This window comes from Alcaligenes ammonioxydans (genome assembly GCF_019343455.1).
In the GTDB taxonomy this organism is placed as follows: Bacteria; Pseudomonadota; Gammaproteobacteria; order Burkholderiales; family Burkholderiaceae_B; genus Alcaligenes; species Alcaligenes ammonioxydans.
The window spans coordinates 1-458,655 of sequence record NZ_CP049362.1; the positions used below are offsets into that span (position 1 = coordinate 1).

At 58.2% G+C, this 458,655-nt stretch carries 406 protein-coding genes, 4 tRNA genes, 3 rRNA genes, 1 pseudogene and 2 riboswitches (1 of these 416 only partly in view); of the genes and pseudogenes, 209 read left to right on the top strand and 205 right to left on the bottom strand.

Going from position 1 to position 458,655, the window contains the following annotated elements:
• The 4 genes from dnaA to FE795_RS00020 all read left to right on the top strand — a co-directional run bounded on the left by dnaA (position 1) and on the right by FE795_RS00020 (position 6,154).
• Positions 1 to 1,398, top strand: a complete 1,398-nt coding sequence (gene dnaA / locus FE795_RS00005) for a chromosomal replication initiator protein DnaA (protein ID WP_003800768.1) — start codon at positions 1 to 3, stop codon at positions 1,396 to 1,398.
• A gap of 2 nt (positions 1,399 to 1,400) precedes the next feature.
• Complete coding sequence (dnaN, locus tag FE795_RS00010; RefSeq protein ID WP_003800766.1) at positions 1,401 to 2,510, top strand: DNA polymerase III subunit beta; 1,110 nt, start codon at positions 1,401 to 1,403, stop codon at positions 2,508 to 2,510.
• 76 nt (positions 2,511 to 2,586) lie between these two features.
• Positions 2,587 to 5,040 carry a DNA topoisomerase (ATP-hydrolyzing) subunit B gene (gene gyrB, locus FE795_RS00015; protein ID WP_003800764.1) on the top strand — a complete coding sequence of 818 codons (2,454 nt, stop codon included), beginning with the start codon at positions 2,587 to 2,589 and terminating at the stop codon, positions 5,038 to 5,040.
• A 412-nt stretch (positions 5,041 to 5,452) separates the two neighbouring features.
• On the top strand, positions 5,453 to 6,154 hold the full coding sequence (locus FE795_RS00020; protein ID WP_003800762.1) for a pseudouridine synthase: 702 nt from the start codon (positions 5,453 to 5,455) through the stop codon (positions 6,152 to 6,154).
• 404 nt (positions 6,155 to 6,558) lie between these two features.
• On the opposite strand, the gene FE795_RS00025 is transcribed toward FE795_RS00020, so the two are convergent.
• The 7 genes from FE795_RS00025 to FE795_RS00055 all read right to left on the bottom strand — a co-directional run bounded on the left by FE795_RS00025 (position 6,559) and on the right by FE795_RS00055 (position 14,475).
• Positions 6,559 to 7,233, bottom strand: a complete 675-nt coding sequence (locus FE795_RS00025) for a GntR family transcriptional regulator (RefSeq protein WP_059318429.1) — start codon at positions 7,231 to 7,233, stop codon at positions 6,559 to 6,561.
• A gap of 70 nt (positions 7,234 to 7,303) precedes the next feature.
• Positions 7,304 to 9,073 (bottom strand): TRAP transporter large permease, encoded by a 1,770-nt coding sequence (locus FE795_RS00030; RefSeq protein ID WP_219235384.1) that lies wholly within the window; start codon positions 9,071 to 9,073, stop codon positions 7,304 to 7,306.
• On the bottom strand, positions 9,070 to 9,663 hold the full coding sequence (locus tag FE795_RS00035) for a TRAP transporter small permease subunit (RefSeq protein ID WP_003800755.1): 594 nt from the start codon (positions 9,661 to 9,663) through the stop codon (positions 9,070 to 9,072). Before FE795_RS00035 ends, FE795_RS00030 begins: the two co-directional genes overlap by 4 nt.
• A 169-nt stretch (positions 9,664 to 9,832) precedes the next feature.
• Positions 9,833 to 10,843: a PDR/VanB family oxidoreductase gene (locus FE795_RS00040; RefSeq protein WP_219235387.1), complete on the bottom strand. Its 1,011-nt coding sequence runs from the start codon at positions 10,841 to 10,843 to the stop codon at positions 9,833 to 9,835.
• A gap of 51 nt (positions 10,844 to 10,894) precedes the next feature.
• Positions 10,895 to 12,400, bottom strand: coding sequence for a Rieske 2Fe-2S domain-containing protein (locus FE795_RS00045; RefSeq protein ID WP_003800752.1), 1,506 nt, complete (start codon positions 12,398 to 12,400; stop codon positions 10,895 to 10,897).
• A 33-nt stretch (positions 12,401 to 12,433) separates the two neighbouring features.
• A complete protein-coding gene (gene ilvC / locus FE795_RS00050; protein WP_003800751.1) occupies positions 12,434 to 13,450 on the bottom strand; it encodes a ketol-acid reductoisomerase in 1,017 nt (338 codons plus the stop codon).
• Between the two features lie 119 nt (positions 13,451 to 13,569).
• Positions 13,570 to 14,475, bottom strand: coding sequence for a LysR substrate-binding domain-containing protein (locus tag FE795_RS00055; protein WP_131071110.1), 906 nt, complete (start codon positions 14,473 to 14,475; stop codon positions 13,570 to 13,572).
• A gap of 170 nt (positions 14,476 to 14,645) precedes the next feature.
• Between FE795_RS00055 and FE795_RS00060 the strand changes: the two genes are divergently transcribed.
• The 11 genes from FE795_RS00060 to FE795_RS00110 all read left to right on the top strand — a co-directional run bounded on the left by FE795_RS00060 (position 14,646) and on the right by FE795_RS00110 (position 25,953).
• The gene (locus tag FE795_RS00060; protein ID WP_131071111.1) at positions 14,646 to 15,485 is read left to right on the top strand and encodes a class II aldolase/adducin family protein; all 840 of its coding nucleotides are present in this window, start codon (positions 14,646 to 14,648) and stop codon (positions 15,483 to 15,485) included.
• A 74-nt stretch (positions 15,486 to 15,559) separates the two neighbouring features.
• Positions 15,560 to 16,642 (top strand): TRAP transporter substrate-binding protein, encoded by a 1,083-nt coding sequence (locus FE795_RS00065; protein ID WP_059318425.1) that lies wholly within the window; start codon positions 15,560 to 15,562, stop codon positions 16,640 to 16,642.
• Positions 16,643 to 16,967: 325 nt separating this feature from the next.
• Entirely contained in the window at positions 16,968 to 18,125 is a 1,158-nt protein-coding gene (locus tag FE795_RS00070) for an ABC transporter substrate-binding protein (protein WP_003800741.1), read from the top strand.
• Positions 18,126 to 18,189: 64 nt separating this feature from the next.
• On the top strand, positions 18,190 to 19,050 hold the full coding sequence (locus tag FE795_RS00075) for a branched-chain amino acid ABC transporter permease (RefSeq protein ID WP_003800738.1): 861 nt from the start codon (positions 18,190 to 18,192) through the stop codon (positions 19,048 to 19,050).
• Positions 19,047 to 20,027: a branched-chain amino acid ABC transporter permease gene (locus FE795_RS00080; protein ID WP_131071112.1), complete on the top strand. Its 981-nt coding sequence runs from the start codon at positions 19,047 to 19,049 to the stop codon at positions 20,025 to 20,027. The genes FE795_RS00075 and FE795_RS00080 overlap by 4 nt, the downstream gene beginning before the upstream one ends.
• Positions 20,024 to 21,631 (top strand): ATP-binding cassette domain-containing protein, encoded by a 1,608-nt coding sequence (locus tag FE795_RS00085; protein ID WP_131071113.1) that lies wholly within the window; start codon positions 20,024 to 20,026, stop codon positions 21,629 to 21,631. The genes FE795_RS00080 and FE795_RS00085 overlap by 4 nt, the downstream gene beginning before the upstream one ends.
• Positions 21,624 to 23,141: a class I adenylate-forming enzyme family protein gene (locus FE795_RS00090; protein WP_003800730.1), complete on the top strand. Its 1,518-nt coding sequence runs from the start codon at positions 21,624 to 21,626 to the stop codon at positions 23,139 to 23,141. The genes FE795_RS00085 and FE795_RS00090 overlap by 8 nt, the downstream gene beginning before the upstream one ends.
• The gene (locus FE795_RS00095; protein ID WP_003800728.1) at positions 23,141 to 23,512 is read left to right on the top strand and encodes a hypothetical protein; all 372 of its coding nucleotides are present in this window, start codon (positions 23,141 to 23,143) and stop codon (positions 23,510 to 23,512) included. Before FE795_RS00090 ends, FE795_RS00095 begins: the two co-directional genes overlap by 1 nt.
• A 2-nt stretch (positions 23,513 to 23,514) precedes the next feature.
• Complete coding sequence (locus FE795_RS00100) at positions 23,515 to 24,315, top strand: alpha/beta fold hydrolase (RefSeq protein ID WP_003800726.1); 801 nt, start codon at positions 23,515 to 23,517, stop codon at positions 24,313 to 24,315.
• A gap of 12 nt (positions 24,316 to 24,327) precedes the next feature.
• Entirely contained in the window at positions 24,328 to 25,095 is a 768-nt protein-coding gene (locus FE795_RS00105) for a GntR family transcriptional regulator (RefSeq protein WP_059318421.1), read from the top strand.
• Positions 25,096 to 25,122: 27 nt separating this feature from the next.
• Positions 25,123 to 25,953, top strand: coding sequence for an enoyl-CoA hydratase/isomerase family protein (locus FE795_RS00110; RefSeq protein WP_131071114.1), 831 nt, complete (start codon positions 25,123 to 25,125; stop codon positions 25,951 to 25,953).
• A gap of 228 nt (positions 25,954 to 26,181) precedes the next feature.
• Here the strand turns inward: FE795_RS00110 and FE795_RS00115 are convergent, their stop codons facing one another.
• The 3 genes from FE795_RS00115 to FE795_RS00125 are packed head-to-tail and all read right to left on the bottom strand — an operon-like array spanning position 26,182 to position 28,698.
• Positions 26,182 to 26,937 (bottom strand): arylmalonate decarboxylase, encoded by a 756-nt coding sequence (locus FE795_RS00115; protein WP_003800720.1) that lies wholly within the window; start codon positions 26,935 to 26,937, stop codon positions 26,182 to 26,184.
• A 17-nt stretch (positions 26,938 to 26,954) separates the two neighbouring features.
• Positions 26,955 to 27,923 carry a Bug family tripartite tricarboxylate transporter substrate binding protein gene (locus FE795_RS00120; protein ID WP_131071115.1) on the bottom strand — a complete coding sequence of 323 codons (969 nt, stop codon included), beginning with the start codon at positions 27,921 to 27,923 and terminating at the stop codon, positions 26,955 to 26,957.
• 46 nt (positions 27,924 to 27,969) lie between these two features.
• The gene (locus tag FE795_RS00125) at positions 27,970 to 28,698 is read right to left on the bottom strand and encodes a GntR family transcriptional regulator (RefSeq protein WP_003800716.1); all 729 of its coding nucleotides are present in this window, start codon (positions 28,696 to 28,698) and stop codon (positions 27,970 to 27,972) included.
• A 166-nt stretch (positions 28,699 to 28,864) separates the two neighbouring features.
• On the opposite strand from FE795_RS00125, the gene FE795_RS00130 reads away from it, so the two are divergent.
• Positions 28,865 to 29,791: a DMT family transporter gene (locus tag FE795_RS00130; protein ID WP_131071116.1), complete on the top strand. Its 927-nt coding sequence runs from the start codon at positions 28,865 to 28,867 to the stop codon at positions 29,789 to 29,791.
• A gap of 28 nt (positions 29,792 to 29,819) precedes the next feature.
• Here FE795_RS00130 and FE795_RS00135 read toward each other — a convergent pair whose 3' ends face one another.
• Complete coding sequence (locus FE795_RS00135; protein WP_059318420.1) at positions 29,820 to 30,701, bottom strand: LysR family transcriptional regulator; 882 nt, start codon at positions 30,699 to 30,701, stop codon at positions 29,820 to 29,822.
• A 120-nt stretch (positions 30,702 to 30,821) separates the two neighbouring features.
• Here FE795_RS00135 and FE795_RS00140 point away from each other — a divergent pair, with 120 nt between their 5' ends.
• From FE795_RS00140 to FE795_RS00165, 6 genes are all read left to right on the top strand, one after another.
• Positions 30,822 to 31,805, top strand: a complete 984-nt coding sequence (locus FE795_RS00140; protein ID WP_131071117.1) for an ABC transporter substrate-binding protein — start codon at positions 30,822 to 30,824, stop codon at positions 31,803 to 31,805.
• 11 nt (positions 31,806 to 31,816) lie between these two features.
• Complete coding sequence (locus FE795_RS00145; RefSeq protein WP_045930489.1) at positions 31,817 to 32,881, top strand: ABC transporter ATP-binding protein; 1,065 nt, start codon at positions 31,817 to 31,819, stop codon at positions 32,879 to 32,881.
• Positions 32,878 to 34,536: an ABC transporter permease gene (locus FE795_RS00150; RefSeq protein WP_131071118.1), complete on the top strand. Its 1,659-nt coding sequence runs from the start codon at positions 32,878 to 32,880 to the stop codon at positions 34,534 to 34,536. Before FE795_RS00145 ends, FE795_RS00150 begins: the two co-directional genes overlap by 4 nt.
• Complete coding sequence (locus FE795_RS00155; protein ID WP_060186761.1) at positions 34,533 to 35,759, top strand: pyridoxal phosphate-dependent aminotransferase; 1,227 nt, start codon at positions 34,533 to 34,535, stop codon at positions 35,757 to 35,759. Before FE795_RS00150 ends, FE795_RS00155 begins: the two co-directional genes overlap by 4 nt.
• Before the next feature lie 19 nt (positions 35,760 to 35,778).
• Entirely contained in the window at positions 35,779 to 36,657 is an 879-nt protein-coding gene (locus FE795_RS00160) for a phosphonopyruvate hydrolase (protein ID WP_131071119.1), read from the top strand.
• Positions 36,658 to 36,725: 68 nt separating this feature from the next.
• Positions 36,726 to 37,934 (top strand): CobW family GTP-binding protein, encoded by a 1,209-nt coding sequence (locus tag FE795_RS00165; protein ID WP_219235388.1) that lies wholly within the window; start codon positions 36,726 to 36,728, stop codon positions 37,932 to 37,934.
• 213 nt (positions 37,935 to 38,147) lie between these two features.
• Here the strand turns inward: FE795_RS00165 and FE795_RS00170 are convergent, their stop codons facing one another.
• From FE795_RS00170 to FE795_RS00180, 3 genes are all read right to left on the bottom strand, one after another.
• Entirely contained in the window at positions 38,148 to 39,125 is a 978-nt protein-coding gene (locus tag FE795_RS00170; RefSeq protein ID WP_003800710.1) for a tripartite tricarboxylate transporter substrate binding protein BugD, read from the bottom strand.
• Positions 39,126 to 39,346: 221 nt separating this feature from the next.
• Positions 39,347 to 40,861 carry an MFS transporter gene (locus tag FE795_RS00175; RefSeq protein ID WP_003800708.1) on the bottom strand — a complete coding sequence of 505 codons (1,515 nt, stop codon included), beginning with the start codon at positions 40,859 to 40,861 and terminating at the stop codon, positions 39,347 to 39,349.
• Between the two features lie 84 nt (positions 40,862 to 40,945).
• The gene (locus FE795_RS00180; RefSeq protein ID WP_059318414.1) at positions 40,946 to 41,647 is read right to left on the bottom strand and encodes a glutathione S-transferase; all 702 of its coding nucleotides are present in this window, start codon (positions 41,645 to 41,647) and stop codon (positions 40,946 to 40,948) included.
• 124 nt (positions 41,648 to 41,771) lie between these two features.
• Between FE795_RS00180 and FE795_RS00185 the strand changes: the two genes are divergently transcribed.
• On the top strand, positions 41,772 to 42,731 hold the full coding sequence (locus tag FE795_RS00185) for a 5'-nucleotidase (protein ID WP_003800704.1): 960 nt from the start codon (positions 41,772 to 41,774) through the stop codon (positions 42,729 to 42,731).
• A 32-nt stretch (positions 42,732 to 42,763) separates the two neighbouring features.
• Here the strand turns inward: FE795_RS00185 and FE795_RS00190 are convergent, their stop codons facing one another.
• Positions 42,764 to 43,504, bottom strand: coding sequence for an IclR family transcriptional regulator (locus FE795_RS00190; RefSeq protein ID WP_131071122.1), 741 nt, complete (start codon positions 43,502 to 43,504; stop codon positions 42,764 to 42,766).
• 252 nt (positions 43,505 to 43,756) lie between these two features.
• On the opposite strand from FE795_RS00190, the gene FE795_RS00195 reads away from it, so the two are divergent.
• Both FE795_RS00195 and FE795_RS00200 read left to right on the top strand, forming a co-directional pair.
• Positions 43,757 to 45,352, top strand: a complete 1,596-nt coding sequence (locus tag FE795_RS00195) for a sulfatase-like hydrolase/transferase (RefSeq protein WP_003800699.1) — start codon at positions 43,757 to 43,759, stop codon at positions 45,350 to 45,352.
• Positions 45,353 to 45,416: 64 nt separating this feature from the next.
• Entirely contained in the window at positions 45,417 to 46,400 is a 984-nt protein-coding gene (locus FE795_RS00200; RefSeq protein WP_003800697.1) for a Bug family tripartite tricarboxylate transporter substrate binding protein, read from the top strand.
• Positions 46,401 to 46,619: 219 nt separating this feature from the next.
• On the opposite strand, the gene FE795_RS00205 is transcribed toward FE795_RS00200, so the two are convergent.
• Positions 46,620 to 47,078, bottom strand: a complete 459-nt coding sequence (locus FE795_RS00205; RefSeq protein ID WP_003800695.1) for a MarR family winged helix-turn-helix transcriptional regulator — start codon at positions 47,076 to 47,078, stop codon at positions 46,620 to 46,622.
• 250 nt (positions 47,079 to 47,328) lie between these two features.
• Here FE795_RS00205 and FE795_RS00210 point away from each other — a divergent pair, with 250 nt between their 5' ends.
• The 19 genes from FE795_RS00210 to FE795_RS00300 all read left to right on the top strand — a co-directional run bounded on the left by FE795_RS00210 (position 47,329) and on the right by FE795_RS00300 (position 69,669).
• The gene (locus tag FE795_RS00210; RefSeq protein ID WP_219235390.1) at positions 47,329 to 49,539 is read left to right on the top strand and encodes a thiamine pyrophosphate-dependent enzyme; all 2,211 of its coding nucleotides are present in this window, start codon (positions 47,329 to 47,331) and stop codon (positions 49,537 to 49,539) included.
• Between the two features lie 23 nt (positions 49,540 to 49,562).
• On the top strand, positions 49,563 to 51,068 hold the full coding sequence (locus FE795_RS00215; protein WP_003800690.1) for an indolepyruvate oxidoreductase subunit beta family protein: 1,506 nt from the start codon (positions 49,563 to 49,565) through the stop codon (positions 51,066 to 51,068).
• Between the two features lie 242 nt (positions 51,069 to 51,310).
• Positions 51,311 to 51,826, top strand: a complete 516-nt coding sequence (locus FE795_RS00220) for a MarR family winged helix-turn-helix transcriptional regulator (RefSeq protein ID WP_003800688.1) — start codon at positions 51,311 to 51,313, stop codon at positions 51,824 to 51,826.
• A gap of 96 nt (positions 51,827 to 51,922) precedes the next feature.
• The gene (locus FE795_RS00225; RefSeq protein WP_003800684.1) at positions 51,923 to 52,366 is read left to right on the top strand and encodes an acyl-CoA thioesterase; all 444 of its coding nucleotides are present in this window, start codon (positions 51,923 to 51,925) and stop codon (positions 52,364 to 52,366) included.
• Between the two features lie 130 nt (positions 52,367 to 52,496).
• Positions 52,497 to 54,833 carry a bifunctional salicylyl-CoA 5-hydroxylase/oxidoreductase gene (locus FE795_RS00230; RefSeq protein WP_003800683.1) on the top strand — a complete coding sequence of 779 codons (2,337 nt, stop codon included), beginning with the start codon at positions 52,497 to 52,499 and terminating at the stop codon, positions 54,831 to 54,833.
• Between the two features lie 21 nt (positions 54,834 to 54,854).
• Positions 54,855 to 55,979 (top strand): cupin domain-containing protein, encoded by a 1,125-nt coding sequence (locus tag FE795_RS00235; protein ID WP_003800681.1) that lies wholly within the window; start codon positions 54,855 to 54,857, stop codon positions 55,977 to 55,979.
• Between the two features lie 95 nt (positions 55,980 to 56,074).
• On the top strand, positions 56,075 to 56,998 hold the full coding sequence (locus FE795_RS00240; RefSeq protein WP_003800679.1) for a fumarylacetoacetate hydrolase family protein: 924 nt from the start codon (positions 56,075 to 56,077) through the stop codon (positions 56,996 to 56,998).
• 15 nt (positions 56,999 to 57,013) lie between these two features.
• Positions 57,014 to 58,042: a carbon-nitrogen hydrolase family protein gene (locus tag FE795_RS00245; RefSeq protein WP_003800676.1), complete on the top strand. Its 1,029-nt coding sequence runs from the start codon at positions 57,014 to 57,016 to the stop codon at positions 58,040 to 58,042.
• Between the two features lie 244 nt (positions 58,043 to 58,286).
• The gene (locus FE795_RS00250; protein WP_003800674.1) at positions 58,287 to 59,075 is read left to right on the top strand and encodes a cyclase family protein; all 789 of its coding nucleotides are present in this window, start codon (positions 58,287 to 58,289) and stop codon (positions 59,073 to 59,075) included.
• A 319-nt stretch (positions 59,076 to 59,394) separates the two neighbouring features.
• Complete coding sequence (locus FE795_RS00255) at positions 59,395 to 60,363, top strand: PDR/VanB family oxidoreductase (RefSeq protein WP_059318411.1); 969 nt, start codon at positions 59,395 to 59,397, stop codon at positions 60,361 to 60,363.
• A gap of 24 nt (positions 60,364 to 60,387) precedes the next feature.
• Positions 60,388 to 61,722: an aromatic ring-hydroxylating dioxygenase subunit alpha gene (locus tag FE795_RS00260; RefSeq protein WP_003800670.1), complete on the top strand. Its 1,335-nt coding sequence runs from the start codon at positions 60,388 to 60,390 to the stop codon at positions 61,720 to 61,722.
• Between the two features lie 2 nt (positions 61,723 to 61,724).
• Positions 61,725 to 62,207: an aromatic-ring-hydroxylating dioxygenase subunit beta gene (locus FE795_RS00265; RefSeq protein WP_003800667.1), complete on the top strand. Its 483-nt coding sequence runs from the start codon at positions 61,725 to 61,727 to the stop codon at positions 62,205 to 62,207.
• A 19-nt stretch (positions 62,208 to 62,226) separates the two neighbouring features.
• Positions 62,227 to 63,858: an AMP-binding protein gene (locus FE795_RS00270; protein WP_219235392.1), complete on the top strand. Its 1,632-nt coding sequence runs from the start codon at positions 62,227 to 62,229 to the stop codon at positions 63,856 to 63,858.
• Between the two features lie 4 nt (positions 63,859 to 63,862).
• A complete protein-coding gene (locus FE795_RS00275; RefSeq protein WP_219235395.1) occupies positions 63,863 to 65,044 on the top strand; it encodes a thiolase family protein in 1,182 nt (393 codons plus the stop codon).
• Entirely contained in the window at positions 65,044 to 65,445 is a 402-nt protein-coding gene (locus FE795_RS00280) for a Zn-ribbon domain-containing OB-fold protein (protein WP_003800661.1), read from the top strand. Before FE795_RS00275 ends, FE795_RS00280 begins: the two co-directional genes overlap by 1 nt.
• A 20-nt stretch (positions 65,446 to 65,465) precedes the next feature.
• Entirely contained in the window at positions 65,466 to 66,197 is a 732-nt protein-coding gene (locus FE795_RS00285) for an SDR family NAD(P)-dependent oxidoreductase (protein WP_003800659.1), read from the top strand.
• A gap of 536 nt (positions 66,198 to 66,733) precedes the next feature.
• Entirely contained in the window at positions 66,734 to 67,237 is a 504-nt protein-coding gene (locus FE795_RS00290; RefSeq protein ID WP_003800657.1) for a TRAP transporter small permease, read from the top strand.
• A 15-nt stretch (positions 67,238 to 67,252) separates the two neighbouring features.
• Positions 67,253 to 68,542, top strand: coding sequence for a TRAP transporter large permease (locus tag FE795_RS00295; RefSeq protein WP_003800654.1), 1,290 nt, complete (start codon positions 67,253 to 67,255; stop codon positions 68,540 to 68,542).
• An 89-nt stretch (positions 68,543 to 68,631) separates the two neighbouring features.
• Complete coding sequence (locus FE795_RS00300; RefSeq protein WP_003800651.1) at positions 68,632 to 69,669, top strand: TRAP transporter substrate-binding protein; 1,038 nt, start codon at positions 68,632 to 68,634, stop codon at positions 69,667 to 69,669.
• 137 nt (positions 69,670 to 69,806) lie between these two features.
• On the opposite strand, the gene FE795_RS00305 is transcribed toward FE795_RS00300, so the two are convergent.
• Entirely contained in the window at positions 69,807 to 71,192 is a 1,386-nt protein-coding gene (locus tag FE795_RS00305) for a DUF6056 family protein (protein WP_219235397.1), read from the bottom strand.
• Positions 71,193 to 71,521: 329 nt separating this feature from the next.
• Here FE795_RS00305 and FE795_RS00310 point away from each other — a divergent pair, with 329 nt between their 5' ends.
• The 5 genes from FE795_RS00310 to FE795_RS00330 are packed head-to-tail and all read left to right on the top strand — an operon-like array spanning position 71,522 to position 76,746.
• On the top strand, positions 71,522 to 72,409 hold the full coding sequence (locus FE795_RS00310; RefSeq protein ID WP_003800647.1) for a SphA family protein: 888 nt from the start codon (positions 71,522 to 71,524) through the stop codon (positions 72,407 to 72,409).
• Between the two features lie 22 nt (positions 72,410 to 72,431).
• The gene (locus tag FE795_RS00315; RefSeq protein ID WP_003800645.1) at positions 72,432 to 73,214 is read left to right on the top strand and encodes an SDR family oxidoreductase; all 783 of its coding nucleotides are present in this window, start codon (positions 72,432 to 72,434) and stop codon (positions 73,212 to 73,214) included.
• A gap of 56 nt (positions 73,215 to 73,270) precedes the next feature.
• On the top strand, positions 73,271 to 74,515 hold the full coding sequence (locus FE795_RS00320; protein ID WP_003800644.1) for a styrene monooxygenase/indole monooxygenase family protein: 1,245 nt from the start codon (positions 73,271 to 73,273) through the stop codon (positions 74,513 to 74,515).
• Positions 74,516 to 74,540: 25 nt separating this feature from the next.
• Positions 74,541 to 75,152 carry a flavin reductase family protein gene (locus FE795_RS00325; protein ID WP_003800641.1) on the top strand — a complete coding sequence of 204 codons (612 nt, stop codon included), beginning with the start codon at positions 74,541 to 74,543 and terminating at the stop codon, positions 75,150 to 75,152.
• A gap of 1 nt (position 75,153) precedes the next feature.
• Positions 75,154 to 76,746, top strand: a complete 1,593-nt coding sequence (locus tag FE795_RS00330; protein WP_059318405.1) for a phytoene desaturase family protein — start codon at positions 75,154 to 75,156, stop codon at positions 76,744 to 76,746.
• Positions 76,747 to 76,755: 9 nt separating this feature from the next.
• Here FE795_RS00330 and FE795_RS00335 read toward each other — a convergent pair whose 3' ends face one another.
• Positions 76,756 to 77,733 (bottom strand): AraC family transcriptional regulator, encoded by a 978-nt coding sequence (locus FE795_RS00335; RefSeq protein WP_003800638.1) that lies wholly within the window; start codon positions 77,731 to 77,733, stop codon positions 76,756 to 76,758.
• Positions 77,734 to 77,894: 161 nt separating this feature from the next.
• Between FE795_RS00335 and FE795_RS00340 the strand changes: the two genes are divergently transcribed.
• Positions 77,895 to 78,512, top strand: coding sequence for a flavin reductase family protein (locus tag FE795_RS00340; protein ID WP_003800637.1), 618 nt, complete (start codon positions 77,895 to 77,897; stop codon positions 78,510 to 78,512).
• A gap of 340 nt (positions 78,513 to 78,852) precedes the next feature.
• On the opposite strand, the gene FE795_RS00345 is transcribed toward FE795_RS00340, so the two are convergent.
• Positions 78,853 to 79,632 (bottom strand): ABC transporter ATP-binding protein, encoded by a 780-nt coding sequence (locus FE795_RS00345; protein ID WP_003800636.1) that lies wholly within the window; start codon positions 79,630 to 79,632, stop codon positions 78,853 to 78,855.
• A 261-nt stretch (positions 79,633 to 79,893) separates the two neighbouring features.
• Between FE795_RS00345 and panD the strand changes: the two genes are divergently transcribed.
• Positions 79,894 to 80,457: an aspartate 1-decarboxylase gene (gene panD, locus FE795_RS00350; protein WP_003800635.1), complete on the top strand. Its 564-nt coding sequence runs from the start codon at positions 79,894 to 79,896 to the stop codon at positions 80,455 to 80,457.
• A gap of 135 nt (positions 80,458 to 80,592) precedes the next feature.
• Here the strand turns inward: panD and FE795_RS00355 are convergent, their stop codons facing one another.
• From FE795_RS00355 to FE795_RS00375, 5 genes are all read right to left on the bottom strand, one after another.
• Positions 80,593 to 81,597: an ABC transporter ATP-binding protein gene (locus FE795_RS00355; RefSeq protein ID WP_003800634.1), complete on the bottom strand. Its 1,005-nt coding sequence runs from the start codon at positions 81,595 to 81,597 to the stop codon at positions 80,593 to 80,595.
• Entirely contained in the window at positions 81,594 to 82,568 is a 975-nt protein-coding gene (locus FE795_RS00360) for an ABC transporter ATP-binding protein (protein ID WP_219235399.1), read from the bottom strand. The genes FE795_RS00355 and FE795_RS00360 overlap by 4 nt, the downstream gene beginning before the upstream one ends.
• A 3-nt stretch (positions 82,569 to 82,571) precedes the next feature.
• On the bottom strand, positions 82,572 to 83,486 hold the full coding sequence (locus tag FE795_RS00365) for an ABC transporter permease (protein WP_003800632.1): 915 nt from the start codon (positions 83,484 to 83,486) through the stop codon (positions 82,572 to 82,574).
• A gap of 1 nt (position 83,487) precedes the next feature.
• Positions 83,488 to 84,474 carry an ABC transporter permease gene (locus FE795_RS00370; protein WP_131071126.1) on the bottom strand — a complete coding sequence of 329 codons (987 nt, stop codon included), beginning with the start codon at positions 84,472 to 84,474 and terminating at the stop codon, positions 83,488 to 83,490.
• 154 nt (positions 84,475 to 84,628) lie between these two features.
• On the bottom strand, positions 84,629 to 86,200 hold the full coding sequence (locus tag FE795_RS00375) for an ABC transporter substrate-binding protein (RefSeq protein WP_003800630.1): 1,572 nt from the start codon (positions 86,198 to 86,200) through the stop codon (positions 84,629 to 84,631).
• Positions 86,201 to 86,413: 213 nt separating this feature from the next.
• On the opposite strand from FE795_RS00375, the gene dinB reads away from it, so the two are divergent.
• Positions 86,414 to 87,583 (top strand): DNA polymerase IV, encoded by a 1,170-nt coding sequence (gene dinB, locus FE795_RS00380; RefSeq protein WP_268885614.1) that lies wholly within the window; start codon positions 86,414 to 86,416, stop codon positions 87,581 to 87,583.
• 272 nt (positions 87,584 to 87,855) lie between these two features.
• Positions 87,856 to 89,046 carry an acetylornithine transaminase gene (locus tag FE795_RS00385; RefSeq protein ID WP_003800626.1) on the top strand — a complete coding sequence of 397 codons (1,191 nt, stop codon included), beginning with the start codon at positions 87,856 to 87,858 and terminating at the stop codon, positions 89,044 to 89,046.
• A gap of 106 nt (positions 89,047 to 89,152) precedes the next feature.
• Here the strand turns inward: FE795_RS00385 and FE795_RS00390 are convergent, their stop codons facing one another.
• Together FE795_RS00390 and FE795_RS00395 are read right to left on the bottom strand one after the other, a co-directional pair.
• Positions 89,153 to 89,479: a helix-turn-helix domain-containing protein gene (locus FE795_RS00390; protein WP_131071127.1), complete on the bottom strand. Its 327-nt coding sequence runs from the start codon at positions 89,477 to 89,479 to the stop codon at positions 89,153 to 89,155.
• Positions 89,463 to 89,726 carry a type II toxin-antitoxin system RelE family toxin gene (locus tag FE795_RS00395; RefSeq protein ID WP_003800623.1) on the bottom strand — a complete coding sequence of 88 codons (264 nt, stop codon included), beginning with the start codon at positions 89,724 to 89,726 and terminating at the stop codon, positions 89,463 to 89,465. Before FE795_RS00395 ends, FE795_RS00390 begins: the two co-directional genes overlap by 17 nt.
• 334 nt (positions 89,727 to 90,060) lie before the next feature.
• On the opposite strand from FE795_RS00395, the gene FE795_RS00400 reads away from it, so the two are divergent.
• The 10 genes from FE795_RS00400 (at position 90,061) to FE795_RS00445 (ending at position 100,770) form a co-directional block, all read left to right on the top strand.
• Positions 90,061 to 90,888 carry a MetQ/NlpA family ABC transporter substrate-binding protein gene (locus tag FE795_RS00400; RefSeq protein ID WP_003800621.1) on the top strand — a complete coding sequence of 276 codons (828 nt, stop codon included), beginning with the start codon at positions 90,061 to 90,063 and terminating at the stop codon, positions 90,886 to 90,888.
• Positions 90,888 to 91,730: a MetQ/NlpA family ABC transporter substrate-binding protein gene (locus FE795_RS00405; protein WP_219235404.1), complete on the top strand. Its 843-nt coding sequence runs from the start codon at positions 90,888 to 90,890 to the stop codon at positions 91,728 to 91,730. Before FE795_RS00400 ends, FE795_RS00405 begins: the two co-directional genes overlap by 1 nt.
• Position 91,731: 1 nt before the next feature.
• Positions 91,732 to 92,937, top strand: coding sequence for a methionine ABC transporter ATP-binding protein (locus tag FE795_RS00410; RefSeq protein ID WP_219235406.1), 1,206 nt, complete (start codon positions 91,732 to 91,734; stop codon positions 92,935 to 92,937).
• Positions 92,909 to 93,571 carry a methionine ABC transporter permease gene (locus tag FE795_RS00415; RefSeq protein ID WP_003800613.1) on the top strand — a complete coding sequence of 221 codons (663 nt, stop codon included), beginning with the start codon at positions 92,909 to 92,911 and terminating at the stop codon, positions 93,569 to 93,571. Before FE795_RS00410 ends, FE795_RS00415 begins: the two co-directional genes overlap by 29 nt.
• 156 nt (positions 93,572 to 93,727) lie before the next feature.
• On the top strand, positions 93,728 to 94,993 hold the full coding sequence (locus FE795_RS00420) for an SfnB family sulfur acquisition oxidoreductase (protein WP_219235408.1): 1,266 nt from the start codon (positions 93,728 to 93,730) through the stop codon (positions 94,991 to 94,993).
• A 4-nt stretch (positions 94,994 to 94,997) separates the two neighbouring features.
• Complete coding sequence (locus FE795_RS00425; RefSeq protein ID WP_131071130.1) at positions 94,998 to 96,197, top strand: SfnB family sulfur acquisition oxidoreductase; 1,200 nt, start codon at positions 94,998 to 95,000, stop codon at positions 96,195 to 96,197.
• Positions 96,198 to 96,267: 70 nt separating this feature from the next.
• Positions 96,268 to 97,092 (top strand): MetQ/NlpA family ABC transporter substrate-binding protein, encoded by an 825-nt coding sequence (locus FE795_RS00430; protein WP_131071131.1) that lies wholly within the window; start codon positions 96,268 to 96,270, stop codon positions 97,090 to 97,092.
• Between the two features lie 16 nt (positions 97,093 to 97,108).
• A complete protein-coding gene (locus FE795_RS00435; protein WP_219235410.1) occupies positions 97,109 to 98,536 on the top strand; it encodes an LLM class flavin-dependent oxidoreductase in 1,428 nt (475 codons plus the stop codon).
• A gap of 71 nt (positions 98,537 to 98,607) precedes the next feature.
• On the top strand, positions 98,608 to 99,453 hold the full coding sequence (locus FE795_RS00440) for a MetQ/NlpA family ABC transporter substrate-binding protein (RefSeq protein WP_219235412.1): 846 nt from the start codon (positions 98,608 to 98,610) through the stop codon (positions 99,451 to 99,453).
• A gap of 12 nt (positions 99,454 to 99,465) precedes the next feature.
• Positions 99,466 to 100,770: an acyl-CoA dehydrogenase family protein gene (locus tag FE795_RS00445; RefSeq protein ID WP_219235414.1), complete on the top strand. Its 1,305-nt coding sequence runs from the start codon at positions 99,466 to 99,468 to the stop codon at positions 100,768 to 100,770.
• 123 nt (positions 100,771 to 100,893) lie between these two features.
• Here the strand turns inward: FE795_RS00445 and FE795_RS00450 are convergent, their stop codons facing one another.
• From FE795_RS00450 to msuE, 6 genes are all read right to left on the bottom strand, one after another.
• A complete protein-coding gene (locus FE795_RS00450; RefSeq protein ID WP_131071134.1) occupies positions 100,894 to 101,451 on the bottom strand; it encodes a recombinase family protein in 558 nt (185 codons plus the stop codon).
• Positions 101,445 to 101,813 carry a HepT-like ribonuclease domain-containing protein gene (locus tag FE795_RS00455; protein WP_131071135.1) on the bottom strand — a complete coding sequence of 123 codons (369 nt, stop codon included), beginning with the start codon at positions 101,811 to 101,813 and terminating at the stop codon, positions 101,445 to 101,447. The genes FE795_RS00450 and FE795_RS00455 overlap by 7 nt, the downstream gene beginning before the upstream one ends.
• Complete coding sequence (locus FE795_RS00460; protein ID WP_131071136.1) at positions 101,810 to 102,100, bottom strand: nucleotidyltransferase family protein; 291 nt, start codon at positions 102,098 to 102,100, stop codon at positions 101,810 to 101,812. Before FE795_RS00460 ends, FE795_RS00455 begins: the two co-directional genes overlap by 4 nt.
• A gap of 84 nt (positions 102,101 to 102,184) precedes the next feature.
• Positions 102,185 to 103,039 carry an amidohydrolase family protein gene (locus tag FE795_RS00465; protein WP_131071137.1) on the bottom strand — a complete coding sequence of 285 codons (855 nt, stop codon included), beginning with the start codon at positions 103,037 to 103,039 and terminating at the stop codon, positions 102,185 to 102,187.
• Positions 103,036 to 104,196, bottom strand: coding sequence for an FMNH2-dependent alkanesulfonate monooxygenase (ssuD, locus tag FE795_RS00470; RefSeq protein ID WP_219235416.1), 1,161 nt, complete (start codon positions 104,194 to 104,196; stop codon positions 103,036 to 103,038). Before ssuD ends, FE795_RS00465 begins: the two co-directional genes overlap by 4 nt.
• Positions 104,193 to 104,780 (bottom strand): FMN reductase, encoded by a 588-nt coding sequence (gene msuE, locus FE795_RS00475; protein WP_131071138.1) that lies wholly within the window; start codon positions 104,778 to 104,780, stop codon positions 104,193 to 104,195. The genes ssuD and msuE overlap by 4 nt, the downstream gene beginning before the upstream one ends.
• A 468-nt stretch (positions 104,781 to 105,248) precedes the next feature.
• On the opposite strand from msuE, the gene FE795_RS00480 reads away from it, so the two are divergent.
• Positions 105,249 to 105,761, top strand: a complete 513-nt coding sequence (locus FE795_RS00480) for a 2,4'-dihydroxyacetophenone dioxygenase family protein (RefSeq protein WP_131071139.1) — start codon at positions 105,249 to 105,251, stop codon at positions 105,759 to 105,761.
• On the opposite strand, the gene FE795_RS00485 is transcribed toward FE795_RS00480, so the two are convergent.
• From FE795_RS00485 to FE795_RS00505, 5 genes are all read right to left on the bottom strand, one after another.
• Entirely contained in the window at positions 105,758 to 106,765 is a 1,008-nt protein-coding gene (locus tag FE795_RS00485; RefSeq protein ID WP_003800588.1) for an AraC family transcriptional regulator, read from the bottom strand. The genes FE795_RS00480 and FE795_RS00485 overlap by 4 nt on opposite strands.
• Positions 106,766 to 107,109: 344 nt before the next feature.
• Positions 107,110 to 108,012, bottom strand: a complete 903-nt coding sequence (gene modD / locus FE795_RS00490; protein ID WP_219235418.1) for a ModD protein — start codon at positions 108,010 to 108,012, stop codon at positions 107,110 to 107,112.
• Complete coding sequence (gene modB, locus FE795_RS00495) at positions 108,009 to 108,662, bottom strand: molybdate ABC transporter permease subunit (RefSeq protein ID WP_039943154.1); 654 nt, start codon at positions 108,660 to 108,662, stop codon at positions 108,009 to 108,011. The genes modD and modB overlap by 4 nt, the downstream gene beginning before the upstream one ends.
• Positions 108,663 to 108,673: 11 nt before the next feature.
• Positions 108,674 to 109,384, bottom strand: coding sequence for a molybdate ABC transporter substrate-binding protein (modA, locus tag FE795_RS00500; RefSeq protein WP_219235420.1), 711 nt, complete (start codon positions 109,382 to 109,384; stop codon positions 108,674 to 108,676).
• A gap of 271 nt (positions 109,385 to 109,655) precedes the next feature.
• A complete protein-coding gene (locus tag FE795_RS00505) occupies positions 109,656 to 111,821 on the bottom strand; it encodes a malate synthase G (RefSeq protein ID WP_003800583.1) in 2,166 nt (721 codons plus the stop codon).
• Positions 111,822 to 112,835: 1,014 nt separating this feature from the next.
• Here FE795_RS00505 and FE795_RS00510 point away from each other — a divergent pair.
• Positions 112,836 to 114,338 (top strand): AMP nucleosidase, encoded by a 1,503-nt coding sequence (locus tag FE795_RS00510; RefSeq protein ID WP_003800581.1) that lies wholly within the window; start codon positions 112,836 to 112,838, stop codon positions 114,336 to 114,338.
• Positions 114,339 to 114,560: 222 nt separating this feature from the next.
• Here FE795_RS00510 and FE795_RS00515 read toward each other — a convergent pair whose 3' ends face one another.
• From FE795_RS00515 to FE795_RS00530, 4 genes are all read right to left on the bottom strand, one after another.
• Entirely contained in the window at positions 114,561 to 115,586 is a 1,026-nt protein-coding gene (locus FE795_RS00515; RefSeq protein WP_003800580.1) for a DctP family TRAP transporter solute-binding subunit, read from the bottom strand.
• A 45-nt stretch (positions 115,587 to 115,631) separates the two neighbouring features.
• Positions 115,632 to 116,933: a TRAP transporter large permease gene (locus FE795_RS00520; protein WP_059318390.1), complete on the bottom strand. Its 1,302-nt coding sequence runs from the start codon at positions 116,931 to 116,933 to the stop codon at positions 115,632 to 115,634.
• A complete protein-coding gene (locus FE795_RS00525; RefSeq protein ID WP_131071141.1) occupies positions 116,930 to 117,451 on the bottom strand; it encodes a TRAP transporter small permease in 522 nt (173 codons plus the stop codon). The genes FE795_RS00520 and FE795_RS00525 overlap by 4 nt, the downstream gene beginning before the upstream one ends.
• Positions 117,452 to 117,778: 327 nt before the next feature.
• Positions 117,779 to 118,579, bottom strand: coding sequence for an SET domain-containing protein (locus FE795_RS00530; RefSeq protein ID WP_003800577.1), 801 nt, complete (start codon positions 118,577 to 118,579; stop codon positions 117,779 to 117,781).
• A 56-nt stretch (positions 118,580 to 118,635) separates the two neighbouring features.
• Between FE795_RS00530 and ilvB the strand changes: the two genes are divergently transcribed.
• From ilvB to FE795_RS00555, 5 genes are all read left to right on the top strand, one after another.
• Positions 118,636 to 120,405 (top strand): biosynthetic-type acetolactate synthase large subunit, encoded by a 1,770-nt coding sequence (ilvB, locus tag FE795_RS00535; RefSeq protein WP_003800576.1) that lies wholly within the window; start codon positions 118,636 to 118,638, stop codon positions 120,403 to 120,405.
• A gap of 110 nt (positions 120,406 to 120,515) precedes the next feature.
• Positions 120,516 to 121,481 (top strand): TRAP transporter substrate-binding protein, encoded by a 966-nt coding sequence (locus FE795_RS00540; RefSeq protein ID WP_039943153.1) that lies wholly within the window; start codon positions 120,516 to 120,518, stop codon positions 121,479 to 121,481.
• A gap of 12 nt (positions 121,482 to 121,493) precedes the next feature.
• On the top strand, positions 121,494 to 121,991 hold the full coding sequence (locus FE795_RS00545) for a TRAP transporter small permease (RefSeq protein ID WP_003800574.1): 498 nt from the start codon (positions 121,494 to 121,496) through the stop codon (positions 121,989 to 121,991).
• An 82-nt stretch (positions 121,992 to 122,073) separates the two neighbouring features.
• The gene (locus tag FE795_RS00550; protein ID WP_003800573.1) at positions 122,074 to 123,351 is read left to right on the top strand and encodes a TRAP transporter large permease; all 1,278 of its coding nucleotides are present in this window, start codon (positions 122,074 to 122,076) and stop codon (positions 123,349 to 123,351) included.
• A gap of 29 nt (positions 123,352 to 123,380) precedes the next feature.
• Complete coding sequence (locus FE795_RS00555) at positions 123,381 to 123,815, top strand: CopD family copper resistance protein (RefSeq protein WP_003800572.1); 435 nt, start codon at positions 123,381 to 123,383, stop codon at positions 123,813 to 123,815.
• Here the strand turns inward: FE795_RS00555 and FE795_RS00560 are convergent.
• The 5 genes from FE795_RS00560 to FE795_RS00580 form a co-directional block, all read right to left on the bottom strand.
• Positions 123,800 to 124,927: a YncE family protein gene (locus FE795_RS00560; RefSeq protein WP_003800571.1), complete on the bottom strand. Its 1,128-nt coding sequence runs from the start codon at positions 124,925 to 124,927 to the stop codon at positions 123,800 to 123,802. The genes FE795_RS00555 and FE795_RS00560 overlap by 16 nt on opposite strands.
• An 11-nt stretch (positions 124,928 to 124,938) precedes the next feature.
• The gene (locus tag FE795_RS00565; RefSeq protein ID WP_131071142.1) at positions 124,939 to 127,455 is read right to left on the bottom strand and encodes a TonB-dependent siderophore receptor; all 2,517 of its coding nucleotides are present in this window, start codon (positions 127,453 to 127,455) and stop codon (positions 124,939 to 124,941) included.
• Between the two features lie 80 nt (positions 127,456 to 127,535).
• Complete coding sequence (locus FE795_RS00570) at positions 127,536 to 128,423, bottom strand: FecR family protein (protein ID WP_059318388.1); 888 nt, start codon at positions 128,421 to 128,423, stop codon at positions 127,536 to 127,538.
• On the bottom strand, positions 128,424 to 128,954 hold the full coding sequence (locus FE795_RS00575) for an RNA polymerase sigma factor (RefSeq protein ID WP_131071143.1): 531 nt from the start codon (positions 128,952 to 128,954) through the stop codon (positions 128,424 to 128,426).
• 192 nt (positions 128,955 to 129,146) lie between these two features.
• Positions 129,147 to 131,741, bottom strand: a complete 2,595-nt coding sequence (locus FE795_RS00580) for a DNA topoisomerase III (protein WP_003800563.1) — start codon at positions 131,739 to 131,741, stop codon at positions 129,147 to 129,149.
• A 113-nt stretch (positions 131,742 to 131,854) separates the two neighbouring features.
• Between FE795_RS00580 and FE795_RS00585 the strand changes: the two genes are divergently transcribed.
• Positions 131,855 to 134,392: a GDYXXLXY domain-containing protein gene (locus tag FE795_RS00585; RefSeq protein ID WP_131071144.1), complete on the top strand. Its 2,538-nt coding sequence runs from the start codon at positions 131,855 to 131,857 to the stop codon at positions 134,390 to 134,392.
• 254 nt (positions 134,393 to 134,646) lie between these two features.
• Here FE795_RS00585 and FE795_RS00590 read toward each other — a convergent pair whose 3' ends face one another.
• From FE795_RS00590 to FE795_RS00625, 8 genes are all read right to left on the bottom strand, one after another.
• A complete protein-coding gene (locus tag FE795_RS00590) occupies positions 134,647 to 135,105 on the bottom strand; it encodes a DUF494 family protein (RefSeq protein ID WP_003800559.1) in 459 nt (152 codons plus the stop codon).
• Between the two features lie 233 nt (positions 135,106 to 135,338).
• Complete coding sequence (gene gluQRS / locus FE795_RS00595; RefSeq protein ID WP_131071145.1) at positions 135,339 to 136,247, bottom strand: tRNA glutamyl-Q(34) synthetase GluQRS; 909 nt, start codon at positions 136,245 to 136,247, stop codon at positions 135,339 to 135,341.
• 111 nt (positions 136,248 to 136,358) lie between these two features.
• Positions 136,359 to 138,371 (bottom strand): acetyl/propionyl/methylcrotonyl-CoA carboxylase subunit alpha, encoded by a 2,013-nt coding sequence (locus tag FE795_RS00600; protein ID WP_219235422.1) that lies wholly within the window; start codon positions 138,369 to 138,371, stop codon positions 136,359 to 136,361.
• Positions 138,372 to 138,385: 14 nt separating this feature from the next.
• Entirely contained in the window at positions 138,386 to 139,993 is a 1,608-nt protein-coding gene (locus FE795_RS00605) for a carboxyl transferase domain-containing protein (protein WP_003800553.1), read from the bottom strand.
• A gap of 72 nt (positions 139,994 to 140,065) precedes the next feature.
• Positions 140,066 to 141,247 (bottom strand): acetyl-CoA C-acyltransferase, encoded by a 1,182-nt coding sequence (locus tag FE795_RS00610; protein WP_003800551.1) that lies wholly within the window; start codon positions 141,245 to 141,247, stop codon positions 140,066 to 140,068.
• A complete protein-coding gene (gene aceK, locus FE795_RS00615; protein WP_230406346.1) occupies positions 141,240 to 143,051 on the bottom strand; it encodes a bifunctional isocitrate dehydrogenase kinase/phosphatase in 1,812 nt (603 codons plus the stop codon). The genes FE795_RS00610 and aceK overlap by 8 nt, the downstream gene beginning before the upstream one ends.
• 69 nt (positions 143,052 to 143,120) lie before the next feature.
• Positions 143,121 to 144,299 carry an isovaleryl-CoA dehydrogenase gene (locus FE795_RS00620; RefSeq protein WP_003800548.1) on the bottom strand — a complete coding sequence of 393 codons (1,179 nt, stop codon included), beginning with the start codon at positions 144,297 to 144,299 and terminating at the stop codon, positions 143,121 to 143,123.
• Between the two features lie 81 nt (positions 144,300 to 144,380).
• A complete protein-coding gene (locus FE795_RS00625) occupies positions 144,381 to 144,773 on the bottom strand; it encodes a MerR family transcriptional regulator (RefSeq protein WP_003800546.1) in 393 nt (130 codons plus the stop codon).
• A gap of 150 nt (positions 144,774 to 144,923) precedes the next feature.
• Here FE795_RS00625 and FE795_RS00630 point away from each other — a divergent pair, with 150 nt between their 5' ends.
• Positions 144,924 to 146,000 carry an MBL fold metallo-hydrolase gene (locus tag FE795_RS00630; protein WP_059318446.1) on the top strand — a complete coding sequence of 359 codons (1,077 nt, stop codon included), beginning with the start codon at positions 144,924 to 144,926 and terminating at the stop codon, positions 145,998 to 146,000.
• A 114-nt stretch (positions 146,001 to 146,114) separates the two neighbouring features.
• Positions 146,115 to 147,311 (top strand): cystathionine beta-lyase, encoded by a 1,197-nt coding sequence (metC, locus tag FE795_RS00635; RefSeq protein ID WP_003800543.1) that lies wholly within the window; start codon positions 146,115 to 146,117, stop codon positions 147,309 to 147,311.
• 224 nt (positions 147,312 to 147,535) lie between these two features.
• Here metC and FE795_RS00640 read toward each other — a convergent pair whose 3' ends face one another.
• The 5 genes from FE795_RS00640 to FE795_RS00660 form a co-directional block, all read right to left on the bottom strand.
• Complete coding sequence (locus tag FE795_RS00640; RefSeq protein WP_003800541.1) at positions 147,536 to 148,177, bottom strand: thiol:disulfide interchange protein DsbA/DsbL; 642 nt, start codon at positions 148,175 to 148,177, stop codon at positions 147,536 to 147,538.
• An 89-nt stretch (positions 148,178 to 148,266) separates the two neighbouring features.
• Positions 148,267 to 149,010: an SPOR domain-containing protein gene (locus FE795_RS00645; RefSeq protein ID WP_003800538.1), complete on the bottom strand. Its 744-nt coding sequence runs from the start codon at positions 149,008 to 149,010 to the stop codon at positions 148,267 to 148,269.
• A gap of 14 nt (positions 149,011 to 149,024) precedes the next feature.
• Positions 149,025 to 150,710, bottom strand: a complete 1,686-nt coding sequence (argS, locus tag FE795_RS00650; RefSeq protein WP_219235424.1) for an arginine--tRNA ligase — start codon at positions 150,708 to 150,710, stop codon at positions 149,025 to 149,027.
• A gap of 130 nt (positions 150,711 to 150,840) precedes the next feature.
• Positions 150,841 to 153,987, bottom strand: coding sequence for a phospholipase effector Tle1 domain-containing protein (locus FE795_RS00655; protein ID WP_219235426.1), 3,147 nt, complete (start codon positions 153,985 to 153,987; stop codon positions 150,841 to 150,843).
• Entirely contained in the window at positions 153,954 to 154,403 is a 450-nt protein-coding gene (locus FE795_RS00660) for a DUF6531 domain-containing protein (RefSeq protein WP_219235428.1), read from the bottom strand. Before FE795_RS00660 ends, FE795_RS00655 begins: the two co-directional genes overlap by 34 nt.
• Positions 154,404 to 154,500: 97 nt before the next feature.
• Here FE795_RS00660 and FE795_RS00665 point away from each other — a divergent pair, with 97 nt between their 5' ends.
• A complete protein-coding gene (locus FE795_RS00665) occupies positions 154,501 to 154,848 on the top strand; it encodes a DUF1840 domain-containing protein (protein WP_003800531.1) in 348 nt (115 codons plus the stop codon).
• Between the two features lie 85 nt (positions 154,849 to 154,933).
• Complete coding sequence (locus FE795_RS00670; protein WP_003800530.1) at positions 154,934 to 155,254, top strand: hypothetical protein; 321 nt, start codon at positions 154,934 to 154,936, stop codon at positions 155,252 to 155,254.
• A gap of 325 nt (positions 155,255 to 155,579) precedes the next feature.
• On the opposite strand, the gene FE795_RS00675 is transcribed toward FE795_RS00670, so the two are convergent.
• The 6 genes and pseudogenes from FE795_RS00675 to FE795_RS00695 all read right to left on the bottom strand — a co-directional run bounded on the left by FE795_RS00675 (position 155,580) and on the right by FE795_RS00695 (position 164,827).
• Positions 155,580 to 157,019 carry a basic amino acid/polyamine antiporter gene (locus tag FE795_RS00675; protein WP_003800528.1) on the bottom strand — a complete coding sequence of 480 codons (1,440 nt, stop codon included), beginning with the start codon at positions 157,017 to 157,019 and terminating at the stop codon, positions 155,580 to 155,582.
• A gap of 131 nt (positions 157,020 to 157,150) precedes the next feature.
• On the bottom strand, positions 157,151 to 159,526 hold the full coding sequence (locus FE795_RS00680) for an Orn/Lys/Arg family decarboxylase (protein ID WP_003800525.1): 2,376 nt from the start codon (positions 159,524 to 159,526) through the stop codon (positions 157,151 to 157,153).
• 78 nt (positions 159,527 to 159,604) lie between these two features.
• Positions 159,605 to 161,059: a basic amino acid/polyamine antiporter gene (locus FE795_RS00685; protein WP_219235429.1), complete on the bottom strand. Its 1,455-nt coding sequence runs from the start codon at positions 161,057 to 161,059 to the stop codon at positions 159,605 to 159,607.
• Between the two features lie 545 nt (positions 161,060 to 161,604).
• Positions 161,605 to 161,917: pseudogene (locus FE795_RS17170) on the bottom strand (IS30 family transposase); the annotation flags it as partial.
• 330 nt (positions 161,918 to 162,247) lie between these two features.
• Positions 162,248 to 163,942, bottom strand: a complete 1,695-nt coding sequence (leuA, locus tag FE795_RS00690) for a 2-isopropylmalate synthase (protein ID WP_207307440.1) — start codon at positions 163,940 to 163,942, stop codon at positions 162,248 to 162,250.
• Between the two features lie 330 nt (positions 163,943 to 164,272).
• Positions 164,273 to 164,827, bottom strand: a complete 555-nt coding sequence (locus tag FE795_RS00695; RefSeq protein WP_003800519.1) for a hypothetical protein — start codon at positions 164,825 to 164,827, stop codon at positions 164,273 to 164,275.
• Positions 164,828 to 164,843: 16 nt separating this feature from the next.
• Here FE795_RS00695 and rpoN point away from each other — a divergent pair, with 16 nt between their 5' ends.
• On the top strand, positions 164,844 to 166,229 hold the full coding sequence (rpoN, locus tag FE795_RS00700; protein ID WP_131071154.1) for an RNA polymerase factor sigma-54: 1,386 nt from the start codon (positions 164,844 to 164,846) through the stop codon (positions 166,227 to 166,229).
• A 101-nt stretch (positions 166,230 to 166,330) separates the two neighbouring features.
• Here rpoN and leuD read toward each other — a convergent pair whose 3' ends face one another.
• From leuD to FE795_RS00740, 8 genes are all read right to left on the bottom strand, one after another.
• Positions 166,331 to 166,975 carry a 3-isopropylmalate dehydratase small subunit gene (leuD, locus tag FE795_RS00705; RefSeq protein WP_003800516.1) on the bottom strand — a complete coding sequence of 215 codons (645 nt, stop codon included), beginning with the start codon at positions 166,973 to 166,975 and terminating at the stop codon, positions 166,331 to 166,333.
• Entirely contained in the window at positions 166,972 to 168,384 is a 1,413-nt protein-coding gene (gene leuC, locus FE795_RS00710) for a 3-isopropylmalate dehydratase large subunit (RefSeq protein ID WP_003800514.1), read from the bottom strand. The genes leuD and leuC overlap by 4 nt, the downstream gene beginning before the upstream one ends.
• Positions 168,381 to 169,286, bottom strand: coding sequence for a hydroxymethylglutaryl-CoA lyase (locus tag FE795_RS00715; protein ID WP_131071155.1), 906 nt, complete (start codon positions 169,284 to 169,286; stop codon positions 168,381 to 168,383). Before FE795_RS00715 ends, leuC begins: the two co-directional genes overlap by 4 nt.
• Entirely contained in the window at positions 169,283 to 170,494 is a 1,212-nt protein-coding gene (locus tag FE795_RS00720; RefSeq protein ID WP_131071156.1) for a CaiB/BaiF CoA transferase family protein, read from the bottom strand. Before FE795_RS00720 ends, FE795_RS00715 begins: the two co-directional genes overlap by 4 nt.
• A gap of 127 nt (positions 170,495 to 170,621) precedes the next feature.
• Positions 170,622 to 171,920 (bottom strand): TRAP transporter large permease, encoded by a 1,299-nt coding sequence (locus tag FE795_RS00725; RefSeq protein ID WP_131071157.1) that lies wholly within the window; start codon positions 171,918 to 171,920, stop codon positions 170,622 to 170,624.
• A gap of 1 nt (position 171,921) precedes the next feature.
• Entirely contained in the window at positions 171,922 to 172,440 is a 519-nt protein-coding gene (locus tag FE795_RS00730; protein ID WP_003804964.1) for a TRAP transporter small permease, read from the bottom strand.
• Between the two features lie 58 nt (positions 172,441 to 172,498).
• Positions 172,499 to 173,500, bottom strand: coding sequence for a TRAP transporter substrate-binding protein (locus tag FE795_RS00735; RefSeq protein ID WP_003804963.1), 1,002 nt, complete (start codon positions 173,498 to 173,500; stop codon positions 172,499 to 172,501).
• A gap of 34 nt (positions 173,501 to 173,534) precedes the next feature.
• Positions 173,535 to 174,155, bottom strand: a complete 621-nt coding sequence (locus FE795_RS00740) for an isochorismatase family protein (protein WP_003804962.1) — start codon at positions 174,153 to 174,155, stop codon at positions 173,535 to 173,537.
• Between the two features lie 173 nt (positions 174,156 to 174,328).
• Here FE795_RS00740 and FE795_RS00745 point away from each other — a divergent pair, with 173 nt between their 5' ends.
• The 3 genes from FE795_RS00745 (at position 174,329) to bfr (ending at position 176,365) form a co-directional block, all read left to right on the top strand.
• Entirely contained in the window at positions 174,329 to 175,213 is an 885-nt protein-coding gene (locus tag FE795_RS00745) for a LysR family transcriptional regulator (RefSeq protein ID WP_003804961.1), read from the top strand.
• 133 nt (positions 175,214 to 175,346) lie between these two features.
• Positions 175,347 to 175,616 carry a (2Fe-2S)-binding protein gene (locus FE795_RS00750; protein ID WP_039944052.1) on the top strand — a complete coding sequence of 90 codons (270 nt, stop codon included), beginning with the start codon at positions 175,347 to 175,349 and terminating at the stop codon, positions 175,614 to 175,616.
• A 269-nt stretch (positions 175,617 to 175,885) separates the two neighbouring features.
• On the top strand, positions 175,886 to 176,365 hold the full coding sequence (bfr, locus tag FE795_RS00755; RefSeq protein ID WP_003804958.1) for a bacterioferritin: 480 nt from the start codon (positions 175,886 to 175,888) through the stop codon (positions 176,363 to 176,365).
• Positions 176,366 to 176,515: 150 nt separating this feature from the next.
• Here the strand turns inward: bfr and FE795_RS00760 are convergent, their stop codons facing one another.
• The 4 genes from FE795_RS00760 to FE795_RS00775 all read right to left on the bottom strand — a co-directional run bounded on the left by FE795_RS00760 (position 176,516) and on the right by FE795_RS00775 (position 181,112).
• Positions 176,516 to 177,139, bottom strand: coding sequence for a hypothetical protein (locus tag FE795_RS00760; protein ID WP_003804955.1), 624 nt, complete (start codon positions 177,137 to 177,139; stop codon positions 176,516 to 176,518).
• Positions 177,140 to 177,249: 110 nt separating this feature from the next.
• The gene (locus FE795_RS00765) at positions 177,250 to 178,863 is read right to left on the bottom strand and encodes a peptide chain release factor 3 (RefSeq protein WP_003804953.1); all 1,614 of its coding nucleotides are present in this window, start codon (positions 178,861 to 178,863) and stop codon (positions 177,250 to 177,252) included.
• A 97-nt stretch (positions 178,864 to 178,960) separates the two neighbouring features.
• Positions 178,961 to 179,584: a LysE family transporter gene (locus FE795_RS00770; protein ID WP_059318376.1), complete on the bottom strand. Its 624-nt coding sequence runs from the start codon at positions 179,582 to 179,584 to the stop codon at positions 178,961 to 178,963.
• 64 nt (positions 179,585 to 179,648) lie between these two features.
• Positions 179,649 to 181,112, bottom strand: a complete 1,464-nt coding sequence (locus FE795_RS00775) for a DEAD/DEAH box helicase (RefSeq protein WP_003804950.1) — start codon at positions 181,110 to 181,112, stop codon at positions 179,649 to 179,651.
• Positions 181,113 to 181,539: 427 nt separating this feature from the next.
• Between FE795_RS00775 and FE795_RS00780 the strand changes: the two genes are divergently transcribed.
• From FE795_RS00780 to FE795_RS00800, 5 genes are read left to right on the top strand one after another with little or no spacing between them, the layout of a single operon-like run.
• Complete coding sequence (locus tag FE795_RS00780) at positions 181,540 to 182,160, top strand: LemA family protein (protein WP_003804948.1); 621 nt, start codon at positions 181,540 to 181,542, stop codon at positions 182,158 to 182,160.
• A gap of 20 nt (positions 182,161 to 182,180) precedes the next feature.
• A complete protein-coding gene (locus tag FE795_RS00785) occupies positions 182,181 to 183,137 on the top strand; it encodes a TPM domain-containing protein (protein WP_219235432.1) in 957 nt (318 codons plus the stop codon).
• A 17-nt stretch (positions 183,138 to 183,154) separates the two neighbouring features.
• Positions 183,155 to 183,652, top strand: coding sequence for a TPM domain-containing protein (locus FE795_RS00790; protein ID WP_003804945.1), 498 nt, complete (start codon positions 183,155 to 183,157; stop codon positions 183,650 to 183,652).
• A gap of 15 nt (positions 183,653 to 183,667) precedes the next feature.
• Positions 183,668 to 185,074: a DUF2868 domain-containing protein gene (locus FE795_RS17340; protein ID WP_219235433.1), complete on the top strand. Its 1,407-nt coding sequence runs from the start codon at positions 183,668 to 183,670 to the stop codon at positions 185,072 to 185,074.
• Entirely contained in the window at positions 185,071 to 186,519 is a 1,449-nt protein-coding gene (locus FE795_RS00800) for a DUF3482 domain-containing protein (RefSeq protein WP_003804942.1), read from the top strand. Before FE795_RS17340 ends, FE795_RS00800 begins: the two co-directional genes overlap by 4 nt.
• Positions 186,520 to 186,530: 11 nt before the next feature.
• Here FE795_RS00800 and FE795_RS00805 read toward each other — a convergent pair whose 3' ends face one another.
• Together FE795_RS00805 and FE795_RS00810 are read right to left on the bottom strand one after the other, a co-directional pair.
• Positions 186,531 to 186,974 carry a DUF488 domain-containing protein gene (locus FE795_RS00805; RefSeq protein ID WP_003804938.1) on the bottom strand — a complete coding sequence of 148 codons (444 nt, stop codon included), beginning with the start codon at positions 186,972 to 186,974 and terminating at the stop codon, positions 186,531 to 186,533.
• 239 nt (positions 186,975 to 187,213) lie between these two features.
• The gene (locus FE795_RS00810) at positions 187,214 to 187,462 is read right to left on the bottom strand and encodes a GlsB/YeaQ/YmgE family stress response membrane protein (protein WP_003804935.1); all 249 of its coding nucleotides are present in this window, start codon (positions 187,460 to 187,462) and stop codon (positions 187,214 to 187,216) included.
• 349 nt (positions 187,463 to 187,811) lie between these two features.
• On the opposite strand from FE795_RS00810, the gene thpR reads away from it, so the two are divergent.
• From thpR to FE795_RS00870, 12 genes are all read left to right on the top strand, one after another.
• Positions 187,812 to 188,411: an RNA 2',3'-cyclic phosphodiesterase gene (thpR, locus tag FE795_RS00815; RefSeq protein WP_059318444.1), complete on the top strand. Its 600-nt coding sequence runs from the start codon at positions 187,812 to 187,814 to the stop codon at positions 188,409 to 188,411.
• Positions 188,408 to 189,346 carry a LysR family transcriptional regulator gene (locus FE795_RS00820; RefSeq protein ID WP_003804930.1) on the top strand — a complete coding sequence of 313 codons (939 nt, stop codon included), beginning with the start codon at positions 188,408 to 188,410 and terminating at the stop codon, positions 189,344 to 189,346. Before thpR ends, FE795_RS00820 begins: the two co-directional genes overlap by 4 nt.
• A gap of 197 nt (positions 189,347 to 189,543) precedes the next feature.
• Positions 189,544 to 190,218: a DUF4286 family protein gene (locus FE795_RS00825; RefSeq protein WP_059318372.1), complete on the top strand. Its 675-nt coding sequence runs from the start codon at positions 189,544 to 189,546 to the stop codon at positions 190,216 to 190,218.
• 37 nt (positions 190,219 to 190,255) lie between these two features.
• On the top strand, positions 190,256 to 191,224 hold the full coding sequence (locus tag FE795_RS00830) for a TRAP transporter substrate-binding protein (protein WP_003804925.1): 969 nt from the start codon (positions 190,256 to 190,258) through the stop codon (positions 191,222 to 191,224).
• Between the two features lie 15 nt (positions 191,225 to 191,239).
• Positions 191,240 to 191,731, top strand: a complete 492-nt coding sequence (locus tag FE795_RS00835) for a TRAP transporter small permease (RefSeq protein ID WP_003804924.1) — start codon at positions 191,240 to 191,242, stop codon at positions 191,729 to 191,731.
• On the top strand, positions 191,724 to 193,019 hold the full coding sequence (locus tag FE795_RS00840; RefSeq protein ID WP_131071158.1) for a TRAP transporter large permease: 1,296 nt from the start codon (positions 191,724 to 191,726) through the stop codon (positions 193,017 to 193,019). The genes FE795_RS00835 and FE795_RS00840 overlap by 8 nt, the downstream gene beginning before the upstream one ends.
• Before the next feature lie 17 nt (positions 193,020 to 193,036).
• Positions 193,037 to 193,855: an NHL repeat-containing protein gene (locus FE795_RS00845; RefSeq protein WP_003804921.1), complete on the top strand. Its 819-nt coding sequence runs from the start codon at positions 193,037 to 193,039 to the stop codon at positions 193,853 to 193,855.
• Positions 193,856 to 193,919: 64 nt separating this feature from the next.
• On the top strand, positions 193,920 to 195,056 hold the full coding sequence (locus FE795_RS00850; RefSeq protein ID WP_003804920.1) for an ABC transporter permease: 1,137 nt from the start codon (positions 193,920 to 193,922) through the stop codon (positions 195,054 to 195,056).
• Positions 195,050 to 195,847, top strand: a complete 798-nt coding sequence (locus FE795_RS00855; RefSeq protein ID WP_003804918.1) for an ABC transporter ATP-binding protein — start codon at positions 195,050 to 195,052, stop codon at positions 195,845 to 195,847. The genes FE795_RS00850 and FE795_RS00855 overlap by 7 nt, the downstream gene beginning before the upstream one ends.
• Positions 195,847 to 196,764: an MlaD family protein gene (locus FE795_RS00860; protein ID WP_003804915.1), complete on the top strand. Its 918-nt coding sequence runs from the start codon at positions 195,847 to 195,849 to the stop codon at positions 196,762 to 196,764. The genes FE795_RS00855 and FE795_RS00860 overlap by 1 nt, the downstream gene beginning before the upstream one ends.
• A complete protein-coding gene (locus tag FE795_RS00865; RefSeq protein WP_003804913.1) occupies positions 196,761 to 197,396 on the top strand; it encodes an ABC-type transport auxiliary lipoprotein family protein in 636 nt (211 codons plus the stop codon). Before FE795_RS00860 ends, FE795_RS00865 begins: the two co-directional genes overlap by 4 nt.
• Before the next feature lie 4 nt (positions 197,397 to 197,400).
• Complete coding sequence (locus FE795_RS00870) at positions 197,401 to 197,742, top strand: hypothetical protein (RefSeq protein ID WP_003804912.1); 342 nt, start codon at positions 197,401 to 197,403, stop codon at positions 197,740 to 197,742.
• 111 nt (positions 197,743 to 197,853) lie between these two features.
• Here the strand turns inward: FE795_RS00870 and FE795_RS00875 are convergent, their stop codons facing one another.
• The gene (locus tag FE795_RS00875) at positions 197,854 to 198,534 is read right to left on the bottom strand and encodes an HAD family hydrolase (RefSeq protein ID WP_003804908.1); all 681 of its coding nucleotides are present in this window, start codon (positions 198,532 to 198,534) and stop codon (positions 197,854 to 197,856) included.
• Between the two features lie 209 nt (positions 198,535 to 198,743).
• Here FE795_RS00875 and dctP point away from each other — a divergent pair, with 209 nt between their 5' ends.
• From dctP to FE795_RS00890, 3 genes are all read left to right on the top strand, one after another.
• On the top strand, positions 198,744 to 199,718 hold the full coding sequence (gene dctP / locus FE795_RS00880) for a TRAP transporter substrate-binding protein DctP (protein WP_039944037.1): 975 nt from the start codon (positions 198,744 to 198,746) through the stop codon (positions 199,716 to 199,718).
• A 131-nt stretch (positions 199,719 to 199,849) separates the two neighbouring features.
• Positions 199,850 to 200,374, top strand: a complete 525-nt coding sequence (locus FE795_RS00885) for a TRAP transporter small permease (RefSeq protein WP_219235435.1) — start codon at positions 199,850 to 199,852, stop codon at positions 200,372 to 200,374.
• Positions 200,375 to 200,376: 2 nt separating this feature from the next.
• Entirely contained in the window at positions 200,377 to 201,699 is a 1,323-nt protein-coding gene (locus tag FE795_RS00890; protein ID WP_131071161.1) for a TRAP transporter large permease, read from the top strand.
• Positions 201,700 to 202,487: 788 nt separating this feature from the next.
• Here the strand turns inward: FE795_RS00890 and FE795_RS00895 are convergent.
• The 3 genes from FE795_RS00895 to FE795_RS00905 are packed head-to-tail and all read right to left on the bottom strand — an operon-like array spanning position 202,488 to position 205,588.
• Positions 202,488 to 202,790: a PhlB family protein gene (locus FE795_RS00895; protein WP_219235437.1), complete on the bottom strand. Its 303-nt coding sequence runs from the start codon at positions 202,788 to 202,790 to the stop codon at positions 202,488 to 202,490.
• Positions 202,790 to 203,950, bottom strand: a complete 1,161-nt coding sequence (locus FE795_RS00900) for a thiolase family protein (protein WP_219235438.1) — start codon at positions 203,948 to 203,950, stop codon at positions 202,790 to 202,792. The genes FE795_RS00895 and FE795_RS00900 overlap by 1 nt, the downstream gene beginning before the upstream one ends.
• Positions 203,951 to 203,971: 21 nt before the next feature.
• Entirely contained in the window at positions 203,972 to 205,588 is a 1,617-nt protein-coding gene (locus FE795_RS00905; protein ID WP_003804897.1) for an ATP-dependent acyl-CoA ligase, read from the bottom strand.
• Between the two features lie 357 nt (positions 205,589 to 205,945).
• Between FE795_RS00905 and FE795_RS00910 the strand changes: the two genes are divergently transcribed.
• Positions 205,946 to 206,902, top strand: coding sequence for a Bug family tripartite tricarboxylate transporter substrate binding protein (locus FE795_RS00910; protein ID WP_039944036.1), 957 nt, complete (start codon positions 205,946 to 205,948; stop codon positions 206,900 to 206,902).
• 93 nt (positions 206,903 to 206,995) lie between these two features.
• On the opposite strand, the gene FE795_RS00915 is transcribed toward FE795_RS00910, so the two are convergent.
• Positions 206,996 to 207,664: a GntR family transcriptional regulator gene (locus FE795_RS00915; RefSeq protein ID WP_003804894.1), complete on the bottom strand. Its 669-nt coding sequence runs from the start codon at positions 207,662 to 207,664 to the stop codon at positions 206,996 to 206,998.
• A gap of 160 nt (positions 207,665 to 207,824) precedes the next feature.
• On the opposite strand from FE795_RS00915, the gene FE795_RS00920 reads away from it, so the two are divergent.
• Together FE795_RS00920 and FE795_RS00925 are read left to right on the top strand one after the other, a co-directional pair.
• Positions 207,825 to 208,709 carry a LysR family transcriptional regulator gene (locus FE795_RS00920; RefSeq protein WP_003804892.1) on the top strand — a complete coding sequence of 295 codons (885 nt, stop codon included), beginning with the start codon at positions 207,825 to 207,827 and terminating at the stop codon, positions 208,707 to 208,709.
• A 103-nt stretch (positions 208,710 to 208,812) separates the two neighbouring features.
• Positions 208,813 to 210,060 carry a D-amino acid dehydrogenase gene (locus FE795_RS00925; protein ID WP_219235440.1) on the top strand — a complete coding sequence of 416 codons (1,248 nt, stop codon included), beginning with the start codon at positions 208,813 to 208,815 and terminating at the stop codon, positions 210,058 to 210,060.
• 203 nt (positions 210,061 to 210,263) lie between these two features.
• On the opposite strand, the gene FE795_RS00930 is transcribed toward FE795_RS00925, so the two are convergent.
• Entirely contained in the window at positions 210,264 to 211,274 is a 1,011-nt protein-coding gene (locus FE795_RS00930; RefSeq protein ID WP_059318368.1) for an acyltransferase, read from the bottom strand.
• Between the two features lie 279 nt (positions 211,275 to 211,553).
• Between FE795_RS00930 and rmuC the strand changes: the two genes are divergently transcribed.
• A complete protein-coding gene (gene rmuC / locus FE795_RS00935) occupies positions 211,554 to 212,921 on the top strand; it encodes a DNA recombination protein RmuC (protein WP_003804886.1) in 1,368 nt (455 codons plus the stop codon).
• 173 nt (positions 212,922 to 213,094) lie between these two features.
• On the opposite strand, the gene FE795_RS00940 is transcribed toward rmuC, so the two are convergent.
• Positions 213,095 to 215,707 (bottom strand): EAL domain-containing protein, encoded by a 2,613-nt coding sequence (locus FE795_RS00940; protein WP_230406230.1) that lies wholly within the window; start codon positions 215,705 to 215,707, stop codon positions 213,095 to 213,097.
• A 130-nt stretch (positions 215,708 to 215,837) separates the two neighbouring features.
• Between FE795_RS00940 and FE795_RS00945 the strand changes: the two genes are divergently transcribed.
• From FE795_RS00945 to FE795_RS00965, 5 genes are all read left to right on the top strand, one after another.
• Positions 215,838 to 216,116, top strand: a complete 279-nt coding sequence (locus FE795_RS00945; RefSeq protein ID WP_003804883.1) for an acylphosphatase — start codon at positions 215,838 to 215,840, stop codon at positions 216,114 to 216,116.
• Positions 216,117 to 216,261: 145 nt separating this feature from the next.
• Positions 216,262 to 217,158 carry a MurR/RpiR family transcriptional regulator gene (locus FE795_RS00950; protein WP_003804880.1) on the top strand — a complete coding sequence of 299 codons (897 nt, stop codon included), beginning with the start codon at positions 216,262 to 216,264 and terminating at the stop codon, positions 217,156 to 217,158.
• Between the two features lie 57 nt (positions 217,159 to 217,215).
• On the top strand, positions 217,216 to 218,214 hold the full coding sequence (locus FE795_RS00955) for a TAXI family TRAP transporter solute-binding subunit (RefSeq protein ID WP_039944047.1): 999 nt from the start codon (positions 217,216 to 217,218) through the stop codon (positions 218,212 to 218,214).
• A gap of 93 nt (positions 218,215 to 218,307) precedes the next feature.
• Complete coding sequence (locus FE795_RS00960) at positions 218,308 to 220,953, top strand: TRAP transporter permease (RefSeq protein ID WP_100214922.1); 2,646 nt, start codon at positions 218,308 to 218,310, stop codon at positions 220,951 to 220,953.
• Positions 220,954 to 221,061: 108 nt separating this feature from the next.
• On the top strand, positions 221,062 to 221,988 hold the full coding sequence (locus tag FE795_RS00965) for a pseudouridine synthase (RefSeq protein WP_003804873.1): 927 nt from the start codon (positions 221,062 to 221,064) through the stop codon (positions 221,986 to 221,988).
• A 104-nt stretch (positions 221,989 to 222,092) separates the two neighbouring features.
• Here the strand turns inward: FE795_RS00965 and FE795_RS00970 are convergent, their stop codons facing one another.
• The 6 genes from FE795_RS00970 to FE795_RS00995 form a co-directional block, all read right to left on the bottom strand.
• Positions 222,093 to 223,082, bottom strand: a complete 990-nt coding sequence (locus tag FE795_RS00970) for an asparaginase (protein ID WP_003804871.1) — start codon at positions 223,080 to 223,082, stop codon at positions 222,093 to 222,095.
• Between the two features lie 63 nt (positions 223,083 to 223,145).
• Complete coding sequence (locus tag FE795_RS00975; protein WP_003804870.1) at positions 223,146 to 223,829, bottom strand: ABC transporter permease; 684 nt, start codon at positions 223,827 to 223,829, stop codon at positions 223,146 to 223,148.
• Positions 223,826 to 224,539 (bottom strand): ABC transporter permease, encoded by a 714-nt coding sequence (locus FE795_RS00980; RefSeq protein WP_219235442.1) that lies wholly within the window; start codon positions 224,537 to 224,539, stop codon positions 223,826 to 223,828. The genes FE795_RS00975 and FE795_RS00980 overlap by 4 nt, the downstream gene beginning before the upstream one ends.
• 18 nt (positions 224,540 to 224,557) lie before the next feature.
• Complete coding sequence (locus tag FE795_RS00985; protein ID WP_131071167.1) at positions 224,558 to 225,367, bottom strand: transporter substrate-binding domain-containing protein; 810 nt, start codon at positions 225,365 to 225,367, stop codon at positions 224,558 to 224,560.
• 89 nt (positions 225,368 to 225,456) lie between these two features.
• Positions 225,457 to 226,236 (bottom strand): ABC transporter ATP-binding protein, encoded by a 780-nt coding sequence (locus tag FE795_RS00990; RefSeq protein ID WP_003804861.1) that lies wholly within the window; start codon positions 226,234 to 226,236, stop codon positions 225,457 to 225,459.
• A gap of 158 nt (positions 226,237 to 226,394) precedes the next feature.
• Positions 226,395 to 227,684, bottom strand: a complete 1,290-nt coding sequence (locus FE795_RS00995; RefSeq protein WP_003804860.1) for a Glu/Leu/Phe/Val family dehydrogenase — start codon at positions 227,682 to 227,684, stop codon at positions 226,395 to 226,397.
• A 193-nt stretch (positions 227,685 to 227,877) separates the two neighbouring features.
• Here FE795_RS00995 and FE795_RS01000 point away from each other — a divergent pair, with 193 nt between their 5' ends.
• Positions 227,878 to 228,582: a YggS family pyridoxal phosphate-dependent enzyme gene (locus FE795_RS01000; RefSeq protein ID WP_039944033.1), complete on the top strand. Its 705-nt coding sequence runs from the start codon at positions 227,878 to 227,880 to the stop codon at positions 228,580 to 228,582.
• A 135-nt stretch (positions 228,583 to 228,717) separates the two neighbouring features.
• Positions 228,718 to 229,686 carry a Bug family tripartite tricarboxylate transporter substrate binding protein gene (locus FE795_RS01005; protein ID WP_003804856.1) on the top strand — a complete coding sequence of 323 codons (969 nt, stop codon included), beginning with the start codon at positions 228,718 to 228,720 and terminating at the stop codon, positions 229,684 to 229,686.
• Positions 229,687 to 229,715: 29 nt separating this feature from the next.
• On the opposite strand, the gene FE795_RS01010 is transcribed toward FE795_RS01005, so the two are convergent.
• Entirely contained in the window at positions 229,716 to 230,402 is a 687-nt protein-coding gene (locus tag FE795_RS01010; protein ID WP_059318361.1) for a Crp/Fnr family transcriptional regulator, read from the bottom strand.
• Positions 230,403 to 230,577: 175 nt separating this feature from the next.
• On the opposite strand from FE795_RS01010, the gene FE795_RS01015 reads away from it, so the two are divergent.
• The 8 genes from FE795_RS01015 (at position 230,578) to FE795_RS01050 (ending at position 240,293) form a co-directional block, all read left to right on the top strand.
• Positions 230,578 to 232,545 (top strand): AMP-dependent synthetase/ligase, encoded by a 1,968-nt coding sequence (locus tag FE795_RS01015; protein ID WP_059318360.1) that lies wholly within the window; start codon positions 230,578 to 230,580, stop codon positions 232,543 to 232,545.
• Positions 232,545 to 233,345 carry an ABC transporter ATP-binding protein gene (locus FE795_RS01020; RefSeq protein WP_003804850.1) on the top strand — a complete coding sequence of 267 codons (801 nt, stop codon included), beginning with the start codon at positions 232,545 to 232,547 and terminating at the stop codon, positions 233,343 to 233,345. The genes FE795_RS01015 and FE795_RS01020 overlap by 1 nt, the downstream gene beginning before the upstream one ends.
• Before the next feature lie 11 nt (positions 233,346 to 233,356).
• Entirely contained in the window at positions 233,357 to 234,286 is a 930-nt protein-coding gene (locus tag FE795_RS01025) for a branched-chain amino acid ABC transporter permease (RefSeq protein WP_003804849.1), read from the top strand.
• Positions 234,287 to 234,298: 12 nt separating this feature from the next.
• Positions 234,299 to 235,363, top strand: a complete 1,065-nt coding sequence (locus tag FE795_RS01030) for a branched-chain amino acid ABC transporter permease (RefSeq protein ID WP_003804848.1) — start codon at positions 234,299 to 234,301, stop codon at positions 235,361 to 235,363.
• Between the two features lie 137 nt (positions 235,364 to 235,500).
• Positions 235,501 to 236,769: an ABC transporter substrate-binding protein gene (locus FE795_RS01035; RefSeq protein WP_003804846.1), complete on the top strand. Its 1,269-nt coding sequence runs from the start codon at positions 235,501 to 235,503 to the stop codon at positions 236,767 to 236,769.
• Between the two features lie 50 nt (positions 236,770 to 236,819).
• Positions 236,820 to 237,653, top strand: coding sequence for an ABC transporter ATP-binding protein (locus tag FE795_RS01040; RefSeq protein ID WP_003804844.1), 834 nt, complete (start codon positions 236,820 to 236,822; stop codon positions 237,651 to 237,653).
• Positions 237,654 to 237,904: 251 nt separating this feature from the next.
• Positions 237,905 to 239,185 carry a phenylacetate--CoA ligase family protein gene (locus FE795_RS01045; protein ID WP_003804840.1) on the top strand — a complete coding sequence of 427 codons (1,281 nt, stop codon included), beginning with the start codon at positions 237,905 to 237,907 and terminating at the stop codon, positions 239,183 to 239,185.
• Between the two features lie 91 nt (positions 239,186 to 239,276).
• Positions 239,277 to 240,293, top strand: coding sequence for an amino acid ABC transporter substrate-binding protein (locus FE795_RS01050; protein ID WP_219235444.1), 1,017 nt, complete (start codon positions 239,277 to 239,279; stop codon positions 240,291 to 240,293).
• A gap of 272 nt (positions 240,294 to 240,565) precedes the next feature.
• Here FE795_RS01050 and FE795_RS01055 read toward each other — a convergent pair whose 3' ends face one another.
• The 3 genes from FE795_RS01055 to dprA all read right to left on the bottom strand — a co-directional run bounded on the left by FE795_RS01055 (position 240,566) and on the right by dprA (position 243,214).
• Positions 240,566 to 241,033, bottom strand: coding sequence for a hypothetical protein (locus tag FE795_RS01055; protein WP_039944042.1), 468 nt, complete (start codon positions 241,031 to 241,033; stop codon positions 240,566 to 240,568).
• Positions 241,033 to 241,953: a hydroxymethylglutaryl-CoA lyase gene (locus tag FE795_RS01060; protein WP_003804832.1), complete on the bottom strand. Its 921-nt coding sequence runs from the start codon at positions 241,951 to 241,953 to the stop codon at positions 241,033 to 241,035. Before FE795_RS01060 ends, FE795_RS01055 begins: the two co-directional genes overlap by 1 nt.
• A 106-nt stretch (positions 241,954 to 242,059) precedes the next feature.
• Entirely contained in the window at positions 242,060 to 243,214 is a 1,155-nt protein-coding gene (dprA, locus tag FE795_RS01065; protein WP_219235446.1) for a DNA-processing protein DprA, read from the bottom strand.
• A 167-nt stretch (positions 243,215 to 243,381) separates the two neighbouring features.
• Between dprA and def the strand changes: the two genes are divergently transcribed.
• Complete coding sequence (def, locus tag FE795_RS01070) at positions 243,382 to 243,900, top strand: peptide deformylase (RefSeq protein ID WP_219235448.1); 519 nt, start codon at positions 243,382 to 243,384, stop codon at positions 243,898 to 243,900.
• A 5-nt stretch (positions 243,901 to 243,905) separates the two neighbouring features.
• On the top strand, positions 243,906 to 244,847 hold the full coding sequence (fmt, locus tag FE795_RS01075; RefSeq protein WP_219235450.1) for a methionyl-tRNA formyltransferase: 942 nt from the start codon (positions 243,906 to 243,908) through the stop codon (positions 244,845 to 244,847).
• Between the two features lie 15 nt (positions 244,848 to 244,862).
• Here fmt and FE795_RS01080 read toward each other — a convergent pair whose 3' ends face one another.
• The 8 genes from FE795_RS01080 to FE795_RS01115 all read right to left on the bottom strand — a co-directional run bounded on the left by FE795_RS01080 (position 244,863) and on the right by FE795_RS01115 (position 252,937).
• Positions 244,863 to 245,801, bottom strand: coding sequence for a DMT family transporter (locus tag FE795_RS01080; protein WP_003804822.1), 939 nt, complete (start codon positions 245,799 to 245,801; stop codon positions 244,863 to 244,865).
• A 69-nt stretch (positions 245,802 to 245,870) separates the two neighbouring features.
• Positions 245,871 to 247,226 carry an amidase gene (locus FE795_RS01085; RefSeq protein WP_003804820.1) on the bottom strand — a complete coding sequence of 452 codons (1,356 nt, stop codon included), beginning with the start codon at positions 247,224 to 247,226 and terminating at the stop codon, positions 245,871 to 245,873.
• Positions 247,227 to 247,268: 42 nt separating this feature from the next.
• Entirely contained in the window at positions 247,269 to 247,952 is a 684-nt protein-coding gene (locus tag FE795_RS01090) for a DUF2848 domain-containing protein (protein WP_219235452.1), read from the bottom strand.
• Positions 247,953 to 247,985: 33 nt separating this feature from the next.
• Positions 247,986 to 249,269: a TRAP transporter large permease gene (locus FE795_RS01095; protein ID WP_003804816.1), complete on the bottom strand. Its 1,284-nt coding sequence runs from the start codon at positions 249,267 to 249,269 to the stop codon at positions 247,986 to 247,988.
• A complete protein-coding gene (locus tag FE795_RS01100) occupies positions 249,266 to 249,886 on the bottom strand; it encodes a TRAP transporter small permease subunit (protein WP_003804814.1) in 621 nt (206 codons plus the stop codon). The genes FE795_RS01095 and FE795_RS01100 overlap by 4 nt, the downstream gene beginning before the upstream one ends.
• A gap of 90 nt (positions 249,887 to 249,976) precedes the next feature.
• The gene (locus FE795_RS01105; RefSeq protein ID WP_003804813.1) at positions 249,977 to 251,023 is read right to left on the bottom strand and encodes a TRAP transporter substrate-binding protein; all 1,047 of its coding nucleotides are present in this window, start codon (positions 251,021 to 251,023) and stop codon (positions 249,977 to 249,979) included.
• A 112-nt stretch (positions 251,024 to 251,135) separates the two neighbouring features.
• Entirely contained in the window at positions 251,136 to 251,939 is an 804-nt protein-coding gene (locus FE795_RS01110; protein ID WP_219235454.1) for a putative hydro-lyase, read from the bottom strand.
• Between the two features lie 98 nt (positions 251,940 to 252,037).
• Complete coding sequence (locus tag FE795_RS01115) at positions 252,038 to 252,937, bottom strand: LysR family transcriptional regulator (protein WP_059318350.1); 900 nt, start codon at positions 252,935 to 252,937, stop codon at positions 252,038 to 252,040.
• Positions 252,938 to 253,061: 124 nt separating this feature from the next.
• Between FE795_RS01115 and waaC the strand changes: the two genes are divergently transcribed.
• A complete protein-coding gene (waaC, locus tag FE795_RS01120) occupies positions 253,062 to 254,063 on the top strand; it encodes a lipopolysaccharide heptosyltransferase I (protein ID WP_039944030.1) in 1,002 nt (333 codons plus the stop codon).
• A 182-nt stretch (positions 254,064 to 254,245) separates the two neighbouring features.
• Positions 254,246 to 255,571: a 3-deoxy-D-manno-octulosonic acid transferase gene (locus FE795_RS01125; RefSeq protein WP_003804804.1), complete on the top strand. Its 1,326-nt coding sequence runs from the start codon at positions 254,246 to 254,248 to the stop codon at positions 255,569 to 255,571.
• Between the two features lie 157 nt (positions 255,572 to 255,728).
• Here the strand turns inward: FE795_RS01125 and FE795_RS01130 are convergent, their stop codons facing one another.
• The 5 genes from FE795_RS01130 to FE795_RS01150 all read right to left on the bottom strand — a co-directional run bounded on the left by FE795_RS01130 (position 255,729) and on the right by FE795_RS01150 (position 259,104).
• On the bottom strand, positions 255,729 to 255,938 hold the full coding sequence (locus FE795_RS01130) for a cold-shock protein (RefSeq protein WP_026483779.1): 210 nt from the start codon (positions 255,936 to 255,938) through the stop codon (positions 255,729 to 255,731).
• A 254-nt stretch (positions 255,939 to 256,192) separates the two neighbouring features.
• Entirely contained in the window at positions 256,193 to 257,023 is an 831-nt protein-coding gene (gene galU / locus FE795_RS01135) for a UTP--glucose-1-phosphate uridylyltransferase GalU (RefSeq protein WP_003804800.1), read from the bottom strand.
• A gap of 18 nt (positions 257,024 to 257,041) precedes the next feature.
• Entirely contained in the window at positions 257,042 to 257,218 is a 177-nt protein-coding gene (locus FE795_RS01140) for a hypothetical protein (protein ID WP_003804797.1), read from the bottom strand.
• A 141-nt stretch (positions 257,219 to 257,359) separates the two neighbouring features.
• Complete coding sequence (locus tag FE795_RS01145; RefSeq protein WP_003804793.1) at positions 257,360 to 258,196, bottom strand: type III pantothenate kinase; 837 nt, start codon at positions 258,194 to 258,196, stop codon at positions 257,360 to 257,362.
• A gap of 38 nt (positions 258,197 to 258,234) precedes the next feature.
• On the bottom strand, positions 258,235 to 259,104 hold the full coding sequence (locus tag FE795_RS01150; RefSeq protein ID WP_003804791.1) for a biotin--[acetyl-CoA-carboxylase] ligase: 870 nt from the start codon (positions 259,102 to 259,104) through the stop codon (positions 258,235 to 258,237).
• A gap of 57 nt (positions 259,105 to 259,161) precedes the next feature.
• On the opposite strand from FE795_RS01150, the gene FE795_RS01155 reads away from it, so the two are divergent.
• The 5 genes from FE795_RS01155 to lipB all read left to right on the top strand — a co-directional run bounded on the left by FE795_RS01155 (position 259,162) and on the right by lipB (position 263,013).
• On the top strand, positions 259,162 to 259,812 hold the full coding sequence (locus tag FE795_RS01155) for an alpha/beta hydrolase (RefSeq protein WP_039944040.1): 651 nt from the start codon (positions 259,162 to 259,164) through the stop codon (positions 259,810 to 259,812).
• A gap of 125 nt (positions 259,813 to 259,937) precedes the next feature.
• The gene (locus FE795_RS01160; RefSeq protein ID WP_207307392.1) at positions 259,938 to 261,167 is read left to right on the top strand and encodes a D-alanyl-D-alanine carboxypeptidase family protein; all 1,230 of its coding nucleotides are present in this window, start codon (positions 259,938 to 259,940) and stop codon (positions 261,165 to 261,167) included.
• 24 nt (positions 261,168 to 261,191) lie between these two features.
• Positions 261,192 to 262,064 (top strand): D-amino acid aminotransferase, encoded by an 873-nt coding sequence (locus tag FE795_RS01165; RefSeq protein ID WP_131071176.1) that lies wholly within the window; start codon positions 261,192 to 261,194, stop codon positions 262,062 to 262,064.
• Positions 262,061 to 262,333, top strand: a complete 273-nt coding sequence (locus tag FE795_RS01170; RefSeq protein WP_003804783.1) for a DUF493 family protein — start codon at positions 262,061 to 262,063, stop codon at positions 262,331 to 262,333. Before FE795_RS01165 ends, FE795_RS01170 begins: the two co-directional genes overlap by 4 nt.
• Before the next feature lie 17 nt (positions 262,334 to 262,350).
• Positions 262,351 to 263,013 carry a lipoyl(octanoyl) transferase LipB gene (gene lipB, locus FE795_RS01175; RefSeq protein ID WP_003804782.1) on the top strand — a complete coding sequence of 221 codons (663 nt, stop codon included), beginning with the start codon at positions 262,351 to 262,353 and terminating at the stop codon, positions 263,011 to 263,013.
• A gap of 78 nt (positions 263,014 to 263,091) precedes the next feature.
• Here lipB and FE795_RS01180 read toward each other — a convergent pair whose 3' ends face one another.
• Positions 263,092 to 263,883, bottom strand: a complete 792-nt coding sequence (locus FE795_RS01180; RefSeq protein ID WP_131071177.1) for an enoyl-CoA hydratase — start codon at positions 263,881 to 263,883, stop codon at positions 263,092 to 263,094.
• Between the two features lie 202 nt (positions 263,884 to 264,085).
• On the opposite strand from FE795_RS01180, the gene lipA reads away from it, so the two are divergent.
• A complete protein-coding gene (lipA, locus tag FE795_RS01185) occupies positions 264,086 to 265,090 on the top strand; it encodes a lipoyl synthase (RefSeq protein WP_003804777.1) in 1,005 nt (334 codons plus the stop codon).
• A 236-nt stretch (positions 265,091 to 265,326) separates the two neighbouring features.
• Here the strand turns inward: lipA and FE795_RS01190 are convergent, their stop codons facing one another.
• Together FE795_RS01190 and FE795_RS01195 are read right to left on the bottom strand one after the other, a co-directional pair.
• On the bottom strand, positions 265,327 to 265,662 hold the full coding sequence (locus tag FE795_RS01190; protein WP_059318346.1) for a hypothetical protein: 336 nt from the start codon (positions 265,660 to 265,662) through the stop codon (positions 265,327 to 265,329).
• Positions 265,663 to 265,692: 30 nt separating this feature from the next.
• Complete coding sequence (locus FE795_RS01195) at positions 265,693 to 266,430, bottom strand: uracil-DNA glycosylase (RefSeq protein ID WP_039944039.1); 738 nt, start codon at positions 266,428 to 266,430, stop codon at positions 265,693 to 265,695.
• 1,476 nt (positions 266,431 to 267,906) lie between these two features.
• Here FE795_RS01195 and FE795_RS01200 point away from each other — a divergent pair.
• The 6 genes from FE795_RS01200 (at position 267,907) to FE795_RS01225 (ending at position 275,022) form a co-directional block, all read left to right on the top strand.
• Positions 267,907 to 269,443, top strand: a 16S ribosomal RNA gene (locus FE795_RS01200).
• A 93-nt stretch (positions 269,444 to 269,536) separates the two neighbouring features.
• Positions 269,537 to 269,613 (top strand) — tRNA-Ile (locus tag FE795_RS01205).
• A gap of 11 nt (positions 269,614 to 269,624) precedes the next feature.
• Positions 269,625 to 269,700 (top strand) — tRNA-Ala (locus tag FE795_RS01210).
• Between the two features lie 378 nt (positions 269,701 to 270,078).
• Positions 270,079 to 272,963: ribosomal RNA gene (locus FE795_RS01215) — 23S ribosomal RNA — on the top strand.
• Positions 272,964 to 273,142: 179 nt separating this feature from the next.
• Positions 273,143 to 273,255 (top strand): 5S ribosomal RNA (rrf, locus tag FE795_RS01220).
• Together the 16S, 23S and 5S rRNA genes with 2 tRNA genes alongside form the textbook arrangement of a ribosomal RNA operon.
• 1,056 nt (positions 273,256 to 274,311) lie before the next feature.
• On the top strand, positions 274,312 to 275,022 hold the full coding sequence (locus tag FE795_RS01225) for a Crp/Fnr family transcriptional regulator (RefSeq protein WP_039943950.1): 711 nt from the start codon (positions 274,312 to 274,314) through the stop codon (positions 275,020 to 275,022).
• On the opposite strand, the gene FE795_RS01230 is transcribed toward FE795_RS01225, so the two are convergent.
• Entirely contained in the window at positions 274,961 to 276,328 is a 1,368-nt protein-coding gene (locus FE795_RS01230; RefSeq protein WP_219235456.1) for a hypothetical protein, read from the bottom strand. The two genes, FE795_RS01225 and FE795_RS01230, sit on opposite strands and share 62 nt — an antisense overlap.
• Before the next feature lie 4 nt (positions 276,329 to 276,332).
• Complete coding sequence (locus tag FE795_RS01235; RefSeq protein WP_131071180.1) at positions 276,333 to 276,554, bottom strand: DUF2249 domain-containing protein; 222 nt, start codon at positions 276,552 to 276,554, stop codon at positions 276,333 to 276,335.
• Between the two features lie 249 nt (positions 276,555 to 276,803).
• On the opposite strand from FE795_RS01235, the gene ubiU reads away from it, so the two are divergent.
• The 3 genes from ubiU to ubiT are packed head-to-tail and all read left to right on the top strand — an operon-like array spanning position 276,804 to position 279,242.
• The gene (ubiU, locus tag FE795_RS01240) at positions 276,804 to 277,799 is read left to right on the top strand and encodes a ubiquinone anaerobic biosynthesis protein UbiU (RefSeq protein ID WP_219236086.1); all 996 of its coding nucleotides are present in this window, start codon (positions 276,804 to 276,806) and stop codon (positions 277,797 to 277,799) included.
• A gap of 18 nt (positions 277,800 to 277,817) precedes the next feature.
• Positions 277,818 to 278,720: a ubiquinone anaerobic biosynthesis protein UbiV gene (ubiV, locus tag FE795_RS01245; RefSeq protein WP_003804510.1), complete on the top strand. Its 903-nt coding sequence runs from the start codon at positions 277,818 to 277,820 to the stop codon at positions 278,718 to 278,720.
• A 39-nt stretch (positions 278,721 to 278,759) separates the two neighbouring features.
• Positions 278,760 to 279,242 carry a ubiquinone anaerobic biosynthesis accessory factor UbiT gene (ubiT, locus tag FE795_RS01250; protein WP_003804509.1) on the top strand — a complete coding sequence of 161 codons (483 nt, stop codon included), beginning with the start codon at positions 278,760 to 278,762 and terminating at the stop codon, positions 279,240 to 279,242.
• On the opposite strand, the gene FE795_RS01255 is transcribed toward ubiT, so the two are convergent.
• The 9 genes from FE795_RS01255 to FE795_RS01295 form a co-directional block, all read right to left on the bottom strand.
• Positions 279,239 to 279,988: an anaerobic ribonucleoside-triphosphate reductase activating protein gene (locus tag FE795_RS01255; RefSeq protein WP_003804507.1), complete on the bottom strand. Its 750-nt coding sequence runs from the start codon at positions 279,986 to 279,988 to the stop codon at positions 279,239 to 279,241. The genes ubiT and FE795_RS01255 overlap by 4 nt on opposite strands.
• A 4-nt stretch (positions 279,989 to 279,992) precedes the next feature.
• A complete protein-coding gene (gene nrdD, locus FE795_RS01260) occupies positions 279,993 to 280,187 on the bottom strand; it encodes an anaerobic ribonucleoside-triphosphate reductase (RefSeq protein ID WP_003804504.1) in 195 nt (64 codons plus the stop codon).
• A gap of 175 nt (positions 280,188 to 280,362) precedes the next feature.
• Positions 280,363 to 282,249, bottom strand: coding sequence for a ribonucleoside triphosphate reductase (locus FE795_RS01265; protein WP_131071184.1), 1,887 nt, complete (start codon positions 282,247 to 282,249; stop codon positions 280,363 to 280,365).
• Between the two features lie 320 nt (positions 282,250 to 282,569).
• Positions 282,570 to 283,028 carry an HIT family protein gene (locus FE795_RS01270; protein WP_059318456.1) on the bottom strand — a complete coding sequence of 153 codons (459 nt, stop codon included), beginning with the start codon at positions 283,026 to 283,028 and terminating at the stop codon, positions 282,570 to 282,572.
• The gene (gene trpC, locus FE795_RS01275) at positions 283,025 to 283,825 is read right to left on the bottom strand and encodes an indole-3-glycerol phosphate synthase TrpC (protein WP_003804499.1); all 801 of its coding nucleotides are present in this window, start codon (positions 283,823 to 283,825) and stop codon (positions 283,025 to 283,027) included. Before trpC ends, FE795_RS01270 begins: the two co-directional genes overlap by 4 nt.
• The gene (gene trpD / locus FE795_RS01280; protein ID WP_003804497.1) at positions 283,822 to 284,856 is read right to left on the bottom strand and encodes an anthranilate phosphoribosyltransferase; all 1,035 of its coding nucleotides are present in this window, start codon (positions 284,854 to 284,856) and stop codon (positions 283,822 to 283,824) included. The genes trpC and trpD overlap by 4 nt, the downstream gene beginning before the upstream one ends.
• Positions 284,857 to 284,860: 4 nt before the next feature.
• Positions 284,861 to 285,424, bottom strand: coding sequence for an anthranilate synthase component II (locus FE795_RS01285; RefSeq protein ID WP_131071185.1), 564 nt, complete (start codon positions 285,422 to 285,424; stop codon positions 284,861 to 284,863).
• Between the two features lie 38 nt (positions 285,425 to 285,462).
• Complete coding sequence (gene trpE, locus FE795_RS01290; protein ID WP_003804493.1) at positions 285,463 to 286,983, bottom strand: anthranilate synthase component I; 1,521 nt, start codon at positions 286,981 to 286,983, stop codon at positions 285,463 to 285,465.
• Between the two features lie 214 nt (positions 286,984 to 287,197).
• Positions 287,198 to 287,878 carry a phosphoglycolate phosphatase gene (locus FE795_RS01295; RefSeq protein ID WP_207307393.1) on the bottom strand — a complete coding sequence of 227 codons (681 nt, stop codon included), beginning with the start codon at positions 287,876 to 287,878 and terminating at the stop codon, positions 287,198 to 287,200.
• A gap of 209 nt (positions 287,879 to 288,087) precedes the next feature.
• Here FE795_RS01295 and FE795_RS01300 point away from each other — a divergent pair, with 209 nt between their 5' ends.
• Entirely contained in the window at positions 288,088 to 289,890 is a 1,803-nt protein-coding gene (locus tag FE795_RS01300) for a GGDEF domain-containing protein (RefSeq protein ID WP_219235457.1), read from the top strand.
• A 36-nt stretch (positions 289,891 to 289,926) separates the two neighbouring features.
• On the opposite strand, the gene rpe is transcribed toward FE795_RS01300, so the two are convergent.
• Complete coding sequence (gene rpe, locus FE795_RS01305; RefSeq protein ID WP_003804487.1) at positions 289,927 to 290,622, bottom strand: ribulose-phosphate 3-epimerase; 696 nt, start codon at positions 290,620 to 290,622, stop codon at positions 289,927 to 289,929.
• Positions 290,623 to 290,740: 118 nt separating this feature from the next.
• Here rpe and apaG point away from each other — a divergent pair, with 118 nt between their 5' ends.
• The 7 genes from apaG to FE795_RS01340 all read left to right on the top strand — a co-directional run bounded on the left by apaG (position 290,741) and on the right by FE795_RS01340 (position 299,713).
• Entirely contained in the window at positions 290,741 to 291,115 is a 375-nt protein-coding gene (gene apaG / locus FE795_RS01310; protein ID WP_039943828.1) for a Co2+/Mg2+ efflux protein ApaG, read from the top strand.
• Positions 291,116 to 291,130: 15 nt separating this feature from the next.
• Complete coding sequence (gene mltA / locus FE795_RS01315) at positions 291,131 to 292,426, top strand: murein transglycosylase A (protein WP_219235458.1); 1,296 nt, start codon at positions 291,131 to 291,133, stop codon at positions 292,424 to 292,426.
• The gene (locus tag FE795_RS01320) at positions 292,423 to 293,616 is read left to right on the top strand and encodes an FAD-dependent monooxygenase (RefSeq protein ID WP_003804480.1); all 1,194 of its coding nucleotides are present in this window, start codon (positions 292,423 to 292,425) and stop codon (positions 293,614 to 293,616) included. The genes mltA and FE795_RS01320 overlap by 4 nt, the downstream gene beginning before the upstream one ends.
• A gap of 39 nt (positions 293,617 to 293,655) precedes the next feature.
• Entirely contained in the window at positions 293,656 to 294,387 is a 732-nt protein-coding gene (locus FE795_RS01325; protein ID WP_219235460.1) for a DsbC family protein, read from the top strand.
• Positions 294,388 to 294,699: 312 nt separating this feature from the next.
• Entirely contained in the window at positions 294,700 to 296,313 is a 1,614-nt protein-coding gene (locus FE795_RS01330; protein WP_003804477.1) for an EAL domain-containing protein, read from the top strand.
• Positions 296,314 to 296,493: 180 nt separating this feature from the next.
• The gene (locus FE795_RS01335; protein WP_230406231.1) at positions 296,494 to 298,026 is read left to right on the top strand and encodes a methyl-accepting chemotaxis protein; all 1,533 of its coding nucleotides are present in this window, start codon (positions 296,494 to 296,496) and stop codon (positions 298,024 to 298,026) included.
• Positions 298,027 to 298,135: 109 nt separating this feature from the next.
• Positions 298,136 to 299,713 (top strand): alpha/beta hydrolase-fold protein, encoded by a 1,578-nt coding sequence (locus tag FE795_RS01340; protein WP_219235463.1) that lies wholly within the window; start codon positions 298,136 to 298,138, stop codon positions 299,711 to 299,713.
• 495 nt (positions 299,714 to 300,208) lie between these two features.
• Here the strand turns inward: FE795_RS01340 and FE795_RS01345 are convergent, their stop codons facing one another.
• The 25 genes from FE795_RS01345 to FE795_RS01465 all read right to left on the bottom strand — a co-directional run bounded on the left by FE795_RS01345 (position 300,209) and on the right by FE795_RS01465 (position 327,017).
• Positions 300,209 to 300,997 (bottom strand): 2,3-dihydro-2,3-dihydroxybenzoate dehydrogenase, encoded by a 789-nt coding sequence (locus FE795_RS01345; protein WP_131071191.1) that lies wholly within the window; start codon positions 300,995 to 300,997, stop codon positions 300,209 to 300,211.
• A gap of 13 nt (positions 300,998 to 301,010) precedes the next feature.
• A complete protein-coding gene (locus tag FE795_RS01350) occupies positions 301,011 to 301,649 on the bottom strand; it encodes an isochorismatase family protein (RefSeq protein ID WP_219235465.1) in 639 nt (212 codons plus the stop codon).
• A gap of 14 nt (positions 301,650 to 301,663) precedes the next feature.
• Positions 301,664 to 302,869 carry an isochorismate synthase gene (locus FE795_RS01355; RefSeq protein ID WP_219235467.1) on the bottom strand — a complete coding sequence of 402 codons (1,206 nt, stop codon included), beginning with the start codon at positions 302,867 to 302,869 and terminating at the stop codon, positions 301,664 to 301,666.
• 64 nt (positions 302,870 to 302,933) lie between these two features.
• Positions 302,934 to 304,331 (bottom strand): Vgb family protein, encoded by a 1,398-nt coding sequence (locus tag FE795_RS01360; protein WP_131071192.1) that lies wholly within the window; start codon positions 304,329 to 304,331, stop codon positions 302,934 to 302,936.
• Between the two features lie 97 nt (positions 304,332 to 304,428).
• Positions 304,429 to 305,679, bottom strand: a complete 1,251-nt coding sequence (gene entS / locus FE795_RS01365; protein ID WP_219235469.1) for an enterobactin transporter EntS — start codon at positions 305,677 to 305,679, stop codon at positions 304,429 to 304,431.
• A 3-nt stretch (positions 305,680 to 305,682) separates the two neighbouring features.
• Positions 305,683 to 309,606 carry a non-ribosomal peptide synthetase gene (locus FE795_RS01370; protein ID WP_219235471.1) on the bottom strand — a complete coding sequence of 1,308 codons (3,924 nt, stop codon included), beginning with the start codon at positions 309,604 to 309,606 and terminating at the stop codon, positions 305,683 to 305,685.
• 21 nt (positions 309,607 to 309,627) lie between these two features.
• A complete protein-coding gene (locus tag FE795_RS01375; protein WP_003804459.1) occupies positions 309,628 to 309,873 on the bottom strand; it encodes a phosphopantetheine-binding protein in 246 nt (81 codons plus the stop codon).
• Positions 309,870 to 311,516: a (2,3-dihydroxybenzoyl)adenylate synthase gene (locus tag FE795_RS01380; RefSeq protein WP_003804457.1), complete on the bottom strand. Its 1,647-nt coding sequence runs from the start codon at positions 311,514 to 311,516 to the stop codon at positions 309,870 to 309,872. The genes FE795_RS01375 and FE795_RS01380 overlap by 4 nt, the downstream gene beginning before the upstream one ends.
• A 41-nt stretch (positions 311,517 to 311,557) precedes the next feature.
• Entirely contained in the window at positions 311,558 to 312,244 is a 687-nt protein-coding gene (locus FE795_RS01385) for a 4'-phosphopantetheinyl transferase family protein (protein WP_230406232.1), read from the bottom strand.
• 1 nt (position 312,245) lies between these two features.
• A complete protein-coding gene (locus tag FE795_RS01390; protein ID WP_131071195.1) occupies positions 312,246 to 312,962 on the bottom strand; it encodes an ABC transporter ATP-binding protein in 717 nt (238 codons plus the stop codon).
• On the bottom strand, positions 312,959 to 313,717 hold the full coding sequence (locus FE795_RS01395; RefSeq protein WP_003804451.1) for an ABC transporter ATP-binding protein: 759 nt from the start codon (positions 313,715 to 313,717) through the stop codon (positions 312,959 to 312,961). The genes FE795_RS01390 and FE795_RS01395 overlap by 4 nt, the downstream gene beginning before the upstream one ends.
• A complete protein-coding gene (locus tag FE795_RS01400; protein WP_003804450.1) occupies positions 313,714 to 314,652 on the bottom strand; it encodes a branched-chain amino acid ABC transporter permease in 939 nt (312 codons plus the stop codon). Before FE795_RS01400 ends, FE795_RS01395 begins: the two co-directional genes overlap by 4 nt.
• Positions 314,653 to 315,522, bottom strand: a complete 870-nt coding sequence (locus tag FE795_RS01405; protein WP_039943940.1) for a branched-chain amino acid ABC transporter permease — start codon at positions 315,520 to 315,522, stop codon at positions 314,653 to 314,655. It lies immediately after the preceding gene.
• A gap of 8 nt (positions 315,523 to 315,530) precedes the next feature.
• A complete protein-coding gene (locus FE795_RS01410) occupies positions 315,531 to 316,733 on the bottom strand; it encodes an ABC transporter substrate-binding protein (RefSeq protein ID WP_230406233.1) in 1,203 nt (400 codons plus the stop codon).
• Positions 316,734 to 316,984: 251 nt separating this feature from the next.
• Positions 316,985 to 317,446: a MarR family winged helix-turn-helix transcriptional regulator gene (locus FE795_RS01415; RefSeq protein ID WP_059318470.1), complete on the bottom strand. Its 462-nt coding sequence runs from the start codon at positions 317,444 to 317,446 to the stop codon at positions 316,985 to 316,987.
• A gap of 124 nt (positions 317,447 to 317,570) precedes the next feature.
• A complete protein-coding gene (locus FE795_RS01420) occupies positions 317,571 to 318,383 on the bottom strand; it encodes an ABC transporter permease (RefSeq protein ID WP_230406234.1) in 813 nt (270 codons plus the stop codon).
• A gap of 4 nt (positions 318,384 to 318,387) precedes the next feature.
• The gene (locus FE795_RS01425; protein ID WP_219235473.1) at positions 318,388 to 319,173 is read right to left on the bottom strand and encodes an ABC transporter permease; all 786 of its coding nucleotides are present in this window, start codon (positions 319,171 to 319,173) and stop codon (positions 318,388 to 318,390) included.
• Positions 319,170 to 319,934, bottom strand: a complete 765-nt coding sequence (locus FE795_RS01430) for an ABC transporter ATP-binding protein (protein WP_003804437.1) — start codon at positions 319,932 to 319,934, stop codon at positions 319,170 to 319,172. Before FE795_RS01430 ends, FE795_RS01425 begins: the two co-directional genes overlap by 4 nt.
• Positions 319,931 to 320,983: an ABC transporter substrate-binding protein gene (locus tag FE795_RS01435; RefSeq protein ID WP_219235475.1), complete on the bottom strand. Its 1,053-nt coding sequence runs from the start codon at positions 320,981 to 320,983 to the stop codon at positions 319,931 to 319,933. The genes FE795_RS01430 and FE795_RS01435 overlap by 4 nt, the downstream gene beginning before the upstream one ends.
• On the bottom strand, positions 320,980 to 321,996 hold the full coding sequence (locus FE795_RS01440) for a 3-hydroxybutyryl-CoA dehydrogenase (RefSeq protein ID WP_219235477.1): 1,017 nt from the start codon (positions 321,994 to 321,996) through the stop codon (positions 320,980 to 320,982). Before FE795_RS01440 ends, FE795_RS01435 begins: the two co-directional genes overlap by 4 nt.
• Positions 321,996 to 323,078, bottom strand: coding sequence for an NAD/NADP-dependent octopine/nopaline dehydrogenase family protein (locus FE795_RS01445; RefSeq protein ID WP_003804431.1), 1,083 nt, complete (start codon positions 323,076 to 323,078; stop codon positions 321,996 to 321,998). Before FE795_RS01445 ends, FE795_RS01440 begins: the two co-directional genes overlap by 1 nt.
• Positions 323,079 to 323,242: 164 nt before the next feature.
• The gene (locus tag FE795_RS01450; protein WP_003804428.1) at positions 323,243 to 324,022 is read right to left on the bottom strand and encodes an alpha/beta hydrolase; all 780 of its coding nucleotides are present in this window, start codon (positions 324,020 to 324,022) and stop codon (positions 323,243 to 323,245) included.
• Between the two features lie 6 nt (positions 324,023 to 324,028).
• On the bottom strand, positions 324,029 to 325,162 hold the full coding sequence (locus FE795_RS01455; protein WP_003804426.1) for an ABC transporter substrate-binding protein: 1,134 nt from the start codon (positions 325,160 to 325,162) through the stop codon (positions 324,029 to 324,031).
• A 13-nt stretch (positions 325,163 to 325,175) separates the two neighbouring features.
• A complete protein-coding gene (locus FE795_RS01460) occupies positions 325,176 to 325,961 on the bottom strand; it encodes an ABC transporter ATP-binding protein (RefSeq protein ID WP_131071200.1) in 786 nt (261 codons plus the stop codon).
• Positions 325,962 to 325,964: 3 nt separating this feature from the next.
• On the bottom strand, positions 325,965 to 327,017 hold the full coding sequence (locus FE795_RS01465; protein WP_003804421.1) for a FecCD family ABC transporter permease: 1,053 nt from the start codon (positions 327,015 to 327,017) through the stop codon (positions 325,965 to 325,967).
• Positions 327,018 to 327,100: 83 nt separating this feature from the next.
• Here FE795_RS01465 and FE795_RS01470 point away from each other — a divergent pair, with 83 nt between their 5' ends.
• From FE795_RS01470 to FE795_RS01480, 3 genes are all read left to right on the top strand, one after another.
• Positions 327,101 to 327,868 carry an alpha/beta hydrolase gene (locus FE795_RS01470; RefSeq protein ID WP_219235479.1) on the top strand — a complete coding sequence of 256 codons (768 nt, stop codon included), beginning with the start codon at positions 327,101 to 327,103 and terminating at the stop codon, positions 327,866 to 327,868.
• A gap of 374 nt (positions 327,869 to 328,242) precedes the next feature.
• Entirely contained in the window at positions 328,243 to 331,443 is a 3,201-nt protein-coding gene (locus FE795_RS17185) for an SUV3 family DEAD/DEAH box RNA helicase (protein WP_230406235.1), read from the top strand.
• Positions 331,444 to 331,623: 180 nt separating this feature from the next.
• Positions 331,624 to 332,811 (top strand): multidrug effflux MFS transporter, encoded by a 1,188-nt coding sequence (locus tag FE795_RS01480; protein ID WP_003804414.1) that lies wholly within the window; start codon positions 331,624 to 331,626, stop codon positions 332,809 to 332,811.
• A 7-nt stretch (positions 332,812 to 332,818) separates the two neighbouring features.
• On the opposite strand, the gene FE795_RS01485 is transcribed toward FE795_RS01480, so the two are convergent.
• Positions 332,819 to 333,391 (bottom strand): DMT family transporter, encoded by a 573-nt coding sequence (locus FE795_RS01485; protein WP_131071201.1) that lies wholly within the window; start codon positions 333,389 to 333,391, stop codon positions 332,819 to 332,821.
• 89 nt (positions 333,392 to 333,480) lie between these two features.
• Between FE795_RS01485 and FE795_RS01490 the strand changes: the two genes are divergently transcribed.
• Together FE795_RS01490 and FE795_RS01495 are read left to right on the top strand one after the other, a co-directional pair.
• Positions 333,481 to 334,383 (top strand): LysR family transcriptional regulator, encoded by a 903-nt coding sequence (locus FE795_RS01490; RefSeq protein ID WP_219236088.1) that lies wholly within the window; start codon positions 333,481 to 333,483, stop codon positions 334,381 to 334,383.
• A gap of 161 nt (positions 334,384 to 334,544) precedes the next feature.
• On the top strand, positions 334,545 to 335,519 hold the full coding sequence (locus tag FE795_RS01495; RefSeq protein ID WP_230406236.1) for a FecR family protein: 975 nt from the start codon (positions 334,545 to 334,547) through the stop codon (positions 335,517 to 335,519).
• Between the two features lie 208 nt (positions 335,520 to 335,727).
• Here the strand turns inward: FE795_RS01495 and FE795_RS01500 are convergent, their stop codons facing one another.
• Together FE795_RS01500 and FE795_RS01505 are read right to left on the bottom strand one after the other, a co-directional pair.
• The gene (locus FE795_RS01500) at positions 335,728 to 337,287 is read right to left on the bottom strand and encodes a TerC family protein (protein ID WP_003804393.1); all 1,560 of its coding nucleotides are present in this window, start codon (positions 337,285 to 337,287) and stop codon (positions 335,728 to 335,730) included.
• Positions 337,288 to 337,359: 72 nt separating this feature from the next.
• Positions 337,360 to 337,710: a hypothetical protein gene (locus FE795_RS01505; protein ID WP_131071202.1), complete on the bottom strand. Its 351-nt coding sequence runs from the start codon at positions 337,708 to 337,710 to the stop codon at positions 337,360 to 337,362.
• A 298-nt stretch (positions 337,711 to 338,008) separates the two neighbouring features.
• Between FE795_RS01505 and FE795_RS01510 the strand changes: the two genes are divergently transcribed.
• From FE795_RS01510 to FE795_RS01525, 4 genes are read left to right on the top strand one after another with little or no spacing between them, the layout of a single operon-like run.
• Positions 338,009 to 338,746: a sterol desaturase family protein gene (locus FE795_RS01510; protein WP_003804387.1), complete on the top strand. Its 738-nt coding sequence runs from the start codon at positions 338,009 to 338,011 to the stop codon at positions 338,744 to 338,746.
• Positions 338,743 to 339,657 (top strand): fatty acid desaturase, encoded by a 915-nt coding sequence (locus FE795_RS01515; RefSeq protein ID WP_003804385.1) that lies wholly within the window; start codon positions 338,743 to 338,745, stop codon positions 339,655 to 339,657. The genes FE795_RS01510 and FE795_RS01515 overlap by 4 nt, the downstream gene beginning before the upstream one ends.
• Before the next feature lie 14 nt (positions 339,658 to 339,671).
• Positions 339,672 to 341,582, top strand: a complete 1,911-nt coding sequence (locus tag FE795_RS01520; RefSeq protein WP_219235483.1) for an iron-containing redox enzyme family protein — start codon at positions 339,672 to 339,674, stop codon at positions 341,580 to 341,582.
• Between the two features lie 3 nt (positions 341,583 to 341,585).
• Positions 341,586 to 342,518, top strand: coding sequence for a DUF6999 family protein (locus FE795_RS01525; RefSeq protein WP_219235485.1), 933 nt, complete (start codon positions 341,586 to 341,588; stop codon positions 342,516 to 342,518).
• A gap of 123 nt (positions 342,519 to 342,641) precedes the next feature.
• Here FE795_RS01525 and FE795_RS01530 read toward each other — a convergent pair whose 3' ends face one another.
• The 10 genes from FE795_RS01530 to FE795_RS01575 form a co-directional block, all read right to left on the bottom strand.
• Positions 342,642 to 343,484 (bottom strand): branched-chain amino acid aminotransferase, encoded by an 843-nt coding sequence (locus FE795_RS01530; RefSeq protein ID WP_219235486.1) that lies wholly within the window; start codon positions 343,482 to 343,484, stop codon positions 342,642 to 342,644.
• A gap of 131 nt (positions 343,485 to 343,615) precedes the next feature.
• Positions 343,616 to 344,386, bottom strand: coding sequence for a fumarylacetoacetate hydrolase family protein (locus tag FE795_RS01535; protein ID WP_219235488.1), 771 nt, complete (start codon positions 344,384 to 344,386; stop codon positions 343,616 to 343,618).
• Between the two features lie 6 nt (positions 344,387 to 344,392).
• Positions 344,393 to 345,058: an aspartate/glutamate racemase family protein gene (locus tag FE795_RS01540; protein WP_219235490.1), complete on the bottom strand. Its 666-nt coding sequence runs from the start codon at positions 345,056 to 345,058 to the stop codon at positions 344,393 to 344,395.
• A gap of 7 nt (positions 345,059 to 345,065) precedes the next feature.
• Positions 345,066 to 345,704 (bottom strand): flavin reductase family protein, encoded by a 639-nt coding sequence (locus tag FE795_RS01545; RefSeq protein ID WP_219235493.1) that lies wholly within the window; start codon positions 345,702 to 345,704, stop codon positions 345,066 to 345,068.
• A 1-nt stretch (position 345,705) separates the two neighbouring features.
• Positions 345,706 to 346,968: a Zn-dependent hydrolase gene (locus FE795_RS01550; protein ID WP_219235495.1), complete on the bottom strand. Its 1,263-nt coding sequence runs from the start codon at positions 346,966 to 346,968 to the stop codon at positions 345,706 to 345,708.
• Complete coding sequence (locus FE795_RS01555; RefSeq protein WP_059318485.1) at positions 346,965 to 348,332, bottom strand: dihydroorotase; 1,368 nt, start codon at positions 348,330 to 348,332, stop codon at positions 346,965 to 346,967. The genes FE795_RS01550 and FE795_RS01555 overlap by 4 nt, the downstream gene beginning before the upstream one ends.
• Before the next feature lie 122 nt (positions 348,333 to 348,454).
• Positions 348,455 to 349,963 (bottom strand): amidohydrolase family protein, encoded by a 1,509-nt coding sequence (locus FE795_RS01560; protein WP_219235496.1) that lies wholly within the window; start codon positions 349,961 to 349,963, stop codon positions 348,455 to 348,457.
• A 2-nt stretch (positions 349,964 to 349,965) separates the two neighbouring features.
• Complete coding sequence (locus FE795_RS01565; protein ID WP_003804367.1) at positions 349,966 to 350,784, bottom strand: ABC transporter permease; 819 nt, start codon at positions 350,782 to 350,784, stop codon at positions 349,966 to 349,968.
• Positions 350,784 to 351,545, bottom strand: coding sequence for an ABC transporter ATP-binding protein (locus FE795_RS01570; protein ID WP_003804366.1), 762 nt, complete (start codon positions 351,543 to 351,545; stop codon positions 350,784 to 350,786). The genes FE795_RS01565 and FE795_RS01570 overlap by 1 nt, the downstream gene beginning before the upstream one ends.
• Positions 351,546 to 351,610: 65 nt before the next feature.
• Positions 351,611 to 352,624 carry an ABC transporter substrate-binding protein gene (locus FE795_RS01575; protein ID WP_003804365.1) on the bottom strand — a complete coding sequence of 338 codons (1,014 nt, stop codon included), beginning with the start codon at positions 352,622 to 352,624 and terminating at the stop codon, positions 351,611 to 351,613.
• A gap of 150 nt (positions 352,625 to 352,774) precedes the next feature.
• Here FE795_RS01575 and FE795_RS01580 point away from each other — a divergent pair, with 150 nt between their 5' ends.
• From FE795_RS01580 to FE795_RS01605, 6 genes are all read left to right on the top strand, one after another.
• A complete protein-coding gene (locus FE795_RS01580) occupies positions 352,775 to 353,683 on the top strand; it encodes a LysR substrate-binding domain-containing protein (RefSeq protein ID WP_003804363.1) in 909 nt (302 codons plus the stop codon).
• 260 nt (positions 353,684 to 353,943) lie between these two features.
• On the top strand, positions 353,944 to 354,918 hold the full coding sequence (locus tag FE795_RS01585; protein ID WP_219235498.1) for a substrate-binding periplasmic protein: 975 nt from the start codon (positions 353,944 to 353,946) through the stop codon (positions 354,916 to 354,918).
• Between the two features lie 85 nt (positions 354,919 to 355,003).
• Complete coding sequence (locus FE795_RS01590) at positions 355,004 to 355,735, top strand: amino acid ABC transporter ATP-binding protein (RefSeq protein ID WP_003804360.1); 732 nt, start codon at positions 355,004 to 355,006, stop codon at positions 355,733 to 355,735.
• 8 nt (positions 355,736 to 355,743) lie between these two features.
• Positions 355,744 to 356,415, top strand: coding sequence for an amino acid ABC transporter permease (locus tag FE795_RS01595; protein ID WP_003804358.1), 672 nt, complete (start codon positions 355,744 to 355,746; stop codon positions 356,413 to 356,415).
• Positions 356,416 to 356,427: 12 nt separating this feature from the next.
• Positions 356,428 to 357,096, top strand: a complete 669-nt coding sequence (locus FE795_RS01600) for an amino acid ABC transporter permease (RefSeq protein ID WP_219235501.1) — start codon at positions 356,428 to 356,430, stop codon at positions 357,094 to 357,096.
• 14 nt (positions 357,097 to 357,110) lie between these two features.
• Entirely contained in the window at positions 357,111 to 358,016 is a 906-nt protein-coding gene (locus FE795_RS01605; protein WP_059318488.1) for a dihydrodipicolinate synthase family protein, read from the top strand.
• Here FE795_RS01605 and FE795_RS01610 read toward each other — a convergent pair.
• The gene (locus tag FE795_RS01610) at positions 357,994 to 358,314 is read right to left on the bottom strand and encodes a hypothetical protein (RefSeq protein ID WP_219235503.1); all 321 of its coding nucleotides are present in this window, start codon (positions 358,312 to 358,314) and stop codon (positions 357,994 to 357,996) included. The genes FE795_RS01605 and FE795_RS01610 overlap by 23 nt on opposite strands.
• 563 nt (positions 358,315 to 358,877) lie before the next feature.
• On the opposite strand from FE795_RS01610, the gene FE795_RS01615 reads away from it, so the two are divergent.
• From FE795_RS01615 to FE795_RS01675, 13 genes are all read left to right on the top strand, one after another.
• Entirely contained in the window at positions 358,878 to 359,435 is a 558-nt protein-coding gene (locus FE795_RS01615) for a methylated-DNA--[protein]-cysteine S-methyltransferase (RefSeq protein WP_003804353.1), read from the top strand.
• A gap of 125 nt (positions 359,436 to 359,560) precedes the next feature.
• The gene (locus FE795_RS01620; protein WP_003804351.1) at positions 359,561 to 361,051 is read left to right on the top strand and encodes an aldehyde dehydrogenase family protein; all 1,491 of its coding nucleotides are present in this window, start codon (positions 359,561 to 359,563) and stop codon (positions 361,049 to 361,051) included.
• 113 nt (positions 361,052 to 361,164) lie between these two features.
• The gene (locus tag FE795_RS01625; protein ID WP_003804348.1) at positions 361,165 to 362,037 is read left to right on the top strand and encodes a transporter; all 873 of its coding nucleotides are present in this window, start codon (positions 361,165 to 361,167) and stop codon (positions 362,035 to 362,037) included.
• Positions 362,038 to 362,068: 31 nt separating this feature from the next.
• Complete coding sequence (locus FE795_RS01630; RefSeq protein ID WP_003804346.1) at positions 362,069 to 363,241, top strand: amine dehydrogenase large subunit; 1,173 nt, start codon at positions 362,069 to 362,071, stop codon at positions 363,239 to 363,241.
• Position 363,242: 1 nt separating this feature from the next.
• Complete coding sequence (locus FE795_RS01635) at positions 363,243 to 363,785, top strand: MauE/DoxX family redox-associated membrane protein (protein ID WP_003804345.1); 543 nt, start codon at positions 363,243 to 363,245, stop codon at positions 363,783 to 363,785.
• Positions 363,786 to 363,794: 9 nt separating this feature from the next.
• The gene (gene mauD / locus FE795_RS01640; RefSeq protein WP_003804344.1) at positions 363,795 to 364,436 is read left to right on the top strand and encodes a methylamine dehydrogenase accessory protein MauD; all 642 of its coding nucleotides are present in this window, start codon (positions 363,795 to 363,797) and stop codon (positions 364,434 to 364,436) included.
• Positions 364,420 to 364,968, top strand: coding sequence for a methylamine dehydrogenase light chain (locus FE795_RS01645; RefSeq protein WP_003804342.1), 549 nt, complete (start codon positions 364,420 to 364,422; stop codon positions 364,966 to 364,968). Before mauD ends, FE795_RS01645 begins: the two co-directional genes overlap by 17 nt.
• Positions 364,969 to 365,105: 137 nt before the next feature.
• Positions 365,106 to 365,606, top strand: a complete 501-nt coding sequence (locus FE795_RS01650; RefSeq protein WP_003804341.1) for a hypothetical protein — start codon at positions 365,106 to 365,108, stop codon at positions 365,604 to 365,606.
• 117 nt (positions 365,607 to 365,723) lie between these two features.
• On the top strand, positions 365,724 to 366,674 hold the full coding sequence (locus FE795_RS01655; RefSeq protein WP_003804340.1) for an AraC-like ligand-binding domain-containing protein: 951 nt from the start codon (positions 365,724 to 365,726) through the stop codon (positions 366,672 to 366,674).
• 115 nt (positions 366,675 to 366,789) lie between these two features.
• Complete coding sequence (locus tag FE795_RS01660; RefSeq protein ID WP_003804338.1) at positions 366,790 to 367,593, top strand: hypothetical protein; 804 nt, start codon at positions 366,790 to 366,792, stop codon at positions 367,591 to 367,593.
• Between the two features lie 31 nt (positions 367,594 to 367,624).
• Entirely contained in the window at positions 367,625 to 368,701 is a 1,077-nt protein-coding gene (gene hemE, locus FE795_RS01665; protein ID WP_003804336.1) for a uroporphyrinogen decarboxylase, read from the top strand.
• Between the two features lie 285 nt (positions 368,702 to 368,986).
• Positions 368,987 to 371,080, top strand: a complete 2,094-nt coding sequence (locus tag FE795_RS01670) for a primosomal protein N' (RefSeq protein WP_219235505.1) — start codon at positions 368,987 to 368,989, stop codon at positions 371,078 to 371,080.
• Positions 371,081 to 371,326: 246 nt separating this feature from the next.
• Positions 371,327 to 373,402, top strand: coding sequence for a UvrD-helicase domain-containing protein (locus FE795_RS01675; RefSeq protein WP_219235507.1), 2,076 nt, complete (start codon positions 371,327 to 371,329; stop codon positions 373,400 to 373,402).
• Between the two features lie 320 nt (positions 373,403 to 373,722).
• Here the strand turns inward: FE795_RS01675 and FE795_RS01680 are convergent, their stop codons facing one another.
• The 7 genes from FE795_RS01680 to FE795_RS01710 all read right to left on the bottom strand — a co-directional run bounded on the left by FE795_RS01680 (position 373,723) and on the right by FE795_RS01710 (position 383,299).
• Complete coding sequence (locus FE795_RS01680; protein WP_022983381.1) at positions 373,723 to 373,959, bottom strand: hypothetical protein; 237 nt, start codon at positions 373,957 to 373,959, stop codon at positions 373,723 to 373,725.
• Positions 373,960 to 374,698: 739 nt separating this feature from the next.
• Positions 374,699 to 374,803, bottom strand: coding sequence for a hypothetical protein (locus FE795_RS01685; RefSeq protein ID WP_003804331.1), 105 nt, complete (start codon positions 374,801 to 374,803; stop codon positions 374,699 to 374,701).
• 101 nt (positions 374,804 to 374,904) lie between these two features.
• Positions 374,905 to 375,009 (bottom strand): hypothetical protein, encoded by a 105-nt coding sequence (locus FE795_RS01690; RefSeq protein ID WP_003804329.1) that lies wholly within the window; start codon positions 375,007 to 375,009, stop codon positions 374,905 to 374,907.
• A gap of 101 nt (positions 375,010 to 375,110) precedes the next feature.
• Positions 375,111 to 376,583 carry a glutamate synthase subunit beta gene (locus FE795_RS01695; RefSeq protein WP_219235509.1) on the bottom strand — a complete coding sequence of 491 codons (1,473 nt, stop codon included), beginning with the start codon at positions 376,581 to 376,583 and terminating at the stop codon, positions 375,111 to 375,113.
• A 33-nt stretch (positions 376,584 to 376,616) separates the two neighbouring features.
• Entirely contained in the window at positions 376,617 to 381,350 is a 4,734-nt protein-coding gene (locus FE795_RS01700; protein WP_219235511.1) for a glutamate synthase-related protein, read from the bottom strand.
• Between the two features lie 220 nt (positions 381,351 to 381,570).
• Positions 381,571 to 382,314, bottom strand: coding sequence for an enoyl-CoA hydratase/isomerase family protein (locus FE795_RS01705; protein ID WP_003804325.1), 744 nt, complete (start codon positions 382,312 to 382,314; stop codon positions 381,571 to 381,573).
• 13 nt (positions 382,315 to 382,327) lie between these two features.
• The gene (locus FE795_RS01710; RefSeq protein ID WP_003804322.1) at positions 382,328 to 383,299 is read right to left on the bottom strand and encodes an NAD(P)H-dependent flavin oxidoreductase; all 972 of its coding nucleotides are present in this window, start codon (positions 383,297 to 383,299) and stop codon (positions 382,328 to 382,330) included.
• Between the two features lie 245 nt (positions 383,300 to 383,544).
• On the opposite strand from FE795_RS01710, the gene FE795_RS01715 reads away from it, so the two are divergent.
• Both FE795_RS01715 and FE795_RS01720 read left to right on the top strand, forming a co-directional pair.
• On the top strand, positions 383,545 to 384,777 hold the full coding sequence (locus FE795_RS01715; RefSeq protein WP_219235512.1) for a CaiB/BaiF CoA transferase family protein: 1,233 nt from the start codon (positions 383,545 to 383,547) through the stop codon (positions 384,775 to 384,777).
• 31 nt (positions 384,778 to 384,808) lie between these two features.
• Positions 384,809 to 386,344: a 3-hydroxyacyl-CoA dehydrogenase gene (locus FE795_RS01720; RefSeq protein ID WP_219235514.1), complete on the top strand. Its 1,536-nt coding sequence runs from the start codon at positions 384,809 to 384,811 to the stop codon at positions 386,342 to 386,344.
• A 257-nt stretch (positions 386,345 to 386,601) separates the two neighbouring features.
• Here FE795_RS01720 and FE795_RS01725 read toward each other — a convergent pair whose 3' ends face one another.
• Positions 386,602 to 387,495, bottom strand: a complete 894-nt coding sequence (locus FE795_RS01725) for a c-type cytochrome (RefSeq protein ID WP_003804317.1) — start codon at positions 387,493 to 387,495, stop codon at positions 386,602 to 386,604.
• Between the two features lie 244 nt (positions 387,496 to 387,739).
• Between FE795_RS01725 and FE795_RS01730 the strand changes: the two genes are divergently transcribed.
• Positions 387,740 to 387,814 (top strand) — tRNA-Arg (locus FE795_RS01730).
• Between the two features lie 414 nt (positions 387,815 to 388,228).
• On the opposite strand, the gene FE795_RS01735 is transcribed toward FE795_RS01730, so the two are convergent.
• From FE795_RS01735 to gshA, 3 genes are all read right to left on the bottom strand, one after another.
• Entirely contained in the window at positions 388,229 to 389,005 is a 777-nt protein-coding gene (locus FE795_RS01735; RefSeq protein ID WP_003804316.1) for a class I SAM-dependent methyltransferase, read from the bottom strand.
• Complete coding sequence (locus FE795_RS01740; RefSeq protein ID WP_219235516.1) at positions 389,002 to 391,050, bottom strand: TonB-dependent receptor domain-containing protein; 2,049 nt, start codon at positions 391,048 to 391,050, stop codon at positions 389,002 to 389,004. Before FE795_RS01740 ends, FE795_RS01735 begins: the two co-directional genes overlap by 4 nt.
• A 209-nt stretch (positions 391,051 to 391,259) precedes the next feature.
• On the bottom strand, positions 391,260 to 392,843 hold the full coding sequence (gshA, locus tag FE795_RS01745; RefSeq protein WP_219235518.1) for a glutamate--cysteine ligase: 1,584 nt from the start codon (positions 392,841 to 392,843) through the stop codon (positions 391,260 to 391,262).
• Positions 392,844 to 393,051: 208 nt separating this feature from the next.
• Here gshA and FE795_RS01750 point away from each other — a divergent pair, with 208 nt between their 5' ends.
• Entirely contained in the window at positions 393,052 to 393,567 is a 516-nt protein-coding gene (locus FE795_RS01750; protein ID WP_003804313.1) for a hypothetical protein, read from the top strand.
• Here FE795_RS01750 and FE795_RS17345 read toward each other — a convergent pair.
• Positions 393,497 to 393,772 (bottom strand): response regulator transcription factor, encoded by a 276-nt coding sequence (locus tag FE795_RS17345; RefSeq protein WP_003804311.1) that lies wholly within the window; start codon positions 393,770 to 393,772, stop codon positions 393,497 to 393,499. The two genes, FE795_RS01750 and FE795_RS17345, sit on opposite strands and share 71 nt — an antisense overlap.
• 203 nt (positions 393,773 to 393,975) lie before the next feature.
• Positions 393,976 to 394,054: riboswitch (SAM riboswitch) on the top strand.
• Between FE795_RS17345 and metX the strand changes: the two genes are divergently transcribed.
• The 4 genes from metX to FE795_RS01775 all read left to right on the top strand — a co-directional run bounded on the left by metX (position 394,044) and on the right by FE795_RS01775 (position 397,787).
• Positions 394,044 to 395,288: a homoserine O-succinyltransferase MetX gene (metX, locus tag FE795_RS01760; RefSeq protein WP_219235520.1), complete on the top strand. Its 1,245-nt coding sequence runs from the start codon at positions 394,044 to 394,046 to the stop codon at positions 395,286 to 395,288. Its footprint overlaps the riboswitch before it by 11 nt.
• Entirely contained in the window at positions 395,285 to 395,920 is a 636-nt protein-coding gene (gene metW, locus FE795_RS01765) for a methionine biosynthesis protein MetW (RefSeq protein ID WP_003804309.1), read from the top strand. Before metX ends, metW begins: the two co-directional genes overlap by 4 nt.
• Before the next feature lie 11 nt (positions 395,921 to 395,931).
• Positions 395,932 to 397,161 carry a muropeptide transporter gene (locus FE795_RS01770; RefSeq protein ID WP_059318496.1) on the top strand — a complete coding sequence of 410 codons (1,230 nt, stop codon included), beginning with the start codon at positions 395,932 to 395,934 and terminating at the stop codon, positions 397,159 to 397,161.
• A gap of 8 nt (positions 397,162 to 397,169) precedes the next feature.
• Positions 397,170 to 397,787: a trimeric intracellular cation channel family protein gene (locus FE795_RS01775; protein ID WP_039943818.1), complete on the top strand. Its 618-nt coding sequence runs from the start codon at positions 397,170 to 397,172 to the stop codon at positions 397,785 to 397,787.
• A 21-nt stretch (positions 397,788 to 397,808) separates the two neighbouring features.
• On the opposite strand, the gene FE795_RS01780 is transcribed toward FE795_RS01775, so the two are convergent.
• From FE795_RS01780 to FE795_RS01795, 4 genes are all read right to left on the bottom strand, one after another.
• Positions 397,809 to 398,543, bottom strand: coding sequence for an LrgB family protein (locus FE795_RS01780; protein WP_059318497.1), 735 nt, complete (start codon positions 398,541 to 398,543; stop codon positions 397,809 to 397,811).
• Complete coding sequence (locus FE795_RS01785; RefSeq protein WP_219235522.1) at positions 398,540 to 398,893, bottom strand: CidA/LrgA family protein; 354 nt, start codon at positions 398,891 to 398,893, stop codon at positions 398,540 to 398,542. Before FE795_RS01785 ends, FE795_RS01780 begins: the two co-directional genes overlap by 4 nt.
• A 145-nt stretch (positions 398,894 to 399,038) precedes the next feature.
• A complete protein-coding gene (locus FE795_RS01790) occupies positions 399,039 to 399,533 on the bottom strand; it encodes a RidA family protein (protein ID WP_329956480.1) in 495 nt (164 codons plus the stop codon).
• A gap of 93 nt (positions 399,534 to 399,626) precedes the next feature.
• Positions 399,627 to 400,004 (bottom strand): RidA family protein, encoded by a 378-nt coding sequence (locus FE795_RS01795; protein WP_059318498.1) that lies wholly within the window; start codon positions 400,002 to 400,004, stop codon positions 399,627 to 399,629.
• A 117-nt stretch (positions 400,005 to 400,121) separates the two neighbouring features.
• Here FE795_RS01795 and FE795_RS01800 point away from each other — a divergent pair, with 117 nt between their 5' ends.
• The 5 genes from FE795_RS01800 to FE795_RS01820 all read left to right on the top strand — a co-directional run bounded on the left by FE795_RS01800 (position 400,122) and on the right by FE795_RS01820 (position 405,868).
• A complete protein-coding gene (locus FE795_RS01800) occupies positions 400,122 to 401,003 on the top strand; it encodes an ATP adenylyltransferase family protein (RefSeq protein ID WP_219235524.1) in 882 nt (293 codons plus the stop codon).
• A 325-nt stretch (positions 401,004 to 401,328) separates the two neighbouring features.
• Positions 401,329 to 402,108, top strand: a complete 780-nt coding sequence (locus FE795_RS01805) for a response regulator transcription factor (RefSeq protein ID WP_219235525.1) — start codon at positions 401,329 to 401,331, stop codon at positions 402,106 to 402,108.
• 566 nt (positions 402,109 to 402,674) lie between these two features.
• Positions 402,675 to 403,481 carry a winged helix-turn-helix domain-containing protein gene (locus FE795_RS01810; protein ID WP_230406237.1) on the top strand — a complete coding sequence of 269 codons (807 nt, stop codon included), beginning with the start codon at positions 402,675 to 402,677 and terminating at the stop codon, positions 403,479 to 403,481.
• Positions 403,482 to 404,007: 526 nt separating this feature from the next.
• Complete coding sequence (locus FE795_RS01815; protein ID WP_219235527.1) at positions 404,008 to 405,711, top strand: sodium:solute symporter family protein; 1,704 nt, start codon at positions 404,008 to 404,010, stop codon at positions 405,709 to 405,711.
• A gap of 34 nt (positions 405,712 to 405,745) precedes the next feature.
• Positions 405,746 to 405,868, top strand: coding sequence for a putative transporter small subunit (locus FE795_RS01820; RefSeq protein ID WP_003804292.1), 123 nt, complete (start codon positions 405,746 to 405,748; stop codon positions 405,866 to 405,868).
• A gap of 521 nt (positions 405,869 to 406,389) precedes the next feature.
• On the opposite strand, the gene FE795_RS01825 is transcribed toward FE795_RS01820, so the two are convergent.
• Complete coding sequence (locus tag FE795_RS01825) at positions 406,390 to 407,025, bottom strand: alanyl-tRNA editing protein (protein ID WP_230406238.1); 636 nt, start codon at positions 407,023 to 407,025, stop codon at positions 406,390 to 406,392.
• Between the two features lie 86 nt (positions 407,026 to 407,111).
• Between FE795_RS01825 and FE795_RS01830 the strand changes: the two genes are divergently transcribed.
• Positions 407,112 to 408,053 carry a LysR family transcriptional regulator gene (locus tag FE795_RS01830; protein WP_219235530.1) on the top strand — a complete coding sequence of 314 codons (942 nt, stop codon included), beginning with the start codon at positions 407,112 to 407,114 and terminating at the stop codon, positions 408,051 to 408,053.
• On the opposite strand, the gene FE795_RS01835 is transcribed toward FE795_RS01830, so the two are convergent.
• Together FE795_RS01835 and FE795_RS01840 are read right to left on the bottom strand one after the other, a co-directional pair.
• Entirely contained in the window at positions 408,050 to 408,574 is a 525-nt protein-coding gene (locus FE795_RS01835; protein WP_059318502.1) for a carboxymuconolactone decarboxylase family protein, read from the bottom strand. The two genes, FE795_RS01830 and FE795_RS01835, sit on opposite strands and share 4 nt — an antisense overlap.
• 110 nt (positions 408,575 to 408,684) lie before the next feature.
• Positions 408,685 to 410,016, bottom strand: a complete 1,332-nt coding sequence (locus tag FE795_RS01840) for an aspartate aminotransferase family protein (protein ID WP_059318548.1) — start codon at positions 410,014 to 410,016, stop codon at positions 408,685 to 408,687.
• A 180-nt stretch (positions 410,017 to 410,196) separates the two neighbouring features.
• Between FE795_RS01840 and FE795_RS01845 the strand changes: the two genes are divergently transcribed.
• Both FE795_RS01845 and FE795_RS01850 read left to right on the top strand, forming a co-directional pair.
• Positions 410,197 to 411,057: a MurR/RpiR family transcriptional regulator gene (locus tag FE795_RS01845; protein ID WP_003804283.1), complete on the top strand. Its 861-nt coding sequence runs from the start codon at positions 410,197 to 410,199 to the stop codon at positions 411,055 to 411,057.
• Positions 411,058 to 411,062: 5 nt separating this feature from the next.
• Positions 411,063 to 412,100 (top strand): C45 family autoproteolytic acyltransferase/hydolase, encoded by a 1,038-nt coding sequence (locus tag FE795_RS01850; RefSeq protein WP_059318503.1) that lies wholly within the window; start codon positions 411,063 to 411,065, stop codon positions 412,098 to 412,100.
• Positions 412,101 to 412,169: 69 nt separating this feature from the next.
• Here FE795_RS01850 and FE795_RS01855 read toward each other — a convergent pair whose 3' ends face one another.
• Together FE795_RS01855 and FE795_RS01860 are read right to left on the bottom strand one after the other, a co-directional pair.
• Complete coding sequence (locus FE795_RS01855; RefSeq protein ID WP_003804279.1) at positions 412,170 to 412,733, bottom strand: cob(I)yrinic acid a,c-diamide adenosyltransferase; 564 nt, start codon at positions 412,731 to 412,733, stop codon at positions 412,170 to 412,172.
• A 3-nt stretch (positions 412,734 to 412,736) separates the two neighbouring features.
• Positions 412,737 to 413,267: a GNAT family N-acetyltransferase gene (locus FE795_RS01860; protein WP_003804278.1), complete on the bottom strand. Its 531-nt coding sequence runs from the start codon at positions 413,265 to 413,267 to the stop codon at positions 412,737 to 412,739.
• A 162-nt stretch (positions 413,268 to 413,429) separates the two neighbouring features.
• Between FE795_RS01860 and FE795_RS01865 the strand changes: the two genes are divergently transcribed.
• On the top strand, positions 413,430 to 413,684 hold the full coding sequence (locus FE795_RS01865) for a copper-binding protein (RefSeq protein WP_230406306.1): 255 nt from the start codon (positions 413,430 to 413,432) through the stop codon (positions 413,682 to 413,684).
• 245 nt (positions 413,685 to 413,929) lie between these two features.
• Here FE795_RS01865 and hslU read toward each other — a convergent pair whose 3' ends face one another.
• From hslU to FE795_RS01890, 5 genes are all read right to left on the bottom strand, one after another.
• Positions 413,930 to 415,267 carry an ATP-dependent protease ATPase subunit HslU gene (gene hslU / locus FE795_RS01870; protein ID WP_059318504.1) on the bottom strand — a complete coding sequence of 446 codons (1,338 nt, stop codon included), beginning with the start codon at positions 415,265 to 415,267 and terminating at the stop codon, positions 413,930 to 413,932.
• A 17-nt stretch (positions 415,268 to 415,284) separates the two neighbouring features.
• Entirely contained in the window at positions 415,285 to 415,818 is a 534-nt protein-coding gene (gene hslV / locus FE795_RS01875) for an ATP-dependent protease subunit HslV (RefSeq protein ID WP_003804273.1), read from the bottom strand.
• A gap of 357 nt (positions 415,819 to 416,175) precedes the next feature.
• Positions 416,176 to 416,613, bottom strand: a complete 438-nt coding sequence (gene dksA / locus FE795_RS01880) for an RNA polymerase-binding protein DksA (protein WP_039943815.1) — start codon at positions 416,611 to 416,613, stop codon at positions 416,176 to 416,178.
• Positions 416,614 to 416,695: 82 nt separating this feature from the next.
• Positions 416,696 to 417,796, bottom strand: a complete 1,101-nt coding sequence (locus FE795_RS01885; protein ID WP_003804269.1) for a CobW family GTP-binding protein — start codon at positions 417,794 to 417,796, stop codon at positions 416,696 to 416,698.
• Positions 417,797 to 417,995: 199 nt separating this feature from the next.
• A complete protein-coding gene (locus FE795_RS01890) occupies positions 417,996 to 418,487 on the bottom strand; it encodes a Fur family transcriptional regulator (RefSeq protein ID WP_003804266.1) in 492 nt (163 codons plus the stop codon).
• Between the two features lie 81 nt (positions 418,488 to 418,568).
• On the opposite strand from FE795_RS01890, the gene FE795_RS01895 reads away from it, so the two are divergent.
• From FE795_RS01895 to FE795_RS01910, 4 genes are read left to right on the top strand one after another with little or no spacing between them, the layout of a single operon-like run.
• Entirely contained in the window at positions 418,569 to 418,718 is a 150-nt protein-coding gene (locus FE795_RS01895) for a hypothetical protein (RefSeq protein WP_162829365.1), read from the top strand.
• A gap of 4 nt (positions 418,719 to 418,722) precedes the next feature.
• Positions 418,723 to 419,445, top strand: coding sequence for a metal ABC transporter ATP-binding protein (locus FE795_RS01900; protein ID WP_219235532.1), 723 nt, complete (start codon positions 418,723 to 418,725; stop codon positions 419,443 to 419,445).
• Entirely contained in the window at positions 419,445 to 420,347 is a 903-nt protein-coding gene (locus FE795_RS01905; RefSeq protein ID WP_059318506.1) for a metal ABC transporter permease, read from the top strand. Before FE795_RS01900 ends, FE795_RS01905 begins: the two co-directional genes overlap by 1 nt.
• Positions 420,344 to 421,390 carry a metal ABC transporter substrate-binding protein gene (locus FE795_RS01910; protein ID WP_219235533.1) on the top strand — a complete coding sequence of 349 codons (1,047 nt, stop codon included), beginning with the start codon at positions 420,344 to 420,346 and terminating at the stop codon, positions 421,388 to 421,390. The genes FE795_RS01905 and FE795_RS01910 overlap by 4 nt, the downstream gene beginning before the upstream one ends.
• A gap of 1 nt (position 421,391) precedes the next feature.
• Here the strand turns inward: FE795_RS01910 and FE795_RS01915 are convergent, their stop codons facing one another.
• From FE795_RS01915 to FE795_RS01935, 5 genes are all read right to left on the bottom strand, one after another.
• Positions 421,392 to 422,345 (bottom strand): tyrosine recombinase XerC, encoded by a 954-nt coding sequence (locus FE795_RS01915; RefSeq protein ID WP_219235535.1) that lies wholly within the window; start codon positions 422,343 to 422,345, stop codon positions 421,392 to 421,394.
• A 74-nt stretch (positions 422,346 to 422,419) separates the two neighbouring features.
• Positions 422,420 to 423,097 (bottom strand): DUF484 family protein, encoded by a 678-nt coding sequence (locus FE795_RS01920; protein WP_219235536.1) that lies wholly within the window; start codon positions 423,095 to 423,097, stop codon positions 422,420 to 422,422.
• Positions 423,098 to 423,099: 2 nt separating this feature from the next.
• A complete protein-coding gene (gene dapF / locus FE795_RS01925) occupies positions 423,100 to 424,023 on the bottom strand; it encodes a diaminopimelate epimerase (protein WP_059318509.1) in 924 nt (307 codons plus the stop codon).
• Positions 424,024 to 424,031: 8 nt separating this feature from the next.
• Positions 424,032 to 424,922, bottom strand: a complete 891-nt coding sequence (locus FE795_RS01930; protein ID WP_219235539.1) for a lysophospholipid acyltransferase family protein — start codon at positions 424,920 to 424,922, stop codon at positions 424,032 to 424,034.
• Positions 424,919 to 425,773, bottom strand: a complete 855-nt coding sequence (locus FE795_RS01935; protein ID WP_219235540.1) for a lysophospholipid acyltransferase family protein — start codon at positions 425,771 to 425,773, stop codon at positions 424,919 to 424,921. The genes FE795_RS01930 and FE795_RS01935 overlap by 4 nt, the downstream gene beginning before the upstream one ends.
• Before the next feature lie 237 nt (positions 425,774 to 426,010).
• Here FE795_RS01935 and metK point away from each other — a divergent pair, with 237 nt between their 5' ends.
• From metK to metF, 4 genes are all read left to right on the top strand, one after another.
• On the top strand, positions 426,011 to 427,174 hold the full coding sequence (gene metK / locus FE795_RS01940) for a methionine adenosyltransferase (protein WP_003804249.1): 1,164 nt from the start codon (positions 426,011 to 426,013) through the stop codon (positions 427,172 to 427,174).
• A gap of 201 nt (positions 427,175 to 427,375) precedes the next feature.
• Positions 427,376 to 427,467: riboswitch (S-adenosyl-L-homocysteine riboswitch) on the top strand.
• 73 nt (positions 427,468 to 427,540) lie between these two features.
• Positions 427,541 to 428,938, top strand: a complete 1,398-nt coding sequence (gene ahcY, locus FE795_RS01945) for an adenosylhomocysteinase (protein ID WP_003804247.1) — start codon at positions 427,541 to 427,543, stop codon at positions 428,936 to 428,938.
• Positions 428,939 to 428,980: 42 nt separating this feature from the next.
• Complete coding sequence (locus tag FE795_RS01950; RefSeq protein ID WP_003804245.1) at positions 428,981 to 429,319, top strand: phage holin family protein; 339 nt, start codon at positions 428,981 to 428,983, stop codon at positions 429,317 to 429,319.
• On the top strand, positions 429,316 to 430,155 hold the full coding sequence (metF, locus tag FE795_RS01955) for a methylenetetrahydrofolate reductase [NAD(P)H] (RefSeq protein WP_003804242.1): 840 nt from the start codon (positions 429,316 to 429,318) through the stop codon (positions 430,153 to 430,155). Before FE795_RS01950 ends, metF begins: the two co-directional genes overlap by 4 nt.
• Positions 430,156 to 430,294: 139 nt before the next feature.
• Here the strand turns inward: metF and FE795_RS01960 are convergent, their stop codons facing one another.
• Positions 430,295 to 430,924: a 5-formyltetrahydrofolate cyclo-ligase gene (locus tag FE795_RS01960; RefSeq protein WP_003804239.1), complete on the bottom strand. Its 630-nt coding sequence runs from the start codon at positions 430,922 to 430,924 to the stop codon at positions 430,295 to 430,297.
• Here FE795_RS01960 and FE795_RS01965 point away from each other — a divergent pair.
• Together FE795_RS01965 and FE795_RS01970 are read left to right on the top strand one after the other, a co-directional pair.
• Positions 430,923 to 433,052 (top strand): lytic transglycosylase domain-containing protein, encoded by a 2,130-nt coding sequence (locus FE795_RS01965; protein WP_003804237.1) that lies wholly within the window; start codon positions 430,923 to 430,925, stop codon positions 433,050 to 433,052. The genes FE795_RS01960 and FE795_RS01965 overlap by 2 nt on opposite strands.
• A gap of 14 nt (positions 433,053 to 433,066) precedes the next feature.
• Positions 433,067 to 434,209 carry a hypothetical protein gene (locus FE795_RS01970; protein WP_407927730.1) on the top strand — a complete coding sequence of 381 codons (1,143 nt, stop codon included), beginning with the start codon at positions 433,067 to 433,069 and terminating at the stop codon, positions 434,207 to 434,209.
• Positions 434,210 to 434,457: 248 nt separating this feature from the next.
• Here the strand turns inward: FE795_RS01970 and FE795_RS01975 are convergent, their stop codons facing one another.
• The gene (locus FE795_RS01975) at positions 434,458 to 435,672 is read right to left on the bottom strand and encodes a class I SAM-dependent methyltransferase (protein WP_003804229.1); all 1,215 of its coding nucleotides are present in this window, start codon (positions 435,670 to 435,672) and stop codon (positions 434,458 to 434,460) included.
• Positions 435,673 to 435,676: 4 nt separating this feature from the next.
• Positions 435,677 to 435,898: a hypothetical protein gene (locus FE795_RS01980; protein ID WP_003804227.1), complete on the bottom strand. Its 222-nt coding sequence runs from the start codon at positions 435,896 to 435,898 to the stop codon at positions 435,677 to 435,679.
• 118 nt (positions 435,899 to 436,016) lie between these two features.
• Between FE795_RS01980 and FE795_RS01985 the strand changes: the two genes are divergently transcribed.
• Positions 436,017 to 436,559, top strand: coding sequence for a class I SAM-dependent methyltransferase (locus FE795_RS01985; RefSeq protein ID WP_219235542.1), 543 nt, complete (start codon positions 436,017 to 436,019; stop codon positions 436,557 to 436,559).
• A gap of 62 nt (positions 436,560 to 436,621) precedes the next feature.
• Here FE795_RS01985 and FE795_RS01990 read toward each other — a convergent pair whose 3' ends face one another.
• Positions 436,622 to 437,404, bottom strand: coding sequence for a sulfite exporter TauE/SafE family protein (locus FE795_RS01990; protein WP_219235544.1), 783 nt, complete (start codon positions 437,402 to 437,404; stop codon positions 436,622 to 436,624).
• Positions 437,405 to 437,542: 138 nt separating this feature from the next.
• Positions 437,543 to 440,377, bottom strand: coding sequence for a phosphoenolpyruvate carboxylase (gene ppc, locus FE795_RS01995; protein WP_131071230.1), 2,835 nt, complete (start codon positions 440,375 to 440,377; stop codon positions 437,543 to 437,545).
• A 163-nt stretch (positions 440,378 to 440,540) separates the two neighbouring features.
• Between ppc and ilvD the strand changes: the two genes are divergently transcribed.
• The 5 genes from ilvD to FE795_RS02020 all read left to right on the top strand — a co-directional run bounded on the left by ilvD (position 440,541) and on the right by FE795_RS02020 (position 446,919).
• Positions 440,541 to 442,400, top strand: a complete 1,860-nt coding sequence (gene ilvD / locus FE795_RS02000) for a dihydroxy-acid dehydratase (protein WP_131071231.1) — start codon at positions 440,541 to 440,543, stop codon at positions 442,398 to 442,400.
• A 494-nt stretch (positions 442,401 to 442,894) separates the two neighbouring features.
• Positions 442,895 to 443,722: an ammonia-dependent NAD(+) synthetase gene (gene nadE, locus FE795_RS02005; protein WP_003804213.1), complete on the top strand. Its 828-nt coding sequence runs from the start codon at positions 442,895 to 442,897 to the stop codon at positions 443,720 to 443,722.
• 529 nt (positions 443,723 to 444,251) lie between these two features.
• Positions 444,252 to 445,316, top strand: a complete 1,065-nt coding sequence (locus FE795_RS02010) for an AI-2E family transporter (protein ID WP_003804212.1) — start codon at positions 444,252 to 444,254, stop codon at positions 445,314 to 445,316.
• A 308-nt stretch (positions 445,317 to 445,624) separates the two neighbouring features.
• Positions 445,625 to 445,709: transfer RNA gene (locus tag FE795_RS02015), tRNA-Leu, on the top strand.
• Between the two features lie 142 nt (positions 445,710 to 445,851).
• Positions 445,852 to 446,919, top strand: coding sequence for a site-specific integrase (locus tag FE795_RS02020; protein ID WP_219235547.1), 1,068 nt, complete (start codon positions 445,852 to 445,854; stop codon positions 446,917 to 446,919).
• Positions 446,920 to 447,003: 84 nt separating this feature from the next.
• Here the strand turns inward: FE795_RS02020 and FE795_RS02025 are convergent, their stop codons facing one another.
• Positions 447,004 to 447,180 (bottom strand): hypothetical protein, encoded by a 177-nt coding sequence (locus tag FE795_RS02025; RefSeq protein ID WP_219235549.1) that lies wholly within the window; start codon positions 447,178 to 447,180, stop codon positions 447,004 to 447,006.
• A gap of 563 nt (positions 447,181 to 447,743) precedes the next feature.
• On the opposite strand from FE795_RS02025, the gene FE795_RS02030 reads away from it, so the two are divergent.
• Together FE795_RS02030 and FE795_RS02035 are read left to right on the top strand one after the other, a co-directional pair.
• Entirely contained in the window at positions 447,744 to 447,977 is a 234-nt protein-coding gene (locus FE795_RS02030; RefSeq protein ID WP_219235550.1) for a DNA-binding protein, read from the top strand.
• Positions 447,970 to 448,590, top strand: a complete 621-nt coding sequence (locus tag FE795_RS02035; RefSeq protein ID WP_219235552.1) for a hypothetical protein — start codon at positions 447,970 to 447,972, stop codon at positions 448,588 to 448,590. Before FE795_RS02030 ends, FE795_RS02035 begins: the two co-directional genes overlap by 8 nt.
• 142 nt (positions 448,591 to 448,732) lie before the next feature.
• Here the strand turns inward: FE795_RS02035 and FE795_RS02040 are convergent, their stop codons facing one another.
• From FE795_RS02040 to FE795_RS02060, 5 genes are all read right to left on the bottom strand, one after another.
• Entirely contained in the window at positions 448,733 to 448,933 is a 201-nt protein-coding gene (locus tag FE795_RS02040; RefSeq protein WP_219235554.1) for an MbcA/ParS/Xre antitoxin family protein, read from the bottom strand.
• Between the two features lie 1,329 nt (positions 448,934 to 450,262).
• Positions 450,263 to 453,310, bottom strand: a complete 3,048-nt coding sequence (locus tag FE795_RS02045; RefSeq protein WP_219235556.1) for a type III restriction-modification system endonuclease — start codon at positions 453,308 to 453,310, stop codon at positions 450,263 to 450,265.
• Between the two features lie 103 nt (positions 453,311 to 453,413).
• A complete protein-coding gene (locus FE795_RS02050; protein ID WP_219235558.1) occupies positions 453,414 to 455,072 on the bottom strand; it encodes an RNA-binding domain-containing protein in 1,659 nt (552 codons plus the stop codon).
• Positions 455,073 to 455,080: 8 nt separating this feature from the next.
• Positions 455,081 to 457,057 carry a site-specific DNA-methyltransferase gene (locus FE795_RS02055; RefSeq protein WP_230406239.1) on the bottom strand — a complete coding sequence of 659 codons (1,977 nt, stop codon included), beginning with the start codon at positions 457,055 to 457,057 and terminating at the stop codon, positions 455,081 to 455,083.
• 440 nt (positions 457,058 to 457,497) lie between these two features.
• Entirely contained in the window at positions 457,498 to 457,725 is a 228-nt protein-coding gene (locus FE795_RS02060) for an SRPBCC domain-containing protein (RefSeq protein ID WP_121739573.1), read from the bottom strand.
• Positions 457,726 to 458,042: 317 nt separating this feature from the next.
• Between FE795_RS02060 and FE795_RS02065 the strand changes: the two genes are divergently transcribed.
• A protein-coding gene (locus tag FE795_RS02065; RefSeq protein WP_003118418.1) for a phytanoyl-CoA dioxygenase family protein crosses the window boundary here: on the top strand, positions 458,043 to 458,655 show its 5' portion. Its footprint extends 248 nt past the window's final position; 613 of the gene's 861 nt are visible here — the first part of the coding sequence; the start codon lies at positions 458,043 to 458,045; the stop codon falls past the right edge of the window.

Sequence of the window (458,655 nt, forward strand, 5' to 3'; positions counted from 1 at the left end):
ATGAATGAATTCTGGCAGTCCTGCGTTCAGAAATTGGAGCAGGAGCTTCCCCCCCAACAAATAAGTGCGTGGATTCGTCCACTGGTTCCCCTGGACTTCGATAGTGAGGCCGGGGTGTTGCGCGTTTCTGCTCCTAACCGTTTCAAGCTGGATTGGGTCCGCAAGAATTTTGCTACGCGCATCGAGGAACTGGCCTCGGATTTCTACGAATGTCCCGTAACGGTTCAGTTCGAGCTGCCTTCGGCCAGCGCGGCGCCTCGTCGCGCCCTGGCTGACCGGGCCGCGCCCGCGCCTGCCGGCAGTCCAGCCGGTGAGAACCTGGCCCCGCCCGGCGCCAATCCGGCCGTGACCGCGGTGGTGGATGCGGTACAGGATCGCTCGCGCCTGAATGCCGAACTGACCTTCGACAATTTCGTAACGGGTAAAGCCAACCAGCTGGCACGCGCTGCGGCCTTGCAGGTGGCCGAGAATCCTGGTGTCTCCTATAACCCGCTCTTTCTGTATGGTGGCGTGGGTTTGGGCAAGACACACCTGATTCACGCGATCGGCAATGCGCTGGTCGCCAATGGCAATGGTGTGCGGGTACGGTATGTCCATGCCGACCAGTACGTGTCAGACGTGGTCAAGGCCTACCAGCGCAAGGCGTTTGACGAGTTCAAGCGTTATTACCATTCGCTGGATTTGCTGCTGATTGACGATATTCAGTTTTTTGCCGGCAAGAACCGCACGCAGGAAGAGTTTTTCTACGCCTTTGAAGCGATGGTGGCCCAGCGCAAGCAGATCATCATCACCTCGGATACGTACCCCAAAGAGCTGGCCAATATTGATAGCCGCCTGATCTCGCGCTTTGACTCCGGTCTGACCGTGGCCATCGAGCCACCCGAGCTGGAAATGCGTGTAGCAATTTTGCTGCGCAAAGCTCAGGCCGAAGGCATCGCCATGCCGGAAGAAGTGGCCTTCTTTATCGCCAAGCATTTGCGCAGCAACGTGCGTGAACTGGAAGGAGCTTTGCGCAAGGTCTCGGCTTATGCCCGTTTTCATGGTCGCGATGTCCTGACGGTGGAAGTGTGCAAGGATGCGCTCAAGGATTTGCTGTCCGTCTCCAATGGGCAGATCACCGTGGAAAATATCCAGAAAACCGTAGCCGATTTTTATAAAATCAAGGTCGCGGATATGTACTCCAAGCGCCGCCCCGCCAATATCGCCATGCCGCGTCAGGTGGCCATGTATCTGGCCAAGGAACTGACCCAAAAGAGTTTGCCGGAAATTGGCGATCTTTTCGGTGGCAGGGACCACACAACGGTGCTGCACGCAGTGCGCAAGATCTCGGACGCACGCACCAAGCAAGCCGAATTGAATCACGCATTACACGTACTGGAACAAACTCTCAAAGGATGACCATGCAACTCGTTCAAGCTACCCGCGACGCATTGCTAAAGCCCTTATCCACAGTTGTTGGCATTGTGGAGCGCCGCCATACTTTGCCGATTCTGGCCAACATCCTGCTGCGTAAAAACGGCTCGGACGTCTCTTTCCTGGCCACAGATCTGGAAGTGCAGATCACCACCAATGCCGGCTTTGGTGTGGGTGAGGACAATGCGGCCACCACGGTGGCAGCCCGCAAGCTGCTGGACATTCTCAAAGCCCTGCCCGATTTTGGTGACGTGCGTCTGGGTCTGGACAGCGGCAAGCTGACCATTCAGTCTGGCAAGAGCCGTTTTCAGTTGCAGACGCTGGAAGCGGCTGATTTTCCAGTGCTTACCCTGCCCGAGCAATGGGATGTGTCGCTGAGCATGCCCCAGCGCACCCTCAAGCACCTGTTCAACACGGTGCACTTTGCCATGGCCCAGCAGGATATCCGCTACTACCTGAACGGCATGTTGCTGGTGTTCGAGCCCGGCATGGTGCGTACGGTGACCACGGACGGGCACCGCCTGGCCCATAATGCCACTGCGATTGACGGTGTGCAGGAGCGCCACGACATTATTGTGCCTCGCAAGACCGTGCTGGAAATGCAGCGTCTGCTGGGCGATACCGACGATCTGGTCAATATTGATGTGTCCAGCCGTCAGATCCGTTTCCGTTTTGGCGATGTGGAGTTGATCTCCAAACTGGTGGAAGGCAAATTCCCCGACTTTGCGCGCGTGATCCCTTCCAACTACACCCGCCACTTTGATGTCAGCCGCGACGTGCTGCAAGGCAGCTTGCAACGTGCGGCCATCCTGACCACCGACAAACTGCGTGGCGTGCGACTGCAACTGTCGCAAAACCAGCTGAAGATTTCCGCTTCCAATGCCGAGCAGGAAGAAGCGGTCGAAGAGCTGGATATCGATTATGAACACGAAAGTCTGGACGTTGGCTTTAACGTCAGCTATCTGCTCGATGTGTTGGCCAGCATCAAGGACGAAACAGTCCGCTGGTCTGTGCAGCCCGATGCCAACGCCTCGGTGTTGATGACGCTGCCCGAGCAAGAACACTTCAAGTACGTGGTCATGCCGATGCGCATTTAATGCGGCATGTTCGACAGGCATGGCCCGCCGGGTCATGCCCGCTTGAAGCAGACAGGCTATTACAAGGTTTTATGCTATGACCGATCAAACCACGACCACCCAGCCAGCCGATTACGGTGCTGATTCCATCAAAATGCTCAAAGGCCTGGAGGCCGTGCGCAAGCGTCCAGGCATGTACATCGGGGATACGTCCGATGGCACCGGCCTGCACCACATGGTTTTCGAGGTGGTGGATAACGCGATTGATGAGGCCTTGGCCGGTCATTGCGACGATATCGTCGTCACCATCCATTCCGATAACAGCATTTCGGTGTGTGATAACGGCCGCGGTATTCCAACCGATATCCACAAGGACGACGAGCATCAGCGCAGCGCCGCTGAAATCGTCATGACCGAACTGCATGCCGGCGGCAAATTTGACCAGAACTCCTACAAGGTGTCTGGCGGCCTGCATGGTGTGGGTGTGTCATGTGTGAATGCCCTGTCCGAATGGCTGTTGCTGACGATCTGGCGCAACGGTAACGAACATCAGGTGGAGTTTCGCCGTGGTGAGCGCACGGCGCCCTTGTCGGTGACCGGCCCCGCAGAAGGCCGCACGGGCACCTGCGTGCGTTACCTGGCCGACGTGGAGATTTTCAGCAATATTGAATACCACCACGAAATTCTGGCCAAGCGCTTGCGCGAGCTGTCTTTCCTGAACAATGGCGTCAAGATCCGTCTGGTTGACGAGATTCAGGGCAAGGAAGAAGACTTTGCCTTCCTGGGTGGGGTCAAAGGCTTTGTTGACTTTATCAACCGCAACAAGACTCCGCTGCACCCGAATGTCTTTAGTGTTGCCACCGAATCCAGCGCCGGCGGCACGACAGTGTCCGTTGAAGTGGCCATGCAGTGGAACGACAGTTATGCCGAGACGGTGCTGTGCTTCACCAACAATATCCCCCAACGTGATGGTGGTTCCCACCTGACCGGTCTGCGTGCGGCCATGACCCGCGTGCTGAACAAATACATTGCCGATAACGAGCTGGCCAAGAAAGCCAAGGTCGACACCTCGGGCGATGACATGCGCGAAGGCCTGGTGTGCGTTTTGTCGGTCAAGGTGCCCGAACCCAAATTCAGCAGCCAGACCAAAGACAAGCTGGTGTCCAGCGAAGTGCGCCCTGCCGTTGAAGAAGCGGTGGGTCGGACCCTGGAAACCTGGTTGCTGGAGAACCCCGGCGACGCCAAGGCGCTGTGTGGCAAGATCGTGGAAGCGGCCCGTGCTCGTGAGGCGGCCCGTAAAGCCCGCGAGATGACACGTCGCAAAAGCGTGCTGGAAGGTGCTGGCCTGCCCGGCAAGCTGGCCGACTGTCAGGAAAAAGATCCCGCCCTGTGCGAACTGTACATTGTGGAGGGTGACTCCGCAGGCGGCTCGGCCAAGCAAGGCCGGGACCGTAAATTCCAGGCCATTCTGCCTTTGCGCGGCAAGGTGCTGAACGTTGAAAAAGCCCGTTTTGATCGTCTGATTTCCAGTGAACAGATCACCACCTTGATCACCGCGCTGGGCACCAGCATTGGCCCGGACTTTGATATCGACAAACTGCGCTACCACCGCATCATCATCATGACTGACGCGGACGTGGACGGTGCTCACATTCGTACGCTGCTGCTGACGCTGCTGTACCGCCAGATGCCTGAGCTGATCGAGCGTGGCTACGTCTACATTGCCCAGCCGCCGCTCTACAGGGTCAAGGTGGGTCGTGAAGAGATTTATCTGAAGGACGACGCCGAGGAAGCCGAATTCATGTTGAGGTTGGCCCTGCGCGATGCTGTGCTGACCCCATCCGAAGGCGCGGCTCCCATCACCGGCGAGGCCCTGTCCGATTATGCTCACCGCTATGTGAAGGCCAAGGGCGTGATAGAGCGTCTGTCGCGCCATATGGACGGTGATGCTTTGTCTGCGCTGGCTGAAGGCGTGAAGCTGAATCTGGATACTCAGGAGCAGGCTGAGCAAAGCGCGCAGGATTTGGAAAAAGCGCTGTATGACGAGGCGATGCCTAACGTGGTGAAAGTGTTTGCGGCCTTTGATGAGGCCAGCGAATCCTGGCGCGTAGTGGTGCAGCGTTTGCATCACGGCAATATCCGCGTGACCGTGTTCGACCGCAACTTCATGCGTGGCGCCGACCATCAAACCCTGGCCCGTGCGGGCGAGACCTTTGCCGGCCTGATTGGTGAGGGGGCAAAGGTCGCACGTGGTGAAGGTGACAAACGTCGTGAAACCGAGGTCGATGACTTCCGTGAAGTCATGCAATGGTTGTTGACCGAAGCCGAGCGTGGTATGAGCAAGCAGCGCTACAAAGGTCTGGGTGAGATGAACCCCAGCCAGCTGTGGGAAACCACCATGGACCCCAACGTCCGTCGCCTCTTGCGTGTGCAGATTGCCGATGCCATCGACGCGGATCAAATCTTCACGACCCTGATGGGCGATCACGTGGAGCCACGCCGTGCCTTTATCGAGACTCATGCCTTGCAGGCGGGGAACCTGGATATTTGATGACGGTGTTCACAATTCCTGCATTCAGGAATTCGTGAAAAACCTTGTGTTGATGTGGGTACCCAAAATGGGCTCTGGCATTTTTGCTGGGGCTCATTTTTTTGATGATGGCGAATGAGTGCTGAGCCCTGAAGATTCAGCATCTTGGGCAGGCTCAATTAATGTTTGACAGCAAACACTGGCTGATCAAGTGCCAGGTAGCTTAGTTGTCATGAGGTCACGCGCTCCAGGAATGTAAAGGCGCACAATCACGCTTATATGGTCTACTTGCAGTGATTCACCCTGCTTCAGAACGAACGAAAAGAAGGGGCGAGTGGGTCTGAAGGTGGCACTTGGCGTCGGCCTTGCAAGGCCTCTTGGTCGATAGCACTGACGCTATAAATTATTCAATAACTCTTTGTTTGGAAATGGTATGCGACTGGACAAGTTTCTTGGTGAGAGTACGGATCTGAGTCGTTCAGACGCACGTAAAGTGCTTAAAAGCGGGGAGATCACGGTTAACGGGGAGGTGGTGACCAAAGGCACCCACGTTGTGCAAGAGGGCGATGTGGTGTGCTGGGACGATGAGCCGCTTGCCTTGATTGGCCTGCGTTACATCATGCTTAATAAGCCCGCTGGTTACGAGTGCAGCCTTAAAAATAGCGCCTACCCGTCCGTGATGATGCTGATCGATGTAGAAAAGCGCGAACGCTTGCACACCGTCGGTCGATTGGATGTGGATACTACCGGCTTGATTTTGATTACGGATGACGGCCAGTGGACGCATCGTATTATCTCGCCCCGTCATCAGTGCGATAAGGTCTACGTGGCGACATTGGCAGAGCCTTTGCCTGACAATGCAGAAGAACTGTTCAAGGCCGGTATCTTGTTAAATGGCGAGGACAAGCCAACGCTGCCAGCCGTGCTGGAACGCATTGATGAACGCACCGCAAGGCTGACCATCCAGGAAGGGAAATACCATCAGGTGAAACGTATGTTCGCGTCCCTGGGGAATCTGGTTCAGACCTTGCATCGTGAGCGTATTGGCTCCCTTTCCCTGGATGACAGTCTGGAGCCCGGAGAGTCGCGTTATTTGACCCCTGCCGAGGTGCAGCAGTTTGCAGAAGAGGGTTAAACGGTTTACCTGTTCCAGTACGTGGGACGAAGCCTGTTCTTGAAGCAAACTGCCGAAGGCACGGTGCTGCTTGGCGTTTGCTGGCCTTCTAAGCTGCATCACCGTATGGGATCGCGGATCTGGAACGCAAACCCAGCCTGAACCTGGATTCTTTGCCACGTAGCGTGCATACCGCCTGCCGTGTCGTTCCTGAGCTTGCCCCTTTGCCTGTATCGCCAGCTCGCAGGGTTTAACCGTAGCCGTGATGGACGAGCAGCCGCGCTTTGGCGGGCAGGTATTCAGGCAGGCGCCCGGGGAGTTTGCGGCGGCGGCTCCGGACTCCCTGCACACCTCTCTTTTTCACACAGCTTGTTTGAACCGGCGCGTGACCTAAGGCTGTGCAGTGGCATTCTTTTGCCGTTTCCTCAGACCGGTTGTTCCAGTATTTCCTGCAGACGGCTCAGCAGTTTGTCGCTGGCGTTGTGCATATGCCGTTCGCAGATGGCGATGGCACCTGCTTCGTCACCCGATGCAATGGCCGCAGCCAGCTCTTCATGCTCGTCCCAGATGGACAGGCGCTGCTCTGAAGATTGCAGTACTGCCCCCATGACACGGCGCAGGTGCACCCAGTGGACTTGGGCGCTTTCAGCGATCATGGGATTGCCCGACGCGTCGTAAATGGCCTTGTGAAAGGCCTCATCGGCTTCGATCATGGCGCGCACATCGTGCCCCCGGGCCACCTTGCGTCCCATGCGGATCAGGTCCGGGTCCAGCACGGCACTTTGGCGTGCCGCCAGCCGGGTCGCCAGGACTTCCAGAGCGCCACGTACTTGATACAAATGCCCGATATGTTCCAGATCCAGTGGCGCGACCATCACGCCCCGCCCTTCGGCATCTTGCAACAGCCCATCTTTTTTCAGTAACTGGATCGCTTGCAGGACCGGCGAGCGCGACACGTTGAGTTGCTCGGCGATGTCTTCTTGCGTGATGCGCGAGCCAGGGGCCAGGGAACCGTCACTGATCGCATCGAGCAGGATGCGATAAACCTCGTCCACGTAGTGGGGACGGGCCTGCAACTTACCGGAAAGCTTGGCATGCATGAGGTCTGGAACTCCGATACAAACAAAAAAACAGGTGAAGGCCGCAACGGCGTTGCGGCCCCGGGTTTCATCAAGGCGTGGAACGCATGGATTGCAAAAGCATGGCCATGGGGTCCGAGTCCGAGCTCGCCTGTGCGTCAAAGGGGTTGCCAAGCGGGTCATCGGCCTGCCGCGCACCGGGTGTCAGGCTGGGCGAAGGTCGGTTGAGCTGGAGCAGAATTTCTTCTTCGCTCAGGCTGACCGTCTTGTGCAGTCCACCCGTCACCAACTGCGGATAGGCAATCACAATACCGACCACCAGCAATTGTAGTACGACGAAGTAGGCTGAGCCCTTCCAGATCTGCTGGGTACGAACCCGAGGAATAGTTCGGCGACTAATTGAATCCACATAATCTGAACGGGGTGCCACGCTACGCAAATACAGCAGAGCAAAGCCAAAAGGCGGTGTCAGAAAGGAGGTTTGCAGGACCAGGGCGATGACAATGCCGAACCAGATCAGATCAATGCCCAGGCTGTTGGCAACGGGTGCCAGCAGCGGTACCACAATGAAGGCAATCTCAAAGAAGTCCAAAAACATGCCCAGCACAAAGATGATGGCACTGACGGCAATGACAAACCCCAGTTCGCCGCCGGGAATGGCATCAAACAGATGCTCTACCCACAGGTGGCCGTCTGCGGCGCTGAAGGTGAAGCTAAAGACTGTCGAGCCGATCAGGATGAACATGACGAAAATAGCCAGCTTGGCGGTATTTTCCAGGGCCTGGTTCAGCAAGGTCCAGTTAAGGCGTTTGCGGATCAGGGCCAGGATTAGCGCACCAATAGCGCCCATGGCACCGCCTTCCGTGGGTGTGGCAATACCCAGGAAAATCGTGCCCAGTACCAGAAAGATCAGGATGACCGGAGGGATCAGGGCGAAGACAAAGCGTTCTGCCAGCTGCGAGAGCAGCCCCCAGCCTGTAACCCGATTGACGGTCGCAAACAGGAGTGCGCTCAGGGAGGCGACAACCAGGGCAGTGATGGCAACTTGATCCGTGGGGGCCTGAGCCGGCTGGGAAAAGACCTGGGCCATGACTTCGTTGTGCAGACCTGCCCAGGTAAAGCCGATGAAAGCGCACAACAGAACCAGCATGCCCAGTGACCGGCGTCCGCTGGCGCCCGCGGCGGTGACCTGGCTTCGGGCCTGCTCAGGCAAGGCGGGCATCCAGCTGGGGCGAAGCAAGGCCAGAATGATGACAAAGCTGATGTAGATCACCAGCAGCAGCAAACCGGGGCCCAGCGCAGCGGCATACATATCACCGACGGACCGGCCCAACTGGTCGGCCATCACAATCAGAACCAGAGACGGTGGCAAGGCTTGCACCAGTGCCCCCGAGGCCGTGATGACGCCGCTGGCGATTTCCGGCTTGTAGCCGTAACGCAGCATGACAGGCAGGGAGATCAGGCCCATGGAGATGACGACCGCCGAGGTGACACCGGTGGAGGCTGCCAGCAAGGCGCCAACCAGAATCACGGAGACGGCCAGACCGCCGCGAACGGCGCCAAACAACTGCCCCATGGTCTCGAGCAGGTCTTCAGCCATGCCCGAGCGTTCCAGAATGATGCCCATCAAGGTGAAAAAAGGGATGGCCAGCATGGTCTCGTTTTGCATGATGCCAAAGATGCGCAGCGGCAAAACCTGGAACAGGTTGGTGGGAAACAGATCCAGGGCGATGCCCAGAACGCCAAAAATCAGCCCGGTGGCCGCCAGGCCAAACGCGACGGGAAAGCCGGTCAGCAGGAGCACAATCAGGCTCAGGAACATGATGGGGACGAAGTTGTCCGTGATAAAGGAGACAATCATCGCGCGCCCTCCTGGACAGTCGATAGCGCTTGGGCAGGCACATGAATAGGCGTGTCCTGGGCGTTATCTTCGGCAATGCAGTCCGGTCCTTTGCCTGTCAGGAACAGGATACGTTTGACCAGCTCGGCCAAGCCTTGCAGCAACAGCAGACTAAAGCCGGCGGGAATCAGCAGATAGGCGGGCCAGCGCACCAGTCCACCGGCATTGCCGGACATTTCACCTGAATGCCAGGCGGCGGTGAAAAAGCCCCAGCTCAGGTTAATGACAAAAAGACAGAACGGGATCAGGACGACAACAATCCCGGCGATATCGACCCAGTTGCGTCCCCGCGCCCCCAGGCGGGTGGAGATGAAGTCGATGCGAACATGGCTGTTATGCAGAAATGCGTAGCCCCCTCCCAAGAGAAAGACAGCCGCATACAGGTACCACTGAGCTTCCAGCATGCCGTTGGAACTCAGGTCAAAGGCCTTGCGAGTAATGGCGTTGCTGGCGCTCAGAATGGTGGTGGCCAGCAAGAGCCATTTGATGATGAATCCGATACAGCGGTTCAGGTGGTCTATTCCCCCCACCATGGTTTTCAATGCAGTCATTTTTGTCTCCGCGAATATTGTTGTGTTCGTCGTTGTGCTGCCGGGGAGTGTTTGATAGCGGACGTGTGCAAGCCGCGTGGTAGCAGGTGCTGTGGTGACTCCTTGGGCCACGATCGTGCCCGAAGTAAATGGGGTGTGCCCTGGCGGGAGCCAGGACCAGGGGATGGCCTTACAGGTCCAGAACCAGTACGTCCGAGCGTGCGCGTGAAACGCAGGCGGTCAGGCAATGGCTTTGCTCATCGGGACTAAGGATGTAGTCCTGGTGATCAACATCTCCTTGCAGGTAGTTGATGCGGCATGTACCACACAGGCCCGATACGCAGGAGGTGGCAATAGGCACACCGGCTTGCGTCAAGGCATCGCTCAGGGATTGATCGGGAGCAACCTCAATGCACTGGCCGGTACTGGCAATTTGCGCCACGAAGGCACCGGGAGGCAGGGTATTGGCATTGGGGGCGGGTTCGGGCGCCTTGAAGTGTTCGCAATGCACGGAACCGGCAGGCCAGTGTGAGCTGGCCTGGGCACAGGCCTGCATGAAACCGGCTGGGCCGCAGTAATACACGTGGGTGCCTTCATCTGTATTGGCCAGCAAGTCCTGCAGGTTCAGACCTTGTGCCGGATTGCCATTGTCCAGATGCAGATGCAGGCGGCCTTGTTCCTGCCACCTGCGCAGTTCAGGGCCGAAGGCTGCCGTGTTGGTGTTGCGGGTGCAGTAGTGCAATTCAAAGGGCTGGCCCTGAGATTCCAGAAAGTGGGCCATCGCCTTGATGGGGGTAATGCCTATCCCCCCGGCCAGCAAGATGGAGCGGCGGGCGTGCGGGTCCAGTCTGAAATGATTGCGGGGTGTGCTGACGGTTACCTGCTGCTGGACCTGCAAGGCGTCGTGCAAGGTGCGTGAACCGCCTCGTCCATTGGCATCGCGCAAGACAGCAATGACGTAGCGGTGACGCTCATGCGGCGGGTTGCACAGCGAGTATTGGCGGATCAGTCCGGCCTGGATATGGACATCAATGTGGGCCCCGGCTTCGAAAGGGGGGAGTTCCCCGCCGAGAGGACAGCAGAGCTCGTAGGAATTGATACCCTGCGCTTCGTAGCGGATCTGCCGGATCTGCAGCGATAGCAGCCCGTCTGGTTGGGTGACCGCCTGGACGGGAGTGGCGGGTTCTGCAATGGCGTTCATGGTGCTCTCCGTAGGGGGCACCCGCTCCGATGGGGCGGGTGCGGCGGGCGATCAGGCCTGGGCAGCGACAGCGCTGAGCGATTGTTGCAATTCCTGCATGCTTTGCTTGACGAAGGCTTCACGTTCGGCGCCTTTCATGCCATCGGCAGAGGTCAGGATGCGCACGATCTCGCGGGTGGCATGGCGGCGGCGGGAGACTTCCTGCGCCACATCGTCGGACTCGGGGATGGACAGCACATTGCCCGAACAGTAGCTGTTGGGCGCGCCACCGCAGTCTTTGAGCCATTGGGCAAAGCCTTCCGGGGTGGCGGCCGGGTTGGCGCCACGCAAGGCATCGCGCAGCATCTTGCGGAACATGTACAAGCCAGCGTCAAACTTGGTCGGATTCTCCAGCGCATGGACGGCAATCGGACGCTGGCTGATGATGGCCTCGTAATCGCCGGGTGCCTGCTGGCATTCCTTGTAGTTGTGGCGGGCACGGTGATCGGACGGGATGGGCGGCAGGTCTTCCAGCTTGTACTTGCCGAAGCGTTCAGGGCGTCGCATGGCGACCTGCCCTTCCAGAAAGTCGATGGTCTCATAGCCCACCATGTCCTTGTTGCCCACTGCGCGTGTATCAATCCCTGGCCCCATGACGCGCCAGCCGATCATTTTGCTGTTCTGGTCGTCTACCGGCACCGTCCAGCGCACGATGTGAAAGCGGCTGAAGAATTTTTCTTGCGAGCCATCTTCCGAGGTGTAGGCATGCAGGCTCAGGTTGGGAAGTACCTGGTGCTGAACACGGATAAACAGATGATCCTTGCTGGCACGACGCGCGCCGGCGCAAGCCAGACTGCGACCGTTGTGGACAGGGATGAACTGCATGTCGGGCGCCACTTCCATGGAGGCCGCGCCCACCTCATCGAAGGTGGTGCCCTGGTAGTTGCCGCCCACCACGTTTTTGGCGGCGTGCAAGGCCGTGGGATGGAAGTTGTCGGCCGCATTGTCCTGTACTTGCAGCCAGTTGCAGTGCTGGAAGTTGCTGAAAGCCACCAGTTCATCGCCGGGCATGACGGTGAAGTTTTCCTCCCATTCGGGGAAAGGTGGTTCGGCATCGGGTGGGCCCATATAGGCAAAAATCAGGCCATGGCGCTCGAAGGCCTTGTAGGCACCCTGACGGATGGAGCAGGCATATTTTTCGCCTTCGGCCTCTTCGCCTTTGGGGTACGGCACATGCAGACAGGTGCCGTCCACATCGAACACCATTCCGTGGTAACAGCACATGATGCCCTTTTCCTGAATGGCACCGTATTCCAGCGAGGCACCACGGTGCGCACAATGGGCGTGCAAGACGCCGATCTGGCCGCTTTTGTCGCGAAAGGCGACCAGTTCCTCACCCAGGATCTTCAGAAAGCGGGGCGTGTCTGTCAGCTCTGCCGCCATACAAACGGGGTGCCAGAAACGACGCATGTACTCCCCCATGGGCGTGCCAGGGCCTACTTCGGTCAGTTCAGGGTCATGCTCGGGGATGCGGTTGGTGTAATAGCCGCCGTAGGGAATCAGTTTTTTTTCGGTCATGTCGTCCTCGTGTACAGATCAATGGTGGAAGGGTCAGGCTACTTTTCGGTCGACCAGGGCCTGGGCCTGAATCCAGGGCATCATGGCGCGCAGCTGCTCGCCGACGATTTCAAGGCGGTGGCGCTGGTTCAGGCGTCGATGGGCATTCAAAGAAGGTTGGCCGGCACGGCTTTCCAGGATGAAATTCTTGGCATAGGTGCCGTCCTGAATGTCGCGCAGCAGCGCTTTCATGGCCTGGCGTGTGTCTTCGGTCACGATGCGTGGACCGGCCTGGTATTCGCCAAATTCGGCATTGTTGGAGATGCTGTAGTTCAGGTTGGCGATGCCGCCCTCGTATAGCAGATCCACAATCAGCTTGAGTTCATGCAGGCATTCGAAATAGGCCATTTCTTCGGCATAGCCGGCTTCGACCAAGGTTTCGAAGCCACACTTGACCAGATCCACCATGCCGCCACAGAGCACCGCCTGCTCGCCAAACAAGTCCGTTTCGGTTTCTTCACGAAAATCGGTTTCGATGATGCCGGAGCGCCCGCCGCCATTGGCGATGGCGTAGGACAGGGCCAGGTCACGAGCCTGACCGGAACGGTCGGCATGAATGGCGATCAGGTGGGGAACCCCGCCGCCTTCCACATAGGTGGAGCGCACCGTGTGGCCGGGCGCCTTGGGGGCGACCATGATGACGTCCAGATCGTCGCGGGGCTGGATCTGACCGTAATGGATGTTGAAACCGTGGGCAAAGCCCAGCGTGGCGCCGGGGCGGATGTGGGGAGCGACTTCCTGCTCGTAGACGCGGGCAATGTCCTCGTCAGGCAGCAGCATCATCACGATGTCGGCTTGTTGAACGGCAGACGCGATGTCGGCCACAGCCAGACGGGCAATGGCGGCCTTGGGACGCGAGGTACTGTTGGGGCGCAAACCCACAACCACTTCCACGCCAGAATCGCGCAGATTCAATGCATGTGCATGGCCTTGAGAGCCGTAGCCGATGATGGCAACCCGGCGTTGCTGCACCAGGGCCAGATCGCCGTCCTTGTCATAAAACACCTTCATACTGCCTCCTTTTGGTGGATTCTGTGTTCTGTATACAGAGTTCAGTATTGTGGGGCGATATTCGAGGTGTCAAGGAAAAATTGTCAGGTCGGGGGAAATCCCTAGGGCAGTGTGTTTGCTCAGCGCACGTGGCTGAGGCTGGCCTCGCGCAGTAGCCATTCACGCAGGTGTTCCACGCGTTTGAGCGTGTCGCGGTGATTGCGGTAGTAGAGAAAATGCATCTCGCGCTGCAGGCTGCGACCATTGGGAGCGGGCAGAACGATCAGCTCCCGGTTGTCCAGTTCGCGCTCGGCAAAACGTTGGGTTTCCAGACAGACGCCCAACTGGTCCACGGCAGCGGCTACCGCCATGGCGCCGCGATCAAAGGACAGCCTGGGGCCGGGAGAGACGGCCATGCCATTGCTGCCGAACCAGTCCGCCCAACTGACCGGGCTGATGGTGGAGTCGATCAGGGGCAGGTGCAGGTACCAGGGTTGGTGCAGGGCCAGACTGGCGTAGAGCTTGGGTGAGCACAAGGGCAACAACGGTTCGGGATGCAGCGACTCGACCACCAGTCGGGGGTCGTGGCTTGGTGCGTGTCCGTAACTGATGACGCAGTCAATGTCGGTGGACTGATGCAGATCCGGGGGAGTGGCGTCGGTACGCAGATGGATGGGCAGGCCAGGATGATCGCGCATGAAAGCATGCAGACGTGGTCCCAGCCATTTGACCGCCAGGCTGGGGGCGCAATGCACGGTCAGCGCCGGGTGAATTGCGGTCTTGCCCTGGGTGTCCTCGCACAAGCGGGCCAACTGGTCCAGCAAGGGGCTCAGCTCCCGATAGAACTGCTGACCGTGACTGTTCAGGCTGACACGGCGGTTATGGCGCACAAACAGATTGCGACCCAGATGTGTTTCCAGGCTTTTGACCTGATGGCTGATGGCCGAGGGGGTCAGGTGCAGCTCGTCGCCTGCCAAGCGGAAACTCTCTAAGCGGGCGGCGGATTCAAATGCCCGTAACCAGGCGAAATTTGGAATGGCTCGCATCAGTGGCGCCTTGTTCAGGTGAATATTTTTAATCAATAGCTGAAAAAGCTTCGTTTGTCATTCATGGTTTTCGACCTCTACCATGGTTTTACGTTTTACCCGTACGCTGCGCTCGATGGGCTGGCGTGCGGGCAACGCAACATCTTGCCGAACCCGAAGGAGACCCTCCCATGAACGCTAAACCCGATATCAATGAAATGTTGGCCATGACGGGCCGAAAGTCGATTTACCAGCCCGAACAGCAAGGCCTGATCTACCCGCAAGAGCCTCAATTCGATTCTTTTGAGGAAGCGCGCACGCATTTGAAGCAGCGCCTGGTGGCCGCCTGCCGTGCTTTTGCGCTTCATGGTCTGGACTATGGTTTCGCAGGCCACCTGACCATTCGCGATCCCGAGCACCCCAGCTTGTACTGGACCAATCCCATGGCCGTGCACTTTGCTGACGTGAAGGTATCGAACCTGATCCTGGCAGACCATGAAGGCAAGGTTGTGGAAGGGGATTACGCCCTGAACCGCGCGGGTTTTGTGCTGCATGCCGCTGTGCATGAGGCTCATCCTGACATTGTGGCGATGTGCCATGCGCATACCGTCTATGGCACGGCTTTCGCCTCGCTGGGGCAGGAGATTTTGCCCATTACGCAGGATGCGGCCGCCTTTTTTGAAGACCATGTCGTCATTCGCGAAGAAGCCGGTCAGGTTGCGGTGGAAACCAAAGCGGGTCACAAAGTGGCCAATGCCTTTGCCGGTGTCAAGGCGGCCATCCACCAGAACCATGGTTTGCTGACGGCCAGCCGCCACAGTATTGAAGCGGCTGCTTTCTGGTTTATTGCGCTGGAACGCTGCTGCCAGCAGCAATTGATGATTGCCGCAACCGGCATGAATCCGACGCTGGTGACGCCCGAACGCGCCCGCTACAGCCGTGAGCACGTAGGCAGTGAATACATTGGCTGGCTGCACTTTCAGCCCATCTGGGAAAACCTGTTGCGCACCCAGCCCGATATGTTTGATTGATCCGTCCCGCAGGCAGCTTGGCCGTTGGGGGACAAGCTGCTGATTTCGCATAAATAAAACGAGGAGACACAAGCGTGGAACGACGAGCAATGCTGAAACTGACCGGCCTGGCCGGTATTGTGGCCAGTGGCATGGCCCCTGCCCTTGTCAAGGCGCAAGAGAATCTGCGCTGGCGACTGGCATCGAGCTTCCCCAAGAATCTGGATACGATTTATGGCGGGGGCGAAGTGTTTGCCCAGAAGGTGCGGGAACTGAGCGATGGCAAATTTACCATCTCGGTGCATGCGGGCGGAGAGCTGATGCCGGCGATGGGGGTGGTGGATGCGCTTGAGCAAAACTCGGTGGAAGCGGCCCATACGGCGCCCTACTACTTCTTTGGTAAAAACGAAGCCTTTGCCCTGAGCTGTGCCATCCCCTTTGGCATGAACTCCCGGCAGTTGACGGCCTGGATGTATCACGGCAATGGCTTGAAGCTGACCCGGGATTTTTATGCCAACTACAACATCGTCAATTTCCCCTGTGGCAATAGCGGGGTGCAAATGGGGGGCTGGTTTCGCAAGCAGATCAATACGCCGGATGACATCCGGGGGCTGAAGATCCGCATTGGGGGACTGCCGGGCAAGGTGATTGAAAAGCTGGGTGGCATTCCGCAGAACATCGCCGGTGGCGAGGTGTACCAGGCCCTGGAAAAGGGTGTCATTGATGCCGCTGAGTGGGTGGGGCCGTATGACGATTTGCGACTGGGCTTTCACAAGGTCGCGCCCTATTACTATTACCCCGGTTGGTGGGAAGGTTCAGTAGGGTTGGATCTGCTGGTGAACAAGAAAGCCTATGAGGGCTTGTCCCAGCATTACAAAGACATCGTCGCGGCGGCCAGCACCTATGCACACCTGGATATGCAGGCCAAATACGATGCTCGCAACCCGGGTGCCTTGAAAGAACTGGTTGGGCAGGGAGCCAAGGTGCTGCCGTTCTCCAAAGAGGTGCTGGACGCTTCTTTCAAGGCCAGCGAGCAGTTGTATGCCGAACTGAGTGAAAGCAATCCACAATGGCGAACAATCTATGCCGACTACCGTGCCTTTCAAAAAGATGAGCTGTTGTGGTTCCGCTTTGCGGAAGCACGCTTTGACCAATATATGCAGTCTGTGAATCTGTAAATGCTGGGTAGAGACATGTTTGGACTGCAAGCCGCTTTCCATGATGGAAAGCGGCTTTTTTGTCAGCCTGCCAGCGGTGTGCTCTGTCTGGCAGGCAGGTGACTGCATTCGTTATGCGTTTTTTTTATAAACATATGAATTAAGGTCCGTACAAATAGCTTGACCGACTGGGTCGGTGTTTTCCCTTAACTTCAGACGAATCGCTCTGTGTGCGCTGGTTATAAGGTCATTATCAATCCATATTTCCGTAGACAAGTATCGCCTCCTTATTATATTGTTCGTATCAAACAATAATTATGTCCGGTCAATTAATAGGAGCAGGTCCATGAAAAACGGGATTCGGAGTGTACTGGCGGTCGCAGGGATGGTGGCCGCGCTGGGCGCGCAGGCTCAAACGCTCAAGCTGGGTGTGGTGGGAGGCATGACGGGACCAGGCGCGCCCTGGGGACTGGCGATTGATGGAGGCGTGAAAATCGCCGTGGATGAAGTCAATCAGGCCGGTGGTCTGCAGGTGGGCGACAAGAAATACAAGGTTGAGGTGTTGACCTACGACGATCATTACAAGGCTGCCGATGCGGTCACGGCCACCAACCGTCTGATCGATCAGGACGAAGTGAAATACATCATCGGCCCGATTGGCTCGGCCTCGGTCATGGCCATGAAGCCCATTACCGAGCGCAACAAGGTCATCATGCTGTCCAACAGCTACTCGACCGAAGTGCTGGATGCAAACACAAAATATATGTTCCGCGTGCTGCCTACGCAGTATGAATACAACCGCCAGTTGATTGGCTGGCTGAAACAGGAACGTCCTGAGCTGAAACGTCTGGCGATTCTCTCGCCCAATGACGCCACCGGCTGGAGCACCCAGAAAATTCAGACGGCTGCTTATAAGGATGCCGGTTACGACGTAGCCGAGACCAAGTTCTTTGAGCGGTCGCAAAATGACTTTCGTACCTTGCTGACCAGCATTCTGGCCAAAAATGTGGACTTTATCGAACTGGATACGGTGCCCCCCGGCCCGGCCGGTATCGTGATTCGCCAGGCGCGAGAGATGGGATTCAAAGGCCAGTTCACCAAATTTGGTGGCAATAATGTGGCTGAAACCGTGAAGTCTGCCGGTGCTGACAACGCACAAGGCACGTTGGTCTATTTATCGGCTGATCCGTCCAGCGAGCCTTATCAGAAGCTGAGCCAGGCCTACGCCAAGATCCACAGCAACAGCATGGATGACTTTGCTTTCTACTTCTACGATGCCACCCGTCTGCTGTTCAAGGCCATCCAGGAAGCCGGCACGGTGGAGGATACCGATGCCGTGCGTGCCCGCATTGAGGCCAATACCAGCTATGACGGCATTCAGGGCGCCATTGTCTGGGGCGGCAAAGATGTTTACGGCGTGAACCACCAGATCGCGACCCCGGCCTATCTGGGCGTGATCGAGGATGGCAAGGCCAAGGTCATCAACAAGTTCGACGCCCGTTAAATATCGGGCTTGTCTCAGTTCGCACTGCGCCACGCGGGTGCAGTGCCCCTTGATACGGTTAGCAATGATGCAGATTGCAATGCAAATCGCCATCATCGCCCTGATGTCCACCTTTGTGTATGCCCTGGTAGCCCTGGGCTTCACATTGGTGTTTGGCATCTTGCGGGTGGTGAACTTCGCCCACGGCGAGTTCTACATGCTGGGCGCGTATGCCATGTATGTGTTTTACGGACAGTTTGGCTGGTCCTATCTGCCTTCTATCGCGGCCGCTGCCGTGCTGGTGGGATTCCTGGGTTTACTGGCTGAACGTGGCCTGTTCCGTCGCTTTGTGGGCGACGAGATGGGCGGCATGATCATGTCCCTGGCGTTGGCGATTACCTTGCAAGCCGGGATTTCGCTGCTGTTCTCGGTGGACGAGCAATCGGTACGCCGTCCGGTGGAAGGCGCCTGGCAGATCGGTCAGGCGTTTTTCGCCAAGGACCAGTTGTTGATCGTCGGCATGAGTGTGCTGGCGCTGGCGGCCTTTTACTTCTTGATTGAGCGCACCCGTATCGGCATGACCATACGTGCGGTGGCGCAGGACCGGGAAGTGGCGCGTCTGCAAGGCGTCAGCTCCTGGAAGATCATGGCCTTCACCTTTGCACTGAGCTGTGGCTTGGCGGGTGTGTCTGGCGCTCTGATGGCACCCGTCTATACCGTACATCCCTATATGGGCGAAGCCGTAGTGGTGAAGGCTTTCATTATTGTGGTCCTGGGGGGCCTGGGCAGCTTGCCCGGTGCCGTGGTGGCCGCCTTGATTCTGAGCGTCACCGAGGCGGTGGCGTCTACCTTCTATAACGCGACCGTGGCCACCATGCTGTCCTTCCTGATCGTGATGGCTGTGTTGCTGGTCAAGCCCAGCGGCTTGATGGGGAAATCGTCATGAGCGCGATCAAGACAGTGTCTTTTTATCCGCGCGATGGCGTGTTGAACTGGGTTTGGCATGCCGTGGTGGTGACGGTGCTGCTGGGCTGGCCCGTGTGGGCCGGACAGCCTCGCTTTGCCCTGCATCTGGCCATCATGGTGTCCTTGTACGCCTGCCTGGCCATGAGCATGAATCTGGTGCTGCGCATCGGCCAGCTCTCGCTGGCGCATGGTGCCCTGTTCGGGCTGGGGGCGTATGCCTCGGCCATTTTGAGCCGGGATTATGGCTGGTCTTTTCCAGCCGCGTTTTTGGGCGCCGGAGTACTGACGGCAGCATTGGCTGTGATCACCGGCCCTATTTTTATGCGTATCAAGGGTGTGCATTTCGCACTCTTGACCTTCGCCCTGGGCGAAGCCGTGGTGCTGTGCTTTATCGAGTTCCACGAACTGTTTGGCGGCAATAACGGCTTTGGGCAGATTCCGCCTTTGCAGGACAGCCTGCCGATTCCCGAAGGGCGGTATGGCGTGTACCTGATGGTGGTCAGCTTTGCGCTGCTGGTGTATTTCGTGCTGCGGGCCTTGTACCGCCGCGAATGGGGCATGGTGGCCGACTCCTTGCACCAGAACGAACAACTGGTGCGCTCCGGAGGCTTGAATGTGCTGCGTTTCCGGGTCAGTGTGTTTGTTCTTAGCGCCCTGATTGCTGGCTGGACGGGCAGCTTGTACGCCCACTATCAAGGCTATATCTCGCCCGATTCCTTCGGTTTCTGGACAGCGGTGAACGCCGTCATCATGAATGTGCTCGGGGGTGTGGGGGCATTGGCCGGTGCGGTGATTGGCGCAGCCATCTTGATCCCCTTGCCGGAGTTGCTGCGCGACCTGCAGCAGTATCAACGCCTGATCTACGGCCTGACCTTGATTCTGCTGCTGTTGTTCATGCCGCAAGGACTGGCCGGACTGTGGAACAAGTGGCGCGGCGCGCGCAAGGAGGCCGCATGAGCGTGCAATTGAATGTCCAGGGCCTGAGCCGACATTTTGGTGGTATCCGTGCGGTCGATGAGGTGTCCTTTAGCACTGCTCCCGGTCAGATTACCGGGGTGATCGGTCCTAACGGAGCTGGCAAAACCACGCTGTTCAACCTGATCGCCGGTACGACCAAACCCAGTGCGGGTGTGGTCACCCTGGATGGTGCCGCCATTACGGGTCGTCCGGCTGCAGCCTTGGCGCGTCAGGGCGTGGTGCGCACGTTCCAGATGACGCATGTTTTTGCCGGTCATACGGTACTTGAAAACCTGTATCGCGCTGCCCTGTTCCGTCAGTTTCCCTCCCCCTGGTCGCTGTTCAACCCTTGGGGTGTGCGTCGTGGCCGCGAAGAGGCCGCGCGGCAGGCAGAACAGGCCTTGGCCTTGATTGGCCTGGAGTCTGTCGCCAATGAGCAGGCCGATTCACTGGCCTACGGTTTGCAGAAGATTTTGGGTGTGGGCATGGCCCTGACCGCCATGCCGCGCCTTCTTTTAATGGATGAGCCCGCTGCTGGCCTGAACCCGGTGGAAACCGTGGCCATGGCCGACCTGATCGAACGCATCCATGCCAGTGGCATTGATGTGGTGGTGGTCGAGCACGATATGGGCCTGGTGATGCGCCTGTGCCAAAAGCTGGTGGTGCTGGTTAACGGTCGTTTGCTGGCCGAAGGCCCGACCGCGCAAGTGCGTCAGGACCCGCGGGTGATTGAAGCCTATCTGGGTGCGGATCTGGACAAGGAGCCGGGGCTGGAGCCAGCCGTGGAGGCCCGCGCTGCGCAGAACGGTACGGGACGCTCGGCTTCGGTCTCTACGGCTGGTCAGGGAGCGCCCAAGGTCAACAAGCCTGTGCCCATGCTGGAAATCAAGGACTTGAGTGTGTCCTATGGCGCGGTACGGGCCTTGGACAAGGTCAGTTTTGCAGTAGAAGAAGCCAGTGTGTGTGCCGTGATCGGAGCCAATGGTGCGGGCAAATCGACCTTGATGAAAGCCATTAGCGGCCTGGTGCCGGTGGCCGAAGGAGAAATCCGGCTCGAAGGCCAGCCCATTCAGGACTTAAGCGCGGAGCGCCGGGTGACTCTGGGCATTGCCTTGTCCCCCGAAGGTCGGCGGCTGTTCCCTGAATTGACGGTACGCGAGAACCTCTTGATGGGAGCCTATCTGCGCAAGGATCAGGCCGACATCACGGTGGATCTGGAGCGTATCTACGCCTATTTCCCGCGTCTGCTGGAACGGGAGCAAAGCCAGGGGCGCCACCTGTCTGGAGGTGAGCAACAGATGTGCGCGATTGGTCGCGCGTTGATGTCCCGACCGCGTTTGCTGTTGCTCGATGAGCCTTCCTTGGGCCTGGCGCCTGCCGTCACGCTGGAGGTGGCGCGCGCCATCCGCCAGATCAGCCAGGACGGCACCACGATTGTGCTGGTGGAGCAAAATGCCCGTCTGGCTCTGAAGCTGTCGCAACATGCCGTGGTGCTGGAAACCGGGCGTTTGAGCCTGTCCGGGCACAGCAGGGACATCATGAACAACCCACAGATTGCGGCGGCCTATCTGGGTCACGCCGGAGAGTCATCGCATCATGCCTAATATTTACCAGGTCGCCATGTTTAACGCCGAGCGCTACCCCGACAAGGTTGCGGTCTCGGACGATCGCCAGGCACTGTCCTTTGCCCAGTTCTGCGCCCGTGCGCGCGCCTTGTCGGCTTATCTGAACGGGCTGGGGGTGAAATCGGGAGACCGGGTGGCGATCATGACACCCAATTCCATCGACTATCTGGCCTTGCTGCATGCCACGGCGGTAGGCGGTTTTTCTCTGGTGCCGGTCAATACCCGTTATGGCGTTGCCGAGTTGCGCTACCTGCTGGATGATGCCCAGCCCACGGTGTGCATTGTGGACCCGGCCTACCGGCCCTTGCGTGAGCAGATCGAGTCTGCGGGTGGTTTGAGCCGTGCTGTACAGTGGCTGGAAAAACTGCCTGAGTCTTTGCCTGATCCCCGCGGGGACGACCCGGTGCAGTATCGCTTTGGTCGTGTGGATGATGAGGATGTGGCCATCATCATGTATACCTCGGGTACGACATCGGCCCCCAAGGGGGCGATGCTGACGCACGGCAATCTGTCGGCCAATGCCGTGAACTACATCATGGAGCTGGGCATTGATGCCACGAGCCGCTCGTTGCTGGCGACACCGCTGTTTCATATCGGGGGCTTCGGGGTCATCAATGGCCCGATCTTGTACGCGGGGGGCAGCTTGCATGTGGTGCCGCGCTTCGACGCCGATGCGGTGATGGATGCATTGCGTTTGTATCAGCCTACGCATGTGTTCTTGCTCTCTGCCATGTGGGTGGGACTTACCGATCATCCGGAATTCAAGGAGCTGTCCCTGCCCGCGGCCCGGTTTGTGCAGACTGCGGCTGCGCCTTTGGGCCAGTGGCGTCAGGACCTGATTCGCACCGTGTTTCCCAATGCCGAGTTCAGCTGGGGCTTTGGCATGACGGAAAGCTGTGTCACCACGATCAAGAATCGCTACACGCAGGAGATTCTGGAGCATCCCGGTTCCATCGGTTACCTGTGGCGGCATGTGCAATATCGACTGGTCGATGCAGACGGCAAGGTGCTGCCCGATCAGCGTGGCCCTGGCGAGATGCAGGTACGCGGCCCCACGGTTTTTAAAGGCTATTGGCGCCAGCCCGAGCTGACCGCTCAGGTGCTGGATGCCGAGGGATGGCTGCACACGGGCGATGTGATTCGTGTGGATGATGAAGGCTTTGCCTATTTCATGGGCCGCAGCAAAGATATGATCAAGACAGGCGGGGAAAATGTGGCCGCGCTGGAAGTGGAAAACTGTCTGGCCAGCCACACCGATGTGCGCGAGGCTGCTGCGTTTGGCCTGCCGCATGAATATTGGGGCGAGGAGCTGGTCGCGGCCATTGTGCCGGCCAAGGGGCGCGAACCGGATGTGGAAGCCTTGCGTGCGTTTTGCCGGGAAAAACTATCGGGCTTTAAAGTACCCAAACGCATCTTTATTGTGGATTCCCTGCCTCAGTCCTCGTCGGGCAAAGTGCAGAAGTTCCTTCTTCGACAAAGGTATGTCTGATGCTGACTTCGTTATCTCTGTTTGATCCTGCGGTGCTGGCTGCCTGGGCGCAACGCGCCAGCGCCGATGAGTTTGTACGGCAGCACAGCGTTTTGGCCGATGTGTGTGTGGCGCTGCGCAATACTGACACCGGCGAGCACATTTGGCTGGCCGTGTCAGAACAGGGGGTGCAGGCAGGCACAGGGCCGCGTGAGGTGCCGTTCTGGCTGGAAGGTGATCGTGCCGCCTTTGCGGATCTGGCCCAGGGCTTTCCATTTAACCGCTTGGTGCGTCAGCACCGATTGGTTGTGGGAGGCGATTTGCGTGCCTGCGTGCAGAACTGGATGTTGTTGTATGCCTTGACCCGTCTGACGGGCGAGCTGGAGGTCTGAGCATGCCTTATGTGACAACCGCGGACGGTATCCGTGCCTATTACGATCTGGCCGGTTCCGGTCCGGCCTTGGTGATGGTGCATGGCGCCAGCCAGGACAGTCTGTCCTGGCAATATGTGCTGGAGCACTTTGCGCCCTTTTACACGGTGTATGCGCTGGATTTGCCCGGCCATGGCAAAAGCGGCATGCCGGCTGGCGGGCCGCATACCGCGACTCCCCAGAACGCGCAGTATCTGCTGCAGTTCCTGGAGGCGGCGGGTATCCGGAATCCGGTCTTGATGGGCCATTCCATGGGCGGGGGCGTTGTCGCCCAGGCCGCTGCCATGGCGCCTGAGCGGATTCGTGGTCTGGTGCTGGTCGATGGCGCGTCAGTCAATGTAGTGAAGTCCTCCGGCTATAACCCGCGCATTCTGGAGATGGCGCGCATCAACCCGGGCGACTGGTTTGAAGTGACCTTCCGAACCCTGATGGGCACCCTGTCCGACCCGACGCGTGCGCTCGAAGTGGTGACGGATGCCCGACGTTGCATTCCGGCGGTGGCCTTTGCGGATATCTGCGCGTTTGGCGGCTTTCGGATGGAGCAGATTTTGAGCGATATTCGCTGCCCGGTGGTGATTGTGGAAGGCAGCGAGGACTGGTCCGTGCCACCAGAGTCCGCCCGAGAGGTTGAACGCTTGCTGCGAGAAGGCAAAGTTCCGGTGGAATATATAGAATGGCCGGGCATCGGGCATTTTCCCCAAAGTGAATGTCCGGAGCAGTTCACCCGCGACACCTTGGCTGCGATGCGCCGCCTGTCTCTTTAAACTGAAAACCGTATGGCAAACAACGAATCCCAGTCCAGTGCCAAGCCAACCCTGTATCAGAACATGAGCGATCGCTTGTTGGAGCTGATCCGTTCGGGGCATTACCCGGTCGGCTCCAAGCTGCCTACCGAGATGGAGCTGTGCGAGATGTACGGGGTCGGTCGGCACACGGCGCGTGAAGCCATACGCAAGCTGACCGATCTGGGTTTGATCGAGCGGCGTCGCCGTGCCGGTACCACCGTGATACGCCAGCATCCCAAGCCGCAGTTCGGCCTGGCGCTAGATACCACGGATCAGTTGCAACGCTATCTGGAATTTACCGATCTGCACGTGCATAAAAAGGCGGCGGGTGTGGACAAGCAGCCGCCGGAGACCGCGCTGGACGGTGAACCGTCCGATTGGGTGAAGGTGGAGACCTATCGCAGCGTGCCGGGCAGCAAGCGCGGTATTTCCTGGACAGATATCTATCTGCGCAAGGAATACCAGGCGGTGGCGGATCTGATTTCCACCCAACCCGGGGGTGTCTATCCGCTGCTGGAGGAGCACTGTGGCGAAGTGGTGGAAACCATCGAGATGGAAATTTCCGCCTCGCGCTTTCCCCCGCATGTCGCCCGCTTTCTGGGTTATGAAGATGCGGACCCCGCCTTGCTGATTATCCGTACCTTCCGCAATCAGGCGGGCAAGGTCATGGAAGTGGCGGTCAGCTTTTACCCGCCTTATGAATTCCGCTACGTCACACGCCTGTCGCGCAGTGACGGAAGCCACCGCTCGCAGAGCTGATTTTTCCGTACCTTTGGGGAGACATTCATGAAACGCAAATATGGCCGCAGTGTGACGGTCAAGGTGACGGGCGACCACGCGCTGGTGCGCTTTGATCGCGGCGTGAACCGCAACGCGATCGATCAGGACACCTTGCTGGCCTTGACGCAGGTGGCGCAGGATCTGGCCTTGTCGCTGGAGATTCACACGGTGGTGCTGACGGGGGCCAAGGATATTTTCTCGGCTGGAATCGATCTGAAGGACCCGCAAAAGTGGAATGATGAACAGGCCGGTTTGCTGGAGCGTCGGGATGTGGCCCAGCGGGGCGCGCGTCTGTGCCGCCTGTGGGAAGAGCTGCCGCAGCTGACTATTGCCGCCATTGAAGGCGCGGCGGTGGGAGGCTCGGTCGCCCTGGCGCTGGCTTGCGACTGGCGTGTGGCCTCGCAAGCGTCATTTCTGTATTTGCCCGAGGCCAAGGTGGGGCTGAATATGGGCTGGGGTGCCATTCCGCGCATGGTGAACATGTTGGGAGCGGCCCGTACCAAACGAGCCATCTTGCTGGCCGAACGTTTCGGTGCTGAACAGGCGCTGGAATGGGGCTTGCTGGATGAAGTCTGCGAACCCGGTCAGGCCGTGGCAGTGGCGCAGTCTTTAGCCAAGCGGGCTTCGGAGTCGCCTGCGGCGATTATTCGCATGACCAAGGAATCGGTGAATCAGGTCGCCAATGCGTTGAATCGCTTGGGCATTTATATGGATGCCGATCAGGCGCTGGTATGCCGTGACAGCGTAGAGGGAGCCCAGGCGCGTGCGGGTTTTTTGTCGCCGGGCCGCCCCAAGACAACAAGCTCCTCCTCGGCGGGCAGCACACCGAAGGCGTAGCGTGGGGGCTTTTCGTGTCTATGCACGATGAGCAATTCAAGCTGGATGTGGCTTAGCCTGGGTTACCGCGACGCTGGGAGGCCGGAACCGCCCTTTGCGTTGCGTGGACACCGAACCGGTCACGTCCGACTGTGGGGTGGCACACGCTACGTGGTTGTGGTGTCCAACCATAGCGTCTTATGTGCCCCTTCCCGCGGGTGCGGACAAGGGGCTGTCCATATCGTGGTATCAGGCGGTTTGACGCGTTTGTGCCAGTCGTCCCATCCCCTGTGGGAATAAATCCAGGCCAGCTGTCGCCACCAGATCCCAGAAGCCAGCGGGGGAACTGGACACGACGGTGACGCCCAGTTTGTCCTCGACCTGACGCACGGCTTCCAGCGAGACCAGACCACCGCAAGACAGCAGCAGACCTTGTGCCTGACCGGGAGCCTGCTTTTGGGCGATGTCCCATGTTTTCAGGCACAGATCGACCAGCTCTTGCGTGCTGATTTGCGACATGGCGGTGACGTCATTGACGCCCAAACCATACGCGCACACGGCCTGAATCTGGTTCTGGGCCAGAAAGCGGACCAGACGCTGGTTCACGTCATCAATATAAGAAGACGCGACCGCAACCCGTTCGATGCCGCTGACACGCAGGCCGCGCAAAATGGCGTGGCTCATGGTCGAGCATGGCAGACCGGTGGATTCGCGCAGGCGTGCCACCAGTTCCTCGTTAAAGTCCGAGCCGCGGTAAAAGCTCAGTGAGGTCCCCATCAAGGACACGGCCTGGGCTCCCCGAGCGGCCAGCTTTTGAGCGGCGTCGACGACCTGGTCAATAACCTGGTCATAGCCTTCCTTGTCCACGGAACTGAGCGCCAGGCCTTGGGCGATGAAGTCAATTTCCGGGTACATTTCCGGGCCTTCCGGAGGCACCAGACCGGCGGCTGGTGGCACGATCAGGCCAAGTACGGGGCGCTGGGCGCCAGAGTTGTCAGTCGTCATAACAGTAGCTGCTTGGTTCATTGTTTAAAGTCGAGCTGGGCACTTTCGATGACTTTGGCCCAGCGTTGTGTTTCTTCACCCAGCCATTGTTCGGTGGCTTGGGCATCTTGATAGCCGGCAACGGAGCCTTGGGCCAGGAACGCGTCCTGCACCTGTTGTTGCTGCATGCTGTTTTCCAGGGCTTTGCTGACCGTGGCGATAAAGGCCGGGTCCACGTTCTGGGGTGCCAGCATGAACAGCGACGGCGTCACGCTATAGCCGGGGATGGTTTCCGAGACGCTGGGCAGCTCGGGCATGCCGGGAAAGCGGCGCTCGGACAAGGTGGCCAGCAGACGGATACGGCCAGACTTGGCCAGGCCGATCGAAGAGGCCAGGCTGGCAAAGGACATGGAGACTTCGCCGGCAGCCAGTGCCTGACTGGCCGGGGCGCCACCGCGATATGGGACATGCACCAGTTCTGTCTGGGTTTTCAAGGCGAACAGCTCGCCACCCAGGTGGTGTACCGAGCCCACGCCCACCGAGGCAAAGGTTTCGGTTTGAGGGGGAGATTTGCGGATGGCTTCGACCAGTTCGGCCACGTTCTTGACGGGGCTGTCGCCGGGGACGGCCAAAGCCAGATCGGACTGACCGACCATGCCGATCGGGGCAAAGTCGCGCTGCAGGTCGTAGCGCAAAGCCGGGTAGATATAAGGTGCGACCAGCAAAGAGGTGTCTGCAAACAGCAGCGTATTGCCGTCGGCTTGGGATTTGGACACATAGTCGGCAGAAATTGTGCCGCCTGCGCCCGATTTGTTCTCCACAATGACGGTGCGGTCCAGTTCTTTGCTCAGCGCCTGGGCGGTTACCCGCGCCAGGGTATCGACGCCGCCGCCGGGGGCAAAGCCCACGACCAGACGAATGGGCTCGGCAGCGTGTAAGGCGGCCACAGGGCTGAATGTCAGGACGAGCGCAGCCAGCGCCCGCCGTGTGAAACGGCTTGCAAACATGAGAAAGTCTCCTCGGTATGAGTGGTTGTTTTTAGCTAGTTATGAATTAGTGCCGCATATAAAATCCGGCCAAGGGATTGAGCTGGGCATTGAGCCAGCTGTAGCGCTCGCGCTTGTCGAACTCCCATTTTTCGGGATGGGCTTGGGCGACACGGCGCAGGGATTCAGCACCGGACAGCACATGGCTGGCCGCGGCCTGCATGGCGCTGGGGCCATCGCGCAGGGCCAGTGCCTGGGTCAGTGCCTGATGCTCATGCCAGGACTGTTCCATGCGATTTTCCTGATCCAGATGACGATGACGATAGGGATTGGTCAAACGGCGCAGATGTTCAATCTGCTGCACCATGAAGGAGTTGCCGGCAATGCTGTGAACCAGGGCATGTAGTTCGGCGTTATAGGCGGCGTAATCGCCCAGACTTTTGTCCTGCAAGGCCTTGGCGCCCCGCTTTTGCAAACGCTCCAGCTCACGAATCTGGGCATTGCTGATCCGGTAGGCGGCCAGTTGGGTACAGGCACCTTCGAGCAAAGCCAGGGTTTCCAGCATTTCTTCCAGTTCCTCAATGGTGTGCTGGGTGACAAAAATACCGGCACGCGGGGCGATGCGCACTTGACCGGTGGCGGCCAGTTGCAGCAAGGCCTCACGCACCGGCGTGCGTGACACCCGAAAGAAGGTGCAGAGCAAGGACTCGTCAATGGCGCTGCCCGGCGGCAGATCACCGCTGGCAATGCGGTGCTCCAGTTCGATTCGTACCCGGTCGGTATTGCTGAGCGTCATGGCTGTCTCCCACGCCTGGTGCTGTTTTTTAGGCTTAAATCATTCTAGGTAGAGCTTTTTGATATATCAATTAAGGCTTATCCGAGGGTAAAGAAGCGGGCGGCCCGTTTTGATTCGGCCGTTTTTCGCGGATAATCAATTTTTTCTGTCCGAGTCCCCCTGCCTGATGAGCAATGAACGTAAACCCCTGGATGCCCTGGCCAGTGGTGCCATGCTGGTCCTGTGTCTGATCTGGAGTTTTCAGCAGATTCTGCTCAAGGCTACGGCCAATGACATGGCGCCTGTCTTTCAGATTGGCCTGCGCTCGGGCGTGGCCTGCGTGCTGGTGGCCCTGCTGGTTCTGGTGCGCACGCACAAATTGGCTTTTACTGAAGGGGCCTGGAAACCGGGACTGATGGCCGGCCTGTTGTTTGCGCTGGAGTATTTGCTGCTGGGCGAGAGCTTGCGTTTTACTTCGGCCGCGCATGTGGTGGTGTTTCTGTACACCGCACCGGTGTTTGCGGCCCTGGGCCTGCACCTGCTTTTGCCCTCTGAGCGGCTGGCGCGCCTGCAATGGGTGGGGATCGGGCTGGCGGTGGCGGGTATTGCGATTACTTTTCTGGGGCCGGGCAGCCCCGACGGCGCCGATGTGGGGCACATGCTGATAGGCGATTTGATGGCCTTGGCGGCGGGGGCCTTATGGGGCTTTACCACCGTGCTGATCCGTAGCACGCGCCTGTCTGCCGTCCCGCCTTCGGAAGCCTTGCTCTATCAGCTGCTCAGCGCTTTTGTCATTCTGATGGTAGCTGCTGCCGTGACCGGACAAACCGAGATTCAATGGTCAGGCTTGCTGGTCGCCAGCCTGGTGTTTCAGTCCGTCGTGGTGGCGTTCTTGAGCTTTCTGGTCTGGTTCTGGTTGCTGCGTAACTATCAGGCGTCGCGTCTGGGGGTCTTTTCCTTCGCCACCCCTTTGTTCGGTGTTCTGTTCGGGGCGTTTTTGCTGGGTGAGCCCATAGAACCCCGTTTTGTGATGGGCGCTTTACTGGTGTTGATGGGCATTACCTTGGTCAGCGCCTATAGCTGGATCAGTCAGTTGCGACGTCGCAGAGCCTGACCGAATCAGCGACATGACGTGAACGGCCTCAAGGCGCAATGCGTTGTCGCAAGCTGCTTTTCAACCATCGGCAAAACTGGCGGGCCTCACTTTGCTGGGGTGATTGTGCGTTGACATAGGCCATGTAGGTTGCGCCCGTGGCGACTTGGCCAGGGCCGACTTCCCGCAGAACGCCATCGCGTAGATGATCCATCACCAGTAAACGCGGCACAACTAGAAATCCGGAGCCGGCAATGGCCCCGGCAATTGCGAAAAACAGGTGATCGTAGGTGGCGCTCAACAGCAGCCGTGAAGGCTCAATACCCTGATCCAAAGCCCATAAACCCAACATGTCCGGTCGTGAGCGTGCGGTCACCATAGGCCAGTGCTCCCAGGCCTGCCTGCTATGTTGCTGGATTAAGGCGGGCGCTGCCACGCATACCAGTTCTTCGCGTATGAGCTCCCAGCTTTCGCTGTCGGGCAGGCTCAAGTCACGGCTGATCAGCACGTCAAACGCTTCATTAGGACGGGGTGGCGACAGATTGGTGATCAGATCAATCTGCCAATTGTGCTGAGCGGTGAACTGGCCAAGCATGGGCACCAGCACCGTCATTGAAAAGCTGGGCATGGAGGTGCGGACTCTCAGCCGTTCGTGCTGATCCTGCTGATGGGTGATTTGTTGAATGGCCATCTCCAGAGTGGCCATCGCATCTTTGACCGTGTCATACAACTGCAGGCCGGCTGCCGTCAGCTCAATATAGGGGCCGCGTCGAATGAACAGAGCCTGCTTGCTGACTTTTTCCAGGGTGGCGATATGCCGGCTGACTGCGCTTTGGGTGATCCCCAGGCTTTGGGCTGCACGGGTGAAATTACCTTGTCGGCCCACCGCGACAAATACACGCAGAGGGACCAGAGGAACATTTTCAAGCATGATTAAAACTCATGATAGGGCCACGCTTAACAGGGGGTAGGTGTAGGGTGTAACAGAACGGTCATCTAAGATAAATACCATGATTTTCATGCAATTTTATTGAAATTACAGGAAATAATCATGCAAAACCGTTTCTCTTATCTATCCGCTTTGCTCATGCTTTCCTGCCTGGGTACGGGGGCTGCCAAGGCGGATGAAGTGGTGTTGTACTCCTCCAATAACATCGATGTGGTGAACACGGTGATTGAGCAGTTCCGTCAGGTCCACCCCGAGATATCGGTGTCCGTGGTGCGGGCGGGTTCCGGTGCCCTGATGCAGCGTATCAAGGCAGAAGCAGAGCAACCCCTGGGCGATTTGTTCTGGTCCGGCGGGTTTTCCACCTTGTCGCAGTATGCCGAGTACCTGGCGCCCTATTCGTCGCCCGAGGCCAGTGCAGTAGGTGCACAGTATCAGGGAGCCGGGCAACGCTGGCTGGGTACCAATACCCATGTCACGGTATTGATGCTCAACGAGCGTCAGTTGGGCAAGCTCAAGGCGCCTGCCAGCTGGGCGGATCTGGCTGATCCGGCCTGGAAGGGCAAGATCGTGATTCCAGATCCGGAGCGCAGCAGCTCTTCTTATGTTGCCTTGTACGGCCTGCAAGATCTGATGGGTCAGGAGGTGTTTGAGAAGGTCGTGCGCAATGCTGTGGTGGTCGGGACCACCTCCGGCGCCTACGAGGGCGTTGCCAATGGCGAGTTTGCGGTTGCGGTAACGATGGAATATGCCGCCTATCAATATGTGGCCGGTGGTCTGGATACGATTGACCTGGTCTACCCCAAAGAGGGCACTTTCTTGTCGCCGGAAGGCATGGCCTTGATCAAGGGCGGGCGTAACCCCGAATCCGCTCGCAAGCTGTATGACTTCCTTGCCTCCCGCCCTGCGCAGGAAGAGGTGTTCAAAAGCGCGTTCCGCCGCCCTTTGCGCAGCGATATTGCCGTCAATACGCTGACAAGCTTGCCTGCCATGGATCAGATCCGTGTGCATGCGCTGGATGATGATCGTATGGGGGCGGATCGTGAAGCCTTCCTGGCACGTTGGCGTGCACTGGTTTCCCAGCGCTAGGCGGGACTGGTATGCAGATACATCTATCAGGTATTGAGCAAAGCTACGGCTCACAGACTTTGTTTCACGGTTTGGATCTGGACATCCCCAGTGGCTCCTTGTTTACCCTGCTGGGGCCATCGGGTTGTGGCAAGACGACCTTGCTGCGCATGCTGGCCGGGTTTGTGCGCCCTGATCATGGCAAGGTGCTGTTCGGCCAAACAGACATGACGCGAGTGCCTGTGCACAAACGCAATGTGGGCATGGTGTTTCAGGATTACGCGCTGTTTCCGGATCGCAGCGTGCTGGATAACGTCAGCTACGGTTTGCTGGCGCGTGGCCAGTCTCGCTCCCAGGCTCGCGTCCCCGCGTTGGAAATGCTGGCGCGCGTGGGCTTGAAGGACAAGGCGGATGCCTTGCCGTCTGCCTTGTCCGGTGGGCAGCGACAGCGAGTGGCCATGGCACGCGCTTTGGTGATCAAGCCCGATCTGCTCTTGCTGGATGAGCCCTTGTCTGCCCTGGATGCCAAGCTGCGCACCGATCTGCGCGAGATGCTGCGGGACTTGCAGCAGGAAGCCGGCATTACTACCGTGTTTGTGACGCATGATCAGGAAGAAGCGCTGAGCGTGTCTGATTACATTGCCGTCATGGATCGGGGCTGCGTCCGTCAGGTCGGGACACCCGAGCAGATTTATCGCTGCCCTGACAACAGCTTTGTGGCTGATTTTGTAGGAGGGGCCAATTTGATCGAGCTTCAGGAGGAGCTCGGTCAAGCCGCAGACGGCTGCCGCCGCTTCCGGACGGCAGGCTGCATTGTGCGTATCCAGTCTGCCGGGCGTTTTTCTGAGCAGACGATGTTGGCTGTGCGGCCTGAAACCCTGAGTGTGGATGCCTTGCGTCCGCTTGACGAGGGGGACATTGCCGCGCGAATTGAGAGCGTGGATTACCGGGGCCCCAGTACGGCATATCAGTTGCGCACCGAATTCGGTTTTCTGAAGGCGGTGGTCTGGAATACCGGCGTCAGCCAGAGCTGGGAACGGGGCGATGCGGTGGTATTGCGCGTTCCCGAGTCGGCTCTTTTGGTGGAGCGGACATGATGCTGGGTTCTTTGCGACGTGATCCAGCCTGGTTGATGCTGGCGCTGGGGGCGGTGGCCTTGCTGGGCTACTTTTTGCTGTGGCCGGTCTTGTCCATGCTGACCAGTTCCCTGTTCAACAAGGAAGGTCAGTTTGGCTTGCACGGCTACGTGCAGTTCTTCTCTGAGCCCGCTTACCGGGAGAGCCTGTTCAACACCTTGTGGCTAGGAGGCGCGGTTACCCTGCTCAGTCTGGTGCTGGGCGCTGGTTTGGCCCTGGCCGCCGCTCGCTTTTCCTTCCCCTTGGCCGCCTGCCTGGGTGTCTTGCCCCTGCTGACCCTGGTCATTCCAGATGTGGTGGTGGCGGCGGCCTGGATCGTGGTGCTGGGTAAGCAAGGTGTGCTCAATAGCTTGCTGGCGCCCTTGGGTCTGGAGCTGCCGTCCTTGTATTCCTGGTGGGGTCTGGTTTTTGTGATGACCTTGAACAACTACGTGTACGCCTATGTCGCCGTGCTGGTAGGTTTGAAGTCCATGGATCGCAACCTGGAAGAGGCGGGCCTGAGTCTGGGCAGCTCTCCGGTTCGCACCTTGCGCACGGTGACCTTTCCTTTGATGGTGCCGGCTTTATGTGGTGCCGCGGTGCTGGTTTTCATGCACGTCATCGGGGATTTTGGTGTTCCAGCCATTCTGGGAGCCCGCACCCCCGTGCTGGCGGTCAAGACTTATAACGAGTTTGTCAGCGAGATGGGTGGTAATCCGCAAATGCAGACCACCATGGCTTCTTTGCTGGTGTTTTTGGGCCTGGCCTTGCTGCTGATTCAAAAGTGGGTGGTGGCCCGACGCACCTACCAGATGGAGTCCGGACGAGCTCCGGAGCGCGTGCCCCTGCGTGCCTGGCAGGCCGCTGTGTGTGCCACTTTGGTATCGATCCTGATTGTGCTGTCAGTGCTACCCGTGATGGTGGTGATTATCACCGCATTTACGCCCTCTATCGGGCCGGTGCTGAAGTATGGCGGCTTTACCTTGAGCCATATGCAGCAAGCCCTGGTGCAGGCTCCCGGACCTTTGTACAACTCCTTGCTGCTGGGTGCTGCGGCAACCAGTGCTGGTGCCGTGTTCTCCATCGTGGCGGCCTATCTGATTGTGAAACGGCCGTCCGGCTTGAGTGCGGGCCTGGATGTGCTGGTCATGCTGCCCTTGACGATTGCCGGCACGGTGCTGGGCATTGCCTTGATCAATGTGTTTAACAGCGGCTGGCTGGTGCTGACGGGCAGTTGGGTGATTATGGCGCTGGCCTACTTTTTACGCCGGGTGCCCACCAGTGTGCGGGCGGCCATGGGGCCTTTGCATAACTTGCGCAATTCCATCGAGGAGGCCTCCATCAGTTTGGGTGTGGCCCCGATGCCCACCTTTGCAAAGGTCGTTCTGCCGGTGGTATGGCCTGCCGTCATTGCGGCCACGGTGCTGATGTGGATCACGACCTTGTCGGAGTTATCCGCCACGGTGGTTCTGTATTTTGGCGGGATGAGCACCCTGCCTATCGAGGTTTTTCAATTGGTGGACAGTGGACGTTTGGCGCAGGCCAGTGCGTATAGCCTGGTGCTGTTGATGGCGATATTCCTGCCGCTGCTGCTGACCCGTTTCGTTTTCAAAGTAAAAGTAGGATGGACACAATGAGCTTTGTGCAATGTCAGGAAGAGATCGCGCTGGCCCAGCGCGTGTTGGGAGCCAAGGCATCGGCCACCAAAGAGATGACGCGTCTGGCCAATCAAATGCGGCAACAGGGGCAGTCTGTGATTACCCTCAGTCAGGGCGAGCCGGACTTTGCAACCCCCGAGCATGTGCGTCAGGCGGCCAAGGAAGCGATTGATCGCAATGAGTCCCGCTATACCGAAGTAGCCGGCACCCTGGCCTTGCGGGAGGCCGTGGTGCGCAAGTTCGAGCGTGACAATGGCCTGCATTTCAGCCCGGATCAGATCCAGGTGGGTTGCGGGGCCAAGCAAGCCTTGTATAACGCCTTGCAGGCCACCGTGCAGGACGGGGATGAGGTCATCATCCCTACCCCTGCCTGGGTGTCTTACCCTGAAATGGTCTTGTTGGCAGGTGGCCAGCCGGTCATTGTGCGGTGCAGTGCCCAAGCCGGTTTCAAGTTGCAAGCCGATCAGCTTGAACGCGCCATCACCCCCCGTACCAAATGGCTGATGCTCAATTCCCCCTCCAATCCCAGTGGTGCCGTGTATTCACGCCAGGAACTGGAAGCGCTGGAGCAAGTGCTGTTGCGCCACCCACATGTCTGGGTGATGGCCGATGATGTATACGAAAAAATCCGCTATAGCGACGAACCCTTTGCAACGCCTGCTGCCTTGTCTCCGTACATGGCGGCGCGCACCTTGACCATCAATGGTGTCTCCAAGGCCTATGCAATGACTGGCTGGCGGGTGGGGTTCGCCGCCGGTCCGCTGCCTCTGATCAAGGCCATGAATCTGGTGCAGTCGCAAGCGACGTCCCATACCAGCTCCATCAGCCAGGCAGCGGCCGTGGCCGCACTGGATGGCCCCATGGATTTTCTGCCCGAGTTTGTGGAAGCGTTCCGCCGTCGCCGTGACAAGGTGGTAGCCGCGCTCAATGCCATGCCAGGCATTGAATGCGATCTGCCCATGGGGGCGTTTTACGTTTTCCCCAGCTGCCAAGGCGTATTGGGCCTGCGGGACCCGTCAGGCCAGTTGATCAGTACCGACAAGGACCTGTGCATGTATTTCCTGCGCAGTGCGGGGGTGGCCGTGGTGCCCGGTTCGGCGTTTGAACTGCCGGGCCACTTTCGGGTGTCTTATGCCTCCAGTGATCAGGAGCTGGAGGAGGCGATGAGCCGCATTGCCCAGGCCATTGCGCGACTGAGCTGATTCCTTACGGAGAAATAATGTGAATAGCAAAAAAAACCAGGTGCTGAAAGAAGCGTTCTCCCAAGGGCGTTTGATGACGGCAATGGCCGCACATAATCCCCTGTCTGCCCGCCTGGCTCAGGATGCCGGTTTCGGGGCAATTTGGGGTAGCGGTTTTGAGTTGTCAGCCAGTTATGCCGTGCCTGACGCCAATATCCTGTCGATGGGAACCCACCTGGAGATGATGCGGGCGATCGCCTCGACCGTAGACATTCCTTTGATTGCCGATATTGATACCGGCTTTGGCAATGCGGTGAATGTCAGCTACGTCATCCCGCTGTACGAAGCAGCGGGCGCCAGTGCCATTGTGATGGAGGATAAAACCTTCCCTAAAGACACCAGCCTGCGGGCGGATGGGCGTCAGGAACTGGTACGCATTGAGGAGTTCCAGGGCAAGATTGAAGCGGCGTGCGCGGCACGCCGTGACCCTGACTTTCTGATCATTGCGCGGGTCGAGGCCCTGATTGCTGGCCTGGGGCAGGAAGAAGCCCTGAAGCGAGGGCTGGCTTACGAGCAGGCGGGTGCAGATGCCATTTTGATTCACTCCAAACAAGCCACGCCAGACCAGATTCTGTCCTTTGTGCAGGCCTGGACCGGCAAGGTGCCGCTGGTGCTGGTGCCAACGGCCTATCCTCAACTGACCGAGGCGGACATTGCGCAACTGGGCAAGGTGGGCGTGGTGATTTACGGCAATCATGCGATTCGTGCGGCCGTAGGGGCCATGCAAGCTGTATTTGCCCAGATTCGCCAGGATGGTGGCATTCAGAATGTGGATGCCAATCTGCCTTCCGTCAAAACCATTATTGGTTTGCAAGGTGATGCCCATATGCGTCAGATTGAGGCCCGGTTTCTACGTTAGAAGGGACAGTATTGGGCTTCGTATAATGGCGGGTGGCCCGACGGCGGGCCCTTAGCCGGATGAATGCGATGCCCAAATCTGCACAAGGCCCTATCCCCGTCACACTGTTGACCGGTTTTCTGGGCAGCGGGAAAACGACTCTGATCAATCGTGCTTTGCAAGAAGCACAGATGGCCGACACCCTGGTCATCATCAATGAGTTTGGGCAGACGGCGCTGGACCATCATCTGGTGGCGCACAGCCAGGAAAACGTGATCGAGGCCATGGGCAGCGGTTGCCTGTGCTGCACCATACGGCGTGATCTGGTGCAGACCTTGCGCGACATTACCTGGCGTTTTTCGCGGGCAGGTCAGCGGCAGTTTCGACGGGTGCTGATTGAGACGACCGGGCTGGCCAATCCCGCACCCATCTTGCACACCTTGTTAAGTGATCCACAATTGGCGGGCAAGTACAGCCTGGCGGGTGTGGCGACGGTGGTGGATTTGGAGCATGGACTGGAAACGCTGGCGCGCCATGCCGAGGCACAGCGACAGGTGGCCGTGGCCGACCTGCTGCTGTTTAGCAAGCGTGACCGGGTGGATGCAGGGACTGAAACGGCGCTGCGTGAATATGTACGTGGCTTGAATCCTTTGGCGCAACAGCAGATCCTGAGGGCCGGGCAGCCTGTTGCTCCCAGCCTGTTGGGCTTGGGCGAGCAAGTCGGACAAGGACGGGCCTGGAGCCTGGAGGCTTTTGAGGTGCTGGGGCAAGATACTGGCGATCACGATCACGATCACGATCACGATCACGATCACGATCATGTGCATAGCCATAGCCATAGCCATAGCCATAGCCATAGCCATAGCCATGGCCACGGCACGGGCACCCTGGCTGGCAACAGCAACAGTTCTGAGTCTGCTCACCCGCAGGGAGAGCGTCCAGGAACGTCGGCGGTCAGTATGCCGGATACCTCCCGCCATGGAGACTCCATCTATTCGTTAAGCGCTCTGTTCCCCCAGCCTTTGCCTGCCGACACGCTGCAATCCTGGCTGTCGAATCTGTGCCAATGGGCGGGCCCTCGTCTATTGCGCTTGAAGGCGGTTCTGCCCGTACAAGGCATGGACCAGCCACAGGTGATTCATGCCGTGCAGCATCAGTCCTACCCTTGGCAGACCGTGCCTCACTGGCCTTGGCTGGATCAGCAAGGGCGCATGGTATTGATCACGCAGGATCTGGATTTTCAGGAGCTTTGGGCGCGATTGCAGGAACTGGATGCTGCGGTTCGAAAGACGGATTAAGACTCGATGAGTCCGAGCCTCTCTTGGCCGGATGTCCTTTAGTCGTTAAGTCCGAGCCTTTCTTGATCGGCGTTTCTTGAATCGCCAGGAGCCTGAGGGCGCATTGCCTCTTTTTCATCCGAACAGGCTATCCACCGCTATGATAGACCGTTCCTCAAGCCGAAAAAAAGGACGCCTAAGCGTCCTTTTCAAAAGCCTTTGGGCTAAGCGATTTTATTGGGGCTCCACGCCCACTTTCTTGAACAACTCAGCCCATTGGGGCACTTGTTGCTCGACCTTGGCTTGCAGGGCTGCCGGGTTGGCCTCGTTTTGCATGACGGTGGCACCCAGGGTGGCCATGCGCTTTTTGAAATCCTCGTCGGCCAGACCTGCTTGCAGGGCCTTTACCAAGGTGTCGACTACAGGCTGGGGCGTGTCTTTGGGAGCCCACATGCCGTGCCAGATGCCGACTTCAAAGTCTTTGAAGCCTGACTCCTGCATGGTGGGGACATCGGGGAATGTGGGGACCCGCTCACGGCTGGTGACGGCATATACCTTGACCTTGCCTGACTTGATTTGCTGAGTGGTGTTGGTGGTCTGGTCACACATGATGTCCACCTGCTTGCCCATCAGGTCCGCAATGGCGGGGGCCGTGCCTTTGTAGGGCACGGTCAGCAGATCGATACCCAGTGCTTCGGTGAACATGGTGCCGCACAGGTGGCTGGCTGCGCCAATTCCGGCATTGGCCAGGGAGACCTTGTCCTGGTTGTCCTTCAGGTACTGCACCAGTTCCTGGATGTTATTGGGGGGGAAGTCCTCACGGGCAATGATGGTCATGGGTACGTCCACCACAAGACCAATGGGAGACATGCCGTTGATGGCGTCATAGCCGGGCTTTTTGTAAAGCGACGGTGCGGTGGAAAAGCCGATGTGCATCAACAGGATGTTGTAGCCATCTGGCTTGGCACGGGCAACCTGAGCCGTACCGATGGAGCCGCCCGCCCCGCCCTTGTTCTCGACCACAATGGTCTGGCCCAGTACGGGTCGCATGGACTCGGCCAAGGCGCGGGCCACGTTGTCGGTCGGGCCGCCTGCGGCAAACGGCACCACCATATTGATGGGGTGGTCCGGATAGTCCGCCGCCTGTGCGACGGCCGAGCAGGCCAACGCCGCGCCTAGACTGACCAACAGCTTGTTTAATGCAACAGCCATAATGCCTCCTGGATAAGGATTGCTTATTCTTGTGGGCGATACTTGGATACGTTCGCGAGTTGCTGCCAAACGTTAAGGAGCGGGTTTTATTCTACTGAGGGTCGCCGCGTTTCTTTTTAAGGTCTAACCCTAGGAAAGCGCTGAAATGGACTAGGGGAATATACGGGGGCAGCAGACGCGGCAAGCCGTTCTTAAGGGGGAACGGCTTGCCGGGGGGGCTGTCAGGAGGCCGGTTTGTGCAGAACAGGCGTCAGGTAGGCAATGATGGAGACCGCCGTTGCGGCAAGGGCGATCAGGCTGCAAAAGATCATCAAGCCCTGGTCCAGGCCCAGGTGATCGGCCAGCCAGCCCAGTCCCAGAATGGGCAGGATGGCGCCCAGATAGCCGGTAATCAGGTAAGTGGAGGTCAGACCGGCACGCTGGTGAGGGGGCGAGACGCGCTGCACGATGGACATGCCTCCGTACATGCACAGGCCGTGACCAAAGGCGGTCAGCAGCACGCACAAAATGAACAGCAGCGAGGAGCTGGCCCACAGGTTAATCAGCAGGGCGATACATGCCAGGGTGAAGGACAGCAGGCCCACAATGACGCTGCGCTTGGCGGGCCAGCGGCGGATCAGCAACTGAAAGCCTGAGGACAGAAACAGGATGATCCCGATAGACAGACCGCTGGTGGCCGGGCCATGCCAAGGCACCATTTGTTCCATGAAGCTGGGTGCCAGGGAAGCAAACAGGCTGAACATGGCAAAGGCGCAGCAGGCCGACAAACAGCCAATCAGATAGGGACGACGCAAATGAGTGGCGGGCAGTGTCAGCCGCGGCATCCAGGTGCGCCAGCTGCTTTTTTCCTGCACAACGGGCTGCTTGCTGGCAAGGGGTTTGATCTGGAACAGCGCATAGATGGCCAGGATGCCCAGCACCATGGAGGGAAGATAGCTTGAGAACAGCGGATTGGGTATCCATTGTGCAATCAGGCCGCCCACAACCGGGCCCAGACCAAAACCAAAAGCCAGCATCAGCGAGGTGGTGGCGGCGGCGCGTTGTACATCCCCACCCCGGTTAAATTGCCCCAGGCCGATGGAGGCCGAGGTCACAATCATGCTCGATGCCATTCCGATCATGATGCGGCTGAACAGGAAACTGCCCACGTCCCAGGCAAAGGCAGACAAGGTCACACCGCTGGTGACCAGAATCAGCCCCGTGCGCAGCACCGGCATAAAGCCTTTCAGGTCGCTCAGACGGCCCAGAAACAGCAGGCCTGTCAGACCGGCGGCCATATAAGCCACGTACAACTGGGTGATGTGGCTGGCATTCAGGTCCCACCGGTCCTGATACAGCGGGTAAAGCGGACTGGCCAGAGCGGTGCCCATCACGCCGATACACATGGCGATACTGATCCACACATAGGGGTCCCATTGGCGTTTCTTGCGGGCGGGGCGCGCGGCCAGGGAAGGGTCAGCCGGTGCCGCGGCGGGGTTCAGCATCGGCTCGATCCGGGCTTTCTGCAGAGTCTGGGCCGCAGCACTGGCGTGAAAGTCCCGGCAGCTTTGGCTGTCTTGCCAGCTTTCATACAACACCCATTGTCCCGGCGGCTGGTCCTTGCGTACGACATCAAAGCGCAGGCAGGCCGCCTTGGCCCGTGCCTGTTGAGACAGCGAGTCCGTATAGGCGTCCTGCGCCTGAGGGTCCAGCTCGGTGAAATGGTAGTGTGTCGTGCGAAAGTACGTGTCGCCCATGCAGCGTAATCCTTGCCAGCGAAATCATTCGGGACCATCAAGGATACTCTTTCAGGCCTGCGCTGACATGGCTATTCGCTGACACTAGGCTGGCTGGCGTAAATCCAGATGTATATCGGCCACATGCAACACTTCGGCCTCATGATCCGGGTCGCGCCAGCTGTCCTCACAGGCCATCTGGTGCCAGTGCTGCATGGCTGGCAGGGCGAGCAGGCTGTCCGCATAGCGTTGGCAGGCGGGGTCCAGTTTCAGACCATAGGTTTGCAGACGGAACACCACAGGGGCATAAAAGGCATCGACGGCGCTGAATCGTTCGCCGGCCAGGAAAGGCCCCCCAAAGCGGTTCAGACCTTCTTGCCAGAGGGTTTGCAGGCGTTCAAGCTCGCCGTGCAGACGCATGTCCTGTCGGTGATGCTGGGCGCGCAGTGCCACGGCAAAGGGGCATAGGGTGCGCAGGGAAGAAAAGTTGGCATGCATTTCCGCACTGGCACTGCGTGCCCAGGCCCGGGCAATCGGGTCAATGGGCCAGACGCCGGGATGCTGTTCGGCCAGATACTCGACAATAGCCAGGCTGTCCCAAATGATTTGCCCGCGCGTGTGCAGCACGGGTACGTGTCCGGCAGGGGCCATTTCGTGAAAGGCCAGGGTACTGAAGGCGGGCCCGAAATTGAACCAGCGCACATCAAAGTCCATGCCCAGGTAGCTCATCAGCAGCCAGGGACGCAGGGACCAGGATGAGTAGTGGGGATTGCCCAGGACAAGGGTGTAGTGTTTGGTGGTTGGCATGGTGGCACAGTGTCGCAAAGCGGATAGTGCTTGCACTTTAGTAGGCTTTGTTCTGCTTGGGTAGTGCCAGATCCTGCCTCGTGTTTTGGTATGCTGGTTTTTTTGCGCACTTGCGGAGCAAACCATGGCTTATGACCTGGAAAAACGGCTGGTGATCGGGCTGGCCTCCAGCGCCCTGTTTGATCTGAGCCAGTCCCATCAGGTCTTTCAGGAACAGGGCGAGGCGGCCTATCGCGACTATCAGCTGGCACGCGAGCACGAACCCCTGAAACCGGGCGTGGCCTTCTCCTTTATCCGGCGTTTGCTGGCCTTGAATGACCTGTCCCCCGACGATCCCTTGGTCGAGGTGGTGCTGCTGTCTCGCAACGATCCCAATACCGGCCTGCGGGTGATGAATTCGATTCGACACCATGGTCTGGACATTACGCGAGCCGTTTTTTTGCAAGGAGGCGATCCCAGCCCGTATATCCAACCCTTGTCGATCAGCCTGTTTCTGTCCGCCAATCAGCAGGACGTGCATCGCGCGGTGCAGCAAGGGTATCCGGCTGGACAGGTCCTGAACTCCTCTTACGAGGATGCCTATGACGATCAGCCGATTCGTGTGGCCTTTGATTTTGATGGCGTGATTGCCGATGACGAGTCCGAGCGCGTCTACCAACAGCAGGGGGGCTTGCCTGCTTTTTTCGAGCATGAAATGCGTTTGGTGCAACAACCGCATAATCCCGGCCTTTTGCAGGCTTTTTTGCTAAAACTGGCGCATATTCAGGAAGTGGAGCAGCAGCATCAGCAACACCATGCCGACTATGTGCCGCGTCTGCGTATTGCCATTGTGACGGCACGCAACGCACCCGCTCACGAGCGTGTGATCAACACCATACGCAGCTGGGGCATCGAGGTGAATGAGGCCTTCTTTCTGGGCGGCATTGAAAAGCGGCGGGTGCTGGAGGTCTTGCAGCCTCATATTTTCTTTGATGACCAGACTACCCACCTGATTCCTACTGCGCAGACTCTGCCCTCCGTGCACATCCCGTTCGGGTTTGTTAATCACCCAGCGGCCAGCGGGGTGGAGCAGGAAAAAGAGTGAAAACAGCTTAAACCACGGTGGACAGGGAGGCCTTAGGCCTGTGCCAGAGACCGGCTGACGGCGCGTGCAGCAGGCTGGATCAGGGTGGCCAGTGCCTCGGGGCTGATTGCCTCAAAGCGTTCCAGGCTTCCCAGCAAGGTCAGGCTGCCAAAGATACGCTTGGCATCATCGAAAATGGGTGCAGAAATCCCGCCTATGCCCGGATTGATCTGTTCTTTGGTGATGCAGTAGCCGGCGCGACGCAGCTCCTGCATATGCGCGGAAAAAGCCGGCCAGTCCTTGCCCAGGCGTTGTACATAATCCAGGCGCTGGTTTTTCTCGTACAAACGGCGAAGATGACGGGTAGGCAGGTACGCGGTGATGATGCGCGCCGTGGAGCTGCGGAACATGTCCATCGTGCGGCCTCGCCCAAACAGCAGCTCGAAGCGCTCGGGCCCTGTTTCCTGGTGGGTGGTCAGAATGCGTTCGCCATATTGCTGGCCAATCAGGACATCCAGCCCGGTTTGCTCAACCAGAGATCGCAACAGAGGGCGACAGCGGCTGACCAGCGGATCAAATTCGCGGATCAGCAAATCCATTTCAATAAACCGTGGCCCAGGTGCGTAGCCTTCTGGGCTGCGAATCAACAGGCCGCTATTGCATAGCTCTTTCAGATAGCGATAGGTGGTGGCGGGAGGATAGCTCAGGCGGGTGCAGATGGTCTCCACATCCAGCACCGGCGTGTGTGCACCGTACAAGTCCAGAATTTGCAACATGCGTCTTAGACTATTCATGTGCCCTCGTCAAAATGGAGTTGTTGGTTCTCTATTCTAACCACGCGGCGGCCTGTCAGTGGGGCGCAACATCGGGCAAGTCCCCCTTCTACTGGTTTATACCTAAACCATCACATTATTCGGAAATTTTTCTCAGACTGCGGTAATAATCTGGAGAACAAGCGGGTCTGTTATGCATTTGCTTACACATGGCCTACCCTTTTTGTGACGCTGGGCACGACACGGGCCCGGCATCGGTTTTTAGAGGCGGACATGGATCAGGCTCAGCCCAGTCAGGTGTCGTTGGAAATCAAGAATGTACTGTTCATCATGTGTGACCAGTTACGCGCGGATCACCTGTCCTGTTATGCCCCCGGCGGTGCATTAAAGACGCCCAATCTGGATCGTTTGGCGGCGATGGGGATGCGCTTTGATCGCGCCTATGTGAACTCGGCCGTCTGTGGCCCCGCACGGGCTTCGTATTACACCGGCCGCTACCCCTTGTCGCACCGGGTTACCTGGAATCGCGTTCCTCACCCTATCGATGAGCTGTATCTGGGCGATTATCTGGCCCAGTCCGGACGGGATTGCCATCTGCTGGGCAAGACCCATCATGTGCCGGACCCGGCTGGCGCCCGTGCCGGGCGCTTTCAGGTCCAGCCCGAGGGAGCCGAGCGCTTCTGGCAAGGGGGGTTTACGGCCATCGAGCGCTATGACGGTCACTTCGAGATGGGCCCCGATAGTGAGTACCGCCAGTATTTGCACAGCAAGGGCTATGACAGCGAGCGGCCCTGGGAAGATTATGTGATCGGCAGCCAGGACGCCCAGGGGCAGTTTGCCTCTGGCTGGTACATGCGCAATGCCAGCCTGCCGGCACGGGTCAAGGCCCAGGACTCTGAAACCGCCTACTTTACCCAGCGCGCCATGGATTTCATCACCGCCAAAGGTGAAGAGCCCTGGGCCTTGCACCTGTCTTTCATCAAACCGCATTGGCCGTACAAGGCGCCAGCGCCCTACCACGACCGCTTTGGCGCGCACGATGCCTGTGCGCCAGTGCGGGCCGAGCACGAGCGCCACCAGGCCCATCCGGTCCATGCCGCCTATCAGCAGCATGAAGAGTCCCGGTCTTTCGCTCAGGACGAGGTCTGGCGCACGATCAAGCCCGTGTATATGGGCCTGGTCCAGCAGATCGACGATGAGGTCGGCCGTTTGCTGGACCAGCTCGAACAGCAGGATCGCCTGAAAGACACGCTGATTATTTTCAGCTCGGATCATGGTGATTTGCTGGGCGATCACTGGCTGGGCGAGAAAGAATATTTTTTTGAAAACGCTATTCGCGTGCCGCTGATCGTGGTTGATCCCCGGGCGTCGGCGAACGCCACACGCGGACAAGGCAGTGATGCCTTTGTGGAGTGTGTGGACGTGACGCCCACGATTCTGGATGCCTTGCAACTGCCCGCCCAGGAGCATCGCGTGGAAGGCCGCTCCCTGATTCCCCTATTACACGGTCAATCCGCTTGGGCTCGTGAGTATACCGTCGCCAGTCTGGACTACGCGTATCGGGAAGCCCGTCAGATCCTGGGTCGCGGGGTGGAGGAGTGCCGGGGGCTGATGCTGCGCGATGGTGACTATAAATACATACATTGGCAGGGCTATCGGCCCCAGCTGTTCGATTTGAAACAAGACCCTGACGAGCTGCACGACCTGGGCGCGGACCCGGCGTACGCGGCGGTTTGTCGGCGTATGAAAGAAGGCCTGCTGGACTGGCATGACACCCTGAAAGGGCGTGCCAGCGAAAGCTGGGCTGCAGTAGAAGATCGTACCAATGCGCATGAGCGCATGATGAACATCTTGATTGGACGATGGTAAATACGCTGCGGGGGGCTGCCAGTGTGGGTGGCGGGCCGCAATTAATAACGATAAGGAGTGGACAATGAAACAGCTTAAAAATACGACGCTGGCCCTGTTGCTGGCCGGAGTAGGCGCTCTGGCGCCGATGATGGCTCAGGCGGCCTGGCCGAGCACGGAGCAGGTACGTATTGTGGTCCCCTACCCGCCCGGCACCGAGCCTGACATTCTGGCCCGCGATCTGGGTGTGCATTTGAACAAGGCCACGGGCAAAGTCTTTGTGATTGAAAACCGCCCGGGCGCCAATGCCATTATTGGCACCGATAATGTGGTCAAGGCCAAAGGCGATGGTTCGGCCTTGCTGATGGTGGACAGTCTGGCGGTATCGACCAACCCTCTGCTCTACAGCAACCTGCCCTACAAATGGGAAAAAGACTTGAAGCCGGTCACCACGGTAGCAGGTGTGAACCTGTATCTGCTGGTGCGCAATGACTTTCCGGCCAAGGATTACAAGGAATTCATTGCCCAGGCCAAGAAGGCCAACGGAGATACCAATGTGGGCACAGGCGGACGTGGGCATGTCACGCACCTGGGCATGGGCCTGCTGGGCCGTGAGGAAGGCGTGAACTTCACTTACATTCCCTACAAAGGCATGGCCCCGGCGACCAATGCAATTCTGGGTGGCGAGACGGATGCCATGCTGGTCGGTGGCATTCTGGCATCCCAGCATGTGAATGGCGGTAAAGTCCGGATCCTGGCCGTCGGTGCAGACAAACGGACCGAGCTGCTGCCAAACGTGCCGACTGTCGAGGAAGCAGGCGGCCACGCCAACAGCATCCCTACCACTACGTTTGCACTGTTTGCTCCCGGCACCACGCCCGATGAGACGGTAAAGGAAATTCAGGAAAAAGTGGATGCGGCACTGAAAACTCCCGAGATGCAGGCGGCTTTCAAGAACCGTGGTCTGGCCCAGTTCTACACCACCCCAGCCCAGACGCTGGAGCGTGTGCAGAACGACTCCAAAGTTTATTCCGAGCTGATCCCTACCCTGGGCATTCAGCCTGAATAAACGGCGGGTCGGGTAGCGCCCTGTGCCGGCAAGCGGTCGGCCGGGGGCGTTGGAACCGGCAGGACTGCGTCAACAAAAAACACCACCCACACATCGCCTGAGCGGTGTGTGGGTGGTGTTTCTGAATGCTGGCCGTCTCTCTCTCCCACTCCTGGCTGGACCATCCAGATCCCCAGGCAGCAGGGTTAGAACCGATAGTGTGCGCGGTCGTGCTGCGTTTTACTGCTCGTTATAGTCGTGCTGCTCGGAAATCAGGCGTCGCAAGGTGGCCTTGAGGGCATTGACGTCCAGGGGTTGCAGGCGCTGGACGACCTCCTGCTCGTGCAGGCGGGCCTTGGCAATCAGGCCGGAGATCAGGGTCTGCCCTTCTTCGGTAATGCGCACCAGCGTGATGCGACGATCCACATCGTGGGCTACGCGGCGCAATAAACCTTGTTTTTCCAGTCGATCCAGCAAACGGGTGACAGTTGGTTGCTTGGTGGTCGCAATGCGCGCCAGGTGCCCAATACTGACCTCGCCCGCGCCGGACAGGGTGGACAGGACACGCCATTCGGAAATGGACAAACCGTTGCTCAGCACCACTTCGTGGAATTCGGCAGAGATCAGCTGGCTGGCCTGGGCCAACAGGGCGGGCAGGTAATTTTCGACAAAGACGGTGTCGTGTTCGGTGGGGCTCATGGTGCTTATTGTCATTACAGGCTAGTGGGTGCCGCGAATCTGCAGGGGCGTGGGCCCGAGCAGATGGTCAGGCCTGAAGACCCCGCGCGGCGGCAACAGGGCTCACTATAACCAAGCTGTCCGTTCGCGTGTCGCAAATAATTTGGCGTCTTTACTAGGGAAAACCATGAGAATGGATATGTTGAGATATAAACATATTCCGATGAAAATAAATACCATGTTCACAATACGCGGTAAGTAAGGAAAGAAAATGGCTGAGCGATCATTTGTCGAAGAAGTCAAAAAGCTGCGCCTGGGGGATGGAGACGTATTCAGTGGCGAAGGCATCTTGGCGGTGACCAAGGCCCTGCTGGAATCGGGCGTGTCCTATGTGGCCGGTTACCAGGGTGCGCCTATCTCGCACTTGATGGACGTGCTGGCCGATGCCCAGGACATCTTGCAAGAGAACGGAATCCGTTTTGAAAACAGCGCCAGCGAGGCGACCGCGGCGGCCACACTGGCTGCGTCGGTCAACTACCCGCTGCGTGGCGCCATCACCTTCAAAGCGACGGTAGGCACCAACGTGGCCTCTGACGCGCTGGCCAACCTGGCCTCGGGTGGGGTCAAGGGCGGTGCGCTGATCATCGTGGGCGAAGACTACGGCGAAGGCTCGTCCATCATGCAAGAGCGCAGTCACGCTTTTGCCATGAAGTCGCAAATGTGGATGCTGGACCCGCGTCCTAACCTGCCCTGTATTGTGCAAGCGGTCAAAGACGGTTTTGATTTGTCCGAAGCGTCCAACACCCCTGTCATGTTGCAGCTGCGCATTCGCGCCTGCCACGTGCATGGTCAGTTTGTGGCCTCGGACAACCGCCGCGCCAAATTCACCATTAAAGAAGCCATGGAGCAGCCCACACGCGACATCAATCGCATTGTGTTGCCGCCTGCCAGCTTCCTGCATGAAAAAGAAAAGATCGAACAGCGCTGGCCGAACGCCGTCAAGTTCATCGAAGAGCGTCAGCTCAATGAATTCTTTGCTGATGGCACCGACGATGTGGGTCTGATCGTTCAGGGCGGTGGCTACAACACCGTGATCCGCGCTTTGGAACACCTGGATCTGGCCGATGTGTTTGGCGAATCCAAAGTGCCCATGTACGTGATGAACGTGGCCTACCCGCTGATCGAGTCCGAAATCGTCCGTTTCTGCGAAGGCAAACGTGCGGTGCTGGTGCTGGAAGAGGGTCAGCCCAACTTTGTGGAACAGAACATTTCCGACATCGTGCGTCGCCACAATGTGGACGTCACCCTGCACGGCAAGGACCTGCTGCCACTGGCCGGTGAATACAACACCGCCACCATGCTCAAAGGCCTGCGCGCTTTCATGGAAAAATATGGCCGCGTCGAGCCTCTGGCTCCTCGCAAACCACGTGTGATCCCGATGAAAGTCGAGACGGTGGAGCGTCCAAAAGCGGAACAAGCCAGCCTGGTGAACGTGGAAGCCGCCGAAGTCAAACCGTTGGGCAGCCTGGACGAAAACGTTCATGCCCGTCCTCCCGGGTTTTGTACTGGCTGTCCCGAGCGTCCTATCTTTACCGCGTTGAAACTGGTGGAGCGCGAACTGGGCGAACACCACGTCTCTGCCGACATTGGCTGTCACCTGTTCTCCATTTTGCCGCCCTTCAATCTGGGTAACACCACCATGGGCTACGGTCTGGGCGGCGCCGGTTCGGCAGCCTTGAACGTGGAGTCCGACAAGCGCGCCATCTCGGTCATGGGTGACGGCGGTTTCTGGCACAACGGTCTGACCAGTGGTATTGCCAATGCGGTATTTAACCGCAGTGACAACCTGACCATTGTGATCGACAACAGCTACACCGCCGCCACGGGCGGTCAGGACATCCTGTCCTCCAAGGCCAAGAACGAAACGCGCAGTACCGGTCACCTGATCGAGAAAGCCGCGCGTGGCGTGGGTGTGGAATGGCTGCGCATGATCCGTCGCACCTACGATCTGAAGACCATGACGGCCACTTTGCGTGAGGCCCTGACGACCAAGGAAAAAGGTCCCAAGGTGCTGGTGGCGCAAAGCGAATGTATGTTGAACCGTCAGCGTCGCGAAAAAGGCCAGGTCCGCAAGGCAGTGGCGGCAGGTGAGCGCGTGGTGCGCGAGCGCTTTGGCGTGGACCCGGACACCTGTACCGGCGATCACTCCTGCATCCGTCTGTCCGGTTGTCCGTCGCTGTCGATTCGCCCCAACCCGGACGCTCTGCGTCAGGACCCGGTGGCCAATGTGATGAACAGCTGTGTGGGTTGCGGTCTGTGTGGTGAGGTTTCCCACGCGGCGATTCTGTGCCCCTCGTTCTACCGGGCTCAAGTCGTCAGCAACCCGACTGGCTGGGACAAGTTCCGCGAAAAAACCCGCCGTGGCTTTATTGGCTGGTTGCAGCGTCGTGACGCTGCCCGTCGTGATCGTCTGGCCTTCTAAGCACACCCGTAGAGATTCTTATCATGCAGATCAAACCAATCAAGATTGCTATTTTGGCCATGGGTGGCGAAGGCGGCGGCGTGCTGGCCGACTGGATCGTCAACCTGGGCGAACAAAACGGCTACTTTGCACAAACCACCTCGGTGCCGGGCGTGGCCCAGCGTACCGGTGCCACGATTTATTATGTGGAGCTGTTTCCGCACTCGGCCGCACCTGATGGCAAGAGGCCGGTGCTGGCCTTGATGCCCATGCCCGGCGATGTGGACGTGGTCCTGGCATCCGAGCTGATGGAAGCGGGTCGCGCCGTGCAGCGCGGCCTGGTCACCGAAGACCGCACCACATTGATTGCCTCTACGCACCGTGTCTACTCCATTGCCGAAAAATCGGCCATGGGCGATGGCCGGGTGGATGACAATGCGCTGATTGCGCACGCCACGCAGGCTGCCAAGCGTTTTGTGTATTTCAATATGGAAAAAGCGGCCGAGGACTCGGGCAGCGTGATTTCCGCCGTGCTGTTTGGTGCCTTGGCCAGTACGGGTGTGCTGCCCTTTAGCCGCACCCAGTTCGAGCAGACAATTGAGCGCGGTGGCGTGGGCGTCAAGCCCAGCCTGAAGGCTTTTGGCGCTGCTTACGCTCGTGTGGCCGAAGGTGATGCCGGCAAGGCCGAGTCGGATAACAAACCGGTTGATATGGCAACGCTGGCTCCGCGTGACCCAGCTGTTGCCAAGCTGATTGACCGTGTTCGTGCCGAAGTGCCTGAGCAGGCCCAGCCCATCGTGGTGGAAGGGGTGCGCCGTGTTCTGGATTTCCAGGATGTGGATTACGCCAATTTGTACCTGGACCGCCTGAAAAAGATCAGCCGCTTCGCACGTCCGGATGACGTGGCCCTGGTGCGTGAAACGGGTCGGTATCTGGCCTTGTGGATGTCTTACGAAGATGCCATTCGCGTGGCCGAGCTGAAAACCCGTGCCAGTCGTTTTGACCGCGTCCACAAGGAAGTGCGTGCTGCCGATGGCCAGATTGTGGCGATCAATGAATACATGCATCCGCGTGTGGAAGAGATCAGCGAAATCCTGCCGTTTGCCAGTGTTGGCCGCTGGCTGATGCGTCCTACCTGGGGCAACAAACTGGTGAAATCGCTGACCAAGTCCGGACGTGTCATTCAAACCAGCTCGGTGCGCGGCTTTATTCCTTTGTATCTGTTGTCGGGCTTTAAACGCTGGCGTCGTCGCACGCTGCGTTACCAGGCCGAGCAACAGCGCATTGAAAGCTGGTTAAAGCAGATTGAGCAGGCGGCCGATGCTCACCCGGCCCTGGCTTTGGAAATTGCCCAATGTCAGCGTCTGGTCAAGGGCTACGGCGATACGCATGCTCGCGGGCTGCGCAACTACCAGACCGTGATGTCGGCACTGGAGCGCAACCCCAGCACCTTGTCGCCAGCCATGCTGGGCGCCTTGCGCGATGCGGCCTTGGCCGACGAGCATGGCTCCAAGCTAGAGGCCACATTGCGCCAGTACGCCCTGGTGTAAAGGGTTCACCAGGCCGCTGGACAGCGGCCTTGGTGAAAACCCTTGAAGGCACGGATTTAACCCCCTAAATACTTTATTTCTAAAATATTCATAGTAGAATATAAATTCGGATTGGCACGGTGACCGCGGCGTGGAGAGCCAGACGTTCCGTGTCTATTTGGCCACTTGTTCACACTTGTTCAAGCACGAGTATCCCGCCTGTTGGTCAAACTGAAATTAGCCAAAGTTTGGGGGGCAAGAATATGAATCAAAGCGAAGCAGCACAGGATTTACTGGTAGAGCCAGCCGATGCTGGATTTGAAGGCCGCGTCGGTCCCAAGGACCCTGCCAGCCTGAAATTGTGGTTGCGCATGCTGACCTGCACCAAGCAGATCGAGGACGAGATCCGTCGTCGCCTGCGCCAGAATCATGGTATTTCGCTGGCCCGTTTTGATTACATGGCCCAGTTGTACCGCTACCCGCAGGGCCTGAAGATGGGCGAGTTGTCACGCTATCTGATGGTGACCGGCGGCAATATTACCGGACTGACTGACGAGCTGGCCCGAGAAGGCATGGTGTCTCGCCAGAGCAGTCCAACAGACCGACGTGCTTGGGTGTTGCGTCTCACCCCCAAGGGCAAAAGCAGTTTCGAGGCGATGGCCCAGGCCCACAGTGACTGGATTGCAGAAATGTTTGAAGGACTGGCGACAGACGAAGTTGTGCATATCCATCAGCATCTGGGCTTGCTGCGGGTGCATCTGCAAAGCACGGCCAGCTAGCATAAGGTGCATTCTGCCCGGTCTGTGAGGCCAGACAGAATGCGGATAGCGTCACAGACAGGCGCACAAAACACTTGCTAAAAAGGTGTCTACAACATGGTTTCCAAGCTGTACGAACAAGAACATCGCATCCGTTTTTCGGAATGCGATCCAGCGGGTATCGTTTTTTATCCGCAGTACTTTGTGATGTTTAACGACCTGATGGAAGCATGGATCGATTCCATGGTACCCGAGGGTTTTCACAACATGATCGCCAGCAAACGGGTAGGCATGCCCTCGGTACATATTGAAGCCGAGTTCAAGTCCATCAGCCGTATGGGTGATGATGTGGTGATGAGCCTGGGAGTGGAACGCATTGGCAACAGCTCCTTGACGTTGCTGTTGCGTTGCGTCGGCAAGGACGGCGTGCTGCGTATGCAAGTGCGCCAGACTGTGGTGACCACCTCGCTGGAGACCCACCTGGGTATTCCTATCCCTGATTTCCTGCGCAACCCCATGCAAGCGTATGTGATTGCCCAGCCAGAAAGCAGCCAGGCTTGATCTAGTTTGAAGTAGTAGCAGGCAGTGTGCAGGTCAGGTATTTTTTTTGATTTAAATAGTTGACTTGTATAATATTTATTAATAAATATACTATGCTCGAAAGCATGTATTCAGACCATACGGACATATCATGAATATCGTATGTATTGGCGGAGGCCCAGCCGGCTTGTATTTCGGTTTGCTGATGAAGTTGCAAAACCCTCAGAACGAGGTTTTTGTGATCGAGCGTAACCGACCGTACGACACCTTTGGCTGGGGCGTGGTGTTCTCGGATGCCACCATGGAAAACCTGCGTGAAGCTGACCCTGTGTCCGCGCAGACCATCGGTGACGCCTTCAACCACTGGGACGACATCGAGTGCCATTTCAAAGGTAGCGCCGTGCGCTCCAGCGGTCATGGTTTCATCGGGATTGGTCGCAAAAAGCTGCTGAACATCCTGCAGGCTCGCTGCGAAGAAGTGGGCGTTAACCTGGTGTTCGAGACCGTGGTGTCGGACGACGCTGAGCTGGCCCGCAAGTACAACGCCGATATCCTGATTGCCTCTGACGGTATCAACAGCGCCATTCGTACTCGTTACCAAGACGTGTACCAGCCCGATATCGACACCCGCAACTGCCGTTTTGTCTGGCTGGGTACGGAAAAGGTGTTTGACGCCTTTAATTTCATTTTTGTGGAAACCGAGCACGGCTGGTTCCAGGCTCACGCCTACCGTTTCCAGGAAGGCCTGTCCACGTTCATCGTGGAAACGCCCGAGGAAACCTGGCAAAAAGCCGGTATTGGTGAAATGTCGCAGGAAGAGGCCATTGCCTACTGCGAGAAGCTGTTTGCCGATCACCTCGATGGCAACAAGCTCATCAGCAATGCCACGCACCTGCGCGGTTCGGCCATCTGGATTCGTTTCCCCCGCGTGATCTGCAACAAGTGGGTGCACTGGAAAGATTACGGCACCGGCAAGAAAGTGCCTGTGGTACTGATGGGCGATGCCGCTCACACCGCTCACTTCTCGATCGGTTCGGGCACCAAGCTGGCCCTGGAAGATGCCATCACGCTGGCCCAGCATATGGACCACGAGTCGATGGAAGAGGCGCTGAAAGATTACGAAGCCGCTCGTAGCGTGGACGTATTGCGCATTCAGAACGCTGCCCGCAACTCGACCGAATGGTTCGAAAACGTGGCCCGTTACGCCAATATGAAGCCCGAGCAGTTCACCTACTCCATGCTGACCCGTTCGCAGCGTATCTCGCACGAGAACATGCGGGTGCGTGATGCCGCCTGGCTGGAAAAATACGAGCGTTGGATGGCGACGGAAGCGGGCATGGAGCTGGCTGAGGGTGAAAAGGCCCCCTCGCCCATGTTCACCCCTTTCAAGCTGCGCGACATGCAGTTGAAGAACCGTATCGTGTTCTCGCCCACCCTGATGTACAGCGCCAAGGACGGCATGCCCAATGCCACGCATCACGTTCACTATGGCAGCCGTGCCATGGGTGGCGCTGGCCTGATCCTGGCTGAAATGACCGCCGTGACGCCGGAAGCTCGTGTCACCCCCGGTTGTACCGGTCTGTGGAACGACGAGCAGGCCGAGGCCTGGAAGCCTGTCGTGGCATTTGCCCACGAACAAGGCGCCAAGATCGGTGTGCAACTGGGTCATGCGGGTCGTCGTGGTTCGACGCAGCTGGGCTGGGAAAAAGCCAATCAGCCGCTGGCTGAAGGCAACTGGCCTTTGGTGTCGGCCTCCGCCCTGCCTTATCAGGCTGGTGTGACGGCTGTTCCTACCGAGATCACCCGTGCCCAGATGGACGAGATTCGTGACGCCTTTGTGGCCGCTGCCAAGCGCGCTGACCAGGCCGGTTTTGATTGCATTGAGCTGCAAGCCGCTCACGGTTACCTGTTGTCCAGCTTTATCTCGCCGCTGACCAATCAGCGTAGTGATGAGTTTGGTGGTAGTCTGGAAAATCGCATGGCTTACCCGCTGGAAGTGTTTGCGGCCATCCGCGCCGTCTGGCCAGAGAACAAGCCCATCATGGTGCGTATCTCGGCAACAGACTGGGCCGAAGGCGGCAACACGGCGGACGACGGTGTGGAAATTGCCCGCTTGTTCAAGCAAGCCGGTGCCGATCTGATCGACGTGTCCTCGGGTGAAGTGGTGCTGGAGCAGCAGCCAATTTACGGCCGCATGTACCAGACTCCATTCTCCGACCGTATCCGTAACGAAGCCGGTATCGCCACCATGGCGGTGGGCTCGATCATGGAAGCGGATCATGCCAACAGCATTATTGCCGCAGGCCGTGCTGACCTGTGCGCCTTGTCGCGCGGCTTCCTGGCCGATGCGAACTGGCCGCAACGTCAGGCTGCGGAGTTGGGCTACACCGACCTGGCCTGGCCGGTTCAGTATGAGTGGGGCAAAGACTGGTTGCAGCGTCAGATCAAGCGTGCGCCAGTCGCCCAGGATGGCCCAGCCAAGTCATAAAACACAAAAGGAGACAGCATCATGTCGGAAGAACGTTTTGACACCCATCGCGAAAGCGTGATCGGTCGTGCTGATGTTGAGGACACGCCCGAACTGGTGAAGTACTACCAGGATTTGACTCAATTTGAGGCCGGTGCCTTGTGGACCGTGGCCAACAAGATTGAGCCCTGGGAGCCCAAGTCCGAGTCCGTGCCGGTGGTGTGGCGCTACCGCGACCTGCGCGACTATGTGTTGCGCTCGGTGGATCTGGTCAGCCCTGAAAAAGCCGGTCGTCGCGTGATTTACCTGAACAACCCCGGTCGCCAGGAAGTGTCGGCGGCGGTGGGTTGGCTGTACTCCGGTTTGCAGGTCATGAAACCGGGTGAAGCGGCTTCCGCACATGCTCACTCCTCCTCGGCCCTGCGTTTTATTATGGAAGGCCGTGGCGCCTACACCATCGTGGACGGGCACAAGATGACGCTGGGTGCCAACGACTTTGTGTTGACCCCCAACGGCTGCTGGCACGAGCACGGCGTGGAAGCCGACGGCCTGCCTTGCATCTGGCAGGACGGTCTGGACATTCCCCTGGTCAATGCGTTGGAAGCCGGTTTTTACGCCGTTCACCCGGATCTGGCCCAGGCCATTACGCATCCCGTCAACGACGCGGTGGGAATCTGGGGTGGCCGTGGTTTGAAGCCCACTTTGCACGACTGGCAAAAACCCTACTCGCCGCTGCTCAAGTACGAGTGGGAGCCGACGTACGAAGCCTTGTCAGCCTACGCCAAGGTAACGGACGGCAGCCCCTTTGATGGCGTCATCATGGACTACATCAACCCGCTGACCGGCGGCCCTGTCATGTCCACCATCGGCGCCAGCATGCAGATGCTGCGCCCCGGTGAGCACACCAAGGCCCACCGTCACACGGGCAGCATCATTTATCAGTGTGCCAAGGGTGAAGGGTATTCCATCATCAATGGCAAACGCTTTGACTGGCGCGAACGCGACATTTTCTGCGTCCCTTCCTGGATGTTCCATGAGCACGTGAATGGTTCCTCGTCGCAAGACGCCTGCCTGTTCTCGTTCCACGACCTGCCTGTGATGCGTGCCCTGAATCTGTACCGCGAAGAAGCGTTGGCAGAGAACGGCGGCCACCAGGTGCTGCTGTAAGACTACTTGTTTAACTTATTTGGACGGCCTGCCAAGGCGGGCCGACCCGATTTATTCAAGCCATCTGCGCAAGATGGCCCAATCTGGAGATAGAAATGCGTCTTGTAACGTACCGTAGTGAAGTTGCTGCCGCTGGCCGCTTGGGCGCCATTGTGGGCGATCTGGTGGTTGACCTGGGTTACCTGGGCGACGCCACAGGCCACATGCTGCCTGACAATATGCTCGATTTCATCGACCTGGGCCCAGCCGCTGTGACTTCCACGGCTCGCTTGCTGGAAACCTACGCCGACGATATGCCTTTTGGCGTGGCACTGCCCTTGGCCAACGTCAAACTGTTGGCTCCTATCCCCCGTCCACGCAAGAACATCTTTGGTATCGGCCTGAACTACGTGGAACACGTAGCCGAATCCAGCCGTACCCTGGACACCTCCAAAGAGCTGCCTAAGCAGCCCGTGATTTTCTCCAAGCCGCCCACCACCGTGATTGGCCCCGGCGATGCCATCGAGCACAACAAGAACATCACGCAGCAAATGGACTGGGAAGTGGAACTGGCCGTGATCATGGGCACCCGTGCCCAGCGCGTGGCCAAGGAAGACGCCCTGAAGTACGTGTTCGGCTACTCCGTCATGATCGACGTGAGCGCTCGCGACTGCCGTCGTGCCGGTCAGTGGATCTACTCCAAAGGCCAGGACACCTACGCGCCATTCGGTCCTGTGATCGTGACGGCCGATGAGCTGACCGATCCTCACAACCTGAACCTGAGCCTGACTCTGAACGGTGTGACCAAGCAAAGCTCCAACACCAAGCACATGCTGTTCAACGTGAATGACCTGATCGCTGACATCAGCGCCGGCATCACGCTGGAACCCGGTGACATCATCGCCACGGGTACACCAGAAGGCGTGGGCGCTGGCCGTGATCCTCAAGAGTGGATGTGGCCTGGCGACGTGGTGCATGCTGTGGTGGAAGGCATCGGCGAATTGCGTCACCCCATCGTGGACGTGACCCCCCAAAACTAAGTAAAGGAGAGCATGATGCTGGAATTGCGTCAGTTCAAGGCCGCCGCCGTTCAGGCAGCGCCTGTGTTCCTGGACACGAATGCGACCATCGAAAAAGTATGTCGTCTGATCAATGAAGCAGCCGACAACGGTGCCGAGCTGATCGCCTTCCCCGAGGTGTTCGTCTCCGGTTACCCCTACTGGAGCTGGGTGATGAACCCGATCGAGGGCAGCCCATGGTTCGAGCGCCTGTGCAAATCGGCCATCGAAGTCCCAGGTCCCGAGATCCAGAAGGTTGCGCAGGTTTGTCGTCAGCGCAAGGTCAATGTGGTGTTGGGTGTGAACGAGCGCAGTCCCGTTGGCATCGGCACTCTCTACAACACGCTGGTCACCATCGGCGCTGACGGTCGCATTTTGGGCCGTCACCGCAAACTGGTGCCCACCTGGGCAGAAAAACTGACCTGGGCTAACGGCGACGCCTCCTCGATGCGTGTGCATGACACCACCATCGGCCCTCTGGGCGCCTTGGCGTGCGGCGAAAACACCAACACGCTGGCTCGTTTCAGCCTGTTGTCGCAAGGCGAGCTGGTCCACGTTGCCAGCTACATCGCCTTGCCCGTGGCACCGAAGGACTACGACATGGCTGAAGCCATTCGCCTGCGTGCTGCTGCACACTGCTTTGAAGGCAAGGTGTTTACGGTGGTGGCCTGCTCGACGGTTTCCGAGGAAATTGTCGAGGCCATGTCCGCCACTCATCCCGAAGCGCGTGATCTGCTGGCTCGTCCCAACAGTGCGTTCTCGGGCATTATTGGCCCCGATGGCCGCGTGCAGGGCGAAGCCCTGATCGACAAGGAAGGCATTGCCTACGCCGACATCGATCTGTCGCGCTGCATCCAGCCGCGTCAAATGCACGACATTACGGGTCATTACAACCGTTTTGACGTGTTTGACCTGCGTGTGAACCGCAAGGCTTTGACGCCTGCCCGCTTTTACGAAGGCGATGCCGCGTCCCAGCCCGACCTGAACCCTGCCGAGTTCTCCGTTCTGGACGACAAGGAAGCGTAAGCAGGTTCAAGACGGTCCCCTTCCAGTGTTGGATCGGGACCGTTTTTTGACGGGGCGCTTTGCTCAAGCACCCGGTCAAAAACCGCTGTGGCCTGGCCGCAGTGGACAAAGATGCACACTGCCCGTTTTTGAAAAAGGGGCAGCGCCAGCCTGGAGGAGTGGGCTGTTTGAACGGCTGCTTCCCTTCCTGCATGGGCAGGACAGGCACTTATAACGATGACATAAGATCCCCGTAGGAGATGAAATGAGCGACAAGAACCCATTGGCAGCCTTTATCCAGGCAATCGACAGCAAACAGGTCCGTTTCGTGGATCTGACCCAGACCCTGTCTCCCAGCTTCCCCGCCTTGCAACTGCCCCCCCAGTTTGGCCAGACTGCTGGTTTCTCGATTGAGCGCATTAGCCAATACGACGAGAATGGCCCAGGCTGGTACTGGAACAACTTCACCTGTGGCGAACACACCGGTACCCACTTTGACGCGCCCGCTCACTGGATCTCCGGCAAGGATCATCCGGACAACACCGTCGACACCATTCCTGTCGACAACTTTCTGCGTCCCGCCGTTGTGGTGGACGCCTCGGCCGAAGTGGCCCAGAACGAAGACTTCATCCTGACCTCCGAGTTCTTGCAGAACTGGGAAGCCCAGCATGGCCGCATCCCTGAAGGTGCCTGGGTGCTGTTTCGCACCGATTGGTCCAAGCGTGTCAACGATGCCGCCGCGTTTCTGAACATGCGTGAAGACGGCGCTCATACGCCTGGCCCAGCTCAGGAAGCGGTGGAGTGGATGATTCACGAGCGCAAGGTGCACGGCTTTGGCGTTGAAACCATCAATACCGATGCGGGCCAATCCTACGCCTGGCCAGTGGCTTACCCTTGCCACACCCTGATGCACGGCGCCAACCGTTACGGTTTGCAGTGCCTGTGCAACCTGGATCAGTTGCCCCCTCAGGGCGCACTGATCATGTCGGCCCCTCTGAAGATTGAAGGCGGCTCCGGCAGCCCGCTGCGCGTGGTCGCACTGGTAGCTCAGTAAACGCAAAACGGGGAGAAAATGGCAGAATTGTGTACGACACGGTTCTGCTGTTTTCTCACCTAGTGGTTTTCCATTATATTCGGCAGTATATATTTATCCGTAAACTATTCATCAATAAAACAAATTCACGAAAGAATGAATAGAGATCCAGCCGTACAGCCAGTGTCGGTGTCAGGCAGCCGGTTTTAGCGGAGACAGTAGACGAGCCTTACGCAGCCTTTTTGGGCCGTCCCCTTGCCCCCTGCGGCGCTACATGATGCCATGGCTTGGCTGTGTTGGCTGGGTAATTGATGTAGTCATGCTCAATGGTAGGCACACGATGGATACTTTTGAACTCGTCATCCGGGATATCCAGAACGCATCCCCGCTGATTCGCAGTTTTACGCTAGAGCCTGCCCAGGCCGGTTCCCTGCCCGCATTTGCGCCGGGTTCGCACCTGCAGGTACAGATTCCTGATCTGAACGATCACCGCTGCTATTCCCTGATTTCCCTGGACGCTGACATGGCGCAGGGACCCCGCTGCTACCGTCTGGGCGTACGTCTGGAGGACAACAGCTCGGGTGGTTCACGGTACATGCACAGCCTGAAAGTGGGCGATACCTTGCGTGTGGCTGGCCCCAAGAATGATTTCCCTTTGCATGAGGGCGTCGAGGGTGAAACCGAGACCGTGTTGATTGCCGGTGGCATCGGCATCACCCCGATTGCCAGCATGGCCGCGGCCCTGCATCACCAGGGTCGCCCCTATCAGCTGCACTATGCAGGGCGCAGCGTGGAACAGTTGGCTTTCCTGGATGAGCTGAGCGCCTTGTCCGGCCCGGCTCTGCGTCATTACGCGGACGACAGCGAAGGCCGGTTCTGCCTCAATACCCTGCTCGATGGTTTGTCCAAAGATCAGCATATCTACGTTTGCGGTCCCAAAGGCATGATTGATGCCGTGATCGAAGCCTGCAAGCAGCGTGGCTGGCCCAGTGAGCATGTGCATTTTGAGCTGTTCGCGACCGCGGCTGCGCAGGAAGGGGACCAGCCTTTCGAGGTGGAACTGCGCCAGACCGGCGTCACGTTGCAGATCCCCGCCGACAAGACCATTGTTGATGTCATGGAAGAGCAGGGCCTGGACCCCATGATCGATTGCAAGCGCGGCGAATGCGGCGTCTGTACCTGTGATGTGATCGAAGGCGAGGTTGACCACCGCGACTATTTCCTGAGCGATTCGGAAAAAGCCAGCAACAAGGTTATCCAGATCTGTATTTCTCGTGCCAAGACCCCGCGTCTGGTGCTGGATCTATAAAGCCCAACGGCGACGGAGAACATGATGGAAAAGTATCGTGATAATCCCCAGGCCATCCGCGAATTGGTACGCGAGGCCGAGGTCCACAAGGATTTGTACATCAGCCAGGAGCTGTTTGAGCTGGAGATGGAACAGTTGTTCGCCAATACCTGGGTCTACGTTGGCCATGCCAGCCAGGTGCCCAATAAAGGTGACTTCTACACCACGACGGTCGGTACCGAGTCCGTCATTATGGTGCGCCATACAGACGACAGCATCCGTGTGCTGTACAACCGCTGCCCGCATAAAGGCGTGCAAGTGGCCGGTGAAACCTGTGGCAACACGGGCAAATTCTTCCGTTGCCCTTACCATGCCTGGACCTTCAAGACCGATGGCTCCCTGCTGTCCATCCCTTTGAAGAAAGGTTACGAAAATACCGGCTTTGAATGCACCGAAGCCAGCCAGGGCATGGCGGCGGTCAAGAATGTGCGGGTGTACCGCGATTTTGTGTTCTGCCGTCTGGCCGATGAAGGCATTGGCTTTGAAGAGTTCTTTGGCCAGTCCCTGAGCACCATCGACAATATGGTCGATCGCTCCCCCGAAGGCCGCCTGGAAGTGGCCGGTGGCGTGATGCGCTACATGCACCAGTGCAACTGGAAAATGCTGGTCGATAACCAGACCGATACCTGTCACCCCATGGTGGCGCACGAGTCCTCGGCGGGCACCGCCGTAAAAGCCTGGGAAGCGGCCCCTCCAGGTACGCCCAAGCCCATGGCGGTTGAGCTGTTTGCCCCGTTCATGTCGCCGTACGAGTTCTATGAAGGCATGGGTATTCGCGTGTGGGAAAACGGTCACGGCCATACCGGCGTGAGCAACTCCATCCACGCGGATTACTCCGAAATCCCCGGTTACTGGGACCAGATGGTCGAAGCCTACGGTGAAGAGCGTGCCAAAGCCATTTTGGGTGACACGCGTCACAACACCTGTTACTTCCCCAACATCATGGTCAAGGGCCCGATCCAGACCCTGCGTTTGTTCAAGCCCATTGCCGCGGATAAAACCCTGGTGGAGTCCTGGACTTTCCGCCTGGTGGGCGCGCCGGACACACTCCTGGAACGGACCTTGATGTACAACCGCCTGATCAACGCGCCTACTTCGATGGTCGGCCACGACGATCTGGAAATGTATGAACGCGCGCAGCAGGGCTTGCAGTCGCGGGGACGCGACTGGATGAACCTGGCGCGTCTGGTGGAAAAAGACGAAGACCAGCAAAAGAACGTGGTGATCAACGGCACCAGCGAAATGCAGATGCGCGCCCAGTTCCGTGCCTGGCTCAAGTTCATGCTGCCCGAGCAGCAGGCTAAACAAGAAGAGGAATAACCATGAGCGAAATCAGCCGTCAGGCCCTTATCGATTTTGTGTATGCGGAAGCCCGCCTGCTCGATGAACAGCATTATGAGCAATGGCTCGATCTGTTTACCGAAGATGGTTACTACTGGATGCCGTTGGCACACGATCAGCAAGACGCCCGATTGCATGCCTCCCTGATGCACGAGGACAAGCTTTTGCTGCGTATTCGTGTTGAGCGTCTGGCTGGCCGTCGCACTTTTTCCCAGCAGCCCAAAAGCCGCAGTCATCACCTGCTCCAGCTACCCACGGTGGAAAGCATGGACGAGGAAAAAGGCGAATACACGGTACGTTGCGCCTTCCATTACACGGAAACGCGCGGCGACAAGCAGGATATCTATGTAGGTTGGAGTACCTACACCCTGGTGCGCCAGGACGACGCGTTGAAAATCCGGCTCAAACGGGTGGATCTGCTCAATTGCGACGCGCCCTTTGGCAATATCCAGTTGTTTATGTGACAGGACAGGAGAATTTTTGATGGCCAACACCACGGTCTACCAGGCTTTTCGAGACACCGCCCAGAAATGGGGCGACAAGCCCTTTGTATGTACCCTGCCTGAGACCGCCCAGATCTACGGTATTGAAGCGGGTGAGCTGACCTACGGTCAGGCGCTGGAACGCATTGACGCCCTGCGCGGGGCTTACGCCGCCGCGGGCTATGGCCACGGCCATCGCGTCGGCATTTTGCTGGAGAATCGCCCCGTATTTTTCCTGCACTGGTTTGCCTTGAACAGCCTGGGCGTGTCGATTGTGCCGATCAATCCGGACCTGCGCGCTGCCGAGCTGGAGTACCTGATTGGCCATTCCGAAATGATCATGGCCATTGCACTGCCCAGCCGTCACCAGGATCTGGTGGAAGCGGCCCAGCGTGCAGGCCAGCCCTTTGCCATCATGGCCGACGGCGATGTGCCGCCCATGGTGGAGCGTGCCGCCGCCCGCTCCTGTGACATTCCCGATGAGCACAGCGAATGTGCCCTGTTGTACACCTCTGGTACGACAGGTCGCCCCAAGGGCTGCATGCTGTCGAACCAGTACTTTCATTATGCCGGTGAGTGGTACCGCGATATTGGTGGTCTGGCCTCGCTGGAGCATGGCAAGGAGCGCATGCTGACCCCGTTGCCCCTGTTTCACATGAACGCCATGGCCTGCTCGACCATGGCCATGATCAAGACCGGCGGCTGCCTGATCTCCCTGGACCGTTTCCACCCACGCAGCTGGTGGGATTCGGTGCGCGAATCCGGCGCAACCGTGGTGCATTACCTGGGTGTGATGCCTGCCATCCTGATGAAGGCCGAGGCCAGCGAAAAAGACCGTCAACACAATGTGCGCTTTGGTTTTGGCGCTGGTGTGGACCGTGGTCTGCATCCTATTTTTGAAGAACGCTTTGGTTTTCCGTTGCTGGAAGCCTGGGCCATGACGGAAACGGGCGCCGGTGCCAGCATCATCGCCAATCACGAACCCCGCTTTATCGGCACCTCCTGCTTTGGCAAGGAAATGCCCGTGGTGGAAGTGCTGCTGCGTAAAGACGATGGCGAACCTGCTCAGGCCGGTGAAAACGGCGAGCTGCTGGTGCGCTCGGCCGGTGACAACCCACGCTACGGCTTTTTCTCCGGTTACTGGAAAGACCCGGCGGCGACTGATGAAGCCTGGGAAGGCGGCTGGTTCCACACGGGCGACATCGTTTGCCGTGACGAACAAGGCTATCTGCACTTTGTGGACCGTAAAAAGAACGTGATCCGTCGCAGTGGCGAGAACATCGCTGCCGTGGAAGTGGAAAACATCATGCAGCAGCACCCGCTGGTGCGCTCCATTGCCGTGGCCGCCGTGCCCGACGCCATCCGTGGCGATGAAGTGATGGCGCTGGTGGTGCCGCACACTCCCATCGAAACCCAGGAACAGCGCGAACAGGCTGCCCAGGAAATGGTGCAGTGGGGCCTGACCCAGCTGGCCTATTTCAAGGTGCCCGGCTACGTGTTGTTTGTGGATGCCCTGCCGCTGACCTCGACCAACAAGATTCAGCGTGGTGAGCTGAAAACAGTGGCCCTGGCCGCTTTGGAAAACCCGGCCTGCGTGAACACGAATCACCTGAAAAAACGTCAGGAGGCCTGAGCCCATGGCCTTGCCGCAAGCAGCCCGCCAGGGCTATGACGATGTGGTGCTGGTCGCTCCGGTGACCATTCCCTACGAGCGCCATTCCGAGCAGACCGCGCATTGGTGGCTGGGTGCGGCATTGGGCCAGTTGCTGGCCCAGTCCGGCCTGAAAAAAGCCGATGTCGATGGCGTGTGCGTGTCTAGTTTCACGCTGGGTTCGGACACCGCCGTAGGCGTGATGCAGCATTTTCAAATGAGCCCGCGTTGGCTGGACCACATCCCCATGGGCGGTGCCAGCGGCGTGGTGGCCATGCGTCGTGCGGCCCGTGCCGTGCAGTGTGGCGATGCGTCCATCGTGGCGTGTATTGCGGGCGATACCAACCACCGTGAATCCTTCAAGAACACGGTGTCGGGCTTTTCGCGTTTTTCGCAGGATGCCGTCTACCCCTACGGTGCCGGTGGTCCCAATGCCAGCTTTGCGCTGCTGACGGACTACTACATGCGTCACTACGGTGCCACGCGTGAAGATTTCGGCAAGCTGTGCGTCGCCCAGCGTGACAATGCGCTGCGCAACCCGCATGCCCTGATGAAAAAACCGCTGACGCTGGAACAGTACATGGATGCGCGTGTCATTGCCGACCCCATCCATTTGTTCGATTGCGTGATGCCTTGCGCCGGAGCCGAAGGTTATCTGGTGATGCGTCGTGAACAGGCCGAAGCATTGGGCCTGCCTTATGTCCGTATTCGTTCCACCATCGAGCGTCATAATGCCTTCCCTGAAGATGCGGTACAGCATCGTGGTGGCTGGGCCATGGACAAGGATGCGTTCTACGAGCACGCGGGCCTCACCCCGGCAGACGTGGATTTCATGGAAACCTACGATGACTACCCTGTCATCAACGTCCTGCAGTTTGAAGACCTGGGATTCTGCGCCAAGGGCGAAGGCCCGGCATTCATTCGCAAGAACACCTTTACCGTAGACGGCAGCTTTCCCTTCAATACCAGTGGCGGCCAGTTGTCGGTAGGCCAGGCAGGCGCAGCCGGTGGTTATCTGGGTCTGGTTCAGGCCTTGCGCCAATTGACGGGTACCGCGGGTGATATGCAAGTGGCCAATGCCCGCATCGGTCTGGTGTCCGGTTTTGGCATGATCAATTATGACCGTGGCATCTGTACTGCCGCGGCCTTGCTGGAACGGGGGCAGTGATGAGCGATACCCAAATCTTGCCACCGGGCGCACGCAGCGCCACGGCAGTTGGCCTTACCGACGCCGCACGGCGTGGTGAGTTTGCCCTGCAAGTGTGCCCGTCCTGCGGCACGGTGCAGTATCCCGCCCGCGATGTGTGCGGCCATTGTTTGCACACCACGCTGAACTGGCAGGCCGTGCCCGATACGGGCGTGCTGCAGGCCACCACCACCTTGCATCACAGCAACGAGCCCTACTTTCAGGCACGACTGCCCTGGCGTATCGGTACCGTTGCGCTGGATTGCGGCCCGTTCGCCATCGCCCACTTGCCTGAAGGTGGGCAGGCGGACGAGAAAGTGCGCCTGAGTCTGGAACTGGATGCGGGTGGCGTAGCCGTGCTGGTAGCGCGCCCTGCACCCTGAATTTGCCTGGAGACAACAAGATGACACAAGCTCAATACACCGCCATCGTGACGGGCGGCAGCACCGGTATTGGTGAAGACATTTGTCGCAAGATGCTCGATCAGGGTTACACCGTGATCAGCATGGCGCGCAATGTGTTGCCCTGGACGCACGAACGTCTGCACTGCGTGCAGGTGGATCTGCTGGATGCAGCAGCAACCGAGAAGGCGGCAAAAGACATTGCCGAGCGCTTTGATGTGACCCACTTCATTCATAACGCCGGCGTGATCTGGCCGGCCTTGCTCGATGAGGTCAAACTGGAAGATTTGCAGGGTCTGACCCAGATCCACCTGGGCGCTGCCTTGCAGATTACCCAGGCGGTGGTGCCCGGTATGCGCGAGCGCCACTTTGGCAGGATCGTGCTGATGTCCTCGCGCGGCGCGCTGGGTCTGCAAACCCGGACTGCCTATGCAGCGACCAAGGCCGGCATGTTGGGCATGGCTCGCACCTGGGCGCTGGAACTGGCTGACCAGGGCATTACGGTCAACGTGATTGCCCCCGGCCCGATCACCACCAATATGTTTTACGACGTGGTGGAAGCCGGAAGCGAGCGCGAAGCCAAGCTGGCCGCCTCCATTCCGGTCAAACGCCTGGGCCGCGCGGACGATATCAGCCGCGCCACGATGTTCTTTTCAGACCCTGAGAACAGCTTCATCACCGGTCAGACTCTGTATGTCTGCGGTGGTGCCAGTGTGGGCACGTTGATCATCTGACCTGTTTGCGGCTGGGTTGACGATGATCGCGCCCTACGTGCGCGTGAGGCGCAGCCCATTTGCCGGCTTGCCTCTGAAAACCCCCTTGCCGGCTCAAGGGGGTTTTTATTTGGGTGGATTGGATTGGGGGGCAGACCTAGGGCCGCTTGCCTGTTTTTGGTGCCTGGCTCTGCAGTGGCGTTCACCTGATGGCAAATGTGGGACGTCAGCGCGCGGGTCTGCTTTGTTTTCGACCCGTCTCAAGCCAATGTTGTCGGGTTCGTGCGCTCGCCCGGCGAGGTTTGAAGGCCGTGTGAAGGGCGGGCTTTTGTCCATGTATCGGCTCAGCCGGATGTCTTGTGACACCAATTCTTGCCATGTGAGATAGAAACCACGAATTCATGATTTTGGATGGAATTAAGGGTTTCTTTCTATTTACCTGGATTTGTTCATCTATAAACTATTTAGAACAGAAATATAACAATGTGACCCTGTTTTACGGGGCGCATGATGACCCAAAAAACAGGCCTTGTCGGGCCAAAATAAGTGGAGCTGTAATGAACGACGATCTGCCAGGAATGGAGCTGGTGCGTTCACGTGGAGTAGTACGGGTTGTTGAGACAATTCTGGATACTGCCTGTGTGGTCATCTTGATCCTGATGACAGGGATCACTACCGTGGACGTGATAGGCCGCTACGTGTTTCACGCCCCTTTACTGGGTGCGTATGAGGCCAGCGAACTGTTGCTGGGGGTGCTGATTTTTTCGGCGTTGCCGCGTGTCACCTGGCACCAGCAACACCTGACCGTCAGTTTGATTGATGCGTGGTTGGGTCCGGCGGCTCGTCGTGTCCAGCAGTTTGTGATCAATCTGATCTCTACCTTCATGCTGGCAGTGCTCACTTTCTATTTGTGGAAGCACGCCACCGAATTGAACGAGTACGGGGATATGAGCAACGCCTTGCAAGTGCCGATTGCCCCCTTTGCCTACATCATCGCCATCATGACCGGCATTGCCACCTTGGCTGCCTTGCTCAAGATTTTTAGCTCTCCACGCCGATAAAGACGGAGTTTTTTCATGTTGATTTCTATTATCGGACTGCTTGTTCTGCTCGGTAGCCTGTTTCTGGGTCTGCCCATTGCCTGGGGCATGTTGCTGGTTGGCACATTGGGTTTTGCCTTTTTTACAGGCATGGAAGCGGCCCTGATCATGGCGGCACAAACCAGCTATGACACGGCCATGAGCTATAGCTTTACAGTGTTGCCGCTGTTTATCTTGATGGGCAATCTGGTCAACGCTTCGGGTCTGTCCAAAGACCTGTACAAGGCCGCTCACGCCTTTATCGGTCACCTGCGCGGTGGTCTTGCCATGGCAACCATTGTTGCCTGTGGTGCCTTTAGTGCGCTCTGTGGTTCCAGCATGGCCACTACAGCGGCCATGGGCCGGGTGGCCATGCCCAATATGCGCAAGTACAACTATGACGATCGTCTGGCTACCGGCAGTATCGCTGCGGGCGGCACGCTGGGCATTCTGATTCCGCCCAGCGTGATGATGGTGGTGTACGGGATCTTGACCGAAACCGATATCGGCAAGCTGTTCGCGGCGGGTTTCCTGCCCGGCATGGTGGCCATGCTGATGTACCTGATCACGGTCATGATTATTACCGCGATCAACCCCAGTCTGGGCCGTCCCGGTGAGAAAGCCAGCTGGCGCGAACGCTTTGAGGCAACCAAAGGCGTGATGGCCATTACCGTGCTGTTCATTGTCATCATGGGGGGGATTTACGGCGGTGTGTTCACACCGACCGAGGCCGCCGGCATTGGTGCTGCGGCCACCTTCTTGCTGACCCTCAAGCGTCGTGGCTGGCAGCCCCGCATGTACCTGACGGTGCTGATCGAAGCGGCGCAGACCACCGCCATCATGTTTGCGCTGGTCATTGGTGCGCTGGTCTTTACCAACTTCCTGTCCGTTGCGGGCTTGCCCAATCAGTTGCTCAGCTTCATCGAAGGCATTGATGTCTCGCCCATCATGGTGATCCTGATCATTTGTGCCATCTACCTGGTTCTGGGTTGTTTCCTGGAAACCATGTCCATGGTCATGCTGACGGTGCCTATTTTTTACCCGATCGTCGCCTCTCTGGGCTTTGATCTGGTGTGGTTTGGCGTGATCGTGGTGGTCGCGGCTGAAATCAGCCTGATAACCCCACCCTTGGGTCTGAACATTTTCATGATCAAGAACGTGATGCCCGATGTTCCCCTGGGCACCATCATCCGCGGGGTTGCACCCTTTGTCATGATGGACATTCTGCGTTTGCTCTTGCTGGTGTTTGTTCCCTGGATTGTTCTGGTCATTCCAAACAGTATGTAAAACCCGGCCCGGATGCAGTGGTGATCCGGGCAGCAGTACACCGCCGGGCCGTAACGACCCGGCAGCAAAACAATTTACGAGGAGTCGAGATGCGTGTTTTCAAGAAATTGGCCTTGAGCCTGGGCCTGGCGGCGGCAGCGCTGGCACCGACGATGCCGTCGGTGGCTGCTGAAGTGACCACTTTGCGTTTTTCCCAGTGGATGCCACCTGGCCACTTCATTGTGACCAATATGTTCGAGCCCTGGGCCCAGGAAGTGGAAAAAGCCACCGAAGGCCGTGTGAAGGTCGAGTTCATCAATGCGCTGGGCAAGCCGCAGGCGCACATGGATCTGGTGCGCAATGGCATTGCCGATCTGGGCATGTCGGTTCATAGCTACACCGCCAACCGCTTTCCCTTGATCGAGTTTGCTGAGCTGCCGTTCACCACTGATGACGGCGGTGTGAACTCGGTCGCCTACTGGCGCACCTATGAAAAATTCATGATGGATGCGAATGAGCACAAAGGCGTGAAATTGCTGGGCATGTGGACCAGTCCGGCCACGGTGATCTTCACCAGCCAGGACAATGTGCAAAGCATTGACGATCTGAAAGGCAAGAAGCTGCGCTCGCCCAGCCCTCTGTTTGATGCCATCGGCAAAGCACTGGGCATCGTGACCGTGAACGCACCGGCTTCTGACAGCTACGAAATGCTGTCGCGTGGCGTGATCGACGGCATGTACTTCCAGTACGACCAGCTGGATAACTGGAAACTGGACAAATTGGTCAAGACCGCTGTGTCGGTCCCAGGTGGTTTCGGTAAATCCAGCCAGTACCTGTTCATGAACGAGCGCAAGTGGAAGAGCTTGTCCGAGGCCGACCGCGCGGCTATTGAGAAGATCAGTGGCGAGTGGATTGCCAATGATTTCGGTTCCAAATGGCAAGCCGCCGAGCAAAAGGCGATTGAAAAGCACACGGCTGCCGGCTTGAAAACGCTGCGTCTGGAAGGTGAGGCGGCCGATCAATTGAAAGAGCGTCTGGCCTTTGTTGAAGAGGACTGGATCAAGGCGGCTGAAAAGAAAGGCGTGGATGGCAAAGCAGCGCTGGCTTATTTCCGTGAGCAGATCAAAGAGCTGAGCGCGGCCAAGTAAAGCAGCCCGCACAGCGCCCTGCCAGGGACCTGACCCCGCTGTCCAAGAGGACGGCGGGGTTTTTTTCGCGTGCTGACAGGTCCTTGCTTGTGTGGCGTGCTGGCATCGGTACGGTCATGTCGCCCTGGAGCTGTGCATCAGGGCTTGGGTGGTGCTCCTGAACCCAGGTCGTAATGCTGTCTGACTGCGTATTCAGCGATACTGGCCTCGATACCGTAGTACCTGGCCATGGCCTCGCCATTGAAGTAGGTATCGAATCGATCCCTTGAGCGCAGCGTGGTTCTGAAGTGATATCCAGGCAGGTCGATATGGGTGTGACCCTGTTCGATAGCCCGGGCAATAAGGGCTTGCCGTACATGATTTTGTTGCCAGGTGCCGTAATAACTGCGCAGTATCAGAGCAGTGGACACCAGCCAGAGTACGGCGCACACGCCCAGCGTCAAGGTCAGCGCGCGCTGGATGTTTGCGCGATGGGCGGATCGAGCCAGCAGATCATGTCCGTAGATCGACAGGGCCACCAGCAGATACATGAAAGAACCATTCAAGGCCCGTTTGGGGATATTGGGGGCCAGCATCAAGATGGCGTTGGCCAGCAGCGAGGCGGCGACCAGCAGCCAGATCATGCGTCTTGCCGGCGCGCTGGTGGTGGGTCCGCTCCAGACACGCCAGACCAGCATGACCAGGATCACTCCCCAGTAGCGCAACATGGCATCAGGAAAGCGGCGGCTGAAGTGCTCCCAGAGGCGCCAGGTCAGAGGCTGGTCGTACCAGGCGGTAAAGAATTCGGCGCGCACCTGATTGCCGGGCGCCAATACCAGCAGGCTGACTCCGATCCCCATGCATACCAGCCAGATCAGGGGCCAGGTTCCGAGGGATCGCGTGCGCCGGTAACGTTGAATACTCAGGCCGGCCAGCAGGCACCAGCTGATGATACCGGTGTTCTCGTTGGAGCAGCCTGCCAATACGGCAAGCGCACACAGGCCCAGACCGATTGCCGGCGATGTCGTCCCTTTTTGCAGACGCCAGACATAGGCCAGAGCAAAACCAAAATTGAACAGATTGGGCCATAAGTAATTGGCTGACCCCACCAGCCAAAAGGTGGTCTGCCCCAGATCCGGGTTCATGAGCCAATACAGCATGAAAACCAGCAGCACGATGGAAGGACGCAGTGTCTGTCCGGCCAGCCTGGCCCCCAGGGCTGACAGGATCAGGATCACGCCTGCGAGGGCGGCGGTACCCAGGCTGGCCTTTAACCAGGGTGGCGCCAGACTGAGCAGGGCGCTGGAAAGGGTATCCGAGACCAGCCGGCCGCTCCAGTGCAGGTAGTGGCGCGCGATTGCGTCCCAGGCAATGCCTTTGTTGGCATAGCTGAAGTCGTCCGAAATCATCGGCGTGAGTCGGTAGATGGACCAGGTCGCCGTCAGCGCCAGCATCACAAAGGAAATGAAGGTCCAGATAGCAAAACGGGGGCCGAGCAAAGGCAGGCTGAGTCGCGACTCAGCGTAAGGGAGGCTGGAGCTCATTGAAAGGAACAGCGGTACGTGTGAGCAGACCCCGGCCTTGGCATGACACCGTATCCGCGGCCCTGCGTGTTGAAGCCTTGGTAAACAGGAATATCGACCAGGCGGAAAGACAGGAAATTATCGCAGACATTCGTTGAAACGTAGCGTTTAACAGCTTTACCGAATGTCATTCTTTAAATCTAAACCAAATCGGGGTTTTCCCTGCTTTTGCGGCTTCTTGCGCTTATTGGCCAGGCGCTGCGCAAAGTGGATATACCGGCGCAAACGGCACTTCTACCATTGGCTCCATCGTCATATCTAAAAACAAAAGGAGAACGGACGTGGGGGACATGACAAAGAAAATAGCCGCCGTGGCATTGGGAGTGGGTGTTGTGGCTGCAGGCCCGGCCTATGCCATTGAGGGAAACGGTTTGCCGATTTACCCGGACGGTCTGGAAAACTTCATGAGCGGGGCCTTGCCTCCGCCCGGCGTGCATATGCTGATGTATGGCGGTGCCATGCGCTATGACTCGGTGCGCGACAAAAACGGCGACAAGCTGCCTATTCCCGATTTCAAGGTGGATGTGGCCATGGTGGCCCCTCGCCTGGTGTGGGTGACCGATCAGCAAGTCTTGGGTGGGCAACTGGCGTTCCACGCTCTGGCTCCCCTGCTGACCGTCAAGGCGCAAGCGGCTGGTCAGTCCCAGCGCCGCAGCGGTCTGGGCGATGTGGTGTTCGGTCCTGCGCTGGGCTTTCATCCCAGCGAGAAGATGCACTACATCCTGGGCGTGGACTTTGTCGCGCCTACCGGTCGTTACAAGGTGGGCGATAGCGCCAATCTGGGTCGTAACTACTGGGCCATCCAGCCGGCCGCCGCCTTTAGCTACATGCAGCCCAGTGGCATCAACTGGGATGTGAAGTTGATGGTGGACTTCAACATGCGCAACAGCGATACCGAGACCCGCACGGGTAAAGCCATTCATGCGGACTACGCCTTGGGCTGGGGCTTCGGGAACGGTCTGGTGCTGGGTGTGGGTGGTTACGCCTATCAACAGATTGAACGCGACCATGGCCCCATGGCTGGTGATGGCAAGGCCCGTTCCTTTGCCATTGGCCCGAGCCTGCGTTACGCCAACGATAAAGGGCTGCTGATTACGGCCAAGTATCAGCAGGATCTGGGTGTGCGGGGTCGTCCTGAAGGTAAACAGTTTTTTGTAAAAGTAGCGGTTCCGTTCTAAGGGCCCGCGGCAGGAGAGCGACATGAAAGGACTGAAGGATAAGGTAGTCATCGTGACCGGCGGCGCCACGCGTGTGGGCGCCGGCGTGGTCGAGGTGCTGATGGGCTACGGCGCCCGAGTGGCTGTGTTTGACATTGATGCCGCAGGCGGGCAGATCGCCGTTGGCAACGACGTTGCCAAGGCCAGATTCTGGGAAGTGGACATTACCAGCGATGACAGCCTGAATGCCGCCATTGAACAGGTGAAAGCGCACTTTGGCCGTGTGGATGGTCTGGTCAATCTGGCCTGCTCCTATCTGGATGAAGGCATGGCGTCCAGCCGTGCGGACTGGCTCAAGGCGCTGGACATTAATCTGGTCAGCGCGGTGCAGGCGGCCAAGGCGGTGCGCCCCTTGTTGCCGCGAGGGGGCTCCATCGTCAACTTCACCTCCATCTCCTCGTCAATTGCGCAAACCGGACGCTGGCTCTATCCGGTCTCCAAGGCCGCCCTGCTCCAACTGACACGCAGCATGGCCCTGGACTTTGCCCCTGACGGTATTCGCGTCAACTCGGTCTCGCCCGGCTGGATCTGGTCGCGCGTGATGGATGAGCTGACCGGCGGTGACCGCGCCAAAACTGATCGTGTGGCTTCAGCTTTTCACATGCTGGGCCGCGTGGGTGACCCCCAGGAAGTGGGTGAAGTCGTGGCCTTCCTGCTCTCGGATTCGGCCAGTTTCGTCACCGGGGCGGATTACGCCGTGGATGGCGGTTACTCGGCCATGGGCCCTGAGCAAGGGGTACCGGCCATCCCCAAGCTGGCTGAATAAGAAAAACCGGGATGCCGCGTCGATGGCATCCCTCGCTCCCTCAGAAGGAAAAAATCATGCGTAAAGTTGCTATTGTGGGCGCTGGCCAGGCTGGCATGCCCGTTGCATTCGGTCTTTTGGCCAAGGGCTACGACGTAGCCGTTTTCACCAACCGCAGTCCCGACGATATTCGTGGTGGCCGCGTGATGTCCAGCCAGTGCATGTTTGCCGAGGCGCTGGATGTAGAGCGCCGTCTGGGCCTGAACTTCTGGGACGACGAATGTCCACCCGTGCAGGGCATCGGTTTTGCCCTGCCCAACCCTGAACAGCCTGACACCAAGGCCGTCGATTGGAGTGGCCGTCTGGATCGTGAAGCCCAGGCAACTGACCAGCGCGTAAAGATGCCTTACTGGCTGGAAGTGTTCGAGCAGCGCGGCGGCAAGCTGATCATGGAAGATGTGGGCGTGGCTGAACTGGAGCGCATCACCCAGGAATACGATCTGACCATGTTGGCTGCCGGCAAGGGCGAAGTGGTCAAACTGTTCGAGCGTGACGATGAGCGCTCCATGTACGACAAACCCCAGCGCGCTCTGGCCCTGACCTACGTACACGGTCTGGAGCCTACGCCTGAGTACTCGCGTGTGTCGTTTAACTTCATTCCGGGTGTGGGCGAATACTTTGTGTTTCCTTCGCTGACGCTGTCGGGTCCGTGCGACATCATGGTGTTTGAAGGGGTGCCCGGTGGTCCGCTGGATCGGTTCCGCGAGGCCAAGACGCCAGAGGCGCATCTGGAACAAAGCCTGTCATTCTTGCGTGAATTTCTGCCTTGGGAAGCAGATCGTGCCCGTAATGTTGAACTGACCGATGCCCAGGGTTACCTGTCTGGCGCGTTCCCTCCCACCGTACGCAAACCTGTGCTGACCCTGCCGTCGGGCCGCATGGTGCTGGGCTTGGGTGATGCCGTCGTCGTGAACGATCCCATTACTGGCCAAGGCTCCAATAATGCTGCCAAAGCCGCCCAGGTATATCTGGACAGCATCCTGCAACGCGGTGAAGGCGCGTTTGACCGTGACTGGATGCAGGCCACGTTTGAGCGTTACTGGGATTACGCCAATCTGGTGGTGCGCTGGACCAACTCCATGTTGAAGCCGCCAACCGATTCTTCGTTCGCCTTGCTGACTTCGGCCCAGCAATCGCCTGCTCTGGCCCACTTCCTGGCCAACAGTTTTAACCACCCGCCGGTGCTGTTCCCGGCCTGGGAAGATTTGACCGCCGCTCAGGATTTGATTGAGAAAACGCGCAGTCAGTCTGTGGCTGCCTGATAGACCGTATTCAAGGAGACGTACCATGACCCCCACCGCAACGCTGCAAGACTCCTCGTCCCCCACCGCTGCCCAGCGGCAGGCTGTGTCTGCCCAAGCGTTGGCAGCCGCTGACGCCAAACCCACACCGTCCAATCTGAATGTGGTCGATAGCCGTGCGTTTCGCCAGGCACTGGGCCATTTTCCAACGGGGGTGGCCATTGTCACCACACGTTGTCCTGATGGCCGGGCGGTGGGGCTGACGATCAACTCCTTTACATCCTTGTCGCTGGAGCCGCCATTGGTGATGTGGAGTCTGGTGAATCATTCTCCCAATCTGGCGGTGTTTGAGAACTGCAGCCACTTTGCCATCAACGTGATCAGCCAGGAGCAGGTGCCTGTGGCCCTGGGCTTTGCCAATTCCCAGGTCAAGGACAAGTTTGCGCTGGTCTCGCATGTGGATGGCGAGGAAGGCGTGCCCTTGCTGGACGATTGTGTCGCGACCTTTGTATGCGAGAACTACCGTCAGCACGAAGGGGGTGACCATACCTTGTTCATTGGCCGTGTGGTGCGTCACACCACCTTGACCGAGCACGAGCCCGCGGTATTTCACCGGGGTCGTTTCGCCAGCCTGACCACGCCGGACGGAGAGCGTTGAAATGAGTGACGCGCATAGCGCTGATGTCGTTATTGTCGGCAGCGGGATGAACTCCCTGACCTGCGCCGCCCTATTGGCCCAGCGCGGCCTGTCGGTGACCGTCCTGGAGCGCAATGCGGTGGCGGGAGGCTGTATCCGTACCGAGGAGCTGTTTCCCGGCTTTACCCACGATGTTCTGTCGAGCTGGTATCCCCTCTTTATGGGGGGAGCGTCTTATGCCGCGCTGGCCGAACCCCTGGCCAAGGCGGGACTGGAGTTCGTCAAGGGTGAATACAGCACGGGACTGGCCATTCCGGGGGGACCGGCGCTGGCCTTGCGTCAGGATATGGACGATACGGTACGCCGTTTCAATGCCGTGATGCCGGGTGAAGGCGATGCATTGGGAGCCATGGCGGCCCGCATGTTTGGCCCGGATGCCGGCCTGGTGTTTGGCCTGCTCGGGGGTGAGCCTTACCGCTGGCCGATGGCCAAGCTGGCTTTTGGGGCCTGGCGTGAACGCGGGCTGGATGGCTTGATGTCCTTCGGTTCGCAGGCCCTGGAAAGTTTCCGACGCTGGGCCATGCGCGATCTGCGCAGCGATCTGGCCCGCGCGATGATTGCGCCCTGGGTGCTGCACAGTGGCCTGGGCCCGGACGAGGCCAGCTCGGCCCTGATCGGCAAGCTGACCTTCAGTGCCGTGGTCAGCGGCGGCATGCCCGTGGTCAAAGGTGGCAGTGACCAGATTGTGAAAGCGTTTACCCGCATTATTGAACAAGCAGGGGGGGCGGTTCTGACCAACTCGCATGTGGATCGGGTGCTGGTCGAGGGGAACAAGGCGAGCGGCGTGTGTGTCGGCGCCCAGCGCTATCTGGCGCGTCGTGCCGTGGTATGCAATGTCACGCCCGGCCAGCTGTATGGTGATCTGGTGCCGGATGCACCACCCGCTCTGGTGAAGTCTGCCCAGGATTATCACTATGGCCGGGGCGGCATGCAGATTCATTTTGCCTTGAATGCGCCGCCCGACTGGGTGGACCCGGAATTGCGCCATGTTCCCATGGTGCATGTCACCGAAAGCATGGAGCAGGTTTGCTCCTCGGTGGTGACGGCCAGTAATGGCTATCTGCCCGCCAAACCGACGCTGGCCGTCGGTCAGCCGGTGGCCGTGGATGTGAGCCGCGCGCCGGAAGGACACTGGATTTTGTGGGTTCAAATGCAGGAGTTGCCCCGTCATATCAAAGGTGACGAGGCAGGCGAAATTGCCGTGCCCGCTGATGGGCGCTGGAACGAGGCAGTGCGCGAGGCCATGGCCGACCGTGTGCAGGCCCGACTGGAAACGGTCATGCCCGGCTTGGCCGCCAAGATTATCGGGCGTCGCAGCGTCAGCCCGGCGGACCTGGAAGCCTTGAACATGAATCTGGTCGGGGGCGACCCCTACAGCGGTGTGTGCTCGCCCGATCAGTTCTTTTTCATGCGTCCTTTTGCGGGACACAAGAACGCGCGCAGTGGCGCCACCCCCTGGCGCAATCTGCACCATATTGGTGCGTCGGTGCATCCGGGTCCAGGCCTGGGCGGGCAGTCCGGCTATCTGGCGGCCCAGCGCATCCTGAAAGGGTGAGGCGCTGCTTCAGTGCTGACCGCCGCGCACCCGCTGCAAAGTTTCGCTGGGCGTTTCGCCAAAGCGGTTGCGGTATTCGGCACTGAAACGGCCCTGGTGGGCAAAGCCCCAGCGCATGGCCAGATCGGCCAGTGTCAGATGCGGTTCGTTGGAGTGAATCAGTTCGTGGCGCAGACGATCCAGCCGAACCTGGCGCAGATACTGCATGGGGCTGACCCCGTAGTGATCCCGGAAAGCCTGTTGCAACGTGCGCGAACTGACGCCCGCAATGGCGCTGAGCTCGTCCACCGTGACAGGCAGGTGAGCCTGTTCATGCAAATGGCTGGCGACTTTTTTCAGATGGCGCGGCAGGATGCGGGTCGGGTTGACCGGCTGAATCTGGGCAGGCGGGTGCAGGTCCAGCAGGGTCGTCACGGCCAATTGCTCCAGCTGGTTGATAATCAGCGGAGAGCGTCGGATGTCCTCGTAGTTGCGCGCGCAGTCCAGCACATAACGCAGCATGATTTGCCAGGAAGGCTGGGTATGCGCCTGCAGGCGCACCGGAAACAGCAAACCTTGCGGGCCCACATCCAGGCCCATGCCGCGGGCGGCCTGCTCGACCAGATTGCGATCGATCTTGAGCATTAATTGCTCATTATTGGCGTGCCAGATCATATCCACATCCTCGTTGGGGTTGAGGATGGTGGCCGCATAGGGGCTGGAGTCCACGGTCTGATTGCCGCAGCGCACCTTGGCGGTGCCGTACTGAGGCATCTGGATCAGGTAAAAACCGGCCAGATGATCGGGTTGAATGTGGACGTCGGCGCCATAGCCCAGGCGGCTCAAGGCGACCTGACCAAACTGGGCGTGGCGCAGCCGGGTTTGCAGGGTCTGGTCGGCACGTAACTGCTTGAGCTGGTGCGACTTGATCATGTCGCTGACAGATTTGCGCACCTGTTCCAGGTCAGCAGAAGCTACACGTGCCCAGTGATCGGGCTTATTTTCCATGTTTCATGCGCCTAGATGGTTCTGAAAGACAGGAAGGAGACATAAAACCTTGAGTTTCAACGGTTTGCAGCGGCTTTATTTTAGTTGTAAAGTATATCAGTGGGCCATCGGGATTTCCCGCAGTCCCGTTTAGTTTCTTGTGTTTATTAATCGAGAGAACCGTGCAGAAAGACTTTCACTTTTATGAACCCACCCAAGGCCATGGACTGCGCCACGACCCCATCAGCTCGATTGTGGGTCCTCGTGTCATTGGTTGGATCGGCACTAAAAGCAAGGATGGCGTGCTGAATCTGGCCCCATACAGCTTCTGCAATGTGTTTAACTACCGCCCTCCCGTCATCGCTTTTTCCAGCGTGGGCTACAAGGATAGCGTGCGCAACGCCATTGAAACCGGCGTTTTTACCTGGAACCTGGCCACGCGTGATCTGGCCGAGCCCATGAACATGACCAGCCTGGAACAGGACGTGCGCGAATTTGAAGTTGCTGGCCTGACACCTGCGGACTCCCGCCTGATCGATGCCCCCCGTGTGGGCGAGAGCCCTGCCTCGCTGGAGTGCAAGGTGACGACCCATTTTCAGTTGAAAGACTCGGAAGGCAAGGACCTGAATACCTGGATGGTTCTGGGTGAAGTGGTGGGTGTGCATGTGTCGCCCAACAGCATTGTGGACGGCATTTACCGCACCGCTATCCCCCGCCCGATTCTGCGTGGCGGCGGCCCCGGCGATTATTTTGAGATTACAGACCTGACCTTGTTTGATATGCCACGCCCCAAGTCCTGAGCGGCATGAAGCAACAGGCGTCAGAAGCGCTGCTGGGCGGCTATTGAGCAGGCTTGCAGGCAAGGATGCCCAGGATGAAAAACCAACGGCGCCGCAAGGCGCCGTTGGTTTTATGTGGGCTCAGGGAGAGCCGGAGTGTTTAGGCGGTTTGGCCTGTCGAGGCACATCCGGTGGCCCGGCGGCCCGGCGCTCCGGCTATCTGGTGTTTCGGTAATGTCGCAGTCGGGCAGGCTCAGCGAACTTGCTGCTTCGCACTAGCCCGATGACCTGTCGATCTGAGCGACCTGAAAGAGGCCGTCAAAGACCCGTCAAGCCGCACTGCGCACCGTAGGCGCAGATCTTAGCCCTTGGACGAACCACCCGCCGCCAGGAATTGTGCCAATCGAGGGCTGCGTGGCGACACCAGCACTTCTTCCGGTGGGCCTTCTTCTTCGATCAGGCCCTCGTGCAGGTACACCACTTTGCTGGACACATTGCGGGCAAAGCTCATTTCGTGAGTGACCACCACCATCGTGCGCCCTTCTTCGGCCAGATTCTGCATAACGCGCAATACCTCACCGACCCGCTCCGGGTCCAGTGCCGAGGTAGGCTCGTCAAACAGCATGACTTCGGGCTCCAGGGCCAGGGCTCGGGCAATGGCCACACGTTGTTGCTGGCCGCCGGACAAAAAGGCCGGGTACTGCTTGGCCAGATCGCGCGACAGCCCCACTTTGTCCAGATACTGTTCGGCTTTGGCAATGGCCTGGGCCTTGTCCATGCCCTGTACATGAATGGGCGTGGCCGTAATGTTCTCCAGCACGGTCATGTGAGACCACAGGTTGAAGTGCTGAAAAACCATGGCCAGACTGGTACGCAAGCGTTTGAGTTGTTGCTTGTCGACCGCAACCAGCTCGTCCGTTTTGGGGTCCAGACGGGTTTTCAGCTCCTCGCCCTTGATGACGATACGGCCGGAGTTGGGTGTTTCCAGGAAATTGATGCAACGCAGGAAAGTACTTTTGCCCGAACCGCTGGAACCGATCAGGCTGATGACGTCACCGGGTTCCGCGCTGAGAGAGACTCCCTTGAGGACCTCCAGGGAGCCGTAGCGTTTGTGAATATTCTCGATGAGCAGGTTGGGCATGGAAAGCGGTATCGTATTGAAAATAAAAAAGACCGGTGCGAGGCGGCAGAGGGGATTACAGCACAGACTGGCCGCCAGGAAAATCATTGGACCTGTGGTTTTCCCGTACAAATCTGTGGGTCTAAACGGATTTGCGCGCATTTCTGGGTTTATGATGCAGTCTTTCCCCCAGCCCTGATCGGGCTAAGGGCGCGGCGCAAACCGCGTGTTAGCCAAGCTTAGGTGTCCGTATTCGGGGACCTGTTTCTAGAGAGTGTTGTCATGAAAAAAGTGGTCCGTGCCAAGCTGCATGGTATCAAGGTGACCGGTGCCGACTTGAACTATCACGGCTCGATCACCCTGGATCCGGAAATCTGCGAACAAGCGGGCATTTTACCCATGGAGTTTGTGGAAATCTGGAATAAGGACAGCGGAGCCCGTATTTCTACATATGTGATTTTCGGTGAACCCGGCTCGCGCTGCGTGGTGTTGAACGGCGCGGCAGCCCGCACCTGTCAAAAAGGCGACACCGTCATCATTTGCGCCACTGAATACGTGATGAACTCCGAAGATCTGTATTCCCTGCGCCCTACCGTGCTGACGTTTACGCCTGAAAATGAAGTGGACGAAGTCATGCATTATGAAGTGGCCAAAACGGCCCAGCGTGATTACGACTTCCGTGTGGTACGCGACGAGCGTCCTCGCGGTGCCGAGCGCCCACTGGCCCGGGTCGACGTGGATGCCCTGTCCGCGGATCTGCGTTCGCGTGGCCTGGATGATCGTGCTATTGCCGATATCCTGTCCTGCCATCTGGCTGATTTCGCGCCTGCCGCTGCACAAAACTGATCTGGCAGTGCCGGGCCGTCATGGCCCGGCTGTTCATCAGGACATCCTCACCCTGCGCATTCAGGCGTGGTTGTCGACAAGAATAAAAGAAACGCTGCACCCACTGCCTTTGACAGTGACCGCAGCGTTTTTACATCAAGCCTGATCGCGCCCTTCTTCTACGGCATGACAAGCCACTTCCTGCGGCCCGGTTTGCAGCAAGGCCGGGGCTTCGCGGCGACAGCGATCATTGGCCAGCGGGCAGCGCGGGTGAAATGTACAGCCCGAAGGTGGGTTTAGCGGGTTGGGGACTTCGCCCGCTACCGGAATGCGGCTTTTACCCGCCCCGCTCATGTCGGGAATGGCTCCCAGCAACATGCGCGTGTAGGGGTGACGGGGCTGTGCGAACAAGTCGTCGCGTGGCGCAATTTCCACAATTCGGCCCAAATACATGACACCCACCCGGTCGGCTACGTGGTGCACCACGGCCAGGTTGTGCGAGATGAACAGATAGGTCAGCCCCAGCTCGCGCTGCAAATCCTTCATCAGGTTCAGGACCTGTGCCTGCACCGACACGTCCAGCGCCGAGGTCGGTTCGTCGCAGACGATGAACTCGGGCTGCAAAGCCAGAGCACGGGCAATCGAGATGCGCTGACGCTGACCGCCGGAGAACTGGTGCGGATAGCGCTGGGCATCACTGGCGTTCAGGCCTACCTGGGTGAGCAGCTCGGCCACTTTGGCTTGCTGCTGGGCAGGGCTCATGTCCGTGTGGGTAACCAGCGGCTCGGCAATAATGCGGCCCACGCGCCAGCGTGGATTCAGACTGGCATAGGGGTCCTGAAAAATCATCTGACGGCGCTTGCGCATGGCTTTCTGGCTGGCCTTGTCCATGGATTGCAGGGACTGACCATCAAACAGAATGTCGCCGCGTGTCAGCGAATACAGGCCCGTCAGCAAACGGGCCACCGTGGATTTGCCGCAGCCCGATTCGCCCACCAGCGCCAGGGTTTCACCCTTGTTCAAGGTGAAGCTGACACCATCGACCGCGCGCAGATTGACTTTGGGTTTGCGGTAGACCAGGCGTTCCAGCAAGGGCGGGGACACATCAAACCAGCAGGCGGCGTCCTTGACCTGGACCAGGGCTTGTTTTGGGGCGCTCATGCGGACTCCTGTGCATGCAGCCAGCAGGCTGCCTGTGTCTGAGGGGGAACGGGCATCAGCTCGGGGCGTTCGACCAGGCAGCGATCAAAACGTCGGTCGCAGCGTGGATTGAACGCACAGCCGGGCGGAATGGCATTTAGCCGCGGCATGCTGCCGGGGATTTGTTCCAGACGTTCCAGCCCACCGTGCAGATTGGGGATGGAACGCATCAGACCACGGGTATAGGGGTGGCTGGGCTGTTGAATGACATCTTGCACCGGGCCCACTTCGATGATGCGACCGGCGTACATCACCGCCACGCGGTCGGCAGTTTCGGCAATCACCCCCATATCGTGGGTAATCAGCATGACCGAGGTGCCTTGCGAGCGACAGAGTGTTTTGAGCAGGTCGATAATCTGCGCCTGAATGGACACGTCCAGGGCGGTGGTAGGTTCGTCGGCCACGATCAGCTTGGGCTCGGCCGCCAGGGCCAGCGCAATCACCACCCGTGGGCGCATGCCGCCGGAGAACTGGTGCGGATAGTGGTCGATACGCTCACGCGCGGCCGGGATGCCGGTGGCTTCCAGCAATTCGATGGCGCGCTCCCGTGCCTGTTTCCAGGACAGGGGCAGGTGCGTGACGATGGTCTCGGCTAACTGATGGCCTACGGTATAGAGCGGGTTCAGCGACGTGAGCGGGTCCTGGAAAATCGCGCCAATCTTGCGGCCACGAATCTTGCGCATCTGGTCCTGATTCAGATTGTCGATGCGCTCGCCTTCCAGCAGGATCTGGCCACCGCTGATGCGACCGGGGGCATCGAGCAAACCAATAATGGAGGAACCCGTCAGGGATTTGCCGGCGCCGGACTCGCCCACCACGCCCAGCACCTCGCCGGGAGCGATGGAAAAGGACACATGATCCAGGGCTTGGAGCACGCCGCGCCGGGTCGGAAATTCGACACACAGGTCTTGGACAGTTAAGAGTGCAGTCATGGCTCAGCTCAATTTGGGGTTCAGGGCGTCACGCAACCAGTCGCCCAGGAGGTTGACCGACAGCACCAGCAGTACCAGCATCAGGCCGGGGAAGATCGTGATCCACCATTCGCCCGAGAACAGGAAGTCGTTACCGATGCGGATCAGGGTGCCCAGCGACGGCGAGGTGGCTGGAACGCCCACGCCCAGAAAGGACAGGGTGGCCTCGGTAATGATGGCGGTGGCCAGATGCACGGTAGCCAGGACCAGAACCGGACCCATGACGTTGGGCAGTACATGGCTGAACATGATGCGTGGCGAGGACACGCCAATGACACGAGCAGCCTGCACGTATTCACGGTTCTTTTCCACCAGCGTGGAACCGCGCACGGTACGGGCATATTGTGGCCAGCCGGCCAGCGCGATGGCCCCGATCAGCACAGGAAAGGCCACAACATCGTGCATGCTCAAGGGGAAGACGGCACGGGCCACGCCGTCGATCAGCAAGGCAATCAGGATGGCCGGGAAAGACAGCTGTACATCGGCCACCCGCATGATGAAGGCATCGACACGGCCACCGGAGTAACCGGCCAGAAGCCCCAGCACGATGCCCACGATCATGGACAGGGCCACCGAGGCCAGTCCGATCAGCAAGGAGGTACGCGTCCCGTACAGCAGCGCCGAAAACAGATCGCGGCCCTGGCTGTCGGTCCCCAACCAGTATTGGGGGGAGCCGTTTTCCGACCAGGCCGGGGCCAGCAAGGCATCCATGAGGTCGATGGAGGTCAGATCGAATGGGTCGTAAGGAGCCACCCAGCGGGCACCCAGTGCGCCGATAAACAGCAGCAGGGCCATGATGGTGGCCGCAATGGCCACGGGGGAGTGACGCCAGGACCAGACCAGATCGCTATCCCAGGCATTTTTCAATTTAGCGAACATATTAATGCCCCTTGGCGCCCGACAATTGGGTGCGCAGACGTGGATCGACCAGGAAATACAGCAAGTCCACCAGCAGGTTGATCACCACAAATACCAGGGCAATCAGACAGAGGTAGGCGGCCATCACGGGGATGTCGGCAAACTGCACGGCCTGGATAAACAGCAGACCCATGCCTGGCCATTGGAAAACGGTTTCTGTCACGATGGCAAAAGCGATAATGCCGCCCAGTTGCAGACCCGTAATGGTGATGACCGGCACCATGGTGTTTTTCAGGGCGTGACCAAAGTGGATGGCGCGTTGTGACAAGCCACGGGCACGAGCAAATTTAATGTAGTCGGCGCGCAGCACTTCCAGCATCTCCGAGCGCACCAGACGCAGGATCAAGGTGAGCTGGAACAAACAGAGCGTGATGGCGGGCAGGATTAAATGCTTGATCCCGTCCCAGCTAAGCAGGCCGGTACTCCACCAGCCAAACTTCAGAACTTCCCCGCGGCCATAGCTGGGCAGCCAGCCCAGCTGTACCGAGAAGATCAGGATCAGCAAGATACCGATCAGGAAGGTGGGCAGAGAGATCCCCAGCAGGGAAAAGGCCAGAATGCTCTGTGCCATGAACCCATTGCGCTTCAAGGCGGTGTAGACGCCCAGTGGCAGGCCAATGAGCAGGGCCAGTATGGCGGCCACCACGGACAGCTCTACCGTGGCAGGCAGGCGGTCTTTCAGTAGCGTGGAAACAGGTTGGGCTTGCCGCAGGGACAGACCAAATTCGCCTTGTACGGCCTGGGAGACAAAGCGGGCGAATTGCACGGGGGCGGGTTGGTCCAGCCCCAGGCTGGCACGCAGTTCCACGCGATCTTGTTCGGTGGCGTCCTGTCCGAGCATGATGGTGACCGGGTCACCAATGTAGCGGAACAGCACAAAAGCCAGAAGGCTGACCGTCAGCATCACCAGAACAGCCTGGATGAGACGGCGAATAATAAATACCAGCATAGGCGGTCTCCTGGTAGAGCGCGAGGATCACTCGCGACCAGTGTCGTCCTTAATGTGTAGAAAGGGCCCGGCAAGGGGGCTGGTGTAGAAACGGATGACTACAAGGTAATGGGAACCAGCCCCGCACGAAGGCGGGGCTGGGGTGGGGAAAAACTTAGTCGATAGTGGTCCATTGAGCCAGCAGGCGGTTGTCCGCACGGTGGATCACGTTGACCTTCTTGGCCATGGCCCAGGGAATGATCTGGTCATGCAAGGGGATGTGGCCCACTTCCTTGGCATGGATTTCCAGAACCTTGTGGATGGCAGCATCGCGTTTGGCCACGTCGGTTTCGGTCTTGATCTGATCAATCAAGGCGTCCACTTCGGCGTTTTCGTAGTTACCGAAGTTAAAGGAGCCGTCAGCGCCCTCGCCCTTGCTGTGCATCAGGCTTTGCAGGGTGTAGAGCGCATCAAAGGTCGGCACGCCCCAGCCAAACATGTAGGCGCTGCTGTCGTAGCTCTGAACTTTGGGGAAGTAGGTGGCGCGTGGCATGGCGTTCAGGTTGGCTTTCACGCCGACCTTGGCCCACATGCCCACGATGGCCTGGCAGATGGCTTCATCGTTGATGTAGCGATCGTTCGGGCAATCCAGGGTAAAGGTCAGGGAATTGTCGTAACCGGCTTCTTTCAGCAGCTCCTTGGCGCGATCCTGGCTGTAAGGCAGGCGCTGGGCCAGCTCTTTGGTGTAGCCGTGAACCTGAGGGGCCACCATGGTGCCGGTGGGGGCGGAGGAACCGCGCATCACGGCTTTCTTGATGGCTTCAATGTCGATGGCCACATACAGGGCTTCACGGACACGCTGGTCGGCAAACGGGTTCTTGCCCTTGATGCTGCTGTATTTCAGCTCGGGGCTCTTTTGATCCAGACCCAGGTAGATGGTGCGGTATTCGTTGCCTTCCACAATCTTGGACTGTTGGCGCAGGCGTTGCAAATCCTGTGCCGGTGGGTCCAGAACCAGGTCCACTTCGCCGGACAGCAAGGCGGCGGTGCGGGTGGCGTTCTGCTTGATCGGCACATAGACCACTTCGGTGATGTTGCCTACCTTGTTGCCCTTGTTCCACCATTCTTCGTTTTCGACAAAGACGGTGCGCACGTCCACTTCACGCGACTTCAGCTTGTAAGGACCAGTACCGTTGGTGTTGCGAGCCGAAAAGGTTTCTTCGTTCTTGTTGAAGTCCTGGGGCTGGGTGACCTTGTTCTTTTCAGCCCAGTCCTTGTTCATCATGAACACGCTGGTCAACTGGCGCAGCAGTACGGGGTTGGGGGCGGCGGTGATGATATCCACCGTCTTGTCGTCCACCTTTTCTGCTTTGACGATACCGTTGACGTAGGCCTTGAAGTTGGACGTTGGCGCCATGGCGCGCTGGATGGAAAACACCACGTCGTCAGCCGTAAAAGGTTCGCCATTGTGGAACTTCACACCCTCGCGCAAGGTAAAGCGCCAGACGGTGGGTTCACGCTGCTCCCAGGCGGTAGCCAGGCTGGGCACGATCTGGAAGTCTTTGTCGTAGTCCACCAGGGGCTCATAGACATACATGCTGCCCGTGATGGTGAGGTTTTCGTTCTGAGCATGGGGGTCCAGGGTCATGAAGTCACCCTGGCTGGACCAGGTAAGCGTCTTGCTGTGGCCTACCAGGGGCAGGGAGACCAGAGCTGCCAGCGCAGCAGCCAATACTGTTTTTTTCATGAAAACCTCCTGTTGGGGTGCTTGGTGTCGCTGATAGAGAGGCTGCATAGTAACCGGGCGCTTGGCACAGGTTCAATACGTAGTTTCAGCTCGCCGTCAGCGTAACGATAATTAGTGATTTATATCATCTTGCCGCTTATTCAGTAGCCCCCAGCGTCCAGCCCACTTGTCGCTATAATGGTGTACGTATATACAGTTAACAGGCTGGCCGTGGTGACGGGACAAGAAGAAACCCCTCTGGAGCGACGCATCGCTCATGTGGATATGGATGCGTTTTATGCCTCGGTAGAGCTGCTGCGCTACCCGCATTTGCGTGGCCGCCCCGTGGTGATCGGCGGGCGCAGTGCTGATGCGCCGCGTCAGTTGCCTGACGGCAGCTGGCAACATGCCCGTCTGGCCGATTACGTGGGGCGCGGGGTGGCCACGACTTCTACCTATGAAGCACGCCAGTTGGGCGTGTTCTCGGCCATGGGTTTAATGAAGGCGGCTCAACTGGCTCCCGACGCCATCTTGCTGCCTGCGGATTTTCAAGCCTATCGCCATTATTCGCGTCTGTTTAAACAGGCCGTGGCCACGGTCTCGGACCATATCGAGGACCGGGGCATCGACGAGATCTATGTAGACCTCAGTCATAAGACCGAAGACAGCCACGCACTGGCCGAGCAGATCCGCCAAGCGGTGAACCAGGCCACGGGCCTGACCTGCTCCGTGGGCATTACTCCCAACAAGCTGCTCTCCAAGATTGCCTCGGAGCTGAACAAGCCCAATGGGGCCTGCGTGCTGACCATGGACGATGTGCCTACCCGCATCTGGCCGCTGGCGGTGGGCAAGATCAATGGGATTGGCCCCAAGTCGGTACTCAAGCTGACAGAGCTGGGCATTGGGCAGATTGGAGAGCTGGCGGCCACCCCGGCGGAGAAGCTGCAGGAGCATTTTGGCCTGCGGTATGCACAGTGGCTGATGGCCGTGGCCCACGGCCAGGACGACCGTCCCCTGACGACGGATCGCACCCCCAAGTCCATCAGCCGTGAAACCACGTTTGAGCGTGATCTGCACGTGCGCATGGATCGCTCCCGCCTGTCCTCGGTGCTGGAGTCCTTGTGTGAAAAGCTGGAGCAGGATCTGCGCAAATCTGCCATGTGCGCCCAAACCATAGGCATCAAGCTGAAGTTCGAGGACTTCAAAATCGTGACGCGCGACCTGTCCCTGCCCACTCCGGTGCTGGCGGCCGATGCCATTCTGGCCGCCGCCCGCCAGAATTTGAAACGCGCTGTGCTGGACAGACGTTTGCGTTTGCTGGGTGTGAAAGCCAGCGCTTTGCTGCCTATCAGTGAAATGCCGCAGGAGCAGCCTCGGCAACTGGATCTGGACGGTTTGTTTTAGGCAGGCAGCGCTTTGCCAGGCTGCTGCCTGGATGACAGGTTTTAGACAGACGTGCCTTAGCCACCTCCACCCCGTTACTGCGTAAAGACTTCAGGCTTAAAACGCTTTGGCGCCTGCCAGGGCGCGGATGTGTACCAGAAAAGGGACAATCCGCGGCCAGATGACCATTGTCCCAGGCATAAGCGTCCTGCCGGGGGTGGGCTGCGTTAGAATAAATTGTCCAGCCGCCGGGCTGGTTTATTTTTTTTTCATTTTCATCAAGGTTTGCCGTTATGGAATTCGATCGGGCCGGTGTACGTGCATTAATGGAAATTACCCAGCGTCCGGAGTTGGTCTTTGTGCGAGGAGAAGGTTCCTGGCTGCAAGATCACAACGGCAAGCGATACCTGGATACGGTCCAGGGCTGGGCCGTGAACGCGCTGGGCCACAGCCCTGCCAACGTGATCAAGGCGATCACCGAACAAGCGTCCAAATTGATCAATCCTTCGCCTGCGTTCTACAACGAGCCCTCTATTGAGCTGGCCAAACGCATCGTGGAGCACTCCTGCTTTGACCGCGTGTTCTTTGCCAACAGCGGTGGTGAAGCCAACGAGGGTGCCATCAAGCTGGCGCGCAAATGGGGTCAGATCAACAAGAACAACGCTTACAAGATCATTTCTTTTGAGCACTCCTTCCATGGCCGTACCCTGGCTACCATGTCCCTGTCCGGCAAACCCGGTTGGGATCGCATGTTTGCTCCTCAGGTTGAAGGCTTTCCGAAAGCCAGGCTGAACGATCTGGAATCCGTGCGCGCGCTGATCGACGATCAAACCGTGGGCATCATGCTCGAACCCGTGCAGGGCGAGGCCGGTGTCATTCCCGCTACCGTGGAATTCATGAAGGGTCTGCGCGCCTTGGCCGACGAGCACAAGCTGCTGCTGATCGTGGACGAAGTGCAAACCGGCATGGGCCGCACCGGTACCCTGTTTGCCTACGAGCACTCGGGCGTCCGTCCGGACATCATGACGCTGGGTAAAGGCATTGGTGGTGGCGTGCCGCTGTCGGCACTGTGCGCCCGCGAAGAAGTGTCCTGCTTCCAGCCTGGTGACCAGGGCGGCACCTACAATGGCAACCCCTTGATGACCGCGGCTGGCGTGGCTGTGTTCGACGAATTGACGGCTCCCGGCTTTCTGGAGTCGGTCAATGCCCGCGCCAAGCAGTTGTCCGAAGGCTTGCTGGCCATCAGCGCCAAGTGGGGCATGAACGGCGAGCGTGGCGAAGGCTTGCTGCGTGCCCTGATCCTGGATCAGGACGACGGCCCGGAAATTGTGGCCGCTGCCCGCGACCGCGCTCCAGAAGGCATGCTGCTGAATTCGCCACGTCCGAACCTGCTGCGTTTCATGCCAGCGCTGAACATCACAGCCGACGAAATCGACCTGATGCTGGCCTGGCTGGACGAAATCCTGGTCAAGGTTCGCGGCTAAGCTGTGTTGCTGCCATAAAGAAATCCGCCTTCGGGCGGATTTTTTTTGGTCTTTGGATTTTTGTAGCCCTGCGGGTCTGGTAGGCTTGCAAACCGCCGTTCCTGGCTTAGAAGTCGAGTTGCTCAGTTGTAATCCCAAGCGCGGCGGCAATGCGCTCCAGGCTGCTTTTGCGTAGCCGCTCGCTGCTCTCTTGCTGAGCATAGGCAGATTGGCTGATACCCAGGCGAGCGGCCAGCTCTGCCTGTGTCAGCCCAAGGTGTTCACGCCATGCCCGAACCGGCGTTGCACCGTCGATCGTGCTGCTGACGACGGCGTGGGGGATTAGCCCGCCGTCCTGGGCCTGGCTGGCGATGTAGTCCTGGTAGGGAATCACGACAAAAGCGGGATTGCCGTCCGGGCCATTGATGATCTGAATGTTAGTACGTACGTTCATCGCGCTTTCTCACTTCCTGGATGTCGATAATTCTTATTTCTGCGTCCCAATCAAACAGGACGCGATAGTTTCCGATGCGCAGGCGATAGCCATACGGGTGATTCGTCAGCGCTTTGATGTTTTGCGATCCGGAGCAATTGGGCATATCAGCCAAGTTGCCGACACCGTCGCGGATAGCGCCTTGGTGTTGCCTGTCGATCTTGCGCAGTTGTTTGGCGGCTTTGGGTGTCCAGAATATCGAGTTCATGGACAGAATATAAGTTAATTATAAGTTAAGTTTCTTGATATAAGTTTGGAAAAATTGCGCGGAGGCCGACAAAAACCATTTGTGACCTTTGTCCTTGCTCTCCCACGACTAACTTGAAACGCGCATGAAATAGCACATACCTCATCGTTGCCAGTGTTTAGTTTATTTAAAAAAATAATATAAATATCAATAACTTGAAGTAATTTTATCCAGCCATTAGCCAGCATAAGTAAATGATTGTTCTGTTGTGGTGCCAGGGGAAGGGAGTCGATGTAATAGAAGCTTCCAAGATTTGCCTGCAAGCGCAGGCCCACCCTTTGAGGCACTGTTTACCATGCTCCAGCATCTGTCCAAACTCATCGTAGCTAGTGCCCTTGTGCTGGCTGTTTCTCCGGCCATCGCCGCCGACTCCTTACGCATTGGCGTGGTACCCGGTGCCTATGCCGATTCCATCAATGCGGCGGCTCAGGATGCCAAGGCCCAAGGCATCAATGTCGAGGTGATTGAGTTCACCGACTGGACCACGCCCAATGTGGCAGTGGATAACGGCGATATTGATATTAACTATTTCCAGCACCAGCCTTTTCTGAAAAACGCCATTGAGAAAAACGGCTACAAGCTGGCCAGCGCGGGCACGGGCATTCTGGCCAATGTGGGGCTGTATTCGCTCAAGCATCAGGCGGTAGAACAGGTTCCCCAAGGCGGCAAGGTAGGCATCGCCAACGATCCCGTGAACCAGGGCCGTGGCCTGCTATTGCTGCAGAAGGTCGGGCTGATCACGCTCAAACCGGAGGTCGGTTACCTGGGCAGTCTGAATGACATTGTCGAGAACCCCAAAAAGCTCAGCTTTGTGGAAGTGGAAGGCCCGCAACTGGTGCGTATTACGGGGGATGTGGACATTGCCCAGGGCTATCCGCATTTTATCGTGGCGGCCAAGGCCTTTGATCCTTCCAGTGGGCTGGCCTACTCGGGTATTGAAGATGCGCAGTTTGCGATCCAGTTCGTGGTGAAAGCAGACCGTACTCGCGACCCCGTCATTCAAAAGTTCATTTCCATCTATCAAAACGCCCAGTCCGTGCGTGATGTGTCGCGAGCCGCGTTCAATAACGACGAACGACTCTACACCCTGGCCTGGTTGAACAAGCAAGAAGGAGCGAAGTAATGACTGCGATTTTTTCTGCTCGCCTGCCGCGCTGGGCGCTGGGCATGGTGTTGGCTGCCGTCCTTCCTTGGAACAGTGTTGCAGCGGTAATCAAAGTGGGCTCCATTCCCGGTGCAACCTCGGATGCGGTGCAAGCGCTGATCCCGGAAGGCAAAAAGCAGGGTCTGGATATTCAGTTGGTGGAATTTACGGATTGGACGCTGCCCAACGAGGCCGTCAACAACCGCGATATTGATGTGAATTTCTTCCAGCACGAAGCCTTTTTGAACAATGCCATCAAAGAGCGTGGCTACGACCTGGAATTGATTGGTCTGGGCTTGCTGCAAAACATTGGCCTGTACTCGAACAAGTATCAGTCTCTGGACCAGGTTCCCAAGGGCGCAACCGTGTCCTTGCCGAATGATCCGGTCAATCAGGGCCGTGGCCTGTTGCTGCTGCAAAAAGCGGGCCTGATTACCTTGCGCCATGGTCTGGATACCGGGGCTACGGTCAATGATGTGGTGGACAACCCCAAGCAGCTCAAGCTGGTGGAAATTGAAGGCCCGCAACTGATTCATTCCCTGCCGGATGTGGATCTGGCCGTCGTCTGGCCCAGCTATTTCGTCAGCGCTGGCCGCAAGGCGGATGCGGGCAAGGCCCTGGTCTATTCCGGCATTGCCGACACCTTTTATGCAATGGGTTTTGTTACGCGCAAAGATCGCGTCAACGACCCTGCCCTGAAACAGTTCGTGGAGCTGTTCCAGCAGTCGCAAGCGGTACGCAACACGATTGCAGACCGTTTTGATCACAACCCCAATCTGTACACCTTGCCCTGGCAAGGTGGCAGCGCAGCGAGCAAGTGATATGGCCTACACATCCGTATTACGGCGTCATGCCGATCTAGTGCGCGACACCGCCGAACAGGCCGCTGGCCAGCGTGAGCTTCACAAGGCCAGTGCGTCTGTCAAAGCGGAACGGGAACCGCGGTCCAGTGCCGTGAAGGCAGGCAGCGTGGCCTTTCGTAATCTGTCCAAAATCTATCAGTCCTCGGCAGGCGCTGTGCCTGCTTTGCAGGACATTGATCTGGACATCGAGCCGGGCAGCATTTTCGGCATTATTGGTCGCAGTGGTGCGGGTAAATCCAGCTTGCTGCGGACCATTAATCGGCTGGAGCGCCCAAGCAGCGGCCAGGTGTTGGTCGATGGCGTGGACATTGCCCGTCTGAATGAATCGGAGCTGGTGCAGCTGCGTCGCCGCATCGGCATGATTTTTCAGCATTTCAATTTGCTGTCAGCCAAGACGGTGTACGAGAACGTGGCCCTGCCCTTGAAGGTGGCGGGTGTGTCCGCGCAGCACATCGCCCAGCGCGTTCAGGAACTGCTGCAACTGGTCGGCTTGCAAGACAAGGCCGATACCTATCCCAGTCGTTTGTCGGGTGGGCAAAAGCAGCGTGTGGGCATTGCTCGCGCCTTGGCCACCGGCCCGGAGATTTTGCTGTGCGATGAAGCGACTTCGGCCCTGGACCCGGAAACCACACAGTCCATCCTGAGCCTGCTCAAGGACATTAACCGCCGTCTGGGCATCACCGTCGTGCTGATTACGCACGAGATGAGCGTGATCCGTGAAATTGCCGACCGCGTGCTGGTGCTGGAAAAAGGCCGCATTGCCGAGCTGGGCGAGGTCTGGCGTGTATTTGGCAAACCGCAGCATGACGCCACCAAGGCGCTGTTGGCACCTTTGCAACATAGCTTGCCGGAGGATTTGCAGGCACGACTGGTGCAAGAGCCGCCTAAAACCGGAACATACAGCCGCATTTTGCAACTGAGCTACAGCGGCGAAGGCGGCTGGGAGCCCGACTTGTTGCACATTGCCCGCAGCCTGCCCGGCCAGCCCCAACTGGTTCATGGCGGCGTGGACCGTATTCAAGGCCATGCACACGGACGTTTGCTGGTCGCCATTGAAGGGCATGTAAGCCTGCCCGATTTGACATCCCTGACGCAAGGCCCGGCGGCCATCGCGCATCACATTGAGGACATTGGATATGTTGTGGAATCTGAGTATCCCCGTTGAGCGATACGGGCAGGCTTTTCTGGACACACTGATGATGGTGGGCGTGTCGGGGGCGATCGCCTTTCTGGCCGGCATTCCGCTGGCGGTGCTTTTGATCGTGACGGCTCCTCATGGCTTTTGGGAGTCGCCCAAGATCAACCGGGCGGTGGGTAGCGTAGTGAATGGTTTTCGGGCCACGCCCTTTATTGTTTTGCTGGTCGCCTTGATCCCCTTCACGCGTTTGCTGGCCGGCACCACGATTGGCGTGTGGGCGGCCATTGTGCCCCTGGCAATCAGCGCGACTCCTTTTTTCGCCCGTATTGCGGAAGTCAGTCTGCGTGAGGTGGACTCGGGCCTGATTGAAGCGGCTCAAGCCATGGGCTGCAAGAAGTGGGACATCGTGCGCCATGTCTATTTGCCCGAGGCGCTGCCCGGCATTGTGGGTGGCTTCACCATCACCATCGTGGCCTTGATCAGTTCCTCGGCCATGGCCGGTGCGGTCGGTGCCGGTGGCCTGGGGGACTTGGCGATCCGCTATGGCTATCAGCGCTTTGACACGCAGGTGATGCTGATTGTCATTGCGGTGCTGATTGCCCTGGTCACAGCGGTGCAGTTTGCGGGAGACCGTTACGTGCAAAGGCTGCGTGCCCGTTGATCCGAACTCAGCCAAGGGCTGGCGCACGTAGTGGCGACGCCTTTGCAGCGAATGTTGATCTTCTTTGTTTGCTCGGACGCGCTGTCCTGAGCCGGGACGCAGGTGCTGGAGGCTGCGTCTATCCCTACCGTTTTTAGTCATTGAAAAGAGTGCCGTATGAATGATCGGATTACTCAGGGCGTAGCGTTGCCCGAAGCATCTGCAAAGCAGCGTCTGCCCTTGCCTCCCCAACAGCCTCATGTGATTGGCAGCGAGGCCGAAGCCATCGCCGTTGCCCGACAATTGGCCACTGAATTTGCTCAAACCGCTGCCGAGCGCGACCGCCTGCGCCAGCTCCCCTGGGACGAGATAGAGCGCTATACCGCCAGTGGCCTGGGTGCCATCACTATCCCCAAAGCCTATGGCGGTCTGGAAGCTTCCAACGAAACGCTGGTGCAGGTGTTTGCCATCATCAGCGCGGCTGATCCTTCCCTGGGTCAGATCCCGCAAAACCATTTCGCGCTGATCCAGAACCTGAAAGACACCGGCACCGAATCTCAAAAGCAGCGCTGGTTCCAGGCGGTGCTGCACGGCGCACGTTTAGGCAACGGCGGACCGGAGAAAAAGGGTAAGGCAGCGGTGATGACGGACGTCACTGCCCATCTTGCTCGGGCAGCAGATGGCAGCTTGCGCGTTAGCGGCACACGTTTTTACTCCACTGGCGCTTTGTTCGCGCATTGGATTCCGTTCCGAGCCGCGGATGAGCAAGGCCGGGGTGTGCAGGTCTGGGTACGCCGCGATGCACCCGGTGTGCAGGTGATTGATGATTGGAATGCCTTTGGGCAACGCACCACCGCCAGTGGCAGTGTGGTGTTCGACCGGGTTCTGGTCGAGGAAGACCATGTGCTGGAAAGCTGGCGTTTCGTAGACAAACCGTCCTTGTCGGGCCCGATTTCTCAATTGATTCAAGCCAGCATTGACGCCGGTATCGCCCAGGCTGCCCTGCAGGATGCGCTGGAATTTGTGCGCAATCGCGCGCGCCCCTGGACCGACTCGGGTGTGACCAGCGCCACGCAGGACCCTCACATCATTCAGGAAGTGGGTGCCTTGCAGATTGAGGTGGATGCCGCTCAGGAAGTTTTGCTGGAGGCAGCGCGTTTGCTGGATGAATTGGCTGCCAAGCCCGTCGATGCGGATAGCAGCGCCCGTGCGTCGGTGGCTGTTGCCGAGGCAAAAATCCTGACGACGGAAGCCGCCCTGAACGCCAGCGAACAGCTCTTTGCCTTGGCGGGCTCATCGTCCACCCGTGCTGCTCATAACCTGGATCGCCACTGGCGCAACGCCCGCGTACACACCTTGCATGATCCGGTGCGCTGGAAATACCACCTGTTGGGCAATTACTTGCTCAATGGTATTGCTCCCTCTTATCACCAATGGAATTGAGGCTATGACGATCCCGTTTTCTACGTCCGCACACCTCATCCAGTCCGAGGCCGAAGCGCTGCAGGCAGCTGAGCAGTTTGCACAATTCATTGCCCAACAGGCGCTGGAGCGCGACCGCGACCGCATTTTGCCGCATCAAGAGGTGGAGCAATTCAGTCAAGGTGGTTTGTGGGGCATTACGGTCCCCAAAGAATATGGGGGCGCGGGTGTTTCCACCGATGTGCTCACCCGGGTTGTGCAGCGCATTGCCCAGGCCGATGGCAACTTTGGCCATATCCCGCAAAACCACTATTACGCGCTGGAAGTGTTGCGCGTGGGGGCGACGCATGAGCAAAAAGCCTTTTTCTACGATCAGGTGCTGCAAGGCAAACGCTTTGGCAATGCACTGGCGGAGATCGGCAAGAAGGATTTTGTACGTCGCACGCAGTTGCTCAAAGCGCCGGATGGCTGGTTTGTGGATGGCCGCAAGTTCTATTGCACGGGCTCGCTGTTTGCACACTGGATTCCCACGCTGACGAGCTCGCCTGATGATGGCCGCCTGTATTTGGTTTTTGTGCCGCGTGAGGCTAAAGGCGTCACGCTGACAGACGACTGGGACGGCTTTGGTCAACGTGTCACGGGCAGTGGCTCGGTGGAGTTCACGCGTGTTCCCGTGCAGCCGCAATGGGTTGTACCGTTCACCGATTCCTTCGAGCGTCCCACCCCCATTGGTCCTTACGCCCAGATTATCCATGCAGCACTGGATTTGGGTATCGGCCAAGGGGCGTTCGAGGCCACCCTGCCCTTCATCCGTGCGCACAGTCGCCCCTGGATTGCCGCTGGCGTGGGCAGCGCCGCCCAGGACCCGTTGTTATTGCAGGAAGTGGGCAATGTGCATGTGCGTTTGCGGGCCGCGCAAGCGCTGCTGGCCCGCGCCGCCCGCTATGTGGATGCCGCCCAGCACGCCCCGGATGAGGACAGCGTGGCCCAGGCCTCCATTGCCGTTGCGCAGGCCAAGGCTTTGGCTACCAGCGCCAGCCTGCTGGCAGGCAGCAAGCTGTTTGAACTGGGGGGCACCAGCGCTACGCAAGCCCAGCATGGCCTCGATCGCTACTGGCGCAATGCACGCGTCCATACCCTGCATGACCCGGTGCGCTGGAAGTACCACGCCATTGGCAACTATGCCCTGAATGGCGTGCGTCCGCCGCGTCATGGGGCCTTGTGATGCCATTTTGCTTCGATATGGCCTGTTTTTTTAGGCCACGAGCCTTTCTCTTTTATCTGGATTTTGATTGATGACTATCTCGAAAATTTTGAAAAAACTGACGGCATTCAGCCTTGTCTCGACCGCCGTCTTGTTGAGTAGCACAGCGACCGCAGCTCCTTTGAAAATCGGTGTTGTGCCCGGCATTTTTGCGGACTCGGTGGTCGTTGCCGCTCAGGAGGCCAAGCAGCAGGGTGTGGATGTGCAGGTGATCGAATTTACCGATTGGGCTACGCCGAATGTGGCGCTGGATGCGGGCGATATTGATCTGAACTACTACCAGAACAGTAATTACCTGGCCAATGCGGTGCGCGACAAGGGCTTCAAGCTGGTCAGCGTGCAGCCGGGCATTTTGTCTTACCTGGGCCTGTATTCTCTCAAGCACGCCACGCTGGCCGATTTGCCCGATGGCGCAAAAGTGGCGATTGCCAGTGACGCCGTCAACGTAGGCCGTGGGTTGCGTCTGTTACAGCATGCAGGTTTGATCACGCTGCGCCCCGAGACCGGCTTGCTGGGCACGCCCGATGACATTGTTTCCAACCCCAAGAACCTGAAGTTTGTGGAAGTGGAAGGCCCGCAATTGGCACGTGCCACGCAGGACGTGGATCTGGCTCAAGGCTTTCCGTATTTCATCCTGGCCTCCAAAGCCTTTGATGCTACGAAAGCCTTGTCCTTGACCAGTTACGAGGACGACTCCTGGGCGATTCAGTTTGTGGCCCGTAGCGACAAGACGAAAGACCCGCGCATTGCCCAGTTCCTGGAGGTCTACAAAACATCGCCTGCGGTGCGCGAGGCAATCGATCAGTTCTACCAGGGCGAGAAAAAGCTGTATCGCCTGACCTGGTTGCCGCATTAAGCAAGGAGAATGCCCCATGACGCAGCCCAAGAAACACATCCATATCAACGCTTTCAACATGAATTGCGTCGGCCACATCCACCATGGTTTGTGGACGCATCCGCGTGATCAATCCACGCAGTATCACACTCTGAAGTACTGGACTGATCTGGCCAAAACGCTGGAAAAAGGCTTGTTCGACGGCATCTTTCTGGCGGATGTGGTCGGCTATTACGACGTTTACCAGCAAGGTGTGGACTTGACGCTGCGCGAGGGTATTCAACTACCGGTGAACAACCCCTGGCTGCTGGTCTCGGCCATGGCAGCCGTCACGCAACATATTGGCTTTGGTCTGACAGCGTCAGTGGCGGCTCATCACCCCTACACCTTCGCACGCGATGTCAGCACGCTGGATCAGCTAAGCAATGGCCGCATAGGCTGGAACATCGTGACGGGTTATGTGGATAGCGGGGCGCGGGGTTTGGGGCAGGATGGTCTGGATGCACACGACAGCCGTTACGACCGGGCCGAGGACTTTCTGCAATTGGCTTACAAACTGTGGGAAGGCAGCTGGGAAGATGGCGCGCTGATTGCCGACAAGCAGCGTCGTATCCATGCCCTACCCGAGAAAGTGCATACCGTGCATCACGAAGGGCCGTTTTATCGCAGCAATGCAATTCATATGAGCGCGCCCTCTCCTCAGCGCACGCCTCTGCTGTTCCAGGCAGGCACTTCGGCGCGGGGGCTGCAGTTTGCCGGGCAACATGCTGAAGGGGTTTTCATCGGTGCGCGGGACCCGGAAGCGGCCAGGGACTCGTCCCGCAAGCTGCGTCAGGCAGCGGTCAATGCGGGACGGCAAGCGCAGGACCTGAAGATTTATGCGGGTGTAGCGGTCGTTACGGGTGCTACGGAAGCCGAGGCTAAAGAGAAGTATGCCGACTATCTGGCCCATGCCAGTTCCGAGGGCGGCCTGGCGCATTTTGCGGCCAGTACCGGCGTGGACTTTGCCCAGTATGACCTGGATGAACCCATCAGCTTTGGCCCCAGCAACGCGATTCAATCCGCAGCGGCCGCAGCCCAGAAACAAGGCTGGACGACGCGCCGCAAGCTGCTGGAGCAATTCACGCTGGGTAGCCGCTACAAAACCATTGTGGGCGACCCGCAGCAAGTGGCGGATGCGCTAAGCACCTGGGTTGATGAAGGCGAGATCGACGGCTTCAATCTGACCCGCATCGTTGTGCCTGAAACCTGGGAAGACTTTGCCAGCTACATCGTGCCCGAGCTGCAAAACCGGGGCCGCTATCGCACGGCGTATGAAGGTGGAACCCTGCGCCAGCAATTGTTTGGACAAGGAGATCGGGTATCTGCCACGCACCCTGCCGCGCAGTGGCGGCATTTGGTGCCCGGTTCGACCCCGGAGGCGGGATCGGATGAGGCGGCTACCTCTGCCTTGCAGGCAAGTTGATTAGGGCGAGAAAGAGCCAGTATCTGCTGCGTTGAATCATTTTTTACGACCCCTTTTATAAGGTCAGGACCATGTTGTTTGCCCGTTTTTCTATTCGTGCCGTGTTTGCCTTGGCAGCTTTGAGCCTAGCGGGCCATGTGTCTGCTGCTGCATTGAAAATCGGCGTCACGCCCGGCTCTTTGGCCGATTCTGTTGCCGTGGCAGCCAAGGAGGCCAAGAAACAGGGCCTGGAGGTCGAGGTGATTGAGTTCACCGACTGGACCACGCCCAATACGGCCTTGGCCTCCGGGGATCTGGATTTGAATTACTTCCAGCATCAGGCTTTCCTGGACAATGCCGTCAAGGAAGGCGGCTATGCCATTGAAAGTGTGGCTTATGGTTTATTGCCCAATATTGGCTTGTATTCCAAGCAGTATTCGTCCTTGGATGCGCTGCCCGAAGGCGCTTCTGTTGGGGTGGCGAGTGATCCGGTGAATCAGGCGCGCGGCCTGCTGCTTTTGCAGACGGCTGGCCTGATTCAGCTGAAAGAGGGGGCAGCTGCGCGTGCCTCGATTCATGATGTGACGGCCAACCCCAGAAAGCTGCGCATTGTGGAAGTCGAAGGGCCGCAATTGGTGCGCGCAGCCGATGACCTGCCCTTGGTCCAAGGCTATCCAGCCCATTTTGTGAACGCCGGGCAGGCCGAGCTGGCCAGCAAGGCCTTGCAGTATTCCACGGTAGATGACCTGTACTACGCCATCCGCTTTGTCGCGCGGAGCGGCCATAGAGATGATCCGCGCATACGCCAGTTTGTGGATCTTTATCAACACTCTCCGGCTGTAGCCGCGCAGATTGACCGGTCTTTTGCGGGTGACAGGAAGCTGTATTCCTTGCCGTGGCAAACGGCCGGCCATGCCTCCATTACGCAGGCTCCTTGAGGGCTGAACATCATGATTACTGACACTGCCGTTTTTGCCTCGGATACTGCGCCAGCGTCGTCTTTTGCAAGAAAGGCGCAGGCAGCGCCTGACCGTGTGCGTGTTTCCGATCTGAGCACCTTGCGTGCCCGTTTCAGCGCCCTCTTTCAGCGCATTGCCGATACCGCTGCGGAGCGCGAGCATACCCGTACCTTGGCCTATGCGCCCATTCTGTGGCTGAAAGATAGCGGTTTTACGGCTCTGCGTGTACCGCCCCAATGGGGTGGCAGTGGGGTTTCCATCCCGGTGTTCTTTGAGCTGTTTCAGGAACTGGCCGCGGCGGATTCAAACGTCGCTCAAATTCTGCGGCCTCATTTTGGCTTCATCGATCGACTGTTGATTGATCGGGATGAGACTACGCAAGCGCAATGGCTGCCGCTGGCAGGCCAAGGAGCGATTTTTGGCAATGCCACCACCGAGACTGGCCTGGGTGCTGTCGGGCAACTGCACACCACGCTGGAACCTGATCCTGAGCAGGCCGGACAGTGGCGTTTGAATGGCCGCAAGTTCTATAGCACAGGCACCTTGTACGCAGATTGGGTCACGGTGGTGGCCCGCAGTACCGGGACGGAGCAGGAGGATGAAACGGTACATGCCGTGGTGGCCACCAATCAGGAAGGGGTGGAGCGTCTGGATGACTGGCATGGTTTTGGGCAAAGGCTGACGGGGTCCGGTACAACGGTACTGACCGATGTGCTCGTGCCCGAGAGCGCCATCATCCGTTTCCCGCATCAGGGACCCACCCCCTTGGTGGCCTATTTTCAGCTGGTGCATTTGGCGACCTTGGCGGGTATCGCCCAAGCCTTGCAGCGGGATGCGGTGGCTTATGTACAGGCGCGCAAACGTGTCTTTAGCCACGGCAGTGCGGCGTTGCCCAAGGATGATCCTTTGGTGCAGCATATCGTGGGCGAGCTGGCCAGCACGGCTTATATTGCCCAGCTGGCGGTGCGTGATGTGGCGGCTCATTTGCAGAATATTGCGGATCAGCGGCGGGCGGATGTGGCGGTTCCCCGCGAGACTTTGGATGCCCTGGAACTGCGAACGGCACAGGCGCAAGTGGCGGTGGTGGAGCCGGTTTTGCGGGCGGCCACGCGTCTATTCGACGTGGGTGGTTCCACGGCCCTGGAGGAATCCCGTCGTCTGGATAGACACTGGCGTAATGCGCGGGCTCTGGCCTCGCACAATCCGGTGATCTACAAGGCCCGTTCGGTGGGGGATATTTTGTTGAACGAGGCCGAGCCAGTGTATTACTGGCATGTGGGGACGAAGGAGAGTTGAGCCGATGCGGCCAGAGGCGGGGCCGCCTCTTGGAAACATAAAGGGCACGAATTAATCGTGCCCTTTATGTTGTCAGCTGTGAGCGCGCAGCCTTTCAGGGTAAATCAACGACAAAATAGTACGCTAAGCGCGTGATGAGGCTGGCACCCAGCGATAAAGCGTAGGAACGGATACGTCCAGGTTCTTGGCCACGTCCTTGAGTGGTACACCGCTGGCCAGCAGCTTCTTGGCTGACTTGATTTTGTTGTCGTTCATCTTGGGTTTGCGACCACCCTTGCGGCCAAGCTGCTTGGCGACTTCCAGCCCGGTACGGGTACGTTCGATTGTCAGTTCGCGCTCCATCTCGGCCAGGCTGGCCATGACGTGGAAGAAGGACCGACCAGACGGCGTGCTGGTGTCGATGGAGTCGGTGAGGCTTCTGAACTGGATACCTTGTGTGCGCAGTTCGTTGACCAGATCGACCAGTTGCTTGACTGAGTGGCCCAAGCGGTCCAGTTTCCAGACCACCAATGTGTCGCCCTCGCGCAGCATTTCGAGCGCTTTGACCAAGTTTGGACTATTTGCTCGTGTGCCACTTACCTTGTCTTCAAAGACCTTCTGGCACCCGGCCTGAATCAAAGCTTCGCATTGCAATTCAAGGTTCTGATCTTGCGTCGAGACGCGCGCATAGCCGATCAGCATGGCGTGTCGCCGTCTGCATCCTGACGAACGGCAAGTAACTGTTGAAGCAACTCCGGTAGTGCTGTCTGCACGGTGTCCCACACCACATCGAGGTTGACGTCGAAGTAGCCGTGGGCGATGCGGTTGCGCATACCGCGCATATTACGCCACGGTACTTGTTCGTGTGTCTGAGTGAATTCGATATAGCCATCGATTACCTTCGTAGCAGCCTCGCCAATAATGATAAGGCTCATGATGACGGCTTGCTGGGTTCGTTTGTCCTCAAGAAAATCTTCTCTGGTCAGGCCCTCTATGAAACCGCATGCATCGGCTGCAGCTTGCTGCATGTGGTCAAGGTAATCCGGAAGACGGTACTTGCTCATACCGGTTGCGCCTCTCCAAGCACTTTGGCCCGGAATTTAGGCGGCAGGTCGCCGGGCGTCAGCAAATCGACGTGAATACCAAGCAGCGATTCTAGCTCGTCTTGCAGGCCTCCCAGGTCGAACAGCGTCGCACCAGGCAGTGCGTCAACCAGCAAATCAATGTCGCTGCCATCCTGGTCGGTGCCATGTAGGATTGAGCCGAAGACGCGTGGATTCGCCGTGCGAAAGCGGCTTACGGCTTCACGCACTGCATCTCGGTTCATGTCGAGCACAACAGATGGTCGCATGGTCATCCCTTGTTATCAAAACTCATCAAAATGGTAAGTTATTGAGAATGGGATTTCAAGACCTGGTTTCTCAGATCGAAATTATTACGAGAGTTGAAACAACCTGGCCGCATTGCCATAAAACAGCTTGTCCAGAATCGCATCCTTGAAACCCAGCTGCTGGAAGTCTTCAATACTCTGGCGAATCGGGCGGAAGGTATAGGACGAACCAAACAGCAATTGCTCGGACAAGAAGCTATTGGCTGCCTGCACATAGCCCTCATTGCCTGGCTGGAAAATGTACATATCCGGCACCAGATGCACGTTCTCGTGCAGAAAGGCCAGGCCTATGGCCTGTTGCACATTGGGCCAATAGCCGTGATAGACCACCAAAGGCAGGTCCGGGAAGGCTTTGGCCACTTTGGCCAGACCAGCCGGGTCGTTGTAGCGTGGGTCTGGCGTGGTAGGGCCACTCATCAAAAAGACGGGCACGTTCAGGTGACGGGCCAACTCGTAAACCGGCCAGTAAATGGGATCATCAGGATGACGTGCCGGCACACCAAAACCCGGCTCGATATCAATGCCGGACAAGCCCAGCTCCTTGATGGCGCGTTCCGCCTCGGCCAGGGCCTCCTGCTCGCCTTGCAGAGCCGGGTCTATACCGGCAATGCCCAGCAATGCTTCGTGCCCATGCACGATCTGGTGAATGGTGTCGTTGGGCAACTGTTGTGATGGCGTGTGGCGGCCGACGACGACCGCTTTGCTCAGCCCGGCCTGGCGTACTTCTTCCAGAAATCCTTCCTGACTCAGCGATCTTTCAAAGTGGGTATCGCTGCCACGAGTGCCGACACGGCGATTCAGCCAACGCGCAGTGGCATGTTCCGGTGAGCCGGGTTCGGCTCCGAAAAACTTGTGCAGAAAGGCAGGTCGGCAGCGTAGATCGATTATTTTTTGGCTCATAATGCAGAAGAAAGTTGCTGGTTTTGAACGCCGCGCGCGTCAAAGGCGCCACCGGTCTGGGCACGATCACGGACGGTGACGGCACGCTTGCCTAGAAGGGGAAACACCAGCTCGGCAAAGCGGATGGACTCTTCCAGATGCGGATAGCCCGAGAGCACAAAGGAGTCCGCGCCCAGGTCCATGTATTCCTGCAAGCGCTGGGCCACGGTCTGGGCATCGCCTACCAGGGCGGTGCCTGCTCCGCCGCGTACCAGCCCTACGCCTGCCCACAGATTGGGCGAGACTTCCAGTTGATCGCGTCGGCCACCATGCAAGGCGGCCATGCGTTTCTGGCCTACCGAGTCCATGCTGGCGTAATTGGCCTGCGCCTTGGCAATGTCCTCGTCCGTCAATTTGCTGATCAGGCGATCCGCCTCGGCCCAGGCTTCCTCATTGGTTTCGCGCACGATTACGTGCAGGCGTACACCCAGCCTTACTGTGCGGCCACGGGCGGCGGCACGACGGCGGATGTCCTCAAATTTCTTGCCCACCGCAGCCGGGGGCTCGCCCCAGGTCAGGTAAGCATCGACGTGCTCGGCAGCCAGCTCGTGTGCGGCGTCCGAGGAGCCACCAAAGTACAAGGGCGGATAGGGTTTTTGCACGGGCGGGAAGAAGTTGCGGCCATTCTCCACCTTGAAGTGCTTGCCCTGAACATTCACGGTGTCGCCAGAGAGCAATTGACGCCAGATCGTCAGATATTCATTGGCGTATTCGTAGCGGGAATCATGGTTCAGAAATACGCCTTCGGCTGCCAGTTCGGTGGCATCGCCGCCAGGCACCACATTCAGCAGCAAACGGCCATGCAGGGCCTGGTCCAAGGACGCTGCCTGACGTGCGCTGGCGACTGGCGCGCCCAAAGAGGTGCGCAGGGCCACCAGCAGCTTGATGCGCTGGGTAACAGGAACCAGGCTGGCCGCCACCACCCAGGGGTCCAGGCAAGAGGCGCCGGTAGGAATCAGCAAGCCGTCGTAGCCCAGGTTCTCGCTGGTGACGGCAATGCTGCGCAGATATTCGTTGGTAGGCGCGCGGCCAAAGTCGGATTTGCCCAGATAACGGGTATCGCCCGAGGTGGGCAGGAACCAGAAAATATCGGGTGTGGTGGAGGTGATTTGGCTCATGCTGCCTGCGCCTCCAGAACAGAGTTTCGCAGCGGCAAACGCGTTTGAATACTGTGCAGTACCGGCACGGCCAGATCAACGGTGCGCTGGATGTGCTGTTGCAGGGCGGCGCTGGTGACTTCGCCGTCCTGAATCTCCTCGGGCGTGGCATAGACCCCGATGGGCAGGGTCAGCGCCTGGAAGAAGCTGAACAGGGGACGCAGCTGATGTTCGATGACCAGGGCATGGCGTTGGCTGCCGCCAGTGGCGGCCAGCAGTACAGGCGTGCCGTTCAGGGCATTCATGTCGACCAGATCGAACAGGTGCTTGAGCAGGCCCGGAATGCCCGCGCGAAAGATGGGCGAGCCCACGATCAGAAAGTCGGCCTGCTCAATGGCGGTGATGGCCTGATGCGCATGGGCGGGCAAGGCGTCGGTGGACAGGGCCGCGCCAAGTTCGGGCAGCAGGCTGACCAGCTCGATGTGTTGCACGTCCAGTGCCAGTTGGTCGTTCAGTGTGTCGCGCAGCGCATCCAGCAGCACTTGCGTGCGGGAGGGACGGTGCAGGCTCCCATTCACAATAACGGTTTTCAGAGGGCGGCTCATGGCAATTCCTTGCAGTGAAATCAGGACAAGGTGCCACCAGAAAACGGGGGCACCTGTGCGAGTCAATGTCTGGTATTACATGCCTGATCGTTGCTGCCACGAAAGACAATTCGCTCATGTGTTTATGGCTGACCTGCGCCCTTAGTCTTTTGATTTGCTTATGAAAATCAGTAGGCTTGAATGTGAAAAAATGTGCTGCCAAGTGGCATACCCTTGAACCGCGATGCAAACCTTATGAGGTATCAGGCAAAAGACGGGAGCACAGATTTTGAGCGGTGCGTTTGGGGTGCGGACAGACAGGTCTGATGCAGGAGTGCCAGAATTGGATAGTGGGCCATCTGCTTGTGCCAGAGTTGGATAGTTTGGCGGCAAATGAATTTTTAGAATAAAAACAGGCCAATCAGGAGGGATTGGCCCCCGACTGTGTGGCAAACACAGCGGTTTTTATTTCCAAGAGAGAGACAAACCATGACTCAACACAGCCCCCCGCCCTATATCGAAATCGAAAAGCGTATCGACAAGGTACGCGACGCATACGCTCTGGTTGAAGGCCACTTCGATACGTCTGAAGAAACCTCCCCCTGGATTCCTTTCGGCCCCAATATCTGGTTGCGTCATCTGAGCTTTGATATTCGCAACAACACCTCGGTGCACATTATGCGTGCCGACAAGGGTGGCTCCCTGGGTCGTCACCGTCACCGCGCCGTGGTGACCGGCTACATCCTGTCCGGCAGCCTGCGTTACGAGGAATACGATTGGGTGGCCCGTGCCGGTCATTACATCCACGAAAGCCCCGGTCGCACTCACACCCTGGTGTCGGACGAAGGCATGGAAACCCTATTTCACCTGGGCACGCCCATCGAGTTCCTGGACGAGAACGACAACATTCTGGAAATTATTGACGTGTTCTGGATGATCGATCACTACACCAGCTACTGTAAGAAGCACAATCTGCCCATCAACCAGTCCATGTTCATCTAAGACGGTTTGAGGCTTGTGTGCCGGGTCTGCCCCGTTTGATGGGGCAGCTCCTTGAAGCGCTGTTGATAGTAGGCAGAAAAGCGGCCCAGATGCCCAAAACCATGCGCCAGTGCGACATCGGTGACGTTGGGGCGGGGACGGGTTTTCAGAACCTGATGAGCGGCATCCAGTCGCACATTACGCACCCAGTTCATGGGAGATAGCTGATAGTGGCGACGGCACAGCAGATGCAGGAAGCGGGGACTCACACCTGCTGCCTGAGCCAGATCATCCAGTGAGATGTTGCTGTGCAAATGCGCCAGCACATAGTTCCTGGCCTGGAGTAGACGCATTTTCCCTGCCCGGGCTGCGGCTCCCATGGACTCATCCACCAGAACCTGGGCAGCCTGTTCATCGGCTGGATGACACAGCAGGAATAAGGCCAGGCTGCTTTCAATATGCTGCGTCCAGCTGGCTGAGCGGTCGCCGTTCTGCGCCGGGAGCAGAAGCAGGTGCTGGATGAGGTTGGCCCATTGCGGGCCCCTACAGGGGTCCAGCTTGTAGACACAGCCTCGGGTCATGCCCTCTTGTGCCAGAGTCTGATGCCCCACACCATCAAACAGGCTGTAGGGGATTTTCACGATCAACTGTTCGCAACCGGCTTGCCACAAGGTGCGCACATGATGGCGGGGGGAAACTACCGCAATATCACCCGGATAGGCAGTCAGCTTGTGATGCCCGTCGCTGATAAATTCGGCCGTGCCCTGCAATGCCATCTGCACCAGGCAGAAATCTCCAAAGGCGTCGGCCTGGATTTCCACTTCGGCGCCATAGCCCAGTTTCATTACGCTGATCTGATCAATATCACGCCGATACAGACGGGTGTTGATGCGCCCTCGGCCCCAGTTCAGGGCATGCCTGGAAATGGCTCGACTCAACGGTTGATGGGACAGCTCGGCGCTGTGTGAATGAAAGACTGGATGACGGTACAACACCGACAGATCCAGGCCATTTTCTGCCGGCATGGGGAACCCCTGTTCCAGAACGTAAGAAGGCGCGTGAACAGTGCCTAGTGTAGAAGTTGCCCGATTTGGCGGGCATGGGGGCTATCCCTTATCAGGGCAGATGGGTTTGGAAATATCCTTTATTTACAAAAGACTAACCTTTTTGGTTATTTGGTTTAAGTTTAAATAAAACTACTGGTTTCTCCATGAAGTTATCCAGGCTTGTAGGAGTCAGAGGAGGCTGCGCTTTGACCACTGCTCTTTCTGGCTCATGAAGGTGCTTTTAGCATTGTCATGGCGTGGGCATTCTCGTGCCGGCCTTTTTTTGCGACACTGGCTGACACAGCGTGATCTGGGGTGTTGTTTCATGCCATCCCTTCCATTTTGCTCATGACAAGCGGCTCTTGCGATTGTGCTGGCTCTGTCAGGCTGACTTGCACACCAATGTCTGCTGGTTTGGCGTAGTGCAGACTGCTGGTTACCAGAGCGTTCACGCCCGTTGCGGCATAGGCGGCGGCATTACCGGCATGAATCCCGCCCGCAGCCAGAATGGTGAGCGTAGGATGGGCCTTGCGCAATGCAGGTACGATTTGCATCAGGGTTTCGGGCGGTATCTTGTCGAACTGCACCACGTCCGCGCCCGCCTGGGCGGCGCTATAGGCTTCGCGCAGATCCGCCGCTTCGATCACGATTTTCTTCTCGCACAAGGCATATTTGTGGTGGGCAATCGCACGGCCGACTTCTTCCCAGCCGCCCATCAGTGCTCGATGCTGCGGGAAGATCAAAATAGTTTCCCCCAGGCCCAGACGATGCGGCATGGCCCCGCCCGACAGGGTGGCTTTCAAGGCCAGCTTGCGTACGCCGGGGGCATGTTTGCGGGTGGTCAGCACGGCTACCGAGGCATTGACTGTTTGCACGGCCTGCACGACTTGCTGGGTCAGGGTAGCGATGCCACAGGCAAACTCCAGCAGGTTCTGGCCGACTTTCCAGGCACGCAGCAGGGACTGAGCCGAGCCTTGGGCCAGCAGGACCGTCTGACCGGGCAAGGCTGCCACGCCGCTGGGGGTGTAGTGCTGGGTCTGCCCGCCGCAAGAGCGCACAATCTCGGCTACCTCCTCTGTGCCCGCCACGCGAATGTGCTCACGGACCACGTAACGCAGTGTGGTGTTCTGCTTGTGCAGGCCCAGCATATGGCTGGTCAGATCCAGGTAGGACGCATCCTCGCCAATCCATTGGTCGATTTGGCTTTGTTCAAAAAAAACCGTCATTGTTGATTCCCGTAGCGCCGCAGCGCCCAAAAGCAGGCTAATGCCGTCAGACCCAGTAAGCAGGACAGCGCATTGGCACAATCTGTGTTGCCATCCAGGACGGCGTTATAAATGGATAAAGTCAGGGTTTCGGTCCGGCCTGCGATATTGCCCCCCACCATCAGCGATATCCCGACTTCGCCTAGCGCCCTGCCACCGGACAGGATCAGGCCCGTGGCCAGGGCGGGTCGCAGCAAGGGCAGCTCCACCCGGAAGAAGTAGGACCAAGTGCCGTGGCCCAGTGTGGCCGCGGCTTCGCGTAGCCGTGGCGACAGGCTGTTCATGCTGTTTTGCACAGGTTTGACCATTAAAGGCAGCCCGGCGATAAATGCGGCAATCAACAAGGCCGCCGGCTGAAAAACAATATTGGGCGACCAGCCGGTGGCACTGGCCAGCCAGCCTTGCCTGCCCAAGGCAAGCAGCAGCAAATAGCCGATGACAATCGGCGGAAAAACCAGCGGCAGACTCACCAGCGAATCCAGTAATCCGTGGCCCGGGAAGCGTTTTCTGGCCAGAACCCAGGCCAGTGCCAGCCCTAGCACCAGCTGTGCCGCCAGGGTGGCGGCCAGCACAGACACACTCAGGCCCAGTGAGCTGCTGGAGCAGCTCATCCAGGCAGACATTACAGACCGTGACGCTCAAGAATGGATTTGGCCGTGCCCGAGCCCAGGAACTGGGTCCAGGATTGCAGCGCGGGGTTTGCAGGACGGTTCTTGAGTATGGCCAGGCTCAGATCGATCGGGTCGTGGCAGGAGGCTGGCAGGGGCAGGATGGTGCCCAGCTTGTCCTTGTGGGCCAGCGCCTCGCTGCGGTTGATGAAACCGGCATCCACTTCGCCGTTCAGCAAATAAGCCGACACTTGCGGCAGCATGGCGACTTCAAGGGTGCGTCCATCGGCGTGGACTTTTTCACGTTCCATGCAGGTGGTGGCGGCGCGGCCATAAACCGTTTTCTTGGCATCGCCAATCGCGATGCGTGCGTAGCTGGGCTGCTGTAAATCCTGGATGGAATCAATGGTCTTGCCCTTGGGCACGGCCAGCATCAGGGCGCCCTGGCTGATGTTCACGAACTGCTGGGCAATGCCCATGGGTTCCAGAAAAAAGCGGTCGCCAATGATGGCGGCAATGTCTGGATTTTGCTCGCTCTGGGCGCGAACCTGTTGCATATTGCCAAAGCTGCTCTCTACCGTCAGGCCGGTTTCTTTATGGAAGGCTTGAATCAGTTCGGTGACGGGTTTGCGATAGCCTGCGCCGGTGGCAATCAGCAGGTCGGAAGCGTGGGCCGTGGTGGTGATCGCCAGCAGACAAGCGGCGGAAAACAGCAAAGATTTCATCGAATATCCTGTCGCTAAATTTCGTTATGAGCTTTAGTTTATAACGAGAGAGGGCTGACAGGGATGTTCGCCACGCGCTGGGGCCGGAGCCACCAGACTCAAACCTGCTTGAAAACTGGGAAAAGCGGCTTGTGCCCAGCGACGATGCACGTTTCTCGTTGCCGCAAAGCTGGAAACAGAAGGCGAAAAAAATCCCCATCCTGAACCAGTAAGATGGGGATTTTGGGGGGCACCCCCACCCGGAGTGACACTCCGGGTGACATGGTGTGCGTTAGGCTTGAGCGGCCTTGAATGCCAGACGCCATTGGTGCAGCAAAGGCTCGGTGTAGCCGTTAGGCTGTTCCAGACCTTTCAGAACCAGATCCTGAGCGGCGCGGAAGGCAAAGGAGCCTTCAAAGTTGCCGGCCATCTTCTGGTAGGCAGGGTCGCCCGCGTTTTGCTGGTCCACCACTGCGGCCATGCGCTGCAGGGTTTCAACCACTTGTTCGTGGGTAACGATGCCGTGCAGCAGCCAGTTGGCAATGTGCTGGCTGGAGATACGCAGGGTCGCGCGGTCTTCCATCAGACCGACGTCGTGGATGTCCGGTACTTTGGAGCAGCCCACGCCCTGGTCAATCCAGCGCACCACGTAACCCAGGATGCCCTGGGCGTTGTTGTCCAGCTCTTCCTGGATTTCCTTGGCGGACCAGTTGGTGTCCGTCGCCACGGGAATGGTCAGGATGCTGTCCAGGTAGTCGTTGGTGTCGCCTTCCAGACCCTTCTGGACGTCGACCACGTTGACTTGGTGGTAGTGCAAGGCGTGCAGCGTGGCAGCGGTAGGCGATGGTACCCAGGCGGTGTTGCCACCGGCCTTCACGTGACCAATCTTTTGCTCCAGCATTTCAGCCATCAGGTCGGGCATGGCCCACATGCCTTTACCGATCTGGGCACGGCCACGCAGACCGCATTGCAGACCGATCTGAACGTTATTGCGCTCGTAGGCAGGCTGCCACTCGGCCTGTTTCATGTCGGCCTTGCGCACGACGGCACCCGCTCGCATGCAGGTGTGGATTTCATCGCCGGTGCGGTCCAGGAAGCCGGTGTTGATGAACACAACACGTTCGGTGGCCTGAGCAATCGCTGCCTTCAAGTTCACGCTGGTGCGGCGCTCTTCGTCCATGATGCCCAGCTTGACGGTGTTGGGAGCCAGGCCCAGCAGGCTTTCCACACGATCAAAAATTTCGCTGGCAAACGCCACTTCGTCAGGACCATGCATTTTGGGCTTGACGATGTACAGCGAGCCGCTGCGCGAGTTCTTCTTCAGCTGCAGATCACGCATGCCGATCAGGGTGGTGACCACGGCATCCAGAATGCCTTCTGGGATTTCACGGCCTTCGCCATCCAGAATGGCAGGGTTGCTCATCAGGTGACCGACGTTACGCACGAACATCAGCGAGCGGCCAGCCAGCGTTTGGGTGGTGCCCGTCAGATCGGTGTACTGGCGATCGTCGGCCAGACGACGGGTAAAGACCTTGCCGTCTTTCTTGATTTCTTCAGTCAGCGAACCGGTAACCAGGCCCAGCCAGTTGCGGTAGGCCAGGACCTTGTCGTCAGCGTCCACGGCAGCCACGGAATCTTCGCAGTCCATGATGGTGGTCAGCGCGGCTTCCAGAACAATGTCTTTCACACCAGCCGGATCGGTCTTGCCAATCGGGCTGTTGGGGTCGATCTGCAATTCAAAGTGCAGGCCGTTGTGCAGGAATACGATGGCTTCAGGCGCATCAGGCTGACCACGGTAACCCAGCAGGGTCGAGGTGTCTTTCAGGCCGGTGGTGCCGCCATTTTCCAGGGTGACGCGCAGGGCGCCATCAGCGATGGTGTAGGAGGTTGCCTGGTCATGGCTGCCCTGGGCCAGAGGAATGGTGTCGTTCAGGAACTGGCGGCCAAAGGCGATGACCTTGGCGCCACGCACCGCATTGTAGCCACCGCCGCGCTGGGCACCGTCGGTGTCGGGAATGGCGTTGGTGCCATACAGCGCGTCGTACAGGCTGCCCCAACGTGCGTTCACAGCGTTCAGCGCGTAACGGGCGTTCATGATAGGTACGACCAGCTGGGGGCCGCCCTGCTCGGTGATTTCGGTGTCGACGTTGGCGGTGTTGACCTTGACGTTGGCAGGCGCGTCTTTCAGATAGCCGATGGAGCTCAGAAAGCGCTTGTAGGCCGGCATGTCGGTGATGGGGCCCGGGTTGGCCGTGTGCCACTTGTCCAGTTCGACTTGCAAGCGGTCGCGTTCGGCCAGCAAGGCGCGGTTTTTAGGTGCCAGATCATGGACCAGCTTGTCGAAACCAGCCCAGAAGGCTTCGGAGGAGATACCTGTGCCGGGCAGGGCTTCTTGTTCGATGAACTGATGAAGCACCTCGGCGACTTGCAATCGCTGGCAGGAGATTCGAGTGGTCATGTGTACCCTTGCTGATAGTTAAAAGTGATTCGGTACAGCGGCAGGCCACAAGGGCTCGTTCGCTGCGATTACCTGGTCAAGCGCGCTTCAGAACAGGCTGACATCGCGGGTAGATTGACCCGCGCGGCACCGGGAGAAAAAGGACATCAGAGGGCGAGCACATTGCACAAGGCAAAAACCACTAAAAAACGCTAACCCATAGTAAATCAGCCTAAATGCAAGCCAATTTGCGCGATGTCGAACTATGACTCACACGCATGCCAAACACACTGCCAGGTTGAATAACGTAAATTATGAAGGACTGATGCAAGCTGGATTTAATACTCAAAGTATTAAGACTACATACTTAATGTATTTACTGGTTTTGGGCAAGTCTTATATATGAGGTAGAAGACAGTGCCTGCCCTTGCACCGGGTGATTAGCGGCCATATCCGACAAGGCATGTAAGCCACGCTCAGTTCGCCAAGCCGCTGATTTAGCGCCATTCGCACCCAATGCGGGCGTGAGGGGCAGCGATCTTGGTGGGATTTGTCACTGCCTTGGGTAAAACCTGAAATCCGCCCGAAAGCGGGATAAAGGGCCAGATTTCAAGCAGATTGATGAGTCAATTTCGCGTCAGAATCACAAATAGCTGTGTCCATCAGGCGGACAGTGGGGCTTGTGGTTCAGGCAAAAACCAGTCAGTACATTTGGGGTAGCCGCCAGGCCCCTCTTCCTTGCTCCATCCCTTGTGCTCTGGTCTGAAACCAGTCCTGGACTGTCGCTATGGCAGGGGCGGTGACTTCGGTTTATCAGCAGCCCCACGGTCAGGCTCAGACGGTGGCGGGCGGGAATCGGGTTGAATAAGCGCGACAGCACGGCGCCCCCGAAGGGAGAGAGGCGATCGGGCAAGCAAGAAGAAGGCCGGCCGGAGATGGCTGAATTTGTCATGGAGCCGTGTAGGAGGCGACACGATAAACAGCTTATGATGCTTGCAGATCTGCTTGTCTGTGTTTTCCCTTGGAATACTTGTTATGTCTGATCCCAGCGGTTTTTCCCGTATTACGTCCACGCCTGAACTGATTCCATTCACGGGTTATCTGGACGCCGGCCAGGCTTTGGAACAGTTGCGTCATATTTACGATCGCAACACCGCTTTCTTGCGTGATTCTTTTGCCCAGTGCCTGGAGACCGGTTTTCCACGCGGGCAGCGTTTCAGGGCCTGCTACCCTGCTGTACGTTTGCGAGTCGAGACCTATCAGGAAGTGGACAGCCGTCTGTCGTATGGGCATGTGGTCGAGCCTGGTGTGTACATGACCACCATTACCGCTCCCGGCCTGTATCACGATTACTTGCTGGAGCAGCTGGAGCTGCTGCTACGCAATCACGGCGTGCAGGTGGAAGTGGGCGAGTCCTCCGTGCCCATCCCGCTGCATTTCGCGCTGAACAATGGCGTGCAGTCTACCGTGACGAGTGTGCCCGAATCGCCAGGGGATACCTTGCGCGATCACTTCGATGTGCCCGATCTGGCCTATATGGACGATGCCATTGTTAACGGCACCTGGGAGCGTGTCCACAACGAGCCCTTGCCGCTGGCTCCCTTTACCGCGCCACGCATTGACTACTCTTTGCACCGTCTGCAGCATTACAGTGCCACCCGGCCCGAGTATTTCCAGAACTTTGTCTTGTTCACCAATTACCAGTTCTATGTGGACGAATTTTGCCAGTGGGCGCGTGAAGTGCTGCAGGCTGATGAGCAAGGCTATATCGATCTGGTGGAGCCGGGCAATATCATCACCCCCGCAGGTGCGAATGCTTCAACAACAGGCTCGCCCCTGGCTCGGGCGCCGCAGATGCCTTCTTACCATTTGCGCCGTGCCGATCATTCTGGCATCACGCTGATCAATATCGGTGTGGGACCATCCAATGCCAAGACCATTACCGATCACGTGGCCGTCTTGCGACCTGCTGCCTGGCTGATGCTGGGCCACTGCGCCGGTTTGCGCACCACCCAGCGTTTGGGCGATTACGTGCTGGCCCATGGCTATGTACGTCAGGATCACGTTCTGGACGAGGATTTGCCCACCTGGGTACCCATTCCTCCCCTGGCCGAAATCCAGGTCGCGCTGGAGCAGGCAGTGGCTGAGGTCGCCGGCTTGTCAGGCTGGGAGCTCAAACGCATCATGCGCACGGGAACGGTGGCGTCCATTGATAACCGCAACTGGGAGCTGCGGGATCACCACGAGCCGGTACGACGCCTGTCGCAGTCGCGGGCGATTGCGCTGGATATGGAGTCGGCCACGATTGCCGCCAACGGTTTCCGCTTCCGTGTGCCGTATGGCACCTTGCTGTGTGTGTCGGACAAGCCTTTGCATGGCGAGTTGAAACTGCCGGGCATGGCCAGCGAGTTTTACGCGCGCCAGGTTGGCCAACATTTGCATATCGGTATCCGGGCACTGGAGCTGCTACGTGACATGCCTAAAGAAAGACTGCATTCGCGCAAGCTGCGCAGCTTTCTGGAAACGGCATTTCAATAATAGTTTGCCGGGGCCGCCTCTGGCGGCCAGTCAGAGCGGGTAGAACCCCGGTTTTGTCGTCATGCCCAGTTTGGCGGCCCGGTATCAGGCCGTACTGTCCCCAAGGATCAGGTCTTTTCGGCTCTGCTCAAGGCATCCGGCAGCGACGGGCAGAAGGTCGGTCAGGATCGCATCCCTTCTGACCTGTCGCTGCCCCTTTTTCAATCGGTCCAGACCAGCTGCTTAGCGGCTGGCGGCAATCGCGTCGCGTGCCTTCTGCACCAGATCCTCACCAATGGTCTTGGTCCATTTCTCAACGACGCCTTCTGTGGCTTTGGCAAAGGCTGCGTGTTGATCTGGCGTCAGGGTGGTGATCTTCACGCCGTGGCTCTCGATTTCTTTGAGCAAGGAAGGGTCCTGGGGCGTGATGCCTTTACGGGCGATTTCGATTTCGCGCTTGCCAGCCTCGATCGCGGCTTCGCGTACGATCTTCTGGTCTTCTTCGCTCCAGGATTTCCACACCTCGCGGTTGACCACAAACACCAGTGGGTCAGACACGTAGTTCCACAAGGTCAGGTATTGCTGCTGCACGTCGTACAGTTTGGCGCCGGCGTAAATGGACAAGGGGTTTTCCTGGCCGTCCACGGCCTTATTGGCCAGGGCGGGCTGCGCATCGGCCCAGCTCATTTGCGTGGGATTGGCACCCAGTGCGCTGAACGTGTCCATGTACAGGGGCGAGCCCACCACACGCAGTTTCAGGCCCTTCATGTCTTCGGGTTTGCTGACTTCGTGCTTGGAGTTGCTGAGCTGGCGAAAGCCGTTTTCCCCCCAGGCCAGCGGCACGACGCCCGCTTTCTCAATGTAGCCGAACAGGTCCTTGCCCACTTCGCCGTGGATCAAGGCGTCGGTGGCCTTGGAATCGGGCTGCAGGAAGGGCAAGGAAAACAGGTTCAGTTGCTTGATCTGGGGGGACCAGTTGATCGTGGAGCCCACCGCCATATCAATCATGCCCTGCCGAATGGCAGTGAACTCGCGCGTCTGGTCGCCTTGTACCAGCGAGGTGCCGGGGTAGATCTTGATGTTGATGCGCCCGTCGGTGCGCTCGCGCACCAGGTCGGACCAGATCACCGCCCCCTGGCCCCACGGGAAGGAAGTGCCCACCACAATGGATAGTTTGTACTCGGATTTGTAAGCGGCCTGGGCCGCTGGAACCACGGCCACAGTGGCAGCCGTACAGGCCAGAGCAGCCAGAATATGACGTATTTTCATGGATCAGGTCTCCCTTTCGATGAGTGGATGTGCAGTAATGCGGTTTTAGTTAAAGCCTAGGTAGCGGGGTAGCCACAAGGCGATGTCGGGCTCGATGATGACTAGCAGCATGGTGGTACCCATACCCAGCAGCAGCCAGCCGACCCAGCGCAAGGTGCTTTCCATTGGTACACCGGCAATCCGGCAGGCCACCATCAGGTTCACGGCGACCGGTGGCGTGAACTGGCCCAGGGCTACGTTCAGGGTCAGCAGCACGCCAAACCAGACGGGGTGCCAGCCAAAGTTGTAGGCGATCGGCATGAACAGCGGAACAAAAATCAGGAAGATTGAAATGCCGTCCAGGAACATGCCCAGCACAATCAGCATGACGATCATCAGGGCCAGAATGCCGTACTCACCCAGACCGGAGTGGATGATTGCATCTGTGACCGGGTCAATAATGCTCAGGGTGGACAGCGCCCAGGCAAAGATGCCGGCCAGTGCGACCACCATCATGATGACAGCCGATAATTCGGCCGCTTCGCGCAAGATCAAGAACAGGTCGCGAAATTGGATGGTGCGATGGATAACCATGCCTACGAACAGGCCGTAGAACACGGCCACCACAGCGGCTTCGGTGGGGGTGAACAGACCCAGGCGCATACCACCCAGAATGATGACCGGTGCGATCAGTCCCCAGGCGGCTTCGCGCAAGCTGCGCCAGAAGGGCGGCCGGGGCAGTTCGGCCTCGGCCAGGCCCAGTTTGTGGCGGCGCGAGAGCCAGATCGCCGGGATGATCAGGCCGATACCGGCCAGAATGCCCGGGAACATGCCTGCGGCAAACAGGGCGGGAACCGAGGCTTCAGGCACCAGCACCGAGTAAATGATAAAAGCGATGGAAGGCGGGATCAGGATGTCGGTGGCGGCACCGGCGCCCACAATACTGGCGGCAAAGGGGCCAGGGTAGCCGGCGCGCTTCATGGCGCCGATCATGACCGCACCCACCGCGGCGGCACAGGCCGGCCCGGAGCCGGAAATCCCCCCCAGGAACATGGCCACTCCAATGGCCACGACGGGTAACATGCCTGGGCCACGGCCGACCAGGGCAACCGCAAAGTTCACCAGGCGACTGGCCACCCCGGAGCGGTCAAAAATAGAGCCCACCAGAACGAACATGGGGATGGCCAGCAGGGGGTACTTGGCCAGGCCGGCATAAAAGCTTTGTGGTACGGCCATCAGGCCAAACCAGTGCGTATCCAGATTGGACATCAGGATGGCAAAAGCCCCGCCTATGCCCAGGGACACGCCCACGGGCACGCCTACCAGCATCAGGCCGATGAAGATGACAAACAGCAAGGTAGCAATCATGACTTGGCCCGCCAGCGACGCATCCACATGCCCAGCAAGCGCAGGCTCAGGGTGGTGGACAAAATGGGCAGCCACATGCTGTACCACCAGGTCGGCACGCCAATCGAAGGAGAGGTATCGCCCCATTCGAATTCATCCAGTGCCATACGCCCGGACAGCACGGCCAGGCCAATGAAGAACAGCAGGCTCATGCCAATGCCGAACAAGGCCAGCCGGCGTTGACGGCGCTGAGTCCCCGCATCAGCAAAGACTTCGATACGGATATGGAGGTGTCGTACACAGGCGCTGGCCCCGGCATTCATGGTCAGGACCACCAGCAAGAAGATGGAGATTTCCTCGGTCCAGGCAAAAGAGCTATCGGTCAGATAGCGCACAAACACGTTGGCAAAGGTAATCAGCGCCAAGGTCGCCATGATCAGGACCGAAGCCCAGTCTTCCAGTTGCAAGGGAACGCGTGGACCTGGTTCGGTCGGCGCGCTGGCGGGATGGGTAGATATATCTGTAGAACTTGAATCCATGAGGTCTGTCAGATCGGGCAATAAAGCTACATGCTAGCGGTCAGGGACGGGGCTGGCAGTGAGTAATTTCCCCCGGTGCAAACGCAGCCGCGGGCCAGGATTGGCCGGGGACGAAACGATAGGGATAGGGGCGAATACACACGCGATAGGGGGTGGTGTGTCGCCTGGCTGATGAGGTGTAAAACCTGGCCCGGCACGACAGATAGGCCTGTGTGTGGCGCTCTGGAAGAGCCCGGCAGGGGTGTTGCCGGGCCTGCTGTGCGGGTGTTCAGCAAGGGTGCAGGCGGCCGGTAAGGCTGCCTGGGCTAATGCAAGCTGGGGGACAGCTTACTCTTTTTTGCGATCTTTTTTCCCTTTTTTGCCTTCTTTGTCCTTTTTGGAGGACTTTTTGTCCTTGTTTTTATCCTTATTTTTGGCCTTTTCTTTCTTCTTCTTTTTGTCTTTTTTGCTCTTTTTGTCCTTGTCGCTTGAGTTTGACGTGTCCTGCAGCGCAGCGTCAGGTGCCTCTTGATCCCTTGTGTCTTCTTGCAGCGCCGGGTGCTCATCAGTCTGCGGGTCCGCTGCGCGTTGCCTGGACGAGACCGGTGCCCTGCGTGCCTGCTCCATTTCCGCATCCAGCTCGGCGGCGACCTCGCGCAGCTCTTCTGCAACTGCTTGGGCACGGTCCTCGGGCAGCGCGATCATGGTGCCCCGACATTGGGGGGCACCACACAGACAGCGATAGTTCTGCTTGAGCTCCTCGGTAATGTCATCGTCGATGACCAGCGAGTAGTCGTACAAAAGCTCTTCCCCGGCCGGGATATCGCGCATGGCCACAATGAAGACACGCGAGCCGTCAGCATTCTCGTGCCCTTCACAGTTGGGGGCGCAGGAGTGATTGATCCAGCGTGAATCGTTGCCCCCCTGGCCACCGTCCACGATCTTGCCGTTGCTCAGGGCAAAGAAAAAGGTGTGAAACGGCTCGTCGGGATTGACTGGAAACAAGGCATCGGCCTGTTCGGGCGTCAATCGCTTGCCGGCGTATTGCAGGATGCGTGTCCCGGCAGGGATATCGCGTAGCGCAAACACGCCATTGCCATGCAGTTTGGATGGTTTGACGACGTGCCAGGGTTGGCGTTGAGTGACCATGGGGAATCAGCCTGTAAAAGGGGATAAACTGGACGGCGATCTCTATCTTACAAAACATGCAGGGCTACGCAACCATGTCACTTGAAACGACCGCCCACAACGGCGCGCAAATCTTGCTCGAAACCTTGATCGCTCAGGGTGTAGATACCATTTTTGGTTATCCTGGCGGAGCGGTGTTACCGCTCTATGATGCTCTGCATGCCCAACCGCGAATTCGTCATATTCTGGTCCGTCACGAGCAAGCTGCGGTGCATGCAGCGGAAGGGTATGCCCGCAGTACCGGTAAGCCTGGCGTGGTGCTGGTGACATCGGGCCCGGGTATGGCCAATACCACCTCCGGTTTGCTCGATGCCTTGTGTGATTCTATTCCTGTCCTGTGCATTAGTGGACAAGTGGCGACGACGGCAATTGGTACCGCCGCGTTTCAGGAGTGTGATGCCATCGGCATTTCACGTCCTGTGACCAAGTGGAATGCGCAGGTACGGCGCATTGAGGATGTGGCTTCGCTGACCGCCAAGGCCTTGCGCCTGTGTACCCAGGGTCGTCCTGGCCCGGTACTGCTGGATTTTCCTAAAGACATTCAGATTGCTACCTTGCCTGCTGCCAGCAGCGAGGCACCTGCCCAGGACGAGGCCGACAGTCTGCTGGCCCCGGCAGCGCCGGCGCCTGCTCAGGAAGCGGCCATCAAACGTGCCGCTGCCATGATTGCGCATGCGCGACGCCCCGTGTTTTATGGTGGTGGCGGGCTGATCAATTCCGGTGCGGATGCCAGCCATGCCTTCACCAGCCTGGTGCAGGAAACCGGCGCCCCCTGCACGCTGACCTTGATGGGCCTGGGTGCTTATCCTGCGCGTGATGAGCAGTTCGTGGGCATGCTGGGCATGCACGGGACGCTGGAGGCCAATCTGGCCATGCACCATGCCGATTTGATTATCTGCGTGGGCGCGCGTTTCGACGACCGCATTACCGGCCGCCTGTCCGATTTCTGCCCGCACGCCAGCAAGATTCATATTGATATCGACCCCGGTTCCATCGACAAGGTGGTGCGTGCTGATGTGGCTTTGGTGGGTGATTGCTACCCCTTGTTGCGCGCCTTGCGCAAGGAACTGTCCCACCACGACTTGCCCGAAGGCCGTCTGAATGACTGGTGGCAACGCATCGGCGTGTGGCGTGCGCAGGAATGCCTGAAAGTTACCCCGCGCAGCGATGCCATTTTGCCGCAAGATTTGCTGCAGCGCCTGGATGCGCACCTGGAAGGTCGCGACGCCATCGTGTCCACGGACGTCGGTCAGCACCAGATGTGGGCAGCGCAGTACATCAAGTTTGATCGTCCCCGCCGTTGGTTGACCTCAGGGGGGGCGGGCACCATGGGTTATGGCATACCCGCTGCTTTTGGGGCGCAGATTGCACATCCGGACAAGCTGGTGGTGTGTGTCAGTGGGGACGCGTCGGTACTGATGAATATTCAGGAACTGGCCAGTGCGGTGCAGCATCGCACGCCGATCAAGGTGATTCTGTGCAATAACCGCCACATGGGTATGGTGCGTCAGTGGCAAGAGCTGATTCATGATGGTCGTTATAGCCATAGCTATAACGAAGCCATGCCGGATTTTGTGGCCTTGTCGCGCGCCTTTGGTTGGGAAGCCGAGCGCGTGGAGCATCCCGATCAGCTGGATGCGGCGCTGGAGCGTTGCCTGGCCCACGACGGCCCGTTCTTTCTGAACGTGGAGGTGCTGGCGCTGGAGAACTGCTTCCCCATGATGCCTGCCGGCTATGGGCATCAACAGGTGATGTTGTCCGAAGATAACTGGTATGTAGAAGAATAAAGTGCCTGGTGGGGACACGGGCGTAAAAACCCCTATGTCCCCGCCCGGGTACTGCGCATTAAATACACTGATCCATTCAGACAGGAGGGGCATGCATGATGTACCGTCACATGAAGAACCGTCTTTTGGCCGCGGGATTGATGCTGGGCTTGGGCCTGGCGATGGGGGTGGCGTCGGCCCAGACCCCACTGAAACTGGCTTATGCCTTGTCCACCAGCTCTCACTATGGGGCCGGTGCCAAGGCCTTTGCCAGCGCACTGGAAAAGGATGGCAATTACACCATCGAGGCCTTTCCGAACAGTGCCTTGGGCGGCGAGCGCGAAGTTATTGAAGGCTTGCAGCTGGGCACGATTGATCTTGCCATTGTCTCTACCGGCGCAACCCTGAACTTTGTGCCCAAGACCGGCGTGTTCGATATTCCTTTTCTGTTTCGCGATCTCCAGCATGCCCGTCATGTGCTCGATGGCAAGATTGGACAGGACATGCTAGCGGAGTTTCCCAAGCGCGGAATTGTGGCACTGGCCTGGGGAGAGCAAGGCTTCCGTCACCTGACCAATAATGTGCGTCCTGTCACTACCCCGGCCGATGCCAAGGGCTTGAAGATCCGCACCACAGAAAACCCCATTCATATCGCGGCTTTCCGGGAAATCGGTATTTTGGCGACCCCGATGGCCTGGCCCGAAGTGGCAACCGCTTTGCAACAAGGCACGATTGATGGGCAGGAAAATCCCTTGTCAGTCATTGTGTCGGCCAAGCTGCCGCAATTGCAGAAGTACCTGTCGCTGACGGCGCACGTGTATGGCCCTGCCCTGGTGCTGATGTCGCCCGCGGTGTATGACGGCCTGTCCGATCAGGACAAGCAGTTGATGCGCGATGCCGGCATTTCCGCGGCCCAGGCCATGCGCGATTATGTGGACGATATTGAAAAAACCGGCGTGGATGCGGTCAAGGCCGAGGGCATGCAGGTCAATACGGTCGATCACGCGGCGTTTGCCAAAGCGGTGGAGCCGGTTTACCCCCAGTATTACAAACAGTTCGGCCAGGAACTGGTCGAGGCCATTCGTCAGACTCCCTAAGCGATCCGCATCATGAAAGCACTGCTGTTCATGCTGGATAAGGGCGTGTTCCGGCTGGTGTCCTGGGTGACGCAGTTATTGCTGCTCTCGGCGGTGGCGGCAGCGTTTTATCAGGTCGTGGCCCGCTTTGTTCTCCAGTCGCCTGCCGACTGGAGCGAAGCCTGGTCGCGCGCCGCCCTGATCTGGACCGTCATGCTGGGATTGTGTCTGGCCTTGCGCCAGGGGGCCATGCTCAGTGTCGATGTGGTGCGATTATGGGTGGGCACGCGAACGCAGCATTGGCTGGATGTGGCCGTGCTGCTGTCTTGCCTGGGCTTTTTTGGCCTGCTGGCCTGGTTGGGGGGACAGATGGCATGGCGGGTTCGCTTTCAAACCATGCCCAGTCTGGAGTGGTCCATTTCCTGGGTATATATTGCCATTCCGATCGGGGCGGTACTGGCCATGCTGGGGCTGCTGGCCCGATGGATGGAAAAGCCGCCGGCGGCCGTGGTGGACGCCACGCAACTCTGATTCAAGACTTGATGGCAGGCTTGTAAGGCATCCCCGAACGGGGCAAGCCAGACGGGACGCTGCTTAGACCGGAGACCCTATCGTGTCCCAGATCATGCTGGTATCGATGCTGCTGTTTTTTGTATTGACGGTGCCCGTGGCCATTGCTGTGGGGCTGGCCAATATGGTGGGGGTGGCGTGGGACGGGCGTATGACTTTTCTGGTTATCGCCCAGCAGTTGTATGCGGCCTTGGATAAATACCCTCTGGTAGCGGTGCCCTTCTTCATTTTGGCGGGCAACCTGATGGAGGCCGGTGGCATGTCCAACCGCATGGTGGAGTTCGCCAAAAGTCTGGTGGGCGGCGTGCAAGGCGGTTTGGCGTGCAGCTGTGTGCTGACCTGCATGATCTTTGCAGCCGTGGCCGGTTCCAGTGTGGCGACCACATTTGCGGTGGGGGCGATTTTGATTCCGGCGATGGTGCGTCATGGTTACCCGGCACCGTTTGCAGCATCTTTGCAGGCCTCGGCGGCGGAGCTGGGGGTGATCGTGCCGCCCTCCATCCCCATGATTTTGTTTGCGGTGTCCACCGATACCTCGGTAGGCGAGCTGTTTGTGGCCGGCCTTGGTCCCGGCTTGCTGATTGGTTGCGCCCTGATGCTCTATGTCTGGTTGTATGCCCGCCGCCACGGCCTGGGTTTGCAGGATGGGCACGGCCGGCTGGGAGTCTGGACCGCATTTCGCCAGTCCTGGCTGGCCTTGTTGATGCCGGTCATCATTCTTGGCGGCATTTACGGCGGTGTCTTCACGCCCACCGAGGCCTCGGCGGTCGCGGTCGTCTATGCCCTGGTCGTGGGGCTGTTTGTCTACCGCAGCGTGAGCTGGCGGGACCTGTCCAAGGTGCTGCACCGTTCGGTGGTATCGACAGCAGTCATCATGTTTATCATCGCCAATGCGGGTGTGTTTGGCTTTTTGCTGAACCGCACCGGCATCCCGGCCGCTTTCGGGGCGTGGCTGGGGGACGTATTCAGCAGCCCCGTCCTGTTTCTGCTGGGGGTCAATGCCGCTTTGTTTGTCGTGGGCATGTTTATTGAAACCTCAGCCTCCATCGTGGTGCTGGCCCCGTTGCTGCTGCCGGTGGCCATACAGTTTGGTATTGATCCTGCGCACTTTGGCGTGCTCATGGTGGTCAACCTGGCGTTGGGTATGGTGACCCCGCCCTTTGGCGTGAATCTGTTTGCGGCCTGCTCGGTGGCGGGTATTTCCCTGGAAAAGCTGGTGCGGCCCCTGATCCCGTTTGTGCTGGTGGTGGTGGCGTGCTTGATGCTGATCAGCTATGTGCCAGAAGTCAGTTTGTGGGCTCGGGACCTGGTGTACCGTTGATAAATTGTCTGCCTTGTTGAGCATTGTCCATGACGTATTTTGCCCTCTTGCTGGTGCACCTTCTGGCTGCGATTTTTTTTATTGGCACGGTCTTTTTCGAGGTGCTGATGCTGACTCCCCTGGCGCGTCAGGTGTCCCGCCCGGCCATGCGGGAATTTGAGTATGCCTTGGGGCGGCGGGCCCGCCGCATCATGCCCTGGGTTCTGTTACTGCTTTATGGAGCAGGTTTGAGTCTGGCCTGGCAGCATCGGGCCCTGTTTGAGGTGGGTGGCGCCCGTGCCTGGATTCTGGGCTTGAAAATCACCCTGGCGCTCAGCGTATTTGGGCACTTTCTGACGGTCATGGTGATGAGCCGGCGCAAAACCATGACGGCGCGCCGGTCCCGCATTATTCACCTGAGCGTTTTTGTTCACGTTTTATTGATCGTGGTGTTGGCCAAGGCGCTGTTTTACTGGCCGCTTTGAGGCGTGGGGTCAAAACACAGCAGCCCCACGGATTCTTCCTGCAGCTCTTGTCCTTTAGCAGGGTTCTTCAAGGACACGTAGACGCGTCCAGTGCGTGTATCCAGCGCCAGACTGTTGGTGAGTTTGTCGGTGGTGGCAGCGGCCACCGGGCGCAAGGTATCCAAGGAGTAGACGGCCACCCGTCGCTCGCTACGCTCGGACACGTAGGCCAGGCCCGCCGCCGTATCAAGACGGATTGCCAGCGGATTGCCCTGAACGGGCTGAGCCGCGAGAATCTGCCCGTCCGTGGCATCGAGCATCAACACTTGCTGGCGTGAGCCGCTCCAGTCGCGCTTGGGTAAAAGCCGTTGTTGCCAGGGGGTAATGGAATCCAGCCCTTGGTCAGTTACGTACAGGCGGCCCTGATAGTAGGCCAGATTGATGGGTTGATGCACGCCGGGCAGGGTCCAGCGTTCTTGGATACGCAGGGCCCGGGTGTCGATCACCACGATTTCCCCTGCCATGGTGGACACATAGAGTCGCCCGCCTTGCTCATCCAGCGCCAGCCCGGTGGGATAAAAGCCCAGGTCGGGAATACGGGTCTTTAGCGCGAGGTTCCGACTATCCAGCACGAAAAGCACGCTCTGGCCGGCAGACAGGCCGGGGACAAACAGCAGGCCCTGGGACTTGTCCAGAATAAGGCCGCGCAGGTCATGTTCATAGCGCTTGCCATCCGGTCGGAGCTGGCTTAGCTGTACTGTGTGCAGCCTGCGATTGCGCTGTGTATCGATTACGCTGATGCGTCCTTGCAGGGAGTGCCCCACGTACAGACGATTAGCCTGATCGTCCAGAGCCAGTCCGAAGGCGCGATAAGGCAAGAGCAGGCGGCTTTGTTCCTGCAAGGTGGCGGCGTCCAGCTGTACCAGGCTGCTCGGTGGCGCGTCGTCGTTGAAACCACCGGCCACGGCCGCATAGACGGCGTCTTGGCGGGGGCTGTAGGCCAGCTCGTAAACGCCCGGCCCAACGACTGTTTGTACGTGGCTCGTGGTGGGGCTGCACAGGCGCTGGGCCTGTACTGGCAAGGCCAGGGCGCTGCTGGTGGCCAGCAGCGCGAAGATCCAATGGGTTTTCATAGAAACAATCCTTAGTATTGCAGCGTGTAGGTCAGCGCGTAAGTACGCCCTTGGCCGCGGAAATCCAGCACGCTGGGGGCAATGATGCCGCTGTAGATCAGCTTGGCCTGCTGGCCCCACCGTGTTTCATAGGATTTGTTGAACAGGTTTTGAATCCCCAGCGACAGCGTGCCCTTGACCTGTGCGCTGTGATCGAACTGGTAGCGTCCCAGCAGGTCCACCAGGGTCAGACTGGGCAGGGATTCTTGTTGCTGGCCGCCCCCGACACTGGGGATGTCGCTGCGCAGTTTCATCGAGTGGGCTACCTGCGCGCGGACTGCCCAGTTACTGCCCTGCTTGCCGATATAGGCGGTAGCCTTGGAGGGGCTGGAGTAGTAAATGCCGCGCCGCTGCCAGCGGCCGTCTTTCAGCTCTTCATTGCGAATCAGCAGCAGGCTGGCCCCGGTGCTCCAGCCGTGGTTCAGGCGCAGATCCAGTTGCCCTTCCAGACCGTAGTTACGCACTTTGGAGTCCACCAGCGAGATATTCAGCGTGTTGCGGTCCAGGGCGATCGACTTGTCAGATTGCGAATGAAACAGAGCGACCTGGGTAGAGAGCGGGCCATCGTTGTATCGCCAGCCCACTTCGGTGGAGCGGGTTTTGATGGCTGCCATGCTGGAGTCCGCCACGCTGATGTGGCGACCCAGCGCCCAGTGATTGTCGATCAGTGAATAGCTGGCGCCCGTTCCGTAGTACTTGGCGGGGTCTGCCAGCTCGAACCCTTCGGAATAATTGGCCCACACCTGCTGGGCCGGGCTGAGCTTGTAGATCAGACCGGCATTGAACAAGGTCGTGCCGTAGCTGTTGCGCCCGCCTGGAATGGCATCGGCCGACTGTCCGTAGCCGGACAGAACCAGACGTTGTTGTATGCCCTGAACAAAGTCGTCCACCTGCACACGGACGTGTTGCTTGCGCAGCCCGGCGCTCAGACTCAGCTTGTCAGTCAGATGCAGGTCAGCCTGTGCAAAGGCTCCCAGTATGTGATTGCGAAAGCCGGGGTAGCGCGGCAGGCTGGCCACCTTGTCAAACTCCAGCCCCCCACTGTCCATCGCCTTGTTGATGTCGAACATGGTCTGGGTGGCCTTGAAGGTTTCGTGATCGTAATCCACGCCATAATTCAGGCTGAAGCGGTCCCAGTCCTTGTTGAGCATGGCTTTCAGGCCGAATGTCTCGGTTTCCTGTGTGGACACACTCCAGTTGTAGATGCGTTTGCCGGGGACGAGCGGGTTGGCGTCTGAATCCGGGTAGGGATAAAAACGCATGGACTCATTGCGATAGTAGGCCTTCAGATACAGATCCTGGCCGCCCAGCACATCACTTTTGTAATAGTCGGCCGCCAGAATCTGGCGTTTGGTGCGGGGTTTGTAGTTCGAGTCAAACCCGCTGCGTATATCCAGTTCAGAGGGATTGAGGATATTGTCGTTAGGGCCCGGGCGCAGCCATAGCGCTTTGCCCGGTTTGAAGCCGGAGTCGTAGTACTGGGCCAGCAGGCGCAGTTCGCCCGCCTCTTGCAGATCCACATTCAAGGTGCCCATCAGGTCCAGAGAGCGGTTCCACTGCAGGTCTGTCTGGGTAATGTCGGGCAGGACACGATCGCCCTGGCTGTCATAGGCGCCGCCATTGCGGGTCAGAGACAAGGCCAAACGCCCTTGAACGGTCTCGTTGCCGCCTTCGACGGACTGCGACAAGGTGGTGTTCAGGTCATCGCCTGCTTGCAGACCGCTTCGTACTCCCAGCTCGGAGACAAATCGTGCCGGACCGGGTTCGGCGCGTTTGGTAATGATATTGATGATCCCGCCTGTGGCATTGCCGCCGTGAATGGCTGTGGCTCCCGACAAGACCTCGATGCGTTCGATATTGAAGGGGTCAATCGAATCAAACTGCCGGCTCAGTTGACGCGAGCCGTTCAGGGAAATGCCGTCGATCATGACCTGCGTGGGTCGGCCCCGCAGGTACTGACCCGCATTGGTGCGGGATTGTCCCCCCAGGTCCAGGCCGGGGATCAGTTGCCCGAGCATTTGCTTCAGGGACACGCCGCCTCGGGTCTGTTCCGCAATCTGCTCTGAGTCAATGACCCAGACGGTGTTGGCTGTCTCATCAATGGATTTTGGGGTGCGCGAGGCGACAACGGTCACTGCGGCCAGTGTTTCCCCTTGCCGGATGGGAGCGTCCTGGGTCTTGGGCTGTGACGGGGCAGTCTGCAAAGTGTAGGAGCCAGCGCCGACTTGACGGGGTGCCAGCCCCGAGCCATTCAGGACGCTTTGCAAAGCCTGGGTAGCGGTGTAGCTGCCGTGTAAAGGAGGTGCCAGGCGGTGCTCGACCAGATCTTGAGTGAAAAAAACTTGTATGCCGGCCTGACTGGCAATCTGGGTTAGCGCGGTGCCTAAGGGCTGGGCGGGCAGATTGAAGTTCAGAGTCTGGGCATGAGCAGCCGTGCTGATGCTGACCACGGTCAGGGCAGCCAAGGGGGTAGAGAGCGTCAGGCGCATGAACAAAGTACCTTGAAAAGGAGGACTGATAGAGCGAAGCCGTTTTAAAACAGCCGTACCCCTACCTCCTTTACAAATAATTACTTTTTGGCGGGCAGCAGCAACAGGCTGCCATCAGCCTGTTGTTGAAGCTCGACCGACCAGACCTTGGGCAGCAGGGTGGGCAGTTGGTCCAGAGCCGCAAGCTGGAAAACGGCGCTGACTCGGCGTTGGGCCAAGGCCGGGTCAGATACCCGCAGGGTTTGAGGCAGATAGGCTTGCAGTTGATGGACGGCTTGTTCCAGAGGCAAATCGTTGATCAGCAGTTGACCGCGTTGCCAGGCCAGCAGCGTGTCGGCCTGCACCGTTTCAATCGGCCCTACTCCGGCAGCATCGACTTGTAGCCGTTCATCCGCCTGCAAGATATGGTTGACGGTCGGCTGATGGGCCTGGTCGCGCACCTGTACCCGCCCCTGCTCTACGGTCACGACAAGAGCGTCGGGCTCGTGTTCAACTGCAAAGCGCGTGCCCAGCACGCGCACTTGCACGGTGCCCGCCTGCACCTGGAAAGGACGCCAGGCTGAGTGGCTGACATCGAAATACGCCCGCCCCTGCTCCAGCTGGATGTCCCGGCTGCGTAGTCGCCAGGTGGCAGACAGGCGGGTGTTGCGGTCCAGGGTGGCGACGGAACCATCGAACAGGGTAAGGCGTTGCTGAGTATGGGCCGTAGTGCTGATCGTTTCGTGCCGCCAGGCCGGGTTCCAGTACCATAGGCCGGTTGCCATCATTGCCAGAACCAGCAGGGCCGAGCCGGCCCGACGTTTCTCTCGTTGTCGTTTACGCTCGCTGGCCTGCCGGGCCAGTTGCTCCAGATCGGGCAACGGAAACTGCTCCCGCAGCGTTGTCTGATGCTGGCTGAGCAGCTCGTCCAAGGGGGAATCAGCGGCGTGATCGTGAGTGGGCGGAACCGGATCAGCGGTGGAATTCATTTAGCAGCGCTCCATGTGGCGACGGCAGTGTTCCATGCCCAACCGTATATGTTTTTCAACGGTTTTGACTGAGATGGCCTGCAGACGAGCGACTTCTGTTTGGCTGATATGGTGAATTTTGTGCAAGATGAACACTTCTTTGCAGCGAGGCGGCAAACTGTGAATCGCTTGCATCAGGTGATTTAATGCCTGACGGGCGCTCACCTGCTGTTCGGGTGTCGCTGCCGGGCATGGGTGGTCTTCGGGACGCAGGTGAACCTCGTGATGGCTGCAGCGACGCTGGTCGCTGCGGTAGCGGTCGATCGCCAGATGGTGCAAGATGCGGCGCAACAAGGCCAGAGGGGAACGGGGTTCGGGGCGCGAAGGGCGCTCTAGCAAACGCAGGCAGGCGTCGTGCAGAACATCTTGCGCAAAATGCTGAGCACCAAAACGTCGGCGTAATTGACCCAGCAGATCCTCGTAGTGTTCACATAAGGCATCGACCAACGCATTGCGCCGATGGTGGGAAGAAGCACGGGGTTTTGTCGGCATGGGCGGAAGATGCCTGCGGGGCAAAAGTAGAGTTGGAATTAGTAAAGCAAATAAAAACGATTCTTATTTTAATATAAGTCGGCTGACCGTCAAAACACGGGTGTATCCGGTGGGTAGGCATCATGAGACGGGACATGAAAAAGGCCTCCCGAGTGGGAGGCCTGGTTGCTGCGGATAAAGCGGGCTGAACAATCAGTCTGCCGTGTTGGCCGCTGTCTTTTTTGCAGCTGTCTTTTTAGCGGCGGTCTTTTTGGCCGCTGTTTTCTTGACGGCGGTCTTTTTCGCGGCTGCTTTGGTCGCCGTTTTCTTGGCCGCCGTTTTGCGGGCCGGTTTCTCGGGCCGCGGCTCGAACTCAAAGCCGATCTTGCCGTCGGCCTGACGAACCAGGAAGGCCTTGAACTTGCGATTGGTGCGCGAGGACACAAAACCATCGAGCAGGTCTGTCTTACCCTCGCCCAGCAATTTGGCCATCTGTTCGCGGGTGATCTCCTGTTGCAAGATCACCTTGCCACTACGGAAATCACAGCTTTTGGATGGGCCAACGGACTTCTCGCACAAGTAGCGCAAACCGTGTTCAAAGACGGAGGACTGGCACTTGGGGCAAGGGCCGACCGGGGTCTGGCCGCTGAAATCCAGCGTTTCGTCGTCTTCGTCGTCGTTCTGGCCAAAGTCGAACTCCAGCTTGTACTCGTCGGTAATGCGCAAGAGTGCCGCAAAGGGACGTCCCATCTTGCTGATGAAGCCGGGCAATGGCCCCAGCTCTTTCTTGGCCAGCAGTTCTTCCACTTCGGGCAGCTCAAAGGTGCGGCCTCCGGGGTGCTTGCCAATCGAAAAATCGCAAGCCGTGCAGGCGTAACGACGGTAATTTTCTTTGACCACGCCGCCACATTTCGGACATGGCGTTTGCAAGGTTGCGTAATCACCAGGAACCGTGTCGCGTTCGTACTCTTTCGCGCGTTTGACAATCACTTGCGTCATTTGCGCGATTTCACGCATGAACACATCGCGGTCCAACTGACGCTGCTCGATCTGCTTGAGCTGGTGCTCCCACTCGCCGGTCAGCTCAGGCGAAGTCAGTTCGCTAACGCCCAGACCGGACAACAAAGTCATCAATTGGCGCGCCTTGGCGCTAGGCACCAGTTCGCGGCCTTCCCGACGCAGATAGGCTTCGTTCAGCAGACCTTCGATAATGGCTGCACGCGTGGCAGGCGTGCCCAGTCCGCGTTCGGACATGGCTTCGCGCAGGGCTTCATCGTCCACCAGCTTGCCGGCGCTTTCCATGGCCGACAACAAGGTCGCTTCCGTAAAGCGTGCGGGCGGCTTGGTGGCCAGGGCCTTGGTGTTCACGTCTTCGGTGCGCACCTTCTCGCCATCGGCAACGGGCACCAGGGACGCATCTTCACCCTGGGCATCGCGACCATAAATAGCCAGCCAGCCCGGTTTGACCAGTACTTTGCCTTCGGTCTTGAAGTGGTGGCCGGACACCTGCGTGATACGCGTGGTGACGCGGAACTCCGCGGCCGGGAAGAACACGGCCAGGAAGCGACGGCTGATCAGCTCATAAATCTTGTGCTCGGCATCACTCAGCTCCCGAGGCACCTGCAAGGTGGGGATGATGGCAAAGTGATCCGAGACCTTCTTGTTGTCAAAGATCCGACGGTTGGGTTTCACCCATTTTTGCTCGACCACTTCCTGGGCGAAGGGCTGTACTGAGGCGCTGGCAGGCGTGCCGCTGTCTGCCAGCGCACGCATGGTCTCTTGCACCGTACTGATATAGTCTTCGGGCAGATAGCGCGAATCGGTACGGGGGTACGTCAGTGCCTTGTGGCGTTCGTACAAGGTCTGTGCCAGGGACAAGGTGGTCTTGGCAGAAAAACCGAAGCGCGAGTTGGCTTCCCGTTGCAGCGAGGTCAAATCAAACAGCGCGGGCGACATCTGCGTGCTGGGCTTGGATTCCTCGGTGACCACACCAGGCTGTTCGCGGCAGGCAGCCACAATCGTTTGAGCCGCGGTCAGGGACCACAGACGCGAGTCTTTTTTCTCGGGGTCGTGCTCGTCCTTGACGAATTTGGGGTCAAACCAGCGGCCCGTGTACAGACCGGCAGCAGCGATAAAGTCTGCGTGTACTTCCCAGTAATCGCGTGACACGAACTGACGAATCCGGTTCTCGCGTTCGTTGACGATAGCCAGCGTGGGAGTTTGCACACGGCCCACAGGGGTTTTGAAGAAACCGCCGTCCTTGCTGTTGAAGGCCGTCATGGCACGAGTGCCATTGATGCCCACCAGCCAGTCGGCCTCGGCACGCGAACGGGCTGCCGCCTCCAGCGGTTTCATGTCCTCGTCGTCACGCAGGTTTTCAAAGGCCTCGCGGATCGCCGATTGAGTCATCGAACGTAACCAAAGCCGTTGCACCGGTTTTTTCGTTCCGGCGTACTGCATAATGTAGCGAAAAATCAGCTCACCCTCGCGTCCCGCGTCACAGGCATTAATTACCGCGGTGACATCTTTCCGCTTGATCAGCTTGACCAGCAGTTTCAGGCGTTCAGTCGATTTTTTGTCGGTAGGGTTGAGCTCAAATTGAGGGGGGATGACGGGTAAATGCGTGAAGCTCCACTTGCCGCGGACCGGATCATTAGGGGCCACCAGGCTCAGCAGATGGCCAATGCTGGAGGCCAGCACGTAGCGATCGCTTTCAAAATAATCACCTTCTCGAGTGAAACCGCCCAATGCCCGCGAGATATCTACGGCGACTGAAGGTTTCTCGGCAATGATTAGTGTTTTATCCATATGATTCCAGTGACAGCAACTGCGCTGCAATGCGCGAAATGATACGAGGTGCTTATCCCTCTATGCAAGTTATGAGACCTGACAAGACTAACGTATGGCCAACGGACTGGCGAGTGTTTCTCACAAAACTCGCCTGGGGCCTGGCTGTTTTGCTGCTCGCCAGCGGACTGGTGACCTGGGTGGCGGCCCATTGGGACGACTGGGGAAATGGTGCCAAATTTGCCCTGGCCCAAGGCGCGGTGCTGGTTTCTGCCGGGCTGGCCTGGCTGTTTCGCCGACGCGCCGGTGGCTGGGGTCATGATCTGGGCGTGCCCGCTGCCCTGACGGGCTTGGCCGCCGTAGCTACGGGCGGCTTGCTGGCGCTGATCGGCCAGACTTATCAGACTGGCGCAGACCCCTGGCAGCTTTTCGCATTGTGGACTGTGCTGATCATACCTTGGGTATTGGCCGTGCGCAGTGTCTTTCTGTCAGTGCTGTTCGTGGTGCTTCTCAATACCGCCCTGTACTTATGGATTGATGTCGCCCGCCTGGACTGGTTCGGTCGGGGGAGCACGACACAGACCTTGCTGGCGCTGGCAGTTAACGCGCTTTTATTGCTGGCAGCCGAGACGATCTGGCGTGCCCGACGTGATCCGTGGCGTATCTTGCCGCGAGTCGCTGGCATTGCCGTGGGTTTTTTCATGGGCATGCAGGTTCTGGAGGGCGATTTCCTGCTGGGACTGATCCTGTTTCTGGCGCTCTACGCTATTTACCATTACCGGCGCCCGGACTTGTTGATCATGTCACTGGCATCGTTCGGCGCGTATGGTGCGTTGAGCATGTTGATTATCGAATATGCCGGGAACGCCTTTTTGTTGATCGTGGTGGTGATTGTGGGCCTGGGTCTGGGCTTGCTGCGTTTCTTGCAGCAACAGGTCATCCATTGGCGGCGCACGCAAGGATCGGTTTGGGCAGCGGACGCTGCGCATGCTGCAAGCACGGTCGCGGGAACGACGGAGACGCGGGTTAAGGCAGCGTTGGGCGTTCAAGCAGATGCTGGTTTGCCGGCTCACGACACGGCTCAGGCTGACTCCATCGCGCTTCAGGATACGGACGAGCACCACCCTTGGTATCTGCGCCTGATCAAGCTGTTTCTTTATTTGCTCTTGCCGCTGCTTGTCCTGCTGTACCTGGCGATTTCTCTGGATCTGAGTCTGGAGGCTCTGGGTGTTCTGGGTGGCATCATGGCCCTGGCTTCGCCCGCGCTTTTTGCCAAGGCTCATACGGTACAGAGTCGGGATCTGGTGGGCGGCTGGGTGGCGTGTGCGCTGCTTTTGCTCAGCGTACCCATTGTCGAGGCGCGCTATCCCTGGCCGCCCGAGATCAGTGCCTTGTTGGCGCTTGTGATCAGCACGGTGTTGTACAGGTTGGCCAAGGGCCAGTTTGTATTGCGCATGCTGCTGGTGCTCTGGGCCTTGGCGGCCATCGAGTTCCTGGTGGTTGAGCGCCTGTTTGAGCGCTGGACGACGCTGCCTTATTGGGTATTGGAGCTGCCTGCTGCCTTGATGTTCTTTGGCGCACTGTTGCTTGGTCACTTCCAGTTGCGTGGTGAACGCAAGCCCCACTTCTGGCTGCCCCTGTTCTGGTCCTTGCTGCTGGTGTCCCAGCTTCATCTGGCCTCGGCCGGCGCACTGTTTTATTCCATGCCCTTTTGGGGCGAGTCGCGGCCTTATCTGACCGCGACCGGTTTCCTGCTGGCGATGGCGCCCGTTGCCATCCTGGCATTCTATTGGCGCGCCTGGCGTGAGCAAACGCGGGTCTTTGGCATCGCTTTGCTGGGCGTGGCGGCTTTGTGTGCGGTCTGGACACCCTACCCGCCGCTTGCCCTGGCCCTGAGCTGGATTCTGGTGGCGTATGCCTGGCGCTACCTGAGTCTGCTGGCCGTGGCCGTTGTGATGGGCCTGTTTTGTCTGTGGCGCCTGTATTACATCCTGAACATCAGCTTGTTGGATAAGGCCGAGCTATTGCTGGCCACGGGCTTGGGCTGCGTGGTGTTTGCCTATCTGGGGCAGTTAAGTCGCAAGCCGGCCGGAGTGGGTACCGTGCTTCAGGCTCCTCCCAAAGGCGTGGTGGTCAGCGTGCTGTTGGGGACGGTGCTGGTGCTGGGCGTGGCAAACGTGGCGATTGTGCAAAAGGAACGGATTTTGCGCGATGGTCAGACGGTATTGCTGGAGCTGGCTCCCGTGGACCCGCGCTCCTTGATGCAGGGTGATTACATGTCCCTGAACTTCGCCCTGTCACAAAGCCTGTCAGCCCTTTCCTGGAGTTTGCCCAAAGCGGCACAGGCCAAAATGGATGCCCAGCAGTGGGTTCTGGTGGGGGTACAGCTCGATGAGCACAAGGTGGCTCAACTCAAAGGCGTGTATCTGGATCTGGATGGTCAGGAACGTCTGTGGAATGACGCTGGGCCGGTGGCTGAGCCAGATGAGGTGATGCGCTTGCGCATGCGGCGTCACCGCAATAACTGGACGCCGGGTACCGATGCCTGGTTCTTTGCAGAAGGTTCGGCAGATCGCTTTGATGCAGCCCGCTATGGCGAATTTGCGGTGGTCGAAGATGGCCAGAGCCTGTTGCGTGCAATGCTGGACAAGGACAGGCAGGCTATTCAATAAGTCTGGGCTTATCGGTCGCACGCATGAAGCGGTAGTCGGATTGCCTTTCATCAAGACAATCCGACGTGCCATCAGTCCTTGCATCGGGCTTTTATAGCGACGCTCAAGCCGATGCCCTCGAAGACAGCAAGAACCATCAAAAAGGCCCGAATCCGATCTGGGATCGAATTCGGGCCTGCGTTCTTGAGATGAAGGAAAGGCCTCTTTTGATGGGGGCCGTTGCGACAAATAAAAACGAGTTCCTGTGTATTCGCTTAATGGGACTGACGGGTGGAGTCGTCGCTGAGCAGCTCTTCAAAGATCAGATGATCGATTTCGGCTTCGTGGCTCCACAAAACCATCAGGGCGACAATTTTTATTTTGTCCAAAGAGACCGGGCTTTCATCCACCGCCATAGCGCTTTCAATCAGAATTTCGCGCAGGTGGGCGGTCAGGGCGCCGGAATTTTGCAAAAAGGTGATGAAACCCATGGCGTCAGCGCCCAGCACATGTTGTTCGTGCTCGGAAAAAATACGCTGACTGTTGGGGCTGAGTTGAGCGGTAGGCTGACACTGTTGCGAGGTCTCGCCCAGTGCATGTAGCCAGCCCAGTGCGTCGTTGATGTCCTCGTCTTCAAAGCCAATAGCCGCCAGCTTGTGGGCCAGAACCTCCGCCTTGGGACAGGACTGGGGGTTGTAATACGTCTCGAATAGATAAACCAGGATATCAAACATGGATATAAGGTTGCCGTCCTAAGTGATTAAAAAAACTGCGTGATTTCGGTAACCAGTGACCAAACTTTACGCTGATTTGCGGTAGGGGGCAAATGGGGTGTTCAGGGCTTGGGTGGGTTCTGCCGTGAGCAGCAAGGCCGTTTTTTACCGGGTTTTGCTCTGGCAGACGCCCTATGCGACAGGGCGTCTTCATGATTGAAACATAAATCGATTGTTAGGGTAGAAACTGTCGTTTATTTGAAACCTTGACGCTTGTCCGGCAGCGGGAAACGCTGTGCCCAGGCACGGGTAGCCTGGCTCCAGAATGCGTCCAGCGTGCTAGCCGCAACAGGTGCAAAGCCCAGAAAGGCCCAGACCCGTTGCAGTGTCTCCAAGGGGTGCTCCAGATCGAAGGCCGGGGCATGGTTCTGTTTGGAGAGCTTGCGGCCTTGGCTGTCGCAGGCCAGCGGCACATGCAAGGTGCGCGGGACAGGCAGTCCCAGCATGCCTTGCAGAACGCGCTGGCGTGCCGTGGAACTTAACAGATCTGCACCTCGTACCACATCGGTGATCTGGCTGTCTGCATCATCAATGACCACTACAAACTGATAGGCCCAGAGCTTGTCGGCGCGTTTAATAATGTAGTCCCCGACTTCTTGGGCGACATCTTGCTGCTGCGGCCCGGCCCAGCGATCGGTGAAGCTCTCCACCCCTTTGGGGACGCGCAGCCGCCAGGCGCGGATGCTGCGGCCTGGGGCAATGCCATGTCGGCAGGTGCCTGCATAGGGATGGTCCGTGGCTTCCGGGCTGACAGGGAGGGAGGCGGCCAGAATTTCCTGGCGTGTGCAGGCACAGCCGTAAACCAGATTCTGCTCGCGCAGGCTGTCGAACACCTCCTGATAACGGGCCAGACGCTGACTTTGCCAAACCACCTCGCCGTCCCAGTGCATGCCCAGGCCTTGCAATTGCTGCATGATGAGCTGGTCTGCCCCTTTCACAACGCGTGGCGTGTCTATATCTTCAATGCGCAATAACCAGCGCCCGCTCTGGGCGCGTGCATCCAGGTAGCTGGCCATGGCGGCAACCAGCGAACCCTCGTGCAAGGGACCACTGGGACTAGGCGCAAAGCGACCACAGTAAGGGGTAAGGGGCTGGGCGGTCATGAGTCGTTCTTAACGGCAAGAGCCCCTGGACGGGGGCTCTTGTTAGTGCGACTTTACGCCTATTTTTCGGGCCCGGCAATCCGTCTTGCTCGGGCCTAACGGGGATGGTTTTCAGCTCTCCATCGTGACCAGCTCCGCCCCTTCGGCGACCTGATCGCCCACGGCAAAGAACAGTTCGGCCACGATGCCATCAGCGGGTGCCTGAATGGAGTGCTCCATTTTCATGGCTTCCATGACCAGCAGCACATCGCCTTGCTTGACGCTGTCGCCAGCGCCCACATTCAGGGCAATGATTTTGCCCGGCATGGGGGCAGTCAGGCGTCCGCCGTGCGCTTCCTGGCTGCTGGTGCCGGCGTTGGCCAGGGTATCGACCACGCTCAAGGTCCAGTCCGAACCCTCCTGGGCCACTTGCAGATGCTCGCCATCGCGCAGCACCTGGGCGCGATATTCGGTCTGACCCAGCCACAAGCGCAGAGTCAGGGTATCAGCCAGATCGGCGGCTTGGGCAGCCTGCCAGCGCAAGGCATGCTGTTCGTGGCCCAGCGTGATCTGCCACTGGCTTTCACGACGCTGCAGCAGGATTTCATGCGCTTGCTCGCCCAGTTGCACATGGACCTTCTGGTCGTAATCGCCGCTCAGGCGCCAGCCGTCATGGACGCCCCAGGGGTCCGTGTTGGTGGACGGTGCGCCCATGCCCTGGTGCGTCAGCACCGCGCAGGCGGCGAAAGCCAGCACCGAAGCCGGCACATCCTGATCGCGGGGGAACAGCGCATCGTGACGGCGTGGAATCAGGCCGGTGTCCAGATCGGCCTGGGCAAAGGCTTCATCGCCCAGCAGACGTTGCAGGAAGGTCTTGTTGGTGTGTACACCCGCCACCTGAGTGTCAGCCAGCGTGCGAATCAGGCGACGACGTGCTTGCTCGCGGTCCGCACCATGGGTGATGACCTTGGCAATCATGGGGTCGTAGAACGGGCTGATGACGCTACCCTCACGCACGCCACTGTCGATACGGACCTCACCGCAGGTGAAGGAGGCATGGGCAGGGTATCGCAGGCTGCGCAGCGTACCGATGGAAGGCAGGAAATCCTTATCGGGGTTTTCGGCGTAAATCCGCACTTCGATGGCATGTCCATGGATGCTCAGCGCGTCTTGTTTGGCCGGCAAAGGCTGGCCATCGGCCACGCGCAATTGCCATTCCACCAGATCGTGGCCCGTAATCAGTTCGGTGACGGGGTGTTCCACCTGCAGGCGGGTGTTCATTTCCATGAAGTAAAAACGTCCGTCCTGCTCGGCAATGAACTCCACGGTGCCAGCACCGACGTAGTTCACGGCGCGGGCTGCCGCAATGGCGGCCTCCCCCATGGCCTGACGACGTTCGGGCGTCATGCCGGGAGCGGGGGCTTCTTCAATCACTTTCTGGTGACGGCGCTGCACCGAGCAATCGCGCTCGAATAGATACACGTACTCGCCGTGCTGGTCACCAAAGACCTGGATTTCGATGTGGCGTGGCTTGGTGATGTAGCGTTCAATCAGCACGCGGTCGTCGCTAAAGCTGCTGGCGGCTTCGCGCTGGCAAGAGCGCAAGGCCTCCAGGAATGCGCCGGATTCTTCCACAATACGCATGCCTTTGCCGCCACCACCGGCACTGGCCTTGATCAGCACGGGGTAGCCGATATTGTCGGCTTGCTGGTGCAGGAAGTCGGGGTCCTGGTTGTCGCCGTGGTAACCGGGCACCAAAGGCACACCGGCTTTTTCCATCAAGGATTTGGCGGCGGATTTGCTGCCCATGGCGGCAATCGCCTGGGCAGGCGGCCCTACAAAAATAATGCCGGCTTGTTCACAAGCGCGAGCAAAATGCTCGTTCTCGGACAGAAAACCATAGCCAGGGTGGATGGCATTCGCGCCAGTGGCACGGGCGGCTTCCAGAATGGCGTCGATCTTCAAATAACTGTCGCGTGGCTCGGGGCCACCGATGCGCACAGCTTGATCACAAGCACGGACGTGCTGGGCGTCGGCGTCCGCGTCGGAGTAAACCGCAACGGTACGCAGCCCCAGGCGGCGGGCAGTGGCGGCCACCCGGCAGGCAATTTCACCGCGATTGGCTATCAGCAGGGTCTGAAACACAGTGTCTCCTTGTCTTACATGCGGAACACGCCAAAGCGGGTGTCTTCAATAGGGGCGTTCAAGGCGGCGGACAGGCCCAGGGCCAGAACGCGCCGGGTATCCGAGGGTTGGATGATGCCGTCATCCCATAGACGCGCCGTGGCGTAGTAGGGATGGCCTTCATGTTCGTACTGGGCGCGGATCGGGGCCTTGAACGCCTCTTCTTCCTCGGCGCTCCAGGTCTGGCCACGAGCTTCCAGTCCATCACGGCGCACGGTAGCCAGTACGCTGGCAGCCTGCTCCCCACCCATGACCGAGATACGGGCATTGGGCCAGAGAAACAGCAGGCGCGGGCTGAAGGCACGGCCACACATGCCGTAGTTACCGGCACCGAAAGAGCCGCCCAGAATCACGGTGAACTTGGGTACGGCAGCCGTGGATACGGCGGTGACCAGTTTGGCGCCGTGGCGGGCAATCCCTTCGTTTTCGTACTTGCGGCCCACCATGAAGCCGGTAATGTTCTGCAGGAACACCAAAGGTGTCTTGCGCTGGCAGCACAGTTCAATGAAGTGGGCGCCTTTCTGGGCCGCTTCCGAGAACAGAATGCCGTTGTTGGCGATGATGCCCACGGGCATGCCGTGGATATGGGCAAAGCCGGTCACCAGCGTGGTGCCAAAGCGGGCTTTGAATTCATCAAAGTCCGAGTCATCCACAATGCGGGCGATCACTTCGCGCACATCGTAGGGCTTGCGGGTATCGGCGGGGATGATGCCGTTCAGCTCTTGCGGGTCGTAGCGCGGTTCGCGCACTTCTTTCAGCGGCCAGGGTAGTTTTTTCTCGCGGTTCAGGCGGCCGACACAGCGGCGTGCCAGTTCCAGCGCATGCAGATCGTTCTCGGCCAGATGGTCGGCCACGCCGGACAGACGGGTGTGCACATCGCCACCACCCAGGTCTTCGGCGCTGACTTCTTCACCGGTTGCGGCTTTGACCAGTGGCGGCCCACCCAGGAAGATGGTGCCCTGGTCGCGCACGATGATGGACTCATCGCTCATGGCCGGCACGTAGGCACCGCCAGCGGTACATGAACCCATCACGACAGCAATCTGCGCAATGCCCTGGGCCGACATATTGGCCTGGTTGTAGAAGATGCGGCCAAAGTGGTCCCGATCCGGGAATACGTCTTCCTGATTGGGCAGGTTGGCCCCGCCCGAGTCCACCAGATATACGCAAGGCAGATTGTTCTGTTGGGCAATTTCCTGGGCACGCAAATGCTTCTTCACAGTCAGCGGATAGTAGGTCCCGCCCTTGACCGTAGCGTCGTTGCAGACCACCACGCATTCAATGCCGGCAATGCGGCCAATGCCCGTGATGATGCCCGCGCCAGGAGACTCGTTGTTATAGACATCCTGGGCAGCCAGAGGCGAGAGCTCCAGAAAAGGCGTACCGGGATCAAGCAGACGTTCGACGCGTTCGCGCGGCAGCAGCTTGCCGCGTCCCACATGGCGTTGCCGGGCGGATTCGGACCCACCCAAGGCGGTTTTCTGTAGCTTTTGGCGCAGATCAAGGATCAGGGCCTGCATGATCGAGGCGTTGTCCTGAAAGTCTTGGGAACGCGGATTGATGCGGGATTCAATAACTGACATGGCGTGCCTGGAAAGAGAACAGAGAAAAGCCCATAAAATCAGCCGGGCCGCAGCCCGGCTGATGAGCTTGCTTTAGACCAGCTCGACGGCCAGCGCGACGGCTTCGCCGCCGCCAATGCACAGCGAGGCAATGCCGCGCTTGCCGCCTGTTTTACGCAGGGCGCCAATCAGGGTGGCCAGCAGGCGCGCACCCGATGCCCCGATGGGGTGACCCAGGGCCGTGGCGCCACCGTGGATATTGACCTTGTCGTGCGGGATGTTCAGCTCTTTCATGGCGGCCATGGTGACCACGGCAAAGGCTTCGTTGATCTCGAACAGATCTACATCAGCCACGCTCCAGCCGGTTTTATCCAGCAGCTTCTGGATGGCGGCTACGGGTGCAGTCGTGAACCAGGCGGGCTCCTGAGCGTGCTGGGTGTGAGCCACAATACGCGCCAGTGGCGTGGCGCCCAGTTCCTTGGCTTTCTCTTCGGTGGTGATCACCATGGCGGCGGCACCGTCCGAAATGGACGAGGCGTTGGCCGCGGTAATCGTGCCATCTTTTTTGAAGGCGGGACGCAGCGTGGGGATCTTTTCGGGCATGGCTTTGGTGGGGGCCTCGTCCTTGGCAATGACTACATCGCCTTTGCGGCCCGCAATCGTTACCGGAGCGATTTCCCAGTCAAAACTGCCGTCTTCGCTGGCCTGACGAGCGCGGCGCAGCGATTCCAGTGCATAGGCATCCTGCTCTTCGCGGCTGAACTCGTACTTGCTGGCGCAGTCTTCCGCAAACACACCCATGGCGGTACCACGGCTGTACGCGTCTTCCAGTCCATCCATGGCCATATGGTCATACACGGTGGAATGGCCGTAGCGGTAGCCCTGGCGGCCCTTGAGCAGCAGATAAGGGGCATTGCTCATGCTTTCCTGGCCCCCAGCCACGACGACGTCCACGCTGCCAGCCTTGAGCAGGTCGTGGGCAAACATGGCCGCTTTCAGGCCGGAACCGCAAACCTTGTGGATGGTGGTGCAAGCCACGCCCTGGGGCAGACCGGCCCCCAGGGCCGCCTGGCGCGCAGGGGCTTGGCCCTGACCAGCTTGCAGCACGTTACCCATGATCACTTCGTCGATCTGGTCGGCCTGGATGCCCGAGCGCTCCACGGCCGCCTTGATGGCGACCGCGCCCAGTTCGTGAGCGGCCAGATCGGACAGACTACCCATCATGCCGCCCATCGGGGTGCGGGCGATCGAGACGATGACAACGGAATTAGTCATGAAAGACTCCTGGTTGCAAAGAGGAGACCGGTGCGCGCTTGGCAAACTCGTGCAGCTGCCGATCTTTGTTATACGGAAAAATATTTTCGATCCGACCTTGCGTTACCCGCAAGCGACATTGAGACCACCATTCAGGCTCCAGCAATTCTGCATGGTGGGCCATGAAGGCTTTGCGAATGCGTGGGTCGGTCAATAGAAAGTAGCCGAATTCTTCGGGAAATACATCGTTTGGGCCAATCGGATACCAAGGTTCGCTCGCCATTTCGGCTTCTTCGTTCGGTGCGGGCGGAATGGCGCGGAAATTCATCTCGCGCATATGCTGGATTTCGTCGTAGTCATAAAAGACGACGCGGCCCAGACGGGTCACCCCAAAGTTCTTGAACAACATGTCGCCGGGGAAAATGTCGGCGGCCGCCAGCTCGCGGATTGCCTTGCCGTACTGGTCGACAGCGGCGTTCAGGGCGGGATCGCTGGCCTTGTTCAGGTACAGGTTCAGGGGAGTCATGCGCCGTTCGATATAGACGTGGCGCAGCAAGATGGTGTCTTCGGACTCTTCCAGCAGGCTGGGCACTTCGCGCCGCAACTCTTCCAGCAAGGCTTGTGAAAAGCGGGCCTTGGGCAAGGCAACCTGCGCGTAATCCCAGGTGTCAGCCATGCGCCCGACACGATCATGCTTTTTGACCAGCTGGTATTTGCTGCGCACCGTGGCATGATCCATGCCCTGCTTTTGAATGCGGTCGCGAATCAGCTTGAAGACATAAGGGTAAGACGGCAGCGTAAAGACGGTCATCACCATACCGGCAATACCGGGAGCCAGATCAAAGTGATCGTGCGAGTGCGACAGGTGGTGCAGAAAGTCGCGGTAGAACAGCGTCTTGCCCTGCTTTTGCAGACCGATGGCGGTATAAAGCTCGGCCTTGGGCTTGCGTGGCAGCAGGCTGGACAGGAAGTCCACATAGGCCGACGGGGCTTCCATATCGACCAGGAAGTAGGCGCGCGTAAAGCTGAACAGCGTGGACAGGTCGTCAGTGGTGTGCAGCAAGGCGTCGATGTACAAATGTCCGGAGGGGCGATGCAAAATGGCCAGCGAAAAAGGCAGCACTTCGCCTTGATTGATCAGGCGGCCCACCACATAGGCCCCCTTGTTGCGAAAGAACAGGGAGTTCAGCACCTGAATCTGGCAGTCTGAGCCAATGCGCGAACCATAGCCCCGTGGCAGACGGCGACACAGCTGACGCACCGCCATGCGAGCCAGCGTGCGCACATCGCGTGGCAGGTCGGCAAAGGGGGCGGCCAGACCGAAGTCGGCCAGCATACTGGTTAGACTGGCTTCCAGACCTTCTTCGGTGGGGTAATAGACCCGATACGAAGGCAGCGCGCCGTCCAGATAATCCGTGGCAACGGCTGGGCGCACGAAAATGAATTCGTTGCGAAAGTAGTGCCGATGCAAGACGCGGCAGGAGACGGAGTTAAAGAACGTCTCGGCGCATTCCGGCTGTCGGTGACCCGAGAGCAGGCGTACAAACTCTGCCTTGGCCTGTAGCCACAATTGCTGCTGGGCCTCGTCCAGGTGGGCCGGTGCCGACGGTGTCGGTTGATGCAGACGCAGATTCTGGCTGAGCATGGCCGCGCACTCGCGCACTCGCGTGGCGTAATACTCGATACGCTCACGGGACAGTTGCTGGATGCCATGCCAGTCCCCCGATTCGTACAAGGACTTGGCGCGCTGGGCGCTATAGCGAAACAGCGCATAGTGGCGATTGAAACCATCCAGCATGGCCTGAGCGACCTGGGTCGCGGTCATCGCCGGTTTTTGAACCGGAGTGATGACCGTGGTTTCGCCAAAATCAGGGTTGGACATGCCTCTGCCTTTTTAGGCGGTTTCAGCGAACAGTTCGCGGCCGATCAGCATGCGGCGAATTTCACTGGTGCCCGCGCCGATCTCGTACAGCTTGGCATCGCGCCACAGGCGGCCTGTGGGGAATTCGTTGATGTAGCCGTTGCCGCCCAGAATCTGGATGCCTTCGCCGGCCATCCAGGTGGCTTTTTCAGCGCTGTACAGGATGGCGGCCGCGCAGTCTTTACGCACGGAGCGCACGTGAGCGGCGCCCAGACGATCCAGGTTCTTGCCCACGGCATAGCACAGGGCGCGGCTGGCTTGAAGGGTGGTGTACATATCGGCCACCTTGCCTTGAATCAGTTGAAATTCGCCAATGGCCTGGCCGAATTGCTTGCGGTCGTGGATGTAGGGAATGACGACGTCCATGACGGCTTGCATGATGCCCAGCGGGCCACCGGCCAGTACGGCGCGTTCGTAGTCCAGGCCGGACATCAGCACTTTGACGCCGCCATTGAGCTGGCCCAACACGTTTTCTTCAGGCACTTCACAGTCCTGGAACACCAGTTCGCCCGTGTGGCTGCCGCGCATGCCTAGTTTGTCCAGCTTCTGGGCGACGGAAAAACCGGCAAAATCCTTTTCGATCAGAAAGGCGGTAATGCCGCGTGCGCCGGCTTGCGGGTCCGTTTTGGCGTACACCACCAGGGTGTCAGCGTCCGGACCGTTGGTAATCCACATTTTGGAGCCATTGAGCACGTAGCGATCGCCTTTCTTTTCGGCGCGCAGCTTCATGCTGACCACGTCCGAACCAGCACCGGGCTCACTCATGGCCAGGGCACCGATATGCTCGCCGCTGATCAGTTTGGGCAGGTATTTCTGCTTCTGGGCTTCTGTCCCGTTGCGGTTGATCTGGTTCACACAGAGGTTGGAGTGCGCGCCGTAGGACAGGGCTACCGAGGCGCTGGCACGGGAGATTTCCTCCATCGCGATCATGTGGGCCAGATAACCCAGGTTCGCACCACCGTATTCTTCGCTGACGGTCATGCCCAGCAAACCCATCTCACCGAACTTCTTCCACAAGTGCATGGGGAACTGGTCATCGTGATCCAGTTGAGCCGCTAAGGGGGCAATTTCGGCCTGGGAGAAGTCGGCGACAGCGTCGCGCAGCATGTCCAGGTCGGAGCCAAGATCGAAATTCAGGCCGGGCAGGCTCATGAGACACTCCGTGGAAATAAATGGGTTGTAGAATCCTATTTATATTACGTTTACGTAAACGTCATATATATGGGTTTTCCCTTATCGGGATTCCTGCTTTAACTGTTCACTCATGGTGTGACAGATGTCGAGCTGATCCTGAATTTCCTGCAAGGTCTGATCCAGGTCCTGCCGCTGCCGCTCCAGGCGCAGGCGATGCTCGTTTAGCACTTCCTGATAATGCTTAAGCTGCGAAGCGGTGTCCATCGGGGATTCATACATATTGATCAGCCGCAGGATCTCCGATAACTGCAGTCCCAGCCGTTTGCCGCGCAGGGCCAGCTTCAGGCGGGCACGATCGCGGGGCTGATAAATGCGCTGGGTACCTTGGCGCAGCGGGCTCAAGATTCCTTGGTCTTCATAGAAACGCAGGGTTCGGGGCGTAATGCCGAACTCATGCGCCAGATCCGATATTGTCCAGGTTGTCGTTGTCATTTTTAGTGTGATTTACGTAAACGTAAACTATCATGCCATAGAGCCAGGGTGCGAACCAGGGTCTGTGAGGCTTCTTTTACGCTTAACAGGCCCTAGCCTTTTAGTATGGACAGCCCTTACGTCTTGCAAGAGCTATTCATTGGAGTGAGCATGAATCCTAACGAACAAAAATTGAATTATCCCTGGGCAGATACCCTGCCCCCACCGGGTGGCAGCCTGGAGGTCGCACCGGGGGTGCGATGGTTGCGCATGCCTTTGCCCTTTGCGCTGGATCACATCAATCTGTGGCTGTTGCGCGACCAGATCGAGGGTCGCGACGGTTGGACTATTGTGGACTGTGGTGTCGCCCGCCCTGAAGTGCGCGCGCTGTGGGAACAGGTTTTTCAGCATGAACTGGACGGTTTGCCTGTCCTGCGCGTGATCGTGACTCATATGCACCCTGACCACATTGGCTTGGCCGACTGGTTATGCCAGCGTTGGAATGCTCCTTTGTGGATCAGCATGACCGATTACGCCACGGCTCGCTTGTGGTCGGGTGCGGGTGGACGACAGACGGGTGCGGAAGCGGGCGGCCCGAATGGTGTGGCGGCAGAGGCGCATTTTGTCCGTCACGGTCTGCAAGATGAGAAAGCCCGTGAGCAGATTCGCAGCCGGGGCGATTACTACCCTTCGATGGTGCCTTCAGTGCCCGAGCGTTTTGTGCGCTTGATGGATGGTCAGCGTGTGGTGATCGCCGGTCGCCCCTGGCGTTTGATCGTGGGTTACGGCCATGCGCCCGAGCATATGTCCTTGTACTGCGAAGCGCTGAAGGTGCTGATCTCCGGTGACATGCTCTTGCCGCGTATCTCCACCAATATCAGCGTGTTCGATACCGAGCCCTTTGCCAATCCTTTGCCCTTGTACCTGAATTCCTTGCTGTCTTATCAGGATCTGGCCGCGGATACCCTGGTGCTGCCCTCACATGGCAAACCTTTCCGTGGCATGCATGAGCGCATTCGTCAGCAGCAGGAACATCATGCCGAGCGACTGGAAGAGGTCCTGCAAGCGTGTGACCAGCCCTGTACGGCAGCCGACATCTTGCCGGTGCTGTTTCATCGCAAGCTCGATTCGCATCAGATGACTTTTGCCATGGGCGAGGCCATTGCTCATTTGCACGCCTTGTACTTTGACGGTCGTTTGTGTCGCCAGATGGGCGAGGACGGGGTGTACCGCTTCCAGCGCACATGAAGAACGAGTCCGCTCCTTAATAAGGACCGGCAATATAGTGATTGAAAGCAGGGGCGACCCGCTCTGTCGGCCTGTGGTAGCGTAGAGTTTTTCTTGCTACCGCCTGCCGACACTATGAGTTCTGATCTCGCCCTGGACACCGCCCTGCAACATACTGGTCTGGCACCGTTCGATCCGCACACGGATGCGGCGCCGGTGGCCGTACCGATCATGCGCACCAGTACGGTGCGCTTTCGTAATCTGGATGCTTTGGACCGCGCTCAGGCTGACAAGGCCGATCCAGAAAAACGCTCGGTCACCTATGGGCGCTCGGGCATGGATACCCACGCCGCCCTGGAGCAGGTGTTCTGTCAGCTTGAGTCTGCCACCCAGGCCTTGCTGGCGCCCTCGGGCATGGCGGCCATTACCCTGGCTTTGCTGGCCTTGCTGGATTCGGGCGATCATGTGCTGATTGCGGACAGCGCCTATGGTCCGGTCCGCTATCTGGAAAAGACGGTGCTGCGTCGCATGGGCATACAGGCCACGTTCTGCGCGCCGACCCCTGAGGAAATGGAACGCCATCTGCAAGCCAACACCCGCATGGTGTACGTGGAATCGCCTGGTTCCCTGCTCATGCAGATGCTGGATATGCCCGCCTTGGCCGCGTTTGGACGCCAGCACAATTTGTTGCTGGTCACGGACAATACGTGGGGCTCGGGTTATATCTACCGTCCGCTGGCGTTGGGCTTTGATGTCTCCATCGTGGCGGGAACCAAGTATGTGGCAGGTCACTCCGACCTGATGCTGGGCGCGGTCATGTCGGCCGATCCGCAACTGAACAAGCGCTTGCACGACAACCATTATGCTCTGGGGTTTTCCATCAGTGCGGACGATGCCTGGCTGGCCTTGCGGGGCGCGCGCACCCTGCCCATCCGCATGCGTGAAAGTGCTGCCAATGCGCTGGCCGTGTGCCAGTTTCTTGACAGTCGTCCTGAAGTCACTCGGATCTATCACCCTGCCTGGCCTCACGACCCCGGCCATGCTTTGTGGCAGCGAGACTGTACGGGCTCCAACGGGATGTTGTCGGTCCAACTGGCACTGAACCCTGTGCAGGCGCGTGTGTTTGTGGATGCCCTGACATTGTTCGGTATCGGCTTTTCCTGGGGCGGCTTTGAAAGTCTGGTGCAACTGGTGGATACGGCATTCCTGAGCGGCCACACGTATTGGGAACACAGTCAGGACAGTTTGGTGCGTTTGCATATTGGGCTGGAGTCGCCCAAGGATTTGTGCGCGGATCTGACGCAGGCTTTTGAGCAGGCCGCGCAGGGTTGAGGCTAGCTGACACGGGATAAAGCAGACAGGCGCGCCCGCTGGGTGGGACGTTGCGTGCATGGGGCGGCCGACTTGTCGGACAAATGGCGGTCAGCGCCGTGGCGGCTTATGGACGCGGTATGGCCAGACCCGCGGTCACAGCGATAAAAACGGCAACGGCCCTCAAGATCGGAATGTATTCCGTCTTGAGGGCCGTTGCTGCTATGGCGTGCCCAGCGTGTTGATTAGCGGCTGGTGACCATTTTCACCAGCTCCTGGGCCTTGGTGATGCTTTCGTCGTAGCCATTGGCCAAGGAAGGCGACGTCACGAATTTGCCCCCCACAGCCAGGCTAGGTGTGCCCTGAATCTGGTAGGTATTGGACAGTTCATTGGCTTTGTTGGCCTTGGTCTGGACGCCAAAGGAGTTGAAGGTCTGCTCGAAGCGATCCTTGTCCACACCTTGCTTGGCCACCCAGGCCGAGATGGTTTTGGCATCGAAGATGCGTTCACGTTTTTGGTGAATCGCATCAAACACCTTGGGGTGCAGGTCCAGGCGGTCCATGGCCTCCAGGGTGTAGTAGAGCTTTTGCAGGTCGGTCATGCCGGCATTGAAGGCAACCGGCACACGGCGCAGCACGACATTGTCAGGCAGGGTCTTGGCCCAGGCTTCAACCTTGGGTTCGAGGATGGCGCAATGTGGGCAGCTGTAGGAGAAAAACTCCAGCACTTCGGTTTTGCCGACGCTGTCCGAGGGCTGAGCCGCAGGCAGGGTAACGTAGCCTTGGTTGGCTTGTTGAGCCAGCGCGCTGGTGGTGGGCAGCAAGCTTGCCCCGGCCAACAGACTGGCACCGACCAGGGATCGTACAAACAATGCGTTCAGCTTCATGAATCAATTTCCTTAAGGGGGAAGATGAGGTCTATGACCTGTGCAAGGGAGGAAAAGTTCACCTCGGGCCCGTTTTCATCGTTAAGGGCTCAGGGCCGTACGACGGAGGTGTCAATTTTTTCCTCGGCCAGCCGGCTGCGTGCCCGGTTCATTTCGTCTATGCCCTTGAAGGGCCCCAGGCGTACCCGGTTTACCGTCCCGCCATTGACCTGAGCACTTTGCACGGACGCATTAAAGCCCAGCATCAGCAGGCGGGCCTTCATGGCTTCTGCATCGGCTGTGTTGCGAAATGCGCCCGCCTGCAGGTAATAAGGGGTCGAGGTCGTGGCGGGCTTGGCGGCCGCAGGGGGGGCGGCCGGTGCTGGTGCGGCCGGTTTGCTGGCAGCCGGTGCCGGGGCGCTTGGCGCGGACGGTGTGACTGCCGGAGCGGCCACCGTTGGCGCCGGTGTCCGGCGTGCCTCAGGCTGGCCGGCAGACTCGGACCCTATGGAAGGCAAGGTCGCAATCAGGTCGCCCAAGGCATCGGGCGCAGCGGGTTTGGGCACATTGGGCAAATTGACGGGAGGCAGGGTCAAGCCGGGAATCGTGCCGCCCGGTGGCGGCGTCTGCCCGCTGGAGCTGCCATACAGATCCCGGTTCGGGTCCAGTAAATCCCGCCCTTCAGGCAAGGCAACGGTAGGTTTGTCCCGACTGGCCTTGTCGACAAAGGGCATGGGCACTTTGGTGACAAACAGGGCCACCGCCACTGCGGCGCCCAGGCCCAGAATCAGGCCAATCAGAATGCCGGTATACGTACCGCCGGAACTGCCGGATTTTTTTCGTGCTCTTGCCATATCTGCCTATGGGTTTACATACGTTCAGGTGCCGATACACCCAGCAGGTTCAGACCATTGCGGATGACTTGGGCGCAGGCCTGGGCCAGACGAAGGCGAGCCAGACGCAAGGCAGTGTCGTCTACCGACACGCGCTCGGCGTTGTACCAGGAGTGGAAGTCCGCGGCGCAGTCGCGCAGCCAGAACGCAATGTGATGAGGTGCCAGTTCGCGGGCGGACTGGGCCAGCACGGCGGGGTATTCGGACAGGCGTTGCAGCAAGGCAATCTCGGTGGGGGCGGTCAGGGGCGTGATGTCGGCCCCCGGTACCTGATCGAGCAGCTCTGCCGACTGGTTCAACACGGAGTTGATGCGGGCATGAGCGTACTGGATGTAATAGACCGGGTTTTCTTCGCTCTTGGACAAGGCCAGATCGATATCGAATACGAATTCGGAGTCGGCACGACGCTGGATCAGGAAGAAACGCACGGCATCCTGGCCCACCCATTCGATCAGATCACGCAAGGTGACGTAACTGCCGGCACGTTTGGAGATTTTCACTTCCTGGCCATTGCGCACGACTTTCACCATCTTGTGCAGAATATAGGCTGGAAATTCCTTGGGGATACCCAGTCCCAGCCCTTGCAGGCCGGCGCGCACCCGGGCGATGGTGCCATGATGGTCGGTGCCCTGGATATTGATTACGTGGTGAAAGCCGCGCTCCCATTTGGTCACGTGGTAGGCCACATCGGGGACGAAGTAGGTATAGCCGCCTTCGGACTTGCGCATTACGCGGTCTTTATCGTCCCCTGTCCCCAGTTCGGTGGTGCGCAGCCATAGCGCGCCGTCCAGCTCGTAGGTGTGACCGGCGTCGATCAGGGCCTGCACGGTTTTTTCAACCTTGCCGGAGGTGTACAGCGAGCTTTCCAGGTAGAAATTGTCAAACTTCAGACCAAAGGCTTGCAGGTCCAAATCTTGCTCACGGCGCAAATAGGCCACAGCAAAGCGACGGATGTCTTCCAGATTGTCCAAATCACCGCTGGCCGTGACAGACTCGCCATCAGCGGCCTGAACCGTTGCACCAGCCTGGTAATCGCGGGCGATATCCAGAATGTAGTCACCCTTGTAGCCATCAGCGGGAAACTGCTCGCTGTCGGGTTCAATGCCCCGCGCACGGGCCTGTACGCTGGTGGTCAGATTGTCGATCTGGTTACCAGCGTCGTTGTAGTAGAACTCCCGTGTCACGTCATAGCCTTGCGAGCTGAACACGCGACACAGTGAGTCGCCCAGGGCGGCTTGACGGGCATGACCGACGTGCAAGGGGCCGGTAGGATTGGCCGACACGAACTCCACCATCAGTTTTTCATGGGTGGGCGCGGCGTGACCGAAATGCTCACCCTGCTCGGCGATGGCGTGCAGGACGGCCTGATGGGTGGCGGTGGACAGACGGAAGTTGATAAAGCCTGGGCCAGCAATTTCCGCGCCAGCCAGCAAGGCGGCGGCGTTCGGATCGGCCATCAGGGTATCGACGATTTGCTGAGCCAGCTCGCGCGGGTTGCGCCCGGCCGGTTTGGCCAGTTGCATGGCAATATTGCAGGCGGCATCACCGTGCGCGGCCACTTTGGGGCGCTCTAGCGTAATGGTCGGCTCAGCCTGGGGCAAGATGGCACGGACGGCAGCCTGAAGGCAGGCGATTAATTGAGATTGTTGCTCAGCAAGCATAGGAAAGGTCTGGATTGGTAGAAAGACAACCGGGACGAGTTGGTCAGGCCCCGGATGGAAGGCGCGGCATCGGCCCGCCGGATAGCCCCACATGATAGCGTGATTTGACACCAAATTCTTTTCAAGAAGCCTAGCGCTCCCATCCCAGGTGGTTCTGTAACCACGTATCGTAAGCGTCCATGTCTACCCAGGCCACCTGATTGCCGCCGCGCACGCGCCAGTCATCAAAGCGCGTGAGCAGACGCTCCATGCTTTTGCGCACGCCCCGGCCCAGGGCAGGATGGGAGTCCTGATACAGCAGGTCCTGACCATGGCCATGGTAGTCAATGCGCCGGACACCATGCGTGGTCAGGCGCAGGCCGGGTGGCCGCATGTCTTGCACGATAGGATGCCTGACCTGTAGATCTGTTTGAGGCAATTCGGCCAGCGTCAAACCGGCTGCTGTGGCTTGCCAATGCATCCAGGCCAGAGCCACTTTGTCCAGGTCGCTGACGGCGGTCCTGTCATCGGGCAGCACACCGCCGCCAATTTGGCTATGAGCACCGATAAAGGGCATTTCCACGGTGTTCATGGCCTGGGCCAGGCCGCTTAAGGGAAAGAGCAGTCGGTGCTCGTGCATGGCCACGGCATGGGCGACCCAGTTCCAGGCGTCCGACACACCCAGTCGATAGTGGGTGTTGCTCCAGCCCCCCAGCCCAAACTGCGCCACGGTATCAAAAAGGCCCAAAAATCGGGGGGTGATACAGGCCCGGATGGCACCGCGCTGCGGGTCATTCAAGACAAACCAGCCTTGATGGAGGTGATCCATAATGCGATTGGAAAAGTCGCGTGCCAGTGCAGCCCCGCGTGAAAAACCCAGCAGGTCTACCGGCTCAGCAACAGCCGCAGGCCCCCGCTCCTGCATGCGGTTCAGAAAGTGCTTCCATTGTGATTCCAGAATGCGACCCGCCCGCCAGGCAGTCAGCGCATCCAGATCGACAGTCAAAGGATTGCCGGGGCCGTCGCTGTAGTGCACGGCTCCATCCTGATACAACTGCGACAGTTTCCACACATTGCTAGTGGTGATGGGCGCCTGCCTTGTGCCATCAAACGCGAACAGCAGCAGGCCGGTGGGATCGATATGACGCAAGGGCTGCTGGTGGGCGTAGCCCACGGCCTGGCTCTGGGGCCAAGGCCCCAGCGGGTCCGCTTCCAGATAGTGGCCATGATCGGGCAAATAGGTCCGCAACAGGTTGTCATGCCAGCCTGTTGCGGACTCGGCATAGTGCCCTGGCAGGCGCAGATTGAATTCCAGGTCCTCCCGCAAAATCTCGGCTTGCCCCAAGGGGTTCAGGTCTGCGCCCCAGACCAGTTTGGCATGCTGATCGCTAATCAGCCGCACCGCTCCCATCAGATCGCCATGCAGGTAGTACAAGCGCCCTTGCCCGTCGGGCTGGTAAACAATCATGCCTACCGGTGTGAGGCCCGCGTACAGGTAGCGTCGGGATAGGTGCAGGCCAGGCGCGGCGGGCAAATCCAGCTCGGCCATCAACTGCTGGCCATGAAAGAAAAAGGCGCGTTCCTGATGACCTTGTTTGCGCCAGATACGTTGACCAAAGGCGTCATGCCGGTACTGAACCAGCGTGGCCTCGGCGGTATGTACACGCCGCAAGCGGCGGTTGGGGCCGTAGTCCAGGCGCATGGTGCCGACTGTGGTTGGGGTTCCGCTGGGCATGCGTCCAATCGGCGTAACGGCTTGCGGTGTGCGCGCCGCAAGTGAGCCGTCCGGGTTCCAGGCCAGCCATTGCGCCGGTTCTGTCGTGCCCTGCCGCAACGCGATCAAACGGCGTTGAGCGTCATAGTGCAGATTCCAGTGACGCGTGTGTTGCAGCAGCGGGTACTCATGACGCTCTTCCAGCACATTGCCTTGCTCATCCAGACGGCGGGCCTGGGTCCAGACCGCTTGGCCATCGGCCTGCAAAAGCATGGCATCCACCGTCTGCCCGGTGCTGTTCGCATGGCTGATCAAGTGCAGGCCGTTGCCCCAGGCGTAGCCGGTCTCCTGGGCGCGAATCACAGTTTGTGCCTGCCCGGATTGCCCGATCCATTGCAGCGATTGCAAACGTCCCTGCGCATCCCAGCGGTAGCGAAGTTGCCCTCCTTCGGGCAAGGTGTGGTGTGTGAGCCGGCCTTGCTTGTCGTACTCAAAGCGTTCGATCCAGATCTGGCCGGGGCTATGTGCCCGTTCCAGACGACGCTCCCTCAGCAGACCGGCGCGCAAAGTGAGCCATTGCGTTTCAGTGGGGTGACGAATGCGCAGCGCCCCCGGGCCCAGCCAGTCCAGTTCGCTGCGCTCCGTGTCCTGGCCTTGCCGGTGCTCAAGACGGCTTAATCGCCCCTGTTGATCGTATTGAATATCCAGCGAACCCTCTTGGGCGTAGTCAATACGCGTGAGCTTGCCACTCGCGTTCCAGTAGCGCATTTGACTGCCGTGCAGGCTGCTCGCCCACTGTGTTAAACGTCCTTTCTCATCCAGCCCCAGGCGCAGCATCCCCCATCCGCCCTGATCCTGCTCTAACTGTGACAGCGTTCCATTTGCACGACGCCGTGCCGACCACGGGCCGGCCTGCAGCCAGCGCCCCTGCGGGTCGTACTGCCAGTGCGTGCGATGGGTCGGGCAGGATTCGCACAAGCGGCTTTCCAGGGTTTGCAGTCGCCGTTGGCCTTGATAGTCGCGATAGTGGAAATGATGCTGCTCCGCGCCGATGAACCATTTACTGATGCCTGGCTCATGGGTGGCCGTCCATTCCTGCTCGAAAGCGTAGGAGATCAGGCGACGGATACGGCCCTGGGCGTCATACTCCCAATGCTGCATCTGGTGCGGGGCTTGTCCGGGCGCCTGCAGGCTGCTGCCTCCCAAGTCATGTCTCCCCGGCGTGGGATGGTAGAGGCGTTGCATGCCGTCGGGGCGGCTGACCTTGGCCAGCCAGATCTGCAGATCGCCTTGCTCCAGAAACCAGTGAAAGGGGCCGGCTGGCGTCTGAATATGGATGACGGTGGCACTTGATGTGGTGGGGGCCTGGATGGCTGTCTGGTTTTGCGCCCGCTCTGGTGACGAGTCCGGTTTCTGCGCCGGGGCTTGCCAGTCAAATACCAGTGTTTGTCCTAGATGGTTACGCACGGTCTGCACAGCGTGCGCCCGCGGATGGCTGGCCGTAAAGCGCTCTATATCCAGCCATTGCCGGCTGCCGATACGTACCTGGATCAACCAGCCCTGTTCATTAAAACGCAGAGCCAAGCGGCGCCTTGTGCCCGGGCCGGTGGGTATAAGCGGGTCTGTCGCCCATCGGGCATAAATAAGGCATGGCCTTGCTGCCGGATGCGCAGATCGTAGTTCAAGGCCCAGCCTGTTGAACCGAGTGTAGGCGTGGGATTGCGTCCCTGCCCGTTCCAGTGACGCTGTAGCTGGAGCAATGGCCATGCCTGGCTGAGGGGCAGATCGATATCGCTTTGTTGTTTGCGTCCGCCCAGCAGGTCTACCGGATTGAGCAAACCCATATCCGGCGCAGGCTCGGGCAGGTCCCCCAGGGCAGCCGCCGGTGCGCAGCGTGTGGGGGTCGGGGGCAAGGAGCATTCCAGTGAGCCGTGTGACCAGACCGGAGACGGCGCCAGGATCAAAAGCGGGATTAAGCAGTACAGCGCAGCGACAGGCATGAAGGACTCTCCAAGAGGGGGAAAATCCTGCTATCTTGCAGGGGTGTGTATCCTGAAAGTCGAATCGGAAACACAAAGATCCATAAGGAGAAACCGTATGCTAGTCGTCTTTAAAAGCAAAGCCGCCGCCGATGTTCTGATGTTCTCTGAACATGCCATGCCTATTCTCCGGGCCGCAGGGCGCTCCTATCCCGATGGTTTGCCCGAGCGTGGCGTCTTCACGCCCGAGCAGTTGTCCGAAGCCATTGGCAATATTGAGCGAGCGATCGGGCAAGACCGGGAAAACAAGCACTCGCCCCACGAGGACGAAGACGAGGACAAGGAGCATCCGATGTCCCAGGCCGTCAGTTTTGGCCAGCGGGCTTACCCCTTGCTCGATATGCTGCGTCAGGCCAACAACACGGGGGTTCCGGTAATGTGGGAGCCGGCAGACAGTTCCTGGTAGGGTCTGAAATGTCGGCCTGCCGACAATTTGGCAGGCCTTCTTTGCTTAAGCTCCACAGTTGATCCAATTTTTTCGGAGATCGTCTATGAGCGCTATGGTGCTTGTGATCTTTAGTCCTCGCCAGCACATAGAGCTGGTCACTCCAATACAAACCATCGATCCTGAAAGCGGCAAACAATCTCGTGATTGGTTTGATCGCACCTGGCAGGAACTGGGCTGTGAACCCATGCGGGCCAGCGGCAAAGTGCTGCTGCTCGATAAAATCATGGGTGTTGCCGATGCCCTGGGCTATACCTTGCTGACGCAAGACGAAGAACGCGCCCAGGAGTTTGCACGCCATTGTTTGCAAGCGGTCGGTTCCATGCAGGTCACCGTGGATTTGCCAGGTTTGGCGGTTACTTACTGATCAGGTTCAAGACAATGGAAGACCGGCTCCTTGGGGTCGGTTTTGTTATTCCTTTTTAGCGCGACTGGACAACTGAACCGGTGTTGAAAATTTTGAGCATGTTCGCCCAAAACCCATCGTCGTGAACTTCCATCCCTCAGCAGGCGGAATATAGCCGATCGATGAGTGCAAACGTTTATGGTTGAACCAGGCAACCCCTCCCAAGCTCGCCAAGTTGCTGAACTGCCAGGCTGAATCTGCCGTCAGGCTCAGTCTCTCCACGAAAAGTCGCATTTTCACAAAAAGACCGAGCCTTGCTCAAGTTAGGCGTGCTTGGCAACCGAGGTTAGAGGGTGATCTTGCCTACGTATAACAACCACAGCACCACGACATCGGCGATCAGCAAGATGGCGACATACAGTTTTTCCAGCCTCTCAAAGATTGGCTTACCGTCGTTCTTTTCCTTACGCGACCAAATGAATACGGGCAGACCGCAAGTCAGAAGGATCGGAACGAGTGCCAGGTAGTTCAGTGAGCTGGCGTAGAAGATGAAAAGGCAGAAAAGTACGCCCATCACGCCGCTGACGAGCGCAAGCGTCATGCCTGTTGAAGAATACTTCTTGTATTCGTGAGTCAGGCACAGCTTGGTTATGTAAAGCGTGGTCGTGATATAGGCAGGCACCACCATGAGGGCGCTGATGTTGTACATCGTGTTCCAGGCATTGTTGGAGAAATACACCAACAGCATGGCCGCCTGCATGATGCCGCTGCTTACCCAAAGCGAGATGCTGGCTGCATCGTTCTTGTTGGTCCGGGAAAACGCCTTGGGAAATGCACCGTTTTGCCCAGCTGCCATGGGGATTTCAGCGCACAGCATGGTCCATGCTAGCCATCCAGCCAGAACTGAAATGATCAACCCCACATTCATCAACCAACTGCCCCATTGCGCGCCCACGACGTGTTCCAGCACGCCGGAGGTAGACGGGTTGGCCACTTGAGCGAGCTCTGGCTGCGTCATGGCGCCAAAGGGCAAGACCGATAACAAGATATAAATAATCAGGGCAATCAAGAAGCCCAGCAGGGTGGCCTTCCCCACGTCGCTTCTTTTGCGGGCGCGGCCAGAGAGCACCACGGCACCTTCTACGCCAATAAATGCCCACAGGGTAACGGTCATGGGTGCCATGATCTGTGCTGTCAGCGAAACCGGGGTGCCCTTGTCTCCGGGACCGCTGAGCACTTGAGGCGAGGAGCCCCAGATATTGCTGAGCAACTGGGAGTAGTCGATCAAGAAGCCCAAAAGGAACACGAACAGCACCAGGGGCACGAGCTTGGCAATGGTGCCTAGAGTGTTGATGAAGCCGGCCACTTTGGTGCCGGAGAGAACGAGATAGTTGTAGCCCCATATCAAGATGGAGCCGCAAATAATCGAGTTGAGGTTATTGCCGTTTGTGAATACGCCGGGAAATATCTGGTCGAACGCATCCATGAGAATGACGGCAAAGGCTACGTTGCCAAAGCACGTCATCAACCAATAGCCCCATGCCACGTTAAAGCCAATGAAAGAGCCGAAACCCTCCTGGGCATACATGTAGACCCCGGCCTGCAGGTCTGGACGCAAATCGGACAGCATGCGAAAAGCGTTGGCAATGAAGTAAACGCCAATGCCGGCGATGATCCAGGCAATGACAACAGGCCCCACTGCCGATGTGGCCGCCGTGTTCTGCGGCAAGCTGTAAACGCCGCCGCCCAACATTGAGCCCACCACAATCGCGATAAGGGCCAGCATGCCAAGCTTTGCTCCAGCGGGGCCTGCGCTCGGCGTAGCGTCGGCACTTGCACTTACTTGAGATTTATCAGTCATGTCTTTTCTCGCACCTTAGAAGAAAATGTCGCCCAAACATCGGACGGCCACCTTATTTATTGCCTTCCCTTCTTGATTGAAGAAACGCGGGGCGCCTTGAAGTTAATGTGCTTAGGTGTGGGATGAGGCTGTCTGTCTTCCTCGACGATGGCTCGGACCCAATAATCTCCGTTCTGATCGATGCTGACGCCCTGAATTTCATGCTCGAATCCGGGGAAGCGCTTGTCGAATTCCTGCAGCGCTTCGAGGTAGCCGGTAATGCCGGTGTCGTCGGCCGGCAGGCGCTCGCCCGGCATCAGAACAGGAATGCCCGGGGGGTAAGGCACCAGCATGCTGGCGGCGATCCGATTGGCAAAATCAGCCACTTTGACGCGTTCAGTTTGATAGCGCACCACCTTTTGGTAGGCCTCAGCGGGTGTGAGCACAGGTTCGGGTATGGAACTCACAGCATCGCTGCTGTGCTTCATCAGGTTCAGCTCTTGCATGGTGTCGTGCATCTGCTGGCACAACGCTTTGAGTGTCATCGACGCATACTTGGGTGACATGCGGGCCAGAGATGGGATGGCGTCTGTTGCCTTGGCACCCTTGTCGTAGAGCTTCTTGAACTCCAGCAGGCTCTCGATCAGTGTGCCCCATTTGCCCTTGGTGGTGCCCACCGAGAACAGAATGAGGAGGGTGTAATCGCCAGTTCGGGCAACTTCGATGCGGCGATCATCGAGGAACTTGCTGACGATACTGCCCGGGATGCCGTGGGTCAGGTGCTGACCGTCGGGCGTGATGCCGGGGCAAGTGATGCTTACCTTCACCGGGTCGAGCATGCAGTCCGCTTCGCCGATGTCTTGTGCAGCAAAGCCGTGCCAGTTGTCGCCGGCATTGAGACGCCACAGTTCAGGCGTCTGGCTCAGCAGCTTGATCGGTGCCTTATGAAAGGCGTGAACCTCGCCGCTGGCAGGATCTTTGACTTCAGTGGGCTGTAGCACATCAAAGAACCACGATGACTCACCGTCTTCTTCGGCGAGCTCTTGCTTGACGTTAACAACCGCTTGGCGGAAAGCGATGGCTTCTTCGATGGATTCCTGCACCAGTGAATAACCGCCCCTGCCCTGCATCATCGCCACGGCCACGTCGATGGAGGCAATGATGGGATAGAACGGCGACGTCGTGCCGTGCATCATGAACGAATCGTTGAAGTCGTCAAATTCCAGCGGGGCACGCTCGCTAGGTTTGACGTGAATCATCGAGGCCATGGAAAGCGCCGGCAGCATCTTGTGCGTGGAATGCACCGCGAACAACGTGGGGCGGTTGGGCATGTTGTCGTCTACATCCATGGCAAACCGACCGCGATAGAGCGGATGGAACTTGGCGTAGGCGTACCAAGCCTCATCGAAGTGAATGCGTGGCACGCTTTCGCTAAGCTGGCCCACTACCTGATGGACGTTGTAGATGAAGCCGTCATACGTGCAATTGGTGACTACCGCATAGCTGGGGTCCGGACTGACCGCGCCGGCGGTCAAGGCACTCGACTGGATGAGCTGGCGGATGCTGCTTTTTTGTAAACGCTGTGCCGGGATGGGGCCGATCAAACCGTAGCCGTTACGGCTGGGCGTCAGGTAAACCGGCCGAGCTTGCGAGAGCGTAAGTCCATGATTGAGGGACTTGTGGCAGTTGCGGTCTACCACGGCAATCTCGTTGGCACCAATAGCGCCTTGCGCCACCACGCGGTTCGAGCCCGACGAGCCGGCCACGCCGTAGAAAGTCCATTTGGCACCAAACAGCTCGGCGGCGATTTCTTCGGATTGCTTGGGTGGCCCAGAGTGGATCAGGTAGTCACCCATTTCGGCTGTGGCGACCCCAATGTCCGCCCGCATCATGTTTTCACCGAAGAAATTGATGAACTCGACGCCGACCGGATGCTTGGTATAAGCCATGCCGCCCATGTGCCCCGGGCAATCCCAGTAGTAATCGCCGTCCTCAGTGAAGTTCTTCAGAGTAGCAAAATAAGGAGGGAGCAGCTTCTGAGCGTAGCGATGAACCGCCGTGTACACTCGGTTCGCCGTGAATTCGGCGGTTTCAGAGTACAGATAAACATACTCGTTAATTTCTCTCAGTATGGAAACAGGAATGCCGTTGACGGTTTCCTCTTCCGAAAGCAAAAAAATGGGAACCGTGTCGTTGCGTTCGCGTATCTGCTGGATAAGTTGCTGGCTCTCGCTAACGATGGCGGGATTGCGGGTATCCCACAAAAGAGCGATGAAGCTGTAATGCGGGCTCTGCTGAATGTAGGTAAGGCCGGCCTTGGGGTTAGCGGCAAGCTGGACGTTAAAGCCTCTTTCGATGACCGCCGTCTCTAAGGCCTTGAGGGCCTGGGCGGCGGGTAGACCCGGGGTCAAACTATCGGAAACCACCACTAGCGCATTGTGATTAAATTTCATTTCAAAGCTCTACGGTTAGGTTGGCCGGTGCGTCCGGCATTTGATACTGACGCTTGAACGTCAGTACGAGAAAACCTTTTACAGCTTGATATGCCCCATTAAATAGAGCGCAATGACCAAGATATCGATAGTTAGTAGAAGCATTAGCGCAACGCGTTCGCCCTTACCCAGCGCAACCTGAGAGGGATGATCCTGGTTACGTGCCCAAAAGAACAAAGGAAGGCCTAGCGTAAGCAGCAGCGGAGTCATCGCGACATACCGAATATCGCTTGCGTACAGCATGAACAGGCAAAAGCCAGCCCCCACCAAGCTGCTGAACAGCGCCAGCCCACGTCCCGCAGGCTGGCGTCGGCTGAATTCGCCATTCATGCAGGTCTTGATCAGATAGGCGGCCGAAGCGAAATAGGCGGGCAGCACGCAGATGGCTGAGATGGCCAATAGCGTGAGCCAGGCATGGTGTGAGAAATACACCATCACCATTACGGATTGCATAATCCCGCTACTGACCCACAGGGCGATGGATGCGGAGCCCTTGTTATTCTCAGTGGCAAACACTTTGGGGAAGGTGCCGTTGCGGGCTGCCACCTGTGGAATCTCGGCGCAGATCATGGTCCATGCCAGCCAACTGACGAGAATTGAAATAAGAACCCCGATGTTGATCAGCCACTCTCCCCAAGCGCCGGTGAGATGATTCATGACGCCAGCGGTGGACGGGTTGGGGATCTGGCTCAGGGTTTGTTGCGATAAGGTGCCAAAGGGAAGCACCGACACGATCATGCAGATGATCAGGCCCAACACGAAGCCGACCAGCGTGGCGCGCCCCACGTCCTTTTTGTTCCGGGCCCGCGCCGATAATGCAACGGCGCCTTCAACGCCGATGAAGCACCACAGAGCCACATACATGGGTGAAAGCGTTTGCGACAGAATGGAGCCAAGCGGCTTGGCGCCTGGCACGGGATGGTGGCCCCAGATATCGGCGGTTAACTGGGTGTGGTTGAGAAAGTAGCTCACTACCCCGACAAAAATTACCAGCGGAATGAGCTTCACAAAGGTACCGATGGTATTAATCATCCCCGCCGTTTTGGTGCCGGACAGCACCAGGGTATGAAAGCCCCAGATCAGGATGGAAGCGCCAACGATAGAGGTGATGTTGTTGCCACCGGTGAAGTCGCCCGGGATAAAGTAATTAAGCGTATCCATCACCATTACAGCAAACGCCACGTTGCTGAATATGGTCATGAGCCAGTAGCCCCATGCCACGACGAAGGCACTGAGAGGACCGAAACCCTCTCTGGCATACATGTAAACACCAGACTCTAGATCTGGCCGAAGATCAGAAAGCGCAACAAACGTCTTGGCGATAAAAAACATACCAAAACCGCTAACGAGCCAGGCAATGACCACCGGTCCGAGAGCTGAAGTTTCCGCCATGTTTTGCGGCAGGCTGTCTACACCGCTTCCTATCATTGAACTGACAACGATGGCAATCAGTGCCACAAGGCCGAGTTTCTGGTCGGTAGACTTAGTGCTCATACGCTCTCATTGGTTATTTCGGCGCAGTTGCCGCTCTTGATGGGGTGCCAATGGATGGAGGAAACGGACCATACAATCGATGTATCTCAGTTCGTATGGCTTAGACCGACTGGAGCAAAGATACCAGAGTAATTCACTTACCGTTGAACGGATATCTTCAATCTTAAAATAATTTAGTACGACGTATGGATGATACAAATGGCGCACGATCCGACTGTGCACGATAAGGTTTAACGTCAATGGTGTGGAGGGCAGCAGTGGCGTTAACAGGATTGAGTGGACAAGGGTGTGATCAGATTAGACTGCCCCGATAATCCCAGGCATGTCAGGCTTACGATTTGAGCATGAGGGGTAGTCCATGAGTACTCAGTGTTTTTCCCCCTTGAATTCAAGAAGGAGGCCGTTCGACAAATCGTTGCCTGGGGGTATTCACTGGCAGAGGTTGTTGCCCGGATCGGCGTGTCGGCCCATCGCCTTGCTAGGTTGTAGTCGTGATAAGGCCGTGAGGCCCGATAATTCGGAGAAACACGCTACCGAACTTGTCGAGGCCAAGCGCGGTCTTCTGCCTCTGCGGGTCGGCATGCGATCCTCACATTCTCGCAGCTATGCGCCCACGCCTTAGACTGCGCTCTGGCTCTTGGCATGCGTGCTGCCCACCCAGTGGGCAGGCAATCCACCATCGCGCTTGAGGGCACCTTGTCCCTGAATCTAGAAGGTTTGATAGATAGTTTCGTGAGAGATGCGCACCGATTTATCCTCCTGAAAATCGATCGGAAATCGGTTGGCAATCTGTGCGGGCGACCAGCCCTTTACCCATTTGTGGTCCCCGCGATGTGGTTTATTCCATCCATTAAGCGGCGGCTGCCGAGAGTGTTCGATCTCACACTGAAGCACCTATGCGATACCTAACCGGAAAAGCAGCGGCGCACACGGTGGTCGAAATCAGGCCTAACCTGCCCCGTCCTACTTTTCATGGCGCGGCATGATCCCGCAAAAGGCTTGATAGCAGACATTTTTTAGGAGCGAATGGAGATGGCCTCTTGAGTCGCCCACGAAAAACCCGCCTTGTGGGCGGGTTGCGGGCAGAGCGACGATAAGCCGGGCTGCGAAAGCGGGTCAGGCGCGGCCGGGATAGACCGGGCGGGCGCTGGAGCGGGATCACCCCTCCAGCGACGACATGAAGACGATTTAGGCCGTCGTGGCTTCAGCTTCCTGCTGGGCGCTGGTGTGGCGGTTGACGGCGCTCAGGATTGCCAGGAAAGACGAGGTCACGATATCGGCGTGGATACCGACCCCGAAACCCGAGGGGCTGTCGCCGATACGCATTTCCACGTAAGTGGCGGCGCGGGTCTCAGCGCCCGAGCCGATGGCGTGCTCGTTGTAGTCCATGATCTTGATCGCCAGGTCCAAGGCATTCACAAAGGCAGAGATCGCGCCTTCGCCCGAGCCTTTCAAGGTGCGTACCTGGCCGTCGTGCTCAACATCCACTTCAATGGTGAATTGCTGGCCACTGTCGGCATGAGGCTGGCTGATGATGTTGTGCTTGAGCAGCTTGTAGTGTTTTTTGCAGTTCAGGTACTCAGACTCGAAAATGCCGTATACGTCGGCCGGTGTCACTTCCTTGCCGGTGGAGTCGGTCACGCGCTGAATGGCGCGGCTAAATTCGATTTGCATGCGACGTGGCAAGACCAGACCGTGTTCCTGTTCCAGCAGGTAGGACACCCCTCCCTTGCCGGACTGGCTGTTGACGCGGATCACCGCATCGTAGCTGCGGCCCAGATCGGCCGGGTCGATGGGCAGGTAAGGCACTTCCCAGAGCTCGTCGGATTTTTGCTGGGCCAGGCCCTTTTTGATGGCGTCCTGGTGGGAGCCGGAGAACGCGGTAAAGACCAGATCACCGGCGTAAGGGTGACGTGGATGGACTGGCAACTGGTTGCAGTACTCGGCGGTGCGGCGCACTTCGTCGATATCGGAGAAGTCCAGCTCAGGGTCCACACCCTGGGTGTACAGGTTCAGGGCCAAGGTGACCAGGCAGACATTGCCGGTACGCTCACCGCTACCGAACAGGCAGCCTTCAATACGATCCGCGCCAGCCATTACGGCCAGCTCAGCTGCTGCCACGGCAGTGCCACGGTCATTGTGCGGGTGTACGCTCAAGGTGACGTTGTCGCGTTGTTCCAGATTGTTGTGCATCCATTCGATCTGGTCGGCGTACATATTGGGCGTGGTGGCCTCAATGGTAGCGGGCAGGTTCAAAATAACGCGCTCGTCCTTGGCCGGACCCCAGGTCTTGACGACGGCGTTGCACACATCCAGGGCAAATTCGGGCTCGGTGGTGCTGAATACTTCGGGCGAGTACTCGTAGCCCCATTGGGTTTGCGGGTACTTGGCCACTTCGTTTTTGACCAGACGCGTGCCGGTCAAGGCAATTTCCTTGATCTCGTCTTTACTCAGGTTAAAGACAATCTTGCGAAAGGCAGGAGCGCAGGCGTTGTACAGGTGAATGATGGCGCGCTTGGCTCCTGCGGCCGCCTCGACCGTGCGTTTGATCAGGTCTTCACGCGACTGCGTCAGCACAATGATGGTGACGTCGTCGGGAATGCGGTTCTCGTCAATCAGCTTGCGAACGAAATCGAAGTCGGTCTGCGACGCGGAAGGGAAACCGACCTCGATTTCCTTGAAACCGATTTTGACGAGCTGCTCGAAAAAGCGCAGTTTACGAGCCACATTCATGGGTTCGATCAAGGACTGATTGCCATCGCGCAGGTCAGTGCTCATCCAGATGGGCGCTTTGGTAATGCGCTTGGACGGCCAGGTGCGTTCAGCAAAGTCGCGATCAAAGGCGACAAAAGGACGATACTTTTGAGAGGGGTTTTTCAGCATTGCCATGGGGATACCTGTCGGACAAAAAGTGTGGATTACTTCTTGCCGTCACCAGCGATTGCAGCATTTACGTAGGCCGGTGGCGGCACAAATGACGTAGATGTGGCTGAGTATTGGCTGCCGAACTGCCACGGGACACTAGGCCCGGCAACCGGACGCTAGTAGTAGCAGGCAGGATAGGCTGGAGACAGGGGCCGAAAAGCGGCCTTCACGCACGGAACGCGACAAGGCTGCTTCAGCGGCGGGGCTGAAACCTTGGCATGCGTAGGAGGATGGGCGTGCGTAAGTCATGACCGTAAGTCAAACACAAAAAAAACAGGAAGGCAAGCGTTACGCCTGCGGTTCATGGCGTTCGTAGTCGGCTTGAAGCAGGCGACTTTGCTGCTGAGCCAGTTCTATTTTGCCAAAGCGACCGGCACGCAGTTCGCGATGGGCGCGTTGTAAATCACCCACAGTCAACGGGCTGCGTTGGTCGGGCCAGGTCCATAAAATGACTTCCCGAGCCGGGCGGCTGAGGGATCGGGCCAGTTGGGCCACCGTAGCCTCGTCAATAATGCGTTGCTGGTTGCGTCGCATGACCGCTTGTACGAAGCCATACAAAAGATAGGCAATAATGAGGGTTATGACGCCCACGACCGTCCACCAGAAAAACGGGTTGTATTGCTTGATCAGCGCCAGGTTCTGAATGCTCAGGGCCTGCAGGCCGGAGTAATCCAGACCACGCCCAAAGCTGATAAGACGGTTGAGCAGGTCCCACCAGATAATGGCGACCACGATAGTGACTACGGTGCAGATAATAGTGGCCGTGGCGCACAGTTTGAACAGTGTGTTGCGCAGAGCCTGACTATCGTTGGCGGTGGGTGTCTGGGCGTTGTCAGTTTTCATGGAAACGATTGTACCTATGCTTACGCGTCAGTCACTAGATTTACGCCAGCAGCAAACGCTGGTTTTGACGCCGCAATTGCAACAGTCTATTAAAGTGTTGCAGCTATCGGGTGCCGAGCTGGAGCAGGAATTGGCTCAGGCTTTGCTGGAGAATCCGTTGCTGGAGCGTTTGGACGTGCAGGCGGATGTCGCCGCCGATCCATTGCCGGAAGCCGTTTCGGGTGAGGCGGAATCCTCGTGGGCGAGCCTGGAGTTTCCAAAGCATCTGGGCGACAAGGAGGACCCGGACTGGACGCCGGAGTCGGCCATGGATCAGGACCTGGTGGCTTACCTGGTCGAGCAGTTGGGCTTGTTGCGTTTGAGCGACCGTGACCGGGCCTTGGCGCAAATCTTGATCGAAGAACTGGACGATAACGGCTACCTGCCGATGTCACTGGACGAGGTGCTGGCGTGCCTGCCTGCCGAGCTGGGCATTGATGACAGTGACTTGCGCTGCGCACTGGCCCACGTGCAATCCCTGGACCCCGCCGGTGTCGGCGCTCGGGACCTGTCTGAATGTTTGAGCTTGCAACTGCTGCACCAGGCCAGACAGCTCGAACCCGCCTTGCTGGAGTGTGCCCTTTATCTGGTGCGCGAGCATGTCAGCGTCCTGGCCTCTCCCAGCCAGTTGCGACAGCGTTGCGCTGGCCGTTATTCGGCTGAACTGGTTGAGCGTGCCCATCATCTGGTCTTGAGGCTGGACCCCAAACCGGGCCGTGCCTGGACGCAGAATGTCTCGGCTTATGTCGTGCCCGATGTGTTGCTGGTTCGGGGCAAGGACCGCTGGCAAGCGGCCCTCAATCCCTTGGCTGTGCCACGGCTGCAATTGGTCAAGCTGCACGACTATGACATCGAGACACACCCAGCCTTGTTGGCGGAACGGCAAAAGGCCACTGGCCTGCTGCGCAGTGTGAACAGCCGCTTTGTGACGATATTGCGGGTGGCGCAAGCGATTGTGCAAATGCAGCAGGACTTCTTTACCCAGGGCATTGCCGCCTTAAAACCCATGCAATTGGCGGATCTGGCAGCAGAGTTGGATTTGCACGAGTCCACGATCTCACGTGCGACGCGGCAAAAGTACATGCAAACCCCGCATGGCGTGATGGAACTCAAGCAGTTCTTTACCGTGGGCTTGAGCAGTACGGACGGCAAAGCCGATATGTCGGCCGCCTCGGTACGAGCCCAGATTGTGCAGATGATTCGCGAAGAGTCGCCTGCCAAGCCTTTGTCGGACCAGCAGATTACCGATCTTTTGCAGGCCCAGGGCTTGACGTTGGCACGCCGCACGGTAGCCAAGTATCGGGAGGCGGAAGGGTTGGCCCCGGCTTCACAGCGCAAGATGCGGGCAGCTGCCGGGGTTTAGCTGCGAGGGCCGCGTATCTGCCTTCGTGGGGCGATTGCGGTGACGATCCGGCGCTGACACGTGCTGGCCTGCCTCCTGCCAGACGCATGCCGGGGCGTTTCCTAGCTGAACAGCCAGGGCTCCTGCCGTTTGCGCTTTTCCTCGTAGGCCTGGATCATTGCCTGCTTTTGCTCGGTGATGCTGATGTCATCCAGGGCCAGTAGCAGACGGCGTCGGCGTTCGGGCTCCACGTGGAAAAGGATGGGTGGTTGGGGGCCGCTCAGCGTGCAAGCCTGTAGATCCACTGTCCATTCATCCCAGGGATGACGGGCGACGGTGGCAAACAGGGCGTCTACCTGAGCGGTACTGAGCGTTATGGGTAATAAGCCATTTTTAAAGCAGTTATTGCGGAAAATGTCGGCAAAAGAAGGCGCAATCAGTACGACAATGCCCAAATCCTTCAGCGCCCATACCGCGTGCTCGCGGCTGGAGCCGCAGCCAAAGTTCTCCCGTGTCAGCAAAATACGCGCTCCTTGCGCACTGGGCTGATTCAGGCAAAAACGGCTGTTCGGCTCGCGTTCGGCCCGTGGTTTGCCCGGATAGCCGATGTCAGCGTATCGCCAGTTGTCAAAGGCATAAGGGCCAAAGCCGGTGCGTGACAACGAGGTCATATATTGCTTGGGCAAAATGGCATCGGTATCCACATTGGCGCGGTCCAGTGCAATCAGGCGCGAGCGTACGGACGTAAATGCGGTGTTGAGGCTCATGGGGTCTCCCAATGTCGGATATCAACCAGGTGGCCCGCAATTGCGGCTGCGGCGGCCATGGCCGGACTCATCAGGTGGGTGCGCCCCAAGGCGCCCTGCCGCCCTTCGAAATTGCGGTTGGAGGTGGAGGCGCAGCGCTCGCCCGGCTTTAAGCGATCCTCGTTCATGCCCAGGCACATGGAGCAGCCTGGCTCGCGCCATTCAAAACCGGCTTGCATGAAAATCTGGTCCAAGCCCTCTTGCTCGGCCTGACGACGCACCAGACCCGAGCCGGGGACCACCAAGGCTTGCAGCACGGTGCTGGCCACGCGCTTGCCCTTGACCATGGCGGCCGCACTGCGCAGATCCTCAATGCGCGCATTGGTACAGGAACCAATAAACACCCGGTCTATGGCGATACCCGCCAGCGGCTGGCCGGCCTGCAAAGCCATATAGTTCAATGCGCGTTGCGCATCAGCTTGTTTGCCCGTGGCGGCGGTCAAGGGGTCAGGCACACGCTGGTCGATGGCCAACGCCATATCGGGGGAGGTTCCCCACGTAACAGTGGGGGCGACCTGCGTGGCGTCGATCTGCAAGTGCTGATCGTATTGGCAGCCCTCATCGCTGACCAATGTGCGCCAGTACGATTCCGCCTTGTTCCAGGCTTCGTCTTTCGGTGCCAAGGGACGACCGCGCACATAGTCCAGAGTCTTGTCGTCCACAGCGACCAGGCCAATACGGGCACCCGCTTCGATCGCCATATTGCACAAGGTCATGCGCCCTTCCATCGACAAGGCGCGGATGGCAGGGCCGGTAAATTCAATGGCACAGTCCCGCCCGCCATCCGCGCCCAGGCGGGCAATGATGTGCAGGATCAGATCCTTGGCGGTGCTGGTGGCTGGCAGTTCGCCTTGCACATCTACTTGCAGGCTGCGCATGCGTTTTGCGGCCAGACATTGCGTGGCCAGAACATGCTCCACCTCGGAAGTGCCAATGCCAAAGGCCAAGGCCGCAAATGCGCCATGCGTGCTGGTATGGGAATCGCCGGCCACGATGCTGGAACCGGGCAAGCTCATGCCCTGTTCGGGTCCGATCACGTGGATGATGCCTTGGCGCTCGTCATCCAGCCCGAAGTAGCGCAGCCCAAACTCCCGGCTGTTGATCTCCATCTGGTCAATTTGCGCCTGGGCCAGGGGGTCTGCCAGACGCTGATTGCGGCGACGAGTGGGCACGTTGTGGTCGACCGTGCTCAGTGCGGTTTCCGGGCGACGCACGTGACGCCCGGCCAGACGCAAACTCTCGAAGGCTTGCGGACTGGTGACTTCGTACAACAACTGGCGGTCTATGTAGATCAGATCATGCTCATCGTCTAACGCTGCCACGCGATGTGTATCCCAGAGCTTTTGAAACAGGGTGCGGGCGGGGTTCATGACGGGGACACCTTCAAGGCATAAGCCGGGCCGGCTTTGTGCAGACGACTCTGAATCGGCTCGTGGGTCAGGGCGGCGATTTCTTCAGCCATTGCTTGCAGCTTTTCCAGATTCAAACCGGTTTCCACGCCGCTGATCTGGAACATATGCGCCAGATCTTCCAGGCTGGCATTGCCGCTGGCACCCGGAGCATAAGGGCAGCCGCCCAAACCGGCCAGTGCTGCATCGAAACGACGCCCTCCTTCGCGGTACGCCGCCCAGGCATTGGCCAGCGCCAGACCGCGGGTGTCATGAAAATGGCCGGTGACGCCCTGCTCGCCATACAGGCTCAAAGCGGCTTGGGTCAGGCGCTCTACATCCACGGGCGAACCCATGCCGGTGGTATCGCACAGGCTGACGGAGCTGGCTCCCATACGCTGTACTTCTTGCATCAAGGCAATCACGTGTGCGGAGGCGACGGAGCCGCTAAAGGGGCAGCCAAAAGCGGTGGACAGGGACACGTTGACGGGCGTGTTGCCCGCTGCTTCCAGGACCTGCTCCAACTGGGCCAGTGATTGCGCAATCGTCATGCGCAGATTGGCCTGGTTATGCGCTTCAGAGGCCGAAAATACAAAGTTCAGCTCATCCATACTGGCCGCTAAAGCCCGTTGCGCACCGCGCAGATTGGGAACCAGGGCGGTGTAACAGACGTGAGGGTCGCGTGCGGTCAGGCTGGCCAGCTCGTCGGCATCCGCCAGGGAGGGAATGGCTTTGGGCGAGGTAAAGGATGTCAGCTCGATCTTGCGCACGCCGCATTCAGGCAGGGCGTGCGCGATACGCAGCTTGTCCGGGGTAGGCACCCAGCGCGGCACGATTTGCAGGCCGTCACGCAAGGTGACGTCGCTGATCAATACGGTACTCATTCCACGATTCCTTGTTCACGCAGTGTTCGGCAGCGCTCCGGGCTCATGCCCAGTTCTTGCAGGATGCTGTCCGTGTGTTCGCCCAACTCCGGCCCCAACCACTGGGTGGCGCCGGGGCTGCGGCTGAGCTTGGGCACGATGCCGGGTATGGTCAGTTCCTGGCCGTCCTCCAATGTGTGTTTTTCCAGCATGCCGCGGGCCTGGTAGTGTGGGTCATTCAGAATGTCGGCAGCAGTGTAGATGCTGCCGCTGGGAACTTCGGCCTGCTCCAATGCCGTCAGCACGTCGGTCAGGCTGCGAGCGCCGGTCCAGTCGCCGATGGTCTGGTCCAGCATGGCGCTGTGTTCCACGCGTCCGGCGTTGTCCGACAGGCGTGAGTCGCTGGCCAGATCGGGGCGGCCCATGGCCTGCATCAGGCGAATGAAGATGGCATCGCTATTGGCCGCAATCACCACCCACTTGCCGTCACCGGTAGGATAGGTGTTGGAGGGGGCAATGCCGGGCAGGCTCGCTCCGGTGCGTTCGCGTTGATGACCGTTCAGTTGATAGTCCGGAATCAGGCTTTCCATGATGGCAAAGACCGATTCGTACAAGGCCACATCAATCATTTGGCCCTGCCCGCCTGACTGATGCAGATGGTGCATGGCCAGCAGCGCCCCAATGGTGCCGTACAGCGAAGCCAGCGTATCGCCCAGGCTGACACCGGCCCGTACGGGAGGACGATCCGGGTAGCCGGTGCCATAACGCAGGCCGCCCATACATTCTGCGATGGCTGCAAAGCCGGGGCGTCGGTGATAGGGACCGTCCTGCCCGTAGCCGGAGACGCGCACCATGATCAGGCGCGGGTTCAGTGCATGCAGTGTTTCCCAGCCCAGACCCCAGCGTTCCAGCACGCCGGGGCGAAAATTCTCAATAACGATATCGCTTTGCAGGGCCAGTTCACGGGCAATGTCCTGGCCTTCGGGCTGGCGCAGGTCCAGTGCAATGGAACGCTTGTTGCGGCTTTGCACGCGCCACCACAGGGAGGTGTCCTTGTGCAGTTGCCGCCAGCGGCGTAGCGGGTCGCCCTTGCCGGGCGGTTCAATCTTGATGACATCGGCCCCGAATTGGGCCAGCAGGCTACCGGCATAGGGGCCGGCAATCAGTGAGCCCAGCTCCAGGACTTTGATGCCTTTGAGCGGGGGGGCGGTAAAGCTGTTTTTATCCATTTCTGTTTCCTCCAATGATTGATTCTGGAATAGAAAAAGAAAGTGGAAAAGCAATGAAATATTATGCTGCCATCGTAAAAAACGTGGATGGAAGATAAATAAAAACCCGCATGAAGCGGGTCTTTTTTTAAAGTGTTCTGGGAAGCCAAAGAATAATATCGGGAAAGATGGTCAGAATAATAATGGCCAGAATTTCCAATGCTACAAAAGGCAAGGCTCCTCGTGTAATTTGCTGTAGCGAGATCTGTGGTGCAATGCCCTTGATGACATACAAATTCAATCCGACAGGAGGGGTAATGACCGCCATTTCGCAGGCGATAATCATGACAATCCCAAACCACAAAGGGTCATAACCCAGAGCCACAATAACCGGCAATAAAACAGGCGTGGCAATCAGAATCAGGGAGACAATATCCAGGAACATGCCGACCGCAATTAAGAACAGCAGCACGAACAGCAAAATAAGCCAGGCCGGCTGAGACGAAGCCGTAATTAAGGACACCAGCTTTTGCGGAATCATCAGGCGCGTCATGATATAGCCAAATAGCAGCGCCGCAGCCAGAATGAGCAGGATCATGCCACTGGTCACCGCAGTGGAGCGCAGAATTTGCAAGGCGACGCGCCAGTTCATTTCCTTGTAGGCGATGGCGATGATAAAGGCGCCCGCAGCACCAATGCCTGCTGCTTCTGTTGGCGTGGCAATACCCATGTAAATCGTGCCCAGCACCAGCAGGATCAGCAGCGCGGCGGCCCAGATGTCTTTCAGGGCAGTCAGCTTCTGAGTCCAGGTGACGACTTCGGCATTGCGGGGAGCTGCTTCGGGTTTGAACACCGCAACCAGCGCTACATAGATCACCATCATGATGGTTACCATCAATGCAGGCAGCAAGGCGCCAATGAATAGTTTGCCGATGGACTGGTCCGCCATTTCGCCATAGAGCACAAAACCGATGCTGGGTGGAATCAGCAGGGCCAAGGCACCAGCGGCGGCAATTGTTCCGCCCGACAGGCTAGGCGAGTAACCGCGCTTGAGCATTTCAGGAATGGCAAAGCGACCAATCGTGGCGGCCCCCGCTACGCTGACGCCGCTCATGGCACCGAAAACGGCCGAGCTGCCCACACTGGCTACAGCCAAACCACCGGGTAAACGGTTCAGCCACAGGTAAAACAGTTGATAGAGCTTGCCGCCAATGCTGGTGCGCGCGATGACCTCGCCCATCAAAATGAACAGCGGGATGGCGATCAGGGAATAGCTGGCCATGCCGCGGTGCAAGGTGGCAGGAATCACATCCAGGCCGGCTAGACCGGACTTCATCAGAATGCCGGAAATGCTGGCCACACCCAGTGCGGCAAAAATGGGGGTACCGATAACCATCAGGATGGTAAAGCAGGCCATCATCAGGCTGAAAATGAGCATGGAATCCATGTCAGAACTCCTTGATGCTGTCGTTGGATTCCACACTGTCCGGGATGAACAGTCGGCGCAGGGTTGCCAGACCCAGCAAGGTGCCACCTAGCGGGATCATGCCGTACGCGATCCACAGTGGGAAACGCAGCATGGAGGCCGAGCGATAGTTGCGGGCAAGGGCGGTTTCTACCACCGACATCCCGGCCCACAAGAGCACCAGGCAGAAAAACAGAATGCACAGTTGCGAGATGCAGGTCGCCAGACGCTGGCCGCGCGGTGAAAAGCGCATGTGGAAGGCCTCGACACTGACGTGGCGGTTCTCCAGATGGACCCAACCTACGGATAACCAGGAGCAGACCAGTAGCAGGTACACGCACACTTCGGTGATGTAGATGCTGGGACTGTTAAAGACATAGCGAGCTATCACGCCGTAGGTGCAGGCAAGCATCAGGGCGGCGAGGGCCACTTCGGCAAGCAGAATGGCAAGCCGATTACTGCCGCGCGCAAAGGCGCCCAGAAAATGAATAAGTGGATTCATGGTGTCTCCCCACGCGCAAGGCGCGCCGGTGCTGGGCACGGCGCGCCGTCACGTGTGATCAGGGCTGGCGGGTTTTTTCGATCAGTTCCAGATAGGCTGGGCCGTTCTCAACCTGCTTGCTCCATTCTTCAATGGCGGGGCGGGTCTGTTCACGCATCTGGGCCAGTTGGGCCGGCTCGACACGATTGATAGTCACCCCGGCTTGTTCGTAGCGTTGCAGAGCCTGGTCTACAAAGGCATTGACGCGCTCAAACTGCTCCTGGTCTCGCTGCTGGGCAGCCTTGATGAGGATCTCCTGCAGATCAGCGGGCAAGGACTCCCATTTCTTGCGATTGATGGCGAGCACCGAAACGTCGATGCCAAAGTTGGCGATGGACAGGTGCTTGGCCACTTCGTACAGATTGCGTCCAATGCCCGTCAGCAAGGGGCGCGGGGTGGCGTCGATCACGCCACGGTCAAAAGCCAGATAGAGTTCAGACGAGGGCATGCCGGTGGGCGAGCCCCCCAGCAATTGCAGTGCGCGAGCGTCCATGGAGCTGGTCGAGGCCCATACTTTGCCTTTGACGTCGGCAGCCGAATTGATCGGTGCCTTGCGGCTGTAAAACTCGTACGGGTCCCAGGGCGCCAGGCCCAGCACCACGGCATCATGTGTGTCGCGCAGCTCCTGCTCGGCACCCAGCTTGAACAGGCCCTGGTCCAGAGCCCGCTTGAGGTGGGCGGTGCTGTCAAAGAGGAACGGCAGGGTAAAAATGTTGAGCGCGGGCACCGTGCCGCTGGGGTAGGTGCTGGTCATGTTGACCATGTCCACGTCGCCGCGGGACAAAGCGGGCAGTTCCTCGTAACCGTCAAACAGCTGGCCGGAATGGAACACATTGATCTTGATTCGGCCCTGGCTTTCTTTCTCGACGGTCTGGACGAAATTCTCGATGGGTTTCCAGGCGTACTCGTAGGCCGGCGGCAAATAGGTTGAAAAGGTCAGTTCCACTTCCTGGGCGTGGGCTGGCGAACTACCCAGCGCCAGGGTGCAGGCGGCCAGAGCCGCTGTCAGGGCTTTTTTCATGCATGTCTCCTGTGGTTTCTTTTTTGTTTCGTGTTTAAAGCGTGTGCAGATGAGCGATCAAGCCTGCAGAGGGCAGCACTTCGGCGTATTTGCTGGCCATGTCGATCAGATTGCTGCGGTGTTGGGCTGCCGAGCGGTCCGCTACCGCATCTTCAGCCACGAACGGGGCAAATCCTGACTGCAGGCTGTCCACCACACTGGCGCGCACGCAACCGCTGGTCGTCGCACCTGCCACTATCAGCATGTCGCAGCCTTGATGGGCCAGCAGGGCGGACAACGGCGTGCCGTAAAAGGCGGAGGCCTGTGTTTTGTGCAGGATGATGTCTTGCTGGGGGTCGTAGTCCAGTCGGGGGTCCAGCTCACAGGCTGGCGAATCACGCAGCAGGCAGCGCAAGGACGAGGCCTTGCTGAGCCACAGATTGGCGTCGGCCAGGTGGGTTTCATAGCCGATGATGGTGAATATCACGCGGCCTTTGCCGCGCATGGCGCCAATCAAGCGGTTGGTCTGTTCGATCTGGCTGTCACAGTCCGAGGCCAGCGGCGTCAAGCCGGGCTCGGTAAAGCCACGTTGAAAATCGATAACGAGCAAAACCGGCTGGTGCCCCATGGGCAGGGTGCCATCAAAGCCCCCTTTCAGATTGTCGCTGTCGCGCATCGTGTCTGTCCCCTCACTTTATTTCTCTGACTTGGATAATCAGGTTCCGTATTATTGACCTAGTCTGTCATCGCTATTGGTGTGAGTACAGCGTCAAATTGCGATGGTGCTATCGCGATTGATGATGGTAGAGCGCTTGTCGGCCTGCCTCTCCTAGGATGGAATACTGGCTTATGAACATTGATCCCAAATCTTTGCGGCTGTTTTTACTGGTGCTCGAACGGGGCACCATTTCGGGGGCTGCCGAGCAGTCTCACATTGCCCCTGCTGCCGTCAGCAAACGTCTGAGCGATCTGGAACAGCAGTTGGGCGCCGCCCTGATCGAGCGCAGCAACAAGGGTGTCTATCCCACCGCGGCGGGTAAATCGCTGGCCGCCATGTCCCAGCGGTTGCTGGACGATATGGACGCCATGGGCGCGTTAATGCGAGATTTTGCCGGGGGGGCGACCGGGCATGTGCGGATTGCAGCGAATCTGTCGTCGATTACGCAGTTCTTGCCGCAAGCCCTGAGCTCTTTCATGGCACGCCATCCCAAAGTGCGGGTATCCCTGGAGGAGCGGATCAGTGCCGGGGTGGCGCAGGCGGTGGCGGACAATAACGCCGATCTGGGGGTTTTGATTCGAGGCGTGGGCAGCGCCGAGGTGGAGTATTACGATTATCGGCAGGATGAGCTGGTTCTGCTGGTGCCTGCCCGCCATCCCTTGGCCGACCGGCCCGAGCTGGCCTTTGCCGACACACTGGATTTTGACTATGTCGGCATGCACACCGGTAGTCATCCCAATCTTTTGCTCTTGCGCGCGGCCAGCGAGCTGGAACGTACCTGGCGTTGCCGCGTCCAGGTCACCAGTTATGACGCTCAGTGCCGCATGATTGAGGCCGGCCTGGGCATTGGCGTACTGCCTCGTTCCGTGGCCGAATCCTACGTGCAGAGTCTGGGCCTGGCCATGTGCGTCATTCGGGAGCCGTGGACGCGCCGCCGGGTCGCCTTGTGCGTACGCAGCCGCTATAGCCTGTCCCCCGCTGCCCGCCTGCTGATGGACCACCTGTTGCAAAATTGATGCGTTTTTTCCCGCCTTGAGACCGGTGGGCACTGCCCGGTAGCAGGCCGTTCCCAGGAGGCACAGAACGTTCAGGTGTTCTTAATGAGAATGACTCTTGATCTTTTTGCGGTTCTTGATAATAATGGTTCTCATGTTTATCTGCATATGTAACGCAATCACCGAGCGTCAAGTACAAGAAGCAGTACGAGGCGGCGCTTCCAGTCTGGCAGACCTTCAAGGTCAGCTGGGCGTGGCGTCGTGCTGTGGCTGCTGCGCGGAGACGGCTCAGGACTATTTACCGGGTGGGCGCTATGCCAATCAAGCCATGATTGCCAGCCTCGAAACCGCCCGGGTGGATTCGGCTGCCAACGACAGCCTGATCCCTGTTCCCGAGTTCGGCCGCCTTGTCTGTCGCGCTTAAGCGCGTGATTTCAATCAGGATTGTCGCTTCCCGCTCTTCGTAGTGGGAATGATTGTTGTTAGTCCTGTTACTAACCCAAAAGTGCAACGCTTTCTGGGTGCCTGTCCCTTTTTTAAGCCGTTGCCCTCGAGTGCATGGTAGCCTGTCACCTTCATCCCCCACCCCGATTTTGACTGCGTCGCGCCTGCTTGTGATAGCGGCAGTGAGGTCTTGTGTGGGGGCTGGGCGCGTCCTTGGGGGGAGCGCCGTCAGATTTACAGGAGAACAGCATGTTTGGCGATAAAGTGGTAATTCAGCATTTGAACAAGCAGTTAAAGAACGAGCTGACAGCGATTAATCAATACTTCTTGCACGCTCGCATGTTGAACCATTGGGGCTTTAACAAGCTGGGCAAACACGAGTATGACGAATCCATCGGCGAGATGAAACATGCCGATATGCTGATCGAACGTATCTTTATGCTCGATGGCCTGCCTAACCTGCAGGATATGCACAAGATCATGATCGGCGAGAACGTGCCTGAAGTGCTTGGCTGTGACTTGAAGCTGGAACAGACAGCGCGTCAGACGGTGGTAGAAGCCATTGAGTACTGTGAGTCCGCGCGTGACTATGTCTCTCGTGATCTATTTTTGAAGATTCTGGACGACACCGAGGAACACATTGACTGGCTGGGCACGCAGTTGGAACTGATCGAGAAAGTGGGTCTGCAAAACTACCTGCAATCGCAGATGGGCGATCACGACGAGTAAGTCTGTGCTGAACGCGCAGGCCACAAAAAAAGCACCCGTTTTGACGGGTGCTTTTTTATTGCCGTTTCAGGAGCCGGAGTCGGTCTTGAACCTGGAGCGTCGGGGCGCGCTGGTCGTAATAGCCAGCAGCCGTCAGCGATCAGCGTGTCCTTAAAAGGACTTGCTCGGACAGCCGGGCACCTTGCCCCAGGCATTGTTGGGACCACAGTACTTGTTCCGGGCTTCCCAGGAGCAGCTGGGGCGATCGAAAAAGCCTTTTTTGCTACAGGCATTCAACTCTTGCTGCAATTGTGCCTGCCAGGCCCCGCCGTTATTGCTGGCAATCTGAATATCTTGTGGTGGGGGTGGCGGGGGGGTGCCAACCTCCACCGGCTGAATCGCCTCGGCATCACCCAGGTTCACCCGGGCGATTCCCTGCAGCTCCCGATTCTGCTCGGACATGGCAATCTGAATGGCCTGCTCCAGGGAAATGGATGTGGTCGCCAGCGCAATGGGCGGTTTTTCTTCGGTAAGCGTCGAGGTATCGATTTCCCAGGCAATAGGCGTGGGCTCCTCGGGTACCCCTAAGCGGCCATTGACCAAAGGTTGTGGCGGCTGGGCGGTAAAGGGCTTTCCATCGGCATCAAGCGTAGGCAGATCGGATGGATCAGGTGCACTGACGACCATGGATTTTTCAGGGCCGTGCGCGATGAGCCAGTTCCCCAGTTCCAGGCCGCCCCACACTGAAGCACCTGCGGCCAGCAGCAAGACAGCAATGATAAAACGCCAGGGCATAAGCGATGTCTCGGTTTTGAATCAGGGGCGATCCGGTCAGCCGGATGCGCGTTATTAAAAGAATAGAGCCGTCATTGTAGCGAACTGTCGGCTCTGCTCTTGTGACAGAATTAGACGGCATCCCCGAAAACGTGTCCACCATGTTCACGTAATGCGTGGAATTCAATGCCTGGATTGAGCTCCTGCGCCACACGCAATTGCGCTGGCGAGCTTGCTAAAAAGGCAGTGGCCTCGACCACGTCATAGGCAATATTGCCAGCGTTAGTCTCGATGAACTTCTTCATGTCTTTAGGGTCTTTGGCCGTGACCCAGCGAGCCATGTTGAAGCGGCTGGACGACAGGCGGGCTTCCACGCCATATTCTGTTTTCAGACGATGGGCCACCACTTCAAACTGCAATTGGCCCACGGCGCCCAAGAGCATCATGCCGCCTGCCATATGGGGGCGAAACACTTGAATGGCGCCTTCTTCGCCCAGCTGGGTCAAGCCGGTACGCAATTGTTTGGTGCGTAAAGGATCTTTGACCTCAATGGATTGAAAGAGTTCAGGGGCAAAGAACGGCAGGCCGGTAAACTGCAGATTTTCGCCTTCGGTCAGCACGTCGCCCAGTTGCAGAATGCCGTGGTTGGGCACACCGATGATGTCGCCTGCAAACGCATCGTCCAATAGCTCGCGACGCTGGGACAGAAAGGACACCACGTTATTGGGGCGAATCTCTTTGCCGGTACGTGATACTTTCAGTTTCATGCCACGCTTGAAATGCCCGGAGCTGACACGAACAAAGGCGACGCGGTCGCGGTGAGCGGGGTCCATATTGGCTTGCACCTTGAAGACCACACCACTGAATTTGGGCTCGTCGGGCTGCACTTCGCGTTGCAGGGCGGCGCGTGGGCCCGGCGCAGGAGCCAGATCCACCAGCGCGTCCAATACTTCTTGCACGCCAAAGTTGTTGATGGCCGAACCAAAGAATACCGGGGTTTGCTTGCCTGCCAGGAACAAGTCCAGGTTGAACTCGGGCGCTGCTGCATTCAGCAGTTCGATCTCTTCCTGCGCTTTTTCAAATGGCTCGCCAAAGCGCTCGGCAATCACGGGGTTGTCCAGGCCAGGGATGATCTCATCCTCGCCATGACGCTCCTGACCGGGCTTGAACACACGCATATGGTTGGCGCGCAGATTGAACACGCCGCCAAAGCGACGCGCCATCCCGATCGGCCAGGAAAACGGCACCACTTCCATACCCAGGTGCGATTCAATTTCCGACAGGACATCCAGTGGCTCTTGAACTTCGCGGTCCAGCTTGTTCACAAAGGTGATGATGGGCGTATTGCGGGCCCGGCACACTTGCAAGAGGCGAATGGTTTGCGGTTCCACACCGTTGGCGGCGTCAATGACCATCAAGGCAGCGTCCACGGCGGTCAGCACCCGGTAGGTGTCCTCGGAGAAGTCCTGGTGACCGGGGGTGTCCAGCAAGTTGATGACGCAGTCGCGGTATTCCATCTGCATGACCGAGGAGGCCACCGAGATACCCCGTTGCTTTTCAATTTCCATCCAGTCCGAGGAAGCGTGGCGGCTGGCTTTACGAGCCTTGACGCTACCGGCAATCTGAATCGCGCCCGCGAACAGCAGCAGTTTTTCAGTCAGTGTGGTCTTACCCGCGTCAGGGTGAGAAATAATGGCAAAAGTGCGGCGTTTCTTGACTTCAGAGCGTATGTCACCGGACGACATTGAAAATCCTTGTGGCAGCGCCAGTCTGGCGCGTGGAAAACAGTGAGCGAATTATCCGTAAAGCAGGGCCTGGGGGCAAGCGCAGGCGCGCACGAGGCTAACGTGACACGCTGGCCAATACCGTTCCTGCCAGAATAAATAGCGAACCGAACACGCGGTTCAACAGCCGGACGTGGCTGGCCTGACGAAGCACATGCAACATGCGTGCCGCCAAGGAGGTGTAGCAACCCATGGCCACCAGATCCGTAAAGCACAGGGTCAGGGCAATGAGCAGGTATTGCAATGGCATCGGCCGATTCACGTCCAGAAACTGGGGCATGATGGCCAGCAGAAATACCAGACCCTTGGGGTTGGTGATGTTGATCAGACAACCCCGAAGCAGCAAATCGCGGATGCGAAAGTCGCTGGGCGCCTGACCGGTGACTTGTACCGGCATGGCGTCGGTGCGCAGTTGCTTCCAGCCCAGATAAATCAGGTAGGCTGCGCCCAGCCACTTGAGCGTGGTGAACGCCAGTTCCGAGCGCGCCAGAACTTGTCCCAATCCCAGGCTGATGATGAACACCTGAATCATGATGCCGATATTCAGGCCGATCGCCATCCAGTAGCCACGCTTGAAGCCGTATTTCAGGCCGGATGACATGGAGGAGATCGCACCTGGGCCAGGTGAAAACGAAATGACCCAGGAAGCCGCGAAAAAGGCGAGCCAGGTGCTCAGTGCCATGATGTGCTCGGTTCAAAGGCGGGCACTGCGCCCGCCTTTGGCAGGCACAGTCCCTTGGCGGAGTTTAGGCTTTGGCTTGTGCGGCGCTGCGGTTGCTGCGGTTGGGACCGCGGCTGTCCTGACGGCCACCAGGGCGACCCTGACCGGCACGGGCCGCACCACCACCGGCTGCACCGGGGGCGGCGCTGCGACGTGGGCGGTTGTCGTTGCCAGGACGACGCGGACGGCTTTCACCATTGCCGCCGCGGCCTTCAGCGGAGCGGGCTTGGCCAGCACCGTTGGGACGACGGGCAGCAGGAGCACGAGCGCCAGGAGCGCTGTTGAAGCGACGCTCTGCGTACGTGTCTTCCTTGGCTTCTTCGGCCAGAGCAGCGCGCGAAGGAGGCGTCCAGCCTTCCACCACGATGCGGTCGATCGGATTGCGGGTCATGCGCTCGATCTGCTTGAGCAGGCGCATTTCGCTGCGATCCACCAAGGACAAGGCCACGCCTTCGCTGCCGGCACGGCCCGTACGGCCAATACGGTGAACGTAATCTTCCGGCACGTTGGGCAACTCGAAGTTGACCACGTAAGGCAGTTGGTCAATGTCCAGACCACGCGCGGCAATGTCAGTGGCAACCAGCACCACGACCTTGCCATTTTTGAAACCGGCCAGAGCACGGGTACGAGCCGCCTGGCTCTTGTTACCGTGCAGGGCTTCGGCGGCCATGCCGTCTTTCGACAGTTTTTCAGCCAGACGGTTAGCGCCGTGCTTGGTGCGGCAGAACACCAGAACCTGATTCCAGCTGCTTTCGCGGATGATGTGGCTGAGCAGATCGCGCTTGTGCGCCTGTTCCGCCAGGATCACTTGCTGGGTAATCAGTTCGTTGGTGGTGTTGCGGGCAGCAACGGCCACTTCGTCAGGGTTGTTGAGCGAACCGCGGGCCAGTTCGCGGATTTCGTCCGAGAAGGTGGCCGAAAACAGCAGGGTCTGGCGCTCTACCGGCATCAGGCTGATGATCTTGCGGATATCGCGGATAAAGCCCATGTCCAGCATGCGGTCGGCTTCGTCCAGCACCAGGATTTCCACACCGGTCAGATCGACCGTGCGCTGACGCACGTGGTCCAGCAAACGGCCAGGGGTGGCCACCAGAATGTCCAGCGGTTTGCGCAGGGCATGGAACTGGGGGTTGATGTTCACGCCACCAAACATGACCATCGAGCGCAGACGGGTGTGCTGGCTGTACAGACGGACCGATTCCTCGACCTGGGCGGCCAGTTCACGGGTTGGGGCAAGAATCAGCGCGCGTGGGCGGCCGGGTTTGCGGTTTTGCTGAGGGTTGTTCAGCAGGCGGTGCAGGATAGGCAGGGTAAAGCCGGCCGTTTTGCCAGTACCGGTTTGCGCAGCGGCTAGCAAGTCGCCCCCTTCAATGACCTTGGGGATGGCCTGGGCCTGAATAGGAGTGGGGTGGGTATAGCCTGCGTCAGTTACAGCACGCAACAGAGGTTCTGCCAGCCCAAGGGCGGCAAAAGTGATTTGAGAGTCCAAGAATTTTCCAGTGACTAGCCCAAAAGCCCTCTTCGGGGCCCTACCAATCCAGGCTAAGGTATTTTGTTTATGGCGACAATGCCACGGCAGGGGCAAGAACGCCGCCTGCTGCAAGAGGCGCAGTGATTGGTGCGCTGCGCAATCTGACATTATAGCGTGAAATCAGTAAAAATCCTCATTGACCATCTTGTATCATTTTGCGCGGTCGCGTTAAAACAACCTGTTTCAAGGCTAAAAGGTCAGCGTGGTGGGCACGGCGGATTTGACAGAAATTGTTAAGCACCGCCATAGACGCACTTGTTATGCTGCAATACGCGGTTTACGCTTGGCGTGCACGCACTGCCTGACGGGTTTGGGCACGTGCCCTGGCAAATGGGGTGTAACCTGTTTTTGTTGTTTATCTGCTTATTTTTGCAGGAAAAAAATCATGACATCATGGATTCGATGGGTCTTTATCAGCAGCATGGCGGTCTTGCTGTCGGGTTGTGGGTATAACGAGATCCAGCGGCTGGACGAGCAGGTCAAGGCCGCGTGGTCGCAAACCTTGAATCAATACGAGCGCCGAGCCGAGCTGGTGCCCAAGCTGGTCAGCTCGGTCAATGCCTATATGGTCAATGAGCGCACGGTACTCACGCAGGTTACCGAGGCGCGCGCCAAGGTGGGCACCATACAGATGAAAGTCGAGGATATTGATAATCCCGAGGTCATGGCGCGCTTTCAGGAAGCACAGAACCAGTTGTCCTCAGCCTTGTCGCGCCTGATCGCGGTCTCGGAAAACTATCCGCAGCTCAAAAGCGACGGGCTGTTTCGTGATTTGATGACGCAGCTGGAAGGCACGGAAAACCGTATCGCCACCGAGCGCGGTCGTTACGTGCAGGCAGTGCAGGAATACAACCTGTACATTCGCCAGTTCCCTACCCTGATTACCGCCAAGCTGTTTGGCTACAAGGTCAAGGAAAACTACGGGGTGGATCGTCAGAGCGAAATCACGCGTGACCCCGAAGTCAAATTTGATATTCCTGCGACACCGGCTCCTGCCGGGTATTGAGTGACTCTGGAGGGGGTGCCATGAAGGTGTCCGATCTTGCACCGACGACCGGGCTTGGGTCTGTACGGACAGGCAGGCTGATTTGGGTCTGTCTGCTGACGGTTTTGCTGATGTTGTGCTGGCCGTGGGGCCAGGCGCAGGCCAAACCCGAGCCGATTCCCGCCATTGCCGGTTGGGTGACGGACACCACCGGCACCCTGAGCGCGGAGCAGAAAGAGGCCCTGAACCAGCAGCTCAAGGCTGTGGAGCAGGAAAAAGGCGCACAGGTGGTGATCCTGATGGTGCCCACCACGGGTGAAGAAACGATCGAGCAATACGCCCTGCGTGTTTTTGATCAGTGGGAGATCGGTCGCAAGAAAGTGGACGATGGCATCTTGCTGCTGGTGGCCAAGGATGATCGTCGCATGCGTATCCAGACTGGCTATGGTCTGGAAGGCGCGGTGACAGACCTGCAGGCTGGCCGCATCATCCGAGAACAAATGACCCCTCGCTTTATCGAAGGCAATTTCTACGCCGGCATTCAGGCTGCGACGGATAGTTTGGTGGGGCTGGTCAACGGCGAGGAACTGCCCCCGCCCCCTAAAAATGCCCCTGTCACTTCGTCCGGGGAAGATGGGGTGTTCTGGGAGCCTTTGCTGGCCGTCGGCGCGATCGTGTTTTTTGCTTCGCCCTTGTTTGCGGCCTTTGCCGCGGGGGTGTTCACGCTGGTGGTATCGGGCAGTATTGGTCTGGCTTTGCTGGCCGCCGTCGTTGGTGCGGGTTTGAGCATGATTGGCCGACTCTTTGGGGCAGGCGGCAAGTCCAGCTCCGGGCGTGCTTCGCGTCGTGGCGGCGTCATTGGAGGCCTGGGCGGTTATTCCTCGGGCGGTTTTGGCGGCAATGGCGGCAGCAGCGGTGGGGGTTTTGGCGGCTTTGGCGGTGGCAGCGGCGGTGGTGGTGGCGGCAGTGGAGGCGGTGGCGCCTCCGGTAGCTGGTAAGGCCACAGGGGAGCAACATGAGTGTGAACTGGAAAGAGTTGTCGGGCTGGGCATCGGTGCACGGCCAATGGCTGCGCCGACGTCATTTCAACGCGGAAATGCTGGGCCATCTGGCTGAACAGATTCGCAAGGGTGAACAGAATCATAGTGGCGAGCTGGTGGTGGCGATCGAGGCCGTCCTGCCGGCGCACGAAGCGGACAGTGCCCAACGTGCCCTGGAGGTGTTCGGTCGTTTGCGTGTATGGGATACGCCGCTCAATTCCGGTGTCCTGTTGTATCTGGCTCTGGGGCAGCGGCATATCCACATCATTGCGGATCGTGGCATCCAGGCCGACCCGGCCCAGTGGGCGCGGATCTGCCGAGAGTTGGAAAAGGATCTGGCGGCCCGCGAATATCTGTCTGGCTTGTTGACGGCGGTGGAGGCGATTGAGGCGGTGTTGCAGCAAGGCGCGCCGGCGCATGATCCGAATGATGCGCGCGTCAATGCCTTGCCTGATGAACCTGTGCTGCTGTAAAGGGGGCCCAGGGCCATGAAACCGTCTGCCCCTGTCGGCTCCTGGCAGCAACAAACCTTGGTTGAAGCCATACGTTTGCGTGAGACCCTGTGGGGGCCTCTTGAAGACCTCTCGGAGTCGCGACGTGCACGGGCGGCGGGTGGCTCATTTGCTCGACGCGTAACGGCGCGAGCCCTGGCTCTGGCTCAACGTGACGGGTTGGAGCAGGCCTGGAGTCGCTGGTGGCGCGTGGCGCGTCTTCTGATGGTCGCGATGGCCGTGCTGGCGGTGTTGGCCGGTGCTGCGACCGCAGCCGGTGCCTTGGGCGATGGCCGTCGTGCCGTTAATGTGGTCACGGCCGTAGGAGCCTTGTTGGGACTGCATGTTCTGACTTTTATTTTCTGGTTGCTCAGTCTGGCCTTGTCGGGGAAAACGACCGGCGCTGGCAGTTGGGCTGGCGATCTGTGGTGGTGGCTGAGTCGCCGCTTCGTCAAAGGCGAGACCAGTCTGGTGCCGCAGGCTTTTGCCGCCGTGTTGGCGCGCCGTGGCACTCAGTTCTGGCTGGCGGGATTGATCAGCCATGGTTTGTGGGTGTTGGCCTTCCTGTCGGCCCTGAGCACCCTGCTGTTATTGCTGGCTTCGCGTCGCTATCACTTCAACTGGGAAACCACGCTTTTGACGCCAGATACCTTTGTCTGGCTGGTTGAAGGCCTGGGCGTCCTGCCGTCCTTGTTGGGCTTTACCTTGCCCGATACCCTCACCATACGTAGCAGCGATGGCTTGCACATGCTGGATGCCCAGGCTCAGGCTCTTTGGTCCAGTTGGTTGCTGGGTGTGGTAGTCACGTATGGCCTGCTGCCTCGTGTGTTGGCCCTGGCCTGGAGCCTGTGGCAATGGCGTACACACACGGCGCGACTGAGCTTGGACGACAGTTTGCCGGGTCTGGCGGAATTGCGCCCGCGCCTGATGCCTGTCAGTGAGCCTACGGGCGTAGACGAACTGGCCTCGCCCGACAAAGTCGCCCGGATTCACAATGAGCCCGGCGCTCTTTTAGCGGCTCATGCTCTGTGTGTGGTGGGGCTGGAGTTGCCGCCCGAACACCGTTGGCCGCCTGCCTTTATGCAGGAGGACATGCAGGATCTGGGTCGCGTGGATTCACGGGCCGAGCGTCTGGCTATTTTGGGCCGCCTGCAGTCAGCGAGCCCTCGTCATTTGTTGATGGTGTGTGACGCTGCCCAGACCCCGGATCGGGGTGTGGTCGCCACCTTGGTGGAATGGGCGCAGTTGGCCCAGCAGTCCGATGTCATTTTGCTGGATGAGGCCTTGGCCGATCCTGAGCAGGCACGCCGTCGCAGCTGGCATGAACGCTTGGTGGCGGCCGGTTTTGCGCCGGGACAGATACACGATCAATGGCCTGACCGGCCTTTGAAGGAGCCTTCATGAATGCTGCGGCTTTGACGCTGGCGGTGGTGGGCCATACCAATACCGGCAAGACCTCCTTGTTGCGCACCCTGACCCGGGACGCCGCTTTTGGTCAGGTCAGCAACAGTCCCGGCACCACACGGCATGTAGAAGGAGCCCGGCTGACGGTGGACGACGAGGCTCTGGTAGAGCTGTTTGATACCCCCGGCCTGGAAGACAGCATGGCTTTGCTGGACTTTATGGATCAGCTGAGCCAGCCTGGGGAGCGTATTGATGGGCCGGAACGGATTCGGCGCTTTCTGGAGTCCCCCGCGGCGCAGGGACGCTTTGAACAAGAGGCTCGCGTGCTGCGTAAGTTGCAGTCCTGTGATGCCGGTTTATACGTGGTGGATGCACGCGATCCTGTGCTGAGCAAGCATAAAGATGAGCTGACGCTGCTCGCCTATAGCGGGCGGCCTTTGCTGCCTGTTCTGAACTTCGTGCGCAGCCCGCAGGCTCGGGTGCAGGAATGGCGTAGTGCTTTGGCCCGCTTGGGCCTGCATGCCTTGGCAGAGTTCGATACGGTAGCGCCAGCGCTGGATGGCGAAGCGTTGCTGTACGACAAGCTGGCGGTATTGCTGGAGACGCAGGCCGGGGTGTTGCAACATCTGAAAATGGATTTGGCCCAGCAGGCGGCCTTGCGGCGTCGGGATGCCCTGCGGCTGTTGGCAGAGTTGCTGATTGATGTGGCCGCCTGGCGAGTGAGTACGCCCTCGGACAAGGAATCCATGGCCTTGGCGGTGCAGCAGTTACGGGAGCCGGTCCTGGCACGCGAGGCCAAGAGTGTTCAGGCTTTGCTCAGACGCTACAGCTTTGGCCGTCAGGATGTGGTGGCAGATCTGCTGCATTTTGAGGGAGGCCGTTGGGGTATGGATTTGTTTGATCCCCAGGCCTTGAAAGAGTTTGGGGTGCAGTTGGGTAAGGGCGTGGCGGCTGGCGCCATGGCCGGTGCGACACTGGATGTGATGACTGGTGGCTTGAGTCTGGGAACGGGAACGGTTCTGGGCGCACTGGCCGGCGGTTTGTGGCAAGGCGCGGACAAGTGGGGCCAGCGCTTGATGGGCAGGCTGCGAGGCGAGACCGAGTTAAGTGTGGATGACGCGGTGCTGCGCCTGTTAGCGGTGCGCCAGCTCAGTTTGATTGCGGCTCTGGAGCGGCGCGGTCACGCGGCGCAAACGCCTATTCGGCTGGGCGAAATTGATGCTGAGGATTTCGATCAGGCCTTGCAGCGGGAATTGAATGTCTGGCGTGCGCAAAGCCTGCCTGAGGAGTTGGCGCAGGCTCGGATTCATCCGACCTGGTCCGCCTTGCGCAATGACTACGCGCCGGATTCGCGGCGTGAAGCCTGTGTGCAGAGCCTGGTCAAGCACTTGCTGGGAGCGCGCAATGCGCCAGGGGCCAGCTCGGTTGGGCAGACACAGCGATAACGCAGTCGGGTTTATTCCTTTTCCTCGCGTGGCAAGTGGGCATAACAGACCGGCGAGCTGGGTTCCCTTGCGTCATGGATGCGATCCTCGTTGGCCAATGCGTTGAGCACGGCCTGTTTTAGCACCGTCAAATACGAGGTGTGTGGGTCATGGGCGGCGCTTAGCAATTGCAGTTCGCCTTTGCGGGCCAGCGTCATCAAGGGCAGCAAGGCGTCGGGGTCCTGCTCCAACTGTTGTTGATAGCGGCGCTGAAATTGCTCAGGGGAAATGTCGCCCTTATGAAGACCCTTGCGCAACTCCGGTGTGGGGCTGGCTTCGTGCAGCCACTGGATATCGCCCAACGCTTCTTTGCGCAGGCCGCGTGGCCAGAGGCGGTCTGTCAGGACACGGGCAGCCTTGCCGGAAGACGCATGGATGGCATCGTAAACGCGATTCAAGGTGATGATGTAAGGCATGACAGGCTCCGGGAACGTCGGGTGTCCTGGCGCTCAGTCGCGATGGCTGGTCGTTTTCTGCTTCTGTGCGTCGGGGCCGCCGCAGTAACAGGCGGCGGTGAATGCGGCTGCTAAAGGCAAGCAGCAAGCTGCAGCAGCTTCCCGGACTTGTGTAGCCCGTTTCCGTGCGAGGGTGAGGTTCAGGTCTCAACCACCTGGCCGTCAAGGCTGCTGCAGTGTTGGGGGGTACGTGTGGCGCTTTACGCCTTCTTACTGACCAGGCCGTAGATAAACAGGACGATGATGGCACCCACGATGGAACCGATCCAGCCAGCGCCTTCGCCGGGGACGTACCAGCCCATGGCTTGACCCAGATAGCCGGCTACAAATGCGCCGACAATCCCCAGGATGGACGTCATTATCCATCCCATCTTCTGGTCGCCAGGCATGATCGCCCGCGCCAGCAAACCTACGATAAAGCCCACAACAATCATGGAGATAATACCCATCGTTCTACTCCTGTTCTGTGTTTGCCGGTCATAGGTTCAGACCGCTGGGTCTATCTTAGGTAGGGAGTTTTTGCACGTCTATCGTTTTGCGTATCTGAAACCGTTAAAAACGTCAGGCTTTGTAAATGGATGATCCTTATCCGGGCTGCTGCTAGTGTGCGAATGTCGCGCAGCCTTGCGAAGAACCGGCTATTTCCCTTTGCCCGTGACTCTGGCTGTCGGTGGGCTTTCACCGGAATTTTGCGCGGACAGCGCTACGATGGGGTAAAGCGAGAGGTGTGCGCTGTCACTGAGGGGGGGCCTGAGCCTGCCCGTTCTTGTTTAACCTGCCTTGTTTGAGGGTGTGCTGATGACGATTCCCTTGCCCATTCTGGACCTGAAGCAGTGCGATGCCGAACACGCTATGCGTGCGTTCATCGGCTGGTGGCCCGATGCGCAAACCCGGGCCTGGCTGGCCGAACAGGCCCGTCAGGCCCAGGCCCTGTATGGTGGACGGATGATGCAGTCTGATCACTTTCACTTAACCCTGGCTTTTCTCGATAGCAGCCCCGTGTCGGCGCTGCAGTCCTTGGCGACACGAATGGCTGGATGGACGGTGCCGGATATCAAGCTGGATCTGACCGTACGGGATGTGTTTGAAAAGCCCAGGGTGGTGTGGGCCGGTCCTGACGACTCGCAAAAGCAGGCTCTGGATGCCCTGCAACAGTGGCATGAGGCAATCTGGTCCAGCTTGACCGGGCTGGGCTGGACACAGCCTCCGCGCCCTTTTCGACCGCACGTGTCCTTGCTGCGGCATGCGCAGATTGTGGCGGGCCGAGCGCATGGCCATAGGTTGTCGCCCCAGGCTTTTGTCGGTGATGGTGCTGGCTTGATTGTGTCCGTTCCCTGTGAACAGCGGAGCCAATATCATCTTGCCGCCATGATGGGCTCAGAAAGGACAGGTGCATGAATATTCGTTTTTTGGAAACTTTCATCTGGATTGCTCGCTTGGGCAGTTTTCGGGCGGCCGCGAACAAGCAGCATTTGACGCAGGCTGCGGTGTCGGGACGGATTGCAGCCCTGGAGAGCGAGTTTCAGAAAACCCTGTTTGAGCGCGGTCATCGGGATTTGCGTTTGACTCCCGCCGGGCGAAAACTGATGCAGTACGCCGAGCAGATGCTGGGCATGGAGCACGATCTGCGCGAGGCCCTGGCAGGTTCCAGCCGCTTGAGCGGCCGTGTGCGTCTGGGGGTGGTCGAGTCCATTGTGCATACCTGGTTCAAGGACCTGATTCGCCAATTGCATGCCCTGTATCCCGAACTGGAAATTGAGCTGACTGCTGAATCCACGTTGCGCCTTCATGACCTGCTCAAACGCGGAACGATTGATGTGGCCTTGCAGACCGATCCCATCATGGGCGATGGCATACGCAATCTGCCCATGGGGTCGATGCGTATGGGCTGGGTGTGCATGGCCGATGAGAGCATGCCGGTCCGTAGTGGCTTGCAGGAGTTGGTCCAACGCTGGCCCTTGGTCACCTTCCCTCGCGGCTCGCAGCCCCATCTGGCCTTGGTGCAGTTGCTTGACCCCTTGCCGGTAGATCAGGCCCGGATTCATTATGTATCTTCCATTGCCGCCAGCATGCAACTGATCGAGGCACAACCCAGTATTGCGACCTTGCCCCTGGCGGCGGTCAGTCGTCAGCTCAACAGTGGGCTGTATCAGGAAATCGTCTGTGAGCATGCCTTGCCGGACTTGCGTCTGGTGGCCAGTTGGCGACCCGATCCCTTGACGCAAACGGCTCAGGCCGTCATTGGGGTAGCGCTGGAGCGCATGCATCATTTTGCTGCCGAGCATCCAGGTCTGGCTTTACCCCCGCCAGACACGCGTGTTTTTGCCATCTAGCCTTTGAGGGTTTTCCCCTTGCCCGTACAGGTGTACGACCGCCGCGCTTGCTTGATAAGCTATATCTCGCGCCATTCGCTAGAACTGATCGCTTTTTCCGATTGCTCCAGGTTGAAATAAACCGTTTGGTCTCTGCCCGGCAGCCGTTGGACACTCCCACAAAGCGTGTGCAATGACTTTGATTCGGGAGGGCTGTCGTGTCTGCTATTTTTCGTACGGATCGTGATGCGCCGGGGGAGTTGTTCATCTGGACAGATATCGCCCCGGAACATGAGCGGGATTTCAATCAATGGTATGAGCGCGAGCACATGGCCGAGCGTGCGGCCATACCGGGCTTTCAATGGTCGCGACGTTATGTGCGTCAAGGGGTCGGGCGCAAGTATCTGGCCCTGTATCGCACCGAGTCCCTGCGGGTCTTTGGTACCCCCGAATATCGAAAAGCATTTGAGCAGCAGACAGACTGGTCCAATATCAACTTTGCGCGCATGAGCAATACCCAGCGCCGCGTGATGGCGGTGAGCGTGCTGGGCGGGGCCGGTACGGGCTCACATGTTTTGCTGGTGCGTCTGCCTGAACGTGCGCATCAGCAAAGCCTGGCCCGTCACAGTGCGGCCTATCTGGAACAGGTGGATGGTTTGGTGGCCTTGCGTGTGCTCACGCCTGATCCCGAGCTCTCGACCCCCCTGCCGTCCGAAGATACGCAGCAGCGTCGTTTGGACCCGTATCTGGTGGCGGATCTGACCACCCCGGAGGCTGCGCATGTCTTGGCCGCCCGCTTGCAGCAGGATCTGGGCGTGGCAACGAACGATGTATCCGAGTTTTCTTTGTTGTGGGATCTGCAGTCACGGGATCTGAATGCGAGCCGTTCATAAGACGGCTATCACCTCAATTCTTGGGAGAAGCGACATCATGATTAAAAAATTACTTTCCATGGCTTGCGTACTGGCGTTGGCAGGGACCGCGCAGGCGGCCACCAACTGGAACATGAGCACCGAGCAGCCTGACAACAACTTTCTGACACAGAATGCGCGTGAGTTCGCGGCCGATATCAAAGCGGCGACCAATGGCGAGTTGAATATCAATGTGCAATCGAACTCGGTGCTGCTCAAGCGTCCCGAGGTCAAGCGTGGCGTTCAGCAAGGTGTGGTGCAGGCCGGGGAGATGCTGGTGGCGGCCATCGGCAACGAAGATCCTTTGTTTGAAGTCGACAGCGTGCCTTTCCTGGCCTCATCCTTTGACCAGTCGGAAAAGCTGTGGAAAGCCACCCGTCCGTTTCTGGCCGAGCGCCTGGACAAGCAAGGCATCGTGCTGGTCTATGGCTCCCCCTGGCCTCCACAAGGCATTTACACCAAACAACCGGTGGAGCAGCTCTCGGATCTGGCTGGCGTCCGTTTCCGTGCCTACAGTCCGGCCACCAGTCGCCTGGTTTCCTTGATGGGGGCGGTGCCCACCACCGTGCAAACACCTGAGGTGCCACAGGCGTTTTCTACCGGCATTATTGATGCCATGCTGACCTCGCCGGCCACGGGCGTGGATTCACAGGCCTGGGACTACGTGAAGTATTACTACGACGCGCAGGTGTTCATTCCGCAAAGCTTTGTGATTGTGAATAAGCGCGCGTTCCAACGCCTGCCCGAGAACGTGCAAAAAGCCGTGCTGGAAGCTGGGGAACGGGCTGAGCAGCGTGGCTGGGCGATGTCGCGTGAACAGACGTCCAAGCTGACCCAGACCATGGCCGATAAAGGCATGGTGGTCGGCCCGCTCAGCGACAAGCTGGCTGCGCAGTTGCAGGCTATCGGCCAGACCATGACCGAAGAATGGCTGAAGAAAGCAGGGGCCGACGGCCAGAAGCTGCTTGATACTTACCGTCAGCCCTAAATCAGGAGTGCGTCCATGATTGTGCTGGAGCGTATGGCCAGAGTATGCGGCGCACTGGCCGCACTCTTTCTTTGCCTGATCGGGGTAGTGGTGACGGCGCAGATTGTGGCGCGCCTGTTCTCCATGCAAATACCGGCGTCGGACGACTTCGCAGGATGGTTTATGGCAGCGTCGATTTTTCTGGCGCTGCCCTACGCCATGCTGCAGGGCGATCATATCCGCGTCTCTTTGTTGTTGCAGGTGATCCCCGAGCACCTCAGGCGCCCTTACGAATTGTTGGCCACGCTGATTGGGCTGTTGCTGGCCGCCTGGTGTACCTGGGAGACGGCCCATTTTGTGTATGAGTCCTTTGTGTACAAGGAAGTCGCTCAGGGCATGGTCGCGGTGCCCCTGTGGATTCCCCAGCTGGGTATGCCTGTTGGTTTGGGTCTGCTGACCCTGATGTTGTTGCGGCGTCTGCTGCGTGTGGTTCAGGGCCAAGAATTGGAGGCAACGGAACATGGCTGATTTATCTCAGGCAATCGTCTTGTTTGTGGCTCTGCTTGCCTTGCTGGCCAGTGGCGTGTGGGTGGCGCTGGTCCTGATCGCTTGCGGTATCTTGTCTATTTTTTTGTATGCGGATGCACCGGCGGGCATTATTTTTGCCACCAAAGCCTGGGACTCCTCGGCCAGTTGGGCTCTGACGGCCCTGCCCTTGTTTATCTGGATGGGGGAGATTCTGTATCGGACCCGGCTGGCGGAAGATATGTTCAGCGGGCTGGGGCCGTGGGTGCAGCGTTTGCCGGGTCGTCTGGTTCATGTCAATACCTTGGGTTGCGGCATTTTCGCGGCAGTCAGTGGTTCCTCGGCCGCCACGGCTGCCACCATTGGCCGCATCTCCTTGCCCGAGCTTAAAGCACGAGGCTATGACGACAGCATCAGTATCGGCTCACTGGCCGGCGCCGGTACCCTGGGCCTGCTGATTCCCCCCTCGATCGTGATGATTGTGTACGCCGTGGCCGCTCAGGTTTCCATCATCCGCCTGTTTGTGGCCGGGGTATTGCCCGGTATCTTGTTGATGTGCCTGTTTTCGGCCTACATCGCAATCTGGTCCATACGTCATCCGGATCGGGTGCCGGCGGCAACCGAGCAATTAAGCCTGGGTGAGAAAGTACGGCGCCTGCGTCTGCTCTTGCCGGTGGTCTTGTTGATTGTGGCTGTGATCGGTTCAATTTACGGTGGTATTGCAACGGCCACGGAAGCGGCTGTGCTCGGTGTCATTGGTTCCTTGCTTATTGCCGCGGTGGGGCGTTCCCTGAATTGGAAAACCTTTACGGCCAGCTTGTTAGGCGCTGCGCGCACCTCGTGCATGATCTCCTTTATTTTGATCGGGGCCGCCTACCTGACCAGCGCCATGAGCTTTACCGGCCTGCCTGCCAATCTGGCTGCCTGGATTGGTTCCTTGGGTTTGAGCCAATACGCCCTGATTGCCGTCTTGACGGTGTTTTTCGTCATTCTGGGCGCCTTTCTGGATGGCATTTCCATTGTGGTGCTGACCACGTCGGTCTTGTTGCCCGCTGTGATGGCGGCCGGTATCGACCCGATCTGGTTTGGCGTCTATCTGATTTTGACTGTGGAAATGGCCCAGATCACTCCGCCCATCGGTTTCAATCTGTTCGTGATTCAGGGGATTACCGGCCGTAACCTGTTTGAGCTGGTGCGCATGGCCTTCCCCTTTTTCTTGTTGCTGGTGCTGGCCACCGTATTGGTGACGATCTTCCCGCAAATCGTCATGGTCTTGCCTAACGCGATGTAAAGGGGGGGGAGATGACTATGGCTTATGTCAGCCTGGGAGCGCAACGCTATAAAGTGGAGCGCGCCTGGACGCAGGCCGATGTGGGCAGCATCACCAGCGTGGCGGTGCTCTCTGATGGGCGTATTGCGGCGTTGCTGCGCCGTCCGGCCAGTGTGCTGGTGCTCACTCCGGATGGACAGGTATCGGCCCGCTGGCCATTGGACGATATGCTGTGCCCGCATCACATCAGCGCCCGTCCGCAGGGCGGCGTGTTGGTGACGGATGTCGATGGGCATCAGGTTGTTGCTCTGGACGGCCAGGGCCATGAGCAATGGCGGCTGGGCATGCCGGAGCAGCCGCGTTGGCAGGAACCGTTCAACCACCCCACCCATGCGATTGAATGTGTAGGGGGAGGCTTGTGGGTAAGCGATGGCTATGGCAATACCGTGGTGCATCGCTTTGACCCGCAGCGTCAGTGGCTGGCTGCGCTGGGCGCGCCGGGCCCGGGGCCTTTGCAGTTCAGCACGCCACATATGCTGGCCGGCGCGGCGGACGGTTCGGTCTGGGTGGCTGACCGTGAAAACAATCGCGTCCAGCATCTGGATGTACAAGGTCGCTATCTGGGGGAACTGCGCCCCTTGTACAAGCCAATGGCCGTGGCCGTACAAACCGACGGTTCCGTTCTGGTCAGCGACCAGACCGCGAGCCTGTCACGGTTTGATCCGGATTCGGGCATCTTGCTGGGGCGTTGTCGGGTGCAGGGCGTGTATGGGCATGGTTTGACCACCGCGCTGGACGGACGGATTTATATAGCAGAAATGTTGCCTGATTGCCTGACTTGCTTACAGCCCGTTTAATTATCCACAAAGCATGAAAAAGTAGTTGGCGCTATGGAAGCGGTCAGCGCAAATCCATTAGACTATGCGCATGAATACGTCTGCGTCTCTGTATGTCCGTACAGACTCCTCTGGTCAGCTGCAATTGCTAGGCGACTGGTCCTTGCGTCACTACGAAGCGTTGCAAAGCAGTTTGCGCTCGCTCGGTGACAAGCAGGGCCCGTGGTCCTTGGATTTCAGCGCCTTGAAGTCGCTGGATACCACCGGTGCTCAGGTGCTGTGCGAGTGGCTCGGAGCCGAGCGTGTGCAGGTGGCTCTGGATACGGCCCAAGGCTTGTCCAAAGAGCGCCATCAGTTATTGCAAACCGTCGCCAAGGCGATGAGTCGCATGGATCAGCGCCATCTGGTTGCGCCCCGCTGGGGCATCACGGATCTGTTCGAGCGGGTGGGCCTGTCCATGGTCCACATTTCGCGCAATATGCGCGAGCTCCTGGGTTTCATAGGCCTGACGCTGGAAACGCTGATCCGCAATCTGCTGCGGCCCAGTCAGTGGCGGGTGACCTCGATTGTGGCGCAACTGGAGGAAACTGCATTTAATGCAGTGCCCATCGTGGCCCTGCTGACGTTTTTGGTCGGTGCAGTGATCGCCTTTCTGGGCGCGACGGTGCTGGCGGATTTTGGCGCCACGATCTACACCGTCAACCTGGTCGGTTTTTCCTTCCTGCGAGAGTTCGCGGTGCTACTGACGGCCATTTTGATGGCGGGTCGCACTGCCAGCGCCTTTACCGCGCAAATTGGCTCCATGAAGGCGAATGAAGAAATTGATGCTCTGCGTGCCCAGGGGCTGAATCCCATGCTGATTCTGGTCATCCCCCGGGTGCTGGCCATGTTGTTGGCCATGCCTATCCTGACCTTTGTGGGCATGCTGGCGGGGATTTTTGGTGGCGCACTGGTGTGCGCCCTGATTTTGGATATCTCGCCGACCATGTTCATCAATATCTTCAATCAGGATATTGATTTGCGACACTTTGTGCTGGGCATGGCCAAGGCACCGATCTTCGCGTTTCTGATCGCGGTCATCGGCTGTCAGGAAGGGTTCAAGGTCACTGGCAGCGCCCAGTCTGTGGGCGAGCACACCACCTCGGCCGTGGTGCAATCCATCTTTATCGTCATTTTGATCGATGCCTTGGCCGCGCTGTTCTTTATGGAGATGGGATGGTAGAGGCTGCCGTTCGTCCCATTATTCAAGTGCGTGATCTGGACAATCGCTTTGGCGATCACGTCGTGCATGAGCATTTGGATATGGACGTCTACCCCGGTGAGATCGTCGGCGTGGTGGGGGGCTCCGGTACGGGTAAGTCGGTACTGCTGCGCGCCATTTTAGGTTTGCGCCCACCCAATGGGGGCACGGTTCGCATTTTTGATCAGGAAATCGGTTCTCTGTCGCCCGAAGACCGTTCGCGACTGGAGCGCCGTCTAGGGGTCCTGTTCCAGCAAGGGGCACTGTTCTCCTCGCTGACCGTGGTCGAGAATATTGCGATGCCCTTGATCGAGCATATCGGTCTGTCCCGCTCATCGGCCGAGCATATCGCCGCCATGAAAATGGCACTGGCCGGTTTGCCCGCCAATGCGGCGACCAAATATCCGGCCGAACTGTCTGGCGGCATGATCAAGCGCGCCGCCTTGGCGCGTGCCCTGGCACTCGATCCGGAAATCCTGTTTCTGGACGAACCCACGGCCGGTCTGGACCCAGTGGGCGCGGGGGATTTTGACCAGCTTATTCTGACCTTGCGCGATGCGTTGGGTCTGACCGTTTTTCTGGTTACACACGATCTGGATACGCTCTACACCATTTGTGACCGGGTCGCCGTGCTGGCGCAAAAGCGTGTGTTGGTCAACGACACGCTGGCCCATGTAGAGCAGGTTGATAACGACTGGATTCGGGAATATTTCCACGGTCCACGGGGACGGGCCGCCCAACAGGCCCAAAGCCGTCGTCAGGAGCATTGTTAATGGAACCGCGTGCCCATCATGTATTGATCGGGGTCTTTACCTTGGTAGTGGCGATCGCTGCTGTCTTTTTCTCGCTTTGGCTGGCCAAGTCGGGGCAGGATGCCGAGACCCGTGATTACGATATTGTCTTTCTGGAAGGTGTGCGTGGCTTGTCACGTGGCAGTGCCGTGCAATACAACGGCTTGCGTGTGGGCGAGGTGCGGCATTTGCGCCTGGACCCGAATGATTTGCAGCGTGTGCGGGCGCAAGTGACGATTCAGGCTGCGATCCCGATTCACGAAGATACCCAGGCTCGCCTGGCGCTGGCCGGCATTACCGGCCAGTCCGTGATTGAGCTTAGCGGCGGCACGCCTAACAGTCCCTTGCTGGAGGCCCAGGATGACGGCTTGCCTACCATTGTGGCCTCGCCCTCTCCACTGGCTCAATTAATGGCCGGGGGCGAGGAGCTGATGGCACAGATCTCCCGGCTGCTGGATAACGCCAATACCTTCTTGTCGTCCGAGAACTCATTATCGCTTTCTGCCAGTTTGCAACAGCTGGAAGCCTTGATGGGGCAGCTCTCGAAGGCCAGTGAAGGCGTGCCGGCCCTGGTAAAAGAGCTGTCCCAGGCCAGCGAACAGGCTACTCGCCTGCTCTCGTCCACACAGGGGCTGGTGGATCGTCAGGGTACGCAGGCCATGAATGCGATTCAGAAATCCATGGAAGATTTCAGCCGCGCCACTCAAAGCCTGAACAAGCTGCTGGAACAGAACTCGGCCGCTATTGGCCGCGGGGCCCAGGGTTTGACCGAGATCGAGCCTGCCTTGCGTGAGTTGCGGCAGGTACTGGCCGGGTTCCGGGCCGTTACCTCCCGTCTGGAAGAAAATCCGACCGGTTACCTCTTGGGTCGCGACAAATTACAGGAGTTCACACCATGATGCCCACGATTGTGCATCGTTTGCTAAAGGCATCGGTAGTTGGTCTGGCCGCCTTGTCTACGGCCTGCTCGGTTCTGCCTCAGTCCGAGCCCCTGACCTACTATCAGCTTCCGGCGGCAGCGCTGAGCGCCCAGCAAGCCGGTGCTTCGCACAAGCAATTGATTATTCAGGTCAATCGCCCTCATGCGGATCGTTTGCTGGCCAGTTCGCGTATTACAGTTTTGCCTCAAGGCAACGAATTAAGCGCGTATAAAGGCGTGCGATGGGGGGATGATGCGCCTGCCCTGCTGCGCAATCGTCTGGCCGATGGCTTGCGTGACGCCGCACAGTTCCGGGCCGTGGTGCTGGAAGGCGAGTCCGTGATTGCCGATATCGAGCTGGGAGGTACCTTGGGAGCCTTCCAGGTCGAGTATGTACAGGGTGCGCCACGGGTACGCATTCAGCTTGATGCCTTGTTGCGTGACCAGCGTTCTGGCCAGTTGATCCAGACCCGTCGATTTGTGGTTCAGCAGGAGGTGGACGGCACGGCGGTGCCTGAGGTGGTTGATGCTTTTGGGCAGGCTGCCGATGCCCTGTCCTTGCAGGTCAGCCAGTGGTTGGGTTCTTTGACGGTTCAGACCGAGACGTTTTAATGATATGTACGAGTCACGCGATCAGCCCTTGATTACGGGTTGGCAGTTTGCCAAACGCCTGTTGATGCATACCTTGATTGGTATCGTTTTTGTAACTTTTTCCCTGATGCTGGGTGCACTGGGCCATATGTGGTTTGAAGAGAATGTGCCCTGGCACGATGCGGCCTTGAATGCAGCCATGATGGTGGGGGGACTTGGCCCCATGGCTCTGCCCGAGACCTGGGCTGGCAAAGTTTTTTTTGCGATTTATGGCGCATATATCAGTCTGGTGCTGGTCGCCACGTTCGGGCTGATTATTACGCCCGTGATGCATCGTATTTTGCATACCTTCCATCTGGAAGATTAAGCCACGGACAGGAAGGCACGGTAGAAGCGAGGAGTCCCGAAAAAGAAAGGGCACACGTCGTTTTTGAGCCCGGCTCGCTACGCCGCGCCTTTTTCATGGCTGCATGAAGGTTTAACCTTGTACGCGTTCGTGCTCCAGCCTAGCGATCAAGGCCGGTAATTCATCCATACGACGGAAGGTGTCCCGCACGCCAAGGCGGCGCAGATCTTCTTGTTTGTCGGGGACCGGGCAGTAACCCAAGACAGTCGCCCCGGCGGCCAGGCCTGCTGTCGCGCCTGTAACACTGTCTTCCACGACCAGACATTCCTTGGGGTCTACACCCAAACCCTGCGCAGCGGCCAGATACACATCCGGGTAAGGCTTGTTGCGGGGGGTCTCGGCGCCGCTATAGATATGGCTGCCAAAATAATCCAGCAGTCCCGTTTGTCCCAGTTGCAGTACCAGCTTGGCTCGGTCTGCCCCGGAGGCACAGGCAATCATGCCGGGCTTGTCGCGCAAAATGGCATCCAGAGTGTCCTGGATGCCGGGAATGGCCATGACTTCATTGCTCAAGGCATGGTTGCGGCGCATGCGAAAGGCCATCACCCATTCCATATCCAGGTCCTTACCCGTCATTTTTCGCACGGTCGGCAGCTCGTCGGGCAGGGCTTTGCCAATGAACCAGTCGTAGCACTGTTCGTAGCTCATCACCCAGCCTTCCTCTTGCAACATGTCCCGCAGCACGCGAACCGTGATGGGCTCGCTGTCTACCAGCACACCGTCACAATCAAACAGCACAGCGGAAAATGTCATCAGTAATACCTTTTAGCCAATAAAACTTGAAGTCTGTGATGATACCGCAGGCGGATGCCGAGCAGGCACGGCGCGGCGTGGACTCCTGAGTACCGGCAGGGGATCTGCCGGCCTAGTGAAAACCCCGACTCATAAATAATTGATTATTGATATATTTATATCTAAACTAAAATTTCATAATCAATAAACCTTACTGCGGAAGTTCCGTCATGGTTCATAAAACAACTCGAGTGGTGGCAGCAGCGTTGCTGGCATTGGGAATGGCTGGCGCGCAGGCGGCGGAAGTCACGCTCAAGGCGGTATCTGTCTTTACGATGGACACCTTCTTTACCAAGCGGTTCAAGCAATTCGTTGACAAGGTCAACGCAGAAGGCAAGGGCTTGGTACAGATCAACGTCATTGGTGGCCCGGAAGCCATTCCTCCTTTTGAGGTCGGCAATGCCCTGCGTTCGGGCGTGATCGATTTTGCCAATACAACCGCTGTCTTTCATGCCAACTTGGTGCCAGAGGCGCTGGCCCTGACGCTGACGGAAAAACCCATGAGCGAGCTGCGCCAGAATGGCGGCTACGAGCTGATGGACAAGATTCACCGTGAAAAAGCCAATATCACCTGGCTGGCCCGCACTACCGATGGCCTGCAATACCACATCTACACCAACAAGCCGGTGACTTCGGCGGACCTGTCGGGCTTTAAGCTGCGTGGCGTGCCGGTGTACCTGTCTTTCTTCCGTGAAATCGGTGCTACTCCCTTGCAGATTCCACCCGGCGAGGTCTATACCGCGTTGGAGCGTGGCGTGGTGGACGGGTATGGCTGGCCGTCAGTGGGTGTGATGGAAATGGGCTGGCATGAAAAAACCAAATACCGTGTTGAACCCGGCTTCTATAACGTGGAAGTGGGTTTCTTCATGAACCAGAAGAGCTGGGAAAAACTGGATGAAGAGCAAAAAGCCTTCATGCGCAAACAGATCGAGTGGATGGAGTCGCAAAACGTGACTGAACACCAGATGGCGGTGGAGGAAAAAGCCGCCACTGAGCAGGCCGGTGTGCAGGCGCTGGTTCTGGAGCCGGACGTTGCTCGTGCCTTGCGAACCAAGGCGTATGAAGCTGGTTGGGCCGGTATCGACAAATCCAGCCCCAAATACGCCGCGCAACTGCGCGAACTGTTTGGTGGTTACCAGCCTTAACGCAGATAGTTGTTGACGCTGTTGGACAGTGGACATTGCCCCCTTGCGGACAGTGTCCACTTTTTGATGGCGCCCTACGGGCGATATGATGCCCGCCCTTTCAGTGATCCTTGACCTGCGGAGAAGACGCGATGTCTGCTGCAACAGCCCCGGAAGGCCAGCCTTCCAACCCGACGTGGGGGCGTCCTTACGCCCTTTTAATGCATACCTGCGGTGCCGTGGCAGCCGTGACTTTCGGGCTGATGAGCCTGCTGGTCTGTGCTGACGTGATATTGCGAAACATGGGTTACGACGCGCTCTCGACCAGCGTGGAGGTGACCGAGTACATGCTGATTATCGCCACCTTTGTGGCAGCCCCCTGGGTGCTGTACCTGGGCGGTCATATTCGTATTGATGTGCTGTTCAACACCTTGCCAGCTTCTGCTCAGCGCGGTCTGGATCTGCTCTCGAACCTGCTTGGACTGGGTGTTTGCGGCACACTGGCCTGGCAATGTGCCCTGGTGGCGCTGGATTCGCACGAGCAAGGCGCCATGGTCTTCAAAGCGCTGATCTTTCCCGAGTGGTGGCTCAATCTGCCTTTGCTGTTCGGGGCGGGCTTGCTGGCACTGGAATTCTTTCGTCGTCTGATTTCGCGTTCCGCGGCGCAAGGAGCCTGAGCATGGAATGGCAAATGGCATTGATCCTGCTGCTGGGATCGCTTTTTCTTCTGATGGCCATCGGCACGCCGGTGGTATTTGCCTTTCTGTCTGTCAACTTGCTGGGAGCCTGGTTGTTTCTGGGCGAAGCGGCCGGTCTGGCTCAGTGGGCACGGAATACTACCGCTTCCATTGGCAGTTTTTCGCTCACCCCCATTCCCTTGTTTGTCTTGATGGGGGAGGTGCTGTTTCATACTGGTCTGGCCTTTAAGGCCATCGACTCGATTGAACGCATGATCTCGCGCGTGCCGGGCAAATTGTCCATCGTCAGTATTCTGGGAGGGACGACGTTTGCCACCCTGTCGGGTTCGTCGATTGCCAATACGGCCATGATGGGCGGTGTGATGCTGCCTGAAATGCTGCGTCGCGGCTATCACCCTACCATGGCCATGGGCCCCATCATGGCCGTGGGCGGTATCGCCATGCTGATTCCGCCTTCGGCACTGGCGGTGATGCTGGGCAGTCTGGCCGGCATTTCGATCGAGCGCCTGCTGATTGGCGGTATTTTGCCCGGCATGTTGATGGCGGCCGGTTTCCTGGCCTATGTGGTCGTGCGTAGCCGCCTGCGTCCGCAAGATGCACCGATGAGCGATGACGATCCTGCCACGCGTCTGAAGGGCTGGGCCCTGTGGAAGCCCTTTGTGCTGAATGTGGTGCCTTTGCTGGGTATCTTTATCGCGGTGGTGGGCTCCATGCTGGCCGGCTGGGCTTCGCCCACAGAGTCAGCAGCCATTGGCGTGGTCGCCTCGGTGCTGGCAACCATTGCTTACCGCGCCCTGACGCTCAAAGCCTTGTGGAAGAGCCTGATCGAAACGGCCAAAGTATCGGTGGTGATCCTGTTTATTCTGGCGGCCTCGACCACTTTTGCCCAATTGTTGAGCTTTTCGGGCGCCAGCGCTGGCTTTTTGGGCTTGATCAAAGACTATGATTTGTCGCCCTTCGTGTTGGTCATTTGCATGTTGCTGGTGCTGCTGGTGATGGGCATGGTGCTCGATCAGATCTCCATGATGATGATCGCCTTGCCCTTCTTCATGCCCTTGGCATTGGCCGCTGGTGTGGACACTGTCTGGCTGGGAGTGATGATTCTGATTGCACTGGAAATCGGCTTGTTGACCCCGCCCTTTGGTCTGTTGCTGATCGTGATGCAAAGTGTGGCACCTCCGTCCATCCGCTTGCCTCACATCTACAGTGCTGCCGTGCCCTTCCTGGTCATCGAGATCGGCATTCTGGCCCTGGTCCTGTTTGTGCCCTGGATTGCCATCGGCCTGCCAGGCCTGATCGGCTAAGGCAGAGCAGGCAGTCTGAAAGCGGGACAACAAGCATGTTGTTCCGCGAAGAAAGCCAGAGTCTGGATACAACGCTCAAACAAAAAACCTCAGTTCGGCACAGGCCCAACTGAGGTTTTTTTTATGCTCAATAGCGTTGATCGTTCTTGCTGCCTATTTATGTGCAGCAAAGTGATTGATGTGGGGGCGGCGCACAAGCGCTTTAACGATCTTTCTGCCTGTCGCTGGGATCGATTTTAGAGGCGAGTAGGACGCAGGTTGTGTGTGCCGACAGTGTTCAGGTCAGTTTTTGAGGCTTGAGCGCATAAGCCCCACGTCTTTAGCTTGTGTGTAGTAAAGCGCACTCAGCCAGCCCGTCAAGAACACTAAGTCGGAGCATTCACACCCCTATCAACAATCGTCCGATAAAAGATGCTGTGAGCTGATTGAGGGGCTGTCCGGGTGTTTGGGGCGGATCAGGCGACTTGCCGCAGGCAGATAATTGCGCAGGGGTGCAAGCACCTTGCGGTTTGAGTCCGACGCTTGGGGGTTGCCCGGGGGACAAGCCACCGGACGAGTTCAAGGGGCGCCCGTAGCGATTATCTGACCAGGGCACCGGCGCGCAGCGCCGGCAAGTTGCCAGCCCCGACACCCGGACAGCCCCTGAACCAGCGCCTTATAGTCACCTTCTTCATTGCGTCGAACCGTGGCTGATTCCAACACGTGAGTCAGCCCAATCTTTACTGACTGGGCATCTAACCCCAGCCTCAGCAAATAAGGCCATTAAACAAGCCGCTGAGACATCCCCTTTACCCCCGCACAAGATCCGCATAAATCCCACCATCCCGCAGAACCAACGCGACCTTATCCCCTCGCTGGACAGCCTCATCCAGCACTCGAGCAATCAACACCGGCCCCGCATCGCTGGCAACCGTTGCCAGCATATACACCCCTGGCTCCTCGCCAGAAGCAGCGCTACGCGTCAGTTCCGTCACCACACCAGACGCACACTCCTCAGCCTCAAACACATCCCCATGACACATGGGACACAAGAACCGTGCCGGAAACACCCGATGATCACACTGCACACACCGAAACACAGAAGGATGCATTACAAAGCCTCCAGAACAAGCGCTGTCGAGCACATGCCATAGCGATACTCCACCATGCCGTAACCCGTGACCAAGCCATAGCGAGCCTGCGCCACCTGCCGCTCCCCCGCCTGATTGCTTAACTGACGCATCACCTCAACCAGTCCATGCAGGCTGCAAGCCGCCCCGGCCTGCCCCGCTGACAATTGCCCGCCAGAGGTATTTACCGGTACACGTCCTGTTGCAATCGACTCATGAATAAAGTGTTTGGCATTATCGGCCTGAAAGAAGCCCAAATCCTGTAACTGCGCCAGCACCATGACGGGGTAGTCGTCATAAATACTGACCACATCCATCTGCGCCGGACTCAAGCCGGACTCCGCCCATAAAGCCGGAGCCAAAGCCGCCAGACCCGTGCTCAAGCCATCGCCTTGCTGATCATCAATATTGTGAAAACTGCGTAACGCCCTTACGGTAATTGCAGGCTGATTCTGCGCCGCCGGATGATCCGCGCGCATCACCATCAAGGCATTGGCACCATCGACCACCGGCACACAATCCAGCCGCGTCAAAGGGTCCGCCACTTCAGGCGCATTCATATAGTCATCCAGACTCATGGGGCTGCGATACACCGCACCCGGATTCATGCCGGCCCACAAGCGCTGGCGCATCACCAAGGCCGCATAATCCGCCCGCTCCAAACCCAGCTTGCGCATGTGATTCGCAGTCAGCATGGCAAAGCGATGATTCGGACTGCCTGCGCCCAAAGGTCGCAAATGGTCATAAGTCGTCTGGTTATAGTTCTCGACCAGTTGCTGGAAATCCTTGGCCTGAAAATGATCCCCGGCCACAATCGCTATACAGCGGGCATCCCCTGCCTGAACGGCGCGAATGGCGTGCTGCAGAATATTCAGACCGCTGGCGCCGCCATTGCTGTCATCCATTATCCAGCTCACCTTCAAGCCCAGCTTCCAGGCCAGATCAATAGCCCGGTCAGGGGCGTGGGTGAAGGAGGCCACCCCCAGGCCATCAATTTCGCCGGCCTCCAGACCCGCTGCGGCAAGAGACTGCTTGAACGCCTGGGCCAGCAGCTCGGAAGTGCCAAGCTGACCGCGTCGCGTATAGGTGACCTCGGTCGCGCCCAGCAGACGCACCGTATTCAAGTTGAAAGCAGGTGTCATGGTCAGTTCCTGTAACAGCGCTTAGCGACGAACCTGATAGCCCGCTTTTTCTCTGTCCCACGTGTTGGGACCAATGCCGCGATCACGCAGGGCAAATTTTTGAATCTTGCCATTTTCCGTAGTGGGCAAGACATCCGTAAATTCGATAAAGCGGGGGACAGCAAAATAGGGCAGGCGGCGTTCGCAATGCTGCAGCAGTTCCTCGCAGCTAACGCTGCAATCAGGACGCAGCACAATCATGGCCATGACCTCGTCCTCGGCCAGTTCGGACTTGGCCGCATACACCGCAACGGTGTGGACAGCGGGGTGACTGGCCAATGCCTGTTCGACTTCGTAGGAGGAAATGTTCTCACCACGACGGCGAATCATGTCTTTCAGACGGTCCACAAAGCGGTAGTAGCCATCTGCATCACGCACGACGCGGTCACCGGTGTGGAACCACAGGTTTTTCCAGGTCTCCACCGTCTTGTCCGGTTGCCCGTAGTAACCCAGCGCGAAGGCATAGGGTTCATCGGCGCGCAGCAACAGCTCGCCCACTTCACCGTCTGGCAGCGGGTTGTCGTTTTCATCCACTACCAGCGCCTCAAAGCCCTCGGATACACGGCCCATATAACCATTGCGCTGCTCCTGGATACCCCGGCCCATCACATAATTGGTCTCGGTGGAGCCAAAGCCATCGAGCAGGTACATCTGGCAGCGCTCCAGAAACTGGCTATGAAACTGTTCAGGCACGCCAGGGCCCAGGGCAATGCGGGTCTTGTGCTGCTTTTCTGCGGCCGTGACCGGCTTGGACAGCAAGATGGGCACCATGGCACCGAGCAGATAGGTAATGGTGGCACCAGTCTGGCACAGATTGTCAAAGAAGCGGCTGGCTGAAAACCGCTTGTCCACCACCATGCAGGCGTCACTGACCAGGGCCTGAAAGAAGGTATTTAGGGCATTGGTGTGGAACATGGGCAGGCAGGTGTAGAGCACATCGTCGGCTTTCATGCCCAGTTTGCTGGCAGTGTAAATACCCCACCAGTAGAACTGGGCGTGGGGGCATTGCACACCTTTGGAGGGGCCCGAGGTGCCGGAGGTGTACAGAATGGCCAGCGTATCGCCAGGGCCGATATCCGCAGGCTCGCAGTAATCGCCCAAAGCAGGCAGATCGCAGGTGGCCACAGCCAGTGTTTGTGCGGCTTCCTGACCTTGAATCAACCAGGCTTGCTGGACGGCAGTGGCGCCAAGGTCCACATCGGCCAGCAGCGGAGTCAGATCACTTTCCACCACCAGCAGGCTGGCTTGGCTATTGCACAGAATGTGCTGCAACTGGGCACCACGCGAGGCGGTATTGATGGGCACCACAATGGCACCCAGCCAGCCGCAGCCAAGCACCATGTCCAAAAATTCGTGGCGGTTGGTGCAGAGCAGGGCGACCCGGTCGCCACGCTTGATGCCGGCGCGGCTCAGGCGGCTGGCGCTGGCTGCGGCCACTTGCAAGGTTTGTTCGCCGGTGTAGTGGGTATGACGGTCTGAGAACAGCGGGGCATCACCCATGCGCTCGGCGCGCAGGCGCAACAGGGCCGGTACCGTGCGCTGCGTGGCGGGTATTGAAAACAGCGGCAATTCAGAAGCGGGAATGGAATGGGCGTGCATGATCTATCTGTCTCCCGGCTCACGCGCCACCAAGGCGATAAGCCGATATGCATGGGTGAAATTACTAATATCCTGCAAACAGTATACTGCAATATATTATTTGTAAATTCCTGTCCTTCACCGGAAAAACCCGAAGTGTCAGAGGCCATCACGCAGTGGTACTTCGGGCAAACCCAACCTTGGCGCGGGACAGAAAGGGGGTCGTTTTGCGACGTGTGGAAATACGGTTGGCAAAACAGTTGATCCGGCTTGGGGATGCGGGTCGATCAGCAATAAAACAGGCCGGGCTCACCAATTTGAGCAAGGGTGCTTCACAATGATTTTGAATAAGCCCACAGGGGCAACGGGGATAGAACAATGAAGGTATGGCTTAAGTTGGCAACGTGTTGTGCACTGATGTTGGGTGCACAGGCCCATGCTCAAAACAAGAATGTGACGCTGGTTGTGCCTTACCCACCGGGCGGTGCGGCGGACCAGCTCGCGCGCGTGATCTCCCAGGAAATGGGCACGCGCTTTGATCAAAAAGTCATCGTGGAAAACCGCCCCGGCGCGGGTGCCCAGGTGGCCATGAACGTCGTGAAGAACGCCAATCCCAGCTCCTTGGGTACGGTCCTGTTTCTGGCTGATAGCGGTGCCTATTCCTTGAATCGCCACTTGTATCAGCGTCTGAATTACGACGTGGCAACCGACCTGATCCCCATGACGCTGGCCGCTAAGGCGCCGGTGTTCCTGCTGGTCAATAAAGACAGCCCCTTCAAGACGGTTCAGGATCTGGTGGCCGCGGGCCAGAAACAGGAGCTGACGTACGGTTCGCCGGGGATGGGGACGGGGACTCACCTGCTGGGCGAGATGCTGCGTAAAGAAACCGGCGCCCGACTGGTACACGTGCCTTACAAAGGCGCTGGTCCCGCTTTGATTGACGCGGTGAGCGGCCAGATCGACTTTATTTTTGATGTGCTGACGGGCAGCCGCGGTTTCCTTGAAGATGGCCGTTTGCGTTCGATTGCGGCCGCCACGACCGAGCGCAGCCCTTTGCGTCCAGACGTGCCGACGATTGCAGAAGCCGGTATCCCCAATGTGGCGTTCACCATCTGGTGGGGCATTTCGGCCAAAGCCGGTACGCCTGAGGAAGACGTGGCCCGTCTGACCGAACAATTGACGGCGGTGCTGAAAGAAGAGTCAGTGGTCAAGAAGTTCGTGGACTTCGGTATTCAGATCGAACCTTCCACACCTCAGGAGTTTGCGGATCTGATCGAGCGTGATGCTCAAACCATGGGGCCGACCATTAAGGCCTTGGATATCACGCTGGACTAACAGGACGGCTTGATTGCAAAAGGGCGCTGCGGCGCCCTTTTTTTGTGGCCTGCGGCCGGTGACCGCAGGGGGGCGTGTCCTGTAGGGCCGCCCTCAGGCCAGCAGCTCCGCTTGCTTGAGGCAGTAGGCCGAGCAGCAAATGACCAGGTTTTCCCTAATCAACTGGGCTGCCTGCTCCTGCTGGCATTCACGGAATGCCTGGCAGATGGCCTTGGCCCGCTGCATGGTCTCCAATCGGAACTGGGGGTCCTGGAGGCAGGCAATCCGGGCTTGGTCGGCCTGATCGTGCAGGCGTGCCATGGTGTCGACCAATTGCTTGTTGGGCACCATGCTGATCCAGGCACTGCGAAAGGCCCAGTTGGCCTGAATATTGTCGATCGGGTCACCTTGCTGGTGAGTGGCTTCAATTCGGCTCAAGGCCTGTTCCATTGCCAGCATGCCCACTTTGCTTTGATGGATGCAGGCCAGCTTGGCTGCTGGTGGCTCAAGTAAAAGACGTACTGAGAAAATGTCCTCGATATCCTGGGCGGTGTAGACCCGCAGTACAAAGCCGCGTGATGTTCCTTCCAGCACCCCTTCGTTTTTCAGTTGCAGCAAGGCTTCACGCACCGGCATGCGCGAGACATTCAGGCTGGCCGCAATTTCGTTATCGACCAGCCGCACGTCAAAGCCGATCTTGCCCAGGGCAATGTCCTGACGCAACATGCCATAGACTTGTTCACGGATATTGGGTTCGCGTTTCTTGTAGGGATTGGCAGCCATATGCTCGCCCGGCGTCTGGCGCACGGCAAAAGACTCAAAAGGCTATAGGATACCAAGTAAGCGCCGGGGGCTGATGGCTTTCCTGCCCGTACGGTTTTGCTGTCCAAGTTGCAGGATAATACCGGGTATTCACACCAGCACGCACCAGGAGGGCCCGTCGATGCGGTGGCGGCATGTAGAAATTTTTGACGCAATCTGCCGTGGCGGTTCATTGACACAGGCCGCGCAGTTGCTGCATATCTCCCAGCCTGCGGCCAGCAAGATGCTGGCAACGGCGGAAATGCAGCTGGGATTTCGGCTGTTTGACCGCGTGCGGGGCCGCTTGATCCCCACACGCGAGGCCAGCATCCTGGCGCCTTACGTGGCGCGCTTGCATCAGAATCTGGATGACGTCAGCCGACTGGCGCGCAATCTGCGCTCTCACCATGAAGGGCTGTGGCGTATAGGCAGCAGTCCGGCGTTTGGCCTGGAGCTGCTGCCGGTCGCCTTGAGTCGCTGCCGTCAGGCGCACCCGGCCATGAGTTTCGAGCTGCGTACCCACCATAGTGGCGAGTTGCTGCAAGCCTTGGAAACGCGCGACCTGGACATGGTGATGAGCTTTGATCAGGGCGAAGCCTCCGGTGTGCAGCGGCAGGTGTTGGCCCATACGGAACTGGTACACGTTACCTTGCCGGGCGTTGCTCCGTTGCGTCACTGGAAGGAGATGGCCGGGCGCGCCTTCATTGCTTTGGACGCGGATGACCCGGTCGGTGCGATGGTGGAAAGCCTGTTGCAAAACCATGCTCCCGATGTCACGCCCTTTATGCGTGTGCAGACCCATTACGTTGCTTGCAGTCTGGTGGTGCAGCAGGTGGGCGAGGCCCTGGTCGATCTGGTCACCGCGCGCGCCATGCAAGGCCGAGGCCTTGCCATCCATCGTTTGCCCGAGCCTTTGCCTATCCCCGTGAGTATTTTGACGGCCCCTGATGATGCGGGCTCGGGTTCGCGCGAACGCGTGCTCGATCACATCCGGCAGGCGCTGCTGGAATGCCGTTTTCCTGGTTGAGTCGTTGGTTTTTCCATAACCCAGGGTTATGGACTACAGCAACTATTCATTGGCGTCCCGACGCCGCCCCCCAGACAATAGAGCAGTTATTGGGGGTATAGCCATGCATGTATGTATTATCGGCGCCGGTGTAATCGGAATGAGCACTGCGTTCATGTTGCGCCAGAAAGGGATCAAGGTCACGGTTCTGGAGGCCGGCCCGCAGGTGGCCGGACAGACCAGTTTTGCCAACGGTGGGCAGCTAAGTTACAGCTACGTCGCCCCCTTGGCGGATCCCGGCGTGTTCAAGGATTTGCCCCGCTGGTTGTTGAACAAAGACTCGCCCCTGCGTTTTAAGCCGGCCCTGAGCCTGCAGCAATGGCGCTGGCTGCTTCATTTTCTGAAAGCCTGCCGCAGTGATGTGGTGCGTCGGACTACTGCGCAGATGCTGAGTCTGTCCTACTTGAGCCGCGACGTTCTGCACGACTGGCAAGCACGTTTCAATCTGGAGTTTGCTCATCAACGCAATGGCAAACTGATTGTGTTCCGTAGCCCGGGCCCGTTTGAGCATGCGCGTGAGCAAGCGCAACTGCAGGCTGAGCTGGGTTCGTCGCAGCAAGTGCTGGAGGCCGCCCAGGTACTGGAATTGGAACCCTCACTACAGGCTTTGGGTTCACGCTTGCAAGGTGCGATTTACACACCGAGTGAAGAAGCGGGCGACGCTTGTTTGTTTGCCCTTGCCTTGCATGAGCGCCTGCAAAACGACGGTGACTACGAATTGAGGCTGAACACACCGGTGCAGCGTTTTGTGATGGAAGGACGCGACATTCGCGCTGTGCACACCCCGCAAGGCGAGTTTCAAGCAGATCAGTTTGTTCTTGCCAGCGGGATGGGTACGGTGTCTTTGCTGCGGCAATTGGGTGGCCGCCCGTTGATTTATCCCTTGAAGGGTTATAGCTTGAGCCTGCCGCTGGAGGGTTTGAATCAGGCGGTGCCGGCGATCAGCGTCACCGATTACGAACAGCGTATTGTGTACGCCCGTCTGGGCAAGGTACTGCGCATGGCCGCGATGGTGGATATTGGGTTTGAAGGTTTGGATATTCCTGCTGCCCGCATGGCGACCTTGAAGCAGCAGGTCAATGGCCTGTTTCCCGGTCTGCCGCTGGAACAGGCCCAGACCTGGGCTGGTTTGCGGCCTGCGACGCCATCGGGCAAACCGGTGGTGGGAGCCAGCAAGCTGGCAGGTCGCTTGTGGGTGAATGTAGGCCACGGCGCATTGGGCTTCACCTTGGCTTGCGGTAGCGCAGCGATTCTGGCGGCTCACCTGACGGGCGAGGCTTCGCCTATTGATGACGCTCCATTTCGTCCTTAAGCCTTGAAGCGGATGATAAGTATGTGGCAATCAATTGTCCGTGGCCGGTCATGGGTTGACGGTGGCGGGGCGTTGTGTGAAGGCTTGGTGCTGGGTAATGAGCCGCGAATAATCAGTCGCGCCGATGGTGCACCCCTAGATGGAGATGGGCAAGTTTCTCTTTGGAAGCTAGCCCATTTTTTTTGTGTTTTACGTAGTGGTGTTTAGACGGTTGCCCGCAAAACCGGCGTCGCTTTGAAGCCGGCCGTCAGCAGCAGGGACAGACCATAGATGGCCACTGCCAACGCAGGAATCGACCACAGCGCATTGAAATCCAGCGCCGTGAACAGGTAGCGGTACATCAGGTCGATCAGCCAGGGGTGGATCAAATACACCCCCAAGGTCAGCTCCGCCAGATGGGCACTGATGCGCGAGTTGATCAAGGGCTGATTCCAGTCACGCAGCAGCACGATCAACGCGATAGACATGGGGATGACGGTAATGCTCAGGTAGTCGTAAAAGTACGCCGCGGTTTGACGATCGTGGGTGATGGCCAACGCGTAAAAGCCCCAGGCTGTGGCCGCAATACTGCCCAGTAATACCGAGAGGGTCAGCCAGCGGGGCACGCGTACAGGTACTTTGCGCAGCAGATAGCCCAGCAGGAAATAGGGCAGATAAGACAGAAACCAGGTGAAGAAAGGAGCCGAGTGAGTGTTCAGCTCTGGCTTGCTCAGGGTGCTCAGCGCAGACAGTACGAAAGCGGCTCCAGTCAGCACCGTCAATTGCTTCAGATTGGTGTTCTGGACCATGCGACGCAAAAATGGCGTGAACAGGTACAGGAACACGATCATGTACAAAAACCAGAGGTGAAAATAGGGACGCCCCTGCAATAGACGCTCCAGATAGGGGTAGGGATCTGCCTGCGGCGTCCACCAATGTTGCTTGAAGGCGGTCCAGCCCAGGTAAAAGGCCGTCCAGAACAGCAAGGGCAGCAAGACCCGTGATGCCCGTTTGCGATAGAACAGTTTCATGCCTTCTTGAGGCCGGGGTTCGAGCAGGAGCGCACCGCTGACCATCACAAAGACCGGTACGCACCAGCGGGTGGCCGCATCATACAGATTGCCGCTCCACCAGTTGGCCGTGCCTACCTCGGCATTGAGGACGGCGTAGGCAGCGATATGCAGGCATACCACCGAGAAAATCGCCACGATCCGCGCATTGCTGATCCAGTTCATGAGAGGGCATAAAAAACAGACACCTGCTTATCCTAAGGGGCAGACGTTTCTGATTTGTCCCCCAAATACGGGATTTGGCGTCCAGTTTTGTCTGGATGTGACGGGAAGAGGGCGAGCTCACGGCTTGGCGGGCGCGGACACCGTCAGCGTGCTGTCTTTAGGTCGGGATTGAGAAAAGGGTGTATAAATTACCAGCGTTATACGGTTAAATAGCAGGCTTAGCCGGACAGACCGGTCAGGACATTCCTGATCTGGCGGTGCTGGGCAGGAGTAGGGTGGATGCAGCTGGATTTGACGGGAATGGATGTGCTGATCGCGGTGGTCGCCTTGGCGCTGGGACTGGTGCTGGGTGCATGGCTGCGGTCGCGCATGAGCGCCCCGGTCGAGCGGGCACTGGAGGATCGATGCGCGCGTCTGGAGCAGGATCTGGCCCATGCTCACGAGCACTCTCAGCACGCCCAGAACCGGGCCGTGGAACTGGATAAAGAGCTGATACGCCGCGATGCTCAGATTCAGGCCCAGGAACGGCGTAACCAGGCTATCCAGGAGGACCTGGAACATAGCCGTGAACAAATGCGGCTGCAGTTCGAGTCGCTGGCTCAACAGATTCTGGAGGCCAAAGGACAAACGTTGCGCCAGGACAGCCAGCGCACCCTGGATGAAATGCTGCGACCCTTTCGCGAGCAATTGGCTGGTTTTCAACTGCGGGTGAACCAGGTGCATGACGAGTCCGTGAAAGGCCAGACCGCCTTGAGTCTGGAGCTGCAACGCATGCAGGAAATGGGGCTGCGCATGAGTGCCGAAGCGCACTCGCTGGCGATGGCCCTGAAAGGTGATAAGAAAACCACGGGGAATTGGGGTGAAACCCAGCTGGAGAAAACGCTGGAAGTGGCGGGGCTGGTGCGTGGTGTGCACTTTGATACGCAGTGGCAGGCACGCGATGAGCAAGGCCGCCTGCGGTATCCCGACTTTGTGGTCCATCTTCCCCAGGACAAGCATCTGGTGCTGGACTGTAAGGTGTCCCTGGTGGACTACGACCGCGCCATTCGTGCTCAGACCGATGAGGAGCGTCAGCAAAGCCTGCAGGCGCATGTGCAGGCACTGCGCAACCATATTGATGATCTGGCCACCAAGGATTACAGCGCCTTGCCCGGTTTGAACAGCCCTGGTTTTGTATTCATGTATGTGCCGATTGAAGCGGCCTATATGCAGGCGTTGCAGCAGCATCATGGCCTGTTCGATTACGGTCTGGGCAAGAACGTCCTGATGGTTTCACACACGACCTTGCTGCCCATTTTGCGCACCGTAGCCAATATCTGGATGATGGTGCGCAGCAATGAGCAGGCCCACGAACTGAGCCAACGTGCAGGGGATATCTATAACCAGGTGTCTCTCCTGGCCGAACGTCTGAAAAAGCTGGGCGAAACCTTGGGGCAGGCGGGCAAACACTATAACAGCACCGTTACGGCACTGGCTGGCCAGCAAGGTTTGTACGGCAAAGTCAGCCGCTTTGCCGAGCTATCGGCCAGGGCCAAACGTACGCAGCCGGGGATTGAGCCCTTGCATACGGATATTGAGCATGAGCGGCTGGAATGGGTGTTGCCGCAAGAGACTGAGCCGGTGCAGGAAAAAGGGTCGGATGCGTGATCGTGCGTGACAGCACAAGCCCCTGCTTGGCTGCGCGATGAGGCCAGGCCGTCCTTATCTGACATGCCTGGAGTCGTGCCAATATCAGCGGGAAGATGGCCGTCAGGGCTGAGTGTGACGGGGCTGGCGTGGCGACGGGAATAAGGTGAAACCGGTGCATGCAGCCCGCGTTTTCAGGGGGCGGCGGCAGGACCCCCATCCTGCTCAATAAGCTCCAGCCACTGCTCCACCAGTTGCGGGGCGCTGAACAAATAGCCCTGCAATCCATGGCAGCCGCGACGCAGCAGGAATTCTTTCTGCTGCTCGTTTTCCACCCCTTCAGCCACCACGTGCAGGCCCAGTTGTCGTGCCATGGCCAGTACCGTGCGCACAATGGCGTTGGCTTCTTGCTCCCCAGGCACCCCCAGAATCAGGCTGCGGTCCATTTTCAACTCATACAGTGGCAGGCGGCGTATGGCGGCCAGGTTGGAATAGCCGGTACCAAAGTCATCCATGGAAAAGCGGATGCCCAGATCCTTGAGTTCCCGCATCATGCTGTTGGCAGAGCTGAAGTCCTCCATCAGCACGCCTTCGGTAATCTCAAAAATCAGGCGATGGGCGGGGGCGCCGCTGCTTTCCAGAATCTGGCGTGTGCGGCGGGCAAAATCGGGCCGGCGGAACTGGATCGGGCTGACGTTAATGGAAATCGGAAAGTGGCACTGCTGGGTTTGCAGCAGCAGATCACAGACCGAGGCCATGATCCAGTCGCCCAGGGGGGTGATCAGGTCCGTGCTTTCCGCCAGCGGAATGAACAGATTGGGAGTGAGCATGCCGCGGGTGGGATGCAGCCAGCGCAGCAGTACTTCAGCACCACAAATACGGTTGTGCTTGTCGTACTGGGACTGCACAAACAGGCGCAGTTGATCCGACCCTATGGCAAAGCGCAGATCGTGTTGCAGATTCAAATGTTCTTCGACGGCCTCTTGCATGCCAGGCTCGTACAGCGTGATCTGGTTGCGGCCATTTTCTTTGGAGCGATACATGGCCGTGTCGGCCTGACGCATCAGGTCTTCCGAAGTCAGGGTGCTGTCGGTAATCAGGGCCAGACCGATACTGCTGCTGCTCAGATACGAATGGCCTTCAATGTTGTAAGGCTCCTCAAGACGGGTGCGCACCAGTTCAGCAAATTCCAGTGCTTCTTTGTAGCAGTCGCGCACGGTGCCTGGGTGCAGAATCTTCAGGATGACAAACTCGTCCCCGCCCAGTCGGGCCACGATGTCCTGGGGGTCAATAATCAAGGACAGGCGGCGTGCTACTTTGCGCAGCAAGGCATCGCCAATGGCGTGTCCGCGTGCGTCGTTGATATGTTTGAAGCGGTCCAGATCCAGAAAGTACAACGCACCGGGCCGTTTGTAAGGCTCGATGGTTTGCAGGTGGCGTTCCAGACGTTGCAGCAGCAGGCGGCGGTTGGGCAGTTCGGTGAGTGGGTCGTAAAAAGCCAGCCGATAGTTTTCTGATTGCGTGGCTTTAAGGGCCGAGATGTTGGTGGAGATGCAGTACAGGCTGGTTTGCCGCGTTTCCGGGTCTTGGACGGGCATCTTGATGGAGAAAAATGTGGCGCGTATATCGCCTTTACGGTCCCGCACCACCTCTTCCACGGCCAATCGTTCACCGCTGTACAGCACCTGTTCGTCGTTGTGCCGGAATTCGTTGATGGTCTGTTTGTTGGCGTACAGATCCTGATCGGTTTTACCCACAATGCTGTCGGTGGTGTAGTTCAGGTCCTCGCACAGCTTGCGGTTGGCGTATTGATAGCGGAACTGATCGTCCTTGATGTACACGTAGGCGTCAATGGCATCGAGCACCGTATGCAAATGATGCTCGGTGCGCAGCAGTTTTTTGCGCTGGCGACGCAGGACAATGCGCATCAGGGTCACGGTAAGCAGAGCGATCGTCAACAAGACGCCCAGCGTCAGCAATGCAGGAATAATCCAGGGCTTGGTCGGCTTTTCGATCAGGCGCAGACCCCACTGGTTCAGCGTTTCGGTATAGAACGGGTCGTTATTGTCTTGCCAGTTCTTGATGTGGGTATCAATGGCCGCCAGCAGATCCAGGTTGCGGTCCTTGGCAGTGACAAAATAAGTGTTGGTCGGTTCCAGCCGGATAGGGGCGGTTTTCAGGCCATGTTCACCGGCATGGCGTACCCCAAATAAATGGCCGACTACTGCGGCGTCGGCCTGTTTGGTCTGTACCAGTTTCAGGGCACTGTACTGGGAGTCGGTGATGACCAGCCTGGAGCCCAGTTCCAGTTTTTGCAAAATATTGTAGAGCTGGGTCAGTTGCAGGGTGCCGCTCATGACCGCAATGCGTTTGCCATTCAGGTCGTTCAGCGCGCCGATATGTGTGGTTTTGCCTGTGAAGATCTGAGACCAGTCCTCCAGCACCGCTCGGTTGTGGTAGCTGTACAGCGCTGCCCGTTCGGGCGAATAGGCCAGTCCTGGCACGAGATCGAGCAGGTCGTTTTGCAAGGCGTTCAGGCACTGTTGCCAGTCGCACTGTACCGCCTCCAGGGTCCAGCCCTCGCGCTTGGCAATCTCCATCAGCAGCTCGCCCATAATGCCGCCGGGACGGGCCTGGCTATCTAGCAAAAGCTTGGGGGGATTTTCATAGACGCCCACACGCACAATATGCTGTTGGGCATGCGGTGCCGCCTGGGCAAAGGGGACCAACAGGCCCAGGATAGCCAGTAGGCTTGGCATGTAGATTGCCCTGCGCAGCGATAGATAAATAAAGCGGGGCAATTTCATGATGAAGTGGCTGCACAAAGCAGGGAATCGGGTGCGGTCATGCAACAATGATGTGACTAATTTAACTGAATATCGAGAACGGGGGCGGATGCGTGCCACATTTCGGTAACAAATAGCAGGGAGCAGACGAATGGCGGATTGTGAAACCGTAGAGGTGAGTGTTAAAGGGCGGGTCCAGGGGCTTGGGTTTCGTGCCAGCGCCTTGCGTCACGCGCATCTGTATGGCGTCAAAGGCTGGGTCAGCAATGCAGGGGACGGCTCGGTGGAGCTGTTGTTGCAAGGCACGGCCGATGCCATCGATCGTATGGTCAGCTGGCTTTATATCGGTCCCGAGCAGGCGCAGGTTGAGCAGGTGGATATACAGCGCTCTTACACCGACAAGCGTTACGACTTTTTCGAAATTCGCTAATGCCACCCATCATTGGCAGCACAACGCCCTGAAAAAGAAATAATGATAGCGAATTGCGGGCAAACCCTAGTAAAACATTTGTTTTTTTTGTTCGTCTCCAGATTAACATGCGTTTTATTGTGTGGATGTGTGAGTAGAACGATACATGGAGCCCTTGTTACGCCTGCAGCGTCTCTTGCCTGAGCTGACTCCCGAGTTGCGTCGGGCGGCCCAATGGGTAGAACGCCATCCGGTAGAGGTCAGCCTGTGGTCCATGCGCAAGCAGGCGCAGGCCTTGTCGCTGGCTCCGGCCACCATGCTCCGTCTGGCCAAAGCGGCGGGCTATGAAAGCTATGATGGCTTTCGCGAGCCCTTCCAACAGGCTTTGCATCGCACCAGCGGCACGATGGCCGCACGCGCCCAGAACTTGCAAGGCAGCCGTGCCTCGGAGCAACAGGCCAGGGACTTGGGTGCGCAACAGGAGCAGGCGTTGGCGTCCGTGTTGCGGCTCAACCCGCTTAATGCGCTTGATGCGTGCGCCCGGGCCATTCTGGGCGCGTCCAAGGTCGGGTTCTTGGGGCTGGGAGCCAGCTTTGCCTGCGCTTTTCAGATGCATTACGCCTATCAGCTGATTCGGGGCGACGGTGTCTTGCTGAACCGGGCGGCCGATTTGCTGCTGGAGCTGGAAACGGGTCTGGATAGCGGCAGTGTGTTGCTGGTCATCAGTCAGGCGCCGTACGTTAAAGCCGTGGTCAACAGCGTGCAGCAAGCGGTGCAACGCGGGATTCCCGTCGTGGCAATTACCGATAGTGTGTTGTCACCGATTGCACAAGGTGCCCGGCATGTTTTGTTGTTTGAGGCACAGACCGGTGGTCAGTGCGCAGCAAGTTTTTTCCATTCCCTGGTGGGAGCCGTCACCGTGGCCGAGCATCTGCTGGCGCGGATCGCCGCGCTGGGAGGCAAGCCGGTTGTACAGCGCTTGGCGCAACTGGAGACATCCTTTCGTAGTCAGGGAATTTATTGGCAGCACGATGAAGAGGCAGGCCCGGCTCCTGCAAAGTGAAGAAAACCGGCCGTACCGGCTATACAAACAGGGGATTTCCCCATGGGAGACAAGAAGATGGAACACATTAGCAAACAAACCGGCAAAAAGAAGGTGTGGGCGCTCAGCGCAACGGCGGCGGTTTGCGCCATGCTACTGAGCCCTCTGCCGGCCAGTGCCCAGCAGAAATTTGTCAGTATCGGCACGGGAGGCGTGACTGGCGTGTATTACGCCGCGGGCGGTGCGATTTGCCGTCTGGTCAATAAAGATCGGGGTACCGATGGCGTGCGCTGCTCGGTAGAGTCCACCGGAGGCTCGGTTTTCAACGTCAATACCATCAAGGCCGGTGAGCTGGACCTGGGCGTGGTGCAGTCCGATGTAGGTTACAACGCCTATAACGGTGAAGGGCAGTTCAAGGACGGAGGGGCTTACAAGAAGCTGCGTTCGGTGTTTTCTATTCACCCGGAACCCTTTACCGTGCTTTCGCGCAAAGAGGCCAACATCAATACCTTTGATGATTTCAAGGGAAAACGCTTTAACGTGGGCAATCCGGGCTCGGGCACACGGGCATCGATGGATCAGTTGTTGCAGGCAATGGGTCTGGACAACAGCTTTTTCTCGCTGGCCTCGGAACTGCGTCCTGATGAGCATGGCCCGGCCCTGTGTGACGGCAAGATCGATGGCTTCATTTATGGCGTAGGCCACCCCTCGGCCAATATTCAGGACCCCACCACCTCTTGCGGCGCCAAGCTGGTCCCGCTGACCGGAGCGGCGGTAGACAAGTTGGTCGAGACCTATCCCTACTACGCCAAAGCCGTGATTCCAGGCGGGCTGTACCCAAATAACCCGGACGATGTGCAAACCTACGGCGTTTTGGCCACTTTTGTGACCTCGGAAGATGTGCCCGAAGAGTCGGTCTATAACGTTGTCAAAGCCGTGTTCGACAATTTTGACGACTTCAAGCGCTTGCACCCTGCATTGGCAAACCTGAAAAAAGAGGACATGGTTAAAAATGGCCTGTCCGCTCCCTTGCACAAAGGGGCTGAAAAGTACTTCAAGGAAAAAGGGCTGCTGTAAGACAGTCTGATCGTGGCCAGGCCGGCACAGGCCGCCTGGCCGCAAGTGCCGCTGCACCAGCAGTGGTCTTGCTTTTCCTGGAGACACATGCAAATGACACAACAAGAACCTAAAAAAACGGCGCAGGACGTCGCTCTGACACAGGATGAAACAGCACAACTGGAAAAACTGGTTGCCGATGTAGACCGGGGCGGGCGCTCGGTCACGGGTGCGGCGGGCATGGTGTTGTTCCTGGCTGCAATCGGCTGGTCTCTGTTCCAGCTCTGGTACGCCTCTCCGTTGCCTTTTGCCCTGAATCTGGGGATTTTCAATGATACTGAGGCGCGTGCCCTGCACTTGGGCATCGCCATGTTTCTGGCCTATCTGGCGTATCCTGCCTGCAAGAGTTCGGCTCGGGATCGCATCCCAGTTCAAGACTGGATATTGGCGCTGATCGCCGCATTTTGCGGCTCGTATCTGTTCTTTTTCTATAAAGAGCTGGCCATGCGTCCCGGCATCCCGACCACGATGGATGTGGTGGTGGCCAGTGTGGGTCTGGTCTTGCTGCTGGAGGCCACGCGGCGCTCCCTGGGCGCGCCCATGGCGGTATTGGCGCTTATTTTCATTGCCTATATCTTTTTGGGCCCCTGGTTGCCCGATGCCTTGTCCCACCGTGGCGCTTCCTTGCAGCGTCTGGTCTCACACATGTGGTTGACCACCGAAGGGGTCTACGGGGTGGCCCTGGGCGTTTCTGTTTCTTATATTTTCATTTTTGTATTGCTGGGCTCGTTGCTGGATCGTTGCGGGGCGGGCAATTACATGATGCAGGTCTCCTTTGCCTTGTTGGGGCACTTGCGCGGCGGGCCTGCCAAAGTGGCGGTGGTGTCCTCGGCGGTCAATGGCATTGTGTCGGCCTCCTCGGTTGCCAATGTGGTGACGGGGGGCATTTTCACCATCCCCCTGATGAAAAAAGCCGGTTACGGTGGCATCCGTGCCGGCGCGATTGAAACCGCCTCCTCGGTCAATGGGCAGATCATGCCCCCAGTCATGGGCGCAGCTGCGTTTCTGATGATTGAGTATGTCGGCATTCCCTATACCGACATCATTCGGCATGCCTTGCTGCCTGCGGTCATTTCGTACATTGCCCTGTTCTACATCGTGCACCTGGAGGCGCTCAAACTGGGGATTCAACCGATGATGGCATCGGGCAAGCCCAAGACCTTTGTGCAAAAACTGGCTGGCTGGGGCATGGGGACGGCCGGCACCCTGATTGTGATGGGGCTGGTGTACTGGATAGGCGTCGGCGTGCAGGCGGTGGCCGGTGCCGCTGCAATCTGGATTCTGTTGTTCCTGCTACTGGCCTTGTACGTGTTTTTGCTGAAAGTGGCAGCGGATCATGAGGATCTGCCCACCGATATCAATGTGAACACGCCGGTGCGGCCCGAACCCTGGCCAACGGTGCGAGCCGGTTTGTATTTCCTGATCCCGATTGGCATTTTGGTCTGGTGCCTGACGGTAGAGATGATGTCTGCGGGCCTGTCGGCTTTCTGGGCAGTAATGGCCATGTTGTTCCAGATGGCGACACAACGGCCCATCATCGCCTGGTTTCGCAAACAGGCGACCGCCCAGCCTCTGCGCCAGGGCATCAGTGAAGTCTGGGTGGGGCTGCAGGAAGGCGCTCGCAATATGGTGGGCATCGGCATTGCCTGCGGGACGGCGGGCCTGATTGTAGGGGCCATCACACTGACTGGCCTGGGCCTGCGCATGACTGCCTTCGTGGAGATGGTATCCATGGGCAATGTGCTGGTCATGCTGTTTTTCACCGCTGCAGTATGTCTGGTTCTGGGTCTGGGTATGCCAACGACCGCCAACTACATTTTGATGGCGACCTTGATGGCCCCCGTCGTGGTGGAACTGGGGGCGCAAAGCGGGATGGTCATTCCGCTGATTGCGGTCCACATGTTTGTGTTCTATTACGGGATCATGGCGGACATCACACCGCCGGTCGGCCTGGCCACCTTTGCAGCGGCAGCCATTTCAGGTGAGGACCCGATCAAGACGGGCGTGCAGGGCGTGACCTATGCGATGCGCACCGCCGTGTTGCCGTTCATGTTCATCTTCAATCCCATGCTGCTGCTGATCGGCATTCACAGTGCCTGGGAATTAATGCTGGTGGTGCTGGGCGCCACGGTTGCATCGCTGGCCTTTGCCGCAGCCACCATGGGCTGGTTGCGGATCAAGACGAGCTGGCTGGAGACCGGCCTGCTGTTGCTGGTGACTTTCATGTTGTTCCGCCCCGACTGGTTTATGGATCACGTTGCTGAGAAATATCAGGATCGTCCTGCTTCGGAGTTGATGCAGATTGTGCAGACCATACCGGATGGCGGAAATCTGGTGGTTCAACTGGCCGGGATGAACCTGGAAGGCAAGGATTTGCAGAAAACAGTAGCGGTGTCGTTGCCGGCCTTGCCGCCAGGTGACCAAGCGAGCGGTCTGGCAGCGGCCAGCAAGCGCTTGTCGCAAGCGGGCCTGACGATCATGGCATTTGGCGACACGGCCCAAATTGCATCCGTGAGTTTTGGCAGTCCCGCACGTCGAGCCGGGTGGGAGCAAGGCTGGGACATTGAGCAGGTGAAGGTGCCTCATCCAGATCGCCCTTCGGAATTCTGGGTGTATATACCCGCTTTTCTGATCTTGATCTGGCTGTGGACTCGTCAAGGTGTGCGGATGCGTCGTATCCCCGATCCGGTTCGGCACTGAGCGTGTCAGTACTACCGGCCGTCCTTGCGGTGGCGGGTAGTACACTGATGGCCCTGATTGTCTGGCCCGCTGCGTTGGCGGGCCGTTTTCCGTGTGGCTTTTCTTGTCATGACACCGATAAACAGCGTCCCGCCCGTGCCTTCGCGTGACGGGGTCAGCCCCAGCAAAGTGTGGTGCCCGCCCGGTCCGTGGCAGCGGCTCGATGAGTTTTTGCTGCAGCGTTTTCCACATGTGAATCCTGAGGTTTTGCTCGATAGACTCAGGCGTGGCGACATTCTGGATCAGAATGCGGTACCCCAGACGCTGGATTCACCCTACCGGGCTGAGCGTTGGCTGTGGTACTTCCGCATGGTGGACAAGGAAACCATCGTTCCCTTTGAGATGCCCATCCTGTATGCGGATGAGTGTTTGATTGCGGTCGACAAGCCGCATTTTCTGGCGACGACGCCCGGCGGACGCTATTTGCATGAAACAGCCTTGAGTCGCCTGCGAAAACATTTCAAAGAGGATGGCATCAGCCCTATTCACCGGCTGGACCGGGAAACAGCGGGTATTTTGCTGTTTTGTCGGGACCCGTCTGCCCGTGGGGCATATCAGTCCCTGTTTCAGCAAGGTGGCATTGAGAAGGAATATGAGGCGGTGGCACCATTTCAGGAAAAACTGGCAAGCGGGCTGGTGTACCGTAGCCGCCTGAAAGAGGTGCCGGGCCGTTTTGTGATGGAAGAAGTGGCGGGAGAGCCCAACAGCAGTACCGAAATCGTGTGCGAGCGACATTGGCAGACCGGGCAGGGCGATCATCGGGCGCTTTATCGCCTGCGCCCGCATAGCGGTCGCAAGCATCAGTTGCGGGTGCATTTGAGCAGCTTGGGTGCCCCCATTCTCAATGATGTGTTTTATCCGGAGTTATTGCCCGAGCGCGCTGCCGATGATTTCAGTCAGCCGCTGCAATTGCTGGCGCGGCACATTGCATTCATCGACCCTTTGAGTGGCCAGCCACGGCGCTTTAGCAGCCAACGTCAGCTGGAGCTGGCCTAGTTGGCCTCAGCGTTCACGCCGCGACTCGAACTGCGGGCATCTTGAGTGAACGTCAGGCGGGCAACAGGTGTACGTCCCCTTGGCACACCAGCCGGTCCGGGCACTCAGTAATCGCGGAAAACCGCTTCGATCTCATCGTGTTCCAGCTTGTTGGCCAAGGACAGCATCAACAAGATTCGGGCCTTTTGCGCGGGCAGGTAATGCGCTGCGATCGTGTGATGGTCGGCATCATAAGCGCTGTCTGTCACAGGCCCTGCAGGGATACGGGAGGCGCGGACACAGACCACGCCGAGCCGGTGAGCCAGGCTGACCCCTTCCAGCGCGCCAGGAGTCAGGCTGCCGTTTCCGGTTGCGGCCACTACCAGGCCCTGCACGCCGCTTTGGGCCGCGTGGCGATACAGTTCGGCCAGCGTGTCGGGATGATCGTAAAAAATCTGCACTTTGGGCAGGCTGTGCAAAGAGCGAACATCGAACAGGCTGCTGTGGGTATGGGGCAGCAGGCTGCGCATCATGAAACGAGCCTGGCCGCCCGCTACCAGTCCCAGTGGGCCGGCATCGGGCGAACCAAATGCGCCGGTCTGGGTGGTGTGTTGCTTGCTCAGAAAACGGGCGCTGTGAATCTGGTCATTGAGCAGCACCAGCACGCCCTGATCCTGAGCCCGCGACGAGCAGGCCACTTGCACTGCCTGGTATAGGTTCAGCGGTCCGTCGGCGCTCAGGGCCGAGGCCGGGCGCATGGCCGCTGTCATCACCACCGGCTTATCGGTTTTCAGGGTCAGGTGCAGGAAAAAAGCACTTTCTTCCAGGGTGTCGGTGCCATGGGTAATGACGGCGCCGTTGATATCGGGGCGTGCCAGCAGCGCATTGAGTTTGTGGGATAGCTCCAACAGCATCCGCGAACTCATGGCCCGACTGTCCACGTTGAAAATCTGGTGGCATTCCAGGTCGGCCAGCTCATTGAGAGCCGGTACGGCTTGTAAAAGCGTTTCCACGCCCTGGGTGATGTCGTAGTCAGTCAGGCCCAGATTGGATTGGGTGGTGGCGGCAATCGTGCCGCCGGTGCCCACCAGGGCCAGTTTGGGGCGTGTTGGCATGTGACAGTGCTCCGCGTCCAGTTGTTATGGTCGGTAGGGCGCACAGTCTGGGTGAACGTCGGTTCAACGGCGAACTTTCAACCAGCGCTCGATCAGGTGTACTACCGACAGCAGGGTAAAGTTAATCAGCAGGTACAGCAGGCCCGCAATCACGAAGGTCTCGATGATGGCGTAGTTCTGGTTCATCAAGCGTTTGGCATGGCCGGTCAGATCCATGACGGCAATGGTCGAGGCCAGACTGGTGCCTTTGATGGCCAGCACGATTTCATTGCTGTAGGCCGGCAAGGCCTGGCGGATGGCCAGGGGGAAGACGACGCGGCGAAAGCGCATCCAGGCGGACATGCCGATGGATTTGGCGGCCTCGATCTGGCCGACCGGAACGGCCTGAAAGCCCCCACGGAACACTTCGCTGACATAGGCGCCACTGTTCAGGCCAATGGCCAAAATGGCGCAGCGCATGCCATCGCTGAACAGCCACCATAGGGCGGGGGTCTCGCGTACAAAACTCACCGTGCCTACGCCGTAATACAGCAGAAATAACTGAACCAGCAGGGGGGTGCCCCGAAAAACGGTGCTGTAGCCAAAGGCAAAACCGTTCAGAAGACGGCTGTGGGACTGGCGCATCAGGGCCAGGGACAGGCCGATGAACAGCGACAGCACAATGCCCCACAGACCGATATACACGCTCATGCCAAACCCTTTGAACAGGGTTTCGATGGTCGTGTTGAATAATTCCAGATCTATCATGGCCGGGCTCTCATGCCTTTGCCGGTATAGCGTTCGGCCAGTAAAAACAGGGCCTGACTACAGGCACCGATCAGAAAATAAAGCACACCCGCAATCAGGTACATGGCCATCGGTTCGCGTGTGTTGGCCGCTCCCAGGGTGGCGGCGCGCATGATTTCGACCAGGCCGACCAGCGAGATCAGGGCGGTGTCCTTGAGTGCGGTCTGCCAGACATTATTGGCGCCGGGCAAGGCATACCAGAACATTTGCGGCAGGATAATGCGGCGCAGGCGCTGCCAGGATGACATGCCGATGGCCTTGGCCGCCTCGATCTGGCCTTCAGGAATGGCCTGCAAGGCGCCGCGAAAGACTTCCACGCTGTACGAGCCGGCAATCAGGCCAATCGCCAAAATGCCCACCAGGGCGGGAAACCAGCGGGTGACGACATCTTCCATGCGCATGAAGTCGGCCAGATCGGAGACAAATTGCACCGAGCCGAAAAACAGCAGATAGATGATGAGCAGCTCAGGGATGCTGCGCACAACCGTGGTGTACAAGCTGACGGGGCCACGCAGCCAGCGTGGCCCGTTGGTCTTGATGCTGGCTCCTGTAATTCCAATGACAACGCCAAGGGCCATGCCCAAAACGGAGATCAGCAAGGTCATTGCCGCTCCGCGAAGGAACATCCAGCCCCAGCCTTCGCGCAGCACATTAAAAATGGTCTCTAGCATCAAGTGGTACTTCTCGACTTATTTCTTGCAGATCTCGTAGTTGGCGATGTCGATGTCAAACCACTTTTCGCTGGCGGTCTTGACGGTGCCATCGTCAATCAGCTTGCACAGGGCAGCATCAACCTTGGCTTTCAGTTCTGCATTGTCTTTGTGGATACCGACGGCAATGCCGTAACCCAGCGTCTCGGGATCGGAGGAGCCCTTGATGACCAGCTTGGACAGGGCAAAGTTCTGCTCGCCAACCTTATGCAGGAATTTGGACTGAGAGGTCAGGTCGGCAAAGGTGCCGTTCAGACGACCGGCGTCCAGATCAATTTGCATCTGGTCCAGGGTTTCGTAATTCTTGACAGTGGTCTTGGGGGCTTTCTTGGCCAGGAAAGCGCCATGTGTGGTGCCGCCCTGAACGCCAATGGTTTTACCGGCCAGGCCGTCAAAAATGGTCTGTTCGTTGTCGGCGCCGATCAGCTCGCTGTTCTTGGGCAACACGAAAATCGCGTCTTCAACGGCGTAAGGAATACTGAAATTGACGCGCTTGGCACGCTCGGGTGTATAGGACATGCCCGAGATGATCAGGTCAAAGCGTTTGGCATCCAGGGAAGGAATCAGGCTGTCAAAGGCTTGCACGATGAATTTGCAATCGCTGTTCAGCTCTTTGCACAGGGCTGCGCCAATATCGGCGTCAAAGCCGGTGACTTTACCAGCGGCGTCCACCATGCTCCATGGCGGGTAACCACCTTCGGTACCGATTTTCAGGGTGTCTGCCATTGCAGCCTGGGAGCCCAACAGGGCCAGGCTTGCACAGATCAGGGTCTTGCTGAGGAAACTCATGGTCTGGCTCTCCTTTGTGGAAAGGCTGGTCAGGGCCGTCTCAGCCCTGCTGGTTTTCCAGCCGGTGTCGTATGCACGAAGCGATGATCTTACTGCATTGGTTGTAAAAACTGCTGTAGACGCTCGGATTGTGGCCTATCGAACAGGTCTTTGGGGTGGCCGCGCTCTTCAATCAGGCCGTTGTGCATGAAAATGGTCTCGGAAGAGACGTCGCGCGCAAAGTTCATTTCGTGGGTCACCAAAATCATGGTGCGGCCTTCCTGGGCCAATTGGCGAATCACACGCAGTACCTCGCCCACCATTTCCGGGTCCAGCGCCGAGGTCGGCTCGTCAAACAGCAAGACATCCGGGTCCATGGCCAGGGCGCGGGCAATGGCCACACGCTGCTGCTGTCCGCCCGACAGCTCGGCTGGATAGGCATCACACTTAGTGCTCAGACCCACCTTGCCCAGCAGTTCGCGGGCGTAGTCGGCCGCTTCCCGGGCCGGACGTCCTTTGACATGGATGGGGCCTTCGGTGACGTTTTGCAGCACCGTGCGGTGCGACCAAAGATTGAAGTTCTGAAACACCATGCCCAGGCGTGCGCGGACTTGTTCAAGCAGGCGCGGATTGTCCGTCTGGCAAATTCCCTTGCGATTGCGGTGGCTGCGCAAAATGTCATTGCCGATCTGGATCTCGCCCTGATCGGGGACGACCAGATGGTTGATGCAGCGCAGCAAGGTGCTTTTGCCCGAACCGGAGGCACCGATGATGGAAAGCACATCGCCCTTGTGGGCTTGCAGGGAAATGCCCTTGAGCACCTCGTTGGTGCCAAAGCGTTTGTGGATGTCGCGTACCTGGACCGCCGCGTTCAGGTCATTGTTATTCACAGCAACGTCCTTGCGGTCAAAGAGAAAGGGGGTAAGGGTTTCATACGGGTGTCATATCCTGGATGCCCGATTCTACCGCTTTCCCCCTGTTTTTTTTGCACAGGCGCTGTATTTTGCTCATAAAAAGCGGCATAAACCGGGTATGCCGCCTTACAAGCTTAAGGATACAGGCCGCGTACCTGACGAGATTCCAGAATGCGGGCGCAACCCACGATAAAGGCAGCCGTGCGCAAGGTGACGTTGTGCTCCTTGGCGACCGCCGCCACGGTGGTGTAGGCCGAGCGCATCATCATTTCCAGACGGTTGTTGATCTCGTCCTCGGTCCAGAAGAAGCTGGAGAAGTCCTGGACCCACTCGAAATAGGACACGGTGACACCACCGGCGTTGGCGACCACGTCCGGCACAATGGTCACGCCCTTGCTGTTCAGAATGTCGTCGGCTTCGGGGGTGGTGGGGCCATTGGCACCCTCGATCACAATGCGGGCGCGAATGCGGTCGGCATTGTGCTTGTTGATCTGGCCTTCCAGGGCAGCCGGAATCAGCAGATCGGTTTCAATGTGCCAGAAGTCTTCATTGGCGATGGCCTCCGCGTTGGGAGCGCCGGCCAGACCCTTGTGCTGTTCCATGTGGTTCAGTAAGGCCAGTACATCCAGGCCGTTGGGGTTGTACACGGTGCCGGTGTGGTCCTGTACGGCCAGCACCTTGGCGCCGGCTTCCTGGAACAGACGCGCCGCAGTGCCGCCCACATTACCGAAGCCTTGCACAATGACGCGTGCGCCGTTCAGGTCGATGCCGGCATCACGGGCCGCTTCGCAGCCTACGGTAAATACGCCGCGCCCGGTGGCTTCCACCCGGCCCAGGCTGCCGCCCAGGGACACGGGCTTGCCGGTGACCACCCCTGTGCTGGTGCCGCCCACGTTCATGGAATAGGTGTCCATCATCCAGGCCATGGTCTGGGCGTTGGTGTTGACGTCCGGAGCAGGAATGTCCTTGTTGGGGCCGATGATCACGCCGATCTCGCTGGTGTAGCGGCGGGTGATGCGCTCCAGTTCGGCCTGGGAGTAGTTGCGCGGGTCAATACGAATACCGCCCTTGGCACCGCCAAATGGCAGATTCACGGCAGCCGATTTGATCGACATCCAGGCAGCCAGGGCCATCACTTCGGACAAGGTCACGTCCTGGTGATAGCGCACGCCGCCCTTGCCAGGGCCACGGGAAGTATTGTGCTGAACGCGGTAGCCCTCAAAATGAGCCACGGTGCCGTTATCCAGTTCAATGGGGACATCGACAATCAGTGTGCGCTTGGGACGCTTGAGTGTTTCAACCCATCGGGACAGTTTGCCCAGATACGGTGTGACTCGCTCCACTTGTTCGAGATAAATACCCCACGGGCCGACGTCGTCGGCGTTCAGGTATGACGGCAAAGCATGGGTGGGACGATCTGTCATGAGCTCCTCGATAAGGTTGGGGAAACGGGATGCGAGTACACCGTGAAGACGCCAATGGCATACAGACGTGCAACGGGGCAAACACGCGGTCGATGGGCTTAGCGACGGCCGTGTGTAACAGTTATGCTATCGGAAATGGCCGCTGTTGTGTTTGCAGCGTTTGCAATGATTTTCTCTGGATGCGTGTGCATTGATGGCTTTTTCTGACTCTTCCCTTTCAGGTCGGCTGGCGCAGCTGCGCCAGCGTATCGAACAGGCTTGCCTGCAGGCTGGCCGCCCTGCCAATGCGGTGGCTCTGTTGCCGGTAAGCAAAACCTTTCCTGCGCCCGTGCTGGCCCAGGCCCTGGATTTGGGCTTGTCGCGAATGGGGGAGAACAAGGTTCAGGAGATTCGGGACAAGCAGGCAGAGCTGGCCGATCGCGCGGTCCAGTGGGTGATGATAGGCCATCTGCAAAGCAATAAGGCCAAAGATATCGCTCGTTTGGCCAGCGAAGTGCAATCTTTGGACCGTTTGTCGCTGGCTCAGGCCCTGGATAGACACCTGCAAACCGAACAGCGCAGCCTGGATGTGCTGATTCAGGTCAAGACCTCGCCCGAGCCCAGCAAGTTTGGTCTGGCACCGCAAGAGCTGCCTGCGTTCATGCAATCCCTGCGCTCACTGGACACCTTGAAGGTGCGCGGCTTGATGACCATGGCCGTCAATAGCGATGATCCGCAGGCCGTGCGCGCCTGTTTCGCACAGTTGCGCCAGTGGCGTGACCGTCTGGTGGAATTGGGCTATGAACAGGTGCAAGGCCTGTCCATGGGCATGAGCGGAGATTTCGAACTGGCGATTCAGGAAGGTTCTACCGAAGTCCGGCTTGGCTCGGCCCTGTTTGGCGCACGTGACTATGGCTGATCGATATCCGCATCGTTACTAATGCCCTGGGTGAGACGCTCCGCGCATAATGTCTCTGCGCATCCCGGACGGGATGCTTAAAACTTAAAAAAAAGCGGCGCCAAAAGCGCTGCCTGCATGCACAGAGGAGACATCATGCATTGGAAAAAATTTGGAGCCGGTGTGCTGTTGCTGGGCGCCACCCTGACCGGAACGGCGTTGGCAGCGAACTGGCCTCAGTCGGCAGTGACCTGGGTCGTACCCTATCCCGCAGGGGGCGGTTCTGACGTGATAGCCCGGCTGGTCGCCAAACAGTTGGAAAGCAGCCTTGGACAGACACTGATTGTGGAAAACAAACCGGGGGCTGCCACCATTATTGGCGCAACCTACGTCAGCAATGCCAAGCCGGATGGCTATACCGTGGGTACGGCCGATTCGGGCACGCTGGCCTTTAATTCCTCCCTGTACAGCAAACTGCAGTACGATCCCGCCGCGTTTACCTACGTGGGTGGCCTGGCCCGCTTTCCCTTGATGCTGGCAGTCCCGCAAGAGTCTCCGTACAAAACGGTGGCCGAGCTCCTGGAAGCGGTTCGCGCCCAGCCTGAAAAACTGACCGCCTCATCTGCAGGCAGTGGCTCGCCCCACCATCTGGCCCTCGAAATGTTCAAGCAACGCACGGACAGCAAAATCGTGCATGTGCCCTACAAAGGAGCCGCGCCGGCCATTCAGGATCTGTTGGGCGGTCAGGTGGATATGTCCTTTGTGGATTCCGCTGCCGCGCTCTCTCATATAAAGGCGGGCAAACTGCGGGTGCTGGCGCTTGCCACTCCCGAGCGCAGCAGTCTGATGCCGCAGGTGCCGACCATGGCCGAGGCCGGGATTGCCGATTTCTACGCCTACGCCTGGCAAGGACTGGTAGGCCCTCCCAAGATGGCTGAGGACGCGCGTGAACGCTTGAGCCAGGACCTGATGCAGGCTCTGAAAACGCCTGAACTGGCTCAGCGTATTCGCGATATGGGCGTGGAGCCCATGCCGATGACGTCCGATGAGTTCCGGGCTTATGCCGAGCGCGAGCGTGCCGACTGGGCCGCCGTGATCAAACGGGCCGACATCCGCCTGGACTGACCGGAATGCGGTCGGATGCGACCGCATCATCAGGCGGCATATTCATCGCCGTAACGTTTCAGGCCGTCCAGGTCCAGAACCTGGACGCCCCCATACTTGATCAGTAACAGCCCTTCGTTTTCCAGCTGACGCAGGGCCTGGTTGGCCCGTTGGCGCGACACCCGCGCCAGATAGCCGATCTCTTCCTGGGTGATGTCCAGGCGCAGACCTTTTCCGGGGTAGAGCAGTGGATTGAACAGCTCTGCCAGACAACGTGCCACGCGGGCATCGGGCGTAGACAGGCTGTTGTACTCAGCCTTGCCGATAAATTGCGCCACACGTTCATTGAGCTGATGCAGGAGGTAGCGGTTGAAAGCAATGCTCTGGTCCAGCAAATCGTTGAAACTGTGCATGGGCAAGCGGGCCACCTGGCTGTCGCGCAAGGCCACCACATCGTATTTGCGCTCTTCGTTTTTCAGCAAGGAGCCTTCCCCTATCCAGCCGCCGGCTGGCACCCCGGTCATGGAGGCGATCTTGCCCTCAGAGTTTCCGACCGACACCTTGAGCAAACCCGAGAGCACACCAATCCAGGCTGTGGCGCGCTCTCCCTTGCGTTCGACGATGGCTCCGGCCTCGTAGGCGGTAATGAGCGTGTCGCGGCGCACTCGCTCTTGCAGCTCCGGCGTCAACAGGCGAAACCAGGCGGCTCGCTCGGATAAAGCATCTACAACATGCATGAGGATTAACCCTCGATAAAGGTCGAATGTCATGTCCGTGACAATCTTCGGGACGGGCAGCCGATAACTTGATTAATAACAGGCTGCAAATAGCGTGAAGGCATAACATGTGCCTTCTGCCGCAATCATAAGCAGCCTCCTGGACCATAACAAGCCGGGAAAATTCGGAGGAGACATGGTTGTGCGGATGGATAAAGAGCAGGTAGCGGGTTTACCCGGCACCTTCCCAGCCTGGATAGAACACCATGCCCAGGTGCGTGGCGACAAAGTCGCCATGCGCGAAAAAGACCTGGGAATCTGGCAGACCTGGACGTGGCGGGAGCTGGCCGAACAGGCCGAGCAACTGGCTGCGGGCCTGGCCGGGCTGGGTGTCAAAGACGGCCAGCATGTCGCGGTGATTGGTGAGAATCGCCCGCGCCTTTACCTGGCCATGATGGCGGCGCAGATGCTGGGCGCCGTACCCGTGCCGCTGTATCAGGATGCAGTGGCTCAGGAGATGCTGCACGTCTTGCTGGATGCCAGCATACGTGTGGCGGTGGTCGAGGATCAGGAGCAGGTCGACAAGTTGCTGGAAGTCTGGGATCAATGCCCGGACCTGGACGCGCTGATCTATGACGACCCGCGCGGTTTGCGTAACTATCAGCAAGAGCAACTGCAATACATCGAGCAGGTCATGGAGCAGGGGCGTTTGCAACTGACGCATGATCCCGATTGCGTACGCCGCATCTGGAAAGCGATTGCTCCGGATCATGCAGCCGCCATGTTCTACACCTCCGGCACCACCGGCAAGCCCAAGGGTGTGGTTCTTACGCATGCGGCCCTGATTGATCGCGGGCTGGCCATTCAGGAGCTGGAATCGCTGACCGATGCCGAGGAAGTCCTGGCGTATCTCCCCCCTGCCTGGATCGGGCAGAACATGTTTTCCTACACGCAGTTTCTGGTGACAGGATTTACGGTGAATCACCCGGAGTCGCCCGAAACCGTGTCCATCGACCTGCATGATATTGGCCCCACCTATTATTTTGCGCCGCCACGCGTGCTGGAGGGCTTGCTGACGCAAGTCACGATTCGCATGGAAGATGCCAGCGCCCTCAAACGCGGACTGTACAGGCGTTTTATGGCCTTGGCTCAACGCGTGGGCGTGAAGATTCTGGACAAACGACCCGGTGTGGGCCTGTGGGACCGGCTGTGCTATGGCCTGGGCAATATCCTGATCTACGGCCCCTTGCGCAATGCCCTGGGCATGAGCCGCGTGCGCGTTGCCTACACCGCTGGCGAGGCGATTGGCCCGGATCTGTTTGATTTTTATCGTTCCATCGGCATCAACCTGAAGCAGCTCTATGGCGCTACCGAGACGTCTGTTTTCGTGTGCGTGCAGGAAGATGGTCATGTGCGGGCCGACACCGTAGGCCCACCTGTGAAAGGGGTGGAAATCCGCGTGGCCGATAACGGCGAGATTCAGGTGCGCAGCCCCGGACTGTTCAAGGAGTACTACCGCAATCCTGAGTCCACCGCCGAATCCTTTACCGAAGATGGCTGGTATCACACGGGGGATGCGGGGTATCTGGATACCGATGGTCAGCTAAAGATCATCGACCGCGCCAAGGATGTGGGCAAATTGGCCGACGGCTCCCTGTTCGCGCCCAAGTACATCGAGAACAAGCTCAAGTTCTTTCCCTTTATCAAAGAGGCGGTGGCGTTTGGTGACGGCCAGAAAGAGGTCTGTGCCTTCATCAATATTGATCTGGAAGCCGTGGGCAACTGGGCCGAGCGCCGCAATCTGCCTTATGCCGGCTATACCGATCTGGCTGGCAAACCCGAGGTCTATGCCTTGATTCGTGACTGCGTGGCGCAGGTGAACGAGGATCTGGCCAGCGACCCCAAACTGGCGGGATCGCGCATCAGCGCCTTTCTGATTCTGCATAAGGAACTGGACCCCGATGACGATGAGCTCACCCGTACCCGTAAAGTACGCCGGGGCTTTATTGCTCAAAAATACAAGGTGCTGGTCGATGCCCTGTTCAATGGACTGGACCGGCAGTTTGTGGAGACAGAAGTGAAGTTCGAGGATGGGCGCAGCGGTCGCATTTCGGCAGACCTGCACATTGAGCGCATGACAGACGCAGCAGCAAGGAGCGCATGATGAGTGAGGCGCAAGTGGCGGGCCGTCGCATAGGCCCGGTGATACTGGATTTGAAAAATATTTCCTTGTCCTTTGGTGGGGTGAAAGCCTTGACCGACATCTCGTTCAACATTCGTGAACACGAGATTCGCTCCATCATTGGCCCGAACGGAGCCGGCAAAAGCTCCATGCTGAACGTCATCAACGGCGTGTATGCGCCACAACAAGGCGAGATTGTTTTACGTGACCAGAGTTATGCCCGCATGAACTCGCGTCACACCGCCGAGCAGGGTATTGCCCGCACCTTTCAGAACCTGGCCCTGTTCAAGGGCATGAGTGTGCTGGATAACATCATGACGGGTCGCAACCTGCACATGAAAAGCGGTGTGTTTGCTCAGGCCTTGCGTCTGGGGGCGGCCGAGCGTGAAGAGATTCGCAACCGTGAATACGTGGAAGGCATCATCGATTTTCTGGAGATCCAGGCCTACCGCAAAACGCCGGTGGGGCGACTGCCGTATGGCCTGCAAAAACGGGTGGATCTGGGGCGCGCCCTGGCAATGCAACCGAGCATTCTGCTGCTTGATGAGCCCATGGCGGGCATGAACATCGAAGAAAAGCAGGATATGTGCCGCTTCATTCTGGACGTGAACGAAGAGTACGGCACCACGATTGTGTTGATTGAACACGATATGGGCGTGGTCATGGATATTTCGGACCGCGTGGTGGTCCTGGACTATGGCAAGAAGATTGGTGATGGGGTACCGGACGAAGTGCGGCAGAACCCGGACGTCATCCGCGCCTATCTTGGCGCTGGCCATTGAGGGGAACGGACATGGCATTTTTTCTTGAAACCTTGTTGGGCGGCTTGATGAGCGGGATGTTGTACGCCCTGGTCGCGCTGGGCTTTGTCCTGATCTTCAAAGCATCGGGTGTCTTTAACTTTGCACAGGGCGCCATGGTGCTGGTGGCCGCTCTGGCCATGGCCCGTCTGTCGCAGTGGATTCCACAGTGGCTGGGTATGGAGCCCGGCTTATTGGGCAATGTGCTGGCCTTTATTGTCTCGGCCATCTTGATGTTTGTGCTGGCTGTCGTCATCGAGCGTTGGGTGTTGCGTTACCTGGTCAATCAGGAAGGCACGACCTTGTTGATGGCCACGATCGGCATCAGCTACCTGCTCGATGGCCTGGGCCAGATCGTGTTTGGCAGTTCGGTGTACTCCATCGATGTGGGGATGCCCAAAGACCCGGCGTTCATCCTGGAGTCCGTGTTTGAAGGTGGTGTGCTGGTCAGTCTGGAAGACCTGAGCTCGGCCGTAGTGGCGGCCTTGCTGGTGGTGGCCCTGGCCATCTTCTTCCAATACACCAGCGTGGGCCGTGCCCTGCGGGCGGTGGCAGACGATCACCAGGCGGCGCAGTCAATCGGTATTCCCCTGAACCGTATCTGGGTTGTGGTCTGGACCGTAGCCGGTTTGGTGGCCCTGGTCGCCGGGATTATCTGGGGCTCCAAATATGGGGTGCAGTTCACCTTGTCGACCGCTGCGCTGCGCGCCTTGCCGGTGGTGATTCTGGGTGGCCTGACTTCGGTGCCTGGCGCCATTGTGGGTGGCCTGATTATCGGTGTGGGCGAGAAGGTGTCCGAGGTGTACCTGGGCCCTTATGTGGGCGGCGGCATCGAGATCTGGTTCGCTTATGTGCTGGCCCTGGTGTTCCTGCTGTTCCGACCACAAGGTCTGTTCGGCGAGAAGATTATTGATCGCGTCTGAGGTGGAGTCGATATGATTTACCGCGAAAATGGTCAGTTCAAAAGCAGCTATCGGGCTGACCAGCAGATTTTCCCCATCCGCCAGGATCGCTATGTGGTGTTGGGCTTGTTGCTGGTGGCATTCCTGGTGGTGCCTGCCATGGCATCCAACTACTTCCTGCAAGCCATTCTGATCCCCTTTCTGATCCTGTCTCTGGCAGCCATTGGCCTGAACATCCTGGTGGGCTATTGCGGCCAGATCTCGATTGGTTCGGGCGCCTTCATGGCCGTGGGGGCATATGCCGCCTGGAACTTTGGCGTCCGTATTCCGGAGTTGCCGCTGGTGTTGCAAATCCTGCTGGGTGGCGTGTTTGCCACTCTGGTGGGCGTGGCCTTTGGCATCCCCAGCTTGCGTATCCGTGGCTTGTACCTGGCTGTCACGACACTGGCCGCACAGTTCTTTGTGGATTGGGCTTTCCTTCGCATTGCCTTTTTCACGAACTATTCGCCTTCGGGCAACGTGTCGGTACCTGCCTTGAGCGCCTTTGGTTTGCCGGTTCAAACCCCCATGCAAAAGTACTTGTTTGTGCTGATCTTCGTGGTGGTGTTTGCCCTGTTGGCCAAGAACCTGGTGCGTGGCGCGATTGGCCGCCAATGGATGGCAATCCGTGACATGGATGTGGCGGCCGAGGTCATTGGTATCCGTCCGGTCTATGCCAAGCTCACCGCCTTTGCCGTCAGCTCTTTCATCATCGGTGTTGCCGGTGCCCTGTGGGCCTTTATCCACCTGGGTTCCTGGGAGCCGCTGGCCTTTGACCTGAATCGTTCCCTGCAACTGCTGTTCATTGTCATCATCGGTGGACTGGGCTCGATTGTGGGCAGTTTCTTCGGCGCTGCCTTCATGGTTTTGCTGCCGGTGCTGTTGACCAACGTGCCGCACTGGTTTGGTGTGTCCATCGGGGTGGATACCGCTTCGCACATTGAGCACATGGTGTTTGGTGCCCTGATTGTGTTTTTCTTGATTGTGGAGCCGCACGGTTTGGCTCGACTCTGGAGTATTGGTAAGGAAAAGCTGCGTTTGTGGCCCTTCCCCCATTAACAGCAGGTAGGCAGTTCATTACAACAACAGCCCCGCCCATCGGGACGGGGTATTCAGACACATGGTACTTATCGGAGGACCAGGAGATGACAACACGACTGAAACGCGCTGTGCTCGGTTTGAGTGCTTGCGCTGCAATGCTGACCATGAGTACAGCCGCTGTGGCAGCCGAGGAACAGTACGTTCCACTGCTGACCTACCGCACCGGCTCCTTTGCGCCATTGGGTATCCCGTGGGCGGACGGCAAGCTGGACTATCTGGCTTTGGTCAATGAACGCGATGGCGGTGTCAATGGCGTCAAGCTGGTGTACGAGGAATGTGAGACCGCGTACGCCACCGACCGCGGCGTGGAGTGCTACGAGCGCATGAAAGGCAAGAATGGCGGGGCATCGGGTTTTGACACGCAGTCTACGGGCATTACCTTCGCCTTGACTGACAAGGCCTTTGTGGATGGGGTGCCCATTGAGACCATGGGTTACGGCCTGTCGCACTCGGCCAACGGGGCGGTGTTTGAGTGGAACTTCCCCTTGCTGGGTACGTACTGGACCGCGGCGGACGTCATGATTCAGGACATTGCCAAGCAAGTGGGTGAGGACAAGCTGAAAGATCAGCGTATTGCCCTGGTCTATCACGACTCGCCTTACGGCAAAGAGCCGATTGCGCTGTTGCAGGCTCGTGCCAAAGAGCAAGGCTTTAAATTGGATCTGTACCCGGTGACAGCGCCTGGCGTGGAGCAGAAGTCCACCTGGCTGCAGGTGCGCAAGAACCGTCCTGATTTCGTTTTGCTGTGGAGCGCCGGGATCATGACGCCTACCGCCATCCGTGAAGCGCAGGCCGTGGGTTACCCCCGCGACAAGATCTACGGCATCTGGTGGGCTGCCTCCGAGAGCGATGTGGTCGATCTGGGCCAGACTGCCAAGGGATACAAGGGCATAACCATCCACAACAGTGCTGCCGATGGTCCGGTGCATGATGCGGTGCGCGAGATGCATGCCAAGGGCAAAGGCGCTGAAAACGGCGACAAGTACGTGGGTACGCTGGCCCACACTCGCGGCATGATGATCTCCATGATGCAGGTCGAAGCAATCCGCGCGGCTCAGGAAAAGTTCGGCAAAGGCAAACACATGACCCCCGAGCAAGTGCGCTGGGGTTTTGAAAACCTGAACCTGGACGAGGCGCGTCTGAAAGAGTTGGGCTTTGAGGGCATCATGCGCCCCATCAAAACCTCATGCAGCAATCACATGGGTGACGACTGGGCGCGTATTGTGCAGTGGGATGGCAACAAATTTGAAGTCGTGTCCGACTGGTATCAGTCCGACAAGAAATTTGTCGATCCGCTAGTCAAGGAAATGTCGGCCAAGTACGCCGCCGAGAAGAAAATTACGCCTCGCAACTGCGAAGGCTAAACCCAGGCGCCCAGGGTTCGCCCTGGGCACTGCATTGCGTGGGGAAGATTATGAGTGAGACCGTAGGCCAAGTGGATGAGACGCCCGCCCTGCTGGACGTCAATGGCATCGAAGTGATTTACAACCACGTCATTTTGGTGCTCAAGGGCGTGTCCTTGCGGGTGCCGGAGGGGCGGATTGTTGCCTTGCTGGGCGCCAACGGTGCCGGTAAAACCACGACCTTGCGGGCCGTATCAAATTTGCTGCGCGCCGAGCGCGGCGATGTGACCAAAGGCCAGATCCATCTGCGTGGTGAGCGTATTGATCAGCTGACGCCGGCCGATCTGGTCAAGCGCGGCGTGGTGCAGGTGATGGAAGGGCGTCATTGTTTCGCGCACTTGAGCATTGAAGAAAATTTATTGACGGGGGCCTATACCCGCTCCTTGTCGCGTGGCGACCTGAGCGCCGAGCTGGACAAGGTCTACCAGTATTTTCCGCGACTCAAGCAGCGCCGTGCCAGTCAGGCCGGCTATACCTCGGGCGGGGAGCAGCAAATGTGTGCCATTGGCCGCGCCTTGATGGCCGATCCGGGCATGATTTTGCTGGACGAACCGTCCATGGGACTCGCGCCGCAGGTGGTGGAAGAAATTTTCGAGATTGTGCGGGATCTGAATCAGCGCGAGCGAGTCAGTTTCCTGCTGGCCGAGCAAAACACCAACGTGGCCCTGAAATATGCTGACTATGGCTACATCCTGGAAAACGGCCGGGTCATGATGGACGGACCGTCGCAGGCGCTGGCCGAGAACGAGGACGTCAAGGAGTTTTACCTGGGTGTGTCAGGAGGAGAGCGCAAGAGCTTTCGCGACAATAAATTTTACCGGCGTCGCAAGCGCTGGCTGGCGTAACGCCCAGGAATTTCCATGTATCAGCCGGGTCTGGCCTGTACTGAACAGCAGCAGGAACAGCACAGGGAAAGACCTGCCACCGGGATGCACATGAGGTGCCGCCCTTGGCCTTTTGACGTTTTGAGTTTTGGGCTGCTTCTGGCTACACAGGGTGTGGCTGCGGAGCTTGGCATTGACACGCCTTTGTCTGTGGACAGCAGATTGGTTTGGCGCAGCGTGTTGGGATGCCAATTCATCCCACTGGAGGATAAATGAGCGAGTATTACGATGAGCGCGAGACCCTGGAACCGGACGAGCGCGAAGCCGATTTGATGACCCGTTTGCCGCAGGTGTTGCAGGCGGCAGCCCAGGGCGCCCCTGCCATTGCCAGGCAACTGGAGGGCGTGGAGCTGGCGGCCGTGCGCAGCCGCGAGGATCTGCTGGCCATCCCGGTGTTTCGTAAAAGTGAGTTGTTGCAGGCCCAGCTTCAGGCTCGGGAGCAGGCACGGGCCGGGCAGTCTTCGGCCGCTTACGCGCAGGCTGTCTTTGGGGGCTTTTCCTCCATCTCCTGGGGAGCGGCCCGCAAGGTGTTTGCCTCGCCCGGCCCCATGTACGAACCTGAAAGCCGCCGCTCGGACTATTGGGGTTTCGCGCGTGCCCTGTATGCGGCAGGTTTTCGGCGTGAAGAACTGATTTTCAATTGTTTTTCTTATCACTTCACTCCGGCAGGCTCCATGATGGAAACGGCCGCGCATGCACTCGATTGCACTGTATTTCCCGGTGGGGTGGGCCAAACCGAGCAGCAGGTGCAGGCTATGGCCGATTTGCGCCCTCACGGCTATACCGGCACACCCAGTTTTCTGAAAATCATCATGGAAAAAGCCCAGGCCATGCAAATTGCCTTGCCGGGTCTGAGCAAGGCTTTGTTTTCAGGTGAGGCCTATCCGCCGTCGTTGCAAAAGTGGTTCAGCGAGCAAGGGGTGGCAGGCTACCAGGCTTATGGCAGTGCAGATCTGGGCATGATCGCCTACGAAACCCAGGCTCGCGAAGGCTTGGTGTTGAATGAAAACCTGATCCTGGAAATTGTGCGTCCTGGCACGGGACAGCCGGTGGCCCCGGGTGAAGTGGGCGAGGTCGTGGTGACTTCTTTCAATCCCGACTATCCGCTGGTGCGCTTCGGGACGGGGGACCTGTCTGCCGTGTTGCCTGGGCAATCCCCCTGCGGCCGCACCAATCAGCGTATTCGCGGCTGGATGGGGCGTGCGGATCAGACTACCAAGGTGCGGGGCATGTTTGTGCATCCGGGGCAGGTGGAGCAGATTCGTCTGCGGCACAAAGAATTGGGGCAAGCCCGTCTGGTGGTACGCGGGGCCAGTGGCCAGGATCAGATGGTGTTTCAGGTGGAAGTGAGCGCACAGCCCGACGGGCTGGAAAGCGCCTTGGCGGATTCGATCCGTGAGATCACCAAACTGCGCGCCCAGGTGGAGTTTATGGCACCTGGCGCCCTGCCAAGGGATGGTAAAGTCATCGAGGACCAACGCAGCTACGATTAATTTGCCATATAGATATGCACACAAGTAGCGTTCGGGCTGCGGTACTATTTCAGGAAAATAGCCAATACCTATATCTTTTGAGGAGAGCCCGATGCGCTTTGTGCCAGTTTCTGCTGTTGTCCTGGCCTTGATGGCCAGCCTGCCTGCTGCCCAGGCAGCCACCTTGGACAATGTCCAACAGCGCGGCCACGTGCTGTGTGGCGTGACCACCGGTTTTGCCGGGTTTTCGGCCCCTGATGACAAGGGGACCTGGACGGGCCTGGATATTGACGTATGTCGTTCGGTGGCGGCGGCCACCTTGGGTGATGCCAGCAAGTTCAAGGCGGTGCCTTTGAACTCCCAGCAGCGCTTCACAGCCTTGCAATCGGGCGAAATTGATCTTCTGGCCCGTAATACCACCGTGACCCAGCAGCGTGACACGGCGCTCGGTGCCATTCATGCCGGCATCAACTTTTACGATGGCCAGGGTTTTCTGGTGTCCAAGAAGCTGGGCGTGACCAGTGCCAAGGAACTGAACGGCGCTACCGTTTGCATGCAGACTGGCACGTCCAACGAAAATACGATGGCCGATTGGGCACGTGCCAACAAGGTTGACTACAAGCCAGTCGTGATCGAACAGTTCAACGAAGTGGTCAATGCTTTTGTGGCGGGTCGTTGTGACGTGTTTTCCACTGACGCCTCCGGTCTGGCGTCGATTCGCATCTCCAAAATGGAGAACCCGGACGATTATCTGGTTCTGCCAGAAATCATTTCCAAAGAGCCTTTGGGTCCCTTCGTTCGTCAGGGCGACGATGCTTGGCTGAACATTGTGAAATGGTCCCTGCAAGCCAGCTTCAATGCCGAAGAGTTGGGTGTGACGGCCGCCAACGTGGATGAAAAACTCAAAAGCGACAATCCCAACATTCAGCGTCTGCTTGGGGTGACGCCAGGTGCCGGCAAGAACCTGGGCCTGGACGAAAAATGGGCTTACAACATCATCAAGCAAGTCGGTAATTACGGTGAGTCTTTCGAGCGTAACGTGGGTAAAGGCAGCCCGCTGCAGATCGAACGCGGCCTCAATGCCCTGTGGATCGACGGTGGCCTGATTTACGGTCTGCCTATTCGTTAATCCTTTCGGGGTTCACGATATGCAAAAAGCAGCTCTCTTTGAGAGCTGCTTTTTTATTGACTGATGGGTCTGGGGGCTATGACGTTGCTGTGCGTTTTGCTCTTGGTCCCCGGATGGTGTGCGCTGCCCCGGGGACTGGTGGTGTAGGTATCGTCGTGGGGTGGAACACGGCCATACCTGGTCTGTCTAACTGCTGCGCACGGCTTTCGTATGGAAGACGTGCTGGATTGTTTGCCCCAATATGCCAAGCCTTACGGAGCAAACCGGAAGACCTAATTCTTGCGCCTCAACACCAGGGAAATCTTGGCAAAGGCTACTTGCAGATCCTGTGTGGCACCTTGAAAAATCACGGGACGACCACGTCGGGTAAAGCAGATCAGACGCTTGGAGTTGAACAGCGGCACAAATTTGGCAAAGTGGATGTCCTGCCATTGCACTTGCCGCTTCATGATCCAGCTCTGGCGTATGCCGGTCTGGTCAATTGTGGTGACCCCATGCCACATGTGCCAGGCAATCAGAATCAGGCCGGTAAACAGCAGTACCAGACTGCCCGCCAGCACGGGGCTGATAGCCGCCCCTTGCGGAGAGCCGGCGACCAAGGCAAACCGCACCCCGATCAGGGCCAGCACGACCCAGGCACTGGCAGCGACCCATTTGGGCCAGGAGCGGCCTTGAATGGGAAGCGGGCCCAGGTCGCTTAACAGGGCGTCAATTTCCTCTTTGGTGGGGGCTTGGCTCATCAGCACGCGGCGGCCCCTTGCTTGCGGGCGGCCAGGGCGTTACCGGCATTGCTGGCCGATTTACGCTTCAGGTGAGCCGAAATCCATTGTCCCGTCTCTACCACGGCGTTCAGATCAATGCCGGTCTCAATATCCAGGCCTTGCATCAGGAACAGTACGTCTTCAGTCGCGACGTTGCCGGTTGCGCCCTTGGCGTAGGGACAGCCGCCCAGACCGGCCACGGAGCTGTGGAAAATATGAATGCCAGCCTGCATGGACGCGACGATATTGGCAATGGCCTGGCCGTAGGTGTCGTGGAAGTGGCCGGACACATGAGCTGGGTCTATGTGCTCGGTCACCATGCGCATGAGGTCATAAACCTGGCGGGCCGTGCCTACGCCGATGGTGTCGGCCACGTCGATCTCGTCACAGCCCAGTTCGATCAGGCGCTTGCCGACTTTCAGTACGTTGGACGGGGCTACCGCACCTTCATAGGGACAACCGAAAGAACAGCTGATGGAGCCGCGCAAACGCAAACCGGCTTCTTTGGCAGCCTGGGCAACGGGGGCAAAGCGCTCCAGCGATTCTTCGATGCTGCAATTGATGTTGCGCTGGGAAAATGCCTCGCTGGCGGCGGCGAAGATCACCACTTCGTCCGCCTTGGCGGCCAGGGCACCTTCAAAACCACGCATATTGGGGGTCAGGACGGAATAAATCGTGCCGGGGCGACGGTCGATCATTGCCATCAACTCGGCGCCGTCGGCCATTTGCGGTACCCATTTGGGCGACACAAAAGAAGCTGCTTCCACATTCACAAAGCCAGCATGAGACAAACGGTTGACCAGCTCGACCTTGACGTCGGTGGGGATGAATTCTTTTTCGTTCTGCAAGCCGTCCCGGGGGCCGACCTCCACAATCTTGACGCGCGATGGGTATGACATGAAGTTTCCTGAAGGGATAGAGGGCTGGGGCCCGCAGGCCCTGACGTAATCGTCATGATACCTCTTGAGGGCCGGGGCTGGCGCCCTAGGAACTGCCCTATGGTTCTTAAGGCTTCAAGCGTTGAAAGCGGCCGTCGGGCAGGGCCTCGATACAGCCTGCCAGCTCCAGCTCGGCCAGGAAGGCGGGCAGTTCGGTAGCCAGCAGGCCGGTACGACGCATCAGTTGCTCCGGAGTCAAGGGGGCAAAGTCGATGCGCTCCAGGATGGGACGTAGTTCCTCGGGCAAGCTGTCATGGGCATGTGGCGTGGGTCCGGGCCGGGCAGGCGTGTCCCGGCAGACGTCGCCTTGGGCATTGCCCAGCTCGTCCAGAATATCTTGGGCGCTTTCAACCAGCTTGGCACCTTGACGAATCAGAGCGTGGCAGCCTCGAGCCAAAGGGGAGTTAATGGAGCCGGGAATGGCAAAGACTTCTCGCCCCAGCTCCCCGGCCAAACGGGCGGTAATCAGCGAACCGCTTTGTTTGGCGGCCTCCACCACCAGTACGCCCTTGGACAGCGCAGCCACAATGCGATTTCGACGCGGAAAGTGGTGGGGCAGGGCCCGTGTTCCCAGAGGGAATTCGCTCAGCAACAGCCCCTGAGCGCTGATTTGATGAGCCAGGTCGCGATGGGCGGCCGGGTAGACCAGATCCAGACCGGTACCCATGACCGCAAGGGTGCCGGCACCCTGAGAGCCGGCTTGCAAAGCTCCCTTATGGGCGGCCTGATCGATGCCGCTGGCCAGACCACTGATAATGCACCACCCCTTGGTCGCCAGGGTATGGGCAAAATCGGTCGCGGTTTCCTGTCCGGATTGGGTGGCGTTGCGCGCTCCCACAATAGCCAGCCCTTTACGCTGCAAGATACCTAGATCGCCATTTGCGTAAAGCAGCAGGGGAGCGTCGTGCAGATCCAGCAAGGCAGCCGGGTAGCTGGCGTCAGCCAAGGTCACGATATGGTGGCCAGGCTGTTTGAGCCATTGCACCGTTTGGTCTATGAGTGCCTGCAGCTCTTTCACCGGCTCCTGGCTGAGTTGTACCGCCAGTTCGCCAGGGATATGCCGCGACAGGGTTTGCACCGAGCTTTGGTAGATGTGCGGTGGCAGCCCGCAGGCCGCCAGCAATTGCCGGGCCTGGGCGGGTGCAAGCCCAGGCTCTAGCGACAGGCGCAACCAGGCATGCAATTCTTCCGAAATTTCATCCGAGCTAAAATAATGAGGCATAAGGCAGTGTGGCACGAAACGAAACCGTGTTCGGTGTAACCCCGATATTTTTATCCAGGGTGGATGTCGTTTGGTGACCAGGGCGTCGTGGTGTGCCGGGGCAATCGGATGCCGCTCTGAAACTTGTTTTATTATATCGACTTATCGCTTTTTCTTCGGACATGACAATGGCTTTGCTTCCCATCCTTAAATTTCCTGACCCCCGACTGCACACGGTGGCCAAACCTGTGCAGGAGGTCGATGACCGCATTCGCAAACTGGTCAAGGATATGGCCGAGACCATGTATGACGCGCCCGGTGTAGGCCTGGCTGCGACCCAGGTGGATGTCCACGAGCGGGTGGTGGTAATTGATGTGTCCGAAAGCGGCAATGAATTGCTGGTGCTGATCAACCCGGAAATCACCTGGAAAAGTGAAGAGCTGAAGGTGTACGAAGAGGGTTGCCTGTCCGTGCCCGATACTTATGACAAGGTCGAGCGTGCGGCCTGTATCCGTTTCAAGGCCCAGGACGAGAACGGACAGTGGTACGAGAAAGAAGCCGACGGCCTGCTGGCGGTGTGTGTGCAGCACGAGCTGGATCACCTGGATGGCAAGGTGTTTGTGGAGTATCTGTCCGTGCTCAAACGTGAACGTATTCGCAGCCGTTTGCGCAAGCAGCAGCGTGAAGCCCTGAAGGCAGGGCAATAGTTGCCATGCGTATTGTTTTTGCCGGTACCCCAGATTTCGCTCGTGTGGCCTTGGAAGCGCTGCTAGCCCAGGGTGTTGAGGTTTCCTTGGTCATGACGCAGCCGGATCGCCCGGCGGGTCGGGGTATGAAACTGAGCCCCAGCCCGGTCAAGCAGGCCGCCCTGAAGGCTGCTATCCCGGTCCTGCAGCCGCATAGTCTGCGCCTGGATGGCAAGTACCCCGAGGAGGCCGCCCAGGCCCGCCAGACATTGTTGGACGTGCAGCCCGATTTGATGGTGGTGGCCGCTTATGGTTTGATTTTGCCCAAGTGGACCTTGGAGCTGCCACGTTATGGCTGCTTCAATATTCACGCCAGTCTGCTACCCCGCTGGCGTGGCGCGGCCCCTATTCAGCGGGCCATTCAGGCAGGCGATGCGGCAACGGGCATCACCATCATGCAGATGGATGAAGGCTTGGATACCGGCGATATGCTGGTGCGCAGCGAGCTGCCCATTCGCGATGACCACAGTGCTGCCACCTTGCATGACGATCTCGCTCAACTGGGGGCGCAGGCCTTGCTGGACGCCTTGCAGCACTTGCGTGATGGCACCTTGCAGGCCGTTCCTCAGCCAGAGGCAGGTGTGACCTATGCCGAGAAATTGTCCAAGGCGGAATCGGTGCTGGATTTAAGCCGGCCAGCCAAGGAACTGGAGCGCCGTATTCGTGCGTTTGACCCAGTGCCAGGCTCCACTCTGTCCTTGCCCGGTTTGGAGCAGCCTGTGAAGGTGTGGCGCGCTCAGGTGGTAGAACAGACGCATTGCGCGGAACCGGGTCAGATTCTGAACGTCAGTGCCCAAGGTATTGATGTGGCTTGCGGTGAAGGGGTGTTACGTTTGCTGGAGCTGCAAAAAGCCGGTTCCAAACGCCAGCCCGTCGCCGTCTTTGTGCAGGGCTGGCAATCGCGCTAAGTTCGCGCCAACGAGTCAGGCGCCGGATTGCTTCTGGCGCCGCCACTCCAGCGTTCCAATCACAATACCGCTGGCACAGACCACGCCAATTCCGATCCAGGTAAACATGTCGGGGAACTGACCCCAGATCAACCAGCCCAGCGCGGCGGCCGCCACGATTTGCAGGTAGACAAAGGGGGCCAGCAGCGAGGCCGACGCTCGCTGATAAGCCTGAATTTGCAGCAAGTGTCCCAGGCAGCCCCACAGGCCGGTAGAAATCAGAATCAACCATTGGAAAATGGTCAGCTCTTTCAGGGCGGGCAGCGCTGCGGGTAAAAGAAAAGGCAGGGCAATGGTCAGGCAGATGCTGCCAACGGCACCGCTCCAGATCAGTGTGGTCAGTGAGTTGTCCACCGCCACGCGACGGGTCGCGATAAATTGTGTGGCGAACATGCAGGCGGTGATCAAACCAAACATCACCCCAAGCGGGTCCAGGCCGGCCGTTGGTCGGATGATGATGAGCACCCCCAGGAACCCGACTCCGGCTGCTATCCAGCGGCTCAGACGAGGTGGTTCTTTCAGAATCCAGGGAGCGACCGACAGCACCAGCAAGGGTGCCAGGAAATTGATGGACGTGGCCTCAGCCTGAGGCAGATAGCTCAGTGCCGTGAAAAATGAAAAGGTGGACAGCATCATCACGGTGCCACGCAGTATTTGCGCTTTGGGCCGGGTGCTGCGCAAAATCTTGTGTCCTTTGACGGGCAGCACCAGCGCCAACACCAGGGCCAGATGGACCACGTAGCGAAACCAGCACATCACCAGCAAGGGCACGCCAAAGCCCATGATCCATTTGCCACTGGCATCCAGTCCCGACAGCGCCCAGGACGACAGAATCAGGATGAGCACCCCCGCCAAGGGAAAGGCTGTCGGTGTCAGACTGGTCCGGGGCAAGGAGGAAGACTGGGTTGTGCTCATGACAGGCTCCTGACGCAAAGCACAAGGACGGCCGGGTGGCCGTCCTGAAACGAACTTCATCTTAGCGGATTAGCGTCCGCGCAAGGGCAATACCCGTTCGATCGCTGCACCTACTGCCAGCAAGTGTTCGTCATGGTAGGCAGGAGCGGCCACCATCAGGCCGACCGGGGCCTCACCGGCAGCGTGGCAGGGCAGGGACAGGGCGCAGCCGTCCAGGAAGTTGATCAGTGTGGGATTGCGCAAAACCAGGCCGTTGGTGGCGAAGTACACCTCGTCCGAGGCCTGCAGATCGGCAATGCGCGGGGCGACGACGGGTACGGTCGGCATCAGCACGGCATCATAGCGCTCCAGACGGCTCTCGACCGCGCTGATCCAGGCTTGGCGGGTATCCTGCAGTTCGATGTAGTCAGCGCAGTCGATGTCCTTGCCGCGCAGGATGCGCGAGGCCACACGTGGATCATATTGTTCGCCCTTGCTTTGCAGGGTGTCACGGTGAACGGACCAGGCTTCCGCGCAGACAAAGCCGCCTTTGCGGTTGATGTGGGGCAACTGCTCAAACTCGGGCAGGTCAATTTCCTCAACGACTGCGCCGTGCTCACGCAGCAAGGCGATGGCGCGGTCAAAGGCGGCGCGTACCGTCTGATCAATGCCATCAAAGACAAAGGTCTTGGGTACGGCCAGGCGCACGGTTTCCAGGGCAGGAGTCGCCACAGGTACATAAGGTTGGTCGGTCAGGATGGCATCAACAATGGCGCAGCACTCAACAGAAACCGCCAAGGGGCCGTTGGAGTCCAGGCTGCGGGACAAGGGCATGGTGCCTTCGCTGGGGACACGCTCGGCAGTGGGTTTAAAACCGGTCAGGCCGTTAAAGGCCGAAGGGATACGAATCGAGCCGCCGGTATCGGTACCAATGGAAAAGACCGACATGCCCTGGGCAACCGCGACCCCGGCGCCGGAGGACGAGCCCCCGGGGATACGGGCATTGTCACGATCCCAAACGGAGCGCGGAGTGCCGTAGTGAGGGTTGATGCCCAGACCGGAGAAGGCAAATTCGGTCATATTGGTCGAGCCGATCAAAATGGCGCCGGCGCGCAGCAGGCGTTCCACAATGGTGGCGTGCTGCTCGGCAGGCTCAGCATCTTTAAGCACTGTCGACCCACCCAACGTTATGTAGCCGGCGATGTCATGCAGGTTCTTGACCGACATGGGCAGACCCTCGACCAGCGAGCGGCTCAGACCGGCCGCACGCAAGATGTCGGAAGCCTTGGCCGCTGCCAGAGCCTGTTCGGCAAATACTTCGATGAACGTGGCAGCGCCGTCACGGCTGTCGTCCTGGATACGTTCCAGGGCTTGCCGAGTCAGTTCGACCGAGGTGGTTTCGCCACGATCAAGAGCACGTTGCAGTTCGGTAATAGTCGCTAGCATGGATCACTCGCTAAATAAATGGGTGGGGCGGGCTGGGCCAGTTTAGGCTACTTCGGGCAGGACTTCAGCCACATAGGTGTGGCGGATGCTGCGTTCGCGGCGGGGGTCATACAGTTCCATGGTGAACTGGGCAGCGGGACGGATGCCTCCGATCGCGCCGACGGTGCCGCAGGTCATGCCGTAGCCTTCCGGCATGGTGGTGGACTGGAAGTAGCCCTCGATCAGCTCCAGCGGATTTTTCAGTGTGGACAAGGGACCGTCCTGGTACAGGACTTCCTTGCCGTCTTCCTGAATGTAGGCGCGGATGATCAGCTCGTCCCAGTACTCTGCCACGTCGCTGAACAACCAGGCTTCGCGGGCAATGGGTTTGGCGCAGATCTGTTTGGACAGGGCAACGCTATGCGCTTCCAGAACACGATCGGTGTGATCGGACGCCAGGCTCACCAGCAGGCGGCCTTGATGAGTGAAGACAAATACCTCAGTCTCGCCCGACGACCCCGAGCCCACGACCTGGATGTCGGCATCCTGAATCATCTGGTTGGCCGCGATGCGGTAGTACAGCGGTACCGAGCTGGGGCGTGGTACGCCCAGTTCGGCCAGCTCTTCAATGTGGTGCTCGATGGCGGCCAGATCACGGCCCGCCCAACCGGCCACGATGCAGTGCTGCAGATCAGCCTCGATGATTTCAGTGTGGGTGGCCTGGGCCAGTTCAAAGGTCAAACGCATAGCAGTACTCGTTAACTTAAAGACAGATTGGGATTAACCGAACAGGCGTGGCAGCCACAAAGCCAGATCCGGGAAGATAGCCAGCAGGCCCACCATGGCCAGCAACATGATCACAAAAGGCAGGCTGCCCAGCATCACGTCGTTCATGCTGCCGCTCTTGCGCAGGCTCTGGACCACAAACAGGTTCAGACCAACAGGAGGGGTGATGAGCGCCACTTCCACCAGAATGATGATGGCAATACCCAGCCAAACCGGGTCAAAGCCCAGAGCGATCATGATGGGAGCCACGATAGGGATAGTCGTGATCATCATGGACAGGGTTTCCATGAAGCAGCCCAGCACCAGGTAGAACACCACGATGATCATCAGCATCACCATGGGCGAGACACCCAGCCCGGTGATGGCGTCAGTCAGCGCGTTGGTCAGGCCCGTGGCGGACATGACAAAGTTCAGGAAAGCCGAACCGATCACGATCAGCATGATCATGGCCGTGGCTTTCATGGTGCCTTCCAGCACTTCCTTGATCATGGTCCAGCTCATGCGGCCCGAGAAGGCAGCCAGAATCAAGGCGCCGACCACACCCAGGGCAGCAGCCTCGGTCGGGGTGGCAACACCGGCGTAAATCGAGCCTACGACCAGCAAGAAAATACCCAGGGGTGGAACCAGATGCACCAGGCTGGCAAAACGCTGACCCCAGCTAGCCTTGATCTTGGTGCCGCCCCATTTAGGCTTGACCATGCACGCGGCAGCGATTGCCAGCATGAACAGCAGGGCCATGCCCAAACCGGGGATGATGCCGGCCAGATACAGCTTGGGCACGGAGGTATTGGTCAGCACGCCGTAGATCACCAGGTTGATCGAAGGCGGAATCAGAATGCCCAAGGTACCGCCTGCGGCCAGGCTGCCCAGGAACAGGGGCTCGTTATAGCCTTGTTTCTTGATCTGCGGCAGGGCCACGGTGCCCACGGTGGCGGCAGTGGCCACGCTGGAACCGGAAGTGGCGGCAAACAGGGCGCTGGCCCCGATATTGGCGTGCATCAGGCCGCCTGGCAGCCAGGACAGCCACAGGCTCATGGCGTTGTACATGCGTTCGGCCATACCGGAGCGCAGCAGGATCTCGCCCAGCATGATGAACAGGGGAATGGCCACCAGCAGGAATTCGTTGCTGGTGCCCCAGGAAATCTCACCCAGGGCGCCAGTGAGCGGCAACATGGAATACAGCGGGTCCAGAATCAGGCCCAAAACACCCAGGGCAGCGCCCACGGGAATGCTCAATCCGATCAGAACGAGCAAGAGAGTCAGTGCGGTGGTAATCATTTGGCGTCTCCTTGCACCATGCGTTTGCCAGCCTCGGCTTCTTCGGACGCTTCTTCCTGGGTGCTGCGGATGCCGCACAGGGACCGGATACCGGCCAGGTCACCCGTAATCAGGGCCAGGCTGGAGCGCAGCAGCATCAGGGCCAAAACGACACACAGCCAGATCAGACCGCCCACCCACAGGAACTGCGGAATCCACAAGGGAGTGCCCATGGCGGTGTTGGCAGTGGACTGGTTGGTCCAGGACAGGCCGGCCACGTCAGTGGCGTACAAGGTCAGGTAGACAATGAAAACAGACAGGGCCACCAGAGCAATCCAGTCCAGCAAGGCGGCCAGACGGACCGGCAGGTGCTGGTAGATGGCGTCGATACGGATATTGGCCCGTTGCAGGGTGGCAAAAGATAGTGCCCAGGAAATGCTGATGGCAAAGGCGTAGCCAGATAGCTCATCCGAGCCGCCCAGAGAGCTGCCACTGAATTTGCGAAACAGAACGTCCGCGGTGATATAGAGGGCGCTGATCAATGTCAGGCTGCCTGCGAACCAGATGGCGATGCGCGACAGGGTCGTGGCACCGGACAGCAAGCGGTTCAGCATGGCGAATTTTTCGGTATTTTCCATGGTGTCTACCCCGTACAGGGTCTAGGAGGGAGGGGCCTGAAGGACAGGCGGCCTGCCACCGCAGGATGGGTGGCAGGCGGTACGTACAGATTACTTCTTGGCTTCAAAGCCCAAGATCGGGCTCAGGCTGGCGTTGAAGGCAGCCACGGTGTCAGCGGAGCTACGCTCGGCCCATTTGGGCACCACGGTTTCGCTCATGACTTTCTTCAGCAGTTCGCGGTCGGCGTCGGTTGGCTTGACCAGCGTCATCTTGCCTTTGACGGGCTGGGTACACGCATCGGAGCCGGTATTGCAGTCATAACCTTCCTGGGTTTCCTTGGCAGCGGCAGCCCAGATGTCTTGCGTCATGGCCTTGATGTTGCTGGCCAGGAACTCCTGGACTTTGGGGTCCAGCTTGTTCCAGGTTCCCAGGTTGGCTGCGTGAATCTGCTGGTTCCAGTTGATTGGCATTTCATACAGCTTGGAGCTGACTTCGTACCATTTGGCCGAGTAGCCGGACATGGAGCCGGTAATCGCGCAGTCAACCACGCCGTTTTGCAGGGCAGGAACGACTTCACCAAATGGGATGGTGACGCTGTTGCCACCCAGAGCCTGGACAAATTCAGCCTGGGTGCGGCTGCTGGTGCGCACTTTCTTGCCTTTCAGGTCGCTCAGGCCATTGAAGTTGCCATTGCAAAACAGGACCTGGGCAGGGTAGGTCGAGAAGCCCAGTACCTTGACGTTGCTCTTGGCATAGAAATCTTCGTAGGCAGGCGTGAACGCGTCGGTCAGTTTTTTGGCCACTTCGATATCGGGTGCCAGACCGGCCAGGTCGATGGCTTCGTTAATCGAGTTGTCGCTGGCGAAGTAAGCCAGGGTGGCGGTACCGAAAGGAATCACGCCCTGGCTGATCAGGCGCATGATTTCAGGACCTTTCAGGCCCATGTCGTTGAAACCTTTGATATCGGCAGTGATCTGGCCACCGGACAGCTCAGGCACCTTTTTGGTCCAGAAGGGCTGCTCGGTATTCTGGTAGGCGGTCAGATTGCTCAAGCCACCGACTACTTTCAGGGAGGTCTTGGGCAGTTCCTGGGCCATGGCGGCAGAGCCCAGGGCCAGCGAGCCTAAAGCCAGGGAGGTCAGTACGATTTTTTTCATAAGGTGCTCCTAATAGCGGTCCAGCTGTATGGTTGATAGAGTGCGCCCCCCTTTTGGGCAGGGGGCTGCATATTGAAACCAGAGGGGTGACCGGACAGTGCCGGTCCAATTTTTAAAGCGCGGCCAGCCGTGTGTTTGGCAAGTCGGTAATCAACATATGGCCAGGGGCATGCGTGATGCAAAACTGCGGCTTGGCCTGGGCGGCGACGGCTTGGGGAGTAACGCCGCAGGCCCAGAAAACGGGTAATTCGTCAGGACCGACTGGCACAGCATCACCATAGTCGGGCTTTTGCAGGTCGCTGATTCCGATCAGGGACGGATCGCCAATATGTACCGGAGCGCCGTGTACCGATGGAAAGCGCGAGGTGATCTGAATGGCGCGGATGGCATCGGCAGCACGCATGGGCCGCATCGATACTACCAGCGGGCCGGACAGGCGCGTCGTACCTTGAGTCTGGATGGAGCTGCGATACATGGGCACGTTCACCCCCGCACTGATGTGGCGCACATCAATTCCGTCGGCCAGCAGGGCCTCTTCAAACGAAAAGGAGCAGCCGATCAGAAAGGACACCAGATCCTCGCGCCAGACATCGGTAATGCTCAGTGGCTCGGCTCCGAGCTCGCCATTTTGCCAGATGCGGTAACGGGGGAAGTCCGTGCGCAGATCAATCGTGCCACCCAGGGTCGGGACCTGAAATTGACCGGGTTCGGTCACGGCCAACAACGGGCAGGGCTTGGGGTTGCGCTGACAAAACAGCAAAAACTCGTCGGCCCACTCTTTGGGAAGAATCATCAGGTTGGCCTGCACATAGCCTGCGGCCAGTCCTGCAGTGGGACCAGTATGGATTTGTTGACGGATCAGCTCGCGCCACTTCTGGGCCTCGGGCGCTAGCACAGGCAGGGTTTGCAGGTTCATGATGACCACTCGCACAAAGGGGGTTGATCACAGCCTCGGATTGCAACCGATCAGATAATTTGTGTCCAATCGTATGTTTGAATCCTAGGCCATAACGATTACTTATCGGTCTGCACGTATTGTTGGGCGATTTCTTGTGCGTGATTGGCGACGACGCGAGCAATATGACTGTCGGGCGAGTCCATCCAGCAGGCAAAAAATTCGATGTCCGGAAGGGACTGATCGACCTTCAAAAGTCGCAGTTTTCCCTCGGAAAGCTCGTCTTTTATGACCGCTGGGGCCAGCACGCTGGGGCCCATGGCATGACGTGTCATTTGCACGATGGTGCTCAGGGATGCACTGCCAAAAATACGGGGTGATTTGACGCCGGCACGCAGCAATGCTTCGCGTGTGGCCAGGTACGGAACGCTCCCGGACGGATAGGTGATTACAGGGTAAACCCCTAGCTCGGAAACGCTGATTTTGCGGCCGTGCAGCTTCAGGGTCGGGCTGGCGACCCAGCCCAACTGATACGCACATAAGCGGATGCATTGTTCTTTAGGGTCTTGGCCAACGCCCACAATCATGGCCATATCAATCTGGAAACTGGCCAGTTGCTGGCGCAGCACGCTCGTGGTGTCGACGTGGATCTCGATGACCAGGGCCGGGTACTCCTGGTGCAGCTTGTCGATCAGCTCATGTAGCCAGGTCTGCACAATGGTTTCAGCCACCCCTAGGCGTAGCAGCCCGCGGATGGCATTTTGTTCTTTGGCAGCGCGCAGCATTTCGGTGCGCAGATCCAGCATGCGCTGTGCATGTGACAGTAGCTCCTGGCCTTTGTCTGTCAGTTTGATGCCCCGGGCGCCCCGATCAAACAAACGCAGTTCCAGACTGGATTCCAGTCCGGCGATGCGCTGAGAAATAGATGGTTGGGTCGTGTTGAGCTTTTCGGCAGCCGCCCGGAAACCGCCAAGTTCGGCAACCCATACAAAGGCTTCGATCTGTTTGAGATCAATCATGCTTCCGGTCCTGAAAATAGGCAGTTCTATTATGCCTGATGGCGGTTGCGGCACAGAACAAGAGCAGATGGATATTTTTATGCATCTTTGATGGATTGGACGCGGCCACCACTATAATTCGCCCATGACTTGCAAGATATTGATTGTGCGTACGTCCTCATTGGGAGATCTGGTTCATATGTTGCCAGCAATCTCGGACATTGCACGCCATGTGCCCGGTGCACAAATTGACTGGCTTGTAGAAGAGAGCTTTGCCCAGATTCCGGGCTGGCATCCGGCGGTAAACGACGTCATTCCCGTGGCGCATCGGCGCTGGCGCAAGCAATGGTGGTCTGCCCAGACGCGTCAGGAGCGCGCTGCCTTGCGTGAGCAACTGCAATCGCGCCAGTACGATGTTGTCCTCGATATGCAGGCCCTGATGAAATCCATTTGGCTGGTCAGGCAGACCAAGGGGCGCCGACATGGCTTGGATTGGAAGTCGGCCCGGGAACCGCTTGCCTCGCTTTTCTATGATGTGCGCCATCGAGTCGCCTTCTGGCAGCCTGCCGTGCTTCGTCAGAGAACATTGGCAGCCTCCGCCTTTGGCTACCAGTTTGACGGAGCGCCGGATTTCGGTTTGCAGGCTCTGGCGGCGCAGGCCCCCAAGGACGGTGATCCCTATGCCATCATCATGCCCTCGGCCAGTCGCGACGATAAGCTGTGGGACCCCGAGAACTGGCAACAGGTGTTCGATCGCCTCCAGGAGGAGGGGATGGCTTTGCGCCTGCTGGCTGGCAGCCCTGCCGAGTCCGAACGTGCCCAAACGCTGATTGCTGGCCGCAGCCAGGCCCAGGTCATGCCACGTATGGAGCTGACGCCGATCGCCTTGCAATTGGCCGGGGCGCAAATCATGGTGGGGCTGGACAGTGGCCTGACGCATTTGTCGGCCGGTTTGGGACGCCCCACGATCGGTATCTATAAAGCCTCCACACCTGTGCGCACGCCTTTGGAAGGTTCGGCTTATACCGCCAGTCTGGGAGAGCGAGGTCATCCTCCCTCCGCGGAAACGGTACTCTGTGCCATCGATCAGGCGTTGGGACGTACGACCGCGCCCCAGGGCGCTTTGCTGGATACGCAAAAAAACTAGTTTGACCTGGATGGCCAATTCGTTTTTTGAGAGCCGGCTTTGTGCTTACAATACGCGGTGCCAAAGGGTCTGCGGCCCTGTTTGAGGGCAGGTTTTTCTGCCTCGCACCGTTTTCTGTAGTTTTTCGGTAGCACCCCAAGCCGGGTCGGGTGGTTGCTGATTTCATAACGAGGCCAAAACGGGTGAACCGATTCTTTTATACCGCCTCCATACACATTCTGGCTCCAGCCTTGATGGCCTGGATGGGTCTGCGTGCTCGTCGCGCCGGTGGGCAATGGCAAGTGTTGTCAGGCCCCCGTTTTGGTTTTTACGGTTCTGCGCCCACCCTTGAAAAAGCGCCTGTATGGGTGCATGCGGTCAGCCTGGGTGAAACACGGGCCGCGCAGCCCTTGATCCGGGCCTTGCTCGATCAGGGTGAAACGGTCCTGCTGACCCACATGACCGTGACGGGCCGCGAAGAAGGGGCAAACGCGTTTGCGGCTGAAATTGCCAGCGGGCAGTTGGTGCAGCAATGGTTGCCTTATGACTTCCCCGGCTCGGTACGGCGCTTCTTTGCCCACTACCGGCCGTGTGCCGGTGTGCTGATCGAACGCGAGGTGTGGCCCAATCTGCTGGCCGCTGCGCGTCGGCAGGGCGTTCCCATGATGCTGGCCAGTGCTCGCTTTTCAGAAAGCGCCCTGCGCACCAGCCTGAAAGCTGGCTCAGTCATGCGCGAGGCATATCGATCTTTTCAGCTGATTTACGCGCAGAGCCTGGCTGATGCCCAGCGTCTGGAGCTGGCTGGGGCCCAAGGGGTCCGGGTATCGGGAAACCTGAAGTTTGACGTCGTATTGCCGCAGGAGAAAATTGCGCGTGGTCGAGGTTTTGCCAGTGACCTGGGCCGCCGCGTGGTGGTCATTGCCAGTACGCGCGAGACCGAGCATATGGATTTTATTGATGCGATCGCGCATTATTTGCGTCGTGAGCGTAAACAGGGCAGCGAGTTGCACAGTCCCGTTCTGTTTGTCGTGGTGCCGCGACATCCTGAACGCTTTGACGAGGCTGCCGACTACTTGAATCAACGGGGGCTGCGCGCAGTGCGTCGCAGTGAACTGTTGAAACAGGGCGATACCAGCACCAGTGCGGTTGAGGCGTGTCGCGAGGTCGACGTGCTGCTGGGCGATACGCTGGGCGAAATGCACTGGTACTACGGCATGGCCCGGGTGGCGATTGTCGCGGGCAGTTTTCAACCTTTGGGTGGTCAAAACTTTATTGAAGCCTGCGCAGTGGGGGTGCCTGTCATTGTGGGGCCTCATACGCATAATTTTGCCCAGGCCATGCAAGATGCCATGCAGGCGGGTGCCGCCATTCGGGCCAGTACCCCCGCCCTGGCTTTGCAGCAGGCGGTAGAGCTGGTGGATGATCCCGCGCGCCATCACAAAATGGCAGATGCAGGCTTACATTGGGTTCAGATGCATGAGGGCGCAGTGCAACGCGTACTTTCGGGACTGGCTCAGATTCGCGATTAAATACCGGCTTGCTTATTAGCTAATAAGTATTCGGTTTTGACTGGCGCTGGAGTTTGTGGCGATTTGTAGACAGCTTGACTTGATCTGGATCAAGTTGAATAAAAAAAGCCCGCATGACGCGGGCTTTTTTGAGTTCTAAAAACTGATCGAGATCGATTTACAGTTTTTGGATGCTCTTAGCTTGTGGGCCCTTTTGGCCTTCGGCCGACACGTACGAAACGCGCTGGTTTTCTTCCAAGGATTTAAAGCCTGTGCCCAAGATGTCGGAATGGTGAACGAAAAGATCTTTGCCACCGTTGTCGGGGGAGATAAAGCCGTAGCCTTTTTCGTTATTGAACCATTTCACGATACCGGTTTCTGTTTGCATTTCCTGCATTCCCTAAAAATGACGAGCAATCTGCTCAAAAAAGATTGTCAAGATGTAAAAATCAGGGCAATGAGTATTAGAAACAATACCGTATTGAACAAACTTCGACGAACTTGAAATCCTGCACTGCCAATCGTAGGGGGTATTTAGCCTGTAAGTCAAGCTAAATCGCCCTTTGCGTGGTTTTTCAGGCAGTGTTTGAACAACAATTACAACCAAGCTTGTTATGCGTGCGGACCCCTCTGCGCCCCTCGTTAAAGTCCGTGGTATTTACGACCAAATTCAAGCGTAGCATGAAAGAATCCTGATTTGCTACCACAGTCGTAACGTGTGCCTTCATATTCATAGGCATATACCGCACGACTTTTCAAAAGGCTGGCAATTCCGTCCGTTAATTGAATCTCTCCACCCACCCCTGCTTGAGTGCGTCGCAGGTGGTCAAAGATTTCCGGTTCCAATACATAACGGCCCACAACGGCTTGCGTAGAAGGAGCCACTTCCGGTGCTGGTTTTTCAACGATTCCATTAAGTCGGGTGGCTTTGGAATCGATTAAGTCGCCGGAAACTATTCCATATTTATTTGTTTCATTTTTATTTACATTTTGAGTGGCAACAATACTGCCATTGTATTGATGGGCCGCTTCAACCAGTTGTCGTGATACCGGGGTATTGGCGTCGATCAGGTCGTCCGCCAGCAGAACCAGGAAGGGTTCGTTGCCCACAATGGGTGCGGCGCACAGAACCGCATGTCCCAGACCCAGCGCGCGCGGCTGGCGGGTATATATACAGCTGACATGGCTGGGAATAATATTTTGGACCGCATCCAGCAGTTCCAGCTTGTTTTTGCCGGCCAGTTCCTGTTCCAGCTCTGGGATGCTGTCAAAGTGATCTTCAATGGCCCGCTTATTGCGGCCGGTGATGAAGATCAATTCGGTGACCCCGGCGGCAATGGCTTCCTCGACCGCATACTGAATGAGGGGTTTGTCGACGATTGGCAACATTTCCTTGGGCATGGCCTTGGTGGCAGGCAGAAAACGTGTGCCTAGACCGGCGACGGGGAAAACAGCTTTGCGTATAGGTTTCATAGTGTCGGCAATCGAGGATCAAGGGGAAGCGGGCGCCGGATGGGCCGGGGTTCCAAGTTGAATGGCATCTTGATTGCGCTGCGAGAACTGACGAGGCTCGCGGCCTTGCTCACTGGGGGGCGTGCCAAAAAAGCCTTGTCCAAAGGCCAGCAGGGCGACGTTCGCCACCAGGATCAGTATGAAAAGCAGTCGCATCGTCGATGCCCGGAAAAAAAAATACAGTTCAGCCCGGCATTGTAAGGGCAGGGCAGTTTAAGTTCATCCGTTTTAATGCCAAACGTATCCAGGGGTCACGCGGGTGAACGTGGGCCATCCCGTCGCGGCCTTTCAAGCCGTTCAATTTCGGCAGGCAAAAAGGGCCAGCCCGCGCAAGGCAGGGGTATCCAGCTCATAGAGGGTCGGCGGTGCGATCGCTATCAAGCGGCAGTGGTGATGGAGCTGTTCGGACAATTCCTGCTGTGCCAATGCCCGGCCGCCTCCGGCCAGAAAGATCAGAGGGCTGTGCCCCAGATGCTGGCGTCCCTTTTCCCATTGGCGCAACACCGCACCAGCTTGCGCGGCTGCAACGCCCGTGCTGATTGCCGACTGTGTGTTGCGTGGAAAAGCGGCGGTTTGCCCGTGTGCCTGCGGCAACTGTGCCGTATTTTGCTTGAGGGAGGCCAGCATCAGGCTGGGGCCCGGCAGAATGGAGCCGCCCAGAAAATGGCGTATTCCGTTTTGCGCGGGGCCTAGAAGATCGATGGTTGTGGCAGTCCCAAAGCTGATCAGTAAAGCGCCCTGCTCGTCAGGGTGTTCCTGGGCCAGCAAGTCGCTCAGGCCCAGCAAAGCGGCCCAGCGGTCTGCACCTAATTGACTGGCTTGCTCATAATCGTTGTGCAGGCCAAAAACCTGTTCCTGGGCCTGTAGCCAGCGCACGGGGCCCAAACCCAGACGGCGTACCGCGGCATCAATCTGCGCCTGAACCTGGGGGCCTGCCACATTCACGCCGAGTGCCTGCACGCCTTTTTGGTTGGCAAACGTCTGCAGCGGAGCGTGAGCGGCTTCCAGCCAGCTTGCCAACTGATCCAGCTGGTCCGCATGCAGGCTTACCGCCTGGTCCTCGCGCACGCCGGTTAAAGGATGACACCACCCCAGTTTGATGCGGGTATTGCCAGAATCGATAAGCAGGGTCATACCGGGTCGTCAGAGCTAAAAGAATGCCAGTATAGCGATCAACGTTGGGCGCGAACGGAAACTTCGCCTACGGTAACCGCACGTTCCGAGCCATCGGGGTGGCGCAACAGCAGTTGCCCGGAGGTGTTGATGCCCGTCACGATGCCGGTATGCAGGATGTGGCCATTGTCGATGATATGGACTTGTTGCCCAATAAGGGCATCGACCTGTGCATAACGAGCGGGCAAGTCAGCAAAGCCATGGGCCGTGACATGATTCAGGCTCAGATACAGACTCTGGGCAACCTTGGCAACGATATCCGAGCAACGCGTCAGCGAAGCCTGGCGCGACTGTTCGGCAATGCTGGTCCAGTCGGCAACAGCTCGCTGGGTGTTCAGGCTAAGGGTGGCGGCTTCACGCAGATTCAATCCAATGCCGATAATCACCACATGATGGTCGTTGGAGCTGGGGGCGGCGCTAGCTCGGGTGGCCTCGACCAGGATGCCGGATAGTTTGGCTTGATCCCACAGCACATCATTGGGCCATTTCATGGCCAGTCGATTGCGCAGCGCAGGCTCCAGAAACTGGCGAAGTGCCTCGGTCGTGGCCAGGCCGGACAACGGCGAGAGTGTGGGCAGTTGGCGTGCGGGTAAAAAAATGTCGAAGGCACAGGAAAACATCAGGTTGGCGCCTACGCTGTTTTCCCAGGTGCGTCCCGCCCGCCCGCGGCCACGGCTTTGCAGATGCGCGCCCAATAACCAGGGACGTACTCGCGGGCCTGCCTCTTGGCGAGCCAGGGCGAGCAGATCCGCGTTTGTCGATTCGGTCGAGTCTACCCAGCGGATCTGAGGAAAATGAGGCAGGCGCGTGCGCAGCTCCGCCACTATGTCGCGAGGGCTGGGTAAGGTGAATGCAGAAGAGGTATTCATGACAATCCGGTACACTGGATGAGTTAAACGTAATCTTATGTGATATTTGATCTGAGCATGTCTGAACGCGTAGATACCATCCAGTTTTCCGGCCAGGCCGGGGTGATTGACTGTGCTCTGGATTGGCCAGCCGGCGAGCCCAAGGGTTGGGCCTTGCTGCTGCATCCTCACCCCTTGCATGGGGGAGCCCGCAATAACAAAGTCGTGACTACCCTGTCGCGCAGTGCTACTCAGCATGGCTTGCTGGCGGTACGCCCTGATTTCCGTGGTGTGGGCAAGTCCGCCGGGGAGTTTGATAGCAGCCGTGGAGAGACGGCCGACATGCTGGCCTTGATCGAGCAGTTTCCGGCTCATTTCCCACAGTGGAACTCAGGCCCATTCATGCTGGCTGGCTTTTCGTTTGGCACCGCTGTCGCCGCCCAGGTCTATGCCAGCCTGAAAGATGCCCAGGCACCCTTGCCTCCTGTATTCATCTTGACGGGCACGGCCGTCAATCGCTTTCGTTTCCGGGAAGTCAGTCCTCCTGCCGATACCCTGTTGGTGCACGGGGAAACCGACGATGTTGTTCCCTTGTCCGAGGGCATGGACTTTGCGCGCGAGCACCAGTTGCCCATGGTCGTATTACCTGAGGCTGGGCATTTTTTTCATGGCAAGCTGATTCAGTTGCGCGAACTGATTAGCCGACATTTGGCTGCGTTTGGAACCTAAGTCGGATTTTGCTTTCAAATCGTTGCGTTTTCCTGCTCAGACTCAGGGGTCCTGCCCCTCACAGGCCCATATGGCTCTGCCATAATGGGCTCTTTCCGCCACTGTCAAAGCAATCGATTTTTTCCATGACTTCTATTCAAAAATTTGCATCTCCAGTCCTTTCTCGTTGTGTGGTGGCCCTTGCCTTGGCACTGCCTATGGTGGCACAGGCACAGACGCAAACACCGGCTCCAGCCGAATCCACGCAAGTGCTCGGCGCCCAGACGCCTGCCTTGCCGGGTGACTTGTCTGTGGTGCCTGCACCCAGTCTGACAGCGCGTGCCTGGTTGTCCATGGACGTCAATAGTGGACAGATCATCGCGGCAGAAGGACTCAATGAACAGGTGGAGCCTGCTTCCCTGACCAAGCTGATGACAGCCTATCTGGTCTTTGATGCCTTGGAGACAGGCCGCCTGAAGCTGGACCAGAACGTCGTGATCTCTGACAAGGCCTGGCGTACCGAAGGCTCGCGCATGTTTGTCAAAGTCAATTCGCAAGTGTCGGTGAACGATCTGCTGCAAGGTGTGATCGTGCAGTCGGGTAACGATGCCTCGGTGGCGTTGGCCGAAGCCGTTGCGGGTAGCGAAGGCGCCTTTGCCGCCCTGATGAACGAAGAGGCGGCCAAACTGGGTTTGACCGCGACACATTTCAAGAACTCCACCGGCTTGCCTGATCCCGAGCACCTGACATCGGTGCGCGATCTGGGTGTGTTGTCCGCAGCGCTGGTCGCCCGCTTTCCCCAGTACCTGCATTACTACAGCCAAAAAGAATACACCTACAACAACATCAAGCAGCCCAACCGCAACCGTCTGCTTTGGCTGGACAATACGGTGGATGGACTAAAAACCGGCCATACCCAGTCAGCGGGTTACTGCCTGGTGTCTACGGCCCTGCGTGATGGCCGCCGTGTCGTCTCGGTGGTCGTGGGGACGGCCAACGATGCAGCTCGTACAGAAAATAGTCTGAAGCTGTTGAACTGGAGCTTCCAGAACTTTGAAACGGTCAAGCTGTACGACGCCAATAACCCGGCGGTCACCGCCCGCGTGTGGGAAGGCGAAGTCGAGAACGTAGGTTTGGGTACAGCCCAGCCCTTGTGGCTGACGGTTCCTCGTGGCAAGTCCTCGGAAATCAAACCGGTTGCCAACTACACCCAGCCCTTGCTGGCCCCGTTGAGCAAGGGAGACAAGGTCGGTACACTGACTTTGTCCCTGGATGGCAAGGTATTGGCTGAGCAGCCTTTGCTGGTGCTGGAAGATGTGCCCGAGGCAGGTTTTTTCGGACGTATGGCCGACAAAGTGCGCTTGATGTTTGAGTAACCCTTTGGTGCGAGACTAAACCCTATGATTGCAGGCATTGACCCCGATAGCATTGTTTACCTGAATGGCGATTTCGTGCGCTTGGGTGAGGCCAAGATTTCGGTACTGGATCGAGGTTTCATCTTTGGCGACGGTATCTACGATGTCGTGCCTGCTTACCATGGCAAACCCTTTCGTATTGATGGGCATCTGGGGCGTCTGGAGCGCAGCCTGGCGAAAGTGGGGATTCACAATCCCTTTAGCCGCCGTGAATGGGAAAAGCTGGTGCTGGATATGCTGGCCCGCTCGGGCCGGGGCGCTGACTGCATGGTCTACATCCAAGTGACCCGTGGCGTTGCCAAGCGTGATCATGCCTTTCCGGACCATGTGTCACCCAGTATTTTCATCATGGTCTCGCCTTTCAAGCGTGTGCAGCAAGAGCGCGAGACGGGTTTGAAGGCTGTGACCATTGACGATGAGCGCTGGTTGCGTTGCGATATAAAATCTACTTCGTTGCTGGGTAATGTGTTGGCTAAGCAGCAAGCTGTCCAGGCGGGTGTGGACGAGGTCATTCAGTTCAGAGATGGTTTTCTGACAGAGGGGGCTTCCTGCAACATCTGGATCGTGCGCGATGGCACCTTGCTGGCCCCCATGCGCAACAACCTGATCCTGGAAGGGGTGCGCTACAGTTTGATGGAGGAGCTTGCCGCTCAGGCAGGCATTGCTTTCCAGGCACGGCAGATCTTACGCGCAGAGGTCGACACTGCCGACGAAATTTTGATGACGTCAGCGACCAAAGAGGTGCTGCCCATCGTTGTATTTAATGGTCAGCCCGTCGGTGACGGGCTACCCGGCCCTGTCTTTGCCAAATTGCGCGAAGGCTATGACAAGGCCATCAAGGCTGCGGAGCAAGCATGACAATTTCACCCGAAGAATCATTAATTGAATATCCCAGTGACTTTCCTATCAAAGTCATGGGCCAGACCCACGACACCCTGCAAGACGAATTGCTGGCAATTGTTCTGGAGCACGACCCCGACTTTGACGCCGCCACCATTGAAGTGCGGCCCAGCAAGGCGGGCAATTACACTGGCCTGACTTTTACCGTGCGGGCCGTCTCGCGTGAGCAGTTGGATAATCTCTATCGTGCCCTGCACGCGCATCATCTTGTGCGCGTGGTGATGTAATCAGGGACCCGGCGTTCATGTCCGACTCTGTTCGTATTAAATGGTTTGAGCGGCCTAGCGCCTATGAGCCCATCTGGCAGGCGATGCGCGCTTTTACCGAATTGCGCGGGCCGGACACGCCGGATGAAATCTGGCTTGTGGAGCACACCCCCGTTTATACCCAGGGGCAGGCCGGCAAGCCGGAGCATTTGCTCAATGCGGGTGGTATACCCGTGGTGCAAACCGACCGGGGCGGACAGATTACCTACCACGGCCCGGGTCAGCTGATGGTGTATTGTCTGTTTGACCTTCGCCGGGCGGGGCTGTACGTCAAAGAATATGTGCGTCTCCTGGAAGAGGCGGTAATGGCTTGTCTGAGCCATTTTGGGGTTGAGGGTGCCTGCTGCAAACCGGGTGCGCCTGGGGTGTACGTGCCGCAAGCGCGATGTAAGACCGAGCTGGCCAAGATCTCCGCGCTGGGCGTCAAAATCCGTAATGGCCGTTCTTACCATGGCCTTGCCTTGAATATAGGGATGGATCTCAAGCCGTTTGGCGGTATCAATCCCTGTGGCTATGAAGGGCTGCAGACCACGGATATCGCGTCGCAGGGTGTGGAGGTCTCCTGGGAGCAGGCGGCACAGTATCTGGCTGATTATCTGGCCCAGGCGATCACGTCGCGGGCAACGGCCACGGTTGCTTAGTGCGCGGTGACACAAGAGCACCGTTTCCCGTTACGGTGCTGTGTTCTCTTTAACCTTCATTTCAGGTCAAGCGTCACCTCAGGTGCCGCTCCATTGCGGCATGCGTTTGCTGATAAAAGCGTCAATGCCTTCGCAAGCATCATTGCTCATCATGTTGTCGGCCATGACCTGGCCTGCGTAATCGTAGGCATGTTCGATAGCCAGGCTGCGCTGGCGATAGAACATGGCTTTGCCGGCCCGCACGGCGACCGGACTTTTTGCCATGATGCTGTCGGCCAGTCGTTGTACCGTTTGATCCAACTGATCTTTGGGGACTGCATAGTTGATCAACCCCAGCTCTTGAGCCCGCTGAGCACTGATGAATTCGCCCGTCATCAGCATTTCCATGGCGGCCTTGGGGGGTATGCAGCGTGACAGGGCAACGGCAGGGGTGGAGCAGAACAGGCCAACGTTAATGCCGGACACGGCAAAGCGGGTGGATTCGGAGGCAACAGCCAAGTCGCAGGTTGCAACTAGCTGACAGCCGGCGGCGGTGGCCAGCCCTTGCACACGGGCAATCACCGGTACGGGCAGGGCCAGCACACTTTGCATGACGCGACTGCAACGGCTGAACAGCTCTCGGTAATAGTCGTGTTCAGGTTTGGCGCGCATTTGCTTCAGATCATGCCCCGCGCAAAAAGCGTTACCTTCGGCCTGGATGATGACGCATTGCAGACTGGGTTCCCGGCCCAGTGAGTCCAGAATGTGTTGTAACGAGTTCAGCACTTCTTCGGACAGCGCGTTGTACTGTGCGGGTCGGTTCAAGGTGATGCGGGCCAGTCCCCCCTGTTGCTCAAGCAGGACAGGATCGGCAGGGTGCTCGTGTGACATGCAAGTCTCCGTACTTATAGTATTTGCAGGTTTTATTCTCGGGTGTTGCTGCATTCCTAAGTCGACCTCTATATTAGAGGGGTCTGGTACAAACTATCGCCCTTGTTCTAGGCGCTTGTAAAGCGAAGGGGCTACAATGGCCCACTGCGCCCATCGTTGAGTGATGATGTTGTTCGCACGCTGTTTTTCTATTTAGACGCCTATGACCACCCCTACCGATCCATCCGTCGATTCCAAACCTACTGTGCGCCCTCGCGTTGTTGAGTATGACGCCACGCAAAAGCAGAAAGCCGAGGCCAAGACCTCGCGCATTCCCATCAAGGTCGTGCAGGCAGAGCGTTTGAAAAAGCCTGACTGGATTCGGGTGAAAGCGGCTGCGCCGAACTCCCGTTTCTACGAGATCAAGGAAACCCTGCGCGAACACAAATTGTTTTCGGTGTGTGAGGAAGCATCCTGTCCCAATATCGGGGAATGTTTTGGCAAGGGCACAGCGACGTTCATGATCATGGGCGACAAATGCACCCGCCGTTGTCCCTTCTGTGATGTGGGTCATGGCCGCCCTGATCCTCTGGATGAGAACGAGCCCGCCAATCTGGCCAAGGCGATTGGGGCCATGAAGTTGTCCTACGTGGTAATTACCTCTGTGGACCGTGATGACTTGCGTGATGGGGGTGCGGCTCACTTTGTGGAATGTATCCGCCAGGTGCGCGAGCATTCTCCTTCCACGACCATCGAAGTGTTGGTGCCCGACTTTCGCGCACGTCTGGACCGAGCCCTGGGCATCCTGAATGCCTGCCCGCCGGATGTCATGAACCATAATCTTGAAACCGTTCCTCGTTTGTACAAGCAGGCGCGTCCTGGTTCGGACTATCACCATTCCTTGAAGCTGTTGCAAGAGTTCAAGAAGCTGCATCCCAATATTCCGACTAAATCGGGTCTGATGGTGGGCCTGGGTGAAACCAACGAAGAGATTTTGGAAGTGATGCGCGATATGCGTGCTCACGATATTGATATGCTGACCATTGGTCAGTATCTGCAGCCCTCGGGTCACCACTTGCCCGTGATGCGTTATGTGACGCCCGATGAGTTCTTGATGTTTGAACGTGAGGCCTATGCAATGGGCTTTACTCATGCCGCCGTGGGCGCCATGGTGCGTTCGTCCTATCACGCCGATCAGCAGGCACATGCTGCAGGTGTGCAGCCTTGAAATCCCAGTGGGCGGGTTGAAATGCAATCCGGCTAAGAGATGAAGAAACCCGGCTTTGGTGCCGGGTTTTTTTTGCCCTTACGACCTTGCCATGCCCATGAGGGCCACTGGCGCATCGGCGCTGAGTGTAGGAGCGGGCAAATGGGGGCGCGCCAGCGGGGGCGGAGCTGCGGTCAGCTTGCTCGGCATTGTTCAAGTCCTCTGTGCCAGTGAGGGCAGGGCCGGCGCAGCAGTCCTTATGTCGTTTGGTCCTGGATCAGAGCCTTTGCAGATAAGCCCTCTATATAAGGCTCCAGTGCCTCATCGTAGTCTTCGACGCCTAAATACCAGGCTGTCAGACCGGTGCTGTCTTGCTTGAGATCCGTCCAGCAGAATAAAGAACGGTCAAAGGAGTCCTTGATGGTTTCGTTCACGAATGTGAACAACTCATCCAGCAAGGGCAAGGTGCTCAGCGGAACGGCAAAGGGAGTTTCCCCCTGGAACTGCCAGCTATATTGTTCGAGCAGTTCGTTTGACCATTGGGCATGCTGCTCTTGGGAGCTTAGTTCGGGATTGGCAGGGCTTAAAGGCATGGTTTTGTATGGGGTAAAGGGAAGGGATGGTCAGGCACCAGTGGCAAACCATTGGATAGGCGTGGCACCTTGTTGTGTGAGCCACTCATTGGCTAGTCGAAAATGACCGCAGCCAATAAATGGGACCGGTGGGCGACGCGCAGCCAAAGGGGAGGGATGATTGGCTTTCAGAATCAGATGGGGGCATTGAGCCTGTTGCTGGATCAATGCCTCTTTGGCCTGGGCATGAGCACCCCACAACATATACACAATAGGGCGTGTACTTTGCTGGGCCAGGTTCATCAGTAAAGCGTCGGTAATTTGCTCCCAGCCTTTCTTGGCGTGAGAGGCAGGCAAGCCATCCTCGACGGTTAGGGATGTGTTCAAGAGCAACACGCCTTGTCGGCCCCAGTTGCTCAGATCATGGCTGGGCGGGAGAGGGGTCTGGGGATACTCCAGTTCCAGCTCTTTGAAGATATTGCGCAGACTAGGTGGTGCAGGGCAGGTGTCCGGAACCGAAAACGACAGTCCCTGGGCTTGATCGGGGCCGTGGTAAGGGTCCTGACCCAGAATCACGACGCTGACCTTTTGTAGTGGTAGCAGCTCCAAAGCACGGAACGGGGCGGCGGGATAAATGACGGCACCGTCCTGGCATTCCTTGTCCAGCCACTTGGCTAATGTTGCCAGTATGTTCTGTAGCTCTGGCTGATCCAGGGTGGCGCGCCAGTCAGCGGGAAGGCGAGCGACCTGATCGAGAATGTTCTCGGTCAGGAGATTATTGGATAGCATTTCCTCGCCAATCAGGCTGAGCTGTGTCGTGGGGGCTTGAGAAGATGAGCGTGCCATACAGAGTCTGCATGCAAAGTTAGTTGTCTGCTTATTGTAATAGGGGAGCGTCGACCGACCTATCAGCTTGGATGCCGCTTTCCTTCTCTATATAGAGGGGCATGTTGAATCGAAGCGAGAAGGACGGCATGTCGCCTCTATATATAGAGGCGAGGGTTGTGATGCTACAGAAGGAGGTCCAACTTACTTCCCGGCAAGCGCGTCAACGTTATAAGTGCTCCCCCCTAAGAGGGCCTGTCACGCGGGTGGGTTTCCATCTGGTCTACCAACCTACCTATCCCTATCCTTGTCCCTATCTATCTATCTATCTATCTATCTATCTATCTATCTATCTATCTATCTATCTATCTATCTATCGGTCTGTCTGTCTGTCTGTCTGTCTGTCTGTCTGTCTGTCTGTCTGTCTGTCTGTCTGTCTGTCTGTCTGTCTGTCTGTCTGTCTGTCTGTCTGTCGGCGAGAGCTTTTTAAGATAGGAAGCTGATGGACGAGCTTAGAAAGGGAGTGCAGAGCAAAAAACCATGAGCTTGGGGGCTCTTCTACAGGCCATATCGATGGTTTCACCTCAGGTTCTCAAGTTATGGGCATTCTCCACGTCTGGATGGTCAGTGTTGTATTGTTTTGTTTCATTTTAGATTGTTCATATTTAACAAAGGTTTAGTGTATAAATTGATGGCTTGACGCTGATTTCCATGAAATAGTTAGGTAAAAAACTTGCAAAGCCAAATTTCATCGTGCTATAGTTCTTTTCTCGCTGCGGCACACACAGGGTTTTCCCTCAAAGCGCCGCAGAGAGCAGTTAGACAAGATTCACCGCCTTGGCCAAGAGGCCCGCACCGAAACTTGCCTGACTGAGTCAGGTAACTGACACGGTGTAAAACCCGGAGCTTGACAAATCAGAAAATTCTGTGTTAAAGTTCTAGGTTCTGCTCCAGAGAACGCAACGTTAAGTTTTTAGCTGGTTGTAAACAGCGCTGAAAATTTACCCTTGTTTGTGAAGTTGAATGGTTGGCCTCACGGTTGATTGTTCGCCAGGCAGTTCGGAACGAAAGTTCTGGTTTAAGCGGGACGAGTTGGACGGTTTTAAAACTTTCTAACTTCTTCAAAAAAAACGCTTGACACACTGCCTGATCTGCTTCATAATCTCGTTTCTCTGCTGCTAACACAGCAAGGCACGAAGCGCCAAGCGCGACGAGCCAGCCGGGTTAGTCAGTGGAACGACAGGTAACTGTCACTGCTCTTTAACAATTAACAGCCGATAAGTGTGGGCGCTTGGAATGAGCGAGTCGAACCCTTCGGGGATCGCCACAAGTTTGTATCAAGTGCTCACAAACGAAAGATGAAGAATTACCTTGTGTAACTCTGAATTTTTCTTTGAGACACAATCGGTCTCGTCGCAAGACGGGACAACCACAGAGATTAAACTGAAGAGTTTGATCCTGGCTCAGATTGAACGCTAGCGGGATGCTTTACACATGCAAGTCGAACGGCAGCACGAGAGAGCTTGCTCTCTTGGTGGCGAGTGGCGGACGGGTGAGTAATATATCGGAACGTGCCCAGTAGCGGGGGATAACTACTCGAAAGAGTGGCTAATACCGCATACGCCCTACGGGGGAAAGGGGGGGATCGCAAGACCTCTCACTATTGGAGCGGCCGATATCGGATTAGCTAGTTGGTGGGGTAAAGGCTCACCAAGGCAACGATCCGTAGCTGGTTTGAGAGGACGACCAGCCACACTGGGACTGAGACACGGCCCAGACTCCTACGGGAGGCAGCAGTGGGGAATTTTGGACAATGGGGGAAACCCTGATCCAGCCATCCCGCGTGTATGATGAAGGCCTTCGGGTTGTAAAGTACTTTTGGCAGAGAAGAAAAGGCATCCCCTAATACGGGATGCTGCTGACGGTATCTGCAGAATAAGCACCGGCTAACTACGTGCCAGCAGCCGCGGTAATACGTAGGGTGCAAGCGTTAATCGGAATTACTGGGCGTAAAGCGTGTGTAGGCGGTTCGGAAAGAAAGATGTGAAATCCCAGGGCTCAACCTTGGAACTGCATTTTTAACTGCCGAGCTAGAGTATGTCAGAGGGGGGTAGAATTCCACGTGTAGCAGTGAAATGCGTAGATATGTGGAGGAATACCGATGGCGAAGGCAGCCCCCTGGGATAATACTGACGCTCAGACACGAAAGCGTGGGGAGCAAACAGGATTAGATACCCTGGTAGTCCACGCCCTAAACGATGTCAACTAGCTGTTGGGGCCGTTAGGCCTTAGTAGCGCAGCTAACGCGTGAAGTTGACCGCCTGGGGAGTACGGTCGCAAGATTAAAACTCAAAGGAATTGACGGGGACCCGCACAAGCGGTGGATGATGTGGATTAATTCGATGCAACGCGAAAAACCTTACCTACCCTTGACATGTCTGGAATGCCGAAGAGATTTGGCAGTGCTCGCAAGAGAACCGGAACACAGGTGCTGCATGGCTGTCGTCAGCTCGTGTCGTGAGATGTTGGGTTAAGTCCCGCAACGAGCGCAACCCTTGTCATTAGTTGCTACGCAAGAGCACTCTAATGAGACTGCCGGTGACAAACCGGAGGAAGGTGGGGATGACGTCAAGTCCTCATGGCCCTTATGGGTAGGGCTTCACACGTCATACAATGGTCGGGACAGAGGGTCGCCAACCCGCGAGGGGGAGCCAATCTCAGAAACCCGATCGTAGTCCGGATCGCAGTCTGCAACTCGACTGCGTGAAGTCGGAATCGCTAGTAATCGCGGATCAGAATGTCGCGGTGAATACGTTCCCGGGTCTTGTACACACCGCCCGTCACACCATGGGAGTGGGTTTCACCAGAAGTAGGTAGCCTAACCGCAAGGAGGGCGCTTACCACGGTGGGATTCATGACTGGGGTGAAGTCGTAACAAGGTAGCCGTATCGGAAGGTGCGGCTGGATCACCTCCTTTTAGAGCGAATGGCTCGCAAAGCGAAAGCGTCCACACTTATTGGCTGTTAGTTTATGTCATGACCATTGAAGGTATCGCCCACTGGTGATAGATGGGTCAGTAGCTCAGTCGGTTAGAGCACCGTCTTGATAAGGCGGGGGTCGTTGGTTCGATTCCAACTTGACCCACCAACGATTACCTCGGGGGATTAGCTCAGCTGGGAGAGCACCTGCTTTGCAAGCAGGGGGTCGTCGGTTCGATCCCGTCATCCTCCACCACCGCTTTTATAGGTGGTTGTCGATACAGCAAGGTCCATGACAGAGTATCGGGCACAGACAAACAACGGTTTGCCTGGCGCTAGATTCAACGAAGAGTGTTCTTTTTAAAGAATACTGCTCGTTGGGTTATGCAACCCACGAATTGCTCTTTAACAATTAGGAAGAAGCACAACGAAGGTGTGTTGTCTAATAAACGCAAGACGATTAGTCGACTTGTGATGACAATACACGGGTTGTGATTGCAACAGAACAAATTATGTTCAACGAAAGTTCTCAAAAATATAGACGTTGTCTGATCTTCGGATTGGATAACAGCTAAGGATTGATGAACGGCAACAACGTATACTCATATTCCTATAACAGCACCAAGCGTTATAGGATCAAGCGAATAAGTGCATATGATGGATGCCTTGGCGATCACAGGCGATGAAGGACGCGGTAGCCTGCGAAAAGCTACGGGGAGCTGGCAAACAAGCTTTGATCCGTAGATGTCCGAATGGGGAAACCCACCGTAGCAATACGGTATCCCATGCTGAATACATAGGCATGTGGAGGCGAACCGAGTGAACTGAACCATCTCAGTAACTCGAGGAAAAGAAATCAACCGAGATTCCGGAAGTAGTGGCGAGCGAAACCGGACCAGCCTGGATGTTTTAGCGTATTGAATAGTCGAATGGAATGGAAAGTCCAGCCGTAGCAGGTGATAGCCCTGTAGGCGAAATTCAGTACGTGGAACTAAGCATCGAACAAGTAGGGCGGGACACGTGAAATCCTGTCTGAATATGGGGGGACCATCCTCCAAGGCTAAATACTCGTGATCGACCGATAGTGAACCAGTACCGTGAGGGAAAGGCGAAAAGAACCCCGGAAGGGGAGTGAAATAGATCCTGAAATCGTATGCATACAAACAGTAGGAGCACCCTCGTGGTGTGACTGCGTACCTTTTGTATAATGGGTCAGCGACTTACATTCAGTGGCAAGCTTAACCGAATAGGGGAGGCGTAGCGAAAGCGAGTCCGAATAGGGCGATTCAGTCGCTGGGTGTAGACCCGAAACCAGGCGATCTATCCATGGCCAGGTTGAAGGCACGGTAACACGTGCTGGAGGACCGAACCCACTAATGTTGAAAAATTAGGGGATGAGCTGTGGATCGGAGTGAAAGGCTAAACAAGCCTGGAGATAGCTGGTTCTCTCCGAAAACTATTTAGGTAGTGCCTCGTATATTACTGCCGGGGGTAGAGCACTGTTATGGCTAGGGGGTCACAGCGACTTACCAACCCATGGCAAACTCCGAATACCGGCAAGTACAGTACGGGAGACAGAGCACCGGGTGCTAACGTCCGGACTCAAGAGGGAAACAACCCAGACCGCCAGCTAAGGTCCCTAACTATGGCTAAGTGGGAAACGAAGTGGGAAGGCATAGACAGTCAGGAGGTTGGCTTAGAAGCAGCCATCCTTTAAAGAAAGCGTAATAGCTCACTGATCGAGTCGTCCTGCGCGGAAGATGTAACGGGGCTAAGCCATAGACCGAAGCTGCGGATGTGTACTTTTAGTACACATGGTAGGAGAGCGTTCCGTAAGCCTGTGAAGGTGTTCCGTGAGGAATGCTGGAGGTATCGGAAGTGAGAATGCTGACATGAGTAGCGATAAAGGGGGTGAAAAGCCCCCTCGCCGTAAGTCCAAGGTTTCCTGCGCAACGTTCATCGGCGCAGGGTGAGTCGGCCCCTAAGGCGAGGCAGAGATGCGTAGCTGATGGGAAGCGGGTTAATATTCCCGCACCGTCGTAGAGTGCGATGGGGGGACGGATTGCAGAATGTTATCGGGGTGTTGGATGTCCCCGTTGGCGCATCATAGAAGGCACTTAGGCAAATCCGGGTGCGTAATTCAAGGGTGTGACTGGATAGAGCTTCGGCTCTAAACTAACTGGAAGCAGTTCCAAGAAAAGCCTCTAAGCTTCAGCTCTACGAGACCGTACCGCAAACCGACACAGGTGGACGGGATGAATATTCCAAGGCGCTTGAGAGAACTCAGGAGAAGGAACTCGGCAAATTAATACCGTAACTTCGGGAGAAGGTATGCCTCATTAGTGTGATGTGCCTGCGCACAAAGCATGAAGAGGCCGCAGTGAATCGGTGGCTGCGACTGTTTACTAAAAACACAGCACTCTGCAAACACGAAAGTGGACGTATAGGGTGTGACGCCTGCCCGGTGCCGGAAGGTTAAGTGATGGGGTGCAAGCTCTTGATCGAAGCCCCGGTAAACGGCGGCCGTAACTATAACGGTCCTAAGGTAGCGAAATTCCTTGTCGGGTAAGTTCCGACCTGCACGAATGGCGTAACGATGGCCACACTGTCTCCTCCTGAGACTCAGCGAAGTTGACATGGTTGTGATGATGCAATCTCCCCGCGGCTAGACGGAAAGACCCCATGAACCTTTACTGTAGCTTTGCATTGGATTGTGAACCGGCCTGTGTAGGATAGGTGGGAGACGTTGAAGCGTGGTCGCCAGATCGCGTGGAGTCATCCTTGAAATACCACCCTGGTCTGTTTGCGGTTCTAACCTAGGTCCCTTATCGGGATCGGGGACCGTGCATGGTGGGCAGTTTGACTGGGGCGGTCTCCTCCTAAAGTGTAACGGAGGAGTTCGAAGGTACGCTAGAGACGGTCGGAAATCGTCTTGATAGTGCAATGGCATAAGCGTGCTTGACTGTGAGACTGACAAGTCGAACAGGTACGAAAGTAGGACATAGTGATCCGGTGGTTCTGTATGGAAGGGCCATCGCTCAACGGATAAAAGGTACTCTGGGGATAACAGGCTGATACCGCCCAAGAGTTCATATCGACGGCGGTGTTTGGCACCTCGATGTCGGCTCATCTCATCCTGGGGCTGTAGCCGGTCCCAAGGGTATGGCTGTTCGCCATTTAAAGAGGTACGTGAGCTGGGTTTAAAACGTCGTGAGACAGTTTGGTCCCTATCTGCCGTGGGCGTTGGATACTTGACGGAGCCTGCTCCTAGTACGAGAGGACCGGAGTGGACGTACCACTGGTGTATCGGTTGTCATGCCAATGGCATTGCCGAGTAGCTACGTACGGAAGAGATAACCGCTGAAGGCATCTAAGCGGGAAACTCGTCTGAAGATTAGGTATCCCGGGGGCTTGACCCCCCTGTAGGGTCGTCCGAGACCAGGACGTTGATAGGCTGGGTGTGGAAGTGCAGTAATGCATGTAGCTAACCAGTACTAATTGCCCGTGTGGCTTGATCCTATAACCCTTGAGGTTGTAGTGAGTTAAGTTGTTGACCACAGAACGTAATATTGAAGTGCAGCGCAACCCGCGCTCGACACCTTCGTAACCGCTGCTAGCTGATCCGTACTGATCGCTGGCAGTGTGCTTCTTCCAATTGGCTGGGACGTCCCCTAAAGACGGCCTGGCAACCAGTTACGCTTGACGACCATAGCAAGGTGGTCCCACACCTTCCCATCCCGAACAGGACTGTGAAACGCCTTTGCGCCGATGATAGTGGACGGACGTCTGTGAAAGTAGGTCATCGTCAAGCTCTTATTGCTCAAAACCCCCGCAAGCATCCCTTGCGGGGGTTTTGTTTTATGGGTCGCCAACGCATCGGCGACGGATACACCGGAACGATGCTGATCGTCTGGCCCCTGGGTTACGACTTCAGACGTACCACCCCCCTCCCCAAAGCCCGTTCTGGGCACTGCCCATCCCTTCTTGTTGCAGACTACGTCTCTTGGCCCAAGACGATGGGGTCAGTTATTGCGTATGCTTCCTGGGCTTGAGAGTTGATGTTTAGTCCTCTGCGGGTGCTACCTGTACGATGGCAGCCCTACGAGGGGCGGGTTCAGCCTTAGCGGCTTGCTGAACCTCAGCCTCTCGCATCAATCCGTTGTCTATCTGCCGGGTGATCGCGCTACGCTTAGTGCTTCTAGGGTTTGCTGCTGTTGCGCAGCGTGAAGTTGCTTTTTTATTTATCTCGGCTCAGCCAGGCTTTAGCGACGCGGCTTGGCCGCTGGTTGCCACCAGATGGTGCCAAGTCCCAAGTCGGGTTACAACCTTCCGCTTTATCTAGCGGGTGGTTCACCGCTTATGTGTACTCCAGCCCCGCTCAATTTTTTAGCGACGGCATCCGACGGCCGAGATCAGATGGGTGTTCGGTCCGCTGTTTCTTCTACCTGCATTTCTCCTCCCCTGGCGCCCCTGAAATTCCCATTTTCCTATTTGGTATTGCAGCTATTCAGCCTGCGAAGGCGTATCACACCCATTCAGAATCGAAGTCGACTTGGAAACGAGGCCACTTCCTATCAACGCCACCCCTTGATATTCCCTATCACTAACATGGTCAAATTTGACCGCTTCCTGCTTGGATCTGCTCCCAAGTCATGCTGAACTAGCAGTTCTGACTGTTTTCTTACTTTCTCTCCAAGACCTCGATTTATCTGTTTGACGTGTATCAATCAGGCGCCGAGCAATGCTGAGCAGGCTGGAAAGGAGTATGTCAGTCTAGCGATGGTTCTACTTGATTCATGGAAAAGATATGGCGGCTCAAGATACGGCCTCACACACAGGCAATGATGATTTTTCGGACATCCGACTGATGCAGGGCGAAGGAGCTGGGCGTTGGAAGCGTATCCAGGCTCACTTGGCTCATCTGCCTATTTTCAAGGAGCTGCCGCTAGAGCAGCTTGAACCGATCGCCAAAGGTACTCAGGAAGTACACGCGTTACGCGGCACCACTTTGTTTCGTAGTGGTGACCCGTGCGTAGGGTTTCATATGTTGGTATATGGCCGAGTGAAGCTGGTGTTTGTTTCTTCATCAGGGGCAGAACGGGTGGTGCGTCTGGTCGGCCCAGGGGAGGGGTTTGGTGAGGCTTTAATGTTCATGGGCCGTAATTACATCGTGACAGCCCAGACACTCGTGGACTCTTTGCTCTTGCACATCAACAAGGACGCCTTGATGGAACAACTGGACAAGGGAAGTGATGTGGCGCGTTTGATGCTGGCCGGTTTAAGTGAGCGCTTATATCGTTTGATGGGTGAACTGGAAGCCTACACCTTGCACAACGGGGTGCAGCGCTTGGTCGGCTATCTCTTGCAGGAATGGCCAGGTGAGGAGGGCGTGCCGTTCAGGATTGACGTGGGCAAGTCCGTAATTGCTTCCCGTCTGAACCTGACCCCGGAGCACTTATCGCGCACATTGCGTGATCTGATGGACCGGGATCTGATTCGAGTTCAGCGACGTAACTTTACGATTCTGGATAGTGCGGCCTTGCGGCAATACGGTGCTCTGCCTGATACGCGCGAATAGCGCGCAGGCTATGGCAATAGCGCTGCCAGGCGGTCCAGAGATTCCAGCTCAAGGCTGTAAAAGACAACAGCAATGCAGGGGCTGCTACCCATGCGAAAGATTCGACTCCCAGGCTTGCCCCTGTCCAAAGCACCAGGCTTAGGCTGTGCAAGGCCCAATGTACTCGGGCGGTGGACGCGGGGATGTAGTGAGCCGTCTTGGGAATCAACTGCAAGAGGGCGCGGGTGTGCTCGGTATTATCAGTGTCCATGCTGACATGCTCCTGTGCCTCGCGCCAGAGCAAAAAAGGCACGATGGTATAGAGCATTCCACAAACGACGGAACCTAAGGCTCCCATTATCAGCAAGACTCCCATGGCTAGCTCCGCGTTGGAGGCGGCGGGACTGTGGGCCCAGAAGTTCAAAAGGATCGCAACCACCAGACTGCTCAAGGAGCTGTACCAGAATAACGTGCTGGCCCCTGCTGTGGGGCGCTTGCGTTTCCAGAGTCGCGCCCAGGTAATCACTGCCCATAAGCCGTAGCTTAGAAAGATCAGATAGGTGACCAGATCACGCACGGGCAGCCAGGAGCCAGGCAAAGAGCTTAAGCCCCCGTGCGCAATCAGCAGTGCTCCTACGACCCAAGGAAGCCAACGCACCAGAGGCGCCGGGTAAAGTTCGGTGATTTGAAAAATAGGCAGCAGCTGGAACGACATGGCGATCAGCAGCAAGCCTGCCCAAGCGGCCAAACCCATCATCACGTGCAGGTTCAGCAGATTGGCGACCGCTTGTTCGTTTGTCAGGGCGACCAGCATGGCAAGCCCTGTTGAGACAGTCAGCAACAGACCCAGCATGGCCAGGCGGATAGGGGCGACGACCTCTTTGGCACCGCGAAAGATGCCACGCCGAGAGCGCCACAAGGCCAGCATGACAGTGAGCAGATAGCCGCCCAGAGCAAGGGCCAGACAAATGCCTGCCAGTGTGTACGCCCAGCGTTGCCAGCTCAGAAAGCCTGTCATCAGAAGTAGTGTGCCGGCGCCGAGCATGCTCCAGAAAATTAGCGCCCGACCGCGTGCCACCGGAATACGCACATTACAGGCCACTGCCAAAATATGCACCAAAGAGGCAAACATGGCGCTGCCCACGATTCCCAAGGTCCAGGCATGGGTTAAGGCCAAGATGGCCGGGTGCCAGCGGGAGTTGAATAGTTCCGGTCCGCTGTAGAGTGCCAGCATGGCGGCCAGTAGACCAAAAAAAGGGACGTTCGCAAACAGGGGCAAGGTCAGTGATAAAGAGGGGGACTGATCCAGCGATAAAGCGCGTTGCATAGACTTAGTTCCTGCGGATGATGAGCTGAAAGCCGTTTTCTGTTTGGGTGCCCTGGTAGCGAAAACCGGCACGACGCAGAATGTCATACAGGGGGAAAGGTTCTCTATCCAGCCACATGAGTAAAGTCTGGGTGGGGGCCAGCTCGGCCAGCACCTCCAGGCAATGCTCCAAAGGTTCAGGGGCGGGCAGGCCGCGTGTATCCAGCGTGATCTCTGTATGCGTCATCAAGACTCCAGCACAAAAGGCTTGGGAGGCATTGTGGACCATTCTGCCCGCTTATGGTGCAGACAAGGTGAGACTTGTTTGCCGTCGGTCAGGAGGTGGGAGGAATTTGATATGCGTTAAGGCCCCCCGGTTTCGGAGCAGGCATAGTGGTGGTCTTGTCGAGCCAGGATTCTGCCCTGGCCAGAGTGAAGATCGGGGAGTGTCATGAATACAGCGTTCACGGCTTTAGCCGCGTCTGATCAGCCGCAGATGGAATTGGTTTGCCCCGCAGGCAGCCTGCCCGCCTTGAAAGCGGCGATCGACAATGGGGCCGACAGTGTTTATCTGGGGTTCCGAGATGCCACCAATGCCCGGAATTTCGCCGGGCTCAATTTTGATGGGCAGGCGATTGCACAAGGCATTGATTATGCGCATCAGCGTGGCCGCAAAGTCTTGCTGGCACTCAATACCTATCCGCAACCCAATGCCTGGCAGCAGTGGCGCGATGCGGTGGACCGGGCAGCCGAGGCTCAGGTCGATGCGGTCATCATGGCAGACCCCGGTTTGATGGCGTATGCCAGCCAGACACATCCCAATCTGCGTTTGCACTTGTCGGTGCAGGGTTCAGCCACCAATCCGGAGGCCATCAGGTATTACCACCAGAACTTCGGTATTCAGCGTGTGGTCCTGCCGCGGGTTTTGTCCATGGCACAAGTGGAACAGGTCTGTGAGCAGGTCCCCGTTCAGGTTGAGGTTTTTGGCTTTGGCAGTTTGTGCGTGATGGTGGAGGGGCGCTGTGCCTTGTCTTCCTATGCCACCGGAGAATCGCCCAATACGCATGGGGTCTGTTCCCCCGCCGGGCATGTGCGCTGGGAACAAACAGATCGAGGCCTGGAGTCGCGTCTGAACGGGGTGCTGATTGATCGTTATCAGGAGGGTGAGAACGCGGCTTACCCCACTTTGTGCAAAGGGCGCTTTGATGTGGCGGGCGAAAACTATTACGCCCTGGAAGAGCCCACCAGTCTGAATACCTTGTCCTTGTTGCCACAGTTGTTGGCGGCGGGTGTCAGCGCCATCAAGATTGAAGGCCGGCAACGTAGTCCCGCTTATGTCGCTCAAGTTACCCAGGTGTGGCGTCAAGCGATTAATTCGGCCAAATCCACGCCTGCCCGTTATTCAGTCCACCCCGCTTGGATGGGGGCTTTGAACAAATTGGCCGAAGGGCAGCAACATACGCTGGGTGCCTATTCTCGGCCCTGGAAGTAGAGTACGGGAGGCTCAAACATGAAATTATCTTTAGGCCCCTTGCAGTACTACTGGTCCCGCATCGCCACCATGCAGTTTTATGAGTCGGCCTGCGACTGGCCTGTGGATGTGGTGTATCTGGGCGAGACGGTATGTTCACGCCGTCACGAGTTACGGCTGGATGATTGGCTGGATATTGCGCAGATGCTGGCTCAGGCTGGCAAGATGCCGGTTCTGTCCAGTCAGGTCTTGCTGGAGTCCGGGCGGGACGTCAATACGCTACGCAAGCTTACCGAGCAGGCGGAGTACCTGGTTGAAGCCAATGATATGGGGGCGGTGCGTTTGATGCAGGGTCGGGACTTTGTCGCCGGCCCTTTTTTGAATGTTTATAACGGGCCCGTGCTGGATTTGATCGCCTCCCAAGGGGCGGTGCGCTGGGTGATGCCTCTGGAAATGGGCCGTGCAGGACTGGCGCAGTTGCAGCAGGACCGGCCTGCCGGTTTGGAAACCGAGGTCTTTGCTTTCGGGCGCCTGCCCTTGGCTTTCTCGGCCCGTTGTTTTGCCGCGCGTAATCGCAACTTGCCCAAGGACAATTGCCAGTACGTGTGCATGGACTATCCCGATGGTTTGTTGCTGGAAACACGGGAGGGGCAGGGTTTTTTGAACATCAATGGTATCCAGACCCAATCCGCCTGGGTGTACACCTTGCTGGAGCAGATACAGGACCTGCGCGCCTTGGGTGTCGATATGCTGCGCTTGAGCCCGCAGTCTCAACATATGGATGCCGTCGTGCATTTGTTTCATGATGTGGTGCAGGGCCGTATCCAGGCATCAGATGCGCACGAGGATATGTTGCCCTTGCTGCCTGCCAAAGCCTGCAACGGATTCTGGCACGGTCGTCCCGGCTTGGAATGGGTGGCGCCGGTACCAGAGCGTTTTTAAGGGAGGGATGCAAGAGTGAATGAAATAAGGACACCTCGTTTGCCCGCTGTTGTGGCTGGTGTTGTAAGTCGTTTGCCCCCGTGGCCCGGCTCTCGTTTGTTTTGTACCGGCTTGAACGTGTTGATGCGCCCTCACGTGCCGACTGATGTGGCGGAACGATTGGAAGGGCGGGCGTTACGCATACAGGTGGCGGATGCGGGTTTGGCGTTTGACTACACCTGGCGCCAAGGAGCTTTTTACCCCCTGTCCGTACGCGCACAAAGTCCGGATTTGACCTTGAAAGCAGATCTTTGGGCGTTTTATCAACTTTTACAGCGGCAGGAAGACCCGGATACCTTGTTTTTTAATCGGCGTTTGTCGATTGAGGGCGATACGGAGCTGGGTCTGATGGTGAAGAACACTCTGGATGCTTTGGAACCTGATATTCTGCATCCCCGTGCCGTACTCAAGCAGGGCAAAGCGGCTTTACAGGATGTGCTGCGTCGTCCTATCCGAACGCCCGCTTCGTCCGAAGGCAGCTAAGAGCGCCGCACTTCAAAATGCGGAAACAGCTTTTGGAGGGTCTCTAACACTTCTGCGCCTGGGTAGGCCTCCAAAGCCTGCCCAGTTTCATTCAGAAAATTATCCTCACAGCCTTGTGTGCGGAAGATCTGCACGGCATAGCGCTGGACGCCCAGCTTATGTAAATGTTGCCCCAAGGCTTGTATCGAGGCCGGGCTATGCAACTGCGGGTGAAGGGTGCTGCGACATTCAAACAGTACCTCTCCGTTCAGTAGCAACTGCAAGCTGCGCAAAGGTGCAGCCGCACTCTTGCTACGTTGGGTAATGGCATCGTATTGACTGAACTCGGCTTTGATGTCCAGCCCTATCCAGTCGAGCCACGGGAGTATGGCCTGCAGTCGGGCTGGATGGGTTCCAGCCGTGTGCAGGCCAATTTTGAAGCCGAGTTTGCGCACTGCCTGGATTGCCGAGCCCAGGGCGGGGTCCAGGGTGGGTTCGCCGCCGCTAAAGACCACGGCATCCAGCAGGCCCACCCGGCGATTGAGAAAAACCATCAGATCATCCCAATCAATGGCACTGTCAGTCGTACGCTCTTGTAAATGGGGGTTATGGCAGTAGCCACAGCGCCAGGGACAGCCTTGCACAAAGATGACAGCAGCGAGCTTGCCCGGGTAATCCGTGGCTGAGAAAGGAGCGCAGCCGCCCACTTTCAATGTCACTTTGTGCGTGTTGGTCTTTGGGTAAGGGGGGCGTGTGGCGTACGTCATATTATTAGCGGCTAGCCTGGCTGGAAGGGACGGCGTTGCTCAACGCAGTGCTGGTTTCTGTGAAGTAGCGTCGCTCATGAAATTCACCTTGCTTGCCAATATTGAAAGACGACATGGGACGGTGGTAGCCCATGACCCGTGTCCATATTTCGCAGGGCTGGCGCTCGGAATCTTGGAGAGTGATGGTTTCGGTGCTCATAAGAAAACTCCTTGGATAAAAGGGCCGTCACAAGGTCGGATGTGTTCGGCCACGGTGTGCCACGAGGCGGGTTAGCAAGTCGCGGTCAAGCTAAGTGGGTTGTCCGGATTTAGTGGAAATAGGCAGGACAAGTAGCGTTCGTTCAGGGGTGGCGGTCGGGTGTCCGAGAGCTGCTTTAGTAGGCGGATGCTTCTGGTTGGGCAGACACGTTTACTTTTCGCGTTGCTGGTTCTTTGTCCTGCTCCTGCCTTTGTGTCTGTTGCGGCTTCGGTTTCTGCCCCTGTCCGGTTGGAGGGGTTTGCGGGTTCGGGCACGTCGGAATGGACGCTTCGTTGCGAGTCTGTGCGATTTTGTTGACCAGTAGTTCCTTGTCGCAGTGCGGGCAGAATTCGTGTTTCCCCGACAGATAGCCGTGTTTGGGGCAGATGGAGAAGGTGGGCGTGACGGTGATGTAGGGCAGGGAAAAGCGGCTCAGGGCTCGCTGCACCAGATTGCGGCAGGCATCGGTGCTGGACAGAGCCTCGCTCATGTACAGGTGCAACACTGTTCCCCCCGTGTATTTGCCTTGCAGCTCATCCTGGCGCTCCAGGGCTTCGAAGGGATCTTCGGTAAAGCCGACGGGTAATTGTGAGGAGTTGGTGTAGTAGGGCATGTGCGTGGTGCCGGCCTGCAAAATATCGGGCCAGCGGGCGCGGTCTTCTTTGGCAAAGCGATAGGTGGTGCCTTCCGCAGGGGTGGCCTCCAGGTTGTACAGATGTCCGGTACGTTCTTGAAACTCCACCATGCGCTGTCGAATATGGTCGAGCAGACGCACCGCGAACTGGTGCCCCCAGACGGTACACAGGCTCTCCTGATCCTGGGTGAAGTTGCGGATCATCTCGTTAACGCCATTGACTCCCAGCGTGGAGAAGTGATTGCGCAAGGTGCCCAGATAACGGCGCGTGTAGGGGAACAGTCCTTGGTCCATGTGGTGCTGAATAACGGTGCGCTTGATTTCCAGGCTGTCGCGGCCCATTTCCAGCAGTTCATCCAGACGAGCAAACAGGCCGGCTTCATCGCCTTGATACAGATAACCCAGGCGGGCGCAGTTCAAGGTCACGACACCCAGTGAGCCGGTTTGCTCGGCAGAACCGAATAAGCCATTGCCGCGCTTGAGCAGCTCGCGCAGATCCAGCTGCAGGCGGCAGCACATGGAGCGGATCATGTTCGGCTCCAGCTCGGAGTTAATGAAGTTCTGGAAGTAGGGCAGACCGTACTTGGCCGTCATGGCAAACAGGCGTTCGGCATTCGGGCTGTACCAGTCAAAGTCCCGGGTGATGTTGTAAGTGGGGATGGGGAAGGTGAAAGCCCGTCCACGGGCGTCGCCCTCGCTCATGACTTCGATGTACGCCTGGTTGATCATGTCCATTTCGGCTTGCAGGTCTCCGTAGCAAAACGGCATTTCTTCACCGCCGATTTGTGGCACCTGTTCGCGTAGGTCGTCGGGACACACCCAATCAAAGGTCAGATTGGTAAAGGGCGTTTGTGTGCCCCAGCGCGAGGGCACATTCAGGTTGTAGATCAGCTCTTGCATGCATTGGCGCACGTGCTTGTAGTTCAAGCCGTCCTTGCGGATGAAGGGGGCCATATAGGTATCAAAGGAGCTGAAAGCCTGGGCGCCGGCCCATTCATTCTGCAAGGTGCCTAGAAAATTGACGACCTGGCCGACAGCACTACTGAGATGACGGGGAGGGCCGGATTCGATTTTGCCGGGCACGCCATTGAGTCCTTCATTCAGGAAGGTGCGCAAGGACCAGCCGGCGCAGTAGCCAGAAAGCATGTCCAGATCGTGGATATGCAGGTCGGCCTGACGGTGTGCCTGGCCGATCGCTTCGGGGTAGACATGACTGAGCCAGTAGTTGGCAATCATTTTGCCGGAGCTGTTCAGAATCAACCCGCCCAGCGAATAGCCCTGGTTGGCATTGGCTTGTACGCGCCAGTCCTGGCGGTCCAGATACTCGGTAATGGAGCGGATGATGTCCAGCTGAGCAACGGGACGCGACGCGGTTTCCTGGGTAGCCATATTGTTCACCAAAACCTATATATAGTGATTTTTACGATTCGCGACACTATATATGGTGGTTTTTGGTGGGGCTAGGTGATTGTTGTCCAGGCTTGATCTAGGTTAATTTTGTGCTTGGAGCGACAAGGTCAAGGGGTGGCGGAACGAAGTCTTTGGGCACACCTTACCCTTATCCTTCTTAGGTGGGGATTGTTGAAGGCGAGAGGGTCGTGTTGCCAGGCGTAAAGAGGGGCTATGCTCTGCTACGCAAGCACACTGTCTGCGTGCAGGTAGCGCAAGAGCGGCTTGGCTCCTGCCGGTGGAGTCGCGCAGTAGCGTGTTTAGTGGTCGAACCGGGCTTGCAGCGCAGTACGCAGTGCCTGCTGATACTCGCTGACTTGCTCAAGCAGGCGTGCCTCATGGGAAGCCCAGCCTTGTTTCTGTTCTTCCGTGCGAGGGGGGGCGGGTGACCAGGCAGAATCCGGAAAGAACGGATCGTCCTTCCAGCGAGGAATGAGGTGCCAATGCAGATGCGGAACCTGATTCCCGAATTGAGCCAGATTGATTTTGGCGACTCCCAGCTGTTCACGCTGGATTTGCTCCACCACATAGACCGCCGCCATGAGGTGCTGCCGCTGTGCTTCAGACAGGTCTGTCATTTCAGCCACATGCTCTTGCCAGATCACCCGTGTATAGCCGGGAAAGGGGCTGTCTGTGACGGCCAGTACCTGCAGCCCTGCGCCCGACCAGAGCAGTTGATCGGGCGTCAAGGCGCACAGGGGGCAAGCGGGGGTGCTCATGCAGGCTGACCAAAGAACAGGTTCTGCAAGGCTACGCCTGGATCAGGTTCACGCATGAACGCCTCACCCACCAGGAAAGCCTGGACCTGGTTATCGCGCATCAGGGCGACATCCTCAAGGGTGTGGATGCCGCTTTCGGTGACAACGCGCTTTTCGCTGGGGATGAAGGGCAGCAGGTCCAGCGTGTTCTGGAGGTCGGTCTCGAAGGTACGCAGGTTGCGGTTGTTGATACCCAGCAGGCTGGTTTTCATTTGCAGAGCAATATCCAGTTCGGCGCGGTCATGTACTTCAACCAGAACATCCATACCCAGCTCGTGCGCCATGGCTTCAAATTCCATCAACTGATTTTGCTCCAGGGCTGCGACGATCAGCAAGATGCAGTCTGCGCCCATGGCTCGGGCGTGAATGATCTGGTAGGGGTCAATAATGAAATCTTTACGCAGTACGGGTAGCGCACACACGGCACGCGCCTGGCGCAGGTGATCGTAAGAGCCTTGGAAATACTGGATATCCGTCAGGACGGACAGGCAGGCCGCACCATGGGCGGCATAGCTGGCGGCGATTTCGGTGGGGTTGAAATCGGCACGGATCACACCCTTGGAGGGGGAGGCTTTTTTGACTTCCGCAATAATGGCTGGCTTGCCTTGGGCAATCTTGTCTTCAATGGCGCTGGCAAAGCCGCGCAGGTCGTTCCGGTTCTTCGCCTCGCGCAGCAGGTCGGACTCGCTGCGCAACTGGCGGGCGGTAACGACTTCAGCTCTTTTGGTGTCGAGGATCTTGGCCAGAATGTCGTTCATGGGTTTAACTTCCTTGTATAAGCGCGGAATTGTTCGAGTTTTTCGCGGGCGGCACCGCTGGCAATGGCCTCAAAAGCCATGCGCAGGCCTTGTTCAATGGAGTCGGCGTGGTTGGCAGCATAGATGGCCAGACCAGCATTGAGGCCAACAATATCACGAGCGGTGCCCTCTTGGTTATTGAGGGCTTCCATAATCATTACGGCGGATTCTTCTTTGCTGGAGACGCGAATGCTGCGGTTGGAGGTCATCGCCATTCCGAAGTCTTCGGGGTGAATCTCATACTCGCGCACTTGCCCGTCCTTGAGCTCGCCCACCAGGGTGGCCGCTCCCAGGGAGGCTTCATCCATGCCGTCCTTGCCGTGCACGATCAGCACGTGTTTGGCCCCCAGGCGTTGCATCACGCGAACCTGAATGCCTACCAGGTCGGGGTGGAACACGCCCATCAACTGGTTGGTGGCACCGGCCGGGTTGGTCAGAGGACCCAGAATATTGAAAATGGTACGTACCCCCAGCTCCTTACGCACGGCAGCGACATTTTTCATGGCGCCGTGGTGAGCGGGGGCGAACATGAAGCCGATATTGGTATCGGCAATACTTTGCGCCACTTGCTCGGGTGAAAAGGTCAGGCGCACGCCCAAGGCTTCCAGCACGTCTGCGCTGCCTGAGGAGGACGATGCGCTGCGGTTGCCGTGTTTGGCCACTTTGACTCCGACGGAGGCGGCTACAAACATGGCAGCGGTGGAAATATTGAAGGTATTGGAGCCGTCCCCGCCTGTACCGCACATATCCAGCAATTCGTCGGGGTTAGGGGTAATCACAGGGGTCGCAAATTCGCGCATGACCTGGGCAGCGGCGGAAATCTCACCGACGCTCTCTTTTTTGACACGCAGGCCCATCAACAAGGCGGCTGCGATCTGCGGTGACATTTCGCCACGCATCAGCATGCGCATCAGATGCAGCATTTCATCGTGGAAGATTTCCCGGTGTTCGATACAGCGCACCAGTGCTTCGGTAGGAGTGATGGTGTTCATGATATTAGAGGTCCAGAAAGTTCTTCAGTAAGGCGTGGCCATGTTCGCTGAGCACCGATTCGGGGTGAAACTGCACGCCATAGACGGGCAGGTCGCGGTGGCGTACGCCCATAATCTCGCCATCTTCGGTTTGGGCGGTCACTTCCAGGCAGTCGGGCAGGCTGTCGCGCTCGATGGCCAGGGAGTGATAGCGGGTGACATTAAAGGGCGAGGGCAAGTTGCGGAACACATCCGTGCCCTGGTGGGTGATGGGGGAGACTTTCCCATGCATGATCTGTTGCGCACGGATAATGCGCGCACCAAAAGCATGCCCGATGGCCTGATGCCCAAGACAAACGCCCAAAATAGGCAGTTTGCCGGCAAAGTGCTGGATCAGGGCGACAGACAGGCCTGCATCCGCAGGGGATTTGGGGCCTGGCGAGACGCACAGATGGCTGGGATTCAGGGTTTCAATCTCTTCCAGCGTGACCTGGTCGTTGCGTCGCACCACTACCTCCTGCCCCAGTTCTCCAAAGTACTGGACCAGGTTATAGGTAAACGAGTCATAGTTATCGAGCATGAACAGCATGGGAATACTCCGGCAAAAAGAAAGTGGCAGTGGGGCGATTAAATAGGCTCGTCCAGACCGAATTGCACTTGTTCGGCAGCGCGGATAACCGCCCGTGCCTTGGCTTCGGTCTCTTGCCATTCTTTTTCTGGATCGGAGTCGGCCACAACGCCGGCCGCGGCCTGCACATACAGCATGCCGTCCTTGATGACACCGGTGCGAATGGCAATAGCCAGATCCATTTCGCCCGAGTAGCTCAGGTAGCCTGCAGCGCCACCGTAAACACCACGGCGTACGGGTTCCAGTTCATCAATGACTTCCATGGCGCGTACCTTGGGAGCGCCCGTCAGGGTGCCCGCCGGAAAGGAAGCACGCAAGACGTCCATCTGACTCATGCCGTCTTGCAGTTCCCCGCAAACGTTGGAGACCAGATGCTGTACGTGCGAATACCGCTCGATGGCCATGGTGTCAGTGACCTGGACTGTGCCGGTTTTGGCGATGCGGCCAATGTCATTGCGGGCCAGATCGATCAGCATCAGGTGTTCGGCGCGTTCTTTGGGGTCAGCCTTGAGCTCGGCGGCCAGTGCTGCATCGGCCTCAGGGGTGGCGCCGCGTTTGCGGGTACCGGCCAAGGGACGAATGGTGACGCGTTCTATATTGCGCCCATCCTGACGGTGCTCTTCTTGCCGCACCAGAATTTCTGGCGATGCACCTACCACCTGGAAGTCGTCAAAGTTCCAGAAGTACATGTAGGGAGATGGGTTGAGCGAACGCAGGGCACGGTACAGGGACAAGGGGGAGTCACGGAAAGGCTTGGTGATGACCTGGCCAATCTGCACTTGCATCAGGTCGCCAGCGGCAATGTAGTCCTTGGCGCGGGCGACGGCTTTCAGGTAATCCTCTTTGTCGAAATCGCGCTCGCATTCGGTCTGCATGCTGGCGTAGGCGTAGGGAATCACCACAGGCGAGCGCAGTTTTTCACGCAGCTCTTTCAGGCGGCGCTTGGCCAGCACGTAGGCCTCGGGTTGGGCGGGGTCGGCGTAGACCAGCAAATAGGTGCGTCCGGCCAGGTTGTCCACAATCACCAGTTCGTCCACCTGCAGTAGCATGATGTCGGGCACGCCCTCTTCCTGATCGGCGGGGAAGGGCTTGCGGTTGGCGCCTAAAGACGGTTCGATGTGGCGAACGGTGTCGTAACCGAAGTAACCGGCCAGGCCACCTGCGAAACGAGGCATGCCAGGACGCAGAGCGACTTTGAAGCGGGCCTGGAATTGTTCGATGAATTCCAGTGGATCGCCTTCGGCAGTCTCCACCGGCTTGCCATCGTGCAGCACTTGGGTGTGACGCCCGTAGCTGCGGATGACGGTACGGGCAGGCAAACCAATAAAGGAGTAGCGACCGAATTGCTCGCCGCCCACAACCGATTCCATCAGGCAGCTATAACGTCCACCTTCGGGGCCGTTGTGCGCCAGTTTCAAATAAATCGACAGGGGTGTATCCAGGTCGGCGTAGGTTTCCGCAATCAGGGGGATGCGGTTAAAGCCTTCTGCTGCTAGGGCATTGAATTCTATTTCTGTCATTGGGATCTCGAGGGTCAGTGGGTACGACGAGCCGGACAGAAACAAAAAAAGCCCGGTCGTTGCGATTACCGGGCTTATTTCCTGGTGGCGCTACGCTGTGTACTACTTTGCAGGCGCGCCAGACTTCAAGGTTATATCTACCCGATACACGAACGCCACCAGCGCCAATAAGCGCCGTAGATGGTGGATGCGTGAGTGCGAGTAGACATGAATTTTATGACGTAAATATGGTGTTTCGTTGGTTGCGCAGCCAGATGGCCGCATCAGCAATAGAGGCAACTATACCATCGGAATCCAGGCTTTGCACATCCTTGCCTTCGTTATAGCCGTAAGGAACCAGCAAAACCGGGATGTGCGCCGCACGTGCCGCCTGGGCATCGTTCATGGAATCGCCGATGACCAAAGCCTGCTGGGGGCTGAGATTCATCTGTTCGCACGCATGCAGAAAGGGCAGGGGATCGGGCTTTTTGCGTGGGCAGGTATCGCCGCCCACAAGCAGTTCGAAATACGAGGCCAGCCCAGTCTGTTCCAGCAAGGGGCGTGCAAACTGTTCCGGTTTGTTGGTGACGACGGCCAGACGCAAGCCCTGATTTTTGAAATCTTCCAATCCCTCTAGTACCCCGGAATACAGGCGGCTGTGTTGGCCATTGCACAATTGGTAATGGTAATAAAATGATTCCAGTGCCTGAGAGGGGTCGGCCAGCGGTTCGGGCAGGTCCGTCAAGGCGCGCTGCACCAGATTTTCCGAGCCTTTGCCCACGAAGGTGGCGATGCGTTCCTCCGGGAGCACAGGCAGACCGAAGTCAATACGCATGGCATTACACGCGGAGGCCAGGTCCGGAATGGTATCGAGCAGCGTGCCATCCAGATCAAACAGTACAGAGAAAATATTCATCTTTTTGTAGCGAGCTTGTGACAAAATATTGTCAAATTCCTGTTAAGGTCGAGCAGAAAAGTTTTCGGAACATCGGGTTTTCATTTCGTTTGATTCATCATGTTAAAGCTCCTTACTGCGCGCGGGCTTATCAATTTAGTGAGCAAACCGTATTTTGGTACAAGATTGGCTTTCGATAGTCCGTTCAGTCAGGTCCTAGGAGCGGAAAGATGATGCTCGATACATTTCATCAGATTCTCGTAGAAAAACAAGTTACGCCGGTTTTTCAACCCATTGTGGATTTGCAGTCGGGCTTGATTCTGGGCTACGAAGGCTTGATTCGGGGGCCGAAAGACACCAGTTTTTATTCGCCGCTGGCCCTGTTTGATGCGGCCCGGCAGTGCGGGCGTTTATGGGATCTCGAGGAGCTGTGCTGCCATACCCTGGTCAGCAGTTTTAATCGGCAGGGTCTGGCGGGCAAACTGTTTTTGAACTCCAGCCCGGATGTGGTGATGCGCATGTTGCCTTCGGCCCGTCTGGAGCCGCGTACCGGCATGCCGCAACTGCATGGTATTGACTGGAGCCGGGTGGTGGTGGAGCTGACCGAGTCCGAGCGCACCGACAGTTACGATTATCTGAACCAGGCCCTGGAGCTGTATCGGCAGGAAGGGCTGCAGTTTGCCATTGATGATCTGGGCGAAGGCTATGCCTCGCTGCGTTTGTGGTCCGAGTTGCGACCCGAATACGTCAAGATCGATAAGTATTTTGTACGCGATATTGATACCGATGTGCTCAAGCAGCAATTGGTCCGTTCCATTTGCGATATCGCCAGCCACGCGCAATCCACGGTGATCGCCGAGGGCATTGAGACGGGGGCGGAGCTGCGCACCTTGCGCTATTTGGGCGTGACCTGTGGTCAGGGGTATTTGCTGTGTCGCCCCCAGCCCAATCCACCTCCTCATTTGGAGCCTGCCCAGGCTGCTTTGTTTGGCCCGTCCAGCCTACAGGTTCAGCGGCATGTGCATGGCCGCAATTCCATGAGTGTTCGACGCTTGCTGCGTCCGGCGCCAGCCGTGCCGGACAATACGCCGACCAACCGCGTGTATGAACTGTTCCAAAGCCACCCCGATTTAAGTGCGGTGGCTTTGCTTCGAGGGGACAGGCCGACGGGCATTTTGCGTCGTAGCCAGCTCTACGACCAGCTTGCCCGGCCCTATCACCGGGAGCTGTATGGCAACAAGCCTTGCTCCCTGTTCATTGATACACCGCCGTTGATTGTCGATTGCGACACCAGCGTGCTGGAGTTGGGGACCTTGATGACACAAGGGGCGGGTGATGCGCTCAGTGATGGCTTCATTATTACGGGTGCGGGCGAGTATTTGGGCCTGGGCTCCAGCGTGGAGCTGATGCGCGAGATTACGCAGATTCAGATCATGACCGCCCGGTATGCCAATCCCCTGACGCAATTGCCGGGCAACGTGCCGATCGACGAACATATCGATGGTTTATTGCGCAACCGGCAAAACTTTGCGGTCTGTTATGCCGATCTGGATCATTTCAAACCTTATAACGATCTATACGGTTATCGCAAAGGCGATGAGCTGCTTCGCTCGATGGCGGAACTGTTTACCCGCTATACCGTAGCGCGCATGGACTTTGTCGGCCATGTGGGCGGAGACGATTTTATTCTGGTGTTCACCAGTCCGGACTGGGCCGAGCGTTGCCAGGGCATTTTGGACGAGCTGGAAAAAGAGCTGGAGTCTCTCTATCGCCTGGAGCATCGGCAGGCAGGCGGTTATATGGCGGAGAACCGGCAGGGCGTGCTGGTATTTCATCCACTGGTGAGCCTGTCTTTGGGGGTAGTGACGGTTGATGAGCCCGAGTTGTACTCGGGCTCCTTGATTGCGGAGCTGGCCAGCTCCGCCAAAGCGCAGGCCAAGCGCGTGCAGGGCAATGCCTTGTTTGTGGAGCGTCGCCGCCCCGACAGCCTGGTACGGCAGGGCGGCTACAGCCGCAATGCGATGTTGCAATAAACGCGTGCTCGGCCCGTCCCTGAGCAGGCCGGGTGATCAGGCCTGTTCGGCCAAGGCGATTTGCGCACGCATGTCGCGGATGACCTGGGCGTAATCGGGCTGCCCGAAAATCGCAGATCCGGCGACAAAGGTGTCGGCACCGGCGGCACGGATGGCGCCGATATTGTCCACCTTCACGCCTCCGTCAATTTGCAGCAGGATGGGCTGGCCTCCTTGCGCGGTCCAGGCATCAATGCGGGCACGAGCCTGACGCAGCTTGTCCATGGCACTAGGGATGAAGGCCTGTCCGCCAAAGCCAGGGTTCACGGACATCAGCAGAACCAGGTCCAGCTTGTCCATCAGGTGATCCATCCAGTTCAAGGGGGTGGCCGGGTTGAACACCAGGCCGGCCTTGCAACCGTGGTCACGGATCAGCGCCAGCGTGCGATCGACATGGCGGGAGGCCTCGGGGTGAAAGCTGATGTAATCGGCGCCCGCTTTGGCAAACTGGGGAATCAGCGCGTCGACGGGCTCGACCATCAGGTGTACGTCAATGGGAGCGGTGGTGTGGGGGCGCAGCGCGGCACAGACCATGGGGCCGAATGTCAGGTTCGGGACAAAGTGGTTGTCCATGATGTCGCAGTGAACCCAGTCGGCACCGGCGGCAATCACATTGCGGACTTCCTCTCCCAAACGGGCAAAGTCGGCCGATAAAATACTGGGAGCGATACGAGTGGAGCTGGCTTGGGACATAATAGGTGCCGTAAAGATTAGACATCACGAAAATCGTGGCCATATGTCATCATTATAGTTTCAAGCCGGGGGGCCGTGCAGCGCCCCGTGTATGTACAGCCGTAACCTGGAATCCATCATGAAGCCTGACGATATTGAGGTGCAGATCACGCCCCAGTACCTGCCTGAGCAATCCGAGCCCGATAGCAATCAATACGTGTTTGCCTATACCGTCCGGATTACCAACCATGGACAACAGACGGCCCAGATTATCAGTCGTCACTGGATCATCACGGATGACAACCAGCAGGTTCAGGAAGTGCGCGGTCTGGGCGTCGTAGGCCAACAGCCGGTTCTGGCTCCAGGCGAAACCTTTGAGTACACCAGCGGCTGCCCCCTGAACACGCCGTTTGGCACCATGCGCGGCAGCTACCAATGTGTTGGTGAAAATGGTGTGCCCTTTGAGGTCGCCATTCAGGAGTTCATCCTTTCTTCTCCCCGTACCTTGCACTAAGGGTCACCCCCAGCCATGAAGATAAAGTATTGCGTGCCAGCCGTTCTGCTGGCCTTGGGCGCCTGTTCCACTACGCCTGTGGACCGGGGTACTTCGCCAACGGCTCCGGGTACTGCCGAAAGCGGGCCGGATATTGCACTGCAGCCGTTGCGCGTGCCGTCCCTGTCTGCCTTGCCCGAGACCCCGGCGCGTGCGCTGGCCGGGCGCTATCAGGCCGTGAACTGGTCGAGCCTGCCGGGCTGGCAGGCAGACTCGCTGGATCATGTCTGGAAAGGGTTTATCAATAACTGCAAGGGCCTGATGCGTCCTGTCAGTGGTTCGCTGGCCATGCCTGCTCGCGCCAACCCACGAGCCTGGCAGCCGGTATGTCAGGCGGCGGCGTCCGCTGGACTGGATGCCAATACCCTGGATACGGCCGCGGTGCGCAATTTTCTGCAACAGCACCTGCAACCCTGGCGCCTGCTGACCGGCGAGGGCCAGGTGGCACAAAACACGGTCACAGGCTACTACGAACCCTTGCTCAAAGCCGCGCGCTCCCGTAGCTCCGGCTACCAATGGCCGCTTTTTGCCGCGCCCGATGATTTGCTGACGATTGATCTGGGGAGCTTGTATCCCGAGCTGGCAGGCAAGCGTATTCGTGGCAAGCAGGTTGGCAAGCGCATCGTGCCCTACGACACGCGTGAGCAGATCATGGCCCAGCCGGAGCGGCAGCCGCCTGTGATTGTCTATGCACAAGACCCGGTAGAAGGCTTCTTTCTGCAGATTCAGGGCTCAGGCCGCGCTATCTTGCCCGATGGGAGTGCGGTTCGTCTGGCCTACGCAGACCATAATGGCCGTCCATATGCCTCGGTAGGCCAATGGCTGGCCAAGCAGGGCGAGATGCCTTTGGCACAAACTTCCATGCAAAATATCAAGGCCTGGGCCAAGCGCAACCCGCATCGTGTCCAGGAAATGATGAACGTCAATACCGCCATGGTCTTTTTTAGGGAAGAAGCCATTGTGGACCCGGATCTGGGCCCCAAGGGCGCTTATGGCATCCCCCTGATCGGCTTGCGTTCCGTGGCCATTGATCCGACCTATGTGCCTTTGGGCACGCCGGTGTATCTGGCGACCTCGCAACCTGCCAGCAGCCAGCCCTTGCAACGGCTGGTCTTTGCCCAGGATACGGGGGCTGCCATCAAAGGCCCTGCTCGAACGGATCTGTACTGGGGCACCGGCGATGAGGCGGGTGCGCAGGCCGGACGCATGAAGCAGCAGGGGCAAATGTGGCTGTTGTGGCCACGTCAGGCAGGAGCACCAAGCGCGCGATGAAGAAAGAACGAATTGTTGTGTGTGGTGGCGGCCTGGCCGGGATGGCCAGTGCTCTGGGGCTGCGCAAGGCCGGATTTGAGGTCAGTATTTTGTCTCCGGCCTATAAGCCCATGCCATTGGCGGCCGGACAGTACCACCCCCGCGTCTATGCTGTCTCCGTAGCCAGCCAGCGTTTTCTGGCGCAGCTGGGGGCCTGGAATCTGATGTCAGCCCAGCGCATCTCGCCAGTCCAGGCCATGGAAGTGCATGGGGACGGCGGCGGTTGCCTGAATCTGCACGCCTGGCAGGATGCTCAGGACTGTCTAGCCTGGATTGTGGAGTCGGGCCAGATGGAGCAGGCGCTGTATCAGGCATTGCAAGTGTTTGGAGTGCCCTGGATTGAAGATCGCTTTGAGCGCCTGGAAGGCACTACCATGGTGACCGCCGGACAAAAGCGCATCAGCGCCGAGTTGTTTGTGGGGGCTGATGGTGCCCGCTCGGGCCTGCGTGCTGCCGCCGGCATTGAGCATCAGGGGCGTGAATACGGGGACGCAGGTCTGGTGGCCCATTTCAATGTAGAGCGCTCGCATCAGCACGTCGCCTTGCAGTGGTTTACAGGTGATTCGATTCTGGCGCTGCTGCCTATGCCCGATGTGGATGGCAAACCGCAAGTGTCCATGGTCTGGTCTGTACCGCAAGCGCAGGCGGACAAGGTACTGGCCCTGCCGCCGCAAGAGCAGGCCCAGTATGTACAAAACAGCCTGTTCTCCTTATCCAACGGCCGTCTGGGAGCGCTCGAACTGCGCAGTCCTGTCTACGGCTTCCCCCTGACTTTTGAACGCAGCGGCATGGTGGCGCCCGGTGTGGCGCTGGTCGGTGACGCCGCGCATCGCGTACACCCCTTGGCCGGTCAAGGCCTGAATCTGGGGCTGGGCGATATCGAAACCCTTATCAAGGTCTTGTCCGAACGTGGCTCCTATTACTCGGTCGGAGATATGCGCGTGCTCAATCGTTACAAGCGGGCCCGCGCCGAACCCATTGCTGCCATGCGAGCCGCGACCGATGGCCTGTATCGCTTATTTGCTGCGCCAGGGGCGCCGGTCTCCATGCTGCGCAATGTAGGCATGCAGGTCGTGGATCATTTGCCGTGGGTAAAACGCCGCCTGATTGCGCATGCTGCCGGAGTCAGCCCCGGTGCCCTCCTGTTTTAAGACCGCCCGAGTTTTGTCGATTAGCAAAGGATGTACGTCATGAAGTTGCCCCTTCGTTCTGTCTTGGCTCTGGCGCTCTTGTCGCTTGGCAGCCTGGTCCAGGCTGCCGGCCCTGCCAAAATAGACGCCCGTTTTGAAACGACACGCAAAGCCTTTGAGGCGGCTTTTCCGGGCGTGACGGTCGATGGCATCCGGGCCACTCCCTTTCCCAATTTGCTGGAGGTAGAGGTAGGGGGGACCTTGCTTTATACCGATCCCCAAGCCAGTTTTGTGATGCAGGGCTCTTTGCTCGATAGCAAAAGCCGGGTTGACCTGACCGAGCAGCGCATGCAGGAACTCAATCGTGTTTCTCTGGATGAGTTGCCCCTGGATAAGGCGATCAAGCTTGTGAAGGGTGACGGCAGTCGTCAAATGGTCGTTTTTGAAGATCCCAATTGTGGTTACTGCAAACGTCTGCATACGACGTTGCAGGAGATCGATAACGTTACGGTCTATAGCCTGATGTTTCCTATTCTTGGACCGGATAGTCGCCGTAAAGCGGAAGATATCTGGTGCGCTCAAAATCCCGCCAAGACCTTGAGTGATTGGATGGGAGGGGGAGTGCGCCCCGAGAAGGCCTCGTGTGAGCATCCCTTGGATCAATTATTGGCCGTGGGACAGAAATTGCGTGTTCAAGGCACCCCGGCGATTTATTTCGCGGATGGCAGCCGCGCCGATGGCTGGCTTCCTGCCGCGCAGTTGCAGTCTCGTCTGCAGGCGGCTGCCCAGTAATTATTTCGCCCCGTCTTGCGCTAGAACAACCCGCTCTTGAGCGGGTTTTTTTATGTCATAGTGTTATGAAAACTATAATTATTTATGAGGCACGATTTTAAAAGAACCTTGGCTGGAAAATAATCCTGTCGGGGTTTGCGGGGTAAGGCTGACGTTATTTTGAAGACAAAAAATTTCAAACGCCACATTTGACCATTCTTTACTTTGTGCTCTGTATTCTAGAAGTGATAATTCCAACTATTGATAAAAATAGTACTGTCGGCTCGCGCTGGGTGCGTCGCGAGACTGCTAATAATTAAATAGTAGGCGCTTATGGAACATGCACGCTGCGTGTTGATTGTTTTGGAAGAAGGCGAAGGCTTGCATTATTGGCTGGAGCAATTGCGGGTTTTCGGTACCAAAACAAGCGTTGTCAGATCTCTGGAAAAGGTGGCCGAAGCACGTCAGGCCCGGGCAGAGCTGTTGCTGTTCCCTGTTGAGGCCGGTTATGTCCCCTTGATGGTGGCCAAGCTGCGTAATGATTTTGGCTCCCTGGGGATTGTGGTGGTTCAGTCCGGCCTGTCTGCCAGTGCCCGCGTGCAGCTTTTGCTGACGGGGGCCGACGCCTGTCTGGCACTGGATGTGCAAGTGTCTGAGCTGATGGCCTGGTGCCATGCCGTGCGCCGCCGTAATGTGTACGCCGCTATTCATACTACCCAGACGGTGGAAGAGCCCCAGGACCCGGTCGGGCAGGAATGGACCTTGCGCGATAAAGGCTGGACCTTGGTGGCTCCTAATGGCGTGGGCCTGGAGCTGACCCATAGTGAACGCCAATTGATGGACGCCTTTGTCCGTCATGCCGACGCTCGTTTCAGCCGCGAGGATCTGATGCGCGACAAAGGCTTGGCCGCCAGCGACAGCCGGGCGGTGGACTCTCTGATCAGCCGTTTGCGCCGCAAGGCCAGCCGGGCCGGAATCGCCTTGCCGATCAAGTCGGTGCACGGTTGGGGCTACACCTTCACGGGCAAGCTCCTGGCCCAGCCCGAACCCCAGGACACGGAAGTCATGGAGTTTTACGCCCCGCGTGACGAGCAGGAAGCTGCTCAGCCTACCCCGGTGGAGTTGTTGCGTGCCCTGGAAACGCTGGATGTACTTGACCCGCGGGCCAGTGAAGCCTTGTCCTTCTCGTATCAGTTACGGGTGGCCACCGGCACGGGCCAGTACAGCGGGGTCGATGCCCAGGTGTTCTGGACCTCGCCCACCGGGCTGAGACTGTCGTCTGATCTGATTTTGCGCCATATGCCCGACTCGATACACCGCCAGGCCTTGTGCGAGTGGATGCTGCGCACCCTGATGGCAGATGTGCGCCGTTGGTGGCAGGACTATTCGCTGCGCGCCAGTCACATCGGTCTGAAGTTGCCCGTAGACATGCTCTTGCCTATTTACAAGCGCATACCTGGCCTGCTGCGGCAGTTTGAGCTGCAGCCGTGTTGTGTGGAGCTGGATTTATTCAGTGAAGACGAGCTGGAAGAGACACCGGAGCTGATCCAGGCCTTGCAGTATCTGAAAGACCATGAGATTCAGGTGTGGTTGACCAGTGCTGATATTGAAAACTACAAACTTAACCGTTTGCGCGGCTGGCCGCTTACTGGGGTCAAGCTGGAGGCCGACATCATTCAGCGCGCCTGCCGTGAGCCCACCTTTAAGGCCTTGCTGGAGACCGCTTGTCACTTGTTGAGCGAGCAGGGTTTCGAGCTGGTCATCAAGGGGGTGGACAATCTGGAGCAGCGCGATTTGGCCTTGAATCTGGAGCTGGGTCATTACCAGGGCCGTCTGACTTCGGAGCTGATGTCCGAGGACGGATTCCTGCTGACGTTGGCCAGTAGCGAACCCTCTTTCGGACAAGGTCCCGACTCGTCCCGACGGGTGAGTGGCAGCATTTTGTAAGCTGCCTTAGCATCCAGTCATCTCTATATGTAACTTTAATTAAGTATTCAAGCCCTAAGCCGTTACCCAGCTTGTCCGATGGGGCCTTCTCAACAGGCCGGCCGCCTTTCAGCGGTCGGTTTTTTGCGTATCTGGGACCTGTCTTTTCAGCGTTGCTCGGGGAATATGATGCGTTTGGGCTTGAAACAGAAGTTGTGGTTGCCATTGATCTTGGGGTTGATGGCATTGGTGGCGGTTTTTGTATTTGTGAACTATCAACTCTATCAGGCACAGATGGAGGAGCGAAAAAGCAGTTTGCAGCATATCGTCAATATCGCCGTGAGCATTACGCAGGACTACCAGCAGTTAGCCAGCAAGGGCGTACTGAGCAAAGAAGAGGCGCAAAAGCAGGCATTGCAGCGCATCAGCAGTATCCGCTTCGGACAGGAGGGCTATGTGTCGGTGTTGTCCTCCAGCGTTGTGTCCATTATGAACCCGACCCGCCCAGAGCTCGATGGTCAGGACGTCAGTGCAGTCGTCGACAGCAATGGAGTCCATCCGTTTACCGAGATGAGCCGCATCGGTCGCAATGGGGGCGAAGGTTTTCTGGAATATCACTGGCCCAAACTCAGCGACCAGAGCAATGCACCCAAGCTGGCCTTTGGCAAAGGCGTGCCCCAATGGGACTGGATACTGATCTCGGGTGTGTACATTGACAATATCAAGTCCCGCTTTCTGAGCAGCTTGCTGAACTCTTCAGTGGTGTTTGTCTTGATTGTCTTGCTGGTGTCGGCAGTGACGGTGTTTCTGGCACGCCAAATTCTTGCCGAACTGGGCGCCGAACCGAGCGTCTTGCATGAGGCGGCTCAGGCGATTGCTAATGGCGACCTGCGCGTTGCGCATTCCTTGCGCACGATTCCAGACAATAGCGTGATGGCCTCGCTGGAGCAGATGCGCTTGAAGCTGAATGATGTGTTGCGCACCCTGCAGCACAGTAGCGGCGTCATCGCGGACGATACCTCGCAACTGTCGGCGGGCAATCTTGAGCTGTCCAGCCGTACGACCCAGCAGGCGGCCGCCTTGCAGGAAACGGCCTCGGCCATGGAAGAGATGACGGGCACCGTGCGTATGAGCGAAGAAAACGCCATGCGCGCTGAAGAGGTGTCCAGTCAGGTGCAGAAAACAGCCCAGCATGGCGGCCAGATGGTCAGTGAGCTGGTGGACCGGATGGGTGCCATTCGTGATACCAGCGGTAAGGTGGCCGATATCACCACCGTGATTAACTCGATTGCCTTTCAGACCAATATTCTGGCCTTGAATGCTGCCGTGGAAGCGGCGCGTGCCGGTGAGCAGGGGCGGGGGTTTGCGGTGGTGGCCGGCGAAGTGCGTGCGCTGGCACAACGCACGACGGCCTCTGCACAGGAAATTGCCCAGTTGGTGGAGGCCTCGTCCAACAGCACGCGTGAAGGGGTACTGCTGATGGGGCAGGTCGGTGAGGTTATCGAGGAGATGGTCACGGGCAGCTCGCAGGTAATGACGATTGTGCATGAGATCGCCGCCTCGACCCGTGAGCAGACGATTGGTATCGAGCAGATCAACGTGGCGGTCGGACAACTGGATTCGGCAACCCATCAGAACGCGGAGATGGTCAATCAGGTTGCCCACACCTCCAGTGAGCTGCAGGATCAGGTGCAGGAGCTGGACCGACTGATTCAAGCCTTCCGTCTGGTTTGATAAAAGGGCTATCTGGCGCCGGCCAAGGGGCAGTGTCGATTATTTTTGATCGTATACTGCTCTTTGGGACGGGGCCTGGCCTGCGGCAAACCGGCATTTAGGAGGATGTATGTTGCGCGCACCTGTTGTAGCGATATTGATGGTGGGAATCGTTGAGTCGGCATGGGCGGCGGCGCTGCCTTCGGCTCAGGGTGAAGTTCAGGCGCACGAACATCATGAACGCATATTGAGTTTGCAGCAGAATGACCTGGTGCAAGGCAAATGGCAGCGCAATGGTGAGGTGGCGCTGGAGTTGTTTGGCCCTGATGGCACAGTCATTCGTCATTGGACGCATGCCCCGGAGCGGGGGAGCCCATTTGGTTTTGTTGCCGGGACGGCGGGCGAGTATCGTTTGCGCGTGTTGGGGCAGGGCCAATATCAGTGGCAGATCGAATCGGTGACGGCTGCGCAAGCGCCCGCCCAGGCCGAACCCTTGCAAGGGGATGTGATTCGCCAGTGGAGCATGCGTTTACGTGCTGGCGAACCTTCGCAGGGATTCTGGGATTATGTGCAGCGTGTCGGTTCCCCCTTGGTGGAGCGTTACAGCGCGACTCATGATCGTGTCACCTTTGTGTGGCGGGGTGCGCAGCAAGAGGTGCGTCTGCATGGCGGGCCTTTCGCGTACAGCGATCGCATGCATCGTTTGGGGGAGTCGGATATCTGGTATATCACCTACGACTTGCCGCGTGATGCCCGTTTTACGTACCGCATGGCACCGGATGTGCCCTATGTCGGCCAAGACCTGGCGCGTGAGGTCTTGCGGGCCGCATTGCAACGAGACCCTCACAATGCTCGGACCTTGCCGGAGAGCAGCAGCAATGTGTTTGAGGGCGAGTCGGTCGTACGTTTGACTCAAGCGCCTGCAGAAGTGGTGGCCCTGGAGCCACAGCAGGCCGGCCAAGGACAGTGGCGCACGGAACGTCTGCCCAGTCAGACCTTGGGCCTGGAGCGCCAAGTGCAGATTTATCAGCCTGCTGGTACCCATGCGCAGGATATAGAACATACCTTGATTTTGTTTGATGGCCGGGATTATCGAGATCTGGCGCGTGCACCTGCCATGTTGGATACCTTGATTGCCCAGGGACGCGTGAAACCCATGTGGCTGGTGCTGGTGGACAATCCCGGTATGGCGGAGCGCGCTCGTGAGCTGCCGCCTAACGAGGCCTACCTCAAATTTCTTGATAAGGAGCTGATGCCTTGGCTGAAGGCGCAAGGGGTGCAGTCCTCGGCAGACAAGACAACGATTGGTGGTTCCAGCTATGGAGGCTTGGCCGCCATGAATGCGGCGTGGCGTCTGCCGCAGTGGTTTGGCAATGTCTTGAGCATGTCGGGGTCGTTCTGGTGGGCTCCTGCCGGTCAAGAGCGGGGGCAGTGGCTGACGCGCCAGATGGCGGATTCACCTGCTGTGCCGGTGAGGATTTATATGAGTGCCGGGGTGTTTGAGTCTTCCGGCTCCAGCCGGGATGTCAGCCTGGTGCAGGCGAATCGTCATCTGGATGATGTGCTGCGAGCACGGGGCTATGACGTGCGTTACGTGGAAAGCGCGACGGCGCATGATTTTGTGGCTTGGAGGGATGCTTTGGCTTCGGGGCTGGAGCATTTGTTCGGGATTGTGCAGGGTGAAGCTCCGGTCGAGGACAAGAAGTAGCGGTAGCTGGACTTAGGCTTTGAGGGACGGGCTATAGGCGGGCTCAGGAGGCTGTACCGGGGGGGGCTGCCCAGATCCGAACAGCATGGTGGCAGTGCTCTTGAGTGGGCCTGCCTTCAACGGTTGTTGGCGGGGGCGGTTGGAACCGCTGGAGCTGCCCGATCTAGTTCACAGACTGGACGGAATTAAGACGTAGCTGATAGGAGGCTACCTGCATTGATCAGGTCTAATCTGACTTGACTTGACTTGACTTGACTTGACTTGACTTGACTTGACCTGACCTGATTCGATCCGATTTGACCTGACTGAGTCTGTCTTCATTGAGCCGCATTTACGATGTTTCGGTTCGCTCGTATTCTTCCTTGGCTTGGCAATAGGTGCTCAGTCCTTATCGGCACTGTCACTCGTAGGGATGTGCGTATGCTTTTGTCCGGACTCGTTCTAATGGGTAATTAAAAAAGGGCGGAATTTCCGCCCTTTTTTGCGTCTGGCTGTTTAGCCTTGGTCCAGTGTGGCACCGCCGTCCACGCGCAGGTCGGACAGGGTGATGTGGCTGGCGCGGTCCGAGAGCAGGAACAGGACGGCTTCGGCGATCTCTTTTGGGGTGGCGATTTTCTGCAAGGGGATGCCCAGCCGGTAGTTCTCTCCGGAGCCCGCGATGACGGTTTCACGCGAGCTGCCTTGTGCCCACATCGCTTGTTGCATGGGGGTGTCGGTGGAGCCGGGGGAGACGATGTTCACGCGGATGCCGTGTGGGGCCAGTTCCAGGCCCAGGCAGCGGCTCAGCTGGGTGACGGCGGCTTTGGAGGCGGCGTAGGCGCCCATGGCGATGCGAGGGGTGGCGGCGGAGTTGGAGCTGACGTTGACGATGGCGCCTTGTTGGCGCTCGATCATGCCTTTGGCCACGTTGCGACAGACGTTAAAGACGCCGGTGGTGTTGATGGCAAAGGTGCGATCCCATTGTTCGTTGCTCAGCTCGGTGATGCGGCCCATTTGCAGGACGCCCGCGACACAGGCTAAACGCTGAATGGGGCCCAGTTTTTCTTGCCCTTGGGCCAGCGCGGCATCGACGGCATCGGCTTGGCTGATGTCGACCAGGTGGCAGGAAACCCGATCACTGTATTCGGATTGATTCAGTTGGGTCAGGCCTTCGGCGTCCAGGTCCAGGGCGATGACGCGGGCGCCTCGCTCCAGCAGTAGGTGGGTGACGGCAGCGCCAATGCCACGGGCCGCGCCCGTGACGGCGATGCATTCACCTGCAAATTCTTGTGCGCTAGTGCTCATGTGTGCTTCCTGTTTAGCTTTGCAGGCTGTCCTGGATTTCGGCGCAGGTCAGGCTGACGCCGCAGCGTTGCGAGACGTGGCGAATGGCCATGTTGTGTTCTTCCAGCGAAAAGTCGGCCACGCCGTCGATGGCCAGGAAGGGCTGTACGTCTTGCATGAAGGCTTCCAGGGCAGTGCTCATGCAGCCGATGTGGGCGTAAACGCCGGTGATGATCAACTGGTCGCGGCCCAGATTGCGCAGTTGCTCGCGCAGGTCGGAGCGCTGGAAGGCGCTGTAGCGCCATTTGGTCAGCATGATGTCCTGCTCGGCGGGTGTCAGCTCGGGCACGACGGCTTGCTGGCTGTGAAATTCGCTGGCGGTCAGGCCTGGACCCCAGAAGTCGTTCAGCAAGGCGCGGTCTTTCTCGGGTTGTTCGGTAGGTTGAGCCGTGTAGAACACGGGAATTCCCCGCTTGTGGCAGACGTCGCGCAGGGCAGCGATGCGTTCGATTAGCATGGGAATAGGGGCCAGGCTCATATCGTATTTCTGCAGAAAGTAGGTCTGCATGTCATGAATGAGCAAGGCGGCACGATTTGCCTGTGGACGCCAGTTGACGCGGTTGGTCACGGGAGCTTGAGGCAGCTCGTAACTGGGCAGCGCGTGTATGGTCATGGTTCGTGTCTCCGTTAAAGTGCAATGTTTTGCGCCAGACCCAGTGAGTTGATCAGGGTCATGAGTTTGTTGCCGGTTTCCTGGCGTTCCAGTGCCGGTACAGAGCCTTCCACAATGCCCGCGCCCGCCGATAAGGTCAGACCTTGCTGGGTGTAGTGGCCGCAACGGATGGCCACGGCCCATTCGCCGTTGCCTTCGTGGTCATTCCAGCCGATCGCACCCGCAAAGTAGCCGCGATCAAAGACTTCGGTGGCTTCGATGGCCTGCATGGCGGGCTGGGTCGGCAGACCGCATACGGCCGGGGTGGGGTGCATGGCCAGGGCCAGCTCCAGAGAGCTGACGCCAGGGTCGCGCAAGCGGCCGCTGATGCGGGTGGACAGGTGCCACAGGTTGGCGGTACTGGTCAGGCTGGGGCCCTCAGGCACGTCCAGGGTGTCGCAGAACCGGGACAGAATGCGCACCACATCCTGGATGACGTAGGCATGTTCACGCCGATCCTTGCTGGAGGCCATCAGGGTCTGGGCGCTGGCCTGATCGCGTTGTGGATCGGCAAAACGCGGGGCCGTGCCCGCCAATGGGTTGACAGTAACCAGGTCGCCTTGGCGACGCACTAACAGTTCAGGACTGGCGCCGAAAAAGAGATCTGGGTCGTGCGCTGCTCCACCCGGCAGGGGCAGGGCATAGGTGTAGCCGGCTGGATTGCTGTGGAGCATATTGCTCAACACGGTCTGACGGTCCAGGGCTTCACTCAGTGTGATGGTTACGGTACGAGCCATCACGGTTTTGGAGATGTTCTGTTCACGCATCGTGGCCAGAATGTGGCTGACGCTGTCTTCGTAGCCTTGGCCGTCGGGCAATAGCTGCTGGCTGGCGATTGTGTTGCGGGAGCGGGCCAGGGGTGGGCGCTGGACCGGGCGCCGCAATACGGGATCGCGCTGGTATGTGGTGGGCACACGCATATAAGCGTTGCGGGCAGGGTTAAAGGGAATCACGCCCAGCAAAAGCGGGGCGTGCAGTCCTTGCTGCGCAGCCTCTGACAACAAATCTTGGGCATCGCTGAGCAATTGTCCCTGAGCATTATGGGTATGCCGCTCCAGTGCCGTGCCGTGTGCCATCAAACTGACGGTGGGAGAGGCAAAGACGCTGCTGTCGGCCTGGTAATGCTGTAACCATTCTTCAATGGTGGCGGGGCGGACGTGGTCGGCTATACGGCTGTTCATAGGAGTCCTTTTTGAGGGCAGGGGGCAGTGGCGTCCCTTTTTGTGAAAGGGACGCCTCAGGGGCTTATTTCAGATGAATGCGCGTGATGCGGTCAGCCGTCGGGTCATCCTTGCCTTTGGATTTGTTGACCAGGTAGGCATTGCCTTCACCGTCCACCGAGACATGGTTGGGGAAGCTGCCACCGTCCAGGTTGGCAACAATCTCACCGTTGCCGTTGACGGCAGTGACCGTGCCGGCACCGCGTGAGGCGACATAGGCCAGTGTCGTTTTGGGATCGAAGACCACATTCAGGGCGCCAGCCCCGATTTGGATGTCGTGCTGCACGGAGCCATCCTTGGCGTCCACGATCAGCAAGTTGTCGCTGCCCTGGGAGGCCACATAAATCTGGCCGTTTTTGCTATCCACCGCCACACCGGCAGCGCCTCGTGCGCCGGGCAGCGCGTAGACGGTCTGGGCATTGCCGTTGTTCAGGTCGACAATAATCAGCTCATTGGTGCTGGCGCTGACGGTGTACAGGCGACCGTTTTCGGCATCCAGAGCCAGACTCATGGGGCTGAGCGGATTGCGGGTCTTGGATTCCAGCTCAATCGGCTCCAGCGCAGTCAGTTTCTTAGTGTCAAAGACGGAAATCAGTTTGGAACCGGGCGACGAGACATAGGCACGCTGGGCTTGCTGGTCCACCACGACGTCACGGGCGTGGCTGGCGGCCCCTTGCTCAAACTGCTTGACCAGTTTCAGGTCTTTCTGACGGTAGACCGAGACCGTGTTGCTGCGGGTATTGCTGACCCAGACATTGCCTTGGGCGTCGTCCACGGCTACGCCGTATACCGCTTGTACCTGACCATCAGTCCGACCCTCCTGGGCCGCCGGGGTGACGCTGGCTTCGATTTTCAGGGTCTTGGGATTGACTTTGAGCAGTTGCGATTGCTTGACCGGCGGGCGGCCGACGGCCGAGGTCACAAACAGAGCCTGGCTTTTGGGACTGTAGGCGCTTTGATACAAGCCGGGAACCAGATGCTGCGATTGCAGTTCAAACTTGTCCTGACCGCTGAGCTCCACCTTAGGGGATACCTTCAGGTTGAAGATGCTGGCGGTCGAAGGTTTGCTCACTTGCATGACGACCGGATGCAGGCCCGTGGCCGCATCGGCCGGGATGGCCACTGTCGCACGCAGATTGCCGTCCTTGTCGGCGACCAGGGCTTCAGGCGTCAGCGTATGTCCGTTTTGCAGCAGGATGACTTCCTGGCCTGGTGTGAAACCGCGACCTGACAGTTGGGCTTCGCTGCCGGCATAGACCACGCCAGCAGCGTTCAAGGAGCCACGGAAATCTGCATCAGGCTGGTCAAAAGCAGGGGCGGCAAAGGCGTTGGCTAAAGACAGCGACAAAACCGCTGCGCTTAGGCCGGCTTTGCGTAGCAAGGCGGCAGGAGTACGACGAATGCAATTGACATTGATTAGCATCTTTTAATCCTAGATAAAGGTTCGGTCGACAAGACGGTCCATGCGGGAAGTCTTTCTACAGGCGTGCAGCAGACGTGGGTAGAGCAGAATCGGGGTCTTAGGCATGGGGCGGCCCATCCTGATTGCGGACCGAGCGCAGGCCCTGATTGAGCACGCCGAAACCACAGGCGACGGCGGCGCAGGCCAGTCCGCCAGCCGCGACGGCCACGGCTGGCCCCAGCAGGCGTGCCAGATAGCCCATCTGCAGATTGCCCAGTGCCTGACCCAGGGAGTATTGCGTCATCCACAGGCTGGAGACGCGGCCCAGCAGGTAGTCGGGGGTGTGGTGCTGCACCAGTGCCATGCGCATGATTTTGGAAATCGTATCGGCCGCGCCCATGATGGCCAGGCAAACCAGCGCCCATCCCAGGGACGCTTGCAGGGACAGTGCGGCAACGGCCAGACCCCACACCAGAACGGCGATCACGATGGCTGCGCCTGGGCGCGAGACCTGTCGGCACCAGCCGCTGGACAGCGCAGCCAGCGTTGCCCCCACCGCAGGAGCGGCGTAAAGGTAGCCGGTTGCCGTCGCTCCCATTTGCAAAATGGAGTCGCCCCACTCGGGCATCAGGGCAAGGGGAGTCGCCAGAATCAGGGCGGCTAGATCAATGAGCAGCAGAGCACGCAGCAGGGGGTGGGCGGCGACAAATGTCAGGCCGTCACGCAGGGATTGAAGTGCATTTTTCTGGGGCTGTTTGCCCGCTTGCGGCGGCAGCGGGGGCAGAGCGCGCAAGAGCAGGGGGGTGACGATGACCCCGCACAGCACAATCACATAGCAGAAAACCAGGCCGGGGCCAGAGATCAGGACGCCAGCCAGCGCGGGCCCAATAATGCCGCCCAGCTGCATAGCCAATCCGGAAAGAGCTGCCGCTGCTGCCAGTTTGTCACGACCGACCAGCGCCGGAGTGGCGGACATCATGGCCGGCACGCTGATGCCACCCGCGGCGCCGCCAATAGCGGCGGCTACGTAAATCAGCCAGATCTGGGGAGTGGGCAAGAGGGTGTTGAGCAAAAACAGCACGACGCTGATGATGTAGACACTGCGCGACCAGACCATCAGGCTGCGTCTGTCCAGACGGTCGGACAGAACTCCGCCGGCAATTAAGGCCAGCACCATGGGAGTGGCCATGGACACGGTCAGAAAGGCGACGGCGACACTGGATTTGCTCAGATCATAGAGCTGAACGCTGGCGGCCACCATCAACATGCCGGTGACCAGCACGGTGGCGGCACGGGCGAAGTAGGCAAAGCGAAATGCCCGGCTTTCGATCAGGGGTGAGATATCCAGAAAAAAACGTCTTACAGACATGGTTTATATATTGAGTTCAGGTTGGGCTTGTGCGTGTTCGGCACTTGCTATGGCCGTGTCCATTAGCGGAGCCATGACGGCCACGGCTTCAGTACCGGTCAAATGGGCGTGTAGGCAGGCGATGTCGTAGACCTCCAGCTGTTCTGCGTAAGGCTTCCACAAACCGGGATGCAATTGTGTGCCTGCGTGATCCAGCGCCGCGCGGAAATACAGCAGGGGGCCGTCATAGATGCGATGCTCGTGCAGGCGCACCAGGCGGTTATTGTTTTCCACCACCTGAAATACGCTGTCCAGACGCGTGTCGGGCAGCTCGGCCAGCGGGTGACCGCTGCGCTTGAGGAAATCCACCACACCCTGACGCGTCAGGGAAACGTCGGGCAAGCTGTCCGGATCATGGCCCGCAATATGTAGCAGCGCCTTGTAGATGGCGTTGGGCTCGGGCGCCGGCTCGTTACGCCACGCATCGCTGGGGTAGGCGTCCAGCAAGGACAACATGCCTACCAGTTGGCCGCGACGACGCAGCTCCACGGCCATGGCCTGAGCAATAATGCCGCCCACGGACCAGCCTGCCAGATGGTAAGGGCCCCTAGGCTGAACGTGCTCGATACGATCTACATATACCTTGGCCATGGCGTCCAGGCTGCCATCCAGGTCCAGCGAGGAGTCAGACAGCACGCTAGCCTGTAAACCATAAACAGCACGGCCTGGGGGCAGATGACGCGCCAGCGCGCCATAGCACCAGGACAAGCCACCGGCCGGGTGAATCACAAACAGTGCGGGCTGATCGTTCTGCCCCGGACGCAAGGTGATGAGAGGACCAAAACCATCGGCGGTTGCATTGCCTGACTGATCCAGATGTCTGGCCAGGCGCGCAATGGTGGGGTATTCAAAAATAGTGCCAATCGACACGGCCTGACCGCGTGCTTCACGCAGCAGCAAGGCCAGCTTAGCGGCCAGTAAGGAGTGCCCGCCCAGGGCGAAGAAGTCGTCGTCGGCGTAAAAGGCCTCGCTGCTTTCCAGCACGCTGGCGAAAGCGGCGGCGATCTGGTGTTGAGTGGCACCTTCCAGCGGCAAACCGGCTGCACGCACTTGCAGCGCAGGCACCGGCAGGGCCTTGCGGTCCAGCTTGCCGTTGGCCGTCACCGGCAAGGCGTCCAGGCTGATCCAGGCGCTGGGCACCATGTAGGACGGCAAGTGCTCGCCTACATAAGCGGCCAGTGTCTTGTCCGTGCATGGGCTGTCTGCTTGCGGCACCCAGTACGCCACAATGGCCATGTGTCCGGGTACATCTTCACGAGCGATAACGGCAACGTGTGCCACAGCGGGGTGACGGGCCAGCAGAGCTTCAATTTCTCCCAGCTCGATACGTTGACCACGCAGCTTGATCTGGTGATCGGAACGACCCAGGAAAACCACGGCACCATCCTCACGCCAGCGGGCTACATCGCCGGTGGCGTACATGCGTTGCCCATGCAGGGCATAGGGGTCGGGTACAAAGCGTTCTTCTGTCAGATCCGGGCGGCCCCAGTAGCCTTGTGCCAGCTGACGGCCAGCCAGGTACAGATGACCAGCCACACCGGGCGGTACAGGTCGCAACTGCTCGTCCAGGATGTACAGGGCCGTGTTCCACACGGGAAAGCCGATCGGAACAGGCTGGGAGTGGTCGTCACGCGAAGCGGGCCAGTAGGACACGTCCACGGCGGCTTCGGTGGGGCCATACAGATTGTGCAGTTCGGCATTCAGCAGAGAGTGGAAGCGGTCGCGGGTAGCGGCCGACAGCTCTTCTCCGCTGCAAAACACCAGACGCGGCGCCAGTCCACGAGCAACAGGCTCATCCAGAAAAGCATTGAGCATGGAGGGCACAAAATGCAGCACCGTGATGTGTTGTTCGCGGATCAGGCGGGCGATATGGGCCGGGTCGCGGTGTGCTTGCGGGGGCGCCACGACCAAGGTCGCGCCCGACAGGAAAGGCAGAAAGAACTCCCACACCGACACGTCAAAGGTGGCGGGGGTCTTTTGCAAAATGCGATCGCCGGCACCCATGCCGTAATGGGTTTGCATCCACACCAAACGGTTGACGATGGCGTCGTGGTTGACCAGCACGCCTTTGGGTGTGCCGGTAGAGCCGGAGGTGTAGATCAGGTAAGAGGGATCGTGCGGGCCTGCGGCGGTCCAGGCTTTTGCACTGCAAGCCTGTTCAGGCTGAGGAACCAGCAGGGAGGCGTTCAGCGTGCAATCGGGCTGGCCGACCAGCAGGCGCGGTTGAGCTGCCTGCAAGATGGTGTTCAGACGATCGGCAGGCTGGTCCAGATCCAGTGGCAAGTAGGCGGCCCCCGCGCGATGGATTGCGAGCAAGGACAGCACCAGCTCCATAGATCGGGGCAGGGCCACGGCCACGATATCGCCAGTTTGTACGCCTGCCAGACGCAGTTGCGCGGCCAGATTGGCCGTTTGCTCGTTGATCTGGGCGTAGCTCAGCTTCTTGCCTTCAAACTCCAGACCGGTTCGTTCCGGGTGGGCGACAAGCTGGGCCTGGATCAAGGCCCACAGCGTGGTTTCAGGAACCGGGTGAGCCGTCTGGTTGACGGCCTCAATCCAGTGATGATGTTCAGCATCGGTCAGGGTTGGTACGGCAGACAGGGTATCGGCCTGCAAAGCACGCAACAGGAATTGTTCCAGACGGACAAGATGGGTTTGAATCTGCTCGTCGGTGTACAAACGGGGGTTGGCTTCCACTTCCAAGCGCAGACCGCTGGCATCGGGTTGAGCGCGGAATGTGAAATTCAGATCTTCTACGGGCCCGGCGCACAGCACTGACTGGCTGGCACTCAGGCCCGCCTGCTCGTAGGGGGCGTCAAAGGGCAGCACGTTGATGATGGGGCCGTGCAGGCGGCGCATGCCTCCCAGCAAGCCCAGATCACGGCGCAGTTGCTCACTGCGATAACGACCATGACGACGTGCCTGGCGCAGTGCTTTGGCGACCTGGATCAGATACTGGTTTACAGGCAGGGATTCATCGATCTGCAGACGCAACGGGGCCACGTTCATGACCGTCGAAACAATGCGGGCGCTGATATGGCCCAGACGGCCCATCCAGGGCACGCCCACCGTGCATTCGTCCTGGCGGGTGTGACGGCGCACATAGGCGGCGGTCAGTCCCGTCAGAATGTCTGGCCAGCTGATGTCGCTGCTTTGTGCCAATGCTTGCAGGCTGGCCGTCAGCTCCGGTGTGACGGCGCTGCGTGCCAGCAGGAAATGATGGTCGCTCAAGGCCTGGGATTCGCTCAGGCTTTGTGCGGGTTGCGCATCGCTTAAGGTGTCCAGCCAGAACTGCCTGTCCTTGCTGCGGCGCTCGCTATCCCGATAGATTTGATCGTCATCTTGCAATAGAGTGAACGACTCCAGCTCATGCCCATGATCTTCACGGCCACTGAGCAAGGCCTGGTAGCGCTTGACCACACGCGTCTCGATCAATGCCATGCCATAGCCGTCCGCGGCCAGATGATGGATACGCTGATACCAAAGATGGTGCTTGGGCCCCAGCACAAACAGGATGTGTCGTGCCAGTGGTGCAACGGTCGGGTCCAGCGGAGTGCGCAGGTCGGCCATCAACAGGGTTTGGGCTTGTTCTGCACCATCGGCATGCGAGGACAGATCAACAACCTCCAGCTGAATCGGCTCTTGCGGGCGCAGATACTGGGCTGGGCCGTCGGGCGTATCGACCATGCGCAAGGTCAAGGCGTCGGCTTCTGCCAGCGTCAGATTGATGGCTCGGGCAAACAGCGCCGTGTCCAGCGCCGAATGAATATGCGTGCAGTGCCCGGTATTGAAAATCGGGTTAAGCGGGTCCAAACGCTGGGCGTACCAAAGACCTTCTTGTGCTTCGGTCAGGGGGCGCAATGGCAGTTCGGAAGGGGGGCTAAACATAAGCGTGTTGCAGTAAGAAAATCAGCGGCCGTTTTGTTGGGCACGCTCGATCAGCGACCACCATTGGCCCAGAGTGACCACGGAGGCCATTTCGGAAAATTCAATCGGCGCGCCCGCCTCGCGCCAGCGGGTGGCCAGGGTCATGACGCGCATGGAGTCCAGGCCCAGGTCGATCAGGTTGTCATCATCCAGAATGTCCTGGGGATCTTCGTGCAGCATGGCGGCAATATCGGCCCGCATGCGTTCCAGGGTAAGTGCTGTGCTCATGATTGCTCTTGTGTCGTGTTCTCGAGTTGTTCGCGCAGTTGGGCGCGCAGTTCCTTGCGGCTGATTTTCAAGGCCGCAGTTTCCATGAAACGATCCACAAACACGATCTGGTCCGGCACTTTGAAGTCGGCCAGACCGCGGCTGCGTATCCATTTCTTCAGTTCAATCGCGCGTGGTTTGTCATCCTTGGGGATGATGAAGGCACAGCTGCGCTCGCCCAGGAATTCGTCGGGCACCGATACCACGGCGGCGTCAAAGACTTGCGGGTGGGCCAGCAGATGATCTTCAATTTCCTCGGCGGAGATTTTTTCGCCCGCACGGTTGATATGGTCGGTGGCACGGCCCTGAACGATCAAATAGCCCTCTGGCGTCATGCGCACCACGTCGCCGGTGCGGTAAAAGCCGTCCTCGGTGAAGGAGCGGGCATTGGCCGACGGATTGTTGTAGTAAGCCCGGATCGTGTAGGGGCCACGAGTCAGCAGATAGCCAGGCTGGCCCGGGGCGACCGGATTGCCGTTGTCATCCACGATCAGTATTTCATCGTCCGGGCTGATAGGACGGCCCTGGGTGTTGATGATGATGTCCTGCGGATCGTCCAGGCGGGTGTAGTTCACCAGACCTTCGGCCATGCCAAACACCTGCTGCAAGGTCACGCCCAGCGTAGGGCGTACGCGTTTGGCCGCCTCGGCATTCAACTTGGCGCCGCCAACCTGAATGACTTTCAGCGAGTCCAGCCTGGCGTGGGTCTTGGTGGCCGCATCCATCCACAGCATCAGCAGCGGGGGGACCAGACTGGTGTCGGTCACGCCTTCGCGCTCGATCAGCTCAAAGCAAACGTCCGGGCTGGGGGCAGGACTGAGCACCACTTTGGCACCCGCATAGAGCGCACCCAGAAAGCCGGGCGAACTCATGGGGAAATTGTGTGCAATCGGCAAGGCGCCCAGGAACACACTGTTCTCGGTCAGACCGGCAATCTTGGCACTTTCGCGCAAGGTGTAGATGTAGTCGTCGTGCGTGCGGGGAATCAGCTTGGACAAGCCCGTGCTACCGCCCGAGATTTGCAGGAAAGCCACTTCGGAAGGCTGGGCCGCCGAGTCGGGCACGTCCACATCGGCCGCATGGCGTTGCAGTTGTTCCAGCGCGACAAATTCCTGAGCTTGGCCCACGATGTACACCTGCTCTACCTGAGGACAGCGCTCGCGCAGCTCGCGCACCAAAGGCAGATAATCAAAACCGGCATGCGTATCCACACCGATATAGGCGCGCGCCTGGGCAGTGTTGGCAAAGTGCTCGACTTCGGTAATGCGGTGTGCCGGCAAGACGTACACGGGCAGGAGACCTGCACGGAACAAGCCAAAGATAACGCTGACGAATTCAGGAATGTTGGGCAAGTGAACCAGAACCCGGTCGCCCTTGCGCAAACCGGCTTGCAGCAGGCCCGCCGCGATCTGGCTGGCGTACTGATCCAGCGCGCCGTACGTCCAGCGCTGGGTGCCGCCCACAATGGCTTCCCGCTCGGGGTGGCGTTGTGCTCGTGTGCGCAGCAAGGCGCCAAAGGTTTCCCCTTGCCAATGTCCTGCATCGCGGTATCGCTGGGCAAAGGCGTCAGGCCAAATTTGTTTAACAGGAATAGATGTCATCATGGTAATGAGAACTATTACATAAATAAGCAGGCTTGTCAGGTTTAGTCGTAGTCAGTCAGCTGGCTGTCAGGCAGTTGAGCGCTGTCCAGAAAGCGGATTGTCCAGGATGGAAAGGGAGTATTCAGGCAGACCGCAGCCGTGTAATTGGCGGCTGGCCGGCTGCTGTGTACGACCAGTCCCTGCAAGATGGGATGGGTGGATTGTACGGTGCAACCGCCCTGCGGGTGGGCGTTCAACCATAATTCTTGAGGCGGAATATGAAAGCCTGTTCCCGCATGCTTCAAGGCAGCTTCTTTGCCGCACCAGAGCGCGTAAAAGTCCAGATCGTTTTTTAGCCATGCACGTTCGGCGTGGACGCTGCAATGTTCTACCAGCCCGGCTCGCACGGGCAGCCGCATGGCTTCAATATCGACGCCTATGCTTTGATCGGCGATGCCCAACAACACGCGATCGCCGCTGTGCGACAGGCTAAAGTGCAGATCGGGGTTATCCAGATCCAGCACGGGCTTGCCATGCTCCAGGTTTTTGACAGGAACAGCGTGTGGCGCGCAGCCCAGCAGGGGAGCCAGAAAATGGCGCAAGGCACCGTGAGCCAGCAGGCTCAAGTGCTGGTCGGACTGGCGCTGGCGGCGGGCGATGGTGGCTCGCAGGCTGCCGGGAACCTGGTCCTGTAACCAGGATTCCAGGCCAGGGGCCAGGGGCAAGGACAGGCTATACACCGAGAACATGTCAAAGGCCCAAATGGCGTTGCAGCAGTGCGGCATCCTGACGCAACTGGGCCGCAGGGCCGTCGTAGACCAGATGGCCGTGGCCCAGCAGCAAGGCACGATCGGCCAGCTCCAGGGCCAGGCTCAGATTCTGCTCGGCAATCAGCACGGTAATGCCTTGTTGGTTCAAGGATTGCAGTTGGGGCAGCAAGGTATCTTGAATGGTCATGGGGGCCAGGCCCTCGCTAGGTTCGTCCAGAATAATCAGGGAAGACTGCGTCAGCAGGGCACGGGCCAGAGCCAATAACTGACGCTCGCCCCCGCTGAGTGCAGAGCAGGAGGATTGGCGACGCTCGTACAGCCGCGGCATGCCGTCGTAAATGCGTTCCAACGTCCAGCGGTCCTTGGTTTGCGGACGATGGGCCAGGCCAGCCAGACGTAGACTTTCCTGCACGCTCAACGTCGGGAAGCGCCCCCGCCCCTGCGGCACCAGGGCCATGCCCAGCAGGGCGATGCGGTACGTGGGCATGCCTTCAATGTCCTGACCCAGCACCTCAATCTGACCTTGCCACATGGGGCCCATATTGAACAAACAGTTCAGCAGGCTGGTCTTGCCCGCGCCATTGCGGCCCAGCAAGGCCACGCTTTGCCCGACGGGAATGGACAGATTGATGTCGTGGAGGATGTCTGCCCGATCGTAATGGGCCGTCAGGCCGGAGATGCTCAGTGCGTTTTTCATACCGTCTCCAACGCCAGTTCGCCTAAATAGGCCTGTCGCGCACCCGCGTGCTGGCGCACGGCCTCGGGCGTATCGCAGGTCAGCAACATGCCGCCGGACAGCACGGCAATACGGTCACATTCTTGAAAAACAATATCAATATCGTGGCTGATCAGCAGCACGGCACATTGACCCCGCCTGGCATGGACCAGTGCCATGACGTCACGAGACTCGGATTCGGACAGGCCGGCGGTAGGCTCATCCAGCAAGAGTACGCGGGGTTGCTGAGCCAGGGCAATCAGTACATCCAGAATGCGCTGTTCACCATAAGACAGTGCGCTGGCCAGTTGATGGCCGCGGCCGGCCAGCGCGCTGTGTTCCAGCAGCGCCTGGGCTGCGTGCTGGCTGGCGGCACGGGCCGCTTTGCGTCCCCACCACTGGTAGCCACAGTCTTTCTTGATGCGTACTGCCAGGCTCAGGTTTTGCAGCAAGGTCAGCTCGGGGAAGATCCGGCTGGTCTGAAAGCTGCGCACCAGACCTTGACGAGCCCGCTCAATGGGGCCCAGGCTGCGCAGATCCTGGCCTTGTAGCAACACCTGGCCGCCTGTGGGGCGGGTAAGCCCGCTGATGATGTTGAACAGCGTGGTTTTACCCGCGCCATTTGGGCCAATCAAACCCAGCGTTTCGCCGGCGCGTAGTTCCAGACTGACGTCAGTCAGAATAGAGAGGCCGCCTACCTGCAGGGCCAGTTCGCGAGTGCTCAGTAAAACGCTCATGCAGACCTCTTGCGTCGTTCCGCCAGCCCATGGGGCATGAACAGAACCGTCAGCACAAAGATCAAACCCACCAGCAACTGCCACCGATCGGTATAGGAGCTCAGGTAGGTCTGGGCAAACAGATAGAACGTAGCGCCGATGAATGCGCCGCGCCAGGTACGTATGCCACCGATCACGCCCATGATGATCAGCGTGGCCGAGAAGCTCCAATGCACCTGCTGCGGGCTGACGTACTGATTCGCAAAGGGATACAGCCCGCCAGCGGCACCGGCTATCGCACCTGCAATCATGAATGTGTAGAGGCGGATACGCCATGCCTGATAACCCAGGGCGGCCATCCGCAAAGGCTGGTCGCGCAGACCAGTCAAGGCCAGACCGATAGGAGCGCGGCTAAATGAGCGCAGCAACAACCAGCAGATGATAGCCAGCAGCAGGGCCAGAACCATCAAGGTATAGGGGGCGCTCAAGGGCAGTTCGCCCAGGCTCAGACGCGGGAAACCGCGCAGGCCATCGGCGCCGCCGGTGACATCCCGCCAGCGAAACGCCACTTCCCAAATCAGTTGACCGGTAACGAGCGTGGCTACCATGAAGAACAGTTCGGAGCTGCGCAGGCTGATCAGTGCCATCAATATGGACAGCAAAGTGCCTGCCGCCATGCCGACCAGAAGCATCAGGGGCAGGGATGCGCCCCAATACTGACTGCTGATGGCCGTGGCGTAGGCAGCAAAGCCAAAAACGGCGCCATGTCCCAGAGAGACCAGTCCCCCATAACCGATCAGCAGATTGATGCTGAGCACGGCGCAGCCGATCAATAGGGCTTCGGTGCCAAAGCGCCATAGAAACGGGTCGCCCCAGGCATGGCTGCTGAGTACGAACAGGCAGGCCAGGGCGGGCCAAAGTCCAGTGCGCAGCCGGTGAATGTTGAGCGTGTTCATTTAAACCTGTCGGGTAGCGGACTTGCTCAGGCCGTTGGGCCAGCACAGCAATAGACCCAGCATCACGGCCAAGGTGGCGGCGTTGGCAAAGGCTGGGACCCAGACGCGTGCGAAGGTGGTGACAAAGCCCAGGATCAGTGCGCATAGCAAGGTGCCGCGCACTGAGTTCAGGCCACCAATGACCACAACCAGCAAGGCCAGCAACAGGATTTCTTCATCCAGACCGGGGTAGACCGACAGCATGCCTGCCCCCAACGCCCCGCCCAAGCCCGCCAGAGCGGCAGACAGGGCCATGCCGATGGCGAACAGGCGGCGCGAGTTCAAGCCCAGGGTTTCGACGATCTGCGCATCGTGCACACAAGCGCGAATGGCCGCGCCCCAGAGGGTGCGATCCAGCAGAAACCAGAACAGCAAGGCCAGCGTCAGGCCTGTGACGATCAGAAACAGGCGGTAGGTGGGAAAAGGCAGTCCCAAGATCCACACTCCGCCCCGCAGCACGTGTGGCAGCATGGGCGATAGCGTGTCGGCGCTGAAACCCCAGCGCATCAGGTCCGCCAGAATGACGGACAGGCCGTAAGTCAGCAGCACCTGCATCAAGTGGGTGCGCTGATAAAAGCGGCGAAAGGGGAAGCGATCCAGCAAGAAACCCATCAGGCCGCACAGGGCAAAGGCGGCGGGAAAAGCCAGCCACCAGGGCGCGCCCGAAGCCAGCCACTGGACGCTGATATAGCCGCCCAGCAAAAAAAAGGAGCCATGCGTCAGGTTGATGAAGTTCATCAGGCTGAGCACCAAGGACAGGCCCAGCCCTGCCAGCATCAGCAGGGCTGAAAAAGACAGGGCATTGAGGATTTGGAGCAGAAAGTAAGACAAGGCGGAGCTCAAGAACGTGGGCCGGGGTCCTGGATGCGCTGGTAAGTGTGAACCACGGTGTTAAACGGGCGGCCCTGGTCGTCTTGTTCAACCCGGTTGACGTAAATGTCCAGAATTGACTGGTTGTTGCGCGGGTCAAACGCCATGGGGCCAAAGGCGGTGTGGATTGGCTGATCCAGCAGGGCTTGTTTGAAGGCGGCCTTGTTGGACAGATCGCCCTTGACCGCTTCCAGCCCTGCCTGGATGACCTGGCCGGTGACGTAACCGGCGGTGCTGGCCTCGCCGGGCAAGCGTCCCCGGCTGGCCTGGTAGGCGGCCACAAATTCCTGGGCCGCTGCCGCGCCTGGCGATTGGTGAAACGTGCTGACTCCTCCCAGGGCGGCCTTGCCGACCGTGGCAATTACGTCTTCTTGGTCATACAAGGCACCGGGGCCGACAATCTGGATTTTGCCGTGCAGCTGATAGTCCTGCATTTGCTGATGGAAGCGAACCGCATCAGCACCGGCCAGAAAGGTGTATACGAAGCGGGGGTTGCTGGCGGCCAGATTCATCAGGATAGGCGCGAAGTCCGGCGTACCCAAGGGGGTCCAGATGCGCTCCCCCAGGGTGCCACCCTGCTCCTGGTAGGTCTTGGCAAAATCTTCAATGTATTCGCGGCCTGCGGTGTAGTCCGAGCCCAGGGTGATGCCGCCGGATTTCTCGATCTGCTCAAAGGTCCACAAGGCGCCGGTGTGACCCAGCATCCAACTGGTTTTGGTGGGACGAAAGACGTAAGGGCTGGCTGCCCCCCGGGCCAGATCATTGGCTGCCGCATTGGAGATGAAGGTTGGCAGTTGGGCATCATGCACGATGTCACGAATGGCCAGCGCGATATTGGCGCTGATCACCCCGCCCAGAATATCGATCTGGTCGCGCTCGATCAGCTTGCGTACTTTACGGATGGCTTCGTCCGGCTTGCCGTGGTCATCTTCGACCAGCAATTGAACCTGGCGTCCGCCCATTTCGTAATTGCACTGTTTCAGCAACAACTCCAGGCCAGCCCGCATGCTTTCTCCCAAGGAGGCAAAGGGGCCGGACAAAGAGGTCAGCAAGGCAATTTTCAAGGGGCCGTCTTGCGCGCGAAGCAGGCGAGGGACGCCAAAGAGCAAAGGACCGGCCGCCGCGGCCAGCAATAGCCGACGACGTTCAGCGCGCGTAGGGGAAAGAGTCACGAGATCTTGTTTCCGTAAGAGAGCCACGGTTGCCTGGCAGGACATCTCAGGCGGGTGACTGCGATACTAAATGTTAATCATTATCATTTTATGGGCTTTTTACCGGTAAATAAAGGCTCCTTCAGGATGAAGGACGATTTCAAGTCTGGTTCACCGGCCGGACATGGCCTGTTTTTGAAGAAGGCGCAGTAGCCTGGGCATAAAAAAAGCGTCTACCTGGACGCTGGGGTGAAGCAAGGCAAGCACTGACCTTAGGGCGTCGCCCCGTTGATATTGGCGCGAATGCGGTTGAGAAATTGGCGCAGTAGGGCGAGCTCCTCAACCGAAAAGCCTTGAATGGCACGGTGATGAATGTCCAGCGCGGCAGGCAGGACGCGCAGAAAATGCTGTCGACCCTGTTCATGCAGATGGATGAGCACGCGACGCTGATCCAGCGGATCAGCCTGGCGCGACAGGTGACCGGCGTTTTCCATAACGACCAGGGCGCGTGACAACGTAGTTTGATCCACGTCGGTGTATTGCGCCAGGGTGCTGACGCCCAAGCCATCGGTTTCATTCAGAAAAGCCAGTACCCGCCAATGCAGCAGAGTCAGGTCATGGCTGCGCAGCAAGGTCTGAAAGTCGGCATTCAAGGCCGAGGTGCTGCGATTGAGCAGATAGGGGATGAAGGTATCGTGCCCGGTATAGGCGTCGGTCAGAGGGCGGCTGGCCATAGTGAAGCGGCTTCCTTGAGGCAAAAAAAAGCAGGCTACCCGTTCTGAGTGATTGAGTCAGCCTGCGAAAACCCGGCCAGCGCTGCAAGGTGGCCGGGCAAGTGGTCAGTTCAGTCTTGATGGGTTAGTTCGTATGATCCACTTTGTGCTGTAAAGCGGCAATGGTCAGGTTCAGTGCGAAGCCCAGCACGCAGATCCAGACCAGGGGGACAAACATATCAATCGTGCGGTAGCTGCGTGCAGCGGCGGTCAGCATATGGCCCAGCCCGTCGGTAGAGGCAATCATCTCGGCCAGAAAGACCACCACGCAGGCAATGACACCGGCTACTCGCACGCCGGCCAGCACGGTCGGGCTGATGGCAGGCAAAATGATTTTCCACAAACAGGCACTGCGGGATGTCCCCGCGGCACGGGCAGACCAGATCAGCTTGCGGTCCACCGTCTGCGCTGCCACCCAACTGGCCATCAGCACTGGGAAAATTGCATCCGAGACCACCAGTGCGATTTTCGATGAGCTTTCAAACCCCATGATGAGAATCAGCGCCGGATAAAGGGCGATTTTGGGAATAGGGGCCAGCAGACGGATCAGGGCATCGAGCAGAAAGGAGCTCCAGCGCGTCAGTTGAGCTGTCAGCGCCAGGCTTACACCGACCACGCAGGCGATCAGCAAACCACTGAGCAGGCGGTAGATCGTCATGCTCAGGTTGTGCCAGAAGTCGGCCTGAGCGGCCAGCTCCAGCACCCGCAAAAAAATGGCGGAGGGGGCTGGCAACAACTGCGGGCTGACCCAGCCCGAGCGAGTGCACAGTTCCCAGACTATCAGCATCAAGGCCGGACTGATGCACAAAGACAGTCCGGTCCAGTCCCGGCGTTTGGCCGGGCGGCTTGGAGTAGAACGCCTAGCGTGTTCCGCTGAGGCAAGGGTTTTAGTGGTCATGGCGTCATCCTTTGTCCATCAGGCTTTGGGTGGAGTCATGCCAACGCGTGCAGCGTTTGCGAACAAACTCGAACAGGGCGTCGCAGACAATGCCCAGTACGGCAAGCAGCATGATGACGGCATACACGGTGGAGTACTGCGCCATATCCATGGAGGTGAACAGCAGATTGCCTATGCCTTCCTGGCGCGCGATCATCTCGGAGGACACCATCACGATCAGCGCCATGACCACCCCCACGCGGCAGCCAATCATGACTTCAGGCAAGGAGGCGGGCAGCACGATCTTGCCCAGCCGCGCCAGCGGCCCCATGCCCATGGATTGGGCCACCCAGATCAGCTTGGGCTCGATACGGCTTGCGCCGTGATAGCTGTGATAGAGCAAGGGCAAGGACACCCCCAGCGCGATGACCAGAATTTTGGAAAAGTCACCCAGCCCGAACCACAGCATCAAAATCGGCATCAAGGCCGCTTTAGGCATGGGGTAGGCCAAGGCTACCAAGGGATAGAAGGCGGTATAGACCAGGCGACTGCGGCCCATGGCCAGACCCAGCGGTACTGCTACCAGCAGCGCCAGGGCGTAACCGGCAAACATGCGGCCTATCGATTGCAGGATAGCCGACCAGGCCATCGGGTCGCTGATCAGGGCCGGTACCTCATGCAGGGCTGCCCAGGGGCTGGGGAAAGAGTCCAGCCCCACCCAGCGGGCCAAGCCCGCCCAGACCAGCAGCACCAGGATGGCCGCCATGACCAGGCAGGCCCAGCGATGTTCATACCAGTGCTGGGGCGTCATGGATGGGCCTCCGCCATCAGGGATTGCTCCAGACGGATAATGGTTTCCTGATAGACCGGATTGCGTAGCAGTTCACTGCGGATACGGGGGCGGGGCAAGTCGATCTCCACCACCTCCTTGATGCGGCCGGGCGAGCCCGTCATGACAATGACGGTGTCGGACAGAAATACTGCCTCGTCCACGCCGTGCGTCACGAATACCACGGTATTGCGCAACTGCTCCCACAGACTGAGCAGTTCCGTTTGCAGGGTGACGCGGGTGTGGGCATCCAGTGCCCCGAAGGGCTCATCCATCAGCAGGATGTCCGGCTCATAGGCCAGGGTGCGGGCGATGGCTGCGCGCTGACGCATGCCGCCGGACAGTTCACGCGGATAAAAGGAGGCGTATGGCCCCAGCTTGACTTTGTCCAGCCATTCGCTGGCACGCTGTTCGGCCTGCGCCTTGGGCATGCCTTGCTCACGCATGCCGTAGGCCACGTTTCCCAGGACGGTTTTCCAGGGAAACAGCGCGTACTCCTGAAACACCGGGCCGCGGTCCGGGCCCGGGCCGGTAATGGGCTTGCCCTTGACGCGAATCTGTCCGCTGGAGCAGGACTCAAAGCCCCCCAACATATAGAGCAGAGTGCTTTTGCCACAACCGCTGGGGCCCAGAATAGAAACAAAACGCCCTGCCGGAATGCTCAGGGCGATGTCCTGCAGGGCGGTGTGGCTGCGGCCCTGCCGGGTGTTGAAGGTTTTGCCGACACCATCCAGTTCAATCATGGTGTTGCCTCGCGTAAATCAGCCCGGTAGAAGTCCTGCACGTTCAGCGCTTTTTTCAGGAAGCCGGCCTGGTGATAGCGATCGTAGGTCCCCTGAATCGATTCCAGATTGGGCTGCATGTCCGGGACACGTGCAAAGTCCTGGTCGGTGAACAGGTACTGCGCCAGCAGGTCCTTGGGCGCACGGGTGATCTGGGCGGTTACATCCACCGCCAGTGAGGGATCTTTGCTGAGCATGCCCATGGCCGCTTTCAAATCCTGCACGTAGGCACGTACCACTTCGGGGGTGGCGTCGCTATAGGCTTTGCTGCAGGCTTCGAAAATCTGTACGGATGGGCTGGCCACTTCGGACAGGGAAAACAGCTTGCGCAAGCCACCTTTCTTCTCGTTCAGCAGGGCAAAGGGCTGGGCCATGGGACCGGCATCAATGCGGCCGCTGCGAATGGCGTCGGCGGCAGGCGGAAAGCCCGTTTCAACGATTTTCACGTCCTTGTCCGGGTCAATGCCGTTCTGACGCAGCCACAGCAGCATGTCAAAGTACACGCCCGCCCCGTAGGCATTGGTGCCGATGACCTTGCCTTTCAGGTCCGCCGCGGTCTTGATCGGGCTGTCGTCCTTCACGGCCCAGTAGACGGAGAAGTGATCATCGTCCGAGTGCACGTGCTGGGCCACGATATAGGCTTCCAGACCGCTTTCAATCGCACCATTGGCCAGCGACATGGGGGCCATGGTGGAACATTCCAGCACACCGGCCCGCATGGCTTGCACCATGGGGGAGGTGCCCTGGAACTGTGTCCACTGGATCTGGTATTTTTTGCCTAATTGTGGAAACAGCTCGGGGCGCTTGGCCATCAGATACTTGGCTTCCTCGCCCGGAATGGTCCAGCCTACCCGTAGGGTGGGGACTTCCTGAGCCTGGCTCAGACCATGACAGCTCATCAGGGCAAACAGCAAGGCAGCGGTTTTTTTCATCGTCGGGCTGCCCCAGGATGAAAAGCGCCCTCCTGGAGGGCAGCAAGCCGAAGGCGCAGCGTGGGAGTCTTTTTTCATTCCTGTGTCTCCTTGGCAAAGTGCTCGGCGTGGGCGGGGGCCAGGCCGATGTGATCCAGCATGCCCAGTACGCGGGCCAGCACGTCGCGTCGATAGGCGGGCTGCTGGTCCACTGGGTACTCGTGAAAGCCCTGTCCGCTGCGCAGACCGTTGCGTCCACTTTCCATATAACGGGTGATGATGTCGGGAACGGCGTAGCGCTCCGGGTCCAGGTTCTGCGACAGGTACTGGCCGGCGTGGTACAGAATGTCGTTGCCGCCATAGTCGATGAACTCGAGCACGCCGATGCTGGCAAAGCGGAAACCCAGACCGTAGCGGGTGGCTTTATCAATATCGGCGGCGCTGGCCACGCCTTCCTCAACCATGCGGGCCGCCTCATTCATGATGAGGGTCTGCAGGCGTGGCACGATGAAGCCGGGATGGCAGCCGCAGACCACGGGGACTTTCCCGATGGACTCCAGATTGCTTTGCAGACGGCTCAAGGTCTGTTCGCTGGTGCCGGGGTGGGCACTGATTTCCACCAGAGGAATCAGGAATGCCGGGTTGAGCCAGTGGGCATTGAGAAAACGCTCGGGGTGACTGAGCATGGGGGCCAGGTCGGAGGCCAGCATGGTGGAGGTCGTGGAGGCGATCAGCGCCTCGGGCCGGGCCAGTTCGCCAATGCGGCCCAGTGCGTCAGCCTTGGCCTCGCGGGTTTCGGGCACGCCTTCGTAAATCAGGTCTGCCTGGCCCAGCACCTGGGCCGCGTCGTTTAACGGGGCGATGCTGATGCAGGCCAGATAGTCGTCAATCTGCTGGGCTGCGAACATGCCCAGCTCGGCCAACTGCTCCAGCGTGGCGCCTAACTCCTGGCGTATGTCGGCTTCCAGACGGGTGCGATCAGCAGGCTGACGGGGTTTGAAGTCCAGCAAGGTCACGGCGTGGCCGCGCAGCGCATAGGCCAGGGCAATGCCCCGCCCCATGCGACCTGCGCCCACCGCAACGATACTTTTGATCGGGGCGGGCGCGTTCATCAGGCTCTCCCGGCGTGCAGCATGGCTTGCAGTTGTTCGCGGTTCATCGTGTCCAGACCCAGGCTGGCCAGGGTGCGCCGGCCTTGACGCAGGTCTTCGCCCACGATGGCTCCGGCAATGGCCAGCAAGCCTTTGGTGACGGGGGCGTCCACACCGGCCCAATCGGCGACGGACGCAAAGAACGCCAGGCCCAGCATGGTGTCTTCCCGCATGTAGCGGTGCTCTTGCAGGTCGATCTTCTCGCGCCAGTCGCCGCTTTTCACCAGCTTGGAGTGCGAGGAACGGTCGCCATACATCCACTGATCGTTCTCGTAATGGTCAGACAGAGGGAAATGCGGGGCACCGTAGCCCAGCGCTTCACGAATGCGCATGCGCTCATTGTCCAGTTGCGTTGTTACCGCGCGCACCGAGGGCTGGGTGCCTTCGTTGTGGATATCCCAGGCCGGGAAATGCTCCAGCGGGCCGGCATTCATCATGATCAGTGGCGGGTGGATGATGGGGCCGGCATTCATCAGCGCGCCGGACAGGGCATCTTCGCAGCGCTCCACGCTGGGGAACACCTTGCCAATCACCGCCAGGGCGTGGTCGGTATTGCGGGCTGGGTAGACGCCGGTAGGCAAGCGGGTGGCGCGGGTAGTGATGTTGATGACGGTATCGCCATGCTTGCGGGCCAGCCAGGGCAGCGTGCCGGTTTCCGCCCAGCTGACATCGGCCTTGTTGCCGGTGCCGCGCACGATCTCGCTCATGATGAAAGAGCCAAACGTGCCGGGGGGCAGGAACACCACCTGGCCGTCTGTCAGGTGCGGAGCCATGGCGCGGGCAATATCTTCCTGGGCGATCGCAGGTGACGGGATCAGCACCAGATCGGCACCGGCGATGGCCTCGCCAATATCGGCGCAGATCTTGGCAATGGGGATTTCACGCTCGCCTGCTTCGTCTTTCAGCGTCATGACCGGACGGTCCAGCAAGGGCTGCAACTGAGCCGTATCCCGACGCCACAAACGGACCTCGTGACCCTGTTCGCTCAAGTCGGCTGCTGCCGCGTAACAACCGTGTCCGCCACCTAATACCGCTACCTTCATAATCTGTCTCCCATCTCTTTTGTAATTTCTATGCACTTGCATATAAATACAGACTAAAAGAAGTTGAGGCCTAAAACAAGGGGAGAAATGGGGGGAGTTACCCTAGGGCGGGAAAACTTGGATATGAAGTGAAAACGCGCGTCCTGCGCGCCGGGAGAACACGGCTAAGCCGCGCCACAAGCCAGTTCCAGGGCTCGCAAGGTGGCTTGTGCCAGAACGTGGCCGTGGCCGGCGCCGGGCAGAACATGCAGATTCGCCTGCATGCCTTGGGCTTGCAAGTGCGCTTGGAGTTGTCGCATGGTGGGCAGGGTAGGTACACCATTTTTGCGTCCTTCCGGGCCCGCTGCCTGAGCGCTCAGCGGATACCAGGCCTCGGAGGCACCGGCCAGAATATCCACCTGTACCGGCTTGCCCAATTGCTCCAGCAAAGTCCAGATCAGGGGATCGCGCCACCACAAGGACGGACTGGCGCACAGATAATGATGGATGGGCAGGCTCTGTTGACTAAGGGCGTACAGCACGAACAGACCCGCGTAGGAGTGGCCGTACAGGCTGATACGGGCACGGGTCAGTGCGGGCGCTACTCCTTGGGCCAAGGCCAGAGCCCTGCGCACTTGTTCGATCATGGCGGGTGCGCCACCGGCTTGCCACTCGGGAACGCGCGGATCTTCCCATAAGCCGCCGTCCGGGCCGGGCGGGGTGTAGTCCAGTGCGCGGTAACGGGTGATCTGATCGCGATCGCCTTGATAGCCCAGCGACAGAATCGCGCAGCGCTGCAAGGCGGGGTGGCCGCTTTCTTCCAGCAGTGGCAAGGTCCACTGACCATCAAGCAGGCACAGCACAGGCAGAGGGCCTTGTGCAGGCTTTCCGTCCGGCAGGCGCAACAGGACGTGATGGGGATGGCCGCCCGTGGGGGGCAGCTCCAGTGGAATCAGGCGCGACATGAAGGTTTAGGACGCGGGCTTTAGATCAATCATGTAAGTGCCTTCCATGGGCACGGTCAGAAAGCGCTGGTTTACTTCTTCCAGCGTTTTCAGGGCCGACACCCCTTCAAAGCGATCTGGATGAATCCAGCCTGCCAAGGCTTCGATGAAAATCATATGCAAGGGGGAGTCGTTGAAAGCGTGCCAGATACCGTGGCTGTTGCCGCTGCGCACGGCTGGCAAGGCCTGCAGACGGTTGCCGTCAATGATGGCCTGCAGGCTTTGACGCGCCTGATCTTCACTGACGCCCGTGCCAATGGTCAGCCCGCCGGAGGTGCTGCGCTTGCCGGCGCCTGTGCCGGTGGCCACATAAACCATCGGGGCGCGGGAGTGGATGTATTCAAAGTTCAGTTTGCCGGTAGCACTTTTGAGTACATCCGCGCCAATATTATGGCCGCCTGCATAGCGGATCATGTCGTTGAAGGTGCCGGCGCCAGGCGAGTTGCAGCAGTCCGTGCTGCCGGCATGCGCATGCACGAAAACGGGCGGGTGATCGTCTTGGGGCAGATCCGTCAGTCGCTGGGCAACACCCTGCATGTGTTCTTCGTAAAACTGGATGAATTCCTCAGTGCGCTCCTTCTCACCAACGGCGTAACCCAGGGCGCGCAGGCTGGGCACGGTGTTCTCCAGCGGATTGACAAAGAAGTCGATGACAATGACGGGGACCTGGGCGGCGGTCAGACGCTGGATCAGGGCCGAGTCGCGCGTGTCCTGGCCGGGCGTCAGGCCGGCAAAGGCAGCGGTCAGCACCACAAGGTCGGGGCGCAGGGCCAGGGCTTGCTCTACCGAGAAGGTATCAGCCGTATGGCGTCCCACAACGGGGATGTTGGCCAGTTGAGGGTAGTGCTTCAGATAACGTTCATATTCGTTGGAAAAAGAGGTCTTGAACTCGTCCGACCAGCCCGCAATCAGCGTGGCCGGTTCGGGGTGAACCAGCGCCAGCACCGGAAAGTGTCGGGCCTGAGTCAGCACAATCCGTTTGGCCGGTCCGGGCAGGGTAACGGTACGGCCCATGACATCGGTGACTTCGATGGGCTGTGCGTTCGCCCCCAAGGGCAGGAGCAGGCACAGCGACAGCAGCAGGTGGCGCAGGATGTTCATGGATTCTCCGAAGTCACAGCACAGGCTCTTGCAGCCCGTCGATAATGATTTGCAAGGTACCTTGCGAGCAACTTTCCACGCGGGCGCGCACGCCATAGGCCTGGGCCAGCGAGTGGGGGGTAATCACCTTGGAAGGCTCACCTTGCGCCAGCAGGCCGCCGCCTTCAATCATCAGCGCGTAGTCGCTGTGGCGCAGGGCCACGTTCAGGTCATGCAGCACGATCAGGGTGATCAGATTGTTGTCGTGGGTTTCCTGGGCCAGCAGGTCCATGACATGGAACTGATAGTTCAAGTCCAGGGCGGACAGTGGCTCATCGAGCAGCAGCAAGGTGGGCTTGCGGATCAGGGCTTGCGCCAGACCGACCAGTTGTTTCTGGCCACCCGAGAGTTGGTCCAGATAGTGCATGGACAGGTGCGCAATACCCAGGCGCTGCAGGATGTGCAGGATGTGTTCATGGTCCACGTCCCGCGCATGGCCACCGGGAGCCGAGGCATTGGCAGCCACCAGTACCGATTCAAAGACGCGCAGGTGAACCGACGCGGGCAAGGACTGGGGCAGGTACACCACTTTTTGGGCCCGCTGCTCAAAGCTGACACCGCTCAGTTCCTGGCCATCGAGCAAGACCTCGCCCGTGGTGGGCTTGAGCAGTCCTGCCAAGGACTTGAGCAGGGTGGATTTGCCGCTGCCGTTAGGACCGAGCAGGGCCACAAGCTGACCAGCTTGCAAGGGCTTGATGGTCAGCCGGGATAGAATTTCGCGTTTGCCGTAGGATAGGCTCAGATCGTGGACTTCAAGCATGGTTCACTTTATTTGGCGGCGCAGCACCACGCCCAGAAAGAAGGGCACACCCACCAGGGAGGTGACAATGCCGACCGGAATAATGATGCCGGGCACCATGTTTTTCGAGGCAATCGAGGCCAACGACAGAATCACTCCGCCCACCAGCGCGCTGCCGGGCAAGTAAAAACGGTGATCTTCACCAAACAGGCGGCGGGCAATATGCGGGGCAATCAGTCCCACAAAGCCGATGGTGCCTACAAAGGACACGGCCAGCGCGGCCAGCAGACTGATGCGCAGCAGGGACACCAGACGCAGGCGCGAGACATTGATACCAAAGCTGGCGGCGCGGTCCTCTCCCAGACGTAGGGCGGTCAGTTTCCAGGTATCGCGCAGAGACAGCGGCAAAATCAGCGCAAACACCGCCAGCATGATACCGACCTTGCCCCAGGAGGAGCGCGACAGGCTGCCCATGGTCCAGAACACCAGCCCTTGCAGGGCTTCGGCGCTGGCCACAAACTGCACCAGCGAGACCAGCGCATTGAATGAGAACACCAGCGCAATCCCAAACAACACCAGATTGGCAGTGCTCATCGCCCCCCAGCGCGCCACCGCGTCAAGCAGCAAGGCCGAAAACAGGGCAAATACAAAAGCGTTGGCCGCAATGGTCCAGGCCTGGGGAACACCGGGCAGCGACAGGTCCAGCACGATGGCCAGGGAGGCGCCAAAGGCAGCCGCCGAGGAAATGCCCAGCGTGAAGGGACTGGCCAAGGGATTATTCAGAATGGTCTGCATTTCCGCGCCTGACAGGCCCAGGGCCAGGCCAATGGCCATGGCCATGAGTGCATAAGGCAGGCGGATTTCCCAGACAATGACACGTGTGGTCGGATCGGACTGTTCCGGCTTGAACAGCGCGTGGCTGAGTTCGCCCAGGCTCAGGCCCGAGGGACCGAGCATGAAATCGGCCACAATCGAGGCCATGATGATCAGGATCAGGGCGCCCACCAGCAGCCAGCGCCGCTTGAGGATGTGTTGATAGTCGGCCAGCGCCGTGGCCGGAACAGCAGATGTGGACATTAAGTTTCTGAATGAGAACCGTTTACGCAGAAAGAAAGTATAGTTCATCGGCTACGCTTTGGCGTCATCACCGCGACTCTTTTATGCAGCTTGAACACCTAGACTATCTTTCGCCTTTGGGGCGTCATTATCGCCTGACCCTGGCCGTCCCCCTGGGCTCGGCCCCGGAAAGCGGCTGGCCGCTGGCCTGCGTGCTGGACCAGACGCAGTTTCAGGCGGTGCTGGCCGCCGTACCCGGTGCGGCGCCTCTGTGCGGTGCGGTGCTGGGCGTGGACTATGTCCAGGAAAATTGGCGCGATCAGGATTACACGCCCGGACCCGAGGGCGAAGCCGGGCGTGCCGATGATTTCCGGGTCTTGCTGCGCGATGTGTTTCTGCCCTGGGCGCACGGCAGGGCGCAACTGGATCCGCAACGCCGCTTGTTGTGCGGCCATTCGCTGGCCGGTTTGTTTGCCTTGCATGCGTTGGTGCACGAACCAGGCCTGTTCCAGGCCATGGCGGTATCCAGCCCTTCGGTGTGGTGGGGGGACGCCTATCTGGCCCGATTGCTGGCGCAGCCCCTGCCGCCGGCGGCCTTGACCGTGCCGGTGTCGATCACGGTCGGCGAATACGAACAGCGCCTGGGACCGGCCGAAGAGGCCCTGCCGGAACCGGCCCGCGAGCAGCGGCGTCAGCGTCTGCTGGAGCGCCGCATGGTCGATGGCGCGCGCGAGCTGGCGCAGGAGCTGGCTCAGCATCAGGGTGGGGAACCGCGCTTTCGCATGATACCGGGCTGCAATCACAGTCAGTCCGGTTGGGTCGCCTTGCCGCAAGGCTGTCTGGAATGGCTGGCTGATGTGTGGCCTCGCTGATCTTGTTTAGCTGAGCCGCTGTTTTGCTGCTGCGCTTGGCGAGGGCGCCGTGCTTGATGCCTTGTGCAAGCCGTCGTTCCCACGCGAAGGAAGGCAGTGTGACGGTTTCCTCGAGGCGGACCGCGTATGTGATTGGCTCTGCGCCATCCGCTGCGAGCCCAGTTTACTTTCTTTGCCTGCTTTGACTCGTTTGCTTGATGATTGTGGGCGGGGATTGTCCTATGTTTTCTTGCCCTCAATGACGTTTATTACGGTGATTGCCTGTATTCTCTGAACGTCCTAGAGCAGACCCGTATAATGCTGCTCATGCTTGCTGGAACCGGCTTTTCTGCCTTTCTCGTTCTCTTCTTCCCGTATTTTCAGGTCCCCGCCCTATGGCTGCGCGTCGCGCTTCGTCCGTTTCCGATTCTCCCGTCCCCACTCAAGCGGGCATGCTGCTCCATCCTCAATGGCTGGACTACCCGCGCCTGGAAGGCGTGGCTCGTCAGGTCGCCAAGAAAGCGCGTTATCAGGACCGGTCAGGCATACGGCGGATATGGCTGAAAGCCTGGCGCCTGCCGCAGGATGCCGCTTTTTTCAATCAGATCATCGCTGCCGAACTGGGTTTGAAGGATGCGGACCAGCGCCTGGCGTCTCAAGGGGTGCCCGAGCTTGTGATTGGCATCTTGCGCTTGCTCTATCAGATGAGCGTGGACAAGCTGGAAGCGGATGCGTATGAAGCCTTGCGTGAGCAACTGCTTGAACAGCGCGGCCGCTTGGCCGGGGCGATCGCGTCCCAGTCTTTGCCCTTGAGCGAGAACTGGCCGGAAGCTGAGCGTGGATCACGTTTGCAAGCGCTGCTGCAGGCCTGGCAGAGCTTGCCCTTGGCACAAACCTATTTGTGGCAGTTACAGGCTGAACAGCGCGACCGCGAGCAGCGTAGTCAGCGTTGGGAGCAGGCCCAGAAAGAACGTGAACAGGCGCGGCAAAAAGAACAAAGCGACAAGCAGCGCAAGTTCGATCACGCACAGGAGCGTCTGACGGCATGGTTAAAAGAGCAAGGTTGCGAGCCGCAACGCATTACCCTGGAGGCTTTTGAGGGCCTGCAAGCCGGTGAGCCTGCTCATTGGTTCCTGACGGTGTATGGCCGCAATGCCAGCGCCGCTGTGTTGGCCCAGGAATTCAAGCTGGATGCCCAGCAGCAGGAGTTTCTGTTGCAGGCACAAGCCCAGCGTCAGGAACGTCAGCGTGAGCAGCGCCAGCAACGTTGGGCTTGGGAGCAGGAGTGTATCGGTTCCGAAGAAACCATGGCCTTGCTGGGGATTACCCGTCAGGAGTATGAGCTGTGGCTGGCGGACCGCCGTTTGCCCAGTACCAAGCTGGAAGTGCGCAGCGCAGCCGCTGGAGGGCGTGACCGCGTCGCCCATCATCCGGATTTACTGGCTGCGATAGATCAAAGCCAGATTGAACAATGGCGAGAACAGCACGCCAGTACCCTGAGCAATCGTGAACGAGCGCAGTATCAGCGAGCCGCTGACCGCGCCCGCACGCAATGGCGTCAGCAACAAGTACTGAACCGGATCAGGACGCAGGAAGCGTGCGATTACGAGCTCGACCCGGAAGATCCGTTACGTCTGTGGTGGCACAAGGATGTGTGGCTGGCGGTGAATGTGCCCGTAGCGGGCGAGCGTCAGCATTGGCGCGCCAATGTACGCATGCAGGCGGCTGTGCCTTTGCCGCGTACTGGCTCGGAGCTGGATCGTCTGCCGGCGCGCGTGGCGGTCTTGTTCAATACGGCGGCTCAAAACCGTCTCTCCCAGCGTCTGGAAGATTCGCTGGATGCGTTTTTGCAAACCCAGCGCCCCCTGATTGATGGCTCGTCGTTTCTGGAACTGGCCAAGGCCTTGCGCATGGCCTTGGAAGAGGGCATCGAGCAAAAGGAAATCGAGGCCGGAGATTTTGAGAAGCGTCTGCTCAATGGCCCGGTGCGCCGCATTCTGGAGAGTGTGGAGCAGCAGCGTGCCCAGGACTTGATGCGTCTGGGCGATTTCCCGGAAATGTTCAGTCTGGCTCGTGGCATACGACGTCACCTGGTGTTTCGTTTGGGGCCGACCAATTCGGGCAAGACTCACGAGGCCCTGGAAGCGTTGATGGAGGCCCGCTCGGGGGTTTACCTTGCGCCCTTGCGCCTGCTGGCCATGGAAGTGCGCGATCGCTTGATGAATGCGGGCATCCCCTGCAATCTGGTGACGGGCGAGGAGCGCGTGATGGTGCCCGGCGCCCAGCACACCGCCTGCACGGTCGAGATGATGGACCCCACGATGGAAGTGCGCGTGGCCGTCCTGGACGAGATTCAAATGCTGCAAGACGAGCAGCGTGGCTGGGCCTGGACGGCAGCCTTGGTCGGTGTTCCGGCCCGTACCCTGTTTGTGTGTGGCGATGCCTCGGTGTTGCGCCCTTGTGAGCGGCTGGTGCGCTCCATGGAAGAGACCATGGAGCTGGAATTTACCGAACGCAAGACGCCACTGGAAGTGATGCCTTATCCGGTTGAGCCACCGCCCGCCACGGGCAGACAAGGGCGTCAACCTGCCGCCTGGCGTGGCCGCAAGGATCGTCAGCGTGAAGCGCAGGGAGTGTCCAAGGGCGATGCGGTGGTGGCCTTCACCCGTAAAGATGTGTTGACCTTGAGTGCCCGCTACCGCGCCCAAGGCTGGAAAGTGGCCACGATCTATGGTGCGCTGGCTCCGGAAGTGCGTCGTACCGAGTCCGAGCGCTTTTCCCAAGGCGAGGCCGATGTGCTGGTGGCGACCGATGCGATCGGCATGGGTCTGAACCTGCCGATTCGCCGTGTGCTGTTCTCCACAGTGCACAAGTTTGATGGCCGCTCCATGCGCGTCCTGAACGCCACCGAAATCCGCCAGATTGCCGGCCGTGCCGGCCGCTACGGTCTGTACCCCAAAGGGTATGTGGGGGCGATGGACAAGCAGGACTTGAACCACATCCGTACGCAACTGCAAACTGAGGCACCCAGTGTGGATCTGCGTTTGCCCATCGCGCCCAGCCCCGAGCATGTCCAGGCGCTGGCGGCTTTGCTGGATAACAACAATATTGGCGCGGTGTTGCAGTATTTTGCCCAGAAGGTGGCCTCAGACAGTCCTTTGTTCCAGACGGCCGGCCTGAAAGATGCCATCGAGCTGGGTTTTTGGGTGGACCGCCTGGCACCGAAACTGGAGTTGCGCGAGAAGTTCACCTTTGCCTGTGCGCCGGTCTCGGTGGATAAAGATACCGAGCTGGATTATTTCAAACGTTGCCTGTCGGCCTATGTGGCGCAACGGCCGATGGCCCTGCCCCCGGCGCCCTCCTGGCTGAAGTCGGCCAGCCCCTCGCGTCTGGAGGATGCCGAATTGTTGAGCAAGCAGATCAGTCTGTACGCCTGGTTCAGCATGAAGTTTCCACAGGTGTTCGACCAAGGGCCCTGGCTGCCGGAAGTGCGCTCTCAAGTCAGCCGCTTTATTGAACGCAGTCTTTTGCACCAAAGCGGCTTTGGGCAGACCAGCCGCGAGGCGTTTGGAACACCCTCGCCCGGCAAGCGCTGAACCGGTTGTTAATCCCGGTGTCAGCGCGTTGGCCCGGGCGCCTCCCAGGGATTCGATCCTGTCTGGGGCGTTTGATACACTATGCTCCGTACGGAGGTGTCCGTACGGTCCGGTTAAGGGGTACCATGCCCCTATCCCTGCGCTGTTGTCTGGCGCCCTCCCTGTTTTCCAAAGCTATCTATGAATTACCGCAAGCTGACCTTGGTGTTGGCGGCGTTGGCGATGCTGGGGCCTTTTGCTACCGATGCCTATCTGCCGTCCTTTCACCGCATTGGTGTCGAATTTTCTGTTGACCAGTCAATGGTTCAGCAGACCTTAAGTCTGTATCTGTTCGGTTTTGCTTTCATGAGCCTGTTCTGGGGCATGTTGTCTGACAGTTTTGGACGTCGCCCCGTGATTTTGGCCTCCCTGATCCTGTTTCTGATCGGTTCGATTGGCTCTGCACTGGCCCCCAGTTTTTCCTGGCTGCTGTTTTTCCGTATGGTGCAAGGCTGTTCAGCAGGAGCGGGCCGGGTGGTAGGCCAGGCCCTGGCACGAGACTGTGTGCAGGGCGTCACGGCCCAGCGTTTGTTTGCCCATATCACGATGGTGTTCAGCCTGGCTCCGGCGATTGCTCCCGTGTTGGGCGGCTACTTAAGCAGCTACTCGGGCTGGCGCTCGGTATTTTGGATGCTCACGGTGCTGAGCGTCGCGCTGATCGCCGTGTGTTGGCGCCAGTTGCCTGAAACCTTGCCCGTGGCCTCCCGTCAGCCCTTGAAGTTGGGGGTTATTCTGGCTAATTACGTGCGCGCTTTGAGCAATGGCCGCTTTGTGTTGGCGATCTCGGCGATTGCCTTCGCATTTGGCGGTTTTGCCTTGTACATTTCGTCGGCAGCCAGCTTTGTGATTGGCGTATTGGGACTGACGGAGACGGCATTTGCCTGGCTGTTTCTGCCCTTTATTGGTGGCATGCTGGGTGGCTCGATAATCAATGCGCGTTTTGCCGAGAAGCTGGCCCCGGCGCGCATGATCCGCCTGGGCCTGGGCTTGATGCTGGGAGGGGCGGCATTTAACACGGTGTACAACCTGCTGTTTCAGGCAGAGGTGCCCTGGGCGGTGATGCCGATTTTTGTCTATGCCTTTGGCATGTCCATGGCCTTGCCAGGCATGACCGTGGTGACGTTGGGGACATTTCCCAGCATGCGCGGCCTGGCCTCCTCGGTACAAAGTGCCTGGCAAATGCTCTTGTTTGCTACCGTGTCCGGCGTAGTGGCCCCGCTCCTGTTTGAGAGCGGTTTGTTGCTGGCGCTGGGCATGCTGGCGGCAGCGGCCTTGTCAGCCGGTTTTTGGTGGTGCAGCCAGTTCCGTTCTCAGTGCAAGCGGGCCTGAGTCGGCTTCAGGCGCGGGGCGGCGTGTTGGTTGGCGACTCTCGGGCTATCGCCTGATTCTCTGGCAGAGCTTCGCCGTGCTCGGCTGTGGCGTCTGGGCCCGAGGCCTTGCCGGTGGGTGCCGAGGGGGTAAACCATTGCACCAGTCCCACTCCGGCCAGAATCAGCAGCACGCCCAGGATGCGGCCCATAGGTACGGGACGGGGATTCAAACCCATCAGGCCATAGTGGTCGATCAGCATGGAGCTGAGCATTTGCCCGGCCACGACGCACACAATAAAGCTGGCCGCGCCCATTCGTGGGGTCAGGATCAAGGCCGCGCTGATGTAGATCACCCCGCCAATTCCGCCCGTCCAAACCCACCAGGGCGCCTGGGCCAATTGTGCGGTCACCGGTGCGGGGGCGCGCATCAGCCAAAGCGTGGGCAGAACCAAGGCGGCGCTGATGGACAGGGACACGAGCGTGGCCCAGAGTGGGTGACCTAGCATTTTTCCCAGGATGGCATTGCTGGCAGCCTGGAACGGCACCACCGTTCCCGCAAAAACAGCCACGAACAGGCTTATCAAAGCGGTACCGGACATAGACAACTCTCCATAGAAGGTAAAACCTTATCTTGCACTATTCGTAAAACTTATTGAAATTGATAGTGCGCACAGTCATTATTCGTTCTATGGATGAGCTACGTCGTATAGACCTGAATCTGATGCTAAGCCTGCATGCCTTGTTGACGGAGCAGCATGTGACGCGTGCTGCCCATCGACTGCATAAAAGCCAACCTGCGGTCAGTCACGCCTTGGCGCACTTGCGCCAGGTGTTTAACGATCCCTTGCTGATACGTCGAGGCTCGCGGCTGGAGCTGACAGCGATGGCGCTGCAATTGCAGCGTCCCTTGGAACAGGCTTTGCAGCAGCTCAATGCTTTGCTGGATACGGGGGGCTTTGACCCGGTCAGCGAGCAACGTGAATTTCGTCTGGCCATGTCTGATTACGGTGCGCAAATCGTACTGCCGCCCCTGATGCGACGTTTACGACAGCAGGCACCGGGGATTCGGCTGGCGGTAAGCCAGGCCAGCCGCGAGGCCATGCTGGCCCAACTCAGTGATGGTGAGATTGATCTGGCCTTTGGCGTGTTCTCGGAAATGGCGGCCAGCTTGCAGGCGCAGACTTTGTTTGATGAGCATTTGATCTGCATCGCTGATCAAGCCAGCCTGAGCGGCGGGCAGCCCCTGGGCCTGGACGAGTGGTTGCAGCGTCCACATGTGTTGCTGGCCATGCGCCCCGGCGGCGAGAGCGAGGTCGACAAGGCCTTGAGCCAGCATGGCCTGCACCGGCAGATTGTGCTTTCCTTGCCGCACTGGAGTGCAGCGGCCCAGGTGCTGGAGGGCACGGACTTGATCCTGACAGTCTCCAGTCGTAGTGCCGAGCATTTACGCGATCAGGCCAGACTGGTGTTTTTCCAGCCCCCCCTGCCCATTCCCCCCGTCTTGTTTCAGCAAGTCTGGCATCGTCGCCGCCACACTGACCCAGCCCACGCCTGGTTGCGCCAGCAGGTGATGCAGTGCTGCCAAACCTAGGCTTTACCCTTTATGACGGCCTATCGCTTGACGATAGGGCCTGCAGTTTCCGACAATTTACGCTTACCGTTGAATTTCGCTTTTTATCCGTTTAAACGACGGGATAAAACGTTTGGATGACGCTCTGCGACCGGTGTGTCGCGTTTTTTTACTCATTGTTGATGAACCCCGCTACTGCCTTGAATCTGGATGAAGACACCTTGCACAAAGAGGCACGAGCTTGGGTCAGCCGCCTGAAAACGTCCTCGCTGACCTCTCGTCAGGCTCGGGAGCTGCGCCGCTGGTGTGGCCGCAGCCCTTCCCATGCGTCCGCCTTTGCTCATGCTCGCGAACTGTGGGATGCCATGCCCCAGCATCGCGAAGACTGGCTACGTGAGGCCAAGCTGACCCAAAAACGTGGCCATCGGCCTTTGCGCCGTGCCTTGCTGGGCGGCCTGCTGCTGGGTGGCGGTTTATACCTGGTCGCCAGGCCACCGTTGCAACTGTGGCCCTCGCTGGCAGATTTGCGTGCCGATTACCGTACCGGTGCGGGTGAGCAGCGGCGCGTGCAGTTGCTCGATCATGTCTGGCTGGACATGAATACGCGCAGTCGTTTGAATGTCAGCGATGATCCACATCTGGGCCGGGTCGTGGCCTTGCTTGAGGGCGAAGTGGAAGTGCGCCAGTCCGAACGTTCGGCATCGGTCTGTACCGTGTTTGCTGGTGCCGGGTCCATTCAGACCTTTAACGGCCGCAGCAATATTCGTTATGTGAATGGCGAAACCGAGGTGACGTGTTTGTCAGGCAGCGCCCAGGTGGATTTCGGTGGACAGGGTTATCGTCTGGCGGCCGGCGAGAGGCTGGTCTACGGACGCCACACCATCAGCGCGGTGCAAACCGTTCTGGAGAAGGATTTTCCTGCCTGGCGCCAGGGCCGGCTGGTCTTTCATGAACAGCCCTTGTCCCAGGTGGTGGCCGAGCTGAACCGATATTGGGCCGGGCACGTGATTCTACGGGACGCGTCCTTGGGTTCTATCCTGGTCAGCTTCGGGGTCAGTCTGGATAATTTGTCGGAGGCGCTGGACATCTTGCAGCAGCTCTACGGTCTGGATGCAATGCGTCTTCCCGGCGGGATTGCTCTGCTAAGTCGCGCCTGATTTTGGTACGCCCCCCTTGTCCTCGTCACAACAGGGCAGCGAATGCCGGTCGCTGCCGGCATTCGTGAACAACAAGAGCTACATACAGCGCAGAGGATGCCTGTCATAGGTAACAAGGCCAGGGTAATACCCTGGCCTTGTTTGCTTGCGACCTGGAGGCGTTCCTGCAGACCCGCTCCAGTACGGCCGCTGTGTAGCGTGGTCGCCCTTATTCCTGCGCTTGCTCCGCTACGTGCAAGCGGCTGACGTGTACCGTGGCGATACGACGCTGGCTGACTTCGGTAATTTCAAAGCGCAGGCCCTCAGCTTCAACGACCGTGCCCACGGTGGGCAGGGAGTCCAGACGCTCCAGCAGGAAACCGGCGACCGAGTTGAAGCTGTTGTCTTTCAGGAGCAGATCGTCTGCTTCGACCGCCTGGGCCAGCAAGAGCAGATCTATGCTGCCGTCCACCTGCCACAGGTTGGGGCCGATCTGCTGGATGGCAGGCTGCTCGTCCTCGTCCGGGAACTCGCCGGCAATCGCTTCCAGAATGTCGATGGGTGTCAGCAAGCCCTCAATGGCGCCGTACTCGTCAGTGACCAGCACGAATTGGCCGTTGGACTGCTTTAGCATGGCAATCGCGCTCAGCACATCGGTGTGCTCGTGCACGATGATGGGTTCACGCAGATCCGGCCACAGCTTGACCTGTGGGTACTCGTCCAGATCCGCCAGCAGGTCCTTGGCGCGCGCTACACCGACGACCTGGTCCAGATCTCCCTGACAGACGGGCAAAAAGCTGTGGGGGGTCGCGCGCAACTGTTGACGCAAGGTGTCGGTGGTGTCTTCGATGTTCAGCCAGGTGATTTCCTGGCGAGGGGTCATCAGCGAGCGGATGGGGCGTTCGGCCAGACTGAGTACACCGCTGACCATATTGCGCTCTTCGGTGCGGAAGGTCTGTTCATCCAGATCCGGCTGGCCCTCGCTGCCACTTTCATCCTTGTCTTCATGCTTGCGGTTGCTGAGCATGCGCAGCACGGCCTCGGCGGTACGGTCACGCAAAGGGCGGCGCGACTCCGAACGCAGCAGGCTGCGGCGGGCAATCTGGTTGAAGAACTCGATCAGGATGGAAAAGCCAATAGCGGCGTACAGATAGCCTTTGGGGATCTTGAAGCCCAGGCCTTCGGCGGTCAGCGTCAGACCAATCATCAGCAAGAAGCTCAAGCACAGCACCACCACGGTGGGGTGATTGTTCACGAAGGTGGTCAGTGGTTTGGAGGCCCAGATCATCAAACCGATGGATATGATAACGGCCGCCATCATGACAGGCAGTTCGTCCACCATCCCCACGGCGGTAATCACCGCATCCAGGGAGAACACGGCATCCAGCACCACAATTTGCGCCACCACCACACCAAAGCTGGCGTAAGCCTTGTTGGTGCTGGCGTGGTGACTGCCGCCTTCCAGACGCTCATGCAGCTCGCTGGTGGCCTTGAACAGCAGGAACAGGCCACCCAGCAGCAAGATCAGGTCGCGCCCCGAGAAACTGAGCGGGCCAATGGAGAACAGCGGCGTGGTCAGGGTAACCAGCCAGGAGACGATGGTCAGCAGACCCAGACGCATGATCAGCGCCAGAGACAGGCCGATCAGGCGAGCACGGTCACGCTGATGCGGGGGAAGTTTATCGGCCAGAATCGCGATAAAGATCAGGTTGTCGATGCCGAGAACAATCTCCAGCACCACCAGAGTTAATAAGCCGACCCATATGCTGGGATCGAGTAGCCATTCCATGATGTTGTCCTGTTAGACAGAGAAATAAGTGCAAAAACGCAAAACAAGCAGGGCGCAGGGGCGCGTCAGGAGTCAGACTCGTGGTGGACGATGCTCGGGGGCGAATTCGCAGCAAATAGCGGGCAGGGAATAAGGCGGGCAAGCCGAAGGCCAGGCATGCAGCCAGAACGACTGAACCGGGCAGGGCAAAGGGGTATCCGCATGGTCAGCGTACTGTTGCATGGGCGTATGCGCCAAAATGGCGCTGAGCTGCTGCAAAGGATGCTTTCCGGATTTGACTCGGTGGTCCACAGGCTCGGCCGCATCCGATTCGTGTTGAGCGAATAAGGCGGACTGACCACCTTGCACGGTTGCGTGGTAGTGAGAGCTGTAAGCCTGCAGGGGTAGGATGAGAAGTAAGACGACGACGAACCAACGTCTCATGGTGTCTAGGGAAAGTCTGTGACGACTCAGTATATCGTATGCGGACAAGTTCAAGGCAAGCGCAAGATCAAGTTCTGCTGTGTTGTGTATTCCTCACACAGGCGCCCTGGGTGAGTACCGGCTTCTCAATGGCACTGCCACGGAGCAGAAGTACACGGCTGTTGTTCCCGCGCCGGGCTGCTGCAAGTCGGCCTGGCGTGGGCCGCCTGGACGGCGGCAAGCAATTAGTAACTAAATTAACAAACGTGATTTTTCTGACCGCGCTAGCATTAGCACATTTTGTTACGTAGAGAGTGGAATGGGGCAGGCTTTTCAGGCCTTGAGCGTCTGGCAGGTAATGGGCGTGGGCTTATTGTTTTTCGGCGGCATCTACCTGCTGTTTGCACTGGTAACCCTGGCGCTGACACGATGGCTCTTGCCGGCTGTGGGCTGGGGGCGTCCTCTCGATACGCGTCCGTTGCGGCCCGGTCAACTGCGCCGGGAACTGAAGCAGTCGGGATCGGCCATTCTGATTTTCGGCCTGGGCATGGTGTTCCCCTGGGGGCTGCTGCAATTGGGCTGGGCGCGGTTGACGCCGGACGCCAGCGCCACCCGCATTGCCTTGGAAATTCTGGCCCTGATGATCTGGAACGATGTGCATTTCTGGGTGAATCACCGTTTGCTGCACACGCGTTGGTTGCGTCGTTATCATGGCCCGCATCATTCTTCTGTGGTGGTGACGCCGTTTTCCACCTACAGCTTTCACCCGCTTGAATCTCTGATGCTGGGCAATGTGATTCTGTTGCCGATGGTTGTGCATGATTTCAGCTTCTGGTCGCTCTTGTCGGTGCCCCTGTTCAGCCTGTTTTTCAATTGCATAGGCCACTCCAATTACGATTTTTTCCCCCATGTCTCCAGCCGGAACTGGTTGGCCGCCAGTCGTCGTCACCAGCGTCATCATGCCCAGTACAACGGGAACTATGGGTTTCAGTTCAGTTTCATGGACCGCCTGTTTGGCACGCGCCTGCCTGATCGCCCCGAGGAGGCGCGGGGATGAGTGCTGCGTGGCGTTTACGTCACCCGCGTGACTGGCAAAGCCTGCTGTACCTGATTGTCTACCCGGTCGTGGTGGTCGCGCTGTGGCGGGGTGGCTTCTCCTGGATTCTGTATGGCTTGCTGCTGTTTTTGACACTGGGTATGGGTGTCATCAACCACAATCATCATCATGTGCGCATGTGGCGAGGCCGTCTGCCCAATCGCCTGACGGATTTCTGGCTGACCCTGTTACAGGGCCATCCCGCTTGCGTGTTCTGGCCGGCGCATGGCTGCAATCATCATCGCTATAAACATGGACAAAAAGACGTGGCTCGTACCTACCGCTTCTGGCGTGGCGATACCAACGACGCCCTGGGCTGGTTGATGCACCCCTTTGAAGCCGTGCTTGCGCTGTATCCGGCAATTTATGCCTGGCTGGGCCGCCTGCGCCGACACTGGCCGGGTGTCTGGGGCTATTGCCTGGCGCAGTACGGACTGTGGCTGGGGAGTTGGACGCTTGCCCTGGCCCTGGACCCAGTCAAGGGTTTTTTATACGTCATCGTGCCGCAGCTGCATGGTTTGCACTGGCTCCTGACCACCAATTATCTACAGCATGCCCATGCCGATGGCAGTCATCAGGCCCATCAGGGCGGTCAATTGAGCTACGCGCGCAATTTTGAGGGGCTGGTCAACCCCTTGCTTTTTAATATCGGCCTGCATGTGGCCCACCATGAGCATTCGCGTGCGCATTGGTCGGAGCTGAAGCGGCTGCACGATACCGAATACCGAGCCCGCACCCCCGAGACCTTGAATGAAGGGGGGCTGGTGCCCTATATGCTGCGTGTTTTTGTGTTGGGTCTGTTCGTGCCCCGCTACCGCAGTCAAACCATGAACGCCGTGGGCCAGACAACGCATTGGCGTGATGGCGTGTAATCAGGAGTAGTGTTATGCCCGTGGCCTTTGATCAGGTCGTGATTCATCAGGCTCAGTGGTTTATGCCCGGCGAGCCGGTCGACAACGCCGCAATGGACAAGTTTATCGCCCCGCTGAACCGTATTTCAGGGCGCATCAAGCAGCGCATTCTGGCCGAAAACGGTATTGCGCAGCGCTATTACGCCATTGGGGAGGATGGCAGTACGCGCTGGAGCAATGCCACCATGGCCGCTAATGCCGTGCGGGCCTGCCTGGAGCAGGCAGGTTTGACCATGGCGGATGTGGGCCTGCTGGCCAGCGGGTCCTCGGGCGGGGACTTGCTGATGCCCGGTTTTGCCAATGCCATTCAGGGAGAGCTGGCGGCCCCGCCCCTGGAAGTGCATTCCGTTCACGGGATCTGTGCCGCGGGTGTCACGGCGCTGCAGGCTGTTGCCCAAGGGATTGAGCTGGGCACACACCGTCACGGTGTGGCAGTAGCCAGTGAAATGCCCTCGCGCTTGTTCCGCCGTTCGCGCTTTGCGTCACAAGATTATCAGGCAGATTTTGACTCCCATTTTTTGCGCTGGATGTTATCCGATGGCGCGGGAGCTGCGTTACTCAGCCACCAGGATCAGATTCTGCCTACCACGCAGGCCGGTGTGCGTTTGCGTTTGCGCTGGATTCATCAAAAATCCTTTTCCGGCGATTATCCCGTATGCATGCAGCTGGGCGCGGCGCGTGATTCGACGCGCAGCCATCTGGATTACGACTCCTGGTCTCAGGCGGAGCAGGATGGCGCCTTGTCCTTGCGTCAGGATATCCGTTTGCTGCCTCATTTGTTCGATATCGGAATTCACGAATACGTAAAACTGGTGCGAGACGGTTGGGTTGACCCTGAGCGCATCAGCCATTTCCTGTGCCATTACTCGTCCGAGAAGTTCCTGCCCGTGGTGGCGGACTTGCTGGAGCAGGCAGGCCTGGGTATTCCTGCCGAGCGCTGGTACAGCAATTTGCGCTGGCGCGGTAATACGGGCGCAGCCTCGATTCTGATCATGCTGGCCGAGTTCATGCGCGATCGGACCTTGACGCCCGGCGAACAAATCCTGTGCTACGTGCCCGAGTCGGGTCGCTTCATGACGGCCTACATGCTACTGGAAGTGGAGGCCTGCGATGCACCGGCCCCCGCCGTGTCCTACCCGTCTGCCAAGCAGGCGGCGGTGGCGTCCTGCGATCTGGTGGACATCGCTCCCCCGCACGACCCTGCCACGGCCCCACAAGGTTTGCGCGACTTGTTGACGCAATTGGCCCCTATCTGGCATGACTATCGTTCGCAAGTGTGGCGTACGCCTTTGCTGCGCAGCCTGCACGACGGCTCTATCCGGATGCAGGATTATCAGAAATGGATGGCCGACTGGATTCCCCAAGTACGGGAAGGGGCTAAATGGATGCGTGAAGCCTGCGACTCCTTATCACCCGCCTACGCGCCCTTGGCAGAGCTGATTCGCCTGCATGCTGGCGAAGAGCAGGATGATTTCAACATTCTGTTCGAGGACTACCGGCACGCAGGCGGTACCGCTACCGAGATAGAGCAATTGACGCGTAATCCAGGCGGTCAGGCGCTGAATTCCTATTTGCATGCTCTGGCGGCCAGCCAGGACCCGATTGGCTTGCTGGGCGCGATCTACATTATTGAAGGTACCGGTCAGCGCATTGTGCCGGCCCTGCTGCCCTTGCTCAAATCCGCGTTGTCGCTGGAGCCGGATATGTACCGCTTCCTGCACTATCACGGCATGAATGACGAGCATCATCTGGCCCGATGGCTGGTGGCGGTGGAATTGGCCCTGGACTGCGATGAAACAGGCCGTGCCGAGCAGATTATTATTGACACCGCGCGTCGTACCGCCGCCTTGTATCTGATGCAGTTCCAATACGCGAAAGAGTATTAAGACATGGACCCCATCCCGGATTTTTTAAGCAAACCGCATGACCCGCAGGACCCCAATCCCTGGCGGGCCCTGTATCTGGATCGCAGCACCCCCTTGCCAGACGAGGTCAAGCAGGCCTGGCTGACTGATTCCAGCTCGTCCTCGCGCCAGTATTTGTTGCCGTTTTTGCGGCCCCTGGCCCGTTTGACGATTGTGCTGATTCAGGTCGTTAAAACCTTTTTGCCGCGCAAATGGTCGCACTCGGGCCTGCTGCACCGCATTTTGGTGTGGGGCCTCAAGCGTTTTGTTTCGCCTCAGGCAAACTGGCTGATCTTGCGACACTTTCACCTGGGCTCACAGGTGCTGGCTTTTATTGCCGCCAACTCCCCCACCTCGGTGCCGACCACGCCGCTCACGCCCATGAATCTGGACGAATTGCGGGATCACACCTTTGTGAAGCACGATTTGAACCTGTTCAATTTCGTCATCCGTCTCAATCAGGCGTTGCGGGACAATCATCAGGAAATTGGCCCGCCGGAGCGGGTGGATTTTTCCATGATTCAGCCCGTGCCCCTGGCCTTGGAGGATATGCCCCAAGGTCCCTTGAACAAGGTGGACCTGCAAAGTGCCATCGAACTGTTCACGCCCTTGTATCAGTTGCTGCTGACCGATAACGACTTCTGGCGCGCGGCCAACTCCCTGCAGCTGGATGAGACCATTGGCATTTACGCGGCCAAGATCCTGCAGGCTCCTGAGCACCTGATTCTGGTGAACAATGGCCACCCTCTGGTGCCCATGTCGACCTTGCGAGCTGGCTACCGCCTGGTGCTGCACGGTCTGTCCACCGAGATGCTGCATAGCTTGCTCCATCAGATGAAGCAGGCGCAGGCGCTGCAGGAAAGTGCCCCGGTCGCCAATGAGCCACTGGACCCATGCTCGGTTGATTCGCAGGCTTGATTACGAAACGGCTCATGATTGAGCCGTTTTTCCAGGGGCAGAGCCTGTCCCGGACACCCAGTTGTTCAGGCTCAAGACTCATCCGCCCCCGGTGTTCGTGGGGGCGGCGAGTCTGTTCGCCCCTTAATTGCGTTCGGTATACGCCATGTACAGCTCGTGAGCACGGGTTTCAACCGGGCCACGAGCATAGTGGCGGTCGTCAATGCGATTGCAGTGCAGGACCTTGCCGTAATTGCCAGTGCTGAATACTTCATCTGCTTCCAACACGTCTTGTGGCGTCAGGCTGGCTTCCCGCACCTCCATGCCGTCATCTCGCAGCAGCAGCAGTACACGTCGGCGGGTAATGCCGTTCAGGAATGTGCCGTTCAGTTCGGGCGTCAGCACGATGCCGTCACGCACAATCCACAAATTGGCGACGGCAAACTCAGCCACTTTACCCTTGGAGTCCAGCACGATGGCGTTGTCAAAACCGCGTGCGCTGGCATCGCGCAAGATACGCTGGGTATTGGGGTACAGGCAGGACGCCTTGGCATCGGTGGGAGCCATGGAGGGATCGGGGCGCAGGAACTCGCTGAATGTGGCGCTAAAGCCGCTGTCGTCCGGCATGGGAGATTCAAAAATATGAATGGCCAGTTGGCTCGTTGACGGATCAGGCTGGATAAAACCGCCGGGTGCGAAATACAGCAGCTTGATGTAGTAATCCGTCGTGTGGGACAGTTTTTTCAGGCCCTCGTGTACCAGGTCGACGGTCTGTTGGGGGGTCATCACCGGTTCCATGCCCAGGGTGATGGCCGAACGGTTCAGACGCTCACAGTGCAGGTCCAGATCCGGCGTATGGCCCTGAATGGAGCGGGCACCGTCAAACACCGTCGTGGCCATCCAGAAAGCGTGGTCAGTAGCGCCAATCAAGGGGGCGCTGGTGTCGCTCCATTGACCATTGGACCAGGTGATTTCGTTTTTGCTCATGGGGCCTTTCTCCGAATGTTGGGGTGGCGGGGCGGCAATGGATCGCGCCCGTGTACTTTTTGCAGTACACATCATAGAGAGTAAAAGCCCACTTGCGGTGCTATCCGATAGGCAGGCCGCTTCCGCTGGTGTCAGGCACAGATAAAGTCCAGTTCGCCTAGCCCTTGAATGGCCGCCTGAATCCGGTCTCCGGCAGTGGCATACAGCATGGGCAGGCAAGAGCCGGTGATGATGACTTGTCCCTTTTGCAATCCACCGCCATGATGGCTGCCTTGATTTGCCAGCCAGATCAGCAGCCGCGTCAACTCGCCAGCGGGGTTTTGAGTTGGGCCTTGTAGGGGGGGGTGCTGTCCGACCTGCAAGCGCGCCCACTGCGGCTGGAGTAGTGTCCTGTCCTGTGCCGCCTTGCCTTGGGCTTGATAGACCAGCGCACCATGACTGGCCAGATCTGCCAAGGTGGATAGGCGGCCTACCGTATCGCGTTGCGCAAAGCGGGACTCTACGATTTCGACCGCCACGCAGACTTGGCTGACCGCCTCCCAGATCTGCTCCAGCGAGTACGGGGCGTGACTGGGTGGTAGATCCTGCCCCAGGATCAGGCCAATCTCCACTTCCATGCCTCGCAAGTCCAGATCCGTGCCGACGGGCTCTGTTGGGTTGGCATGGCGAAAGCGCAGGGGTAGGGGCGCGCAGGTAGGGGGGGCCACTGCGGTGGCTGCACCTACTTTCCAGCCGCCGATAGGACCCAACACCTCCATTTGCAGTGCCTGGACAAGGTAGGCCTGCTCAAAAGACACCGGGCGTAGCGCTTCGGGCCAGTCCTGGATGGGGCGGTGTTCGTGGCGAGCCTGGAGCAGACGCCGTGCGCTTGCCAGACCGCTCGATTCTGGAGGGGCATTCATCGACACTTACCAGCCTAGCAAGCAACGACCCAGGGCAACGGCCACGGTAGCCTGCGTGGGTTCCACGACGGCAATCCCCAAGGCTTGCTCCAGCGCCTCTCGTTGACTGGCCATGCCCGCGCAGCCGAGTACCACCACATCAGCACCGTGCTCGTCACGCAAACGCCGGCCGACTTCTGTCAGGCCTTGCAGGGTTCTTTGCTTGTCGGCCAGTTCTGACACGCTCATATTGATGGCCAGATCGGCAGCGAGGCGGTCGGTGACGCCCATGGCCCCAAAGTAGCGCAGGTGACGCGGGATGGAGGCCTGCAATATGGAGAGCACGCCAAAGCGTTGGCCCAGCGTCAAGGCGGTCAGCACGCCGGTTTCGGCAATGCCCAATACAGGCACATCCACCGCTTCGCGCAAAGTGTACAGGCCGGGGTCGCTAAAGCAGGCCACCACATAGGCGGCGGCGTCTTCTTGGACGCTCAGGGCCTGGGCGCGCAGGTGAGGAATCAGGGTGTCAATATCGGTTTGGCTTTGTACACCCGCCGGGCCTTGGGGCAAGCGCAGGCAGGAGATGGCCGGGCCATCGGCCAGACGCAGGGGCTGGACGGCACGGTCCAGGCCATCCGTTACGATCTGGCTGGAATTGGGGTTCAGAACGTAGATATGAGGGCGACGATTCATGATGTTTTTAGGTTTGGATGGGCGGCGGCCCGTTGTGATGGCTCAGTTTTTCTGATTGAAAGCGGCCTTGCAGGCCGACATACCAGTCCGAACCATGCAGGCGCCCGATCGGGTCGTAAGCGGCTATGTCAATGCGCCCGTCAGGCGTCAGGATGGCGTCGTCGCAGTGCAGATGCAGGATTTCGCCAATGACGATATGGCGTAGCGGGCCCAGGTCCAGTGCAGTGTGCAAGCGGCATTCAAACTGCACCGGGCATTGGGCGATACGGGGCGGCTGCACTTGTGCGCTGGGGGCCAGATCCAGGCCCGCTTGCAGGTGCTCGGCCTGTCCGGTCGGGTAGGCTATGCCGCAGATATTCATGGCGTGTGCCAGTTTCGCGCTAATCAGGTTCACCACAAACTGTCCTGTTGCCAGGATGTTGCGGGTGGTGTCTTTCAGGCCATCGGCAGAGTGCGCGTCGTTTTCCAGGCCCAGCGCCAAGACGGCAGGCTCTGAGCCCATCACATTGAAAAAACTGAAAGGGGCCGTGTTCACGCGCCCTTGCGGGTCACAGGTGGTGACCAGGGCAATGGGGCGCGGCAACACGGTGTTGACCAACAAGCGGTAGCGTTCGCGTTCGCCAAGCTGATCGCAGGACCAGTCCATGTCAGCTCTCCAGGTGCTGGTCCAACATGACAATGCTCTGATACAGCACGCGTGTACCGTCCAGCAACTGCTCGGAAGTAATCGATTCTTCGGGGCAATGGCTGCGACCATTCAGGCAGGGAATGAAAATCATGCCGATAGGGCCGCTGGGGGCCATGTAGACCGCATCGTGACCGGCTCCGCTGGGCATCACCATGCTCGGGTAACCCAACGCACTGGCGGCCTGCTCGATGATGCTCATCACATCGGGCGTGCAGTCCGTGGGCTTGGCCAGGCTGACTTGCGCCGCGTCCAGACCCAGGCCCATGGCCTCGATGTCCGGGCGCAACTGGGCCAGCAGTTCCTCGGTGAAGTTCTGCATCAGCTCCTGGCGGTCGCTGCGTACTTCCACCATCATCTCCACACGGCCGGGTACGGCATTGGAGGCGTTGGGCGTCAGGTTCAGGTTGCCAATGGTGGCGACCAGATAGTCTGGCCCTCCCAGCGCACGGCGGGCCTTGCGGTCCACTTCACCGATGATCAGGCTGGCACCGACCAGGGCATCACGACGTATGTCCATGGGGGTGGTGCCGGCATGGTCAGGGCGACCGGTAATGATGATGCGATGGCGGCAAATGCCCACGATATTGCTAACCACGCCAATGGGCAGATTGCGCGACTCCAGCACGGGCCCTTGTTCGATATGCAGCTCGACAAAGGCGGCAGTATCGCCAGGGGCACGACGGGCCTGGGCCAGTTCCTGGGGGCGGCCGCCGATGCGGGCAATGCCTTGCGCCAGTGTTTCGCCCTGTGGATTGCGTTCGGCCAGCATGGCTTCGGACAGGACACCGCCCATGGCACGGCTGCCTACGCAGGACACGCCATAGTCGCTAGGTTCCTCAGACAGAAAATCCACCACTTCAAAAGGATGGTCCAGCTCGATGTCCTGCTCGTTCAGGCAACGGGCGACTTCCAGCCCGGCCAGCACGCCGATAATGCCGTCGTAGCGTCCGCCATACATCACGGTGTCGCAGTGTGAGCCGGTTGTAATCGGCGCCAGCCCAGGCTTGCGCCCTTCACGGCGACCGATCAGATTGCCGGCGGCGTCCATGCGTACGCTCAAGCCTGCTTGCTCGAACTGTTCCCGCAGCCACTGACGTGATTGCAGAAACAGATCGGAGAAGGCGCGGCGGGTCCAGGGCTGGTCGGGCAATGTGAACCTTGCCAGCTCCTGGGTGCTGCGCCACAGGCGCTCCTGATTCAACAAGGGCATGGCCAGACTCATGACAATTCGCCTGCTTTGTGCGGACGGATGAACTGACCGTCGCCCGCGGCATTGCGTATGGTTTTGCCGTCCCAGGCCAGTTGTCCTCGCACATAGGTGGCTTCCACACGTACCTGAAACTCGCGGTCCTCAAAAGAACTCCAGGTCACGGCGGACAGGCTGGTGGACGGGTCAAAGCGGTAGGTGTCGGGTTTGACGATCACGATGTCGGCATCTGCACCTACATTCAGCGAGCCCTTGCGGTGTTCCAGCAGGAAGTGTTGGGCCGGGCCCCAGCACAATTGCTTGACGACCATGGTGGGGGAAATGCCGTGCTCGGCGCAGCCGGTCCAGAAGGCGGGCAGCAGCGTTTCCAGACCAGGACCACCGGAGGAGTTCTGAAACACGTTTTCAAACTGTTTGCGCTCCAGGCCCCAGCTTACGTGGTCGGAGGACACGAAGGTACATTCGTCGTTGGCGATGTGGGTCCAGAGCAGATCCATTTCCGCTTTGGGACGAATGGGTGGGTAGTGTTTGGTCTTGGCACCAAAGCGGCGGGTATGCTCCTCGTGGTTCAGCATCAGGTACTGCACGCAGGTTTCGATCGAGGCTTTGTGGCCGGCCCGGCGATACATATTGCAGATCTCAAAGCCACGCGACAGGGAGACGTGTACGGCGTGGGCACGGGCGCCGGTCTGGGCCCCGATTTCATAAATGGCGCTGGTGGCCAGGTTTTCGATCAGGGGGGTATGGGCGCGCAAGAACGCGTCCCAGCCTGTATCACCCGCTTCAACCATGCGCTTGATGTTCTTGCGGGTCAGCTCCTGGTCCTGGTTATGCACACCGCAAGCCAGACCGGAGGGGGCGATCAGGCGAAAGGCCTCCATCAGAATGTCTTCTTCCACGCGCGGGAAGCGGTTGGGGCTGGCTTCAAAGGTTGAGAATTTGAAACCGCAGACACCGCCTTCAATCAGGCCGGCGGCCGCTTCCAGACCGTGCTGGTCATTCAGGGTGCCGTAGCAGGCCACGTCCACATGGCAATCGCTTTCAATGCGGGCAATCTTGTCTTCCAGCTGCGGGCGGGAGGCCACGGGCTCGGGGTCGTCATAAGGCATTTCCACCATGGTGGTGACGCCACCGGCTGCCGCCGCCCGTGAGGCCCAGCCCAGCCCTTCCTGATTGGCCTGGCTGCCGGAGTGCACCTGACCGTCCAGCACGCCGGGCATGACCCACATGCCACGCGCATCCACATGTTCACGGGCTGAAGGAGCCGCGCCAATACCGCGTGCGGCCACCCGGCCCTCACGCACGGCGACCCAGCCGTCCGTGATGATGCGGTCGCGCTCAACAATATTTCCTCGTACTACCAGATCAAAATCGCTCATTGTCTTCCTCCTTGAAGGGCTCGGACCCGCCTAGCTCGCGTGTCCGCAATCGTGTTCGTTTCCATGATTGAAGCAAATCCACTCATGAATGTCGTATGCCTATTTATCTTTAAAACATAACGTCATGTTAAGTCTTGGCTAGGGTGTGCCCAGCGCTGCACGTGATAGCGGTCATGGCCCAGGCACAGGCAGAAAGAACCTACGGCCTTGGCCAGTTTTTCCGTGATGTGGCGCTTGTCGTAGGTATTGCGTGTGATGCGTTCCTGGGCCTGCTCCACTTGCTGTCGCAGGCGCGGCATATTCACTTGTGTTAACTGTCGGTCGCGCACGGCAAACCGGCCGTCGACCATTACGTGGCGCAGGGCCAGACCGTCTTCCAGATGCACGAGCTGATTGACCGTGTTGTTATGCGGAATCCAGTTGATATGGGCCAGATCCAGAAACACGATATCGGCCTTGCGACCCGGCTCCAGACGTCCCAGTTGCTCGCCCATGCCCAGGCAGCGGGCGCTGCCTTCGGTGGCCGCGTACAGCGCTTGTTCGGTGGTAATCCAGCGTTCGGTATTGGGGCCACGCACCTTGGATGAGAAGGAGGCCAGGCGCATGGCTTCGTACATGTTCTGGTTATCGCCACTGTTTGAGCCGTCCGTGCCCAGACCCACGGTAATACCGCGCTCCAGCATGGCATTCACATCGGCAATCCCATTGCCCAGACGCATATTGCTGCCGGGGTTGTGGGCCACCATGGCTCCGCGCACCGCCAGAATGTCCAGGTCGCGCTCGTCCAGCCAGATGGCGTGCGCCAGGGTGAAACGGGGCGAGATCAGGCCCAGCTTGTCCAGGTGTTGAACAATGGTGCTGCCATAACGTTTTATGCCGGTCAGGGCTTGCACATAGGACTCGCCAACGTGGCTGTGCAGGCCGATATCGCGCTCCGCGCTGATTTCACCACAGCTTTGCAGGAACTCGTCCGAACACAACATGGGAATGGTCGGGGCCAGGGCCACGCGAATGCGGTCGGCGTTGCGCTGCTGGTCCAGAAAGTCCGTCAGCCCCGATAGCGTGGCCCGGAATGATTGCGGTGTCAGTTGGGCCACAAACTTCTGCAAGTCCTGGGGCAGGGCTTCGATCAGGCCGGGCACGGACTGGTAAAAGGACAGGTCGGCCATCATGGGCGCGACCGTGGCCCGCATGCCGGCATCCACATAGGCCTGGGCCACGGCATTCATGCCTTCGGCAGTGGGTACAGGCACCTCGGAGTACAGGTCGTAGCTGGCGGTACAGCCCTTGAGCAGCATTTCGGCCGCATTGAGCTGCGTGCTCAGGTATTTGTCTTCCAGATGGCGGTCGCCATTGATCCAGGGGCCAGCCGTCAATAACAGTTCCAGTGACCAGCGATCTCCCATGGCCTTGGCATAGGTGCCATGGCCGTGGGTGTGGGCGTTGATCAAGCCGGGATGCAGCAATTGGTCGTCCGCTTGCACCACCGTGGCATCGACGGGGACGGGCAAGCCGGGCGGGCCCATGGCTTCGATCTTGCCATTCTTGATCAGGATGTCCAAAGGCTCGGCCTTGGCCTGGGCGTGGGACAGCACCAGGGCACCACGGATGACGGTATAAGGGAAGGTCATGATCAGCTCCGATTGTCTTTGATCGCCCACGGGAACAGGATGCGTTCGGCGGCGGAAATCACCTGGAAGAACACAATGCCCAGGACCGACAGGATGGCCATGGCACCGAAGGCAACCGGCGTCTTGAAAAAGGCGGTGGAGGTCGTGATCAGGTAACCCAGACCTTGGTCGGCCGCCACAAACTCGCCCACCACGGCGCCCACCACGGACAAGGTAATAGCCACTTTCAGGCCCGAGAAAATAAAGGGCACGGCAAAGGGCAGGCGAATGCGGAAAAACTCCTGCAGGCGGGTGGCGCGGCACGCACGCACCAGCTCAATCAGCTCGGGTGGCGCTGCCAGCAGGCCCGCCGTCATGGAGATCACCAGCGGGAAGAAGGCGACCAGAAACGTCACCACCACACGGGGTAACTCGGTGGGGCCGAAGATAATGACCAGGATCGGAGCCAGAGCCACCTTGGGGATGGATTGGGTCAGGATCAATAAGGGATAGATGGCCTGCTCAAAAAAACGTGAATAGGTAATCAGCACGGCCAGCGGGAAGCTCACCGCAATGGACAGCAAAAAGCCCAGCATGATGGTGCGCGTCGAGACCAGCGTATGCATCAGCATGGCTTCTTTCATCTGCATGGAGTCGGCCCAGATGCGCGAGGGGGCGGGCACCAGGTACTCAGGGATGTCAAACAGGCGGCTGGCCAGCTCCCACAAAATGACCACGGCAATCAGGGTGATGGCCGGGACGGTAATTTCATTGAAATCGCGCAGGCGCAGCCGTCGTTTATAGACGGGCGTGACGCCCAGGGTTTGAGCTTGCTCACTCATCACGCCACCTCGTGTTGGAAAATAAGTTCACGCACGGCAGCGGCACAGCGCGTAAATTCCGGTGTGCCCACCAGGGAAAAGTCACGTTCACGCGGCAGGCTCACGTCCAGAATCTCGGTAATCTGGCCGGGGCGTGGCGACATGACCACGATGCGATGCCCCAGCATGACGGCCTCGGAAATCGAGTGCGTCACAAACACGATGGTTTTGGGGTCTTCGTACCAAAGGCGCAGCAACTCCAGCGTCATGGTCTCGCGGGTCAGCGCGTCCAGAGCGCCAAAAGGCTCGTCCATCAGCACCACTTTCGGGTTGTGAACCAGTGCGCGGCAAATGGCGACGCGTTGCTGCATGCCACCAGACAACTGTTTGGGATGATGGTGCAGGAAATTGCCCAGACCTGCGGTGGTCAACAGGCGCGTGGCGCGGCTGCGGGCCTGATCGTCCAGGCAACCCATGATGCTGGACGGCAAGAGGGTGTTGTCCAGAATATTGGCCCAGGGCACCAGGGTCGGGGCCTGGAACACAATGCCGGTGTCCTGGCGGGGGTGGGCAACGATTTCATCATCAATACTGACGGTGCCGCTTGAGGGCATCAGCAAGCCGGCAATCAGGCGCAGCAGGGTGGATTTCCCGCAGCCCGACGCGCCGACGATGGCAATGATTTCGTTGTCCTGGATGTCCAGATTGATGTGTTTCAGTGCCTGAGTCTCGCGCTCGGTATGACGACCGTAGATCAGGTTCACGTCTTGAATGCGTATCACAATGCGCTCCTAGGGCGCGCGCCGGCCCGCCGGGGCCAGCCAGCGCTCGCGAAAATCAGCGTGGCTCAGGGCTTGGCCGTGCCGTTGGCCTTGACGATGAACTGGGTGTCGTAGGCTTGGTGATAGTCCCAGGCAGGGTCCAGGCTTTGTGCCTCCGCCACCGCTTCATAGGTGTTTTTCATGCGACCCTCTTCCAGGCTGCCGACACCGTGCTCCTTGCTGAAATCGGTGTAGATGTAGCCCAGCACGGCGTTCAGATTGCCCATGCAGTCATCCCGGTCAATTTCAGGATTGGCTTTGACGTGGGCCTGACAAGCCGTGTCCGGGTCCTTGCGGGCGGCGTCCCAGGCCTCGATGGTGGCGTTCAGAAAGTTCTGCACCATCTGTGGGCGTTCGGCCAGCGTCTTGTCAGTGGTGAAAACGGACAGGGCGTAGATGTTGAAACCCTGGTCGCTAAAGGGCAGCACCACGATCTCCTTGCCAAAACGCTTGGCCTGTTTGTTCTGGTAGTAGTAGTTGGTGGCCAGGAAAGGGGCGGCGTCCACTTTGCCGTTAATCAGCAGTGGCGCCATGGAAGAACCGTCGACGGTGACCCACTGAATCTTGTCGGGATCGGTATTGGCTTTGCGCGCCACCATGGGGAAGTACAGCTTGTGGCTGTTGCCGGGCGAGACGGCAATTTTTTTGCCCTCCAGGCCGGAGAAGTTGGTGATGCCCGAGTCCTTGAGCACAAACAGGGAATGGGCCGAGTGCGAGAAGGTGGACGCAATGGCCTTGATGGGAGTCTGGCTGTTCTGGCGCGAGGTCAGAATGGCGGAAATGTCGGCCAGACCAATATCGGCGGCACCACCGGCTACCTTCAGCACGGTGTCGCCCGAACCTGTGCCGCGGGTGATCTTCAGGTCTATGCCGTGTTTCTCGTAAATCCCGTTGGCAATGCCCGAGTAATACGGGGCATAGTCGCCGGTGGGAATGAAGTCCAGCATCAGATGAACGTTGTCAGCGGCGTGGGCGGTGGGCGCAGCAGCGGCCAGTCCCACGCCCAGCACCGCCAGGGTGCGAGCAAGCAGGGTTTGCATGGTTTTGTCTCCGTGTCGTAGTAATGAGGCCGCTCTGTAAGCCCGGTGCGATCAAGGCGCGCCGGGATGGCAGCTTGAAAAAATTGAAACATAGGCCACTTAAAATGTCTTATGCTTATTTGTGCTCGAAACATAAGGCTACGTTAAGGGATGTTGCTCAATCTTCGTCAAATCGAGGTTTTTCGCGCCATCATGCTGACCGGCTCGATCAGCAAGGCAGCGCAACTGCTGAACGTGTCGCAGCCGGCCATCAGCCGCCTCCTGTCCTATACCGAATCACGCATTGGTCTGGTGCTGTTTGAGCGCATCAAAGGGCGGCTGTATCCCACGCCCGAAGCGCGTCGGCTCTATCAGGAAGTGGAGCAAGTCCATAACAGTGTGCAGCGGGTCAACGAGGTGGCGACCGACTTGATCGAAAAGCGTCATGGCAGCTTGCACATTGCCGTCAGTCCCAGTTTGGGACAGACCTTGATTCCCATGGCGGTGACGCGTTTTCGCCAGGCCTTTCCGGATGTGAAGGTCTATGTGCGTACCCTGATTTCCAGCGACCTGGTACAGGCTTTGGTCACGCAACAGGCCGAAGTGGGCGTGGCGATTGTGCCCCTGACCCATCCCAGCCTGCACGCCCAATCCATTTACGAAAACCATCTGGTGGCTGTGCTGCCAGCCAGCCATCCGCTGGCTGACAAGCAGGAGCTGGACGCCCGTGACCTGGAAGGTCTGGACCTGATTGGCTATGGCAATGACACCCCTTATGGCCAGATGGTGCAGCAGTTGTTCGGCAACCGTCCCGGCATACCGCAGCTGGCGGTAGAAGTGCGTCTGACTCATATTGCCTGTGCCATGGTGCAGGCCGGCGCGGGAATTGCGATTGTGGACGAACTGGCCGTGGCCGGTCGCGTCTGGCCGGATGTGGTGGTACGACCGATCAATCCGCGCACCACCATGCCCTTGCACATGCTGCATTCCAATGTGGTGCCGGTCTCGCAACTGGCACACGATTTCATGGAAATGGTGGTCTCGACGGCTTCCCGGGGCATGCGGGCGGGTTGGGCCTGAGTGGCTCGTTCATTACTCAAGCCCTAGTCCTGCACGGCGTCGCTGGCGCGTCGCCCCCTTTCTCATAGAGGAGTCTTGCTCCGGTTGCGCTATTGGCGCCTGCCGAACCTTGCCTGCAAACGCCGTGTTGTGCGGGCGGCAGCCTTATTAGCTTAATGCAATGTTATGAAGAGTTAATAAAAAAGCATATGACATCAAGGTTTCTCCAACCCTAGAATGAACGCACTACAAACAGAAAATAATGGCAAGGAGACAACAATATGCAAGGTGTAAACACCATTGCCGCGTGGGTCGCGGCTATTTCTCGCACACGTACTCCCTCTCAAGGGGGACATGCCCGTTTGGGACGTGCCCGTCTGGGACATGCCTGTCTGGGCAGGAAAGCGGGTGTGATGCTGGCGGCTGTCGCTGCAAGTCTGGCCTTGAGCCTGCCTGCACAGGCGGACAATCCCAATCAGGGCAAGAAGTTCAAAGTGGCCGCGGATGTGGGCCTGGTGCCGTTTTTCATGCGCGGCGCCGATGGCAAGCTGGATGGTTTTTCCAACGATCTGACCCAGGAAGTAGCCCAGCGCATGGGCTATGACGGTGCCGAGGTCATCGACACGCCGTTTTCCGCCATTTTTGCGGGCCTGTTTTCCAGTCGCTACGACATGGTGGCGGCGCCCACCAACACCACACGGGAACGGGCCGAGCAAATGCTGTTTGCCGAGCCGTATATGGCAGGCGGTCTGAGCTTTCTGGCTAAAAAAGGCGCAACGGTCAATACGCTGGATGATCTGAAAGGCAAGACGATTGCTGTCAATAATGGCAGTTTCTCGGATCGCTGGTTGCAGGATAACCAGGATAAATACGGCTATAAGATCCAGCGTTTCAACAAGAATACCGATGCGGTGCAGGCGGTGGCTATTGGCCGCGCGTTTGCCAATATGTCCGAAACGCCATTGGCCCGTTACATTGCCACGCAAACCCCTGCTCTGGCACCGGTGTACGACATGACGACCGAAGCCAACTATGCCTTTGCGTTTCGCAAGGACGATACGGCTTTGCGCAATCGTGTCGACGAAGTGCTGGAATGCATGAAGCAGGATGGATCGCTGTCCAAGCTGCACATGAAATGGTTTGGCACTGAACCCAATGCCGGCACCGCCATGACGGTGATCTTCCCCGGCTATGGCGTGCCTGATTATCCCGGCTACGAGCCCACCGGGCACACCCCCGACTGCTCCCGTCCTTAAGGCGCTTTTGCGCTGATTTTCCAGCTATACGGCCCTGCTGGGCCGGTTCCCGCCTGCCCGGATGGCAGGCGGTCAAGGAGCGACCATGAGTGAGATTGTCCGCATCCAGGGCTTGCGCAAATCCTTTGGGCAGGCCGAAATTCTTAAAGGCATAGACCTGAGCGTCAACACCGGCGAAGTTCTTGTGATGATTGGCGGGTCGGGCTCGGGAAAAAGTACCTGCCTGCGTTGCATCAACCGTCTAGAGACCCCCACCAGCGGCACGATTATGGTGGCAGGCAATGAAGTGACCTGCCCTCGCACCGATCTGAATCAGGTGCGCCAAAACATAGGCATGGTGTTTCAGGGCATCCATCTGTACCCGCATATGACGGCGCTGGGCAATGTGATGCTGGCGTTGCGCAAGGTGAAAAAAGTACCCAAGCCACAGGCCGAGGAACTGGCCCGTCATCACCTGGAGCAGGTCGGTCTGGCCCAGCGCATGGAGCACTATCCCAGCCAGTTGTCCGGCGGTCAGCAGCAACGTGTGGGCATTGCCCGTGCGCTGGCGCTGGAGCCCAAAGTCATGCTGTTTGATGAACCTACTTCGGGCCTGGACCCTGAACTGGTGGGGGAAGTGCTGAACGTGATGAAACGTACCCGTGATGCAGGCATGACCATGGTGATTGTGACCCACGAAATGCAGTTTGCCCGCGAGGTGGGGGACCGCATTGTATTCATGGACCAGGGTGTGATTCTGGATCAAGGCAGTCCCGAGGACATTTTGGGCCAGCCGCGTCACAAGCGCATTCAGGATTTTCTGAGCCGCATGCACTGAGGCCCGCCATGGAGCAGATTCTTTATTACTTCTTTAACTGGACGCTGATCAGCCCCTACCTGCCTGAGATATTGCAGGGCTTTTGGGTGACGCTGCAAATGGCCGTCATGACCGTGGTTCTGGGCACGGCCCTGGGTCTGGCACTGGCGGTGCTGCGCTGTTATGGCTGGCGTCCAGTCAATATCCTGATGACGCTGTATGTGGACGTATTCCGTGCGATTCCACAACTGGTCATTATTGTGTTGGTCTTTTTTGCTTTGCCGTCTGTGGGGATTGTGATCGATCCTATGCCAGCCACGGTGCTGGCCTTGAGTCTGGTGCTGTCCGCCTTTGCGGAAGAGATCTTTTGGTCCGGTATTGCAGCGGTGCCGACCGGGCAATGGGAAGCGGGGCGCTCGACAGGCATGGGTTTCAGCCAGACGCTGTTTGCCATCATCTTGCCGCAGGCCGTGCGGCTGGCGATTCCCCCACTGACCAATCGTGCCATCGGGATTACCAAAGGCACCACGCTGGGCTCGGTCATCGCTGTGCCTGAATTGCTTAACGTCTCCAGCAACATTCAGTCCACCATTGCCAACCCCACCGCCTTCACGGCCGGGGCCTTTTTGTTCTGCCTGATTTTCTTCCCCTTCGTGTATCTCACGCGGGTGCTGGAACGGCGCTATGCGATCAAATCGTAGGAGGGATGCGCGATGGAATTGATCGATACCTTCCTCAATCCGACGATTCTCGCCGCCAGCTGGCCCTTGTTGCTGCAGGGCTTGTGGCTGACCATCAAGCTCTCGGTCATTATCGTGCCGCTGGCTGCCTTGCTGGGTCTGGTGATTGCCGCTGTGCACTATCAGCAGCATCGCTGGCTGAACCGGCTGATTTTGCTGTACGTGGACTTTTTCCGGGCCTTTCCGCCTTTGGTGCTGCTGATCTTCATTTATTACGGCCTGCCGTTCCTGGGCCTGCCTCTGAATGAGTTCTCTGCCACGGTGCTGGCCCTGGTCCTGAACAGTAGTGGCTATTTTGCGGAGATTTTCCGGGCGGGCCTGGAGTCGGTGTCACCGGGGCAAAATGAGGCGGCTCGCTCGACGGGACTGAATGCCCGCCAGGCCATGGCCTATGTGGTAGTGCCGCAAGGTGTGCGAAATGTGATCCCTGATCTGGCAAGCAATACGCTGGAAGCTATCAAACAGACCTCGATTGCCTCGGCCGTGGCCTTGCCCGAGCTGTTGCGCTCGGCCCAGATCATGCAGGGTGAGACCTACAGCCAGACACCGCTGGTCGCGGCCGCGCTGATTTACTTCATTCTTCTCTGGCCCTTGGTACGCATGATTTCGCGTATGCAAAAGCCGTTTGTCATTCCACGTTGAGCCTGAGTGTCATTATGAAAAATAAAGGTGTCTTTTCCATTTGCCCGACCCCTTTCAAACCGGGTGGCGAGCTGGATTTGCAAAGCCTGGTCAGTCTGGTGAATTTTCAGCTGGAGGCCGGTATACACGGACTGGCGATTCTGGGGGTGATGGGCGAGTTGCATAAGCTCAGCACGTTCGAGCGTCGGCGTGTTATTGAAACGGTGGTGGCCGGCGTGCGTGGCGCAGTGCCGGTCTGGGTGGGGGTGCGGGCCATGGGAACGGCAGCCGCGGTGGAGCAGGCTCGCAGTGCCGAGGACCTGGGAGCAGATGCCATCTTTGTCGCACCCCTGGCCGGGGCGGACGACGAGATGCAGGTGTCTTTTTATCGCCAGATCGTGCAGGCCATTCGTATTCCCGTCGTCATTCACGACTTTCCGGAATTGTTTGCAGCCCGTATCAGCCCGGCTTTGGCGGTGCGGCTGAAAGAGGAGGCGGGAGTATCCATTCTGAACTCCGAAGATCCCCCTGTCGGCCAGAAAATCACCGCCGTGCGGGGTTTGTCAGGGGATGCCTTGCCCATTTTGAGTGGCTTGGGCGGCATGCATTTTCTGGAGGAATTGCAGCGGGGTGCCGATGGTGTCGTGACAGGTTTCTCCTTTCCGGAAATCCTGCTCAAAGTCTATGCGCTGTATCGGCAAGGCGAGCAGCAAGAGGCCGCGCGTGTGTTCGACCGTTATTGCTCGCTGATCCGTTACGAGTTTCAACCGCTAGTGGCACTGGCGCTGCGCAAGTATTCCTACATGCGCCGTGGCATCATCGCCTGCGACGCCACCCGCGATCCAGCCACGGCGCTGGATCACCTCAGCCGTGACGAGTTCGAGGCTGTGGTACGCCGTGTGGGCCTGGACTTGACCGTCACGGGTGTGCAAACCGTTTAAACCTTGCTGCACTTGTTGTCATTGCCGGATAAACATCGAGAATCCCCTCGCTGTTTATCCGTTTTTTATTTTTTGCTTGCGTCACTTCTTCTTCTTCTTCTTCTTCTTCTTCTTCTTCTTCTTCTTCTTCTTCGTTTTGGGCCCTGGTAGAGCGGAGCTGCGTCCGAAGCAGGAGGCTGGTGAGATAAGGAAACAAGGAGCGCAAAAGTGGCTGCATGTTTAGAGAGTGTCTCGTGAAAACGCCGGTCTGGGCCGGAGGGCCGTCCTCCGGGCTTGGCTCCTTGTCGGTGCTACGCACCGGTATCCTGGTCAGGCGAGCTATTCGAGCGCGTCCTGAATTCGCGAAAGTGCCTTGTCCCCCGGACAAGGCACAAGCATTGCGCTCAAACAACAGGACGCTTGAACCCCGAATAGCCAGCCTGCCTGCGGCAAGAAGCCTGAATCGCCCGGAGGACGGCCCCCCGGGCCAGACCGGCTCACAATGACTATTAATACAAGCCCTGCCTGCTTCTAGGGCCTGGCCGTAGGTGGTTCTTTCGGCTGATGTAGCGGCGTTAGGGGCTTGAGGGTGTCGAGGTTTGCGTGTTGATCGTCACTCCCATCCGTTAGCGGTGGGTGTGGGCAGACACAAAAGTACAAGCCAACTCCTAACTATTGAGTGCCTGACGCTTTGTGGGAGCATGCGCCTTGCTTGGAGTATCCCGCTCAACAAACTGTCTTGCGTAATCTGGAGTTTGTCATTTGTCATTTGTCGATTCTCTTTGACGCTAAAGCCCAAGCTGCCTGGGTGTTGTCCGCGTTTTTGAAGAGGCTCGAGTCGCGCAGTATGATCAAGCATTCTGCCTTTGGACCGGAATTGCCATGTTTGCCTATGTCGGGCTGCGTACGGCCTGCTTTGACACGCCTTTAGGGACGATGCGTCTGTTGGTCGATGCTCAAGGTGCTTTGCTGCGTCTGGACTTCGAGCAAGAGACCGTGCATGGCCTGACCGCCGAGCAACGGGCCGGTCTGGTGCCTGCACCGGAGCTGGCCTTGCCGGTACAGGCACAACTGGATGATTATTTCGCCGGTCGTCGGCAGCAGTTTGATCTGCCCTTTCGCCTGCAAGGCACCGAGTTCCAGCAACAGGTCTGGCAGGCTTTGCTGACCATCCCCTACGGCCAGACCTGGACCTATGGTCAGATGGCCGATCATCTGGGCCGCCCCAAGGCCGTGCGCGCGGTCGGTCAGGCCTGTGGCCTCAATCCCATCAGCATCATCGTGCCCTGCCACCGCGTGCAGGGAGCCAATGGCATGTTGACCGGCTTTAGTTCCGGCTTGCATCGCAAAGCCAGCTTGCTGCACTTCGAACGCCGCGTCCATGTGAGCGGCGTGGGTGACATTCAAGCCAGCCTGCCCGCCCAGCTCGATTTGTTCTAACGCAGGTCGGGGTGCACTCCGTACCCAAATCAACAAGCCCTCGTGCACAGAATCACAAGTCTGGGCTTGGCCTCGTCCCTATACTGGATTCGTGAAGAATCAACTATTCCGTGTGGAGACAGACTATGGGGCAGGACGTACAAGCCGAGCGTAACGCGATTCGCGAACACATGATTATTGACGGCAAACCCGTCACTGAATCTCAAGGACCCACGATACCCGTCTACGATCCCGCCACGGGACACGTGATTGCGCATCAGCCCGAGGCTGGTGTTCAAGGCGTAGACAGGGCCGTGCGGGCCGCCCGCCAGGCTTTGGAGCAGGGCGAATGGAGCAAGATGCTGCCTGCCCAGCGTGAGCGCCTGTTGCTGCGTCTGGCTGATCTGGTCGAAGCTCATGCCGACGAACTGGCTCGTCTGGAAACCTTGAACAATGGCAAGCTGCTGTTCTTCTCCTACGGTCTGGAAGTGGGTGCCAGCGCACAATGGCTGCGTTACATGGCCGGCTGGGCCACCAAGATCAGTGGTGAGCTACTGTCGCCTTCCATCGCTTTTCCACCCGGTATCAATTACCACGCGTATACCCGTCAGGAGCCGGTAGGGGTGGTGGGGGCAATTGTGCCCTGGAACTTCCCGCTCTTGATGGCAGTGTGGAAAATCGCCCCGGCCATGGCCGCTGGCTGCACCGTGGTTCTCAAGCCCGCTGAGGAAACCCCGCTCACGGCCATCCGTCTGGCCGAACTGGCTCTGGAGGCCGGTTTTCCCGCTGGGGTGATCAACGTCATCACGGGTCGTGGCGAGAGCACGGGCGCGGCACTGACAGCACACCCCGACGTGAACAAGATTTCCTTTACTGGTTCCACGGAGGTGGGCAAGTTGATCGGCCATCAGGCCGTCAATGACATGAAGCGCATGTCTTTGGAACTGGGCGGCAAGTCACCTGTGGTCATCATGGACGATTGTGATGTGGACATGGCCATTCAAGGGGCGGCCAATGCCATTTTCTTTAACCAGGGGCAGGTGTGTACCGCCGGTTCGCGTCTGTTTGTACAAAAAGGCATTTATGAGCGCGTGGTGCAGGGCGTAGCCGATCTGGCGTCCTCCATGACGCTGGGTTCGGGTTTTGAGCAGTCCACCCAGATTGCGCCGCTGATCTCGGCGCGCCATCAGCAGCGCGTGCAGAACTACATCGACGTGGGTCGTCAGCAAGGGGGACGCATGTTGGCGGGCGAGGGTGCGCGCCCTGAGCAAGGCTATTTTGTACGCCCCACGGTGTTTGCCGATGTGGCCCCCGATGCCCGCATCATGCGTGAAGAGATTTTTGGGCCGGTGGTGGTCGCCACGGCGTTTGATTCGGAGGCGCAGGCATTGGCACTGGCCAACGATACGGACTTTGGCCTGGGCGCCAGCGTCTGGAGCCAGGATCTGGCCCGCGTTCAGCGTTTGACTGCGGGCATCAAGGCCGGAACCGTGTGGGTCAACACGCATAACATGCTGGACCCCAGCATGCCCTTTGGGGGCTACAAGCAATCGGGCCTGGGTCGGGAGCACGGGCGTGCGGCCGTAGAGGCTTACCTGGAGACCAAATCGGTCTGCATGGCCTACCCGGCCGCCTAGCGAAAAGCCGAGCTAGGCCTGGAGGTCGGCATGACAAGGCCTTGAGCGGATTCAGTACACGGGCGCGAACACAATAACGATACCGTTCGCGCCTTCTTGAGGAGACAACAATAATGATTGCAATCGTGCAGCGTACCGCTCTGGCCTTGGCCTTGAGCGGCGTCAGTGTCGGGGCCGCCTTTGCCGGGGACCCCAGCGCACGGGACTGGATTCCTGCTCCAGTAGGGACCAATGTTCTGGCCGTTTACATGATGGGGCTGAAATCTCACGGGTTTTACGATCAGGGCGCCCGTCTGGCAGACAGCCCCAAACTGAGTGTGCAAGGCATGGTTTACCGCCAGATGCACTATCGCGAACTGGCCGGTAAAACGGTGCAGTATGAGCTGATTGTGCCTGGCTTGCGCACCACCCTGGATGTGCCCGGAGCGCCGCGTGACCGCCTGACTGGTATTGGCGATGTGACCGCCGGTGCCGCGGTCTGGCTGCACAACGATCCTGACAATCGATTCTGGTTTGCCTGGGAGCCCTTCATTACCGCACCGACGGGTCGCTACCACGGCTCGCAGGCCGATGTGTCTGCCGGCAAGAACCGCTGGAGCACCGTACAGGATTTTGCAATCGTCAAAGGTTTCGGGGAATCCTCGTTTGTGGAGGGCGTGGCGGAGTTCGAGTTCTTTGGCAATAACAAGAACTACTACGGCCAGACCCTGAAAAAAGACACGGCAATCCGCTTGATGGCGTTGGTGTCCACCAACTTGACTGAGAAAACGTATGTGGGTTTGCGCTACCGCTACGAAACGGGCGGTCGCGAGCGGGTCAATGGGCAAACCACCGTCACGCGGGCGCGCAACCATCAACTTGCAGCCGAGATCACCCATCAGTTGACGGATGCCCATCAGGTGCAACTGCAATACATCCATGATTTGAAAGTCGAAAATGGCCCGCGTATGCGCGGCCTGCAATTCCGTTATGCCTATGCGTTCTGACAGCGTGGACGCCCATGAGGAGAGACATCCAATGAAGTCTAAATTTAAAGTATCGACTGCCGCCGCTTTGCTGGGCTTGCTGGCGCTGGGCGGTGGCGCGCAAGCCCAGGACAAGCCGCGCGAGGTTCTGACAGGCGGGCACAGTGTGTCTGCCCCGCAGGAAAATCGTATCTATGTCATGGACTCGGTGTTCATGCACCTGACCGAAAGCCGTGTCCATGTTTATGACTACACCACGGGCAAATTCCTGGGCATGGTGCCAACGGCCTTTAACGGTCATGTGCAGTTGTCCAATGATGGCAAGAAAATCTACACCATGACGACCTACCACGAGCGTATTACCCGCGGTAAGCGCTCGGACGTGGTGGAGGTCTGGGATGCCGACAAGCTGACCTTTGAAAAAGAGATCGCTTTGCCGCCCAAGCGCGTGCAGGGCCTGAACTACGATGGCCTGTTCCGTCAGACCACGGATGGCAAGTTCATCGTGCTGCAAAATGCCTCGCCAGCGACCTCGATTGGTATTGTCGATGTGGCCAAAGGCGATTATGTGGAGGACGTGACTGCCGCTGCCGGGTGCTGGAGCGTGATCCCCCAGCCTAACCGGCCACGCAGTTTCATGACCATTTGCGGCGATGGCGGCTTGCTGACCATCAATCTGGACGAGAACGGCAAGGTGGCCAGCCAGTCGCGCAGCAAGCCCATGTTCTCCGTGAAGGATGATCCAGTCTTCATCGCCCCGGCCCTGGATAAGGACAAAGCCTATTTCGTCTCCTATTACGGCAATCTCTACAGCGCCGATTTCAGTGGAGATGAGGTCAAGGTAGAAGGCCCCTGGTCCATGCTGGATGACGAGGACAAGGCGGGCAACTGGGTGCCTGGCGGCTACAACCTGGTGGGCCTGCACCGTGCCAGCGGCCGTATGTACGTGTTCATGCACCCCGATGGCAAAGAGGGCACCCATAAGTTCCCTGCCGCCGAGATCTGGGTTCTGGACACCAAGACCAAAAAGCGGATCGCCCGTATTCCTGGTCGGGATGCCTTGTCCATGACCATCGATCAGCAACGCGATCTGATGCTGACGCTGGACGGTGGCAATGTGAATGTCTACGACATCAGCCAAGCTGAACCCAAGCTCTTGCGCACCATTGAAGGCGCGGCAGAAGCCTCTTTGCAGGTTCAGTTCCACCCGGTGGGAGGGGCTTGATATGGACCCCGTCCTGACCTATGCCAGCCTGGCGTGTCTGGCTGTGTTGATGGGGCTGGGCGCCCTGGACAAACTGCGCCACTTCAGCTTGTTTGAGGCTGCCGTGGGCGCCTACCGCCTGTTGCCCGAAGCCCTGGTGCGTCCGTTCAGTGTGTTGTTTGTGGCCGCCGAAGCCCTGAGTACGCCCTTGCTGTTGTGGCCGGCCAGTCGTTCGCTGGGGGCGGTGCTGGCTCTATGCGTGTTGCTGGTCGCCACCAGCGGGATTGTGCTGAACCTGCTGCGTGGCCGTCGCGATGTGGATTGCGGCTGCTCGGGCCTGGGTGAGTCTTCCGGCGGCCTGTCCTGGTGGCTGGTGGCGCGCAATGCCGTGCTGGCTGCGCTGGCGCTGGTCAGTGGTGATTGGGCGAGTGATGGTGCCCGTGAGCTGGTCTGGGTGGACGGCTTGACGTTCTTTGGTACCACCTTGGCCTTGTTGGGGCTGTATTACGCGGCCAACCAACTGATCGAATCCCATCTGAAATTTCAGAAAATGCAGAATTCCTAGGAGACCTCAATGACCGCTTTACTGATTTCCAATGTCATTTTGTGGGTAATCGTACTGGCCCTGGTGCTGGTGGTGCTTGCCCTGTCGCGCCAGATCGGCGTGTTGTACGAACGGGTCGCTCCCATGGGGGCGCTGACCATGGACAAGGGGCCGCAAGTGGGTGATGCTGCCCCGGTGATGGAGCTGCAGGACCTGCGTGGTCGAGCAGTCTCGGTCGGGGTGGCCGGCCCGCGCAGCCAACTGATTTTCTTCATGTCCCCCACCTGCCCGGTATGCAAGAAGCTCCTGCCGATTCTGAAGTCCATTCAGGGTTCGGAAGGCCAGTGGGTCGATATTGTGCTGGCCAGTGATGGTGAGATGCCCGAGCACCTGGCGTTCTACCAGAAAGCGCAACTGGATGCCTTCCCCTACGTTCTGTCCACCCAGTTGGGCATGGGTTTTCAGATCAGCAAGCTGCCCTATGCGGTTCTGATCGACGAGCAGGGTGTGGTGCGCGGCAAGGGACTGGTCAATTCGCGTGAACAGCTCGAAAGCCTGTTTACCGCCAAAGACCTGGGCGTGGCCTCGGCGCAAGAATACTTGGCCGGCGACTCGGGCATGAAGCAAGTGCAGGTATCACGAAAGGAGAACGTCAATGCGTTGGCTGGATAAATTTGGGGAGAGTCTCTCCCGTTCTGTGGCCCACAAGACTTCGCGTCGCAGCGTGCTGCGCTCGGTGGGCAAGTTAATGGTCGGTTCGGCCTTTGTGCTGCCGGTCCTGCCTGTGGCCCGCGCTGCGGGCGGCGGTAGCAACAGCAGTGCTGCGGATCACCTCAGTTTGAATCCCGATCTGGCCAATGAAGACGAGGTGAACTCCTGCGACTACTGGCGTCACTGCGCGGTGGACGGGTTCCTGTGTTCGTGCTGCGGTGGCACAACCACCACCTGCCCGCCAGGATCAACGCCTTCGCCCATTTCGTGGATTGGCACCTGCCACAACCCGCATGATGGCAAGGACTATCTGATCAGCTACCACGACTGCTGCGGCAAGACCGCCTGCGGGCGCTGCCAGTGCAACACGCAGACCCGCGAGCGCCCCGGCTACGAGTTCTTCCTGCATAACGATGTCAACTGGTGCATGGCAAACGAGAACAGCACGTTCCATTGCACGACATCGGTGTTGGTGGGTTTGGCGAAAAACTAAAACAAGCCGCCAGCGTGCCCACGCTCTGCAAGAAGGGATCTTTGGGTCGCTTCTTTGCCGGGTGTGGGCTCGTTCTTGGGCTTGAGCATGGTGAGCGGCGGCCTGGAAGGCGTCCGCTCCACGAAGGAGGCATCACTGTGTGGACATCGTTGCGCCTGGCCTGTTTGGGCGCCGTACTCCTGGCGTTCACGCCTTGGGCTCAGGCCCAGGAAGAGATGGCCGGAACGGGCGATTACTTGCAAAGCTCCCAAGCTTTTAAAGACTATATGCTGCAATGCGCGGGCTGCCATCGCTATGACGGTCAAGGCTTGACGCATCGTGGGATTCCGGATTTCAACCGCTCTATCGGCCTGTTCACGCGTTTGCCGGCGGGGCGGGAATACATGATACGGGTGCCCGGCGCGTCGCAGTCGCAATTGGACAATGCCGACTTGGCGCGTGTGCTGAACTGGATCGTGGCCAAGTTCAGCCCGGAAGACATCACGCCCGAATACCGGCCTTTTACCTCTGCCGAGGTGGGGGCTTCACGAGCGCAACGCTTTGACGATGTGCTCAAGGCGCGTACGGCGTTGACCGCCAAAATGAACCGCATGGGTCTGGAGCCTGCTCCTTACCTGTACGGTTCCATGGAACGCTGAAACAGCGGGTTAACGTCCGTAGACGCTTGGATTTTTTAGGGCTATAAGAAAAGGGGGCATGTCATGCCCTCATCCCGATCATTAGCGTTGGCCGCAAGGGCCCCCCAGGCAATGTCCATGTTATTGCGCACTCCCTCTGCCTCTTTCAAGAGCCTTGCCGCTTGGCAGGAAGTGGTGTGCGCGTACTTTGTGCCCCTGGAGGTACAGCCCGACTCGCGTCGGGGCTTTTCCAACCGTGCGGCAAGCGATCGCATGGGTTCGGTCGATGTCATGGAGCTATGTACCAGTGCGCAGCGTGTGCGGCGCACTCAGGCCCTGGCAAGCCGTTCCGAGCAGGCTCTTTACAAGGTCACCTTGCAGATCAGCGGCAGCAGCCAGATTGAACAGGATGATCGCAGCGCTATATTGCATGCCGGGCAGTGGGGCATTTATGACACCACCCGCCCCTATGAAGTCGCCGTGCAGGATCAATCCCATTTTCTGGTCCTGCAGTTTGAGGAGGAGCGCCTGCTGCCTTGGCTACCCTGGCTGAGCGATGCGGTGGCCCGTTCCTTTTCCGCCACCACAGGCCCCGCCCGGATTGCCATGGACATGCTGCGGCTGGGTTTGCAAGAGCGCGGGCATTTGTCACCCTCGGCCTTGAGCGAACTGTCTCAGACCGTGATTCGCATGATGGCGCTGAGCCTGGCCGACGGACGCCCGGTGCCCAGCGAGTCCGCCCTGGACGAGGTGCGGCGTGGCCAGTTGCTGCAAATTCAACAGTATGTGCAGGACCATCTGGGGGATGCGGGATTGAATGCGCAGTCTCTGGCGCTGCAGTTCCGCATTTCGCGGCGTTATCTCTACAAGCTGTTTGAATTGTGCGGGCAGGCGCCCGCCGATTACATCATGGCTGCCCGCCTGGAGCGCGCCTGTCAATTGCTGCTCGATGGCAAGCCGGGTCGGCAGATCAGTGAGCTGGCCTGGCAGATGGGTTTTTCCGACGCGGCGGTGTTCAGCCACGCGTTTCGCCGCCGCTACGGCGTGTCCCCCAGTGAGTGGCGTCGCAGCCGTCTGTGCGGGGATTAAGTATAGCTACGTAGGCGCAAGTCCGACTTATCGCAAACGGGTCGGATTCCTATTCTAGAAGCTCACGATCTTGAGGCGACCCGTGGGGTACGCCCAGCTTCTCAAGGACAGTTTTATGCGTCTACACCTCGATTGCGCTTTGTTGCACACCCATCCTGACTGGGCCCGCAATTTGCAGGCCATCATTCCCCCTTGCGAGCGTTTGCAATTGCACCTGTTGCAGGCCCCGCCGGCCACCTGCCCCGATCAGGACTACCTGTTTTTACGCCGCTCAGCCGCCTTGCTGTTGCGATTTGACGCCTGTCTGATACCGATCGAAGCGGCCACCCTGATCCACGTGCGCCGCGCCTTGTCTGCGGCCCGAGGTCACCTGCCGGTGCCGGTCTTTGGCCTGGTGCGTGCCACCATCAAGGCTGCCGCCTTGACAGACCTGCTGGAGCTGGGCCTGGCCGACTATGTGCGCGAGCCTTTATGCCTGGACGATCTACGTGCCCGCATCCATCGCCAGCGTTTGCAGTCCTCATCCCATGCTTTGAATGAACCGGGACTGTCCGGTCGGATACACTATAGGGTGCAGGAAAACCAGGATCTGGTCCTGCACCCCGGCCCAACGGAGCAGCGCCTGTCGCAAACGATCTTGCAACAGGAGGGGACGACGCTGGAAGCCTATGCCGCTGCGGTAGCCTCGCGCTATGCCTGCAGCCAGGAGTCTTTCAAAGTTGCCAAGGGACGGATAGTGGCCCGCTTCGAGCAGGCTTACATCCATGCCGCCCTTGATCGCCATCGCGGTAATATCGCCATGGCAGCCCGCTCCGCGCAAAAGCACCGGCGTGCTTTCTGGGCACTGATGCGCAAGCACCATATCGATGCGGCACGCTTTCGATCCGCGTCAAGCCCAGACGACGAACACGATGGTTAAAATTAACAGGCATTTTTCAATAGGGATTGCCGTGTCTTTACCTCAATTAAAAAACGATGTTTTCCTGCGCTCGCTGTTGCGCGAACCTGTGCCCTACACCCCCATCTGGCTGATGCGTCAGGCCGGGCGTTATTTGCCTGAATACAATGCCACCCGTGCCCAGGCTGGCTCCTTCATGCAACTGGCTCAGAATCCCGAATTTGCGTGCGAAGTCACCTTGCAGCCCTTGCGCCGTTTCGATCTGGATGCCGCCATTCTGTTTTCGGACATCCTGACCGTGCCACACGCCATGGGCCTGGGTCTGGATTTCGTCGCCGGTGAAGGCCCACGCTTTGCGCGTCCCGTGCGCAACGAGGCCGACGTCATGGCACTGGAAGCGCCGGACATGGGCAAGCTGCAATACGTGTTTGACGCGGTCTCGCTGATCCGCAAGGAGCTGGACGGCAAGGTGCCGCTGATCGGTTTTGCCGGCAGTCCCTGGACAATCGCCTGCTACATGGTTGAAGGCCAGGGCTCGGATGACTACCGCCTGGTAAAAAGCATGATGTATCAGCGTCCGGACCTGATGCACCGCATGCTGGAAATCAACGCCCAAACCACCTGCGAATATCTAAACAATCAGATACGCGCCGGTGCACAGGCTGTGATGCTGTTCGACAGCTGGGGCGGCGTGCTGTCCGATTCCCTGTTCCAGGAGTTTTCCCTGGCCTATACCCGCAAGGTGGTCGATGGCCTGATTCGCGAGCACGATGGCCAGCGCGTTCCCGTCATTGTCTTTACCAAGGGCGGTGGCATGTGGCTGGAAGATATCGCGGGCTGTGGTGCGGATGCCATGGGCGTAGACTGGACAGTGAATCTGTCCCGAGCCCGTGCTCGTATCGGCGACAAACTGGCCCTGCAAGGCAATCTGGACCCCATGACCATGTTCGGGGGTGAAGAGGCCATTCGCCGGGAAGCCCGCCGTGTGATCGATGACTTCGGTCCCGTGGGCCAGGGCGGCCACGTGTTCAACTTCGGTCATGGCATCTCGCGTTTTACCGATCCGGAAGCCGTGGGCATTCTGGTGGATGAGGTGCATTCCTACAGCCGTCGCCATCACAGCGTTTGATCCTTATTGCGCACAAGCTGAGACAGCTTGTGCGCAAAGTTATACACACAGTCCGACTCAGTGTTGAGGCCTTGCTATTTAAGGTTCGATTTCAATACCTGATTTTAATTGTTTGATATCTCTAGGTTTTATCTTTATTCCAGAGATATTGAAAATTAAATTGTATCTGTGCTTGCTTCTTTGTATTTTTTGTTCATGTCATTTTCCCCAAAGTTATCCACAGGCCGCTAAGCTCTTGACTTATCAGGCTTTCAGCCCGGCCAGCCCTTTTTTGAAACACCATCCATGACCGCCACCCCAGACGCTATTTCTGCATCGGCAAGCACCGGGCCTTTCTGGCTGCATGTAGCCCTGGACGTTCCCCTTGAGGGGGTGTTTGACTATCAGCACCATGAGCCTGTGCAGGTTGGACAACGGGTGATTGTGCATTTTGGGCGGCGGCAGATGATAGGCGTTGTGGTGGCGTTGCCCGAGCAACCTTCCTATCCGCCCGAGCAGGTCAAGGCGATTGATCAACTGCTGGATGACTTGCCTCCTTTCCCGGAGGACTGGTTGCGGATGGCGCGCTTTGCGTCTACCTATTACCACCGTCCTCTGGGTGAGGTCATGATGCCATCCTTGCCGGGGCCCTTGCGCAAACCCTCCGCCTATCTGGGCAAGCGGTCTGCAGGGGGGCCAGTACTGCGCATGGCCAAGCGCAAGGAAAAGAAGGTGGAACCGGTGGACAGCGATGTCCTGCCTGTGCTCAATGCCGAACAGCAAGCTGCGGTGGATGGCATTGTGGCCGCCAAACCCGGTAGCTGCATCTTGCTGCACGGGGTAACGGGTAGCGGTAAAACCGAAGTCTATATGCGGGTGCTGGAACACGCGTTGGCTGCAGGCCGGCAGGTCTTGTTTATGGTGCCTGAAATCAATCTGACGCCCCAGTTCGAGCAAGTCCTGCGCGCCCGTTTGGCGCGCGTCTTACCGGGCGATGTGCTGGCTGTCCTGCATAGTGGCCTGTCCGAAGGTGAACGGCTGCGTTCTTGGTTGCGCGTCAATAGTGGTCAGGCGCGTATTCTGCTGGGAACACGGTTGTCCATCTTTACCCCCATGCCTGAGCTGGGCCTGATTATCGTGGATGAGGAGCACGACGCTTCTTACAAGCAGCAAGATGGCCTGCGTTACTCCGCGCGGGACTTGGCCGTATGGCGTGGTTATGACCTGAAAGTACCGGTGGTGCTGGGTTCAGCGACCCCTTCGCTGGAAAGCTGGAATCACGCCCGGCAAGGGCGTTATCGTCTCTTGAGTCTGCCCAAACGGGCGCGTGAGGTTTCCCTGCCGCGGGTACGGCTGGTCGATACCCGGCATTTGCGTCTGGAGTCCGGTTTTTCGCCGCAACTGTTGGAGGCCCTGGAAGCTTGTCTGGAGCGTGGTGAACAGTCGCTGGTTTTCATTAACCGGCGGGGCTACGCACCTGTGCTGCATTGTGCGTCCTGTGGCTGGCTGTCCCAATGCCCCCGTTGTACGGTTTATACCGTGCTCCATAGGCAAAATGGCTTCAAGCACAATTTGCAATGTCATCACTGCGGCTATCAGGCCCCAGTGCCACGTGCCTGCCCCGATTGTGGCGATCAGGATCTGCAACCCATGGGTCGTGGCACGCAACGGATCGAAGAGTTTCTGGGCGAGCGTTTTCCCAATGCGAGACTGGTGCGTATCGATGCCGACAGCACCCGCTTGAAGGGCAGTGCGCAACAATTGTTCGAGCAGGTGCATGCGGGCGAAGTGGACATTATGGTGGGCACGCAAATGGTGGCCAAAGGTCATGACTTCACGCGTCTGAGCGTAGTCGGTGTACTCAATGCCGATGCCACGCTGTTTGCACATGATTTTCGGGCGCCAGAACGTTTGTTTGCTCAGTTAATGCAGGTTGCGGGTCGGGCTGGCCGTCACACGGAAGGGGCGGATGTCATTATCCAGACGGGCTACCCGGAGCAGGCTGTCTACCAGAGTCTGATCAGGCACGATTACATAGGTTTTGCTCAAAGCGCCCTGAGCGAGCGCGAATCCGTGGGTTTGCCGCCTTTTGCTTATCAGGTGCTGTTGTCAGCCGAGGCGCCACAGTTGGCGGATGCCCTGCGTTTGTTGACCCAGGCGCGTCGCCTGCCCGAAGACCACCCCAATGACTTTCCCGGTGCGGATCAGGTTTTCCTGTACGATCCAGTGCCGTTGCGCGTATTGCGCGTTGCCAAGGTCGAGCGTGCCCAGTTGCTGCTGGAAAGCGCTCATCGTCCGGCTTTGCAGGCCTTTGTGCGCTACTGGGGGCCACAGGTTGCGCAACTGGCCAAACAGCACAAGGTGCGCATTACGATTGAGGTCGACCCCCTCGAGATTTAAGGTTCCACAGGCTCAGGTATGTAGAGAGACAGTAGGAGCGTCTCGGGTACAGCAGGGTGTATCCTTGTGCGCTATGCGGCGGTACCGCATGCTGTCATGCCGTTGTACCTTGCCGCCGCTGTCTTTCTGAGCCAGCCTGTCGTTTTGCATCAAACCGTACTCGGCCTGGCCGGGATGTCACCTTTAGCGCTGCTTGTTGTTTGGCCTTGAACCTCGTTTTCTTGCCTAGTACTCACTGATTCCACCATGACTACCTCCGTCACCACACCAGGCCATACCGTCCCCACTGACCTGAACGCCATGCAACGTCAGGCTGTGTTGTATATGGATGGGCCCTGTCTGGTGCTGGCTGGGGCAGGGAGTGGCAAAACACGAGTAATCACGCAGAAAATCGCCTATTTGCTGCGCGAGTGTGGATATACCGGCCGCCAAGTGGTGGCGCTGACTTTCACCAATAAAGCCGCACGTGAAATGAACGAGCGGATTCGCGCCTTGGTGGACCCCAAGCTGCTGCGGGGGCTGACCGTCAGCACGTTCCACTCTCTGGGCCTGCGCATGCTGCGTGAGGAGGCTCAGCACGTGGGTTTGAAGCCGCGCTTTTCCATTCTGGACGCGAATGATGCCCTGGCGATTATTCAGGAGCTGTTGGCCACCACGGACAAAGGGCGCCTCAGATCCGTGCAACAAGAGATCTCCTTGTGGAAGAACGCCTTGATGGGGCCTGACCAGGCAGAGCGTGCCGCGAACTCACCCAGCCAGATAGAAGCGGCCCGCATTTACCGAGACTATGCGGCCACCTTGATTGCCTATCAGTCGGTGGATTTTGATGACCTGATTCGCTTGCCTGCGCAATTGATGCAAGACAATCAGGAAGTGTGCGAACGTTGGCAGCGCCGAGTGCAGTATCTGCTGGTGGACGAGTATCAGGACACCAATCTTTGTCAGTATCAGTTGGTGCGCTCCCTGACAGGGCAGCGCAACATGTTTACAGTGGTCGGCGATGACGATCAGGCGATCTATGCCTGGCGCGGCGCTACCGTGGAGAATCTGGCGCAGTTGCCTAAGGATTATCCCGAGCTGAAAGTCATCAAACTGGAGCAGAACTATCGCTCCGTGCAGCGAATCTTACAGGCAGCCAATAATGTCATTGGCAACAATCCGGTCGTGTTCGGAAAAAAACTGTGGTCCGATCTGGGTTTTGGTGAGCCCATTCAGGTTCATGTCACAGACGACGAGCAGCATGAGGCCGACTCGGTGGCCATGCGTATCTCGGCAGAGCGCTTCGAGCGTCAGGCCGAATGGCGTGATTTTGCGGTGCTGTACCGCGGCAACCACCAGGCCCGGATCTTTGAGCAGGCGCTGCGTAATTTGCGTATTCCTTACACCATCTCCGGCGGGCAAAGCTTTTTCGACAAGGCCGAGATTCGCGACATTCTGTCGTACTTGCGCATTGTGGCTAACGAGGATGATGACCCGGCATTCATCCGGGCGGCCACCACTCCGCGTCGGGGGATAGGGCAAGCCACGTTGCAGGTGCTGGGTCAGTTTGCGGCAGAACAAAAGCTGTCTTTGTTTGCGGCCGTCTCACCACTTGCGCTGACAGATCGCTTGCCCGAGCGGCAGTTGGAGCCTTTACGCGTGTTTGCGCAGTTTATTGGGCGTATTCAGCAACGAGCTGATCGGGTAGAAAGCGAGCAGGAAGGACATGACACGGCTGTCAGCGAGCTGCTGGACGAACTGCTGCGAGCCATCGATTACGAGCGCTATCTCTACGATATGTTCGACGAACGCCCTGCGCAGACCCGTTGGGAAAACGTGCTGGAGCTGATTACCTGGTTGAAGTCCAAAGCGGCAGACGATGAGCTTAGTTTGAATGATCTGGTGCAGCGAGTCGCCCTGATCACCATGCTGGAACGCGGTGAGGACGATGACCCGGATGCGGTCAAATTGTCCACGCTTCATGCTTCCAAGGGGCTGGAGTATCCGCATGTGTTCTTGGTGGGGGTGGAAGAAGGGCTGTTGCCGCACATCGGGCGCGATGACGAGGATATAGACCCGGATCAAGAAGCAGATATTCTGGCCCAGCGTATTCAGGAAGAACGGCGTCTGATGTATGTGGGCATTACCCGTGCACAGCGTAGCTTGCGCTTGAGCTGGTGCAAGAAACGTAGACGTGCGCGTGAGAATCTGGTGCGCGAGCGCTCCCGCTTTATTGATGAGATGAAGATCGAAGACCCCGGTGCGCAGGAAGATCCGGCGCAGGCGGCCTTGAGTCCCAAGCAGCGCCTGGATATGTTGAAGAACTTGTTGAACAAGTCTTGAGCGCTTTGCCTTGATTGAGAACGCTTGGGTTCTCGGTCTGGACTTGGGGGCTGGGTTGTCCTGCAGGCCCGCTTTTGCGGGCCTTTTGCATGGTTTACATCATCAGAAGTGGTATTGCCTTTGTAAAAGCCAGTCTCTTTCTTGGGGGACAAGTCGTGAGGTGCTGACGCCCGTTGATCTAAGATCTTGGGCTGTGCGTCAGGGTGCGCTGTCGGAAACGCGGGTTTGGCAGGCGCAGAAAAAACAAAAGCCTGCTAAATCAGCAGGCTTTTCAACATCAAGCGGTGTTTTGCTTGAGCGGTACGACGGTGATGCGTGGCTTACCAGTAGCTGGCCGACATGCGGGAATCACGGATGCGGGCTTCGTTCAAGGCGCGGGTCAGTTCGACCATGTACTTGAACACCACGTTTGCGGCTTTGGAAACTTGTTTGGCCGCTGCTTTGGTCAGTGCAGTTAAAGACACGGATTCACCATTTTCCAGGGCGTGCTGCATTACCCCACGCTCAACAGCATCACTCCAGTGGATGTAGTGCGAGTAAGTGGTCATGGTAGACATTTGCTTTCCCTTTAAGGTGAAGGTCTAAGTTACGAATCCTCATTATAGGGTTTTCCCTAGTTTTTAAGCAAGGGTAAACCCTAGGGGGTGGGGTGGCTTGTGGTTTTTAAGGGAAAACCCTAGATTTCTGATGAATGTTGTTTGGAATCAGAGGGTTGTGGTGGCTTGGTTTGGGTTGGTTTGGATCGTTTTCGTTGGGGGCTTCCTTGCGGCAGTCCTTGCTGGCGGGGGACGGGGGTGGAGCGGAAGCCTGCCGGTGCTGCGCACCGGTACCCTTGTCTGAGCCTGTCGTAGGGCGCTCCTTGAACTCGTTCGGTGGTTTGTCCCCCGGACAAACCACAAGCGCCGAACTCAAACAGCAAGGCGCTTGCATCCCTACGACAGCCTCAGACGGCGGCAAGCTCCCTGATTGCTCCAATCCCGTCCCCCGCCAGCAAGGACTTCAGAATGGTGGCCGCCAACCGCCAACCGCCAACCGCCAATAAGCTCCCGCGGTGTTGTCTTTAATCTGCCGTTTCACGGCTAGAGCTAGTGACTGTGGATCGATAGCCTGTAGGCTGATTGCAAACGGCAAACGGCAAACGGCAAACGGCAAACGGCAAACGGCAAACGGCAAACGGCACATAAGATCCTGTAACGTCGCTTTGCGTTGTTAACGGGCAGGGCCCATTCGCTCAAAGACAAACAGCCAACCGTTTCTCGCGGCTGGCTGTTTGCTTGCTGGCGCTGCCAAGAGGACTTAGCGGTGCAGTGTCGAACTTCCCATCAGGAACTCGTCTACGGAACGGGCACACTGGCGACGTTCGCGGATGGCCCAGATGATCAGGGGCTGGCCGCGTTGCATGTCGCTTCGCATTGTTAACGAGCAGGGCTCATTCGCTCAAAGGCAAACAGCCAACCGTTTCTCGCGGCTGGCTGTTTGCTTGCTGGCGCTGCCACGAGGACTTAGCGGGGCAGTGTGGAACTTCCCATCAGGAACTCATCGACGGAACGGGCACACTGGCGACGTTCGCGGATGGCCCAGATGATCAGGGGCTGGCCGCGTCGCATGTCGCTTCGCGTTGTTAACGGGCAGGGCCCATTCGCTCAAAGACAAACAGCCAACCGTTTTTCGCGGCTGGCTGTTTGCTTGCTGGCGCTGCCACGAGGACTTAGCGGGGCAGTGTGGAACTTCCCATCAGGAACTCGTCTACGGAACGGGCACACTGGCGACCTTCGCGGATGGCCCAGACGATCAGGGACTGGCCGCGTCGCATGTCGCCGGCGGCAAAGACTTTGGCGCGGCTGGTTTGGTAGTTGTCGGTGTTGGCCGCAACATTACCGCGCTGGTCGGCTTCTACGGCGAAGGCGTCCAGCACTTGCCGCACGGGCGCGGTAAAGCCCATGGCCAGCAAGACCAGATCGGCTGGGAAGGTCATTTCGGAGCCAGCGATAGGGTTCATGCTCATGCGGCCTGTCGATGGATCGGTTTTCCATTCCACGCGCACGGCGCGCAGTTCTTTGACATGGCCGTTTTTGCCTTGCAACTCGACGGTGTTGATGGCCCAGTCGCGCTCGCAGCCTTCCTCGTGAGAGGAGGAGGTACGCAGCTTCATGGGCCAGTAGGGCCAGGTCAGTTCCGTGTTTTCCTGCTCGGGCGGGCGGGGCATCAGTTCAAATTGGGTGACGGATTTTGCGCCCTGTCGTGTGCTGGTGCCGACGCAGTCCGAGCCGGTATCGCCACCACCAATGACCACCACATGCTTTCCTTGGGCACTGATGGCAGGTGCGCCGCGCGAACCGGCCACCTGCTGGTTCTGGATGCGCAGAAAGTCCATGGCAGGATGCACACCTTGCAGTTGGCTGCCGGGTGCGTCCAGTAGGCGCGGGGTTTCCGAGCCGCCTGCCAGGACAATGGCATCAAATCGCTGTTCCAGTTCGGAGGGTGATAGCACGGTCAGGCCGGGCTCCTGGGCAGCTTGGTCCTGCGCCTGGCCAATGTAGGTAGAGGGGGAAAATTGCACGCCCTCGGCCTGCATTTGTGCGATACGACGATCCAGCAGGTATTTCTCCAGCTTGAAATCGGGAATGCCGTAGCGCATCAGGCCTCCAATCCGGTCGCTTTTTTCGTACACCGTCACGTCGTGGCCTACGCGCGCCAATTGTTGGGCACAGGCCAGCCCCGCTGGGCCGGAACCGATGACAGCGACGCGTTTGCCGGTTTTTTGGGTGGGCACTTGGGGAACCACCCAGCCTTCTGCCCAGCCTTTGTCGATAATGGCGTGTTCAATGGATTTGATACCGACCGGGACGCGGTCAATATTCAAGGTACAGGCGGCCTCGCAGGGAGCGGGGCAGATGCGGCCGGTAATTTCCGGAAAGTTGTTGGTGGAGTGCAGCACGTCCAGCGCTTCTTTCCACTGCTGGCGGTACACCAGATCATTCCAGTCGGGAATGATGTTGTTGACCGGGCAGCCGTTGTGGCAGAAGGGCACACCGCAATCCATGCAGCGGGCCGCCTGCTGGCCGGCCTGCTCGTCATTCAATACCTGGACAAACTCTTTCCAGTGCTTGACCCGCTTTAAAGGAGCTTCCACGGCTTCTTGCAGACGTTGAAACTCAAGAAATCCAGTCGTCTTTCCCATGATGTGTCGTTTCCTGATGGTGATGGGAAGGGTTCAGGCCGAAGCCGAACGGCGGGTTTTACTGCTTTTGGGGGTCGCCTTGCCCGTTGACGGGCTTTGCCACAATTCGCTCAGGGCACGACGGTATTCGCGTGGAATGACCTTGACGAACTGTGCGCGGGCGCTGTCCCAGTCTTTCAGCAATTCGCGGGCCTGGAAGCTGCCCGTGGCCTTGAAGTGTTCCTGGACCAGCGTTTGCAAGATGGCATCGTCGGTCTGACGCTCGCTCTGGGCGCTGCGGCTGTGCCATTGGGCCATGCTGCTGTTCATTTCTTGCTCGGCCTTGCTCAGGACTGGCTCCAGATCCACCATGCCCGGGTTGCAGCGTAGTTGCAGACGACGTTGCGGGTCCCACACATAGGCCACGCCCCCGGACATGCCGGCAGCAAAGTTGCGTCCCACTTCGCCCAGCACCACCACGGTGCCGCCGGTCATGTATTCGCAGCCGTGATCGCCTACCCCTTCCACGACGGCACTGGCACCGGAATTGCGGACGGCAAAGCGCTCGCCAGCGACGCCATTAAAGTAAGCCGTACCGGCCAGGGCGCCGTACAGGACGGTGTTGCCCACGATGATGTGATCCGGACCGTAACCACGAAAGTCGTTGGGCGAGCGCACGATAATGCGTCCACCGGACAAGCCCTTGCCTACGTAGTCATTGGCCTCGCCCACCAGATCCAGGGTGATGCCCTGTGCCAGGAAAGCGCCAAAGCTCTGGCCCGCCGTGCCTTTGCACTGAATGTGCAGGCTGTCGTCAGGCAGGCCCTGATGGCCGTACTTCTTGGTGAACACGCCCGAGAGCATGGCGCCCACACTGCGGTTGCGGTTGCGTACCGGGGTAATGAAGGACAGTGGCGTACCGTGGTTCAGGGTGACGGCGCTGCGCTCGATCAGTTGGCGATCCAGCGTGTGTTCCAGGTCATGATCCTGGGTGGCGATCTGACGGGGCGACTCCTCGTTTTCAACTTTGTGCAGCAGACGCGAGAAGTCCAGACCCTGGGCTTTCCAGTGCTCGATGCCGCTGCGCATATCCAGCCAGTCGCTGCGACCGATCAGATCGTCAAAGCGGCGCACACCCAGCTTGGCCATCAGTTCACGCACTTCTTCGGCAACGAAGAAAAAGTAGTTCACCACGTGCTCGGGCTTGCCTTTGAATTTGCGGCGCAAAACGGGGTCTTGGGTGGCCACACCTACCGGACAGGTATTCAGGTGGCATTTGCGCATCATGATGCAGCCTTCCACCACCAGCGGAGCCGTGGCAAAGCCAAACTCGTCAGCCCCCAGCAGCGCGCCGATTACCACATCGCGGCCGGTCTTCATCTGGCCGTCGGCTTGCACGCGGATGCGGCTGCGCAAGCGGTTCAGCAGCAGAGTCTGCTGGGTTTCAGCCAGGCCCAGTTCCCAAGGGGTGCCGGCATGTTTGATGGAGGACAGCGGCGAGGCACCGGTGCCGCCGTCGTGACCGGCAATCACAATGTGATCGGCCTTGGCTTTGGCAACCCCGGCCGCCACCGTGCCCACGCCGACCTTGGATACCAGCTTCACGGAGATGTCTGCCTGCGGGTTCACGTTTTTCAGGTCGTGAATCAGCTGGGCCAAATCTTCAATGGAGTAAATATCGTGATGAGGTGGAGGCGAAATCAGGCCGACACCGGGTACCGAGTAACGTAGCTTGGCGATGTACTCGGACACTTTATGGCCAGGCAACTGCCCGCCTTCACCGGGCTTGGCCCCTTGGGCCATTTTGATCTGGATCTGATCGGCGCTGCACAGATACTGGGCTGATACGCCAAAACGGCCAGACGCAACCTGCTTGATGCGTGAGCGTAGCGAATCGTTTTCCTGCAGTTCGATATCGGCATAGACCCGGTCCTGGCCCAATACGCTGGCCAGCGTGTCACCTTGGCGGATGCCACTTTTGCCATGCTGCATTTCGTGTTGATAGCGCAGTTCATCCTCGCCACCTTCACCCGTATTGGATTTGCCGCCGATCCGGTTCATGGCCACGGCCAGCACGGCGTGGGCCTCGGTGGAGATCGAGCCCAGCGACATGGCCCCGGTTGCAAAACGTTTGACGATTTCACTGGCGGGCTCGACTTCGTCCAGGGGAATGGCCTTGGCCGGGTCCAGACGCAGCTCGAACAAGCCGCGCAGTGTCATGTGACGGCGGCTTTGCTCGTTGATGAGCTGGGCGTATTCCTTGTAGGTGCTGTAGTTCTGGCTGCGGGTGGCGTGTTGCAGCTTGGCGATGGTGTCGGCCGTCCACATATGGGCTTCGCCCCGCACACGCACGGCATACTCGCCACCGGCTTCCAGCTGGTTTTCCAGCACGGGGTCTTTGCTGTAGGCGGCGCGATGCTGGCGCAGCGCTTCTTCGGCGACCGTGAAAATATCAATCCCTTCTACCGGACAGGAGGTGCCCACAAAGTATTTGTCTACCAGTGTCCGCGACAGACCGATAGTCTCGAAAATCTGGGCTCCGGTGTAGGACATGTAGGTGGAGATGCCCATTTTGGACATGACCTTGTACAGCCCCTTGTTGATCGCCTTGATGTAGTAGCTCTCGGCTTGAGAAGCATCAATCTGGTTGACTGGGTCCTGGGCCAGATGTTGCAGGCTTTCAAAAGCCAGCCAGGGGTGCATGGCTTCGGCGCCATAGGCACCCAGCAGCGCAAAGTGATGTACTTCGCGGGCCGAGCCGGTTTCCACGACCAGACCGGTGCGGGTACGCAGACCGATACGGATCAGGTGTTGATGGATGGCCGAGGTCGCCAGCAGGGCAGGGATGGCCACATGTTCGGCGTCGCAGCGGCGATCCGTCAGAATCAGGATGTTGTAGCCGTCACGCACGGCATCGGCTGCCCGGGCGCACAGCGCAGCCACACTGGCTTCAATGCCCTCTGGTCCCCAGGCGCTGGGGTAGATGATATCCAGCTCCTGACTACGGAACTTGCCATTGCTGGCCGCTTCAATGCGCCGGATCTGGTTCATGTCAGCCGGACTGAGCACGGGCTGGGATACTTCCAGACGCAGCGGCGGGTTGACGTTGTTGATGTCCAGCAAATTGGGTTTGGGGCCAATGAAGGAGACCAGCGACATCACCATTTGCTCACGAATCGGGTCGATCGGTGGATTGGTGACCTGGGCAAATAGTTGCCGGAAGTAGTTGTAGAAGGGTTTGGCCTTGTCCGATAACACGGCCAGGGGCGCATCGTTGCCCATGGAGCCGGTTGCCTCTTCGCCCTTGCTGGCCATGGGCAACAACACGACTTTGATGTCCTCCTGAGTCCAGCCAAAGGCCTGTTGCTGATCCAGCAGGTCGCGGGTCGCCAGTTGGGGACGCACGCCGGGCACGTTGGGCAGGGAATCCAGGCGCAGTCGCAGTCGTTCAATCCACTGCTTGTAGGGGTGCGTATTGGCTAACTGGGACTTGATTTCGGCATCGTCAATAATGCGGCCCTGCTCCAGATCGATCAGCAGCATTTTGCCCGGCTGCAGGCGCCATTTCTTGACAATGCGATGCTCGGGAATAGGCAGCGTACCGGCTTCGGAGGCCAGCACAATCATGTCGTCATCCGTGATGACGTAGCGGGCTGGACGCAGGCCATTGCGATCGAGCAGCGCGCCGATTTGCAGACCGTCGGTAAAGGCAATGGCCGCAGGGCCATCCCACGGTTCCATCTGGGCGGCGTAGTACTCGTAAAAGGCACGACGGCTCTCGTCCATCTCGGCATGCTGCTCCCAGGCCTCGGGCATCATGATCATCATGGCGTGCGGCAGGGAGTAGCCAGCCATGACCAGCAGCTCCAGACAGTTGTCGAAGGTGGCGGTATCCGACTGGCCTTCGTAGACGATGGGGTAGAGTTTTTGCAGATCCGAGCCCAGCACGGCCGATTCCATGGCACCTTCACGGGCACGCAGCCAGTTGAAGTTGCCTTGAACCGTGTTGATCTCGCCATTGTGGGCGATCAGGCGGTACGGGTGAGCCAGAGGCCAGGCCGGGAAGGTATTGGTGGAAAAGCGCTGGTGTACCAGGGCCAGGGCGGAGCAGGCACGAGGGTCGGCCAGATCGCGATAATAGCGGCCCACCTGGTCGGCGAGCAGCAAGCCTTTGTAGACGATGGTACGCACCGAGGCGGAGGCCACAAAATATTCCTGGCCGTGGGCCAGGGCCATGCGGTAGATGGCATGGCTGGCGGTCTTGCGGATCACATACAGCTTGCGCTCCAGTGCGTCCGGCACCATCACATCCGGACCGCGGCCGATAAACAACTGGCGAATCACCGGCTCGTTAGCCTTGACGGTCGGCGACATGGGCATGGTGCTGTCCACCGGGACATCGCGCCAGCCCAGCATGTGTTGGCCTTCAGCACGTACGGCTCGCTCCAACTCCTGCTCACAGGCCAGACGGGACGCGGTTTCCTTGGGTAGAAACACCATGGCAACGCCATATTCGCCGGGGGGCGGCAGGGTCACGCCCTGGGCGGCCATTTCTTCGCGGTACAACTGGTCGGGGATCTGGATCAGAATGCCTGCACCGTCGCCCATCAGAGGGTCAGCGCCGACTGCGCCGCGGTGATCAAGGTTTTCCAGGATTTTGAGGCCTTGGGTGATGATGGCGTGGCTCGCCTGGCCTTTGATGTGTGCGATAAATCCGACGCCGCAGGCGTCGTGTTCATTAGCGGGAAGGTACAAGCCTTGGGCTTGGGGGGGACAGGAGTGTGTCATGGGCGTATCCGCAAAGAACGTGTTAAAGCGGTGCATTTGTTGCAGCGCAAAAAATAAAATACAGCGATTTTTTTTTTATGCGCAAGAATTTTTTGCGAATACGGTAAAAAAAATTAGGGACCTGCGCTTGCAGGCCCCTTATCACCCCTTTTGAATCGGGGTCAGTGTGGCAAGATCGCTGCACATGCGGGTTTGCGCAGAAATCAGGCTACCGGTGCAGCTACTTTTCGCTGCGGTTCTGGCGCATTTGCCCCAGGATGTGCAAGGCCTCCTCGCCTTCCAGCAGTTGGGAAAACAGTTTGCGTTCCCGCTCCAGCACGTCCAGCAAAATCTCGCGCTGGGGCTCGCGCAACAAGCGTTTGCTGGTGCGCAAGGCAATGGGCGGCTGCTCGGCCAGTGCATGGGCGCAGGCACGGGCAGCTTCCAGGCTGTTGCCGTGGTCGGTCAGCTCGGTGAGCAGGCCGTCTTGCAGGGCCTGCTCGGCACTGAAGCCTTGCGATAGCAGCAGCCATTCATTGGCACGGCGCTGTCCTACGTATTGGGCCAGCAGGTGGCTGGACGCCCCTTCCGGGCATAGTCCCAGGGCGGTAAACGGCATGCGCAAGCGAGCGTCGCGGGCCGCATAGACAAAGTCCGCGTGCAGCAGCAAGGTGACCCCAATGCCCACGGCATGACCTTCCACGGCCACAATCAGAGGAATATCGGCCTTGACCAGACTGCGCAAGAAGGTGATCGGCGGCGGCTCGGTGGTGTTGCGTACCGTGGCCAGATCGGAAATGTCGTTGCCCGCGCAGAAATGTTCGCCCGCGCCGGTCAGAATCAGGGCGCGATATTGTCGGTTCTGATCGGCCTGGTCGATGATCTCGGCCAGCTCTTCGTACATGGGGCCGGTCAGGGCATTGCGTCGCTCCGGTCGGTCCAGAATGACTTCCAGCCAAGGACCGGCGTCATGAGTGCGTATCATGGCGTGCTCCTGTTCAGGCGAAGGGGGAGGCCAGCAGCGCAGCCTTGGCCTGCTGATATTCGCGATGCAAACGGGCCACAATCTGGGCAGTCGACTCGACCGAATCAATGCCGCCGATGCCTTGGCCGGCTCCCCAGATATCGCGCCAGGCCTTGCTCATGCCCGAGCCAAAGGCGGTATCGGCCACTTTCTCGGCATCGAGCTTGTCCGGGTCCAGCCCAGCCGCCCGGATGCTGTCCTTCAGGTAGTTGCCCGGGATGCCGGTAAACAGCGGGGTGTAGACGATATCGGCGGCGCGGCCTTTGACGATCATGTTCTTGTAGTCGTCCGAGGCATTGGCTTCGGTGCTGGCAATAAAGCGCGTGCCAATGTAGGCCAGGTCGGCACCCATGGCCTGGGCGGCCAGAATATCGCTGCCCCGGCTCATGGCGCCGGACAGCGCAATCGGACCGTCAAAAATCTGCCGGATCTCGTTGACCAGTACAAAAGGGCTCAGGGTGCCGGCATGGCCGCCTGCGCCCGCCGCCACCACAATCAGACCGTCCACCCCGGCCTCCAACGCTTTCTCGGCGTGACGCAAGGTGGTCACGTCATGAAAAACCTTCCCTCCCCAGGCATGTACGTGCGGCACGATCTCCTGCGGGGCGCGCAAGCTGGTGATGACCAAGGGCACTTTGTGGTCGGCGCATACCCTCAGATCCTGCTCCAGCCGGTCATTGGATTGATGAATGATGTGATTGATGGCGTAGGGGGCAATGCGGCGCTCGGGATGGCGCTCGCGCAGCTCGGCCAGGGTGTCCTCGATTTCGTTCAGCCAGTCCTTGAGCTTTTCCTGGGGACGGGCATTGAGGGCCGGCACGGAACCAATGATGCCGCTGGCGCATTGAGCAATCACCAGGGCGGGGTTCGAGACGATGAACATGGGCGCTGCCATCACAGGCAGGGTCATAGATTGATAAAGCTGCTGCGTTAATGCCGAAGGCATAAGGTCGGTCTCCTATTATCGAATGATGTGCCCCGCCTCTTGATGGGGTGGGGTCCTGCAAGGAAGATCTGCCGCTGATAATCTATCGTCACCTATTCTAGGATGCTTTATCGTAGCCGGACGTGGTGCGCTGCACAAATGTCCTCCGGCTCGAAAATGACCATTGTTTGAGCACTTTTTCTGTCCGTAGACCGGACTAAGAAGACCTGGTGCACAATAAGCAACTTGAAGGATTTTTGTCTGCTATGACCACGACTGAACGAAAAGCGCCTTTGGCCGGATTGCGTGTTCTGGACTTGACGCGCGTGCTGGCAGGTCCCTGGTGTACCCAAAATCTGGCCGATTTAGGTGCAGAGGTCATCAAGGTTGAACGCCCCGGTACCGGGGATGACACCCGGGGCTGGGGGCCTCCCTATCTAAAGGGTGGTCACAGGTCGGACACAGAGGACGCGGCCTATTTTGGAGCGGCCAATCGCAATAAAGAGTCTATCGTGCTGGATATTGGCACTGCACAAGGTGCGGATCTGGTGCGCCAGTTGGTCAGACGCTGCGATATTCTGGTGGAAAACTTCAAGGTGGGTGGCCTGAAGAAGTACGGTCTGGACTACGAAAGCCTGCAAGCCATCAACCCGGCCCTGATTTATTGTTCGATTACCGGCTTTGGGCAGACCGGCCCCTATGCAAGCCGCCCGGGATATGACTTCATGATCCAGGGGCTGGGTGGTTTGATGTCCCTGACCGGAGAGCCAAGGGGGGAGCCGCAAAAAGCGGGGGTGGCGGTGGCCGATGTCATGACGGGCATGTACGCCACGGTAGCCGTTCTGGCGGCTGTGGTGGAGCGTCATCGCAGCGGCCTGGGGCAGCACCTGGATATTGCCTTGCTGGATTGTCAGGTGGCCATGATGGCCAACCAGAATATGAATTACTTATGTACCGGACAGGCCCCGCAGCGGCCCGGCAATGCCCATCAGAATCTGGTGCCCTATCAGGTCTTTGAGGCCAGTGACGGGCACTTGATTGTGGCGGTGGGCAATGACGCCCAGTTTCGCAGCTTTGCGCAGGAGCTGGGGCATCCCGAATGGGCCGATGATCCCCGTTTTTCGCGCAATGCCGGGCGGGTCATGCACAGGGATGAACTGGTGCCCATGTTGGCGCAGGTCATGCTGAGCCGGACGCGCGATAGCTGGTTGCAGGCGCTGGAAGCCGTGGGTATTCCCGCCGGGCCCATCAATACGATGGAGCAGGTGTATCAGGACCCACAGGTGTTGGCGCGTGGTTTGCGCCTGGACTTGCCGACCGGGCAGGGGGGCAGTGTACCTTCGGTGGCCAGCCCCTTGCGTTTGTCAGTCACGCCGGTGCAGTACCGCAGTGCGCCGCCACGCCTGGGCGAACATACCCGCGAGGTCCTGGCGCGTGTGTTGGAGCTTACGCCCGACAAGGTCGAGGCCCTGGTGACCGGCTCGGCTGAGCAGGCTTAATTTTTATTGCTTTTCGATCAGGTTGTGAATCATGAAACAGATACAAACCATCGCTATTGTTGGCGCAGGTGCCATGGGACGGGGCATTGCTCAGATTGCCGCCCAGGCTGGCAAGCAGGTCCTGCTCTATGACCTGAATGCGGACTCGCTCAAGGCCGCTTTGGCCGATGTGCATGCCGTCTGGAGCCGTTTGCAGGAGAAAGGTCGCATGACGGCTGAGCAGGTGCAGTCGGCCACAGCATGTTTGCAGACGGCCAGCGATTTGCAAGGCCTGGCCTCTGCCGATCTGGTCGTTGAGGCCATCGTGGAGCGTCTCGATGTCAAGCAGGGCTTGTTGCAGCAATTGGAAGAGATTGTCTCGGCCGATTGCGTGCTGGCCTCCAATACCTCCTCGCTGTCCATTACCGCGATTGCGCAAGCCTGCCGCCACCCTGAGCGTGTGGCGGGCTACCATTTCTTTAACCCTGTTCCCTTGATGAAAGTGGTTGAAGTCATTGATGGTTTGCGCACCTCTCCTGACGTGGGCGATGCTCTGATGCAGGTGTCGCGCGAGATGGGCCATACGCCTGTACGCGCCAAGGATATGCCCGGCTTTATCGTCAACCACGCTGGTCGCGGCATGAACATCGAGGGTTTGAAGATTGCCCAGGAGTGCGTCGCGCCTTTCTACCAGATTGACGTCATCATGCGCGAGCAGGCTGGTTTCCGCATGGGGCCTTTTGAACTGCTGGATCTGACCGCGCTGGATGTGTCGCACCCGGTGATGGAGTCCATCTATCGCCAGTTCTACGACGAGCCGCGCTTTCGTCCTTCGCCCATTACAGCGGTGCGTCACGCCGGCAAGCTGTTCGGCCGCAAAAATGGCGAAGGTTTTTACAAGTATGAGGATGGCAAGAAGCAGGTTCCGCAAGAGCCTGCCGTGCCTGTCGTGACCTCTTTCGCGCCCGTGTGGGTCTCACCCTACCACGAACAAGGCCAGGCTCGTGCGCTGCAATTGCTCAATGAGTTGGGTATGACGGTAGTCGATGGCGATCAGCCTCCTGCCGATGCCTTGATCTTGCTGACTCCTTACGGTGAGGATGTGGCCAGCCTGGTGTCCCTGCATGGCCTGGACCCGGCCCGCAGCGTGGCGCTGGATACCTTGTTCGGTCTGGAAAAAGGCCGTCGACGTGTGTTGATGTGCTCGGCGGCGACAACGCCAGAGTGGCGTGATCAGGCCTGGGCCATGCTGGCCAGCGATGGGACTGCCGTTAGTGTGATTGAGGACTCGGCTGGCTTTGTGGCGCAGCGTCTGGTGGCCACCATTGTGAATATTGCCAGTGATATTGCTCAGCAGCAGATTGCCACCCCGTCGGATATCGATGCCGCAGTACGCCTGGGTTTGGGTTATCCGCACAATGGCCCATTGTCCATGGGGGACGCCGTCGGTTCGCGCGATCTGCTCGATGTGCTCAATACCCTTCAGGCCGTGACCGGTGATATGCGCTACCGCGCCAGCCCCTGGCTGCAACGGCGTGTGCAATTGGGCTTGTCCTTGACGGCATTGCCTTTGTGCAAGGCGCAGTAAAGCGGAGCTGGCGCGATGGTCAGACTGCGCTGCCTGCTCGTTGGCAGGTTTGATCCGGTCTGACCCATAGCTTGCGCTTGCTAAAGCCTGAATCCGCATGATCGCCGGATTCAGGCTTTTTTATACACGCCACTTTTGTGTCGACTGCCTCCGTGCCGGTCAGCAGTACGATAGCCAGCGCAAAGAAAAAGCCCGATGAATATTCATCGGGCTTTTTATGCAGAGGCACTGTGCGATGACAGGGCCTTGGCGCAGTCTTATTTGGCCGCGTTGACCATGTGCTGGATGGCTGCACGAAGTTCTTCGTCAGAGGCTTGCGAACCACCGCGTGGGGGCATGGCGCCCACACCGTGAATAGCCTTTTGAAGCATCGTGTCCATACCGGTTTCGATATAAGGTTTCCAGGCGGCCTGATCACCAAACTTGGGCGCACCGGCTACACCGGCCGCGTGACAGGCGAAACAAATGGTGTCGTACAGCTTGATGCCAGCAGGGTCGACCTTGCTATCGTCAGCGGCAGCGACTTGGCTGGCCTCAGGGGCAGCGGCAGCAGCAGGAGCCTGGGCAGGCTTGCTGTCCTCGGCCGCTGCCGCTTCAGGCTTGGCATCGGCCTTCTCGCCTTCTGGAGCAGGGGCTTCGGGTTCTTTAAAGTCGGCGCCGGCAGCGTTGGCCATGTAGACAACGGCACGAGCCACTTCTACGTCATCCAGCGAGGGGTTGCCGCCTTTGGCGGGCATGCCGCGAATACCATGAATGGCATTTTTGACCAGTTCGTCCTGACCCAGCTTGAGCAACTCGCCCCAAGCACCCTTGTCGCCAAACTTGGGCGCGCCGGCTACACCGGCACCGTGACAGGCAGTACAGGTGGTTTCGTATACTTGCTGACCGGTTTTCAGTTCTTTGACTGCGTTGGCGTCCACCAGCTTGAAACCGGCCACAGGCTGGATACGTGCGGCAATGGCCTCTGGAGACAGGGCGGCCGAACCAGCGCCTGTGCTCATGGTGGAGGTGACCAGACTGACCAGCATGACAATAATCGCGATGGGCACCAAGAAAGCCAGAGCCACGGTCACAAGCAATTGTTTAGGGGTTTTGATCATGGCTGAGTGACCCTCGTTGTGTTCTTCGGGTTTTTGTTCCGTGTTGCTCATTATCGGATCCTGCGAGTTCGTACAAGAAATGACGGGAGGGCCTTATACAGGCCACCAATAAAGGCTTGCGCCTACCTAAGGGGTGTGCGCAAGGACGTGTCTAGCAAGCCACCGACCCAGATCGCGCAACCATGGATTATAGCGGACTGTATCGCTCTTGTATCCGACTCTTGATCTGGCATACATATAATTGCCGTATAGATACTGAAAAAAAGTTCAAAGTCGCGCTACAATAGCGAGCTTGGCGTCCGTAGTTCAATGGATAGAATTAGGGTTTCCGAAGCCCTCGATACAGGTTCGATTCCTGTCGGACGCGCCAGAATTCCTTGTTGATGCGGCTCTTTACGGGCTTGCTTCCTGCCTGTCGGGGTGTTTTCCTCGTCTGAGCGTGACTGTAAAAAGCAGCCTGTGGCTGCTTTTTTTGCGTCTGTTGCTTGCGCCTCTGTGGCGCTCGACATGAATAGCTGGAAGTGGCCTAAGGTTTGATATCAATCATTTGATCTAGGACAAAATAGAATTGCTCCTTGTGTTTGGAGCGCGGATGGTATCCCTGGCTTTCAAGGAGCACCGATTGTCCGGGCAAGAAGCAGGGCCGTGATCTGAACGGGCAGGGGCATAGCCCGGACATCGGTTCGGTTAACCAGGGTCTCGATAAAGCGACCTGTCCGTGCAGCGTTTTTAAGACATAAAGGGGCCGTAGCCCCTTTGTGTCTTTCCTGTGCTGCTTTCTTTCTTAAGCTAGTTCGGCGCAAATCACATAGTCATGACCATGACGCAGGCCACCCAGGGTGTGATTCAGGGCCAGGGCGCGCCGACGCAAGGCTTGAACATGCTCGGACAAGGCGACCGCCAGTGTGCGATCCTGCAGGCGACGCAAACGTCCGTCACACATATCCAATTGGCTGTGGATAAAGCTGTCTCCATAACGGATGGCAAAGCGCTGCGCATCCACACAGCGGTATCCCGCCTGTCGCAAATGGCGCAGCACCCAGTCCATCGGATACTCGCGATACGGGCGCTCACCGGCCAGTAGCAGGCAGGCATCGCGCAAGCGGCCGATCTCCACGATCAGCTTGCCGGCCGGATCGGTACTGCTGTAGGGCACGTAAGGTTCCAGCCCAATGAGGTAGAGACGCTGGCCGGTCAGGGGTCGCAGGCGGCTGAACAGTTGATCCTGGGTGTAAGGGGCAAAGCCCTCAATGGCGCCCAGTAAATAGTCCGCCAGCACCGTGTCAAAGCGTTCACCTTGCAGGAACGACGGGTCGCTCCAGTTACCGACCAGCAGCCGGTCCTGGGGGCGCTTCTGATCCCCCAGTTCGCGTGTCACCTGCTCGGCCATGCTGGGCGAGGCGGTAATGGCCGTCCAGCGTGCCGTGTCCAGGGTCAGCAGCCAACGCAGCGAACCCTTGCCGGTGCCGGCATCCAGAAAGTCGCCCCAGGGACGCTCGCCCTGCATGTCGGCCACGATCTGGTAGAGCCGGCTACCCGTGTGGATGGCGGTCTTGCTCAAAACTCCACCTGTATTCCAGCCAGGATGTTGCGTCCCATCAGCGGCGCCTGACGGGCAATGAAAGAGGTATGGCGGTAGGCCAACTTGTTCAGCAGGTTATTTCCCCTTAGGTAAAAGGTGTAGGTGTTCTGAGCGCTATGCAGGCGGTAGCTTAAACCCATGCTGAGCAAACCGTAAGAGGGTGACCGTAGCTCATGGTCAGCCAGTCGGTTTTGGGCAAAGGTGTGGGTGTAGCCGACAAAACCCGACCAGTTCTGCCAGTTCAGATCGGTGCGAATACCCAGACGGGCGGCCGGTATGCGTGGCAGGTTGCGGCCAGGGTCTTGCAGTTTGCCACGCACCAGATCGCCATGGACGCTGAACGAAGCCCAGGAGGTGACCGGGTAGGAGGCCTGCGCTTCCAGGCCCCAGAACTGCGCTTTGCCCTGACTGTACTGGATCAGTTGAAAGTCTTCGTGGCGGTCCAGACTGTGGCCGTAAATGTAGTTGGCGCTGCGCGTGTAGAAGGTGCGCAGATCAAAACGCAGATCGCCCAGATGCTTTTGCAGCCCCAGATCCAGAGTGTGGCTGGTTTCCCGATCCAGATTGGGATCGCCGCGCTCATAGCTCAGCGTGGCAAAGTGCACGCCTTTGGCAAACAGTTCCTGTGCCGTGGGCAGGCGTTGCGAACGCGACAGGGACACGGTGGCGGCATACTCGGGGGCAAAGTCCCAGACAGCGCCCAGGGAGAAGGAGGTGGCAGTGCCTGTGCGGCGCTCCAGGGTGTTCGAGTCCGGCGTGATGCTTTGCCATTCCTGGCGTGCGCCCAGTTCCAGCCGCCAGTTGTCCCAGTTCAGGCTCTCGAGCAGGAACAAGCCCTGGCTGCGAGTACGGGTGGGCGGGATGAAGTTTTCCGTGCCGTCGCGCGAGGCAAAATCAGACTGGCTGGTTTGCAGGCCAATGACGCCTTCAAAAGGCCCCCAGGGCTGGTGCTCCAGTTCCAGCCGCGTGTCGTAGCCGCGATTGGTGAAGCGGGTGCCAACCTTATCGCCGTCTTTTTCCACATGCCGGTAGTTGGTGGAACCGGCGCGCAGGCGAGCCCGTTTGAAACCGGGCAAAGGATCACGCAGTTCGCCGCGCAGGTCAACGCGCTCGGTGCGCAGATGCGCTGTCGCAGCGTGCTCATGGTCCTGGTCGTAGCCATGGTCGTGATCGTGGCCGTGATCGTGGCCGTGGCCACCGCAATGCAAGGTGGCACCGTGCGGGTGGCAGTCTTCGTATTCATGGCTGTGGCCGGGCAAGCCATAACTGCCTTCCCGATAGGAGTACGCGGCCCCGATGTAACCGCGCTCGCCAATAAAGGACAGGCCGACACTGCCAGTGTCCGTACGGGAGTCGGAGTCTTTGACGCGGCTGTCGGTCCAGTTGGGCACGCGATAGTCACGGCTGCGGTGCGAGGCCCCTTCTACGTGCAAGGCGATATTGCCCTGACCGGCTGTCATGTCGAATGCGCCGACCCGGCCTCGATCGGCTGTGGAGCCTTGGGCGCGGACTGAGCCTTCAAACCCTTTTTCGGGGATCGCCGTGGGAATCTTGCGGTCCAGCACGTTGACCACGCCCCCGATCGCACCGCCGCCATACAGCAGGGCGGAGGGCCCGCGCAGTACTTCAATGCGTTCTGCTTGCCAGGTGTCGACCGTAATCGTGTGGTCGGGGGAGATGGCAGAGGCATCCATCACTTCGGCGCCGTCGCTGAGCACTTTGACGCGAGGCGCAGTCTGGCCACGAATGACCGGTCGGCTGGCACCGCTGCCAAAGCTGTCGACGTGGATGCCCACTTCCCCATCGAGCAGTTCACCCAAAGTGCTGCTACGGCGCAAATCCAGCTGGGGGCCTTGCAGCACCGTGCTGGCTGTGGCCAGTTCTGTCTGTTGCAAGGCCAGGGGGCTGGCGGAGATTCGGATCGGGGCCAACTGAGAGACAGGGGGTTCAAGCTCATTGGCTTGTGCTGAGGCGCAAAGCGCGAGGGCCAGCGTCAATGGCAAGGGGCGGGGACTGAAGTGCATCTCATCTTCCGGAAAAGTTAATTTTTTTGAGATGTTATAACATAACAATAACTGATTGAAACAGTCGGAAAACCAGGCTTGGTCGTGGGGGAAATGGGGGTGGGTAACGTATAGGACACGGGGCCGTGCGGCTGACCAACTCGGCCCCTGGTTGTTGCCAGGTAAAAAAATGCCGCCTTCAGGAGGCGGCTCGGCAAGCGATGAATAACTTAACGGTTCTGAATTTCCGGGGGAATGAGGTTGCGCTCGTAGCGCTGGACATAATCTTCAAAGGACTCTTGATCCTGGGCTTCAATATCCAGCTGGGCCTGCAAAGAGTCGGCGGCCTGCTGTTCGAAAGCGGCTTGCTTGTCAGCCGGCAAAGGATGGGCCAGCAGGCTGGCGTGGTGTTCGCGGCTGCGCTGTAGGGCGTAGTCATGAAAGCTCAGGCCCGTCTCGTGTAAACGTTTCAGTAACTGGGCCGACGGTGTCCGTTCCGGATCGTCCAGTTTACGCATTTGTGCCTGCACGGCTTGGGTATGGCCGTCTGTATCCAGGGCGTGATCCAGCAAGTGTGCGTAGGGTAAGAGGGACTGGAGAATCTCCCGTCCCCATTGTTGCAAGCTGACCGCTTGTTTTTGCTGGTTGGTCAACATCAGGCCGGGGCGACGGCCTTCACGCACGACGGTGGCAAAGTTGTTCTTGCTGTCCTGACAGTAGCCACCGTCCGGGAAAAAGGGGCTGTCTTGCACGGCACAGAACAGCAGGAAGGTATCCAGAAAGCGACAGGTTTGCTCGGATATGCCAGTAGGGGATTCGGGGTCGATATCCAGGCAGCGTACTTCGATGTACTCCACACCGCGCTGAGCCAGGGCGGTGGCCGGGCGTTCGCTGCGCTGGGTTGTGCGCTTGGGGCGGATGCTGGAGTAGTACTCGTTTTCAATCTGCAGGATGTGGGTGTTGAGCTGAATCCACTCGCCATCACGGTGCGTGCCCAGCTTTTCGTAATCCGGCCAAGGGGTCACGGCAGCGTGATACATGCGCATCACAAAGGTGTCCAGGTCGTTGTAGCAAAGCTGAAGCTCGGCTTGGGCTTCCTTGTTGTGATAGCCCAGGTCGCTCATGCGCAGGCTGGTTGCCCAGGGCATGGTCAGCGTGTCGTCGTCGATCTTGTCCAGATTGTTGCTGCGACCTTGCAGGAAGTTCGCATCCAGCACGGGCGAGGCGCCAAACAGATACATCAGCAACCAGGAGTAGCGTGTGAAATTGCGAATCAGCGCCAGGTAGCCATTGGAGCGTTGGTCTTGCAGATTGTCACCGCAGACGTTCAGCAAGGGCCAGATGCCGTCGGGCAGGGAGAAGTTGTAATGCACCCCGGCAATACACTGCATGGGTTTTCCATAGCGTTCGGCCAGGCCGCGACGGTAAACATGCTTGAGCATGCCCGTGTTGGAGGTGCCGTACCAGGCAATGGCAATCTCCTTTTCGGCGGGCAGCAAGGCGGGCATGGACTGGTTCCAGATGATTTCCTGATCCAGTTTGCCGGCGACAAAGGTATGAATATCGGCCAGCTCTTGCAGCACGTCCTCAACCCGGGCTTGCGGCTCGGTAATCAGCTCCAGCAGGGCCTCGGCGTAATCGGTGGTGATGTGGGCATTGGTAAGGGCAGAACCAATGGCGCGGGGGTGGGGAGTCTTTGCCAGCTGGCCCAGCGCATCAACGCGCAGTCCTTCTTTCTCGATGCCTCGCAAGATCCCCTTCAAGATATCGGGGTTCTGTTGCAGGGCAAGGCGGCGTTCGTGGCTGGTGTTCATGGTGGTGTTTCCCACTTTCGAAATCGGATGCAAGATACGGGACTGTTCAAGGGGCCTGGGGCCGTCTATAAATAGTAGTCCGACCAAACTTGCTTTGTTAAGTTGCGCCAAAAGGCGAATCGGGCAGGGCGAGTATAAGGCGGCTGTTCAGGCAGCTGATGAAAAGCATGAAACGGGATATGGGATTAGCACCATGATAATCAGGCGCATGACCGCCGTACTGGCGGCCTTATGGATGTTGGCGGCCTGCAGTCCGGAGTTTAACTGGCGCAAGGTTCAACTTGAGCAAACGGGCTTGTCAGCCATGTTGCCCGGCAAGCCAAGCACCAGTCACCGCGTGTTGGATTTCGAGCAGTACCCGCTGGATTTTTACCTGACGACGGCGACCGCGGGTGGGCAGATCTATACCGTGGGTCATGTGATTCTTCCCGCGCAATTGCAACAGGACCCAGCCGCCCGTGAGCGCCTGTACGAGGCGCTGCATGAGTCCTTGCGTGCAAAATTCGTCCCGGATGGGCAGGCCAGTCAGAAAAGCGCCGTGCAGATCCCGCCACCAGGCCAGATTTTTTACATGACACGCGATGTGGGCGGCGTGGCGTTGCGCCTGGAGGCGATGATCCGTATGGAGCCGGGCTGGCTGGTGCAGGGCTTTGTTATGACGGATTCCGGTAAGGCGCCGGATGCGGCTCAGGCAAAGATTTTCTTTGACGGCTTAGCTCGCTAGCGGGGTCGCCGCTGATCAGGCGCTGTTGCAAGGCCAGGGTAATGGCGGCCTGGCGGCTGTAAACCCCCAGTTTGGCGTAAGCGTTCTGGAAATGAAAGTTGATCGTGCGCTCAGTAATGCCCAGGATGATGCTGATTTCCCAGCTGGTCTTGCCATGGGCAGCCCAGTTCAGGCAGGACTGTTCGCGTGAAGTTAAATACGTCACGGTAAAGCCATTCCTCATGCATTCGTGGTAAACGTCGCGCCAATGTACTCAAATTTAGCTTAGCTGGCAGACCGATGAACATGGAAATAATGATGCAAATCAAAGCATTGTCTGTTTCCCGAACGGATCTTTAGGCACAGTGGCGAAGGGAGGCGGCCTGCCTGGTTTGGACGACGCGCTGCAGCGATGCTAGAATTTTGTCTTATACGTTTTGCGCCGATTTGCCTGATCCGCTTGCGGGCGCTCCATAAATCCAGCTAAAGAGGTCCAGATGGCCACTGATTCCGTCCCCTGCGCCAACGTTGGCGCCCCTAGCCCATCCTGCGGATTGATCCCCGAAGGTTCTGTGGGCCCTGTACAAGCCGAACTCATTGCGTTTGATGAACCGCTGCACCTGCGCAGCGGGCAAGTGCTGCCCAGCTACGAGCTGGCCGTCGAGACGTACGGCACCCTGAATAAAGAGCGCAGCAACGCGGTCCTGGTGTGTCATGCGCTCAATGCCTCGCATCACGTTGCCGGCTATTACGATGACGATCCCAAAAGCGTAGGCTGGTGGGACAATATGGTCGGTCCCGGCAAGGCCGTGGATACGGATCGGTTTTTTGTCATTGGCGTCAACAATATTGGCTCCTGTTTTGGTTCTACGGGGCCGTCCAGCATCAATCCCGCTACCGGCAAGCCCTGGGGCTCCGAGTTTCCCGTTCTGACCGTGGAGGACTGGGTACGTGCCCAGGCGCGTCTGGCCGACTATTTTGGCATTCGCAAGTTCGCGGCCGTCATGGGAGGATCGCTGGGGGGCATGCAAGCCTTGAGCTGGGCGATCAGTTGCCCCGATCGCGTCGAGAACTGCGTGGTTATTGCCAGCACACCGCGCCTGTCAGCGCAGAATATTGCGTTTAACGAAGTGGCCCGCAGTGCCATTTTGTCTGACCCGCAGTTTCATGGCGGCAATTATTACGAGCATGGCGTGGTACCCAAGGCCGGACTGGGCGTGGCCCGCATGGTGGGCCATATCACCTACCTGTCTGATACCGTCATGGCCGAGAAGTTTGGCCGCACCCAGCGTGCGCCGGCGCAAGGTGGCGAATACCACTACAACTATGGCGTGGAATTCGAGGTCGAATCCTATCTGCGTTATCAGGGAGAGAAGTTCTCACGCTACTTTGACGCCAATACCTACCTGATCATTACGCGGGCCCTGGATTACTTTGATCCGTCCCGTCCGTATCAGGGGGATCTGAGCAAAGCCCTGGAAAACGTGATGGCCAAGTTCCTGCTTGTTTCCTTCACCACGGACTGGCGTTTTTCGCCCGAGCGCTCGCGTGAAATTGTGCAGGCCCTGCTCCGTAACCAGCGTCAGGTGACCTACGCTGAAATCGATGCTCCGCATGGACATGATGCTTTCTTGCTGGAAGACCCCCGCTACCATGCGGTCGTACAGGGATACTATGATCAGATCGCCGTTAATTTGGGCTTGCCTGCGCGCACGCGCACGACGGGGGTGCTGGCAAAATGACTAAGCCGCAAACACAAGTGGCCGCCGCCATGTTAAGACCGGATTTGCTGCGCATTGCGCAGTGGATCGAGCCCGGCTCGCGAGTGCTGGACCTGGGCTGTAACGATGGGACCTTGCTGGCACATCTGCGTGATACGCGTCAGGTCGTTGGCACAGGGGTGGAGCTCAATGATCAGTTCGTCATTGCGTCGGTCCGCCGGGGTGTCAACGTCATTCAGCAAGATCTGGAAAAAGGTCTGGCCCTGTTTAGCGATCAGCAGTTCGATACCGTGGTTCTGTCCAAGACCTTGCAGTCCATGCACCATACGGAGCACATCTTGCGTGAGATGGCGCGGGTGGCGCGGTATGGTATCGTCTCGTTTCCCAACTTCGGTTACTGGCCGCACGGCTGGAGCATTTTGCGTGGCCGCATGCCGGTGACCGGTGAAATGCCTTACCAGTGGTACAACACGCCCAACATTCATTTGTGCACCATGAAAGATTTTCAGGATCTGGCTCAGGCAGTGGGCGTACGTATTCTTGATCGTGTTGCATTCAATGGCGGTCATACGGTTCGTTTTTTACCGGGCTGGCGCAGTACCCTGGCTGTCTACCGTTTCGAATCCCCCCATTTTCTTGGTGCTTCGCGCTAACAAGGCCTGACGTGTCACGTGTCTATACCAGTCCCCGAGTCTTGCCTTTGCTGATTCTGGGGTTCGCCAGTGGCCTGCCCCTGGCCCTGGTGTCAGGCACTTTGCAGGCCTGGGCCACCGTGGAACAGGTCTCGCTGACCGAAATCGGCTTCTTGACCCTGGTGGGCTCGGCGTACACGCTGAAGTTTCTCTGGGCTCCCCTGATTGACCGTTATGCTCCCCCCTTCATGGGGCGTCGACGTGGCTGGATACTGCTGACCCAATTATTGCTGGCGGGCTCGATTGCCGCGATGGGCCTGTTTTCCCCTTCCGTGAATCTGACCGCACTGGCTTTGCTGGCCGTGTGGGTGGCTTTTTTGTCCGCCACACAGGACATTGCTTTTGATGCCTATTGCACGGACGTGCTGCAGGCCCACGAGCGTGCGGCGGGAGCGGCCGTCAAAGTCATGGGGTACCGCATCGCCATGATTGTTTCCGGTGGCCTGGCGCTGATCCTGGCCGATCGCTGGTTGGGCTGGGCCAATACCTATTTTCTGATGGGTGCCTTCATGGCACTGTGCGCGCTGGTGACCTTGGTGTCCCCCGACCCTCAGGAACAAAGCCGCCCGCCGCGCAGCCTGTCCGAGGCGGTGGTCGCGCCTTTGGCGGATTTTTTCTCTCGTCCAGGCGCCTGGAGCGTGCTGGCCCTGATTGTGCTCTACAAATTGGGGGACGCCTTTGCCGGCGCCTTGTCCACTACGTTTCTGATTCGTGCGGCCGGCTTTACCTTGTCGGAAGTCGGCACGATCAACAAGGTGTTTGGTCTGGCGGCCACAGTGGTCGGGGCCTTGATGGGGGGAGCGATCATGGCCCGCCTCGGGCTTTACCGGGCCTTGATGATTTTCGGGCTGCTGCAGGCCGTCTCCAACCTGGGTTATTGGCTGATCGCGATTGAAACCGCGCCGTCCATGTGGCTGATGGGCATGGTGGTGGGTCTGGAAAATCTGTGTGGTGGCCTGGGGACAGCGGCCTTTGTCGCCTTGCTGATGGCCTTGTGCAACCGAACCTATTCAGCGACTCAATTTGCCTTGCTGTCGGCCTTGTCGGCAGTGGGCCGCACCTATCTGGCCGGCCCGTTGACACCGCTGCTGGTTCAGACCCTGGGATGGCCAGGCTTTTTTATCTGTACGGTGTTTATTGCCGTGCCCGGTTTACTGATGCTGCGGTGTTATCGCGGCCTTATTCAACAGCTTGATGCGTAAAAAATATCATGCTCTTACTTGTTCTCTACATTATTGCCATTACTGCAGAGGCGATGACCGCCGCCCTGGCGGCAGGCCGTCGTGACATGGACTGGGTTGGCGTGTGTACCATCGCCTGCGTCACGGCCTTGGGGGGCGGTTCCGTGCGGGACGTGCTTCTGGGGCATTATCCGCTGACCTGGGTGCAGCATCCCGAGTATTTGTGGATTACGGCAGGCGCGGCCATCTTGACGGCCTTGATCGCTCCGATCATGCGGCGTTTGCACAGTCTGTTCCTGCTGCTTGATGCCATGGGGCTGGTGGTCTTTACCGTGATCGGCTGTCAGATCGCGCTGGAGATGCAGTTACCCATTACGGTGGTGCTGCTCAGCGGCATGATTACCGGCTGTGCCGGAGGTGTTTTACGCGACATTCTCTGTAATGACATCCCCTTGCTGTTGCGCAAGGAGATGTATGCCAGCGTATCCATGCTGACCGGTGCTTTATATCTGGGTGCTCAGCACCTGGACTGGGACCCCTACGTAACCTTGCTGGGGCCCATGATTATCGGCTTGAGTTTCCGCATGCTGGCCCTGCATCGTAATTGGCAGATGCCCCGCTTCGTCTATCGAGACGAGTGGCGTTAAGCTCAGCCTGCCTGAGTGGGCTCAGACCATGCCCAGCCAGCGCAAGATCAGGGGCACGAAGGGCACCAGTATGGCAGTCATGATTCCATTGAGGCTCAGGCCAATGGCGGAGAAGGCCCCGATTGTTTCATGGACCTGCAAGGCGCGAGCGGTGCCAATCGCGTGTGCCGTCACGCCCACGGCAAAGCCGCGGGCTTCGGGGCGGTCAATGCGCAGCAGGTTCAGCAGGGGGCGTGCCATGATGGTGCCGGCGATGCCGGTAATCGCGACAGCCACGGCTGCCAAGGAAGGCTGGCCATCAAACTGCTCTGCCAATGCCATGGCAATGGGCATGGTGGCCGACCGAGGGGCGACCGACATGATGGTTTCCATCGATCCACCCAAGGCCCAGGCAATCAGAACCGTACTGAAAATAGCGGTGACTGAACCGATCAGCAGCGCAATCGTCAAGGGTTTCCAGATTTTGCGCAGCTGACGCAACTGGCTGTAGAGTGGCACGGCCAGGGCGACGGTCGCCGGGCCAATCAGAAAGTGAATGAATTTGGCGCCCTCGAAATAGACTGGGTAGGGCGTGCGGGTCAGCATAAGCAGAGCGACGATGACCAGTACGGAGACCAGAATCGGCAGCAAAAAGGGGCTGCTCCCCGATTGACGATACATCCAGACCGAGCCCGCGTAGACCGAGCAGGTCAGGGTGAGCCACAGCAAGGGGGAGCTGGACAAAAAGACCCAGATTTGAAACAGTCCGTCGGTCATTTTTCTTCTTCCCGACGGTTTTTGAGCAAGCGGTTAAGCACCAGAGCCGTCACCACCATCGTGATGACGGTGCCACCCAGGGTGGCAATCAGAAAGGGCTGCCATTCATCGGCCACCCGATCAAAATACAGCATCACGCCGGTGACGGCGGGAATGAATAGCAGCATCAGGTTCTGCAGCATGACACTGGCCGTGCTCTCGAGGGCGGCCGGAACCCCGCCACGGATCAGCAAGGCGGCCGCCAGCAAAAGCATGCCCGCCAAGGGGCCGGGCAGCGGTAAAGACAGAGTCTGCACCAGGACTTCGCCGAGTAACTGAAAGGCGAACAGGGCAGTAATCGCGTAGATCATGACAATATCCGTAAAGCACGAAAACGCCAGGCGGCAAGCCTGGCGCAGGTAACAAGGTCTGGCTGAGGGTGCTAGTGTGCCATACAAGCCAGTCAGGCAGTAGACGTGCTGCTTATATGGAATTGGCTATGGCAAGTTCGTCGTATCAATGCTTGGCGGCAGGGGGTTTGGCGCCTGTCCAGGCCTGGACTTCGATTTCAACATCCACCCCGCCTGCCAGTTTGGCTTGTACCAGAGAACGGGCCGGGAAGTTGCTGCCCAGGCGTTCCTTATAGACTTTGTTGAACTGGTCGTACAAGGCAATATCGGACAGATAGACGGTGGCTTTGACCAGCTGGTTCAGGTCGGCGCCGGCCAGGGCCAAGGCCTCCTCAATCCGGTCCAAGGTGGCATTGGTTTGATCCTCAATGCTGCCCCGCACGATCTCGCCTTTCTCGTTCAGCGGAATTTGCCCGGACAGAAACAGAAAATCACCGGCCTGCACGGCGCGGGAAAAGGGCATGTCCGCATCCGCCAGAAAGCGTTTGATTGCCGTCGGTTCTGTGCTCTTGCCTGTGCTTGCGGCATAAGCGGTGCTGATGCCCAGTCCTGCGACCGAGCAAACCAGCAAAGTGTGACGGGCCAAAGCAAATAAACGCATCAGAATTCTCCTTGGACAAGGGGGAATCCAGTGTGCCACAGTCGAGGCCGGGCAGCGTTAATTAATGTGACGGCCCGTCGGCCTCAAGGTTGCTTAAGCGCGATCGCCCAACCAGGCCTGGACTTCGATTTCCACGTCCACATTCTTGGCCAGCTTGGCTTCAACCAGCGAGCGGGTGGGCAAGGTGTCGCCAAAACGTTCGGCATAGACCTTGTTGAAGTCAGCAAACAGGGCCATATCGGACAGCCAGACTGTGGCTTTGACCACGTCGGCTAAGGTGGCGTTGGCCAGTGCCAGGCCTTCGATCAGGCGATCAAAGACGGCGTGGGTCTGGTCCTGGATGGAGCCACGTACCACTTCGCCCTGGGCGTCGTAAGGGATCTGACCGGACAGGAACAGAAAACCGCCAGCGATGGTCGCACGCGAAAAAGGCAGTGGCAGTGGGCTGGCAATACGGCGGATACCGGACATGGAGTACTCCTGATAGGGATGGTGGAAAAGTCGGTCAAGGCAGCAATGCGTGTTTGTTCACGTCTCTTGCCTACAATAAGGCGTCACTATACAACTTCAAATGAGGAGCGAGACGACGTGAGCAAGGAAATTTTGCAACGCCTGGACCAACTCAGCCAGGCTGCGCTGGCCAGCGGGGATTTGTTGCCTGTGCAAGCTCAAGAAGAGCTGATGCACGATCAGGGGCTGACGTTTTTTGTGCGTTGGGTGTCCACTCTGGCGGCCAAGGATGCAGCCAGCGTCTCGATCCCGGGCGGGCCGCGCGACCCCAATTTCAATCCTTTCCTGCCCCCAGCACCGGCATTGACCGTAGCCGATGCCAGCCCCACCCACAATATAGTGCTGAACAAGTTCGCGGTCTGTGATTTGCATCTGGTGCTGGCTGACAAGGTGTTTAGCGAGCAGCTGAGTCCTTTGCGCGACATTGATTTTCAGGTTCTGGCGAATTTTTTGGCCCTGCAGGGCGGGCTGGGGTTTTACAACGGCGGCGGACCGGCCGGAGCCAGTCAGCGGCATAAACATACACAATGGGTCCCCCCGGCAGAGAGCAACGGCTCTTTGGCTTTGTATCTGGATGAGCTTCCTGCTCAGGCCCCGGTTGGCAGCGTGCATCGGCACCCGGCATTGGCCTTTGAACACCGCTTTGTGCGCCTGCTGGAGACGCAGGACCCGACCACTTTGAGCAGCAGCTTGTTGAGCGCTTACCAGCTTGCGTGCAAGGAATTGGGTCTGGTCATGGACGAACAGGGTTTGTTGCCGCCCCATAATATGCTGGCCGGTCAGGGCTGGCTGCTGGTGGTGCCGCGTAGCGTGGAGCTGGTGGATGGCATCTCGGTCAATGCCCTGTCGTATGCAGGCTGCATTTATGTCCGCACTCCCGAGCAAATCGAGCGAGTGCGGCAGATAGGCCCTTTAGCTGTTCTGGCTCAGGCTGCCTACACCAGCACGCGTCAGGCTTGAGTTCCCTGGTCGCTGAGCAGGATGAGCCCCGCTGCGGCGGGGTTTTTTTCTGCTCTGTTGTCACATTTTGAATCTCTATTTATTGTTAAGAAACATAAGGCAAATTCGGGGGAGTTAATACAAATTGAATTTCGCTTTATTTCATTCTGGTGAGCAATTAAGTAATGTAAATAGATAATTATTGAAATAATGTAACTTTGTTTGTAAAAAATAAGGGGAATAAGACGTTTCGAAAAAATGAAGCATTCATGTATAAGCCTAATAACTATTAAAACCGTCACTGGTTTGAACAATGCAGGCTTGATTGACCAAAGGTGAATGGCTTATGCATGTTTCGTCGGATGCTCATATTCTTTTCATTGCTCCCGAACCTTTCGGTGCAACAGATCTGTTGGTGTTATTGCGCACCAGTTTTGGCCGCGTCAGCTTTGCGCTTGATGCGCAGCAAGGCTTGGCGCGCTGTCTGTCATTGCGGCCCGACTTTGTGCTGAGTGATTACCATCTGCCTCGTTTGAGAGGGGATGTCTTTATGCGATTGCTGCGCGCCAACCCGCAAACAGCCGCCATACCGGTTGTGTTCTTGTCGGCCCGTTCCTGTGCCGACAGTCAGTTAATGGCCTTGCGTAGCGGGGCGCGCGATTTCATCGATTACCGAACGAACGTGCAACTGGTGCTGGAACGTATTCGTCTGCATCTGAGTCTGAGAGAAGTACAACAAGAGAAGGCGAGCAGGGAATATTGGCGCTTGTTGGAACGTGGCAAGGAGTCGTCCCCACGCACTCCCTTGGTAGAGGCAGTGCAGCAGCATGTACGCGACAATCTATCGGAGCCGCTCAGTGCCGAGAATCTGGCGGCCTTGTTTGGCACAAGTGCCCGGCGTCTGAATGCACTTTTCAAAACAGCCTGTGGCGTGACGGTGCACGATTACGTGCGCTCCACCCGGATGGGCTATGCCATGCACCTGTTAACGCATACCGACATGGCCATCATCAATGTGGCTGTGGAGTCTGGCTATGTGAATCCGGCCAATTTTGCCACTGCGTTCAGACAATATAGCGGCCTGTCTCCTTCGGTTTATAGACAGTGCAATAGATCTAATATTTAAATCGACTTTGAAATAGACAAAATTAATAAATTTCTATGTTGTGCAATGATTCAAATGGGTTTAGTGGAAATTCAAAAGTAATTATTAAAAAGCAGTAAGAGAATAAACACAGCCGGTTGGGTTAGGGGTTCGGTAAGATTTTTCTGAGTATCCAGATTCAATCAATCGCCATAACGGTGTGAGGGGCGGTTTTGCGCCGTGAAACCGGCATGCATCAGCGCGTACGGGGGCTGCTTCTTGAACTTTGGCAGCAATATGGTGCTGACACACATTGGTCAGCGTGTTGCGGTGGCGATGAGTACCGAACTTAATGTGGAGCCTGTCACAGCAAGTGGCGCGATCAAGGGGACGTCGAGAAAGTTCTCTGCTCAGTTAAACGGCGGCTCTGAACTTATCCAGGGCTGTTTGCAGGCAAATTCTGCCACTATCACGAATGCCGTGGCGGCTGGCTGTGTTAGTGCCGGGAATACTTGATCTTGCGGTCCCTGACGCGGCTGCGGCACAGCGCTTTCTAAGCCAGGTTCAAGGGTAAAAAAAACATAAAGAGCCTGAAGAGGCCAGCAAGGATGGGGACGGTGACGGTGGAGCAGATATTTCTGTTGTATGACGAGCTGACGGGCCTGCAGCATATCGCACGGGAGGCGGAGCAGTGGGGCGTACGGGTTCAGATAGTTGGAACGATAGGGCAGTGCTTGTCATTGGCATCGGCAGCAGGTGTGCAGGCGGCCTTTGCCTTGTCGTGTCAGGCAGACAAGGTTTTTCTGCATATCAATCGTCTGCGCGTGGTCTTTCCTGCAGCGGGCATTATTGTCGTGCGAAGAGACAAGATGGCCGGTATGGAGCGGGGGCATCTGATGCTGGCAGGGGCCGATGCCTGCTTTGATCGTGAGGCCCTGCCGGTCGAGGTGGTGGCCTGCGTTCAAGCCTTGCGTCGACGCGGCTATGCCTTGCGGCAAAGCGTGGCACTGGCTGAACCCAATTGCTCCAAGCAGGTGCCGACCATCCCACAAACGGAGCCCGAAGCCGACGCCTCTTTATGGGAGTTGATGGAAGACGGGTGGACCATGCTTACCCCGCGCGGACAGGCCGTATTGTTAACGCGAGGTGAGCGCCGTATTGTCCTGGTTTTGTTCGCCCTCAGTCCGCAAACCGTAGCACGTGATCGCCTGTTTCCGATGGAGGAAAAGGGTGGGGCACAGGTGCGTTCTGTGGATGTTGTCATCAGCCGTTTGAAACGCAAATTGTGGGCTCTCGGCGAGGAGCTGCCGATTCGCTCCGTGCGTGGTCAAGGCTACGCGTTTGTGGGCAGCGTCCCGGCAGTCTGTCAGGAGCTGGCGCGTGAAAGCCTCCGTAAAGACGGGGTTTACGACTGACGGGGACAGGACGGAGAGGGGCTTTTTCGATGCTGAAACGGCATGATATAGACCCTAAAATTTTAAATATGTATAATTAGTCGCTCTGGTTCATGGAACCAGCTTCTCGAACTGACCGCTCAGGTGCGACAAAATCGCATAAAAATAGCGGTCTGTTCTTCAACAGGTTGTTGCACAACAACCCGGCTTTTTAGTCCGAAACACCTTGCCCGACCTTCTGGTCGCGGAACAACCAGCCGACTGTCCTGGCGGACATCGGCCTGCAACAGAGCGGCTTGTCTCTGGCCATATTGTTTTTTGTCCGGCCCGCAGACTTGCCGTAATGTGAGGCACTTTGCGTTGTGTCTTGCTTTTTCTCGCTTCGGCTTGTGCCGAGGGCGGGAGCGTGTGTGCGCGCGTTCGGTTTGGGTGCTTCGGTTCAGGTCCTGGGATCTGTGCCGCCCAGCGCGTTATGGCGGAATCGGCACGCATGCGAGCGGGGAAGGCTTGGCCAGACTTCCCGCCGCAGAAGAGAAAGGGAAAAGACATGCAAGAGGCGGAGTTTTTTACACTTTCAAGCACCACGGCAATCTTGCTGCTGCTTGGTTTTTATGGCGCGACATTCTTGATGTCGCTCATGATTGGTCAGAAGAAAGAAAATGTGGACGGATACATGGTATCCAATAGTGCAGTGGGCTTTGGCCTAGCGGCGGCCAGCATGATTGCCACCTGGGTATGGGCCGCGTCGTTTTATGCCAGTGCGACCTCAGGCTACAAGTATGGCTTGTCCGGGCCTTTGCATTACGGGCTGTGGGGCGCCTTGATGATTCTGTTCATCTATCCCTTTGGGAGGCGGTTTCGCCAGTTGGCGCCGCAGGCGCATACCTTGGCCGAGGTGCTGCACGCGCGGCACGGCTCGTCCAGTCAGATGATTATGGCGATTTCCAACGTGGTGGGAAGTGGCATCAGCCTGATGGTGAACTTCACGGCCGCTGGTGCGTTGGTCTCGATCCTTAGCCCTCTGACATTCATTCAAGGTGTGCTGATCGCCGGGTTAGGTGTGTTGTCCTACACCTTGTGGTCGGGATTTCGCGCCTCGGTCATGACCGATTTTGCGCAACTGGTGGCCATGATCCTGTCGGCTGTCGTTATTATTCCGCTGATTTTTTTCAATGCTGGTGGTCCAGAGATGGTTCAGGCCAACTGGTGGCGCCTGGACTCCGAACAAGCGAATTTCTATTCGACCAAAGCGATTTTGGAGCAAGGGGCTCCCTACTTTGTCGCGGTACTGGCCTATGCGATTGGCAACCAGACCATCGCGCAGCGCCTGTTTGCCGTGCGTGAAGATCTGATCAAGCCTACCTTTCTGACCGCCACCATTGGCTATGGCGCGGTGGTGATTGGTCTGGGCATGTTGGGACTGCTGGCCCTGTTCACCGGTCTACAGCCTGTAGACGGCAATATGAACAACATCATTCCACAGATGGCATCCACGTATTTGCCACCCTTTGGCATTGCCCTGTTTTTTATTCTGGTTATCGGCTCCCTGTCCTCCACCGCGGACTCGGACCTGGCGGCCCTGTCGGCCATCATGATGACGGATATCTATGCCAAGAACATTGCTCGCGGTCGACCCAACCCCACTCGCATGTTGTGGTGGGGCCGTATCACCATGGTGGTCGCCACGATGGTGGGGGTGATCTTTGCCAGCTTGCGTCTGGATATTCTGGTCATGCTGGTGTTTGTGGGCGCACTGTGGGGGGCAATCGTCTTTCCGGTCATCGTCAGTTTCTACTGGGACCGAGTCACCAACAAGGCGTTTAGCTGGTCGGTCCTGTGTGCCGTGGTGCTGTTTACGATTGTGCGCTTTGAGCTGATCCCCATTGAGGGTGTGGTAGCCGTGTTCTACGAAATAAGCGCTTCGATTGGGGGAGGCGTGGTGGCCGGTCTGATGGCGTTCGCTTTTTTCAACAGCCGTATTGCGATTGCGGTGGGGGTGATTGCGACCGCGGTTCTCTTGCCCAACTTTATCGGTTTCTTGCGTGAGTACATCGTGCTGCTGGGTTCCTTGACCGCTTACGGAGTCAGCGCGGTGGTGTGTGTGGCATTGAGTCTGCGCAGCCAGGAGCGTTTTGATTTTTCCGTGCTGGCCGAGCGTGTGCAGTCGTTTCACTATGACGACACTCCCGCGCCGGGAAAGCAGAAAACGCGGCAGTCACAACAAGGCGAACCCGCCTCGGCCCGCGCCTGAGGGCAGGTTTAAACGACGTAGAAAGGAGAACACGATGCTGATGACAATTTACTTTTTGGTCTGGCCTGTGATGTCGGCCATCATTCTGGTCTTGCTGTTGGGTAATCTGATTCGTGATTGGCGCATGGCCCGCAAGACGGGTCAGTCCATGGTCTAAAAGCAGCAACCCCGTCCTCAGTTGCAGGACGGGATTTTTTTTGAGGGGGGCCGGGGCAAGGCCGGAGGACAGACCAGAGTGCAGACTCCGGACGCTGTTCATGTACACCCTCGACGACGGATTGCCGGCGTGCCCCGCCGCCCGCCGCTGCGTTGTAGGCCGGTTCTGGCAATGCATCCCCGGATGGCTGATACCTTGCTCCGCTTTGTCCGTCTGACGCAGAGGGGCTGCTCGCCGGGCCTGCAAAAGCTAAAGCCGATATTCCTGTCACTTGGCATCTGTCGATGATGAATAAGGCCATGGATCTGGGTTTTGTGAAGCGTAAGCATCAATAGGCGGTGCCAGTCTCAGATGCGGACTTGCTCATCGAGTGGTATCCGTCTGCGCACAGTGTGCCAAGGCGCTGGCCCTATAGGCTGGGTTTGGCTGTCGTGTGCCGATAAAGAATAAAGATGTTTACTTTTTTTGATGCTTTCTGCTGATGGTCGGAAATAATCAATAGACTAAATTTTGATTATTCATTAATCGAGTATTTCATAATGAATGCTCAATTCATCTTTTTTATTTTTGATACGGGTTATGGTCAATCCATTTAATTCTGCCGTATTTTCAACATGCGTTCCGCCGCAGGGATACTGGCCCAGCTTGCCAATTGCAATCTGACGGTGCCCCTGATGAATGTGGATGGAAATGGGGTGGGCCAACTGAATTTGTTCCCTGCAGCGGGCCGATAAGTCTTCCAGGCTAGGAGGCAGCGCATTGTTGGACTGACGAAACACGAGCCGCGCCTCGCCCGGCCAGTGATGCGCCTTGATCGCTTGCCAGCCAGTCTGCTCAAGCAGATGGCCGATCAGGTGGCCGGCAGTATGCAAACGTGCATGCGCAAGCCTGTGCATCTGATCGATTTTCATTTCTACCGGCCCCAAGGGCAGGCTCACCGGTAGATAGTGCAAAACCTGTCCGTCGCGGTTTTGGGTCACATGCAGAACTTCGTGTCCGTTTAATGTGCCTTTGTCGCAAGGCTGGCCACCACCTTGGGGATGGAATAAAGTTTTATCCAGCCGAACGACATAGCGCTCATTTTCCGAGTGATAACACTCGAGGATTTCTGTTTTGCCAATAAGTTTATGGCTGGTCAAATATAATTTATCGTGCATTTCATAATCAATGGGTGGGTGCTCATGCATTGTAGGCGTAGTAGACCCCCCTGATAATTGCAATTCAACGACATAATTTATTCCCTATGAGCACAAGTAACCTCACTTCCTTGATGAGCGACATGGTGGTGTTTGTCAAAGTCGTGGAGACGGGCAGTTTTTCCGAAGCTGCTCGCCAGCTGGGCAATACACCCTCGGCAGTCAGCCGTTCCATTGCACGTTTGGAAAAAGGGCTGGGAACCCGGGTGCTGCAGCGCACCACGCGTAAACTGCGCTTGAGTGACAGCGGTCAGGCAATTTATGAACATGCGCGTGACATGTTGGTCTGCGCACAGGCAGCGATGGAAATATCGGGGCAGTTTCAGACGGAGCCGGAGGGTCTTATACGCTTGAGTGTTCCTAAAGCGGTGGGGCATTTTCTGATTCATCCGCACATGCCTGACTTCTTGACCGCGTACCCCAAAGTGAACGTGGTGATGAGTCTGGATGACCGCTATACGGACCTGATCGACGATCAACTGGATCTGGCCATTCGTATCACCGACCAGCCGCCGCCGGGTTTGATGGGGCGGCATCTGAGCGATATTCGACATGGTCTGTATGCCAGCCCGGACTACGTGGCGGCACACCCGTTGCCCACGCATCCGCAGCAGTTGCGCGAGCACAGTTGCATCTATTTAGGGGAAGCGCCGAGCGATTCTCGCTGGCGTTTCAGCAAGGGCGGTAAGGTTCTGAACGTGACGGTTAGCGGCCGCTATGCGGCCAACCACACCGGAGTCCGGCTCGACGCCGTAGAGCGAGGGCTGGGAATCGGCAGCCTGCCGCGCTTTGTCGCCAAGGGAGCGGAGCAGCAAGGGCGTATCGTACGCGTCCTGCCCGATTGGGAGTTCCGGACGCAATACTGTGGCGCCCTGTGGGCGCTGTATCCGCCCACTCGCCATTTACCCCCCAAACTGCGGGCGATGGTGGAGTTTCTGGCGGGGCGGCTGGGAGGGGGTAAAGGGGAGGTCTGGGGGCCGTCGCCTTAACGGGCATCATCCGAATGGATGTGCAGGGCTTCCAGAAAACGCGACACCATATTGTAGGTGGCGATGGTGGCCGTCAGCTCAACGGTCAAGCGTTCATTGAAATGCTGCCGTATGGCCTGGAAGATGGCAGGCTCCACTTGTACCTGCAGGGTCATGGCATCGGTATAGGCCAGTACGGCACATTGAATGGGTGTGAACTGATCAGAGTCCTGCCAGTTGGATAAAGCATCGAGCTGCGCCTGACTCAGGCCCTCTGCAAGGGCGATCGGGGCGTGCTGATCGGCTTCGTAGGGAGCGCGGTTCAGCAAGGCCACGCGCATGATGACCAGTTCGCGCAAGTCGCCCGGCAGACTGCTGTGGTGGCGTATGCCGGTCAGGTGATTGAGCCAGCCCTTGGCAATGGGCGGGCTGTGCAGCAGCATCTGGTACAGGTGCAGCACGCTGCCGCGTTCGGCAATAATTTGCTCGACCAAGGGAGCCGCATCGGGGGCGCTCAGGTCTGCATAAGGTAGGCGGGCCATGATTCTCCTTTCTGTGTTGAGGGAAATGGCGGCATGTAGGCCGCCAGTTATAGGACAGAGCGCTGGCTCCTTGTCACCTGCTCGGGTGGTCAGGCAGACGCTCGGGACGTTCAGGCTTGACGAGGCAGGACGCGTTCCAGGGTGTGTGTCAGCCGCTTCACGATCTCGTGAATATCCGCTTCCGTGCAGATAAAGGGCGGTGCCAGCAAGATATGATCGCCGTGAACCCCATCAATGGTGCCGCCCATAGGATAGAGCATCAGCCCCTGTGAAAACGCCTCTTGCTTGATCCGCGCATGCGTTTTCAGGCCGGGGTCCAATGCCTGTTTGCTGGCCTTGTCCTGTACCAGTTCAATACCAACGAACAGGCCGCGACCGCGGATATCGCCCACATTGGGATGCTCGTCCAGAGCCTGGTGCAACTCACGACGCAGTTGTTCGCCCCGTTGGCGTACATTTTCCAGCAACTGCTCGTGTTCAATCACTTGTTGCACGGCCAGGGCGCCGGCGCAGGCCGTCGCGTGCCCCATATAGGTATGACCATGCTGGAAAAAGCCCGAGCCGTTCAGGATGGCCTGATAGATCCGGTCACTGGCCAGCATGGCGCCGATCGGTTGATAGCCGGCTCCCAGCCCCTTTGCAATGGCCATGATGTCCGGTACAACGCCATCCTCTTCACAAGCGTACAGGTAGCCGGTGCGGCCCATGCCTGACATGACCTCGTCCAGAATCAGCAAAACGCCGTGCTTGTCGCAGACCTGACGGATTTTTTTCCAGTAATCGCCCACGGGTGCCAGGGCACCGGCGGTTGCGCCAACAACGGTTTCGCCTACAAAGGCGGCCACATTTTGGGGCCCGAGACGTTCAATGGTGTCGTCCAGTTCCTGGGCCAGCCGGTCGGCGTATTGCTCGTCGCTTTCATGGCTGCCTTGATCGCGGTAGGGGTAACAGGGGGAGACATGCTGGGCAGGAGCGAGCAAGGGCAGGAAAGGCTTGCGACGCCATTCGTTGCCGCCGATCGCCAGTGCGCCCAGCGTATTGCCGTGATAGCTTTGGCGACGTGCGATAAAGATATGGCGTTCGGCTTGACCTATTTCCACGAAATATTGTCGAGCCAGCTTCAGGCTGGCTTCCACCGCCTCGGAGCCGCCGGACAGAAAATAGACATGGTCCAGATCGCCGGGCGCACGGCTGCTCAGAAAGTCCGCCAGACTCTCTGCGGCCTGGCTGCTGAAAAACGAGGTATGGGCGTAAGCAATCTGATCGAGCTGATGCTTGATGGCGTCAATCACGACAGGGTGACTGTGTCCCAGGCAGGAGACGGCTGCCCCGCCACTGGCGTCGATATAGGACTTGCCTGTGCTGTCAATGATATGGATGCCATCGCCTTTGACTGCATAGGGCAAGGTTTGTTTTGGGTTGCGATGAAAGACGTGTGTCATGGCGCAGATCCGGAAAGTAAACGCATAAGGGTTTTCAACGTATGTTGAAACTATAATAATACTTTCAACAAATAAATCATCTTTGATGAGGTGGCAGGGGTGGATAAAGACCTCACTGTTGCGTTCAGACTGCATTTGCACCCGATATATACTTGGTATCCTTTTTAAGCGTGTTGGCCCATGAACTCCTTGAGCACTTTGACCGAGCGTATTCAGGCGGCTTTTGCCTGCATGTCGCCCCAGTTTCAGCAAAGCGCGCGCTATGTGCTTGATCACGCCGATCAGGTGCCCTTGATGTCCATGCGACAGTTGGCCGTACAGGCCCAGGTGCAGCCGGCCACGCTGCTGCGCTTTGCCCGGTCTTTGGGCTTTGATGGTTGGGCGCCGTTCAAGGCCGTATTCACCCAGGCCCTGCACGGTCAGGGGGCGCGACGCTATGCCGAGCAAGCCCGCGCCGTGGTGCGCAACCGCCGCAAAGAAGACCGCCTGGCGCAGGTGCTGACCGTGCAAATGGATAATCTGGCCGTATTGCGGGAGGTCAACGAAACGCGCTTGCCTCAGGCCGTGGCGCTGCTCAGCAAAGCCAAGCGGGTGTTTGTGGCAGGGTTCAGGGCCTCTTTCGCGCCCGCGTTTTCTTTTCATTACCAGTACCGCCTGTTTCGCCCCTCGATTGCCTTGTTGCGCGGCGAGTCCGGCACCCTGGATATGGATTTGCGGGCCCTGCAAAAGGGCGATGTGCTGGTCTTGTTCGGTTTTGCTCCCTATTCCCAGGAAGCGGTGTTGGCTCATGGGGCAGCCCGGCAGGCGCAGGCACATATTCTGGCGATTTGCGACAGCTTGCTTGCCCCTATTGCGCAGCAGGCAGATGCCACATTATTGTTTGGAACCGACAGTCCGTCTTTTTTTCCTTCTCTGGTTGCCGCTCAGGCGCTGGTCGAGGTCTTGCTGGAACAGGTTCTGGCCAAGGCGGGCAGTCGTGCTGTAAGCGGTATTGAGTTGGTTGAAAATCAATTGCACCAGTCTGGTGCCTACTGGAAATAGACGCGATGGCTAAGTTGTCCTATCTGGAGTTAACTGGTGGTCCCAAAGAAATTGGCCATTCTTTGGGACGTTTTGGAGCCCCCGCCGTGCATGCCTATTTGCTCAGCTCAACAGCTTGGCAAGGCATCATGCAATTTAAGGGGACGGCTGTTGCCGCTGAGCTGGCGCAGTATACCGAGCGTTATTTTCCCCGAATATGGACCGAGCTCCAGGGCCTGGCATTGGGTCTGGAGCTCCCCTTTGAGGACGTGTTTTTGTGGAATTGCCGTGGCGATTTGTGGGCCATGGCCCCGGACGGCTGCACGACCGTGCAGTTGCCAGCCCAGGGTGAGCCTCGACTGGTGCACAACGAAGACGGTGACCCGGGTTTTGCCGGTTATTGCGGGGTGGGCAAATTCATTCCTGACAGTGGCATGTCATTTGTGTCGTTCCTGTATCCGGCCTCCTTGCCCGGGCACAGTTTTGCCGTGACGCAGGCCGGGCTGGCCATGACGGTCAATAATGTCCGCGCCCGCCATGTCACCCCTGGCGTGCCGCGTATGGTTCTGACCCGCGCCATGCTGGATCAGCCTGACCTTGATCAGGCAGTGAGCCTTTTGCAGGACCATCCCCGCTCGGGAGCGTTTCACCTGAGCCTGGCCCAGCGGGGCGATACGCGCCTGCTAAGCGTGGAGTTCAGTGCGCAGGCCGTTTCGGTCCAGACAATTGAACGCAATCAGTTGCATGCCAACCACGCTGTGCACGAGTCCATGCAAGGGTTTGAACAGCGTATTACCCGATCCTCCGAATTGCGCCAGGAGCGCGGCGACGAGTTGCTCTTGCAAGCCGGTTCAGCCGTCGACCCCTTGAAAGTTCTAGCGGACCAGCACCACGTGCAGTTCCCAATCTGGCGTTGTGACCCTGATGACAGTGACAGGGAGAACACCTTGGCAACCGTGGATATTCAGGTGGGCAGCCAGTCTCTGAAATGGCAGGTCTACGAAGATCCGACCGATCAACCCGTGCTGACCTTTGCGGATGTCACCCGCATCGATCAGGTCTGAAGATGAAAATAAACAGGGCCCTGTCAATGCAGGGCCCTGTGCGTAACGGGGTAACGCGCTACGACGCAATCAGCTTGTGGACGATTCGTGGCGCTTGGGTTCCCAGAGGACATCGGGGCGGCCCGCATGGCGGTTGAGGGTACGCGCCAGCACAAACAGCAAATCCGACAGCCGGTTCAGGTACAGGCGTGGACCATCCTGTGGCAAGGCCTCGGAGGGGACGGCCACGACACTGCGCTCGGCACGTCGTGCCACGCAACGCAGCACATGCGCCTGTGCCGCGGCCGGACTGCCGCCGGGCAGAATAAATTCCTTCAGTATGCCCAAGGGTTCGTTGTAATGGCGTATTGCCGCATCCAGGCGCTCCACATGGACTGAACCGATGACCTGATGGCCAGGAATGCACAGCTCGGCTCCCATATCGAACAGATCGTGCTGGATATCGGAGAGCAGGGCGTCGACATCTTCGGGCAGCTCCAGGCTGCGCAGCACACCAATATGGCTGTTCAGCTCATCCACATCGCCCAGGGCGTGAATCAGGGCTGCGGTTTTGGGCAGGCGGCTGCCATCGCCCAGGCCGGTCGTCCCGTCGTCGCCCGTGCGAGTGCTGATAATGGAAAGTCGTGTGGACATAATTTAGCCTTGTGCTTCTGCGGGCACGGGTGTGCCATTGGCCATATTGACCAGGGCCTCTCCGGTGACACGAACCACGCGCCAGTCTTGCAGCACCTGGGCGCCTTGATGCTGATAAAAATCAATGGCGTTCTGGTTCCAGTCCAACACCACCCATTCCAGGCGGCCGCATCCCTGAGTCACCGCCATCTGCGCTAGATGGCGCAGTGCTGCGGCACCCAGACCCTTTTTACGGTGGGCAGGATCGATGTACAAATCCTCCAGATAGATGCCGCGGCGATCCAGAAAGCTGGAGTAGTTGTAAAACCACATAATGTAAGAAATTATGGTGTCGGGCTGGCCCTCAGGGGTGATGACCAGACAGTAGGCGCTAGGCTCATCCGAGAAGAAACTGTTGCGCAGCGACTCGGCGCTGGCCTTGAAAATATGCTCCAGTTTCTCAAAGGAGGCCATATCGCGCATCAGGCCCAAAATGGCGGGAATGTCGGCGGGAGTGGCTGGACGCAGCACATACCCTTTAATAAATTCGCTCATGCTTTTGCAAAGGTTTAGCGTTATGCTTGATCGGAAACAGACGCAGCAGGCGTCCGAAAGTAGGCATTATGAGCTAATTGTTCAGCTCTGCCCAATTTGCAGGAGTGAAAAATGACGTGGACAAAACGGGGCGCGGCTCTGGCGCTGGGAGCCTTGGGAGTCATGGCTGGATCGGCTTATGTCGTGGTGGCCCAGGCCCAGGAAGCCAGTGCATCGGGCGAAGTTCGTCGACTGGACACGGCAGCAGGCAAAATCACCATCAAGCATGGTGAGATCAGCGAACTGGAACTGCCCGCCATGACATTGGTGTACAAAATTGATCCTGCCTTGCTGGCCGACATCAAACCGGGCGACAAGGTGAAATTCACGGCTAAGCGTGACGGCGGGGATTACGTGGTCATCAAGATCAGTAAATAAGCCGTGTCGAAAACCATATGAAAAGCCGGGTTCGCCCGGCTTTTTTCTGCCCCAGGCAATCAGGCGGTCGGTCACGGCATGTAAAGTCGCGTGATAAGTGTAGAGGCGGTCGACATAGAGGGCCGACGCGTGGGGCGGGATGGGCAGCGACGCTTGGTGCTCTGGGCTTGCAGGGAAATGGGACGGGATAAAAAACGGGGACAGAAGAATCTGCCCCCGTTTGTGCTACTACGACTGTCCGCCGCTTACAGCACGTAGCGTGCCAGATCCTGGCTAGCTGCGGTTTCCTGCAACTGCTTGTTCACATAATCGGCGTCGATGACCACACTTTGCTCACCGTGGCTGCCAGCGCTGTAGGACAGTTCTTCCAACAGTTTTTCCATGACGGTGTACAAACGACGGGCGCCGATGTTTTCGGTGCGTTCGTTCACATCGAAAGCCAGTTCGGCCAGACGCTGGATGCCGTCCGGACGGAAGTCCAGTTTTACGTCTTCGGTGCCCAGCAAGGCGGTGTATTGCTTGGTCAGGGACGAATCGGTGGCCGACAGAATCTGCACAAAATCCTGAGCGCTGAGCGATTCCAGTTCCACACGAATAGGGAAGCGGCCTTGCAGTTCGGGAATCAGATCCGAGGGGCGGGACAAATGAAAGGCGCCCGAGGCAATGAACAGGATGTGATCGGTCCGCACCACACCGTATTTGGTGGTGACGGTGGTGCCTTCTACCAGCGGCAGCAGGTCCCGTTGCACGCCCTGGCGGGAGACGTCGCCGCCACTGCCTTGGCTTTCGCCGCGCGCGGTGATCTTGTCGATCTCATCCAGGAATACAATCCCGTTCTGTTCGGCATTGGCTACCGCGGCCGTGCGCAAATCGTCCTCGTTCACACGACGGGCGGCCTCTTCTTCGGTCAGTTGCTTGAAGGCTTCCTTGACCGTCAGCTTGCGGGCTTTGGTCTTTTCCTGGCCTAGACCGGAGAACATGCCGCGTAATTGCTCGGTCATTTCTTCCATGCCGGGAGGGGCCATGATTTCCATGCGAGGCATGGCCTGGGCCATCTCGATTTCAATCTCGGTATCGTCCAGCTTGCCTTCACGCAGGCGCTTGCGAAACACTTGGCGTGCCGAGTTATCTTCACGCTGCGGTTGGCCGTGGGCATCACGTGAAGGCGGCACCAGCACGTCCAGAATGCGGTCTTCAGCGGCTTCCTCCGCCTGAGTGCGGACACGGCGCATCTCGATCTCGCGGGTTTGTTTGACCGAAATATCCACCAGATCGCGGATGATGGTTTCGACGTCACGGCCCACATAACCCACTTCCGTGAATTTGGTGGCCTCAACCTTGATGAAAGGGGCGTTGGCCAGCTTGGCCAGACGACGGGCGATTTCGGTTTTACCCACGCCGGTGGGTCCGATCATCAGAATGTTCTTGGGCACGATCTCGCTGCGCAGGGGCTCGGCAACCTGCTGGCGGCGCCAGCGGTTGCGCAGGGCCACGGCCACAGAGCGTTTGGCCTTGCCCTGGCCAACGATATGCTTGTCCAGTTCGGAGACGATTTCTCCGGGAGTCATATTAGGTGTAGACATGGTGGTGTATCCGGCTGTCAGAGTGTTTCGACGATATGGTTCTGGTTGGTGTAGATGCACAGATCACCTGCGATCTCCAACGATTTCTTGACGATGTCGGCAGGTGCCATATCGGTGTTTTGCAGCAAAGCCAGGGCTGCGGATTGCGCATAGGAGCCCCCCGAACCAATGGCAGCCAGGCCATGCTCGGGTTCCAGCACGTCGCCATTGCCGGTCAGCACCAGCGTGTGCTCTTTGTCCGCCACCAGCAGCATGGCTTCCAGACGGCGCAGGACGCGATCGGTACGCCAGTCGCGCGTCAGTTCGACGGCAGCGCGCAACAGGTTGCCCTGATGCTTTTCCAGCTTGGCTTCAAAGCGTTCCTGTAGGGTGAATGCGTCGGCGGTCGCGCCGGCAAAACCGGCCAGGATGCTGTCGTTGTACAAACGGCGGATCTTGCGGGCCGTGCCCTTGATGACAACATTCCCCAGGGTGACCTGACCGTCGCCACCGATGGCGACTTGATCTCCGCGGCGTACACAGACAATGGTAGTGGCGTGAAATTGTTCCATGATTTCCTTCCTTTAAGTTCTCCATCTGGGGGCCGGGTAAAAAATTTCAAGCGCGTGACAGCAGGAAGTTTTTTCAGGGCCTGGCGGGAGTTTGTCTTTGGGCAAGACAGAGGATAAGCGGGACGGAGGGCCAGGCCGTGCATGGCGCACTCAGCACGGTTCGGGCTGTGCCGCTTGTCAGGCTGCCCGCCCGCCGCCAGTTCTGCGTGTCAATCCGCTTTAGCTGCTGCGGGTTCGCCTGGGCCTACGTGTTTCCTGGCTGATTCGCCTGGCGGGGCGCGTGAAACGCAGGGGCAAAAAAAAGCCCGCCAGAATGATCAGGCGGGCTTTTTGTCGGGGCATGAGCGAATCAGCCCATCAGTCCCCAAACATCTTTTGACGCTTCTCGCGACGCTCCTGGGCTTCCAGCGACAGGTTGGCGGTCGGGCGGGCCAGCAAACGGGGCAGGCCGATCGGCTCGCCGGTTTCCTCACACCAGCCGTATTCGCCCGATTCGATCAGGGCGATGGACTGTTGCACTTTCTTGAGCAGCTTGCGCTCGCGATCGCGGGTTCGCAGTTCCAGAGCGTGTTCTTCCTCGATCGTGGCACGGTCAGCTGGGTCAGGAACGAACTGGGTCTCACGCAGGTTTTCCGTGGTGGCACCCGCATTGGCCAGAATTTCCTGCTCAAGCTGGCGCAAACGATGCTTGAAAAACTCCAGCTGGGCGGCGTTCATGTAGTCTGACTCAGGCATCGCCAAAAGCTCCTGCTCGGTCAGCAGGGTTGTAGTACTGTCATGTGACTTAGTTGCCATGATGCTTACCTCTTGTTGACGTCTGGGAGCCTGTAACTGTCGTCACGCGCAATCGCTCCGCATTTACTGAATAATTATTAATTCAGACCAGGCAATTCTCCAGGCCCTGGGTGAATATATCTTGGGGCAGCTTGCGGCCAATAAAGACCAGCTTGGTGCCTTTCTTATCTTTGGCCAGCCAGGCATTGCCGGGCTCGGCGCTCATCATCATGTGTACGCCTTGAAAGAGCATACGACGATTGATGCCCTTCAGATACAGAATGCCTTTATAGCGCATCAGATCTGGTCCAAATACCTGAACAATGCCCGACAGGAAATCTTCGAGGCGTTCGGGGTCAAAAGGACGATCCGAACGGAACACGAAGGCTCCGATTTCGTCATTGTGAGCGGCGTGTCCGTGGTGATGATGGTGGTGATCGTGGCCGCAGCCCGGACCGCACTCGCCTTCATCGCCGTGGGCATGATCGTGGTGATGATCATGGTCGTCAGCCGCATCGGGATGCTGCTCTGCCAGGAATTGCGGATCAATGTCCAAAATGGAGTTCAGGTTGAAACCGCTGACTTCCAGCAAATCCTTGATATCGGTTTCACCAAAGTGAACCGGCGTAATGGTGGCCCGCGGATTGATACGGATCAGACGGGCGCGCAGGGCCTCGTACTCGGCATCGTTGACCAGATCTTTTTTGGAGATCAGCAGGCGGTCCGCAAAGCCAACCTGTTTCTGGGCTTCTTCCTGCTGGTCCAGCGTGGCCATGCCATGTTTGGCGTCCACCACGGTGATGACCGCGTCCAGCCGATAGTAGTCGGCAATATCATCGTCCATGAAGAAGGTCTGACAGACCGGGCCGGGGTTGGCCATGCCGGTGGTCTCGATGATGACGCGTTCAAACTTCAGCTCGCCCGCCTCGCGACGCACACGCAAATCGTTCAGGGTGCGCATCAGGTCGCCACGTACCGTGCAGCAGACGCAACCGTTGCTCAGCTCAACGATTTCTTCTTCGGAGTCCTGTACCAACAACTCATTGTCGATGCCTTCCGGTCCGAATTCGTTCTCGATGACGGCAATGCGTCGACCGTGATATTCGCTCAGGATGCGCTTGAGCAGCGTGGTCTTGCCAGCGCCCAAAAAACCAGTCAGCACCGTGACTGGAACCATGTTTTTCAGATCTGATGCCGCGTTCATAAACATGCCTCGCAGTGGCGGGCGAAAGGTACAAGGCACGGCCCTTGCCGCGGCTTCCTGTACCCCCCTGCTCCGCACGAAAACAACGTGCGATTACATCACAGCCTTGCCTGTTGGGCAAACGGTGATCTGTAAAAATTCACAGAGGTTTGCCAATCGATCGAGGAATATATACTGATTGGCGGCAAAATACCATGTTTTAGCGGGCAGATAAGGGTTTTCGCTCGTTTTTAGCCGCGACGCAACGCTGGCACAGGCCGCGCAGCTCGGTTTCGTGGCCCGACAGGGCAAAGCCGGCACCGCGTACGCAGTCAGCCAGCCTTTGGCTCAGGTCCGGTGCGCACAGTTCCACCACGGTGCCACACTGGGTGCAGACAATCAGCAAGTCGTGGGGGTGGCCGCCGGCATCCACACAGGCAGTCCAGGCATTGACGGCATCCAGACGGTGGATCAGGCCTTCCTCTGTCAGAAAGTCCAGGGCGCGGTACACGGTAGGGGGCTTGGCCCCAGGCTGGAACTCGCGAACCAGATCCAGCAGTTCGTAGGCGCGCAAACTGCGCTGGGCCTGAATCAGGATTTCCAGTACCTGACGGCGAATTGAAGTCAGCCGTTTGCCGCGCTCCAGGCAAAGCTGGTCCGCGGTAGCAAGCTGGTCTTCAATGGCGGCGGGCGTAAGAATATGTACAGGCATGGCGCTTGATGGGTTGTTTGTTATGTTATAACATCTTTAGAGAAATTAAATATCCTCATCCAGCCGCATTATCCCTGTTTCATGTCCTGTCCTCAATTTCCCTCGACTTTCCGCAGTCCGGCGCCGCGCCGTTCGCTCTTGCTGGCCTCGGCCGGGCAGCGCGTACTGGGCGCTTTGTGCGTGGCTGCTGCGCTGTGGCTGCTGACGGCCTGGGCCATGGGCGCGTGGTAAGGGCATGAGTTCACATCAGACCTTGATCGAGCTGGATCATGTGGCGCTGGGCTGGAAAGACAAAATTGCTCTGCGTGATATCAGCGGTTGCTTTACCCGAGGCTCCTTGACAGCCATTGTGGGGCCAAACGGGGCGGGCAAGTCCACCTTACTCAGGGGCTTGACCGGGCAGATCAATCCGCTCAAGGGGCGGATTGTTGTCGATAGTGGCTTTTTGAATGAATTGGCCCTGTTGCCGCAGATGGGGGATCTGGACAAGAGCTTTCCCGTGACGGTGCATGACCTGGTTGCCATGGGGGCCTGGAAGCGGGTCGGAGCCTGGGGCGGTTTCCCCAGGGCGGAGCATGAGCGGATTGCCCATGCGCTCGAACAGGTCGGTCTGGCGGACTTCGCCCGGCGTTCCATTGGCACCTTGTCGGGCGGGCAGCTACAGCGTGCCTTGTTTGCGCGCATGATCATGCAGGACGCCCAGATTCTGTTGCTGGACGAACCCTTTGCCGCGGTGGATCGCGCGACATCGGATGAATTGATGAGCTTGATTCTGGATTGGCATCAACAGGGCCGTACGGTCATGGCCGTGCTGCACGACCTGGATATGGTGCGTAGCTGCTTTCCGCAAACGGTGCTGCTTGCCGGACAAGTTGTTGCCTGGGGGGAAACCGAAGCCGTGCTGACGCCGGAGAATCTGCATCTGGCCCGGCATTTGTGCGCGGGGGACTATCTGTGATGGCACTCATTGATGTTCTGTTCGGCCCTTTCATGGACTTTGGCTTCATGAAGCGCGCTCTGGCCGGCTCCTTCGCCCTGGCCGCAGCGGCCGGGCCGTTGGGCGTGTTTCTGGTGCTGCGTCGCATGAGTCTGATGGGCGATGCCATGGCGCATGCCATTTTGCCTGGGGTGGCGGTGGGGTTTCTGACGGCCGGCCTGTCTTTAAGTGCGATGGCCATAGGGGGCATGATTACGGGCCTGGTGGTGGCCTTGCTGGCCGGATTGGTCGCGCGCCTGACTCCACAGCGTGAGGACGCCAGTTTCGCCGCCTTTTATCTGGTGTCTCTGGGGTTGGGGGTGCTGCTGGTGTCGCTGCGCGGCTCCAATATGGATTTGATTCATGTGCTGTTTGGGACGGTACTGGGCCTGGATGATGCGTCCTTGCTGCTGGTCACCAGCAGCACGACGGTCACCTTGGTGATCCTCGCGCTGGTCTTTCGGCCCCTGGTGCTGGAGTGTATGGACCCGATTTTTTTACGCACCCAAGGGGGCCGCGGCTCGCTGGTTCATATGCTGTTTTTGTTCATGCTGGTCATTACCCTGGTGGCCGGCTTTCAGGTTCTGGGGACCTTGATGGTGGTGGGGATCATGATGCTGCCCGCTGCCTCGGCCCGGTTCTGGGTGTATTCCGTGGGCCGGCAAATGCTGGTGGCGGCCTTGCTCGGCATGATCAGCGCGTATCTGGGCTTGCTGTTTTCCTACTACTACAACGTGCCGGCCTCTCCCGCGATCATTCTGGCGGCTGGTGCGTTTTACTTTCTTTCCATCACCTTTGGCCCTCAAGGCGGTTTGCTGCGTGCGTATTCCCAATGGCGCGCGCGGCGTCGGCGCATGGCCTCTCTCTTGGAGCATGATCGATGAAAATGCGAGACATTCATTCAGGCCGCGCCGTACTGGCGCTGGGCTTGCTGGCACTGAGCCTGTCCGTACAGGCGGAACCCTTGCGCGTGGTCAGCAGCTTTTCGATCCTGAACGACATGGTCAAGGAGATTGGTGGCGACAAGGTGATAGCCAGCACGATTGTGCCCGCCAATGGTGACGCCCATGCCTTTGAGCCACGCCCCAGTGACGCCAAGTCTCTGGCCAATGCGCAATTGCTGGTAATTAACGGTCTGGAGTTCGAGACCTGGCTGCCGCGTTTGCAGCAGGCCGCGGGTTATCAGGGCCCGCAGGTCGTGGCTACGGCGGGCATTACGCCCTTGGCGTTTGAGGGCGGTCACGATGACCATGCCGACCACGACCACGACCACGACCACGACCACGACCACGACCACGATCATGATCGTGCCAAGGAACCCGCCCACGCCCATGAGGCCGGACATGCTCCACAGGGCGAGAAAGAGCCCGGCACCCATGATGACAGCCATCAGCATGGCAGTCAGGACCCACATGCCTGGCAAAGCCTGGCCTTGGCGCAAATATATGTGCGCAATATCAGCCAGGGGCTGGAGCAAGCGGACCCAGCCAATGCGGACTACTATCAGCGCCGTGCCAAGGATTATGCGCAACGCATTCAGGAACTGGATGATTCCATCAAGGCTCGCCTAGAGGCAGTGCCGGTCGACAAGCGCAAGGTCATTACGTCCCACGATGCCTTCTCCTACATGGGCAAGGCCTACGATATTCGCTTTATTCCTCTGGTGGGCGTCTCCAGCCAGGCGGAGCCCTCGGCGCGAGACATTGCGCAAATTGTTCAGCAGGCTCGTCGTGAACAGATTCAGGCCATTTTCGTGGAAAACACGGTCAGCGCGAAGCTGGTAGAGCAAGTTGCGCGTGAAACTGGGGCGAAAGTGGGCGGGACTTTGTATTCCGACGCCTTGGGGGAGCCCGGCTCCGGCGTGGACACCTACTTGGGCATGATGCGCTCAAACACGGATCAACTGGTCAAGGCCTTGCAGCCCTGATTCACTCCTCCGGCTTGTCACTGGCCCGGTTCTTGCGTTGTGCCCGAGGGTGGGCCTGATCGTAAGCTTGGGCCAGGTGCTGAAAGTCCAGCCGTGTATAGATCTGGGTGGTAGAGATATTGGTATGACCCAAGAGCTCCTGTACCGCCCGCAAGTCCTGGGCCGATTGCAGCAAATGGCTGGCAAAGCTGTGACGCAGGCTATGGGGATGCACATGAACGGGCAGGCCGCTGGCGCGGGCGTAGTTTTCCAGTTCCTGCTGCACGACACGCGGGTGGATCCGCGCTCCTCGTGCCCCCAGAAACAGCGCGGCATCGGCATCTGCGTTAGGGGCCAGCGAGGCCAGAATCGGACGTTTTTTCAGCCACGCCTGCAAGGCCTGGGCGGCCTTCTCGCCAACCGGCAGGCGCCGCGTCTTGCCACCTTTACCACTCACAAGCAGTTCGCGCTCTTGCAGCAATAACCAGCTTTTGGATTGATGCTGGGGGCTTTGGTGATAATGGGTGTCCAGGCTGACCAGTTCGGCCAGGCGCAGTCCGCTGGAATAAAACAGCTCGAACATGGCCTGATTGCGCAAACTGACCGGATCGTCCTGAATAGGTGCGCTGGCGTGGTCCAGCAGTTGCTGGGTCTGGTCTACGGACAGTGCTTTGGGCAGAGGTCGGCCTATCCGGGGAGCCTTCAGGCTGGCGGCAGGATTCAAGGGCCAGCCCAGCGCTTGGGTACGCGACTGATAATAGCCGCGCCAGGCAGCCAGAATGCGGGCCAGACTGCGTGGTGCCATGCCTTGGGCATGCAAGCGGGCCGCGGCCTGCCGTAACTGGCTTTGATTCAGCGTGTCGGGGTCGGTGCCGGGATGCTGCGCCAGCAAATGACGTAAGTCGTTCCGGTACGCACTGAGTGTGTGTTCCGAATAGCGTTTTTCCTGCCTGAGTTGATTTAGCCAGTTTTGCATGGCCGGACTGAGCACCGGGTGGGCGACAGATTGCCCGGGCGAGTGGTCCTTGCTAGCGGTGCAGTCTGGTTTTTTCAGGCCGGACATTCGTTTTGATTAATACGGCTGGGTTTGTGTAAACGCTGCAAGGCCGCGCTGCACAGTTCGCCGATGCCTTCCAGAAAGTCGGTGCCCATATCGACGGTAAAGCGAGAGTCCTCGGGGGAACCCAGCACCAGCAGGCCAAACAAGGCATCGGATTCGGGGAATCTCAAGGGCACGATCGCTACTGACTGGGCATCCTGCTGCAGGTCAGCCAGAAAGTCTTGTTCACGCCGGGGACCGCAATAGGGTTTGAGCAAGGTATAGGCCCAACTGACCAAGGGGTCATCGGCCAGTACCTCGTCCGGATTCCAGCAATGCAGGCGCACGACTGGCATCTCGAAGATGCGTTCCAAGCTGCTGCAAATCAGAGCGGGCAAGGCCGCGGGATCAGACTCGGCCAGCATCTGGCAGTTCCATTGATGCAATTGGCGCGAGATTTTTTCATTGCCCCGGGCATTGGCCACCAGCATGGCCAGTTGGCGTTCGGTTTTCTTGCCGCGTTCGCGCAGTAGCATGATCTGGCGCTCGCCCAGGGAAATGGCGCGGCTTTGATGCGGGTGGGGCACCATCAGCTTGGCAAAAACGTCGGCGTGTGCGTCGAAAAAATCAGGGTTGGCTTTCAAAAACTGGGCCACGTCCACGGCGCTAAGGCTGTTGGGGGTATCCATGTCTAGAAGGTTTCCTTTCTGGCTACGGATGCACACAGTGCATCAATATCGACTTGTCCGGTAAAGACGGTTTGGGCCGGGCCGCTCATGCGTAGCGCCTGTCCGTCCCATTCAATGCGTAGACTGCCTCCACGAGTATCAACGACAACCGGGCTTTGGAGCAATCCCCGGCGTATGCCTGCCACCACAGCCGCACAGGCGCCGGTCCCGCAGGCCAGCGTTTCACCCGCACCGCGTTCGTAGACGCGCAGCTTGATATGGTGGGGATCAAGAATTTGCATGAACCCGGCGTTGACCTTGTGGGCAAAACGGGGGTGGGACTCGATAAACGGGCCGACCGTGGCAACGGGAGCCTGCTTGAGGTCATCGACTACTTGCACCGCATGGGGATTGGAGATGGACACCAGCGACAGGGAGACGGGTTCGGCTTGATCGGGCACGGGCAGCAGCCACAGCGTATCCTCGCCCTGAGCTTTCTGTTCCAGCCCGCTTGGGTCAAAAGCAACATCGGCCGGCGTAAATCGGGTGGTGCCCATCATGACCTCCACGCCGCGCTCCGGATCATCATTCAAGCTGATGATGCCGGTGCGAATTTGCGCACGCAAAGGGTTGGCCGACGACAGGCCTTGCTCATGCACGAAGCGGACAAAGCACCGCGCGCCATTGCCGCAATGTTCGACCTCGCCGCCGTCGGCGTTGAAGATCCGGTATCGGAAGTCGGCGCCGGCTTCGGTTGCCGCCTCCACCAGCAAAATCTGATCGGCACCAATCCCGAAATGGCGATCTGCCAGAGCGCGGGCTCGTTCCGGTGTCAGTTCGATGTCCTGCGTCACACCATCCAGCATGACAAAGTCATTGCCCGCACCGTGCATTTTGCTGAAATGCCAGATTGTGGCTGCGGGTTGGGGTGCAGGAGAGCGATGCATGATGGGGCCTAGTAGATGCCGGGTTGCCCTTCAGGGCGGGTTTTGAAGCGTCGATGTACCCAATAATACTGCGGCGGGTCCTCGCGCACATAGTTTTCGATCAGGGCATTCATGCGTTCGGTGGCCTCTTCCAGGCTGCCTTCACCCGGAAAGTCGGCCATGGGTTCCAGCACCTGAATATGGTAGTGGCCGGTTTGTGCGTCCAGTCGCGAAATCACCGGAATGACCAGCGCGTCCTGGTTTCGGGCGATCTGCGCGGTGGACAACAGCGTGGCCGCCGGAACATTGAAAAAGGGCACGAACGCCGCGCCTTTGGTGCCGAAATCCATATCGGGCAGGTAATAAATTGGCTGACCCTTTTGCAGCGCGCGCATCAGGCCGCGAATACCGTCCTTGCGTGAGATCAGCGGCACCGAGGAAAAGCGGCTGCGGCCTTCATACATCAGGCGATCCACATGGGGGTCGCGTTGCGGAGTGTAGAACGCCACCAAGGGTGAAATGGACATGGACAGTCGTGTGCCCGCTGCGTCCATCCCCAGGAAATGCGGGACCAGCAGCATGACCTTGCGGCCTTGTTCCAGGGCTTGGGTAATGTGTTCTTCACCCGTCAGGTGCAGGGTGTTCAAAATGGTGCTGGGCAGGCCGAACCAAAGCAGGCCCCGGTCCAGATAGGATTGAGCCAGCAAGCGAAAGTGCTGCTTTTCCCATTCACGACGGGTGCTTTCGGGGGTGTCGGGAAAACACAGGTCCAGATTGGTACGCACAATATGCCGGCGGCGCGAGGCAAAGCGATGTACCAGTCCGCCCAGCACAGTGCCCCAACGCTGGCGCGTGCGTACCGGGACACGGCCAAAATAGGAAAAAACGGATTGGAGCAGCGGGTAAGAATTAAAACTCATGGGGTGGTATCGCCAGGCAAAGGGGGCGCATCGTGAGGAATTTTGTAGCGGTTATAGCCCCACAGGTATTGGGTGGGGAAGCGCCGGATCATGGTTTCCATGGACTGGTTGATCAGGGTAGCCAGTTCTGTCGGGTCCTCGGGCAAGGGCTCGGGCAGACGCAAGGTATGGATATGCCATCCACGACCTTTGGGCAGGCGCTCGGCAGCAGTCACAATCACAGGCACGTTGGATTGGCGTGCCAGCTTGCCCGCCAGCGTCATTGTCAGGGCAGGGCGACCAAAGAATGGCGCCCATACACCATCTCCGCCGCTGGGAACCTGATCGGGCAACATGCCGACCGACTCGCCCCGGCGAAAAGCACGAACCAGCTCGCGCACGCCTTTGATATTGGCCGGAACGGCATGCAAACCGGGTAGCTCGCGCGACTCGACCATCAAGGGTTCCAGAAACGCCTGACGGGGTGGGCGGAACATCACGGTCATCGGGTCCACGCCGGAAAAATAGCGTGCAATCATTTCAAAACAGCCCAGGTGCGGAGTCAGATACAGTATGCCGCGACCCTCGGCCAGCGTTTCCTGGACCAGGGGCAGATTGTCGATTGTGCAGCGCTCCAGACAGGCTTGTGGATGCAGCCAGACGCGGGGGGTTTCCACAATCATGGCCCCTGTCTGCCCGGCCGCTTGTCGAAAAAAAGCGGGAGAGTCGTAGCCCGCTTGGCGACAGTGACTTTGCAAACGGCGGCGATAGCGTCCCGGAAAGGCGTAAATCAGGCGCCCAACCCCGTTGCCCAGAAAATGCAGGGCGGGTAAAGGCAGACGAGCCAACAAGCGCAAAAGAGCCACTAGCATGGGCCAGACAATCCTTTAAAGTGAAGTTTTGCTGAAATAAATACGTATTTTCGCTTAAAATGGAATGTATCGCTGAGTTAAACGACAACTTGCGGAGCGATCAGGCAGCAATCTGCCCACTATAAACCGCTAAAGCGTCGCGCCCCGTCTATCGTATCCACATCGCTGGCTTCGAGGTGCAACGCAGTTTGTTCAACCTCGTGCTGATTATCAGCCCTTATCCAAGGAAGCTACGCTGTGAACCACAACGACTTTCTCTTTACGTCCGAATCCGTCTCTGAAGGGCACCCCGACAAGGTTGCCGACCAGATTTCCGACGCCATCCTGGACGCGATTTTCGAGCAGGACCCGCAAGCGCGTGTTGCCGCTGAAACCCTGTGCAATACCGGCCTGGTGGTGCTGGCCGGCGAGATCACGACCCACGCCAACGTGGACTACATCCAGGTAGCCCGTGACACCATCAAGCGCATTGGCTATGACAATGGCGACTACGGCATCGATTACAAATCCTGCGCGGTTCTGGTGGCCTATGACAAGCAATCGCCCGATATCGCCCAGGGCGTGGACCGTAGCCCTGAAGAGCTGCTGAACCAGGGTGCCGGCGACCAGGGCCTGATGTTTGGCTATGCCTGCGACGAAACCCCTGATCTGATGCCTGCTCCGATCTGGTATGCCCACCGTCTGGTGCAACGCCAAAGCGAGCTGCGCAAAGATGGTCGTCTGCCCTGGTTGCGCCCGGATGCCAAGTCCCAGGTTACCTTCCGCTATGTGGATGGCCATCCTGCCGAAGTGGACACCGTGGTGCTGTCCACCCAGCACGCGCCTGAAATGTCCCAGAAGGACATTCACGAAGCGGTCATTGAGCACATCATTCGTCCATGCTTCCCATCGGATCTGTTGACCGAGAAAACCCGCTTCCTGGTGAACCCCACCGGCAAGTTCGTGATTGGTGGTCCTCAAGGCGATTGCGGTCTGACTGGCCGCAAGATCATTGTGGACACCTACGGCGGTGCCTGCCCGCACGGTGGCGGTGCCTTCTCCGGCAAGGACCCCTCCAAGGTGGACCGTTCCGCGGCCTACGCGGCGCGTTACGTGGCCAAGAATATTGTGGCCGCCGGTCTGGCGCGTCAGTGCCAGGTGCAGTTGAGCTACGCCATTGGCGTGGCCGAGCCAATCAACATCACCATTTACACCGAAGGCACGGGTGTGATTCCGGATACCGAAATCGCCAAGCTGGTGCGCCAGCATTTTGACCTGCGCCCACGCGGCATTATTGACATGCTGGATCTGCAGCGTCCCATCTACTCCAAGACAGCCGCCTATGGTCACTTCGGCCGCAGCGAGCCTGAGTTCAGCTGGGAGGCCACGGACAAGGCGCAGATTTTGCGTCAGGCCATCTAAGCCTTTTGGGCGAACAGGCAAAGGCCGCATGAGCGGCGCTTTGCAGACGTAGTATCGCGTTGTGGGTTCCCGATCCGGGTGCCCGCAACGTGGGCTGAGGCGGGCCAGACTCGGACTCAGACAAAGAAATGATGTTTTTTACCAGTGAGGCTGTCTTCCCAAGAGGAGCCAAACAGGTACAATCACCAACAGTAAATTGCCATCCTCGAGGGGCGTTGCGACAAGACACTGATCTTGCCAGGCTCGGGGTATGGATAGGTGGTATCCACCTTGGAGAACGACGCTCACCACGACCCGCATGGCGGGCTGCTGGTGAGATTCATTTGCTCTCCGTGCAGTCCGCGTGCCGTATAACGGAGCCCGACTGTGACTTTTACCGATTACAAAATTGCCGATATTTCCTTGGCTGAATGGGGCCGCCGCGAGCTGACCATTGCCGAGACCGAAATGCCTGGCCTGATGGCCACCCGCGAGGAATTTGCCGCCTCGCAGCCCCTGAAGGGCGCACGCATTGCCGGCAGTTTGCACATGACCATTCAAACCGGGGTGCTGATTGAAACCCTGACGGCTCTGGGCGCTGAAGTGCGCTGGGCCTCGTGCAATATCTTTTCCACGCAAGATCACGCTGCTGCGGCCATTGCCGCCTCCGGTGTGCCCGTGTTCGCCGTCAAGGGTGAAACCTTGGAAGAGTACTGGCAGTACGCCCACGACATTTTTGACTGGCCCGGCGAACAGGCCAACATGATTCTGGACGATGGTGGCGACGCCACCCTGTTGCTGCATCTGGGCGCCCGTGCTGAAAAAGATCTGTCCGTTCTGGACAATCCCGGCAGCGAAGAAGAGCGCGTCATGTTCGCCTCCATCCGCGCCCGTCTGCAAAACGACAAAACCTGGTATTCCACCCGCCTGGCCCAAATCAAGGGTGTGACTGAAGAGACCACCACAGGCGTGCACCGTCTGTACCAGATGGCCAAGAAAGGTGAGCTGGCTTTCCCTGCCATCAACGTGAACGACTCGGTGACCAAGTCCAAGTTCGACAACCTGTATGGCTGCCGCGAGTCCCTGGTGGACGGCATCAAGCGTGCCACGGACGTGATGGTTGCCGGCAAGATCGCGGTGGTGTGTGGCTTTGGCGACGTGGGCAAAGGGTGTGCGCAAGCGTTGGCTGCCTTGCGCGCCCAGGTTTGGGTCACCGAAGTGGACCCCATCTGCGCCCTGCAGGCCTCGATGGAAGGCTACCGCGTGGTAACCATGGAAGAAGCTGCCGACAAAGCAGACATCTTCGTGACCGCGACAGGCAACTACCATGTCATCGACCGCTCGCACATGGAACGCATGAAAGATCAGGCCATCGTGTGCAATATCGGTCACTTTGACAATGAAATCGATGTGGCCTCGGTGGAAGACCTGGAGTGGGAAGAGATCAAGCCCCAAGTCGATCACATTATTTTCCCCGACGGCAAGCGCATCATCCTGTTGGCCAAAGGTCGTTTGGTGAACCTGGGCTGCGCAACTGGGCACCCCTCGTTTGTGATGTCGGCGTCGTTCACGAACCAGACCATTGCACAAATTGAATTGTTCACCCGTGGCGAGCACTACGAAGCAGGTAAAGTATATGTACTGCCCAAGCACCTGGACGAGAAAGTAGCTCGCTTGCACCTGAAGAAACTGGGTGTGAACCTGACTACCTTATCCCAGGCGCAGGCAGATTACATCAACGTGCCTGTGCAAGGGCCCTTTAAGGCTGAGCACTACCGCTACTAAAACACACCGGCGTCTTCGGACGCCTGTTCTTGGAGCCCTATCATGACTTTGCTACTTGTCTGGATCCTGAATGCTGTTGCTTTGCTGGTTGTTGCCTACATCCTGCCCGGTATTACCGTGGCCTCGTTTGGCTCAGCCCTGATTGCGGCGCTGGTATTGGGCTTGCTCAATACGTTGGTCAAACCTTTGCTGATTGTGCTGACCTTACCCATTACCATTGTGACCTTGGGTTTGTTCCTTCTGGTACTGAATGCCTTGGTGTTCTGGTTTGCCGGTTCCATTCTCAAAGGGTTTCAGGTTGAAGGATTCTGGTGGGCGGTGATTGGGGCGATCGTCTACAGCCTGGTTTCCGGGCTGCTGTCGGGATTGTTAATTAAATGAGCAAGAAGCAAACCTTGAGCCTGGAGTTTTTCCCGCCGCGCGATAGCGCGGCGCAGGAAAAACTGGTGCGCACTGCCAAGACCCTGATGGGCTTGAATCCGGCCTATGTCAGCATGACGTTTGGAGCCGGTGGCTCCACACGTGCTGGTACGGTCGATGCGGTGGCATTGCTGCAAAACCTGGGCTTGGATGTGGCACCGCACCTGTCGTGCATCGGTACGGCTCCGGCCCAGTTGGGCGAGATGCTCGATACCTACCGCGATCAGGGCATACGCCGTATTGTTGCCTTGCGCGGCGACTTGCCCTCGGGCATGGGCGGTGACACGGGTGAGCTGCGCTATGCCAGTGATCTTGTGTCCTTCATTCGAGAGCACTATGGCGAACACTTTCACATCGAAGTGGCTGCCTACCCTGAAATGCATCCGCAGGCCACCAGCCTTGAGGAAGACCTGGGTCACTTTGTGAACAAGGTCAAGGCCGGGGCGCATGGCGCGATCACCCAGTACTTCTTCAACCCGGATGCCTACTTCAGTTTTGTGGAGCGGGCCCAGGCTCAAGGTGTCACCATTCCGATCACGCCGGGCATCATGCCCATTACCAACTCGTCTCAGTTGCTGCGTTTTTCGACCATGTGCGGTGCGGAAGTGCCACGCTGGATTCGTTTGCGACTGGCCGATTTTGGTGATGATCGGGCATCGATTCGCGCTTTCGGGATCGATGTGGTGACGCGCTTGTGTCAGGATCTGCTCGATGGCGGGGCGCCGGGTATACACATGTACACCCTGAACGGGGCCGATGCCAGCATGGCTATCTTGCCGAATCTGACTTGGCGTTAAGTTCTCCAGCATCAAAAAAAACCCGCCAGATGGATTTGGCGGGTTTTTCATGACCCGGCTCAATGGCTCACACCGAGCGTTGCGTCATACGATGCGCGGCGCGGGGGGGCCGGCAAAGCCGGGTTGGCGAACCAGGTGCTTATAGCTGCGGTGCAGGTACGGCCCAGCCTTTGTCGGTCAGCACACTGTCCAGCCGTTGGTCGTGGGGGGCGGGCTGATAAGGCAGGCCCGACAGGTCGCCCACTGCCCAGGCAATACCAATGCTGGTAAAGGCATGGTTTTGCGCTTTTAGCGCCGCCAGGGTCCGGTCGTAGTACCCTTTTCCATACCCTAGGCGGTCGCCTTGGCGGGTGTAGCCCAAAGTAGGGACCAGGACAATGTCCGGTTGCAGGGTTTGGGAGGAGCTCGGGATTTCTATGCCGTAGCGCCCTTTTTCCATTTTCGTCTCGGGTGTCCACTGAACAAAGCTCAGGGGAGCGTCCGCTTCTTTGACGACAGGAAGACAGACATTGAGGCCTTCTTCTTCCACCCATTGAACCAGCAAAGGGCGCAGGTCCGGTTCGTCGGCCATTGGCCAGAAAGCTGCAATGGTGGTGGGTTCGGCACGGCCTTGTTCACGCAGGCGAGTGCGGTTGGTGGCCAGCCAGGTGAACAGGCGGCCCCGGATCAGCAGGGCACCCCGGTTGGTGTCAATGGAGGGCTGCCCGGCTCGCAGGTCTTTTAGTCGCGTGCGCAGCGCGGCTGCGTTATGCTCTACGTTCTGAATCATGGGTGATTTTCTAAAGGCCGTCACTATGGGTATCAACCAGCTAAAGTACCAGAAAACACCAGCTTGGGGCATGGCCGGCGCGCTTCCACGTCCGTCCTTGAGCGCCCTGGTGGTGTTCGCACTGGGTTTGGTCGGCTGTGCGGGTTCGCCCTCGCCGCAGGCCCAGACCCATTCCCCCGAAGCGACAATCACGAATCAAGCCGTACTTGTGCAGCCTGCCAAAGAGGCGGTACGGCGCTGGGATCGCGTCCCGCCTGTTCCGCCGGTGGCACGCCAGGCGCTGATCGACGCGCGGCAAGCCATGCAGGCCAAGCGCTGGAGTGCGCTTGACGCCCTGGCCCCCGTGGCAGCAGACGATCCCGTCCTGGGTTCCTATGCCCAATACTGGCGGCTGCGTCGCCTGTTACAGGACTCGACCACGCCGGTGCCAGACGAGCAAGTCCGTTTGTTTTTGGCCGGCAATCAAGACGAATACCTGGAAAATCGCCTGAAGTCTGATTGGATCGTGGCGGCAGCACGGGCAGGTAACTATGCGCTGGTGCGTGAACTGGCGCCCGTGCATGCGCCCAGCTCGGCGGTGAAGTGCGCCGTGGCGACAGCCCGGAACGTGGCCGGAGAGTCGGTCGATGTCGACGATCTGCTGGCTTCTTTTGCGCCCAGCCAGGCTTGCTGGTCCGCGCTGGATCAACTGTACGCCCGCAAAGTGATCAGCAAGAATCAGGTCCGTGACCTGATGCGGGACGCGCTTGAAAACAACCGTACTGCTCAGGCCCGACGCCTAGCGGCAATTATTTTCACCGCGCCGCAGATGAAGGATTACACCGCCTTGATGGCCTCGCCACAAAAATGGCTCGACCGTAATGTGAACAATAGTTCGGTCAATCCCGAACTGGTGTCGCTGGCCTTGTCTCGCCTGGCCCGCGGTCAGCGGGATTCGGCAGCAGCCTATATCGATCGCACCTGGGCGGGCAAGATTCCCCAGGAAAACCTGAATTGGGTCTGGGGCCAGTTTGGTCTGGTCAGTGCCTTGCGGGTGGAGGATGATGCGGCCAAATGGTATCGCCGCTCCGGTCGTACCCCCATGACGGATTACAACAACGCCTGGCAAGTGCGCGCCGAGTTGCGTCAGGCCACGATCGACTGGAAGCAGGTGGCTGCAGCCATCGATAAAATGAATGATGCGCAAAAGGCGGAGCCGGTTTGGGTGTACTGGTCAGGACGTGCGCATGCGGCCTTGGGACATAAAGACAAGGCTCGTGCCCTGTTTCAGTCCATTGTGGGAGACCTGGGTTTTTATGGGCAACTGGCAACCGAGGAGTTGGGGCTGACCCCGTCCTTGCCGGCGCAACCGCAGCCTTTGACGCCTCTGGATATGCAAGATGCTCGTACCAATGCGGGTCTGTTGCGCGCGGTGGAGCTGTTCAAGCTGGGCTGGCGTCCTGAAGCGGTTCCTGAGTGGAATTTCGCTTTGCGCGGCATGAACGACAGGCAGTTGCGTGCGGCGGCCGAATTTGCTCGCGAGCAGCATATTTACGATCGGGTGGTCAACACGTCCTTGTTGACCAAGAACGAGATCGACTTCAGCCAGCGTTTTATTGCTCCTTTCGAGGGGCGCGTGACCGAGCAGGCCAAATCCATCAATCTGGACCCAGCCTGGGTGTATGGTCTGATTCGTCAGGAATCGCGCTTTATTACCGATGCCCGCTCGGGTGTGGGGGCGTCGGGCCTGATGCAATTGATGCCCGCCACCGCCAAATGGGTGGCCAACAAGATTGATATGCACGATTTCTCGCCGGCACGGGTGAATGAGTTCGAGGTAAACACGGTATTGGGTACCAACTACCTGAACATGGTTCTGGGTCAACTGGGCGGGTCACAGGTATTGGCCTCGGCAGGTTATAACGCGGGACCTGGCCGTCCCATTCAATGGCGTTCGCGTCTGAATGGGTCGGTTGAAGGGGCCATTTTTGCGGAAACTATCCCCTTTACCGAGACACGCCTGTACGTGAAAAATGTGCTGTCCAACGCGAACTACTACGCCATGATGTTCAGTGGCCGGCCTCATTCGCTGAAGGATCGCCTGGGTGTTATTGCTCCTGGCGGAACGACGACGGCGTCCTTGCCTTGATGATGGCCTGCTCCATGCTTGATGACAGACAACGTGCAGCCCTGGCGGCCCTGATGGGGCCGCCAGATCCGCTGCTGGCGGGCTTGCAGGTGTATGTAGTCGGCGGCGCGGTGCGTGACGCCTTGCTCGGTTTGCCGGCCGGCGACAAGGACTGGGTGGTGGTGGGCGCCCGACCCGAAGACATGGCTGCGCGCGGCTTTGTCCCGGTAGGCGGCGATTTTCCTGTGTTTTTGAATCCTCACAGCAAAGAAGAGTTCGCGCTGGCCCGGACTGAGCGCAAATCAGGTCGCGGCTACAAAGGCTTTACTTTCTACACGGGTACCGATGTCAGTCTGGCCGATGATTTGCGTCGTCGGGATCTGACCATCAATGCCATGGCGGTGGATGCAGCGGGCAATCTGCATGATCCTCTTAATGGGCTGGCAGATTTGCAGGCCCGCTTGTTCCGGCATGTTGGCACCGCTTTTAGTGAAGATCCCGTGCGCCTGTTACGCCTGGCACGCTTTGCTGCGCGCTTTGTCCAGTTCACGGTGGCTGATGATACCTGGGCCTTGGCGCGCGAGCTGGTGGAGCACGGCGAGGTTGACGAGCTCGTGCCCGAGCGTGTTTACCTGGAGGTGGCCAAGGGCCTGTCTGCCAGTCAGCCTGCCCGGATGTTTGAGGTGCTTCAGGAGGTGGGGGCGTTGGAGCGGATCATGCCCGCCCTGACCTACAACGAGCATGTCGGTCAGCAGGTTCAGATCGCCCGAGATCGGCAGTTGGATCTGGCAGGATGCTTTGCCGTGCTGTGCCATGTTTCCGAGACGCCCGCACAGGTTGCTGAGCAGATACGTGCACCGTCTGAATGGCGTGACCAAGCCCGTTTATTGCCCGTTCTTTTAAGTAGTCCAGCCTTGTTGCAGCCCCGCTCGCAGCCAGAGTTCGCCTTGCAGGTCATGGAGTCTTTGGATGCTTTGCGTAAGCCTGATCGTTTCCAGCAACTGATTCAGGCCGCTGCCTGTTTGAAGGCCGTTCCCGAGCAGGATTGGGACACCTTGCGTCAGATTATGGCCAGTGTGGATGCAGGGGCTGTTGCTGCGCAACACAAGGCTGAACCTGGCAAAATCCGGGAGGCAGTGCGCGCTGCCAGACTGGCGGCCCTGGAGCAGTCGCTTTAGCGTTCCTTCGCTACAGGCCGTGTGCAGGTTCCCGCATTGGCCGATGCAGCCCATCGATCGCTTAACTCGTCACCTTGTCTTCGCGACAAGGTGAAGGGTGATCCGCAGAATCACAGTCGTACTGCAGCCAAAGGACGGTTGGGCGCGCTTAACGGACGCTCAAGATGGCAGGGTCGATATCTTGCCATTTCATGGGCAGGGGTCCCGCCCCTGGGCAAGCGGCTTTCAGGGCTCGACAGGCAATGTGTTTACAGGCGCTCGCGTCGATCTCCGCTCATTGTTCCTAGTACCGGGGCCGGAATATCACGCCCGATAATCAGCACTTTGAACAACTCGCCCATTTCCGCCTCAGACAGCAGCTTGTTGGCAGCACTCATGGTCTGCGCCCATTGCTGCTGGGCGGCAGGGGAGGGATCGTCGGGAGGGGAGGCCAGGTAGTGCGTAATACCGCAGTTCATCAGGAACCGGGCCTGGCTGGTATAGCCCAGCACATCCAGCCCTGCCTCCAGAGCGGCGTCAGCCATGGCTGTGAAGTCCACGTGGGCGGTAATGTCTTGCAGACCCGCCAGCACCAGAGGTTCGGCATGGGCAAAATGACGGAAATGGCACATCAAGGTGCCTTTATCGCGTTGTGGGTGGTAGTACTCGCGCTGTGGAAACCCGTAGTCGATCAGAATGGCAGCGCCGTGCTTTAACCAGGTGCCCATGCTACGCACCCAGGCTTCAGCCTGCAGATTGATCTCGGACAGGTAAAAAGGCTGCGCCTGAACACGTTCGGCGACCAGCAACGCCAGATGTTCAGGAGCGGGCCGGGTTGCCAGATAGAAGGGCGCGGGCAGGCCCTGGGCGGTGCTGTCGTCTGCGGCAATGACGCCCACTTCCAGCACCTTGCCCTCTACGTCAAAGGTGAACAGGCTGACGGGCATGGCGTCCAGAACTTCATTGGCAATCACGCAGCCCTTGAAGCTATCAGGCGTGCTGTCCAGCCATTGGACTTGAGCCTGCAGGCAAGCCAGACGTTCTTGCTGGCGGGCGCGCAAATCAGGGGATACTTCCAGAATGAAATACTGCGGTTCGATGCCTTGCTGGCGCAGTTCGGTAATCAGCGCGTAAGCCAGGGCGCCGCTGCCCGCGCCAAACTCCAGAATGGACAGGGACTGGCTGCCTGCCAGGACTTCTTTGACCTGATGGCTCAGGGTTTGTGCAAACAGGGGCGAGAGCTCCGGCGCAGTGGTGAAGTCTCCTGTTGGCTGATTGCTGCCGAATTTGGTGCTGCCGCCGGTGTAATACCCCAGATGCGGTGCATACAGCGCATGGTGCATCCATTGATCGAAGGGCAAAAAGCCGCCTTCATCTTCAATGCGCTCCAGCAGGTAGTGGTTGACCTGTGCAAGGTGCTTTTTCAGCTCGTCCGACAGTGGGGGCAGGCCGTGTGGCAGGGCGGGGGCGGACAGTACATTCATGGCGTCAGTGGGGCTTGTCGTTAGGGGTCTCGGAAGAAGCCGGGTTGGCGCTTCTTGCGCTGGCTTTTTTGGCCTGGGTCACTTGGTGCAGGGTGCGGATCATGCCCACCAGCATCCCAATCAGGATGGACGTGGCTGCAGCCAGGATGAAGTTGCCGTAGATAAACCATAGTGGCAGGCACAGAACGGCCATCAGCAATATGGGTTTTTGCAGCAGGACTTTCATACACCCTCAAACAATAGCGTGGAATCCGGGCCAATTGTAGCCCAGGCCAGCGGGGAGCTTGAGCTTGTCCCCCGCTGCGTTACCATGAGCGTTTTGTCTGCTGAGCAAAGAGGTAAGGATGAACGACAGGGGACAGGCCAGCGCCTGGTTACAGGCTTGGGCCCACTTGATTCCCAATCCGGGCACCGTCCTGGATGTAGCCTGTGGCCGGGGGCGCAATGCGCGCTGGCTGGCCCAGCGCGGCAATACCGTCATTGGTGTGGATCGGGACCCGGAGGCGGTAGCGGCTACCTCGCCCTACGGTGAAATTGTCCAGGCTGATATTGAAAATGCTCCCTGGCCGTTTGCGGGGCGCAAGTTCAACGCGCTGGTGGTGACCCGGTATCTGTGGCGTCCCTTGGTGCCGACATTGCTGGAGAGCCTGGAGCCGGGCGGGGTTCTGGTCTACGAAACCTTTGCGGTGGGGAACGAGCGCTACAACGGGCCACGTAATCCGGACTTCCTGCTGCAGCCTGGGGAGTTGCTGCGTTGGTGTGTCGACCTGGATGTCGTGGCTTATGAGCATGGTTTTCAGGCTGAGCCGGACCATATCGTTCAACGTATTGTGGCTGTGCGGCCGCGGGACGGGGGCTCGTTCAGTGACTACCGGCTCAATCCGTAAAAGAGGGGTGGCATCAGGTGTGAATTGCCGAGTCGGCAGGACCTTGCGTTTCGTGCCCTGTCCTAAAACAGATAGGTGCGGGCCAGCATGGACAGGGCGACCAGGGCAGTCAGAATGCTAAAGCCTTGCTGTAGACGCACAGGAGGAATACGGGGAACCAGTTGTCGACCTATCATCATCCCACCCATGGCGGCCGCTACAAACACCCATCCGCTAAGAGGAATGACGGCCCCCTGAGCCAGGCTCATGCCAGAGGCGCTCAAGGAGATAAGGGCGATCAGCATCAGCGAGGTAGCGACAATGCTGTGCATGGACAGATCGCTAAAGCGTTTCAAGGCGGGGACGATCAGGAAACCGCCGCCTACCCCCAGCATGCCCGAGAACAAACCGGCCACTGCGCCAATGGCAGCCAAGGTGAACGTGCCAAGGGGTGTCCAATGCAGGCGCCCTGTTGTGGGGTTCACGCAGCAGGGTGTGTGGGCATGTTCCGTTACGGTGGGCCGCCGCAGCATCTTGGTGGCAATCCACAGCATGATGAGCACAAACAGGGTTACCAGTACCTTTTCCGGTAAAGCGTGGCTGATGCGCACGCCCAGTGACGTCACCAGCGCGCCCGTCACGGCCATGAAGACGGCTGCACGATAGCGCACGATATGTTTGCACAGGCCGTCCAGCGCACCCAGCAAAGCGGCCGCGCCCACGGCCAGCAAGGCGACGGGAGTGGCCGCCGTCATGCTGTAGCCCATGCCCAGCACCAGGGCGGGCACGGCCAGAATTCCCCCGCCTGCGCCTGTCAGGCCCAGCGACAGACCAGTGAGCATTCCCAGAATGATTGCAAGTACCATAAACCAGAGGGCGTGATCCCGGTAAGGATCACGCCTTATACAAAAAGCGACGTAATGGCTTATTGTACGCTTTTAACTTCTTTTGGAAATTAGCTTATTTATAAAAGTAATTAAAAAGCCGATTTCCTGGTTTCTGCTTTAGCCCGAGTTACGCAGCCCTGCGGCAATGCCGTTAATCGTCAGGTGGATGACGTGTTGCTTATTGACACCACTGCGCGTTGGCTGACTGGCTTTTTGCCCTTGGCGGCGATGGCGGCGCAGCAGTTCCACCTGCAAGTGATTCAGCGGGTCAATATAGGCAAAGCGTTCGGTCAGGGCATCTCGCAATGCCTGATCGTGCGCCAGCAGCTCATGACCGGTAATTTCACGGAACAGTCGGTGGGTGAGCTCGAACTCGTCGCGGATTTGCGTGAAGATGGTCTCGCGCAGCTCCGGGTCTTCCACCAGCCCGGCGTACTTCAGGCCGATGTCCAGGTCTGTTTTTGCCAGCACCTGTTCCATATTGGAGAGCAGGGTACGGAAAAATGCCCAGTCCCGTGCCATGGCTTGCAGCTGGGCCAGGCGCTTGGCACGGTTCAAGCCATCATCGGGCAACCCTGATTCCAGGTAGCGATGCAAGGCGGTGCCCATGCCGTACCAGCCTGGAATGGGCAGGCGGCATTGTGCCCAGGAAAAACTCCAGGGAATGGCGCGCAGGTCTTCAATGCTTTGCGTGGCCTTGCGAGACGAGGGACGCGAACCAATGTTCAGGCCGGCAATTTCCTTGATGGGCGTGGACTGGAAGAAGTACTGATCAAAATTGGGCGTGCCGTAGACGAGCTCGCGATAGCTTTGATGTGCCTGCTCGGACATCCAGGCCATGATTTCGCCGTAGGCGGCCAGATGTTCGTCATCATTCGGTGCCCCTTTGCGTGCGCCCAGACTGGCTTCCAGCGTCGCAGCGACAAAGAGCTCCAGATGCCAGCGCCCCACGTCTGCATCTTTGTACCGTCCCTGAATCATCTCGCCTTGCTCGGTCAGACGGATCTGGCCGTTCACGGTGCCCGGAGGTTGGGCCAGAATGGCGTCGAAGCTGGAACCGCCGCCTCGGCCTACCGAGCCGCCACGGCCGTGGAACAGTCGCAGACGGATTTTGCGGCGCGAGAACACCTGGGCAAATTCACGTTCGGCACGGTACAAGGTCCAGTTGGAGGTCAGGTAACCGCCGTCCTTGTTGCTGTCCGAGTAGCCCAGCATCACTTCCTGCACACTATCCTGGGCATGGCGTACACGCTGGCGTATTTCTGGCATGTCCAGCCATTCCTGCATGATTTGCGGGCCCCGTTCCAAGTCGGGGATGGTCTCGAACAGGGGAACGACCATCAAACCCTGGTGTTCAGGCTCATCGGAGTTGGGCACGATCAGCCCGGTCTCCTGCTGCAATACCAGCACTTCCAGCAAGTCGCTCAGCGTTTCAGTGTGCGACACAATCGTCTGCTCCAGAGCCCGGGCGCCAAAGCGGCGACGACATTCGGCCGCTTTGCGCAGGATGGACAGTTCTTTTTCGGTTTCTTCCGAGTAGCGATACCAGGGCGAGACCAGGGGGCGGTGATGGCGCAGCTCGGAGCGCAGCAAGTGGACACGGTCCTCTTCGGACAACTGGCGGTAGTTGACCGGTTCGTCCTTGTACAGTGTGCCGGCCACGCGAAACAGCTCGTCCAGCACGCGTTCGTGGACATCGGAGCTTTGGCGCAAATCCAGGGTGGCCAGATGAAAGCCAAACACTTCCACGGCTTGAATCAATTCGTTCAAACGCAGGCCGGCAATGGCGCCGCCTTTGTTTTCTGCCAGCGAGTCCGCGATGATCTGCAAGTCGGCCTTGAACTCCTGGGGACTGGCGTAGGGCGGGGCGGCGTAAGTGGGGCGATCGGCCAGATCGCGACCTAGCAAGGTTTGCGCCGTGGCAGCCATACGGGCGTACAGATGGATGAAGCTGCGACGATAGGGCTCGTCCACCCGGTGTGGCGAGCGGTCCTGGCTGCTGGCCGACAAGGCCGCCAGGTCTTTGCTGACCCGATTTAACGCGTCGGACACCGAGATTTCCGTACCGAGCAGACGAATCTGTTCCAGATAATGCTGAAGGGCGCGGGTGGACTGACGCAGTACCGCCTGTTCAACAGTCTCCGGGCCTACATTGGGATTACCGTCACGGTCGCCACCAATCCAGCTGCCCATGCGCAAAAAAGCGGGCAGGGCGCGGGTTTTCTGATCCAGCAGGCTTTTCTTGCCCGGTTCCAGCAGGCGGTCCAGATCGTGGTAGAGCTGGGGGATCGTAGGCAAAAAGGTGGAGCCGTAATAGGCCAGCGCATTGTCGATCTCGTCCAGTACGGTCAGCTTGTGATCGCGCAGCATGCGGGTTTGCCACAGCAGCGACACCAGACCGGTCAGCTTCTCCTGGGTGCGGGCCGATTGCGCGGCGCTGGCCTTGTGGTCCAGGCCGTTTAGCTCATCGGCAATCGCCATATGCACGGCCAGGGTACTTTGGCGCTGAACTTCGGTTGGGTGAGCCGTCAGCACCGGCATCACACATGCCTCTTGCAGATAACGGCGAATTTTCTTGGCGCTCAGGCCCTGATCCATCAGGGTCTGGATGGCGTGCTGCAGGCTGCCCAGCAATTTTTCCGGGTCCTGCTCTTCGCGGCGACGATTCTGGTCGCGGTCCTCGGCAATGTTGGACAAGTGCAGAAAGTAGGCAAAGGCACGGGCCACCGAGCGGGCCTGGGCATCGTTCAGCTTGGGAATGTCTTTTTCCAGAATCCGTGCTTGCTGCGGATCGTGTTCACGTCTGAAACTGACGGCAGCCCTGCGCAAGGCTTCAATCAGCGTGAAGGTCGCCTTTCCTTCGCTGTCACGAATCACCTCTCCCAGGGTCTTGCCCAGAAAGCGGATGTCCTGTCTGAGCAGGTTGGAAAGGTCAGGCACGGCCTGCGGCATAATCAATCTCCTGTTAACTAAGGGGTTTTGCTGCAAAGGATTCTGGGTGCCAGATCGGTAGCTGCCCTATGGTAAGACGCCTGCCCGACCTTGACGCGCACAAAGCGCCTTGGGACGTTTATGATAGGTATCTTTACATAATTTTCCTGTTCAGAGAGTAGTCATGCCCCAATATCGCTCCCGTACCTCGACACACGGTCGGAATATGGCCGGCGCGCGTGCCCTGTGGCGCGCCACCGGTATGAAAGACGAGGATTTCTCCAAACCGATCATTGCGGTGGTGAACTCCTTTACGCAATTCGTACCGGGTCACGTACACCTGAAAGACATGGGTCAGTTGGTGGCCCGTCAAATTGAAGCGGTTGGTGGCGTGGCAAAAGAGTTCAACACCATTGCGGTGGACGACGGTATTGCAATGGGCCACGGCGGCATGCTCTATTCCCTGCCTTCGCGCGAACTGATTGCCGATTCGGTGGAGTACATGGTCAACGCGCACTGCGCCGATGCCATGGTGTGTATCTCCAACTGCGACAAAATCACCCCCGGCATGTTGATGGCCGCCATGCGTCTGAACATTCCCGTGGTATTTGTGTCGGGCGGACCGATGGAAGCGGGCAAGGTCTACTCGCCAGATGGCAAAACCGTGGTGCAGAAGCTGGATCTGGTCGATGCCATGATTCAGGCAGCCGATCCCAACGTGAGCGATGAACAGGCCGAAGCCGTGGAGCGCAGCGCCTGCCCCACCTGTGGTTCCTGTTCGGGCATGTTCACGGCCAATTCCATGAACTGCCTGACCGAGGCGCTGGGCCTGTCCCTGCCGGGTAATGGCACCATTGTGGCTACGCACGCGCGTCGCCAAGGCCTGTTTGAGCGCGCAGGCAGCCTGATCGTGGATCTGGCCAAGCGTTACTACGAGCAAGACGACGAATCCGTTCTGCCCCGCAACATCGCCACCTATCAGGCTTTTGAGAACGCCATGACGCTGGACGTGGCCATGGGCGGTTCCACCAACACCGTTTTGCACTTGCTGGCCGCAGCCCAGGAAGCCGGGGTGGAATTCACCATGGCCGATATCGACCGCATCTCGCGCCGTGTACCTTGCCTGTGTAAAGTCGCGCCTGCCACCCCCGAATACCATATGGAAGACGTACACCGCGCAGGTGGCATTATGGCGATTCTGGCCGAGCTGGCTCGGGCTGACCTGCTCAATCTGGACGTGGGCAACGTACACAGCGGCACCTTGCGTGAAGCCATCAAGCGTTGGGACGTCAAGGGCGACAACGTCAAAGCCATCAGCGACTTCTTCCGTGCTTCCCCTGGTGGCATTCCCACCCAAGTGGCCTTCAGCCAGGACCGCTACTATCAGGAACTGGACACCGATCGTGCCAATGGCTGTATTCGTGACAAGGCCCATGCTTACTCGCAAGACGGCGGGCTGGCCGTGCTGTACGGCAATCTGGCCATCAACGGGTGCATTGTTAAAACGGCAGGTGTGGATGAAAGCATCCTGACCTTCACTGGCACAGCTCGTGTTTACGAAAGCCAGGACGATTCCGTTGCCGCCATTCTGGACGGTGTGGTCAAGGCGGGTGACGTGGTCATCATTCGCTACGAAGGTCCCAAAGGCGGCCCCGGCATGCAGGAAATGCTGTACCCCACCTCCTACCTGAAATCGATGGGGCTGGGCAAAAGTTCGGCGCTGTTTACCGATGGCCGCTTCTCGGGCGGATCGTCCGGCTTGGTGATTGGTCATGCTTCCCCGGAAGCGGCCGAGGGCGGCAATATCGCCCTGGTACAAGATGGCGATACCATCGAAATCGATATCCCCAACCGTCGTATTCACCTGGCGATCAGCGATGAGGAATTGGCGGCACGCCGCGCCGAAATGGAATCGCGTGGTGCCAAGGCCTGGAAACCTGTGAACCGCGAACGTGTTGTGTCGCAGGCCCTGAAAGCGTATGCCGCGCTGGCTACTTCGGCAGACCGTGGCGCTGTGCGCGACGTGTCGCAACTGGATCGCTAAGCCCAATTAAGGTTTAGCTGATGAAACCCCATCTGTTCTGGCAGATGGGGTTTTTTTATGGGTTTTGAGGGTGGGGCTGGTGTTGATCTTCGTATAAACGTAGCCCAAGCCCGCAGCCCCTGGCTCCAGGCGGATGGCTTGCCGATGCTGCGCACCGCTACCTTTGTCTGAGTTTGCCTTCGGGCGCACGCTGAACGCGCGCGATAGCTCATCTGCCGGACGAACTATAAGCGTCGCGCTTAAACAGCAGAGTGCGTGAATCCCGAAGACAGACTCCCCCTGCGACAAGCTGTCTGACTCGTCTGGAGCCAGGGGCTGCGGGCTTGGGCGGCTTTAGAGGAGCAACAGTCCCTGGTTTTCTGTTGTGTTGGGCTTTCTGGTCCAGCATAGCTTGCTTACGCATTAAATAACGGGAGATGCCCCTCCCGTCTGGCACAGTTTCTCCAGTCCTTTACAATCGAATTATTGTTCACTTTGTGTAGAGAGCCTGCGCCATGACTGATGATCAACGCGCTTTGCAAGCCAGTATTCGTGCGGAATTGGGAATGATGGATCATTTCGACGTTCAGCAGGAAATTGAACGTCGCGTCCGCTTTCTAAGTGACTATCTACTGCGCACCGGTTGCCGTAGCCTGGTCCTGGGGATTAGTGGGGGCGTGGACTCCCTGGCGGCAGGATGCCTGTCTCAGCGCGCTGTCGAGCAGGCGCGGGAGCAAGGCCATCAGGCGCAGTTTATTGCTGTCCGTCTACCCTACGGTGAACAGGCCGATGAGAAAGACGCGCAAGGAGGCCTGAAGGTCATCAATCCCGATCAGACGCTGGTTGTGAACGTGAAGCCTGCCTCGGATGCCATGCTGGAACAGTTGCTGGCCTCCGGCCTGACATTTCGTGATGCGGCGCAACAGGACTTTTTGATGGGCAATATCAAAGCTCGCCAGCGCATGGTGGCTCAGTATGCCATTGCCGGGGCCAGGGGGGGGCTGGTGGTCGGTACCGATCACGCCGCAGAGGCCTTGATGGGGTTTTTTACGAAATTCGGTGATGGCGCCGCAGACATTACCCCCCTGGCGGGCTTGAACAAACGACGTGTACGTGCTCTGGCCTCCGCGATGGGGGCCCCTGATGATTTGGTCTTTAAAGTCCCGACCGCCGACCTGGAAAGCCTGACTCCCTTGAAGCCGGACGAGGAGGCCTTTGGAGTCAGCTACGAGCAGATCGATGACTTCTTGGAAGGTAAAGTCATTGATGACGAGGCGACACAGATCATCATCAAGACATTCCGTGCATCGGCGCATAAACGCGCCTTGCCGGTGGCGCCCTGATCGGGGAGGATAAGGGATGATCGGCCTGCGCTTACCGACTCTCGTGCTGAGAGAGGCCCACTTCCCGGACTGATAAACACAATAAAACGCCCTACGGCATGGTGCCTTAGGGCGTTTTTACGTCTGCCTGGATAGCGGGGCGAGTCCACCTTCCCAAGCTGGCCCCAAGCCTCCTATCCGCCTATCGGTATACCAGACCCTGCTTGGTGAAAGAAGCGTTTAAGCGGTTTCACAGCAGCAGGAGTAGACTTGGCAAAACGTGGTGCGAAGCAGAACACACGAAGGGCAAAGAGCCGCCTCGCTCAAGTCAGGTAGCCTTCCCCTTTCATACTGCGACAACCCCCGTTCTGATGAGTCTTGACCTGTGCGGATCGTGCCTGCGGCCCCAACCCTGTCATAAGCTGAAGAACCGTGATCAGCTTGTTGTAAGAAACGGGTATTCCTTGGCCTGCGATCATGCTATCGTCAAAAAATACTTTCGGGCACCGACCCATGCCCAGACCAATAGACAAGAGGGTCTCCACCGTTTATGCAACCCGTCTTACCCGCATTTCTCATCGCTCGCTGGCTATTGCTGCTCTTGCTGGCCGCAGGCGTCTATTTTTTGAAGGGATTTCTGGTCCCTGTTCTGGCCGCACTTATCATTGGCCTGGCCGGTTGGCCTTTATATAAACGCCTGGTCGTCCGGTGCAATGGACGTAACGCATTAGCCGCCACCCTGGCCTTGCTGGTCGTCATCGTCGTGCTGGTTGTGCCCTTATCCCTGGCCTTGTCCTTTGCCATTCAGGAAGCCAGCAGCTTTATCACCTGGGCGCTGGCCGCCAACCGCTACGGCACACCCACGCCCGAGTGGATCAAGGCCATGCCACTGGTGGGCGAACGTCTGACCGCGTATTGGCAGCTCTATCTAGGCGAACCCCATGCACTGGGTGAACTGGTGGAAATGGTCAGCGGCCAGCATCTGGGCAATATCTACCGCATGGTGCTTTCCGCCACCGGCAACGTGTTCCACTTGTTGCTGACCGTATTGTTCATGCTGATCACGCTGTTTTTTATTTTCAAAGATGGCGACCGCTTACTGGCTCAGCTGGACATCGTGGGCGAACGCATCCTGCCGGGTCGCTGGCAGCGTTTCTCCCGCGTCGTGCCCGCAACCGTGAACTCCACGGTCACTGGCATGGGCCTGATTGCCTTGGGAGAGGGCGTCGTCCTGGGGATTGCCTATTGGATTGCGGGTGTGCCGTCACCCGTATTACTGGGCGTTATCACCGGCTTCATGGCGCTGATTCCCGGTGGCGCACCCTTGTCCTTCACCCTGGTCTCGCTTTATCTGGTCGGTTCAGGCCACCTGGTTGCGGGCGTCAGCCTGTTTCTGTGGGGCGCAATCGAACTGTTCATTGTGGATAAAACGCTAAGACCTCGCCTGGTCGGCGGCCCGGTAAAACTGCCTTTTCTGCCCACCTTTTTTGGACTGGTGGGCGGGGTTCAAACTATGGGTATTGTGGGTTTATTCATCGGCCCGGTTTTGATGGCCTTACTGGTCGCGATCTGGCGTGAGTGGATACGTAACGGACAGGTGGCCGCTGCGGACTAGCCCCTTCACGCCGAGCAGAAGACGGAGCAGGCCAGGGCAATGCACCTGGCCTGTTTTTTTGCAGGCCTAGGAAGGTGAATCAGACCAGGCCGGGCAGAACTCAGGCCTTGTGAAAAGGGCTTGTCATAACTTAAGCAACTGTGACAAAGCGGGCGGAAAAGATGTAATAAAAGGGGAGTTGGACAGAAGATCGGCCGAGCTGGCGCTGAAACAAAAAAAATTGCCTGGATACTTGCCAAAATATTCAAAAATCTGCGTATAATAACAATCTTTCCTTCCAAGCCTGGATTCCCAGGTTGCCATACCTAGCCCGGGTGGTGAAATTGGTAGACGCAGGGGACTCAAAATCCCCCGCCGCAAGGCGTGCCGGTTCGATTCCGGCCCCGGGCACCACTCTAAAAACACTAATAAATACAACTCCTTAGAGTGGTTTCAGTTCTGCCCCAAAGCTGAGGGATTTCCAAGGTTTGCGACTCAGGTACAGTTTCGGTACAGTGGTGAAGCGCCGAGTGTACTTTTCGGAACTTTGACTCGCATGGCAACTATCGTTAAGACCCCTTCTGGCACCTGGAAAGCTGTCATTCGCAAGACAGGCTGGCCTACTGCGTCCAAGACATTTAGAACAAAGCGTGATGCAGAGGACTGGGCGCGGCGTACTGAAGATGAAATGGTACGGGGAGTCTATATACAACGCGCTCCAGGTGAACGGATGACCGTTGCAGCGGCGCTTAAGCGTTACCTGCAAGAAGTCACACCCACCAAACGAGAATCCACCCGCATCTCTGAGCATAAGAAGGCGCAACCGCTGCTGAAGCATCTTGGGAAGTATTCGCTGGCAGCACTGAGTGCTGACGTTGTTGCCGAATACCGTGACATGCGGCTGGCTGGTGACCCTGACGAAAACGGCAAGCTGGTTCCTCGCAGCAACAATACCGTCCGACTGGAGCTGGCGCTGTTGAGCCACTTATTCACCGTGGCGATCAAAGAATGGGGGATCGGGCTGCCTTTTAACCCTGTTGCTCAAATTCGCCGCCCTGCTCCTGGTGCCGGCCGGAATCGTCGGCTGACGCCAGCAGAGAACAAGCGCCTGTTAGCAGCTGTGGATGCGTACTCAAACCCAATGTTCAGTTGGATCGTACGGATCGCGTTAGAAACAGGCATGCGACTTTCGGAGATCGGCGGCCTACGGCTCCACCAGGTTGATCTAGAGAAGCGGGTTGTCCGTCTGGATATCACGAAAAATTCATCGCCAAGGACCGTTCCGCTGACAAAGGTTGCCACGGCTGCATTTAAGGCTGCGATGGAAAATCCGATTCGCCCACCTGAGACTGACTTGGTATTCTTTGGTGAGCCCGGTCGGGATGGTGTGCGGCGGCCTTACTTGTTTGACAAGGCCTGGGCTGACGCCAAGAAAGCGGCTGGCCTGACGGATTTTCGATTTCACGACCTGCGGCACGAAGCGGTTAGCCGGTTCGTCGAGGCCGGGCTGTCAGATCAAGAAGTCGCTGCAATCAGCGGGCATAAGAGCATGCAAATGCTGAAGCGGTATACGCATTTGCGTGCAGAGGATCTGGTCGGGAAATTGGACAATCTGAGCAAATAACCCCTCTTCTGCACCTTCGTTAAGCCGAAAAGATTTCGCATGCGAAATCTTTTCGGCTGTTTCCTGCACACAAAGGGAGTCGGCTTAACGCGAACAATTCGGTAGCCGCAACGGTTGAGGGGCGCTCAGGCTCTCTGCCCACGCTTGCACTGTCTCATGGTCAATGATGCTACCTGCGTCCACGTCTTCCAGCGCGGCCTGAATCAGTCGGTCGCCTTCTTCTTGCTCGACCCAATCGGAAAACACATGGGTTGCTGTCATGTTTAATCTTCCACGAACTCTAGTTTAGAAACAATCGTAATGATCAAAGTCCCCTCAGGGCTATTGCCGATACAGGGGCTTCGCGCACCCCTTATCTTGCAGAAAATTTCGCATGCGAAATTTTTTCTATGTCTGACGACGTGCTCGACCGGCTTTTCGAGTCATAAGAACATCCATCGGGACGAGTGGATTTTCCATCTATAAGAATCCCTGAACAGCTCTCCTCCATTACTCCCTTAGGTACCATACAAATACGGTATATCGCTTCAGCAGAAAAAGATTAAATCCATTTAAAATCAATAAATTACTGTATTTCTATACTCTATCGATACCATACCGATACGGTTGAGGTAACTATAACCATAACCTTATCTATAACTCTATCCCTACACTTGACCAACATAAGTTATCCACAGCTCGCCACAGAAAACTTCCAATCAGAGTGGGGGAAAATCTCTTAAACGTCCCGATTTGGGCCAATCCATCAGGCGCTCACCCTGCTCCGAAGTACGAAGATAACCGTGCAAAGAAGATGTTTTTCACAGTTTAATAGGAGTACTTCTGTGAGCATGGAAAAAGCCCTCACTCAAAAATACGGCCCTTTACTTTCGCTATGTGAATTGGCGCAGCTTCTAAAAAGAAGCAAAGATGGGCTTCGAATCGCCCTCAACGGAAATAATGAGTTTGCTCAAACATGGAACTCAGCCCGCGTGAAAGTAGGTAGACGAATATACTTTCGTGCTGCCGATATAGCTCAGATTATCGACAATTCAAGTGGTGGTGAGCATAATGAGTGAGGCCAAGAAAAACCGTATCACCACAACAGCCAAAGGAGCACTTCAGGGACGGCAAAGGACGATCTGTGACAAGTGCCTATGGAGCTACAACAGACTTCATGGCTGCACAGTGGAAGATAAGTATCTTCTCATTTATTTTTTAACCTCACCGTACTCAAACGTTATCGGCGCCTACGAAATCAAGTTAGCCAGCGTCGCAGCAGAGTTGGGATGGGACGTAGAAACCCAATTCAAACCTGTTCTCAAGCGGCTAGTGGATGAAGCGCTTGTGGATTACGATGAGGCGAGCTATTTCGTCTGGGTAAAAGTCTGGTGGGAGCATAATGTCGCCTCCCAAGCTGCCGGCGAACGACTAATCGGGAAAACAGTTGAGGAGTTATTGAGGATGCCTGCCAAATGGCTGCAAGACTACCTCGAAGACTATTCGGCCCGAGCCCCCGATAAGGCAGGGAAGCTATATAACCTGCTTGATCAACGGTTACGCTCCCAATTAACAGAACAGTCGAAGGCCGATCTTCTAAATTTCATCCCAGGCCAACCACCACCCGACGACAACGGACACTGTGTCGGATCAGTTCATCTTCAGAAAATGAAAAAAATTCTTAGCGTCTAGATCGGTATGAAAACCGGTATTTAAATACCGCCATAGATACAATACCGGACATTCCGGCCAGAATGTCCGGTATTCAAGGATAGGAGTGTTTAGAACTGCTGTTCATGTTATAGCAAGCAAATATGCGGGTTTTCAGCGTTCATTAGGCCGCGCCACCATATTCAAGAGCATTAAGGATCCGACGCACTTGCTGCACACCAACGGCGGTCTTGCAATGCATAACCGGACTATTGCCACCCAAAGCCTGGTTGGACGAAGACATCCAGGCCAACGCGACTGCTTCGTCTTCAAACACTTCTTCTGCCAACAAAGTGACGGCTCGGACGCTTTTGATCGATTCCATTGTGATCCTCCTTTTAGCCCCAACCGACTGATACTTTGAATTCTGTCATTTGACATGGACTCGGGAAGGAGCGCCAAGAAAAAGAGATGGCGCAACGAACACCTTCACTTTCTTCGTATGGAGCGGTAGCCCTGTTCGATGAGTAGCTTGGGCAATTTTTGCGACTCCTCGTACGCTGACCGTTTCCTGTTTGCGTGCATGCCCGCAATGCACAAGAACACAAAAAACAACGTGAAACACAGCACTGCAAATAAAGAAAGCAGATCCATCCCGGCTCCTTCCCATCTCTGGCAGATAGACAGTTTAGCGCGGTTTCGAAGCGGGCAGCCTCTAAGGCAGGACGGCCAAAGCGCTCTTAACCCGTCAGTTTCGCGCCTGCAATAAACCTATATGTTTTATTTTCTCAATCTGACTGACACGAAAACCGCGCTCAACCCGACACTCCGTCACAACAGGGGCTAATTTAAAGCCTGTTTACGGCCATGATGTCGCTTAACTGTCAGGTTGAACGCGGTTTGCATGGCATTTTGTTCAGAGTGGTCTGCGTCTGAGTGGCATCAGACGGCGCTATGCGTGTGCTCGACTCCAAGGCCCTAACACCAAAAAAGTTGGCCACAAAAGTGCTATTTCGACGCGCTCTCCCTTCAGATATCTTTTCCCATGTACCAAATATGTGGAACATTAACGCCAAAGCTTTCAAAAGCTCACTTTTTGCTGCGGCAACATACCAAATATTTGGTACATGGTATGTGTGAACCTACATTTGGTACTTTGAGCCGCTTTCGGCGCATTTGGTACATTGGATCCATGTACCAGATAGATAGTAATTTGGTAAGTAACTGGCCAGGAGTAATGGTGTTGAATAGCGCCACAAATACTGACATTGTGCGCGACTTGGAATATCTCAGCAGCAAGAACGATACGTCAGAACGTGACGATGCGACATCTGCCGAGCTTGATTCTGTAAATCGGACATTCACAGAGACGGTGAGGCGGCTTGTAAACGCAGAGCTTTATGTCGTTGCGACAGATGCGCGAAAGGTGACCGACATTTTTTGGGAGATCACCCAAGAAGTGATGGAGTCAATTGTTGCGCGCGAACAGGGATACTTTGGATCAAGGGCGCGGGGTAAGAAGAAAGTGTCTTCAACACATCTTGAGCAAGGCCCAGAGTCTCGTTATCCGTCAAAGACATTCAAAGTACTCCAGACTGGGAGCTTACTGCGACCCAGGCTACTGAAGACAGGTACGCTCAGCTCAGCTTCGGCAACGGTCTACCGCCTTACTCTGAGCGCAAGCCACCCCTCCGACCCGCAGAGTCTGAGCTTGTCACCTCACCACTTCCATCAGCTTCCCAAAACTGTCCACTACGTCGTACTGGACGTTTTCCGGGGCAAAGCGGCGGTTCATCTGCTCGAAGAATTTGCGTGCGCATTGAATCTTGGTTTTCTCGATTTCGCGTAAGTCCATTGACGACATCGATCCTTTGGTTTCCGCCACAAAATAGATATGCTTCACCGCGCCTTCCTTGAAGCTGATGGCCCAGTCGGGGTTGTAGTCGCCAACCGGTGTCGGTATCAGGAAACCGCGTGGCAACTTGGCGTATACCACGACTTCTATGGCCGAATCTAGCTCTGTCACGAACGCCCGTTCTACGTTTGAGTCCGTCACCACATAGTCGTAGATGTGCCTCTGCAGCTTGTCACCGGCCTTACTGAAATCCTGTTTGGCCTGCCCGGCGGTGAAGATATCAAGGTCGAACTTGTCCTCGACCGCATCGTAGGTCAGGTGCTCGATAATGACGGTTGCCTTCTGCTCATTGATCAGTCGCGTGGCCTCAGAAATAAAACTTTCCGGGTTAGTTTTGAACTGCGCAAAGACCGCGACATTGACGCCCTTGAGGATCTCCGCCACCGTGCGGCGGGTCAATTGAGTACCTTCGGCCAGCTTGCCGATCAGATCGTACTTGACCGCTGAATGGATGGACTGCTTGTTGTATTCAATGGCTGTTTCGGAAATCTTAAAACCATCTCCACGTTTGAGCACATCAGCAGTCACATCGTCAGTCTGTTCGCCCGCCTGGATAGTGTATTGCAGTGGCGTGACGCGCAGGCTGGCGTCCAATTCCTTGACGGCCTTCTGCACCAGCTCGTCCGAATCAAAGTCGACGCTGTAGGCCGCCTTGCGGTTGATTCTGGCCCAAAGCTCCTTGAACTCCTGCTTCTCGAAATTGTCATTGAGCGGGTTTTTCTTCGGCTTGCGGTCATCGCCAATGTCCGGCAGCTGATTTTCGCTAAACACGCTGTCGATAAGTTGGAACACTTGTTCGGCGTGTGGCAACAATTCCTCCGGCAGTTCCGCCAGTGCGCCCTCCTTCTTCGCCTGATGATATTTCCCGGTGATGCTGCGTTTTCTGTCCACATAGCCGTTCTGGATCAGATAAAACTCGATATCCGTCGCCTGATCGTCCGACACTGTGACCAGCCCTTCTGCCGTGTACAGCGTCTTGCCAGTGAAGTAGGCTTTATCCGCTACCCTGGGCCGCGCCGACAGCGACTCGCTGATGTCCTTCTGCAGCGCCGCCACAAAGTCCTTGTAGCTCTCGCTGGCCACCACCGTCAACACGTTGACATCATGCACTGTGGCCGGATGATCCATTCGATCACCATTCTGATTGACCGACAGCCGCAAACCCCGCCCCACCTCCTGACGCCGTGAAATGGTGTTGTCACTGTGCTTGAGCGTGCAGATGACGAACACGTTCGGGTTGTCCCAGCCTTCACGCAAGGCCGAATGCGAGAATATAAAACGCACCGGCTCGTTCAGCGACAGCAGCCGCTCCTTATCCTTCAAGATCAGATCATAGGCATCCACATCATCGGACTGTCCGGCGTTTTCGCCGCGCTTCGCCACCGTGGGGTCAGCCAGCCGCTTACTCTTCTTGTCGATAGAAAAGTAGCCGCTGTGGGTCTTACCCACGTTAATACCTCTCAGGTATTTAATATAGGGCGTTTCATCGAGATCAAGCATCTCGTTGAGGTACAGCTCGTATTCTTCCTCAAACATGCGGGCATATTCGCCCTTCTCGTCGTCAGCGGAATAGTCCCGGTATTTAACCACTTCGTCGATAAAAAACAAGGTCAGCACTTTGATGCCCTGCTGGAACAGCACCTGCTCCTTGTCGAAGTGCGCCTTGATCGCTTCGCGAATCTGAATACGGCGTAGCGCGGCCTCAGTCACATCGCCAGTCGCATCGCCCACCGTCAGCTCCACACCGTTGGTAAAGCTCAGTGTGTCGGTATTGGCATTGATGTCTGACACGATAAAGCCATTGCGGTATTGATCCAGCTCATTCGAAAGCTCAAACAGATTGTCGCCTTTGCCCAGCTTGCGAACGACGCGCTTGATATTGCCGCCTGCCAGCCTCTGCTCGAACTCAACACGCGCCTCGGGTGGCTTCTTGCTCGAAATTTCGATGGACTGCAGGTACAGATAACCCGCTGTTCCAGCCAACCCCTTCACCGCAATGCCCCGCACCGCGATTTTCTTCACCAGCTTCTGGTTGTAGGCATCCAATGCGTCTAGCCGGTGAATCTTGTTGTGTGTGGTCTTGTGGGTGGCCGAGTAACGCAGCACCATCAGCGGCTTAAAGTTCACCAACGAATCCAGGGTCTTGCCGCCTTCCATCTTCTGCGGCTCGTCCAGGATCAGGATCGGACGGTTAGCACTGATGACATCAATCGGCCTGCGTGATTGGAAGTCGTCCAGTTCTTCATAAATGCGCCGATTGTCCTTGCCGGTGGCATTGAACGCCTGCACGTTGATTACCATCACGTTGATGCCAGCGTCCGACGAAAAGCTCTCCAGGTGATGCAACTGTTTGGAGTTGTAGATGAAGAAGCGCGCCTTCTTCTGGTAGCTCTGCAGAAAGTGCTCTGCAGTGATCTCCAACGATTTGGCTACGCCCTCGCGGATAGCGATGCTGGGCACCACAATGATGAACTTACTCCAGCCATACTGCTGGTTCAGCTCAAAAATGGTCTTGATGTAGCAGTAGGTCTTGCCCGTGCCGGTTTCCATCTCCACGTCCAGATTCACGCGGGCGATCTTGGTCTTGGCCAGCGCATCGGAAACAGGCAGGTTCTGGGCTCGCTGCACCTGCTGGATATTGTCGAGCAAAGCCGTATCTGACAGCACCAGGTCGGCATTCTTGAAGCCCGCGTCGGAAAACAGACTATCCGTCTTCGCCTTGGCCTTACCAGGGTCGATGCGGTAACTGATGGCCTCGCTGGACGCCGGTAGCTGACCCTTGAAACAGTCCACCACGGCCTGCACAGCAGCGGTCTGGTAAGCTTGAGTCTTGAATTTCAGTTTCATCGCAGTACGCGCCTTTCTTTCTGCATTCTTTCTGCAAATCCGGGCAGCAGAAAGACGTAAATCATTGATTTATATAGGGTCAATCCAGACAGCCTTACTGCATTCATTCTGCAAGTTTCCACAACGGTTGTCCACGGCTACCCGTATTTTTGATCCGCCCAGCACGCCGTAATTTGGTCAAAAGGTTGCCTATTTTCTTCTCTTTCTGCTCTGCCTCCAGGGCCTCGCTCAGCTTGTCCAGCAACAGAGTGTTGATCTCGGCACGGGTTGCCTGCCCAAACTGCTTCAGATAATCCATCACCAACTTGGCGTAGAACTCGTCATCCTGGGCGCGGGTACGGATATAGTCGGCCTTATTGGCTGTCGCTGAAGCAATGACGGCAGAAACAAAGTAGTTGGGCCTGCGCCCCTCGATCAACCCGGCTTTGCGCAAACGAGTGGCTGCCTCATCCGGGATGGGCAATTTCTTTTGCACTCGATCCAATGCCAGCACATCCGTCAATGGGAGGTTGGTGTTCTGAATCAGCAGGCGGCTGTAAGCAATATCGACCACACCACCGTACAAGGTCATTTTCACCGCCCCCGGCTCGCTCAGATCGTAATCCGGCATTGGGAAATAGCGCCGAGCCTGCCCGATGTACATATCGCGGATGCCATAACCCATGGTGTCGATCATGTTCAGTTCAGCCATCGCCTGGGCCAGAAACGGATTGCGGTAGCGGCGAGGAATCTTGGTGCCTTCGATATACTCGGTCGGCTGGCCGTCAAAGAACCCCCCTTCATTGGCAAAGGTCAGCCGATCCAGCTGCTCCGTGACCACCACACGCCCATTGCGGCTGTAGTCCTGATGGGCGATGCAATTATGCAAGGCTTCAAGAACGATCTTCTGGTCGTACTTCGGCACTTCCACCGGCAATAGCTCATCTTGCGGCAAGATGCGCAGCTGGATATTGCGAATACGCTGATACAGTTGAGTCGTGTTGAGCAGGAAGGGCAAGCCAAAGTGCTCATAAGCACGCTCAGGGCCTTCCAGACTCCAGGTCAATTGCGCCGGATGCGGTGAAAGCCACCAGGCCGATTCCGCCTTGCCCAGCAGTAGCAAAGTGGTACGGGTGACTTGTCCATCCTGGGTCAAGCGAGCGCGGTCAAGAAACGATGCCAGTGGCCAGCCCATGACTTCTTCAAGCGTGATGCGATTGGCATACTTCTGAGCGAAGGATTCCCGGGCTTTGCGTACAGCCTTCTCATCCAGATCATCCAACGTGGCACCAGGGACAATTTGCGCCGTCCAGTCCATGGCCAGGGTCTGCTGGCGAATCTCATCCAGCTTGTCGAGACCGAGAGGAGCACGGCTTTCACCAGCCCGGGCGTAGTAATGCCCCTTCCAGGCAATGGGAATGCCGCGCGGCGCTGCCGGAATCTCAAACAGCACTACACGACCCTTTTCATCACTCAACACATGAATATTGCGGAAGGTGATGCTGGGCTCAGTGTTCTGGGCAATTTGATTCTTCAGACCTTGCAGACGCTCCGGCTCGGGACGGTAATTCGTTCCCACCACCGTACGAGTCTTATCATTGACGCCGAAAACCAGCCAGCCGCGCTCCGCACCCCGCAGATTGGCTTCATTACTCAAAGCAGAGAAATACTCGCCGATCTTGTCCGTGTCGTAATCGTTGCCCGCCTGCTTGAACTCCACCACCTCGTTCTCCCAAGTAGCAATCAGGCGTTCCAGTACGGCTCCAAGTTCCAATGAATCCATGTTCGCTCTCAAATACTCTTCACTTCGGTACCCGGCGAGAGCAGCTTGAAGATCTGTTCCACATTGATCTTGACCGCACTGTCCTTGAACCCGGCATCGCGGAACACCACGCGCAGCGGCTGATGCTTGGCCAGTTCTTTGACAAAGTCTTCATCAATGCCACCGTGGGCGTCGAAGCAGGCGGCCAGAGCGTTCTCATCGACAAAGAACACTTCTTTGTCCTGGATGGTTTTCTTTTCGATAGGCAGGGCAAGATCAACGCCCCAGTCCAACATCACTTGGAAGAGTAGATCTTCTGCGGTGCGGTCGGGCTTGATGTTGTCTACGAACAGGTCGAGGTTGGCCTTGTCTAGCGCATCGGGCGCATAGTAGACATCAGCCATGTTGGAGGTGTCGATTTTTAGGACGCGAAAGCCGATGTCCTTGTTCCAGCCTTCGTGACAAGCTCCACTAATGACGCTCTTGCCCGCCCGGCGAATGCGCTCACGACTAACTTCCGGAATGGACTTGAAGCCCGCCTTATATGCGGCTGAGTCTTCATTTGCCTTTTCGTCAAGCTGGACCATCACGAAACGACGGTTGCCACCGTCGGTAGCGTTTTGCAGCATGACCGAATGCGCCGTCGTTGAAGAGCCTGCGAAGAAATCGATCACGATGTCGTCGCCCTCGGTTAGCATTTCGACGATTTCCTGAAGCACAAGCTCGTCTTTAGGGAAGTCGAACAGATCGCCATCCATCAGCGCGCGCAGGCGCTTGGATGCAGCACGCCCATCTTGATAGAACACGCTGTAAGGCGTTTGCTGCTCCTTGTCTTTCAGGTAGGACTTGATGCAGGGGACAGCGTTTTCATCATCACCAAAATGCACACGGTCATCGTCGATCCATTCCTGCATACGCTTGGGATCGCTGGTCATCCAGCCTCTGGAAGGAATCTTGACGGGCTTCTTGGTTACTGGATGAAGCACTTCGTACTTCGGCCCGCCACCTCCGGGCCATGAAATGTTGTCCGGGAAGTAGACGCCGCGCGCATCAACATGCGCGTAGTGCTTGTGCGCCTTGGACGGATGACTATCAGATAATGACCGATACCACTCCTTCATGCCTTCGGTCATTGCCTTGTAGTCCTTGCCGTTCTGGCGCTTCAGTCGTTCATATTGCGCGTAGATTTCGTCGAGTCCCTTCTTGCGCTGCCGCCATGTGGCCTGTTTCGTACGAAGGTACTCGACATCGCGGGCATAACACACGATGTATTCGTGCGATACCGATACAAGCCTTGAATCATTCTTTCGTCCAGCAGCCCAGACCATATCGGCGACGAAGTTCGACTGACCAAAAGCCTCATCCATCAGCAAACGTAACCGGGGATGCTCACCTTCATCGCAGGAAACAAAGATAGCCCCATCCTGTGCAAGCATATTTTTGGCAAGACGGATGCGAGGCGCGATCATCGTCAGCCAATTGGAATGAAAACGGCCATTTCCTTCTGGATTGGCGACTAGGCGTGCACCTTCTTCACTGCGCTCGCCAGAGGACTCTTCGTACGTAATCTGCTCCGATGCAAAACTGTCTTTATAAATAAAGTCTTTGCCCGTGTTGTATGGCGGGTCAATGTAAATCATCTTGACCTTTCCCAGATATGTCTCCTGCAACAGCTTCAACGCATCCAGGTTGTCGCCTTCGATAAATAGGTTCTGGGTAGTGTCGAAATCAATGCTTTCTTCCCGGCAAGGGCGTAGGGTCTTGGCAATCGGTGCATTGGCCGTCAGCAGCGCCTCGCGCTTGCCCGGCCAGTTGAGGTGATACCGCTCCTGCGGGCCTTCCACGATAACGTCGGACAGCTCCTGCCGAAGCTGATCAAAATCCACCGCAAGCTTCACGCTGCCATCTTCGCTCTCAGCTTCCGTCACGCAGCCTGGGAACATCTCGCGAATGCGGGCGATGTTGTCTTCGGTCAAGTTAGGGGAGTGCATTTTCAATTTCTCCATGGGCAATTTCCTAAATTATTTGAAGATTCAGCAGTACTCAAAAACTGCCCTACTAGAACGGTTATGTATACCTAAGTTTGTAAACTTCTAAATTTCCCCAGCAACAATGGGGCTTTTCTCAATAGGGAGAGCACTGAGAAAAAGTTTATGTAAACAAATGCCGACCGACCAACGAGGTTGTTTACAGTCCTCCACGAACCCGTGAAGCGTATAGGCTTGAATGGACAGGCAGGAACTATACAACTGGCAGATCAAGCTTGACACCGAAGTGCCCCGCATCCGCAGGTGAACGGTGCCACCCGCCGACTATCATTGCATCACACTTACAGACGATCTGCGCATGGCCCAATTGTTTTAATTGCTTTCGATAAAGGCGCGCATTCTGTCGCGACAGATACCCTACTCTCTGTCCTTCAATAGTCACTCGAACGGCTCGATTGTCATGCGGATTGGAATCCTCCAAGTAAAGGATGGCCTCTGTCACATACTCGGCGCCGTCCTCTGAGCGACCGCCACTGATGGCACCGCATGCACTCCTCCACAATGGCCCTGGTGGTGTGCCAGTCATCTGAGGCCGCATTCCAGCGAATTATCTCGTCGGGTGTGGTGTACGCCTCCCACACCCGTTCAATCGGGGCTCGTACGTTCGTCTCGACGGTGAGTTGCATAGCGGCTCTCTCCAGTTTGGTGGCAGCGGGTTGTTCACTGCCATTTGCGGGGGTGAACAGCAGATATTATCGTGCAAAGGCCTATTGTGACGTAGGCAGAAAGCGACACGGGCGGCGCTTGCCAGGCGCTGCGACCATCCTTCTGTGTTGCATTCCGCGTCCCGCTGTCATGCCTATGTCATACCGACGATCTACCATCCTTTCATGATCGATCTGTAGATCAAAGTTACTTATTGATTACATGATCGAATCAGCATGCCGGAAGGAGCCGCAGTTTGCCCTCCCGATTATTCGTTGGAAGACCTCGGAGCATCACCATGTTTGCAGAGCAGCAACGCGAATATCTCGACAAGGGATATACGAAGATTGAAAGCTTTTTCTCCGCGGAGGAAGTAGCGAAGATTCTTGAAGACGTCAAGCAAATTGAATTGGGAGCTATTGGCGTAGCTTCGGACAATGAGACTTACCAGTTCGAAAAGAAGAATGGCGAGACGACGAAGCTACTGCGTCGCGTCGAGAATCCTCACCTTTATTTCGATGCAATAGATTCTTTGGTCAGGTCGGAAAAAATCGTCGATTTGCTTCGGCATTTCCTGGGCGAAAACATCCGTTTGCACAATAGCAAAATCAACTTCAAGCCGCCATCAGGCGCGCCAGTCCAGTGGCATCAGGACTGGGCATTCTATCCCCACACAAACGATGATTTTCTTACTCTCGGAATTTTCCTCGACGAGACAAGTGAGAAAAATGGCGCGATGGCATGCTTGCCAGGCTCCCACAAAGGAAAAGTGTACGACCACCGGAACGTCGAGACGGGCGAGTTTTGCCACGCGATCTCTCGCTCCAACTGGGACGAAGCGCTCGACCCGACAGAAGGGGAGTTACTGACGGGACCCGTAGGAACTGTCACGTTGCATCACGTCCGGACCC

Excerpts from the sequence above, each read along its gene's own strand:
- dnaA (WP_003800768.1), top strand. The coding sequence starts at position 1 with ATGAATGAATTCTGGCAGTCCTGCGTTCAGAAATTGGAGCAGGAGCTT.
- dnaN (WP_003800766.1), top strand. The coding sequence starts at position 1,401 with ATGCAACTCGTTCAAGCTACCCGCGACGCATTGCTAAAGCCCTTATCC.
- gyrB (WP_003800764.1), top strand. The coding sequence starts at position 2,587 with ATGACCGATCAAACCACGACCACCCAGCCAGCCGATTACGGTGCTGAT.
- FE795_RS00020 (WP_003800762.1), top strand. The coding sequence starts at position 5,453 with ATGCGACTGGACAAGTTTCTTGGTGAGAGTACGGATCTGAGTCGTTCA.
- FE795_RS00025 (WP_059318429.1), bottom strand. The coding sequence starts at position 7,233 with ATGCATGCCAAGCTTTCCGGTAAGTTGCAGGCCCGTCCCCACTACGTG.
- FE795_RS00030 (WP_219235384.1), bottom strand. The coding sequence starts at position 9,073 with ATGATTGTCTCCTTTATCACGGACAACTTCGTCCCCATCATGTTCCTG.
- FE795_RS00035 (WP_003800755.1), bottom strand. The coding sequence starts at position 9,663 with ATGACTGCATTGAAAACCATGGTGGGGGGAATAGACCACCTGAACCGC.
- FE795_RS00040 (WP_219235387.1), bottom strand. The coding sequence starts at position 10,843 with ATGAACGCCATTGCAGAACCCGCCACTCCCGTCCAGGCGGTCACCCAA.
- FE795_RS00045 (WP_003800752.1), bottom strand. The coding sequence starts at position 12,400 with ATGACCGAAAAAAAACTGATTCCCTACGGCGGCTATTACACCAACCGC.
- ilvC (WP_003800751.1), bottom strand. The coding sequence starts at position 13,450 with ATGAAGGTGTTTTATGACAAGGACGGCGATCTGGCCCTGGTGCAGCAA.
- FE795_RS00055 (WP_131071110.1), bottom strand. The coding sequence starts at position 14,475 with ATGCGAGCCATTCCAAATTTCGCCTGGTTACGGGCATTTGAATCCGCC.
- FE795_RS00060 (WP_131071111.1), top strand. The coding sequence starts at position 14,646 with ATGAACGCTAAACCCGATATCAATGAAATGTTGGCCATGACGGGCCGA.
- FE795_RS00070 (WP_003800741.1), top strand. The coding sequence starts at position 16,968 with ATGAAAAACGGGATTCGGAGTGTACTGGCGGTCGCAGGGATGGTGGCC.
- FE795_RS00075 (WP_003800738.1), top strand. The coding sequence starts at position 18,190 with ATGATGCAGATTGCAATGCAAATCGCCATCATCGCCCTGATGTCCACC.
- FE795_RS00080 (WP_131071112.1), top strand. The coding sequence starts at position 19,047 with ATGAGCGCGATCAAGACAGTGTCTTTTTATCCGCGCGATGGCGTGTTG.
- FE795_RS00085 (WP_131071113.1), top strand. The coding sequence starts at position 20,024 with ATGAGCGTGCAATTGAATGTCCAGGGCCTGAGCCGACATTTTGGTGGT.
- FE795_RS00090 (WP_003800730.1), top strand. The coding sequence starts at position 21,624 with ATGCCTAATATTTACCAGGTCGCCATGTTTAACGCCGAGCGCTACCCC.
- FE795_RS00095 (WP_003800728.1), top strand. The coding sequence starts at position 23,141 with ATGCTGACTTCGTTATCTCTGTTTGATCCTGCGGTGCTGGCTGCCTGG.
- FE795_RS00100 (WP_003800726.1), top strand. The coding sequence starts at position 23,515 with ATGCCTTATGTGACAACCGCGGACGGTATCCGTGCCTATTACGATCTG.
- FE795_RS00105 (WP_059318421.1), top strand. The coding sequence starts at position 24,328 with ATGGCAAACAACGAATCCCAGTCCAGTGCCAAGCCAACCCTGTATCAG.
- FE795_RS00110 (WP_131071114.1), top strand. The coding sequence starts at position 25,123 with ATGAAACGCAAATATGGCCGCAGTGTGACGGTCAAGGTGACGGGCGAC.
- FE795_RS00115 (WP_003800720.1), bottom strand. The coding sequence starts at position 26,937 with ATGACGACTGACAACTCTGGCGCCCAGCGCCCCGTACTTGGCCTGATC.
- FE795_RS00120 (WP_131071115.1), bottom strand. The coding sequence starts at position 27,923 with ATGTTTGCAAGCCGTTTCACACGGCGGGCGCTGGCTGCGCTCGTCCTG.
- FE795_RS00125 (WP_003800716.1), bottom strand. The coding sequence starts at position 28,698 with ATGACGCTCAGCAATACCGACCGGGTACGAATCGAACTGGAGCACCGC.
- FE795_RS00130 (WP_131071116.1), top strand. The coding sequence starts at position 28,865 with ATGAGCAATGAACGTAAACCCCTGGATGCCCTGGCCAGTGGTGCCATG.
- FE795_RS00135 (WP_059318420.1), bottom strand. The coding sequence starts at position 30,701 with ATGCTTGAAAATGTTCCTCTGGTCCCTCTGCGTGTATTTGTCGCGGTG.
- FE795_RS00140 (WP_131071117.1), top strand. The coding sequence starts at position 30,822 with ATGCAAAACCGTTTCTCTTATCTATCCGCTTTGCTCATGCTTTCCTGC.
- FE795_RS00145 (WP_045930489.1), top strand. The coding sequence starts at position 31,817 with ATGCAGATACATCTATCAGGTATTGAGCAAAGCTACGGCTCACAGACT.
- FE795_RS00150 (WP_131071118.1), top strand. The coding sequence starts at position 32,878 with ATGATGCTGGGTTCTTTGCGACGTGATCCAGCCTGGTTGATGCTGGCG.
- FE795_RS00155 (WP_060186761.1), top strand. The coding sequence starts at position 34,533 with ATGAGCTTTGTGCAATGTCAGGAAGAGATCGCGCTGGCCCAGCGCGTG.
- FE795_RS00165 (WP_219235388.1), top strand. The coding sequence starts at position 36,726 with ATGCCCAAATCTGCACAAGGCCCTATCCCCGTCACACTGTTGACCGGT.
- FE795_RS00170 (WP_003800710.1), bottom strand. The coding sequence starts at position 39,125 with ATGGCTGTTGCATTAAACAAGCTGTTGGTCAGTCTAGGCGCGGCGTTG.
- FE795_RS00175 (WP_003800708.1), bottom strand. The coding sequence starts at position 40,861 with ATGGGCGACACGTACTTTCGCACGACACACTACCATTTCACCGAGCTG.
- FE795_RS00180 (WP_059318414.1), bottom strand. The coding sequence starts at position 41,647 with ATGCCAACCACCAAACACTACACCCTTGTCCTGGGCAATCCCCACTAC.
- FE795_RS00185 (WP_003800704.1), top strand. The coding sequence starts at position 41,772 with ATGGCTTATGACCTGGAAAAACGGCTGGTGATCGGGCTGGCCTCCAGC.
- FE795_RS00190 (WP_131071122.1), bottom strand. The coding sequence starts at position 43,504 with ATGAATAGTCTAAGACGCATGTTGCAAATTCTGGACTTGTACGGTGCA.
- FE795_RS00195 (WP_003800699.1), top strand. The coding sequence starts at position 43,757 with ATGGATCAGGCTCAGCCCAGTCAGGTGTCGTTGGAAATCAAGAATGTA.
- FE795_RS00200 (WP_003800697.1), top strand. The coding sequence starts at position 45,417 with ATGAAACAGCTTAAAAATACGACGCTGGCCCTGTTGCTGGCCGGAGTA.
- FE795_RS00205 (WP_003800695.1), bottom strand. The coding sequence starts at position 47,078 with ATGAGCCCCACCGAACACGACACCGTCTTTGTCGAAAATTACCTGCCC.
- FE795_RS00210 (WP_219235390.1), top strand. The coding sequence starts at position 47,329 with ATGGCTGAGCGATCATTTGTCGAAGAAGTCAAAAAGCTGCGCCTGGGG.
- FE795_RS00215 (WP_003800690.1), top strand. The coding sequence starts at position 49,563 with ATGCAGATCAAACCAATCAAGATTGCTATTTTGGCCATGGGTGGCGAA.
- FE795_RS00220 (WP_003800688.1), top strand. The coding sequence starts at position 51,311 with ATGAATCAAAGCGAAGCAGCACAGGATTTACTGGTAGAGCCAGCCGAT.
- FE795_RS00225 (WP_003800684.1), top strand. The coding sequence starts at position 51,923 with ATGGTTTCCAAGCTGTACGAACAAGAACATCGCATCCGTTTTTCGGAA.
- FE795_RS00230 (WP_003800683.1), top strand. The coding sequence starts at position 52,497 with ATGAATATCGTATGTATTGGCGGAGGCCCAGCCGGCTTGTATTTCGGT.
- FE795_RS00235 (WP_003800681.1), top strand. The coding sequence starts at position 54,855 with ATGTCGGAAGAACGTTTTGACACCCATCGCGAAAGCGTGATCGGTCGT.
- FE795_RS00240 (WP_003800679.1), top strand. The coding sequence starts at position 56,075 with ATGCGTCTTGTAACGTACCGTAGTGAAGTTGCTGCCGCTGGCCGCTTG.
- FE795_RS00245 (WP_003800676.1), top strand. The coding sequence starts at position 57,014 with ATGCTGGAATTGCGTCAGTTCAAGGCCGCCGCCGTTCAGGCAGCGCCT.
- FE795_RS00250 (WP_003800674.1), top strand. The coding sequence starts at position 58,287 with ATGAGCGACAAGAACCCATTGGCAGCCTTTATCCAGGCAATCGACAGC.
- FE795_RS00255 (WP_059318411.1), top strand. The coding sequence starts at position 59,395 with ATGGATACTTTTGAACTCGTCATCCGGGATATCCAGAACGCATCCCCG.
- FE795_RS00260 (WP_003800670.1), top strand. The coding sequence starts at position 60,388 with ATGGAAAAGTATCGTGATAATCCCCAGGCCATCCGCGAATTGGTACGC.
- FE795_RS00265 (WP_003800667.1), top strand. The coding sequence starts at position 61,725 with ATGAGCGAAATCAGCCGTCAGGCCCTTATCGATTTTGTGTATGCGGAA.
- FE795_RS00270 (WP_219235392.1), top strand. The coding sequence starts at position 62,227 with ATGGCCAACACCACGGTCTACCAGGCTTTTCGAGACACCGCCCAGAAA.
- FE795_RS00275 (WP_219235395.1), top strand. The coding sequence starts at position 63,863 with ATGGCCTTGCCGCAAGCAGCCCGCCAGGGCTATGACGATGTGGTGCTG.
- FE795_RS00280 (WP_003800661.1), top strand. The coding sequence starts at position 65,044 with ATGAGCGATACCCAAATCTTGCCACCGGGCGCACGCAGCGCCACGGCA.
- FE795_RS00285 (WP_003800659.1), top strand. The coding sequence starts at position 65,466 with ATGACACAAGCTCAATACACCGCCATCGTGACGGGCGGCAGCACCGGT.
- FE795_RS00290 (WP_003800657.1), top strand. The coding sequence starts at position 66,734 with ATGAACGACGATCTGCCAGGAATGGAGCTGGTGCGTTCACGTGGAGTA.
- FE795_RS00295 (WP_003800654.1), top strand. The coding sequence starts at position 67,253 with ATGTTGATTTCTATTATCGGACTGCTTGTTCTGCTCGGTAGCCTGTTT.
- FE795_RS00300 (WP_003800651.1), top strand. The coding sequence starts at position 68,632 with ATGCGTGTTTTCAAGAAATTGGCCTTGAGCCTGGGCCTGGCGGCGGCA.
- FE795_RS00305 (WP_219235397.1), bottom strand. The coding sequence starts at position 71,192 with ATGAGCTCCAGCCTCCCTTACGCTGAGTCGCGACTCAGCCTGCCTTTG.
- FE795_RS00310 (WP_003800647.1), top strand. The coding sequence starts at position 71,522 with ATGACAAAGAAAATAGCCGCCGTGGCATTGGGAGTGGGTGTTGTGGCT.
- FE795_RS00315 (WP_003800645.1), top strand. The coding sequence starts at position 72,432 with ATGAAAGGACTGAAGGATAAGGTAGTCATCGTGACCGGCGGCGCCACG.
- FE795_RS00320 (WP_003800644.1), top strand. The coding sequence starts at position 73,271 with ATGCGTAAAGTTGCTATTGTGGGCGCTGGCCAGGCTGGCATGCCCGTT.
- FE795_RS00325 (WP_003800641.1), top strand. The coding sequence starts at position 74,541 with ATGACCCCCACCGCAACGCTGCAAGACTCCTCGTCCCCCACCGCTGCC.
- FE795_RS00330 (WP_059318405.1), top strand. The coding sequence starts at position 75,154 with ATGAGTGACGCGCATAGCGCTGATGTCGTTATTGTCGGCAGCGGGATG.
- FE795_RS00335 (WP_003800638.1), bottom strand. The coding sequence starts at position 77,733 with ATGGAAAATAAGCCCGATCACTGGGCACGTGTAGCTTCTGCTGACCTG.
- FE795_RS00345 (WP_003800636.1), bottom strand. The coding sequence starts at position 79,632 with ATGCCCAACCTGCTCATCGAGAATATTCACAAACGCTACGGCTCCCTG.
- panD (WP_003800635.1), top strand. The coding sequence starts at position 79,894 with ATGAAAAAAGTGGTCCGTGCCAAGCTGCATGGTATCAAGGTGACCGGT.
- FE795_RS00355 (WP_003800634.1), bottom strand. The coding sequence starts at position 81,597 with ATGAGCGCCCCAAAACAAGCCCTGGTCCAGGTCAAGGACGCCGCCTGC.
- FE795_RS00360 (WP_219235399.1), bottom strand. The coding sequence starts at position 82,568 with ATGACTGCACTCTTAACTGTCCAAGACCTGTGTGTCGAATTTCCGACC.
- FE795_RS00365 (WP_003800632.1), bottom strand. The coding sequence starts at position 83,486 with ATGTTCGCTAAATTGAAAAATGCCTGGGATAGCGATCTGGTCTGGTCC.
- FE795_RS00370 (WP_131071126.1), bottom strand. The coding sequence starts at position 84,474 with ATGCTGGTATTTATTATTCGCCGTCTCATCCAGGCTGTTCTGGTGATG.
- FE795_RS00375 (WP_003800630.1), bottom strand. The coding sequence starts at position 86,200 with ATGAAAAAAACAGTATTGGCTGCTGCGCTGGCAGCTCTGGTCTCCCTG.
- FE795_RS00385 (WP_003800626.1), top strand. The coding sequence starts at position 87,856 with ATGGAATTCGATCGGGCCGGTGTACGTGCATTAATGGAAATTACCCAG.
- FE795_RS00390 (WP_131071127.1), bottom strand. The coding sequence starts at position 89,479 with ATGAACGTACGTACTAACATTCAGATCATCAATGGCCCGGACGGCAAT.
- FE795_RS00395 (WP_003800623.1), bottom strand. The coding sequence starts at position 89,726 with ATGAACTCGATATTCTGGACACCCAAAGCCGCCAAACAACTGCGCAAG.
- FE795_RS00400 (WP_003800621.1), top strand. The coding sequence starts at position 90,061 with ATGCTCCAGCATCTGTCCAAACTCATCGTAGCTAGTGCCCTTGTGCTG.
- FE795_RS00405 (WP_219235404.1), top strand. The coding sequence starts at position 90,888 with ATGACTGCGATTTTTTCTGCTCGCCTGCCGCGCTGGGCGCTGGGCATG.
- FE795_RS00410 (WP_219235406.1), top strand. The coding sequence starts at position 91,732 with ATGGCCTACACATCCGTATTACGGCGTCATGCCGATCTAGTGCGCGAC.
- FE795_RS00415 (WP_003800613.1), top strand. The coding sequence starts at position 92,909 with ATGTTGTGGAATCTGAGTATCCCCGTTGAGCGATACGGGCAGGCTTTT.
- FE795_RS00420 (WP_219235408.1), top strand. The coding sequence starts at position 93,728 with ATGAATGATCGGATTACTCAGGGCGTAGCGTTGCCCGAAGCATCTGCA.
- FE795_RS00425 (WP_131071130.1), top strand. The coding sequence starts at position 94,998 with ATGACGATCCCGTTTTCTACGTCCGCACACCTCATCCAGTCCGAGGCC.
- FE795_RS00430 (WP_131071131.1), top strand. The coding sequence starts at position 96,268 with ATGACTATCTCGAAAATTTTGAAAAAACTGACGGCATTCAGCCTTGTC.
- FE795_RS00435 (WP_219235410.1), top strand. The coding sequence starts at position 97,109 with ATGACGCAGCCCAAGAAACACATCCATATCAACGCTTTCAACATGAAT.
- FE795_RS00440 (WP_219235412.1), top strand. The coding sequence starts at position 98,608 with ATGTTGTTTGCCCGTTTTTCTATTCGTGCCGTGTTTGCCTTGGCAGCT.
- FE795_RS00445 (WP_219235414.1), top strand. The coding sequence starts at position 99,466 with ATGATTACTGACACTGCCGTTTTTGCCTCGGATACTGCGCCAGCGTCG.
- FE795_RS00450 (WP_131071134.1), bottom strand. The coding sequence starts at position 101,451 with ATGCTGATCGGCTATGCGCGCGTCTCGACGCAAGATCAGAACCTTGAA.
- FE795_RS00455 (WP_131071135.1), bottom strand. The coding sequence starts at position 101,813 with ATGAGCAAGTACCGTCTTCCGGATTACCTTGACCACATGCAGCAAGCT.
- FE795_RS00460 (WP_131071136.1), bottom strand. The coding sequence starts at position 102,100 with ATGCGACCATCTGTTGTGCTCGACATGAACCGAGATGCAGTGCGTGAA.
- FE795_RS00465 (WP_131071137.1), bottom strand. The coding sequence starts at position 103,039 with ATGAGCCAAAAAATAATCGATCTACGCTGCCGACCTGCCTTTCTGCAC.
- ssuD (WP_219235416.1), bottom strand. The coding sequence starts at position 104,196 with ATGAGCCAAATCACCTCCACCACACCCGATATTTTCTGGTTCCTGCCC.
- msuE (WP_131071138.1), bottom strand. The coding sequence starts at position 104,780 with ATGAGCCGCCCTCTGAAAACCGTTATTGTGAATGGGAGCCTGCACCGT.
- FE795_RS00480 (WP_131071139.1), top strand. The coding sequence starts at position 105,249 with ATGACTCAACACAGCCCCCCGCCCTATATCGAAATCGAAAAGCGTATC.
- FE795_RS00485 (WP_003800588.1), bottom strand. The coding sequence starts at position 106,765 with ATGCCGGCAGAAAATGGCCTGGATCTGTCGGTGTTGTACCGTCATCCA.
- modD (WP_219235418.1), bottom strand. The coding sequence starts at position 108,012 with ATGACGGTTTTTTTTGAACAAAGCCAAATCGACCAATGGATTGGCGAG.
- modB (WP_039943154.1), bottom strand. The coding sequence starts at position 108,662 with ATGAGCTGCTCCAGCAGCTCACTGGGCCTGAGTGTGTCTGTGCTGGCC.
- modA (WP_219235420.1), bottom strand. The coding sequence starts at position 109,384 with ATGAAATCTTTGCTGTTTTCCGCCGCTTGTCTGCTGGCGATCACCACC.
- FE795_RS00505 (WP_003800583.1), bottom strand. The coding sequence starts at position 111,821 with ATGACCACTCGAATCTCCTGCCAGCGATTGCAAGTCGCCGAGGTGCTT.
- FE795_RS00510 (WP_003800581.1), top strand. The coding sequence starts at position 112,836 with ATGTCTGATCCCAGCGGTTTTTCCCGTATTACGTCCACGCCTGAACTG.
- FE795_RS00515 (WP_003800580.1), bottom strand. The coding sequence starts at position 115,586 with ATGAAAATACGTCATATTCTGGCTGCTCTGGCCTGTACGGCTGCCACT.
- FE795_RS00520 (WP_059318390.1), bottom strand. The coding sequence starts at position 116,933 with ATGATTGCTACCTTGCTGTTTGTCATCTTCATCGGCCTGATGCTGGTA.
- FE795_RS00525 (WP_131071141.1), bottom strand. The coding sequence starts at position 117,451 with ATGGATTCAAGTTCTACAGATATATCTACCCATCCCGCCAGCGCGCCG.
- FE795_RS00530 (WP_003800577.1), bottom strand. The coding sequence starts at position 118,579 with ATGGTCACTCAACGCCAACCCTGGCACGTCGTCAAACCATCCAAACTG.
- ilvB (WP_003800576.1), top strand. The coding sequence starts at position 118,636 with ATGCAGGGCTACGCAACCATGTCACTTGAAACGACCGCCCACAACGGC.
- FE795_RS00540 (WP_039943153.1), top strand. The coding sequence starts at position 120,516 with ATGAAGAACCGTCTTTTGGCCGCGGGATTGATGCTGGGCTTGGGCCTG.
- FE795_RS00545 (WP_003800574.1), top strand. The coding sequence starts at position 121,494 with ATGAAAGCACTGCTGTTCATGCTGGATAAGGGCGTGTTCCGGCTGGTG.
- FE795_RS00555 (WP_003800572.1), top strand. The coding sequence starts at position 123,381 with ATGACGTATTTTGCCCTCTTGCTGGTGCACCTTCTGGCTGCGATTTTT.
- FE795_RS00560 (WP_003800571.1), bottom strand. The coding sequence starts at position 124,927 with ATGAAAACCCATTGGATCTTCGCGCTGCTGGCCACCAGCAGCGCCCTG.
- FE795_RS00565 (WP_131071142.1), bottom strand. The coding sequence starts at position 127,455 with ATGCGCCTGACGCTCTCTACCCCCTTGGCTGCCCTGACCGTGGTCAGC.
- FE795_RS00570 (WP_059318388.1), bottom strand. The coding sequence starts at position 128,423 with ATGAATTCCACCGCTGATCCGGTTCCGCCCACTCACGATCACGCCGCT.
- FE795_RS00575 (WP_131071143.1), bottom strand. The coding sequence starts at position 128,954 with ATGCCGACAAAACCCCGTGCTTCTTCCCACCATCGGCGCAATGCGTTG.
- FE795_RS00580 (WP_003800563.1), bottom strand. The coding sequence starts at position 131,741 with ATGGATAAAACACTAATCATTGCCGAGAAACCTTCAGTCGCCGTAGAT.
- FE795_RS00590 (WP_003800559.1), bottom strand. The coding sequence starts at position 135,105 with ATGTTTGATATCCTGGTTTATCTATTCGAGACGTATTACAACCCCCAG.
- gluQRS (WP_131071145.1), bottom strand. The coding sequence starts at position 136,247 with ATGACCGCCCAGCCCCTTACCCCTTACTGTGGTCGCTTTGCGCCTAGT.
- FE795_RS00605 (WP_003800553.1), bottom strand. The coding sequence starts at position 139,993 with ATGTCAGTTATTGAATCCCGCATCAATCCGCGTTCCCAAGACTTTCAG.
- FE795_RS00610 (WP_003800551.1), bottom strand. The coding sequence starts at position 141,247 with ATGACTAATTCCGTTGTCATCGTCTCGATCGCCCGCACCCCGATGGGC.
- aceK (WP_230406346.1), bottom strand. The coding sequence starts at position 143,051 with ATGACCGCGACCCAGGTCGCTCAGGCCATGCTGGATGGTTTCAATCGC.
- FE795_RS00620 (WP_003800548.1), bottom strand. The coding sequence starts at position 144,299 with ATGAGCCTGCCCGGCCTGAATTTCGATCTTGGCTCCGACCTGGACATG.
- FE795_RS00625 (WP_003800546.1), bottom strand. The coding sequence starts at position 144,773 with ATGACAACGACAACCTGGACAATATCGGATCTGGCGCATGAGTTCGGC.
- FE795_RS00630 (WP_059318446.1), top strand. The coding sequence starts at position 144,924 with ATGAATCCTAACGAACAAAAATTGAATTATCCCTGGGCAGATACCCTG.
- metC (WP_003800543.1), top strand. The coding sequence starts at position 146,115 with ATGAGTTCTGATCTCGCCCTGGACACCGCCCTGCAACATACTGGTCTG.
- FE795_RS00640 (WP_003800541.1), bottom strand. The coding sequence starts at position 148,177 with ATGAAGCTGAACGCATTGTTTGTACGATCCCTGGTCGGTGCCAGTCTG.
- FE795_RS00645 (WP_003800538.1), bottom strand. The coding sequence starts at position 149,010 with ATGGCAAGAGCACGAAAAAAATCCGGCAGTTCCGGCGGTACGTATACC.
- argS (WP_219235424.1), bottom strand. The coding sequence starts at position 150,710 with ATGCTTGCTGAGCAACAATCTCAATTAATCGCCTGCCTTCAGGCTGCC.
- FE795_RS00660 (WP_219235428.1), bottom strand. The coding sequence starts at position 154,403 with ATGCCTGTCGCTGCGCTGTACTGCTTAATCCCGCTTTTGATCCTGGCG.
- FE795_RS00665 (WP_003800531.1), top strand. The coding sequence starts at position 154,501 with ATGCTAGTCGTCTTTAAAAGCAAAGCCGCCGCCGATGTTCTGATGTTC.
- FE795_RS00670 (WP_003800530.1), top strand. The coding sequence starts at position 154,934 with ATGAGCGCTATGGTGCTTGTGATCTTTAGTCCTCGCCAGCACATAGAG.
- FE795_RS00675 (WP_003800528.1), bottom strand. The coding sequence starts at position 157,019 with ATGCTGGCCCTTATCGCGATTGTGGTGGGCTCAATGTTGGGCGGCGGC.
- FE795_RS00680 (WP_003800525.1), bottom strand. The coding sequence starts at position 159,526 with ATGAAATTTAATCACAATGCGCTAGTGGTGGTTTCCGATAGTTTGACC.
- FE795_RS00685 (WP_219235429.1), bottom strand. The coding sequence starts at position 161,059 with ATGAGCACTAAGTCTACCGACCAGAAACTCGGCCTTGTGGCACTGATT.
- leuA (WP_207307440.1), bottom strand. The coding sequence starts at position 163,942 with ATGCTGAAAAACCCCTCTCAAAAGTATCGTCCTTTTGTCGCCTTTGAT.
- FE795_RS00695 (WP_003800519.1), bottom strand. The coding sequence starts at position 164,827 with ATGAAAACTGACAACGCCCAGACACCCACCGCCAACGATAGTCAGGCT.
- rpoN (WP_131071154.1), top strand. The coding sequence starts at position 164,844 with ATGCTTACGCGTCAGTCACTAGATTTACGCCAGCAGCAAACGCTGGTT.
- leuD (WP_003800516.1), bottom strand. The coding sequence starts at position 166,975 with ATGAGCCTCAACACCGCATTTACGTCCGTACGCTCGCGCCTGATTGCA.
- leuC (WP_003800514.1), bottom strand. The coding sequence starts at position 168,384 with ATGAACCCCGCCCGCACCCTGTTTCAAAAGCTCTGGGATACACATCGC.
- FE795_RS00715 (WP_131071155.1), bottom strand. The coding sequence starts at position 169,286 with ATGAGTACCGTATTGATCAGCGACGTCACCTTGCGTGACGGCCTGCAA.
- FE795_RS00720 (WP_131071156.1), bottom strand. The coding sequence starts at position 170,494 with ATGGATAAAAACAGCTTTACCGCCCCCCCGCTCAAAGGCATCAAAGTC.
- FE795_RS00725 (WP_131071157.1), bottom strand. The coding sequence starts at position 171,920 with ATGGATTCCATGCTCATTTTCAGCCTGATGATGGCCTGCTTTACCATC.
- FE795_RS00730 (WP_003804964.1), bottom strand. The coding sequence starts at position 172,440 with ATGAATCCACTTATTCATTTTCTGGGCGCCTTTGCGCGCGGCAGTAAT.
- FE795_RS00735 (WP_003804963.1), bottom strand. The coding sequence starts at position 173,500 with ATGAAAAAAGCCCTGACAGCGGCTCTGGCCGCCTGCACCCTGGCGCTG.
- FE795_RS00740 (WP_003804962.1), bottom strand. The coding sequence starts at position 174,155 with ATGCGCGACAGCGACAATCTGAAAGGGGGCTTTGATGGCACCCTGCCC.
- FE795_RS00745 (WP_003804961.1), top strand. The coding sequence starts at position 174,329 with ATGAACATTGATCCCAAATCTTTGCGGCTGTTTTTACTGGTGCTCGAA.
- FE795_RS00750 (WP_039944052.1), top strand. The coding sequence starts at position 175,347 with ATGTTTATCTGCATATGTAACGCAATCACCGAGCGTCAAGTACAAGAA.
- bfr (WP_003804958.1), top strand. The coding sequence starts at position 175,886 with ATGTTTGGCGATAAAGTGGTAATTCAGCATTTGAACAAGCAGTTAAAG.
- FE795_RS00760 (WP_003804955.1), bottom strand. The coding sequence starts at position 177,139 with ATGCCCTGGCGTTTTATCATTGCTGTCTTGCTGCTGGCCGCAGGTGCT.
- FE795_RS00765 (WP_003804953.1), bottom strand. The coding sequence starts at position 178,863 with ATGTCGTCCGGTGACATACGCTCTGAAGTCAAGAAACGCCGCACTTTT.
- FE795_RS00770 (WP_059318376.1), bottom strand. The coding sequence starts at position 179,584 with ATGGCACTGAGCACCTGGCTCGCCTTTTTCGCGGCTTCCTGGGTCATT.
- FE795_RS00780 (WP_003804948.1), top strand. The coding sequence starts at position 181,540 with ATGACATCATGGATTCGATGGGTCTTTATCAGCAGCATGGCGGTCTTG.
- FE795_RS00785 (WP_219235432.1), top strand. The coding sequence starts at position 182,181 with ATGAAGGTGTCCGATCTTGCACCGACGACCGGGCTTGGGTCTGTACGG.
- FE795_RS00790 (WP_003804945.1), top strand. The coding sequence starts at position 183,155 with ATGAGTGTGAACTGGAAAGAGTTGTCGGGCTGGGCATCGGTGCACGGC.
- FE795_RS17340 (WP_219235433.1), top strand. The coding sequence starts at position 183,668 with ATGAAACCGTCTGCCCCTGTCGGCTCCTGGCAGCAACAAACCTTGGTT.
- FE795_RS00800 (WP_003804942.1), top strand. The coding sequence starts at position 185,071 with ATGAATGCTGCGGCTTTGACGCTGGCGGTGGTGGGCCATACCAATACC.
- FE795_RS00805 (WP_003804938.1), bottom strand. The coding sequence starts at position 186,974 with ATGCCTTACATCATCACCTTGAATCGCGTTTACGATGCCATCCATGCG.
- FE795_RS00810 (WP_003804935.1), bottom strand. The coding sequence starts at position 187,462 with ATGGGTATTATCTCCATGATTGTTGTGGGCTTTATCGTAGGTTTGCTG.
- thpR (WP_059318444.1), top strand. The coding sequence starts at position 187,812 with ATGACGATTCCCTTGCCCATTCTGGACCTGAAGCAGTGCGATGCCGAA.
- FE795_RS00820 (WP_003804930.1), top strand. The coding sequence starts at position 188,408 with ATGAATATTCGTTTTTTGGAAACTTTCATCTGGATTGCTCGCTTGGGC.
- FE795_RS00830 (WP_003804925.1), top strand. The coding sequence starts at position 190,256 with ATGATTAAAAAATTACTTTCCATGGCTTGCGTACTGGCGTTGGCAGGG.
- FE795_RS00835 (WP_003804924.1), top strand. The coding sequence starts at position 191,240 with ATGATTGTGCTGGAGCGTATGGCCAGAGTATGCGGCGCACTGGCCGCA.
- FE795_RS00840 (WP_131071158.1), top strand. The coding sequence starts at position 191,724 with ATGGCTGATTTATCTCAGGCAATCGTCTTGTTTGTGGCTCTGCTTGCC.
- FE795_RS00845 (WP_003804921.1), top strand. The coding sequence starts at position 193,037 with ATGGCTTATGTCAGCCTGGGAGCGCAACGCTATAAAGTGGAGCGCGCC.
- FE795_RS00850 (WP_003804920.1), top strand. The coding sequence starts at position 193,920 with ATGCGCATGAATACGTCTGCGTCTCTGTATGTCCGTACAGACTCCTCT.
- FE795_RS00855 (WP_003804918.1), top strand. The coding sequence starts at position 195,050 with ATGGTAGAGGCTGCCGTTCGTCCCATTATTCAAGTGCGTGATCTGGAC.
- FE795_RS00860 (WP_003804915.1), top strand. The coding sequence starts at position 195,847 with ATGGAACCGCGTGCCCATCATGTATTGATCGGGGTCTTTACCTTGGTA.
- FE795_RS00865 (WP_003804913.1), top strand. The coding sequence starts at position 196,761 with ATGATGCCCACGATTGTGCATCGTTTGCTAAAGGCATCGGTAGTTGGT.
- FE795_RS00870 (WP_003804912.1), top strand. The coding sequence starts at position 197,401 with ATGTACGAGTCACGCGATCAGCCCTTGATTACGGGTTGGCAGTTTGCC.
- FE795_RS00875 (WP_003804908.1), bottom strand. The coding sequence starts at position 198,534 with ATGACATTTTCCGCTGTGCTGTTTGATTGTGACGGTGTGCTGGTAGAC.
- dctP (WP_039944037.1), top strand. The coding sequence starts at position 198,744 with ATGGTTCATAAAACAACTCGAGTGGTGGCAGCAGCGTTGCTGGCATTG.
- FE795_RS00885 (WP_219235435.1), top strand. The coding sequence starts at position 199,850 with ATGTCTGCTGCAACAGCCCCGGAAGGCCAGCCTTCCAACCCGACGTGG.
- FE795_RS00890 (WP_131071161.1), top strand. The coding sequence starts at position 200,377 with ATGGAATGGCAAATGGCATTGATCCTGCTGCTGGGATCGCTTTTTCTT.
- FE795_RS00895 (WP_219235437.1), bottom strand. The coding sequence starts at position 202,790 with ATGCATCCTTCTGTGTTTCGGTGTGTGCAGTGTGATCATCGGGTGTTT.
- FE795_RS00900 (WP_219235438.1), bottom strand. The coding sequence starts at position 203,950 with ATGACACCTGCTTTCAACTTGAATACGGTGCGTCTGCTGGGCGCGACC.
- FE795_RS00905 (WP_003804897.1), bottom strand. The coding sequence starts at position 205,588 with ATGCACGCCCATTCCATTCCCGCTTCTGAATTGCCGCTGTTTTCAATA.
- FE795_RS00910 (WP_039944036.1), top strand. The coding sequence starts at position 205,946 with ATGAAGGTATGGCTTAAGTTGGCAACGTGTTGTGCACTGATGTTGGGT.
- FE795_RS00915 (WP_003804894.1), bottom strand. The coding sequence starts at position 207,664 with ATGGCTGCCAATCCCTACAAGAAACGCGAACCCAATATCCGTGAACAA.
- FE795_RS00920 (WP_003804892.1), top strand. The coding sequence starts at position 207,825 with ATGCGGTGGCGGCATGTAGAAATTTTTGACGCAATCTGCCGTGGCGGT.
- FE795_RS00925 (WP_219235440.1), top strand. The coding sequence starts at position 208,813 with ATGCATGTATGTATTATCGGCGCCGGTGTAATCGGAATGAGCACTGCG.
- FE795_RS00930 (WP_059318368.1), bottom strand. The coding sequence starts at position 211,274 with ATGAACTGGATCAGCAATGCGCGGATCGTGGCGATTTTCTCGGTGGTA.
- rmuC (WP_003804886.1), top strand. The coding sequence starts at position 211,554 with ATGCAGCTGGATTTGACGGGAATGGATGTGCTGATCGCGGTGGTCGCC.
- FE795_RS00940 (WP_230406230.1), bottom strand. The coding sequence starts at position 215,707 with ATGAAATTGCCCCGCTTTATTTATCTATCGCTGCGCAGGGCAATCTAC.
- FE795_RS00945 (WP_003804883.1), top strand. The coding sequence starts at position 215,838 with ATGGCGGATTGTGAAACCGTAGAGGTGAGTGTTAAAGGGCGGGTCCAG.
- FE795_RS00950 (WP_003804880.1), top strand. The coding sequence starts at position 216,262 with ATGGAGCCCTTGTTACGCCTGCAGCGTCTCTTGCCTGAGCTGACTCCC.
- FE795_RS00955 (WP_039944047.1), top strand. The coding sequence starts at position 217,216 with ATGGAACACATTAGCAAACAAACCGGCAAAAAGAAGGTGTGGGCGCTC.
- FE795_RS00960 (WP_100214922.1), top strand. The coding sequence starts at position 218,308 with ATGACACAACAAGAACCTAAAAAAACGGCGCAGGACGTCGCTCTGACA.
- FE795_RS00965 (WP_003804873.1), top strand. The coding sequence starts at position 221,062 with ATGACACCGATAAACAGCGTCCCGCCCGTGCCTTCGCGTGACGGGGTC.
- FE795_RS00970 (WP_003804871.1), bottom strand. The coding sequence starts at position 223,082 with ATGCCAACACGCCCCAAACTGGCCCTGGTGGGCACCGGCGGCACGATT.
- FE795_RS00975 (WP_003804870.1), bottom strand. The coding sequence starts at position 223,829 with ATGATAGATCTGGAATTATTCAACACGACCATCGAAACCCTGTTCAAA.
- FE795_RS00980 (WP_219235442.1), bottom strand. The coding sequence starts at position 224,539 with ATGCTAGAGACCATTTTTAATGTGCTGCGCGAAGGCTGGGGCTGGATG.
- FE795_RS00985 (WP_131071167.1), bottom strand. The coding sequence starts at position 225,367 with ATGAGTTTCCTCAGCAAGACCCTGATCTGTGCAAGCCTGGCCCTGTTG.
- FE795_RS00995 (WP_003804860.1), bottom strand. The coding sequence starts at position 227,684 with ATGACAGATCGTCCCACCCATGCTTTGCCGTCATACCTGAACGCCGAC.
- FE795_RS01000 (WP_039944033.1), top strand. The coding sequence starts at position 227,878 with ATGGCTTTTTCTGACTCTTCCCTTTCAGGTCGGCTGGCGCAGCTGCGC.
- FE795_RS01005 (WP_003804856.1), top strand. The coding sequence starts at position 228,718 with ATGCATTGGAAAAAATTTGGAGCCGGTGTGCTGTTGCTGGGCGCCACC.
- FE795_RS01010 (WP_059318361.1), bottom strand. The coding sequence starts at position 230,402 with ATGCATGTTGTAGATGCTTTATCCGAGCGAGCCGCCTGGTTTCGCCTG.
- FE795_RS01015 (WP_059318360.1), top strand. The coding sequence starts at position 230,578 with ATGGTTGTGCGGATGGATAAAGAGCAGGTAGCGGGTTTACCCGGCACC.
- FE795_RS01020 (WP_003804850.1), top strand. The coding sequence starts at position 232,545 with ATGAGTGAGGCGCAAGTGGCGGGCCGTCGCATAGGCCCGGTGATACTG.
- FE795_RS01025 (WP_003804849.1), top strand. The coding sequence starts at position 233,357 with ATGGCATTTTTTCTTGAAACCTTGTTGGGCGGCTTGATGAGCGGGATG.
- FE795_RS01030 (WP_003804848.1), top strand. The coding sequence starts at position 234,299 with ATGATTTACCGCGAAAATGGTCAGTTCAAAAGCAGCTATCGGGCTGAC.
- FE795_RS01035 (WP_003804846.1), top strand. The coding sequence starts at position 235,501 with ATGCTGACCATGAGTACAGCCGCTGTGGCAGCCGAGGAACAGTACGTT.
- FE795_RS01040 (WP_003804844.1), top strand. The coding sequence starts at position 236,820 with ATGAGTGAGACCGTAGGCCAAGTGGATGAGACGCCCGCCCTGCTGGAC.
- FE795_RS01045 (WP_003804840.1), top strand. The coding sequence starts at position 237,905 with ATGAGCGAGTATTACGATGAGCGCGAGACCCTGGAACCGGACGAGCGC.
- FE795_RS01050 (WP_219235444.1), top strand. The coding sequence starts at position 239,277 with ATGCGCTTTGTGCCAGTTTCTGCTGTTGTCCTGGCCTTGATGGCCAGC.
- FE795_RS01055 (WP_039944042.1), bottom strand. The coding sequence starts at position 241,033 with ATGAGCCAAGCCCCCACCAAAGAGGAAATTGACGCCCTGTTAAGCGAC.
- FE795_RS01060 (WP_003804832.1), bottom strand. The coding sequence starts at position 241,953 with ATGTCATACCCATCGCGCGTCAAGATTGTGGAGGTCGGCCCCCGGGAC.
- dprA (WP_219235446.1), bottom strand. The coding sequence starts at position 243,214 with ATGCCTCATTATTTTAGCTCGGATGAAATTTCGGAAGAATTGCATGCC.
- def (WP_219235448.1), top strand. The coding sequence starts at position 243,382 with ATGGCTTTGCTTCCCATCCTTAAATTTCCTGACCCCCGACTGCACACG.
- fmt (WP_219235450.1), top strand. The coding sequence starts at position 243,906 with ATGCGTATTGTTTTTGCCGGTACCCCAGATTTCGCTCGTGTGGCCTTG.
- FE795_RS01080 (WP_003804822.1), bottom strand. The coding sequence starts at position 245,801 with ATGAGCACAACCCAGTCTTCCTCCTTGCCCCGGACCAGTCTGACACCG.
- FE795_RS01085 (WP_003804820.1), bottom strand. The coding sequence starts at position 247,226 with ATGCTAGCGACTATTACCGAACTGCAACGTGCTCTTGATCGTGGCGAA.
- FE795_RS01090 (WP_219235452.1), bottom strand. The coding sequence starts at position 247,952 with ATGCGTTTGACCTTTGAACTGGCCCAGGCCACCCACACTGAAATCATC.
- FE795_RS01095 (WP_003804816.1), bottom strand. The coding sequence starts at position 249,269 with ATGATTACCACCGCACTGACTCTCTTGCTCGTTCTGATCGGATTGAGC.
- FE795_RS01100 (WP_003804814.1), bottom strand. The coding sequence starts at position 249,886 with ATGGAAAATACCGAAAAATTCGCCATGCTGAACCGCTTGCTGTCCGGT.
- FE795_RS01105 (WP_003804813.1), bottom strand. The coding sequence starts at position 251,023 with ATGAAAAAAATCGTACTGACCTCCCTGGCTTTAGGCTCGCTGGCCCTG.
- FE795_RS01110 (WP_219235454.1), bottom strand. The coding sequence starts at position 251,939 with ATGAACCTGCAAACCCTGCCTGTGCTAGCGCCCGAGGCCCAGAAGTGG.
- FE795_RS01115 (WP_059318350.1), bottom strand. The coding sequence starts at position 252,937 with ATGATTGATCTCAAACAGATCGAAGCCTTTGTATGGGTTGCCGAACTT.
- waaC (WP_039944030.1), top strand. The coding sequence starts at position 253,062 with ATGACTTGCAAGATATTGATTGTGCGTACGTCCTCATTGGGAGATCTG.
- FE795_RS01130 (WP_026483779.1), bottom strand. The coding sequence starts at position 255,938 with ATGCAAACAGAAACCGGTATCGTGAAATGGTTCAATAACGAAAAAGGC.
- galU (WP_003804800.1), bottom strand. The coding sequence starts at position 257,023 with ATGAAACCTATACGCAAAGCTGTTTTCCCCGTCGCCGGTCTAGGCACA.
- FE795_RS01140 (WP_003804797.1), bottom strand. The coding sequence starts at position 257,218 with ATGCGACTGCTTTTCATACTGATCCTGGTGGCGAACGTCGCCCTGCTG.
- FE795_RS01145 (WP_003804793.1), bottom strand. The coding sequence starts at position 258,196 with ATGACCCTGCTTATCGATTCTGGCAATACCCGCATCAAACTGGGGTGG.
- FE795_RS01150 (WP_003804791.1), bottom strand. The coding sequence starts at position 259,104 with ATGAATACCTCTTCTGCATTCACCTTACCCAGCCCTCGCGACATAGTG.
- FE795_RS01155 (WP_039944040.1), top strand. The coding sequence starts at position 259,162 with ATGTCTGAACGCGTAGATACCATCCAGTTTTCCGGCCAGGCCGGGGTG.
- FE795_RS01160 (WP_207307392.1), top strand. The coding sequence starts at position 259,938 with ATGACTTCTATTCAAAAATTTGCATCTCCAGTCCTTTCTCGTTGTGTG.
- FE795_RS01165 (WP_131071176.1), top strand. The coding sequence starts at position 261,192 with ATGATTGCAGGCATTGACCCCGATAGCATTGTTTACCTGAATGGCGAT.
- FE795_RS01170 (WP_003804783.1), top strand. The coding sequence starts at position 262,061 with ATGACAATTTCACCCGAAGAATCATTAATTGAATATCCCAGTGACTTT.
- lipB (WP_003804782.1), top strand. The coding sequence starts at position 262,351 with ATGTCCGACTCTGTTCGTATTAAATGGTTTGAGCGGCCTAGCGCCTAT.
- FE795_RS01180 (WP_131071177.1), bottom strand. The coding sequence starts at position 263,883 with ATGTCACACGAGCACCCTGCCGATCCTGTCCTGCTTGAGCAACAGGGG.
- lipA (WP_003804777.1), top strand. The coding sequence starts at position 264,086 with ATGACCACCCCTACCGATCCATCCGTCGATTCCAAACCTACTGTGCGC.
- FE795_RS01190 (WP_059318346.1), bottom strand. The coding sequence starts at position 265,662 with ATGCCTTTAAGCCCTGCCAATCCCGAACTAAGCTCCCAAGAGCAGCAT.
- FE795_RS01195 (WP_039944039.1), bottom strand. The coding sequence starts at position 266,430 with ATGCTATCCAATAATCTCCTGACCGAGAACATTCTCGATCAGGTCGCT.
- FE795_RS01225 (WP_039943950.1), top strand. The coding sequence starts at position 274,312 with ATGCAGGGCGAAGGAGCTGGGCGTTGGAAGCGTATCCAGGCTCACTTG.
- FE795_RS01230 (WP_219235456.1), bottom strand. The coding sequence starts at position 276,328 with ATGCAACGCGCTTTATCGCTGGATCAGTCCCCCTCTTTATCACTGACC.
- FE795_RS01235 (WP_131071180.1), bottom strand. The coding sequence starts at position 276,554 with ATGACGCATACAGAGATCACGCTGGATACACGCGGCCTGCCCGCCCCT.
- ubiU (WP_219236086.1), top strand. The coding sequence starts at position 276,804 with ATGGAATTGGTTTGCCCCGCAGGCAGCCTGCCCGCCTTGAAAGCGGCG.
- ubiV (WP_003804510.1), top strand. The coding sequence starts at position 277,818 with ATGAAATTATCTTTAGGCCCCTTGCAGTACTACTGGTCCCGCATCGCC.
- FE795_RS01255 (WP_003804507.1), bottom strand. The coding sequence starts at position 279,988 with ATGACGTACGCCACACGCCCCCCTTACCCAAAGACCAACACGCACAAA.
- nrdD (WP_003804504.1), bottom strand. The coding sequence starts at position 280,187 with ATGAGCACCGAAACCATCACTCTCCAAGATTCCGAGCGCCAGCCCTGC.
- FE795_RS01265 (WP_131071184.1), bottom strand. The coding sequence starts at position 282,249 with ATGGCTACCCAGGAAACCGCGTCGCGTCCCGTTGCTCAGCTGGACATC.
- FE795_RS01270 (WP_059318456.1), bottom strand. The coding sequence starts at position 283,028 with ATGAGCACCCCCGCTTGCCCCCTGTGCGCCTTGACGCCCGATCAACTG.
- trpC (WP_003804499.1), bottom strand. The coding sequence starts at position 283,825 with ATGAACGACATTCTGGCCAAGATCCTCGACACCAAAAGAGCTGAAGTC.
- trpD (WP_003804497.1), bottom strand. The coding sequence starts at position 284,856 with ATGAACACCATCACTCCTACCGAAGCACTGGTGCGCTGTATCGAACAC.
- FE795_RS01285 (WP_131071185.1), bottom strand. The coding sequence starts at position 285,424 with ATGCTGTTCATGCTCGATAACTATGACTCGTTTACCTATAACCTGGTC.
- trpE (WP_003804493.1), bottom strand. The coding sequence starts at position 286,983 with ATGACAGAAATAGAATTCAATGCCCTAGCAGCAGAAGGCTTTAACCGC.
- FE795_RS01295 (WP_207307393.1), bottom strand. The coding sequence starts at position 287,878 with ATGAATATTTTCTCTGTACTGTTTGATCTGGATGGCACGCTGCTCGAT.
- FE795_RS01300 (WP_219235457.1), top strand. The coding sequence starts at position 288,088 with ATGATGCTCGATACATTTCATCAGATTCTCGTAGAAAAACAAGTTACG.
- rpe (WP_003804487.1), bottom strand. The coding sequence starts at position 290,622 with ATGTCCCAAGCCAGCTCCACTCGTATCGCTCCCAGTATTTTATCGGCC.
- apaG (WP_039943828.1), top strand. The coding sequence starts at position 290,741 with ATGAAGCCTGACGATATTGAGGTGCAGATCACGCCCCAGTACCTGCCT.
- mltA (WP_219235458.1), top strand. The coding sequence starts at position 291,131 with ATGAAGATAAAGTATTGCGTGCCAGCCGTTCTGCTGGCCTTGGGCGCC.
- FE795_RS01320 (WP_003804480.1), top strand. The coding sequence starts at position 292,423 with ATGAAGAAAGAACGAATTGTTGTGTGTGGTGGCGGCCTGGCCGGGATG.
- FE795_RS01325 (WP_219235460.1), top strand. The coding sequence starts at position 293,656 with ATGAAGTTGCCCCTTCGTTCTGTCTTGGCTCTGGCGCTCTTGTCGCTT.
- FE795_RS01330 (WP_003804477.1), top strand. The coding sequence starts at position 294,700 with ATGGAACATGCACGCTGCGTGTTGATTGTTTTGGAAGAAGGCGAAGGC.
- FE795_RS01340 (WP_219235463.1), top strand. The coding sequence starts at position 298,136 with ATGTTGCGCGCACCTGTTGTAGCGATATTGATGGTGGGAATCGTTGAG.
- FE795_RS01345 (WP_131071191.1), bottom strand. The coding sequence starts at position 300,997 with ATGAGCACTAGCGCACAAGAATTTGCAGGTGAATGCATCGCCGTCACG.
- FE795_RS01350 (WP_219235465.1), bottom strand. The coding sequence starts at position 301,649 with ATGACCATACACGCGCTGCCCAGTTACGAGCTGCCTCAAGCTCCCGTG.
- FE795_RS01355 (WP_219235467.1), bottom strand. The coding sequence starts at position 302,869 with ATGAACAGCCGTATAGCCGACCACGTCCGCCCCGCCACCATTGAAGAA.
- FE795_RS01360 (WP_131071192.1), bottom strand. The coding sequence starts at position 304,331 with ATGCTAATCAATGTCAATTGCATTCGTCGTACTCCTGCCGCCTTGCTA.
- entS (WP_219235469.1), bottom strand. The coding sequence starts at position 305,679 with ATGTCTGTAAGACGTTTTTTTCTGGATATCTCACCCCTGATCGAAAGC.
- FE795_RS01370 (WP_219235471.1), bottom strand. The coding sequence starts at position 309,606 with ATGTTTAGCCCCCCTTCCGAACTGCCATTGCGCCCCCTGACCGAAGCA.
- FE795_RS01375 (WP_003804459.1), bottom strand. The coding sequence starts at position 309,873 with ATGAGCACAGCACTTACCCTGGAACGCATGCGGGCCGATATTGCCGCC.
- FE795_RS01380 (WP_003804457.1), bottom strand. The coding sequence starts at position 311,516 with ATGATGACATCTATTCCTGTTAAACAAATTTGGCCTGACGCCTTTGCC.
- FE795_RS01385 (WP_230406232.1), bottom strand. The coding sequence starts at position 312,244 with ATGTTCTCGGTGTATAGCCTGTCCTTGCCCCTGGCCCCTGGCCTGGAA.
- FE795_RS01390 (WP_131071195.1), bottom strand. The coding sequence starts at position 312,962 with ATGAAAAACGCACTGAGCATCTCCGGCCTGACGGCCCATTACGATCGG.
- FE795_RS01395 (WP_003804451.1), bottom strand. The coding sequence starts at position 313,717 with ATGAGCGTTTTACTGAGCACTCGCGAACTGGCCCTGCAGGTAGGCGGC.
- FE795_RS01400 (WP_003804450.1), bottom strand. The coding sequence starts at position 314,652 with ATGAACACGCTCAACATTCACCGGCTGCGCACTGGACTTTGGCCCGCC.
- FE795_RS01415 (WP_059318470.1), bottom strand. The coding sequence starts at position 317,446 with ATGGCCAGCCGCCCTCTGACCGACGCCTATACCGGGCACGATACCTTC.
- FE795_RS01420 (WP_230406234.1), bottom strand. The coding sequence starts at position 318,383 with ATGACCACTAAAACCCTTGCCTCAGCGGAACACGCTAGGCGTTCTACT.
- FE795_RS01425 (WP_219235473.1), bottom strand. The coding sequence starts at position 319,173 with ATGACGCCCCAGCACTGGTATGAACATCGCTGGGCCTGCCTGGTCATG.
- FE795_RS01430 (WP_003804437.1), bottom strand. The coding sequence starts at position 319,934 with ATGATTGAACTGGATGGTGTCGGCAAAACCTTCAACACCCGGCAGGGC.
- FE795_RS01435 (WP_219235475.1), bottom strand. The coding sequence starts at position 320,983 with ATGAAAAAAGACTCCCACGCTGCGCCTTCGGCTTGCTGCCCTCCAGGA.
- FE795_RS01440 (WP_219235477.1), bottom strand. The coding sequence starts at position 321,996 with ATGAACGCGCCCGCCCCGATCAAAAGTATCGTTGCGGTGGGCGCAGGT.
- FE795_RS01445 (WP_003804431.1), bottom strand. The coding sequence starts at position 323,078 with ATGAAGGTAGCGGTATTAGGTGGCGGACACGGTTGTTACGCGGCAGCA.
- FE795_RS01450 (WP_003804428.1), bottom strand. The coding sequence starts at position 324,022 with ATGTCGCGCCTGATTCCACTGGAGCTGCCCCCCACGGGCGGCCATCCC.
- FE795_RS01455 (WP_003804426.1), bottom strand. The coding sequence starts at position 325,162 with ATGAACATCCTGCGCCACCTGCTGCTGTCGCTGTGCCTGCTCCTGCCC.
- FE795_RS01460 (WP_131071200.1), bottom strand. The coding sequence starts at position 325,961 with ATGCTTGAAGTCCACGATCTGAGCCTATCCTACGGCAAACGCGAAATT.
- FE795_RS01465 (WP_003804421.1), bottom strand. The coding sequence starts at position 327,017 with ATGTCCACATCTGCTGTTCCGGCCACGGCGCTGGCCGACTATCAACAC.
- FE795_RS01470 (WP_219235479.1), top strand. The coding sequence starts at position 327,101 with ATGCAGCTTGAACACCTAGACTATCTTTCGCCTTTGGGGCGTCATTAT.
- FE795_RS17185 (WP_230406235.1), top strand. The coding sequence starts at position 328,243 with ATGGCTGCGCGTCGCGCTTCGTCCGTTTCCGATTCTCCCGTCCCCACT.
- FE795_RS01480 (WP_003804414.1), top strand. The coding sequence starts at position 331,624 with ATGAATTACCGCAAGCTGACCTTGGTGTTGGCGGCGTTGGCGATGCTG.
- FE795_RS01485 (WP_131071201.1), bottom strand. The coding sequence starts at position 333,391 with ATGTCCGGTACCGCTTTGATAAGCCTGTTCGTGGCTGTTTTTGCGGGA.
- FE795_RS01490 (WP_219236088.1), top strand. The coding sequence starts at position 333,481 with ATGGATGAGCTACGTCGTATAGACCTGAATCTGATGCTAAGCCTGCAT.
- FE795_RS01495 (WP_230406236.1), top strand. The coding sequence starts at position 334,545 with ATGAACCCCGCTACTGCCTTGAATCTGGATGAAGACACCTTGCACAAA.
- FE795_RS01500 (WP_003804393.1), bottom strand. The coding sequence starts at position 337,287 with ATGGAATGGCTACTCGATCCCAGCATATGGGTCGGCTTATTAACTCTG.
- FE795_RS01505 (WP_131071202.1), bottom strand. The coding sequence starts at position 337,710 with ATGAGACGTTGGTTCGTCGTCGTCTTACTTCTCATCCTACCCCTGCAG.
- FE795_RS01510 (WP_003804387.1), top strand. The coding sequence starts at position 338,009 with ATGGGGCAGGCTTTTCAGGCCTTGAGCGTCTGGCAGGTAATGGGCGTG.
- FE795_RS01515 (WP_003804385.1), top strand. The coding sequence starts at position 338,743 with ATGAGTGCTGCGTGGCGTTTACGTCACCCGCGTGACTGGCAAAGCCTG.
- FE795_RS01520 (WP_219235483.1), top strand. The coding sequence starts at position 339,672 with ATGCCCGTGGCCTTTGATCAGGTCGTGATTCATCAGGCTCAGTGGTTT.
- FE795_RS01525 (WP_219235485.1), top strand. The coding sequence starts at position 341,586 with ATGGACCCCATCCCGGATTTTTTAAGCAAACCGCATGACCCGCAGGAC.
- FE795_RS01530 (WP_219235486.1), bottom strand. The coding sequence starts at position 343,484 with ATGAGCAAAAACGAAATCACCTGGTCCAATGGTCAATGGAGCGACACC.
- FE795_RS01535 (WP_219235488.1), bottom strand. The coding sequence starts at position 344,386 with ATGAATGCCCCTCCAGAATCGAGCGGTCTGGCAAGCGCACGGCGTCTG.
- FE795_RS01540 (WP_219235490.1), bottom strand. The coding sequence starts at position 345,058 with ATGAATCGTCGCCCTCATATCTACGTTCTGAACCCCAATTCCAGCCAG.
- FE795_RS01545 (WP_219235493.1), bottom strand. The coding sequence starts at position 345,704 with ATGGACTGGTCCTGCGATCAGCTTGGCGAACGCGAACGCTACCGCTTG.
- FE795_RS01550 (WP_219235495.1), bottom strand. The coding sequence starts at position 346,968 with ATGAGTCTGGCCATGCCCTTGTTGAATCAGGAGCGCCTGTGGCGCAGC.
- FE795_RS01555 (WP_059318485.1), bottom strand. The coding sequence starts at position 348,332 with ATGAGCGATTTTGATCTGGTAGTACGAGGAAATATTGTTGAGCGCGAC.
- FE795_RS01560 (WP_219235496.1), bottom strand. The coding sequence starts at position 349,963 with ATGACCTTCCCTTATACCGTCATCCGTGGTGCCCTGGTGCTGTCCCAC.
- FE795_RS01565 (WP_003804367.1), bottom strand. The coding sequence starts at position 350,784 with ATGAGTGAGCAAGCTCAAACCCTGGGCGTCACGCCCGTCTATAAACGA.
- FE795_RS01575 (WP_003804365.1), bottom strand. The coding sequence starts at position 352,624 with ATGCAAACCCTGCTTGCTCGCACCCTGGCGGTGCTGGGCGTGGGACTG.
- FE795_RS01580 (WP_003804363.1), top strand. The coding sequence starts at position 352,775 with ATGTTGCTCAATCTTCGTCAAATCGAGGTTTTTCGCGCCATCATGCTG.
- FE795_RS01585 (WP_219235498.1), top strand. The coding sequence starts at position 353,944 with ATGCAAGGTGTAAACACCATTGCCGCGTGGGTCGCGGCTATTTCTCGC.
- FE795_RS01590 (WP_003804360.1), top strand. The coding sequence starts at position 355,004 with ATGAGTGAGATTGTCCGCATCCAGGGCTTGCGCAAATCCTTTGGGCAG.
- FE795_RS01595 (WP_003804358.1), top strand. The coding sequence starts at position 355,744 with ATGGAGCAGATTCTTTATTACTTCTTTAACTGGACGCTGATCAGCCCC.
- FE795_RS01600 (WP_219235501.1), top strand. The coding sequence starts at position 356,428 with ATGGAATTGATCGATACCTTCCTCAATCCGACGATTCTCGCCGCCAGC.
- FE795_RS01605 (WP_059318488.1), top strand. The coding sequence starts at position 357,111 with ATGAAAAATAAAGGTGTCTTTTCCATTTGCCCGACCCCTTTCAAACCG.
- FE795_RS01615 (WP_003804353.1), top strand. The coding sequence starts at position 358,878 with ATGTTTGCCTATGTCGGGCTGCGTACGGCCTGCTTTGACACGCCTTTA.
- FE795_RS01620 (WP_003804351.1), top strand. The coding sequence starts at position 359,561 with ATGGGGCAGGACGTACAAGCCGAGCGTAACGCGATTCGCGAACACATG.
- FE795_RS01625 (WP_003804348.1), top strand. The coding sequence starts at position 361,165 with ATGATTGCAATCGTGCAGCGTACCGCTCTGGCCTTGGCCTTGAGCGGC.
- FE795_RS01630 (WP_003804346.1), top strand. The coding sequence starts at position 362,069 with ATGAAGTCTAAATTTAAAGTATCGACTGCCGCCGCTTTGCTGGGCTTG.
- FE795_RS01635 (WP_003804345.1), top strand. The coding sequence starts at position 363,243 with ATGGACCCCGTCCTGACCTATGCCAGCCTGGCGTGTCTGGCTGTGTTG.
- mauD (WP_003804344.1), top strand. The coding sequence starts at position 363,795 with ATGACCGCTTTACTGATTTCCAATGTCATTTTGTGGGTAATCGTACTG.
- FE795_RS01645 (WP_003804342.1), top strand. The coding sequence starts at position 364,420 with ATGCGTTGGCTGGATAAATTTGGGGAGAGTCTCTCCCGTTCTGTGGCC.
- FE795_RS01655 (WP_003804340.1), top strand. The coding sequence starts at position 365,724 with ATGTTATTGCGCACTCCCTCTGCCTCTTTCAAGAGCCTTGCCGCTTGG.
- FE795_RS01660 (WP_003804338.1), top strand. The coding sequence starts at position 366,790 with ATGCGTCTACACCTCGATTGCGCTTTGTTGCACACCCATCCTGACTGG.
- FE795_RS01670 (WP_219235505.1), top strand. The coding sequence starts at position 368,987 with ATGACCGCCACCCCAGACGCTATTTCTGCATCGGCAAGCACCGGGCCT.
- FE795_RS01675 (WP_219235507.1), top strand. The coding sequence starts at position 371,327 with ATGACTACCTCCGTCACCACACCAGGCCATACCGTCCCCACTGACCTG.
- FE795_RS01680 (WP_022983381.1), bottom strand. The coding sequence starts at position 373,959 with ATGTCTACCATGACCACTTACTCGCACTACATCCACTGGAGTGATGCT.
- FE795_RS01685 (WP_003804331.1), bottom strand. The coding sequence starts at position 374,803 with ATGCAACGCGGCCAGCCCCTGATCATCTGGGCCATCCGCGAACGTCGC.
- FE795_RS01690 (WP_003804329.1), bottom strand. The coding sequence starts at position 375,009 with ATGCGACGCGGCCAGCCCCTGATCATCTGGGCCATCCGCGAACGTCGC.
- FE795_RS01695 (WP_219235509.1), bottom strand. The coding sequence starts at position 376,583 with ATGGGAAAGACGACTGGATTTCTTGAGTTTCAACGTCTGCAAGAAGCC.
- FE795_RS01700 (WP_219235511.1), bottom strand. The coding sequence starts at position 381,350 with ATGACACACTCCTGTCCCCCCCAAGCCCAAGGCTTGTACCTTCCCGCT.
- FE795_RS01705 (WP_003804325.1), bottom strand. The coding sequence starts at position 382,314 with ATGATACGCACTCATGACGCCGGTCCTTGGCTGGAAGTCATTCTGGAC.
- FE795_RS01710 (WP_003804322.1), bottom strand. The coding sequence starts at position 383,299 with ATGCCTTCGGCATTAACGCAGCAGCTTTATCAATCTATGACCCTGCCT.
- FE795_RS01715 (WP_219235512.1), top strand. The coding sequence starts at position 383,545 with ATGACCACGACTGAACGAAAAGCGCCTTTGGCCGGATTGCGTGTTCTG.
- FE795_RS01720 (WP_219235514.1), top strand. The coding sequence starts at position 384,809 with ATGAAACAGATACAAACCATCGCTATTGTTGGCGCAGGTGCCATGGGA.
- FE795_RS01725 (WP_003804317.1), bottom strand. The coding sequence starts at position 387,495 with ATGAGCAACACGGAACAAAAACCCGAAGAACACAACGAGGGTCACTCA.
- FE795_RS01740 (WP_219235516.1), bottom strand. The coding sequence starts at position 391,050 with ATGCACTTCAGTCCCCGCCCCTTGCCATTGACGCTGGCCCTCGCGCTT.
- gshA (WP_219235518.1), bottom strand. The coding sequence starts at position 392,843 with ATGAACACCAGCCACGAACGCCGCCTTGCCCTGCAACAGAACCCCGAT.
- FE795_RS01750 (WP_003804313.1), top strand. The coding sequence starts at position 393,052 with ATGACCGCCGTACTGGCGGCCTTATGGATGTTGGCGGCCTGCAGTCCG.
- metX (WP_219235520.1), top strand. The coding sequence starts at position 394,044 with ATGGCCACTGATTCCGTCCCCTGCGCCAACGTTGGCGCCCCTAGCCCA.
- metW (WP_003804309.1), top strand. The coding sequence starts at position 395,285 with ATGACTAAGCCGCAAACACAAGTGGCCGCCGCCATGTTAAGACCGGAT.
- FE795_RS01775 (WP_039943818.1), top strand. The coding sequence starts at position 397,170 with ATGCTCTTACTTGTTCTCTACATTATTGCCATTACTGCAGAGGCGATG.
- FE795_RS01780 (WP_059318497.1), bottom strand. The coding sequence starts at position 398,543 with ATGACCGACGGACTGTTTCAAATCTGGGTCTTTTTGTCCAGCTCCCCC.
- FE795_RS01785 (WP_219235522.1), bottom strand. The coding sequence starts at position 398,893 with ATGATCTACGCGATTACTGCCCTGTTCGCCTTTCAGTTACTCGGCGAA.
- FE795_RS01790 (WP_329956480.1), bottom strand. The coding sequence starts at position 399,533 with ATGCGTTTATTTGCTTTGGCCCGTCACACTTTGCTGGTTTGCTCGGTC.
- FE795_RS01795 (WP_059318498.1), bottom strand. The coding sequence starts at position 400,004 with ATGTCCGGTATCCGCCGTATTGCCAGCCCACTGCCACTGCCTTTTTCG.
- FE795_RS01805 (WP_219235525.1), top strand. The coding sequence starts at position 401,329 with ATGCATGTTTCGTCGGATGCTCATATTCTTTTCATTGCTCCCGAACCT.
- FE795_RS01810 (WP_230406237.1), top strand. The coding sequence starts at position 402,675 with ATGGGGACGGTGACGGTGGAGCAGATATTTCTGTTGTATGACGAGCTG.
- FE795_RS01815 (WP_219235527.1), top strand. The coding sequence starts at position 404,008 with ATGCAAGAGGCGGAGTTTTTTACACTTTCAAGCACCACGGCAATCTTG.
- FE795_RS01820 (WP_003804292.1), top strand. The coding sequence starts at position 405,746 with ATGCTGATGACAATTTACTTTTTGGTCTGGCCTGTGATGTCGGCCATC.
- FE795_RS01825 (WP_230406238.1), bottom strand. The coding sequence starts at position 407,025 with ATGCACGATAAATTATATTTGACCAGCCATAAACTTATTGGCAAAACA.
- FE795_RS01830 (WP_219235530.1), top strand. The coding sequence starts at position 407,112 with ATGAGCACAAGTAACCTCACTTCCTTGATGAGCGACATGGTGGTGTTT.
- FE795_RS01835 (WP_059318502.1), bottom strand. The coding sequence starts at position 408,574 with ATGGCCCGCCTACCTTATGCAGACCTGAGCGCCCCCGATGCGGCTCCC.
- FE795_RS01840 (WP_059318548.1), bottom strand. The coding sequence starts at position 410,016 with ATGACACACGTCTTTCATCGCAACCCAAAACAAACCTTGCCCTATGCA.
- FE795_RS01845 (WP_003804283.1), top strand. The coding sequence starts at position 410,197 with ATGAACTCCTTGAGCACTTTGACCGAGCGTATTCAGGCGGCTTTTGCC.
- FE795_RS01850 (WP_059318503.1), top strand. The coding sequence starts at position 411,063 with ATGGCTAAGTTGTCCTATCTGGAGTTAACTGGTGGTCCCAAAGAAATT.
- FE795_RS01855 (WP_003804279.1), bottom strand. The coding sequence starts at position 412,733 with ATGTCCACACGACTTTCCATTATCAGCACTCGCACGGGCGACGACGGG.
- FE795_RS01860 (WP_003804278.1), bottom strand. The coding sequence starts at position 413,267 with ATGAGCGAATTTATTAAAGGGTATGTGCTGCGTCCAGCCACTCCCGCC.
- FE795_RS01865 (WP_230406306.1), top strand. The coding sequence starts at position 413,430 with ATGGCTGGATCGGCTTATGTCGTGGTGGCCCAGGCCCAGGAAGCCAGT.
- hslU (WP_059318504.1), bottom strand. The coding sequence starts at position 415,267 with ATGTCTACACCTAATATGACTCCCGGAGAAATCGTCTCCGAACTGGAC.
- hslV (WP_003804273.1), bottom strand. The coding sequence starts at position 415,818 with ATGGAACAATTTCACGCCACTACCATTGTCTGTGTACGCCGCGGAGAT.
- dksA (WP_039943815.1), bottom strand. The coding sequence starts at position 416,613 with ATGGCAACTAAGTCACATGACAGTACTACAACCCTGCTGACCGAGCAG.
- FE795_RS01885 (WP_003804269.1), bottom strand. The coding sequence starts at position 417,796 with ATGAACGCGGCATCAGATCTGAAAAACATGGTTCCAGTCACGGTGCTG.
- FE795_RS01890 (WP_003804266.1), bottom strand. The coding sequence starts at position 418,487 with ATGCCTGTACATATTCTTACGCCCGCCGCCATTGAAGACCAGCTTGCT.
- FE795_RS01895 (WP_162829365.1), top strand. The coding sequence starts at position 418,569 with ATGTCCTGTCCTCAATTTCCCTCGACTTTCCGCAGTCCGGCGCCGCGC.
- FE795_RS01900 (WP_219235532.1), top strand. The coding sequence starts at position 418,723 with ATGAGTTCACATCAGACCTTGATCGAGCTGGATCATGTGGCGCTGGGC.
- FE795_RS01905 (WP_059318506.1), top strand. The coding sequence starts at position 419,445 with ATGGCACTCATTGATGTTCTGTTCGGCCCTTTCATGGACTTTGGCTTC.
- FE795_RS01910 (WP_219235533.1), top strand. The coding sequence starts at position 420,344 with ATGAAAATGCGAGACATTCATTCAGGCCGCGCCGTACTGGCGCTGGGC.
- FE795_RS01915 (WP_219235535.1), bottom strand. The coding sequence starts at position 422,345 with ATGCAAAACTGGCTAAATCAACTCAGGCAGGAAAAACGCTATTCGGAA.
- FE795_RS01920 (WP_219235536.1), bottom strand. The coding sequence starts at position 423,097 with ATGGATACCCCCAACAGCCTTAGCGCCGTGGACGTGGCCCAGTTTTTG.
- dapF (WP_059318509.1), bottom strand. The coding sequence starts at position 424,023 with ATGCATCGCTCTCCTGCACCCCAACCCGCAGCCACAATCTGGCATTTC.
- FE795_RS01930 (WP_219235539.1), bottom strand. The coding sequence starts at position 424,922 with ATGAGTTTTAATTCTTACCCGCTGCTCCAATCCGTTTTTTCCTATTTT.
- FE795_RS01935 (WP_219235540.1), bottom strand. The coding sequence starts at position 425,773 with ATGCTAGTGGCTCTTTTGCGCTTGTTGGCTCGTCTGCCTTTACCCGCC.
- FE795_RS01950 (WP_003804245.1), top strand. The coding sequence starts at position 428,981 with ATGACTTTGCTACTTGTCTGGATCCTGAATGCTGTTGCTTTGCTGGTT.
- metF (WP_003804242.1), top strand. The coding sequence starts at position 429,316 with ATGAGCAAGAAGCAAACCTTGAGCCTGGAGTTTTTCCCGCCGCGCGAT.
- FE795_RS01965 (WP_003804237.1), top strand. The coding sequence starts at position 430,923 with ATGGGTGATTTTCTAAAGGCCGTCACTATGGGTATCAACCAGCTAAAG.
- FE795_RS01960 (WP_003804239.1), bottom strand. The coding sequence starts at position 430,924 with ATGATTCAGAACGTAGAGCATAACGCAGCCGCGCTGCGCACGCGACTA.
- FE795_RS01970 (WP_407927730.1), top strand. The coding sequence starts at position 433,067 with ATGCTTGATGACAGACAACGTGCAGCCCTGGCGGCCCTGATGGGGCCG.
- FE795_RS01975 (WP_003804229.1), bottom strand. The coding sequence starts at position 435,672 with ATGAATGTACTGTCCGCCCCCGCCCTGCCACACGGCCTGCCCCCACTG.
- FE795_RS01980 (WP_003804227.1), bottom strand. The coding sequence starts at position 435,898 with ATGAAAGTCCTGCTGCAAAAACCCATATTGCTGATGGCCGTTCTGTGC.
- FE795_RS01985 (WP_219235542.1), top strand. The coding sequence starts at position 436,017 with ATGAACGACAGGGGACAGGCCAGCGCCTGGTTACAGGCTTGGGCCCAC.
- FE795_RS01990 (WP_219235544.1), bottom strand. The coding sequence starts at position 437,404 with ATGGTACTTGCAATCATTCTGGGAATGCTCACTGGTCTGTCGCTGGGC.
- ppc (WP_131071230.1), bottom strand. The coding sequence starts at position 440,377 with ATGCCGCAGGCCGTGCCTGACCTTTCCAACCTGCTCAGACAGGACATC.
- ilvD (WP_131071231.1), top strand. The coding sequence starts at position 440,541 with ATGCCCCAATATCGCTCCCGTACCTCGACACACGGTCGGAATATGGCC.
- nadE (WP_003804213.1), top strand. The coding sequence starts at position 442,895 with ATGACTGATGATCAACGCGCTTTGCAAGCCAGTATTCGTGCGGAATTG.
- FE795_RS02010 (WP_003804212.1), top strand. The coding sequence starts at position 444,252 with ATGCAACCCGTCTTACCCGCATTTCTCATCGCTCGCTGGCTATTGCTG.
- FE795_RS02020 (WP_219235547.1), top strand. The coding sequence starts at position 445,852 with ATGGCAACTATCGTTAAGACCCCTTCTGGCACCTGGAAAGCTGTCATT.
- FE795_RS02025 (WP_219235549.1), bottom strand. The coding sequence starts at position 447,180 with ATGACAGCAACCCATGTGTTTTCCGATTGGGTCGAGCAAGAAGAAGGC.
- FE795_RS02035 (WP_219235552.1), top strand. The coding sequence starts at position 447,970 with ATGAGTGAGGCCAAGAAAAACCGTATCACCACAACAGCCAAAGGAGCA.
- FE795_RS02040 (WP_219235554.1), bottom strand. The coding sequence starts at position 448,933 with ATGGAATCGATCAAAAGCGTCCGAGCCGTCACTTTGTTGGCAGAAGAA.
- FE795_RS02045 (WP_219235556.1), bottom strand. The coding sequence starts at position 453,310 with ATGAAACTGAAATTCAAGACTCAAGCTTACCAGACCGCTGCTGTGCAG.
- FE795_RS02050 (WP_219235558.1), bottom strand. The coding sequence starts at position 455,072 with ATGGATTCATTGGAACTTGGAGCCGTACTGGAACGCCTGATTGCTACT.
- FE795_RS02055 (WP_230406239.1), bottom strand. The coding sequence starts at position 457,057 with ATGGAGAAATTGAAAATGCACTCCCCTAACTTGACCGAAGACAACATC.
- FE795_RS02060 (WP_121739573.1), bottom strand. The coding sequence starts at position 457,725 with ATGCAACTCACCGTCGAGACGAACGTACGAGCCCCGATTGAACGGGTG.